The sequence below is a fragment of the Corynebacterium canis genome (assembly GCF_030408595.1).
Lineage (GTDB): Bacteria > Actinomycetota > Actinomycetes > Mycobacteriales > Mycobacteriaceae > Corynebacterium > Corynebacterium canis.
The window spans coordinates 1-461,373 of sequence record NZ_CP047080.1 but is presented as its reverse complement, the minus strand read 5'-3'; the positions used below and the strand labels follow the sequence as shown (position 1 = coordinate 461,373).

Genomic DNA, 461,373 nt, shown 5'->3' with positions numbered 1-461,373 from the left:
GCGATATTTTTTACACCGGAATCCCAATTTTTGTGTAAAAAACATCAACAGCACACAACCGATATAGGTTGCCGCCGCGTGCCATTGAGTTGTGAACTTCTTTGATTGTTCTTGGTTTTATTGTACTTGGTTTTGTGGGGTTGGTGGTGGTGTTCCGATTTTGATGCCGACGGTGGCTGGTGGTGGTTGGAACATGGATCGTGGTGGGCGTCGTTGGGGGTAGGTGTTGTAGTAGATTTCTTCCTTTGCTTTGCGGTGTTTGAGTAGTGGTTTCCATTCGCCGGTGTAGACCTGTTGTGGGGTGAATCCGGCGAGGCCGCTGTGTGGGTCGTGGTTGTTGTAGGCGTCGATGATGGAGGCCATGGTGTTGGCGGCGGCCTTGATATTGGGGTAGCTGGTTAAGGCGTAGCGGTGGTGTTTGAGTGTGCGGTGGGAGGATTCTTCGAAAGGGTTGTCGTTGGATACTCCGGGGCGGATGAGTGAGAGTTCTACGCCGTTGGCGTCGAGCATTTGGCGCATTTGGGTGGAGGTCATGACAGCACCGTTGTCGGTGTGCAGGACTCGGACCTTGGCGTGGTTGAGCTGCTCGGCGGCGATGACTTGGGCGATGAGGTCGGTGGCGATGTGTTTGTCTTGGCGCAGTTGTACGGTGTGGCCGACGATTTTACGGGAGTGCAAGTCCAGCACGGTGTAGAGGTGAAATCCCTTGGTCATAAAGGATCCGGGGAGCCAGGTGATATCCCAGCACAGGACTTCGCCGGGCCGTGTCGCGGTCACTATTCGTGGTGGTTGCGGCGCCCGTGGCGCGCCGTGGCGCAGCGGTGCTGGCACCGTTTTGATTTCATTGTTCACGCGGTAAAACGTCCGCAATGAGCCGAGCAAGGGCTCCTCGGAATCGACATGGCTGAAAAAGATTTTATAGACCGATAATCCCTGCTCACGACCGTCGCGAAGCAATGCGGCGATACGTTGACGCTCCGGGGCGCTAATCGTTTTCGGCGGCGCGGCCTTTGGGTGTTGTGGTGGTTTCTTCGGCCGCGGATGCCGCCGGTAATACAGGGTTGTTTTCGCAAGCCCAAGCAGCTTCAATGCCGCGTTTTGGGTATAGCCAGCCGCCGCAAGCAACTCTAAAATATGGTCTTCAAGCTTAACGAACTCATCGAAATCGGCTTGCTGCTCTGGGGAAAGTTTCCGGCCACCACGCATCAACGATCGGTATATTTTTGCATGGCGGCGATAGCTTTTCCCATCGCCTCCACCGCCTTGGCATGCGCAGTGGTGGCAGCATCCTTATCCGCAACCACCTTTTCCAATTCAGCGATCCGCGCCTCCAATTTGGCGTGACGTGTTTCCCACTTCGCGCGCGCAGTCTCCCACTTCGCGCGCTCGGTCTCCAGCTTCGCACGCTCCGCCCCCAGCTCGGCGTTAAGCGCCTCCAACTCCTGATTGCGCTGTGTCAGCCGAGAAAACTCCACGATATTTTCATCACTCATAGGAATATTTTCTCGCGGTGTTAACCCGATGTCGAGCGTGCCCGCCGCAAGCTGCCGCCGCCACAAATACAACTGCCTCGGCGTCACCCCGGCCGCCCGGAGGAACTCTCCCTTCAGACCATGCTTGGTCTCCGCATGGGCCAACACGATCTCCCGGCGCTGCTCCGCAGTAAACGTCCGGTCCGGATCTACCGGAGGGATCTGTACAGACATCTTGAACCTTCCTTCCTCATCCCCATGACCATCACGGGGAAGCTTCCGAAAGTTCACATCTTCAATGGCAAGGTACGTGCATGCTGCTTATCGACGCCGCGACACCCCCGACGTTGCCCGCAACCCCCGCGCATGGTGATGATCTGGAGGTTGCGAGCCGTGAGAGCGGTTAGCTCTGCTTGCGTCCGCGGCGAATCAGGAACACGCCAGCCGCCACTGCCAGCAAGGCGATGATGGCGATGCCCAGCACGGACGCACCGGTATTAGCCAGCGTGCGGTTCTGCTGCTTTGCGTCGGAAGCGGCAGGGGTGGTCTTGCCCTGGTCGCCTCCCTGAGCGGTCTGATTGGTCGCATTATCGGCGGGCTTGTTGTTGGTGCCGCCGGATTGCGAGGAACCGGTATTGGAAGAACCTGCGCCGAGGCTACCGAGTGCGAACGGCACGAGCAGCAACCACCACGGCACATCGCGGGGACGCGGCGAGATCCCGCCATCCTCGTAGGCGTTGGTGAAGGTAAATTGCACCACCGCGCCGGCATCGGGGCCGAGCTTCAGGGTTTGCTTCAGCGTGCTCTTTTCGGTGTTGAGGTCAACGCCGTCAATCTTCGCGGTTTCCACATCCTCGGTGATGGTGCACTCGGTGCCCACGGGGAAGGATTTGCCCACGGCGACCGGTGCCCCATCGCCCTTGACGGTAATGGTCCCAACGCCATCTTCTTCGGTGCCGCACTTGTAGTCGAAGGTGTATTGCTTGGTGCGCGCGTGATCGGCCAGTTCGTCGGTCAAGCCGGCGATGTTCTTGGCCACGGAGAAGGATGCCTTATCGGTCACGGCCTTGTTGGTCACCACAACCTGAACGTTCTCGCTATTGACCACGTTGACCTCGGCCTTTGCGCCGTCGTCAAGGATCTTTACGTTCGGGTCGTTCGGGTTCAGCGGGGCGAACACCGGCTTTTCAAAGGTCAAGCCAGCCACGGTTGGGAAGCTAGGCTCGCTCAGCACAACCTTGGTGCCCTTGGGAAGCTCCTGCTTGCCCTTCGCGCTGCCGTCCAGCGGAACCTCGAGGTATTCCTTGGTGTCCTTGCCATTGACCTTGTATTCGGCCAAGACGGAAAAGACGGTGCCTGCGGGAACCGGCGCGGAATCGGCGGCGAGCTTCTTGTGCACCTCCACGGAGCGACGATCCACGCCCTCGATGGTGCCCTTGCCGGACTGGGAGCGCTTCACCCCGCGCTCGAGCAGCTTAATGCCACCGATATCCGCCTTGTTCTTGGTCTCGGCTTCGAAAGGCGCAGGTTGGCCGTCGGCGGTAACGGTCTTGTAATTGATCACATAGTACTTTTCGGCCTTCCAACCACCCGCCGGGGCGGTGATGGTGACCTTAGCCTGAGCCCCATTGACCTCTACCTTGGAGTCCAATACAACCTCGGGCTCACGAGTGCGCAGGTCAGTGTCATTATCAATGGTGCCGATAATGCCGTATTCGCCGGCCACCAGCGTACCCTCAATGTACTTGTGGGCGTGGCCAGTCAGGGCGTCGTCAATGACCATGGGCTTGTCGCCGAGTTTGGCGGCTTCGGTGCCCGGGACGTGGATACGCCAGCTAATAGTCTTCTGATCATCGTTGTACCAGCCCCACTTCACGGGATACTTGGGGGCCTCGTCGAGCTGCCCAATAATGGTGCCCTTCGGGCCGGGCAGCCGCACACGCTTCACCTCGGACCCGTTCACCCGGAAATCCACGCCCTCTTGATCCCACGCTTCATAGGCTTGGGCCGCGAGCGACGCTTCACCCTTGACGTCATCCTTATTCACAAACCTCTTGCCAAAGGTGCACACAACCTTGCTCGGCGAAGCGGCGGTGGCCACACAGGTGCCATTGTCCTTGTTCGGCATCCCCGGAGGATCGTCGAGCGCGGTCAAGGTGAACGTCTCATCGTGGTAAAGGCGGAGCTGCGTTGGAAACTCCAGCTCAAACGTCTGGCCCTCAACGATCGGGCCGGTGGCCTCCCACTTCCACTTCACGGTGGTGTGCTGCCATTGAATCAGCGTCTCGTCCTGGCTGTGCTCCCGGCGATCATTGATCACCTGGATGTCGGAGATAACTACGGGGCTAGCGGCCTCCACAACGGCCCGTTCCGCGGGCTGGATGGGAGCTGCGTCCTCCGCTGGGAGCGCATCCTCCGCAGCATCCCCCAGCGGCTTCTTATCGGCCGGCTTTTCCTTAGTGGGTTCTGCGGTGGATTCTTCAGTGGGCTCGGCGGTAGTTGCGGCGGTGGTCTTCTCTGCGTCTGGTGCTTCCTGCGCGTGCGCTGGCGGCACGGTGAATAGTCCCGCGACCAGCGCGAGTGCCGCCGCGAACGCTATGAGGTAGCGCAGTAGATGAGCCACGCCAAACGGTGCTTCGGCGCGAAGATCTGTTCTCAATGTGCTTCCTTTTCGTTTTAACTTGCCCTAAGGTTTTCTTCCATACGGAAAACCGATGTGCGCTCGAGCTTTTCCGAGGGAAAAGCTACAAACCAGGGCTAGCCATAAGTTTTTACATTGAGAGTTTAAGGGTTTTCCAAGAGTCGCACCAGCGCGACCACACCCACACACCAATCAAGCGGGAAGCTACTGCATATATTTTTAGGAAAAATCGCAGGTCACAACTCGGCTTCGATTGGTTTTAGTGTTCAATTCAACACCCCCGCGAGAGTTTCCGTATTACTGAGAGGCGGCTGCCGACGCCGCCTTAGCGCGGATAGCCGGGTTTAAGTCCTGCAGCGGCGGGGTCCGCACCTAACGCCCATGTACGATCTGCCTCGCCCGGCGATAATGTAATCTGCCACCAAAAGTTCCATTATGTGTGGCTGAGTTATGCTGACGTACCGCCGTCAGGGTGTTTGCAGAGTTCAACGCATATTATTCGCCACTATTTTTCTATTTTAAGGGCTGCAGCTTCCGAAGATTTCACGCCGACAATCCCCCAAGGACAGTCATCCACCGCGACGAATGCACGGTCGGGGAAGATTTTATCAAGGCATGTTCCGAGGACTGCCTGGATACCAGTCCCGCAGATCGCTTGTGGCAGATCCCCCACGGTTGGTCCTTAACGCCTCCGCCGCAGCAATAAGGTCCCCGCTCTCCCCACCAACCTAGAACCTAGACGCACAAAAGGGCCAGCCGCTTGAAACGGCCAGCCCCGAAGTTACACGCCGCACTCCCCGATGGGGATCTTCCGGTGGTTCGCCCACTGGTCTAGCGCGTATTTGATTGCGTCCACGTAGGCGTAGGTGCCTTCATCGGAGGGGTGGATCAGGTCGCTGCGCAGCAGGGCGTGATCGGCGCGGGCACGCTGGCACCAGTCGGCAACGTAGAGGTTCGGGTAGGTTTCCTCGCCGATTTTCACTTCCTCGTGCGAGTTCGGGATCCAGGAGCGATCGCCGTACGGCATGACCAGCACCACCACGCGCTCTGGACCGGCGATTTCCATGACTTGTTTCAGGTGGTCTTGGCTAAGGTGCGCATTAGTACCAAAGCCGAGCACAAGGAACGGGTCGAGGGCCCCGGCGTTTTTCAGTTCGGTGACTATTTCCGGGGCGGCGCGAATGGTTCGGGATACCGCCGCGTCAACGTGGATGCCGGGGAATTGTTCTTCCAGCGCGGGCAGGCTGGCCAGCATCACGGAGTCGCCGACGGCGGTAATGCGGTCGCCGGTAGGAATTAGTTGCGGGCCGGTGATTGGCTTGGTCACGTCCGCCGCTTCCGCCGCAGGCACCAACGAGGAAGCGGCTTTCGACGCCGCCTCCTGCTGCTCTGCGAGCGTAACCAGGTCGCGTTCCAGCTCGGTTTCGTTCGGGGAGCTGGCCACCGCCAGGCCCGCCACCACCAGGATCGCCGCGCTGACGGCACCGGTGAGGCCGCGCAGCATGATCGGCTGGGCTTTCCAGCTGTCCCACAGGATGGCTTTGTAGCCGCGCCGCCGGATCGGGGTTTCAATCCACTGATACGACCAGTGGCAGATCGGCATGCTGATACCAAATGAGATCAGCCCGATAAGCCACGCGGGCACGGTGAGCGCCAGGTTATGGATCAGCTGCTCCAGCAGGATAATCACGGGCCAGTGCCACAGGTACAGGCTGAAGGAGCGCTCGCCTAACCAGCGCATAAAGCGCAGGTTCATGATCTTGTTCACCGGCCCGGCCTCGTGCACCACGGTGGTCAGCACGATGGCGGTAAGCACGGAGGCCAGCAGCAGCCCGCCGCGATAGGTGAATGGGTGCGTATCGTGCACCAGCATGACCATGGCGATCAGGCCGATCAGGGCGATCACGCCCACCCAGCTGGCGGTGCGGCGCAGCGGCACGCGTTCCCGCGGCCAGCTATCCCCATCGGGGTTGCCCACCGTGGTGGTGGCGGTCAGCGCGAGCATCACGCCAAGCAGCAGGCCAAAGGAGTGCGTGTCCGTGCCGTAGTAGACGCGGGTGGGGTCCTGAGCGGGATCGTACAGGTACAACATCCAGCAGAAACTTCCCAGGATCATCGCCGCGATAAACCACCGGATGTGTTTTCGCACGAACCGGTTCGCGGTCAGCGCCACAAAGAGCAGCGGCCAGATCACATAGAATTGCTCCTCGACCGCCAGCGACCAATAGTGCGCAAAGATCTGCACCCCGGAGTCCGCAAAGTAGCTCGCGGATTCCGCGACCTGCACCCAGTTGTTTACAAAGGCCAGCGTGCCAAAGAACTGGGCGACCAAGCCGACGGCGGGATCGCCCCCAACCATGCCGGCCAGCGCCGTCACCATGACCAGGACGGTGACGGCGGCTGGGAGGATGCGCCTGACGCGGCGTCGCCAAAAATCTTTCAGGTCAATCCTGCCGGTGACGGCCCGCTCCCGCACAAGCAGCGAGGTAATCAGGAACCCGGACAGCACAAAGAACATGTCCACGCCCAGGAACCCGCCCGGCATCGCATCGCCAAAGAAGTGGTAGATCACCACCACGAGGACGGCGAGCCCGCGCAGGCCGTCAATGCCCGTGACGCGACGAATTCGGATGCGGGGTTTCTTGCCTTGCGGCTTGCGTGCCGGAGGCGGGGCGTCCACCGTCGGGGCAACCGAGGGCGGCTCCAACGTGGCCACCGCCGTCCCACCCGCACTCAAACCGACTTCAGCGCTGGCGGCCGCGAATTGCCGCGTGGGCGCGCCCGATGGCGTATCCAGCGCCGCCGCGGATGTGGATTTCCCCGGGGCGGGTTCCGTGGAGGCCTCCACCGCCGCGGCGCGCGCCTTGCGCGTGGTGCCGTCAGGTTTGTCCGAGGCGGCGGCGGGGAAGCTTTCCGTGGGCGCTTCCGGCGCGGGGAAGCTCACCGTGGGCGCCTCGGAGGGCGCCGGCGCGGCGGGAACCTCCGCAAGCTCCAGCTCAGGGATATCGGATTCTTCTACCAGGTCCTCATAGTGCTCTGTTTTGTGCAACGCCGCCGTCTGATGGCGGATTCGTGATAGTCGACGCGCCCGAGCCTCTACGAGGTTATTCTTGCGAACCCGCGGCTTGGGTTGAACTCGCGTTTTTTGCCTAGGAGACCGTTTCTTGGCCACTCGTGTCCTACCTCTGCCCTTTCTTTATTCAGGCTCGCCGCGGCGGGCGAGACGCTACCTGTGAACCCCCTGTGCTGAATCGTGTTCCACAGCGAGCACATATGCCCGTGGAACTTTACACTGCAATCCTGAAGGAATTCTAAAGTGTGGTTGACACAACTACACGCCCGTTTCATGCCCACCTACAGGCGCTCTTTTGAAACCCAACGTAACCCATTGCTCCCCACCAATCATATAGCTTATTATCTACCCTCAACCTGCGAAAATACCCACGCGCCACCCCCATCGCACAACGCATTTCCGCCGCACGTTTCGCCATCGCACGAGCCCCCGTGTGCTGCGTTTTTTATGCGATTTACACAAGCGATTCCTCACCGGAAGCTGGCGGCGTATGGAAAATCCGCCCGCTGTGTGCTGGGAGTGTCACAAGCTCACCCTGATAGCCAAACGTCGCCTCCCGCTCCCCCAGATTCACCACCGCGAGCCCGTGCTGCAGCCGCCGTGAGAATAGCCCGGCGGCGGGGAAGGACGCGACGTCGCTAAGCGGCTTGCCGAGGTCAATGTCGGGGCGCAGGGGCATATCGTGGTAGCCATCGTGCGCGGTGGCCGTAACCGCGATATCCCGCTCCGGCAGAAACACCCACGCCGCCGCCAGCGCAAACTCGAGGTAGGGGTCTGCGGGCGCGCCGGTGCCGGGTACGCGCGCGATGATCAGCCCTTCCTGGTCCATCTCCGCCACCTGCGCAAGGCAATCCGCCACACTCAGCCAGCCGTCACCCGCCGTGCCCCAGCCGAGCCAGCATTCCTCGTAGCCGCCGCCGTAGCGTGCGTGTCGCGCCCAGCGCCCCGGCTCCACGCGTGATTCGGCGATATTCGGCACCAGCAGCAAACCGTGTTTGCTTATCGACGCCCCGGCTTCCGCAACCAATGCGTCCAGCCCAGCGCGCACCCGCTCCATGTCCAGGCCGTGACCGTAATAATCATCGAACACGTCATTGTCCGCCATGACGCCGTCGAAATCGGAGGCGACGAGTTCCGCGGTGACGGTGTCCACCCAGGCGCGGCGATACTTGGGGTCCCACACTTTTTGTTGGATATGGCCGGGGTAGCCCTCCCATTCGGGCACCGCTACGTTCGAATCAAGCTGCGCGGCCTGCGCCGGGGCGATGCCGGAGGAAAACACCGGCCCCGTCTCGTACACCCGCACGGAAGACAAACACTTGTACGCCAATACTGTTATATCTGGGTCCGCCTCACGGAAGCGGTGCGCGTGCTGGTTTTCCCAGGGTTGCAGGATCACCACGCGGAACCTTCCGGCCGCCTGTGCTATTTCCTCTTCGGTGAGCGGGCCGGCGTAACGGATCCACCCAAGGCGGGGGCGGGGCTTTGGATTAGCGTGCAAAGAAACGGCGCACACCCCCTCCGACCATCCGGAGTTTCCCTTGCTTGGGCAGGCGTTCCCAACCCCCGATCACAATGTCCTGTTCGCCGCGGCCCAGGTCAGCGGTGCGGGACACGTTGGTGCCAGCCCCGAGGCGTCGATAAATGGCGTTGTAGCGCACCATCACCTGCTCCATCAGGAAAATGGTGTGCGGGCGGGACAGTGCGTTGCGGTGCCAGCGCAGGTACAAATCCTTATCAAAGGCGATGCGCTGCACAATATCCGCAAGGCCCGTCACATCGCCCGGCTCCGCAAGGTCGCCGCACGGGCCCACCACGCGTTGCTCCTGGTCTAGGAGCGGGTCCAGCACCATTTGCTCCATGCCGCCAACGCGGGTGCCTATCACCGGCAGGCCGCCGACCATGGCCTCCAGCACCACCACCGGCTGGCCCTCATTAAAGCTGGCCAGGATCAGGGCATCATAATCGTGCAGGACGTCGCGGACGCGCATGGAACCCCGCAGCACCACCTTGTCCTGCAGCCCCAGGTTTTCAATATGTTCGAGACACTTTTCGTAATACTCCGGCAGGTGGTTCGTAGGGCCGAGGACATCCACCACCACATTGTCCACGCCGCGTTTGCACAATTCGTCCACCGTATCGATGAGCTCAAGGATGCCCTTAATGGGCACCACGCGGGCGATGCTGACCAGCCGCCACACCTTCTTTTCGGGCAGGTTATCTATCACCTCCTGGCGCCGGAAGCGGGTGTAGGCGAAATCATCCCACACGATGCCATTGGGCAGGATCTCCGATTTTTCGGGGTCGCCGCCTAAGTCCTTGGCCTCCTCGATGGCGCGCGGATACAGGTAGGTGATGTGATCCGTCATCGGGTACAACAAGGCGCCGAGGCGGATCCACCAATTGGTCCAAAACCATTCGAACGTGGTGCTACACAGCTCCCGGGGCGAATCGAGCGTTATGGGCAGGTTCATGCTGCGATCCAACAGCGTATTCACCGTGTCCTGAACGTACAGGTTGTGCTCGGTAAGCAGGAACCTGCCGTTGTTTTGCAGGCTGGCGGCGGCGGACACCAAGCTCGCATAGCCGGTGGTATGGGCGTGGTACACACGGGCCGGCGGGTGCACGCGATCAAGCAGGGCGTACATCAGGGAGAAGAAATCCCGGATCATCCAAAACAATTCATCAAGGCGGATATCGTCGGCCTGGCCCGCGGCGTCAAGGACGGCCGCCATCAGGTCGCGCCGCGGCAGCACCGACCACAGGCGCCACGAGCGAGTCTGCGGATTCACCGCATTCACATACAAGCGGCGTAATAATTCCGGATTACCCTGCATGCCGGCGCGCAACGCCTGTATCAGCGCGGCCGTATTGGGCTCCCCCGCAGTATCATTAACCGCGGCTTGGAACCCCGCCCGGTGCTCCTCCAAGGAAAGGTAAAGCACATCCACCCACGCCACATTCTCCGGCACGCCGTACAGGTCCTTGGTGGGGGCCTTGGAATCCCATGCGATATGGATAATGCCGAACTTCAGGTCCGGATTATGGGAAATAATATCGTGGACCACGGCGGAAACGCCGCCCGTAAGGAACGGGTAGGTCGACTCCATCACGATGGCAACATCGACCAATTCCAGCGGCGTATCGTCGCCGGGGAACCGATATTTGGTTTTTCTCACCACTTCACCGCTTTCTGCCAGAACATCTCAAACGGGGCATCCTTCATTCGATCCGAGGCGCTGCGTACCGCAACCACCGCCGACACCACGGCCGCCAACATGGCAAACACCAGGCCCGGGATCGCGCCCGCGAACACAAACACCAACGTGACCGCCAGGCAAAACGCACCCGAATAGATGGCGGCCTCGCGGTGCATATAAAACTGCGTCAACTGGAACACCGCAAGGTGGAACGCCAGCAGCGGGATCGGCACCAAAAAGAGCAGCAGGCTCAACACATCGTGCTTCATGCCAACCATGGCGGTAACCAGCAACACCCCCAGCGAAGACACCGCTGCCACGCTCAGCGTCAACGCGAAACACCGCGCCACATTATTGCGCGTCAGATCGATGGACTTCCGCAGCCCGGACAGCGGCGTTCGGTGGATCCCCAACATCAACGAATCCACATTCTGCCTGATCAACGGGTACTGGGAGCTGAAAAACACGGCCAAGCCGATCACCACCGGGATCAAACCCACATACACGGTGACAACGTCGATCTGATTCGAATACAACGCGATCAGGAAGAATTTATCGGCCCACAGAATACTGCCAAACAGCAAGCCCAAGCCAAGGTCCCACACTACGGTGTCACGGCGGGGAGACGTGGCGTCGAAAAGCCCCTGTAAGCCGCCGCCAATCAACGCCAATTGCGGCACCACGCCAGCAACCGGGGCAAAAAACCAAAAATGCGGGAAGAGCGTACCTTGCCATTGAAGATGTGAACTTTCGGAAGCTTCCCCGTGATGGTCATGGGGATGAGGAAGGAAGGTTCAAGATGTCTGTACAGATCCCTCCGGTAGATCCGGACCGGACGTTTACTGCGGAGCAGCGCCGGGAGATCGTGTTGGCCCATGCGGAGACCAAGCATGGTCTGAAGGGAGAGTTCCTCCGGGCGGCCGGGGTGACGCCGCGGCAGTTGTATTTGTGGCGGCGGCAGCTTGCGGCGGGCACGCTCGACATCGGGTTAACACCGCGAGAAAATATTCCTATGAGTGATGAAAATATCGTGGAGTTTTCTCGGCTGACACAGCGCAATCAGGAGTTGGAGGCGCTTAACGCCGAGCTGGGGGCGGAGCGTGCGAAGCTGGAGACCGAGCGCGCGAAGTGGGAGACTGCGCGCGCGAAGTGGGAAACACGTCACGCCAAATTGGAGGCGCGGATCGCTGAATTGGAAAAGGTGGTTGCGGATAAGGATGCTGCCACCACTGCGCATGCCAAGGCGGTGGAGGCGATGGGAAAAGCTATCGCCGCCATGCAAAAATATACCGATCGTTGATGCGTGGTGGCCGGAAACTTTCCCCAGAGCAGCAAGCCGATTTCGATGAGTTCGTTAAGCTTGAAGACCATATTTTAGAGTTGCTTGCGGCGGCTGGCTATACCCAAAACGCGGCATTGAAGCTGCTTGGGCTTGCGAAAACAACCCTGTATTACCGGCGGCATCCGCGGCCGAAGAAACCACCACAACACCCAAAGGCCGCGCCGCCGAAAACGATTAGCGCCCCGGAGCGTCAACGTATCGCCGCATTGCTTCGCGACGGTCGTGAGCAGGGATTATCGGTCTATAAAATCTTTTTCAGCCATGTCGATTCCGAGGAGCCCTTGCTCGGCTCATTGCGGACGTTTTACCGCGTGAACAATGAAATCAAAACGGTGCCAGCACCGCTGCGCCACGGCGCGCCACGGGCGCCGCAACCACCACGAATAGTGACCGCGACACGGCCCGGCGAAGTCCTGTGCTGGGATATCACCTGGCTCCCCGGATCCTTTATGACCAAGGGATTTCACCTCTACACCGTGCTGGACTTGCACTCCCGTAAAATCGTCGGCCACACCGTACAACTGCGCCAAGACAAACACATCGCCACCGACCTCATCGCCCAAGTCATCGCCGCCGAGCAGCTCAACCACGCCAAGGTCCGAGTCCTGCACACCGACAACGGTGCTGTCATGACCTCCACCCAAATGCGCCAAATGCTCGACGCCAACGGCGTAGAACTCTCACTCATCCGCCCCGGAGTATCCAACGACAACCCTTTCGAAGAATCCTCCCACCGCACACTCAAACACCACCGCTACGCCTTAACCAGCTACCCCAATATCAAGGCCGCCGCCAACACCATGGCCTCCATCATCGACGCCTACAACAACCACGACCCACACAGCGGCCTCGCCGGATTCACCCCACAACAGGTCTACACCGGCGAATGGAAACCACTACTCAAACACCGCAAAGCAAAGGAAGAAATCTACTACAACACCTACCCCCAACGACGCCCACCACGATCCATGTTCCAACCACCACCAGCCACCGTCGGCATCAAAATCGGAACACCACCACCAACCCCACAAAACCAAGTACAATAAAACCAAGAACAATCAAAGAAGTTCACAACTCAATGGCACGCGGCGGAGCAGCAGAAAAAACGCGTAACACACCCAGCCAGCAAAAATAAAATTAGCCTTACGCAACTCCTGAGCCGGAATCAACGACAACGCAAACACCAGGTTGGTCAGCAGGCCCAAAAGGTACATGGACACCTCAAACAAACCCCACGTATTAATCGTCCCCATAACCGCCCCGAAACCCACCAGAGGAACAACCGCGTAGCCCATGATCGCTGGGAACAGGCGCATAAGCTGATAATTAAACTCCCCCTCATCCGCGCGGCTCACATCCTGCAGCGGGCGGTAAAACGGCAACGTCACCGCGTGGGAAATCCACGGCACCGTCACGGAAACCATCAACACTATGGCGATCACACCGCGGATCTCAGCAACGATGAACGGGAACACCGTCATGAGCAGCGCGGTAGGCGAAAGCTGAACTAATGCTTGCCACACGCGCCCGAGGATCACCACGGAAGCCAACGCCAAAAGGCAAAAAATAATCCCCAACGCGGTGGGTAGCGCGGGGTTTGGGTCCACTCGCGTCAGCCAGGCCCATGCGCATGCAGTCCCCACAAAGGCAACGAAAGTTACCGACAATAGAACTACAACTGGGACCTGCCTGAAGTGGTTGACTTGAAGAGCCAAGGCCCGTTCCTTTCTCCAACTATGTGCAGGCTCAACTGGACGGTAGCACCATCCCTATCGAGTACCTTACCGGAGCACTTTGAGCGCAATATACTTCGCGACACCCAAGAAACAGCTAAACACCGCTTCAGAACTTGCAGATAGATCACCAAAACTTCGCAGGTAGGTGGCTATAAACTTCCACGTTGCGAGGGATCCTTAAACGCCCGAAAAATTAAATTAGTATTAAAATTCAGCAGCACACAAACTACCTTCGCTTTGGTATACCCTTACTGGACCCCTTGTGCCGCAATAATCGCACGTCAAAGCGCCCCGACCGCCCCCGTCGCCGCCAGGCTCAATGCACCAAAAGCCGATGCTTTACCCGACACCTTCTTACCCCCATTAGTGTTAGTGCATTAGTTGCAGCCATTACCGCATCGGTGCTGTTGCATTTTGATTCAAGGCCTCCCCATTCGGGTGAATTCGCCCTTGCGGAAACAAATGTGATTTCGGTTGGCGCTGAGGGGTTTCGAATCGCGGTGAGGGGCTTCGGGGGTATTGCATATTGCCAAAGGAGTACCAATTCCGGAATGCCCCCTTGTTTCGGCCCACCCATTCTCCCGCGCCGCAGCGGCCTAGCCCCTTCGCGGATCGGTCGTGCACTACGCATGAAGTTTTTTACACACGAAACCCGGATTCTGTGTAATTTTCATCATCCGGGGCCGTCTGGGACTGCCGCAGCGATATGTTTTACACGGATTTCGGGATTTTGATGTAAAAAATATCGGTAGACAGCGTTCAACTCCGGCACCGAAAAAAGGTTGCCCTCGATTGACCTTCAATCCTTTTCGTCACTGTGACGTTATTGGCCCATACTCCATATAGGGCGAGCGAATTGAAGGCCACAGCGGGGATATTCTCATCGGGCACTAAATAGTGATGCACAATGCTTATCGGAACGCACCCCAACCATCCGCAAACGCCTCGAACCAACCCAACAATCCCCGCACGCCCCCACATCTGGCACCGGCACCTAGCCCGTCGGAGCATGACTGCCCCCTCGGCAAGCGCAAAACAAATACGTAGCGCACTACGCATGAAGTTTTTTACACACGAAACCCGGTTCTGTGTAATTTTCATCATCCGGGGCCGTCCAGGGCCGCCGCAGCGATATGTTTTACACAGATTTCGGGATTTTGATGTAAAAAATATCGGTAGACACCGTTCAACTCCGCCACGGACAAAAGGTTGCAAACAATCAGTAGAGCCGCAATAACGCCACCCAAGGTATTTCGGTACAGGGTATCGGATCTCAACGCCTTAGCGGGGCTGCTATGGCGGCAAGCCATTTGCCCGCCCCGCACCCGGATGCCGGCTCGCCCCTTAGCATGAGTGCACACCGCTGTGCAAGCCCCACCGGCAAGGGCCCTTCCGCCCCTGTGCTCGCTTTGGACCCTAGATCGTATAACAAGCCCATTGCTTTCTTAAGTTTTTGTTAGCCCGCGGCAACCCGAGAAAAGGCGAAAGCCGCCACACACGGGATAACCTGTGTATGGCGGCTTTGACTTTTGCGTGAGATCTTAACGCTTGGAGTACTGCGGGGCACGACGTGCCTTGTGCAGACCAGCCTTCTTGCGTTCCACGGCGCGCGCGTCACGGGTGAGGAATCCGGCCTTCTTCAGGGCCGGACGATCAGCCGGGTTGTAGGCGTTCAACGCACGGGCGATAGCCAGGCGGAATGCGCCAGCTTGGCCGGTGGGGCCGCCGCCGCGCAGGTTCGCATGGATATCAAACTGGCCTTCGCGGTCGATAAGCACCAGCGGGGCCTTGATCAGCTGCTGGTGCAGCTTGTTCGGGAAGTAGTCTTCCAGGGAACGGCCGTTGCAGATGAACTGGCCGGAACCGGCGACCATGCGCACGCGCACGATGGCGCGCTTGCGGCGACCAACGGTTTGGATCGGGTGGTCCAGCTCGGCCGGCGCAGCGACGGGGGTTTCCTCGACTGCCTCGGTAGCGATGGCATCACCAATGGTGTTGGTGAACTCCTCGGTAGCTGCCTGAGCTGCGGCGATGTCGGCCGCGTCGGCTGCGAGGTTTTCGGTGTTGTTCAGATCGGTCACTGGGCCACCTGCTTGATTTCGTAGGTTTCGGGCTTCTGAGACGCGTACGGATGTTCGGAACCAGCGAAGACGCGGAGCTTCTTCACGGACGCGCGGGTCAGCTTGTTGTGCGGCATCATGCCTTTCACGGCCTCGAAAACCACACGCTCTGGGTGCAATTCCATGGAGCGGCCCAAGGAGAGGGTCTTCAAACCACCCGGGTAGCCGGAGTGGCGGTAACGGAACTCACGTTCCCGCTTGTTGGAGGAAATGTGCACCTTGTCAGCGTTGACGATGATCACGTAGTCGCCGCAGTCAACGTTGGGGGCGAATTGGGGCTTGCCTTTACCGCGGAGCAGGTCAGCGACCTGGCTTGCCAGGCGACCAAGCACCACGTCGGTAGCGTCGATGACGTACCACTTGCGGGTAATGTCACCGCTCTTCGGGTGGTAAGTAGACAACAGGACTCCTTTAAAGTCTGTCTTGGAACTGCCAGCCATCACGTGCTGTAGAAAGTATGTATTACGGCGGCCGGTGGAGACCCGCAATAACTTGGCTGCCCCCACAAATATGGAGGCCCTACACACAGACAACCAACTCTAGTCCAGCGGGGATTCAAACACAAAACCAAAAACGCTCCGCCACCTGTGGCCCCACATGCGGGGAAATCGATACAACCATGGTATGGCCAATTGGGGGCATTGACATACCTCCATCGAACATCTCGCATGCGGGGGCGCAAGCGGCGGAGCGCCTTCATTTCCTCCGGCCGCGCCCTAGGCTGTTGGTTACCTGTGGGACCCAGGGCGCGTGACCTCGGGCCTCATTGAAAGACCTTATCCCCAGCTCGCCGCCGCTTTCCTATTCACTTCGCCCATGCGGTCATTGCCCTCCAACACGGTGGTGGCGATGGTGGCCAAGATATTGTTCAGATCCGCCGCAGCATTGTCCCACTTGGCCTGCGCCGCCTGATACGCAAATGCGGATTCGCCCTCCCAGGTGGCTACCATCGGCTCAAGCTGGCGTTTCAGATCACCCAGCAGGCCATCAATGCTGCGCGAGGTGTTTTGGATATCCGCCGCCGCATTTTGAATCTCCCCAAACGAATACTTAATCGTGTTATACATACCGCCAACTCATTCCTTCTAGTTATAGGGGAAGGCCCTCGCCGCCGATCGACTTTAAAGACATCGCATTATCCGTTTCCGTGCCTTCAAAGGACCCAGCGTTCTGCCGAATATTGTCCGAGATGCTTGTCAACGCTTCCTGCAGGTTGCGCGCCGAAGTGTTCCACCGTTCCATCAGGGCATCAAAATTAATCTGCGCCTCGCCCTGCCAGCTTCCCTGTAAAGAGTCCACCACGCCACGCAGCCGCCCAAGCTCGCTTTGCACCTGAAAATTCACATCGTCCACGCGGCCGGCGGTGGCCACCATGACATCTGCTTCTGTGCGAAACGTATCGTTCATTGTTAAGTCCGACCCTCCTCAAGCTTCCTTGCCTTCAACCTGTTTCGCCTACTTAGACGCGCAATCAACCTCCCGGGGTTCCCTCCGACCCCGGGCCACCCCCATCGAGGTGGATCCGCAGGGTGCCTGCGGCCATCCGACACGCCGCGAGCTGCGGAATCGTCGGCTCCGCCCGCGTATGGCAACCCATGGAAAACTGGTGATCCGACTCCACCCACGTAACCCAGCTCACCGTCGAGCCGTCCCCAGGCGTTTCCCGATAGTCAATCGTGCGCACCGCGTGATCCCGAAACCCCTGCCCCTCGCGCACCTCCAGGGTCGGGTCGCGCTGGACCATCAGCTCCACCTCCCGATACACTGCGTCCGAATTCACGCCATACACGGGATCCGCCGCCAATAGGATCCGCAGCTCCGAATCCGGACCGGTAGCGGTCAACGCCCCATCCTCCCGCTGCTCCAAGCGGAACCCTTCGGGCAGCCGCACCCGCAACGCACCGTGAGCGAATTCCACCCCCGGCAACTCCGCAACTGGTTGCGCACTGGGCTGCACGGTCTCCGACGAGGGCCTCGCTGTGGCTGAATCCACGCTACCGCCCAATTGCGGTTCCGGCCGCGTACCCCACCAGCAGGCCACACCTACACAGCACACCACTGCCCCGATCGCGGGCATAAACCACGCTGGTCTGCGGGGATTACGTGGACGGGGAATATTAAGGCGTTTCGGTGCGCTTGGTTGCATCGGTGGCTTTTCCACATCCTCCTTCACCAATACCCCAACCCCGGCAAACGCCGCGGTGAGCACCGCGACGACGTTTGCAGGGGCGTCGATAACCACCTCCTCGTGGGGCCATCGCTCCTGCAGCAGGTCACGGGCCTGTTCCACGATCTCCTTGGCGGCTTCCCCGCCGTCTTCCGCGACGGCGCTGGCTGTGAGGTCGTACCTGTACGCAGTTTCATCCGCCTCGAAGACCGTCGCCGTATCCAACACCACGATGTTCACTACGCCGCATCCTCCTGCCGTTGCGCCACCTGCCCTACACCTATGACGTTCCCGCGCACGATCCAGGTTCCCCGCCCCGGCGGTTGTGTGACCGGACGCACTCCAAACAGGGGTCCTTCCTCCCGATCCGCGTCCAGAAGCATGACCGCCGGCGATTGGTCCTTCACCGCCCCCAGCAGCGGATCATACAGCGCGCGACCCGCGCCGCCCGATTTCCGGGCCACCACCACATGCAGGCCAATATCCCGTGCGTGCGGCACGAATTCCAGCAAGGGTTGCAGCAACCCCGCGGGCAGCACATCGTAATCGTCCACAACCAGGACGATCTCGGGCCCGCGCCACCAGGAACGCCGCTTCAACTCGGCAGGTGTCACATCCGGACCCGGCAAGCGCTCCCGCATGGTCACCCCCAGTTGGGAGACCGCCCGAGCCGCGCTCTCGGTGGTGGGGCAATAAGCCGCCAGCATATCCGGCCCCACCTCCCCCAGGTGCGTGCGCCGCAGATCCAAAAGCACAATCCGGTAGCGCTCAGGGTCACGCATCCCCGCCATCAACGCAGAAAGGAAGGTGGATTTCCCGGCGCCTTGCGAACCCAAACACACAGCGTGCGGGCTGGTATCCAAGTTCCACGCCCAGGTTTCCAACCGCGGCCCGCCCACCGCGAAGGGAATGCCCGGCGCGCTTGTGGGCGGGAGCGCCGACAAGGCGATGTGCTGCGGCAGGATACGCAAGGCGGGCACCCGGGGCTGGTCGGCAAGCTGCTGGCACACGTGGTGCACGTCCTGATTCCCGGTGAGCGCGATCAGCATGGGCTCCCCCTCTGCGGTCAGCCCGCGCCCCGGCAGATTCGGCAGCTTCAGCTGGGCCTTCCTATCAATCAAGGAATCCATCGGCTCGCCGAGCCGCAGCTCCACGCGTTGCTGCAGCAGGTCTCGCACAGCCGGCCGAATATTGGTCCACCGCGCAGTGCTCACCACCAAGTGCACGCGCGCGGCCAATCCATCGGCGGCGATGCGGGTAACGGACTCCACCAGATCATCGAACTCGTTGGCGATCACATGCCAGCCATCGACCACCAAAAAGGTATGGCGCGGCTCCGGCACGCTCACCAAACCGAGCACCTCATCCACCACGCGCCGCACGCGTTCGGGGTCCTTGCGCCCAGCGACGCCCGCCACGTGCGGCAGCTTCGCCAGCGCGGCCAGGCCCTCGGCGCCACCCAGATCCAAAATATAAAAACGCAGCTGATCGGTGCCATGCGTGAGCGCCAGCGACAGCACCAAGGAACGCAGGGCGGTGGTCTTTCCCGTGCGTGGGCTACCGCACAGCGCGGCGTGCCCTCCGGATCCCGAAAACTGCAGGATAAAGGGGTCCTGGCGTTGCTGAAAAGGGCGGTCGATCAGCCCTAGGACGCAGCCGAGATGCCCGACGCGCGCGACGATACTGGCCAATGGGATCTCCGCGGGCAGGGGCGGCAACCAAATCCGGTGCGCGTGCTTGCCGCGAGCTGAGCGTTGGGCGGCGGCCACCACGGCGTCGAGAAGCATGGCGGTCGGGTGATACTGCGGCTTACGGGGAGCGTCCTCCACTTCCGGCACGATCCACTGATGGAAACGCCGCACCGAAAGTTTCTTATCGACGCCCGCGACAGGCAACGCGGGCAACCGACCGGAAACGTACGCGGCCTGAAAGCGCACCAACGAATCCGAATCGGTACGCATATAGCCCGCGCCCGGGCGAGCCGGCAGATGATACGCATCCACGACACCCAACACTTGGCGGGACTCGGCGGCAGAAAAGGTTTTCAAACCGATGCGGTACGATAAATGCGAATCCAAACCCCGCAGCCGGCCCTCCTCCAGGCGCTGGCTGGCCAACAAGAGGTGCATATGCAGGGACCGCCCAAGCCGACCCACGGCAACGAACAAATCCGCGAAATCGGGGTGTTGGCCGAGCAGCTCCGAAAACTCATCCACCACGATCACCAGGGACGGCAACGGGGCAAGATCGGAGCGGCCAGCCGCGCGCGCCGCGTTATAGTCGGTAACATTGGCGAACTTGCCGGCCTTCCGCAGCACCTCCTGGCGGCGATTCATTTCCCCGCTGATGGCATCATGCATGCGATCCACCAAGGCCTGCTCCTCCGCAAGATTGGTGATCACGGCGCTGGTGTGCGGCAAACGTTCGACGCCGAGGAAAGTGGCGCCACCCTTAAAATCCACCAGGACGAAATTCAATTCGTCCGGATCATGGGTGGCCGCCAATGCCAACACCAGCGTTTTCAATAACTCAGACTTCCCGCTGCCGGTAGCGCCGATACACAAGCCATGCGGACCCACGCCGCCCAAGGCGGATTCCTTTAGATCCAATAGCACGGCGGCCCCGGAATCCTCCGCCACGCCAATGGGAACGGTCAAATGCCCAAACCGGGCGCAATGCTCCCACAACCCGTCAGAATGTTCTAACTCGGCGGGGCTCAGGCCAATCAGACCGAGGAAATCGCGCGGTAGGTTGGTGCGGTCGGCGGTGGCGGGACGTCGACAAGCGGCGAGAGCGCGCGCCAACACCAGCGACTCGGCGACGCGCATGCAGTCGGGCACGCCTATGCCCTCCTCCCCCTCCACTGTATGAATACGCAGGTCAGCATCACAATGAAACGCCAAACCCTCCGCCTGTGCGCGGGCCCCGAGCTCGCTGTGGGGGCGAGAACCGACGTCGATGATGGTGGTAAAACGAGGATCGTCCAGGCAATCCTCCGCGCCGTCCGCAGTCGCCGAATCCACCACCAGCACCCGGTGCAACGCCGCCTCCGGCGAACGGGTGTGCGGGAGCCACTTCAGCCACTCCCAGCCCGCGCCCAACGCCATCACCGAAACCAGCTCTGGGCCATGATGGAACACCAATTGCGCCACCAGCGCGCGGGCAACATCAGCGGCGGACGGGCCGGAAAACGCAAGGAAACGGAAAGGCCCAAGCTGAATCAGAACCGGAACCATGGGAACGGAACCGACCTCGTGGACCGTGCGGCGAAGCGACACCGCACACACAGGGTCTAAATCCTCGGCGGCACCCGAATCTGGGACCTCGACGGGAGTGCACAACGCCGCCGGGCCGAGGCCGATGCGGACCTGCAAGGCGTCCGGGTCCTCTGCGGCACGCTCCCACAGCCGGCGGGTGGAAACCAGCGAAACGAGGTGCCTAGGATCCGGGGCGCGATACAGCTCGTAGGCGCGCTGCGCGTGGGCATTCTCGTTTGCTTGCGCGCGGAGTGCATCCAGGTGGCGCATATAAACTCGCCGCTGCTCATCGGTGTCTTCCGCGGATTGGGGCAAGAACATGGCGAGCATGCCCATACCCATCATCACCGGGAACATAATCATGCCGGGATTCAAACCTGCGCCGGTGTGCGCTCGGCCGGTGATCACCATTAACGCAACCATGCCTACCACCGCCGACACCATGACCAACGGCATCAGCATGCGCAGCAGCGGCTGCGGCTGAGGCCGCACAGCTGGCGGGACGGGATCCGGGGTGAGAGTGCCAGCGGGAAGGGGCGGAGCGGGATCGCGCTCGGACATTCTTAACTGCGGCACGATACGTTCACGCACGCCCGGACGCTGCGAAAATGCGGTGTTCCCCACGATCCTCCCCTTAGTGTTAATTAAAAACCAGTGTAGAACATTTCCTAAGTAGGGGTGCTGGGCGGGTGTAGCGGAAGCTTAAGGAGTCGTGGCGGACAGACGAAGAGGAGGTTATTTTCAAAAACCTTCATATTGACGGCTCACCCGACGAGGAGTTAAATTTGCCATACGACGGGTCGGATACCGAAACGTTGTCGCCTGGAGCCGCGTAAGGCTCCAGAGCTTTGACTGAACCCATTGCCCACCACGTGTTTTCCCCCTAGCCATGGACAGGGAAAACCCAGGTAGCTCCCCGGGTTTCCGCCGGTAACACCCCCGAGCCCCTAGCTCCCGCCACTCCAAAGTGTAGAACGTGAGCTATGGCCGTTGCCGCAGCTTTGAACTCGATGACGTCCGGTGGAGTTCACGCGCGCGTGTGTCACGAGGGGGCGTTATGACCATGAACACCATCCTGCATCTGACCGTCCGATTGGAGGCGCCTGGCACGCACCGGAGACAAGCGGACCTTGCGCTGCCTGCGCATTCGAGCGTCGCTGAAATCTTGGGAGAGGTTTTAGACTTACTACACGCCCCTAGCATTTCCGCGCCTTGGCAGCCGACCACCACGGCCGGCACTGTGTTGGATGCCACCGCCCCATTGTCCGCGCTGCCCCTCACGCACGGCGATATCGTGGTGCTCCGCCCGTTTGCGGACACTCCGGAACCGTTAGTGGTTGATACCGCGGAGGCGTTGGTTTCGGTACCGCTCCCGCACCCTGCCACGCAATTAAGCGCCGCTGCGACGGGCGCGGGTTTGGTGGGTTTTGTGTGGTGGTGTTGGACGCTTCCGCACCACCAGTGGTTGGCGTTTGCCTCCGGCGCATTGGCGTGCGTGACGTTATTGGCCCTGGCCACGCGTTTCGCCTTGAGTTCGCCGGTTTCTCGGTGGGTGTTGGCCTCCGGTACTCCGATCCCGGCGGGGTGCGCGGCGTGGACGTATGTGACGTCCGGCGATGATGGTCGCGGGGCTTTGCTCGTTGCGGGGTTGACGGCGGTGGCGGCGATGGCGTGCGCGTGTGTCGCGGTCCAGGTGGTTTCGTATTGTCCCGCGATGATTAATGCGTGTTGGGGCACGGTGTTGTTTGTGTTGTTGTGCGGGGTGGCGGCGTTTGGCTTGGCCCCGCATGATTTGTGGTTGGCTGGCCCGGCCGCCGCGTGCGTTGGTTTTGCCTTGGTGTCGTTGATTGTGGTGCCGTCGCTTGCTGTGCATATTGCGGGGTGTTCGGTGCCGCGTTTGCCCTCCGCCGGGGAGGATTTTACGGTTGCTGATTCGGGGTCGCCGCCCGCCCAGACCCAAACCAGTGCGCGGCTCGCTGTATTGCTTCTCGACGGCATGGTGCTCGGCCTTAGCTTTTCCGGTTGCGCTGGCATCGCCGCAGCGTGCGTGCTGTGTCCTCCGGGTTCCGCACCGTATGTGGCCGCATTGTGCGCGGCGACGAGCGCGGCGGTGGGGTTCCATGCCATTCGGCATCGTTCCCCGTGGTCCACTTGGGCGTTGTGGGTATGGGCCCTAATGTGCTTGGTGTGTAGCGTGTCCACCCTTCCGCTGGTGGGATTCTTGCTGGTGGCGGGTTGTTTGAGTTGCGTGTTGTGGGCTGGCCGGGTCCCGGAGTTTACGCCTACGCTGGTGTGTTGGTTCGAGCGTTTGGAGGCTTTTGCCATTGCGGTGGCGTTGCCTTTGGCGGCGCACGTGGCGGGGTTGTTTGTGGCAATTCGGGGGTTGGGATGAGTTTTCGTTGCAAGGCGGCGGTGACTGGCCTGATCGTATTGTGCGCCTTGGTGTATTTATTGCGCCCGCCGATCGCCCAGGCGGCGGAGGGGCTGCCGCAGGCGCAATGCCCGCAGGCGCTGCCGGTGGAGTCGTTGCCTGCGGAAACGAAGAGTTCGTGGGCGCGGGCGCATGAGTTTGCCACGGGTGCCGGGGTAAAGGTGGCGGTGATTGATACGGGGATTTATCCGCACCCGTATTTGCCGCAGGTGCAGCCGATCGCGGATCTTGTGGATGGCGCGCGCGAGGGCGCCCTGACGGATTGCGATGGTCACGGCACGGTGGTGGCCGGAGTCCTGGCCGGTCGCGGCCCGTTGGACGGCGTGGCCCCGGATATCGAGCTATTGAGCATCCGCCAAACCTCCAGTTTCGCGCCGTCCGAATCCTCGGCGGGAACCTTGGATTCCCTCGCGGAGGCGATAGAACTGGCGCTCGATCGTGGCGCGCAGATTATTAATGTGTCGGTGGTGTCTTGCGTCCCGGGCCGCGGCCAACCGATGGAAACGGTGCTGGATGGCGCTTTGGCCCGCGCGGAGGAGTTAAACGTGGTGGTGGTCGCGGCCGCGGGGAATGTGACGGCGGAATGCCAACCGGACTCGGCGGTACTACCTGCGCATTCGCCGACGGTCCTGGCGGTGAGCGCCAGCAGCGACGCGCACAATATCGCACCGTATAGCATCCCGGGGCTTGCAGACCATCCGCAGGTGGCGGCATCCGGCCATGTGAAGGTGGCCGCCAGCCCGCGCGATGCGGGGTTTGTGGGCGGGATCGTCGATCCGCAAGGTGGTTCGAGGCCGTTCGAGGGCACGAGTTTCGCCGCCCCGGTGGTCACGGGCACTGCGGCATTGGTGAAGCAGCGTTTCCCGGAGGCCAGCGCCGCCGAGATTCGCGATCGCATTACTAGTAGCGCGGCCCATGGCACGGGCAATGTTGATCCCTATGCCGCCTTAACGTGGTTGCCCACCGGACTCACCCGGCCCGCCGCCGCCCCGCCTATCGACGCCCCTCCCACCGCCCGCACCAACCCCGCCGCCGGCCGCGCCCTGCAGGTGGTTATGGCGCTGCTGGTTGGGGCTGCGCTTTCGGCGCTCTTGTTGCGTCGGCGCCGATAGCCAGGGGCGCGAGAGCCTGATCCCGGTCCAATGCGATGCCCTCGGGCAACAGCTTGATGATCGCCCACGGGGCCGGGCCGGGCGTCTCGATCCCGAGCGCCGCAAGGGCCTCCTTATCGGCAATGGTGTGCCGGGTGCCGTAATCGCTGACCACGATCCAACCGTTTCCGGTATCCACGGGGAGCCCAAGGCCGGGGCCGTGATAGCTGAGCGTTTCGCTGAGCGCGGTGCCTGCCGACGGGGCGTCGATAAGCGAAATATCGCCAGCCTCACCGCTGGCGCACACGGCGCGCTCGGTGGGGTCAAGCCACGTCCGCGGTGCGGCGCTGGGGAGCTCGACATAATCTTTAGCGTCATCGAAATTGTGCGGGGTGGCGCGATCGACGGGGATGCTGCGGAAACCCAGGTCAAGGAGGATATCGCGCTGCACATCGGTCAGGCGCACCACGGCCTGATCGTGCACAAAGAAAGACCCGCCGTCGCCGGTTTCCCAAAGTTCACCGGCGGGCGGGATGCGCACCTCGGGTTGCGCCGCGATGGTATTCAACATCTCCGGGGACGTGCTCCACACCGGGGTTTTCGCGGTAATGCCTAGGCGGCGGCGCACCACGCGGCCCTCCGGAGTGTCGCCGGGCGGGAGCGCCTGACGGCCCTGCGAGGTCACAATATAGGAGATGCCGGCGGCCTCCGTAAATATGGCCTCCCCACCGGCGATGGCCTTCGGGACCTGATCTGCGGCGCGCACCTGGATTCCCTCGCCCAAAGCGCACGCCGACCAGTGCCAACGGTGGGTTGGGTCGGTGTCGATCACACCGGGGGCGTCGATAAGCCCGATGGGGATGCCGCGCGGCATATCGGCGAGGACTTCGGTGGCGGCGCGGGCGGGTTGCTCGGGGGCGCCCACGATCAATTGTGCGGACGTAAGGTTGAACACGGGGTGCAGCCGATCGTCTATGCGAACGTACAATGCGCCGGTCTCGGCGACCACGATGGGGGCGGCGCCGGGGTCAATGCGCGGGACGAACAAGGCGAGCGCCCCGGCACCCAGGCACAGGAGCAGACAGGCCACACCGCCGAACACCGCGGCGCGGCGGCGACGGCCCAGGGGATCGTGGATCATGCGGGTATCCCCGAGCACCAAGCCATGCTCAATGCGGCGTATGAAAAACCTATGGCCAGAGACCTGGGCCTGTGTTGTTGGCGATAGGATCCGCTGATAGTCCACTGAAATCTCCCCGATCCGATTCCCCTTGCCGGGCCAAGTATACTCGGCGCTTATATTTGCGGTGAAAACTCCCAGTTTTTAGCTCACACCACCCCCTAAATGGGGCGCGTCTCAGGTTGTACGATGCCGTTTTTCGATGCTTTGGGCGCTGCAAATCCCCTATAAAAAACGATTACATGAGCACGCTCACGCGATTATACCGAAGAATAATCAATCGTTCTACTCCCTTGAACCTAATAAATACGGGGGAGACAATAGGTTCAGCCTCCCCAAATCTGGTTGGCACCACTTCGAGGAAAGGTCCCCACAATGCTTTCTTGGTTCGATGCAGCGTTCTACAACTTGTCCTGGAATCTCGGTTCCTTCGGCTGGGGCCCCTGCTGGTGGGATGACTGCTGGTGATGCGCCGATAGCCGAACAAACCCCCTGCCGGAGCCGTGTATGCGTGCGACGCCGCTCCACAAGGGGGTTTTTAATGGGAAGCGGCGGGCTGCTCCTGCCAGTGATCGTTGATATCAGCCATATTCGGGGGTTGCGAGGGGGCCTTGATGGGGCGATGGTAATAGGGCTGATCGTATTCCTCGGGGGTGAGCGCCTTGCCTTCCAAGCCCTTTGTGGGTAGATCCGGCAGCCGCTCCGGGGAATTGCCGCGCTCGCGCATCTGATTCAATTGGGCGTCCGTAAAGCGATCATTCACGGCAAACACCACCACATGGCGGTCTTTATACACCGGGGTCACGCCGGCGGTGTGCCACAACCCTTGCTCCATGGGCAGCAGCGGCTCCTGGAAGGCCCAAAAGCTCGGCGGGGAAACGATAATAAACGTGATATTCAGCCGCCGCGCGGCGATATCCGCGAGATTCAGCTCGTCCGGATCCCCATTCGCGCCCATGCCGAGCTTGTCGGGGTGCCAATACACCATATTGGTCGCGGAACTAGTCCCCGTGGCCGGCCACAGGTAATGCGGGAACAGCATGGGCAGGTTGTTGTACGGGTACGCCCACCCGGAGCCTTCCGCCGGGTTGGACAGGATCAGCCCATCGTAGGCGTGGGGTTGCCGCGCCACCCAGCGGTACGCCTTCAGGTCCGTTTCGCTGACCATGCGGCCGTCGCGGGCGGAGGTAATGGCCCAATCGGAACCCTCCTCCATGTCTTTGGTTACCCGCTGCGCCATGCACCAGCCGGCGATCAGCGCCGCGACCACGGACAATGCCACGGAAACCTGGTGGAAACGCCGGAACGGGCCCAGCAGCACCAGCCGCAGCACCACGGCGATGCATACGCCCACGTAGGCGAAGGTGATCATGGCCACCGGCATGATCAGGCGGTGCGCGGTGTTGTAGTGCAGGGCACCGATCATTTCCAACCATTCGCCCCACGGTTTTTCAAAGGGGCGCAGCGAGTTCACGGTCACCCACACGCTCAGCGCATAGCAGGCGGGCAGCCACAGATTACGGCGCCACAGCAGGGCCAGCACCGCGCCCGTCCCGGCCAGCCACAGCACCCAGGAGGCATTGGGGGCTTCATCGGTGTGGCGGGTCATCATTTCGATGGCCATCCACCAGGATTGCGTGCGGGAAACGTTTTCCGTGGCGGTAAAGGATTTCACTTCTTCGCTCTGCCCGGCACCGGCCAGCAGCTGCGGCAGGAACACCGCCACCGCCACGATGCCGGCACCGGCCAGCATGCCGAGGTCTGAAAGCCGATACAGCACATGCTGTTTGCGCGTGGTGGGCCGTTTCGAGGGCGCCCACACCAACCACAGCAGCCACCAGCAGGCCAGCCCCAGGATCACGATGGTGGCCGCCGAGGGGTGCGTCTGCACCATGCCGATAAACGTCACCGCCGCCGCGAACGCCCGCACCTTGACCGCCGGCACGGACATATACAGCGCCAGCACGATCCCCGCCATGCTTACCGCCGCCACATACGGCCACGCCCCCACATAGTTACCGATCCAGAACAACACCGGGCTGCCATACACGGCGATGGCCGCGATGCCCGCCGCGATCTGCGCCGCCAAGCCCCGATTATTCAAAATCCGCCACGCCAGCAACCCCACCGACAAGGGCAAGACCAGCGCGGGCAGCACGATCGCCGTGATATTCGTGGCGGCGATCGGCGACACCCCGGCGTACTCCGCAACCAGGTAGGCACCGGCGTGCCAGGCGGACGGGTAGTACAGCGGCGCCTGACTCTCCAGATTCTGCAGCTCCCCCATGCGCGTCGGCGACGCCACACCCGTTTCCAAAATAAAGCGGATCACGCTGGCGTGCCAGTGCACATCCCACCCTTGGTAGATGTTATCCATCCCGTAACGGGTCTCATCCAGCAATTTCAGCGAGCGGCTCATCAGCAGCCACGCGCCCACCACGGCACCGAGCCCGGGCAGCACCCAGCGGGGGTCGATAATACTACCCGGCTGCCAGGCTTCCCAGAACCGCGGTTTCGGGGCAACCACCTGGGGTTTCGTGGGATCGGGCGCGGGGGCGGGTGGGGCGTTGCGCCGGGCGCGGCGTCGATAAGCAAAAAACGCGAAGCGCCACAGGGCGGCTAACAGGAGTGCGGCCGCCAAAATTATGCACGTTGCGGTGCCGGTAAACGAATACCCCGTCATTCCGTAAAACCACGCGGCGAACCCGAACACTCCAAAACTTGCCGGGACCGCAGCCGCCGCCGCCCATGGAGCCCGCAGCCCAGAAACCCACGTCAGCAGGAAACCGGGAACGGTAAACACCGCCACCGCCACCAACGCCGCACCGTAGATTCCCATGTCGGCTTACCAACTCCTCACCTGTTTCACACCAGCGCCCAAACGCTTTCAGCCGCCGCCCTAAAAATTTAGTTAGAACTCTTTATTGTGGTCAACCTTCCAAGGTACGCACATTTCGCGTTACCGTGGCGCGCTCCGCCAAACACTCGTCCGCAGGATAGTCCACACCGACCAAGGACAAACCCTTCGCGGCCGCCACCGGAACCGCCGAAGAACGCACCCGCTCCTGCAATAATTCCGCAGCAAACCCCGCTTTTCGACGCCCCTCCCCCACCGCCAAACACGCACCGACAAGCGAACGCACCATCGACCAACAAAACGCATCTGCACAAACATGCGCTTCATATAATTCCGGCTCCCAAACGGTGGAAATATCCCGCCAGGAAAACACCTGCAAATCCCTAAGCGTCGTGGCGTTCGGGCGGTGCTTGCAAAAGGCCGCGAAATCATTGAGGCCGAGCAGCGATTCCGCCTCCCGCTGCATCCGCTGCATATCCACCGGCTTGGGCCACACCGTGGTATCCCGGGCGCGCGTGGGGAGGGCGCCGGCCTCGTGGGTGGTCACCCGATACACATAATGCCTGCGTAACGCCGAAAACCTGGCGTCGAATCCGGGCGGGGCGAAGGACACATCGCGCACCCGCACGTCTTCCGGGAGGATCCTGGCCAGGCGGCGAACCAGCCGGCGGGGATCCCCGTCGATGCTGCGCTGATCTAACGAACCCGCCGGGACATCGCAATGCGCCACCTGGTGCGCCGCATGTACACCGGCGTCCGTGCGCCCGGCGACGGTGAGTTGGACGGGGGCCCGCAGGATCAACGAGAGCGTCTCCTCCAACGTGCCCTGGACTGTGCGCAATTCATCCGCGTTGCCTTGCCGCGTTTGGCGAGCCCACCCATGAAAATCCGTGCCGTCGTAGGAAAGGTCTAGGCGCAGGCGGAAAGTATCAGTCACGCTGTCCAATTCTACTTGTCTTTCGCTTGAGTCCAATCAATGTTGCAAACACAAGACCCGCAGCCCAAGCGGGTCTGCGGGTCGGCGCGGAAAGGTTTAGTTTTCCTCAGTGGTCTCCTCGACCTGCTTGGAAGCGGCGGCGCGGGCGGCGCGGGAGGCCTCGGTGCTCACGGTCGGCTCGAGGATGAGCGAGATCTGAGACATCGGGGCGTTGTCGCCCTTGCGGTTTTCCAGCTTGACGATGCGGGTGTAGCCACCCTCACGACCTTCGAACTTGGGAGCGAGCTCGTTGAACAGGCGAGCGACGATCTCCTTGTTCGGGACGTCCTTGAGCACATTACGGCGGTCGGCAACAGTGCCGGCCTTGGCTTTGGTAATGAGCTTTTCCACGTACGGACGCAGCAGCTTGGCCTTGGTGTCCGTGGTCTTGATTGCGCCGTGCTCGATCAGCTGCGCCGCCAGGTTCGAAAGAATCTTCTTCTGGTGGCTAGCAGAACCGCCGAGACGGGGCCCCTTCTTGGGCTTTGGCATGATGTACTCCTCGTGTACGAATATTTGAGCGCGGTGGCTGAGTGCTTTCTACTCGGAATCTTCAGCGTCGAGGTCGATGAAGTCACCGGTTTCCGCGTCGTACCCTTCCAAGGTGGTCGGATCGAAATCCTCGGGAGCGTCCTTCAGGGTGAGGCCCAAGCTGGCGAGCTTGATCTTCACCTCATCGATGGACTTCTGCCCGAAGTTGCGGATGTCCAACAGATCGGATTCGTTGCATTCCGCGAGTTCGCCCACGGTGTGGATCTCTTGGCGCTTCAAGCAATTGTAGGAACGAACGGAGAAGTTCAGGTCCTCAATCGGGATCTTGTAGGACTCGGTGTGTTCGGTCTCTTGGGGAGAGGGGCCGATCTCGATGCCCTCAGCGGCTTCGTTCAGCTCGCGGGCGAGACCGAACAATTCGACGAGGGTTTTGCCAGCAGATGCCATGGCGTCACGAGCGGAGATAGAATTCTTGGTCTCAACATCGATGATGAGCTTGTCAAAGTCGGTGCGCTGCTCAACACGAGTAGCTTCCACCTTGTAGCTCACCTTGAGCACCGGAGAATAGATCTGATCGACCGGGATGCGGCCGATCTCCCCGGAGCCGCCGTACATGGTGGCGGGCACGTAGCCACGGCCACGTTCCACAACCAATTCGATATTGAGGCTGCCTTGCTCATTCAGCGTTGCAATGTGCATATCCGGGTTGTGGATTTCCACATCGGCGGGCGCTTCGATATCGCCCGCGGTGACAACGCCTTCCCCTTCCTTGCGGAGGTACATGACCACCGGCTCGTCGGAAGTGGAGGAAAGCACCATGCCCTTGATGTTCAGGATGATGTCGGAAACGTCTTCCTTCACACCGTTAATAGTGGTGAATTCGTGAAGCACACCGTCGATCTTGACGCTGGTGACTGCCGCACCCGGGATGGAGGACAGCAGCGTCCGACGCAGGGAATTACCCAGGGTGTAACCAAATCCGGGTTCGAGCGGCTCGATGGTGAACCGGGAACGAGCCGGGCCCACAAACTCTTCATTGATTTCAGGGCGCTGGGAAATGAGCATGAGATTCGTTCTCCTTCAATGACGCCCGCTATATGACGTCTATTGGCAACGGATTGAAATGAAGATTCCTTGAGCTGCGGCAACGCAGCCAGAATTACTTCGAGTAGAACTCGACGATCAGCTGCTCTTGCAGCGGCACGTCGATCTGGGCGCGCTCGGGCAGCTGGTGCACGAGGATGCGCAGGGTGGATGGAACGACCTGCAACCAGGCCGGGACGATGGCGTCGACGAGGTTTTCCTGTGCCTCTTCGAACCACAGCATCTTCCGAGACTTCTCACGGACATCAATGATGTCGTACTGGGAAACCTGGAAGGAAGGGACGTTGACCTTCTTGCCATTCACGGTGAAATGACCGTGGGAAACCAGCTGGCGGGCCTGACGGCGGGTGCGCGCCAGACCAGCGCGGTACACCACGTTGTCCAGGCGGGACTCCAGCAGAATCACCAGGTTTTCGCCGGTCTTGCCGGGGCGTCGATTAGCCTCGGCGTAGTAGCGGCGGAACTGCTTTTCCATAACGCCGTACGTGAAGCGAGCCTTCTGCTTTTCTTGCAGCTGCAGCAGGTACTCGGACTCCTTGATGCGCGCGCGGCCAGCCTGTCCCGGAGGGTACGGACGACGCTCAAACGCAACGTCTCCACCGACAAGGTCGACGCGGAGGCGGCGGGACTTACGGGTTGCGGGGCCAGTGTAACGAGCCATTGTAAGTGACCTTTCCTTTCCTACTAAACGCGACGACGCTTCGGCGGACGGCAACCATTGTGGGGCTGCGGAGTCACGTCGTAAATCTGACCAACCTCAAGGCCGGCGGCCGAGAGGGAACGGATAGCGGTTTCACGGCCCGAACCCGGGCCCTTGACGTAGACGTCAACCTTCGTCATGCCATGCTCCATCGCCTTGCGGGCTGCATTTTCGGCGGCCATCTGCGCGGCGAACGGGGTGGACTTGCGGGAACCCTTGAAGCCAACATGGCCGGAGGACGCCCAAGAAATCACAGCACCGTTCGGGTCGGTGATAGACACGATGGTGTTATTAAAGGTGGACTTGATGTATGCGGCACCTTTGGCCACATTCTTTTTTACGACGCGACGGCCAGTGCGGCGCGCGCCAGAGCGTGCTTTAGGAGGCATTCTTTACTTCTTCTTTCCGGCGATCGTCTTCTTCGGACCCTTACGCGTACGCGCATTGGTCTTGGTGCGCTGACCGCGCACGGGCAGGCCACGACGGTGACGCAACCCCTGATAGCAACCAATTTCGATCTTGCGGCGAATATCGGCCTGAACCTGGCGGCGCAGGTCACCCTCCACCTTCCAGGTGGCTTCGATGACGTCACGCAGCGCAGCGATCTGCTCGTCGGTCAGGTTATCGGTACGCAGGTCGGGAGAGATGCCGGTCTCTTCCAGCAGCTTGGCGGCACGGGCGGGGCCGATGCCGTAAATGTAGGTGAGAGCGACCTCCATGCGCTTATTGCGCGGCAGGTCAACTCCAGCAAGGCGTGCCATGTGGCAGTATCCTTTCCGGTTGTTACGGTGGTTTTCTCCTTATTCGTCCCCGCCAGACAACGCTTTGCCCGGACGGATGCCGGACGGTGGGTCGAGATTACGCGAGGCTTCAGCCACCGATGCCGAAGGTGAAGAAAGCAGACGTCCCCGCCTGCCTGGAATAAGGAGGCTTAAAAAAACTTACTTGTAGCGGTAGACGATGCGACCGCGGGTCAAGTCGTACGGAGACAGCTCCACAACGACGCGATCCTCGGGGAGGATACGGATGTAGTGCTGGCGCATCTTGCCACTGATGTGAGCAAGGACTTTGTGCCCGTTGTCAAGCTCGACACGGAACATTGCGTTTGGCAAAGGTTCAACAATGCGTCCCTCTACCTCGATTGCGCCTTCCTTTTTAGCCATATCCTCTGCTTTTCCCCGGCTCAGACTGCCGGATGGGTGTCATAGTGCTACGGTGATGGAACTGTAAACAGTTCACACCACCTAGTAACCCTACACCCCACCTGCACGTTCCCCAAATGTTCAAGGCGTGAGCTGCCACACCCCGACTAAGAAACTCACACTTAGGTTTCATTGTGCGATACGGAAAGCCGATTGCGCAGCCAAGGTTGCTACTCCATGACCGGCCCCAACGGCTTAAACTTCAACCCAAAATATCGCATCAACGCCTCGATCGCGTCCCGGCTTTCAAAACCCTCGATCGTCAACGTCGGATACAATCGCACGCCCTGTGAATCCTCGATCCCCCGCTGATAGTCCATGATATGCACCGCGGAAAACCTCGTGCGCCCGGCCTCCCACGCGCCCGGAAACGGCTTATCCGCGGCGTCGCAAGGCTCCTCTAAAACGATTAACGTTGTGCCGGTGTCGCGGTAGACGCGGTCAATCGTCGTCGCGCACCCCTCCACGTCATTGAAAAGCGTATCGTCGGACGCCTCGTAGGAACTATAAGAAAACGTAGCCCGCGCCGTATCAATCACCCCAAGCCGCGGCAACCCGAGCGCGGCCACATATTCGTTCACCTTGCGATAATCGCCCACGCACACCACGTTAAGGTGCTCCAACGCCCGCGTTTCCGAGGGCGTGCAGGAATCGTAGGCGCCGAAAAGCTCGATGAGGTTGACGGGCACGAAATACTCGTCGATGCGGTGCCGCAGCTCCCCCGTAGTAATCACCGCTGGCGGATCGTAGTCCAGGCGCGACCGCTGAATACCGCCGCCGATATCCGTGCGGGCGCTGGGCGGCGGCAATGTCAGCGAGGGTTGCACGTGTTGGGCGGCTACTACGTCGTGCCGCATCGCCAGCACCGGCGCCAGCGCGGTCACAATGGTGATTACAAAGGCAAGCGCCCAGCAGCAGTTTTCGGTGCCGATCCGGCTGCGTGAGCAACGTTTCGGCGGTGGTTCAAACGCCATACCGCAAGAATATCTAAGCAAGCCCTCACGGTATAATTAGGGTTACCCTTAGCTTTGGTTAAGCTTATCGACGCCGCGCAACTCAGTACACGTAGACCATGTCACCGACCTGCAGGTCCTGGAAATAGGTCACGGCATCATTGTGGTTCAAATGAATGCAACCATGAGACAGCAAGCGCACATCGCCCTCGTGGAACGCGATGCCATTGTTGGTGAAATACACGGAGTACGGCATCGGCGCATTATTGAACTGGCGGCTGACCTCGTTTTGCACCTTGCGCGTCACATGATGCGTGCCCCGGGGGGTTTCCCAACCCTGCGCGCCGGAGGACATCGGCACCGCGCCGTAGGTCACCTGGCCATTGCGCTGCAGCCACGTGCGCTGGCCCGCAAGATCGATGCAAGCGCGCGCGGCGGGCGGGCAGGAACCCGTATCAAAACCGGGATTTGCCACCGGCGCCGCGGGGGCCGGGGCGGTGCGTTCCTGAATCAAACCTGGGAATGCGCCATTCACGGCATTATCGACGGCCCCGCGAGCGGCGTCCGCGATATGCGGCGGCAGGCCCGAAACGCCCTGGTGAACAGCATTTCTAGTATCCCACGCCGTTTGCCGCAACCCTTGGTTGACGGCCTCGCTGGAGCCCTGCACGGAAGCGGACAGCGGATTCGCGGCGGCCGCCGCAGGATTGGAGATCAACCCGACCATGGCAACGCCGGAGGAGGCGCACGCTGCCGTGCGGATCTTTGCTACCGAGGGTTTCGCATGACGTGGTTTATAGAACATGGTTAGACATGCTATACCAAATCACTCATTTAGTTAAGTATTTGCGCGATTTTTCACAGGAATTACTTACGAGGGGTGAGGATTCGGGGGCCCTTTGCGGTCGCCGCAACAGTGTGCTCCCAATGGGATGACCACGAACCATCGAGGGTAACCACGGTCCAATCGTCCTCCAACACCGCGGACTCAGTTGTGCCTAAGGTAAGCATCGGTTCGATGGCCAGAACGCTGCCCTCTTGGATAATCGGACCACGCCCGCCGCGCCCCTCGTTGGCTAGGAACGGGTCCTCGTGCATCGTGCGGCCAATGCCATGCCCGCCATAGCCCGACACAATCCCAAGAGCCACGCCGAAACGTTGTTCGGCCTTGCGGGTGGCTACTTCCAGCGCGTGCGAGACGTCGGTAAGCCTATTACCGGGGAGCATCGCCCGCAGCCCTTCCTGCAGCACCCACTCGGTGGCCTCGTTCAACGCCTGGGCCTGCGCATCGAGTTCGCCCACGCCAAACGTCCACGCCGAATCCCCCACCCAGCCTTCGAACGTAGCGCCGCAATCGATGGACACCAGATCGCCCGCCTGCAACACCGTATCCGCACTCGGAATCCCATGCACGATCACCTCATTCACGGAGGCGCAAATGGAACCCGGGAAGCCCTGATAACCCAGGAACGTGGGGATCGCGCCGGCATTCCTGATGGTCTCCTCCGCGATCGCGTCGAGCTCCAGGGTGGTGACCCCCGGTGCCGCCGCAGCCTTAACCGCCTGCAACGCTTTGCCGACAATCTCCCCTGCCGCCTGCATCGCATCCAACTCCCCTGGACTCTTTGCGGCGATTTTCTTTTTTGAGCGGAAGCCCATGGTGCTACCTTTACAGATCTTCTACGTGTTATGTGTCAACCAATGCTAGACCCCGGCTTGGCTGAGCAACAAAACGCGGATACTCCTTGGTTGCGTTCCTGGCGGTGGGTTGCGCACAACCGCCGACCTGGGGCTGGTCTTTCTATTCTTCATTCGGGAGCCTAACGAAGAAATTCCGGACGAATCACGGCCGAAAACCCCGCAGCTCGTCCTTCCATTCTTCATTGACCACCCCAACGAAGAAATTCCGGACGATCGCAGGTCAACGGCTGCATACAACCCATCCTTCAACAGCAAAAACGCCCCACCACCTTCCGGCAGCGGGGCGAATTGAGCTTCTAGCTAGGCATTAAGGGCCTCGAGCGTACGGGCCAGGATCTCGTCCACGGTGCCTTCCGCCTCGATGGTGATCAATTGATCCCCGTAGTGGCCGATTAGCGGCGCGGTCTCATCCCGGTACACGCCCAGGCGAGTGCGGATCGTCTCCTCGTTATCGTCGGCGCGTCCGCGGGACAGCATGCGCTCCACCACCACGTCCTCGGAAACCCGGTATTCGATCACACCATCGAGCTTATGGCCGTGCTTGCCAAGGATGCCTTCCAGCAATTCGGCCTGTTCCACGGTGCGCGGAAAGCCGTCGAGCAGGAACCCGTTCGCGGCGTCAGCTTCGTCCAAGCGGGATTCCACCATGCGTGCGGTCACGTCGGTTGGAACAAGCTTTCCCGCATCGATGTACTGCTTGGCCTCGATGCCGAGGGGAGTACCTTCACCAATATTGGCGCGGAATAGGTCGCCGGTGGAAATGTGCGGAACACCCAAGCGCTCGGAAAGAATGGCGGCTTGAGTGCCTTTTCCGGCACCGGGAGGACCAAGGAGTACGAGTCTCATTTGAGGAACCCTTCATAGTTACTTTGTAGGAGCTGACTCTCGATCTGCTTCACAGTAGTCAGCGCCACAGACACGAGGATCAGAATCGCGGTACCACCAAACGGGGTGGAACCAGCGTTCGTGGTCCCTACCCCCAAGTCCAACATAATGTTCGGGAGCACCGCGATAATTCCAAGGTACAGGGCACCCACAAATAACAAGCGATTCATCACATAACCGAGGTACTGTGCCGTCGGCCGCCCTGGGCGAATGCCCGGGATAAAACCGCCGTACTTCTTCATGTTATCTGCCTGCTCAGTGGGGTCGTACTGCACGGAAACGTAGAAGTACGAGAAGAAGATAATCAGCACAAAGTACAGCAAAATGTACTGCCACGAAGAGGGGGTCTGCAGGAACTGGATCACGTTCCGCTGCCACCAGTTATCGCTCACCTGCGTCTGCCCGGATTGCACGATCTGGGTGATCAACACCGGCACATAGATCAGCGAGGACGCGAAGATCACGGGGATCACGCCCGCCTGGTTCACCTTCAGCGGCAGGTAGGTGGAGGTACCCCCGTATTGGCGCCGTCCGACCATGCGTTTGGCGTATTGCACGGGGATGCGGCGCTGGCCTTGCTCGATGAACACAACGCCCACAACCAAGATGATTACGGCCACCAACACCAGTGCGAACACGCCGCCCCCAGAGCTGGCGAGGATGCCCGCGCCGTCGGAAGGCAACCGGGTGGCAATACCGGCGAAGATCAGCAGCGACATACCGTTGCCGATGCCCTTTTCGGTCATCAGTTCGCCGATCCACATCACCAGCACCGCGCCCGCCGTCATGGTCAGCACGAGCACCACAAGGTCGAACACGCCGCGATCTGCGCGCAGCACTTCCACGCCGGTGCCTAGAAGCTGCCCACGGTCGGCCAGCGCCACGATGCCCGCGGATTGCAGCAACGCCAACCCCACGGTGAGGTACCTGGTGTATTGCATCATCTTGGATTGCCCCGCTTGGCCCTCCTTTTTCAGCTCCTCAAAGTGGGGGATTACCACGGTGAGCAATTGCACGATGATGGATGCCGTGATGTACGGCATGATGCCGATAGCAAAGACGGACAGTTGCAATAGCGCGCCACCCGAAAACAGGTTGATCAGCGAATATACACTGGACTGATCTTGCGTAAGCTCCCGCAGGCGACCGCTAATAGACGCATAATCTACGCCCGGTGACGGGATTTGGGCACCGATCCGGTACAGCACGATCATGGCGATCGTAAACAGGATCTTTTTGCGCAGATCAGCGTCCTTAAATGCCGATACTAAGGCGGACACATATCCTCCTGGCCACCCACTTAGGTGCCGTGAATAGTCCCGAGTGGGCAGGTTGTGTGATTAGTTTGGTTCCGCGCACCACGATCGGCGCGCAAAGTTCATAGACTGCACAATCCTAGCAGCATCAACAAGGCGACGCCTAGCTTGGACCCCATCAGGGCCCGCTTAAGTAGGCTTACCTCGCGGTTTTATGCCTCACACAATGGATTCAGGTTATCGGCCACCCCCGCTTATCGACGCCCCGCCTACCCCACCCATGCGAAAACCCCCGACGTTTTCCATTCGGGGGTTGTCGCGATCCTAGTAGCCTTAAGCTTCCGTGACGGAGCCGCCAGCTGCTTCGATCTTCTCCTTTGCGGAGCGGGAGAACTTGGTGGCGGTAACGTTCAACGCTACGTTGAGGTCACCGTTGCCCAGGATCTTCACCGGTTGCTTCTTGCGGGCCAAGCCGGCACCAACAATGTCCGAGATCTTGATCTCGCCACCGTTGGGGAATGCCTTTTCCAGGTCGGCAACGTTGACCACCTGGAAGACAACCTTATTGGGGTTCTTGAAGCCCTTGAGCTTCGGCAGGCGCATGTGCAGTGGCATTTGGCCACCTTCGAATGCTGCCGAAACCTGCTTGCGAGCCTTGGTACCCTTGGTACCGCGACCAGCGGTTTTACCCTTGGAGGCCTCACCGCGGCCGACGCGGGTCTTGGCCTTGTTGGCGCCCGGTGCCGGGCGCAGGTCGTGGAGCTTAATTGGTTCGCTCATGTTGTACCTACTCCCCCGCCACTTCTTCGACCTCAACCATGTGGCGCACCACGTTGATCATGCCGCGAACCTGGGGGGTGTCGGGGCGGACCACACTGTGGCGAATGCGCTTCAGGCCAAGGCTGCGCAGCGATTCCTTCTGATTCTTCTTGGCACCGACGGTGCCCTTGGTTTGAGTAATCTTCAGGGCCATGATTTACGCCTCCTGACCTGCGCGTGCGCGCAGCATGCGTGCCGGGGCAACCTCTTCGAGGGTCTTGCCGCGGCGGGCTGCGACCTCTTCGGGGCGGACCAGCTGCTTCAGGCCATCCACGGTGGCGTGGACGACGTTGATGGCGTTGTCAGAGCCGAGAGACTTGCACAGGATGTCCTGCACACCGGCGCATTCCAGCACGGGGCGGGCGGCGCCACCGGCGATCACACCGGTACCGGGGGCGGCCGGGCGCATCATCACGATGCCGGCGGCTGCCTCCCCCTGGACGGGGTGGGTGATGGTGCCCGCCACCATCGGGACGCGGAAGAAGTTCTTACGTGCTTCTTCAGCGCCCTTTTGGATTGCGGCGGGAACTTCCTTGGCCTTGCCGTAGCCTACGCCGACCATGCCTTGGCCGTCACCGACGATGACCAAGGCGGTGAAGCTGAAGCGACGGCCACCCTTGACCACCTTGGAGACACGGTTGATGGTGACAACGCGCTCGATGTACTGCGAGCGCTCGTCCTGCTGCTGGTTGCGACGGTCGTCGCGGTTGCGGCCCCGACGCTCGTTGCGGTTTTCGTTGGTATTGTCGGCGGAGCGTCCGCCGTCACGCCGTTCACGTCCCGGCATTACGCGTTCCTTCCGTTGATGTTTTTGATGGTGGCCATTAGAACTTCAGACCACCTTCACGGGCAGCGTCCGCGAGTGCGGCGACGCGGCCGTGGTACTTGTAACCTGCACGGTCAAAGACGATGACCTCGATGCCGGCAGCCTTGGCGCGCTCAGCGATGAGCTCGCCAACTTTAGCTGCACGGGCTTTCTTGTCGCCTTCCATGGCGCGCACATCGGCTTCCATGGTGGAGGCGGCGGCCAGGGTGTGGCCCGCGAGATCGTCGATAACCTGAGCGTGCATGTGACGGGAGGTGCGGTGCACAACCAAACGCGGCGCCTCGGGGGTGCCGCGCAGGGTCTTGCGGATACGTCCATGGCGGCGGGCACGTGCCAAACGACGCCGAGTGGAAATGTCCTTGCCGATTGGGAGACGCTTGTTCTCTGCGGTATTGCTCATTACTTACCCGTCTTTCCGACCTTGCGGCGGATCTGCTCACCCTCGTAGCGGATGCCTTTACCCTTGTAGGGGTCGTCCTTCCGCAGGCGACGGATGATAGCGGCGATCTGGCCGACCTTCTGCTTGTCGATACCCGAAATGGAGAACTTGGTGGTGCCGTCAACCGCAAAGGTGACGCCCTCCGGAGCCTCAATCAGAATCGGGTGGCTGTAGCCGAGGGAGAACTCCAGGTCCTTACCCTTAGCCTGCACACGGTAACCAACACCGAAGATTTCCATCTTGATGGTGTAGCCCTCGGTGACACCAACAACCATGTTGTGGATCAGCGAACGGGACAGCCCGTGCAGGGCGCGGCTCTTACGGTTATCATCCGGGCGGGTGACAACGATCTCGTTGCCCTCCTGGTTCACAACGATCGGCGCCGGAACCTCGAAAGACAAGGAACCCTTCGGGCCCTTGACGTCCACCAGCTGGCCGTCGATCTTCGTTTCCACACCGGCGGGGATAACAACCGGATTCTTACCAATACGCGACATGTGTACTCAGTCCTCCCTTACCACACGTAGGCGAGGACTTCTCCGCCCACGCGCTTCTGGTTGGCCTGGCGATCGGTGAGCAGACCCTGAGACGTGGAGATAATAGCCACGCCCAAGCCGCCCAGCACCTTCGGCAGGTTGGTGGATTTTGCATACACACGCAGACCCGGCTTGGACACGCGACGCACACCTGCGATGGAGCGCTCACGGGTCGGGCCGTACTTCAGGGTGATGTTGAGGGTCTTGCCAACCTTGGCGTCCTCAACAGAGTAGTCAGCGATGTAGCCCTCTTGCTTCAGGATCTCTGCAATATTGACCTTCAGCTTCGAAGAGGGCATCGACACGGTGTCGTGGTACGCATTGTTTGCGTTACGCACGCGCGACAACATGTCGGCGATAGGATCAGTCATGGTCATAAGGTGACCTTGGAGCCTTTCTCGTTGCGGTTCCTTCCCCACCCGGCGTTATCACCTGTCACCGGCCACTCTCGCCACCAGCACTCAATAATGCTGCGGCTCGCTGCCTGAAAAGAGATGGACGCCGTGGGGCGGGGGGCCTACAACAAAGTAGGAATAATAACGTACACAGACCTATTTCAGGTCCAAGGCGCAACCTTACAGTAGAACTCTCCAGCACACAAGATGTTTTCTTTTCGACGCCGCGCCCTCCCGAGCACCTAGTGCAGCTCCAGCACAGGCGGGGGTTTCGGCGCCCCCTTGGGCGGCGCGATCTTCGGGTATTTGTTCGGCGGCGGCTCGGGGGCCTCGGTGATGCTAGCCATCACGCTGCCAGCCATTTTCTTCTGCGTAATTATTGCCAAACCAAACACCACGACTCCTACCAATGCGATCAGCGCCAAGCCGCCGAGACCACCAAGCTTGGCCGCGGAACCCACCGCGATGCCGAACCAGCCAAAGTCCGCGTCGCCGAAGGTGGTGTTTTCGGAACCGAAGTCCCCCAACACCTGAAGCAAAAACGCGGGCAGGAAGGTAATCAGCAGGCCGTTTGTAAACGCCCCGAAGACCGCCCCCCTGCGGCCGCCGGTGGCATTGCCAAACACGCCTGCGGCACCGCCGGTAAAGAAGTGCGGAACCAAGCCGGGCAGGATCAGCGCCACGCCGAATTGCGGATTCAATACCGAAGACAAGATCAGCAGCCCAACTAGGCCGCCGACAAAGGACGAAATAAAGCCGATAAGCACGGCGTTCTGGGCGTAGGGGAACACGATCGGGCAATCCAGGGCCGGAATGGCACCCGGCACCACCTTCGCCGCGATACCTTGGAAGGCCGGCACGAGCTCCCCAAGGATGGTGCGCACACCAAACAGGATCACGGCCACCGCCACGCCGAATTGCAGGCCCTGGGTGACCGATTGCATGAGGTAATTCCCCACGCTGGTGGCACCGTCTTCAAACGCGCCGAAGGCCTGCTCCTTGCCCACCCGCCACAGCATGGCCAGCGCCAGGATCACATACATAATCACCATGGAAAGCGCCGTGGCCACCATGGAATCCCGCAGGAAGCGCAGGCCCTCCGGCAGCACCAATTCCTCGGTGGAGCGGCTGCGTTTCCCACCCACCAACGAGCCCACCGCGCCCGCCGCGATATAGCCCGCGGAGCCGAAATGCCCCATGGCGATCGAATCATCACCAGTCACCCGCCGCATCCAGGGGTGCACCAAGGCGGGCATGGACACCATCAAGACGCCCAGGAGCACGCCGCCGCCGAGCACCACCACCCACGAGCTATAACCCGCGGTGGCCAAAATGATGGTGAGCATGGTGGCCATAAACAGCACGTGATGCCCCGTCAGGAACACATAGCGCAGCGGGGTAAAACGCGCCAGCACCAGGCTGATGGCAAAACCCAAGATCATCAACCAGGCGACCTGCGCACCATATTGCTGCTGGGCAATGCCCGCAATGGCCTCATTGGTGGGCACCACGCCCTGCGCCCCGGTGGCCCCTTGGATCATCGCGCCAAGCGGTTCCAGGGAGGCCACCACCAGCGTGGCCCCCGCACCGATCAGCAGGAACCCCAAGGTGGCCTTGAAGGCACCACCGATGACCTGGCCGCTGGGTTTCTTCAGGGCGGCCAGACCGACCGCCGTGATCAAACCAATGAGAAAGGCGGGTACCGCCAGGATCTCGTTGACAAGGAATTCGGAGATCGAGATGACTACATCCACGATGGTCTCCTAGACGTCGTAGAGGTCACGCAACACGGCGTCCACCTCAAATGGATCAGTGAAATTATGAATAACGGCCACCGGGACCCCAAGATCGCCAAGCGTGTGCGCGATCTCGCCGGAGGTCAAGATCAGATCCGCCTCCTTGGCCTTACCCTTCGCGGAGATCGTGTCTGTGGCCTCAACGGTGATATACGGTGCCCAACCCCACCGGCTCAGCACCTCCTGCAGCGTGTTCTTTAAAAACAGGGACGTGCCCAGGCCATTGCCGCAGACCGTCAAGATCTTATTCCGGGCGGTATCGGTAATCTCCTCCGGTTCGGGCGCCGCGGATTGGTCACCGAGGATTGCTAGGAGGTCTTGGCCGCTCATCGCGGCGTCGAGAAGCGCCTTCGTGTCCGGCTTGCTGAGCATGCGGGCGAGCTGCGCCATCGCCTTCTGATGCTCCGTACTATCCTTCGCCGCCAACGCCACCACGAGCGACACCGGGTCATTCTTCGCATGGCCGAACTCCACGGGCTCCGCGAGGCGCACCCACGCCATGGCGGTCGTGTGCACCGCACGGGAAGGACGCGCATGTGCGAATGCAAACCCGGGGGCGACGACGATATACGGCCCGTTGTCCTTGACAACGTCCACCATCGCCTCCGTATATTCCGGCTCGACCGCACCCGTGCATTCGAGGAGTTGCCCCGCGAGCCGGATCGCGGCTTCCCAATGGGGCACCTGGACATCCAGAGCGATCGCATCCGTTGCCAGCAGCTCAGATAATGACGTCATATACAGGAATGCTATTAGACAGAACGTTTAGTATCTACTGCGATAGTTAGCCGTGTTGGTCACAATCTAATAAACCTTGCGCGCGTAGTATCCAAAAAATGTCACCGCGCCAATTCGTGTTGCAACGTATCTAGCTCACCGCCGCCCGCCATTTGCAGCGCCAATTCATCGACCGTAACTTGGTCTCTACCTGCGCTTAGTACCTGCTTCCCCATGTTCAAAATGGTAAATCGATCACCAACTAAGTGCGCATGATGCGGATTGTGAGTGATCAATACAACCGCTGTACCACGGTCACGCGCGGCGGCAATAAACCGCAACACCATTCCCGATTGCTTTACCCCCAAAGCGGCGGTAGGTTCGTCCAAAATCACCACCCGGGCACCAAAATAAATCGCCCTCGCAATGGCGACAACTTGGCGCTGGCCGCCCGACAAACTCGACACCGGAACCTCCACATCGGGAAGGTCAATACCCATCGAACGTAATTGCTCGCGCGTAATCGAACGCATCTCCGCACGCTTGAGCAACCCGAACGGGCCCGTCAATTCCTGGCCAAGGAAGAAATTGCGCCACACCGACATCTGGTCAACCACGGCGAGGTCCTGATACACGGTGGCGATGCCAGCCTCCAACGCCGCAGCGGGCGAGTCAAGGTGGGCCGGCGCGCCGTCGATAAGCACCTCGCCGGACGTGGGCGGGTGCAGGCCCGCGAGCACCTTAATCAACGTAGACTTGCCGGCGCCGTTATCCCCCAGCACGCACACGACCTCGCCAGCGTCGATATCAAGGTTCACGCCGGACAACGCGCGGAACGTGCCGTAGCTCTTGGAAACATCCACAAGCGACACAATGGACATCAGCGAGCCTCCGTATACCGAGCCACGAACAGGTTTGTTACAACGGCAAACAGCAGCATGGCGCCGAGGAAGAACTTGAACCAATCCGGGTTCCAGCCCGCATACACGATGCCCTGGTTGGTCATGCCGAAGATCAGCGCCCCAATAGCAGTGCCGACGGCCGTGCCCTTACCGCCCGTCAGCGCGCACCCGCCGATGACCGCGGCGATGATATACAGAAACTCGTTGCCCACACCTTGGCCGGCCTGGATGGAATCAAAGGTAAACAGGGTGTGCATGCCCACAAACCAGGCGGCGAAACCCACAAACATAAACAGCGTGATCTTCACGCGGCGCACGGGGACGCCCACCGCATAGGCCGCCTCCGCGTCACCACCGGCGGCGAAAATCCAGTTGCCAAAACGGGTGCGGTGCAACAGGAGCGACGCGAGGACAACAAAGAGGATCCACCAAAACACGGTGACGCGAACCTGCACGCCGAACACATTGACATTGCTGGCAAAGACCATATTGGCGGAGTAAAACCCTTCCATATCCGCGATGGTCGGGGTGGCTACCTGGTTGGTCACCAGCTTGGTGATGGCCAGGTTCAGCCCCTGCAGCATCAGGAACGCGCTCAGGGTAATAAGGAACGATGGAATACCTGTTCGAGTGACGAGCCAGCCGTTGAGCGCACCGATAGCCAGTGCGATTGCCAGCGAGATGGCGGCACCGACCCACGAGTTAAGGTGCAGGTTGTAATTCAACATGGTGGCCGCGAGGGCGGCGGTGGTTACCGCAACGCCAGAGGAAAGATCGAACTCATCGCCGATCATCAGCATGCCTACCGCGAGGGCGACGATGCCCATGGTGGAAGAGGTGTACAGCACCGTGGCTACGGAATCCCACGAACGAAATGCCGGAGCCACCACCATAAACAACACAAAGATAACTATCGCGCCCAATAGGCTGGCGAGTTCGGGGCGGCGGATCACCCTATCAAAGGTGGACCGAGTGGGCAGCCGATCCTCGTGCCCGTTGTCGGTCGCTGCGGGAGTAGTCGTGGTTGTGGTCATCGCAGGCCCGCCTTCGCGGCGTCGGCAATTTGTTCGACATTGTCCGCGTCGACGAACGAGGGGCCCGTATATACCGGGTTCCCGCCGCCGAGCGTGGAGCCGTTGCGCACGTCCAGCCACAGTGAATCCACGGCAAGGTAGCCCTGCAGGTAAGGCTGCTGGTCAACGGCCCATTCGATGGTGCCGGACTTGATCGCATCCACGAGCTCGCCATTGGTGTCAAAGGTGGAAATCTTGGCCTTACTACCGGCGGCTTCCACGGATTGAACGCTGGTGAGCGCTACCGGGGCAACCAAACCCATGATCCAATCGATGCTCGGGTCTTGGGCGAGCTTGGTTTGCACGGTCGCTTGCACGCTGGTGAGGTCCTGGCCGTTCACGTACAGGATTTCCACCTTCTTTCCAAGGCCTTTTTCAATACCCCCGCAGCGTGCCTCCTGCGAAGAATTGCCCTGCTCATGAATCACGCACAATACGTTCGCGGCGCCGTCTTCGGCCAAACGTTTGCCCGCCATTTCGCCCGCAACGGATTCATCCTGCCCGAAAAACCCCTGCAAACCGTACTTTTGGTACTCCGTCATGCCCGCGTTCAGGCCGACCACCGGAATGCCCGCGTCTACCGCTTTCTGCGCCGCCGGCCCAATCGCTTGTGCGTTCGGCATGGTGACCGCGATACCGTCAACGTTACTGTCGATGGCCGATTGCACGAGGTTCGCCTGGTTCGGCGCCTGCGGGTCCGAAGAATACCTCAGTTCGATATTACTTTTGCGCGCGGCGTCTTCCGCACCCTTTCGAACAAGGTCCCAAAACGTGTCGCCGGGCGCGCCGTGGCTCACCAGCGCTACCACTTTCCGCTGCGTATCGACGCCGCCACCCTCACCGACCCCGTTCGCTCCCCCGGTTTCCGTACGCGGCGCCCCTCCGGTTGAGGAGCAACCTGCAAGTATTACAGCGGTACCGAGGACAATTGCCGCGAATCTCGCGGGTTTTACAGCGCGCAAAAACTTATACACGCACACCGATTCAACGCATGGTTACAAACCCTGTCAAACTACTTGACCTGCAAATTTAACGATTCAGCGCCATTAAGCAGGGGTTTCCGCACCACCCCTTTGGTAGCTTTTTTGATAAAAGGTCTGCACTATTGTTCCCACGCGGTCGCGGAAGCCCAGCCGCTTGTTCGGTTCAGAATGGTGGTGGTTCGTTGTCCGGTGGTGGGGTGGGGCGTTGTTGGTCGCGGTGTTTGCGGGTGCGGGTGTTTTTGTGGCTCCAGGTGTAGCCCCAGTTGCCGCGGCCGTCGTGTTCGGGTGGGTCGGTGTTGTCGTCGGCGGGGGTTTTGCCGGAGTGGCGGGTGGTGATGCCTTCGATCCCGCCCTGGATCCCGGCGAGGGGCCCGTCGGGGGTGACCACCCCGATGATTTCGTCGGTTTCCGGGTCGGTCCAGGTGATGGTGCCGTCGATGCTGCCTGTGGCGGCGACTCTGCGATCGGTTTTCATGTTGTGGTGGTGGCGGCACAAGGATTGCAGGTTGCTGCCGGTGGTCCAACCGCCCGCCTCATAATTAATCACATGATCCACGTCACAATGATCGGCGTTGATGGCGCAATCCGGGAACATGCAATGCCCATCGCGCAGGTACACCAGGCTGCGTTGCTCCGGGGTGGGGTCATGCTCCGCATGGCATTCTTGGGCCACCTCCAGGGCGTTGCGGTACTCCGGCTGCATCGCCGCAATGATCTGGCGTTGCTCATCGGTCAAGGTGGCGGTCACGCGCAACCGATCGATATGCAGCGGCACATTCGGCTGGAAGGACCCCACCCCGAAAATCACCACTTTCCGATGTTTCGCACGGGTGGTTTCATCCCCACACACAAGCTCCACCAGCGCCTCCGTTTTGGTGAGTTTCCTGGCGCGGGCATGGGTCTCAATGGCCGCTTCGACTTCCACGGCTGCCAGCTCGTCCAACTCGGCGTTGAACACGATCCGGCCGGGCACCGTGGGGCTGGGATAAACCATGATTTCCGGCGGTGGCAGAGCCGGTTTCGCCGCGCCGTTGATCACCGCCGCGCGGATTAAGCATTCCTCGATGCGGCGTTGCACCCGCCGCGGCGGCGGGAGCGTCTGATTCTCCCGGGTCGGGGTAAACATTTTCACCAAAAAGCGATCCAGCTTATCCAACACCTGCAACGACACCGTCGTCGGCACATCCTGCAACCCACGCTCAATCGCACACGCCCACTCCAAACCCACACAGCCAGTGGTCAACGCCAACCGACGCAACAACGGCAACTGGGTCCGCAACCGATACGCAAACCCCAACACCAATTCCGTTTTCCGCGCCCCGAACCAACCAAGATCCGTCGAAATTTTCGCCGCAAACTTCGACAGCTCCACATTCGGGAAATCCACCTCCCCCACAATGCCCATCAACACCCGCAAATACACCTTATTCGTAGCGATCGTCGCCCGACCCGCAACATTATCCACCCGTTGCAACGCAAAAAACGCACGCCGCCCCGCCGTACCAGCACTGCCACTCATCGTCCCTCGGTGTCCCTTCCCACCCCGACAATTCATTCCCTAACTATCACCCACGCTACACTCACAGCACAACCACTACAAGGCCTGCCACCTGCACAAACCCGACGCCCACAACCGGAAACACCACCCCCGCACACCCCGCACACGCAGGCAAAACAACACCCACACCCATTGCGAACAACCCAACCACAACCCACGCCACCAACAGGGACCACCACACCCCACAGCCCGAAACCGACCCCTCTCAAGCCCACCACAGCACAAACACAGCAAAAATGATACAAACCTTCACCGAGACCCCCAACACCCCGAAACCAAAAACCTGTGACCTTACACACATTTCAACATTCACAACACAAGGGGTACCAACCACCCCCACACCCGCCTTCAGTAACTGATGGTTCGTGCAAATAGTTTAATCGTGAGGATGGGTGGCGCGGTCTGGAGGTTCGGCGAAAAAAGCCGAGGCCTCCGCCAGAATCTCATTGGCCCGCGTTAGCTCCGCAACCTTGGCCTCCAGCTCTCGGATCCGCCGCTCCGCATCCGCTGGAGAAATTTGGCGCGCCTGCTTGGCCTCAGCCCGCCGACTGAGCTTCACCCATTCCCGCAAAGTGTGATGATTGATCCCCAACGACGCGGCCCGGGGAAATTTCTGGGGCGTGCTTGTTCACCCAAACAAGCACCGCGAATAAACTTCCTTTATTGAAAAACGTTTCAGGAACCAAATAGCCGACAGCAATAGGCTTTCTCAGGGCACTTCAGCAGAAAACGTATGGCGCGCAATCGGTCATGCAAAAATAGCGGCCGAAATTCGCCCGTAGTATTGAGTATTTTTTTCGAGCAAATAATTCGGGCGCTAGAAACCAAGCATCGTCGATACGACATTGAGGTTGCGCGCCCTCTCCTAGGCCTGCAGCTCTAGCCCAGTGGCATGCAGACCCTGGTGCGGAGTTCAGATTCGTCGACTTGTTCGGGGGTGTTGAAGTACAGGCTGAAGCTCTTCGCGGCGAGGGTGCCATCGGTGCGGTGCGCCAAGCCGTGGGCTTCAAGGTATTGTTGGAGCTCCTCGTACGCGGCGGTGATCTGGTTGTACGGGCCAAGGATATCGGCAACGAGGCATTCGCGGGCCGGGAAATGGTGGAGCTCCAGAGGCGGCTCAACCTGGGTGTCTTCCACTACGGGCAGGAACACCGAAAGCTTGGGGTTGTGGGCTACGTACTCCTCGGAGTGTTCGATCACGCCACAGAGAAAATCACCGGCTGGGGTGAGCCCCTCCACCAGAGGAATCATCTGGTCCCAGAGTTGCGGCTCGTCCTCATACGTGGGAACAACGCCCGTCAACGCCACAACGGTCATAGGATCCACGGTCGCTTTCGAAATAACTATCGACATGACTCTCCTCTAAAAACGGAATACCGCAAACCGAGTATACGGAAAACCCCCGCGCTCCGGTGCGGGAGGCGGGGGCGTCGATAAGCGGCTGCTTAGAGCATCTTGCCGTCTGGGCCCTTGAACGGGAAGCCCAGCTCGCGGAGGAGCGCGCGGCCCTCAGCATCGTTGGTGGCGGTGGTGACAATGGTGATGTCCATACCGCGCGGACGGTCAACCTTGTCCACGTCAATCTCGTAGAACATGGTCTGCTCGTTCAGGCCAAAGGTGTAGTTACCGTGGCCATCGAACTGCTTGTCGGACAAGCCGCGGAAGTCACGGATACGCGGAAGCGCAACGGTGAGCAGGCGGTCCAGGAACTCCCACATGCGGTCGCCGCGCATGGTCACGCGGGCGCCGATCGGCATGCCCTCACGCAACTTGAAGTTAGCAATGGACTTCTTCGCGCGACGCAACTCCGGCTTTTGGCCGGTGATCAAGGTCAGGTCTTCCAACGCACCGTTGATCAGCTTGGAATCGCGGGCCGCAGCGCCCACGCCCATGTTCACAACAACCTTGGCCACGCCCGGGATCTGCATGACGTTCTCGTACTTGAAATCGTCCTGCAGCTTGGTGCGGATTTCCTCGCGGTAACGGGTCTTCAAACGCGGGGTGTAGTTCTCGCTCATGATTAGATGTCCTTCCCGTTCCGGCGGGAGATGCGAACCTTCTTGCCGTTCTCATCGAAACGGTAACCGACGCGGGTCGGGTTGCCGTCAGAATCAAGAACCATCACGTTAGAAACGTGGATCGGGGCCTCCTGCGTCACAATGCCGCCGGAGGAAGCGCCCCGCTCCGGAGCGGAGTTAGCAACATGCTTCTTAATCCGGTTTACGCCCTCAACCAGTACCTTTTCGCGCTTCGGGTACGCGGCAATAACCTTGCCCGTAGCGCCCTTGTCCGGACCAGAGATGACGATCACGGTATCGCCCTTATGAATCTTCATTTAGATTACCTCCGGAGCCAGCGAAACGATCTTCATGAACTTCTTCTCGCGGAGTTCGCGGGCGACAGGGCCGAAAATACGGGTGCCCTTCGGCTCATTGTCGTTCTTGATAATCACGGCAGCGTTCTCATCGAACGCAATGTAGGAGCCGTCCGGGCGACGGGTTTCCTTCTTCGCGCGAACAATCACGGCTTTGACGATCTCGCCGGCCTTCACGTTGCCACCAGGGGTGGCTTCCTTCACGGTCGCGACAATTACATCGCCGATCCCGGCAAAGCGTCGAGTAGAGCCGCCAAGAACACGGATACACAAAATTTCACGTGCACCAGTGTTATCGGCGACCTTCAAACGCGATTCCTGCTGAATCACTTTGGGTCTCTCCTGACCTGGAATAATGCGAGCCAGATTTCCGTCCTGACACGCGCGGTCTATGTCTTACACTGCCACGCAGCCCCCAATACTCGGGCGCCGAACATTCCTGCAAGGAAACGTCGGAGGGTCTCGGTCCACGCTCGGAAACGCACGGCGAACCGACCTACTACAGGCAACGCGAACATCTAACCACAGCCACAAGGAAAGGCGCAAATTGCCTTAGGCAATATTTTCGCGCGTGTAAGCCGCAGCAAAGCCGACCCCGGCGTTGATAGAATAATAACCACAAAACGCCCCGAGGTTTTGAGGAGCCAACACATGAAATGGCTACAGCGGATTGTTTTGCTCTTTGCCCTCCTCCTGCTCCCGCTCGTGGCGTTTTTCCTATTATTATTGGCCACGCGCGGCGCGTATGGCGGCGTGCTCGCCCTCGGCCTCTTAATTCCGATTGTGTGCGGCTGGGCGTGGCTGTGGCGCCGCCGCCGTCCCGCGCTAGTGATCGCGGCCACGCTTATCCCGGTTGCCGCCTGCGCGTTTGTGTGCGTCCCCGTCGCCCCGCGCACCCCGCCGATTGAACAGGTTTTCGACGCCGCTCCTACCGAATTTTGGCAGCTCAGCACCGGCAGCAACCTCGCCTACTACCACCTGCCGGCGACCACCATCGAGCCGCCGAAAGCCACGATCCTGTTCCTCCACGGCGGCCCGGGTTCCTCGGTGACCAGCGGACACATGGAGTTTTTCCAGCGTTTCACGGAGCTGGGCTATGACGTCTATTTATACGACCAGGCCGGGTCCGGGCGCAGCGCCTTCCTGCCCACGAACGAGTATTCGCATTCGCGCAATGTGGCGGACCTCGCCGAGGTCATCGAGCGTATCGACGCCCCGAATCTCACCCTCGTCGGCCAATCCTACGGCGGCATGCTCGCGGCCAGCGCGGTTGCTGACGCCCGCACCGCCCCGAAAATCTCCAAGGCCATATTTTCCGAGCCGGGACCGATCCCCATGCGGTACCGCGACTTTACGCAATACGTGTCCGAGCACGTGCCGGAATCGGACGCCACCAACCCGCGCAAACAGGTCGAAGAAATCTCGCCCACGCTGCTGGAACCCCGCATGCTTGTCGGACTATTCGCCCTCCCGCAGGGCAATCAGTTTTTACCGCAGGAAGAGGCCGCGAATGTGTACGATCCGGCGGAAACCGAGGAATTGGACGCATACCAATATTGCACCGACGAAAAGGAACCCGTGCCGCCGGTAACCGAAAAGACCGGGTTCCGCATGAACCCCTATGTCACGGTCGCGGTCAACGCCAGCGTCAATGCGGACACCAACGAGTTCTCCTTCGACGCCTTCCAGAACGCGCAGGTCCCGGCCATGCTGCTGCTCGGCGAATGCTCATATGTGCACCGCAGCGACCAGCTCGCCTATATCAGCGCCTACCCCAAACTGGAACGGACCCAATACTTTAAGGACTTTGGCCACGGGGTGCTGCACCGATTCGACGACGGCCGCGACGATCCCTTCCGCAGCATCCTCGCTTTCCTTGAGGACGCCCCGGCCCCGCTGCCGAACTACCCCACCGAGGCGGATTTTCAGGAGTTCGTCGAGGCGGGCAAGTAACTCAGCATTCCTCCACCAATTCGCGCAGGCGTTGCTCCTGGGGAATGTCGGTGGGGTCGCTGCAGCCGAGCATTTGCGCGTGCAGCAAGTCCGCGACGTCGACAAACCGCACCGCCATGCCGCGGCTTTCGGGGTAGGTGCCGTAATCCGCAACCCCGTGGGCGCGCACCAACCCGGCAAGCGCCCCGATGCTCGCCTCCAGCTCGGGGGTCCACTCATCGCCCGGGGCCGCGATATGCATATAGCTCACGCCCTGGCCGACAACGTAATGCAAGGTGCTCACCGTCGCGGGTGCGGAGGCGGCGACCAAGGAATCGTGCAGGAACAACATGCCGCGCATGCCTTCGCCATCCAGCTGCGCCTGCTCCGGCACCACCACGTTGATGTCCAATGGCCGGGTGTCGCTGCCTTGCTCTAGGTACATGCGGAAGCTCTGTTGCCCGATCCCCTCGGGGTCCTCGGTGAGCGCAGCGGAAATCATGGTGGCCTGCTGGATCAGGCGCTGGCGCGCGTCCGGCCCACACAACGGGCCGGTATCCGAACATATGGTCACCCAGTTATTGCTCGAACTCATGCCCATTTCGCGCACGCCCACGCCGGCCAGGGGCAGCATCGCGTCCAACATGCTGGTGGAGGTCTGCTCGTCTAGGTTCACCACGCTGCTATTGATCTCCGCCGCGATGGTGAATTGCATGGGCACCTTCTGCTTTTCCGCGCGTTCCCGCTGGCTAAACAGCGTGTCCCGGACCTGCCTCAAGCGGCCCTGAGAAACGTTCCCTAAATCAATATCAACGGTAATGTGATAGCTAAACGGCGAATAAAAGCGCCGGTAGGTAGGCTTATTTGCCCAGCCTAAGGCCTCAAACTCTTCCTCAAATTCGGCTTGCAAAACTTGGGACGCCTCATCGCGTTCGAAGTCCGAAAAAGAGCACCCAACTTGGGCGAGGACACTCACGCAGGCTATCAAGAAAACGGCAGGTCGAAGCACCCGAGAAAACGCACCCATACTAGTGAGTAGACCACAAAACCGGACCGAAGGGGAGACTGGCCGCCTAGCCTCACTCTTGGGGGCTACCCAGCGGCAGCACTGGTTTTCGCTGGTGAACTCATAGATTTACGGGCCCGTCTTAGAATCCGCATAGCTTGCGCCTAGAAAAGGCCGAAAACCGTGTGCAAGTTTTAACAGCGTTCGTACTCTTCTTGCAGCACAAGCAAAGCTTGCGGTTCCCCATCGCGTTGCATGCAGCCGTTTAGCATGACGCTGCCGTTGTGGAAGCGGAACTCCAGCGGGCCGGCGGGCAGCTGTTCTTGGTTTTCCAACACGAATTGCGGCATCCAGGTCAGCGGATCCTCCACCTGAACCGTCAGCGCCGCCGCGGTAGCGTCACTGCTGCCCACCGCCGTGATCTCCGGCGCCCGCGTGGCGATCTCCGCAAGGCTACGCGCCTCCGCCGGTGTAAACGCGGTGGCAGGCGCCAAAAACGCCGGGCCTTGGTCGCCGGACTGCAGGCTGATTTCCCAATCGGGTTTGCCCAGCCCCCGTTCGCTGAGCCGGGCGAAGGTTTCCAGCTGTTGCGGCACGTCGCGGGGCTCGCCGACGAAATTGAGGCTGACCTTTTCCGACCCCCGAGTTTTGGCCGTGAGTTCGATCCTCTGCCAATCGCTTTCCTGTGCGATTAGCCCGCGGACTTCCGCGACCAGCGCCGCCGCGGCCGCGGGTTCCATGAATTGCACATCAAAATAACTGTATTCGACATCGCCCGGCAGCGGCTCCACAAAATAGGTCCACACAAAACTGCCGTATTTCGCGGGGCCCGCAGTATTGATCGCCTTCGCCTCTTCGATCGTCTGCGCGATGAGCTCGTTCGCCGGGGTTTCGGCCCACCGCACTTCCGCCCACGTGTTCGCCTGCGCGTTTGGGTCGAGGTCGGCGAAGCCCGTGACGAGGTTATTGTGCGTCTCCCACGGCTGGGCCGTCACCGTGCCCGCGCTTCCAACCACCTCCGCCAGGGCCTGGTCTGCGGCCTTGGCACCGCAGCTGACCAGCGCGAATGCCGCAAGCAGGGCGCCAACACTCCTCCATTTAGCCATGCCTAACATAGTACGTGAGCTTATCGACGCCGCGACAACGCCCCGCATTACCTCTTCCGCAGCGCCATAACGATAGCAAATATGAGCGCGATTACGGCCAGCGTTGTGACGCCGACTAGCGCATAAACAAGAGTTCGATTTACCGGAGATCCCTCGTTTTCCGCGCTCGTTTCGGTAGTGCTGGTTTTCGATTGCGTTGCCGACTGCTTGAATTCTGGCCCCTGCACCTTTTTGCCAACCGGGGTCAAAGTCAGCCGATACTTCACTGGGATGATTTCGGTGGTGGCGTCGGTGGGGCCGTCCTCACGGTGCGTGCTGGTAAAACTCACCTGCACGAAATGCTTTCCGCCCAGCCACGCAGCATCCTCGGTCGCGTTGGCGTAAGAGATGGGGTATTTCGTGCCAACGGTGTGTTTCTTTCCAATCTCCTCGACCCGCAACAGGGATTGCTCCCAGACGATTTCCTCCAGCTGACCCAATTGGTTGAGAACATGGAGCTCGAGGGCCCTCGCCGTGCGCTCGAATGGATCGAGGTCGTGCTGGCGCGGGTCTTCCACAACCTCAATGGTCGCGTTCAGGGCTTGCCCCCATTCCACGGGGACAGCGAAATATTGCGTTTCGCCCTCTACGATTTCCGCCTCCACGCTTCCCGTTACCTCCGCAGCGTCCGAATCTGGCTGGGTCATCAGCTGCGCGGAGACTATGTCCCCAGTATCCACCGGCGCTTCAAGATCACCGGCCGCCCGAGGCTTGGCCACGCTCTTATTAGAATCATCGCCAAAATTATCGGGTTCCGGGACGAGCGCCAGGGTCAGATCCACGTTCTCGGGCACTTCCCACATCTCATCGAAATACAGGTAGTAGAAGTCCTCGTCGCAATAATCATCTTTGCCCTGCACCCCGCTGATCAGGTACCCAGACATTGGCCGACCACCATCCGCGTCCCCGGCCGGGGTAGCTGAAGCTTGGCACGAAAGATCATCCGCCGACTTTAAATTGGGCGCGTATTGAAACTTGCCCTCCAATACGCGTTGGGTACCAATGGGCGGCACCCCGGTAAGTCCAACCGCAAGACGATGCCCTTGCGGAATGCTCACCTTTGCAAAGGACTTCTTCCCCTCCCTGCGGGGCATCTTGGCCGTCACCCTCCTCGGCTTTTCCAAGGTACCCAGCTCCAATTGCGGAGCCCCCTCCTTATCGCTCGCAAACTCCACTTCCTCGCTGGGCAGCTGATACCCCTCCGCCTTGCGCTGACTTGCCTGCTTCAAGGTTGCCGAAAGCGATTCCGCACTCGACGCATCCGCGTATGTGCCCCCGGTGACCTGAGCTACGCACTCAAGCTCGGCCCGCGCGGCGTCGTCAACCATGAACCCAATGGTGTGGACCACCAGTTCGGTGCCCTGCGCCTTAAGCTGCTTGGCCACCTCGCACACAGGGGGTGGAGCGCACGTATCAATGCCGTCGGACACCAAAACTATGGAACGCGCGCCCTCCCGAGGCAATAACTCATTAGCCTTGAGGAGCGAATTGCCGATCGGCGTGTAACCGCGCGGCTGCAAGCCATCGACGTCTCGGGTCAAATCCTGCGGCCGCCGCTCCCCCGGCTTAGACAACACCGTGATATCACGGCAGCCCGCCTCCTTCTCCGCATCCGAACTGCCCGTTCCCGTTCCATACGTGACCAGGCCAAGCTGGGCGTTTTCCGGCGCTTGGCCCAGAAAATCGTTGGCGGCCTGCTTCGCGGCGTCCATGCGCATCTGGCCATTGGCGTCGGTCTCCGTCATCGAACCGGAGGCATCAAGGACCACCACCGTTGGGGCGAGCGCATCCGCGGCAGTAGCCACCGGCGGCGTGGCCAGAACCATCAGCGCGATCGTGGCGATTATGGACACCGCGGTGACAAGCGGAGGCCTTCCAAACATAGCGAACCTGCATTCTATAGCCGACAAGACGATCACTTCACACGGTAGAGCAGCTGCAGCGTTTAGTAAAGCGTTTGGATTAGTTAGTTTGGGTTAGGCTATAAATTTCAGGTGGGATTTTTCAGCGTCCGGCAGCGGGCAATGGTTTTCGCCGCCCACTGCTCGGCCACGGCCAGGCGTTCCGCCACGGATCCGCGCACCACCACGTGAGGCACGCCGCTGGCGCTCAGGTATTCGACGAACCAGCGGTGCATGTCGTGGCGTATGTGCTCGCCATCGCGGATCCCGTCTTGTTCGAATGGAATTTCGTCGCCGGTAATAATGTAGAGATCCGCCTTATCCCGCGCCGCAATCGAACGCATTCGCGAAGTAGTTTCGCCTCGGTACCGGCGTTGCCAAAGCTGGGTGGCCACGGCATTGGTATCGCAGACAATCACCCCTCGCGACCTCGCTGCCAGCGCGTTTTCATAGGATTGCTGGAGTTCGCCGATGCGATAAAAATCATCGTCGCACCATTCCGCGCCATCGGTGAGGATCGATTGAGTATAGGAGCGCCCAATTTCTGGCACCCAGGGCGTGTGCAGGGCGCAGGCAAGCGCGCGGGCAAGGGTGGTGGTGCCGGTGGATTCGGCGCCGACGATCACGATGCGCACCGCCAATCCTGCGCGCACGTGTTCGTTGAGCCAGTCCCAGTGTTTATAAAGGTCAGAGCGGATATCGGTGCCGCTGATCGGGACGCTAGCACGTTCGAAATCAACCATGACGTGCGCGGCGCCCATATATTCGGCCCAGTGCGGACCATAGGTTTCGCTGCTAAACACCACGTCAGGTTTGCGCCCCAGAAATCGCATGGTGTGCGCGGCCCAGGCGAGGCTATCATCATCCTTCCCGATGTCCGGAATGATGCGCACACGCGCCGCCGGGTGGGCCGCCTGCAACCAATGTTGCCGCTGAACTGCGGGAATGCGGTAGTCCGGATTATCGACGACCAGTACGTCAACCTCCGCACATTGCTGCAGCGCCGCGCGAATAAGGTGATCATGCCCCTTGTGTGGCGGATAGAACTTACCTGCTATTACACCGTGCATGGCTGTTCCTCGGAGGCCGGTTCTTCCTTGGAAAGCGCGTTTGCACGCCAGGTCCACCAGCCGTAGCAAGCGTTGCACAGGAACAGGAAATACAGCAGCGCCACGAAAGGCACACCCTTGTACCAATAAAGCCCCACGGCCACGATATCTACCGCCAGCCAGAGGTACCAGCTTTCGAGCTTGCGGCGCATCATCAGGAACTGGGCGGCGAAGGCGGTCATGGTGGTGGCGGCGTCGAGGTACGGCAAAGAGGCGGGCTCGGGGAAGAATGCGGGGGCCCAAAGGTGCAGGTTGCTGGTGAGCCAGCCGGTAAACACCGAGGTGGCGGCGATGCCTACGAGCCAATACAGGTTTTGAATCTGCGTGTTGGTGGTGATGCGGACGGTGGTTTCGGTGTCTTTGTCACGCTTGCCCACCTGGGACCAGAGGTACCACCCGGTGATGCCGGTGATCAGATAGTAGACCTGTTCGAAGACGTCTGCGTAAAGGTTGATTTGGTAGAACAGGATGCCGAAAAGCGCGACGCCGACCAGGCCGACGGGCCAGTTCCAAATATTGCGGCGGGCGGCGAGCACCACGCAGACGAAATTAAAGATGGTGCCTACGAGTTCCAACCAGCTAATGGGATAGCCGAGGATCTCAAAGGCGATGGTATTGACGCTGAAAAATGCGTAGACCAGCTCCATTGCTGTACCTCACTATAGTTCGTGTTGTTTATACACTAACTATAGGTCTGCCGACGTTTCACCGCAAATCCCAGCTCGCTTCGGTGCTTGGTGGGATTGCAAGATGCGGAGGAAGGCACAATTGAATGTGCGGGAGTAACCCGAAGTGCCGGGCAACGCTGGCCGCGGAGAAATCGAATGATGATCCAGATCATCTCGCAGGACCCAGCTTCTACGCTCAATCCGAAAATGACGGCACTCGACGCAGTAGCGCGTGCAGCACGGGCATCGGTAAAGAGTCGAAATGCCGCACGCAAGGAGGCGTTAAGACTGTTGGAGAAAGTAGGAATCGATGCGAAACTCGCGCAGCACAAACCAAGCCACCTCTCTGGTGGACAGCGGCAACGTGTTGCGATTGCGCGGTCTTTGGCAGTGCACCCAAAGTTATTGTTGTGTGACGAGATCACCTCGGCTCTAGACCATCATGCAGCAGCCAAAGTGATGAGCGTCCTAGCGGAGATCAACAACGTGGATATGGGTGTTGTCCTAGTCAGTCACGACGATGAACTACTGCGGTCGTATTGCTCCGAAGTAGTCCAGCTCAGTGCTGTTAAGCATTGACCAGGTCCCCGTGCAACGATGGAAAGGCCACTGTCTAGGCGATGATGTTATTGTAGTGTTTTTCGGGGCTGGTGGGGGTGTTAGTCGAGTTGCTTGATGTTGTCGCAGACGGCGTCGAGCAGTCTGTGTTCGTGGCTGATCATGAGTACTCCGCCGCCGGTGTCGGCGTATGTGCGGATGACGGCGACGATTGCTGCGGAGTTCGCGGCGTCGAGCATGGCGGTCATTTCATCGCAGATGAGGTAGCGCGGTTGTGCGGCCAGTGTGCGGGCTACGGCGGCGCGTTGGAGTTGGCCGTCGGATACTTGGTTTGGGAAGCGTTGCAGCAGGTCTGGGGTGAGTCCGACGCTGTCGATGAGTGTTTGGATGGTTGTATCCTGGGTTTTCCGGGTTGCGGCGGCTGTTGCGATGGTGCGGCCGAGTGTCATTCTCGGGTCACAGGAGCGTCGTGGTGATTGGAAGATCATGCCGATCTGGCCGCGTACTGGTTGGCCTTTGCGGCTGCGTACTGGCCCAATGATTTCACCGTCGCATAGGCATTGCCCGTGGTCGGGGGTTTCAAGGCCGGCGAGGATGCGCCCGAGGGTGGATTTGCCTACGCCTGATGGCCCCCGCAGACCGACGATCTGACTAGGGGTGACTGTAATTGACACGTTGTCTAGGATCAGCCGTGCTGTGCCATCGTTGGTGCCGAAGGATTTGGATATTCCTTGGGCAACCAGCGCCCGCTGCGGCGCATCTGTGTTGCTGGTCATTTAGGCCTCCTCGAGTCGGCGGGCGTAGCAGTAGTCGTCGGCTAGGTTGGTCAGGCTTGGCACGGCCCCCGGCATGGAGTGCATGCCGTTTTCGGGCAGGGCGGCCAGCAGATCGCGCATGTATGGGCTGTTTGGTGCTTCGAGCACTTGGTCGGCTGCACCGGTTTCCTCAAAGCGGGAGGCGTACATCACCGCAATGCGATCGGCGATACCACTGTCACGCAGCTCGGAAATATCGTGCGTGATCAGCATGACGCCCGCGCCAGCATCGGCGATCTCGCGGAGCATGGTCAGCAGCACGATGGTCAAGTCCGGGTCGAGGGCCGCTGTCGGCTCGTCCGCAATGACTAAGTCGGGATCCCCGGCCAGTGCGAATGCTACTGCCGCCCGCTGGGCCATCCCGCCGGAAAGCTCATGGGGATATTTGGCGGCGACATCGCCGTCAAGCTGCACCCTGGCCAGTAACTCCTCGACACTGTGGGTGCTGCCCAGCACCGAGATGGTTTCGGCCAGCTGGGAACCAACAGTGCGTACGGGGGTGAGGAATGTCGCCGCCGACTGAGGCACCAGTGCTATTCGACGCCCCGCCAACTCACTATCCGTGGCTGCAAGCATGGCGGTGCGTGGGCGGCGGGCCAGGATGTCTACGCTACGGCCGTCGGGATAGTAGTACTGCACTCGCCCCGAGGTGACCGCATGGGGTGGCAACGACCCCACCACGGAGGCTGCGATAATGGACTTCCCACAACCAGACTCGCCGACAACGGCAACGACCTCGCCCCGCTGCACGGAAAGAGCAATATTGGATGCGGCGTGCACGATATCCCCGCCGCGCAGCGGAATCCGCACCGTCAGGTTGTCAATCTCCAACAGTTTTGCCTGCTCACTCATACCAACACCTCCTGACCAATCATGCGGTTTTTCAAATGGTTACCAATCGTGGCGATACAGAGCGTAGTCGCGACAAGGAAGAAGGAAGGAAACACCAAAATCCACCAGTGCCCGAGAAGCAGAGCCCCCTCCGCATCGGCAAGCAACGTGCCTAACGACGGTTTATGCGGCGGCAGCCCCACCCCCAGGAAGGACAGCGTGGACTCGTGCCAGATCGCGTGCGGGATCAGCAGAATCAAACCAACCAGCGCCTGCCCCAACGCCGCCGGCACCACATGCAGAAACATGATGCGGATGCGCGGCAGCCCAGACAGGTAGGCTGCCTCCACGAACTCAGCACTGCGCAGATGCAACACCGCCGCGCGGACGGTACGGGTGATGGTCACCCAGTGGGTAAGCACCAAGGAAGCGATAATGGCTGTAATCGAGCCACGGAACAAGCTCACAATCAGCAAACCCAACAACAGGTGCGGCAGGGCGTTGGTAACATCCGCGCCGCGCATAATAATCCTATCCACGCGACCACCCATGGTGCCCGCCACGACGCCCAGAATCACCCCAACGATCGCGGAGAACACCGCCGTGACGATCGCGATAAACAACGAGATGCGCATGCCGGCGGCCACGCGTAAGAACACGTCATGGCCTTTGGAATCGGTACCGAACAGGTACTCGGACCCTGGGGCGGTGCCAGCATTAGCGAAATCGGTGAGCACAAGGTCAGCATCACTGAGCAGCGGAGTAAGCAGCGCATAAGCGGCAATGACGATCAGCAACACCCCGGCCACAACGACCTGTGGTGCGAACACTCTGCCCGCAGCCGGCTTTCGATTTTTAGCCGCCAAAGCTGTAGTTTTCGGTGTTTTAAGCATCCGCATCCACCCTCGGATCGAGAACAACAAATGCGACATCGGCAAGCAGGTTGCCCAGCAGGACCACCGCAGTCGTCGCAACAGTGAGGATGCTCAGCAGCGGAAAATCCAGACTCTGCGCGGACTTCACCAAGGCGGTGCCCAACCCCGGCCATGCGAACACGGCCTCAACCAGTGTGGAGCCAACAACCAACTCGGATAGTCCCGCACCAATCAGCGCCAGAAAAGGTGGCACAGAGGTCGGTAACAAGTGCGAGAAAATAATCGTCCGTCTGGGGATACCCCGGACCTGCGCACCTGTCACAGCTCCGGAGTCCATGACCTCCACGATGGACTCCCGTAGGGACAACACCAACCACGGAACCTGCGTAATCGCCAGTACTGTCGCAGGTAGCGCTAGGTGCGCAACCGTGGAGGAAAAGGTTACCGGCTGCCCCGGATAGGTCAGCCCGCCGGTCGGGAACAACTTCCACACCAGGGCAAACAGACCCAATCCACCAAGCGCCACAACAAAGGGTGGCGTCGCTTGGATCACGGTGGCGAGCGCTAGGATCGCCCGGTCCGCTGCACCGCCGCGGTGCACCGCAGCCCACAGCCCCAAGCAAAAGGAAAGCACAATCGCACCGGCAAGCCCACACACGCCGAGCAACATCGTCCACGGCAGCCGTTCAACCAGTACTTGCGTCACAGGTTGGGAATACGAACGAGAAATACCAAGGTCACCCGAGGCTAAGCCCTGCAGCCACACCAGCCACGACTCCCACCACGATCGGTCTAGGCCAAGTTGGTGCGAGATTGATTCTCGCTGCGCCTCCGTGTAACTACCTGCCTGCCCTTTGAGATACGCATCCAGCGGATCGAAGGGGCTGACCGCAGCCAAAGCGAACACCCCAGCAGTCGTCGCCACCAAAATGGGTATTGCTACCACTACTCGCCTGAAGACGATTCCCCAAACTGCCCGGCGGCGACTCTGAAACCGTGGCCTGGGTTGCTGCGGGACCTGATGGTGTTGAGGCTGTGCCATTTACTTGTGCCAAGCCGCTAGATTGAACCACGGACCGAAGTTCAAACCGTGCGCGTGCGGCTCCAGAATCTCGGCAGGATGAGTGTAACCAAGATCGCGTTCCACGTAAACGTGATCGACATAGACCAGTTGCAGCATTGCCGGCTTTTCAGCGTAAAGCTTCTGGATCTCGCGATAAAGCGCATCACGCTTGGCCTGATCCTGCTCAACGCGAGCCTCGTCCAACAGCTTGTCAATCTCCGGATTGACGTAATCAGAGCAGTTATCCCACCACGCCCCTGCTCCAGGCTTGGCGAACTTAGAGTGCAGGACGGTGTAGATTTGACCATCAACCGAGTATGGCGTTGCCCCACCACCAAGCATGACAGGGATCTTCGCATAATCCTCTTCATTTACTGACTTGGAATCGCGTGCAAGAGGGGTGACCTCGATGCCAATCTTCTTCAGGTCAGAGGCAACAGCCAGGGTCAGGTCAGCACGGGCGCGATCAAGATTCGGATAGTAGATGACGTCGAAAGCGGCGCGCTGACCATCCTTGACACGAATACCATCCGAGCCCTTCTTCCAACCGGCCTCGTCAAGAATCTTCTCTGCTTTGGTCACATCGTAGTTAATATCGGCGGCGGGGTCATAAGCATCCCCATAGAAGTCCGCAAGGAAGGTGGAATTAGGCTTGGCATGGCCCTTCAACACGTCATTCGCCAGCGCCTGCCTGTCCACGGCCAAGTTCACAGCAGTGCGCACAGCTTGGTCACCGGTCACGGGATTCCCTGCCGGCAAGGTGATGCCGCGCCAGTCCGCAGAATGCGCGGACACCACTTTGAAGCCATCCTTGCCCTTGAATTCTTGGGCAAGCGCTGGGTCGATGATGGTGCCGTCACCCTCGCCCCCACGCAACTGCTGTGCGCGAGAGTTTTCGTCCTGATTAACGCGGTAAACGATCTTCTTCAGTTCCGGAGCACCGCCGTGGTAATCCTCGCGGGCTGTGAAGATAGCCTCATCCGCACGCAACTGCTCAAGCTTATAAGGACCGGTGCCCACGGGCTTGGAGTTCAGCTCAGATTCCTCCGCAAGCTTTGGATCACCGTCAAAGGCCTCTGAGGGGGCAATCCCGTTGAGGAGCTTATGGTCGAACTCGGCGTACGGGATTTTCAGCTCGAAGATGACTTTGTTCCCTTCGGAACGCACATCCTTGACCATTTCCCAGTCTAGAGCTTCACCAGAAGCAGAGCGCTCATCGAGAATAGCCTTGTAGGTGGCAACAACATCCTCAGGGCCAAAAGATGAGCCGTCGGAAAAAGCGATATTTTCCTTCACCTCGACAGTCCAAGTCTTATTGCCATCACTGGAAACGGCAGGCCCTGCCGCGAGCAACGGCTCGAATTCCACGAGAATCTTCGACGCATCCTTGCCCCCGCTGGCCGGAGCCTTGAGGCGGAACAGCCCCTCATAGATCGGGGAATCGCCAGCGCGACTATACCCCGCAACTGGGTTGTATCCACCAGTTTCATTGTTGTCCAAAAGAACCAAAGTCTGCTCGGCACTAGCGTTGGTTCCCGAAGCCCCAGACGCGGAGTTGTCGTCCGGATTGGAACATGCAGTCAAGGTAAGAACGCATACCGAGAGGGCAGAAACCGACGCGGCAACGGCGCGTCCTGGCCGAACAATGGAGGTACAGGAAGAGAACATTGACTCCTCTTTACTTAGGGTAGGCACAATTTGTTCGTTCAGTATGCGCGCAAATAATTGAAAATTCTCCTTTTTCATTTATTTATCGGTCAACAATTTTTAAGCAATTGGTTTTTACTTAACCGATTACCCACAAAAAACCACCCCTACAGTCCCCCGACCTGCAAAGACAATAATGAAGCACTTATGCGCTACCATTTCGAACCCACCCCCATAATGGTGGGCTTCACCTTAATCCTTCGGGATTATGCACAGCGGTGAGGCTGGAAAATTTGTGTTCCATTGGTTTGGGGACCATCACGCACCCCGCCCCCAAAACAAGCAAAAACCCCGCCCCCACGCACCAAACGATGCGGGAGACGGGGTGCGCCGATAAGCGAAGGAAGCTTATTTTGCCTTTTCGACGATCTCGACGAGGCGGTAGTGCTTGTCCTTGCTCAGCGGACGGCATTCTGCGATGCGAACGAGGTCACCGATGCCGGCGATTTCATCCTCATCATGTGCCTTGACCTTGGAGTTGGTGCGGATGGTCTTACCGTACAGGCTGTGCTGACGGCGATCTTCCAGCTCCACAACAATGGTCTTCTGCATCTTATCCGACACCACGTAGCCGGTGCGGACCTTGCGGGCGCCTCTTTGCTTCTTGTTCACGTTTGCCTCACTCATGTTTAAGCCTCAGCTCCCGGAACTACGGACAGGCCCAACTCGCGCTCGCGAATCACGGTGTAAATGCGGGCGATGTCGCGCTTGACCGTGCGCAGGCGACGGTTGTTGGTCAGCTGGCCGGTGGCCATCTGGAAGCGCAGGTTGAACAGCTCTTCCTTAGCTTCGCGCAGGCGAGTAGCAAGTTCTTCTGCGTTGAGCTCGCGGAGCTCGAATGCGGGGGTACCGGAAGCCATCAGAACTGGTCCTCCTTCTTGATGATACGGACCTTGCAGGGCAGCTTCTGGCCGGCGCGACGCAGCGCCTCCAGAGCCATCTCCTCGTTGGGGTAGCTCATCTCAAAGAGGATACGGCCGGGCTTCACGTTGGCGATCCACTTTTCAACGCCGCCCTTACCGGAACCCATACGCACGCCGAGCGGCTTCTGGGTGAGCGGACGGTCCGGGAAGATATTGATCCACACCTTGCCACCACGCTTGACGTGGCGGTTGATGGCAATACGCGCGGATTCAATCTGACGGTTGGTGATGTAGGCGGGCTCCAGAGCCTGGATGCCGTAATCACCGAAGTTGATGCGGTTGCCGCCCTTGGACACACCGGAGCGGTGCGGGCGGTGCTGGCGACGGTACTTGACGCGCTTGGGGATAAGCATTCTTAGCCCTCCTGCTTTTGCTCTGCGCGCTGGCGACGCTGGCCACCGCGACGCGGACGCTCACGACGGTCACCACGGTTGCGGCGATCTGCGGCGGGGGCGTTGATTTCGCTCTCGCGACGACCACCAACCACGTCACCCTTGTAGATCCACACCTTGACGCCAATGCGGCCGAAGGTGGTGTGAGCTTCGTAGGTGCCGTAATCGATTTCGGCGCGGAGGGTGTGCAGCGGCACGCGACCTTCGTGGTAGCGCTCGGTGCGGGACATTTCGGCACCGCCGAGGCGGCCGGAACACACAACCTTGATGCCCTTGACCTGCGGCTGGCGCATCGCGGACTGGATGGCCTTGCGCATGGCGCGACGGAAAGCAACGCGGTTGGACAGCTGCTCGGCGATGGACTGAGCCACCAGCTGAGCGTTCGCGTCGATGTTCTTTACCTCGAGGATGTTCAGGGCGACCTGCTTGCCGGTGAGCTTTTCCAGCTCGCCGCGGATGCGATCAGCCTCGGAGCCGCGGCGGCCGATCACGATGCCGGGGCGCGCGGTGTGAATGTCTACGCGAACGCGGTCGCGGGTGCGCTCGATGACTACGTCGGCGACACCTGCGCGGTCCAGGCCCTTGGCCAGGAATTCGCGGATCTTGATGTCTTCTGCGAGGTAGTCAGCGTACTGCTTGTCGGCGTACCAGTGGGACTTCCAATCGGAGGTAATACCCAGCCGGAGGCCGTGGGGATGGATTTTCTGGCCCACTACTGAGCACTTCCCTTCTGGCTCTCGACAACCACGGTGATGTGGCTGGTGCGCTTGCGGACGTGGAAGGCACGGCCCTGAGCGCGCGGACGGAAACGACGCATGGTCGGTCCCTCATCTGCCCAAGCTTGGGAGATGACGAGGCTGTCGCGGTCGAGACCGAAGTTGTTTTCGGCATTGGCGGCTGCGGAGGCAACGACCTTTGCAACCGGCTCGGAAGCAGCCTGCGGGGCGTACTTCAGAATTGCCAGGGCTTCGGAAACGGACTTGCCACGCACGAGGTCCACGACGCGGCGGGCCTTCATCGGGGTTACCCGGACGAAGCGCGCGGTAGCGCGGGCGGTGGTGATTGCTTCACTCATCGCTTATCGACGTCCCTTCTTGTCATCCTTGACGTGACCCTTAAACGTTTTCGTCGGGGCAAACTCGCCCAACTTGTGCCCAACCATGGAGTCATCCACGAACACCGGCACGTGCTTGCGGCCGTCGTGGACGGCGAAGGTGTGGCCGATGAAATCGGGGAGAATCGTGGAACGGCGGGACCAGGTCTTAATAACCTGCTTGGTGCCCTTTTCGTTCTGAGCGTCCACCTTGTTGAGGAGGTGTTCGTCGACGAAGGGGCCCTTCTTGAGACTACGGGGCATTCTCTTTACCTCCTCTTAGCGCTTCTTGTTCTTGTTGGAGCGGCGACGGCGGACGATCAAACGATCGCTCGGGCGGTTGGGCTTGCGGGTGCGGCCCTCCGGCTGACCCCATGGGGACACCGGGTGACGGCCACCGGAAGTCTTACCTTCACCACCACCGTGCGGGTGGTCAACCGGGTTCATAACCACACCGCGGACGGTCGGGCGAACGCCCTTCCAGCGCATACGGCCGGCCTTGCCCCAGCGGATATTGATCTGGTCGGCGTTGCCGACCTCACCCACGGTGGCGCGGCAGCGGATGTCCACGCGGCGGATTTCGGAGGAGGGCATACGCAGCACCGCGTACTTGCCTTCCTTACCCAGCAGCTGGATGGAGGCGCCAGCGGAGCGAGCCATCTTGGCGCCGCCGCCCGGACGCAATTCCACGCAGTGCACGGTGGCACCGGCGGGGATATTGCGCAGCGGCAGGTTGTTGCCCGGCTTAATGTCGGCGTTGGGGCCAGACTCAACCATGGTGCCTTGCTTCAGGCCCTTGGGGGCAATGATATAGCGCTTTTCGCCATCGACGTAGTGCAGCAACGCGATATTGGCGGTGCGGTTCGGGTCGTACTCGATGTGAGCGACCTTTGCCGGGATGCCGTCTTTGTCGTTGCGGCGGAAGTCGATAACGCGGTACTGGCGCTTGTGTCCACCACCCTTGTGGCGGGTGGTGATGTGGCCGTGAACGTTACGGCCACCGGTCTTGTGCAGCGGGCGCAGCAGAGACTTCTCCGGGGTCGAACGGGTAATCTCGTCGAATCCGGAAACGGAGCTCTGGCGGCGACCCGGCGTAGTCGGCTTGTACTTACGAATAGCCATGTTTTACGTCCTTACTTGTCGACTCGCGGGTTACGCGGCCGAACCGCCGAAGATGTCGATGGAACCTTCGCGAAGAGTCACGATGGCACGCTTGGTGGACTTGCGCTGCCCGTAGCCATAGCGAGTGCGCTTGCGCTTGCCCTGACGGTTGGCGGTATTCACGGACGCGACCTTTACGCCGAAGATCTGCTCGATGGCGATCTTAATGGCGGTCTTGTTTGCATCCGGATCCACGAAGAACGTGTACACGTTCTGCTCCATCAGGTTGTAGGACTTTTCAGACACTACGGGAGCCAAGATGATGTCACGGGGATCTGCGACGGTGCTCATTACTTCTCCTCCTTGTCCGCGCCAGTGACGCGGTTAACGAAGGCATTGAGCGCCTCAACGGAGAACACAACGTCGTCGGCCTTCAGGACGTCGTAGGTGTTCAGCTGATCGGCGACCAACACGTGAACGTTAGGCAGGTTGTTAACGCTGCGACGAGCGGTAAGATCCTCGCGGCCAAGAACAACCAGCACAGACTTGCGATCGGTCAGGCGCTCGATGAACTTGCGGGCGGCCTTGGTGGAAGGCTGCTGGCCCGGAACCAGTTCGCTCACCAGGTGGATACGATCGTGGCGTGCCCGGTCGGTGAGCGCGCCGAACAAAGCGGCAGCCTTCATCTTCTTCGGGGTGCGTTGGCTGTAGTCGCGCGGGACCGGACCGTGGGCCACGCCGCCACCAGTAAAGTGCGGTGCGCGGATGGAACCCTGGCGGGCACGACCGGTGCCCTTTTGACGGAACGGCTTCTTGCCGCCACCGGACACCTGGCCACGAGTCTTCGTGGAGTGGGTGCCCTGGCGCTTCGCGGCAAGCTGCGCGTTAACAACCTGGTGCATCAGCGCAATGCTGGCTTCGCGGTCGAAGATTGCAGCAGGCAGCTCAACCTGGCCGTCGATACCACCGTCGGCGGTGTGGACGTCAAGCTTCAGATTGGTCATGCGTGTGCACCGCCCTTCACTGCGGTTTTAACGGTTACGAGGCCACCGCGAACACCCGGGATTGCACCCTTGATGATCAGCAGGTTGGCATCGGCGTCAATCTTTTGAACCTTCAGGTTCTGGGTGGTGACGCGCTCATTACCCATGCGGCCAGCCATACGGGTGCCCTTAAAGACGCGGCCCGGGGTAGCGCAGGCACCGATGCCACCGACGCGGCGGTGTGCGGCCTGGTTACCGTGGGATGCGCCCTGGCCGGCAAAGCCGTGGCGCTTCATGCCGCCGGCGAAGCCCTTACCCTTAGACGTGCCGGTGACGTCGACGAACTTCACGCCGTCAAAAATGTCAACGGTGACGTCCTGTCCAACCTCGTAGCCGGAGACGTCGTCCATGCGAATCTCGGCCATGTGGCGGCGGGGGGTAACGCCAGCTTTCTTGAAGTGACCTGCCTGCGGCTTCTTAGCCTTGCGCGGGTCGATTTCGCCGTAGGCGATTTGGATGGCGTTGTAGCCATCGTTTTCAACAGTACGAATCTGGGTGACAACGCACGGCCCAGCTTCCACGACGGTCACCGGAATAACACGGTTGTCCTCGTCGAAGATCTGGGTCATGCCGAGCTTGGTGCCCAGAATGCCCTTGATCTCAGTTTCACTCATTACTTATTCTCCGCTGCCAAAATTCCGTCGATCACTGAATGTTCACATCGACGCTGGCCGGAAGGTCAATACGCATCAGCGCGTCAACCGTCTTCGGCGTCGGGTCGAGAATGTCGATCAGGCGCTTGTGGGTGCGCATCTCGAAGTGCTCGCGAGAATCCTTGTACTTGTGGGGAGAACGAATAACGGCGTACACGTTCTTTTCGGTGGGCAACGGCACGGGGCCAACCACGCGGGCACCGGTACGGGTGACCGTTTCCACGATCTTACGCGCAGATGCGTCGATCGCCTCGTGGTCGTAGGCCTTCAGCCTGATGCGGATCTTCTGTCCCGCCACGCTTGTCCTCTTCCTCGCTGTCCCACATCACCGCCGGTGATTGGTGGGAATCGCTGATGATTTCTCTATAACGTTGTCCGGCCGTAAGGGGCTCGGGCGCAACGCCAGGGTTGTTCACTTGGGTTCACCGGAGAGGCCGTGACAAACTCGCACAGGCTCTTGATACTCAAGTGGATTGTGTGTGTTGGACCGCGCGCACTCCCCTGCTTCAGGACGCTCGCGATCAGGCACAAAACCTACTGCCGCTGTTTATTTGCCATGCCCCTACTCCGGTACCCGCGGTCGGGCGTGTCGGACGACCAATCGCGGACACCCGCTCAAAAAAGAGTAGGTGGTTCATGTTTGCCCCACCACCAACGCAGTTCTTACCAACCTAAGCAGTTCCCTCAAGGCTTACCAAGGCTTTGGCTTATGCATTGTGTTGAAGCAACCCAGTCATTCAATCACGTCAGCTCACCGCGCGCAACTCAAAAGCCAAACCACCACACCGAGCCCGCTTATCGACGCCGCGTCCACCCCGACCACACGGGGGCGTCACCGCACCTGCCAAATTACGCTTCACCTCGATTGATGCAATTCTTTGCAGGATTTGTTGCCATCTTGTAACACTTAGCAAGACTACTGCGACATACCGAGCGAACGTCATTGCACCATCAACGCCGATATAAGGACCGCTTGTTCCATGGATTGCTCGAGTATCTGCACCGTTTTAGCCGAAGAAATCTCCAACACTACCCTCGCCGCCGCCCAGCCCGAAGGCTCGGCCATGTGGGGGGCCGCCGCGGCCGGTTCACTGATGGTTGCCGCCGGCGCCCTCTGGGCGGACTGGATGCAGCAGCGCCGCCAGCGCGTGGAAGTAGATTCCTAAAACACCTAGCGATACCAAAGCCCCCGAGGAACTCTCGGGGGCTTCGCCAATTCGTGCGCTGAAGACGTTTGTATGGACCATGCACGTGGATGAAAGAGCATTACCTGAATCAAAGGATAGGGCTGGGCGTTGGGACCGGTTGGTGTGAGGTTTTTCCTAGGTTTGGCGCACAACACTATCAACAATAATCGAACTATCCTTGTTCAAAGAGGGTTATTCAACCGCTGGGGTTTTGCCGGGTGGACTTTCCGACCTCAATACCCCCGAACATAGCAAAGGCGATACAAGGTTCCGCATAATGAATCTATGACAAAACAAAACACAAATGCCTTGTACCGCTGGGCCAATACTAGCAAATGTTCGACTGATGAGATTATCGCGCTAGCCAACGACATCGAAACCGCAGGTTATACACATCATTGCCCCCTTAGTTTGGGGTTAGTCAGTAGCCTGGAATGCGCTTTGGTCTACTACTGGAGCGAAAATCTCCCGCAACGTGTGATCGCCACGATCTATGGGGTGTCCCAACCCACGATTTCCCGCGCCATCAACGCAGTCCTTGACCTTCTGGAACGCTTTCTCCCAACCGCACCAACCGTGGAAGACCTCGTACCAACGCGCCATCGCGTCCTCGATGGGACATTGGTCCCATGCTGGTCATGGAAAGGGCAACAACAGTTGATCAGCGGCAAACGCAAAGCCACCGGCCACAACCTCGCAGTCTTGACCGACCAGAACGGCAATATCGAGTACATCAGCCCGCCAATGCCTGGGAGATCTCACGATAAGCGCATCGCAGATAAGCTGGGCATCACCACCGTGTTGCCAGGCGACTATGTCACCGCCGACCTTGGGTACGTAGGTACTGGTTTTGACATCCCCCAGAAACGCAACAACGGGCAAAAGGTTCTCGAACCCTGGCAGCAGCGCTTCAACAACGCTCTTGCATCCATCCGCTGGGTCGTCGAACAAGCAATCGCCCACATCAAAAACTGGCGAATACTTCACACCGACTGCCGATTACCCATAGCCACCACGAAGCGCACAATACAAACCCTTACCAAGCTATTCTTCTACAGAAACCCCTGAATAACCTTCAAACTTATTCCTCTAATTGATCTGCCAAGAGTTCCCGATAAAACGCGTCTTTGAGCAATTCCTTGTGGGTACCAATTCTGTGTATTCGCCCTTGGTTAATCACCACCACTTGGTCGGCGGTAGCGATCGAGGTAATTCTGTGCGTGATAATGATCGTTGTGCACCCGCGTCGCAGCTCGCTCGTGGTCTTGTTGATTGCCGATTCCAGGTGAGGATCGATATTGGCGAGCGGCTCATCGAGAATCAGCAGCTCTGGTTGCCGGAGGAACGCGCGTGCGAGTACGAGGCGTTGCCGTTCGCCGCCGGAGAGGCTGGTGCCACGGTCGCCGATCGCGGCGTCGAGACCCCCGAGGTCTGTGACCAGCTGAGTCATACCTGCAGCGTCAATTGCTGCCCACAGCTCAGCGTCGTTGGCATCCCGTTTAGCCAACGCAAGGTTGGTCCGGAACGTTCCGGTAAACACGTGCCCGTCCTGGGGAACCAACGCCAAACGCTCCCGATGCGCCTCCGGATCAATGTTTGTCAGAGGCACACCGGCGAACAGGATTTGCCCCGCGCTGGGGTCATAGAAACGCATGGCCAGGTACGCGAGCGTGGTTTTGCCTGCCCCTGACGGGCCGACAATTGCAGTGGTCTGGCCGGGCGGAATGATGACCGAAATACCACGCAGCACGGTTTCCATCTCATATGTGAAACTCACATTTTGATAATCGAATGCGCGGCTCACACTACCGGAGTGAGCCTCAAGTTCGCTCAGAGGCTCATAGTCGACCGCATCCCCGGCGTTCAAAGGGTCTGGCGTGTCCAATAGGCTGTTCACTCGCGCCGCACAGGCGGAGACTTCGCCCATCATTCCAAGCATTCCCGCCAAGGCGGTGACCGAGATGGTGATTGATGCGGAAAGGGAAATGGCTACGGGTAGCAGGCTCGCATCGAGGCTGCCGTCGATAACTTTTCCCGTGAGCACGATCAACAACGTGATTGCCACGGCGGTGGATCCGATTCCCGCCAATGCGCTTTCTGCGCTTTTGCGTACTGCTTGGCCGAGCTTCTGGCGTTGCACGAGTTTGGTAGCCTGATCAACCCGTTGCGCGTGTTTGTGTTTTTGCCCGAGCACGTGCAATTCGCGGACACCAATCACGGATTCTAGGCCGAGGGTTTTCAATACGGCCAACCCCGATCTGACACGTTCACCTTGGCGGCGTTGCATGGCAGAAAACACCAATGGGGAGCCGATGAGGAAAAGGATTGCAACGACAGTTAATAGCGCCCACGGGCCGATCAATGCGTACAGGATGCCGATTAACACGGTAGGAGTGATGAGGGCCGCGATCGCCACCGATGCGGTGTGGGCAAAGAACCATTCGAGCTGTTCCATGTCGTTCATACCCGCCGCCGTGACATCAGCCACCTTGCGCCCTCGGAGGCCTTTCGGGGCGATACGTTGGATCACTCGATAGAGGTCGATGCGCATACTGGCCAGAACTTGATAAGCCAATTGGTGCGACCACCACGCATCCAGCAAGTAACCAAGCCCATGCACCAAAGCCAAGGTGATCAGGCCGGTGAATAGCCAAACGATCGGCTGGGTGGGATTCACCACCATTTGGGAGGATATCCAATAGCTCAAGCCGCCGACTCCGGCAAGCGCAAGCTGATGGAGCACGATAACGGCGGTGCAAACTATAAAGAGCGTGCGGAATTCTCTGAGTTGGCCGACGATAGATAGCAGATCATGGAGCGTTTTCCTCATGATTGTCCTCCTAGTTCGCTGTCGCGCGGCTGGCGCCACTGCTGGAGTTCGACACCATGCGGGCAAACTCTGTTTCGTGTTGCAGCAGCTCAATCGGACTACCTTGTTCACAGATCGTGCCCTGGCCCAGCACAACGACGTGATCCGCCAATTGGGCCACATCCATTCGATGCGTTACCAAAATCAAGGTCATGGTGGGCATCTGTTTCCGGAGCATGGTGATGATTTCCTTTTCCACCCGAGAATCCAACGCCGAGGTAGATTCATCGAGGATCAGAACCCTCGGCTTGCGAACCAATGCGCGGGCCATGGCGAGGCGTTGTTTTTGCCCGCCCGAGATGTTTGCCGCGGATTCATCAATCACCAGTTCTAAGTCCTTTGTGCTTGCGATTCGCACCTGCGCGGAATCAGCCGACTCCGTGCGAAAATTAGCTGCGTGAGCGATGGTCAATGCGGTCAACATATCGCTTGTGTTGGCGTTCGGGTTTGCCTCGTTCAGGATTTCTTCGATTTTGCCCGGAAAGATCACGGGGTTCTGAGGTACGAGCGAAATGGTGGAAACGATATCTAAATGCTCGGCTGAAATCCCTCCCACCGTGACATTGCCAGCATGCGGGGCGTCGAAGCCCAGCATCAGGCCTAGCAGGGTTGATTTCCCAGATCCCGAACCTCCAACAATGGCGACAAACTGGCCCTGCGGTATGTGGAGGTTAACCCCATGCAATGCGTCCGAAGCCGCGTTGTCATACCGATAGCCCAAGTCTTTCACCTCAATGGTTGCGGCCTCGTCTGCCGGCAAAGCCAGCAGATCATGCCGCGCGGCGGGAGGACGGGAGCTATCCAAGTCGAGCGTGCTGTATATCTGATTAGCTGCGGAAAGTCCGAAATACCCGGAATGGAAGGCATTAGCCAAATCGCGGAGCGGGCGGAAGACCTCCATGCTCAGCAGGGTGATAAAGAACAGGTATGTCACGGGATACATGCCAGCCCGAACTTGGAGAACTCCGATCAATAACGCAATGGCCGGGCTAAGCACCATCATCGTGGCCGAAGCGCCGGTTTCACCAAGTGAAACCCGGAGCTGGCTTAGCGTGGACCGGAGAAGCTCCCGCGATTTCACGGCGAGTTGGTTGCCAAAGTGCTCCGCTGCACCGAATGCCTTTAGTGTGGTCATGCCGGTCATTGCGTCCACAAAGTCGGAATTCAATTCCGCGTAGGCGGTCCAATGTTCCTGTCCCTTTTCCGCCAACACGCGATCCCAAAGGCGCGGGATCAAAAAGGTAATCACCGCACAGACAAACAACACGACCGCGATCAACGGGCTCACAGTAGCAATCCACACGCAGATGGCCGCCGCCGTGATCGTAGTCACCGCAATTTGTGGCAGATAGCTGCCATAATAGGGCTCGATCGCCTCCACCCCGTCGACCATAAGGGATTCGAGATTACCGGCGCGTTGAGAACTTAATCGCATTGGCCCGCGGGCATCAATATCGTTGAGAATTGCGCGACGCAAATTACGCTTCAGGATAAGCCCGACGCGATTGATGAGGAACGCCTTCGCAATGCCCAACAGTGGTATGGCGATAAGGAATACGGCCAATACGACAATGAGATACACGATTGTCTCCATGTCGCGGGGGCCGACCAATTCCGTAAAAATCGCCGAACTAATAAATGCCTGACCCACATAGGCTGCGCTCAATACGAGGCCCAATAGAATTGGCGGTATCAGAATCTTGACGCCTACACCTGCAATTCGCAGTACGGTGAGTTGGCGCTGCCACAGTGGGGCACGCTTCGTCGACACGCAATTGTCCTTTCCTGGCTCGCCCACGCTTAATATTTACTGCGCTGGTCGACCACCGTTTTCGCGGCATTAATGGCGTCGGCAATGGGGTACGCGGCGCCTGACGGAAGCTCGATAATGCGATTGTTTTTGATTGCATCAACTTCGGCCATGCCCGGAATCTTCTTGAGGCGCCGCAGGGAATCCTCCAAGGTAATCCCGCCTTCGCCGGTGGTAATCACGATGACCTGCGGGTTCGCGGCAATGATCGCCTCCGGTTGAATCGCGCCATTCAACATGGCGTCATAGCTCGGGTCGACGGCATTCTTGAGCTTTGCAAGATCAAAAATGCCCTGCAGCGTCGAATTGGCTCCGTACGCGAAAAGGTCATCAGTGGCGTCCCAGTAATACAAACCGGCGACGCTCATTTCCGATAAATCGGCCCCCGCTTCCTTGGCTTCCTGGATTTCCTTATCGAGCTTGCTGGCGTTTTCATTCGCCACGTCCGCGGAGCCGAGTAGCTTGCCAAGATTGCGGATAGTTTGTGTAATTTCCTTCAGATCTGCCCGATTTACCTCATCAACACTGGTGATATACAAACAAGCGGACGGCGGGATAATCCCTTTGATCCCGTGCTTTTCTAGGTTTTGCACTTCGTAATCGCCGAAACCGAGACCCTCGCCGTACAGCATGTCTGGTTCCAACGCCAAAACGGATTCAAAGCTGAGTTCTTGGTGCGCGGAGCCGGAACTGCTTTCGAGCTGTTTGACATTCTTCATGGCCGCTTCGACCTCGGGTGATTGTTGCGCCCCGTGTTCGCCGTAGCGGGCAATCATCTTATCGACAGCGCCCGCAGACACGAGGTTGGCAACGCCTTCCCTACCAGCCGCGACGATCTTTTCGGGCTGCTTATCCACAGTAACCATGGTTCCGCATGACGAATACTCCTGCGGGTAGGCCGCGCTTCCCATGGCGTTTGCCGATGTCGATGCGGCTTCGGAGGACAGCTCAGTACTCGTGGAGCAGCCTGTAAGGCCGAGTGCGATAACGGCAATGGTGGATACTACTAATTGGGATTTCATGGCAGTTGCCTCATTCTTTTACTCATCGATGCTGAAGAAAAACTGTTGTTTACCTTGGTGGCAAAATGTGGTGGTAGTCACTCCATAAACTTGCTCAATGGTTTCCTTTGTTAAGACTTTGTCCGGCGGCCCAGCGGCGAACACTTCCCCGTTTTTGAGCAGGATGACCCAGTCGCAATACCTAGCGGCGAGGTTGATGTCGTGCAGCACCGCGACAACGCTTGGAGACAATTCCCCAAGCAGGCCCAACACTTTATGCTGGAAATAAATATCAAGGTGATTCGTAGGCTCATCGAGCAGCGTGCAATCCGTATTCTGCGTGATCGCGCGAGCAATCGTTGTGCGCTGGCGTTCTCCACCAGAAAGCTGATCCGAATGTTTATCCGCGTATGGCGATAGGCCGACGGCCTGCAGGGCGTCCCTGGCCAACTGATAATCCGTCGCCGAATACGTAGCGAAATTGGAGAGGAACGGTAACCGGCCCAACAAGACCTCATCAATCACGCGCACCTGATGTGGCACGGGGCAATTTTGGGGCACGAGCGAAATTTCTTTCGCTAAATCTTGGGTGCTAAGGGTCCGAATGTTTTGCATTTTAAAGCTGACGGTCCCGCGATCGGGCTTTACCGCACCGCAAAGGACGCGCATTAAGGTGGTTTTCCCCGACCCATTGGGGCCAATCAATCCGACGTACGCGCGTGCCGGAATTTCTACTGTTACCTCGCGCAATGCCACTGTGGAGTCGAAGCTCACTGTGACTTTTTCAAGAGCAAATAACGGCTCGGATTGGAGGTCGTCGCGGATCCTAGACATCTTTCACCGCGTTTCTACGCACCAGCGACATCAATAATGGTGTGCCAACCAGCGCGGTAATGATTCCCACCGATAACTCGCCGGGGGCCACGAGAAGCCGTGATAGCAAATCGGCCCCGAGCATCAAGGTGGCTCCCGTAAGCACACAGGCAAGAAAACTCGCCCGGAAAATCCCGCCATACAGCTTCTTTGCCAGGTGCGGAATAACTAAACCGACGAATCCTATCGTCCCACTGACCGAGACTAAAACTGCCACCGTGAAACAAATCATCAGAAACACGAGGACGCGGGTACGCTCAGGGTTCACGCCAAGGCCGCGCGCCGCGTCGTCGCCAAGCGTCATTGCGTCGATCTTGCGGCCGTAGTGGTAGAGCCAAGCACAACCAATCACCGTGCACGCAGTAGCGATCCCAGCCTCATCCCACCTCGTCGCGCTAAACGAACCCAACATCCAAAACATCACGCTCTTGGTCACCGACGGGTTTTTCGCGAGCATAATGAGCAGGCTGGTTAACGCGGCGAAAAAGAAATTCACCGCCATACCAGCGAATATCACCCGTGACGCAGTAGGCCGCTGATTCAACCCCGCAAGCAGAAAAACCAAAGCAACCGAGCCAAGACACCCTAGAAAAGCACCGAAGGCGATTGAAATGGACGGCGAAGCAAAGCCAAAGCCCACGCCCAACACCATGACCAGCGCCGCGCCGGTGGATGCGCCGGACGATAGCCCCAAGATATAGGGGTCAGCCAGAATATTGCGCAACAGCGCTTGGGTAGCAAGCCCGCAAACTGCAAGACCGGCACCGCACACCATGGCAAGTACGCTGCGCGGCAATCGCATTTCCCAAATCACGGATTTTTCAACTTGAGTGGGTTGCGGCAAGACGTCTAGCTGTGCCACGGGCACTATGCCTTCTATTACTATTCTCAATACAGTAAGCGGCGGTATTGCAATGGCGCCCAGACCAAGGGCAAGAAGCCACACCAGCAAGAGCACAACCAGCAAAAGGCCGTTCCATGTGATGATGTGTTTCCAGCTACGGGGTGGCTCGTTTGGCGCTGAATTTTGGGCCTGGTCGGCTTGGTGCGCTGTCAAAAGTAGTTTCATGGGTTTTTGGGGGTTATGCGTGCGCACAAGCGGAACGCATTTGTAGCGGATGGACGGCTCTGAACTGTTTTATTCAAGCCGTTGAAGTACAAAGTTAGCCTTGCCTAATACGGAAGTCAACCCTCGTGTAAGCAAGCAAAAGCCCTACTCGAAATAGCAAAGCGTTGCACAACGCATTCGCCTGCGCACACCCCGCAGGGGCTTTTGTTTTCACTAGACTCGAACCTATGAACACCCCCGCGAGCGGACACCACGTGGTAGTTATGGGCGTCTCGGGCTGCGGCAAAACATCGATTGGCAAGCTGCTCGCGCCGATGCTGGGCCTCCCCTACCGCGATGGCGACGATATGCACCCGCAGGCCAATATTGAAAAGATGGCGGCGGGCATCCCGCTAACCGACGAGGACCGCTGGCCATGGCTGCGGGATATTGGCACGTGGCTTGCCGAACAGCCGAACGGCGCGGTAGTCGGATGTAGCGCATTGCGCCGCTCGTACCGGGATCTGATCCGCTCCCTATGCCCGGGTGTGGCGTTTATTCACCTGCACGGCGATTTTGACCTCCTGCTAAGCCGCATAAACGCTCGTAAAGGGCATTTCATGCCGGCATCGCTCTTGCAGTCCCAATTCGACACCCTAGAACCACTCAGCGCAGACGAATACGGCGTTGTGCTCGACGTCGTGGATTCCCCCGAGGCGCTCGCCCACCAAGCTCACCGCTGGCTAAACCAATAGCGCTCGACCCTACACCAGCATCGAAACGCCAAAGAACACCAGCACAAAGATGAAGCCGATAATGCTCACCAGGAGCTGGTTGATGGTCCAAGTGCGGAGCGTGGTGGCCACGTCCATGCCCATGAGGCGCCCCACCAGCCAGAATCCGGAATCGTTCACGTGGCTGGCAAACACGGAGCCCGCGGCGGTGGCCAGCACGATCAGGGCCAATTGCACGGCACTGTAACCTCCGGCCTCTACAGCCGGTGCCATCAATGCCGCCGCGGTTGTCAGGGCGACCGTCGCGGAGCCTTGGGCAAGGCGCAGCGCCACCGAGATCAGATAGCACGCCAGGATCACCGGAATGCCAAGGTGCGACATGGATTCCGCGAGCGCGTCGCCAATACCGCTCGTGCGCAATACCTGGCCGAACATGCCGCCCGCGCCGGTAATCAGCACCACCGAGCAGATCGGCCCGAGCGCGCCATCCAGCAGCTTTTCCAGGTTGGCTTTATCCACGCCGCGCCGCAGGCCCAGCACCACCATCGCCACCAATGTAGTAATCAGTAGCGCGATTGAGGTTTGACCGAGGAATACCAGCAGCTGCACCCACCCCGCGTGCTTATCGACGACGCCAGCCGCAGCGAGCGTCGATAAGCCGGTGTTGCCGAAAATCAGCGCCATCGGTATCGCCATAATGCCCACGACAACGCCTGGCGACGCCGGGTTTTTCAATGCCGCATCATCCTGTGCGGGCCCGAGCAGCAAATCCGAAACCTTAAAGTGGTAGCGCGTGCCCAGGAAAAGGCCCCACCGGTAGCCCGAAAGGTACCACGTGGGAATGGCAATGAGCAGGCCAAACAGCAGGATCAGGCCAATATCCGCGCCGAAAAACTCGCTGGCGGCCACCGGGCCCGGGTGCGGCGGCAGAAACACGTGCATCACCGAAAACGCGCCCGCGACCGGGATGCCATACGCCAGCAACGGGCCATTCAACCTGCGGCCGACCGCAAACACCACGGGGAGCATCACGATCAAGCCGGCGTCAAAAAAGATCGGGAAGCCCATAATCAACGACGCCACGCCCAACGCCAGCGGCGCCTTATCCTCCCCGAACTTGCCGATCAACGCCTCCGCCAGGGACTTCGCCCCGCCCGAATGCTCCACAAGCCTGCCGATCATCGCACCTAGGCCAACAAGCAGCGCCACCGACGCAAGCGTTGTGCCAAAACCCTTGGTCAGCGTTTCCGGCACGCCGGACAGCGGGATGCCCGCCGCGAGGGCCGTAAACACCGAAACAATCACCAAGGTGAGAAAGGCGTGAAGGCGGAAATAAATGACCAGCACCAGAATGACCGCAACCGCCGTTGCCGCGATCCCGATGAGCGGACCTGCGGAGAGCGTGGGCTCCCATGTTTCCATATCCATGTTGGCTCCTATGGGGTGTGTCGACCACAGAAAGGTTGTTTCCCCCTTAAATTTACACGTGGGTGCGGGGCGCGGTAGCAGGATCGGTGCGCAAGGCGTCCGTCAGAGCTGGCGTGTTAAATACGCAAAACCACCCCGTGCCTTCGATGAAGAAGGTGGGGTGGTTCGGTGAAGATCAGCCGGTATTACTTGGTGATCTTGGTGACGCGGCCAGCGCCGACGGTGCGGCCACCTTCGCGGATAGCGAAGCGGAGGCCCTCGTCCATGGCGACCGGCTGGATCAAGGTGACGGACATGTCAACGTTGTCGCCAGGCATGACCATCTCGGTGCCCTCAGGCAGCTTCACAACACCGGTAACGTCGGTGGTGCGGAAGTAGAACTGCGGGCGGTAGTTGTCGAAGAACGGGGTGTGGCGGCCACCTTCGTCCTTGGAAAGGACGTAGACCTGACCCTCGAACTCGGTGTGCGGGGTGTAAGCGCCGGGTTTTGCCACGATCTGGCCGCGCTCGACGTCTTCGCGCTTGATGCCGCGGAGGAGCAGACCACAGTTGTCGCCAGCTTCGGTGTAGTCCAGCAGCTTGCGGAACATTTCGATACCGGTAACGGTGGTGGTGGTGGACTTCTCGCGGATACCGAGGATCTCAACCTCTTCGTTCACATTGAGCTTGCCGCGCTCAACACGACCGGTGACCACGGTGCCACGGCCGGTGATGGTGAAGATGTCCTCGATCGGCATCAGGAAGGGCTTGTCGGTCTCGCGCTCCGGGTCCGGGATGGACTCGTCGCAAGCCTTCATAAGCTCAACGATCTTCTCGGTCCACTCCGGGTCACCCTCGAGGGCCTTCAGAGCGGAGATGTGGATGATCGGGGCATCCTCATCGTATTCCTGCTCGGCGAGGAGTTCGCGAACTTCCATCTCAACGAGCTCGATGATTTCTTCGTCATCAACCATGTCACACTTGTTCAGCGCAACGAGGATGTAGGGAACACCCACCTGGCGGGCGAGCAGCACGTGCTCGCGGGTCTGCGGCATCGGGCCGTCGGTAGCGGCCACAACGAGGATAGCGCCGTCCATCTGCGCAGCGCCGGTGATCATGTTCTTGATGTAGTCGGCGTGGCCGGGGGCATCCACGTGTGCGTAGTGACGCTTCTCGGTCTGGTACTCAACGTGGGAGATGTTGATCGTGATACCACGCTCCTTCTCCTCCGGTGCCTTGTCAATGGCGTCGAAGGCGAAAGCCTGGTTCAGCTCCGGGTAAGCGTCTGCCAGAACCTTGGTGATGGCAGCGGTGGTGGTGGTCTTACCGTGGTCAACGTGACCAATGGTACCGATGTTTACGTGCGGCTTTGTACGCTCGAACTTCGCCTTTGCCACTGTATGTCCTCCTGGACTTCGCGGTGGCTACGACTCTCGCAGCCACATAGGTGTATTGCCTTTCCTTTCGCCCCGAAATGCTCAGGATTACAGGTCCGGCGGGTCAATTGTGCCAGTTACGTAATATTAGGGTGCTAAGGGCCGAATTTCAAACCCTCGTGCGCCCAACCTATCAGCGGTCACGGTAACGGCCAGCTGGATGCTCTGTAGCACATATATTCAAAGCATCCAGCAGGCCGCTACGCGCAACCTGTCTGCCCCTTTAGGGGTGAGGGGCATGCGGTGAGGCACTGGACTTTCACAGCCTCACCACACAAACCAACCAGCTTCAGCTAGGCGGTGCCGTTGCGCTGAGCGATGATCTCCGCCGACACGTTGGTGGGCACCTCCGCGTAGGAATCGAAAATCATGGAGTAGTTGGCGCGGCCCTGGGTCTTGGAACGCAGGTCGCCAACATAGCCGAACATCTGGGACAGCGGAACCTTGGCCTTGACCAGCTTGGCGCCAGCGCGGTCTTCCATCGCGTGCACCTGGCCACGACGAGCGTTGATGTCGCCGATCACTTCACCCATGTATTCCTCAGGGGTGGTGACCTCAACGGCCATCACAGGCTCGAGCAGCACCGGCTTTGCCTTGGCAACGGCTTCCTTGAGCGCCTGGGTACCGGCGATCTTGAAGGCCATTTCGCTGGAGTCCACTTCGTGGTAAGCACCGTCGAGCAGGGTGGCCTTGATGTTCACCAGCGGGAAGCCGGCGAGGTAGCCGTACTGCATCGCATCCTGAATACCGGCGTCCACGGAGGGGATGTATTCCTTAGGAACACGACCACCGGTAACAGCGCTTTCGAACTTGTAGGTGGCGGACTCGCCCTCTTCCAGTTCTTCCACGGCCGGAGCGTAAGGCTCGATGGCGATGATCACACGTGCGAACTGACCGGAACCACCGGTCTGCTTCTTGTGGGTGTACTCGAGCTTTTCCACAGCCTTGCGGATGGTCTCGCGGTACGCCACCTGCGGGGCACCCACGTTCGCCTCGACCTTGAACTCGCGCTTCATGCGGTCCACCAGCACGTCGAGGTGCAGCTCGCCCATACCGCCGATAACGGTCTGGCCGGTCTCCTCATCCAGCTTCACGGTGAAGGTCGGGTCCTCTTCGGCGAGCTTCTGGATCGCGGTGCCCAGCTTCTCCTGGTCGGACTTGGTCTTCGGCTCGATGGCCACCTCGATCACCGGATCCGGGAAGTCCATGGACTCCAGGATGATCGGGTTGTTCGCATCGCAAAGGGTGTCACCGGTGGTGGTGTCCTTCAGGCCGATAAAGGCGTAGATATTGCCAGCGCGTGCCTCGTCGACCGGGTTCTCCTTGTTGGCGTGCATCTGGAACAGCTTGCCGATGCGCTCTTTCTTCCCCTTGGTGGAGTTAGAAACCTGGGCGCCGGGCTCGACAATGCCGGAGTACACGCGAACGAAGGTGAGCTTGCCGAAGAACGGGTGCACGGCAATCTTGAAAGCAAGTGCCGAGAACGGTTCGTCCACGGAAGGCTTGCGGGTGATCTTCTCGGATTCGTCGCCAACCTTATGGCCCTCAACCTCGCCAATGTCGAGCGGGTTGGGGAGGTAGTCGACCACGGCGTCGAGAAGCGGCTGTACGCCCTTGTTACGGTAAGCGGTACCGCACAACACCGGGTACACCTCGGAAGCCACGGTCAGCTTGCGGATCGCACCCTTGATCTCCTCAATGGTGAGTTCCTCGCCGCCGAAGTACTTCTCCATGAGCTCTTCATCGGACTCAGCCACGGTCTCGAGCAGCTTCTCGCGCCACTCGTCGGCCTTGTCCTGCAGATCGGCCGGGATTTCCTCGATCACGGGCTCCGCACCGGTTTCCACCTTGCCGCGCCACGTGATGGCCTTCATCTCCACCAGGTCAACGACGCCGTCGAAGTCGTCCTCAGCGCCGATGGGCAGCTGCAGCACCAACGGCTTAGCACCGAGGCGATCAATAATGGTCTGCACGGTGAAGTAGAAGTCCGCGCCGAGCTTGTCCATCTTGTTCACAAAGCAGATGCGCGGGACATCGTACTTGGCGGCCTGGCGCCACACCTGCTCCGACTGCGGCTCCACGCCTTCCTTGCCGTCGAACACGGCGACCGCACCGTCGAGCACACGCAGGGAGCGCTCCACCTCAACGGTGAAGTCGACGTGCCCGGGGGTGTCGATGATATTGATCTGGTTGCCCTTCCAGAAACAGGTCACGGCGGCGGAAGTAATGGTGATGCCGCGCTCTTTTTCCTGCTCCATCCAGTCAGTCGTGGATGCACCGTCGTGGGTTTCACCGACCTTACGGTTGATGCCGGTGTAGAAGAGGATGCGCTCAGTCGTGGTGGTCTTACCAGCATCAATGTGGGCCATGATGCCGATATTGCGGACCTTTTTCAGGTCTGTAAGCACTTCTTGTGCCACGGTTGTTCCCTAACTTATGTTGTGTTTCTTAGCTTGATTCGTCGCCTACAGGAGGCAACGGGCCCCTGCCGCCGCTAACGACTGCAAACGTTGCAGCTGCCAAGCGTACAGGGCGAGAGGGGCCGTCGAAAAGCACTTGTGTGTGGGGACTTACCAGCGGTAATGAGCGAAGGCGCGGTTAGCCTCGGCCATCTTGTGGGTATCCTCACGACGCTTCACGGAAGCGCCCAAACCGTTCGCAGCGTCCAGGATTTCATGGGCAAGACGCTCAGTCATGGTGTTCTCACGACGCTGGCGAGTAAAGTTCACCAACCACCGCAGCGCAAGAGTATTCGCGCGGCCCGGACGCACCTCAACCGGGACCTGGTACGTTGCGCCACCAACGCGGCGGGAACGAACCTCAAGGTCAGGCTTAATGTTGCCCAGCGCCTTCTCCAGGGTGAGCACCGGATCAGTGCCGGTCTTCTCACGGCAAATCTCAAGAGCGTTGTACACGATGCGCTCCGCGACGGACTTCTTGCCGTCCAGCAGCACCTTGTTTACAAGCTGGGAAACAACTTCGGAACCGTAGACCGGATCCTTCACAACGGGACGCTTAGGAGCTTGACCCTTACGCATTGATTACTTCTCCTTCTTCGCGCCGTAGCGGGAACGAGCCTGCTTACGATCCTTCACACCCTGGGTGTCCAAGGAACCACGGATGATCTTGTAACGAACACCCGGGAGGTCCCTCACACGGCCACCGCGCACCAGCACCATGGAGTGCTCCTGCAAATTGTGGCCCTCACCCGGAATGTAAGCGGAAACCTCAATGCCGGAGGTCAAACGCACACGGGCAACCTTACGGAGAGCGGAGTTCGGCTTCTTCGGAGTGGTGGTGTACACACGGGTGCACACGCCGCGACGCTGAGGGGAACCCTTCAGGGCCGCGGTCTTCACCTTAGCGGTCTTATCATGGCGGCCCTTTCGGACCAGCTGCTGAATAGTGGGCATGAACCGTCTTTCTTGTGTGATCGGTGTGTATGTCCGGCCGGAACAAACACCGACCGATGTCTTCGGAATACGCCCGAACGCGAACCGCATTCAGAACGCGCAAAACCCAGTCAGCCGCTCTCGCTGGCCTACCGGGGAAATTCGGGCTCCCACCATGGAGACGTGGGACTAGCTAATCAGACTACACATACATGTGTGTGAAGCAAAAATCTTGATGTGAAGACCGAGGTCACAGCGAATCCTAATGTTTACCTTGGGAAGGGGTTAGTTGTGTGGGGGGCGAGGGGTCTGGGGGTTGGGGGTTGGGACGTCTGGGGGGTTTGGGCGCCTTGAGTGTCTGGCAGGTTGGGACGCAAGCGCTCGGGGGGCCAGTGGGTTGTCACCGATGAGTTGTGCGCAACCGCCGACCTGGGGCTGGTCTTTCTATTCTTCATTCGGGGGTCTTACGAAGAAATTCAGGACGAATCTGGCCCGAAAACCCCTGTCATCTCTCAGGACCTTGGTAACAACCTGTTTCATCACCTTGGTGACAACCTGTCTCATGTCCTTGGTAACAGTCTGTCTCATGGCCTTGGATGCAACGAGTCTCATGACCGTGGAAACGATTTTGGTGGTGTTCGTTTTCAATTAGGTGCATGGTTCGTCCTCTTTCGCCGAATGTGCGGCGTTTAATTGTTGAATTTGATCCGTGTGCCGCGAACGGCATGAGTATTACGGAGTTTTGTGCGGTTCATGGCATTAGCCGGAAAACGTATTATGCGATCAAAAAGCGTTTTGAGCAGGAAGGATTTGGGGCGCTGCATCCGCGGTCGAGTGCGCCGCATAAGCCTGCGACTACCTATGATGAGGCTACGGTGTCGATGGTGCTTGCGATGCGGGAGCGGCTTGGCCAATTTGGTTGGGATAATGGGCCGCGATCCATTTGGTATGCGTTGATTGATCAGCCGAATGTGGTGCAGCCGATTCCTTCGGTGTCGACGATTGCTCGGATTCTGGCTGCTGCGGGTGTGGTCGCGAAGAATCCCCGGAAGCGGCCTCGCTCATCGATAGTGCGCTTCGAGCGATCCTGTGCCATGGAGTTGTGGCAGCTGGATGCGTTTTCCTATCGGCTCGCTACTCCGGCGGGCACTGTGATCACGATTTACCAGCTCATCGATGATGCAACCCGATTTGATGTGGGTACTACGTATGGCACCAAGCCGGAAAATGGGGCAGATGCGTTGAACTGTGTAGTTAACGCGATCCGTGTCTATGGGGTACCGCGCCAATTGCTGAGCGATAATGGTGGCGCGTTTAATCAGATTCGCCGGGGCCGGATCACTGCGCTGCATCGGTTTCTTGCCGTCAAGGGTTGTGAGGCCATTACTGGCCGGGCGGATCATCCCCAAACCCAAGGCAAAAACGAACGCTCCCATCAAACCTTGGTGAAGTTCCTTGATGCGCACAAGCCCAGTACTGAGGCCAAATTGAAGGAATTGCTCAGTGAATACCGGGAGTACTACAACAACAAGCGGAGGCATCAAGCACTCGGGGGTATGACCCCGAAACAGGCCTGGGACAGCATCGAACACCGCCCTAGTAGCGGCGAGCCCATCACCCAGGAGCAATTGACTGCAGAGATTGAAAAATACCGGCAGGCCCGTTCGAGCGAGTCCCCCAGCGCTGCAGATGGCCTCGACCAGGATCCAGCAATGCTGTACATCAAACCCTCGTCCAGACCACGTTTCGCGCTCGCGGGGTACTACATCAATATCCCCAAACGGCTTACCGATAAGCACTACTACGTCGTTCACACCGACGATGAATACGCGCTATTCGATTCCGTCGACGGCGTCATGGTCCTGCGAATCCCACTGCCACTAAACGTGCTCGGCGAACCGATCGGCGCCACCGTACCCCTTTGGAAAATCATCGGCGCGTACCTCCACGAGGCCCCGCCGTGGTTTCTCAAACGACAGCAGCAATGGCTACAACAACACCCCACCGCCGCTGCTGAACTAGAGGATTAACTACCCGCTCGCGCGTTACCAAGGTAATGCTACTGGTTGTCACCAAGGTGATGATACTGATTGTTACCAAGGTGATGGCACAGAGTGTTACCAAGGTCGCGAGATTCTACAGGCCCGAAAACCCCGCAGCTCGTCTTTCCATTCTTCGTTGACCACCCCAATGAAGAAATTCCGGACGATCGCAGGTCAAGGGTTGTGTGCAACCTATCCGGAACCGCACACGACCTGTCGGTGGAGGCTGCCGGGAGAGCATACCCAGACGATAAGGTTCGGACTTTCTCGAACCAACCCCCGTCGCCGGATCTGCCTCGGGCACATCTCACACGGCTGTTTTGCCCGCCTGCGGAAACACCCTCCAAACGCCCCGACCTGTCGAATCGGCCTAAGCGGCGGGATCGGGCAGCCAAAGCAACCTCTCCAAACCACCGCTCCCGCCGGTAGATCTCACGCAACCACCCCACCTGCCAATACGTTGCGCGCAACCGCCGACCTGGGGCTGGTCTTTCTATTCTTCATTCGGGAGTCTTACGAAGAAATTCCGGACGAATCTGGCCCGAAAACCCCGCAGCTCGTCCTTCCATTCTTCGTTGAGCCACCCAATGAAGAAATTCCGGACGATCGCAGGTCAGGGGTTGTCCGCAACCTATCCGGAACCGCACACGACCCACCCCGGCCAGCCCCACCGCCTAGCCTCACAACCCATCCCGACCAGCCCAACACCCCAGCCCCCGAACCCCGAACCCCGACTCACAGGCGCCCCTACTCTTCGTCCTCCAAGGAAGCCAGGTCGCGCACCTGCTCGATATAGTTCATCAGCTCGTCCGTACCCACGGTCTTCACTTCAGCGACCTGCTCGGACAGGGAGGTCAGTTCTTTAATGGCGGCTTCAGCCCCCAGCGTGGACCCGGACACGGATTGCACCAGTTCTTTCAGGTCGTCGCTTTGGTGGTGGTCTGCCATGCTTTCGCGCCAGCCGACCATGAGTTCCAACGGTTCGCGCAACTGCCCCACCAGCATTTCGATGTCGGCGTTGACGGTCTCCGCCAGCGCGGCTAGCTTCTCCGCGGTTTCCCACATGGTGAGGATGTCCACGTCGAGGGCGTCGGCCAGCAGCCGGATGCCGCGTTCTGCGGATTCGTCCATTTCATCGTGGGCGGCGAGCTCCTCGATGAATTGCACCACCATCGTCGTGTGCAGGCGGGCCAGCGCGATGGTAAAGCGCGATTGTTCGATTTGCCCGTCGAAGTCTTCCAGCTGGCGTTGCAGGTGTTCTACGTGCTCGTTCGCGCTATTGCGCATTTCCACCCACTGCTGTAGGGGGGCGAGTGCTTCCTCGTACCCCTCGTCCAGCTTCTCAATCAGCCCGACTATCGACGCCGTGACCTCAATGTCCCTGCCCAACCTGCGGCGCGCGCGGCGCAACATTAGGGACAATCGCTCGAGGGGTTCCAGCCCCCGCATCCACTCATCCAGTTCGCGGAACACCCCGTGCACATTGTCTTGGAGATCCCCGAGTTTGCCGCTGGCGGTGCGTTCCATTTCGATGGGCGGGGTTTCCGCCTCGCGGGTAAGCACTTCCATGGGCAGTATTGCGTTCTGGAATTCCGAATAGCTGGAAAAGCCGGCTTCCTTCACCAAGGCCAGGAGGCGTTCCGCGCCGGACGCGGCGATTTCACGCCGCACGGTGACCGTCTCGGCGAGTTCCTTCTCGTGCTCCAAGGTGGCTTCGTAGATTTCGAACACTACATCCCGGACGTCAACGCACATGGGACGGGAGCGCACCGAAAGGAAACCGCCATTGGGCAGCGGTGTCACCGTCGCGTACACATCATAGCGGCTGCCATCTTTTGCCCGGTTTCGCACGTACGCACCAAAGGGCTGACCCGCTTTCAACGTGGCCCACATGGCATGAAAGGTGCCACCCGGCATGGCTGGGTGACGAATCACGTTATGTGGAGCGCCCATGAGCTCTTCGATGCCATACCGAGAGAGATCGATGAAAACCTGGTTGGCTTCCTTGATCACTCCCTTGCCATCGGTCACGGAGAAGAATAGTTGATCCGCTCCGAACTCATGAAACGGCTCAGCTGCGTTCACGTTATTCATAGGTACCCTATCTCGATAATCTGCATGCGACTGTCGCTTACCGCTTACGAATAAATTCGTTGAGCGCAACTGAATTTACACAGACGTAGCAGAGTCGACCGTCAAGATAATTCGCAATACAACATATGCTAACACAGCAGAAGTCGAACAAAAACGTTGACACAACCACTTAGCTATCAACGACACTCTAGTTGATCCATCAAGTCGATAAAGCGGCCAATACGGCGGGCGTTACATCGGCCAAAAACCGCCTCCTGTAGCTCAAGTGTTCTGCAATGAACAATAACTCCGCAAATACAAAAGTATCTCATCTGACACCGCCGCACAGACGTTTCTTACCTGCCTGTTACCGCCCCGGCCCGCCCGCACAGAACCGCTCAGCGGACGCGTCCGCGGCCGACACGAACACCCACCCAAAACACCCCCCAATCGGCCACCCCCACGAGGCCTCCGAGACCCCGAATCAATGAGACCCAAATCACCTCTGCAGCCGCGTTCGCAGGCACCCCCATCAATACCCCTACCGGGGTAGCGCACCGGCTTTCATGCTGTCGCATGCGCCCCAACCTGCAAGTTTTAACTACCAGTCCGATAGGTACCCACGATGTTCCCAGCTGGCGGCACGCTCCAGGTTTTGCGCTGTTGAGAAATCCCCAGAACAGCCCTCGCGTCAAACCGGCCCCCATTCTCACGCCCTACTTGCGGGTAGGAAAATTGCTGGCGATCCAACCACTCCACACATATTCACATTGCGCACTATCTGCAGGTCAGGGCCTTAGCTTCATGCACATTTCGACGCCCTGCGGCAGTGCCGCCAAGTTGCAGCTTTGCCGCAGGTCAGGGCATGAAACATCAGGTCAGCTACACTTTGATCACTCCCCCTTGCAATTTGTTTTCGGGCCTGTTTGCCAAACCAAGTAGAAAATAAACTATCTGTTCGTACGCAATTAATTTATGCAATAACACTTAAAATGACAGCGGCTTAGACAATGTTTCCATGCGAACAAATACAACATCGCTATAAAGCGAATACGTGAGACGGATACGAACATATGGAGCACACGAATTACCAGCTCTTAAATCGCATTTCGATTTCCAACAATTTCGCAATAAACCCCCACGAAAACCCTGGTCGCGATATTTTTATATTTTACAACCATGGCCAACGTGTCACGCACCACCGGCCCAAGGTTCACCCACCCAAATACCCCAAATTGGCTGGTCAGAGCATTTTTTATCGGTTTTGGCCCCCACGCGGCCACGCGCCGCAAGCATGTGGAAATCACCCTATTGAAGCCCGTAAAGCTGAGAAATGCATTAAAGATTATGTGTTTACGCTCAGGAATTTGCGTGTGTGTAAACCACTTTCCCGGCGCCTCAATGCAGCGCGAACTCGATACAAACTCGCCCCAAAAATCTGCCTCAGGCAGATCTGACATGGTGGTTTTGCGTTCCTGCGGAAACACCGACGCTAGGACCCAGGCGTGTCGAATCTGCCTCACCAAGGGTTTCGGGGGCCGCCGGGCAGCACGAAGCCCCTGTACCTCTCCCACCCACTGGGAGGCCGTGTACAGGGGCTTTGTCTTGAACTAGCAGACCTTAGGGTGCGTTAGAACGTCTCCTCCAGCGGGACGGACGCGCCGGTGAAGTCACCGAAGGTGTCGTCCCCGTAGATGGAGTCGCCGTAGGTACTGATCGAGTAGGCGGCGTTGCGCGCCGTCTCGGTCGGCTTGACGGAGATATTGCGGTACCGGGCGATACCCGTGCCCGCCGGGATCAGCTTACCGATGATCACGTTCTCCTTGAGGCCGATGAGCTTATCGGAGCGCTTGTTAATCGCGGCGTCGGTAAGCACACGCGTGGTCTCCTGGAACGAAGCAGCGGAAAGCCAAGACTCGGTAGCCAGCGACGCCTTGGTAATACCCATAATCTCGCTGCGGAGCTCGGCGGGCTGGCCGCCACCCTGGATAGCCTCGGCGTTGGCCATCTTCGCCTCGGAGAGGTCCACAAGCGTGCCGGGCAGGAACTCCGTGGAGCCGGACTCGATGACCGTGCCGCGGCGCAGCATCTGGCGGATGATGATCTCGATGTGCTTATCGTGGATGGCCACACCTTGGGCGCGGTACACGGCCTGCACTTCGTCGATAAGGTGCTGCTCGACGCCGCGCCGGCCGAGGACCTCCAGCACATCGTGCGGGTCGGCGGGGCCACGCAGCAGACGCTCGCCCACCGTCACATGGTCGCCTTCCTGAATGGTGCGCTCGATGAAGTTACCGGGGTTGGACTCCATCTCCACCTTGATCATGGCCAGGCCCTGGCGCTTGGACAGCTTCTCATACACCACATCGTCCGAACCGTCGTCCGGGGTGATGGTCATGGTGTAGAAATTGCCCTCATCCTCCAGGTGCACGGTGCCCGCCACGGAAGCGATGGGCGCCTTGTTCTTGGGCACGCGGGCCTCGAACAGCTCCTGCACGCGGGGCAGACCACCGGTGATGTCGCCACCGACACCGCCCTGGTGGAAGGTACGCATGGTCAGCTGGGTGCCGGGCTCGCCGATGGACTGCGCGGCCACGATACCCACGGCCTCGCCGATATCCACCTGCTTGCCGGAGGCCATGGACTTGCCATAGCACTTCGCGCACACGCCGGTGGGCGTCTGGCAGGTGAGCACGGAACGCACCTTGATCTGGGTGATTCCGGCGGCCACGAGGGCGTCGATTTGCAGCTCGCCGAGGTCGGTACCGGCGGCGAGCACTACCTCGCCATTGGCGTCCTTGGCGTCGGCGGCCAGCACGCGGCCGGTCACGGAGGTTTCCACAAGGCCATGGCGGGCGTAACCCGTAACGGCACCGGTGGCGTCCTTGACCTCGACCGCAACCGGGACCTTTACGCCCTGGCGGGTGCCGCAATCCTCCTCGCGGACGATCACATCCTGGGCCACGTCCACCAGGCGGCGGGTCAGGTAACCGGAGTCGGCGGTGCGGAGCGCGGTATCGGCCAGGCCCTTGCGGGAACCGTGGGAGTTATTGAAGTACTCCAACACCGACAGGCCTTCGCGGAAGGAGGTCTTGATCGGGCGGGTGATGTACTCACCCTTGGAGTTCACCACCATGCCCTTCATGCCAGCCAGGGTCCAGATCTGGCGCATATTACCGGCGGCACCGGACTTCACGATCATCGGGATCGGGTTGTCATCCGGGTACAGCTCCTCCACGGCCTTACCCACGGTGTCGGTGGCGTCCTTCCACAGCTCCACCAGGCGGTCGTAGCGTTCGCGCGGCGTCAGCGCGCCCATGATCCAGTACTTGCGTTCGATCTCGCGGGCTTCCGCCTCGTAGCGGTCCAGGATCTCTTCCTTATTCGGAAGCACGAGCACGTCGGACATGGTGATGGTCACGCCGGAGCGGGTAGCCCAGTAGAACCCGGCGTCCTTCATCTTGTCCATGGTTTGTGCCACGGTGATCATCGGGTAGCGCGCGGACAGGTCCGTGATCACATCGCCGAGCATGATCTTGTCGGAGCCGCCGCCCTTACGCACCATCACGCCTTCGAGGTACGGGTAGTTCCACGGCAGCAGATCATTGAACATGACGCGACCCAGGGTGGTATCGGCCAACCAGGTGTCGCCCTTGTTCCAGCCTTCGGGGAATTGCTCCGCCTCCACGTCCGCTGGCGGGCGCAGGTGCGAGATGCGCACCTTGATGGGCGCCTGCAGGCCGAGCACGCCGCGGTCGTAGGCCATGATGGCCTCGGCCACGGAGGAGTACATGCCCTTGGCGGGGCCGTCTTCCGTGGCGGGCTCGTAGGCGCCTTGGCCGCCGAACTCGTCCGGGCCCTTGGCCAGGGTGAGGAAGTACAGGCCGGTCACCATATCCAGGCGCGGCATGGCCAGCGGCTTGCCGGACGCCGGGGACAAGATGTTATTGGAGGCGAGCATCAGGATGCGGGCCTCGGCCTGCGCCTCCGCCGAAAGCGGCAGGTGCACGGCCATCTGGTCACCGTCGAAGTCGGCGTTAAAGGCTTCACAGGCCAGCGGGTGCAGCTGGATCGCCTTGCCTTCCACCAGCACCGGCTCGAACGCCTGAATGCCCAGGCGGTGCAACGTAGGCGCACGGTTCAGCATCACCGGGTGTTCGGCGATGGCCTCTTCTAGCACGCCCCACACCTCGGGGCGTTGCCGCTCCACCATGCGCTTGGCGGACTTGATGTTCTGCGCGAACTCGTTTTCCACGAGGCGCTTCATCACGAACGGCTTGAACAGCTCCAATGCCATGAGCTTGGGCAGGCCGCACTCGTGCAGGCGCAGCTGCGGACCCACGATAATCACGGAACGGCCCGAGTAGTCCACGCGCTTACCCAGCAGGTTCTGGCGGAAGCGGCCCTGCTTGCCCTTGAGCAAGTCGGACAGGGACTTCAGCGGACGGTTGCCGGGGCCCGTCACCGGGCGGCCACGGCGGCCGTTGTCGAACAGCGCGTCCACGGATTCCTGCAACATGCGCTTCTCATTGTTCACGATGATCTCGGGCGCGCCGAGCTCGATCATGCGCTTGAGGCGGTTATTGCGGTTGATCACGCGACGGTACAGGTCGTTCAGGTCGGAGGTGGCAAAGCGGCCACCGTCCAGCTGCACCATCGGGCGCAGCTCCGGCGGGATCACCGGGATGCAATCCAGCACCATGCCGGCGGGGTCGTTGCCGGAGCGCTGGAACGCGGCCACCACCTTGAGGCGCTTCAGGGCGCGCATCTTCTTCTGCCCCTTGCCCTCATTAATGATCGTGCGGAGCTCTTCCGCCTCCGCGTCCAGATCAAAGTTGCGGATCAGGGTTTGGATGGCTTCCGCGCCCATGCCGCCGGTGAAGTAGTCCTCGTAGCGGTCCACCAGCTCGGAGTAGATGTTCTCATCCACGATCATCTGCTTCGGAGCCAGCTTCACAAAGGTGTTCCAAATTTCGTCCAGGCGATCGATTTCGCGCTGGGCGCGTTCGCGGATGTGCTGCATCTCCTTATCCGCGGCGTTTTGCACCTTGCGGCGGGCGTCGGCCTTGGCGCCGGCTGCCTCCAGCTCGGCCAGGTCCTCCTCCAGCTTTTGGGCGCGCTCGGCCAGCTCGGATTCGGCGTCCGCCTCCACGTCCTTCTTCTCCAGCAGCATTTCGGCTTCCAGAGTGGTCAGGTCGTTGTGGCGCGCCTCCTCATCGACGCTGGTAACGATGTTCGCAGCGAAGTAGATAATGCGTTCCAAATCCTTGGGCGCAAGGTCCAGCAAATACCCCAGGCGCGAGGGCACGCCCTTGAAGTACCAGATGTGCGTCACGGGCGCGGCGAGCTCAATGTGCCCCATGCGCTCGCGGCGGACCTTGGACTTTGTCACTTCCACGCCGCAGCGTTCACAGATAATGCCCTTGTAGCGGACGCGCTTGTACTTACCGCAGGCGCATTCCCAGTCGCGGGTGGGACCGAAAATACGTTCGCAGAACAGCCCGTCCTTTTCCGGCTTCAGAGTGCGATAGTTGATGGTCTCCGGCTTCTTCACCTCGCCTTTCGACCAGCGACGGATATCGTCGGCGGTAGCGAGGCCGATGCGGAGCTCGTCAAAGTAGTTGACGTCGAGCACGAATATTTCCCTTAGGGTTGAAAGTTTTTAAGAACTATGTGTGTGTATTCGCCCCGCTTTTCGACGCCCGTCCCTCCCGCAGCGGGGGCGCGGAAGGCGCGGCGTCGATAAGCATGGACCTTGAGCTCTTAAGCGATGTCGGCGTCGGAGCGTTCGTCGCGGGACAGGTTGATGCCCAGCGAGGCCCCAGCCTGATCGAACTCGTCGTCATCAGAGGTGCCCAGCTCCATGGGGGTGCCGTCCGCGGACAACACTTCCACGTTCAGGCACAAGGATTGCAGCTCCTTCAGCAACACCTTGAAGGACTCCGGGATGCCCGGATCCGGAATGTTCTCGCCCTTCACAATCGCCTCGTACACCTTGACGCGGCCCACCACGTCATCGGACTTGATGGTAAGCAATTCCTGCAGCGTGTAGGCCGCACCATACGCCTGCATGGCCCACACCTCCATCTCGCCGAAACGCTGGCCACCGAACTGCGCCTTACCACCCAACGGCTGCTGGGTAATCATGGAGTACGGGCCGGTGGAACGGGCGTGAATCTTCTCGTCCACCAGGTGGTGCAGCTTCAGGATGTACATGTAGCCGATAGACACCGGGTAGGGGAACGGCTCGCCAGAACGACCGTCGATAAGGTTCGCCTTGCCGTTGCCATCCACCAACACGTCGCCGTCGCGGTTCGGGCGGGAACTTGCCAGCAGGCCAGCGAGCTCCTCATTGGTGGCGCCGTCAAACACCGGGGTTGCTGTGAGCGAACCGGCCGGAACATCATAGAGCTCCTCGGGAAGCATATCCATGAGTTCCTGCATCTCCGGATTCTCCGTATCAATCTTCCAGCCGGCGGCGGCCAGCCAACCCAAGTGCACCTCCAGCACCTGGCCGATATTCATACGGCGCGGCACACCGTGGGTGTTCAGGATAATGTCCACGGGAGTGCCGTCCGGCAGGAAAGGCATGTCTTCCTGCGGCAGGATCTTGCCCACCACGCCCTTATTGCCGTGGCGGCCGGCGAGCTTATCGCCGTCCTGGATCTTGCGCTTCTGAGCCACGTACACGCGGATCATTTCGCTCACGCCGGGGGCGAGATCGTCCTCCTCATCGCGGGAGAAACGGCGAACGCCGATGACCTTACCGGTCTCACCGTGCGGGACCTTCATGGAGGTATCGCGCACCTCGCGGGCCTTTTCGCCGAAGATGGCGCGCAGCAGGCGCTCCTCCGGGGTCAGCTCCGTCTCACCCTTCGGGGTGACCTTGCCGACCAGGATGTCGCCGTCACGGACGTCCGCGCCGATGCGGACGATACCGCGCTCGTCGAGGTCCTTCAGAACCTCCTCCGAGACGTTCGGAATCTCGCGGGTAATCTCCTCGGCGCCCAGCTTGGTGTCGCGGGCGTCAATCTCGTGCTCCTCGATATGGATGGAGGTAAGAATATCCTCCTCCACGAGGCGCTGATTCAGGATAATGGCGTCCTCATAGTTGTGGCCCTCCCACGGCATGAACGCGACCAGCAAGTTGCGGCCAAGCGCCATCTCACCTTGAGCGGTACCGGGGCCGTCCGCAATAACCTGGCCAGCTTCAACGCGGTCACCCACGTCTACCAGCGGCTTCTGGTTATAGCAGGTGCCCTGGTTGGTGCGCTGGAACTTGCGCAACATATAGGTATCGCGGATGCCATCATCACCCATCACGGTAATGAAATCGGCGCACACGTTCTCCACGGCGCCGGCCTTCTTGGAGATCACCAAGTCACCGGCATCGTAGGCAGCACGAAGCTCCATGCCGGTACCCACGAACGGCGCCTCGGAACGCACCAGCGGCACGGCCTGGCGCTGCATGTTCGCACCCATCAGGGCGCGGTTCGCGTCATCGTGCTCGAGGAACGGAATCATGGCGGTAGCCACCGACACCATCTGGCGTGGGGAAATATCCATGTACTCGATGCGGGAAGAATCGACGACCTCAATGTCGCCGCCCTTCATGCGCACCACCACGCGCTCGACGGTAATATTGCCGTCCTTGTCATAAGGCGTATTGGCCTGGGCCACCACGAAGCGGTCTTCCTCGTCCGCGGTGAGGTAATCGATCTGCTCGGTGAGCTTGCCGTTTTCCACCTTGCGGTACGGGGTTTCAATGAAACCGAACGGGTTCACGCGGGCATAGGAAGACAACGAACCGATCAAACCGATGTTCGGACCTTCCGGGGTCTCGATCGGGCACATGCGGCCATAGTGCGAGGGGTGCACGTCGCGGACCTCAATGCCGGCGCGCTCGCGGGACAGGCCGCCGGGGCCCAATGCCGAAAGGCGGCGCTTGTGGGTCAGGCCGGAAAGCGAATTGTTTTGGTCCATAAACTGAGACAGCTGAGAGGTACCAAAGAACTCGCGGATAGCAGCCGAAACGGGGCGCACATTGATCAGGGAGGTCGGGGTAATGGACTCCGCATCCTGGGTGGTCATGCGCTCACGCACCACGCGCTCCATGCGGGACAAGCCCACCCGCACCTGGTTTTGGATCAACTCGCCGACGGTACGCAGCCGGCGGTTACCAAAGTGATCAATATCGTCGACCTCAACCGGAATGATCTCGCCGGTGGGCGAATGCATGGTGGATTCGCCGGCGTGCAGGCGCACCAAGTACTCGATGGAGGTGGCAATATCCTCCTCGGTGAGCACCATCAGGCCCTCGCGGTCACCGCCGAGACCGAGCTTGCGGTTGATCTTGTACCGGCCGACCTTGGCCAGGTCATAGCGCTTCGGGCGGAAGAAGCTATTCTCCAGCAGCGATTCCGCAAGGTCACGCGTCGGCTGCTCGCCGGGGCGCTGCTTGCGGTAAATCTCCAGCAGGGCCTCATCCGTATTGGACACACCATCGGCTTCGAGGGTGGACATCATGATCTCGGAGAAGCCGAAACGCTTCACAATGTCATCGGTGGTCCAACCCAGCGCCTTCAGCAGCACGGTGACGGGTTGGCGGCGCTTCCGGTCGATGCGCACACCGACCGTATCGCGCTTATCCACATCGAACTCCAGCCAGGCACCACGGGAGGGGATGACCTTGACGGAGTGCAGCGGACGCTCCGTGGACTTATCGATCGACTGATCGAAATACACGCCCGGGGAACGCACGAGCTGAGAAACAACGACACGCTCGGTGCCGTTCACAATAAAGGTGCCCTTCTCCGTCATCATCGGGAAATCGCCGATAAACACGGTCTGGGACTTAATTTCACCCGTTTCGTTGTTCACAAACTCCGCGGTCACGTACAGCGGAGCTGAATAGTTGATGTCTTTTTCTTTGCACTCATCGATAGAGTTCTTCACATCCTCGAAGCGGGGCTCCGAGAGTGAGAGCGACATTTTTCCGGAATAATCCTGAATCGGGGACAGCTCCTCGAGGATATCCTCAAGGCCGCTGGTGACCCGCGTACCCTCGGCCGCTTCGGCCTTCATACGCTCACGCCATTCAGGCGTGCCAATGAGCCATGCAAAAGACTCCAGTTGTAGGTCGAGTAAACCCGGAACCTCGATCGGCTCCGTGATTTTCGCGAACGAGTATCGCTGCGGAGCTCCGGGGATTTCGGCCACTGACTTGGTCTGGCGGGAGACTGCCAAGATGCGTCCTTCCAGCACCTCACGCGGACAAACGACGCCCCTTCAAGTGGGTAAGGCCGCCGCCGACCGCTGATTTATTGAGCATTCGGTCTGCTTCAGGAACCAACGTGCCGCGGATAGCGCTAAAGGACCTTGTCAAGTCGGGTTTTTTCGCCCATATGATCAAGGTCTGACACAATACGTGGACACGGATTCCAGCGCAACGAAACAGCTTATACCAAACCACAGTAGATGTAAAGGTAACGGGGTGGGGTGAACTTAGCAGACCGTCAGGTTAGGAACGCAACCGATGCCGCATCCGCCGCGGCTTGACCTCCCGCGGATCCCATAAACCGAACACTCCAACCAATCCAACAATGGCCATCATTCCGCCGAGGGCCGTCGCCCCATAGAGCGCCATGCGGATCCCAGAGCCGTCCGACACCGAATCCACCGCCTCGACCAGAGCCCGCACCGAATCCTCCGTGCCCTGCCCTTCAAACTTCAAAACCGCCTGACGTTCTTCACCGTCTTCCGTGCCATAGAAATCATGAATGCTTTCGTGCACATCCAACACGACTCCAGTGACTTGGTCAACCATATATTTTCGTTCGGCTTTGTGGTAAAAGAACAACGGCGTGACCGATCCATCCTCTTCGGGGAACTCTAGTGCGGGATCCTCACCCACCTTTGTTGGGGGCACATGCTGCACAAACACCCGCGCCGGCCTACCGAACACCTCGGTGGGCTCACCCTCTTTAGCAACGAAGCCCTTGCGCAGCGTGGGATCAAATACTTTCACCTCGGAGGAGGTAGGAAACTTCACCCACACCCCCTCCAGCGGCATGTGCGCCACCGGGTCCGCCGGGGAGAATGCCACCACCGCGTCACCGACGGCGGCGCCCGTATCACGATCCATGCGATAGCTCCACACTTCCGCACCGATCAAACGCTCATTATCCGCAGACTTGCTATCGCGCAAGAGTGTGGTTCCCACGCGCACGGTTACCGAAGTTTCGTCTGAAGGTTCCATAAGCCCCACGTGAATCTGCTTCACCACCGCGGCCTCCACCGCCTGCTCCTCCTTGGGGTCCGGCACCGTGGCTTTCGCGTCCCGCAATGTGAGCGTGGTGGCCGGGAAATCCAGCGGCAGTCGCCCCTCAGGAACCAGCCACTGCGGCCCGCCCAGCCCGAGAATGAGCAGGGCAACGCCAAGGCCGACGAGAAGCGCTGAGACAATTCTGGATTTGGGCAGCATGAGGCACATTTTAGCCGTTTGACAGCACATTGTTCACACCGGGCCGCAGGCCGCAGCGCAACCCCCACTGATAAGCTGCGCCTATGGAAAACACTCGTTCGCACGCCAGGTTCGGGATCGCCTTAGCCCTCGCAGCGCCACTGGCGCTCTCCGCATGCGGCCTGCTTCCCACATCCTCAGACGAAACCACTGCGGCCACCACCACATCGGCCACCAGCACCAGCACATCGGCCAGCACCACCACGTCCGCCAAGACCGCCGTGAGTTCCACCATCACATCCACCAGCAGAAGCACCAAAACAACAATAAGCTCCCCAAGCAAGGCCAACAGCGCATTCCTGGAGCTGCCCGAATCCATCGCGGGCGTGCCGCAACAATCGCAGGAAGTGGATAATCCCAACAACACCGCGACCATTTTCTACGCCAACGACACCCAGGAATTCCGCGTCCGCGCCATCCTCGCAAACCCCCCGATCATCGATGAGGATCAAGCCGAGGTCCGCGAAGGCTTTGTGGACAATTATCTCAACCAAACAAGGCTTAATTTCCCCACCCGCTCCATCAGCGCCCGCAATTTCACGTTCCTCTGCGCCGAGGGCACGGACCCCTCCGATTCCAACACCCACAAGGGCATCTGCGCCACCACATTCGGCGACCGCATAGTCGAATTCCAGTTCTTCACCAGCGCCAATGTTGGCGACCCCGAACAACGCACCCACGAGATCGCAAGGGGCCTCGCAGAAGCGCTCAATTCCCTCCACGCATAACGCGCGCGGAAGCCTGGCCTATCGCGGCGTCGATAAGCGAAAACCCCGCCTACCTAGGGCAAGCGGGGAACACGTGTGCAAACGTGGAATTACTTCAGGGAAACCTTGGCGCCGGCGTCCTCAAGCTTGGTCTTGGCGGCCTCAGCGTCCTCCTTGGAAGCGCCCTCGATGATCGCCTTCGGAGCGGACTCGACGAGCTCCTTGGCCTCCTTCAGGCCCAGGCCGGAAACGAGCTCACGAACAGCCTTGATCACGCCGATCTTCTTGGCGCCAGCGTCCTCGAGCACGACGTCGAACTCGTCCTTCTCTTCGGCGGCCGGAGCGTCAGCAGCAGCGCCAGGAGCGGCAACGGCAACCGGAGCGGCAGCGGTAACATCGAAGGTCTCTTCGAACAGCTTGCGGAACTCGGAAGCCTCGATCAGGGTCATTTCCTTGAAAGCTTCGATGAGCTCTTCGGGGGTAAGCTTAGCCATGGTGGCAATCCTTTCAATTTTGCTGGGCGCTCGCCCTAGCTGGTGCACCCCGCCAGGGTTAAAACGCGCCCAAAGTTTGGGGGTAATAGCGCGGAGCGAGCTTACTCGCCCTGCAATTTTTCTTCGTACGCAGCGAACAGACGCGCCAGCTGAGAAGCGTGGGCATCGAACAAACCTGCGGTGTTTGCCAAGCTGCCATTGATGGCACCGGCGATCTTCGCGTAGGTGGTTTCCAGGTTGTCCATCTCGGCGATGGCGTCAACCTGTTCGGCACTCAGGAAGTTGCCGTCCATGTAGCCACCCTTGATCACGAACGCCTTGTTATCCTTGCCGAACTTCTTCAGCGCCTTCGCAGCGTCCACAGCTTCGCCGGAAATAAAGGCGACGGCGGTGGGGCCGGTAAGTACAGGATCCAGACCTTCGACGCCGGCCTGCTCTGCGGCCAGCTTGATCATGGTGTTCTTGGCGACGGAGTACTTGACATCCGGACCAAGCGCGCGACGCAGCTCAGTCGTCTGAGCAACAGTCAGGCCGCGGTATTCCGTCAACACAACAGCGGATACCGCTTCAAAACGAGCCTTCAGCTCTTCCACCGCGGCAATGTTCTTTGCGTTTGCCATTACTTCGCCTCCTTCCTCATAGAACGTATGGTGTTGATCCGCCGAGGCAGCTTTGACGCGTCGCCGGAACGAGCCGTGACACATCAAAAACGCCCCGTACAAGAGCACAGGGCGCATCGCATACAACTATGAGAATGCTCCAAGTTCTCCTGCGTGGGTCGCTTCCGTCTTCGCGCGGAAACCTTCGGCCCCGCACATCCGCGAGGCAACCGACGGTCTTCGGTGAAACTTGAACTCGGCATCGGAGCCGATCAAACTTCAATGCGTGAACCTACCCCATGGGTTGACGGAAACACAAATCCGGCCCCGCTTAGCGCCGCGATGCTGTAACCTGGGTCACTAATCCGCCGTTTGCCGCCTCGAATCACCCCTCGGGAGGACCAGTGCCCACACCCCCGCATTCCGCCTTTTCGCCCGCCGATTCCCCCCGCGCATGGGAGGCCGACGTTGTAATGGCCGACGGCAGCGTCGCCGTGTTGCGCCCCGCCCAGCTCTCCGACCGCCAGGGTTTCATCGATTTTTACGCCCGCGTTTCGGATAAGTCCAAGTACCTGCGCTTTTTCTCCGCGCACCCGACGCTCAGCGAGGACGACCTGCATTCGTGGCTCGATATCGACCACTACAACCAGGTCACCTTGGTCATTTGTTCGCATGAACAGATTGTGGCCACCGCACATTACCGCGTGTTGGACGCCTTCCTGCCCGCCCGGGTTGCCGACGTTTCCTTCCTCGTGCAGGACAGTTACCAGGGCAAGGGCGCCGCGAACATACTTTTGGAACACCTGGCGGAGGTGGGCCGCGAAAATCAGGTGGAGCGCTTTTTTGCGGAGATGCTGACCCAAAACCGGGCCATGGTGCAAGTCTTCGTCCGCGCCGGCTACGAGGTAAAGCCCCAGCTTGAAGACGGCTTTATCAGCGTCAATTTCCCCATCGACCCCACCGAACGTTCCTTCGACGTAATGCAGCAGCGCGAACGTAAGTCCGAAGCCGCCTCGATTCGACGCCTCCTCCGCCCGCAATCCATCGCCGTTGTCGGCGACCTTTCCCGCATGCGCGCCATTATTCCCCAGCTTGTCGACGCCCCGTTCAACGGCAACCTGCATATCCTCGCCGCCCCCGCCTCCCGGGCCGGCTCAACGGCCTCGGACCTGCGTTCGATCGCTGGCGATATCGATCTGGTGGTCGCACAATACGATGCCGCCGAGTTGGAACCCCTGCTTGCGGCGGCCGCCGAAAAGCACGCCCGCGGGATGTTGGTATTGGCCCGCGGCCACAATCCCACCCTGGCCCACGAGGAGCAGGTCCGCTTCGTGCACCAGGCCCGCGCCCACGGGTTGCGCGCCCTCGGCCCCGCCGCCCTGGGGCTCATAAATTCGGATCCCGAAATCCGCCTGAATGCCTCGCCCGCCCCGAATCCGGCGCATGGCCGCACCGGTATTTTCACCCAATCCGCGGGCGTGGCCACCTTGGTCCTCTCGCGCGCAATCGAACGTGGATGCGGCATTAGTTCCTTCGTGGCCACCGGTGCGTTTGCCGATGTCACCGCCAACGACGTAATCCAATACTGGATCGACGACGATGCCACCAGCGTCTGCCTCCTTTCCCTCGACGCCATCGGCAACCCCCGCAAATTCTTCCGGGTGCTGCGCCGCCTCGCCCTGGAAAAGCACATCGTGATTTTCACCCCCTCCCGGGCCTTGCACTCCGCCCGTCCCGGTACCCCCGCGGCGACGTCTCAAGAACAGGATCCGCGCCCCTCCGCACCCCCGTCCGCCTTGGATGAGGTGATTAGCCGCACCGGCGCCATCGTCGTTTCCAGACGCGACGCTATGTTCGATATTTCGCAAATCCTTGCGCGCCAGCCGCTGCCCCTGGGCCGCAATGTCACCGTTATTTCCAACTCCGCCGGCCTGAGCGAACAAATGTCTCAAGCCGCGGTTCGCTTCGGGCTAACCCCGCGCGCCGTCACAGTCACCGACGATCCCATCCCCGGGGTCCTCGCCGCCGCAAGCGAAGCGCTCGCCGACCCGGAATCCCACGCAGTGGTCACGGCCGTGGTGGAAATCGGCGATCCGATCCTGGAAGCCGCCCACGCCGGGCTTTCAGACCTCGCCGCCCACACGGAAACCAAACCCCTCGTAGGTGTGTTCGTAGGCTTCCGCCAGGTGACCAATCACCGAGAATCCGAACACCAGGGCCAATTGCCCACCTTCGATGCCTACGCGGATGCCTTGGAGGCCCTGTCCGCGATCATCAACAACCAATCGATCCGCGCCGCGACCCAAGCCGCCGATATCACCGCCGAGGAACCCATCACTGGCAACAAGCCACAAGTGCAAGAAACCCTCTCCGCAATCCTTTCGGATTCCCCCACCGGCCGCTGGGCCACCGACGAAGAAACCCAAAATATCCTCGCCGCCTACGGCATCGACCTTGTCCCCTGGCTCGAAGTCACCTCCGAACAAGAGGCCGAACAGGCCGCCGAACACTTCGGCTGGAACGTGGTCCTCAAGGCCACCGCCGACCCGGTCCGCGGCCGCCCGGAACTGTCCACGATATATAGGAATATCTCCACGCAGCAGGAATTGGCCAACGCATGGTTGCGGCTCGGCGAGACCGCCGTGGAACTCGGTCTCTCCGAAAATCCAAACGCCAAGTCCTTGCGCCCGGTGATACAGCCAACAGTGAGTGCCGGGGTGTCGCTAAGCATAAAAGCGCTGGAAGACGCAGTGCTGGGGCCGATGGTCTCCGTCGGCGTCTCGGGCGTCAGTTCGGACCTACTTTCGGATCGCGCCTGGCGCACCGCGCCCGTCCGCACCCAAGACACCGCCGACATGCTGGAACAATTGCATGCGGCGCCGCTGCTGCACGGCTATCGCGGCACGCGGCCCGCGCAATTGGATACGGTCCAAGATTTGCTCGTGCGGCTCGCCCAACTGAAAGATGATTTCGCAAGTATTGTCGAAGTCGAGCTTACGCCGGTGATCGCCGGGGCCTCGGCAACCCACGTGGTTGGCGCTCGGCTACGGGTGGCCGCCCTGCCCCGACATCGCGACCCGCTGGCCAGGTCCGTCTAATGCGCCCGCTGCTCATCCACAACGAGGAACTGGAGCGCTACAGCTTTGGCAAGCGACATCCGATGGGCCCCGATCGCGTGCGCTTCACCATGCAACTCGCCGCCCATCTCGGCCTCCTACAAATGTTCGAAATTGTCGAACCTCCGCCCGCTAGCGACGCCCTCCTACGCCTCGTACATACGCCCGAATACATCGCCGCCCTGCATAGCGGACACCCAGCCCCAGAGTTCGGCATCGGCACCGCCGACAATCCCCTGGTCCCCTCACTTCCAGCCGTCGCATCCCGCATCGTCGCAGGTACCGTCGCCGCCACCAGCGCAGTATGGACCGGCCGCGCCAAACGCGCCGTAAACATCTCCGGGGGCTTGCACCACGCTCAGGCCGCCGAACTCTCCGGATTTTGCATGCTTAACGACGCCGCGGTGGCCATTCAATGGCTACTCAATCACGGCGCGCACCGCGTGGCGTACCTCGATCTGGATGCCCACCACGGAGATGGTGTCGAACAATTATTCTGGGACGATCCGCGGGTGGTGACCATTTCAATCCACGAATCCGGCCTGTATTTATTCCCCGGCACCGGGCACGCAGGTGATATCGGAGGACCGAACGCATATGGCACAGCCGTGAACGTTGCCTTAGAGACCAACGTCAGCGATGTCGATTGGTTGCGCTGCGTGCACAGCATCGTGCCGGCGATCCTCCAGCGATTCCGACCGGAAATAATTATCAGCCAACATGGGGCGGATCCGCACCGCGAGGACCCCCTGACCCACCTGCGGCTTTCCTCCGATGCGCTGGCCGTTGCCTATCAATCCCTCGGCCGCTGGGCCGATCGCTTTGCCTTCGGCCGATGGGTCGCCCTCGGCGGTGGCGGGTACCAGCGCGATTCCGTTGCCCGAGTGTGGAACCAAGTGCTGGCCGCCGTCGCCGGGGTGGAGTTGGATCCGACCACGCCGATGCCCGCGAACTGGGAAAACACCGTCGGTTGCCGAGCATCCCGCACCCTCGGAGACCTCGATGCCCTTGCCGGCCTTGCGGAATTCGACCCCGGTCACGTGATGACCCACTCTGCGGACCCCTCCATGATCGCAACATCCCGCGCGGTGTTCCCCTATTGGGGCCTGGTCCCCTTCCAATAACCTCTCCATCACTCCCTCGGGCGTTTTGTGCACGTCCCATTTCAAGGCGGCGCCCCCATTTGGCCTCTAAGCCCTCGAAATCGGCTACCCATGTTAAACCATTGCCGAATCCCGTTCCGTGCGCCATTCTATGGTGGTAGGTTGCCCGCAATTCCCTTCTTTAATCGGTAGGTTGACCCCTACCCTTTTGCCCGCCTGGAGTTGAACGGTGTCTACCGATATTTTTTACATCAAAATCCCGAAATCTGTGCAAAACATATCGCGGCGGGGCCCTCTGGGCGGCCCTGGATGATGAAAATTACACAGAATCCGGGATTTGTGTGTAAAAAATTTCATGCGGAGTACACGACCTATCTCCGCAGCCCCTCACGCCGCCTAAAAACCTGCCAGCCCGCCCCCAGAGCCCGCAGATCGCCCGCCGATCAGTCCCCATGGCCCGCCCACCGCATAAATGGTAGCTATAATACCATATGTATCCGGCGTTTAAGGCTATTGCTCTTGAGTGGAGTCGGCGGGTCGCCAAAACCACCCGCCCCAGTCGACCCGCAACCAAATTCCAACACCTGAAATTGCCGCCATGCGTTAGGTTGTCTTCAATATTTCCCTTCGGCGCGCCATGACAGTCCGCTATTTGACCCCTCGGAATAGCGCACTGAGAGTTGAACGGTGTCTACCGATATTTTTTACATCAAAATCCCGGAATCTGTGTAAAACATATCGCGGCGGGGCCCTCTGGGCTGCCCTGGATGATGAAAATCGTACCTTGCCATTGAAGATGTGAACTTTCGGAAGCTTCCCCGTGATGGTCATGGGGATGAGGAAGGAAGGTTCAAGATGTCTGTACAGATCCCTCCGGTAGATCCGGACCGGACGTTTACTGCGGAGCAGCGCCGGGAGATCGTGTTGGCCCATGCGGAGACCAAGCATGGTCTGAAGGGAGAGTTCCTCCGGGCGGCCGGGGTGACGCCGCGGCAGTTGTATTTGTGGCGGCGGCAGCTTGCGGCGGGCACGCTCGACATCGGGTTAACACCGCGAGAAAATATTCCTACGAGTGATGAAAATATCGTGGAGTTTTCTCGGCTGACACAGCGCAATCAGGAGTTGGAGGCGCTTAACGCCGAGCTGGGGGCGGAGCGTGCGAAGCTGGAGACCGAGCGCGCGAAGTGGGAGACTGCGCGCGCGAAGTGGGAAACACGTCACGCCAAATTGGAGGCGCGGATCGCTGAATTGGAAAAGGTGGTTGCGGATAAGGATGCTGCCACCACTGCGCATGCCAAGGCGGTGGAGGCGATGGGAAAAGCTATCGCCGCCATGCAAAAATATACCGATCGTTGATGCGTGGTGGCCGGAAACTTTCCCCAGAGCAGCAAGCCGATTTCGATGAGTTCGTTAAGCTTGAAGACCATATTTTAGAGTTGCTTGCGGCGGCTGGCTATACCCAAAACGCGGCATTGAAGCTGCTTGGGCTTGCGAAAACAACCCTGTATTACCGGCGGCATCCGCGGCCGAAGAAACCACCACAACACCCAAAGGCCGCGCCGCCGAAAACGATTAGCGCCCCGGAGCGTCAACGTATCGCCGCATTGCTTCGCGACGGTCGTGAGCAGGGATTATCGGTCTATAAAATCTTTTTCAGCCATGTCGATTCCGAGGAGCCCTTGCTCGGCTCATTGCGGACGTTTTACCGCGTGAACAATGAAATCAAAACGGTGCCAGCACCGCTGCGCCACGGCGCGCCACGGGCGCCGCAACCACCACGAATAGTGACCGCGACACGGCCCGGCGAAGTCCTGTGCTGGGATATCACCTGGCTCCCCGGATCCTTTATGACCAAGGGATTTCACCTCTACACCGTGCTGGACTTGCACTCCCGTAAAATCGTCGGCCACACCGTACAACTGCGCCAAGACAAACACATCGCCACCGACCTCATCGCCCAAGTCATCGCCGCCGAGCAGCTCAACCACGCCAAGGTCCGAGTCCTGCACACCGACAACGGTGCTGTCATGACCTCCACCCAAATGCGCCAAATGCTCGACGCCAACGGCGTAGAACTCTCACTCATCCGCCCCGGAGTATCCAACGACAACCCTTTCGAAGAATCCTCCCACCGCACACTCAAACACCACCGCTACGCCTTAACCAGCTACCCCAATATCAAGGCCGCCGCCAACACCATGGCCTCCATCATCGACGCCTACAACAACCACGACCCACACAGCGGCCTCGCCGGATTCACCCCACAACAGGTCTACACCGGCGAATGGAAACCACTACTCAAACACCGCAAAGCAAAGGAAGAAATCTACTACAACACCTACCCCCAACGACGCCCACCACGATCCATGTTCCAACCACCACCAGCCACCGTCGGCATCAAAATCGGAACACCACCACCAACCCCACAAAACCAAGTACAATAAAACCAAGAACAATCAAAGAAGTTCACAACTCAATGGCACGCGGCGAATTACACAGAATCCGGGATTTGTGTGTAAAAAATTTCATGCGGAGTGCACGACCTATCGCCGCAGCCCTTCCGGCCGCCCAAAAACCTGCCAGCCCGCCCCCAAAGCCCGCAAATCGCCCGCCGAACGGCTGGAAATCGGGAACTTTGTGCACAACAGGAAACGCCCCTGAGGAGCGTTTGGGGGTATTAGGGTATGCGCGCGGCTATAAGGCCTGAAATGGCAACTTTGCGTAGCACGCAACCAAAGTGACTGAGCCTTGCGTTCGGTAACGGTGAGTTAGCGTGGCTGCATGCGGAGCGCGCCGTCGAGACGCACGGTTTCGCCATTGAGGTAATCGTTATCAACGATAGCGAACGCCAGTTTGCCGTATTCGGCAGGCTTAGCCATACGCTGCGGAAATGGCACGCGTTGCTCCAGTTCTTCGCGCACATTTGCGGGCATGGCGGCCATCATCGGAGTGTCCACAACCCCAGGCGCGATGGCGCACACGCGAATGCCCTGCGTCGCCAGATCACGCGCCGCCGTAAGCGTAAGCGCATGCACCCCGCCTTTCGACGCCGCGTACGCAGCCTGTCCGATCTGACCTTCGAACGCTGCCACCGACGCGGTCATGATTACTACGCCTCGCTGGCCGGTTTGATCGATCGGCTCTAGCTGGGACATCGCCTCCGCGGCGGCGGCCAATGTGTGGAAGGTGCCGCAGAGATTGATATTGATCACCTTGGTAAAAACGTCGGGGTCGTGGGTGCCCTTGCGTCCGACGATGCGCATGCTTGGCGCTACGCCCGCACATGTGATCGCAACGCGGAGTTCGCCAAGTTCGGTCGCTTGTGCGATTGCCGCGCGGACCTGGGCGGGGTCGGTGACATCTGTTTGCACATAGTGAACGCCGGGGATTGGCTGCTCCGGCAGATGCAAATCGGCGGCGACGACCTTTACGCCCGTGCTTGCGAATTGGCGGGCGGTCTCGGCACCCAGGCCGGAGGCGCCGCCGGTGATAAAGACTACGTGGTCGGTGGTGAGTTGCATGGCGAGTATTCCTTATAGTTATACGAACGCGGACACGCCGGTGACCGCGCGGCCGACAATGAGGGAGTTGACCTCGTAGGTGCCCTCGTAGGTGTAGAGGATTTCGGCATCGGCAAGTAACTTGGAGAGCTCGTGTTCGGTGAGGATCCCGTTCCCGCCGCCCATCGAACGCCCGAGCTGAGCGGATTCCCGCGCAAGGCGCGTACCGGTGGCTTTCACGAGGGCGGCGTGGGGCATATCGAACTGACCATCTTCTTGCAGCCGGGCGATATGCGTCATCATGCCGAGGCTAGCGGTGGCATTGCCAAGGATGCGGGCGAGCTGCTCTTGCACCAGCTGGAACTTCGCGATCGGCCGGCCGAATTGCTCCCGGCTAAGAGCGTACGCCCGGGCGCGGTCAAAGATCGCGAGTTGGATCCCTGCGGCCTGCCAGCCCACCCAGGCCCGCGAGTTCCGCAGCATCACATTGGTGGCGGCGAAGGAAGCCGCCCCGGGGATCAGGTTTTCGGCTGGGATTTCCACGCGATCGAAGGTGAGGTCCGCGTTCTGCATGATCCGCAGGCCCATTTTGCGGCTGATCTTGGCCTTGGTCACGCCCTCGCGGTCGAGCTCAACGATGAAACCTCTGATCTGATTGTCCGCAACATCACGCGCGAACACAATAGCGAAGTCGGCGAAGGTTCCGCCGCCGATCCAGCGCTTGCTTCCGGTAATCACCCACCCGTTCTCGGTGCGCTCGGCGGTGGTAGCCAAGCCGCCGGCGATATCCGAACCGTGGTCGGGTTCCGTGAGCGCAAAGCACCCCACTTTTTGGAATTGCCGCAGGCCCGGCAGCCAGGTTTGCTTTTGCTCCTCCGAGGCGAGCTGATCCAGCAGATCAACCACCAGTTCGTTGTGGATACCCACCAACGCCGAAAGCGATACGTCCGCGCGGGTTACCTCCGCGTACGCGAGGCCCTTGAACAGCCTGCTGGCCCCGGAAAATTCAAGCTCACCAAGCCCGTGCGCGGCCAGCTTCGGGAGCAGATCGAACGGAAATTCTTCGCGGTCCCAGTACTCTCCCACCACCGGGCGGATCTCGGCCTGCAGGAATTCGTGGAGCTCGCGGAGGCGCTGTTGCTCATGTTCGGGCAGCATGTTTGCCACGTGCAGGATGTCCGCATCGGGGAACTTCACATTTGCAAGCAATTGGGGGTCGGTGGGGTTAAGCATGGGTGTCATATCCTCTCAAAAGGTGACCTGGGCCACACAGTACGATTATGGCTCACATAGTACAGTTTCGGGTTGCCCTATGGAAGACTTAAAGCGAAACAAGCCCCAGGCTTACCCCTGAATCACCCCCTCAATACCCCCGAAGGGACGCAATGAGCACACCGCTTACAGCACGTCAGCAACAGCTTTTCAACGCTTTAAGGGCCAAGTTCCTCCACTCCGGGTTCTCGGATTTCACCATCGACTCCGCCTGCAAGGAGTTCCATTGCTCCAAATCCACCATGTACGCGCTGGGACAGTCCCGCGACGAAATCATCCAGAAAGTGGTCAAAGATTTCTTCCGCGAAATCACCCAGCACACCGAAGCCGCCCTCGCCGGCCACCCCAGCGCACAGGCCGCGCTGGAGGCCTACTTTGCCGCCATTTTCGACGCCCTCCAACCCGCATCCTCCCAGTTCATGCGCGATCTTGCCCACGAAAAGGTAGCCCAGGAAATCTATGCCACCAATACCCAGGCAGCTACCCAGCGGATGCTGCAATTGCTGCACCAAGGCGTCGCCGCCGGGGAATTCCGCCCCTTGCCCGCGGAGTTTTTGGCGCGATTGATTGAGACCTCTATGAGCCAAATCCAGCAGGGCCACTATGCGGATACGCTGCCCGTCGCGGATACTTACAAAGAGCTCGGAGAGCTGGTAATTTACGGGATTCACCGCCGCTCATAGCTCCCCACGTTTTGGGGTAGCGGATGTCCGAGTTTCGGAATTGGCTATACCTTCGTGCCCACCAGCCTTTAGACTGCGACCCACATCACATCTCGCAAAGGGATATGACGTGGCACAAGTCTTGTGGCTTCGGGCCGACAGGTGCGCAACCCTGCCGGAACCTCCACACACTCCAAACGCTGATGATGCGCGCCTACCAGCGCCAAGAAGGAGCACCATGACCCAGATCAGCCCCACCACCGCCGAGTTTCTCGCCGCCCGCGACCTGCTCCTCGACCTCCGCGAGGACTATGACGCGGCCCGCGAGCAATTCGTTTGGCCCCGGTTCGAACACTTTAACTTCGCCCTGGACTGGTTCGATTACCTCGGCCAGCACCCAGATTCGCGGGATCGGGAAGCGCTCGTGATTTCCGAAATGGACGGCACGGACACCCGCCGCACCTACCACCAACTCTCCCGCCGTTCGAACCAACTTGCGAATTGGCTTTTGGATCAGGGCGTGCAGCGCGGCGAACGCATTATGCTGATGCTGAACAATCAGGTGGAGCTGTGGGAAAGCATGCTTGCCTGCATCAAGGCGGGCTTTGTTATCAATCCCGCCACCGCCATGTTGGGCTCCGCCGACCTCGCGGACCGCACCCAACGCGCCTCGGTCACTTGGGTCATTGCCGGTGGTGAGGACGCTGCGAAGTTCCAAGACGTGCCCGGCGATTTCACCGTAATCCAGGTCGGGGACGAGCCCACAGCGCAGTCGGCGCACCCCACGTTGCGCTATTCGGATTCCTTCGAGGCGCCGGAGGAATTCGTTCCCACCGAGCCCACCCGCGCCGATGAAACGCTGCTGTTGTACTTCACTTCCGGCACCACTTCCAAGGCCAAGCTTGTCGAACATACGCACAGTTCGTACCCCGTCGGACACCTTTCCACCATGTATTGGATCGGCCTTACACCCAAGGATGTCCACCTCAATGTTGCCGCCCCGGGCTGGGCCAAGCACGCCTGGTCCAACTTCTTCGCACCGTGGATTGCGGGCGCAACTGTGTTCCTGTACAACTACGCGCGTTTCGACGCCGCGGCACTCATGGCAAAGATGTCCGACGAAGGCGTGACCAGTTTCTGCGCCCCACCGACCGTCTGGAGGATGCTCGCGCAAGCTGACCTGACACGCTTGCCCAACCCGCCGTCGAAAGTCGTTGCGGCCGGTGAGCCGTTGAACCCGGAGCTGATTTCCACCGTGGAAAAGGCGTGGAATACCACCATCCGCGACGGCTTCGGCCAAACGGAGTCTTCCGTGCAAACCGCCAATACCCCAGCTCAACCGGTGAAGCCCGGCTCCATGGGGCGTCCGCTCCCGGGTTTCGACGTCGTGCTCATCGACCCAGCCACGGACGAAATAGGTGACACCGGCGAAATCTGCCTCCGCTTGGACCCGCGCCCCGTTGGCCTCACCCCGGGCTACTACGGCGATCCCGACAAGAACGAGGAAATCTTCCGCGACGGCTTCTACCACACGGGCGATATCGCCGAACGGGACGAGGACGGCTACCTCACCTATATCGGCCGTTCCGACGATGTGTTTAAGGCTTCCGACTATCGCCTCTCCCCCTTCGAGCTCGAATCCGCAGTAATCGAACATGCTGCCGTAGCGGAGGTTGCGGTTGTTCCGTCCCCGGACCCGATTCGCCTGGCGGTGCCCAAGGCCTATGTGGCCCTCGCGCCCGGGTGGGAGCCGACGGCGGAGACTGCGGAGGCGATCTTGAAGCATTGCCGCGATACGCTCGCTCCGTACAAGCGCATCCGCCGCCTCGAGTTCTTCGAGCTGCCGAAGACCGTGTCCGGCAAGATCCGCCGCGTTGACCTGCGCCGCCGCGAGAACGAGATCCACAAGGCAGACCAGGGCTCGACCACCGTTGGCACCGAGTACGCCGATACGGATTTCGCCTCCTTAAAGGGATAGTTGGATTCCTACCGCAGCTTATCGACGCCCCGCTCCGGCCGGGGTGTTGGTTAGCTGCGGCGTTGGCGTTTGCGCGGTGTGTTGGTTCGGCGGTGGTGTTTGGCTTGGCGCGCTCGTTTCTGCAGTTTCGCCAGCTGGTAGGGTGGTTTCGCCCATCGTGGCCTGGGCGGTGTGTAGTCTGTGGGTGGTTCTTGGGGCCATTGGTCATCTGGTGGGGGTTCGGGGTGTGGGGCTTCGGGCAGGGGCGGCAGTTCGGTGGGAATATTGGCAACCAGCCGGTGGCGGGCGAGGTAGCGGGCGCGTTGCCGGTTGCGGTAGTTGATTAAGGTGGTGCCCCACCGGCCGAAATCCTCCCGGATCGGCGGCTGCTGGTAGTCCTCCTCGGTTTTCGTGGGCTGGCTGTGGCGGGTGGTGATCCCTGCGGGGCAGCCCACCACATGGCCGGCAAGCACCCCCTGCGGAATCGTGGTAATCGTCGCACCGGTGGCAAACCGCCAGGTGACATTACCGTAGGTATCGGTGCTGGCGGTGGCGTGCCGGTCGGTTTTGAAATTGTGGTGATGCCGACACAAACACTGCAGATTCGAGGCGGTGGTCCACCCACCGACCTCATGGTTGATCACATGATCAATGTCACAGAAAGTAGCGTCCATGGTGCAGTCCGGGAACCGGCAGGTGCCATCCCGGCCCATGATCAACAAGCGTTGCTCCTCGGTGGGATCATGCGCAGCCCGCAACACCTCCGCCACATCGCCAATATTGGTGTAGGCAAAATCCCGGCCACTAATCCGGTCGCGTTGCTCCCCGGTGAGTAAACCCACCCCATGCAGCCGCTCCGGGACCACCTTCGTGGCCTCGGTAAGGGTACCAAGGCCAAACAGGTGGACGGTACACCCGGCATCCCGCTGCTCCCCACTCCCGCAAATACGATTCGTGATGATCTCATCTTCCCGCAGGTTCAACTTTTTCGCCCCCGCGGCTAGGCGTTGTTTAATCTCATGGGCTTCATCACTGGGTAAGGTCACATTGAGCACACTGACCCCAGCATGCGGGCTTTCCCACAATTCCACCCCACACATCGCCGTAATCCGGGCGGCCATCGCCTCCTCGGTTAACTCCTCCTCCGGTGGGGTTTCCTCCACAATGTGCAACCGGATCAAGGTATCGCGCAGCACCTGCCGGATCCGCCGCGTACTCGGCAACGGTTGATTCGCCCTGGTCGGGGTAAACAACCCCACCAACACAGTATCGATATCACGCCACACATAGCCCGGGGCATCCAAAGACACCGTCACCAGGGCAAACCAAATCGTCCGCAACCGCTCATAATTAAGATAATTGTGCTCCAGCGCGTGCGCCTTCAACCCGGGAAGGCGCTCATGCAGCAGGAAACACCCACCCACAATGTTATACATCCGCGCTTCAGAATACGTGCCACTGTGCACCGCGAATTCCTTCACCAACGCACGGATATTCAACCGGTGCACATCCAACCCAAAGGTCGCCAACAACCAATTATGTAAAAACACCCGATTGGCCTCCAACTCGGCGGCACCAATGAAATTCTGCGGATCATCCACCACAAACCCCACCACCGAATCCACCGGATCCACCTGTTGCGTCGTCATCGCCGCGTCACCTCCCGAAACCCTTCCCGAACATGTACTGTATAGCCCTTATTCTACCCAGCGAACACACCAGCTACTAGGGCCGCAACCACGCACAACACCTTGGACACAACCGGAACACCACCCCCACCACACCCCTTTTGACCAGGCAAAACAACACCCGAACCCGTGGTGGGCAACACAACACTTGCCCACACCACGGCCATGGTGTAGCACACCCACCACACCCACCAGCGCCCGCCACACGCCCCCACACCCACGAACAACGCACCCGGGACCAAAAACCATCAAACAACACACTGAAGCCCGCAGCAGAAAACACTATGAGCTTGCCCACAAACCAGAATACACAGACAGGGGTGAATGAAACCACCCCCACCAGCGACAAAGCGGGCGCCGGGTTTTGCTCACATGGTTAGCGATGCTTAAATTCAGGATCCCGCTTTTCCACGAACGCGGCCATGCCTTCCTTTTGGTCCTCGGAGGCGAAGACGGAGTGGAACACGCGGCGTTCGAACATAATGCCCTGCTGCAGCGTGGTCTCAAAGGCGGCGTTCACGGTTTCCTTGACCATTTGCGCAGCCACCAAAGACTTGGCGGCGATGAGTTCGGCCACCTTGGCTACCTCGTCCAAGAATCCCTCCGCGGGCAGCACTCGGGACACCAGGCCGGATTGCAGGGCCTCCTGGGCGTCCATCATGCGCCCCGTCAAACACATGTCCATGGCCTTGGACTTTCCGACGGCGCGGGTAAGCCGCTGCGAGCCACCCATACCGGGCAGCACGCCCAGATTGATTTCGGGTTGGCCAAACTTGGCGGTCTCGGAGGCGAGGATAAAGTCGCACATCATGGCGAGTTCGCAGCCGCCGCCCAATGCGTATCCGGACACCGCCGCGATCACCGGCTTGCGTACCCGTCCCAGCGCGTCCCAGCCGGCAAACCAATCGGAGGAAAACATGCCGGTGGCTGATTGTTCCGCCATTTCTTTGATATCGGCACCGGCGGCGAACGCCTTTTCGCTTCCGGTGATCACGATGCAGCCGACTGCGGGGTCCGCGTCCAGCGCCTGGGTGGCGGCGGCGACCTCTCGCATCGTGGCGTCGTTTAGCGCATTGAGGGCCTTGGGGCGGTTGAGGGTGATGGTGGCGACGCGGCCATTCGTATCCACCAGGATATTTTCGTAGTTCACTATTGCTCCTTCGAGGCTAGGTTGATATCGGCGATGCGGGGGTCTTCGATCGGTCCGAACATGGCGGCGACTGCTTCGGGGGTTACTTCCTCCAACGTAGCCGGATTCCACTTCGGGGAGCGGTCCTTGTCCACCAATTGGGCGCGCACGCCCTCGATAAATTCGGTGCCGCGTTGCATATTGTTGGAAACGCGGAATTCGGTATCCAGTGCTTCCGCCAAGCTTTGGCCGCGGGCCAGCCGCACCGATTCCAGGGTGACCTTCAGCGCCAGCGGGCAATTGCGGCGGATACGGCGGGCGGCGTCGGCGGCCCAATCGGCTTCCTCCGCATCGAGCCGTTCGAGAATTTGTTCTACGCTGTCAGCGGCGTAGATGCGGGACATGTCGGCGCGCTCCGCGGCGAAGCCTTCCGGCACGGATTGGGCGTAGTTATCGATCACCCCGGGATCGCCAGTTTCGCACAAAGCTTCTACCAGTGGGTCGAGGCGGTCTTCGGGCACGTAGACGTCGCTAAGCCCGCACGCGATGGCTTCGGCGGCACCTACGTGCGCGCCGGTAAGCGCAAGATGCACGCCGAGATTGTCGGCGGCGCGGGCCAGCAGGTACGTCCCGCCCACATCAGGAACGAAGCCAATGCCGGTCTCAGGCATGCCAACACGCGTGCTATCGGTAACAATCCTGTGCGAACCGTGCGCGGAAATGCCGATGCCGCCGCCCAGCACGATGCCGGTCTGCAGCGCCACATACGGCTTGGGGTATTGCGCGATATCGAGGTTCAGTTGGTATTCCTCGGCCCAGAAGGTGGCGCCTTCGGTGCCGCGCGCCTGCGCATCGTGGTAGAGGCCCACAACGTCCCCACCTGCGCATAGTCCGCGTTCGCCGGCGCCGCGGACGATCACCAGCGCGACATTGTCGTCCGTGCGCCACGCCTGCAGGCATGCTGCCATCTCGCGCACCATCTCCAGCGTCAAGGCGTTCATTGCCTGCGGCCTATTCAGGGTAATAATCCCCGCCTTGCCTACGGTTTCTGCGATCACAGTGCTCATTATTCGATCATCCTTTTGCTAGTAGCAGGGCTTCGCCTTGGCCGCCACCGCCGCACAATGCGACGCCAGCGCGTTCCCCGGCACCTGCGGCCAATTGATGAGCGGCATGCACCACCAGCCGGGCCCCCGAAGCGCCAATCGGATGCCCCAAGGCAATCGCACCCCCGTTCGCATTGACGGCGGCGGGATCGATGCCAAGCACACGCGCCGAATGCACCACCACGGCGGCAAAAGCTTCGTTAATTTCCACGATGTCAAGATCCTCGGCCGACCAGCCCTGGCGTTCTAATGCGGCGCGCAGCGCGTCCGCGGGTTGCTGCTGCAACGAGGAATCGGGGCCCGCCGTCTGGCCGACCGCACACAACGTAGCCAGCACATCCCAACCCTCCCGCTTTGCGACGTCGCGGGTGGTCAGCACCACGGCGGCCGCACCGTCCGTGATCGGCGAGGAGTTCCCGGCGGTAATCGTGCCGGTCGGAATAAAGGCGGGCCGCAGCTTGGCCAACGTCTCCGCGGTAGTTTCAGGGCGAACGCCTTGATCGCTCGTGCATTCGCCAACCGGGACGACCTCGCGGGCCATGATCCCGTCAGCCCAGGCGGCCGCCGCGCGGCGATGCGACTCCGCGGCGTAGGCGTCCTGCTCCTCCCGGGTCACCGGATACACATCCGCGTATTTTTCGGTGAGCTCACCCATGGAAATACCGAGATCAGCGGCGGTCAGGCCGTCATACGCCATGTGATCGATGGCGGTGATATGACCGTATTTATGCTGGGTACGCACGTTTCGGAGGAGATGCGGGGCTTGGGTCATAGACTCCATGCCGCCAGCGACGACCACGCTGGCCTCACCGGAGCGGACGAGGCGCGCGGCGTCGATAATCGCGGCGAGGCCGGACAGGCACACCTTGTTTACCGTGGACGTGTGCGCGCTGGGGCTAATCCCCGCAGCCAACGCGGCCTGCTTCGCCGGATTCTGCCCGGCCCCCGCCTGAAGCACTTGGCCCATGAACACAGCTTCGATCTTCGCGGCGGGAATCGAGCCCAGGGCGCCCGCGATGGCGACGGCACCAAGGGCGGGGGCGGAATATGACGCGAGCTGGCCGAGTAATCGACCATGCGGGGTGCGGGCGGCGCCAACGATGACTACGTCTGCGCCCGAGGGGGAATGGGAAACCACAGGACCTCCTAGATGTACGATTTGTAAGGTTATCGTACTGCATAGGGTGAGACCTGCGCCACATCTTTTCGAAAATTTCGCAGTGGGGAGGGTTCCGGCCCAAAAACCAAGAAAGCACCGACCGAAACCGGCCGGTGCCCTGCGCGCGTTAACTACATGAGCTAACTCGCATCTTGGTTAGTCTTTCTTGCGGCGTACCAGCACCACACCTCCTGCGATCAGGATCAGTGCCAGCCCGGCGAGCGGCAAGACCATCCCACTCACACCGGTTTTAGCCAATTGGCCACCCTTTTCCACGATTTGGGTCAAGATATTTCCGCTCGCGGGCGGCGGGGCCGAACCGGGCACCACCGGGTTCAGCGGCGGCACGATCGGGATCAGCGGGATGAACGGGACCACCGGCGGCGTGTAAGTATTCACTGCCGTGAGCTCCACGTGCTGGCCCTTGGAATCGATAGTAAATGTCATGTCGCCGGCGGGCCGCAGCAACAGCCCTGGGCGTTGCGCCTTCTCCACGTCCTCCCAGACGCGGCAGCTAGCGCCGACCTCGATATTGGCGTTGGACGCCACCGCTTTACCGTCGCCGGGCACCACCAGATCGCCCTTGGTTCCGTCCGTACATTCGTAGCTGAAGGTGTAGCTCCCACCGCCGGTTTGCACGACGGACTTGACCACCTTTGCCAGCGAGAACGTGCCACGATGCCGGGTGTAGTTGTTCACGGCTTCGATCTTGTGCACGGAGTCTTTCTCGCCGAGCGTGAATTCGAATGGCTTGGGGGTTACCACGTCGAATCCGGAGTGCGCTGCGGAGCTGGCCACTTCTTCGACGGTGCACTTGCTGCCGGTGGGAAGCTCTGGCGAGGCGACGGGTTTGCCGTCGGCACGCACAAAGAGGCTGCCTTCGAAGGTGCCACGGTTTTCGCACTTATATGTGAACTCGTAGACGTTGTCGGCGATGATGCCCGCTGGGTCCACGTCCGCGTTGACCACCTTGCTGATCTCGAACTTCGCACGATGTGCGGTGTATTCGTTCTCCGCGTGCACGCTCACCGTTTGCTGCTTTTCGACGTCCACCTCAACGCTGTTTCCGTCAACGGCATTGCCGCCATTCACACTCAGCAGGGTAACGCGGTCGGTTTGGGCCACGTCCGCGGCCAGCTCGGTGATGGTGCACTTACCGGTGGGCAAATCGGTGATCTGGGTGACCTTACCGGGGGTTACCTTGGCCTGGCGCGTTTCGCCCGCCGGCAATCCGGTACAGGTGTATTCGAACGTGAATTCCTTTGGCGCGAGGGTTGCGGCGTCGCCGGTGACCTGCTTGGTCAACGCCAATCCGCCCTTATCGCGCTTGAATTCATTGGTCACCTGCACCGCGGTCACGGAATCCTTTTCGGAGACCACAAACTCGGCCGGCGTGACCAGCGGGGCTACCGCATAGTTGTCCGCGGTTGCCGAGGCGAGGTCTTCGGAGAGCACGCACTTGGTGCCGGTGGGCACGCGCGGACCGGGGACCGCTACGCCGTCGCCCTTGACCTCAACCACGCCGCTTTGCTCGCCGCAGGTGTAGTTCACCTTGAATACCTTGTCGCGGAAGGTATCGGCATCGTCGCCGGTGACCTTCTTGGTTACGGCGAAGCTGCCGTGGTCGCGGGAGTATTCATTGGTCACCGTGACCGATACCAGGTTGTTCGCATCGGGCGTATCGGGCTTGTCCGGAATAACGAGCCTGCTGGGCTCAACCACACGTTTGGTGGACGTGTAGTTCGGGCGTTCCGCAGACTTCTCATCCTCGCTTAAGCTACATTCCCAACCGGTGGGGATGCCGGTAACTCGTGCGGGGCCGCCAGCCACGGAGACCGGGATGGAACCCGACATGGAGCCGCCGCCGACTATCGGATCGAAGCACTCGTAGTCGATCAGGAACTTCTTGTCTTTCGCGGCGTCCGCATCGTCGCCACCGACAACCTTGGTCACCTCGAAGCCGCCGAGGTCACGCACATAGGTGTTCGTAGCCACAAGGGTCAGGCCGGGGGCCGCAACTTGGGCTTTGTCGCCGAGATCGATGGTTAGGGTGTAGCCCTTGCGATCCTGATGCGCTTCGGCCGTGAGTTCGCATTCCGTGCCCACGGGGAAGTCACCGACAAGAACGTCCGTGCCCGCGGTCACCTTCACGCTGCCGTCGGCGGGGACTTCCGCACCAGCAGCGTCACGCCCGGGTGCGGAGCATTGGTAATTAATGCCGAATTCGTCGCTACCGGTGGAACCGTTGGCCACGAGCACCTTGGATACCTTGAACGGCACGCGCGGGATTTCCACGGTATTGGTCGCCGTAATGGTGATTTCCGCGAGCTCCTCCGGATTAGCCGGGTCGATCAATGCGCCGGAGGCGAAGTCGTGGTGATCGATCGTAGTTGCGATCGCTCCCGCGGCGTCGGTTTCCGCCGCCCAGCACTTCGCGCCCTTGGGCAGCTTGGCCGGGTTGCCGTCTTCACCCTTGACTTCCACGGAGTTTTCACCGGTCACGGTGACGCCTTGGATATGCAGCACCGGCGGTTGGTCGTCCGCGAGCTTACAGGTCACATCGAACACAAAGTTGCGGGTTTTCGCGTCTTCGATGGCCTGCGGCTCACCGGTGAGCTTCTTGGCAATCCGAATCACGCCTGCCGAATAGTTGTTCGTCAGCGCGATCTGTTCCTCATTGCCGGTACCGGTTTCGCTATCGAACTCAATTTCTACACTGGTGCTGGGCGGAGTTCCGGGGTCGGAGTTGCCGCCCTTGGTCTCGGTGACGGTACAGACCGCACCCGCCGGAATGTCCTTGATCGGGTCGGCCGTAATTTCGGTCTTCCCCTTCGGCACGGTCATGGTGAGCGTCTTTTGCAGCACTTCCTGGCCGTCCAGCACGCAGCGCACGTCGAACTCGAGTTCGTCCCCAGGCGCGTACTTATCCACGCCCTGCCCCTTCAGCAGCTTCGTAAACACTAGGCTGCCGGTTGCCGTGAAGCCGGCGTCAACGGACAGGTTTTCGGTGTTCGGGGGCAGCACAACCGGATCGGACTCACCCGTGTCCGGATTTGCGTTCGAATCGTTGTCCACGTTCGAGCCGGGGGCCTTCTGCGTGGTCAGCTTGCCCTTGCCGGCAAAGGTGATCTTGTATCCCTTTGCATCGGAGGCGCGCAGCGTTGAGAAGAGATAGCGCCCGGCATCATTGGTGGTGGTTTCCAACGCGACCTTGTTGCCAAGGTCGTCGGTGCCCTCCAGCTTCACGGTCACCCCGGGTGCTGGCTTTTCGGGAGCGCCACCGAAATCATCTTGGATGCCGTTGCGGTTGATGTCCCACCAGGTGTAGTCACCGATCGAGGATTCGACGACGCGTTCGGGCCGGACGATGGGGCCGACCGGGAATTGCAGGCCCTGTGCCACGGCGAAGGCACGGTTGACGTACACATCGCCCTTGGCGTTGCCCTCACCCTTCATGGCCACTTCCACGGTGATCTTATCCGAGCTCACAAACTTGCCGGGCCGTTGGATGCGCAACCCGGTGACCTCGGCCAACTCCTTGGGGCAGCCCTCATCATTGCTTGTCGGCGCGTCGCACCACACGGTGCTGCCTTGGTCGCGCGGATCAAGCTTAACGTCCGGATCCTTGGTGTATTGGATGCGAACCTTATCGCCGCCATTGACCACCTTGGCGGAAACAAAGCTCAGCGAACCATTGAAGTTGGAGTCCGCCTCACCGTTCTTTGGCAGCACATCGATGATGTCGGGGTTTTCTACCGGCGCATCATCGCCCGGGGGCACGGTGTTCACCAGGGAAACCTGCCACTTGTTCAGCTCGTGGTGCTGCTGGCCAGTGCGGTTTACCTGCACCTCGGGGGTCAGCGCGACCTTGTCCAATTTGATGCCGCCCAGGTTATTGATCTGCACCTCGGCGGAATCGAGCCGCTGCTTGACGTCGCTTTGGTCGCCTTCGGCCCACACCAGCACCGTGTTCTTGTACACGCCGGCCTGCGCGAGCGGGGAAACCTTGGTGGTCAAGATGATCGGATCCATGGGCCTATTGACCTCTTGCTGCGGATACACCCAGCGGATATAGGTTTCATCCGCCTTGCAGCCCGTGATCTTTGCGCCATCCGGCAGCACCACCTCAGTGTCGGAGCCATCCTTCTTGGCCACCTTTTGCACAATGGCCGGCCGCGGCTCGGCGCTCTCATAGTCGAGCGAGGTAGGTACGCAATCCTCCACCCAGTATTCCTTGAGAATCCCGGTGGTCAGCGCACCAGAGGTCAGCGACGGCGTGAGACGGAATTGCACGGTATCCGGGGGCACAATCTGCCCCGTGGCGCTATCAACGGTGCCGCCACCATTGACCTGCGGCGGGGTATCCGTAAATTCGCCATCCGTACCACGGCGAACCTTCTTATCCACGCGGGCCTGGGCCAGCGCGACAATCAGACGATCGCCGGGAGAACCCTGATGCTTGTCTGGAACGTACCCGGAATTCGACCAAGCGGTCGGATCCTGCAGCGCGGCATTCACATCGGGGATCACGGCGTCGATAGCCTTCATCGCTGCCCAGTTCGGCACGATATCGCCAACATTATTATTGGTCTCAGACACCCGATGGTTAATGCTCAACACCATGGTTACGCCGCTACCTGCGGAAACCGTATTGGCTACCGGTCCCGGCAAGACGGCATGCACGCGCACGCGGCCCACGCCGGTGTAAATGCCTTTGGCGAGCAGCGCGGCGTCGTTACCCGGTACTGCGGCGGGGTCATCGAACCACGGACCGTTATCGTCGCCGCACTGGGAAGCCGCTTCGGCGCCGCCAGGCTTAGCAGAGTATTGCACCGTGAGCTGCGGTGCCTCTGCCGCCGAGGTGGCCCAGCGGGTACCGTCCCCGGACTTCACGTTGTTGTAGCCGGAAACCCACACCGGCGCGCCATTTGAAGGAATGGACTGGAAGGTGGTGCCAGGGTACGCGCTCGCCGGCACGTCTTTCGCATGCAAGTGCAAACGGCTATTGTCCCAGGAATCGCACAGCACCACGGTCTTATCTATCGGGTCCTCCGAGCGCGAACCCACGACCAGCAGCTGCGAAAGCACCTCCTGGCTGGGCGCCACGGTAATGCCGCCGCTGCGGATGGTTGCGCCGCCGGGAGGCCCCTCGCCGCGGGACGCATAACCGGGCGAAAACTCGACCGGAGCCATATTGCGCTCCGCCCCAGGCACACCGGTAAACGCCTTATTCAGGGAACCCTTCGTGGTGATGTTCGGCGTTGCGGTGCGGTAATCATTAAACGCGTCTTGCCCAGCAAGGTTCAGGTGATCATTGCTGGTAAACCCGTTCATATCAAGTTCGGTGTACCGATAGGTGGTATGTAGGGTTCTCACGCCGTCTTTTTCAACACCGAACTCCCTGATCGTATCCACCGGCGTATACACGCTGAAATAGTGCGATACGGCGTAGGCCCTATTGCCGGGGATAGGCGTATTATCCGGGCGCAACGCATGGGAGGGGTACGTGCGCAGTGACATATCCGCCCCGCTCACGCGGAATTCTACGGGCTCTGCGACCTTATCTTTATCAAAGGTAATAGCGCCGGAATCCCGCACCGCATTGGTTGGGGTATGCAGAAGTCCCTGGTCTGTGATGCCAATTTTCGGCCCTGGGGCGCTGTAATAGCCGCCCACATACACGATGCGCGAACCGTACTTGTCCTTGTCCCCGTTGGCCTTTTCCAGCTGCGCGGAGCTCAATTGCGGGTACATCGTTTCAAACGAGAGGTCTGCGGTGGCAGTGAAATCGCCGATCGCGGGCATCGCGCCTTTACCACTGGTCGGGGCGCTGATAAGCAGGTTCAAGCCCGAGCGCTTACACACCCGCGCCTTATCCCAAGGACAGGGCTCCGTGGCTGGGCCGTAGAAATAGCCTTTGTCTTCCTCAAGCGCGATGGAGTTCATGGAGATGTCCCACTTGAGGCGTGCCGACGCCGTGACTTCCGGAAGTTCATCCTCAGGCACAACGTATTCGGGGGACCCATCTACCTTGAGCGTCGCCTTTGTCGGTTTGAGCTCCGTGCCATTGTGCACGTAGCCCAAGACCCTGGCGGTGATATCAATGACCTTCGAGTCAGCGCTCAGCGTGCCGACGTTACAGGTCAGGGTTTGTTCCTTTAGCTCGTCGACACTGCTCGCGCTCAGCGGCAGGCTAGGCTCGCCCGCGCTGGAAGGGCTGATATTGCCGGACAGGCACACGCTGGGAAGCGAATCAAATTCCATGCCCTTAGGTAACGAAAGGGTGAATGTGGAGTTTGATCCCTGTCCCTCGTTGACCGCAAAGTTCAGGCGGTACGTCACCGTATCGTTGACGCGCACGATCCCGTTTTTCGGGCCGGAGTCATTGCCTGCGGAATCGTCACTGTCAAAGTCCACGGTGCCATCGGAAAGAACCTTCACGGAATAGCTCAGGTTCGTTCCAGCAATTGGGTTCGGTACTGGGGTTGGGTCCAAGTTACCGGGTTCCCCCGGCGGTTCAGGATCTCCCGCATCAGTCGTCGATGGCGTGCTCGATGCGCTTGGTTCGGGGGCCTCTGAAGTCTGTGATGGCGTGGGCGTCGCGGACGTCGCCTGACTCGTGGTGGTGTCATCGGCCGCCGCCGGTGGTGCACCGCCGATCACCAATCCAAGGGCAGCCACCACCGTAGCGGGTAGCTGCCAAAATCTTCGGTAGCGTTTCACTGTTCATTCCTCTTGTGCTCAATAAATTCTGGTTCAAGTTAGCCACATTAAGAGGACGCTTAGCAAGACGCTTATTTGATACTTACATAGTGTAACGTTTAAGTGATGGGGCTTTGGCAAAAATGCCTGCGTATTAATGATATATTCCAAACTAAAACACCCCCGTGTGTTAACCCCCGTACAATCATCCATCCTAAAAGCGGGATTTTTATGCACTGAGTAATAAAAATGGTTGCCGCTACCGGCTTGGTCGAATCTGCCTGACAAAGGTTTCGTGGATCTGCAATCGCACACAAGAAACCCCAGGTGGTTATCCACCTGGGGTCCTATTGGTTGAACGTGGCTTAGCCGCCGCGTTTAGCCGTTATTCTTGCGACCGCGAACCGCGAGGAATATACCAGCGGACGTGATCACGAGGGCCAGCAACCCAATCCCGATCACCGAAGCACCAGTGCTTGCAAGAACGCCCTTTTGGGGAGCGTTTTTGCCCTGGGGAGCTTGCGGCGAATTCGGTGCCGGCGTCGTGCTTTGCGAACCTGTGCTCGAGCCATTGTTACCACCACCGAAAATCAGCGGCAGGAACGGCAGCAGGTACCACGGGCTCGGGGGCTTCGGATTGTTGCCCTCAGGAGCCGACGGAATCTTCGGGTCCGGCACGTACTCGTTGGTGAAGGTTACCTCCACCTTTTGGTCCTTCGACTTCACTTGGACGATGTGGGCTTCCGGCAGACCCAGGGTGTAACCCTTGACCTCTGCGGATTCGACTTCCTCGGTAAGGATACATTCGACGCCCGTGCGAACCATCACACCAGAATCCACGGCGACACCGTCACCCTTAGCCTTCACTTGGCCCTTCTGATCGTCCGAGCACTCATAATTGAAGGTAAATTCCTTGCTCTTGGCCTCTTCCGTAGGCAGACCTTTCACCTTCTTGGCCACAGAGAACGTGCCCTTGTGGGCGGTGTACTCGTTGGTAAAGGTGCTGGCCACAACCTCATCTCGCTTGGAGACGGTCACGGTTTGCTTAGCCGGAGGCTTGAGGTCGAAGGCGGCAACCTTGGCCTCTTCCACATTTTCTTCGATATCGCATGTGGTGCCAACCGGAAGCTTAAGCTGAGACGTTACAGCCTTGCCGTCCCCAGGAACCGTCAGCGTATCGGTCATGCCATTGGCGCATTTGACGTTAAAGGTAAACGTCTTTTGCCGCATCGCATCGTCAACATCGCCGGTCACGGCCTTGGCAACGCTGAGGCCACCAAAGTGCTGCACATACTTGTTCGTGTATGCAACCGCAATGGGTTGACCCATCACCGTAAACTTAGCCTTCTTGCCATCAACCTCGCCTTGCGGAGCAACCTCCGGTGCCTCCACCTTCGGGGTTTCTACATTGGCCGGTGTCTCGTCGGCAGGAGCCGGTGCCTTCGGAGTTTCATCGGTAGCAGCAGCCTCGTCGGAGGGAGCCTCGTCGGAGGGAGCCGCATCCTTGTTGTCGGCCTCTGCCTCGTTGCCTTGAGTAAGGAGCTTTTCGGCGACCGGAGTGGCCGCAACCTCGGCGTTCGGCTTGGGCGCCTCACCTTGCTCAGCGGCCGGCTTCAGAATGTCGCCTTCGAAAAGTTCCACGTTAACGGTCCAATCGGTGTTATCCACCGCACCATTGGTTTCCTCAAGCTCACATACAGAACCTTGCTGGATGCCAACGATCTTCTTGGTCTCGCCGCCCTTCAGCTTCACCTCGTCCTTCTTCACCTCACCGTTTGGCTGGGTGCACTTGTACTGGAACGTGAATTCCTTATTCTTGATGGCTTCGCTGACATCACCCTCCACGCTCTTGGCGATCACAAAGTCGCCGTCAATGGGGGTGTAGTTGTTCTTTACGGTTACTTCAACGGGCTTGTCCTTCTGAACAACCTGGCCGTTTGCATACTCGTAGTTCACAGCAAGGGCATAGCCAAGACGCTCTGCAGCCTCACGGTCCTCCCGAACTTCGCACTTACTGCCAGTCTTGATGCCTTCGATCTCAACCCAAGTACCGTTGCCCGGAAGGTTCAGGAACTTCCAATCGCCCTCATCGCAACGATATTCAACCTTGAAGTGATCCGCCGCAAACCGATCCTCGCCGGTTACTGCCTTGCGCAGCTTAAAGGAAGCGGTATCGCGGGTGTACTTGTTTAAGAACTCAGCCTTGACCACGGGTTCATTCGGGCCACCAATAACAACGCTCACCTTGCTGTGCGGCGCTGCGGTGTAACCATCGATCTGAGCCTTATCCGCAATTTCGGTTACCTCGCAGGTGGTCCCCTTGGGGAAGGACTTGCCCGCAGGAGTAGGCGTACCGTTGTGCTTTACGCCCTCGATCTTGCCTGCCTCGGTCTCACCGCGCACGTTGCAGATGTACTCAAACTCGTAGGTCTTGGCCTCCAAGAGCGGGATCTCATCAACGCCTTCAACGTTCTTCACAACCTCGAAGGTGCCCAATGCGTTGTAGGTGTTCGTAAACACCGCGGTCGGAGCGTCTGCGGCAACCGTTACCGTTTGCGCAGGTGGCTGAATTGCAAGCACGTGATTTTCGATCGGCTCAACTGCGCCAACCTCAGTGATCGAGCATTTGGTACCGATCGGGAATTGCATCCCACTCGAAACCGCGTCACCATTGCCCGGCGCCTCAAGTTCGCCAGCTTGGCCGTCTTCGCAGGTGTACTGGAACTTAAACGGCTTCCCGTTGGCGGCATCGGCCTCTACACCGACGACCTTTTTCTGCACCTTAAAAGTACCAACGCGCGGCGTGTAATTGTTCGTCACACCGACGGTACGGTTCTGCTCATCGTCCTTGTCTGCGGTTGCAACGCCCGTAGCCGGATCATTGTCCGCAGTACGATCCCACTTGACTGCAGGATCGACGCCGTCAATAACCAAACCAGCTACATCTTCGGTCAAACGACACTCGGTGCCTGCCTTAAAGTAACCAATGGCTTGTTTACCGCCATCCTTTACCTTGTATTCGAAAGAGCCGTTAATGTCTTGTCCCCCGCGCAGGGAGCAAACATAATTGAAAACGATCTTTTCAGGCAGGTTCTGGCCATCCTTGACGCCGTCCCATTTCTTTTCAACGAACACGGGGACGCCGGGCTCAACGACGTTATCCACACGCAGCTTGGTCAAACCTTGCTTAACCTCAAATTCCGGAGCCTTCGCCGCATCGCCAACGAAGTAGGCTGGCCTACCCCAGAAATGGTTCTGCTCACCGGCGGCAACGTTCTTGATCGGGGTGGCATCATCAAGCAATTCGCTCACGACAATCTTCGTTCCAATGGGGAACGCGACGGGGACTTTGTTACCGCCTGCAAGAGTCATCTCTGGGACACCCTTTTTGAAGGGCAGCACGGTCATCGTAGCAACACCGCTGTTCTCGGTCACGTTCTTGGACTCAGCCTTTAACGGCTCAAGGGTCTTCCAATCGTTAAACGTGGTCCCTGCGGGTAATTCATACTTGTACTCGAATACGTTCGGGACGTTCGGATCCACACCGAAGATATCACCTTTGACGCCCTTCTCCAGTTCGAACGAACCGCTGTTTTGATCGAATTGCACAGTAACATTGACCTTATTGTCAACCTTTGCCGTGCGTGTGTACACGTTATTCACTTCCTGCAGCGTGCCATCAGGCTGCTTCAGGAATAGCTGGGCGGTGTTTTTGTAATCGGCCCCAGCGGCCACATTGCCAAACACAAGGGTCTTAAGGTTACCCAGGGAATACGCGGTGTTTTCATCGAACGGAGCCGTGATATGGACTTCGGCACGTTTCGGATCGTTTGGATCTTGTTTGAACTCGACTGTGGCGGGCTTGACTGTTTCGGTCACATTGCCGCACTTCGTGCCACGCTCATTCTTAAGAACCTGCTCCATGGTGCAGGTGCCCTTGGGGACGACTCGGCTAAGAAGGTTATTCAGGGGTTTCTGTAGAAGAATAGCTTGGTAAGGGTTTGTATTGTGCGCTTCGTGGTGGCTATGGGTAATCGGCAGTCGGTGTGAAGTATTCGCCAGTTTTTGATGTGGGCGATTGCTTGTTCGACGACCCAGCGGATGGATGCAAGAGCGTTGTTGAAGCGCTGCTGCCAGGGTTCGAGAACCTTTTGCCCGTTGTTGCGTTTCTGGGGGATGTCAAAACCAGTACCTACGTACCCAAGGTCGGCGGTGACATAGTCGCCTGGCAACACGGTGGTGATGCCCAGCTTATCTGCGATGCGCTTATCGTGAGATCTCCCAGGCATTGGCGGGCTGATGTACTCGATATTGCCGTTCTGGTCGGTCAAGACTGCGAGGTTGTGGCCGGTGGCTTTGCGTTTGCCGCTGATCAACTGTTGTTGCCCTTTCCATGACCAGCATGGGACCAATGTCCCATCGAGGACGCGATGGCGCGTTGGTACGAGGTCTTCCACGGTTGGTGCGGTTGGGAGAAAGCGTTCCAGAAGGTCAAGGACTGCGTTGATGGCGCGGGAAATCGTGGGTTGGGACACCCCATAGATCGTGGCGATCACACGTTGCGGGAGATTTTCGCTCCAGTAGTAGACCAAAGCGCATTCCAGGCTACTGACTAACCCCAAACTAAGGGGGCAATGATGTGTATAACCTGCGGTTTCGATGTCGTTGGCTAGCGCGATAATCTCATCAGTCGAACATTTGCTAGTATTGGCCCAGCGGTACAAGGCATTTGTGTTTTGTTTTGTCATAGATTCATTATGCGGAACCTTGTATCGCCTTTGCTATGTTCGGGGGTATTGAGGTCGGAAAGTCCACCCGGCAAAACCCCAGCGGTTGAATAACCCTCTAAGGCGCACTGATTGTTCTTTGGGGAAATGCAATGGATCACTGATCGCAATATCGCGCAGTACCAGGGTAAATGGAGTATTGCCATCCATGACCTGATTAATGCCTTTAGCCGCAAACTGTTCTTTGAGGTGCGGTCCAGTGAATTTAAAGTACCAGTTGATCGCATCGGAACCGTCCTGCAGCGAATTCGCCGACTTGTACCACGGAGTTCCTGTGAGCGGACCAGACTGATCTTTGATAATTCCGCCCGGCAATGTAATTTCTACATCTTTGCTGCCAACCTTAAAGGTCTCGGTGGTTTTAGCCCCATCGGTTGGAACTGCATTCGTAACCCATGCCGAAAAGTCACCTTTAAAGTTTCGCGTGCCCTGCTCCCATAGCCTTTCGGCCTCCTCGTTGAACTGGCAGGTGACCTTCCGAGGCTCGAACGTGCACTCGCCCACCACGGAACCATTGCTATGCTCCATTTTCTTCGGAGGCGTTGGCGTGCCGGTAGGTCCGCCGGGCGTTAGGGCAGGGGCGTAAAAGAACAACACCTCAGGCAATTCGAGGGTAAACTTCTTGCCGGCAACAGGCCGAGTCTCCTGCTTATCAGCAAAGGCATTGTTCCATTTCAACGTCACCACTCCCGCTGTATCGTTAACAATGAGTGGCAACTCACCCGTCTTGTCGCCCACACGACGTAGAGTCAGGTCGGTAACATACAGGTCGCTTTCGCTCTGATTCTCAGGCGTGACGGGAGAATTTATTACCCCCCCCCGCCGTTTTCTGCCACGGCTGGATGACCGACGATTACCTGAGTACCAAGGACGACCATGGCACTCACAAGGAAAAAGGTCATCACCGTGCGCAGAACGCGCCAGCCGCGTAATGCGGTGGCAGCGCGCAGTGCTTCGTTCAACATCTTTTCTCAATTCATGTTTATAAGAGTGAAATGAGGGCTTCGACTTGATGCTGCTCAGCGGCTCGCTGATGGCTCTCCGCAGTTCGGTCGAGTACAAACAAACACTGTGGTTGTGCAAGTTTTAGTCATGTCGAGGTCCTCAGGCCGAAACACTACAGCTATATAACGTTTTAAGCAACTTCTTACCTACTTCTAGGTTTGCACAATAATCATAATCGTTTTCTCCTATGTAAAATATGGCTTGACCAGCGGAAATCAAAAAAGGGTGTAACCCCACAGCAAGTGTGGGGTTACACCCTTAAGAAATCTGTAACAGGTCTGACCTGTTGGAGTTTCTTACTCGGCGAACTTCTTCACCACGGTGGCGTCCACCGGGATACCGGGGCCGTTGGTGGAAGTGATGGTCACCTTCTTCAGGTAGGTGCCCTTGGAGGAGGTGGGCTTCAGGCGAAGCAGCTCCTCAATAAGCGCACCGTAGTTTTCCGCAAGCTTCTTCGGCTCGAACGAAGCCTTGCCAAGCACGGCGTGGAGGTTACCGGCCTTATCAACGCGGAAGGAGATCTTACCGCCCTTGATATCGGCAACTGCCTTGGCCACATCCATGGTCACGGTGCCGGTCTTCGGGTTCGGCATAAGACCACGCGGGCCAAGGATACGGGCCACGCGGCCAACCTTAGCCATCTGGTCGGGGGTGGCGATCGCGGCGTCGAAATCCGTCCATCCGCCCTGGATCTTTTCAATCAGTTCATCGGAACCAACGAGGTCCGCACCGGCAGCCTCAGCCTCGGTAGCCTTTTCACCAGCGGCGAACACGATCACGCGGGCGGTCTTACCGGTGCCGTGCGGCAGGGAAACAGTGCCACGCACCAACTGGTCGGCCTTGCGCGGGTCAACACCGAGGCGAACGGCAACGTCAACGGTAGCGTCGTAGTTCTTGGAGGAGGTGTCTTTCACCAACGTTACAGCTTCGAGCGGCGAGTAAATGCGGCCGGCGTCGATAAGCTCAGCGGCGGCGCGGTATGCCTTCGACTTCTTGCTCATAATCAAAATCCTTTACATAGATTGTGTGGTCTGCGGGCCGGAGCTAGCCCTGCCACAAGAGAGAATTAACCCTCAACCTCAATGCCCATGGAACGGGCGGTACCAGCGATAATCTTCGCCGCGGCGTCGATATCGTTAGCGTTCAAGTCTTCCTTCTTGGTTTCCGCAATCTCGCGCACCTGGGCCATGGTTACCTTGCCCACTTTCTGGGTGTGCGGAACGCCGGAACCCTTCTGCAGGCCAGCGGCCTTGAGCAGCAGCTTCGCGGCAGGCGGGGTCTTCAACTTGAAGGTGAAGGAACGGTCCTCATAGACCGTGATCTCAACAGGGATCACATTGCCGCGCTGGGATTCCGTGGCAGCATTGTAAGCCTTGCAGAACTCCATGATGTTCACACCATGGGCACCCAACGCGGGGCCGACGGGCGGGGCCGGGTTAGCGGCACCAGCCTGGATCTGCAGCTTGATTAGGCCAGTGACCTTTTTCTTCTTCTTCGGGGGCATCGGTAAAACCTGCTTCCTTGGTATCGGCACCACCGCAACACCGATAGAGCTGCAATGACGCCTACCGGATGCCGGGCCCCACCCGCTGATTGCAAGCGCGAGCGATACCTGAAATACGGTAGTGCCTGCGCGCGGGGTGTATCCCGGCCACCGGGGGACAAAACGATTATGCGTGCGAAAAGCACACGCGGGTTGAGATTCTACCGCACGCTATACAGCTTTGCTAATTGGCGCGGGGCGTCGAAAAGCAGTTAACTACGTAACCTTCTCCACCTGATCGAATGTGAGTTCAACCGGGGTTTCGCGGCCGAAGATGGATACGAGCGCCTCCAGCTTGCCGTTTTCCGCATCGATAGAGGAAATAGTAGCTGAAACGGACGCCAGCGCACCCGTAAGGATCGTCACGGCCTCGCCCACTTGATAGTCTACCTCCACCGGCTTTGCGGCACTTGCGCGCGGCTGGGCCACAACCTTTTCGCCCTCGGCGGTGGTTGCGGTTTCCTCCGCGTCACCCGTCGCGGTTGCCTGCGGCATAAGGAACTTTGCGACGTCGCGAATCTTCACCGGCGTTGCATTACCCTCGTTTCCAACAAACGACGTCACACCCGGGGTATCGCGGACTACGGACCAGGAGCGGTCATTAATCTCCATGCGTACGAGCACGTAGCCAGGCAGGAGCTTTCGCTTGACCAGTTTGCGCTTGCCGTCACGGATTTCCACGACCTCTTCGATCGGGACCACGGTGTCATAGATATAGTCTTCCGCGCCGAGGGTTTGGGCGCGCATATCCAGGTTGGTTTTTACTTTGTTTTCGTAGCCGGAGTAGCACTGGATGATGTACCAGGAGCCGGGGAGCTTTTTCAGTTCACGAATGTAGGCGCGCAGGCGGGCCTTGTAATCCTCCAGTGCGGCGTCCTCAGCGCTGTCCCCGAGGGCGGCCGCAGCGTTGGCCACATCGGAGCCTTCCTCGGCTGCGTTATCCGTCACGGGCGAACCGGTATCAAAAATATTCGTGCTTTCATCGCTCATAGGGTGACTCCAATGTGTAACTATGGTCGTGCCAAAAAAATCGTAGGATTTGCTTGCTATGGTACCCCCAACGGGGCAAAATTTTATCCCGCCGGAACATATTTCCGACGGGATCTCAAGCGTTAAAGGGATTGTACCTAGGGGGTGAGGATCTTCTCAACTCCAAGCCCAGCAAGGAAATCAATGCCCGAAACCAGGGCCGTAAGCACAATCAAAAATGCGAACACAATGGCGGTATACACAACCATTTGCCGAGCGGTGGGCCAAATGACCTTCTTCATTTCCTGCACCACTTCGGGCAGGAAGGTGGCTACGCTGCCGCCGGGCCCTTCGTCTCCCCCGCTTTTTTCCTTGGCCACGCGGCGAGCTGCATATTCCGCCGTTGAGGTGGCCGCCTTGGAGACCTGGCGCTTGCCCGCCGGGCGGGACACCCCGACCAGGTTTTCTGGGTGCTTTTCGTCGGCCACGGTACTCCTCGAGTCACATCTAGAAATAACTTTGCAGGGGCGACAGGACTTGAACCTGCAACCTGCGGTTTTGGAGACCGCTGCTCTGCCAATTGAGCTACACCCCTTGGACCGCACCTGTGTGCAGTACGCGACCACCTTAGCAAAACTTTGGCGCTATGCCAAAACTCCGCAGTGGAGCGTGGACCAGGGAAAAATCCCAGTAGCGATGGCGAGAATTGAACTCGCGACACAACGATTATGAGTCGTTTGCTCTACCACTGAGCTACACCGCCAAACCATCCCAGATAAGGGACAGAGCCCCCTGACAGAATCGAACTGTCGACCTTTTCCTTACCATGGAAACGCTCTGCCGACTGAGCTAAGGGGGCTAAACTTCACTCGGTGAGGCTAGTATATACCGGCCCGCTCCGTTGAAGCCTCACAAAGATTAACCCGACATCACACAACAACACAAATCGGCAGTTCAAGGCTACAAATCGCGCAACGCAACGTAAGAGAAGCATTATTTCTTCGTATCGAGTCGAAGCCCGTTGCGATTGTCCGCCACCTTTTGCTCTACAGTGAAGCCATGATGTGGCTCTTTGATATCGCATTCGCCAAGGACCTTTGCCTGGACCCGGATGCTGTCCGCAACGCCGCGGGCATTGATCGTTTGAGCGACCTCCGCGACAAAGATGTCCGGGCCCTGCCGCCCCTGCCGGGGATGGACCACGACCAGTTTCGCGAGATTTTCATTTCGATGCTGCGGGATAGCATTTCCCGCCGTGAACGCCTGTGGCTGATCCCCATGACGGAGGAAACCCGCACCAATTGGGAGGAATGGCTCCCCGAGGGCCTCGTCCAACCCATGGGTGCCCGCCAGGATTATTTTGGCACCACGGTCACCCCGGTGGGTATCTCCCCGATGCAGCTCGTGGGGGCATTACTAGATCGTTTTACCGAAGAAGACCGCATCATCCTGTGGAGCGCGCTCACCCACCTTGACGGGCTGGACCTCAGCTCCGAGATTTACGAAAAGACCCTCGAGCGCGGCATCCCAATCATCCCCCGCACCCGCGCCTCGCGGCTACTGAACTCCCCGAAATTCCTGGCCTATGTGGCGGTGCTTACCTACTCGGCGCTGCGGGCCCTGCCGGTGACTTTTGTAAAGCAATTCCACGGCTCGCTGGTGGTGCTGTGGGCGATCGATCTCATCACCGCCGTGCCGTATACGTGGGGCATCCTCACCATGGTGACCGCCCGCAGGTTTTGGAAACGCATCGTGGGCATGGCCGTCACCATCGTGTCCTTTGTCGCCCCATATATTTATTTCGGATCCCACGGCAAGCATTATCCCCCCGAAGTCGTGGCCATTATTTTTGCCCTGATCTTTGGCACATTCGCGCTGGAAGGCTACAAGATGTGGGGCGACCGCCAGGTGGCCCGCCAATTGCTGGGCCGGTGGCGGGTCTAAGGGCTCACGCCTTATCGGGTTTATCCCGCCAAGTGCGGATCCCCGAAACGATAATCAACCAGGCCCCGCTGATCGCCCACGGAATCAGCAGCCACACGGGCATCACGGGATGCTGCCACACCATCAGGCTGGTGGCCAGCACCCACACCGCCGCCGCAGTGCCGTTATAAATGCGATACTGGCGCACTCGGAACGGATGCACCCACTTCCACGGCACCAAGGCCAACACCGCGAACACGATGATCACGATCCAGTTGCCGATCGCACCCAGCCCGAACATCCACAGGATCACGATCACAATGTTCCAGGCCGCCGGGAACCCCACGAAATACCAGTCCGAGGATTTCATGAGCGTGTTGGCGTAGCAGAACATGGAGGACATCAGCACCAACGTCGCCGCCACGATCGGCAGCGGGTCCGGCCCCAACGGCAGGGCGATGGATAAAAACACCGCCGGAAGGAAAGTCCACGTGAGATAATCCACAACGTTGTCCAACATGACCCCTGAGAACCACGGCACCACCTCCGTGACCTTGGCGGCCCGGGCCAGCGGCCCATCCGCGGCGTCTACAACCAGCGCAACCCCCAGCCACATCCACATTCGCTTGTGGTCGCCATCAATCAGGGCCTCAGCAGCTAAAAGTACCCATAGCAACCCCGTCATCGTGAACGCATGGACGGCCCACGCTGCGATGTGATTTCGCAGTGGCCAGGTGGCTTCAGTGGTCACAAGAACTCCGATTCATGTGTTGGCAACAGACCCATCTCAGCATACCGACCTTACAGGGCGCTAAAAGACGAAAACCCGTCGCTGTGACAGCGACGGGTCCATGGTGCCAGGTGAAGGATTCGAACCTACGAAGGTAAAAACCGGCGGATTTACAATCCGCTCCCTTTGGCCGCTCGGGCAACCTGGCGTGCAACTCGCTAGTGCGCGGTGCGGGATTGACTTTACTATAACCCCAACCGGATTACGCAAACCCGCTGGTAGACCGCAAAACCTAGCCCACGCGGGCGGCCGTAAGATTCGCCAAGGTGCGCAGCGCCTTGGTCACCTCATTGTCCGGAAGGAGCGCCAGCTCAACTTCGGCTTCGGCGAGGTAGCGGTGGACGTCGTCAAGCGCCTTCGCACGGCCGGTGGAACGCTCCAACAACGCCAACGCCCGGGCCACCTCCGCGTCGGACTCTAACGGGCCGGTAAGCAGGCCGCGGAGCTCCTCGCCCACCGGGGTATCTTCCGCAAGCGCGTACAACACCGGCAATGTGAACACACCTTCGCGTAGGTCGGTGCCCGGCGTCTTCCCAGACTGCGCGGCGTCGGAGAAAATATCAATGATGTCATCCACGATCTGGAACACCATCCCAATGGCATAACCCAGCCTGCGCAATGCCTCCGTATGCTCGGGATCCGCGCCCGAATGCAGGCCGCCCAAATAACCCGCGGAGGCGATCAGCACGCCCGTTTTCTCGCGGATCACGTCGGTGTAATGCTGCACCGGATCGCCCTCCCCGACGCCGATGGTTTCGCGCATTTGTCCGGTAACCAGCTCTCCGAACGTATCTGCGAAATGGCTGACGGTTTGCGCGCCTAACTCCGCCATCAAACGGGAAGCATGGGCCAATAAATAATCGCCAGCCAAAATCGCCACAGAATTGTTCCAACGGAAATTTGCGCTGGGCACGCCGCGGCGGCGATCTGCCTCATCCATCACATCATCGTGGTACAACGTGGCCAGGTGCGTCATCTCCACCACGACGGCGGCGCGCACCACGGCGCTGCACCCCGGGCGCGAACCATATTGCGAAGCCAATAACGCAAACATGGGGCGAAAGCGCTTCCCACCAGCGGAAACTAAATGCAGGACCTTTTCTGAAATGAACTCTTCCCCTTTGGAAAGCTCCTCCTGCAGCACACGTTCGACGTCGACCATGCCATCCGCAATCACATGATTCAATCTGGGGTTGCCCAAATCCACGGCGTATGCGGTGCCGCTGTCTGCCTGCGCTCCCATCCGGTAGGGGCGAGTGCCGTTACTCATCCGTCAAAGCCCTCGTGTTTCTTTCAAAAGCTGGCCCAGTACGGGCGAATTGTACATAGCTAACCACTAACCGTAGTCGAATAGGTGCCCTTCCCACATCCCAGAATAACGCCGTGGGACAATGATGCCCGTGACTAGTGTTGACGTACTCGTCGTTGGCGCGGGACCCGCCGGAGCCGCCGCCGCCTACTTCGCCGCTGGGCGCGGATTCGAAACTCTCCTCGTAGACGCCGCGACCTTTCCACGCGATAAAACCTGCGGCGATGGGCTCACCCCCCGAGCGATCCACCAACTCCGCACGCTGCGTATCGACGCCGCGTCCCACTACGCCTCACGCGGCCTTAAGCTCCACGGATTCGGCGGATCAGTCACCGCCCCATGGCCCGATACTATGTTCGGACAGATCGGGTCGGCGATGCCCCGCATGGAACTCGACGCCAAATTGGTGCAACACGCGCGGGAGGCGGGGGTGCAGGTCTGGGAGGGGGCTGCGGCCTCCGATCCCCAACTGTCTGCGGGGCGCGTCGCCTCCATCCAGGTGGGGTCCGAACGTGTACGTTGCAAACACCTTATTGTTGCCGACGGTGTCCGCTCGACTTTAGGCAAAGCGCTCGGCAGGCAATGGCATAAAAACGAGGTCTATGGCATAGCCGCCCGCTCCTATTGCCACACCCCCCGAGGCGCCGAACCCTGGATCCATTCCCACCTCGAATTGCGCGACGAACACGGCAAGGTGCAGCCCGGGTACGGTTGGATCTTCCCCCTCGGCGGGACCATGGCCAATGTCGGCTGCGGGGCGCTTTCTACCACCGCGCGACCGGCGAAGATCAATACCAAGAAATTGCTTGGCGTGTATGCCGCGCAGCAACCCGATTGGGAATTCGGGACCCCCGAGCGTGTGGCCAGCGCCTTATTGCCCATGGGTGGTGCCGTATCGGGCGTCGCGGGGCCCAATTGGATGCTGATCGGCGACGCCGCCGCCTGCGTCAATCCCCTCAACGGCGAAGGCATCGACTACGGCTTGGAAACCGCCCGCCTCGCCGCCGACCTCCTTGGGGCCGCCGACTATTCGGCCCTCTGGCCGGACCAATTGCGAACACACTACGGGGAGGCATTCTTGCTGGCCAGGACCCTCGCCCGGGCGCTGACATACCCCCAATTCTTGCCGGTCGCCGGACCCCTTGCGTTCCGAGGCCCCTTCGCCAACACCATCATGCAGCACGCCGCCCGCCTCATGGGCAACCTAGTCACGGACGAGGATCGCGACCTTGTCTCCCGCCTCTGGCGCGGCGCCGGCCACCTCATCCGCGGAACGATTTGGGGTCCCCTCCCCTGATCTAAGCGACCCCCAGCCCCCGCAGGTGGGTTGTGCGCAGATCCCCAAACCACCCCGCCCGCCGGTAGATCCCACGCAACCACCCCGCCCGCCGATACGTTGTGTGCAACCGCCTAGATCGCCGATGGGTTGTGCGCAACTGCCGACCTGGGGCTGGTCTTTCTATTCTTCATTCGGGGGTCTTACGAAGAAATTCCGGACGAATCTCGCCCAAAAACACTGTGTCATCTCTCAGGACCTTGGTAACAACCTGTTTCATCACCTTGGTGACAACCTGTCTCATGTCCTTGGTAACAGTCTGTCTCATGGCCTTGGATGCAACGAGTCTCATGACCGTGGAAACGATTTTGGTGGTGTTCGTTTTCAATTAGGTGCATGGTTCGTCCTCTTTCGCCGAATGTGCGGCGTTTAATTGTTGAATTTGATCCGTGTGCCGCGAACGGCATGAGTATTACGGAGTTTTGTGCGGTTCATGGCATTAGCCGGAAAACGTATTATGCGATCAAAAAGCGTTTTGAGCAGGAAGGATTTGGGGCGCTGCATCCGCGGTCGAGTGCGCCGCATAAGCCTGCGACTACCTATGATGAGGCTACGGTGTCGATGGTGCTTGCGATGCGGGAGCGGCTTGGCCAATTTGGTTGGGATAATGGGCCGCGATCCATTTGGTATGCGTTGATTGATCAGCCGAATGTGGTGCAGCCGATTCCTTCGGTGTCGACGATTGCTCGGATTCTGGCTGCTGCGGGTGTGGTCGCGAAGAATCCCCGGAAGCGGCCTCGCTCATCGATAGTGCGCTTCGAGCGATCCTGTGCCATGGAGTTGTGGCAGCTGGATGCGTTTTCCTATCGGCTCGCTACTCCGGCGGGCACTGTGATCACGATTTACCAGCTCATCGATGATGCAACCCGATTTGATGTGGGTACTACGTATGGCACCAAGCCGGAAAATGGGGCAGATGCGTTGAACTGTGTAGTTAACGCGATCCGTGTCTATGGGGTACCGCGCCAATTGCTGAGCGATAATGGTGGCGCGTTTAATCAGATTCGCCGGGGCCGGATCACTGCGCTGCATCGGTTTCTTGCCGTCAAGGGTTGTGAGGCCATTACTGGCCGGGCGGATCATCCCCAAACCCAAGGCAAAAACGAACGCTCCCATCAAACCTTGGTGAAGTTCCTTGATGCGCACAAGCCCAGTACTGAGGCCAAATTGAAGGAATTGCTCAGTGAATACCGGGAGTACTACAACAACAAGCGGAGGCATCAAGCACTCGGGGGTATGACCCCGAAACAGGCCTGGGACAGCATCGAACACCGCCCTAGTAGCGGCGAGCCCATCACCCAGGAGCAATTGACTGCAGAGATTGAAAAATACCGGCAGGCCCGTTCGAGCGAGTCCCCCAGCGCTGCAGATGGCCTCGACCAGGATCCAGCAATGCTGTACATCAAACCCTCGTCCAGACCACGTTTCGCGCTCGCGGGGTACTACATCAATATCCCCAAACGGCTTACCGATAAGCACTACTACGTCGTTCACACCGACGATGAATACGCGCTATTCGATTCCGTCGACGGCGTCATGGTCCTGCGAATCCCACTGCCACTAAACGTGCTCGGCGAACCGATCGGCGCCACCGTACCCCTTTGGAAAATCATCGGCGCGTACCTCCACGAGGCCCCGCCGTGGTTTCTCAAACGACAGCAGCAATGGCTACAACAACACCCCACCGCCGCTGCTGAACTAGAGGATTAACTACCCGCTCGCGCGTTACCAAGGTAATGCTACTGGTTGTCACCAAGGTGATGATACTGATTGTTACCAAGGTGATGGCACAGAGTGTTACCAAGGTCGCGAGATTCTACAGCCCAAAAACACTGCAAATCGTCTTTTTATTCTTCGTTAACCATCCCAATGAAGAAATTCAGGACGATCGCAGGTCAACGGCTGCACACAACCTATCAGGGCAAGCTGCTGGCAAGGCCGCAAAGCACCTACAACATTAAACCTTTGCCAACCATCGGCCCCGCCACATTTGCCTCAGGCACATCTAACAGGGCAAGTTCGGCGTCCTGCGGAAACACCACCGCGCAGCGGCTTGGATGTCAAATCTGCCTAAGCGGCGCGATCGGGCAGCCAAAACAACCTCCCCAAACCACATGACCACCGGTAGATACCACGCAACCACCCCGCCCGCCGGTGGGTTGCGCGCAACCGCCGACTTGGGGCTGGTCTTTCTATTCTTCATTCGGGGGTCTTACGAAGAAATTCCGGACGAATCTCGCCCAAAAACGCCGCAGCTCGTCCTTCCATTCTTCGTTGAGGTGCCCAATGAAGAAATTCCGGACGACCGCAGGTCAACGGCTGCACACAACCTATCAGGGCAAGCTGCTGGCAAGGCCGCAAAGCACCTACAACATTAAACCTTTGCCAACCATCGGCCCCGCCACATTTGCCTCAGGCAGATCTGACACGGCAAGTTCGGCGTCCTGCGGAAACACCGCCGCGCAGCGGCCTGCATGTCAAATCTGCCTGAGCGCGGCAAACCATTGGCCGATTCCGGCCCCAAGTCACCCCGCCCGCCGGTAGATCCCACGCAACCACCCCGCCCGCCGATACGTTGTGTGCCACCGCCTAGATCGCCGATGGGTTGTGCGCAACCGCCGACCTGGGGCTGGTCTTTCTATTCTTCATTCGGGGGTCTTACGAAGAAATTCCGGACGAATCTCGCCCAAAAACGCTGCAAATCGTCTTTTTATTCTTCGTTAACCATCCCAATGAAGAAATTCAGGACGATCGCAGGTCAACGGCTGCACACAACCTATCCAGAACCCCACACAACCAATCCGGAGCAGGCGCAACCTATCCGGAACCGCACACGACCTCTCGTCGGAACACCCGCGGCCCAGTCTCACAAGGCCGTTCCGTGCGGTCGCGTTCGAACGTTCTCGAACCAACCCCCTTAACCGGCCCTACCCGAACCCCAGCAACAACTACTCAGGCTTGATTGCGGAATGCAAGGCCGTGATACCTAAGGTAAGGTTTTGCCAGCCGCAATCGGCCCACCCGGATCGGTTGATCAACCGGGCCAGCTCTTCCTGGTCCGGCCACGCGCGGATGGAATCGGCCAAATATTCGTAAGCTTCGGGGTTGGAGGAGACCATGCGGGCCACGGCGGGCAGCCCGCGCATAAGGTATTCCTTGTAGAGTCGCCCAAAAACGGGGACCACCGGGGTGGAGAATTCGGCGACGGTAAGACGTCCGCCGGGACGGGTGACTCGGGCCAACTCACGGAGGCCAACTTGTGGGTCCTGCAGGTTGCGCAGCCCAAAGCTGATGGTCACGGCGTCGAAAAGCCCATCGCGGAAGGGCAGACGCATGCCGTCCCCAACTACCTTAGGCACGTGGCGGTCGTGCCCGGCGGCGAGCATGCCCTGGGAGAAATCGCAGGCGACCACCCACGCGCCGGATTTGCTGAGCTCTACGGTGGACACGGCGGTACCGGCGGCTAGATCGAGTACACGTTCGCCGGGGCGGAGGGCGAGGCGTTCGCGGGTGCGACGGCGCCACATGCGGTCCTGCCCGAGGGAGAGGATTGCGTTGGTGAGGTCGTATTTGGCCCCGACGTCGTCAAACATGCGGGCGACCTCGTCGGGGTGTTTCTCCAGGTTTGCCTTAGCCACGTCAATGAGGGTACCTGGCTTTATCCGCGACCTCCGAAATCACCGCCTCATAGTGCCGAATCAGCTGCGCACAAATGCTCGACCAGGTCTTATCGCACACACCCTCCCGCGCCGCTACCCGCATGGCCGGCGTCACCTGAGCCACCTTGGCGGGCAACTCTTGTTCGAAACGCTCCGGGGGGAGCAAAAAGCCGTTCACGCCGGAATGGATCAGGTCGATGGGCCCGCCCACCCGCGGCGCGATCGCCGGAACGCCGGAGGCCAACGCCTCCTGCACCGCCTGGCAAAAGGTCTCGTGTTCGCCCGGATGTACGAATATATCGAGGCTGGCGTAGGCCGTGGCGAGTTCCTCCCCGGCGAGGGCGCCCATAAAAATCGCCCCGGGGAGTTGTTCCTCAAGTACAGGGCGTTCCGGGCCATCGCCAATAATTACTAATTGCACATCGGACTCCGCGAGCACACCCAACCTGTGCACGCCCTTTTCGGCGGCGAGCCTGCCCACGAAGCCCACGATCGGAACCTGCCGCGGCGACCATTCGCGCCGCAACCGTTCGCTGCGCTTGTCGGGGTGGAAAAGCGCGGCGTCGACACCCCTCCCCCAGTGGTACACGCGTTCGATGCCGTGCTCGTGGAGGTCCGCAATCGCGGCGGAGGAAGGCGCCAACGTCCGAGTACACATATTGTGCAAAGTCTTTGTCCATTCCCAGCTGGCCGCCGCGAGCGGGGAAAGGTGGTAGCGGCTGGCGAACCCCGCAACGTCCGTCTGGTACACGGCCACCGTGGGAATCTGCAGCATGCGCGCGGCAAACGCCCCCGCACCGCCCAACACAAACGGCGAGGCTAGGTGCACCACATCCGGCGCGAACTCCCGGATCGCCTGCGTGACCACCGGCCGCGGCACGCCGATAGGCAGCGAATCAATCAACGGCACCATGATCGTAGGCACACGCGTGATAGGAAACCCCAGGTAATCCCCTATTTCTTCCTCGAAGTCTCGCGCCCCCGGGGCAATAACAATCGCCTCGTGCCCCTGCTCCCGCAGGTATTCCAGCACGCGCAGCACGGAATTGGTCACGCCGTTGATATTCGGTAGGAAGGATTCCGCAACGATGGCTACTTTCACTGCGGCCTCCGCAACGTGCCCAGCCCGGACACCAGCGCCCACAACACGATGGCGATAAAGCTGCCCACCGCCGCGATACTCAGCGCGGGCACGACGGCGAGGTGCCACGTTCGGTGCTCCACTTTTACCAGGTCAGGATTGCTTTTTGCGTAGGTGACCCACACGCGCTGCCCCACGCCTAAGCCTGTGGGATACAGCAGCCCCGCCTGTGGCGAGTGGAAAATGCCTTCTTCGTCTTGGTAGTCCACGGTGGTGGGGGTGCCCACGGCGGTGACGCGGGCGAGTGCGCGCCCGGGGTCGGCGGAGATGGTGCGGTCATTGAGCCAGGCCCCGGCAACCATGCTTACCGACCCCAGCAGACACGCAATCCACAGCAGCAGCACCAATTGGTGCAGACGTCGAATCATAGTTTCAATTCCAGGTGCATCTCGCGGCGGTTGTCTCGCCCGGTGCTCGCCTCGATGACGCGAACGCCGGGGGTTACCTCTACGGTATCTAAGAGTGCCGTAAGCAACTCCGCTACCGAAGATACCTTCACATGCGGCACACCGTAACCGGCACAAAGCTTCTCGACGTTCGCGTCATGCGGCGTTCCGAACAAACGCTCGAAGTCCCCGCGAAATTCGGGCGCACCGATTTCCAAGAGTTCGAAAATACCGCCGCCATTGTCATTGGCCACCACGATGGTCAGGTTTTCCGGCCGCGTCTCCAGCGGCCCGATCAGCAGCGAGCCCGCATCGTGCAGAAATGTCAGGTCCCCCATGAGCGAAACCACGCGCGGCGGCCGCAATTCGTCTGGGTGCTGTTGCTGCTTGGCCAGCGCGATGCCCACGGATTGCGCGATCATGCCGTCGATCCCGGCCACGCCCCGCTGGGCATAGCATTCCACGCCGTCAAAAGGCAGCCCCACCAGGCTCAGGTCGCGCACCGGGTTGGAGGCCCCCACCACTAGGACATCCCCCACGCCCAGGGTGTCCGCCACCGCCGCCGCGACGTGCAGCCCGGTCATCGAATACTTTTCCAATACTTCGCGGACCTGTGCGATCGCCACTTCCGAGGCGGCCGAACATAGCTTCAACCATGCCGGGGGTTGCTTGCCGGTCACACGCACCCGCGATCCCACCTGCACCGCTTTCCGTGCCGGATCTGTCGGCGTAGTGCGCGTCAGCACCATCAGATCCACCTCGGGATCGGACATCAGTTTCAATACCCCGCGGTGCAGCGTGGGGTGCCCCACCACCACGATTTGCTCCGGTTTCGTCTCCACCACATAGCCTTCCGCGCTCACCTGGGTGCGCGCGAGAATCCCGGCCGCGAGGGGGTGCACGGGCACGAACGGCGCGGGTGCGCTGGGCTCGGCGATGGTCGGGACGTCGGCAAGCTCTTCAATCGGCCACGCCCCGTCACCTGCAATAACAAGGGTGCGCCGGGTAAGGTCGAGCTGCACCTCGCCGTAGTCACTTCTCGAAGCCCGCGCCTCCCGACGCCGCGTTTCCAGCGGCTCCGCCACCACGGCGAGCGGGGTATCCAACGCCACATTGAGATGCGCTGGCGCCGCATCGATCGCCTGCCTGGTTTCCCCGTTCTCGGCGCCCTCAATATTGAACGTACGGGCGAACTTGCCGAAAATATCCAGCTGGTCGATGGTCTGGCTAGCACCCGTGCCCACGAGCCGCGACGGACGGTCCGCGCTCACCACCAACAAAGGGATGTTCGAATGGTGCGCCTCGATCATGGCGGGCAAACAATGCGCCACGGCCGTCCCGGAGGTCATGACGACGGCTACGGGCCGCCCCTGGGCGCGCGCGAAACCCAGGGCCAGAAATGCGGCGGATCGCTCGTCTATACGAACGTGGATACGGATGTCTCTTCGTCTGCGTAAGGCCAATAGCAGCGGCGCGTTCCGGGAGCCCGGGCACACAACAATATCCGTACACACGGCGGCGAGCTCGGCAGCTACCGCTGCGGCGATCGTGGCAGTCATGCCAAATATGATAAGCCGCAGCGCTTCCCCAGCGCGAAGCAAGTTATTCATAAACTCGCCTCCACCGCCAAGCTATTACACGAGAATTGTGCACACCCCATTTTTGCTTTGAAACTCCTGCCCACGGAATCACAGGCATTTAGTTTTACCCCCTCGGGCGGATTTGCAAATGATAAGCCTAGACAAGTAGCAAACCACGAAATTAGCGTTAGTTAGGTAAGCAATTTAACTAGCTGCCCAGGCCGAGGAATTATGGATAACGCAAGGCTCGACACATTTCTGGCAAAACCCGGCGGCTTGCTGGCGCTATGCGCGATAACTGTCGTAGGCGTAGTTATTTTCAAGCTGGCGGGAGTTGGCAACGATGCGCTATTTACGATCCTTATTCCCTGCTATGTCCTGATTCCCTTATCGCTGGTGCTGAACGGGATTCGGATTCGCCGGCAGCGGTCTCAGCGCTAATTGCGGGGTTCATTTATCGCGCCAAGAGATTTCAGGAGGTCATCATGTCCGTTGAAACGCTACGCCGAGCCGCGCGGATTTCCGCCCCACTTATTTTCATCGCTTGGGTATTGGGGATAGTCACCGGTTTAGTTATTTACGACGGCGCTTTCCTCAAGGCACTCCTGTTCCCGCCAGCGTTGTTCGCCCTCGCCGCGCTGCTGTTTCCCATCATTTGCTATCTCGCCGCACAGGGCAAAGAGCGGAGGGCCGCTTCGGATTGACCGGCGCGCTGCCCTTATTGAGCATCAGCAATAGCGTCGCGGAATTCCGTTAGCTGCTGCACGTACCAATCGGGCTTCTCAAAGTGGATATCGTGTCCGCTTTCGACGCGGACCACGCGATTATCCGCGAGCAATTCGTCCACTCGTGCAACGTCTTTATCGCTGAGGGCGGCGAGGAGCACGCCGTTCTCTCCGTATTTCGTGTTGGCTTTCAGGAATAGCGACGGCACCTGCACACGCCGCAATGTGGCCTCCTGATCGAATCCTTCGTGCCAGGTACGGCTAATGAAAAACGCGTGTGACCACCACTTATCATAGGGGTGCGCTAGGGATTCCCAGATGCGGTTTATCGTCACTCCCAGCCACGGAATGTTCGGCAGAGCATCGGGGTTTTCGCGGCGTTGCGCCACCACCCGATCCGAGAGCGGCTTCCAAGCGTCACCGAACATTTTGCCGATGTACGAGTCCGGCAGCACGTAAGCCACGTAGTCTTTCTCTTCGGATTGATTGAGGAACGCCTCCAGCAAATCAAGGTCTTGGCCCACGAACGTGCTGGGCACTCGGTCGGCCTCCGTAGCGAAGAAGGGGGCGTCTTCAATCACGAGTGCGCTGATGTCCTGCGGGGAGGTCGCGGCCATGTGCGCCGCCAGCAGCCCGCCCGACGAATGCCCCGCCACCACGAACTTACGTTTGAACACCTCGCGGCCAAGCTCAGTCAAATCCGCCGCAATCTGCCGCGCCGTGTAATCATCGCGATTCCACGTTGACTTTCCATGCCCGTGCACGTCGACCACAACCACGTGAAACTCATCCGCCAATAAGGGTAACGACGGCGCGTAATCCTCCCACGTAGAGCCCTGACCTGGGATTAGCAAGAGCGGCGTTTTGTCATTGGAATGTTCCGCGTAATTGAGGGTAAGCCCTTCGCGCACCTTGTATTTATGCTCGGTATAGCCCGCGGCTAGGGCACGGTCCACATAACGCTCAAAGTATCCATTTGTGGTCCCCACCACCCAACCGAAAAAGCATGCGATCGCCGCGACGATCACGGCGACTATTACACCTACAACCTTAAGCGCTCGACGCATTTGAAACCTCCTGGGAGCAGCTGCGTATTCCTCGGACCTTACACCCCTAGAAGCAGGCTGATCACCAACATCGCGGGCAGCGCCGCAAACGTAGTTACCAATACGGAATCGCGTGCGATCTCCTCGCCGACGCGGTGCGTAGCGGCGTAGTTATACACGTTCTGCGCGGTAGGCAACGCCGCCAAAATCACGGCAGCGTACGTGTGTTCGGCATCGAGGCCGAATAGGTGCGCGACCAACCACGCTGCCACCGGCATGCCCGCCACCTTTAACGCCGACGCCACCAACGCCTGCCCACGGACATGCACCCCGGAACTCGTGTGCAGCGAAGCGCCAAAGCTCATCAAAATCATGGGGAGCGACGCGCCGCCCAGGATGGTCAGCGGTTCCATAACCACCTCCGGCACCTGCCAGCCGAACACACTCACGCACAACCCGCTAATGGAGGCTAGAACAATCGGGCTAAACAGCGCCTTTGCCGTGGACTTCAGCACACTCCCGGAACTCAGCGCGGCCAGAATAATCGGGGTAAACACCACCATCTGCAGCACCAGAATCGGCGGCACATACGCCCCCGTCCCAAGCACATAGATGCCCACGGGTAGCCCGATATTATTCGAATTTACGTAACTTGCCGACGCCGCGCCCACCGCCGTATCCGCCACCGGCCGCCGAAACAGCAACGCACTGATCGCAATGTACACGCTGGCGGTAATGATCGCGGCGCACGCGGCAACGGCCAACACTGGGGTAAAAATCTCGGCGGGAGGCGCCTGCGCCAGCACTGTAAACAGCAAGGCTGGGGTCGCCGCGTAGAAGGACACACGGTTCAGCACCAAGCGTTCATTACCTGGGCCGATAACGGAAGTCCTGGCGAGAATATAGCCGACTCCGATCACTGAAAGGATGATCGTATAGCCGAGGAGAACGCCAAACATATCAGAGATACTTCCACGCCTGGCGGAGGCGCTCAAGCCACAAATCCTTATGAGGGGAGGCTAATTCGGCCAGCCTGGCGGGGTCCGGCACCTGCGGCGCCACGGAAAGCATGCCGCCCTCGATACGGCGGGGTTCGCACACGTCTTCAATGAAGAGTTGCTGCGTGGCCAGGCCAGCGGGGTTCACATGCTCCAGCGCGGCCACCGCGGCAAGGCCGGCATTCATGCCCACCGCGGTATCCAGCGCCGACGCCACCGTGATAGCCAACCCGTGCGAATCCATAAAAGATGCGATTTCTAACACATGTTTCACTCCACCCAGCGGCGCCACCTTGACCACGGCGACATCGGCGGCACCCGCGCGCGCGACGGCATATGGATCCGAGGCGCGGCGGATGGACTCGTCCGCGGCCACGCGAATCCCGTGTTTACGCACTTCCGCCAACTCCGCAACGGTTTGGCACGGTTGTTCCATATAGTCCAATTCGCCGAAGCGCCGCGCGGCCGCCACGGCCTGTTCCACAGTCCATCCTTGGTTGGCGTCCACGCGGATGCGCGCCTCGGGCAAACATTCGCGCACGGCGTCGACTCGCGCGGCGTCGTCACCCTCGGCGACCTTGACTTTTACGGTGGTGCAGCCAGGGAAACGGGCGAGCACTTCGGGCACCTGTTCGGGCGTGACGGCGGGGACGGTGGCGTTGACTGGGACGTGGGTCCGGCGCGGCGTCGGAAAGCCCACGTAGGCGGCCTCTAGGGCACCGCGCAGCCAGTTCGCACACTCTTGCGGGCCGTATTCGGGGAATGGCGCGAACTCGCCCCAGCCCGCCGGCCCCTCGATCAGCACAGCCTCCCGCGTATCGACGCCGCGGAAACGCACCCGCATCGGCAAGGCAACAACGTGGGCGCGGGCGAGGACATCTTCAAGCATGCCCCCTATCCTAGGAACATGAATTCTTTTCGGCCTGAACTCTGGACGCCCGTCTTCGACGACCTCACCGACATCACCTACCACCGGCACATCGAGGAAGGCATCGTGCGCATCGCCTTCGACCGGCCCGAGGTGCGCAATGCATTCCGCCCGCACACCGTGGACGAACTCTACCGCGCCTTGGACCACGCGCGCTGCACGCCGGACGTGGGGACGGTGCTGCTGACCGGCAATGGCCCCAGCAAAAAGGACGGGGGTTGGGCCTTCTGTTCGGGCGGTGACCAGCGGATTCGGGGGCGCGACGGGTACCAATACGCCTCCGGGGAGACCGCCGAAACCGTGGACAAGGCGCGCGCCGGAAGGCTGCATATTTTGGAGGTGCAGCGGCTGATCCGCACCATGCCCAAGGTGGTCATCGCGGTGGTAAACGGTTGGGCGGCCGGCGGCGGGCATTCGCTGCATGTGGTGTGCGACCTCACCATTGCCTCCGCGGAATTCGCACGCTTTAAGCAGACCGACGCCGACGTGGGGTCTTTCGACGCCGGGTACGGCTCCGCGTATTTAGCAAAGATGGTCGGCCAGAAATTCGCCCGGGAAATCTTCTTCCTGGGGCGCACGTATAGCGCCGAGGAAATGCATCGCATGGGTGCCGTAAACGTGGTGGCTCCGCACGCCAGTTTGGAGGACGAGGCGATTCAGATGGGCCGCGAGATCAATGCCAAATCCCCCACCGCGCAACGAATGCTGAAATTTGCCTTTAACCTCACCGATGATGGGCTTATGGGACAGCAAGTTTTTGCCGGGGAAGCGACTCGGTTAGCATATATGACCGATGAAGCCGTGGAGGGCAGGAATGCCTTCCTGGAAAAGCGCGATCCGAACTGGGATGCGTTCCCCTACTACTACTAGAAGCACCTTGTGAACACCCCGGAGTATAGGCACCTGCTTCGCCCTATCACAGTCCCCACCGCGGACCCCACGCGAATCCTCCCGCACCTGGTTGCGGCGATTTCCGGGGAGGAAACCTTGCTGCCGCTGCCGCCGGATCCGGAGCAGGCGCAGGCGTTGGCCACGGCGTTGCGCGTGGGGCAGCCGATCGCCCCGGAAATCGCACTGGTGGTCGCAACCTCGGGTTCCACGGGGACGCCGAAAGGCGCGCTGCTCACCCCGCACAATCTGGTGAGCTCGGCGGACGCCACACACCAGGCGCTCGGCGGGGAGGGCCAATGGTTGCTCGCCCTGCCGGGGCACCATATCGCCGGCATCCAGGTATTGGTGCGGGCGCTGGTGGCGGGCGTGGAGCCGTTGGCGCTGGACGTTGCCAAGGGGTTTGACGTACATAGGTTCGCATCGCTGGCGCATCAATTGGCGGACCTTGGCGACCGCACCTACACCTCCCTCGTCCCGCTGCAGCTGCTCAAGGCGATGGAGACGCTGGCGGGGATCGAGGCGCTACGCCGCTTTGACGCCATCCTTGTCGGCGGCGCCCCCACCACCGCCAAAACCAAACGTCAGTGCGAGGAGCTGGGCATTCGCATCGTGACCACCTACGGCTCCTCCGAAACCGCCGGCGGCTGCGTGTACGACGGCCGCCCCATCCCCGGCGCCAAAGTGCGCGTGTCCAACGGGCGGGTGTTCCTCTCGGGGCCGATGGTCGCGGCAGGCTATCGCAACCACGTTCCAAACGTTTTTGTCGACGGCTGGTACGCCACCCAAGACTCCGGCGTGATCGCCGATGGCAAATTGCAGGTTACCGGGCGTATCGACGCCGTGATCGACTCCGGCGGCCTGAAACTCCACCCCGAGGTGCTCGAACAGGCTATCTTGTCTCTGGACGGCGTGGACATGGCCTGCGTGGTAGGCATCCCGCACCCCCGCCTGGGCCAGGCCATTGCCGCCGTGTATAGCGGCAGCCGCACCCCGGACCAGGTAGTAGAGGGCCTTGAGGATCTCCCCCGCTGGCAATTGCCCAAGCATATCCTGCAGGTGACCGCCCTGCCGCTCGCCGGCCCCGGCAAGATCGACCGCCGCGCGGTAGCGAAGATGTTCTAATCCTCGAGTTCGCTGGCGCGCCGCAATGTATCGATATCCTCCTGCGTGTATACCTGTGCGATCTGCTCGTCATTGCCGCCGAGCAGGGCGTTGCGCATCACCAGCGCCCCGCCGAAGGTAAAGGGCACGATGGCGAAGTGGCGCGGCTGCGCATACACCTGCCGAATGGGAAAGCCTAGGCGAAGGGCGCAGGCGTGGAGCCACACGTCGTCGGCGTGCGGGCAGACGCCCATAAACACCGCGCCTTGTTCGACCACGTAATCGATAAACGCCTTGGGGTAGAGCACCCCGGACACCCCCGTGGCGAAGTGCAGCAGGGACGCCTGGCAGGTATCCGCGGGCGACCATTTCGCGTACGGCTGCAGCTTGCCGTCGCGGAGCTCGATCCGGTGCGCGCGATAGGCCACGATCGTATCGTCCCGAAGATCCCCAATGGCGAGCAAACGTTCGAGAAACCACTTGGGGTAGATAATGTCATCGTCGATGGTCACCACCCGTCCGCGGGCGCGCCGGAATTGCCCCCAGTACTTGGTGTGCGGCCCATAGTCGCCGTCTGAGCAGCGCACTTGCAGGCCCCGCGCCACGAGCCGCCGCAGGGTATCCGGCCATGGCCCCTCGTATTCGGCGCGGTCCAGCCAGAGCACGATGGGCACGCCGGAGTGCACCACGGATTCGATACTATAGTGCACTTTTGCTAATCGACGCCCGTGCGTGGTCAGCGAGATTGTCACCTCGCCGTCGCTCGGGATTGCGGACGTGCGCCAGCGATTCTGTAATGCGAGGGGCACCATGCGGGCGAGGGTAAACACCGCATTGAATGCTTGCGTTATCGCAGTGCGAATCAACATTCCTTCCACTGTAGCGGCACCTGGTGCATTCGGACATTGGTGTGATGGTGAACAATAAGGGCTATGTCTGCTTCCCTAGGTCAGTGGTTTCAAGGCGCGCGCCCGCACACATGGGCAAACGCTTTTGCCCCCGTCGTGGTGGGCACTGGTGCCGCAGCCCATGCTGGCAACGCAAACCTGTGGCGGGCCATCCTCGCCGCAACGGTGGCGTGGGCGCTTATCGTCGGGGTCAATTACGCCAACGATTACTCCGACGGCATCCGCGGAACTGACGACGCCCGCTCCGGCCCCGCTCGGCTCACCGGCTCGGGCATTGCACGGCCCTATCAGGTTCGCATGGCGGCCTTTACCGCCTTTGCATTCGCCTGCGTGGCGGGCACGATCCTCTCGCTGCTGAGCTCGTGGTGGCTGATCTTGGTGGGCGCACTGTGCGTGGTGGCGGCGTGGTTTTACACCGGCGGAAAGCACCCTTATGGCTACCGTGGCCTGGGCGAGGTTTCGGTATTTATCTTCTTTGGATTCGTAGCTGTGTGCGGAACCGAATTCACCCAAGCTGGATCGATTTCGTGGGTGGGTGCGGCGTGCGCGCTGGCCATCGGGTGTTTCTCCTCGGCGGTGAACCTTGCCAACAATCTGCGGGATATTCCCACCGATGCGGCCACCGGGAAGATCACCCTGGCGGTGCGGCTGGGGGATCGCGGCACCCGAATCCTCTGGCTGATCCTGGTGTGCATCCCCTTTGTTATTTCCATTGCGTTAGGCTTGCGGACCATGCTCGCGCTCGGCGCCATTCCCCTGATGGTGCTGGCGGCGCGCCCCATCCTGCGGGGCGCCCAGGGGCGTGACCTGATCCCCGTGCTGGGGTTGACCGGCCGGGCGATGCTGCTGTGGTCGGTGATTACGGCGCTAGCGCTCAGCTAGTTCCTGTTTCACCCATTCTTTGTGGGCTTTACGCTGCGCGTCCCATTCTGCAATGCCGGCGGTGACGCGGCGTCGTAACCCTTGAAAGACGAACATGGACAGCGGCAGGGCAACGATCAGGGCGAGCAGCGCGGACATCAGCAGCGGCACTGGCACGGAAATCAGGGCCGCCACGCCTTGGATTACTGCGGTAAGCACAAGGAAAAGCGCTATCCTGGCAAGCCCGTAAAGCACAATGTCGCGGCGGGTTCGGCTGCGTAGTTTGGGATCAATTGAGGGTGCTTGTTCGTTCACAATATTCGAGACTACTCGGCAGCACGTAAAGTCGAAGAAAACGCATCTTTAGGAGGTTGACAGTGTCGCGGCTATTCCTGGTGGCTCTCATCGTCATCGCGGTGATTTTAGTGTGGAAGGCTTTCGGGCCGGGCACTTGGAGCAAGCCTGAACAACCTGCGATTAAAGGTCCTGATGATGATGAAGAGTTCCTGTGGACACTAGAAAAAAATCGGTTCAAGCAGCGTCGCGCGGAGGAACTCGCGCGGGAGGAAGAAGAACGAATCAGAAAAGCGAAGAAGAAATACAAAGAGGATGCCGAAGAATAGTTAGACTAGGCTATGTTAGGGTGCCCATAGTCGGCTATATTGATTGCTATGACACTCAACGCCTCGATCAGTCATGATCTAAATAACCGGGCTAGCCTGCTGTTCAAGGCGCTGAGCGATCCCACCCGACTCCGCCTGCTCTATCTCGTGGCGGACGGCGGGGATATCTGCTCGTGCGACCTATCCGAAGCCCTCCAAGTATCCGCGCCGACGGTAACCCACCACATGAAAAAACTCTCCGCCGCGGGCTTAGTGCAGCGCCAGCAACGCGGCAAATGGGCGCATTATAAAATAATACCTGAAACGTTTTACCGGGTGGATTCACTTATTCGTGAGATGTGATCCCCAGTAAATAATCCCCATAGCCGGAGGCCCGCAGCGCTTGTGCGCGCTGGATCAGCGCGGCGTCGTCAATATACCCCATGCGCCAGGCCACCTCTTCCGGGCAGCCGATCTTTAAGCCCTGACGCTGTTCGATCGCGCGTACGAAATCCCCGGCGGCCAACAGCAGATCCACGGTGCCGGTATCCAACCACGCCGTGCCGCGCGGCAACACCTCCACATGCAACCTGCCCTGCCGCAAGTATGTGTTATTGATATCGGTGATCTCCAGCTCGCCACGCGGCGATGGCTGCAGGTTGCGGGCGATCTCCACCACCTCGTTATCGTAGAAATACAAACCCGGGACCGCGTATGGGGACTTCGGGTGTTGCGGCTTTTCCTCCAAGGAAATCGCCCGCCCCTCCGGGGAAAACTCCACCACGCCGTATGCGCTGGGGTCCGCGACTCGGTAGGCGAAAATCACGCCGCCGTCCGGGTCGGAAAACCTGCGCAGCCGCGTGCCCAAGCCCGCGCCGTAGAACACGTTATCGCCAAGGATCAGGGCCACCGAATCGTCCCCGATATGCTCCGCGCCCACCAAAAACGCGTCCGCGAGCCCCCGCGGCCGGTCCTGCGTGGCAAAGCTTATCCGCAACCCAAATTGCGAACCGTCCCCAAGCAAACGTTCGAACTGCGGGAGGTCCTGCGGGGTGGTAATCACCAGGATGTCCTGGATCCCCGCCAGCATCAGCGTGGATAGCGGGTAATAGATCATGGGTTTGTCATACACCGGCACCAGCTGCTTGCTTACCCCCAAGGTAATGGGAAACAGCCGCGACCCAGTGCCGCCGGCGAGGATAATGCCTTTCATCGCCGCGCCTCCCATCGGGGCAGCGGGGAGTCGCCCAAGCCGGGGGCCGCGGCATCACGCGCCGATAAGATATGCTCCTGCCCCGGCCACGGGATGGCCAGCTCCGCATCGTAGGGATTGATAGTGTGTTCTATCCCCGGCGCGTACTCCGAGGTGGTTAGGTACACCACCACGGAATCCTCCAACGCCACGAACCCATGCGCGAATCCGTCCGGGATATACACGCCGTGCCGATTCTCCGCGGACAGCTCCACCGCCACGTGCTGGCCGTAGTGCGGGGAGCCCACGCGGATATCCACCGCGACGTCGAAAATCTTTCCTACCGGGCACACCACATACTTTGCCTGGCCGGGCGGGACCTCGGCGTAATGCAGGCCGCGCAACACGCCGGCGCGGGAGGTACTCATATTGCTCTGCCGCAACGCAAAGGCGTGCCCTACGGCGCGCTCAAAATCGCTGGCCTTAAACCATTCGTGGAACGCGCCGCGATCATCGGCGTGGATCGTTGGTTCGTTGAGGAACACTCCGGGCAGTTCAAGTTCGCGCAGCATGACCCACAGTTTAATGCCGACTCACCTTATGGTGACGTAATTGCTCCAACTCTTGGCCCTCTCAGCTAACGGTTCCCCGCAGGATGCGTTCGTGCTCCGCGTAGGTTTCCTCGGCGGCGGCGTGGCTGTGGCGCCACCAGTCGGCATTGTCGCGGTACCATTGCACGGTTTCCGCCAGCCCTTCTGCAAAGCTGCGCTGCGGCCGCCAGCCTAATTCCAGCGTGCTCGCGGGGTCGATTGCGTATCGACGGTCGTGCCCCGGACGGTCCGTCACATGCACCACGTCCCCACCGATCAGCGCGCACAATTGCTCCACCACCTGCGCATTGGTGCGTTCGCCGTCCGCGCCAATCAGGTAGGTTTTGCCGATCTCCCCGCGTTCAATAATGGTCCAGACGGCGTCGTTATGGTCGTCCACGTGGATCCAGTCGCGCACATTGCGGCCGCTGCCGTAGAGGCGGGCGGGCTTGCCTTCCAGCAGATTAATGATCTGCCGGGGGATAAATTTCTCGGGGTGCTGGCGCGGCCCATAGTTATTGGAGCAATTGCTGATGGTCGCCTGCAGGCCGTAGGTGCGCACCCAGGCGCGCACCATGTGGTCGCTTGCCGCCTTGGATGCGGAGTAGGGGCTGGAAGGCCGATAGGGGGTAGCGGGGGTGAAGCGCGAGGGGTCATCGAAATCTAAATCACCATATACCTCATCTGTGGAAATATGATGAAAGCGCACGCCGTGTCGTGCACAAGCTTTTATCAAGTTTACAGTACCCTCTACGTTGGTTCTCACGAATGCTAAGGGGTCTCGTAGGGAGTTATCATTATGGCTCTCCGCGGCAAAGTGAACCACAAGATCATTTTGCGCTACCAGTTCCTCGACTAGTTCTGAGCTGCAGATATCACCTTCGACTAGGGTTACTCCGGTTCCGTTAAGGTTTTTTGGGTTCGCGGCATAGGTCATCTTGTCTAGGACCGTGATTGTTATATCGCGTCCCAGCGATCGGTGGACAAAATTGGAACCAATGAATCCGGCACCTCCGGTAACAAGCACTCGCATAGCGCCCATCGTACCGAGCTTTATTTCGCAGATTCGAAATATATCAGTTTTGCACAAATAGAATTGGGACTGTAGATCGGCCCTGTGGATAAGTAGAATTACTGCCACCGACAGAGAGAGGATCAGCACATGTCCAACACTGCACAAACTCGCGTCACCGTGAATATGCCCGTTGAGTTAGTAGACATGATTGGTACCATCGCAAAACGCGATGGTACGCACCGTACCGGTGCGTTGCTGCGGCTGCTGCGGATCGCATCGTACGTGGATAATGCAGTGGCAGCAGGCTCAAATGTCATCATTAAAGATCAAGATGGCAAGGCCCGTATTGTGGATTTTGTTTAATCGCTTCGTTGTCTCAGCTCGGCTACCTCTTCACGTAAAGCTGCGGTTTCTCGCCGCAGCTTTTGCAATTCCGTAAGGATTGTCACATCCATCGAATTTTCGTTTACTTCGATTTGTTGTATTTGATGCGCCAGCCAAGAAACAGCTGAAGCCGTCACAACACCCACTAAGGCAATGCCGCCGACCATAAGCAGCCCGGCCGCCACCCGGCCCTCCATGGTCACAGGTGCGATATCGCCGTAGCCGACCGTGGTCACCGTGACCACCGACCACCACAGCGCATCCCAATACGAATTCACAGCCGAGCTGGGCACATGGCGTTCCGCCCCATAGAGGGTTAAGGATCCGATGAGCAGGATCAGGCTGGTGGTCACCACGGTGTACAGGGCCACGGTCACATGGATATTCGCCGCCGCGAAGCGTTGGAATACCAGCAGGATGCTCACTAACCGCAGGATGCGCAGCGGCCTAAACATTGGGAGCGCCACCAGCACGAGCTCATGCGGGTGGCGGATAAACCATTGAAACTTACGTTCGGCCAGCGAGAAGCGCACCAGGTAGTCTATGGCGAACATCCCCCAAATGATCCAAATGCCCGCATCGGCGATGCGCGTGTCCCCCATGCTGAGCGAAGACCACAGGTAGAACCCCAAAAAGACGATGGATAGCACAAGCATCGGGCCTTCGGCGCGCCGTTCCCACCGTTCCTGCGCCGATGCTTGCGTTGAGATTTCGGGCACGAAAATCTCGCGGCAAACCTCCTGAAACTGAGACATACGTCCTAGTTTAGTCCGGCATAGGAGTGCAAACCCGATACAACCTGATTGATAAAGAAGAGGTTAAACACCATTGTCACAAAAGCGGCAATATTAATCCAAGCCGATTTTTCCGCCCGCCACCCGGTGGTGGATCGCGCGTGCAGATAGCCCGCATACAGGATCCAAGTAACAAAGGAGACGGTTTCCTTCGGGTCCCAGCCCCAGAAACGACCCCACGCGGCCTCCGCCCACAGCGCGCCGAGCATAATGCCCAAACCGAACACCGGTACGGCCCAAATGGCGGCGCGGTAGGCGATGGTGTCCAGCACGGTGGCGCTGGGCAGCGGTTTCGCCACCTTGCCAAGCAGGCCGCGCTCCTCGCCCTCCGGCTGGTACTTCCGCACGATATAGGCGAGCGAGGACATGCCGGACAGCAAACCAATGCCCGCGCCAATCGAAACGATGGACACGTGGAACGGCAGCCAGAAGGAGCGCAGCGCCGGCACCACGGGCGCGGAGGCAGAATACAACGCCGTACCGTTATAGAACAACAATGCTAGTACCGGGGTAAGGATCCACGGCCACAGGCTGCGCAGATCCTTCCGCTGGATCACAAAGGCCGCCACCGCGATGGCCACCAGCGTGGTCGCGGAAACGTATTCGTAAAGGTTGCCCCAGGGGAAACGGTTCGCGGAAAGGCCGCGCAGCACCACGGATACCGCGTGGATCGCCAGCCCCAACCAGACGAGGGTTTGCGCCATGCCGGCGAATTTTTCGTTCGAACGGGTGTAGTACACCAGCGACATGACTAGGGAAAACGTGTACACCATGACCGCCGTTTTATACGACAGGTCCGAAAAGTTGGCGTACGTCTGGTTGATCAGCATATGGGAAAACCTACTCTTCTTCTTCCGGAAGTCCTAGCAGCGTACGGTGGAATTCGCGGTATTCATCGCCCCACCCTGCGCGATCAGTGCGGGCAAGGCCTGCGGTCACCACGCGAGTACCCCCGTTATCGGGGTACATGCGAACCCAAATGCGACGTCGCTTCACGGTCAATGACCCGACAACGCCGAGCAACGTGATCACCGAGGCCACCAGTACCCAACTCTGGGTGGGGTCGTGACTCACCTGCAGGTTGGCAAACTCATTCGCGCCATCGAACCTGATCTCGGTGCCATCGTCGAGGGTCACCGACTCCCCCACCCCCAGATTGACACGCTCCAATTTTTGCAATTGCCCGGAATGCACCAATGCGGGGTCGAGGCTAAACAGGGATTGCCCCCGCCCGGTGTCCAGCCCGGCGTCGCCACGATAGACGTCGATAGCCACGGCGGGGTCCCGCATGGCGGGGAAGGAGGAGGCCAGCAGCTCGCCCTTCTCCCCCGACCACGCTGCGGTGGGTGCGAACAGCCCCTGGATAGCCAATTGTTGCTCGCGGCGTTTCACCAGGTCGGGGTACATCCCGGCGGGCGGGTCGAAGCGCATCACGCCGGAGGACAGGAAGAACGTTGGATCATCGGGGCGGAATTGCACCATATGCGTGCGGGTTTCCCCGTTCGGCCAGGTGACGGTAAAGCGCGGCGCGAAGCCGTGCCCCTGCAGGTAGACGCGGTCCCCGGCGATGCGCAGCGGGTGATTCACCTGCAGCTGGTACGGCTCCCACGTGGCCGGATCCGAAAATACGTCCTGCGTCCAGGTGACATTGGAGGTGAATTGCGCGGCCTGCCCCTGCGGCAGGTATTCGGCGGAGAAGTCCTTGACCTCCACGCAGAAGGGGTTGAGTTTGGTGCCGTCCACCAGCGCACCGGCGCGGAAGGAGTCAAAATTAGCCACTGCGGTATTGCAGAATTGCGAGTTTTCCGCCCCCGCGATCACAATAACTTGGCCCTCGTAATAGACCATGCGCCCCAGCCCAACGGTGACCAAAATTCCCACCAAACCGAGGTGGAACACTAAGTTGAAAAACTCCCGCGCGTAGCCCTTTTCCGCGCTTATCGACGCCGCGCCATCACGGTCTACTTCCGGCGTATACGTGGCCACTTTCCACCCCTTGAGCAACGCCGTGGCTTGCGCGGCGACGTCGGCGGGCGGGGCGTCGACACGCCCCTCGCCATGCAGCGGCATCTTATCGAGGCGACGCGGGGCACGCACGGGTGGGGTCTTCATGGCGCGGTAATGCTCCCACGAGCGCGGCAGGATGCAACCGATCAGGGATACGAATAGCAGGACGTAGATGGCGGTGAACCAGGAGGAACTGAATACGTCAAAAAGCTGCAGCTTATCGTAGATCTCCGCGGTTTTGCCGTTATTGGCCAGGTATTCGAGCACCTTGGTTTCATTGAGGGAACGCTGCGGCAGCAAGGCGCCGGGGATGGCGCCCAGGGCCAGCAGGAATAGCAGGATCAGCGCGGTGCGCATGCTGGTCAACCACCGCCAGGCGCGAAGAATATACTGCACGGTCTCCTCCTAAATCGGTGTGGCGCCGTAACTGATGGTCCATTGGCGGATCCACGAGATAAACACGGCCCATTGTCCCGTGACCAACGCAACCCCAACGATCATAAGTGCGACACCCCCGATTTGTTGTAATAGGCGGGAGTGGCGGCTTAACCAACCCACCGTAGACATCGCACCCGCCGAACCCACGGCGGCCACCACAAATGGAATCCCCAGGCCCAAACAATAGGCCACGATCAATGCCACGCCACGCGCGGCGGTGGTGCCTTCCGTGCCCGCCGAAATGGAAATGATCGCCGCGAGCGTCGGGCCCAGGCACGGCGTCCAGCCGAGGGCGAACACGCCGCCGAGCAGCGGCGCGCCGAGCCACGTGGTCACCAGCTTGGGGTGGAATCTGCGTTCGGTTTGCAGCCAGGGTATCGCCCCGAGGAACACCACGCCCATGATGATGGTGATCACGCCGCCCACCCGCTGCAGCGTTTCCGCATTCAGGGTGAGCGCGCTAATTGCCCCGAACACGGTCGCGGTGGCCAGCACGAACACGACGGTAAACCCGGCGACAAAAAGCAGCGCGGCACCCACCACGCGGCGTTTCTTGGTCACGCGCATGTGTTCGCCTTCGAATTCCACGCTGGCGCCGACCACGCTGGCCAGGTAGGAAAGATACCCGGGCACCAGGGGGATCACGCAGGGGCTGGCAAAGGACACCACGCCGGCGAGCAGGGCCGCGAGCATCCCCAGGAGCACTGGGCCACTGCTTGCCAGGTTGGCGAGGTACTCCGCCACTAGGTTTCCTCCACCAATGGTTTGGTCACTTCGAGCAGGTCCTTGGCGGTAACCTCCCGCAAGAACACGGCGGCGGGCCGGTGCTGCTTATCCAGCACGATGGTGGTGGGGATCACCGAGGCGGGCACGCCGCCCATGGCCGCGGCGGTTTTAAACGGGGGATCGTAAATGCTCGGATAGGTCAAGCCATTGTCGGCCAAGAAGTCCCGCGCGGCGTCGGCATTAAAATCTCGAACATTAATTCCCAGGACGGTGCCGTCTTCGCCGAGGGCCTCGTGCACCTCCTGCAGGTCATCGGATTCGCTGCGGCAGGGCGCACACCACTGGCCCCAGGCATTGATCACCACGACCTTGCCCGCGAAATCCTCCAGCTTGATGGTTTTCTCCGGCTCGGCCAGGCTTTCGCCGGAGAATTGGGCGATGGGTTTGCGCTCTTCCACCGGATACATGATCTCGGTCTTGCCGCCGGGCGAAACGAACGTCCAGGTGCCACCGATTGCCACCGCGTCCTGGCCTGCGGTTTGGTCGGCGCTGCACCCCGCCAGGGTGATGGCCAGCGCCGCGATCATTGCTGCGACTCTCATATCAACCTCCGCGCGGGTTCAGAATAGATCAGCTGATCTATTTCCGTGCCGCGAAACACCACGGATGTCACGCTCGCCAGGTCACATTGCCGCGCCGCCGGATTGTGCGCCAGCGGTTGCCCGCGCACGAAACGTTGCACGCACACGATGGGCAATTGATGGGTGACCAGGATCGCCTCGTGCCCTTCCGCGTACAGCCGCGCGCGCTTGACCGCCACCATGACGCGGCGTTGGATATCCAGGTAGGATTCGCCCCAGCTCGGCGCGGCGGGATTGCGCATAAGCGGCCAGTATTTGGGGTTCCACAATTGGGAGCGCAGCCCCCGCACCCGCAGCCCCTCGAACTGGTTTCCGGCTTCGAGGAGGTCTTCGTCCAGCTGCACGTCCAACCCGGTCACCTCGCTGAAAGGTTCGGCGGTTTCCTGGGTGCGTTGCAGGGGCGAGCACGCCAGGTACGTCACATCGTGGCCCGCGAAGCTGCGCGCCGTTTCCGCAGCTTGGGCGCGTCCACGCGCGGAAAGGTGGTAGCCGGGGATGCGCCCGTAGAGGATTTTTTCGGGGTTATATACCTCGCCGTGGCGCACCAAATGAACGATCGTACGGGGCATCTACTGCTCCTTTGCGGCGGCTTGGGCGGCGGGGACCAGCGCGGCTTCGATGCGCTCAAAGTCATCGTCGGTCAGTGCGCTCGACACGAACCAAGTTTCGAACACCGAGGGGGAAACGAACACACCGTTATCCAACAACGAGTGGAAGAATGGGGCAAATCGGAAGGTCTCCGCCGCCTGCATGTCCGCGAAATTGCGGCCCTCGCCCTCCGCGAAACGCACCGACAGCATGTTCGAGGCCCGCTGGATGTGGTGCGCCACGCCCGCCGCGCTTAACGCCTCGCTCACCAGCCGCGACAGCGTATCCGCATGCTTATCGACGGCCGCGTACACGTCCTCCGTGGCCAAGCGCAACGACGCCAACCCTGCCGCCACCGCCACCGGATTCCCGGAAAGCGTCCCCGCCTGGTACACCGGCCCCTGCGGAGCGAGGTGTTCCATAATGTCTCGGCGGCCACCGAACGCGGCCGCGGGCAGGCCACCGGAAATGACCTTGCCAAAGGTGGTGATGTCCCCGGCCACCCCATCGATGCCGTACCAACCGTTGAGCGAGGTGCGGAATCCGGTCATTACCTCGTCGATGATCAGCAGCGCGCCGTTGGCGTGCGCGATCTCCTTGAGCGCGGCGTTGAAACCCGGCGCGGGGGCCACGGTGCCCATATTGCCGGCGGCCGCCTCGGTGATGATCGCGGCGATGGCATCGGGGTGCTCGGCGAATGCCGCTCGGACCGCCGCCAGGTCGTTGTATTCCACCACGATGGTGTCCTGCGCGGTCGCGCCCGTAATGCCCGGCGAATCCGGCAAGGAATAGGTGGCCACCCCGGATCCGGCGCTGACCAGCAGAGAATCCACATGCCCGTGGTAGCAGCCCGCGAATTTCAGGATCTTCGGCCGCCCGGTGAATCCGCGCGCCAAGCGCACCGCGGACATGGTGGCCTCGGTGCCGGAGTTCACCAGCCGCACCTCTTCCACGCTGGTGCGCTGCACCACCAATTCGGCGAGCTCCACCTCGGCCTCGGTGGGGGCGCCGTAGGAAAGCCCGCGGGTGGCCGCCTGTTGCACCGCCGCCACGATCTCGGGGTGCGCATTGCCCATCAGCATCGGCCCCCAGGAGCAGAATAGGTCCACGTATTCGTTGCCGTCCACGTCGATGAGCCGGCTGCCCTTGGCGTTTGCGATAACGCGGGCCTGGCCGCCTACCGAGCCGAACGCCCGCACCGGGGAGTTCACACCGCCCGGGGTGACGGCCCGGCCTCGGGCGAACAATTCGGCGGATCGTTGGGTGTGTGCGGAGGTGGGATAAGCAGTCATGGGTCTCATTCTAGGTTTCGGGTGCACAGAGTCGGCGGGCGGCGGCGCGCGCCCCGGCGATCACATGGGGCACGCCGACCCCATCGAGCCAGGCGCCCGCAACCTCAACGTTTGGAACCTCCGCGATGGCCGCACGTACTTGCGTAACCACGTCGCCGTGCTCCTCGTCGTAGCGCGGCAACCCGCCGTACCACGGCTGCACGTAAATCTCGGACAGCCCGGCCGCGCGCCCATCAAAGCCCGTCACGGTGAACAAATCGTCGAGGGCGGTATCCACCAGGGTGTCCTCATCGACCTGCAGCATGGAGGAATCCCCGTACCGGCCAAAGGAAACGCGCACCAGCGCCCCGCCGCGCGCCCCCAGGTGCGGCCACTTGCGGGAGGAGAAGGTAAAGGCCTTGGCCCGCACGTTTTCGGTATCCGCGGCGACCAGCACGCCGGAATTCTCCGGCAGCGATTCGCTCGAATCGAATTTCATGCCCACCACGATGGAGCTGGCCAGGTCTACCCGCTTCGCCGCCGCCGCGGCCTGGGGGGACACATCCTTGAGCAGCACCGCCGCCGTCGGGGCGGGCGTGCACACAAGCACGCGATCGTAATCCTTGAGGTAGCTTCGCAGGGAGGCGACAAAGGCATCGATATGAATATCCGCCCCGGATTTTTCCGCCAGCGTCTCATACAATTCCGCGTACCCGCCTTGGAACGCCCCGAATACCGCCTTGCCGGTGGGCTTCGGGCGCGCCGCGAGCAGGCGCCGCACCGCCGCGGACAGGGTCACGGGCTCCCCCGCCTCGGCCAAGGCATCGAGGGATTCCGCCAGCTGCGGGATGGTGGCGCGAATGCCCAGATCATCGGCCCAACAGGAGTACACGCCCCCGAGCAGCGCGGACACCAGGCGGTCGGTCACCTCGCGGCCATAGCGTTCGGTCACCAATTTGCCCAGGCTTACGTCGCCGCCGACGTGCCACTCAATGGGGTCGGCGGTGGGCTCGGCGTCGATACGCGCCTTGGTGTCTTCGCTGATCAGGTCGCCGAGGGCTGCGGATTCGGCGGGCACGCCCATCATGGTGGCAAGCGGCATGGGGTGAAGCTTGCCCTGCGCATAGATCAGGGAAGTCAACCCCGAAGGGCTTGCGATGCGCTCGCCCAACCCCAGCTCGGTAAAGAAATCCACGGCGTCTTTGCGGTACGCCAGGAACGCCTCTGCGCCCATGTCCGTCGGCCCGTCCTGAAACGCCACGGTGCGCAGCTTGCCGCCGATCCGGTCGGTGGCCTCGAACACGTCGATGGTGGCTTGCGGGTCAAGCGTACGAATCTCGTACGCGGCAGTGAGCCCCGCCAATCCCGCGCCGATGATCGCATATCGCATGGTCTCTCCTAAGAATGAATGATGGACACAGCGTCCGTAATAGCCTGCGGGTCAGTATGTGGAAGAACACCGTGGCCCAAATTAAAGATATGCCCCGTTGCGGTCCCGGCAGCAATCGCGCGTGCGGCCTCCTCCTTGATACGGGCCACCTCCCGCTCCACGACGGCATTGCCCGCAAACAATACCGCCGGGTCGAGGTTTCCTTGCAGGGCTTTCGCCCCGGAACGCTGCGCGATGCGCGCCGCCGCCGAATCCAGGGGTACCCGCCAATCCACCCCCATAACCTCGGAACCCGCCTCGCTCATCGCCCCGAGTAACTCGCCGGTGCCCACCCCGAAATGGATGCGCGGCACGTCCGCTACCTGTGCCATGATTTCCGTGGAATACGGCAATACAAACTCGCGGTAGTCGCGCTCGCTCAAAAAACCCACCCAGGAATCGAACAATTGCAGGGCGTCAATGCCGGCGTCGATCTGGGTGCGCAGGAAGCTGGTAATCGTGGGCACGAGGCGGGCCATCAGCGCGTGCCACGCCTGCGGATCCGCGTGCATCATTGCCTTGGTCACCTCGTGGTTTTTGCTGGGGCCGCCCTCCACCAGGTAGCTGGCCAGCGTAAACGGCGCGCCCGCGAAGCCGATCAGGGCTTGGGTGTCGGTGAGTTCCCCCAAAATAGCGCCGATCGCCGCGGCCACCTCAGTCACCTCTGCGTCCAAGATTGGCAGCTTATCGACGTCCGCGCGGCTCCTGATTGGCTGTTGCACCACCGGTCCGCGTCCGGCGACGATATCCACGTCGACCCCGGCGACCTTGAGCGGCACCACGATATCCGAAAACAGGATCGCGGCGTCCACGTCGTGGCGGCGCACCGGCTGCATGGTGATCTCCGCGACCAGCTCCGGCAGCAAGCAGGAATCGAGCATGGCGATACCCTCGCGCACCCTCCGATATTCGGGCAGCGACCTTCCCGCCTGGCGCATAAACCACACTGGCGTGCGAGACGGGGTACGCCCGGCTGCGGCCTCGAGCAGCGGGGCGTCGGTCAATTGGCGGCGAGAATGAGATGCGCTGGTCATGCGGTAAATCATGCCGCATTTTCTAAGGCTCGGCAAAGGAAGCGAACCCTTAATAACCAACTTTGGTCGGATGACCAGCTCAAACTAAAGTTGTACCCCTAGAAGTGTCCCGCGCGATTGGAACGGTATTCGATCAATAGGGAGGAACCGATCATCATAATGGTCGCCGCCATGGGGTGCACCAGGCCCGCCGCGGAAAGCACCATAGCCACCACGTTGTACACCCAGGAGAGCACGATGTTTTGGTCCGCTAGGGCCGAGACCTTCCGGGAAATGGTGAGCATATCCACCACCGCCATCACATCATCGCGCAGCAGCACCACGTCCGCCTCCGGGAAATCCAGCGTGTCCGCGCCCACCAGCACGCCGACATCCGCCACCCGCAGGCTGGATAGCACTGAGGCGTCGCCGATCAGCGCCACCGTCGCGCCGTGCGCGTGCACGCTCCGCACCGTGGCCTCTTTCCGCGTCGGACCGATCCCCGCCAGCACGTTCGAAATCCCGAGGTTATCCGCGAAGCGACGCGCCACCGGGTAAGTGTCGCGCGTAAGCATCACCGTATCCACGCCCATGCTTTCAAGCTCCGCGACGGCCTCCACCGCATCGTCCTTGACCTTATCCAGCAGCGTGATCACGCCGCGGGGCTTGCCGCGCCAGCTCACCACCAGCGGCGTGCCGCCGGATACCGCCGCATTGGCCAGCCTGCCATTGAGGTCCGAAAGCTCGCGGGGCCGCCACAGCGTCGCGGTGCAGGTGCGCAGCTCATCGCCCGCCGGTATCTCCACCATGCCGCTGAAATTGCCGTCCTCCGTCATGGTGAGGTGGGTGACCTCGATCCAATGCGGAATATCGCCGCCGGTGCCCGCATCGCGCGCCTCCCGCGCCGCCCGCACCAAGGCCCGCGAAGACGGGTGATCGCTTTCGATCGCCAAGGCCCCCGCCACGCGCACCACCAGCTCGGGGTTCTCCCCCACCGCCGCGGTGACGGTCTCCACCTTCATTTCGCCCTGCGAGAGCGTCCCTATGCGGTTAAAAATGATCGTGGTCACGCCGTCGATCTCCCGCAGCTTTTCCATGCTGCGGATCAGGATCCCCTGGCGCGCCGCCGACTCCAAGCCCAAACGCATGGCCAACGGCGTGGAAAGCGCCAGCGCCACCGGTGCCACGCACGCCAATATCGCCAAGGAGGTGGCAAAGGCGGCGCTCAGATTGCCGCCGATCAGCCACCACAGGCCAAAATTCGTGCACGCCGCCGTGAGCGCCCACGGCACTAAAAGCGAAGCGCTGCGGGTGGCCAATTGCGCGGACCGATTCTGGTACCGGGAAGACTCCAAAACCCACCGCCGGATCGCCGCGTGCCGGGTCCGCGAACCGGTGCGCTGCACGCGTATCTTCAACGGCCCACCCCGATTGATCGAGCCGGCATACACCTGGGAATTCACCTTCACCGCGGAAATACCACTGCCGATAATGCCGCTCTGCACCTCCGCGGCACCACCAACCACCTGACCATCGGAAGGGATCACGCCATTGGTGGGCACGATAATGTCATCGCCGACACGGATCTCCTGCACCGGAATGGTCTTCTTTTTCGGCTTCCCCGTGCGCGGGTCCTTGCGCACCACGGTGACATCGCCGAGGTGGCCGAGCTTCGTGGCGTCGAGAAGACTCGCGCGGGTACGGCGACCCAGCACGCGGCCCAACAACAGCAGCACGGTGATGCCGCACGCGACGTCGAAAAATATCTCCCCATCGGCGATCGGGTTATTGTCGGTGGCAAACCACTGGCTGGTGGCGTGGTACCCAATATTCCCGGCCGGCGTCCACACCAACATAATCGCCGACCACACATAGGACGCGGTAATGGCCACGGAACTCGCCGAATCCAGGGCGGACAACCCCCGGCGCAACCCGGCGGCCGTCGCGCGGTGGAACGGCCACGCGCCCCACGTAACCACCGGCGTGGCCAAAAACAAGCACACCCACTGCCAATAATCGAATTGCAGGCCAGCGAAAAAGCTCATGAGGAGCACCGGCAGCGACAACGCCATGCTGACAATCAGGCGCGTGCGCGTAATCAAACTGCGGGCGGTAAACAGCACCTCGGTATCATCCTCGCGGGTGTGCCGGTGCTCCTCCGCCCGCTCCTCTTCGATATACCGATGCGGCTGGTGTCTGCGCACCTCAAGGCGCTGCACGCGGCGATGCAGGGAGGACTGCGTAAGCTCCGCCCGCACCCCATGCTCCGCCAACACCGCAATGATCTCCCCGGGCTGCAACGAATCCGGGGCGGAAATCCAGGCGGTTTTAGAAGGGTAAATAATGGAGACCTGGATGCCCTCGATCTCCTTGAGGGCCTTCTCCACCTCCCGCACGTGGAGGACGGATTCCAAGCCCTCCAGCTCGAGGGCGAAGGTGGTCAGGGGGCCTTTGGGGCTGACATAGGTGCCATCGAGGCCCGCGCGGATGGCGGCGGCTTTGGCCTCTTGGATGGCAAGCTCCGTGCGGCGTGCGGAATCACGAAGCTCTTGGGTATCAACCATGGTTTTCCCCAGTCCAGTGAAGGGATTCCTTTCGTGTAATCAGGTATACCGCAAGAACAGCCAAGACACCGACGGCGATTTGCACGCACCCATCCACAATGATCCACGCCACCGGAACAGTGCTGGTATTGGGCACGAACACAAACAATAACCGCACCCCCAAATACACGCCGAAGAACAGCAGGGTGCGGCGGGCGAACGCCGCTAGGGTGCCGCCCCGGCTCAGCACCAATGCCATCCACAGCACCACGCACATGATAGCCACGCCGAACAAGCCGACGGCCACGATCACGGCATACACCAGCGTATTGATGGTGCTATCCGCCAGCGGCGGTTGCTGGCCGGTGGGTTGCTCCTTGAGCTGTTGGATCAATTGTTCGGGGGCGAGGATCCCCATGATCACATTGAGGATCTGATGAACTACCTCCAACCCAACTACCCACAGCCACAGGTGTGACGCCAAAAGAATAGATTCGGGTTTTTCGGAAGCCATGTCTCCCCTAAAGTTTGCGGGCAATATCAGTAGCGAAATATGTGAGGATCTGATCCGCACCGGCGCGTTTAATGCCGAGGACGGATTCCATCATCGCGGCATCGCGATCAATCCAACCGTTGCGGCCCGCGGCCTCGATCATGGCGTACTCGCCGGACACCTGATAGGCGGCCACCGGCACAGTGACCCGTTGGGCCACCGCCGACAACACATCCAGGTACGGCATGGCTGGTTTCACCATGACAAAGTCCGCGCCCTCTTCGATGTCCAGGTCCACCTCTAACAAGGATTCCTTAAAGTTCGCCGGATCCTGCTGGTAGGTGCGGCGATCCCCGGTAAGGGACGAACCCACGGCATCGCGGAAGGGCCCGAAAAACGCGGACGCATACTTCGCTGAATACGCCATAATAGCCACTTCGGTGAAACCTGCGGTATCCAATGCATTTCGAATGGCCAACACTTGGCCGTCCATCATGCCCGACGGGCTCACGATATGCGCCCCGGCCTGTGCCTGCGCAACCGCCATCTGCTGATAGTGCTTTAAGGTGGCGTCATTGGCCACGACGCTGGTGCCAAAATTATCGGTCTCCAGCACGCCGCAATGCCCATGATCGGTAAATTCATCGAGGCAGGTATCCGCCATCACCATAAGATCGTTGCCGAACTCCTCACGCAGCACGGCGATGCCCCGATTCAAAATGCCTTTTTCATCCCACGCGCCGGAGCCAATCGCATCCTTGACCCGTGGCACCCCAAACAGGTCCACGCAGCGAATGCCCGCATCCAATGCCTCGTACGCAACGCGCTTCAGCGAATCGAAATTGTGTTGGTACACGCCCGGCATTGACGGAATCTCGCGGGGCCTTGTGATTCCCTCCGCCACGAACATCGGCAGGATCAGGTCCGTGGGCCGCAGGCTCGTTTCGGCAACCAGTTCGCGCATCGCCTGATAGTTGCGCAGGCGGCGGGGACGACGAATCATTTAACTACTCCTTTTCCGACGCTTCTTTCGCGGCGGCGGCAGCTGACCGGCGGCACGCAGGCTGGCTACGTGGGCCGCGAGGGCGTCGACAAGCGCGGGGACACTGGCCACCTCCGGTTGTACATCAACGCGCAACCCCGCTTCACGCGCAGCGGCGGCGGCCATCGGACCGATACAAGCAATGATCGTACGCTGGTGCGGTTTCCCCGCAATACCAACCAAGTTTTTTACCGTAGATGCGGAGGTAAAACACACCGCGTCGAAACCGCCGGACTTAATCATGTCGCGCACCTCAGCGCTCGGCGGGGCGGCGCGCACGGTGCGGTAGGCGGTAACATCATCGACCTCCCAGCCCAGCTCCGTCAGGCCCTCCACCAGCACATCGGTGGCGATATCCGCGCGCGGCAACAGCACGCGGCTCACCGGATCCAGCTCGGGATCAAACTCGGGGAACACCGCGACCAGTCCGCGCGCGTTCTGCTGGTTGCGGTCCGGCAACAGCTCGGGCGTAATGCCCAGCTCGCGGATCGCCGCAGCGGTCTTCTCCCCCACCGCCGCGATGCGCACCCCCGCGAACGCGCGCGCATCCAGGCCGAACTCCGTGATTTTCTCCCACAACGCATTCACGGCATTCGCACTGGTGAGCGCCACCCACTGGTAGCGCCCCTCCACGATGCCTTTGACCGCGCGTTCCATTTGCGCCGGATTGCGCGGCGGCTCCACGGAAATCGTGGGCACCTCCTGCGGGATCGCGCCATGGGACGCCAAGCGGGTGCTCATCGGCCCCGCCTGGTCCTTCGCCCGCGGCACCAATACCCGCCAGCCATACAGGGCGCGGTTTTCCCACCAGGAATACTTGGTGCGATCATCCACGCCCTTGCCCAGCGTAACCACCAGCGTGCCCGGCATATCGCCATTGAGCTTGCCGAGGGTGCCCAGCGTGGTGTCGTACGTGCGCTGCAGCCGCGTGGTGCCGTTCACCGTCACCGAAACCGGCAGGCTGCTGGCCAAACCCCGCGCCTTCAGCTCGGTGGCGATGGTTTGCAGATCCTCCGCAACGGCCTGCAACACAATGGGCTGCGGCGCGGTGGCCAATTGATCCCAATCAAGATCCTGCGTCACCCGGGTCTCGGTATAGGTAGATCCCAGGGCGATGCCGGCAAAGGCGGGCACGGTGGCGGGCACGGACATGCCGGGCACCACCTGAAATTCCAACCCCGCCTCGCCCACGGCATTGATTTCGCGCAAAATACGCTCATTGTTCAGCGGATTGCCCGCCACCAGCCGAATCACATCATGGCCCTGGTTTACCTCGGCGGCCAGCGCGGCGGCGACGTCATCGGGGGCGGTATCGGGGGCGACGTCGTGAATCTCGGCCGCGGTGGGCGCTTCCGGGCGTGGTGGTTTGCGGCGCGCCCCGGCCTCCCGGGCCCGCTCGCACATAGCTTCGTATTCGGCCTCGGCGGCACGGAGGCGTTCTACCGGGACTTCGAGCTCACTTGCGATAATTCTTCGAATGCTGGGAAGTACCTGGGGGTCCGCATAGGCAACCGCAGTAGTGCCCAGCACGTCGCGGGCGCGGACCGTCAACAAATCCGGGTTGCCCGGTCCGGCACCTACAAAAATGACAGTGCCTGCCGACGAGGGGACGTAACTCATACAGTTCATTTCTTTAAGGAGACCAACACCTGCGTAAACGCACACGCGCGCCCAGTTGCGGAAACCTTAAGTGGACCTCTTCGCAAGGTGGGCGCATGCCATGTGGTACGTCAACGATAAAACATCAGCGCGGCGTTAGCGAATGCACATCTAACGCAACAGCTCAGCAGCACCTCGCTGCAGCAACATCGCCGCCGCTTGGTTACCTAACGCGACGGGATCCTCACCAGTGAATGAATCCACCAATTGCCGCGAGCCATCCAAGGCAAACACCCCGGCAGTGACCGTATTTCCGGAGGCGTAGGCGGCAACGGGTGCCGTGCAACCCGCCTCCAGGCTCCGCAGCACGCGGCGTTCCACTGTAGTCTCCCACGTCGCCTGCCGGCATGCCAATGGCGCAATCACATCCGCGACCTCCGGCCGGGCCTCCACGGCGAGCGCGCCCTGCGCCGGCGCCGGCAGAAAACGATGCGGATCAAATAGTTCGGTGGCGCGGTCGAGCACGCCGATGCGCTGCAGCCCCGCCGCGGCCAGGACCACCGCATCGAGGTCCGCGCCCACCCGCGCCATGCGGGAATCGATATTCCCCCGCAGCGGCCGAATATCCAGGTCCGGCCGTATCGCACGTAGTTGCGAAATGCGGCGGGGTGCGGAGGTGCCCACCGTGGCGCCCTCCGGCAGCTCAGCCAAGGTCATTCCGGCGCGCGCGATCAGCGCCTCCCGCACGTCCGCTCGCTTCGGCACCACCAGCCGAAAACGCTGGTCGGGCGCGGTGGGCAGGTCCTTGAGCGAATGCACGGCGATATCGCATTCGCCGCGCGCCATCGCCTCCCGCAGCTCCTGGGTAAACACCCCGACGCCGATGCGTTCCACGGGGGCCTGGGACCTATCGCCCGGCGTGGATACGATAGTCAGTTCGCATTCCACACCGCGCTCCCGCAGCGCATCGCGGATATGCCCCGCCTGCGTGGTGGCCAGCTGACTGCCGCGCGTGCCGATCCTAAGCATGTGTCTTCCTCGTCCCCAGTTCCGTGTCCAAACCGAACAGCTCCTGCAGCGCCGATTCATAGGACACAGTGCCGGAACGCGCCGCCAATTCCTTCACCTTCACCGTCGGCGTATGCAACAGCTTATCGACGACGCGGCGCACCGTCCGCGTCACCTCCGCCCGCTCATCGTCCCCCATCATGGGGGTACGTTGGGTGAGGCGTTCCAACTCCACATCGATCAATTCGGACGCCTGCCTCCGCAGCGCCGCCACCGCGGGCACCACGTCACGCACCCGCTGCGCCGAGGTGTACGCATTGAGTTCCTCAGCCACGATGTCCAGGGCATCCACATGCATGGTCGCTTCCTTCCGAGCGCGATGTAAACGTTCAATATTCACGAGGTTGATGCCGGGCAGCTCGCCCACCTCGTCTTCAATGTCACGCGGCATGGACAAATCGATCAGCGTGAGCGGGTGCCCAGCGGGGATATCCTCCCTGGTCACCGTGAAAATATCTGCACCGGTCGCGGACACCACGAGGTCCACCGAGGGCAGCGCCTCCACCCGCCGCTCATAGTCGACCACCTCCGCAGGTACGTTCGCCTCACGCGAGTGCTCGGCCAAGATTTCCGCTCGACTGCGCGTTCGATTGGCAAGGACGAGCTTGGCGACGCCCAGCCGGCCCAGGTGCGTGGCCGCCAACGACGCCATCACCCCCGCACCGATCACCATCGCGACCTTGCCCCGCAGATTCTGGTCGCCTACCGCTTCATCGAAAGCGAAGGAAACCATGGAGGCCCCGGCATCATCGATATCGGTTTCGGTATGCACCCGCTTGCCGGTGTGCAGCGCGCATTGCGCCAGGGAATGCAAAAACGGCCCGGCGGTGCCGTGCTCGCACGCCTGCTGGTAGGCGAGGCGAACCTGACCAATGATCTGCTGTTCCCCCACCACCATCGAGTCCAGCCCGGAGGCGACCACCAGCATATGCTCCGCCGCAGCATCGGCGTAGCGCACGTAGAGGTGGCTACGAAGGACGTCGATATCCACGTCGCTGGCGCGGTGCAGCACCTCAACAACCTCGTTTACCCCGGTGTTAAAACTCGTGGTCACCGCGTATATTTCGATCCGATTGCAGGTGGAAACTATCATTGCCTCGGAGAGCGAAGGGCACGCTACCAGATTGATGGCGGTCTGCGCCCGCGCATCATTGTCCATGCTGACCTGTTCAAGAACAGCCACAGGTGCTGATCGGTAAGACATCCCGACCACAAGCACGCTCATAGGCCACCTTTCGTAACATGTAAATCATCCAAAAGGATGATTTACAACCGTATCCTGCCGTGAGCCGGGTTACAACAAAGCCTGCACTAAGTCTTCTAGATCGACTTCCCAACATGCGAATTCTTCATCGTCGAGCAACACCACGGGGACCCTATCGCCGAACTCTAATGCTAGGGCGCGATCACTATCCACGTCCAACACGCTAAACCTAGCACCAGTGGCGACCACCGGACCCTCGATTTCGGCCCGGACTCGCACACACGAACCACAGGATTTTCGTACCAAGAGCTGCACCGAATGGGGTTGGGGCATAGTGTGTTTTCCTTACAATGACGGGACTTGCCTACGATTGGAGACGATACCCACTCCAGCTGCATGAGGAACACCTACGTGACAACCCCCGGTTTCGAGCCCGCACCTGAGGATTACCTGGCAAGCCTCAGCGCCTCTCGCGGCAATCTCCGGCGTTTTCTAGAGGAACATGCCCTTCCCCCTGTGGGCGATGCCGAACAGCGCACAGCGGGCCTCGCAGCAGTCGCAGAGGCGTTCGGATTGGACGTGGATGAATTCGCCGCCGGGATAGAAACAGTTTCCGGCTCCGAGGAGGCTGCCGGGGGCCCACCCGTACACAATGGCGAACGGGTGGAAGCCGCCGCCTTCTTCGACGTGGACAACACCTTGATCCAAGGGGCCTCCATCATCGTCTTTATGATGGGCCTGGCGCGACGCCGCTACTTCAAGGCCAGCGAGGTGATCCCCATGGCCTGGAAACAATTCAAATTCCGCATTACCGGCACCGAAAACGCCCACGATGTGGCGCACGGCCGCCAGCAGGCCCTGGAGTTTATCCAGGGGCGCTCCGTGGATGAATTAGTCACTTTGTGCGAAGAGATCGTGGACGACCGGATGGTGGAAAAGATCTGGCCAGGGACCCGCAAACTGGCGGAAATGCACCTTGCGGAAGGCGAACAGGTGTGGCTGGTCACCGCCACCCCGGTGCAGCTCGCCCAGATCCTCGCCCGCAAGCTCGGCTTTACCGGCGCGTTGGGAACGGTCGCGGAGGCCAAGGACGGCGTGTTTACCGGCCGCCTCGTTGGGGATATCCTGCACGGCCCCGGCAAACGCCACGCGGTGGCCGCGTTGGCGGCGGTCGAGGGCCTCGACCTCTCCCGCTGCACGGCGTATTCGGACTCGATCAATGACATCCCGATGCTGACCATGGTTGGAACAGCCGTTGCAATCAATCCGGATTCTAAATTGCGCCGGGAGGCTACCCGCCGCGGCTGGCATATTCAGGACTACCGCAATATCCGCAAAGCGATTCGCACATATGGCCTGCCCACATTGGTGGCCGCGTCGCTGAGCTATCGGCGGTGGCGGGGGCGGGGGCGTCGAAAATAAAAACTCGCCCTGGGAACTTCCTAGGGCGATAATTTTTATTTACCGAGTTTCCGACGCTGAACGCGGGTGCGACGGAGCAGCTTCCGGTGCTTTTTCTTTGACATGCGCTTGCGGCGCTTTTTGATGACAGAACCCATAAGGTTGTCCCTCACTTAAACAATCGGTGATGTACGTACTGACCTGCCAGCGAACGCCAAAGTGCACTCTCGGGTGGGCTGACGCCCCTCGGCGCTGACACGAATGCCCACAATCTTACAGTTTGGTGCCACTGTGAAACAAAAGGGGCCCGTAATCAACCCACGTTGTAGTAAGAAGAGTCTAGATACTCATTGACCGCGTTCTCATGTACTCGGAACGAACGTCCCACGCGTACCGCGGGCAGCTCACCGGAGTGAACGAGGCGATACACCGTCATCTTGGATACGCGCATAATCTCTGCGACCTCAGCGACGGTGAGGAACGTTCCGTTATCTTCATGTGCCATATTCATTCAACCCTTCAGCCAGCGCGTGCTGCAGGCTTCCCCTCCTGCAGAATGACTGGTCACGCGCGTGCTGAAATCAGCCTACCGTGAAACTTGTGACTATTGCGACAAGCGTCGTCACATTTGTTATCAAGTGCACCATGCTTCACAGCAAACTCGCTGGTTACACCAATTCTGCACAAAAGTCTCAACCTTCACTTGATTCCCCCGCGTATTAGCCCCTTTCGGGGCGGATTGATTAGCAAACCTGACAAAACAAAGTAGCTAAACCAATCAATTCTTTTCGGCGGGCGAATCCTGGCCGAGCTCCTTTGAGCGCCGCGCGCACGCCTCCGTGGCGTCGTAAAACGCCTTACGTAGGCCGCACTCCTCCAGCTTCCTGATCGCGGCGATGGTGGTGCCGCCAGGCGAACACACATCCGCCCGCAGGCTCGACGGCTCTCGGTCCGTCTCCTTCAGCATCGCGGCGGCGCCATATAACGCGCCCACGGTGAGCTCTCGCGCCATTGTGCGATTCAGGCCAAGGGAAACCCCAGCGTCGATCATGGCTTCCGCCACCAAAAACGCATAGGCGGGCGAGGAGCCGGAGAGCGCCGTCACGGCGTCCATCTCCGATTCGGACACCACCACAACGGTGCCAACACTAGCCAGCAATTCACGCACCTGTTCGAGCTTCTCTTCGCCGGCGAAACGGCCCGGGGCCACCGCGCTCACGCCCTGGCCCACCAGCATCGGCGTATTCGGCATCACCCGGATCACCGGCGTGCCCACCGGCACCGCGTCCTCCAACGCCCGCAGCGTAATGCCGCCGGCCATGGAAATCACGGTGGTGTCGATCTCATTTTCATCCACCACGTCCGCGATCTCCGCGAGCACGGCAATGGTGTCCTTGGGCTTTACGCACAAGAACACGTAATCGACGCCATCGACAGCCTGGGAGTTATCGGTAAAGTCGACGACCCCGTAGGCCGCCGCCAATTCCTGCCCGCGAGCCGGGTCCGGGTTGGTCACGGCGATGCCTTTCGGCGGTTCGCCGCCCGCGATCAGCCCCGCAATCAGGGCCTCACCGATCTTTCCGCCGCCAATCACTGCAATTCTGGTCATGGTGTATACCATGCCATGTTGCGCGCGGCAGCGCACAGGCTTTCACACCGGAGTTACAGGCCCGCGACCGCCATCGGGCCGAAGGTCATGGCCAAGCCCGCCAGGCCCGCCAAACCCATGGACAGGAAATCACGCTCCGTGCGGAGGGCGTGCACCACGCCCACGATGCCACCCGTAACGGCGAGCGCCAACAATGCGACGATCCAGTTAGCGAAGCTGCGCCACAGCATCTCAAAACCTAGGAAGAGCGCCACACCGACCACGATCGCCAGCAGCGTCATGCCAATGATCGCCAGGAAGGAAACCTTGCCTTCCTTCTCGCTCTCCTTCGGGTCACGCTTCACCGGCAGCGGCCGCGCCTGCGTGTTCCCCTGCGGGTCCGGGATTGGCGTATCCACGACCGGCTGCACCTGGGTTTCGGTTGCCGACGGCGCGGGCCCCGGGATAGGCCCACCCTGCGGCGTTGGCTTCGTACGGGCGTTCCTACGATCGGTGCGCGGCGCCTGGCCGCCCATCGGGATCACCGCGGCGATATCCGGACGCTGAATCTCCCCGTGGTCCTCCGGCACATCCGCATCCGGCACCGCCGACATCTGCGTGGTTTCCTGGGTTTGAGGGCTCGCCGCTGCGGCAGCGGCCTGCGCCTGATCCGGCGTGATCGCCTCGAACGCGCCCGTGGTCAACCGCACGGGGTCGTTCTCGTTGACCACACTGATCACCATGGTCTTATCGGTGCTCGGGGTGGACGCCGGCTCCGCCTGCTGCTGTTGCTGTTGCTGCTGTTGTTGCTGCTCCTCCTCGTGCTGCTGCAGCCACGGCGGGGTGTCTTCCTCAGCGGGTTCTTGGTCCTCCGGAAGCATCCAAGGCGGAGTTACCTCCTCCTCCTCTTCTTCCTCTTCCGTAATGATCCACGGCGGAACCTCCTCCGGCTCCTTCTTAGCCTCTTCCTCCGCAGCGATAAGCCACGGCGGGGTTTCCTCCTCTTCCTCGGCGGAAGGAACAATATCGTTCGCCGGAGTGAGCCACGGCGGCAGCGGCTCCTCCTCGGGTTCCGGTTCCGTGGCGGTCAGCCATGGCGGAGTCTCTTCTTCCTCCTCCTCTTCCGCGGTTACCGCGGTAAAGCTGCTGCTCGGCGGGTGGGAATCCAACAACCACGGCGGGGTATCGTCTTCCTCCTCCTCGGGTTCCGGCTCTGGGGTCGGAGCAGGAGCTGGAGCCGGGGTCGGGGCTGGGGTCGGGTCGACCGCCGTGAAACTCCCGCTCGGGGCGTCCACGCTTTCCGCCAACCAGGGCGGAGTATCGTCGTCAACCTCACTGGGTTCCGGTTCCGGCTCCGCAGGTTTCTTCACTACTGTTTCTTCGTCCTGCGGCGGTGAAGGTGCGCGCTTCGGCTGGAACGGGGCGTCGATAGGCTCGGCGCTGTGACGCGAATCTGTCGGCACCGCCTTGACGACAGGGATCGAGCCAGTCAACTCCGCAACAGAGACGCCACCCTCTTCTAAGCTGCGGCGACGGCGGCGTGGAGCCTCAACGCGCCCTTCTTTAGCGGCGCGCTCCATCAATTCAGCGACGGTGAGTTGCTTTTCACTCATGATTCCTAGTCCAATCCCTTGTCGATACGGCGCAGGATAACGCCTTCACGCAATGCCCAAGGACAAATTTGTAGTTGTTCCAAACCTAATGCCCGCATAGCTGCTTCCGCCACCAGCGCACCTGCGACTATCTGGTGGGAACGGTCAGCGCTCACGCCCTCAAGCTCGGCACGATCCGCGGCAGTCATGCGGGAAATAAAAGCGATGAGCTGGCGCAAACCCGGAGCGGTAAGGGTGCGGGTAACTCGCGGCCCGGCGGATGACGGTGCGGCACCCGTGAGCCTGGCTAATGTACGAAAAGTCTTTGAAGTACCCACGGCGAGATCGCTCACACCGCAGGTTCGGATCGCACGCGACGCTTCTACTAATTCAGCGTCGATGTAATCCCGGAGAATATTGACCTTTTTTCGTTCCGGCGGGTCAGTATCAAACCACTGGTGGGTAAGCCGTCCCGCGCCGAGGTCAAGTGAGAATGCGGCATCAGGTTCTTCATCTGCACCTGTGGAAAGCTCAAGTGATCCACCACCAATATCGAGGTTAGTGATGCGGCCTGCGGACCAGCCGTACCATCGGCGGACCGCAAGGAAAGTAAGCCGGGCTTCGTCTTTGCCTGAGAGCACCTCGAGGCGAATCCCGGTGTCTGTTTCTACCGAGTCTAGGATCGCTTCACTATTAGCAGCAGAGCGGATCGCAGACGTTGCAAAGGGCATAAGGTCCCCACAACCGAGAGTCTCGGCAAGATCCTTTGCTTCCGCTACGGCCTTGATCAGCTTCTTCCTTCCTTTCTCATCAATGGCACCGTCGCCGTCGAGGTGTTCAACCAGCCGCAAGCTCGTCTTCCAATCACTCATCGGGGTCGGGTGCCCGCCTTGGCGGGCGTCCACAGCCACCAAGTGAACCGTGTTACTGCCCACATCCAATACACCTAATCTCACACGACTAAGGGTAGACGGTCTACCGTTACCAAGTGTGAATCAACGCTCAATTAATCTTGGTTTTCCTTCAACCTCTCCTGCTGCTGCATCAATTCGATCTGGGGCCGAATTAGCGCCAGATTTTCCTCGGGACTGGTTTGAATTTACCAATCCCGAGGACCCATTACATATTTTCTCTTGTGATTTGACATGGTTAGAATCCCATTGGCGTTGTGGATTTGGCACAACTTGCCAAGGCATCGACGCTTCTAATCATACTGTGGGTTGCTGCATCCATGGTGCATTTATTTGCGATGAGGAAGATCGTGAGCAGCTTGTCGACGCCGTGTCCCGTATGCCGGCACGTTTCTGGCAGCACCGTCCAGCCGACGTCAATGATTGGGACGTGCTCGAACCCTGGCTGGAATGGGACGAATTAGACGACGATGACGGCAACCCCGAGCCCGCATTAAAAACGACGCTTGTCGACGGCGCATGCATCTTTGCCAACCGCCCAGGGTGGCCGACGGGCGCGGGTTGCGCGCTCCACCAATGGGGAGTTTTCGCAGGTGAGGACCTTACCGTGGTGAAACCGGAGGTGTGTTGGCAGCTCCCCTTGCGGCGCCTGGAGGCCTATGAAGAACGCCCCGATGGGGTGGAAATACTACGCACCACGATCACCGAATATGACCGTCGCGGGTGGGGTAATGGTGGCGAGGATTTCGATTGGTATTGCACCACCGCACCGACTTGCCACGACGCCCCCGACCCTGTTTGGGTATCGCATGAACACGAGTTGCGGGTCCTGATGGGGGACGCCCCATACGAAGTCTTGGCGGCGCATTGCAAAGCCCGTTCCGAGGTAAATCAACCCGGCATTTTAAGTATCCATCCAGCCACTCAGGCAAATCTCAAGCGTCCATAAGGTTGACTCCATTTGCCCCCTAAGCATCATTGAGACGCTCAAAATATTGGGGACTCGATTGTGTATTTATTAAAATGGATCGCGTGCTACATGATCTTGTAATTACACTATTGTGACACAACAAAACGGCGTTCATATTTGCCGCGATCCAATGGAGATAAAGAACGGATACCTGTAGAAGTAATAGGCTATACAAAATATTAGATAGTGGAACACCCACCCCCACCCCTGGACAGATAGCAAGAGTGCAGCAAACACGCCCTGAGCTGTGGACATGACAGCGCCAAGCCCCAAATGAGAATGGCGGACCCCCACCGTTACCGCCGGAAATCACACCTAGAGAATGCTCTACAAAATCCCCTCGACGAAGCTTGCCAGGGCCCGTGAATCCGCCCTATAAACGCCGCATACGCTGCAAGTTTTCAACTGCATTCAGGAGTTTATAAAAGCCTCGTGCACAACCGTCGTGCAGGGATTTTAGTGTACAGAATGCCCCTGAGCACACCTTAAGAGAATGCCCGAACCTTAGGCTTCAAATTTGTAACCAAGTCCCCGTACAGTAATCAAATGTCGCGGACGCGAGGGCTCCTCCTCGATCTTGGAACGCAGCCTTTTCACGTGCACATCCAGCGTCTTGGTGTCGCCAACGTAGTCCGCTCCCCACACGCGATCGATGAGCTGGCCACGGGTAAGCACCCGGCCCGCGTTCCGCAATAAGTATTCCAGAAGATCGAACTCTTTCAGGGGTAAATTCACGGGGGTACCCGCGACGGTTACGGTGTGTCGTTCGACATCCATGCGCACGCGGCCGCCATCCAACACGTTCTGCGCCGGGATCTCCTCGGTATCCCCGCCTCGGCGGAGCACCGCCCGGATGCGCGCGATAAGCTCCCGGGAAGAATACGGCTTGGTCACATAGTCGTCTGCGCCGAGCTCTAGGCCGACGACCTTATCTATCTCCGAATCCCGCGCCGTCACCATAATCACAGGCACGCTTGAGATTGCTCGCAGCTGTTTGCACACCTCCGTGCCCGACATGCCCGGCAGCATCAGATCAAGCAGGACGATATCAATGTCGTGCGCCTCGAATTCCACCAATGCTTGTGCGCCGTCCGCCGCCCACACGACGTCGAATCCTTCCTTGCCAAGCAGAAAAGCCAACGGCTCCGCTAAGGATTCCTCATCTTCCACAAGCAAAATTCGAGTCATAGTTATCCTGGTTCCGGAAGGGTCAAATCGTCCGCTAGGTTATCGGCTATTATAGTCCGCGTTTCCGGCTGGTAGAGCGGGAGTTCGAGCGTAAACGTGGAGCCATATCCCAGGCGTGACCACAATGAAATCGATCCCCCATGGTTCGCCGCCACGTGCTTGACAATGGCTAGGCCCAGGCCGGTTCCCCCGGTGGAACGTGAGCGCGCCTTATCCACCCTAAAGAAGCGCTCGAACACCCGCTGCTGGTGCTCCGGCGCAATCCCGATGCCGCGGTCGGCCACCTGGATCCACACCGTATCTTCATCCACAAGCTCCTGGGTCACCGCCACCGGCGTCGCATGCGGCGAATAGTTCACGGCGTTTCCGATAAGGTTTGCCACCGCCGTAACCAGCAGGTTTTTATCGCCATTGACGGTCAGCCCGCCCGGCTGGTCCCGCGTAATGGTGATCTCCGCCGCCTCCGCCGAAAGCTGGTTGCGCGCGATGGCCTCATCGATAACCTCGTCGACCGAAACCTGCTGCAAATTAGGCAGCGCCTCCGCGCCCTGCAGCTTGGACAACGAAATAAGCTCCGTGATCATATCCGCCAGGCGATGCGCTTCCTTAACCAAGCGTTGGCTGAAATGCTCGACCGTTTCGGGATCATCCTTGGATTCAATAAGGGCCTCGGCGAGCAGCGCCATACCACCAACGGGGGTTTTTAATTCGTGGGAGACATTTGCCACAAAGTCCCGCCGAGCGGACTCCATGCGCACATTTTCCGATTCATCCGTCGCGTACACCACCACGAATCGGGAATCCACCGGACTTAACTGCTGGATCACGGCCTGCACGGCGGTGACCTGCGTTGCCCCCTTGCGTCGCGGGATCTCCATGGGGAGCGTTCGCGATTCGTGATCCTCATGCACCTTGAGGGCCTCCGCCCACACATCGGGATTAATGGTGCGTTCGTGCACAATCCCCATGTCGTGGGCCCGGGCATTCGACAAGATCACGTCACCGTTGCGGTCCAAGACGGTCACCCCGGTGGGCGAGCCTTGAACCGCAAGGTGAAGCACCTGGCTCACAGTATTAATCTGATTGACCGCCAGGGTTGCCGCCTTGCGGCGGCGGAGGATGCGCCGTCGGATCCCACGCAGGAGCCAACGGTACATCGCCCAGGCAAAAACCGTGCAGGCTATGCCAAGGAAAAAATACAGCACGCCTACTTGTTGCCCTGAGCAGCGACAGCGGCGGCACCAGCGGCGGCGGCCTCCGGATCCAGGTAGGTACCACCCGGGTTCAGCACCTTGCCATCCGCATCCAACTCGTAGACCAGCGGGATACCCGTCGGAATATTCAGGTTGGCAATGTCCTCGTCCGAAATATTATCCAGATACTTCACCAGCGCGCGCAGCGAATTGCCGTGGGCGGCGATCAAGACGGTCTCGCCACGAAGCACGCGCGGCAAGATTTCCTCTTCATAGTACGGAATGAAGCGTTTTACCACGTCCAGCAGGCATTCCGTGTCCGGCACCTTATCCAGGTCGGCGTAACGCGGGTCGTGCGCCTGGCTGTACTCGTTGTCCTCTTCCAATGGCGGTGGCGGGGTGTCATAGGAACGACGCCACGCCATGAACTGATCATCGCCGTACTTGGCCTTGGTCTCAGCCTTGTTCAGGCCCTGCAGCGCACCGTAGTGGCGTTCGTTCAAACGCCAGTCCCGAACCACGGGGATCCACAGCAGGTCGGCGGTGTCGAGGGCGATGTGCGCGGTGCAGATAGCGCGGCGCAGCAGCGAGGTGTACAGAACATCAGGAAGGAGATTCGCTTCGCGCAGCAGTTCGCCACCGCGCTTCGCTTCGGCCTCCCCCTTCTCGGTCAAAGCGACGTCAACCCAACCAGTGAACTGGTTGGAGGCGTTCCATTCGCTCTGACCATGGCGCAGGAGAATTAGCTTTCCAGTAGTCATAAGTCCGATTCTGCCACTTCCCAGACAAACGCGTCGGAAAGTTGCCTAACCGCGAGCTTGGCGGTCAAAACAACTATCCGGCGCCTCGCTGACTACCTGCGTATAACAGGAAAGCAGGTTGCTTGCGGTGGCAGTCCACGAAAACCTCCGCGCATGCTCCACGGCGTCCTGACCCATTCGAATGCGAGTGTCATTGTCATCGAGCAGCTGCGCCAAGGCGTCCGCCCAATCCAGCGGATCGTGCGATTCCACCAATAACCCCGTCTCCCCCTCCGCCACGGCGATAGGCAAGCCACCCACGCGGGCCGCCACCACGGGCGTTCCAGTCGCCTGCGCCTCGATAGCGACCAGCCCGAAAGACTCGTTATAGCTGGGTACCGCAACAATATCGGCCGCCCGATACAGCATCACCAATTCCTCCGGCGGGCGCGGATCCATAAAGCGCACGCGGCGGGCCACCCCCAACTCCCGCGCCAACTCTTGATAGGTCTCCGGGGTAGCGTGCGGGCCGGAAGGCCCACCGCAAATGATCACACGCAAATTCCTGTTCGGATCGCGGCGGAACAGCTCGGCGGTGGCCTTGATCAGCACCTGCGGGCCCTTAAACGTTTGCAGCCGACCCACAAACACAACCACCTTGGAATCCAATGGGATGCCCAATTCGCGGCGGGCGCTCTCCGTGGCTCGATCACTACCCGGCTGGAACAAATCCACATTCGCGCCCGGTTGCACCACGATGATCTTGTCCGATCGGGCATCGTAATGCCGCTGCAGGTCGAAGGACTCCTCCTGGGTATTCACCACCAAGGCATCCGCATTATCCACCAATTGCTGCTCGCAGATCCGGCGCGCCTCCGATTCCACAGAATCATCATCAGCCCGATACGCGTTTTTCACCGCCGCCAATGTATGCGCGGTATGCACCAAAGGAATCTCCCATAGGTCGCGCAACAACCATGCCACCTGGCCGGACAGCCAATAGTGGGAGTGCAGGGCGTCGTAACTCAATTGGTTGCACCGCGCATACACCAGGATTCCGCCTGCAAACGCCGCGAGCTGCGTGGGTAGGGCCTCCTTTTCAAGACCCTCGAACGGGCCGGACACAATATTGATCACGCGGAAATTCGGCGCCACATGAACCACTTCCCCCTGACTGGGACGCGTCGCCCGGGTATACACATCCACTTGCACCCCCTGCCGGGCCAACTCACGCGCAGTGGAATAAATATATACATTCATTCCGCCCGCATCGCCCGTTCCGGGCTGCTGTAATGGAGAGGTATGCATAGAGATCATCGCGATGCGCATGGATACGAGTCTAGTTGTGCAACTCCGTCCCACCCTGCCGCGACGTGCACAATAAGCTCATGGTAAGACTGAATTAATCTAAATGAAGTTACGTCTGGGTAACTTGCCAGGCTCAACGAAGGGACACGGTAGATGTCGGCATCCGAAACAAAGGCATGGCTCGAGCACTACGCTGCATGGACGCCCCACACCTTGGACTACGGCGAAACCACGCTGCTGGATATTTACGATAACAACCTCGCCGTAAACGCCGACAAAACCGCAACCTACTTCTTCGGGCGTACGCAAACATATGCGGAAATGGACCGGCACGTGCGAAGTGCCGCCGCTGGCCTGAAAGCCTTCGGAGTGCGCCCCGGAGACCGCGTGGCCATCATGCTGCCGAACTGCCCGCAGCACCTCATCGCCTTCTACGCGGTGCTGAAACTCGGCGCGATTGTGGTGGAACACAACCCGCTTTACACCACGCACGAACTCGAACACCCATTTGCGGACCACGGGGCGCGCGTGGCTATCTGCTGGGACAAAGCCACCCCCACTTTGGAACGCCTGCGCGACACCACGAGCCTGGAAACCATCGTCGCCGTGAATATGATCACCGCCATGCCGCGCATGAAGCAGCTGGCGCTGAAAATTCCGCTGCCCTCGCTGCTCAAAACGCGCGCCAAGCTCACCGCCCCCGCCCCTAACTCCGTGCCGTGGGAAACGCTCATTAGTTCGGCTATTGGCGGCGACGGGCACGATATTGTGTCCAGCGAAACCGTCACCCGCGATAGCATTGCGCTTATCCTGTACACCTCGGGCACCACGGGCACGCCGAAGGGCGCACAACTCAGCCACGGAAACTTGTTTGCGAATCTCCTACAGGGCAAGGCGTGGGTCCCCGGGCTTGGCGACCAAAACGAACGCATGCTCGGAGCGCTCCCCATGTTCCACGCCTACGGGCTTACGATGGTGGCCACCCTCGGCGTCTATGTTGGGGCCGAAATCATGCTGCTACCTGCGCCGGACCTGAAGCTCATCATGGAAATAATGAAGAAGCGTACCCCGACGTGGGTGCCCGGCGTGCCGACGTTGTACGAAAAGATTGTCGACGCCGCGACAGAGCAGGGCATCAACGTCTCCGGCGTGCGTAACGCATTCTCCGGCGCCTCGACTCTTCCCGTTCGTACCGTCGAACGTTGGGAGAATATTACTGGGGGCCTGCTGGTGGAAGGCTATGGGCTGACCGAAACCTCCCCCATTATCGTGGGCAACCCCATGACCAAGGATCGCCGCCCCGGCTATGTGGGAGTCCCCTTCCCGGACACCTCGATCCGCATCGCCAACCCCGAAAATCTCAGCGAAACCCAGCCGGACGGCGTGGAAGGCGAAGTTTTGGTGCGGGGGCCGCAGGTGTTCAAGAGCTACCTCAACCAACCCGAGGCGACCGAAAACTCGTTCCACGACGGGTGGTACCGCACCGGCGATGTGGGCGTGATGGAACCGGACGGCTTTATCCGCTTGGTCGCCCGCATCAAGGAAGTGATCATTACCGGCGGCTTCAACGTCTACCCCGCCGAGGTGGAAGAAGTGCTGGTCAGCCACCCAGACGTTGAGGACGCCGCCGTGGTAGGCATGCCGCGCGAGGACGGATCCGAAAACGTGGTCGCAGCCATCACGCTCGTGGAAGGCGGTGCCCTAGATCCCGATGGCCTCAAGGAATACTGCCGTGGGCTACTCACCCGCTATAAGGTGCCGCGCACGTTCTACCACTTCGACGAAATGCCCCGCGACCAGCTGGGCAAGATCCGCCGCCGCGACGTACAAGCCCAGCTGATCGCCCGACACGGGAAGAAGTAACCGCCCGCCTGCACGCTCGGCCCCTCAACGGTGTGAACGGTGTGCGCGCATCGAACCAAAATACCGGCTGCATATAAGGTTAAAACTAATCGATGTGTTGATCCATCAAACACCTCGCCCGCCGTGCCGCCGGAATTATTGGGGCCAATAGCTTGCGCTCTCAGATGCAGCCAAGCCGCGCGGGAGATGTTATACGATATTCACATGTCTCGCCCATTTCGCAATTCCGCCCGCAATGCAACACTCGCCGAAATATTACGGTCCCTTGATGGGAAAAACTACGGCGTGTATAAAAGCCTGCGCGGCAATTATCGCCTGGGAAATGACATAGTATTACGCATAGATAGTGTGCAAGCTGACCCATACGCTCCGCCTTCGCTGATGCGAGTGATTATTGACCGTACCGCGGCAAACCTGCCACCAGATTTACTGGTGGATCGGGTGGGGCGCGTAGCCACGGCCGATTATTTGACCCGCCGATTTGCGCACCTAGTGCGGGATATTCAGGCGATCAGCATCGGGCAGCCCGGCCAAGCGGTATTAGAACGTACGAGCGTAAAGTTTACCGACCAAGCGATCGAGGCGAGGATCGCCGTCGCGCTTCCTGCCAGCGGGCGCAGAATTCGGGGACGCGAGGCCGCATATTTACTCACCTCGGCCCTTCCGAAAATCGTTCGCCAAAGTCTTTTCTACGAACAAATCGACGGTGAAGAGCTGGCAGCGCACGTCGCATTATTGCGAGATCAGGAGGCGTTGCGCAAAGAATTGGCCTCCCGCAGGCTCATCGCGTTTATTGGCAATGGGTCCATTCTGCCCCGCCAATCCGGCGATTCCGATCTCCCGCTAGAGCAACACGCAATTCCGTTCGAAAGCCCAACATCGCTCGAAGAATCATTCGAATTGCCAAGCGGCCGAACAATCACGGGCATGGCCATCGCCGAAGGAATTACCGTTATTGTCGGCGGGGGTTTCCACGGCAAATCAACCTTGCTGCGGGCAATCGAACGTGGTGTCTACCCTCACATCGCCGGCGATGGCCGCGAATGGGTGATTACGCGCCCGAGCGCCACCGCGATTCGGGCCGAGGACGGCCGCGCGGTTACCGGCGTGGATATCTCCACGTTTATCAATAACCTGCCCTCAGGCGCGGACACACGCCAGTTCTACACCACGAATGCATCCGGCTCTACGTCCCAGGCAGCGAACCTCATGGAGGCTGTCGAGGCGGGGGCATGCGCGCTATTGATCGATGAAGACACCGCCGCGACAAACTTTATGATCCGCGATGAACTCATGAGCCAGCTCATCCCGGCACACGAAGAGCCAATCACCCCATTCGTGCAGCGTGTCCGGCCATTATACGAATCCCTTGGGGTATCAACCATCCTCGTCGCGGGCGGTTCCAGCGCGTTCTTCGGCGTCGCAGATCGGGTGATCGCCCTTAACAAGTATCACCCCACCGATGTAACCGAACGCGCGCACGAATTGGCGGATACCCCGCAGGGCTCAAGCGAGACGTCGATCGCCGTGGAAGAGCGGGTCCCTGCCGCATTGCACGCACCCGGCAAGACGAAGCCCGCACGGGCGCTGGGGCGCACCGAGGTTCGCTACGGCAAGGAGATTATCCAGCTCAGCGCCTTAACGCAGATTATCGACGCCGCCCAAACCACCGCCATCGCCCACGCCCTCGATGCCATCGCCGAAATGTGCGATCACGGCACCCTGCGGGAACTGGTGTCCGAACTAGATAGGGAGATCGAGGAACGCGGCTTGGACGCGATTTCTCCGTTCCACGGGCATCCCGGATTATTCGCACGGCCGCGCACCCAAGAGATCATGGCCGCCGTGAATCGATACCGACGGCTCAAGCTAAAGCGCCTCTAACCTCTAGTGCTCCGCGGAAAGATCGAATTTCTTTGCCACGAGCCAATACGCCACCAGAGACACGATAACCAGCATGATCCCGCCGGTACATGCAGCTTGCGCGAGACCATTATTAAAAGCGGTCGTCGCCCTAGTAGCGAGCTCGGGCAACCCGTACTGCTCCGCGACAGCTAACGCACCTACGAGCGATTCGTTGGCATAGGCGGCGGCCGCGGCGTCAATACCCGCGTTAGTGAATTCCTCGATTTGGAGAGCGCCGCGGTACACCACGGCCGCGACGCTCCCCAGCATGGCCACACCGAACACTTCGCCGAGGTCATACATGGATTCTTCGATGGCTGCGGCATTGCCCGCCTTGGCCGTAGGCGTGCTTCCCATAATGATCACCGAGCTTATGGCCAACGCGCCCATACCCACACCTACCAGCGCCATCGGCGCAATAAACTGCCAGTAGCTCGTAAAATCTACGGCTAGGCCGAGCAACAGCATGCCGAGTGCCGCGGTTGCTAACCCACCCGCCAGCACCGTTCGCGCACCTATTCGTTTTGCTAGGTCGGGAGCGAACGGCGCGGACACCATTGATCCAAGGGCAAGCGGCAGCAACGCCAATCCCGCCTTAATCGGCGAATACCCGCCTACAACCTGCAACCATTGGGCCACCAAGAGCAAGTTTCCACCCAGCGCAAAGCTGATGAAAAACGCCGCGATAGTACCAGCAGTAAATGGCTTGCTACGGAACAGTCGCACATCTAATAGCGGGTCTTTTTGCGTTAAACAGCGCCACACAAAAAGCCCCATCAAGGCAATACCAACCGCTAGTTTTGCCCATTCAAGGGACCCCACCCAATCGTGCTTGGCCAGTTCTTTAATGCCCCAAACTAGCGTGACCATTCCGGCGATAGATAGCACGATAGCCAAAAAGTCCCATTTCGGCGGGTTAGGGTCCTTAACCTCCGGGAGGAGCATTCCGCCAACAATAATGATCACCGCCGCGAACGGGACGTTGATAAGAAATGCGGCGTGCCAATGAAACACCTCGAGCAGCGCGCCACCAACGACTGGGCCAATGATTGCGCCGATGCCTGCCACCACGGACCAGATCGCCAATGCGCGCGCACGTTCCTCGGGGTCTCGGAATATGCTGCGCACCATGGACAGCGTGGTCGGCATGGTCATCGCCCCTGCCGCGCCAAGGGCGGCGCGCAGCGCGATCACCGCGATCGGTGCGTTTGCTACCAACACCAATGCCGAAACTGCGCCGAATAAACCGAAGCCAATAAGCAAGAATTTTCGCCTGCCGTAGCGGTCCGCAAGCGCGCTCATGGGGATCAGCAGCCCGGCGAGAAATAGCCCGTAAATATCTACGATCCACAATTGCTCAGCGGCCGTCGGCTGCAGATCGGCGATAAGGCTAGGCAGCGCCATAATCAGGATCGTCATATCCATCACCACGAGCAGCAGCCCCGTGGAAAGCAAGCCGAGCGCGGCCCAGCGTTGCCGCTTGGTCATCGTTTCCGGTGCATTAATCATGCGTGACCCCGCTGTACGCCAGTTTGGTTATCACGTTGGCAATTTCCTCCTCTTTTGGCACTTTTGTTTGATACAGCACCTCCAGCGTGAGGCCGTTGAAATACGTCACGCCGGCGCGGGCGGCGGCGGGGTCAAAATACCGGGCGAGCTCGGCGACCATTTTCTCCTGCCACGAACTGGCCAGTTCCCGAATCCGCGCGTTTTCCGTGTGCGCGGCAAAGAACACCGTTTCGACTCGCACATGCGCCGGATCGGCGAGGTATTCGCACATGATGCGCGCTAGTGTGCGCGGCAAATCCGTTGCGGCCGCCAGCTCTTCACGCAGCCTATCGACGTCCGCGTCCAGCACGCTCCCTAGCTCCTCCAGCGCCGCCGCGATAAGGTCTTCGAGCGTTTTAAAGTGTTGGGTCGTTGATCCCAGCGGTACGCCCGCACGTTCGGCAACCTTTCGGTGCGTCACCGCGCTCGGGCCATGCTCCATGATCAATTCCGATGCCGCGCGAATAATTGTTCGTTTACGACCTTCTGGGTCGCGCGTCCTTTTTGTCATGATTGCTAGTGTACATGCGTACATGTACGTTGGTACACTTTCGGCGGGCGAGTCTCCCAGCCCCAACCCCTGCCGCATTATGAAAGAATTTCTTCCATGACGAACGTACTGTTTATCCTCTCGTCCGCCGACCCCCAAACGCTCGCCGAACCGCACCCGCTGTTTAGCGACGCCGGGTGGGACATCACCATAGCGACCCCAAACGCCACACCCCCAACGTTGGACCTCGGGTTCGCCGGCAAGCCCAAACGTACGCGCGATCAAAACCGAGCCTATCTGGCCACGATTTCGGAGGCACTTGCTCACCCCGCGGCGCTGGAAGATTGCAACGAAGAAGAGTTCAATCTGGTTTTCTATCCCGGTGGGCCGGGGCGCGCGGAAGACCTCGCCTTTGACAAAGTTTTCGGCGCGCTACTCACCCGCCGCATAGAGGCGGGGCGGCCGACTGCGTTGCTGGCCGCGAAGCACGGCGTCGTACCGCTGCGGCCCCAGGTTTTGGTTGATCGCAATGTTTATACGGGCCGGAATCCGGCCTCTGCGGGAGCGCTTGCGCACCGCCTTATTACCGACCTTTCACGCAAAACGCCGCCCGTAAAGATTTTCGAACCGCTGCCGTTGCAGCACGGCGCACCGCTGCCCAGTCGCATTGCCAAGGCCGCAATGGAGGAGGATCTAGGAGGCCAAGAACACCTGCCCAACGAACGAGTTTTCCGGCTCTACCAAACTTGGTCTCAGGGCGGCGTCGGGTTGATCATTACGGGCAATGTCATGGTCGACCCCCGCGCGCTCACCAATCCCGCGGCAATGATCCTTGACCGCCACGCCCCGCTCGAGCCTTTCCGCCAATGGGCTGCGGCGGCCCGCAGCGGCGGCGCACAGGTTTGGATGCAAATCAGCCACCCCGGACGCCAAATTGCGCGCGGCATGCCCGGCATCAAGATCGCCCCGTCCGCGGTCCCAATGAATATGGGCGCACATTCCAAACGCTTCGAGATCCCCCGAGAAATGACCCGCGCGGAAATCGAAGACGTGATCGAACGATTTGTCACCACCGCCACCCGCGCAGCCGAGGCGGGTTTCGATGGCGTGCAAATCCACGCGGCGCACGGCTACCTCGTTTCGCAATTTCTTTCGCCCCTGACAAACCTTCGCACCGATGAGTGGGGCGGCGACCTACAGGGCCGCAGCAAGGTATTGCGCGAGGTTGTGGCGCGGATCCGAGCGGCCGTTCCCGCCGATTTTGCCGTAGGCGTGAAACTGAATTCCGCCGACTTCCAACGTGGGGGTTTCGACGTCGCGGACGCCGCGGCCGTTGTGCAAATGCTCGGCACGCTCGGCGTCGACCTTGTCGAGGTTTCTGGCGGTTCCTACGAAAGCCCCGCCATGCAGGGACAGACGCGAGATCAGCGAACGTTAGACCGAGAAGCTTATTTCTTGCGTTTTGCCAAGGAGATCAACGAGGTGGCCCCGATGCCATTGATGGTTACCGGCGGGATAACGCGCCGCCACACTGCCGAACGGGTGCTCGAGGCGGGGATTGATGTGGTGGGAATTGGCACCGCGCTATCCGTCATGCCCGATCTGCCGAATCGGTGGCGCATCGCCGAAGCCATGGCGCCGCAAATGCCGGAACCCCGCTTCAAAGACAAGGCCATTAATTCGCTGGCAAAGCTCGTTCAGGTGAAATACAACCTGCATCGCATCGCCGACGGTAAGCGACCCCAGCCCCGAATCTCGGCAGTGCGAGCGCTTTTAATCGACCAAGTCCACGAACAACGCAACCTGAGGCAGTACCGGCGCTGGCTGGAAACGAGAATGCATTAACAATACTGTTGTATATGTTTACTTGATTTTCCATTGGGTTTATGCAACACTTTGAGGTATGTCCCCAAAGTCGAAGCCTCAGCAACCAATATTTAATCGGATTCGCCTACTGCGCACCGAGCGGGACATGTCACGCGCGCAACTTGCTGAGCTCATCAATGTAAACCCGCAAACCATCGGAGCCTTGGAGCGGGGCGACCATTCGCCGAGCCTCGACTTAGCGTTTCGCATCTGCCAGGTTTTTAACCTCCCAGTCGAGGCGGTTTTTAGCCGACAGGAATTTACACCGATGTCCGCGGAAATCTACGGAAAGAAGGTGCAATAATCATGGGCAATTGGGAGCGCAACCACGAGCGATGGTCAAAGGCGCTGCCGGGGTGGCGCTCGGAGCGACGTCGACAAGCACTCACGCAAATGTTCTACACTTCGGCCGTTTGTGCGTTCACGGCGTTGGCGCTCGATTTGGTGTTTCATTCCCCGTGGCTGGCCGCCATCTACCTCACCTGCGGCGCGGTTATTCTTATCTGCACAACCATATTGCGCATCACCATCAACGGTATCGAGCTCGCACCCGACCATGTGCTCGATGAATACGAAGCCGATCTAGTCACGCGATACCAAGCCCGCGCCCACCTGCAATTCGAGGTAGCGCTGATGTTTACTGCGGTATTGCTCGTAATCCTCAGCGTCGCGGCACCCACCATCGGCTCCGAACGCATAGTCGATATGCTGATTCCGATCGGGCTTGGATTAACGCTGGTCAATGCGGTAATCAACGGAATAATCAGCATTCGGCTCGCGAACAAGCTCGGCGAACCGTGGACAAACACGCTGCCTGCCGCGATCCGGGCGGCCGAAGACCCAGCCGAAAAAGCGAAAGTTTGGGCGGCCGACATCCTGGCCAAAAAGGACATCGATCCGACGCGCGACGCCCTGCTTGCCATCCGGACGATCCGTTTAGAAGCCCCGAAGCTTGGCCTGCGGCACGCTGTTGACCTTGTGCGGGCCGCCGAACAGGAAACCGCCAAATCCCACAGCGGCGAACACCAATAACCCACCGAGGTGTGGCGCACGGCGCAGGTCGATCGGCGCGCCGCTAGTGCCCGGCAGCCACGTCGAAACCACGAGGCACCAGCGCAAATACCAGCCCGGCGGCCACGAGCATGACCACCCCGCCGACCAGCGCCGCCTGCGCGATCCCTAAATCGAACGCGTTGGTGGCTTGCTCTGCCAGCTGCGGCAGGCCCATCTGTTCAGCTAGATAAAGCGCGCCCACCAGCGACTCTTTGGCAAAGTCGACCGCCTCACCGCCGCCGCTGGGCAACGGCCCCAAGATCGCCTGAATGTCCAATTCGTTTCGATATTTGGCGGCGGCGACGCTACCCAGGATTGCCACGCCCAGCACATTGCCCAAATCGTACATAGATTCTTCAATGGCGGCGGCGTTGCCAGCCTTTTCCATCGGGGTGCTGCCCATAATGATCGCCGAAGCGATGGCCAAGGATCCCATCCCAGCCCCCACACACGCCATCGGGGCGATAAATTGCCAGTATTCGGTCAGCTCAGACGGATAAACCAATAGGAACATACCCACGGCACCGATGACCAAGCCCGCAGCCACCACTATTCGTGCGCCGAGCCGTTTTGCCAGGTCAGGGGCGAACGGAGCCGTAAGCATCGCCCCCGCGGCCATCGGCAAAATGGCCACGCCCGCATGTATTGGCGAATACCCTGCGACGATTTGCAACCATTGCACGATCAGCAGCATGATGCCACCAAGGCCAAAACTCGTCGTGATCGCGGCGATGGTGCCCGCAGTAAAGGAGCGAGACGTAAACAGCCGCACATCGAGCAGAGGTTCGTCCCGCCGGAGACACCGCAGGGTAAACAGCCCCATCAACACAATGCCCGCACAAAGTTTCGCCCAGTCGATGGGTTCCACCCAGTCATGCTTTGCTAGCTCCTTGATGCTCCACACCAGCACAACCATTCCCGAAATCGAAAGCATGATCGCCAACATATCCCACCGGGGTGGATGTGGATCCTTGACCTCAGGCAGCAGCATTAAACCGAACACAATAACTACCAGCACCACAGGAATGTTTACCAAAAACGCGGAATGCCAGCTGTAAAACTCCAAGAGCCCGCCGCCGACCAGCGGGCCAACCACCGCGCCCACACCAGCAACCACCGACCAAATCGCTAGGGCCCGCGTTCGTTCGGCCGGGTCTTCGAAAATACTGCGCACCATAGACAACGTCGTGGGCATAATCATCGCGCCCGCCGCACCGAGCACCGCCCGGAGCAGGATAACGGCTGTCGACGTCGCCGCCACCAGCACCAACGCAGACACCAGGCCGAAGAGCGCAAAGCCAATCAGGAGTACTTTCTTGCGGCCATATCTATCTGCCAATGCGCTCATCGGGATCAATAGACCCGCAAGAATAAGCGAATACACGTCCACTATCCACAATTGCTCAGTGGCCGTCGATTGCAGATCTTCGATTAGGTTTGGCAAGGCCATAATTAGGATCGTCATGTCCATGACCACCATCAATAACCCCAGTGATAGCAGCCCTAATGCCAGCCAACGTCGCCGCTTTGTCATTACAGCAATATTACTCTTCTTGCGTAACTATTACCCAAGCAACCAGCTAGGATACAGATGAACCCACCGGTAAGTGCAACCGCACACCGTCTCGAATGTCCTCCACGCGTGTCCCGCGCGGCGCAATGAGCACGCGAATAGTTAGAAAAATATCCCCAACCGCGCCGCCCAATAGCAAGCCGGCCGGAATGACCAACCACCCGCTGCCTGGCCATTGAGCAAGGATCCATACTATCGGGACCACCCCAAGCACGATCCCTGGCAAGAGGGCAACATACACGAAAGCGCCCCTCGACATCACTGCGCCTGGGGACGTGCAATAGAACGCGGGTATGATACCGCCGATCATCAGCGCACCGTATTTAGGCTTAAACCCCAAGGTACGTAAGGCGAAGCCATGAAGCAATTCGTGGATCCAAGCTAAGGCGAATACTCCAACTGACATCGCCAGCACCCCGAACAGTTCCGCAACCCCGAGCTGCACTGTCACATATCCGGATTGCGTCCAAAGGAACAGCGCCGCATATCCCACGATGCCACCAATGGTCAGGATCACCCCAACAATATTCATCCACCATGCCATACGCCGATCGGGTACCCAATCGATCACCTCGCGGTTTTCCATGTTGGCGGCTACTCCTCACAAATATCAAAACCTTCAGCGCGCGAAAGCGGGCCACACCATTGGAATCAAGCCTAGCTTTTCGCCCCTTCTACCCACTGCGCAAGCATGTCCGCAGTGGCCTTTTCATCAGCATCACGCACCGTTTCAGGATCAAAATAGGATAGGTGCACATCAATCCCAGGGATCACTTCGGCCGAGGTATCGCAAACAAAGTCATTGCGCTTGCAATACTCATACCGTGGGGCAACCTGTTGCGGCGCCAATGCGGATCCACCAAAAAGCCCGCCCGAGTGCTGCGGCTGGCCAGCATTTGCTTGCCCCATTTTCAATTGAGGATCGCCGATCATAAGCGCCCCGACGAGCCTGCCTTGATCCGCCAATTGCTTTTCATAGGATTGCAATACCATCGCGCCTTGGGAATATCCCACCAGGATAGTTTGTGAGCTACAGCCCGTTTCTTGGTCTTGATTTTCCATTGCCGTGGGAATGGTGTTTACCCCATCAAACACGGATCGCACGAATTCGATCGCGGGCTCAATAATCATGGGTATTGGACCATACCTCACAATAAGATCCCACGCGTTTTCCACGCGTTCGTCCATGTCATCCGGCTCTACAACCTCGTCCGGCAACACCGGTTCAGCACGGTAAGCAGTGTCTGCAATGCCGGTGATTGCCACGTCGTCGAAAAGCGCCTCACCATGCCGCTGTTCGAGAAAACGAAACAATCGCGCAAGCACTTCCCCTTCGAATCCATTGCTCACAGTAGACCCATATCGTTGTGGCCCAATATCCCCTTCCGTAGTTCCGCGCGCTACAACGATTTCCACTTCGGGGCATTCTTGCGCCTCATCGGCGTGCGCGACTGGGATGCCCACTACTGAGAAAAGCGTTCCTGTAATAGTGGCGATAGCAGTACGTGTCGGTTTTTGCATTGTCGTCTCGCTTCTTGAGAGTTAATCCGCTAAGCAAGTATCGGATTTCCTGATTTCCGACCTTTAAATACTTTTATCATCATTGCAATAGTGAGCGCCACTTTTGCAGCAATCTGACCTTTCCCTCGATGCGGCTCTGCCTAGCGTTTCAATCTTTTCGCCGACTGCGCCAATAGTTCGACGAACGTTGTAGGAAACCGGATCGCAACTGCTCAAAAGCATTGCAGACACCCCTATCCAAACATCGCCCCCTTCAATCAGGTCCCATATGCATAACCAAGGAGGATTAAGCGCCTATTCTTCAGCTATGAACGCACAGCTATCATTCAACCCTGGCGTCCCCTATAACGATTTACCGCCGCTGCCTCCGAACACTACGGTGGAAACACGAGCGGTACTTAAAGCTGTCATCGCAGCAAATAAAGAACTCGGCGCATTGGACTCCGCTTGTCGGCTTATCCCAAACCCTGAAATAATTACCTCAACAATTCCACTAAGGGAAGCCCAAGCATCCAGCGAAATCGAAAATATCGCAACCACTAACGATGAACTCTTTCGCGCCGCCTTCGCTGTAGATGATGAACCTACCTCAGCCACAAAAGCGGCACTTCGTTACAACACTGCACTACACATTGGGGTTCAATCGCTACAAACGCGCCCGCTATCAGTACGTACAGCAGAGGAAGTGTGCACCGTTCTTCAAAATTCCCCGGCTAAGATACGTTCAACAGCTGGAACTTTTATCGGTGATCCTGTAAGAAACGTCAAATACTACACTCCGCCCGAGGGCAAAGAAATCGTCGAACAGCACTTGAGCCGCTGGGAACGATTCATCTACAGCGATCATGATCTAGATTCGCTTGTACTGCTGGCACTACTTCATTACCAATTTGAAGCGATTCATCCTTTCTACGATGGCAATGGCAGAACCGGTAGAATTCTTAATATTTTGCTCTTGATACAAGAACGACTGCTGCGCCTGCCAGTCTTATGCCTTTCCGGTTACATCGTTAAAAACAAGAGCGACTATTACCGCCTGCTTCGTGCTGTTACCACCGAAAACAGTTGGGAAGAATGGATCATTTTCATTGTCAAAGGCGTAGAAGAGTCCGCTCGGGCAGCGTCAACAATGATTGAAAAACTATGGACCTTACAGGAAAGCACGTCAACCAAGCTCCGCGAAGAGGCCAATATAGGACCAACAAACGACCTAGCCGCACTACTCTTTACGCACCCCTACATCACGATAAAGAACATCGAGGACGCCGGTTTGGCGAAGCGTCAAGCGGCTGCGCATTGGCTTCACAGCCTCGTTGATCTCGGTGTTTTGAAAGAAATCAAGCGAGGCCGCCAGAAAGTATTCATCAATCATCGTGCGCTTGATGTCCTCATGCAACCCTAATCGTTTGCGCAGCGCGGCGATTGGAAAGTGGCTTTCTGGTGATTGGAAAGTGAGGTTCTGGCGTTCGGAAAGCGTTTGTACGGGGGTGGTCCCCACGGTATTGGTTGCGTGGGGACGTAGGTTGTGCTAGAGGATTTCGCGAGGTTTATACGTTTCGCGGAGGTTGGTTTCTCCTTTTAACGCGATAGTCATTGATGGGTGCATGATTCGGTTGATGAGGGACTCGGCGGTGACTTGATTGGGGATGAATTTGCCCCAGTCACTGGCGCCGGTCTGTGAGACAATGGCGGTGGCTTGGCCGGTGCGTGCTTCCATGATTTCGAGGAGCACACGTGTTGCGTGGGGCGAGATTTCTGTCGTAAAGAAGTCATCGAAGATAACAAGGTGGTACTTGGTTATTTTCTTTACCAGGTCATTCGTGGCAGCGATGTCCTGGCGAACTTCATCGAGTCTTGAGGCAAGCTCGGCTAGGCGCCAATACTTCACGCTCAGCAGCTGCATGCATGCATTGTGAGCCAATGCTTGGATGAGGAAGCTTTTCCCGCTTCCGGTGGGGCCGATGATGACGAGGTTTCAGTGGGCTTGGTCCTGCTATCCATTCGGTGTCTTTGATCCTGGCGAGCCGTTGCGGGGTGATTTCTCCCGGCGGGTTGTTCATTAGTGCTTGCATTGTTGCGCCTGGATCGGGAAGTCCTGCTGCTTTGAGCCGTTTGTGGCTGGTGCGCTGGATATAGCCTTCTTCCTGGGCACGTAGCATTTCGACGAGGACGTCACGGAACGAGTAGGTGTCGTAGTTGGGATCGCCGATGATTTCTAACGCCCTGGTTCCTGCGGTGACGATGTGGAACTTTTTGAACAGGCGCATCATTTCTTCATCGTCCATTACTGGGGAAGTGTCGTTGGGAAGAGTGGTCATTATGCCTCCTCGTCGATGGTGTCGGTGGGGATGTCGAACGCTGCGAGGCCTCGCAGGCGTGCCTGATCGAAGTCAATAACGATTACGTCATCGTCGTCTTGACTGCAGGACGCGTTGGGGTGGTTCGGTGAGGTGTCAGTGCGTGCTTTGTCTGCGCGCTCTGCTGCATGCGATGTGATGGCATTTTTGATGTTGGAGTAGCCAACGTATTGCCTGCTATCAAGGATGAATTTGCAGGCTTGCTCCAGTTCAACCTTCGAGTACCGGTTGGCCAGCTTCAGGATGTTTTCACACGTGAAGAATGCTTGTTGCTCAATTTTGGGCCGATTCAGCACAATAGCGATAGCCCGCGTGCAGGCAGGGCCTACGTGCTGTGACCAGGTGACATAGCGGCTGCGTGTCCAGAGGTTTCCGTAGACCTTGGTCTGCGGTGGTCGGTGTTCTTCCAGGCTGACGTAGCTGCCTGGCCTGGCATAGCTGCGGGTATGAGAAACAATGAGCTCGGTACCATCGTGGGAGTACACATTGACGCTGTGCTGGCCGAGTCCGACCTTGAGCTTGGTTCCGACATACTGATACGGCACCGAATATCGGCGCTTATCGACCTGGATGTGGCAATCAGGGCGCGGGGTTGCCCATCGCCACTCCATCGGTTCGAACTCGACGCTGGGGAGAGGCTTGAGGAACTGTTGCTCATAGTCAACGAATTCTTGGAAACGCGTGTTTCCGTTCATCCCGCGGTAGGGTGTCTTGTCGTGATTAAGCCAAGTCACCTGGGCTGCAACAGCATCATTGAGGTCTTCTAATGTGTCGAAGACATACGCGTCGAGGTACTGGCCGACCCATTGCTGGATAATATCGACGTGGCGTTCCACATGCCCTTTATGAGTAGGCTCTGCTGGCGCTGTCGGCAAAATCCCGACCCCATAGTAGTTTCCAAGACGTAAATAGTCTGAGGCCACTTCCCGCGCTGGATCATCGCGGCGCGGGCGAAATGAAGCGGTTGATGCGTTATCTGGGACAAAAAGCTCTGGGACCCCGCCGAAGAACCTACACGCATCCACGTGAGCCTCCAGCCAAGAGGCGGTGCGTTCATTCGGATAGCACTTGGCGAAAACATACCCGGAATGTGGCAGCGTCGCCACAAAAACGGAGACTTGGAAACTGTCGGCATCCCCAGGCCGCCCGACCCACATCTTGTCGCCGGACCAGTCGACAAACATTTTTTGGCCGGGAGCATGTTCCAAAGGCCACTTCAGCTCGTTGACACGGATGAACTCAGAAACCTGGCTCGCGTACTGGGAGTAAGAATACGGCCTCGCCCCCTCTTGCTGACATTGGCGGACGTAGCGTTCATGTTCGACCTTGATGCGGAACTTCTTGCCCCGATGCGTGTTTGTGAATTCCCGCATACGCCTGACCAACGCCGGAATATCGATCGCCGCCAAGGACTCATCCCGATCGCGGCGTTTATCAGGAAACAGCACCGCCAACTGCGCATCGGACAAGCCGACTACATCATCGACGCCGAAGCCGTGGACATCTAAGACCGAACGAACCTGACGAATCGTCTTTGAAGAACACCGCAGCCGCGCAGAGATCGCGGCGTAGGTTTGATCACGTAAAAGCGCGAGCATAATCGCGCGGTAATCCGTTGCCACCGCAACGAACCCCCTTTTCCTAGAAACGCGGACGACTCGTACACACTGAGCCGCCCGTCAACATCTAGAAAACCACCCCCGCCGCCCCGAAAACTACGCCCCACGAACCTCACTTTCCAACCACCGGAATCACGCTTTCCGAAAACACTTCCAGACAATCGTTGGCCCAGATGACCAGCACAAATGGTTCGATATGTCGATTTCTTCTCCGGAAATCGACATATTTCGCAGACATGTCGATTGCGTGTACATATCGCATTCGCCCCAACACCGACGCGGTTTCCGGCACGGGCGCCGAAACCGAGGAATAGGCGTACTGCGAGTGGCTTTTCGCCTAGGTCAATGGGATGTGCGCAACCTATCGACAGACGTGGCCTGCATGCCCTCCCGCACATAAAGCTTCGAACTTTCCCGAACCATTGACCCCGCCAAATCTGCCTCAAGCAGATCTAACAGGGCAGGATCGGCGTCCTGCGGAAATACCACCATTGGATGGCTGGCATGTCGAATCTGCCTGAGCGCGGAACTCGGTGCGCACTCCCAACCTATTTTTCGCATCGCGCTCGCCCTGCCACCCCGCAGCGCACACGCCCCTCTCCTTGGCCACGTCATATCTGCCTGGCCTGCGCGGGATCTGCCTGATTTTTGTGCCGAGTTTGCTTGGGGAAACACAGCCCGCGTCGTATCTGCCTCAGGCAGATCTGCCACGGCACACGCAGCAGGCAGATACTCACCACCACACCTAGTGGTGTGGCGAGTTGAGAGCCGGAATCGGCCCACAAACCCCGGTCAGGCAGATTCGACACGCCGGTCGTCGCACGGTGGTGTTTCTGCAGGAACACCAAACCGCCGTGTTACATCTGCCTCAGGCACATCTGCAACGGCAGAAAACCAGGCAGATCCTCACCAACGCACCGAGTGATGCGGTGATTTGCGGGCCAGAATTCTCTGGGCTCAGGGACGACGGTGTTCCTGCACAACCATAAGATAAGGACACAGCGACATTGACCTTACCTATCGTTTCCCCTCCCTCACCCACTGCGCCAACAGTTCCGCAACTGCCTCCTCATCAGCATCCCGCATCATTTGCGGATCAAAGTAGGATTGATGAACATCCAGCCCATCGGCAACATCGAGCGAAGTATCGCAAATGAAGTCGTTGCGCTTGCAGTATTCGAATCTTGGCACGAGTTGTTGCGGTTCCGACGACGAACCCGCAAATAATCCGCCATTATGTTCCGGCTGCCCAAAATTTACCTGCCCGGTTTTCAATTGTGGGTCACCAATCATAAGCGTCCCAACGAGCCTTCCTTCACGGGCTAATTGCAACTCATAAGGCTGCAACACAATCGCTCCTTGGGAATACCCAAGAACAATTGTTTGAGCACGGCACCCCGTATCTTGCGCCTTCATTTCCATTGCAGCCGGAACCGCCGCTGCTCCATCAAAGGCAGAGCGCATGAAACGTGCGATCGGCTCGACGATTGTTCGTATGGGGCCGTACTTTTGGATAAGCTCCCAAGCAGCTTCTTTTCGCGCATTTGGCGGCCCAGGTTCACCCACCGTATCGGGCACTATTGGTTCGGCACGATATACGGTATCATCGATCCCCGTTATCGCTACTCCATCAAAAATCTCCGGCCCATATCGTTGCTCTATAAAATGTAAAAGCCTGCTCAATACCTTGCCCTCAAAACCATTGCTTGCTGCCGAGCCATATTGCTGGGGCCCAATGCCAATTTCCGAGGTACCGCGCGCGGCGACAATCTCAATCCGTGGGCATTGCTGCTGTTCATCGGCCTGAACTGGCGGTGCATTGTACGCACATCCTAGGACCATTGTGCTCATTGCCATGAGCGTTGCTGCTATTTTCTTCATAGTGTTTTGGCACACCCCTAACTGGTTCTTATACCAGCCTCCAATTACTTGTTTGTTGTTCTTTTTCAACGCCGCGACAGTAACTCTGACAACGCACCATCAGTTCGTCGTGCCTACCGCAGTCGGCGATTCGCCCATCCCCATCGAGCACTACAATCTGGTCGGCCTCCACCACGGTAGATAGCTTGTTCGCCACCATGATGATGGTTTTTCCGCCGGCGCGGAGATCCGCAATGAGGTTCATCACCCCGCGTTCCGCGTAAGAATCCAGCGATGCGGTGGGCTCATCGAATAGGATAACCGGCCGGTCGGCGAGGAGGGCACGGGCTATGCACACGCGTTGCCGTTCGCCTCCGGATAGCGCCGACCCACCCTCTCCGATGTTTTGTTCCAACCTCAACTCGTCGCCAAGCATTGCTTGATGCAGTGCGGTTCGGCATTCGGCCTCGCTGGCTTGCGGGTCAGCGATTCGCAGCGCATCGGCGAGCTTCGCCCCCGGCAGATAGGTGTCTTGGAATACCGCACCGATGTGTTTACGCACTTCACCGCTTCCGCAGCGCGGGTACGGCACACCGTTTAAGGTAACCTCGCCGTCCCAAGGATCAACGAAACGTGCCAGAAGCTTTAACACCGTGGTTTTCCCGCACCCAGAAGGGCCGACGATAGCGGTCACCGTGCTAGGTTCCGCGGTAAATGAAATATCGTGGAGTATCTGTTTCTCCCCATATCCGAAATCCACGTGCTGCAACGCTATGGTGCTGCCGTCGGCGCCGCGCGCAATATCTGCCACCGAGCCGTCTTCGGGCTCAGCGAGCGCTGGTACTGCCGCTAATTCCTCGAGTTGTTCTAGCGTAGAGGCGGCTTGCCCAAATCCGCCTTGAAGCGTTCCCGCACCAATGATCGGATCGATAATACGAGTCAAAACCACCGCTAGCGCCAAGAATTGCGCCGATTGCACATCGGTAACCGCCGCAGCGATCACGCCAGCTACCATGACGGCTTGGGCAAGGGTAGTCATCCTGCCGATCGCTGTGCCTTGGGTTACCGTTGCATTGCCAAACGCCTGGTGCTGGGCGCGTAGCGCGTCATCCATTACTTCGTCGGCGATAGATCCGTCTCCGGATTCGCGTACTTCGGCGGCTCGGATAGCGGCTTGCGCGCGCACAAACTCTGTCAAACGAGTCGAGGTTGTGGCACTGGCAGCCTCGAATTCTTTCGAAGACACATTCCCTGCGCGGGCCACCGCTCGATATGCCCAGTACAGGACTGGCAGACCGCAGATACACACCACGGCAACCAGCGGCATAAAGTACAGCAATCCGCACACCAGTACCAGGGGTGTCACAATTGCTCCAACTACCGGCCGAATCACGGTCGAGGCCACCGCACCGGAAAAACTGATTCCAGACCCCGCGAGCTCAATAAAGCGACCCGTTGTGGTGGGCCCAAAGTACCCCACCGGCAATGTGCGCAGCCTACCTTCGAATATACGAATCAATGAGGCGAGGATCCCTGTGCTGGCTCGACGACCGATTTGCCCGGAGGCGGTGTGAAACACGATGAACCCGCCAAGCAAGCACAGCAAAAGGATCATGAGCTGGCCGACGTCTTCCCCGGCACGCACCCGCGTGAACAACGGAATCAGCGCGATAAACGCCAACCCTTCGCACACGGCTCCGAGCGCCGCAGTGATAAACAGCGCAACCACATTGCCTCGTGCGGTCTTGCCCGCATCACCAAGGCTTTCCAGTAATCGAAAGAGTGCCCGTATCATGCCAGTTTCTCCCACAGGTCCGTGTAGATTCCGCCTGCGTGCAGCAGGTCATCGTGTGTGCCGATCTCGGCGAGCCTACCGGCTTCTAGAACAGCTATTTGATCAGCTCCGGCGATCGTGCGGAGGCGGTGCGCAATAACAATGCAGGTCCGCCCCTTGGCAAAATTGCTCAACGCTTGCTGCAATTCGGCTTGCGATTCTGGGTCGGTGAACGCCGTCGCTTCATCGAGGATGATTACCCGCGGCTGCTGCAGGAATGCCCGCGCAATACTGAGACGCTGCGCCTGTCCACCGCTGGGGTTGGCGTCCACACCGATCACGCTTTCGAGCCCATGTTCTAGTCCGCGAATGTAATCCGCAATGCATGCCTTTTCCGCGGCTTCAAACAATTGTTCGTCGCTGGGTTCGCCCCGCGCACCGAGACGCAGATTGTCCCTAATAGAAACGGAAAGCAATTGCGGCTCTTGAAACACGATTGCCAAGTTTTGATACACGTCGCGCATACCCAGCTCGCGTACGTCCACGCCGTCGATAAATACGCCGCCCTTATCGACGTCGTGAAACCGCGCAAGCAGCCGGACCAGCGTCGTTTTGCCGCTCCCGGACGCCCCCACCAGAGCGGTTGTGGTGCCCGGTTCCAACACCAACGAAAAGTCGGCTATCGCTGGATCGCCATCGGGGGCGGTCGGGTAGGAAAAGGTCACCTGTTTGAATTCCACCCTGCCCGATGCGCTTTGCGGCAGCGTGGCGGGCGATTCGGGCACGGGCAAAGGTTCGACGGCAAGGACTTCTTCGATCTCTTTCGCCGCCGCGATGCCACTCGATAACGCTTGCGAACTCGCCGCAAAATTCAGCAACGGTGCCGCAATGCCCAAGCCAAGCACGAGGCCGGCGGTGAGTTGCACCAACCCCGATTCAAGATCTGCCGCCGAGACCATCAGCAACATAATCGTGATCGGTGCCACAAATAGATCGATAAGGCTCAGGTACCAAGAGGATTGCTTGGACCAGGAATTCCAAGCGTCAATATACTCTCCACCAGCGCGTTTCAGCCTTCCTGCGGCGGCTTCGTCTTCGTCGTAAAGCGCAAACGACGCCGCTCCGTGGGCGCGTTCCACCACCGCGCCAGTGAATTCGGTCAAAGTGTCATCGTGACGCTGCTGCCGCTGCTTGCCCACCGAAAGCATGATCGACATGGTGATTCCCACACCCAAGATCGGCACCAAGGCTATCCCAGCCATGCGTGGACTCATAGCAAACAGAAAGCCCAAGGACAGCAGCGGAACCACCAGAGCTTGCACAGTATCGTGCAGGGCATGCCCGATCAGGTGATGCACGCTGGAAACGCTCCGCTGCACCAGCGCGACTATGCCCTGGCTTTGTCGATGTTCGATCCAGCCAAGCGGCACATTGCGCAAATGACGCACCATTTTCCGCCGAATACTCAACTGAAAATCGTTATCCACGCGATGCGAATACAATCCGGTCGCACCGTGCAGGAAATGGCGAAGAATTACCGCCGCCAACAGGATAATCACCGCAGTATTACGGCGACTGGGATCCCCCGCCAGCCAGAGCATGGCCACCAAAGGGACCACGGTCAGAACGGCCACAACCAGCGATAACCCAATCAGTATCCCCAGCTTGCCCCTGAGTTCATTGAAAATTGTCATGCGCCTGCCTTCTTTCCCAACACGGTGAGATGTACGAGCCCGAACTGCTGCGCTGCGACTGGCGCAAAGCCAGCCCCTGCGAGTAACTCTGCCCATTCGTCGCTATCAAAGATCCTGTGCCCGAACTTGGCGAGCGCTGCACGATCAATCGCTTCATCGATATCAGGATGATCGAGAAATGTTTGCACCATTACATTCCCGTGCGCCGCAAGCATCGCAGAGACTTGACGCAATGCTTCTGCCGCATCTGGGATTTGATGAATCGCACCGCATAACCAAAGTTCATCGAATTCGCCGTACGCAGTGAGATCGCCTTTTGCCAGATCAGCAATCTCGTACCGCACCCTAGCTACCTCAGCCGGAGAAAGGATTTCCTTTGCTTTCTGCCTCGCAAAAGCCACAGCCCTAGGCGAAAGATCCAATCCAACGATTCGCCATTGCTGCCGCTGCGGATCTTGGGCCAATGCCCGTGAATACCAGCCGGTTCCACAAGCTAAATCGCCAATTCTTCCTTGTTCCTTGTCACATCGACGATCCCCTGCCAATTGGATCAACCGCTGGTAAATCTGTTCATGTCCAAGTTCTTGACGCGCATACTTCCTTATAAACCGCGGGTGTATGCTGCGCTCATAGTACTTCAAATACAGGCTCGTATTTGAAAGCCAATTGGTTAATGTGCCCATCGCTGCCCCTTACCGCTCATTGCTATGGAAGAAAACGCTAGGATTATGAATCCGCCTACCCAGGCCACAAACAGCGCCCAATTCCTCGGCGACTCTGAATCCAAGAGCACTTGAACAATCGCAGAAATCGGCGTGTATTCAACAATGTGTTTTAGCACCGCGCCAAACGAGTCTGCGGGCATCATAGCGGTATTCAGAAACATTGCCGCCACGATCAGTGGCACAAAGGCTACCGCGCCTTGCGTGTCCTTAACGCTAAACCCAATGACAGTGGCAATACCCGAGCTGGCAAAACATACCAGTAACAGCACTGGAACAAACTTCCAACCGAAAGCTTGCACAAGGTCTGCTTCAAGGAACAGAGTTGCAGCAATGCAAACGATAGCCACGGAAAGCGTGGCGCGTAGGAATTCGGCTAACCAACGCCCTAGGAGCGCGGGGTAAAAACCTTGTGGTTGTACCCAAAACCTGTCGTGTAGCCCACGCCGCCGTTCTGAAACTATCGTGCCTCCGGAGGTGATAACCAAAATGAATGCCCACGAAACTGCGGTAAGAACCGTGGCCTTATCAATACTAAAGGAGGCGGTGAATAGGTCTACCAAATTGCCAAAGATCGCATCGATAATATACAGCTGCGCAACCGGCACTACTACTAAGAAGATAATGTCGCCTACGTTGCGGAACCAGGTGCGCAAGATTCGTAATGCGTGAACCCAAGTAACCGTCAGCATCGTCCTACCACTCCTTCTTCTTGGTGCCTTGAATCAGCACCACGGTTCCCACCAACAGCGCAACTGATGCGTACGCGATCGCCGTCCATACGCGCCCGCTCCCCATGTCTTCGTATCGGATAAGCTCCACGAGCGGACTCACTGGGGAATATGTGACCAGAGTTTTTGTTGTTCCGCTCAAAGCGTCCGCAGGCACAAACGCGGTGGAATACAGCAGCGCAAGCATTTCAAATGATTGGATCCCGCTCGCGACGGCTACGGGCCGTTTGCTCACAAACACAATGGAATCCGCCAGCAAAGCCAACACCAGCGAAACCAGCAGGGTCACACCAATCGCCACCGCAAACTCGGCCACAGTGGGACGGTAGTCCAGCAGCATAGCAATCAAGATAAGAACAACGCTGGAAGCGAGCGCCCGAGTGCAATCAACGAGCAGTCGACCCACGGCGTATGGCACCAGCGAACGAGAGGTCGCCGCCACGCGCATCACAAATCCATCGTCGATGTCTCGGGCGACCACCATTGCAGATGCCGCTGCGGAAAACATGGCCCCTTGGAACAAGCATCCCCCCAACACAACCGCCGTGTAGTCCATACCAGCCTGATCTGCAGCATGATGAAACACCCCATACAGGCACAAGAAGAAAAAGGTAGGTACCACAAAGGCGGAAACGAGTGACGCCTTGTTCCGGCTCAACAGCGTCAACCCTCGGCGGTAATGAACAGCAATCTCCGCCGCGATAGCTGGTGATTGCGTCATTGTTCTTCCTCCACCCGATTGAGCTGGATAAACACCTCATCAAGGGTGGGGGCCGCCAGCGAAAACTCTGCTGGCCTTTGATCCGCTTCCGCTAGGCGCGAAAGGATAACCTCCGGTGCCATCAATTCGCGGGAGTAAACCACCAAGATGCTCGGATTATCCGATGAAATTCCAACATCCACGCCCAGCGCGCGCAGGTAGTCGCATGCAGCTAACGCCGCCTGGTCACCATCGAAACGCAGCCGCAACACGGATTCCCCGAGTTGGTGCCGGAGCTCGGTAGGAGTTCCCTCAAGCGCCACAACACCATCTTTGAGTACAAAAATACGGTCAGAAAGCGCGTCGGCTTCCTCAAGGTATTGAGTGGTCAAAATGATCGTCATTCCGGTTTCCGTCAACCGCCGAATCAATGCCCACAATTCGTTCCGGCTGACTGGGTCAAGCCCAGTACTCGGCTCATCCAAAAACAACACTTTGGGCGGCGTAACTAGGGAAACGGAGATATCAAGCCGGCGTCGCATACCGCCGGAATAAGAGCTGACGGGTTGATCCCCAGCGTGCGCCAACTCAAAGGACCCTAAAAGTTCCGTTGCGCGAGCTGCCGCGTCCTTTTTTCGCAATCCCCGCAACCTACCAAAGAACTCAATGTTCTCGCGGCCGGTAAGCTGTTCATCAACGGCGGCGTATTGGCCAGTCAAAGCGATGATTTCGCGCACTTTTGCCGGTTGCTTGGCCACATCGAATCCGCAAATAATCGCTTCCCCACTATCACCGGAAAGCAATGTGGAAAGGATCTTTATCAGCGTGGTTTTCCCCGCTCCATTGTGCCCCAAAAAGGTAAACACTCCGGAACGATCGATCTGAAAAGACAAACCACGCAACACATGTTTGGCCGGGACATTTTTCGATGCCGCTTTATAGGTTTTATGCAAATCCCTTACTAATACTGGAATTGTCATCGCATGTCCTCACTTCCGTGTTTCTTCAATAGTTGCCAGTGCACATTGCTGCAGCTGAGTAAGTAAATAGTCATCCAAACCTTCGACACGATCGATACTGTGCACCCCGCCTTGTAACTCCCTTTCATTGCGCAACATCCACACGGCGCATTGGGCAGCTGCAAATGCGGTCAATTCGTACGAACCCGCACCGCGAAGCAATTGACGGTACGTACCCCCACCGCTATCGCGAGCCACGATTTCAAACACTGAGGCCGAGGGTACGGTCGTTTTCGAGGCTCGAGTTCGCGCCAGCTTAGCGAGCAGCTTGGAAAGACCTACCTGCACCAGAGGTCGTTTATAAATCTTTCGGGAGCTCAGGGTACGCACACTATTTTCGGGTAGACCCGCAAACTGCACACGGTATTGAAAGCCCTGTACGCCTGGCCATATTCGTCGAGCACCATCAATATCGGGGCTTTCGTAACCGGCTGCTCCAGCTTCAATATCCGGTTGCGAGCTGTGGAGTTCCGCACCGTGAGCTAGATAGCGGTGCCCATTGGCAAGCGTCAGCAGCAGGGAATGCATCGCTGTTGCGCCAGCTTCCCCAGCTTCACTACGCAAGCGTTCTACGACATCAACGATGTTATATTCCCGCCAGCGGCACAGCATTGCGGTCGAAATTCCAGGATTCAGACCACAACCGGTTATGACACGTACATTTTTCGCCATCGCGGACTCGTGAAGCTCTGCAATAACCCGCGCCGCATCGATGGAATCATTTACATCAAGGCAGTTTGTTCCGGCTTCAACACACAGTTCATGGATTGACGCACCCAGTTTTTCAAAGGGACCAGCACATATGATAGCCAAATCATAGTCAGAAATGGTTGCCACGCTTGCTGCACGGTCTTCTGGATTGAGAATCCGGTGATTGGCCAGTTTACTGGCGTGCCGCGATGACACGTCGATTCGTGCCGGTTGCTGAAGATACTGTCCAAGGTATCGTTCGACTTTTCTTCCAGTGATGCCGGTTCCACCGATCACCAATATGCTGCGTTGCTGTGCTGCATTCAATTTCCTCGGCCTTTCCCTAAGTCCCAGATAAGACCTGCGGTCGAAATGGCACCTTCACCCAAAAGCATGGAATAGTGATTTCCTTCGCAGTCTATGGTCTGCACCGATCCGATATAACGTTCCCAGCCTTTGGAACTGCGTGCCTCCCCATCACGAGGAAGTACCAGAATTGCACTGTCAATTCTCTTTGCCGGAACAAATGTATTTCGCGCAGCCAGCAGGCTACGCAACGCATTGAATTCTCGGATAGTCACGGATTGCCCCGCAAGGCCGAGATCAGCAACCAGCGACGGAGAGATCTCCCTGGCTACCTCGTATACGAATGCGGATTCTTTGCCCACAGCTTGGCAGTTATCCACTAATGCGTCCCACCAACCAGCATCGGTGAAATCTTTCTTTGGTAGGACTATGCCCACTCGCGCAGCAACGTTTTCAAACAATGCTTGTCCACGCTCCGTGGAATCCAATGCCGTCTCTACTTGAATACCTGGAGCAAGCGAATCAAGCAACGCCACTGAAACATCAAACGCCTCTTGCAATTCTCCCGCTAGCTGATGCGCTATCGAACCACCGAGGCTCCAGCCAACTATTGTTACTTTGGCGTTAGCGGGAAGCTCTTGGCGGATCAGTTCCGCATAATCTGCTGCTAATTGCCTCAAGTCTGTCGCTTGTGGATAGTTGTATTTCAATCCCGGATATGCCAATCCCCAGACCTCAGCATTATCTGGGGCATGGAGAGCAAGTTCACCGTAAACATCTATTGAGCCGAAACCGCCATGAACACACACCACATAGTCGTCAACTGCGCCGCCGTCTCCCCGCCGCGCCCGCAACAATTGCATGCGATGGCTTTGGCCTGCGGTACCACCTTCGCCGCGAGCATCACTCACCAAATCTGCGATACGAGCGGTCGTCGGCTGTGCCAATGCCGATGCCAAGGGCAGTTGCACGTGGTAAAGCTGCTCCACATCACGAATCAATTGAACAAAGCCGAGGGAATCGAGCCCATGCTCCAAGAGATTCACATCCTGCGGGATACTTTCCGAACCAGCGCAGCGCGTGGAAACCATCTCCGTGACCACCTGCAAGATTCCATCATCAACGGTCAAATCACCTGCAGCTGGCGTGGTAACGGTAGGAACGGGACGTCGATAAGCAGCTGAGTGGGCCCCGTATTTGCCTAACTGTGCGGCGCACGTCGGCTCGACAGGCGGGTACTCACCATGTGGATTAGCAGCCAACGCCCGCACGCAGGCAACGTAGCGTTCAAACATCTCTTCGACCATGCCCGAAGGGAAAGCTTCATGTACGTAATCCCAGGCTACGCTGACCTCGTCGCCTCTTTGCAGCAACTGGTTGTCAATAAGCACTTGCGGTGTCTGTGAGATTGCATACACTACCTCACCGAGCGCGTTAGCTGAGGCAACACTCGGACCTAAGTGCTCTTCCTTTGGGACGTCGAACAACAGCGAAGTAAAAACGAACGGAGCCACCGCATCGCCCACCAGACCAGCGGAAGCGGCAAGAGAGGTAACCGCCTTCACCCCTGCATAGTCTGCTGCAAGATGACACAACATCAAATTATGCAACCGTGGCAAGAATTCGGTCGGACGCTGAGCCTCAATCGCATCAGCAGACAGCAATACCAAGCCGGTGAAATCCCCAAATACGCCGTGGTGCTCGCCCACTTCGCCACGCCGGTTAAAGGTAGTGACATTGACACCGACGCGTTCGGTAGTCGCCCACAACCCTAGCGCTGCCATGTACGCACCTAAGAACAATGTGTTCACAGAAACGCCCTGCTCCGCAGCACGAAGCCGCAAACCAGCCATCGTTGCAGCGTCCAAAATATCTGCGGCGCGTCGCATGCGTACCTGACTTACCTCGGCCGATGCCTGCAAGTGGGGTAGGAAATTACCCGCTGGGTACGAAACAAGCTCTTGAGTAATATCAAGGATTTCCCGATTACCAGTCCACCCGTGGACGCGCCGCTGGGTATCTGCAATAACATAATCGCGGAACGATGCATTGAGCTCTGGAAGTTCGACGCCCTCGTACAAGGCATTGAGTTCTTGAATAAACAACCGCTGACTCATCCCGTCACCGATGATCATATCCACGCTAAAGAACAATCGATACATGCTGTCATCGAGTCTCGCCGCCTCTAGAGCGAACAGGGGCCAGAGGTGTACATCAAAAAGTTGGTGGCTGAGCCTGTCGCGAAGTCCTTGCAGCGCGGCGGTTTTTGCGGCATCATCCACTGGCCGCAGATCTGTTACCTTGACGTGATAGTACGGCACGGTGGGGAGTATCCGTTGCGTCGCGTCCGCGAGTAGTACCGCACGAAGCATACCGTGGCGAGCGATAAGCTTGTTCAACGCTCGTTCTAGGCGCGCTAAATCCACGTTTGCAAGCGTTTCCACATAATAGTGCTCGCTCACACCGCCCAAAGCAAAGCCTTCATCACGGCCAATGAAATAGGCCATTTGCATATCAGTCAACGGGAACGGTGCGTACGGATCTTCCCCGTAGTCTTGAACTGCTAACTGGAATTCTGATTCCTGCTGGGCTACGGGCCTTATCTCTTCTGAGCCCTCTAACATCTGCGCAATACGCTCGATCGTGGGATGCACAATAAGGTCTCGAAACGACGCGCGGAAACCGAGGTCCTGGCGTAACAACGTCAACATCTCTTGGAACTTCAGAGAATCTCCGCCTGCTTCGAAAAAGGTGCGATTTGGCGCCAGTGCACCCACCGGCACGCCAAGAACGGTGGCCCAGATTTGCGCAACTTCGACCTGTTGAGCATGAAACACGGTTTCTGCATTGTGCTGCGCGTTCGCCTGCGAGGCAGCTTCGAAACGACTGCGTATCTCCTTGTAATCGAGCTTTCCGTTCGCAGTGGTTGGCAGCGCGTCAAGACGCAGCACCAATGTTGGGACCATATACCTCGGTAGCTGCTGCGACAACGCCTTCTGGAATTCCGATTCCCCGATTTCATTTGTTGTCGGCACAAAGGCGGCAGCGAGCACAATTTGGCCGCTACGGTGGGTTACTGCCATGGCCACACAATCCCGAGCCACCAACGACGCCTTCGCGGCTTGAGGAATCTCATCGAGCTCAACGCGAAAACCTTGGATTTTCACTTGATTATCCTCACGACCGGCAAAGCAGATATAGCCGCGTTCTGAAACGTACCCGCGATCCCCAGTGCGGTACCTACGCTGACCATCAATGGTCATAAAGGCAGCTTGAGTCAGCTCAGGTGAGCCACTATAACAGACCGCCAAGCCCACGCCACCGATATAGATATCGCCGACAACTCCGATCGGGGCCGGTTGATGATCGTAACCAAGCACGTGCATGCTTTGGTTCGGCATCGCGAACCCATAAGGTGTTTCGTTGTCTAGGGAATCATCACCAATGTCCATATAGATGGACCAAATTGCCGCCTCGGTGGCACCTCCAAGGCTTAGAAAACGAGCCTGCGGAAAATGCTTACGAGTATTGCGTACAGCATTCGTTCCAATCCGGTCCCCGCTCAGCATCACCACACGCACACTTTGAATCTTTGTATCTGAAGCTAAGCGCAGGAGTAGCAATTCAAGCAATGCTGGCGCTGAATTCCAAACAATCTGCCTACCGATAGAGTCAAGGTGCTCTAAACACGCAATGATCTCGTCCACATCACGGTTATCGTGAATTATGGCAAGCTGTCCACCTACCGCAAACGCCGCAAAGACGTCAAATACGGACAAGTCGAAACTTAGTGCTGAAAGACCTGGGAAGGCATGCTCGGAGGTGAGCTGCAAATCCTGAATCAAGCTATGTATCGTATTTACTACCGCTCGATGGCTGGTCTCCACACCCTTCGGCGCACCAGTTGTTCCAGAGGTAAAAATTATGTAAGCAAGATCCTCTGGCTGCACACCACCTCGGCGCAAGCGTGCTGTCTCTTGCGGATGCGAACCGGTGTAAGTGATCGCGGTACCATAGAGCTCCGCAAACGCCGCCGCTTGTGTCAGGATGTGTTGCCTACGCACCTCCGGCCATTGACTATCAACTGGAATATATGCGCCACCTGCTCGCACCACGGCAAGCACATTGACAATATCCTGGGCGGTTCGTGTATAGCGAACAATAACACGATCGCCTACGCACATACCGTGTAATTCGAGTTCTTGGGCAATACTCCCAGATGCTTCCCATAACTGGGTATACGTCATGGCCTCTTCGAACCCAGCAACATCAATCACCGCGACCGCATTCGGTGCGCGTTCCACAGAGTCGCGCACGAGATCCACTAGGGTGACGTCGGGGTATTCCCGCTTCGTGGCGTTGTATCGACGATCGTGCTTGCAAGCTTGCACGTCCACCGCTGGCACCGGCATAGCACTAGCTTCGAACCGACCTAGCGACTCCAATTGCTGCAGCACTAAATCAAACATGCGCTGGTATGCGGGGAAGTACTCTTCAACCACATCCCAGGACAAAGCAATACCATCACCAGTCGGCATAACTTGGACGTCAAGAGCAACCTGTGCTGTGCGTGACGAAGCGTGAGTTACACGCGCGGTGTTACGTTGAGCTCCTCCAAGATAACTCGTGAAGACGAGCGGGCAGCGCGCGAGCCGTCGTTCTGTGGAATCTTGCAACCACTGCAACAACTCCACTCCGCCGACGCCTCGATGCTGCAAACCCTCTCGAATATCCCCGCTAATTTCGACTACCGTTTGAGCAAGGTTCGAGCCTGCTGCGCTGCGCCCTGAGATCAGCATCGAAGACGTGAAATCTCCGAGACAAGGTTGATTTGGCAAAAACACCCGATCTGTTACCGTGACATTCCAGGGAATTTCGGGTTGATTCAGCCATCGGCTGACCACGCTCGTATGCACGCCGAGGATCAGTGCGGATGTACTACATTCCATCTCACTAGCTACTCGTTCCAGCGTCTTAACCAAATCTGGAGAGCACTGGTAACTAACCCTCTGCATCGATGGCGCATTTTCTCCAAACAGCGGCACGAGTGAATTTGGTCGCTCTGGGAAATCGCGCAATTTACGCTTCCAGTACCGTAAGTCCTCCGCAGCATCGAATCGTTGCTTCCTAGCTGCCACTACCCCCACTGCCTCCGCGCACTGAAGTACGGGGGGAAGCTCCTTCCCAGCAATCAACCGATCTAATTCGCCTAATAAGACGTAGATGGAACCGGCATCAAAAACGACCATATTAAAATAAGCGAATAGCTTGGTTTTCTTTTCTCCAGCTACTACCAGCATTGCACCAGGCTCTTCGATAAATGATCGAACCGCTTTGCCTTCGAGCTCCGCGCGCAAATCGCTCTCGTCGATGCCATCGCGAACTTGTATTACTGCCTGTGGAGATTCTGTGCGCGTAAGCGTCCCAGACTCGAGGTCCGGCACATAGTGGAAGGCCGAATGACGGGAGACCAAATAGTCCAAATGTTCCGCGACCTGCTCTTTTGGTGCATCGTATTCGGCTTCAAAGTACACATACGTTGCAGTTCCGCCCAGCTCAAACTCTTTGCTTGTTCCAAACAGGTAAGCAAGTTGTATCTGGTTCAGCGGAATCGTGTCTGCCCAGACATCTCCCATCTGAGGATCCTGCTCAACACCTAGGACCGTCGCCTCGTCGAGGTTCGCGCAGACTAGATCAACAAGCTCGGAAAAACGATAGTCATAACGAATGTCTTCAAGAGGTAGCTGAATATTGAATTCTTTCTCTATACCCAGAAGACAATGCAATAAAGTCACCGAATGTGGAATTGAGTTCTTCAGCACAAAGTCTTTCTCATCCAAATCCACCCCAGAAACCTCAGTGAGTATTTGCCGAACCTTCTCCGCAAGGGCACGAGCCGACACGCTTACGTTCATCAGTTTTTCACCTCTATCAGGCTAGACATCAGCACGCCCCGCAGCTTTTTGCCGGTGGCTGACCGGGGAATACTGTCAACCCAGAAAATCCGGTCTACTGGAATACCAAGCTCCTTCATTAATGTGGAACGAACTTGGTGCGACAGCTCATCTCGCTCTGCATCGGTGAGCGCAGCATTTTCCCGATTAACAGGAGTTTGGCTAGGCGCAAGGAATATCGCCACAGACTCCGTGCCAGTCACTTCGTTGGTGTACCCACCGGCAACGCATTGAACAGGGAATTTCTGCTCAATGCTTTGCTCCAAGTCATTGCCGTAGTAGTTTTTCCCGCCAATAAAGATTATGTCTTTAATGCGGCCGATGATATAGAGCTCCCCGTCGATAATCGTGCCGATATCGCCCGTCTTCAGTGCGCCGTAGCTCGTTGTAGGGTGTTTCTGCCTGCCCTGTGCAGTCAACGCATCATCGGTTATTGCAGCGCCCGCAAGACACACTTCGCCTATTACCCCCTCCGCAAGATCATTATCCGACTCATCACAAATCGTGACCTTGAGGTTCGGAACGGGTTGCCCAACACTGACAAATGCACTTCCGCCCTGAGAAACCTCAAGCGTGATATCTGCGACCGTTGCCCCCGGTGCGATTCTCGACCTATCCAGGGTGATGGCTTTCAACGGCTCATATATTTCGCTCATAGCCACCGTGAGGCACGCTTCGGAAAGTCCGTATCCCGATACAAAAATGCTTTTACGCAACCCATAGCCAGCCATCGCGGATTCAAATTGGCTTACTAAATCCAAGCTGATGGGCTCGGACGCGCACACGAGCTTATGCAGGGACGACAAGTCTGGCGCCTTATTTGCCGCAATTGGCCGTGCCTGAAGCATGGTAAGCAGATGCTTCAAGGCGAAATTGGGCGCAGCGGTGATAGTCGGGCGGAACCGATCGATCGCATATAACCAACTCGCCGGATTCATCACAAACAACTTGGTCGGCAACAGCGCAAGTGGATATCCAGAAAACACCGCGTACACGAGAAATCCGATCATTGACATGTTGTGTGTGAGCGGCATCCAGCTAAGCATCTTGTTTTGCAGCTTCGCTGGCCGTCGTGGAACCGTCGATTGCAAGCCAACCAGTAGATTAGTTTCGGTTACGATCACCCCTTTAGGCATGCCCGTAGAACCGGAAGAAAACTGGATGACTCGGGTTTCCTCACCACGAAGCTGCACGGGAGGAAAAGCAACAGTTGAAAGCTCACCAATTCGTTCACGCAGGGCGTCAATGTCCTCGAATTGCACGAGACGATCGCCGATCTTTTCGTGCCCAAGCGGGAGCTCTGCGGCGTGAAGCACCCACGGCGAATCGAGGAGCTCAAACACGGAATACAATAGCCGTTCACTCCGCGCATCGCGCGCCACACCAAGGGGGACAGGCACCGCACCAAGCCACGCAATCGCCCAAAACGCTTGTACCAGAGTCTTGTTATCTTCAATTTGGATGATGACGTTGTCACCACGTCGAACGCCCAATTCTGCGAGGTAAGACGCGAGTACAGCAGCGTCTTTCACTAACTGCCCATACGGATAAAACTCCTCACTTCGTGAATCTATAAAGGTTATCCCTAAAGTTTCTTCGCCTTCGTGGGCGAGTAGCACATCAAGAAAGTGCGCATAACGCAGTGGCTCCATAGCGATCCTCCTGTCGAACTATTGTTTTCATGGGCGCTGGTTTATGGGTATTTATGGGAGCCGACGTTTTTCCTCAGGTCTTATGCCAACACGCTGACCGCTATCACCCCCAAGGTGACGCAGAATACGCTGACACTGTCGCGCCATCGCCAGCGATAACGCTGGTTGATCGTTCGTGGGTTCGGTGCCGGGTAGCCGCGCGAAAGCAGCGTTACGGACGTGCGTTCGGCAAAGCGAATGGTGGCCACGAGCAGCGGCAGCACGACACGGACGGCCACCCGCACGCGGCGTGTTGCGCGCCGCCAGATTCCGGTTCCGCGCGCCTCGTTCACCAGCAGCGTGTCTAGGATCTCCCGCCATTGGTGCCGCACATAGTGCAGGATTGACATGCCCGTCATGGGCACCACCACGAAGTTGTCGTTGAAGCGGAAGCTTTGCGACGCCGATTCCAACACCCGCCGCGCGTTTGTCACCGTGCCGCCGATTAAGGCCCACGCGACGCAATGGGCCAATGCCATGCCGTGGCTCGCACCGGCAACGATAATCGAATACGGGTTCCACATCTCGCCCGCGAGGCTGCTGCGCGCCCCCACGAGCGAAAATACGACGCCAACGGCAAGGATCACTTGCAATTTTGTTGCCAGCTCGCGGGGCGATTTCCACGTCAGCGCTACAAGGATGGCCACGGCCACCGCTAGCAAACCGAGCAACACACCCGCCGATTCGATGGCGAACGATGCGACGATGAGTGCGAAAACGCAGAGTTGGATGGCCACGGGATGCAATGCTTGCTGGCTGTGGCGCTCGGCGCGTTCGGTGCGCGCGGCGGCGGGTGCGGGCTCTTCCGTTCGCGCGCGTCCCAAGTCGATTGTTGCGTCCGCGTATTCGGCGGCGAGCTGTTCGTCGTGGCATACCCATATAACGGTCGCACCGGCATCGGCGAGCGCGCGGAGACACCTGGCTACCAGCGTTTTTGTCACGGGGTCTTGGTTCGCGGTGGGTTCATCGAACAGCATGATTGGGGCGGCGCGAAGCGTGGCCGCCAGCACCGCGAGGCGCTGCTGTTCGCCACCGGAGAGCGTAAACACTGAGGCGCACTCTTCGATATGGTCGAGCTTTAGCGCCGCCCGCAGGTGCTGTATTTCCGCCTGACTCCATGCCTCGCGTCGCACGGTTGCGGTGCTGGCCCGTTGGATCGTATCGGCGACGGTGACATCACCAAACTGGAGTTCGGGGTTTTGCCGGCACCATGCGGTCCGCCCGAGCAATTGGCCGGGCCCCCTGACCGCGCCACTGTGCGGTCGCGCCGCCCCCGCAAGCACCCGCAATAAGCTGGATTTCCCGCTGCCGTTTTCGCCGCGAATCACGGTGATTTCCCCCGCTTTGAGCGTCGCGCTCACCGCCGGCAAACCGACCAGATTCTTACGGCTCACTAGCTGGTCAAGCTCGATATCGTAGCCACTCTCGATGGTAAATCCCAGTGCGAGCGGTTCCGCCGCGATCGTGGATGGGTGTTGGGGGGAAAGGCGGAACACGCTGGCGGAGCCATCGCTTTCGGTGTGCTGTTTGTGCGTGACCATCAGCATGGAAATCTCGCCGCCAGCGACGCGTTCGTTGAGGTTTTCAAGGAGGCGGCGCCCCCACGCGGCGTCGAGATGCGCGGTCGGCTCATCGAGCAAATACAGTTTCGGTTCGGCCACCCAAATGCAGGCCATGGCGAGCCGCTGGCGTTGCCCTCCCGAAAGCTGCCACGGACTGGCCGAGGCCAGATGCTCCAGCGCGAACTCGGCGAGGCAGCGCTCGGTCCGCCGCACTACTTCCGCGTACGGCAAACCCAGGTTTTCCAGGGGAAACGCAACCTCTTCCCAAACGGTGGGCATGAGCACATAGGCGTCGGGGTCTTGGGCTACGTAGCCGATCCCCGCGTGCAACGGGTATTCGATCTCCGCGTGATCGAGCACGCGCAGCTCGCCCAAGACACGCAGGTCCGGATGGGTTTCCGCAATTACCCCGGCGCAGGCCGCCAGGAAGGTGGATTTCCCGCACCCCGAATCGCCGACGAGCAAACACCCCTCGCCCACGCCTAGGCGCAAGGAAACATTTGAAACTATTTGCGCACCGGTGGCGGTCTCAATGCTCACCGCCTGCGCCGCGATTGTTTCGGTTTCCTTGTCTACCCGCATGTGCACCGCCCCCTAACGCTTACGCAGCACTCCCGCGGCCAGCACTTTGGTATGCAACCTATAGGTGACCAGCAATAACACCAACCCTGTGGCGGTGGCGATGAGCGCACAGATCAGGCTGGCGATCGTCGATTGTTGGTCGCTGCCCACCGCTTGGGGCACGAACCACCCGAGGAAGCTGCACAGCAGGATCACGCTGATCACGTATTGCCAGGCGCTCCACCGCCGATACAACAGCACCGCAAATGGGAGTTCGAACAGCACGCCTTCCAGGGCAAGCGCCCCCAGCGCGCTGGCACCGAATGGCGAGGTCAATGCGGAGATAAAGCCGATTGTCAATGCCGCGATCAGCGTCGCCCCGGGACGCCGCACCAGCAGCGAGGCAAGGGCGAAGGGCAGCACCCAGAAGCCGAGCACCGCCGCCACCAGGTAGAAGTGCAGGAGGCTCAGGCCAACTTGCAGGTAGATCAGGGGGACAATAATCACCGATCCCGCAACGCCAATGGCCGCGGCGACCAAATATTCACGTGTCGCGTTTCTGGTTGCGGCATTCTGTTGATTTCCCACAAGGATCTCTTTTCCTAGCTCGGCTGCCTCCGCCGTCGCGCTTCACGTTGTTGGCGCAATGCCGAAGGTGTTAAAAACATGTAACACCCTAGTTAGGCAATGCTTCCCTTTCAACCCCCAGCACTTCTAAAACCTCTTTTAAGGGGTACCCCGGCAGCGCTATTTCCGTTGATTTCCAGACAAAACAAGCATTCCCTCCGAAAAGCTGCCGCGTACACTACCCCCAATGCCCATGCGCGTATGACTTACATAGTTACACCCACCCACACGGGCTCGGGCTCCAAACTCACCCCAAACACCTTTTCGACGCCCCGACGGACCTCGCGGGCGAGCCCCACCAGGTCCGCGGTACTCGCCGTGCCGCGGTTGGTCAGCGCCAAGGTGTGTTTGGTGGAAAGCCGCGCCACCGCCCCGTCGCCGGGGTAGCCTTTGGCAAAACCTGCGTGATCGATAAGCCAGGCCGCAGAGAGTTTCCAGCCGCCTTCGACGGCAAAGCAGGGCATGCTATCCGCCTTCCCAAGCTCCTCCGCAATCGCACGCACCTTCGAGGCCTGCGCGGCGGAAACAATGGGGTTGGTGAAAAAGGATCCGGCGGACCAGGTATCCACATCGGCGGGGTCATACACCATGCCTTTGCCGCGCCGCAGCTCCAGCACCGCATTGCGAACCCGCGCGGCGGGCACGCGATCCCCGGCCTCCGCGCCCAGCACGCGAACCAATTCGCCAAAGCGTAGCGGGGCGCTCAAACCATCGGTATGCAGGGTCAATTCCACCGCCAATACCACGGCCCTGCCGGAGAATTTCAGGTTGGAATATCGGTACGCCAGATCCAATGCTGCGGCGGGTACCCACTCATCCACCCCACGCTCGCGATCCCAAAGGCGCACCCGCGTAAGCACATCGGAAACCTCCACCCCGTAGGCTCCCACGTTTTGCACTGGGGTCGCACCGGCGGACCCCGGAATACCGGACAAGCATTCGATACCGCCTAGGCCCGCGGCAACGCACATGGAAACCACGTCGTCCCATACCGCACCGGCCTCGGCTACCACCACCCCGGTTGCGGGCTCCACGTGCACGCCATCACATTCGAGAATCACCGCCACCACATCCACGTCTCCGTCGGCCACGACGAGGTTGGAACCGCCGCCGACGACTAGGGCGGGGACAGCAGCGGCGTCGAGAAGCGAAACTACGTTTGCTACCGCAGCAACGGTTGTGCAGCGCACCGCGAGCCGCGGCGTGCCACCGAGGTGCAAAGTAGTGAGCTGGGCAAATGTAACCTCGGGGTCGAGCGTAACGCCTTCAATGGCAGCAAGACGTGCGGCAAGCGATGAATCATTCACGGTTCTAACGGTAGTCTGTTGGTTATGGCTACGCGTATTGAAACTACTGTCACTATCAACCACGCCCCCGAAAAAGTCTTCGCAGCGCTGACCAATGCGGACTACTGGGCGTACAACGTGGCGAACCTGTCCACCGAGCCGGGCGAGGTGCATTCCTTTACCGCGACCGGCACCGGCGCAGAGGCAGTGCTGTATGAAATCATGCCCATGGACCTGCTGCCGGAGGCGGTGCGGGCGATGATCAGCCAGTCGCTCAAGATCAAGCGGGTGTTTACGGTCGCATCCGAATCCGCCGCCAGCTACACCGCCGATGTCAAGGGCGCCCCGGTTGATTTCAAGGGCGATATCGCCATCGCCGGTGAGGGCGACACCACCACGCTCACATATGCGAATGAGGTCAGTGTGACCATCCCGTTCATGGGCCCCGCCATCGAGCCGAAGGTCGCCGAAGCGCTGGGCGAGCTGCTGGCAAACGAGGCCGCACTCACGGAAAAGTGGATCTCCGAAAACCTCTAAATGCCCGATCACGCCCATAATCTGCGGGCTCGTTTTCGCGCGCAGACAACCATTGGAGTGATCACCCGCGGCACCACGCACAGCAATAGGTTGCGCCGTTGCGATCGTTGGATGCACCACCACCAGGACATTCGACGATCGCTCATTCATGCGGAACGGCCGCTGGTGATTGACCTCGGCTATGGCGCCTCCCACACCACCACCTGCGAGTGGGCTCGGTGGCTGCGGAAAACCCGCGCGGATGTGGACGTGCTGGGCCTTGAGATCGACCCCGCGCGGGTACTGCCGCCGCGGGAGAATGTGCGCTTTGCCCGCGGGGGTTTTGAGCTGGCCGGCAACACCCCGGTGCTGGTGCGCGCCCTGAATGTGCTGCGCCAATACGACGCTTCCCAGGTCACCGAAGCATGGGAACAGGTTTGCGGTAACCTCGCACGCGGCGGCTATTTTATCGAAGGTACATGCGACGAGCTTGGCCGCCGCTGTTCGTGGGTGCTTCTCGACGCCCGCGGCCCCCAATCCCTCACGCTCGCCTGGGACCCACACCACTCGGCGCGCCCTTCGGACCTTGCCGAGCGCCTGCCCAAAGCCTTGATCCACCGCAATATAGTGGGCGAAAATATTTACGCATTGCTGCGGGAGGCGGACGCCGCCTGGGATCGCGCGGCAGGGTGGGCACCTTACGGGCCGCGCGTGCGCTGGCGGGAGGCGCGCGAACTGCTTATCGACGCTGGTATCCCCCTAGAACCAGTACGCCGCCGCATCCGCGACAATATTCTCACGGTGCCGTGGGCGTATGTCGCCTAGCATTCAGCGGTAGCTTGCGGGATACTCGTGGAATGAAGAAAGTTCTGGTTGGTCTACTTGTAGTAATCCTTGTTGTTGGTGTCACCGCGGAGATAGGATTCCGCACTTTCATTGGTAAAGAACTCCGCCAAAGCATCGCCGCCTCCGCAGGAATTTCCGAACAAGACGAACAACCGACCGTCTCCTTCGGAGCAACCCCACTCCTATTTGCCGCCGCCACCCGCAATGTGCCGGAAGTACAAATCCACGTACCCTCAACCCTTGACCTGGCAGCGCAGACCGGCGCACCGCCAACGGATATCAATGTTCGATCCCTGGACATCACGAACTCCCAAGAGCCAATTGCCGGCACGCTAACGCTGAATACGGAAATGCCCACCGATTTCATTTTCGCCATGGCCGAGCAAGCCAGCAGCCAAAGCATCTTCGGCGACTTAACCAAGGTCAGCGCCATACGTATGGACGCCGCGCGCAATGTGATTATCGCCGAACTCGCCCAAGGCAGCGCCACCGTTGAAATCACCCCCAAGGCGGAAAACGGTCAACTGGTACTCGAAGCCGCAAACGCCAGCGTGCTAGGCATGGCGCTCCCGCCCGAAGTCTCAGACGGCATCTCCCATTCGCTGCGCGAAGGGGCATCCAAATTCGCCGGAAACCTCCAGGTGCAACACGTCCAGGTCACCGAGACCGGTGTGCAACTCGAACTCGGCGGCAGCAACGTCAATCTTTCCGACCTGCAACGGCAAAACGCCACCGCGCAATAACAACGCACGCCAAGCACTAGGCCACAACGTCGAACCGCGAGCAATACCAGCTCGCGGTTTTTCATACCCCCATTCACCACGAGCCGGTGCCAGGTAGCAATTCACAAGCCACAACTTAACACTATTCAAGTGAGTGTAACTAACCGCTGGCCAGCAAAGGCAAGAGTATTTCTACCTTTAGCCCAGTTAGGTAACACTCAAATCGATCGCTAAACTTCGGGGGGTAAAGGAACAAAAACTTGGTCGCGCGGCACTCATTTTTGTGCGAAGATCCATCAATCATCCCACAGCATAAGTAGCCACGAGGAGTGTCCGTGAAATCTTTTCTTCGCCCCCTGTCGGCCGCCTATGCATTTCTTGCGATCATTGCCGCGATCAGTGCATTCTCCTTGACTAAAACCCTAGAATCAGATCAATACACCGCAGGGAATCACGCTGTTCTAATCACGGACACTTCCCCAAAAATCTCCGGCGAACAATACTGGGAAGCGCTACAGAAATTCTCTGATACCGAGAATATCCCCATTGCGCTTTCCAAACCCGACCTCACTACAGCTTTTACTAATAATACATTCTACGCCACAAACGCAGACATATATGCACAAGGCTTTAATAGAGAAATTACGACTGAGTTCCGCCCCCTTAGTGAGATCACCACAAACGATCCACGCGGACAGTACACCATCGTTGGCGACACTGAGGCAAAGGAAAAGTTCCTATCGTTCATCCGCGAGTTGGGCTTTGAAGTAATCGAACGCGAGCACTTGTTAATAGATTACTTATTCATGGATCAGACAGTTCATACAGTGCTTATTTCGCTCGTCTTTCTTGGCCTGGTAAGCCTCGCAGGCGTAGTCTTTACTGCGCGTGAGCAGGCAATCATAAGGTTACACGGGTTGAACGCGTCCTGGTCCTTCGTTTCCATGAATCGGCAGTCCGCACGTTTTACGCTGATCGTCTTTGCAATCGTCAACATCGCCGGTTTAATTTTCCTAGGTTTTTACAATCAATTTTCAGGATTCAGCCTTTTTGCTCCCGTTTATGTAACGATCTTGGGGTTAGGTCTCGCAGCTATCTGCACGGGACTAATGGCTGGCATCACATCCCTGCGGTTATTGTCCTTACTTTCCGCGCTCAAGGGCCAGTTACCGGGCAAGGTATTAATTGCCATCACCTCAGCGGTAAAAGTTTTTACGCTCTACATGCTTACTTTTACCCTAATCTTCGCAGTCTCACTGTTCAAAGAACGATCGTTGCAAGAAAGCGAAGCGACTCTTTGGCAAAACTACCAGAACCTAACGCAAATCCTCATTAACGCCGGCGTCGAGGATTACGCAGAACACTTGGCCCCCAGCCTGCGTGATTCAGATCTGCGCGAAGAAATAGTTTTGGCAGACATGCTGAGTATAGGCGATCACTTGAACTTTTCACCTGCGATCTTGGCAAACCGTAAATTTGCAGAGCTCAATGGAATCCAGGTAGATCAACAAGACGATTCTATTATCATCGCCTCACCGCCTAATACATCAGATTCCCAGCTTCGCAGCGCTTTGGAGCTCATTGATTTCGAAAGGGAACTCGCGGGCGAAGCGGCAGCAAGCACAAATATCTCATACCAAGAACTCCCTAGAGGCAAGGAAGTCTTTACCTTCGCTATTACGTCCATGATTTTTCAACCGCGCGCCACAACCAGCGATTCAATTATCATTATCCTACCGCCGGGTCTAACCGCGCTTTCGGACCGTAATTTGGCAGCAAAGGCTACGCAGGGGAGCGTGCTATATGTCGCCCCAGACAAAGTGCCAAAAATCAATACGGTGGGCGGTTATAGCACGGCCGCCGAGCGGTTGGCGTTAGCCCAAAGTAATCTCAATCATGAACTCCGACAGAGTCTTTCCAACCTCTCACTCTTGTGCGTCTTGCTTGGGGTAATCATTGTCGCCGAGGTATTGGTGTACCGCACTCGCCACGCGCGGCGCCTGCAAGTGCACCAGCTATTGGGTGTGAGGTGGTTGCGCACTCACGGTCTATCCTTCGTGGCTGATTGTGTGTTCGCATTATTGCCCCTGTATTTCCTGTTGCGCATACATCTGGAGCTGCAAAGAGATTTACAGTCCGGCAGCCCAGCCGCTTTTGAGCTTGCCCGTACCCAACCCATCACCGCCACCATTGTCGCCCTAGCTGTCCTTGCGTCCGTTGCGGGGCTTGCCATCTCTACCCTTGGAAAGAAGTTTCAGCGTGCTTACCGTGAATGATTTGTCTAAGAGCTTTGGTAATTACACCGTATTTTCTGGCCTAGATTTCCAATGTGTACCTGGGACGGTCACTACGCTCACCGGTTCCTCGGGTTCTGGCAAGTCCACGTTGCTGAATTGCCTGGGCGGCCTGATTCAGCCTTCCGCTGGCTCAATCACGGTGGCGGGGAAGGAGATTACCCAGCTAGGTTCGCGCGGTTTGTTAAAGTTCCGCCGCAATACGGTGGGCTACCTGTTTCAGGATTACGCCCTCGTCCCGGATAAAACCGTGTACAACAATGTGGCGCTCGCTATGGGTTGGTTCCGCCCCCGCAAAAACCTTATCGACGAAGCCTTGAACACCGTAGGCCTTTCCCGCTATGGCAACCGCCCCGTGTTCGAGCTTTCCGGTGGCGAGCAGCAACGCGTCGCCCTTACCAGACTTTTGTTGAAGCGTCCTCCCCTCATCCTCGCCGACGAACCTACGGGCGCCCTCGATGAGGCAAACTCCATCGTTGTGCTCAATCACCTCAAGCAGATGACTATCGACGGCGCGACGGTGATCGTCGCCACCCATGACCCGCTGGTCATGTCCTACGCCGACCAAAACATAGCGCTAACCCACACCTAAGCCCCTCGTTCCATAAGCACTTTGCTTGCGCCCGCATCCAATAGCGCGGCCTCATCTTCCCCAAGGGCCCAAACCTCACCCGCCGAGCCACCGACGGCGGCAAGATCTGCAGCCACCGCATCCAAGATCAGCAGCCTATCGGCCCCAGCCATGCGGGCCGTCTCTACCATCGCCGGATCTGGGGCCCGCAACGCAACGATCAGCATTGCCGGATGCGGCACCGCCTCCCGCACGGCAACCACTTCGGCGATCAGCGCGTTTTGGTCTTGTAGGTTCGCCAAATCCGGCACCAAAATAATCTCGCTCGCCCCACATTGCACGGCAAGCCGCGCTTCGGCGCATTTCACCAATATGTGATGGTTCCCGGTGGGCCAACCCGCCGTAGATACGATTCGAACACGGGGGCGTTCCCCGGCGGCGTGCAGGAGGTGCGGCGCGATGACCACAGTATCGACGTCGTGCGCGCGGGCGTCGGCAAGCAAGCTACGCACATCAGCGGCGGACGTGGCGGGGGCGAGGGCGGTAAGTGCTATTTCGTTCATACATTAATCCCACCACAGTCTCGCCGTTTCTCCTTGTAAGCGCCCTTACGACACGCTAACGTTTGGAATCGTTGTATACCACTTATGAGGAGTCGTTATGGCCCGCGGCAAAGGCAAGCCCACAGAGCCCGATTTGTCACTTCGAACGAAGGCGCTACCAATCATTTTCGGAGTGGAGGATCTCGCTTTCGAACCCGATGCCTCCGGCACGGCGTTTCACGTCCACCAAGAGGGGTACCAGGTAACGTTCGCCTACGACCCAGGCTTCAATATTTATAACGCAATGGTGCATTTCACGGATGGTTTCACGGCGGACCCGCAGGCCTGCGAGCGGTGGAACATTGCGAATCCGGGCATGAAGGCCCTGCCGATCGAGGTTGCTGGCGAGGCGATTCTAGACGGCTCCACCCCCTACACCTTGGCCCAGCTTCATAATTTTGTGTGTACTTCCCTACGCCAGGCCGCCGCATTGACCCGCGCGCTCAAGGAGAATAACTGATGCAGGACTGCCCCGAACTTCACCCCGAGATTGCACGTTTGAACGGTTTGCTCCCCGATGCGGACGCCCCCGCGATGTTCCTGACCAAGGAGGCTACCCCGTACGTGACCCCCGCGCGCGTGGCTGACTTCTTTACTGGCATTGGGCTTGTCGACGTCCCGGTGCGCGGCCACCGCGTGCACGTTGCGGACCATGGTGTACCGGTGGACCTAACGGTTACGGACGAGTATCTGGTGTACGAGCTGATCATGGAGGCCCCCAACGCCCAGATCGAACGTGCCAGCGACAATCCGTATATCACGGCGATTCTCGACGATGGCAAGTTAATCGTCCGTACCGCCGCCCTTATCGGGGCCGGTATGACCGACGAACAATTGAACCAGTTCCTGAATCTGAGCATCACGCAGACCCGAGAGGCCATGCGGATCATCCTGGGGTAAAATCCCAGCAATGACCACCAATTCGCTTTCCGAACACCAGTACGTTTTAACCCTCGGCTGCCCGGATTCCACGGGCATCGTGGCTAGGCTTTCCACCTTTATCGCGGAGCTCGGAGGGTGGATCACAGAGGCCGGTTATTTTACGGACCCGGACAGCGGTTGGTTTTTCACCCGGCAGGCGGTGCGCGCGGATTCCATAAGCATCAGCTTCGCCGAATTGAAGGAACGTTTCGGTGCGGTTGCCGCGGAACTGGGCGAGGATTCTCGGTGGCGGATTTGGGATACTTCCCGCCATAAAAAGGCAGTTATCTTAGTGACTCGGGAGGGGCACTGCCTGCACGATCTGCTGGGCCGCGTGGCGCAAAACGATTACCCCATGGATGTGGCCGCTGTGATCGGCAACCACGATGACCTCCGCCCCATCGCCGAACACCACGGCATCGAGTTCCACCACGTGCCATTTCCCAAGGATGCCGTTGGCAAACGCCGCGCCTTCGACCAGGTCGCCGCAATCGTGGAATCCCACAACCCGGAGGCGATCGTCTTGGCCCGCTTTATGCAGATCCTGCCTCCAGACCTGTGCGAGATGTGGGCGGGCCGGGCGATCAATATCCACCACAGCTTCCTGCCCTCCTTTATGGGGGCCAGGCCCTACCACCAGGCATATAAACGCGGCGTGAAACTCATTGGTGCGACCTGCCACTACGCCACCAGCGACCTTGACGACGGCCCAATCATCGAACAAGACGTCATCCGAGTCAGCCATAAGGACACCCCGGCCGATATGCAACGGCTAGGGCGGGACGCGGAAAAGGTGGTATTGGCCCGCGGGCTGCGCTTCCACCTGGAAGACCGCGTGCAGGTGCACGGCAATCGCACCGTGATCTTCGAATAGCGGATGCGCTAAGGCGTTCGCCGTCTAGCCCCAAACCACCACCCAGCCGATGGATTGCGCACAACCAGCCTCGACGCCCGCCCCGCGATGAGTTGTGCGCAACCGCCGACCTGGGGCTGGTCTTTCTATTCTTCATTCGGGGCCCTCACGAAGAAATTCCGGACGAATCTGGGCCAAAAACGCCGTGTAGAATCTCGCGACCTTGGTAACACTCTGTGCCATCACCTTGGTAACAATCAGTATCATCACCTTGGTGACAACCAGTAGCATTACCTTGGTAACGCGCGAGCGGGTAGTTAATCCTCTAGTTCAGCAGCGGCGGTGGGGTGTTGTTGTAGCCATTGCTGCTGTCGTTTGAGAAACCACGGCGGGGCCTCGTGGAGGTACGCGCCGATGATTTTCCAAAGGGGTACGGTGGCGCCGATCGGTTCGCCGAGCACGTTTAGTGGCAGTGGGATTCGCAGGACCATGACGCCGTCGACGGAATCGAATAGCGCGTATTCATCGTCGGTGTGAACGACGTAGTAGTGCTTATCGGTAAGCCGTTTGGGGATATTGATGTAGTACCCCGCGAGCGCGAAACGTGGTCTGGACGAGGGTTTGATGTACAGCATTGCTGGATCCTGGTCGAGGCCATCTGCAGCGCTGGGGGACTCGCTCGAACGGGCCTGCCGGTATTTTTCAATCTCTGCAGTCAATTGCTCCTGGGTGATGGGCTCGCCGCTACTAGGGCGGTGTTCGATGCTGTCCCAGGCCTGTTTCGGGGTCATACCCCCGAGTGCTTGATGCCTCCGCTTGTTGTTGTAGTACTCCCGGTATTCACTGAGCAATTCCTTCAATTTGGCCTCAGTACTGGGCTTGTGCGCATCAAGGAACTTCACCAAGGTTTGATGGGAGCGTTCGTTTTTGCCTTGAGTTTGGGGATGATCCGCCCGGCCAGTAATGGCCTCACAACCCTTGACGGCAAGAAACCGATGCAGCGCAGTGATCCGGCCCCGGCGAATCTGATTAAACGCGCCACCATTATCGCTCAGCAATTGGCGCGGTACCCCATAGACACGGATCGCGTTAACTACACAGTTCAACGCATCTGCCCCATTTTCCGGCTTGGTGCCATACGTAGTACCCACATCAAATCGGGTTGCATCATCGATGAGCTGGTAAATCGTGATCACAGTGCCCGCCGGAGTAGCGAGCCGATAGGAAAACGCATCCAGCTGCCACAACTCCATGGCACAGGATCGCTCGAAGCGCACTATCGATGAGCGAGGCCGCTTCCGGGGATTCTTCGCGACCACACCCGCAGCAGCCAGAATCCGAGCAATCGTCGACACCGAAGGAATCGGCTGCACCACATTCGGCTGATCAATCAACGCATACCAAATGGATCGCGGCCCATTATCCCAACCAAATTGGCCAAGCCGCTCCCGCATCGCAAGCACCATCGACACCGTAGCCTCATCATAGGTAGTCGCAGGCTTATGCGGCGCACTCGACCGCGGATGCAGCGCCCCAAATCCTTCCTGCTCAAAACGCTTTTTGATCGCATAATACGTTTTCCGGCTAATGCCATGAACCGCACAAAACTCCGTAATACTCATGCCGTTCGCGGCACACGGATCAAATTCAACAATTAAACGCCGCACATTCGGCGAAAGAGGACGAACCATGCACCTAATTGAAAACGAACACCACCAAAATCGTTTCCACGGTCATGAGACTCGTTGCATCCAAGGCCATGAGACAGACTGTTACCAAGGACATGAGACAGGTTGTCACCAAGGTGATGAAACAGGTTGTTACCAAGGTCCTGAGAGATGACAGGCCAAAAACGCCGCAGCTCGTCTTTCCATTCTTCGTTGAGGTGCCCAATGAAGAAATTCCGGACGATCGCAGGTCAACAGCTGCACACAACCTATCCGGAACGCACACGACCTGTCGGCGGATCACCCGCCACCTGGCCTCACAAGGCATTTCCGTGCAGCCGCGTTCGAACTTTCTCGAACCAACCCCCTTCGCCTGATCTGCCTCAGGCAGATCTAACACGGCCGTTTCGCGTTCCTGCGGAAACACCGTCCCTAGCGTCCCGGCGTGTCGAATCTGCCTGAGCGCGGAAAATCGTCGGCTGGTTTCGGCCCCCAAGTCGCCCAGCGGCAGTAGGTTATACACCACCGCCAAGGTCACCGGTGGGTTGTGCACAACCGCCGACCTGGGGCTGGTCTTTCTATTCTTCATTCGGGGCCCTCACGAAGAAATTCCGGACGAATCTGGGCCGAAAACGCCGCAGCTGGTCCTTCCATTCTTCGTTGAGGCGCCCAATGAAGAAATTCCGGACGATCGCAGGTCAACGGCTGCACACAACCTATCGGCAAGCAAGGGCCGGCGAAGCTTCCCAGACGATCAGGGTCAAATTATCCCGAACGATCGGCCCCGCCGGATCTGCCTCAGGCAAATCGAACAGAGCAAGTTCGGCGTCCTGCGGAAACACCATCGCACGACGGCCGGCGTGCTGAATCTGCCTGAACGCCGAACCCAGCAACCGCTTCAACTTCACCAAATCACCGCACCACGCCCCAAGTGCCCCGCCGGAGCAAATATGGTGAAGAACACCACTGCGATGACGCGAACTTCACCATAGAGACCGTTGATAAACCACACGCGTGGCACAATGATTTGTGTGCGCTTGTCTGGTTGGCGCGACGCCCTGCGAGTTTTGAAAGTGACGGTTGAATGAGCAGCCGATTAAGAACACAGCAACGTTTAGTTGAGGCAGCTCGCAACGTGATTGTGCAGCACGGCATTGAGGGGTGTACCCAAGAGCGTATCTGCAAAGAGGCGGGCTTAACTCGCGGGGCGTTTTATTCTAATTACGCGTCGAAAGAGGATTTGTTTTCGCACGTGGCGCAGGATGCCTACGAGCGGATCATTTGCCGCCTAGATAGCGTGGTGACCAGCTGGTCTGGCTCAATTCCGGCGGCCCTCGACGAGGTCGACGCCGCGCAGAAGGTGTCTATGTTTTTATCCCGAGCCCAGGTAGAACTTGGGCTGACCCGGGAACTGTTTATTCTGCACAATGAGCTCCTTTCCCGCGCCGCGAGGGTTCCGGAGTGGGCATTGCAATTCCGCGAGATCAATCGACAGTTTGTACTCCGCGTAGCCCAGGTGTTGGAATTAATTGTGAATCAGGTGGGGCGGACACTCAACCGGCGTCCAGAAGCTATTACGCAAGCTGTATTAGGAATTGCCTTACGCGCATCCGGTATTTCTGCATGGAAAATAGAAGTACGGCAACCCAACCGTGCCGTCGAACACCCAAATGGGATACTGCAGGACGAAGATGCCGTGGAAATGATCCTCACCCTGCTGCTTGCCTGCTCAGAACCCCTTCCGCAATAGCGTTCGATTCTTCCGGCGCGTACGCAGCTGGCGCTTCCCGACACCTCCAAGTGCGCTAACAGCTTGCTGTAAGAATGGATTTTTACCCACCTTGCAGGCACGATACAATAATGTATTCGACGGTGAAAGTATCCCTTGTTAGCATTCGAGCGACGCAATCTATGCGCCGTAGAAGGCTTGTTATAACAAGAGGAGTTTTTGCATGATTCTGTCGTCCCTGTTGCCGTTACATTCTTTTGAATACCCGGCACTGCTCTTCTCGGGCCAGGCCTCACCTTGGGCTAAGGCTTTGGAAGAATCGGAAGACCCCCGGCTTGTCCCCCTATTGGAGAAAGCCGAACACAGGATCGCACCTTTCGCTCGGCAGCGGGCTACGGCGGCACCCGGCGCGGATGCCCGCCTGAAAGATCTGATCACTAACCCAGACGCACCGAGCGTCCTCGAAATTGATGCCACCCCTGCGGTGAGCGTACCCGGCATTGTGTTGAAGCAGATTGCCGTGATGTGGCACCTGCAGAATGTCGGCCTTGACCTCAACAAGACCTCCTTCGTTGGCCATTCTCAGGGCAGCCTCGGCGTCGCCGCCGCAAACGTCATTGATGACGAAGAAAAACTCGTAGATGTCTTAGCCTTCGCCTTGCTACTCGGCACCGCCGGTACCTTGGGCGCCCAGCAGCTCAGCGCCCAGGTGGGCGAGCCGTGGATGCTCAGCGTGGGTAGTGTCCCCTACTCGGTCATCGAACGCGCCGTAGCGCAGGTGCCGGGCGCCGAGGTGGCCCTGCGTAACGGGCACACCAAGTTCGTGATTTCTGGCGAACCGGCGAAGCTCCGCCAAGTAGAACGCCTGGTTGAACAGGCGGCGGAGCTGCACAACAAGGAGCTGGATGAAAAGCGCACCGGCGGCACCCGCGTGGAGCCTAAGTTCCATTACCTCGAGGTATCCGCCCCGTTCCATCACAGCCACATGCAGGACGCCGCGAACCAGGCCGCGCAGTGGTCCGCCGAGCTGGGTTTGGATATCGACGCCCAGCGCCTCGCCGACGATATTTTAGTAAAGCACCACGATTGGCCCGCCGAACTGGAGAAGCTACTCGCCGCTTCGCAGGTTTCCCACCTGCTGGTGACGGAGGCTGGCCACGGCCTGCAGCGCATTACCACCCCGCTGCTTGAAGGCACCGGTGTGACCATGGTGCCGGCCGGCACCGCGGATGATCGCGATAAGCTGGCCACCCCCGGCACGGAAATCCCCCGGGAGGAAACCTGGGATCGCTTCGCACCCAAGCTGGTGGAGCTGCCCGATGGCAGCATCAAGGTGGTCACCGCGTTTAGCCGCCTGACCGGCTACTCCCCGATCCTGCTGGCTGGCATGACCCCCACCACCGTGGACCCGGAGATCGTTGCCGCCGCCGCTAACGCCGGTTTCTGGGCGGAACTGGCGGGCGGCGGCCAGTATTCGGAGGAGGTGTTTGCCAAGAACCGCGATGGTCTGGTCGAACGCCTCAAGCCGGGCCGCGCCGCGCAATTTAACTCCATGTTCTTTGACCGCTACATGTGGAACCTGCAGTTCGGCGTGCAGCGCATTGTGTCTCGGTCCCGCGCCGCCGGCACCGCCATCAACGGCGTGACCATTTCCGCCGGTATCCCGGAGCTGGAGGAAGCCAACGAGCTGATCTCCCAGCTGCACGAGGACGGCTTCCCGTATATCAGCTTTAAGCCCGGCACCGTGGAGCAGATCCGTGCCGTGCTGAATATCGCCCGCAATAACCCCACCACCAGCGTGATCATGCAGGTGGAGGACGGCCACGCCGGCGGCCACCACTCCTGGGTAAACCTGGATGACCTGCTGCTGGCCACCTACGCGGAAATCCGCCGCGAGCCCAATGTTGTGGTGTGTGTCGGCGGCGGCATCGGCACCCCGGAGAAGTCCGCGGAATACCTCACGGGTTCCTGGTCCACCAAGTACCACGTCCCGGCGATGCCGGTGGACGGCATCCTGGTGGGCACCGCAGCCATGACCACCAAGGAGGCGAAGACCTCCCCGCAGGTCAAGCAGCTGCTCAAGGACACCCCCGGCATTTCCGATGGCTGGGTGGGCCGCGGCGAATCCAAGGGCGGCGTGACCTCGGGCCTGTCGCACCTGCACGCCGATATGTACGAGGTGGATAACGCATCCGCCGCGTGTTCCCGCCTGATTTCCTCCATCGAACCCAGCGATGAGGCCATGGAGGCCCGCCGCGAGGAGATCATTGAAGCGCTGAACAAGACCGCCAAGCCGTACTTCGGCGACCTCAATGAAATGACCTACGCGGAGTGGGTCGAACGCTTCGTGGATCTGGCGTTCCCGTGGACCGACCCCACCTGGCCGGACCGCTTCCTCGACCTGCTGCACCGCATCGAGGCCCGCCTGAGCGATAAGGATCATGGGCCGGTGCCCACGCTGTTCGCTGACTTGGACAGCGTTGCGGATGGCCCCGCGGCCGTCGATAAGCTCCTTGCAGCGTACCCGCAGGCCCGCACGACCACGGTTGGCGCGCGCGACGCCGCGTGGTTTATCGGGTTGAACCGCAAGCACCACAAGCCCATGCCGTGGGTGCCCGCCATCGACGCGGACCTGGCGCGCTGGTGGGGCCTGGACACGCTGTGGCAATCCCAAGACGAGCGCTACCCCGCCGACGCCGTGCGCGTAATCCCCGGCCCGGTTTCCGTCGCTGGCATTGACCGCATCGATGAGCCCGTCGCGGAACTCCTCACTCGATTCGAACAAGCATGCGCCGACGCGCTTGACGGCACGCCCGCCAAGGTGTTCGCACGCCTCGGGGAGGTTAAGAGCGGCGAGGCCCTGCTGCGCCAGGCACCGCACATCGTGTGGCACGGCCACCTGATTGATAACCCCGCGCACGCCCTCAACCCCGACGCCGTGGAGCTGATCAAACCCGCCGACGGCAGCGATATCTGGACCATCCGGGTGCTCGCGGATTCCGTATGGGACAACCTCACGGACGTGGATACCCCGTACGTGGTCACGCAGGTGGATATCCCGGTAGCGCTCACCGCCGAAACCGCCACCGGCGCCTCCCCGGTGGTGGATCATGACGCCCTGCCCGCGGCCGTCTACGGCCTGCTGGCGGCGGTGGCCGGCGTGGGGTCCACCTCCGCGGCCGGGGACGAGATCACCGCACTGCCCGAGGTGGAGCCCAAGGAAGGCACCGCCTTTGGCGTGGAGCGGGATTCCTTCACCTTCCCGGCGACGCTGCTGACCCAACACACGGCGGTAACGGGCGCGGGCATTCCGACCTCTGTGGCGCGCATCAACCGTGGCACCGCGGATTCCCTGGTGGGCCCGTGCTGGCCGGCGATTTACGCGGCATTGGGCTCGGCGTATCTGCCGGACGGCTACCCCGTGATTGAGGGGCTTCTCAACGCCGTGCACCTCGACCACTGCGTCGAGCTGCTCGTGCCACTGGAGGAGCTGGCCAATGGCCGTACCATTGAGGTCGAGGCGGAAGCGGCGCCGCTGGAGGAATCTGCCTCCGGCCGCATCGTGACCGTGAACCTCACGCTGACTTCCGAGGGCGAGGTTGTGGCCCGCCTGGTGGAGCGCTTCGCCGTGCGCGGGCGCGTCACCAGCGCCCAGCCGCCGTCGGTGGCCCCGGGCTGGGGCGGCGTCGCTGTGGATATCGTGGATACCCCACGCCACTTCCTGCGCCAAGCGGTGGTGACCGCACCTGCGGATATGACCCCGTTTGCCATGGTTTCCGGCGACTATAATCCGATCCATACCTCCACCAATGCCGCCCAGCTGGTGGGCTTGCAGGCTCCGCTGGTGCACGGCATGTGGCTTTCTGCGACCGCGCAGCACCTGGCCACCGCCGGCGCTCGCCTGGTGGGCTGGACCTACTCCATGTTTGGCATGGTGCAGCTTCTCGACGCCGTGGAGATCACCGTCGAACGCATCGGCCGCTCTGCCCGCGGCGCACTGTCCGCCGTGGAGGTCACCTGCCGCGTTGACGGCAATGTGGTGTCCCGCGGCCAGGCCTTGCTGGCCCCGCCCGCCACGGCCTATATCTACCCCGGCCAGGGCATCCAATCCCCCGGCATGGCCACCGGCGACCGGGCCGCTTCCGCCGCCGCCCGCAAGGTGTGGGAGCGTGCGGATGCGCACACCAAGGCCAACCTCGGCTTTTCCATCGTGCAGGTGGTGGACGATAACCCCACCGAATTGCGCGTGGGCGATACCGTGTTCCGGCACCCGAAGGGCGTGCTTTACCTGACCCAGTTCACCCAGGTGGCGCTGGCCGTGGTGGCTTATGGCCAGACCGAGCGGCTGCGCGAGGCCGGCACCATCGTGCCGGGTTCCCTGTACGCCGGGCACTCCCTCGGCGAGTACACCGCCCTGGCTTCCCTTGCAAATATTTTCGATCTCGAAGCCGTGATCGATATCGTGTTCTCCCGCGGCTCGGCCATGCACTCCCTGGTGGAGCGCGACGCCGCCGGGCGCTCCAACTACCGCCTGGGCGCGCTGCGCCCGAATATGTTCGGCCTGTCCGACGAAGAGGTCGTGGACTATGTTGCGGGCATCGCGGAACGCTCCGGCGAGTTCCTGGAGATTGTGAACTACAACGTCGCCGGGCAGCAATACGCCGTGGCCGGCACCGTGGCGGGCCTGGACGCCCTGGCTGCGGACGCCCACGAGCGCGGCGGCCAGCGCGCCTATGTGCAGATTCCGGGCATTGACGTGCCGTTCCACTCCCGCGTGCTGCGCCCCGGCGTGCCCGCCTTTGCGGCGAAGCTGGACGAGCTGCTGCCCGCGGAACTGGATGTGGAGGCCCTGGTCGGCCGCTATATTCCGAACCTGGTCGCCCGCCCGTTCGCATTGACCCGCGAGTTTGCGGAGGCGATCTGCGAGGTCGTGCCTTCCCAGCCGCTGCAGGATCTGCTCGCTGGCGATGCCTTTGAAAAGCAATCCCCGGCCGCGCTGGCCCGCCTGCTTATGATCGAGCTTTTGAGCTGGCAATTCGCCTCCCCGGTGCGCTGGATTGAAACGCAAGACCTGTTGATCAACGAGGCACAGGTAGAACACATCGTCGAGGTGGGCCTGGCGTCCGCCCCCACCTTGGCGAACCTCGCCGCCCGCACCTTGGAGCTGCCGAAGAACGCCGGCGCCAGCGTGCGCGTGCTCAATGTGGAGCGCGATGCGGATGCGGTGAACCTGGCGGATCCGAAGTCCGCACCCGCCCCCGTGGTGGAGGACGAGCCGGAGCAACCCGCCGAGGCACCCGCTCCGGCGGCAGAGGCACCCGCAGCACCAGCGGCCCCCGCAGCCCCGGCAGCACCCGCCCCCGCCCCGAGCACCGGCGGCCAGCCCGCTGGGGAATTGCCGCTCACCGCGGCCGACGCGATCATGTTCCTGTTCGCCGTGCAGAACAAGGTGCGCATCGATCAGATCGCCGGCAGCGATACCACGGAGACGCTGACCAATGGTGTGTCTTCCCGCCGCAACCAGCTGCTTATGGACATGTCGGCCGAGCTCGGCGTACCTACCATCGATGGTGCGGCAGAGGCGGACGTCGATACGCTGAAGGCTCGTGTGGCAACCGCCGCGCCTGGCTATAAAGCGTTCGGCCCTGTGCTCAGCGAAGTGGTGCGTGGCCGCCTGCGCACGCTCACTGGCGCGGCGTCGCAAAAGCCAAGCTACGTTGGCGATCGTGTCACCGGCCCCTGGGGTTTGCCCGCCTCGTGGACGCCGCATGTGGAGGCTGAGCTGGTGCTGGGCACGCGCGAAGGCGAATCCGTACGTGGTGGCGACGCCGGCACCCTGCCCTCCGATAACCCCGGCACCAAGGCAGCCCTCGACGCGCTTATCGACGCCGCCATCGGCAACGTCGCCTCCGCCCACGGCGTTTCCGTCTCCCTCGGCGGTGGCGAATCCGCAGGCGGCGGCGTGGTCGATTCGGCCGCATTGGACGCCTACGCCGACACCGTCACCGGACCCGATGGCGTACTCGCCGGGATCGCCCGCACCATCCTGGGCCAGCTCGGCCTGGAAGCGCCCGCACCGGAAGCCCCCGCGGAATCCGATGCCGCCCTGGTTGCCGCCGTGGAGGCAGAGCTCGGCCCGCAGTGGCTGAAGCTGGTCACCCCCAGCTTCGACGAACAACGCGCCGTGCTTTTCGACGACCGCTGGGCCAGCGCCCGCGAAGACCTCGCCCGCCTCGCGGTGGGCGCGGACATCCCGGTATCCCGCTTTATCGGCACCGGAGAAATCATTGCCGAACAGGCGAAATGGTGGGCCGCAAACGGTGCCGACGCCGCCGTGCTGGATGAGGTAGCGTTCCTGGCCACGCAGGCGGCGGACGAACCCTGGGCCGAGGATATCGCCCTGGTCACCGGTGCCGCCCCCGGCTCCATCGCCGGCGCCTTGGTGGAAAAGCTGCTCGCCGGCGGTGCCACCGTGGTGATGACCGCATCCCGCGTGGACGACCGACGCAAGGAATACGCCCGCAAGCTCTACGCCGAGCATGCCTCGCCGAACGCAAAGCTGTGGGTGGTGCCCGCGAACATGTCCTCGTATCGGGATATTGACGCGGTGATCCAGTGGATCGGCACCGAGCAAAAGGTGACCGTGGGCAAGGACGTCAAGGTGACCAAGCCCGCATTGATCCCGACGCTGGTGTTCCCCTTCGCCGCGCCGCGCGTATCCGGCAGCCTCGCCGACGCCGGCCCGGCCGCCGAGAACCAAACCCGCCTGCTGCTGTGGAGCGTGGAGCGCACCATCGCCGGGGTGGCCGAATTGGCCGCCCAGGGTGCCGGTTCCCGCGCCCACGTGGTGCTGCCCGGTTCGCCGAACCGCGGCACCTTCGGTGGCGACGGCGCATACGGCGAGGTCAAGGCCGCCTTCGACGCAATCCTGGCCAAGTGGACCGCGGAAAGCGTCTGGCCGGATTCCATCAGCCTGGCCCAAGCCCGCATCGGCTGGGTGGCAGGCACCAACCTGATGGGCGGCAACGACCCGCTCGTGCCGCTAGTGCGCGAGCACGGCGTCCACGTGTACAGCCAGGATGAGATCTCCGACGAGCTGCTGGGCCTGTGCACCCCGGAGGCCCGCGCCCAGGCCGCGGAACGTCCCCTGGATGCGGACTTCACCGGCGGCCTTTCGGACGCCAAGGTTTCCCTGCCCGAGCTGGCGGCCTCGCTGGATCGCAGCGCGCCGCCGGTGGCAGAGGTGGACGAGCCCGCCACCATCAACGCCCTGCCTTCCCTGGTGGTTCCGCAGCAGGCACGCAGCGTGGACCTGGGTTCCGTGACCACCCCGCTGGAAGACATGGTGGTCATCGTGGGTATCGGCGAGGTATCCTCCTGGGGTTCCGGGCGTACCCGCACGCTGGCCGAATACGGTATCCAACGTGATGGCGACGTGGACCTGACCGCCGCCGGCGTGCTGGAGCTCGCCTGGATGACGGGCCTGGTGCACTGGAGCGACGACCCGACCCCGGGCTGGTACGACGCCGACGGCACCGCCGTTCCGGAAGAAGACATCTACGATCGCTTCCGCGACGAGGTTGTTGCCCGCGCCGGTATCCGCCGATTCGTGGATGATTTCACCCTGGTCAACGAAGGTTCCATCGACGTGGCCACGGTCTATCTGGACCGCGACATCACCTTCACGGTGCCCACCGAGGCCGACGCCCAGGCCTACCTGGATGCCGACCCCGCCACCACCAGCATCAACCCCACCGAAGACGGGGAATGGGAAGTGCACAAGAAGCGCGGCGCTACCGCCCGCGTGCCGCGCCGCGCCGCATTGAGCCGCGTGGTTGGCGGCCAGATGCCCACCGATTTCGACCCCGCCAACTGGGGTATCCCCGGCACCATGATCGAGGGCCTGGACCGCATCGCGGTTTGGAACCTGGTCACCGCCGTGGACGCCTTCCTGAGCGCCGGCTTTACCCCGGCCGAGCTGCTGCAGGCCGTGCACCCGGCGGATGTGTCCTCCACCCAGGGCACCGGCATCGGCGGCATGGAATCCCTGCACAAGGTGTTCGTGACCCGCTTCCTTGGCGAAGAACGCCCGAGCGATATCCTGCAGGAAGCCCTGCCGAACGTGGTGGCCGCGCACGTGATGCAATCCCTGGTCGGCGGCTACGGCCAGATGATCCACCCAGTGGCCGCCTGTGCCACCGCGGCCGTGTCCTTGGAAGAGGGCGTGGATAAGATCCGCGTGGGCAAGGCAGACTTCGTGGTCACCGGTGGTATCGACGATATCTCCGTGGAGTCCCTGACCGGCTTCGGCGACATGAACGCCACCGCCGAATCCGCAGCGCTGGCCGCAAAGGGCATCAACGAGCGCTTCTACTCTCGGGCCAACGACCGCCGCCGCGGCGGATTCGTCGAGGCCGAAGGTGGCGGCACCGTCCTGCTGGCGCGTGGCGACGTCGCGGCCCGACTCGGCCTGCCCGTCTACGCCGTGGTTGCGCACGCGCAATCCTATGCGGATGGTATTCACACCTCCATCCCGGCGCCCGGGCTTGGTGCCTTGGCCGCGGGTCGCGGCGGCAAGAACTCCGTGCTGGCGCGTTCGCTCGCCGGCTTGGGTCTGACCCCGGATGACGTGCGCGTATTGAGCAAGCACGACACCTCCACCAATGCCAACGACCCGAACGAGTCCGAGCTGCACAGCCTGCTTTGGAACGCCATCGGCCGGACCCCGGGCAACCCGTTGTTCGTGGTATCCCAGAAGTCCCTGACCGGGCACGCCAAGGGTGGTGCCGCGCTGTTCCAGATCGCCGGCCTGTGCCATATCCTGTCCACCGGTGAACTGCCACAGAACGCCTCCCTGGACTGCGTGGATCCGGACATCGCACCGAAGGCAAAGCCGCTGGTCTGGCTGCGTTCCCCGCTCTCCCTCGGCGAAGGTGCCGTAAAGGCAGGCGTACTTACCTCGCTTGGCTTCGGCCACGTTTCCGCCGTGGTCGTGCTGGCGCACCCGGCCGTCTTCGAAGCCGCCCTCGCCGCCGCCGGGAAAGATGTGGAAGCTTGGCGCGACCAGGCCAACAACCGCCTGGCCGCCGGTGCCCGCCGCCTCGAAGAAGGCATGGTTGGTAAGGTCGCCCTCTTCAACGTGATCGAAGGCCGCCGCTTCCCGGCAGTCCGCGCCCACGAGGCAGAGATCGCCCTGCTTCTCGACCCCGACGCCCGCCTCGGCGCCGACGGAATCTATCCCTCGGCCTAAACCCCGAGGTGGTTGGTGGGCCTGTGGGTTCGCCTTGGGTGAGCTGGTGGGTTCGCCTTGGGTGAGCTGACGGGTTCGCCATAGGTAATGGTGCGCTAGGTTTTCGGACCTAGCGCACTGTTTTGCGTTTCGGGGTGGGTGGGCGCCGTTTTAGGCCATTCACCGATCGGTTGCGCACAACGGCCTAGGTCGCCGATGGGTTGTGTGCAACCGCCTAGATCGCCGATGGGTTGTGTACAACCGCCGACCTGGGCTGGTCTTTCTATTCTTCATTCGGGGGTCTTACGAAGAAATTCCGGACGAATCTCGCCGAAAAACGCTGCAAATCGTCTTTTTATTCTTCGTCAGGCGCCCTAATGAAGAAATTCCGGACGATCGCAGGTCAGGGGTTGTGTGTCAGGGGTTGTGCACGATCTAGCCGGGCTTACACGGAAGCCAGCCCCGAACATGCGGCGAAGCCCTCCCCGCAGAGCCTGGCGCATGCACTAGTACCCCTTGACGCCAGCATCACGGTCCCCAGTTAAGCCGAGTAAGGTCTCACAGCGCCCGGTACCTCCTCAACACGTCTTGGTAGGCAAAACCGGAAAACACCTCGCGGGCGGAATAGGACCAGACCACAAAGCCTTGGCTGGTGAGCCGATTGAGCCGGTCGGTCGCCTTGTCCACATTGAATTTCTGGTCTTCTTCGGTTTCGCCATACTTCCCCACGCCAGAAATCTCGATAAGGATACGGGTATAACGTATCTGGAAGTCGGGTCGCCAGAGCTTCGCACGCGAGTCCACAACCGAGACTTGTGTTTGCAGGTCAATCACCCCGCCGTCGCGCACTTGGGCGAGGAAATAAGCCTCGGCCGCAGATTCCACATTGACATCAACGAGGTCCAATGCACGCTGCAGATTCTCGGACCGCCTCGCCTTTTGCTGAATATCCTCCACAGAGCATTTCTTAAAGCGCAACGCCCAGGTGGTAGCCATAAAACATGCTTCAAACGAATGATATTCAGCAAGGTCAAGCAGAGTTTGCGGAATGGTAGTTACCTTGCATACGGCGCCGCGAGTATAGTCCCCGGAGCGCAAGGGCGTGAGCAATCGGTGACCAGCGGTATCGCAGCAATGCCCGCTGCGCACCACGTGAAATTCCACCGGCGCCGTCGGGTCAAGCACGATCCACATCTTCCAAAGTGTCGCCGCCGAAACGCCGCCGATCACGCGCCCACCACGAAGTCCAATCGCCATCGCCCGCAGCCGATGCTGCTCCCAAGGCGGCTTCTCCAAAAACGCATAGCGCGGCACGTAAACCCCAGATGCCAGCCGTAAATGAGTCCCCTGCCGCACTCCACGACTCAGCACGCGTTGTTCCCGCGCAGAGCAATCGCTGAAAAGAATGAGCTCCAATCCATACCCCCAAATGTCTTCCCCAAGGTGTTTTCCCGAGGATAGCACCTAATCCGCTCAAGTGAAGCCCCGTGGGTTACTCCTCCCAAACGCCTTGTCCGGACGGTAAGCCCACGGCGTCGAGAAGCCCGGGAAACAACGCTGCAATGGTGTTGTCACGGCGGGTCACGCGGCGCTTCGTCCCCAACGCTTCGGTGTGCATAAGGCCGGACTCGCGCAGCACCTTAAAGTGGTACGACATCGTGGACTTAGCAATCTCAAAATTCAAATCCCCGCAAAACAACGGCCCCTCGGCGGCGATCTGGCGCAAAATATCGCGGCGGACAGGGTCGGCCAGAGCGCCCAGTACGCGGTCGAGCTGAATATCATTCGGCGCGGGGTGATGTAACTGTTCTTTGCCCATAACCTGCCCTTTCCTCCGCTTGCCACCAATTCTACCGTGGCTCCGGCGCGGGACTTCGGCGCGAAAACCTTGACAGCATCCAACCGCCGGAGCAAGCTTATGTTCGTATTTCGTCGAACTACGCACTAAACGCGAGGTAGCGATGACCCTAAAAACCACATCGGAGCCGACAGTACGTTGGCTTTCCTTTTCCACACTCTTTGTAATCGGCACAGACACCTTCCTGACCGCGCCGCTCCTCCCGCTATTGCAACGTGAGTTCGATGTAAGCATCGAACGCTCCGGATGGCTGGTGTCCGCCTACGCGCTGGGTTACGCCGTATTTGCGTTCGTCGCGGGGCCAGTGTCGGATTCCCGCGATCGCCGCAATGTGCTCCTCCCCGGCGTCGCGTGCTTCGCCGTAGCCACCGCCGCGTGCGGCCTCACCTGGGGCTTCTGGACGCTCTTTACCGCGCGCCTTTTCGCCGGAATCGCAGCCGCGTTCGTTTCACCGCAGATCTGGGCCGCCATCCCCGTAGTGGTCCCTCAGCAGGCCATCGTGAAAACAATGGGCTATGGCAGCGCCGGTCTTGCCATCGCACAAGTTGTCGGTATTCCGATTGGCGCGTTCCTGTCCTCCGCGGGCTGGCGGCTCCCCTTTTTCGCCATCGCCGCGCTGAGTGTGGCGCTGTGGCTGCTGCTCTACCTGCGCTTCCCCAACGTCCCCGCCGCCCGCTTATCGACGCCGCGGCACCTCAACGTTTTCGCACCCTACGCCCAAATCTTGAATTCGAAAGCCCTTTTGCTTTCGCTACTGGCCTATTTGATCATGCAAATGGGACAGTTCACCGCGTTTTCCTTTATCGGCTCGTGGCTGGCCGCAGACTTTGGCGCTAGCCAAACCGTGATCGGGGCGGCCATGATCGTGATCGGACTCGGCATGGCGGTCGGCTCCTTTGCCGGCCCGCGTTTGGTGGCAAAGATCGGCCAGCAGCGATCCCTCCTCGTTGGCTTCGGCGCCCTGAGTGCGCTCTATTTGCTCACCACCTTTGCTTCGAACCTCGCCTCGGCAGTATGCCTCTTCGCCCTAGTCATGGTGGTGGGTGGCTTCTTGTTCCCCGTCCTGATGACCCACTTACAGAGCCTAGCCACGAACGCTCGGGGTACCGTCTCTTCCTTGGCCAACGCGGCAATGTACCTTGGCACCACCATCGGCGGCGGGATCGGCGGCCACTTGCTCACCGGTTTTCCCGGGTTCAGCGGCCTTGCGGTGTTCGCCATTATCGCCTTTGCGCTATCGCTGGGCGGCTACGCTGCCGCCGGTGCGCTGCGCGCTACCAACCCCCGAACCCCGGCGTAGCTAGCTCCAGTAGTTTCCGCTCAGAATGTCCTTGATCTGCGGCCGCACGTCAAACCAATACACGCCCACGAGCACAATACCTACCCAGCTTAAAAACGGCATGCCCACAGCCACAGCCGCGGAAGCAGCGAGCAGCATGCCCACCCATGCGAACTTGGGATAACGGTCCCCAGCGGTAAATGCGTCATCGCGCGTCGTCAGGGCGGTGATGGCGCCAATTAATCCGCCGAGCGCAATCACGAAGTAAACTCCCTGCAAAGCAAAACTCAGGGCGAGAAAAATATAACTAAATATCACAGCACTTTGCCCTTTCTAGAGTCCAAATAGCGCGTGGCTAACAGCGTAAATCACGAGCCCAGCAAGGGCACCGACAATAGTACCGTTCAACCGGATGTATTGAAGGTCTTTCCCTACCATGAGTTCTATCTTCTCACCTGCCTCGTTCGCATCCCAACGCTGCACCGTCTCCGAGATAATTGAGGTGATCTCATTTGCATAATTATCCGCCAAAAACGCCGCCGCGCCTGCTACCCGCCGGTCCAAGGATTCGCGCAATGCCGCGTCGTCGGTAAGGTTCGCGCCCCATGTTTGCGCTAGCTGCACGATTTTCACGCGCAAGATTGATTCTGGGTTTTCCGCCGCTTCGATCAACGATTCACTCGCGGAGGCCCAAATCGCCTGCGCCGCGTTTTGCACGGGTGTCGACCCCATAATGTCAGCCTTCCAACCTTCGACGCGGCGCTGCATCACCGGATCGAACTGCAGATCGTGCGCCAACTGGGAAATAAACCTACGGATCGCATTACGCGCCTCATGGTTTTTATTTTGCGAAACCGCCGCCGTCCATTGCGTCAATTCTTTGTACACTTTGTCCCCCACGACGTCCTGCAAAATCTTCGGTGCCCACGCCGGCCGACGCTCATCCAATACCCGCACAATAAAGTCCTCGGATTCGATGGCCTTTTTGTGCATCCACCGCACCACTTCCTCCACCATCGGCTCCGTTTTGCCTTCGGCGATAAGCTGGTCCAGCAAACGCCCGGCTGGCGGCGCCCAATCCGGCTCCGCAAGCTTTTGAATTAGCGCGCTATTAATCACGGCCTCGGCGTCTTTCGGATCCAATGCGCGCACGATGTTCGCGGTCAGCCGCCCCGCCTCGGAGGACACCTTTTCGGCGTTTTCTTGTTGCACAAGCCACTCACCTAGGCGCTGCGGTATTCCCGCGGCACGCACTTTTTGCGTAATCAGTTCCGCATTAAGAAAATTCTCGCCCACAAATCCGCCCAGCGAATTACCAATCTGGTCTTTCTTGTTCTTCACAATCGCGGTGTGCGGAATGGGTATGCCTAATGGGTGGCGGAACAGCGCGGTGACGGCAAACCAGTCCGCCAAGCCACCGATCATTCCTGCTTCGGCGGCGGCCCGCACGTATCCGACCCAGGCGGCCGCCCCCTCGGGTTGCGATTCCGCCCACCGGCACAGGAAGAATATTGCGGTGGCCACGAGGAGTAATCCCGAAGCCAGTGCTTTGTAGCGCTTCAGCGAGCGGCGTCGCTCGGCCTCCACTTCCGGCGAAGGACCTGGCACGGCGAGGGGCTCTTGGTCGGCGGCATGCAAAGCGAGGACACTGTCAGACATAGCACCCATTATCCAAGGTTTGCCGCTCTCCGCTTATCGACGCCCCGCCACGCCCGCCGCCGCGCCTACAACGATTCTTCCGTCCCCCACGCCGACCCAAGTACAATGACCTTTATGCTTAGCCCACGAGACCAGCTTATTGCGGCGATCGCTGGGGTCCAAGCGCAAAATAAGGGCCTCACGCAACCGGAAAGGTCCTTGATCCTCAAAACAGAGGGACCTTACGAACTCATTCGCCAAGTCTTCGAAGAAGACCTATTAAATATTGATCGTGAAGCCGCACTGGAAGCTGCTGCTAAGGGTTTAGAAGATTGGGAAAACGCAGGATACGACGTGATTCCAATCTTCGACGATCGATACCCACATCGTTTGCGCCAAGTCCACGACGCCCCTGGGCTGATCTTTAGCGAGGGCTCCCAAGAACCTTCCGATCGCGGAGTTAGCGTTGTGGGCTCTCGCACTGCCACTATTTCTGAAACCCGAGCTGCGGCCGATGTTGCTCGATGCCTCGTCGATTTAGGTATCACAGTTGTATCCGGACTCGCATTGGGAATTGACGCCGCAGCGCATGAAGCGGCCTTGTCCCAGGGTGGACGTACTGTAGCGGTGATAGGTACAGGCTTGGACCAAACGTACCCAACTCAACACGCGAAGCTGCGTGAGCGCATCTCAAGATCAGGGCAGATTATTACCCAGTTTTTCCCTAATACCCCCGTTGCCAAGCGGAATTTTCCTATGCGAAATGCGACAATGTCTGGGTATTGCGGCGCGACAATTGTCATAGCGGCTGGTGAAAACTCCGGCACGAAACACCAAGCTCGCGCGGCCATTGGTCATGGACGCGCACTGATCCTAACGCCAAGTGTTGTCGCGAAGACGACATGGGGAAAAGAATACGTGGATAAGCTTCAAGCACTCATCGCGAAAAGTCCCCAAGAAGCCGCAGACTTGGCACACGAAGCCTTGCTCCGCACCGAAGAAATCAACGACATTTTTGTATGAGCTTTGCATCACAAGTCGATCGGTATCTAAGGTCACAACACTTTCTCATCAGCGCTTCGGATCAATCGCTTTATTCCAGCGCGTGGTTCTGTCCAGTTTGCCATGGTGAAAAGAATGCACAATATGAATTATGTTATATGTGCAATGAACACAGAAAGGCGGCATTGGTGCAGCAATGCCTCCTCGGCAGGTTTAAATGAAGCGAGAGGCCGGATTAAGTCTGTGCTTTACCATACCCTGTATCACTATTACGAAGACTTATGCGGCCCCGAACCAATCGCCTTGATCACCTCCGTACCGTCGACTAAGAACGCCCATCGTAATGAACTCTTTTCCCTAGTGGAAACTGTCGCCAGAAAACTAGGAATAGAGGATCTCGTACGTCCGACATTAACTAGCAATATTTATCACGGCAACACGCGCAGAGAGGACAGAACTCTAGATTCAACTATGTTCAGCTGCACCGAGGTAAGCGGACACGTCCTAGTGATTGAAGATAGCTGGGTAACTGGATCCAATGCCCAATCCGCTGCGGCAGCAGTTCACGCCGCCGGTGCAAGTTATGTAACCTTGCTCGCTGTTGCACGCATGGTCGCTTCCGACACTCTCAGACGGGTTAGCTGCCCATTTATCCCTGGCGGAGTTCCGCATCAATCTCCGTTCCGCGCCCAAGAAATACAACCGCCGCCCCATGTCCTTGGTGGAAGATCATGAGACGGCGGCGTGGAGGTGCCGGGCTCCGCCGTTGATGCGGGGAACCTGACCGGTAGGGCTACCCTCGGGGTTCGTTTGGGTGAACCTGTTGGGTAGCCCTCGTTTTAGTGCTTGCGACCGGTTGCGGCCACGTAGGCGCGGTAGTGTCGGCGTCCGTAGTGGATCAAGCCGAAGCCAAGGACCAAGAATGCGACGGTCATGATAATGCCGAGTACGGTGAAGAACCCGGAGTTTTCTTGGCTACCGACGGATTGGGTTGCCAATCCGAAGACCAGCGTGCCTACGCCAGCCACGGCTGCGAGGACAACGCCCATACCAATCCAGGTGGAGGCGCGCAGCAGCGAGGAGTGCTGGGAGTCCAGGCTGGACGGTACATAGCCGTCAATGTAATGCGGTTCGCCTTCGAACACGCGGAAGGTTTGGTCTTCCCGCGCGGGCAGCGCGTTTGCGTCAGACATGCTGATCGTGCCTTTCGTATAAAACCGTAGGGTTAGCTACAGCTTAGTTGTCCTTCGCGGAGAAAGCCGCACGGGCTCGCTCCTTGTTGATCGCAGCTACCGCAGTCAGGGGGATGCCTGCGGGGCACACATCGGCGCACTCGCCGTACAGCGAACACGGACCGAAGTTAGTTTCGACTTCGTCAACCATCTTGCGGGCGCGCTTGCCGCGTTCTTCCTTGCCAAGGGGCATAAGGGAGAGGTGCACAAGCTTTGCACCGGTGAACAGGTGTGCTGCGCCGTTCGGGCATGCTGCGACGCAAGCGCCACAGCCGATGCAGGCAGCGTGGTCCAGTGCCAGTTCGGCGGTCTGGTGGTTCATGTGCAGGGTGTCCGCGTCGGGTGCGGTACCCGCGTTGATGGAGACGTAACCACCTTGTTGCATGACGCGGTCCAAGGCGGAACGGTCGACGATCATATCCTTAATCACCGGGTATGCGGCGGAGCGCATGGGCTCGATCTTAAGGACGTCGCCATCGTTGTAGTTCACCAAACGCTGCTGGCAGGATGGCTTGTTTTGCTCCGGGCCGTGGGGGCGGCCGTTGACGTTCAAGCCACAGGTACCACAGATACCTTCGCGGCAGTCGGAGGCGAATGCAAAGGGTTCTTTGCCGGATTCGATGAGCCCTTCATTGACGTGGTCAAGGAGCTCGAGGATGGACATCTGTGCGACAGCATCATCCACGTCGATGCTCTCGAAGTGTCCCTCGGTTGTCGGTCCGGCCTGACGCCAGATCTCAAGATGCAGTTTCATTACTTGTAGTTCCTTGTCTGCAGCGGGATCGCTTCGAAGTAGAGCGGTTCTGCGTGGCGGATGAACTTGTTCTCACCGGCGGGTTCCCAGGCGGACACGAAGCACCAGTTTTCGTCGTCGCGCTCGGCTTCGCCTTCTTCGGAGAGGTGGTCGTCACGGAAGTGAGCGCCACAGGATTCGTCGCGGTCGAGGGCGTCAACGCACATCAGTTCGCCGAGCTCGATGTAGTCGGCGACGCGGTTGGCGTACTCGAGGACCTGGTTCATCTCGTCCTTGTCACCGGTAATGCGCAGGTCAGACCAGAACGCCTTACGCAGTTCACGGATCTTCTCAATGCCGGAGGCAAGGTCTTTGACGTTACGGGCCACACCACAGGAGAAGTACAGGATGTCACCGAGCTGGCGGTGGAAGTACTCCGGACCGTGGTTGCCGTTGATGCTCATCAACTTGTTGATGCGAGCCTGTGCGCGTTCTACCGCTGCGACCGCTGCGGGGGCATCCTCAGGCAGGCGCTCGGAACCGAGCAGCGGGCCGAGGTAGTTCGGCACGGAGAACGGCAGGGTGAACCAACCATCCACGGAAGCGGACAGCAGCGAGTTTGCACCGAGGCGGTTTGCGCCGTGGTAGGTCCAGGATGCCTCACCGGCTGCGAACAGACCATCGATGGAGGTCATCTCGTTGAAGTCGGTCCAAAGGCCACCCATGGTGAAGTGACACGTCGGAGCGATACGCATCGGGGAGGTGTAAGGATCCTCACCGATGGCCTCTTCATACATCTGGAAGAGGTTGGAGTAACGCTCTTTAATGGTGTCCTTGCCCAGGCGTTCGATGGAATCGCGGAAGTCCAGATATGCCGAGTTGTGCAGCGGGCCGACACCAAGGCCAGCGTTGATTTGCTGGGAGATGGCGCGCGACGCGACGTCGCGAGGCACCAGGTTACCGAAGGCGGGGTAGCGACGCTCCAAGAAGTAGTCGCGCTCATCTTCGGGGATGGTGTTGGGGTCGCGGTCGTCCTTGGGCTCCTTCGGCGACCAAATGCGGCCGTCGTTACGCAGGGACTCGGACATCAGAATGGTCTTGGACTGCCATTCGGAGTTCACCGGAAGGCCGGTCGGGTGGAACTGAATAAACGACGGGGAAGCCATGTAGGCGCCCTGGTCGTAGGCACGCATGATAGCGGAGGCGTTCGAATTCTTGGCCAGCGTGGACATGTAGTACACGTTGCCGTAGCCGCCGGTAGCCAGGATCACCGCGTGACCGGTGTGTGCCTTGATTTCGCCGGTGATCAGGTTACGCATGACCGCACCCTGACACACCTTCTTGCCATCAATCTCGGACACGATGAGATCAACCATCTCGTTGTGGGTAAAGATCTCCACGGAGCCGAGGTGAATCTGGCGCTGCAATGCGGCCGCAGCGGAAAGCTGCAGCTGCTGGCCGGTTTGGCCACGGGTGTAGTAGGTGCGGGACACCTGCACACCACCGAAGGAACGGGTAGCAAGCGTGCCACCGTACTCACGAGCGAACGGGGCACCGATCGCGTTCATGTGATCGATCACACGAACGGATTCGTAGGCGAGACGCCAGCAGTCAACTTCACGGCAGCGGTAGTCGCCGCCCTTAACGGTGTCTTTCACGTGGCGGTACGCGCCGTCGTTATCCACTTTCTTACCCCGTGCGGAGTTCACGCCACCTTGGGCGGCAATGGAGTGCGCGCGGCGGGGAGCATCGTGGTAGGTAAACGCTTTCACGTCGTAGCCGAGTTCGCCGAGGGCTGCGGCTGCGCCACCGCCGGACAAGCCGGTGCCGATGACGAGGATGCGGAACTTACGACGGTTCAGGGGGGAGACCAGGTTGTAGTGGTCTTTTTGCCATTCCCAAGCGTCTTTGGTGGGGACGCCCTTCGGCGCATGGTCATCGAGAACGCGACCAATGGAAACGCCGTAAACTACAGAAGCCGGAGCTTTGAAGTCGGGCTGGGCAATTGCTTCAGAGTGAGTGCTCATAGGTTTCTCCTAGCCGATCCAGCCTAGGGCGATGGACAGGGGGATGGTGATGTTGCCGACCATCACAGCGGCCGGAACCAAGTACGAGACGAACAGCAGGATTGCCCGCCAACGCTTCCCGGTAATACCCAGGTCGCTGCAGGCGACCCAAATGCCGTGGGAAAGGTGCAGGAAGAGGACAACCATGGCAACGATGTAGAAGATCGCTACCGGCCAGCGGCTGAAGCTGGCGATCATGTTCGCGTAGATCGCGCCGTGCTCGAACTCGGCAGAAGCTGCCGGCGGAACGCCTAGGGTCAGGTCCAGGATATGGAAAATGATGAACAGCAAAAGCACCAAGCCGGTAACGATCATGGTCTGGGTGGCAAAGCTGTTCAGGCCACCCATCAGGTTCGTGCGGCGGAACTTGCCGCGCGACTTGTGCGCACGCCCGGTGAGCGCGAACGCGCCGTAAACGTGCAGGATCAGGGACGCAAGAAGGACAATGCGGAAGATCCACAGCACACCCTCGTGCGGGACGAGCGGCTCACCAACGGAGCGCAAGAACTCACCGTACTCGTCGATGTGATGAACACCATCATGCATGGGCATGAAGATCTTCAAGTTACCGATCATGTGAACCAATACGAAGCCGCCGAAAATCAGGCCCGTAACGGCCATGGTCAGCTTCAGTGCCCATGTCGGGAACTTGGGCCGCTCACGCAGCGGCTTTTCAGTAATTTTGCCGTGCGCGAGCGCGTCACGGTCGTCATATTTAACAGTCATGGCACCTCCAGTGTCGTACTTACCTTACGGCTGTTTGAACTGGCCTTTCCACCTGACGATGGCCCGTGTGACACACGTCACTCCAAAGAATTTGGCCGGTCAGGGCAGGTTTAGGGTAGGCTCACCTGTTTGTGCGAACATTCCAGCAACGCCCGCACGCCCGCGACTAGCAGAATCGGCGAAACGCTTCAATAAATCAACACTTTCGTTGCGTAAAAATCCGGAGTTTAGCACCCCCGAAGCCCTGCCCCCATCTGGATTCATCCAAACGGTTGATACAAGCAAATTTCTGTCGTCTGGGGCCCATCTATTCCGCGCATCTAACCCCTCTCCGGATCCACTGCCAATCCTCGGTATTCAACGCTCTCGCAGGACATGGGCCGGTTCTTAACAATCTTTCACAGCTTCACAAGTGAAGAAGCTAAGGATGCAACACTGTTTACGTCCAAGCTATAGTTGCCGGCATGGGAAAGACCTATGTTGGCTCCCGACTGCGGCAGCTGCGCCGTGAACGAGACCTCAGCCAAGCATCCCTTGCAGCAACGCTGGGACTGTCCGCGAGCTACGTCAACCAAATCGAACACGACGTTCGACCGCTCACGGTTCCGGTCCTCCTTCGCATCACCGAAGCCTTCGGCGTCGATGCCACTTTCTTTTCCCGCGACGATGATTCCAGGCTGCTCGCCGAGGTCCAAGATGTGGTCTTGGACAAGGAGATTTGCCCGACCACGGTGGAGCTCCAGGAAATATCCGAAATGGTGTACAATCACCCGACTTTGGCGCGGGCGATGGTGGACATGCACAGGCGCTACCGGAACGTCCGCGACAAGCTTTCGCTGGCCACCGATACGCGCCATTCGCCGACTCCCGACGCCCCGAGCTCCAGCGCCCACGCGCTTGCCATGCCGCACGAGGAGGTACGCGATTTCTTCTATGCGCGGCAAAACTACCTCGACGCCTTGGACACCGCCGCCGAGGACCTTGCAGACGCCCTAAACCTGGGCCCGTACGATATCCGCGCCACCGAGGATGCCATGACGCGCCGCCTCCAAGATCACGGCGTCACGATCTCGAACACACATTCGGTTGACGGCACGCTGCACCACTTCAATTCGGACACCCGTACGCTTACGCTCAGCGCGCGGCTGAACCCCGGGCAAAAAGCATTCCGCATGGCCGCCGAGCTGAGCTACCTCGAGGTTGGCGAGATCCTCGAAAGCATTCTCGATGAGACGTCGTTTACCTCACCCGAGTCCCGCACGCTGGCATTGCGGGGGCTGGCGTCCTATTACGCGGCGGCGTTGATGCTGCCATACCAGCAATTCCACGCGGCGTCGGAAAACTCCCGCTATGACATCGAATATTTGTCCCAGATTTTCGGGGTGGGCTACGAGACGATCTGCCACCGGCTTTCCACGCTGCAGCGCCCGAATTTGCGCGGCATTCCGTTTACGTTTGTGCGCGTGGACCGCGCGGGGAATATGTCGAAACGGCAGTCCGCAACCGGTTTCCATTTCACACATTCTGGCGGAACGTGCCCGCTCTGGAATGTGTACGAAACCTTTACCAATCCAGGGCAGATCATGCGGCAGATGACGCAGATGCCCGACGGCCGCAACTACCTGTGGATTGCGCGCACGGTGCGGCATCATCGCGGGCGCTATAACGAGCCCGGCAAGCTCTTTGCTATCGGACTGGGGTGCGAAGCCCGCCACGCCGAACGTACGGTCTATTCACAAGGCATGGACTTGGAGAATTTCACCGGCGCGACCCCGATCGGAGCAGGCTGCCGGGTATGCACGCGCGACAATTGTGCACAACGCGCCTTCCCGCCCGTGCACCGCACCATTACTATCGACGCCCATCGCTCGACCGTCGCCCCCTACTAACGGTTACGGTGCTTCCGCATCATCTCCTGCTGAAGTTCCAGCAATTCCGGATCCTCGCGCACGAGTGCCACGAGCTGGCAATCCTGCGGGCCCGTGGCGCCTGGGACGCAGAGTGAACACGGCTCCCCCGCCCGGATTGGGCAGCGCGGCGCGGGGGCTCGACGACGCCGTGTTCGTGGTGTGACCATTGCCTAGACGTTGTCCTTGGTCTCAAACCCCTGTTAGAAGTTGATCATATGGCCACAGATGCCTTCGGCGGCTTCCTTCATCGCTTCCGACAGGGTGGGGTGGGTGTGCACGTTGCGGCCGATCTCCTCTGCGGTGAGATCGAACTTATGTGCCAATGTAAGTTCGGGCAGCAGCTCGGACACATTGGAGCCAACCATGTGCGCGCCGAGCAATTCGCCGAACTCCGCATCCGCCACGATCTTGACAAAACCGGCGGACTCGCCGAGGCCTTGCGCCTTGCCATTTGCGGAGAACGGGAACGTTGCCACCTTGATCTTGCGGCCTTCCGCCTCCGCGATCTCGCGGGCCTTTTCCTCGGTGTAGCCGAAGGATGCGACCTGCGGGTTACAGAAGGTGGCGCGCGGCATCATCATGTAATCGCCAAGCTCCATGGTCTCAGCGTTCGCGATGGTCTCTGCGGCGACGACCCCCTGGGCCTCCGCAACGTGAGCAAGCTGCAGTTTGGCAGTGACGTCGCCAATCGCGTAAATGCCGGGAACGTTGGTGCGCATGCGTTCGTCGATGTCGATGGCCCCGCGGTCGGTAAGCTTCACGCCAGTGTTTTCGAGGCCAAAGCCCTCCACGCGCGGCGCGAAACCGATGGAGATCATGACGCGGTCCACAATCAGCGTCTCCGACTGGGAGCCGTCCTTAGACTCAACATCCACCTCAACGGAATCCCCATTGTCGCGCACACTGGTGGTCTTATAGCCGGTGAGCAGCTTCACGCCGAGCTTCTTGTATTGCTTTGCAATCTCCTTGGACACATCCGCGTCCTCGTTCGGCAGCACGCGATCCATGAACTCCACGATGGTTACGTCCACCCCGTAATTAGAAAGGACGTACGCAAACTCCATGCCGATGGCGCCGGCGCCGACGATCACCATGGAATCCGGGAGGTCGCGGGAAAGAATCTGCTCCTCGAAGGAAACCACATTGCCGGAAAGCTCCACGCCCGGCAGCGAGCGAACCACGGAGCCGGTGGCGATAATGCAATTATCAAAGGTGAGGGTCTTGCCGGCGTCTTTGCCCTCGGTAATAGTGAGCGTCTTGGCATCCTTGAACACGCCGAAGCCATCGACCTCGGTGATCTTGTTCTTCTTCATCAGGAAGTGGACACCTTTAACAATGCCCGAGGAAACCTTGCGGGAACGATCGTGGGCAACGCCGAAATCGAACGAAACATCGCCGGAAATACCGAACAGCTTCGCCTCATGATTGAAAACATGTGCTAGTTCGGCGTTCTTCAGGAGCGCTTTAGATGGGATGCACCCAATATTGAGGCAGACGCCGCCCCAATATTGTTTCTCTACAACGGCAACTTTCAAGCCGAGCTGGGATGCGCGAATCGCGGACACGTATCCACCCGGGCCCGCACCAAGTACAACAACGTCAAAATGTTCAGTCACGGGTTCAAGAATACGTGGTGCACCCTTCTTTGTCGTCACCTTGCGCTATGAAGCAAAGAAAGCACCCCGCATCGCCCTATTCCCTAGCGATGGGGGTGCTTTAGAGGGGTGCACTCGAAGAGTTAAAGAGCCGAACCTTAACCCAACCGTGCGGGAAACCTTAGAGCAGGCGGAACGCCGCCAGGATCCAGCTAATTCCTGAAGAACCTGCATGAGAGAGGTTGCCGAGGGCCGAGTTAATAGCGAGCTGAATCTGCTCAATGACGTTCATTGATTGATCTCCAATCCGTGGTAGTAGTTTGGATGCTCCCAACGTGGCCGGAAACATACTGCCATCAGATGTTAACGTAGAAGCCGCTCGCGCGGATATAGCTAATGCTATGAACCGATAAGGTTCCGCGTTGCACTCTCAGCAATCAGAAGGGAAAATTATGTCCTTTGTGCGTCGTCTCATCGCACCAGCAACTGCCCTGACCTTGGCCGTAGCCGCGTTGACCACAGCTGGCCCCGCCATGGCGGCGGAGCTTAATCCAGCACAGGTTGCTGGCGACACGCCGTTGGCAACCATTAATCCAAGCGCACGCACAGATATTGATCCCCCTGTTTGGCGGGAAAAGCTGAATGGCCGTAACGATGTCCGCGAAATTTGGGCACATTCGCCGTCCATGAACCGCGACGTGCCGTTCGTGATTATCCCGGCGCAGGAAGCTAACCGCCCGACGATTTACCTGCTCAATGGCGCCGATGGCGGCGAGGGTTCCGCGAACTGGATCATGCAGACGGACGTGATTGACTTCTACCGCGAGAAGAACGTCAACGTGGTTATCCCGATGTCCGGCAAGCTGTCCTACTACACGGACTGGGTGAGCGAGGTCCCCGAGCTGGGCGGCAAGCAGAACTGGGAGACTTTCCTCACTAAGGAGCTTCCTGGCCCAATCGAGGGATACCTCAAAGCGAGCAATAAGCGCGCGATCGTCGGCATGTCTATGACCGGCACCACCTCGCTGCTGTACGCCGAGCACAACCCCGGCTTCTACGATGCCGTTGGCTCCTACTCCGGTTGCGCCGGCACGTCCCGCGGCGTCCAGGTTGCATGGGTGGATGAGGTACTGAAGCGCGCCAACCTGAACCATGAGCAGATGTGGGGCCCGTTGGGCACCCCGATTTGGCACTACAACGATGCCCTGATCAACGCCGAAAAGCTGCGCGGCACCGAGGTGTACGCTTCCAACGGTTCCGGCATGACCGGCGAGCACGATGCGATGTCCAGCCCCCGCGTCCAGGGCAATTCGCTGGCCCGCGGCAACCTGGTTGTATTGGGCGGCGGCATTGAGGCTGCGACGAACCAGTGCACCCACGACCTGAAGGCGAAGATGGACCAGCTGGGCCTCCCCGCGGACTTTAAGTTCCGCCCCACCGGTACCCACTCTTGGGGGTACTGGCAGGAGGATCTCCGCGATTCTTGGCCTACTTTTGAGCGCGCATTTAACAAATAGTACGCCGCGCGAATACACGACACCCCGCCATTCCTGAGCTTTGTTTCGGGTTTAGCGGGGTTCGTTTTTGCTTATCGACGCCGCCCCCACACCCTGAGCTTCACGCTTACAGCCCTGCTCGCGCGAGTTATCTTCAGTCACTCTAGTTTCAGCAATTCCTCACGTTCGCAGGCGCGGCGTTTGTGTTTTCACAATCTCGATTTGCCGCCTTCTCAGCGTGCGGAATGAGACAGATCACTCCATTACATTCGCCCTTTACCCCCACCCCCATTGCCCCGCCAACACCCCTTTCAAACACTTGTTAGAACATCCGCTAAACATGCTGTGTACAGCCGAAACCACACCAAACACATAGGCGGCAATCGAACGGCACTCAACCTGAAAAATTCCCCAACCCCGGAGCGCTTTTTCGGGGCCCAGGCCCCCACTTTTGCCGGCGCGGGCGCGAAATAATTTCGTAACAATGTTAACGTAGTATGAGCCAAAACCGTTGCATTGCTTGTTGAAGGCTTGTAGTAAGTAGCCCCAAGATAGAAAGAAGCATCATGAACTTAGCGCGCCGCCTCGCCGCACCGGTCACCGCTCTCGCTCTGGCAGCAGCTGCCTTGGCGTCTGCCGGTACCGCTGCCGCCGCAGATTTGAACCCCGCCCAGGTTGCCGGCGATATCCCGCTTGCCACCATTAATCCGAGCGCTCGCACAGATGTGCCAGAACCGGTGTGGCGTCAAAAGATCGCCGGCCGCGATGATGCTCGAGAGGTTTGGATTTTCTCCCCTTCCATGCAGCGTGATGTCCCCTTCGTGCTCATCCCCGCCAAGGAAGACAACCGCCCGACCATCTACTTGTTGAACGGCGCGGACGGCGGCGAAGGCACGGCTAACTGGATCATGCAGACGAACGTGATTGACTTCTACCGCGAGAAGAACGTCAACGTGGTTATCCCCATGTCCGGCAAGTTCTCCTACTACACGGACTGGGTTGAAGAGGTCCCGTCGCTCGGCGGCAAGCAAAACTGGGAGACCTTCCTCACCAAGGAAGTGCCTGGCCCGGTGGAGAAGTTCCTGAAGGCTAGCAATAAGCGCGCGATCGTCGGTATGTCCATGACCGGCACCACCTCGCTGCTGTACGCCGAGCACAACCCCGGTTTCTACGATGCGGTCGGCTCCTACTCGGGTTGCGCCGCCACGTCTCGCGGCACCGCCGTGTGGTATCTGGATGAGACCCTGAAGCGCGGCAATGTCACCCGCGAGCAGATGTGGGGCCCGCTCGGCACCGGCACGTGGCACTACAACGATGCCCTGATCAACGCGGAGAAGCTGCGCGGCACCGAGGTGTACGTGTCCAATGGTTCCGGCATGTCCGGCGAGTATGACACGCTTTCGAACCCCCGCTTGGGCAATAACTCCATCGCGCAGGCGAACGTGAAGATCCTGGGTGGCGCCATCGAGGCCGCCACGAACCAGTGCACCCACGACCTGAAGGCGAAGATGGATCAGCTGAACATCCCAGGTGATTTCAAGTTCCGCCCCACCGGCACCCACTCCTGGGGCTACTGGGAAGAGGACCTTACCACCTCCTGGCCCACCTTCGAACGCGGTTTTAATGACTAGTCCCGGCTAGGTTCCGGCACTTCCGCCCCGCCTTCCCTCACGAACGAGGGTCGGCGGGGCGTAGACTATTAGGTTTATGACGTCCCCCACGCCGCAGACGCCGATTCCAGCCCCGGATGCCCTCATTGAGATCGATCACCCTGACGTATTGCAGTGGGCGGATTCATGGTCGCAACGTACGGTCGAGGCGCTTGATCAACACCCCCTGCGAGCTGAGCTTGAGCGCCGAATCCGCGACGTCTTGGATACGGATGATCGCATTCCCTTTCCCCTCCGCCGTGGCGAACGTTTGTTCAATTTCTGGCGTGATGCGGAGCATCCGCGCGGGCTTTGGCGGGCCACCGACCCAGCCAGCTACCTCGCGGGCACGCCCTCCTGGGAGACCCTTATAGACGTCGACGCCCTCGCCGAATCCGAGGACGAAAACTGGGTTTGGAAGGGCGCCCACGTGATTTCCCCTTCCTACGATCGCGCGCTGATCCGCCTGTCGCGCGGCGGCGCGGACGCCTCGGTGCTGCGCGAATTCGACCTGCACACCAATGAGTTCGTCACCGACCACCCGTTCCTGCTCGACGAGGCAAAGTCCGACGTGAGCTGGATCGACCGGGACACCTTGCTGGTAAGCACCGATATGGGCGAAGGTTCGCTCACGGATTCGGGCTATCCGGCGCGCGTGTATACGTGGCGGCGCGGCCAGCAATTGGCGGATGCGGAATTGTTTTTCGCCGGTACTCGTGCCGACGTCGCGGTGGGTGCATGGTCCGATAACACCCCCGGCTGGGAGCGGATCATTGTCCAGCGCGCCCTGGATTTTTATCGCAACCAGTATTTCGTGCTCACGGACGATGGTTTGCGCCAGCTGCCGGTACCGGAGGACGCCCAGATCCACGCGCATCGCGAATGGTTGTTTGTGATGCCGCGCGAGGATTTCGCGGGCGTGCCCGCCGGGGGTTTGGGCGTGGCGCGTTTCGCGGAGTTTTTGGCGGGCGATACCGAGCTCGCAACTATTTTCGAACCCACGAATTCCTGTTCGCTCGACCGGCTGCATTTCACGCGCGATTTTCTGCTGGTAGCAACGTTGGATAACGTAGCCACGAAGCTGCTGCGCTTTCGCCTGGGCGCCTGGGGGGAGCCGCCGTTGGCGTTGCCGGTGCCGGAGCATTCCACCGTACACGTGGTCGATTCTTCCCCCCTGCGCGATAATGAGGTGTGGCTGTCCGCGTCGTCGTTTACGCAGCCCACCGCGTTATTGCTTGGCGACGCCGCGACCCCCGCAACGTGGCAGCCCGTCCGCCGCGCCCCCGCCCAGTTCGACGCCGCCGGGATGGAGACGCGCCAGTATTGGGCCACCTCTGAGGATGGCACCAAGATCCCGTATTTTGTCACTGGCCGCTTTACGGCTGCCCCGGTTCCGGCGCTGGTCTATGCCTATGGCGGGTTCGAGGTACCATTGGTCCCGGCCTATTCGGCGATCCGCGGGATGTGGTTGGAACGTGGGAACCTATATGTGCAGGCAAACCTGCGGGGCGGCGGCGAGTTTGGCCCGGCGTGGCACCAGGCGGTGGTGAAAACCCAACGCGAAAAGGTGTTCCAAGACCATGTGGCGGTATTGCGGGATATCGCGGCCCGCGGGCTGTCCACCCCGCGGCTGATCGGGATACGTGGGGGTTCGAATGGCGGGTTATTGTCGGCGGTGGCGGTGACTCGATACCCTTCGGCGATGGGGGCGGTGGTGTCGCAGGTGCCGCTGACCGATATGCTGCGCTATCACACCTGGCTGGCGGGTGCCAGCTGGATCGCGGAGTACGGCGACCCCGAGGATCCGAAAGAGCGTGCGGTTCTCGAATCCTATTCACCGCTGCATCGCGTGGTGGACCGCGGTGAGCGTGCGTATCCCCCGACGCTGGTCACGACGTCGACACGCGATGACCGCGTCCACCCGGCACACGCACGTTTGTTCGCAGATGCGTTGCAGCGCGCGGGGCAGCCGGTGGATTATGTGGAAAACATTGAGGGCGGCCACGCTGGTGCCGCGGACAACGAGCAGGTGGCGCGCATGGAGTCTATAATCGCCGCCTGGCTGATCGAACATCTGGAGAGTAAGAAATGAAACGGCTGCGGTCGACGCCGATCCCCGGTATTCGCGATTCCTATACCGGGGTGTACTTTAACCTCGGCTTCCACGTGCGGCACTATAACCTCGCCCTGCAATATCGGGTGAGTTCGAACTTTTTGCAGGGCACGGCCGTGCTCAGCATGGACAATTACCTGCCGCTGCGGGAGTTGACCCTGGATTTGGTGCCTCAGCTGCGGGTTTCCCGGGTGATGGCGCAAGGCATCGGGGGCTTGGGCATCGAGGTAAAGAAGTTTTCGCAGGCGCACGGCAAGCTGCGGATCGTCTTCGCCGCCACGATCTCCGTCGATCAACAGTTCGTTTTGAGCATTACATACAGCGGCAAACCCACGGCGGTGCGCACGGTGTGGGGCACCCTCGGCTGGGAGGAATTGGAGAACGGTTCGCTGGTGGCCAGCCAGCCAAATGGCGCCCCGAGCTGGTTCCCCTGCGACGACACTCCGGACGAAAAGGCGTTCTATGACATCACGGTGACTTGCGATAACCCATACACGGTGGTGACCAATGGCGCGCTGCTGGGCAAGCGCCGCCACGGCTCCCGCACCACGTGGCATTACCGCTCCGGGCACGCCATGGCCAGCTACCTGGCTACCGTCATGGTTGGCGAATTCGAGCAACTCACCTTGGCCGCGCGCCCCGTCCCCGTGGTGGCGTATCTGCCGCGGGGTGCCCGCCACGATTTCACCCGCGCATTCGCGGACCAACTCCGCATGCTCGAACTTTTTTGCAAACTCTTCGGCCCGTACCCGTTCCAGCGCTACGTAGTGGTCATCACCGAAGACGACCTAGAGATCCCACTGGAGGCCCAAGAGCTCTCCATTTTCGGCCGCAATCACGTCAATGGAAAGTGGGAGCGCCTGATCGCCCACGAGCTCAGCCACCAATGGTTCGGCAATTCGCTGGGCTTGGCGCAGTGGAACGATATTTGGCTGAACGAGGGCTTTGCCTGCTACGCGGAATGGCTTTGGTTCGAACACACAACCGGGGATTTCCCGGCCCGGCATCATTACAATATTTTGCGCCGCCTGCCGCAGGATTTGCTGCTCGCGGACCCCGGCCCCAGACTCATGTTCGATGATCGCGTATACAAACGCGGCGCCCTCACCGTGCACGCCATTCGCTGTTTGCTTGGCGACGCCGCGTTCTTCCGCATGGTGCGCCGCTACGTCGCCGCCGGCCAACACGGCGTGGTGGAGCCGATGGATTTGCGCCTGGCCTGCGAGCTGGCCTGCCGCGAGGAAAACATTCCAATCGCCCGCTTCCATGCGTTGTGGAAGGCGTGGTTATACGAATGCGCCTTGCCACCGTTCCCCGAGGCGCGCGCATGAAGTTTCTAAGCTTCGCCACCGTGTTCGCCGCCGCCTCGGGGTTTATCCTACTGATCGTGGCATCGTGGGCCCTGGGCGAACGCCTCACCGCCGAATTCGCCGCGTATTGGGGGTTGTTTTTCGCCCTCACAGGGCTCCTGGATGGCCTTATGCAGGAGACCACCCGGGCCGTCGGGGCGGCTCGGACACAGCCGCCGGGCACCGCGCGCCCGCTCCGCCTTGGCACCCTCTTGGCGCTGGTCACGGCCGCATTGGTGGTGGCCAGCGGACCCATCTGGATCGGTCTGCTGCTCAGCGCCTATCACCCGCTGGCCATCGTGCTTATGGCCGTGGGCTTGGTCTCCTACACATACCAAGCGGTGCTGGCGGGCGCGCTTTCGGCGATGCAATTGTGGAAGCATTACGCCTGGCTGGTCGCCTTGGATTCCGGGATCCGCCTGGCCCTGGTCCTCGCCGCCTGGATGTTCGGGTGGGGTTTGATGGTTTTTATCGTGGTTACCGTGATCGGCGCGGGGAGCTGGGTGCTGGTGCTCGGGGCGTCGAAAAGCGCGCGTGCGGCGCTCCGCCAACCCACGGACGTAGACCCTCGGCTGTTTGCGCGGCGGGTGGCGGCAACGATGACCGCGACGGGGGCTTCGGCAGCGCTGATCACCGGTTTTCCCACGTTGGTCAAGGGCACATCGGAGCCGACTACGGGCGCGGCGGTGACGCTCGGCGGCATTATTATGGCGATCACGCTGACCCGCGCCCCGATCCTCGTGCCGTTGCAGCGCTTCCAATCGGCGCTTATTGTGCGCTTTATGCGCAAGCCACGAGCGCTCGCCCAGCCGCTCGCAGCTGTGTTCGGTGTCGGCCTTGTGGGAGCGGCCGCCGCATGGCTGATCGGCCCCTGGCTCATGCGCCTGTTTTTCCGCGAAGACATGTTCGTGCCGGGGAACATTTTGGCGATCCTTACGCTGGCTTCCGCCTGCACCGGCGCATTGATGATCACGGGCACGGCCATGCTGGCGAACGAGCGGCACCGCGTGTATTTATTCGGCTGGGTGCTGGCCACGGTGGTGGCCTTTGCGTGCCTCCTGCTACCCACGGGGCTGGTGTGGCGCGTGTGCCTGGCCTTAACGGTGGGACCATTGTGCGGCGTGGCATTGCATCTGGCGGCCGTGTTTTCGCGGCGGCAACGCAGCCCGCTTCCGGCGCCATAGTCTGCGCGGGTCAGGGGCGCTAAACTTTGAAACCATGTCGCTAGCTGCCTTGGTTACCGTGTATCACCGGATTCTTCCCGCGGAGCTGTCGGCGTGTTTGCATAGCTTGAACGCGCAGACCAGCCCCGCCGATGACCTCGTCGTCGTGGCGGACGGCCCGCTCCCCGGCACATTGGAGGCGATCATCGGGAATTCCGGCGCGCGCGTGGTGCGGCTGGAGGAAAACCAGGGCTCGGGGCCCGCCGCTGCGGCAGGGTTGGCCACGATTACCACCGAATTCATCGCGCGTCTCGACGCCGATGATATCGCCCACCCCGAGCGATTTGAACGTCAGCTCGCATACCTCGCCGCCCACCCTGGTGTGGACGTGGTGGGCACGGCGATGGCGGAGTTTGAGGAATCCACCTCGAATATTAAGGGGATTCGACGTTTGCCAGAGAACCACGAGGAGATCGCCGGGTACGCGAAGCTCAATAGCCCGGTGAATCACCCGAGTGTGATGATGCGGCGGGCCGCGGTGGAACGCGCCGGCGGCTACCATGACGTACATCATATGGAGGATTATGATCTTTTCGCGCGGTTATTGGCGCAGGGCTCGCGCTTTCATAATATGCCGGAACCGTTAACATATTTCCGCACTTCGGATACTCAGACAAAGCGGCGCACGGGGAAAGGAATGTTTGCTGCGGAACGGCAAATGCAACGAAACTTGGTGCGCTATGGGTTGATTTCTAGGCCGCGTTCATGGCTGAATTTGGTGCTGCGAACAGGCTACAGATTGTTGCCTACACGAACCTTAAATCGAGTGTACAAACGGCTATTCCACCGGTGATTTCATCGGATGGGTTAGCATGAGGAACATCATGCATTCCACTGCCTCAAATTACCAGGACACCTGGCTCGTCATACCTTGCTTCAACGAGGGCACGGTGATCGAAGATGTAATCCGTAACGCGCGGAAAACATTTCCAAATATCGTCGCCGTGAATGATGGCTCTTCAGATGATTCTGCGGCGCGAATTCACGCCGCCGGCGCGCACCTTGTCAATCACCCGGTGAACTTGGGTCAGGGTGCGGCGATTCAGACTGGCGTGGAGTATGCGCGCGCCCAGCCGGGGGCCAAGTATTTTGTTACCTTCGACGCGGATGGCCAGCACCAGGTCAAGGACGTGGTGGCCATGCTGGAACGGCTGCGCACCGAGGATAAAGACATTATTGTGGGCACCCGCTTTGGCCGCCCGCGCGGCGCCGACGATCAGGTGCCGTGGATAAAGCGCGTGGTGTTGCGAACGGTAGTGCTATTGTCCCCGCGGACCCGGCGACTGGGGCTTACCGACGCCCATAATGGCTTGCGCGTGTTTAACCGCAAGGTGGCGGATGAGTTAAATATCCGCATGAATGGCATGAGCCATGCCAGCGAATTCGTGGCGCAAATCGACGAGCGCGGCTGGCGCGTGGCGGAACAACCTGTGGATATTTTGTATACGGAATACTCCATGAGTAAGGGACAATCTTTGATCAACGGCGTGAATATTCTCGCCGATGGTTTTGTGGCGAGGAGGCTGCCGTGACCAGCACGATCATTATGCAGGTGTTACTCCTGCTGGCCACCGCTTTCCTGGTGGTGTACTTCCTGGGCAATCGTCGTAAGGCGCGCGCCAAGGCCGGGGTGAAGATCGGCTTTGTGTTGTTTATCTTCGTGGCGGTGTGGGCCGTGCTGCGCCCGGACGATCTCACGGTGGTAGCAAATATCGTGGGCGTGTCCCGGGGCACCGACCTGCTGCTATATGGCCTTGTGGTGGCCTTTATGTTCACTACAATTAGCGCCTATGTACGATTCCGTGAGCAAGAGCTACGGTACGCCCGGCTGGCCCGCGCCATTGCGTTGCGCAATGCGATCCGGCCCGAGGATAATCCGGACGCGTTATAGTCGGTTTTTAAGGAGTAACCCAACGTGAGTTCCCAATTTCGGCAGGTCACCAAAACAATGTGGGCCTTTCTCGCGGGGCTGGTGGTGATCGCCGGACTGGGTGGCTACGTAGTTGGCGCGCGCTCCACGGATGCCCTCCCGCAGGGCACAACCACAGCGGCCGATACCGGCGAGGCGCAGGCCACCGGACAGGACCTGAAAACCCCGAAGCCAGGCTCGAAGCCCGCCACGGCCACCGCGCGCCCCGATGGTTCGTTCGATGCCACGATCCACGGCCCGGGCGGGGAACTCCAAACCCAGGCGGACATCCTGAAGGTCCACCGCCGCAATGCCGAGGACCCCTTCGCCATCGGCCCCGTGGACGCCCCGGTGGTGATTTCGGAATTCTCCGACTTCGAATGCCCATTCTGTTCCCGGTTTGCCAATACCACCGAACACGAGATCCTCGAACGCTACGTCGATTCCGGCCTGGTGCGCATGGAATGGAACGACCTGCCGGTGAACGGTCCGAACGCGATTGCTGCGGCGCAGGCGGGCCGCGCGGCGGCCGCCCAAGGCAAGTTCCGCGAGTTTAAAAAGGCCTTGTACACCGCGTCCAAGGACGTCTCCGGGCACCCAAACTTCACCATCGATGACTTTATGCAATTCGCCAAAGAGGCCGGGGTCAAGGATCTAGAAAAATTCCGCGCCCAAGCCACGGATTCCACTTACACCGCCACGGTGGAAAGCGCCCGCGACTATGCGGCAAGCATCGGCGTCAACGGCACGCCCGGCTTTGTGATCGGAACTCAGTTCGTATCCGGCGCGCAACCAGCCGAGGTGTTCCATAAGGTGATCGCGGAGGAACTGGATAAGGTGGCCCGCGGCGAGGTCTCCGCCGAATGATCAACGTTGGTTTCCTCGGCGCATTCCTCGCCGGCGTATTAGCCCTGCTCAGCCCGTGCTCCGCCCTGCTACTCCCCGCGTTTTTCGCCTATGCATTCACTTCCAAACGGCAACTTATGGCCCGCACGGCGGTGTTTTTCTTCGGCCTCGCGGCGGTGTTGGTGCCGCTCGGGGTGGGGGTCGGCGGCGTCGGCAAGCTCCTGGTCACGCACCGTGACACGCTGATAACGGCGGGCGGCGTGGTGCTTATCGCGCTCGGCGTGTACACCTTCTGCGGCTTCGGTTTTCGCATCCCCGGGCTCAGCGCGCTTTCGCAACGCGTGGGCGGACCGGGCTGGGCATCGGTATTCCTGCTCGGCGCGGTCTATGGTTTCGCCGGATTCTGCGCGGGACCGCTACTCGGGGCGGTGCTTACCACCGCGCTCGTGGGCGGCAGCCTTTGGTACGGGGCCCTGATCATGGCGCTCTATGCGCTGGGGATGACGCTTCCGCTGTTTATCCTCGCCACCGTGTGGGAGCGGCTGCGCATCGCGGATCGGCCGTGGCTGCAGGGTTCCGTGCGGCAGGTAGGGCCATTGAAATTGCATCCGATGAGCATGCTGGCGGGTGTAATTTTCGTTGCCATGGGTGTGCTATTTCTCACCACGCACGGGACGGCGGCGCTGCCCACGCCGATCAGCACCGAGACGCAATCCTCCGTGCAGGAAACGGTGGGTGCCTGGGCGGCGCAGCTAAGCGACGCAATGACGCTGCTGATCGTTGCCGTAATCGTGGAAATTGTGCTGTTTGTGCGATTGCTGCGGCGCTAAACTGCGGGCGGCGCTGCTGCCGGGCATGCGACTATCCTCGAGCCCAAGACTCCCCCTTGGATGCAGAGGAGATGATTTACCGTGGCTTCCCAATCGGCGCGCGAGATTGACAGGCTTATTCACGCGGTTGAGGACCTCAACAAAGGCACCCTCCGCGAGTTTCATGCTACGAAAAAGTACCTTGCCGACGTCGCGGACTCCGCCGGCCGGTTCTCCCAAACCGACCAGAGCAGCGAAGACATCGTCGTCTTGATTACCCGGGTTATCGACGCCCAGGCTGGCGCGCTCATCGACATCGAACGGCGCCTCAAGGTATTGGAGACGATCCACGGCACATCTACCGGGGATACGAACCGGTAGCCCCGCCCCCAATACCTAAAAACTCACCCCGCACAACGCAAGGAGTTGTCCGAGGTGAGTTCAAGTGTGGAGCCGCCTAGGGGAATCGAACCCCTGACCTTTTCATTACGAGTGAAGCGCTCTACCGACTGAGCTAAGGCGGCCGGCCATGCATAACGATTCGCTGTGCGATGTCCGCTAAGAAACATACCACAGGGTTGAGTTTTCCCAATAACCGGCTCGTCGCAGCGCCAACCGGGCCATCACACCAGCCGTTAGCTCACGCGGCAGGCGATGCGGATGCGCCCCACCATGGCGTCCATGGCCACCACGGGTCGCACGTTATGCCCGAAGGCTTCGCGGCACAGATTGACGGCGTCGATGCAGGCCACCAGCGCCGCCGGGGGGTGTTGCGCGGCCAGCCGCTGCGAAAGCTCCGCGAAGTCCGGGTGAATAAGGCTTACCGACGCCCCGCTCGCCACCACCAATGCGTCGCGGTACAGGCCCGCGAAATCGATCAGCGCCAGGTCCAAGGCATCCCGCAGGAATCGCGTGCGGCGCGTCTTTTGCGTCTCCTCCAGTGCTTTGATCTGCCCGGCCGAGCCCCGCAACGCCTTCGCGGTGCCCTTGCCCTTCGAGCCGATACCGAGCGCAACATTGAGCTTTTCCAGCTCGCGTTGTTCGATCTCGGCGAGGGAGTGTTCAGCCTCATCCTTAATGGTTTTTACCAGCTGGGCGGTTTCCCGGAACGCCAGATCGCCCTGATAGATCAGGGACGCCAGGTTCAGCACCTCCGCGCGCCGCCGTTGGGCCTCCACATTGCGAGCTAGGTGGCGCGCCCTGCCGATGTGCCCAGCGGAGGCCGCGGCCGCCAGCTGTGCGTCACCTGCGGGGATGCCTTCGGATTCCAGCAGCCGCGCCACCTGCTCGGTCCGCGGCGTGGGGATATAAAGGTGCCGGCAGCGCGATCGCAGCGTGACCGCGATGTCCTGCGGATCCGTCGAGGGCGCGCTCAAAATAATCACCGTCTGCGCCGGCGGCTCTTCCACAGTTTTCAATAGTGCGTTCGCAGCCTGCATGGTCAGCCGATCGGCGTCCTCGATAATCACCACTCGCCATCTGGCCGTGGTGGGCTGTCGAGCGGCATCCGCGATCACCGAGCGCATTAATTCCACGCCGATGGAAAGCTCGTGCGGCACCACGTGGACCACGTCCCCATGGGTTCCCGCCCACGCGGTCCGGCAGGCGGGACACTTCCCGCACCCTATTTCCTCCGGGTTTTCACACACCAGTGCGGCCGCAAAGGCGCGGGCCGCTATGCTCCTCCCAGACCCCGGCGGGCCGGTAAAAAGCCAGGCGTGGGTCATGGCGGCGGTGGCGGCGCCGGAGCGGGCTGCGGTCGCGGCGTCGAAAAGCACTTGCCGCACGTTAGGGCTGCCGGCAAGGTGCTGAAACACATTGTGCTGGGGGTCGCTCACCTCACCCACCCTATACGGATAAAGTTGGGGGCATGAGTCGACTGAAATGGCTGCTCCGCACCTCGTGGCCCCTCTACACAGCCTCAGTGTTGGTTTCGAACGTAGTGGGCGCGGTGGCCATCACGTTATTCGTGAGCATGCTGGTGCCGCTGCCGGAGCTGTCGCAATTCAACGACCTCGGACACCTGCCCGCCGTAGTGATCGGCTATGCGGTGTTCGCCGCAATCGTGGGCACCGTAGGCACCGTGCTGCTGTTTCAACCCGTGCTGCGCTGGCAACGCAACCCCGAAGCCCACGACGCAAATATGGCGCGCAATCTGGTAATGCGGCTGCCCACGCACCAAGCAATGCTGTGCGCACTCGTGTGGTCAGTGGGCGTGGGCATTGTCGCGGGCGTGGCCTACACCATGTCCCCGCGGCTTGCGCTAGTTATTTGCTTATCGACGGCCCTCGGGGGCGCCGTCGTAGTCATGTTTACCTACCTCGAAGCTCAACGTTTAGTCCGCCCCGTAGCCGCCCTCGCGCTGATCCGCGGGTTGGACAACTCCACCCTAGAACCGCCGCTGGAACACCGCCTGCACCTCACCTGGTTACTTACCACGGGGGCGCCGCTGCTGGGGGTCATGCTTATGATCTGGGGCCAGCAGGCCGAGTACTTCACCCCCGATGCCTCCGATATCCTGCCGGCGATCATCGCCTTGATCGCTGCAGCCCTGGCCACCGGCTACGTTGCCACCGCCTTGGTAACGGCCAGCGTGGTGGACCCCATCCGGGAACTGCAGGAAGCCATTAACCACGTCCGGCGCGGGGAACACGAAACCGAGGTGCAAATCTACGACGGCTCCGAGATCGGCGTGCTGCAGGCCGGGTTCAATGAAATGATGCGTGGCCTGCGGGAACGCCAGCGCGTGCGCGACCTATTCGGCCGCTATGTGGGCGCGGAAGTAGCGCGGCGCGCGATGGAGGAACGCCCCACCTTGGGTGGCGAGGACCGCAAGGTAGCCGTCCTCTTTGTAGACGTCATCGGCTCCACCACCTTCGCCGTAAACCACACGCCGGAGGAGGTCGTGGCGGAACTCAACAAGTTCTTCGAACACGTGGTCACGGTGGTGCACCGGCACAAGGGCATTATTAATAAATTCCAGGGCGACGCCGCCTTGGCCATCTTCGGCGCGCCGCTCCCCCTCGCCGATTCCGCGGGTCACGCGCTGGCGGCGGCGCGCGAGCTCCGCCAGGAACTCAAAGACATGGAGCTTGCCTGCGGGATCGGTGTGGCCTCCGGGCACGTGGTCGCCGGGCATATCGGCGGCCACGCCCGCTTCGAATACACGGTGATCGGTGACGCGGTGAACCAGGCCGCCCGGCTCACCGACCTTGCCAAAGACACCCCCGGTCGGGTGCTTACCTCCGCCACCACGCTTCGCGACGCCAACGAGGCCGAACAGGCCCGGTGGACCGTGCTCAAATCCGTGGAGCTGCGCGGCCGGAAGGAAATGACCCAGCTCGCGCGGCCCGTTCGCCCCACCCTGGCCGACCGCTCCTGATCGCTAGCCTGATTGTGCCCTGGCCAATGGGTTGTGTGTGGGTCCACCCGCGCCGTTGGGTTGCCGCCGCCGTGGCCGATGGGTTGTGCGCAACCGCCGACCTGGGGCTCGTCTTTCTATTCTTCATTCGGGGGCCTAACGAAGAAATTCCGGACGAATCTCGCCCAAAAACGCTGCAAATCGTCTTTTTATTCTTCGTTGAGCACCCTAATGAAGAAATTCCGGACGATCGCAGGTCAACGGCTGCACACAACCTATCCGGTCGTCTTTTTGGCGGCCGTCTTCTTCGTGGTCTTCTTCACCGTTTTCTTAGCTGCAGCCTTCTTGGTTGCTTTCTTGGCGGCAGCCTTCTTGGTCGTCTTCTTCGCGGCGGCCTTCTTCGCAGCCGTCTTCTTCACCGTCTTTTTCGCGGCTTTCTTGGCACCAGCCTTTTTTCCAGCCTTCTTGGCCGGAGTGGCCGGATCAGCGGCTTCCTTGGCGCGGCGCTCGGATAGGAGCTCGCAGGCGCGGGCGTCGGTCATGGTTTCCGGGGTGTCGCCTTTTCGCAGAGAGGCGTTGGTCACACCGTCGGTGACATAGGCGCCGAAGCGCCCGTCTTTGACCAACATGGGCCGGCCGGATACATCGTTGGTACCCAAGACTTTGAGCGGCGGCTGGGATGGGGTATTGCCGCGGCGCTTGGGTTCGGCGTAGATTCGGCAGGCTTCGTCGAGGGTGACGGTAAAGATTTGGGATTCGCTGGCGAGCGACCGGCTATCGTTGCCTTTCTTTAGATAGGGCCCGTACCGGCCGTTTTGCGCGGTGATCAATGTCCCGTCGGCGGGATCGATGCCCACTTCGCGCGGCAGGGTGAGCAATTGGAGGGCCTCGTCAAGGGTGACGGTCCCAGGTTCCATATTGCTGAACAGGGATGCGGTTTGGGGCTTGAGGGTTTCCTCTACGATCTGATTAATGCGCTTTTCTTTGGCCGCGATGGCGGTTTTGGTTTCCCAGTTTTTGGGCCGTTTGCCTGTGGCTTTGCGTTCGGCGTCTTCGGCGGCGCGTTCTTCCGCCACCATCGTTTCGGCGATGGCTTCCGCGCCGACGCGTTCTTCGTCGGTGACAAGCTCGGTGACGTAGGGGCCGTAGCGCCCTTCTTTGGCCACGATCATGCGCCCGTTTTTGGGGTTGATGCCCAGTTCGCGCCCGCCTTGCGGGGTGGCAAAGAGCTTTTCGGCGACTTCAAGGGTGAGCTCGTCGGGGGTCATTGAGTCCGACAAGTTTGCGCGTTGATGTTCTATTTCGCCGTCCTTATCGACGCCCACCGCACGCTCTAAGTACGGACCATACCGTCCCACGCGCACGAGGATTGGGCGGCCTTCGGCATCGTCGAAGAGATGGAGGGAATTGACGGTCCGGGCGTCGATTTGTTCGAGATTATCGCCGACGAGGGCTTTGAGCCCGCCGAGGCGGGCGACGGTCTCGGCCATGGCTTCGGAGGCGTCGGCATTGCCAAAGTAAAAGCCGGTAAGCCAGGCGGTGCGATCTTCGTTGCCGGTGGCGATATCGTCGAGCTCGTCTTCCATGGAGGAGGTGAAGTCATAATCCACCAGAGAGGCGAAGTTTTGTTCGAGGAGCCCGACGACTGCGAAGGCCACCCAGGACGGCACGAGGGCATTACCGCGGGAATAGACATAGCCGCGGTCTTGGATGGTGCGGATGATGGAGGCATAGGTGGAAGGGCGGCCGATGCCGAGCTCTTCCATCTTTTTCACCAGGCTGGCTTCGGTGTAGCGGGCCGGTGGATTTGTGGAATGCCCCTCGGGGGACACGCTGGTGGCGGTCAGGCTGTCACCGCTAGCGAGTCGGGGAAGGCGCTTCTCGGCGTTATCGGCGAGATCGTTGCCATCGGCCTGCCGGGTGGTTTCCACATAGGCCTTGAGGAAACCAGGAAAGGTGATGGTGCGCCCGGTGGCGGAGAATTCGCAGCGCTCGCCTGTCGCGGCGTCGCCAAGCATGGTTACCTTCATGGAGGTGCCACGCGCGTCGGCCATCTGGGAAGCTACGGTGCGTTGCCAAATCAGCTCGTACAGCTTGAATTCCTCGGCGTCGAGCTGCGCGTGCAACTGGCCGGGGGTGGCAAAAGTCTCACCGGCGGGGCGGATGGCCTCGTGCGCCTCCTGCGAGTTCTTCACCTTGCGCGTGTACTGGCGCGGGGTGGGAGCAAGGTAATCGGGGCCGTAAAGCTCGCGTGCCTGGGCGCGGGCGGCCTGAATGCCGGATTCGGAGAGCGCGGTGGAGTCGGTACGCATATAGGTGATGTGACCGTTCTCATAGAGGCGCTGGGCGATGCGCATGGTGCGCTCGGAGGTGTAGTGCAATTTGCGCCCGGCCTCTTGCTGCAGCGTGGAGGTCATAAAGGGGGCGTAAGGCTTGCGCGTGTAGGGCTTTTCCTCCACGGCGGTCACCTGCATGGTGGAGCCCGCGAGGCCATCCGCGAGCGAACGCGCGGCGGCTTCGTCGAGGACGATAGCCTTGGAGGTGAGCTTGCCGCGATCATCAAAATCGCGGCCTACGGCAACCCGCGCGCCATTGACGCCGGTGAGCCGGGCCTGAAAGGTGCGGGGGTTATCGTCGTCGGTGACGCCGCGATCGAGCGTTGCGGTGAGGTCCCAATATGCGGCGGAAACGAACGCCATGCGCTCCCGCTCGCGCTCCACGATCACGCGGGTGGCCACGGATTGCACGCGGCCGGCAGACAAGCGCGGCATGACCTTCTTCCACAGCACCGGCGAAATCTCGTACCCATAAAGGCGGTCGAGGATGCGGCGGGTTTCCTGCGCGTCCACCAGGTTTTTATCCAGCTCGCGGGTGTTTTCCGCGGCGGCAAGGATGGCGGGCTTGGTGATCTCATTGAACACCATGCGGCGGGCGGGCACCTTCGGCTTCAGCACCTCTAGGAGGTGCCAGGCGATGGCCTCCCCCTCGCGGTCGGGGTCTGTGGCTAGGTACAGCTCGTCCACCTGCTGCAGCTTCGACTTTAGGTCGGTGACCTTTTTCCGCTTATCTGGGCTGATCACATAGAGCGGCGCGAAACCCCGCTCGGTGTCCACGCCGAGCCGCGCCCACTGCTCCTTCTTGTATTTGGTGGGCACGTCCGCCGCGCCCCGAGGGAGGTCACGGATATGACCCACCGATGCTTCAACAATGTAATCGCTCCCCAAATAAGGAGCGATTTTTTTCGCCTTAGTTGCCGACTCGACAATCACAAGGCGTTTCTTCGCTGTTGCCACGGTGCCCTCTCGAATAGTTGTGTGCGTACGTTCGCTTACCGTACACAGTAATATATGGCTCCGCTGCAAATTTTCCTACCCGAACCAATGACCGGGCAGGTTAGCGGGGATGCTATCCCGAAGATAATTCGCTATTTTCCAGCGCCCAGCCGCGGTTTGCTCCCCGCACAAACATCAGCGATTCATTCGCCGCAATGCGTTTGGTGGTTGGCAGTTCCGGCTCGGATTCCGGGCACAAATCCACGCTCTTGCGGTCCAGATGAATTGCGTCCATTGCACCGTTATCCGCATGTAACACGAGAATATTCTCGTCGTCCGCGAGGCCGGCCTGCGGTACCCCGGAAACCTCCCAGCCGGTCGCTTCCTTGATCAGCTCCGGGGTGGCGTACGGGCAAACGATTGCGTATTCCTCCCAGTTCCCGCCCGGCATCGCCAATACACTAATTTCCGTGTCCCCCGCTTGGAGGCGATCGAAGAGGTACGCCTCCGGCTCGGAAGCGCAGCCGACCAATGTGAACCCCGCCAGCGCAACCCCCGATGAAACCACTGCCGCGCCAAACCCGAACGTCCTCGCCGGCGTTGTTGTCATTGCCCACTCCTCGATGAAATTTCGGTGCACGTGTGCCCAAGCCTATATGCAGCCTATATGCAACACCACCACCATGGATGCCTTGCGTACAGCACGTTTACGGCGCCGAGTCTGACTGCAGTTTTGAGGCGACCACGCCGCCCCACCCTAGCCACGTTTGGGGTAGGTCGCCTCAGTGCCCGCACCCGCCCGCCGCACGCACGAAAAAACACCCCGATCCGCCGCGCGAAAAGTGGGTGTTTTCAGATCAACGTGTGCTTACAGAGTGCGCACTTTCTGTGCCTGCGGGCCCTTGGTGCCTTCGCCGATTTCGAATTCCACGCGCTCATTCTCGTTCAGCGAACGGAACCCATCGCCCTCAATCTCGGAATAGTGAACAAACACATCGGCGGAGCCGTCAGCTGGGGCGATGAAACCAAAGCCCTTTTCAGCGTTAAACCACTTCACAGTTCCCTGTGCCATATTTTTCTTACCTTTTTCTTGCTCTCGGATGCGACGCTTTCACCTTTCGAAAACGCCGGGCCGGTCCCGAAGCCCCCTGCTTCAATTTCCGAACGGTAATGAAACGAGGGCGCTCGCAAACTCTATCTCCTGCGAGCGCTTTTGAAACACTGCGCACAGAAACTGCGACCGCATCCCAGTGTGTCACGTTTGCGCCCGCCGCGATAGGGTTATGTGCAAACTCGCAGGTGACTACCCTATTTTTAGTGGGTTTTGGAAAGAGGTTTGTATGTACATTGGCGAAGAAATCGTCGGCATCCTGGCGCAACGCTTCCCCGAATCCACATGCACCCACCTCACCACATTGCCCAGCCGCCCGGCCTCCTACGCCCCCTGGCCCGCCTGGGTCCCCACGGTATTACGCAAGCGCCTCAACGAGCGTGGCATCACCGAATTGTTTGCCCACCAGGTGGCCACCGCTGAGGCCGCCTACGCCGGCCAGCACGTGGTTGTTGCCACGGGAACCAGCTCGGGCAAATCGCTGGGCTACCAGCTTCCCGTCGCCGCGACCTTGCTCGCCGATCCCACCGCCTGCGCGCTGTATATCACCCCCACCAAGGCCCTGGGTTCGGACCAGCTGAATTCCATATCCAACCTGGTCAAAGGGCTGAACATAAACCCCGCACCCTACGACGGCGATACCCCCACCGACATCCGCGCACATGTTCGAGACACCGCCCGCTGGGTGGTGACCAACCCGGACATGCTGCACGCCTCGATCCTGAGCAACCACGAACGCTGGTCCCGGCTGCTGCGCAAGCTGCGGTTTGTGATCGTGGACGAATGCCACGCCTACCGCGGAGTGTTCGGCGCGAACGTGGCATTGATCCTGCGGCGGTTGCGTCGGCTTACGGCCCGCTATGGCGCGAATCCGACGTTCCTGTTCGCCTCCGCCACCACGAATAACCCGGCCCATCATGCCGCCACGCTTTCGGGGCTTGAGGTGATGGCGATCACCGAGGATGCGTCCCCCGCGGGTCCCCGCACGGTGGCGTTGTGGGAGCCGGGCGTGCTCGAGGAAGCCACGGGTGAGCATGGGGCCCCGGTGCGTCGGGGCGCGGGTGCAGAGGCCGCGAACCTCATGGCCATGGCGATCGCGGAGGGCGCGCGCACCCTCACCTTTGTGCGTTCGCGCAGGCAGGCGGAGACCACGGCGTTGCGTTGCGCGGAGCAGCTCACCTTGTTGGGCAAGCCGGATTTCGCGCGCCGCGTGGCCGCCTACCGTGCCGGTTACCTCGCCGAGGACCGCCGTCAGCTCGAGGCGATGCTTGACGACGGCCGCCTTCTCGGCGTGGCAGCCACCAACGCACTCGAGCTGGGCATCGACGTCGGCGGTCTTGATACCGTGATTACCGCCGGGTTTCCGGGCACGGTGGCTAGCTTCTGGCAGCAGGCCGGCCGCGCGGGCCGCCGCGGCCAAGGATCGCTCGTGGTGCTGGTCGCGCGTGACGAACCCATGGATAATTACCTGGTCCACCACCCCGCAGCCCTCTTGGAACGCCCGATCGAACAGACGGTGTTCGATCCCACGAATCCATACGTGCTGCGCGGCCACCTCGTTGCCGCAGCGTACGAACTCCCGCTGAGCGATCGGGACGTCGAAACGCTCCAGGCGGAAGATGTGGTGCTGGCCCTTGAAAAGGAGGGCTACCTGCGGCGACGCGCGCGGGCCTGGTATCCGATCGGCGAACGCATCCCGGTGGATATCCGCGGCGGCGGGGGTGGCGAGGTGATCATCGTGGACGCCACAGATGGCCGCGTGGTGGGCACCGTGGATTCCTCCCGCGCTCGCACGCAATTGCACCCGGGTGCCGTGTACCTGCATCAAGGGGAAACGTTTCTGGTTGATGAGCTACATCTCAGCGACCACCTGGCGCTCGTCCATCCGGAGGATCCCGGCTATACCACCTTCGCCCGCACCACCACGGACATCCGAATCGTGGATACGCGGCAGGTCACGCAGGGCGGCACGGGGTTTTGGATCGCCGACCTCACCGTCGCGGTCACCGAACATGTTGTCGGCTACATTGCGAAGTTACACGACGGCACGAACCTCGACCTTGTGCCCTTGGACCTGCCCGCCGAATCCCTGACCACACGCGCGGTGGCCTACACCATCGACCCCGCCGCGCTGGCTGCGATGGGGATTCCCGAAACCGAAATCCCGGGCGCGCTGCACGCGGCCGAGCACGCCGCGATCGGCATGTTGCCGCTGTTTGCCACGTGCGACCGTTGGGATATCGGCGGCGTATCCACCGCCCGCCACCCAGACACGGAGCTACCCACGGTGTTCGTATACGACGGCCACCCGGGCGGCGCCGGCTTCGCGGAGTGCGGTTTCCACAGGTTTCGGGAATGGATCGAGGCCACTTGCGAGGTTGTCCGCTCCTGCCCGTGCGAATCCGGCTGCCCGATGTGCGTGCAATCGCCGAAGTGCGGGAATGGGAATTCGCCGCTCAGCAAAGAACACGCCCTGCGGCTTCTGGACGCCCTGACCATCATGCTCCAGGCCTCCGCCTAGATCGGCCCCGCACGCGCCTGCGCCCGCGCCGTTCCGAGTCGCACCTCCACCACCACGTCACCTCCTTCCACGCGGCATTCCTGCACGATAGCGTTGTTTTTCGACGCCACGTCCGCCGCCGCCCGGCACGGTGCCGCCGCCGCTGTGCTCACCGCCAACGCGCCCGCGATCGCGGCGGTATCGGCCGCATTCCGCGCTTGATGCGAATGCACCACGGCGGCGGCCACATTGACCACGATCAGCACGAGGCAGAGCAGCGCCGCCACCAAGCCCGCGGTGGCTACGCTGGCGCCACCGCGATCATCGAGCCGGTTCATGGCCGCCGGGATTCCACGGGAAACACCACTTGAGCCTGCATGGTGTGAAGCGGTGCGGGCACGGTAGCCACGGCCGTGGCAAAGGAACCGTCATCGCTGACCGAGACCTCGCCCCGGGGTGGTTGGTATTGCACACCGATGGCGTGTGAGCGCGCTGCGGCACCGGCGATATCCACCGCGGAAATATAGGCCGCCAGGGTGGCCAAACCGGCTACCCCCAACCCGCATACCACGACCAGCGCGCCGAGCCCGATGGCGGATTCGATGGTGGTCATGGCGTACTACTTAATGCGTTGGAAATAATGTCTTCGATGGCGCTCACCACGGTATCGCCCTTGACCACGGCATATAGCACCGCAGCCATGGCGGCTGCCGCCAGCGAGCCCATCGCATATTCGATGGTCGTCATACCTTCGTCGTTGCGGATCAGATCGTGGAAACGATTGCTGTCTTTCATTTGGGTTGGTCCTGTTCTTGCTTGTTGGTTAAGGGATAATCGTGAGTGCCAGGCTGATCACCGTCGGTGCCAGCCCGAGGATGAAAAACGCGGGGAGGAAACACAGGGTGAGCGGGAGCGCGATCAGCACCCCGGCCCGTTCCGCAGTGGCCGTCGCCGTATCGGTGACCTGCGCCCGGATCGTGTCCGCCACCCGCGAACACCCGGTGGTCATCGCGGCCCCAGAGCGTTCGGAAACCCGCGCTAGGAACGCTAGGTCCTCCAGACCAGCGATCCCGACCGCAGGCGCCCACGCCCGCTCGGCCGAAACCCCGATGGCCAGCAGGGCCGCGATGCTGTGCCAAGGTTCCCCGCCATGCACGCGGGCCACCGCACCCGCCGCGTGCGCGGAGCTCAGCCCCGCCCGGATGCAGGCCGCAAACAGATCCACATCTGCCGCGGTGTCTAGGGTGATCTTGGCCGGTGGGGCGCGGCGACCCGCCGTCGGCGCGGTTTGTTCCGCAATACGATCGCTGGATTTCGGGGCCGCTAATAGCAGCAGCGCCAGCGCGCACAACACCACGGGGAGCGGGCTCATTGTGCCGCCGCCTCAATGATCTTGCGGGACCACACAAACCCACCACAGGTAAGCCCCACCCCCACCACCAAGAGGATTCCGCCCAGCCCGGTGTGCAGCAGGAAGTCGATGGGGTTTGCGCCCATCGCGCTGCCAAGCAGCAGCCCGGCGGCGGGCAATACCGCCAGGATTACCGCCGTGGCCTGCGGGCCCTGCAACGCCGCGGTGGTTGCCGTGCGGTGCCGCAGCCGGGTATCTATCCGGCGCTGCGTCTGCTCCAAGAGCTCTACCAGCGGGATGCCGTGCTGTTCTGCCACGCTCAGCACCAATCCGACGGTGCCCAGGTCGGGGCACGAATCCTTGGCATCTACCAGGACGCTCGCCGCCTGCGCCCCGTTGCAGGCGCGGCGGGCGGCGACCGTGGCGGCGTCGAGAAGCTGATGCGGGGTGTCTGGTGTGTGCTTGAGCGTCTCGGCGGCGGCCTGTAATGCCTGCGGAACCGGGGAACCTGCGCGCACATCGCCGACCAAGTAACCGACATAGCTGCTGGTGGCGGCCGCGATCCGCGTCTCCCGCGCGCGGCGACGCCCAGCCTGCACCGCCCAAGCCACGGTCCCAAAAATAACTAGCCCGGCGAGCGCGGCGGCGGGCGCAAATACCACCGCGGGGCCCGCCACGATGCCACACAGAAGCAGCCACCGGGCACGCGGCACGGGCCGGGATTCGAACAACCGCACCCGCGGGGACGGCGGCGCGGAAACCAGAATGGCGATTGCCCCTGCCCAGAACACTGCGGTGGTCATGACAGCGTCTCCATATACTCCGCAAAGCCCGGGCCGGTGCCGCGATCGCAATCCCAAATCGTGTACACATGCACCGGGTTTCCCGCGACGATGCCAATCTGATGCAATTGCCTGCCCGTGCTGGCGCGTCGCATGGATACCACGATGTCCACCGCCGCGCTGAGCTGGGAGTGCAAGGCCACCCGGTCCAGCCCACCGAGCGCCGCGAGGGCCTCCATGCGAGCGGGTATCTCCCGCAGGCTATTGGCGTGCACGGTACCCGCGCCACCATCGTGACCGGTATTAAGGGCCGCCAGCAGGTCCACCACTTCCCCACCACGGATCTCCCCCACCACAATGCGATCGGGGCGCATGCGCAGCGCCTGCCGCAACAGATCCGTCATGGTGATTTCGCCGTGCCCCTCCACATTGCGGGCCCGCGCCACAAGGTTCACCACGTGCGGATGCGGCGGGTGCAATTCCGCCGTGTCCTCAATGCAAATAATGCGTTCATTGTGCGGCACCTCCGCCAGCAGCGCGCCGAGCAGCGTGGTTTTCCCCGAGCCGGTGCCCCCGACCACCAGGAACGAACGCTTCGCCCGCACAATGCGGCCCAAAACCTCGGCGATCTCCGCGCTCATGGTTCCTCGCTCCACCAACCCATCGAGGCTGGTCACAGCCTGCCGCAAGACCCGCAATGAGATGCAGGTGCCACCATCGGCCGGTGGGCTCAGCAACGCGTGCACACGGATACTGCTGCCGTCGGGGCGATGCAATCGACCGTCCGCGAAAGGCTGCGCATCGTCGAGGCGGCGGCCGCAGGCCACGGCGAGGCGGGTGGCCAATTGGCGCACCTCGGCGTCGCTATCAAAGCTCACATTGGCGCGTTCCAATCCCTCGCCGCGATCGAACCACACCTCCCGCGCACCGTTGACCAGCACATCGGTCACGCCGGGGGTTGCCAACACCTGTTCCAATTTGCCGGCGCCGGTGGAATCGTCGCGGATACGGCGCAGGACGTCAAGCACCTCGGCGTCGGAAATCACGCCGGCCTCGTCGCGGATCAGGCGGGCGATATCGGTGGGGCCTCCCACCTGCGGGCGTTCCGCTAGCTTTCGTTGCACGCGTTCCGCGAGGTCGGTGGCGTTCATCGGAGTTCCTCCAGCACCGCGTTCGCCGCCCTAATCAAGGGGCGCGGCAGGCGCATGGGCATTCCCTGCATATCCAGGGCTTTGGGCAGGCGGGAGACGGTGCCAACCTCCGCGATCACCGGCACGCCGCTCAGCCGTTCGATGTCTCCCGAGTCCAGGCCGGACCAGTGAATATGGCGCACAATGGCCGCGATATCCGTGTGCTGGGCCCGCACTTGCGCCGCGCATGCGATCGCCGCTGCCGCCGGCCTGACCTGCGCGGGCACCACCATCACCACCAGATCCAGCGCGGGCCCCAATTGCAGCACCGTGGCCGGGGTGCAATCCACGATCGTCAGCTCGGCGGCGCTGCGAATGCTTGTCAACGCCGCGCCCAAATGTTCAACGTGGTCCCCGCGCGAGGCGGCAACATTGGTGCGGGCCACGGAAAGCACACGTATCCCGTCGTCGGTGGCGGGAAGGGCGGCAAACAATTCGCCGGAAAGATTCCCTGCCGCAAGGTTTACATCCCCCCAACGCACCCCGGAGGCATCCTCGATCCCAAACACTAGGTCGAGGCCGCCGGAATGCGGGTCCGCATCGATCACGGCGGTGGTGACGTATCGGGCGGCCACCCGCGCAATCGCGGCAGCCAGCACGCTCGCACCGGCACCTCCCGCCGCCGGAAAAACCCCGATGGCCGTTCCCTGGTCCAGCACCGGATCGTCTCGACCCAATGCCTGCAATAGCTCTGGGGCCTGGGCGGGCAGCACGAAGGCTTGCTCCGCGTGGCATTGCACGGCGGCCTTCCAATCCGGCGGGCCCGGGTCGGGGCACACCAGAAACACGCGGCCACGGGCGTGCTGTGGCAGCGACTGCGACACGGTGTCACACACGAGCGCCGCTGCGCAGCGGTCAATATGGCGGGCGATATCGCGGGGATCATTGGTATCGATGATCGGCCGGCCCGTTGCCGCCGCCACATGCATCGCCTCGGGGTGTAGCACGGGGTGCGCCACCGCCACCAGGATCGGTTGCTGAGTCATGACCCCAGCTTCACCAGTGCGGCAAGCCTGAAGCAAGGTTTGCTGAAGCCGCCTTGTGAATAACTTCGACGAAACTATGACAAATGCCACATTTGGGCCTTCGCCTGTGGATAATTCGAGCCCTCCGGTTGCCGCGCCCACCGCGACGTGCTTAGCTGTCGCGCGCGCTCGCGGCGCGCACCCAGAGGGGGGTAGACATAAGGGAAGGCCCGCGCCTCGGGGGGGGGTGAGCGCGGGCCTTCATTACCCGGCCTCGGGGGGGATGGACCGGGGCAGGCCACACAGTATATCGGGGCCTTGCACCACCAAGTATGACAGAAGATTGCGGCTTTGACAACCCACCCCCACCCATTCCGAAACCAATACTTCTCACCTGCGATTTTCTTCGGATAGACTTGCCCCCATGACTCCCCGTGCGAACCGGCCGGCGGCATTTTTTGACCTCGATAAGACGATTATCGCGCGCTCCTCCGCGCTCGCGTTCGGGCGGGAATTCCTGCACAACGGGCTAATTACCCCCGTCACCGCGCTGCAGCTCGGCGTGGCTCAAACGTTGTATCGAATCTCCGGTCACTCTAGCGAACAAATGGACGCCACCCGAGACCACCTCGTGTCCATGGTCGCCGGGTGGGAGGCGCGCACCGTCAGCCGGATAGCAGAGGAAACAATTCACCGGGTGGTCTCCCCCGCCATCTACGCCGAGGCGAAGGAACTCATCGCGCACCACAAGGCCCTGCACCACGACGTGGTGATCGTGTCCGCCTCCGGCTACGACCTTGTCGCCCCCATCGCCCGCGAGCTGGGCGTAACGCGCATCGCCGCCACCCAATTAGAGGTTCACGACGGCCGCTACACCGGCGAAGTTTTGTTCTATTGCAAGGGGGCCGCTAAGGCGGAGGCGATGCGGGAGCTGGCGCGTGTGCACCACTACGACCTCGCCCGCAGCTTCGCCTACTCCGACTCGGCTGTGGACCTGCCCATGCTGGAGGCTGTGGGCACCCCCGTCGCGGTGAATCCGGACCGCGCCTTACGACGCATCGCCGCAGATAGAGGCTGGGATATCCGCGTATTCCGCAACCCCGTTCCACTCTTTCCACGCACCCGCTACACCCCCATCGCGATCCCCGTAGTGGCGCTGACGGTGCTCGCGTTAACCGCGTTTGCTTGGCGACGCCGCTAACGCAATGCCGTCCGCTTCTGCCGCGCCCGCGATCCACGCCCGCGCATGGATAATCAAAAACGGATTCGGATCGCTGGGATAGCCGGCAAGCGCCGCCTCATACTCCTCGCGATGCCGGAACCAATACGGCTCCGGTACACACAGGCCGCGCGGATCCCACCCCATCAGCGCCGCGATGCGGGCCGCCGCCCAGGCCACCGCCCCGCTGCGCTCCCCAAAGCAACCCCATGCCGCCAATTCCCCATGGACAACGGCCGGAAGGAGGCCAGGGTGCGCGTCGGGGTGGGCGATGAGCCGGGCGAGCGTCGCTAAGCGCGCTGGGTGATGCGGTACCCCGTCGCCGCCGAACAACACGTCGAGCCGTGCGAATATTTGGGCGGGTGCACGCTGAAACGTTCGAACGGTGACATCGGCCATGCTGGGGGCCAATAACGCGTGGCCGTCGATAAGCTTCGCCTCATCCAGGCGCCACATGCGGGCCGAAGTCCGCGCGCCCCGCAGCACCGACTCCGAACCCGTAACCTCAGCACGACGCAAATTCACAGGGCGCCGATGCACCGCCGCAATCGCCTCCTGGGCCTCGCGCAATAACGCGGCAAGCTCAGGATCCGCAGCTAATACGTGAAGAGGATCCATGCCTACTACCTTAAAAGCTCCATGGGGTGGCGTATCAACATGCAAGAAGTTTGCAAACATGGCACGATAAGACGTGACTGCTGAACAAAATCCTGGAGGAAAGCAACCGTGAGCACGAAACCCGGCCTATATACTGACGGCTCCGCGTCGTTTCAGCCCCGCGTGAATGAAATCCCGCTCTCGGATGCCGACGCCCGATCGGGTTCCCTCGGCACCTTGGTTAGCGACGCCACCGCGCAAATGTCCAGCTTGTTCCGATCCGAACTGGAACTGGCAAAGGCCGAAATCACCCAAGAGGCCAAAAAAGGTGCCGTGGGCGGTGGGCTCTTCGGCGTGGCAGCCACCGTCGCCCTCTACAGCTCCTTCTTCTTTTTCTTCTTCCTGGCCGAATTGCTGTCCATCTGGCTGCAGCGCTGGGCCTCCTTCCTTATTGTCTTCCTTATCATGCTGGTCATCGCGGCGGTGCTGGCGTGGATCGGGTTCCGGAAAGTAAAGAAGATCGGGCCGCCGAAGAAAACCATCGACTCCGTGACCGAACTCAAGGGATTGATCAGCAAAGACCCGCAGCGCGCCTTGGACGCCCGCAGCCCCGGAATGTACAGCTAGGACCCCCGCCCCGGCCGCGTGGTTTCCCCTAGTGAACTAGCGACTCCAGGCCCCTACGAGCACACCTATGTGCACACTCGGGGCCTCCGTTTGCATGCCGTGACCTGCGGAAACCCTAGCGCGCCACTGGTTTTACTCCTCCACGGATCGCGCGGCGGCTGGTTCGAATACCAACACGTGCTGCCGCTGCTTGCCAAAGCCGGATACCACGCCTGCGCCGTATCTCTGCGCGGGTACGGGCTTTCCGACAAACCCCCGAGCGGATACGAAATCCGGCACGCCGTGGGCGATATTTCTGGAACGATCAGGGCACTTGGCCATAGCGAAGCCATCATCGTGGGGCACGAAGCCGGGGGCGTGATCGCCTGGGTGCTGGCCACCTGCCAGCCGGAACGAGTACGCGCGCTGATCACCATCAATGCGGTCCACCCCACCGACCTGCGGCGAGCAATCGCCGCGCGGCCTTGGTTATACACCAACGAATTAGTGCGGTGGCCTGCGGAATGCCTGCTGCGACGGGGGCTTGGTTCCATAACTTTTGGGTCCGCCGATGCGGAATACAACACCCGCGTGGCCACCTATCGGCGCGCGTGCGCGCTTTCCGCTTCGCTGGATAAATCCAGGTTAGTGACGCTCAAGACCACCCAGCTGATACACACCTGGGTGCCGGCGTCATGGTTCCTAGCCAAAGCGCAGGTGCCGGTGCTTATTTTGCACGATGCGCAGCCGCGCTGGCGGCACCTGATCCGGCGTGCCGGGACTCGGACCACTGGGCGCGTATCCTCACTCACTATCCCCGGCGCTTTCACCCACGCCACTCAGTTACCGCAGGTTGAGGATCCTAAGGAATTCGTCGAAGTGATCCTCCGATACCTCGCCAACACGGAGGAAGACTAGCCTCGTCGCCTGGGCCGCCGATGGGTTGTGCGCAACCAGCCTCGTCGCCTGCGCTGCGCTCGCCTCACCTGGGCCGCGACTAGTTGTGCGCAACCGCCGAACTGGGGCTGGTCTTTCTATTCTTCATTCGGGGGTCTCACGAAGAAATTCCGGACGAATCTCGCCCAAAAACGCCGCAGCTCGTCTTTCCATTCTTCGTTGAGGCGCCCAATGAAGAAATTCCGGACGATCGCAGGTCAACGGCTGCACACAACCTATCAAGGCAAGCTGTGGGGAAAGCAATCCCGGGCAATAGAGTTCGAACTTTCTCGAACCATCGGCCCCGCCGGATTTGCCTCAGGCAGATATGACACGGCAAGTTCGGCGTCCTGCGGAAACACCTTCGCGAGGCGGCCTGCATGTCAAATCTGCCTGAGCGCGGAAAATCGTCGGCCGATTCCAACCCCCAAAACCACTTCACCACCGATAGGTTGTGCGCAACCGCCGACCTGGGACTCGTCTTTCTATTCTTCATTCGAGGGTCTTACGAAGAAATCCCGGACGAATCTTGCCCGAAAACGCCGCAGCTCGTCTTTCCATTCTTCGTTGAGCCACCCAATGAAGAAATTCCGGACCATCGCAGGTCAACGGCTGCACACAACCCATCCGGAGCCGACGCAACCATCCGGAACCGGCGCAACCATCCGGAGCCGGCGCAACCATCCGGAACCACGCGCAACCCATATGCACACAACCCATGCCCCACCGGCGCGTTGCTATTTGGCCACGCAGCCTTGGGTGTCCACCTGGGAGGTGAGCTGCTGGATCGGCCCGATCTTATTGCGCACCTCCGCGCTGGTCAGCACATAGCCGGTGTCGGTGTCATCGATGGCGGCGCCGAAGACCACGCCGAGCACATTGCCATTGAGGTCGACCATCGGGCCACCGGAATTCCCCTGTCGGATGCTACCGCGGACGGTGTAGGCTTGGCGCTGCGTCATGCCGCTCGCATAGATGTTCGGCCCATTCACGGTGATTTCTTCCCGCACGCGCGCGGGGGCTGCCTCGAAGGGGCCGGATTCGGGGAAGCCCATCACGATGCTATCTTGGCCGGTCACGGCGGGCCCGTCGGCCCATTGCAGGGGTTCCAAACCAAGGTCCTGGCTGTGCAAAACGGCGATATCCTCGGCAGGATCGAAATAGACCACCTCTGCGATCCGCACGCCAATGACCGTGTCCAGGCGAACGGTATCGGCACCCGCGACAACGTGCGCGTTTGTAACCACATAGTCGTTGGCCGCGACGAAGCCGGATCCCATCAATCGGCGGCTGCATTGGGTGGCTTCCGCCATGACATGGATCACGCTGGGGCGCAGCTCCTCCACAAGCGCCACGTTTTGCACCTGAATATCCGGCGCTTCCACCTCCACCCCATTGGGCTGGTTAAAGGGCGAGATCAGCGGGGGCAGGCCGGTATCGGTAAGCATCGCGGAGATGCGGGCCGGCAGGCTATCCAGCATGGCGGGGGTAAACCGATCCACCACCGAAAGTGTCTTCGAGCTTCGGATCGATGTGGCGATGCTATCCGGCGCGCTCGTGGCCAGCGGGATCGCCAGCAGCCACACCACCACCAGCGTGGCCAGCGCCTGGAACACAGAGCCGATCGCGGAATCCGCTAGCTGGAAGGATTTAAAGGGCATGCTATCCCGCAACGCGGTCCCCGCGATGCCGCCCACCAGGTTGCCCATCCCAAGAAAAAACACCACAATGCCGATGGCCAGCAAGAATCGCAACGCGGTATGGCTGGTGTAGCTCATCGCAAAAGGCGCGATGGCGGCGCCGATAATCAGGCCTGCGATCACACCCACGGTGCTCAGCACCGAGGTCAGCGCGCCCTGCCGCCAACCGCCAATAAGTGCTAAAACTACGATAACCAAGATCGCAATGTCGACCATTTATACGATCCTCTCGTTGTTGCGGGATTTCGCCAGGGTATCGCGCAGGTTCTGCACGTTTTCGCGATCCCACGGCTCTTCCCAACCGGCCTGATGCAGCGCGGCCGCCAGCAACCCGCCGGTGAACCCCCAGATCACATAGTCATTGATGCGGAACGCGGGTCCGGTCCACGTGCCCCACCCCACGGTAAAGCGATTGGCCGGATCGATCAAACTCAGCACCGGCACGTCGAACACCTCATCGGCTTCCTCCGGCCGCACCACCCCCACCGGCGTACGTGTGTGCCAATGGCTCACCACTGGGTGCACGGGATAGCCAGTGGCCCGGATATGCACCTCATCGAGCTGCGCCAATGGCGTGACGCTGCGGCGATCCAACCCGGTTTCCTCCCACGCTTCGCGCAGCGCGCAATCGACGGGATTCGCATCACCGATATCAAGCCGACCGCCGGGGAACGCCACCTGCCCGGAATGCGATCGCAGGGAGGGCGAGCGGTGGGTGAGCAATACCGCGGCGTCGTTAGGCAATGTTGCGGAAGTTTCGGTGCCGGCGAAGAGCATAAGCACGGCGGCTTGCCTACTCCGGTCGGCGTTGGACATGCGGGCGCGATCGCTGAGCGAATTGTGGAAGCTGCCGGAATGGACGTTATCCACGAGGCGTCGCATCCATACCGGGGCTTTCTCGGGGCGCAGCTCGGTGTTGTGCCCAGGTATGTCGTTCATCGAAGTGCCTCCTGCACTGCGCTTTCAAGGTCGGCTTGCGTGGTGAAAACTTTGGGTAGTACGGCGGCGACAGTGCCGTCTGCACGCAACACCACGGTGATCGGCACTACACCCGGTAACCCGAGAGTACCCGCGAAGCTGCCATCGTCGTCTTGAAAGGACGGCGTATCGACGCCCATTTCTTTCAGCATTGCGGCACCATTTGCGGCGTTCGCGTCCGCATGCACACCGATGACACGATACTCCGGGTGGGCGCTGGCAAACGCATCCACCAGGGGTAGTTCCTCGCGGCAGGGCGCGCACCACCAGGCCCACAGGTTGACCACGGTGGGTTTTGGCGGGGCGTCGATACGCTCACCGCCCAAGCACGGCAAGTCCACGGGGAAGTCCCCCGCGCAATCCGGCCGCGGCTCCACGCTTATCGACGCCGTGTTCGCAGCCTCCTCCGGCGGGTTTACCGTGCGCAACAACAGCGGCACGGCCCCGATTATGCACAGTGTTAGCACCACAGCGCCCACAATGGACCACTTAGCGCTTTGCGGCATCTTCAACTCCAGCTAAATCCAATAACCGTTCCCTATCCTCGCCAGTGACTAGTTTGGCGGCCATCATAGGGTCGGCGGGACCAGCGTATCCGAAAGACGGGCAATCCTTTGCAATGAAACACGCACCGCACGCCGCCTTCCTGCTGTGGCAGATGCGCCTGCCCAGGAAAATCACGCGGTGTGAAAACATGGTCCATTCCTTGCGCTCGATAAGCTCGGCGATGTCCCGCTCTACCGCCACCGGGTTTTCCTCTTGGGTGAGCCCCAGGCGACGCACAATGCGCCCGAAATGGGTGTCTACGGTGAGCCCTGGAATCCCGAAGGCGTTGCCTAGGACGACATTCGCCGTCTTGCGTCCGACGCCGGGGAGGGTGACTAGGTCTTCGAGTTTTTTGGGGATCTCGCCATTGAAATCCTTTTCGAGCGCTTTGCCTAATCCTATGAGGTTTTTGGCTTTGGCCCGGAAGAATCCGGTGGGGCGGATGTACTCCTCGAGTTCCTCGGGGTTGGCGTGGGCGTAGTCGGCGGCGCTTTGGTAGCGGGCGAATAGGGCGGGTGTTACCTGATTCACACGGACGTCGGTGCACTGTGCACTTAGCACAGTTGCGACTGTAAGCTCTAAGGGGTTTGAAAAATCCAATTCGCAATGCGCATCAGGAAAACCTTGAGCTAGGGCGCGGTTGATGCGCCGCGCTCGTCGGACCTTTCCGAGCCTGGTCTCTTGCCTTGTTGCGTTGCCCACTGCCATACCCGTAACTGTAATAGGAACCCAAAAAAGGACTAGGATTAACACTATGACAGCAGCGCTCTCACTACTTGCCCCAGTTATCTTTGCCGTTTTCGCTATCCAGATGGAGCGATTCGAGTCCTACTGCACGAAGAAACCACAGGAAGTCAAAGTAGACGCCTAGTCGCGGCATAAGAACGCTGCACATCTCGAACACACGAACGTTTACATATCAGCGGGATTTCTTTCACAACACGCCGAGAAACCTTGCTCAATCGATCCACCTGCCGTGACTTGGTAAACCCCCTAGTCATTTCGCGAGTCCGCACCACCATGCGTTGGCTCACGCCGGTCGACGGAGTGAAATTAAACCGCCATAGTGACGAACCACATAGTAAAGTGTGATCTGAGTAAAGTTTTCCCCGCAAAGGGGGGAGACTTAAAGACCGGTGAAACGCAGACACTCATCCCAAGCAGAACAGGTCGCGACGATCCGGAGATTTTTGAGCCGTCATCTAATGTGATCTGATCAAGGAGAATACGAGTGGATGCCGTACAGGAAATCCTGTCCCGCGCTGGAATTTTTCAAGGTGTTGATCCCGTCGCAGTCGGTAACCTCATTCAAGATCTAGAGACGGTGCGTTTCCCTCGCGGAACCACCATCTTTGAAGAGGGGGAACCGGGCGACCGCCTGTACATCATTACCGCAGGTAAGGTGAAGCTGGCCCGCCATTCCACCGATGGACGAGAAAACCTGCTTACCGTCATGGGCCCCTCAGATATGTTCGGGGAACTCTCCATCTTCGATCCAGGTCCCCGCACTTCCTCCGCCGTGTGCGTCACGGAAGTGCAAGCAGCAACCATGAACTCGGAAATGCTGCGGAAATGGATCGCTGACCACCCGGAAATTTCTGAGCAGCTCTTGCGAGTGCTGGCCCGCCGGCTGCGTCGCACCAACGCGTCACTGGCGGACCTGATCTTCACCGATGTCCCCGGTCGCGTGGCCAAAACCCTGCTGCAACTTGCCAATCGCTTTGGCACGCAAGAGGGTGGCGCGCTGCGCGTCAACCACGACCTCACGCAAGAGGAAATCGCCCAGCTGGTCGGTGCTTCCCGCGAGACCGTAAACAAGGCCCTAGCCACGTTTGCGCACCGCGGCTGGATCCGCCTTGAGGGCAAGTCCGTCCTTATCGTGGATACGGAACACCTAGCTCGCCGGGCCCGCTAACCCACCTGCGGCCCGCGCCCAGCCGAATGCCCCCGATCGAACACATCGTCGGGGGCATTTTCGCGTCTTGTTACTCGCCATGCTCCTGCAGGTATCGAATGGTTACGCGAGTGGATTGTTCGGCGGCGTCACGCAGCACCGGGTCCACATCGGTGTAAATCTCATCCACGATCTGCTTCAGCGGGGCGTCCGCGCCCAGCTTCTTGCGTGCCGCCCGCACCTGCGCGAGCCGCTGATCGCGGCGATCAATATACTTGCGGGCCAGCACGGAAAGATCCGGGTGATCCGGGCCGTGCGCGGGCAATAGGGTGATGCCCTTGCCGCGTTCCTCCAGCATGTGCAGGGTTTCCAGGTACTGGCCGAGGTCACCATCGGTTTCGGAAATCATGGTGGTGTGTCGGCCCGCAATGGTGTCACCGGTGACAATGCCCTCCAGGGTGGACTTACCCGGCTCTCCGCTCCAGATAAAGAAGCACACAGAATCCGCCGTATGGCCGGGGGTATGCACAACCTCGATCTGGGGAGTCACGCCTTCAATGCTGATGGTCTCGCCATCTTGGAGCTTTTCCCCGCCCCGGCAATATGCGGGGTGCCAGCCGCGCACCGGAGCGCCCGTGAGCTGCCGGAATCGAGTGGCCGAATCTGCGTGATCGTGGTGGCGGTGCGTCAGCAGCACCAATCCCACCTCGTCGGCGCGGGAGTGAAGAACGTTAAGGTGGCCTTCTTCCTCCGGGCCCGGATCAATCACAATGCTACGAGGATCTCCCGGGGCGCGAATCACCCAGGAGTTCGTTCCTTCGAGTGCGGCATACCCCGGATTGGGGCACAACACGACGGCAGCTGAGGGCGTTACTTGACGCAATTGGCTGTAAGCAGGATGCTCCATGCTTGTTAGTTTAGACCCCCCGAGTCGTATCCGACGATTAGTCGGCGATTTCTACTACCACCTCGACCTCTACGGGGGAGCCTAGGGGCAGCTCAGCCACCCCAACAGCCGACCTCGCATGGGCCCCAGCGTCACCGAAAATTTCGCCGATTATGTTCGAAGCACCATTGATCACCGCGGGCTGGTTGATAAACCCCTCAGCGGAGGCAACATAGCCAGTCACCTTCAACACTCGAGTCACCTTTTCAATGCCCACCAATGCGTGCACAGCGGCGAGGGCATTCATTACGGCAATCTGAGCGTATTCTGCGGCTTTTTCTACGGTGATCTTCTCCCCAACTTTGCCAACTGCGGGGAGTTTCCCATCCACAAACGGCAATTGGCCGGAGGTCCACACCTGGTTTCCCACCCGGACGGCGGGCACGTACGACGCCACGGGGGCGGCGACGGCGGGCAGCTTAATGCCGAGCTTTTCCAATCGATGCAATTTCTCAGGCCGGTTCACTGCTTTTCCCGCTTCAAGTAGGCAACGTGGTTCTCTGGGTTTGGGCCGGGGAGCACGGAGACGAGCTCCCAGCCGTCATCACCCCAGGTATCAAGAATCTGCTTAGTCGCGTGAGTGAGCAACGGCACAGTGGCGTATTCCCATTTCGTCATGGGAACCACTGTAACCCTAGATTCCGATGAGTTCACCCCCAGAGGAGAGATACTCTGCCCAGTTGGTGACGTGTGGATTCTTCCGAAGCAAAGCGCGACGCTGCCGTTCAGTCAATCCGCCCCACACGCCAAACTCCACGCGATTATCCAACGCATCCGCGCGGCATTCCTGAAGCACAGGACAATGCCGGCAAATCACCGCTGCGCTACGCTGGGCAGCGCCACGGACAAACAATGCGTCTGGATCGCCATCGCGGCATTTGGCCAGGGACACCCAGTCTCCCCGAGTCCGCACACGCTCCTGCGTGACAGTCTCGGCGGGAGTCCCCGAGAAGTAGGGGTTTCGGCGACGGTTTCGGACCAGTGAGGTGGTCATACGGTGAGCCTCCTACCTGCTAAAACTTCTATTCTGCTGTAAGTTTATTCACAGGACCTAGTTTTTGTCGAACTTATCACAATGCGGGGGGAGTTTGTCGCTTCCCCACTCCACCTGACTCCACGTAGGGTAAAGACGTGACCAAGCTTCAGCCTATCGTCCGAATTCTCGGTGTCATTTTTACAATGAGCCTCATCGGAGCCTTAGCATTATCCCCTGCCATCGGGGTTTCAAGCATGGCCATTACGCGTGCGCAAGAGGCGATGCAATCAAATCTTGCTGATCTCACAGACGGTACCTCACCCACGGTAACCACAATCCTTGATGCCCAAGAACAGCCAATGGCGTGGCTTTACACCCAGCGCCGCTTCGATGTTCCGAGCGACCAGATCTCGGAACCTATGAAACAAGCAATCGTCAGCATAGAAGATCACCGCTTTTATGAGCACGATGGCGTTGATTGGCAGGGCACAATTCGTGCAATGGTCACAAACTTGTTCTCCGGCTCAGTACAACAAGGCGCATCCACCCTCGACCAACAATATGTAAAGAACTACTTATTGCTTGTGAATGCCGACACAGAGGCAGAACAAATCGCTGCCACTGAAACGAGTTATGCTCGCAAACTCCGCGAAATGCTCATGGCCTCGGACCTCGAAAAGTTCCTCACCAAGGATGAGATCCTCACCCGCTACCTGAATATCGTCCCCTTCGGCAACGGTGCCTTTGGCGTCGAGGCGGCGGCACGCACCTACTTCGACAGCTCCGCCGCCGAGCTGACCGTGCCGCAGGCTGCGATGCTGGCTGGCATCGTGCAATCCTCCTCCTACCTCAACCCGTATACCAACGAGGAGGCGGTGGTGGATCGCCGCAACGTCGTGCTCGACACGATGGTGCGCGAAGGCAATATTTCCCAAGAGGAAGCGGACAAATTCAAAGAAGAGCCCTTGGGGGTACTTGAGCAGCCCCAGTCGCTGCCAAACGGCTGCATCGCCGCCGGCGACCGCGGGTTCTTCTGCGATTTTGTAATCCAGTACCTCGCCGGCAAAGGGATCACCCCCGAGGAGCTGAATCGCGGCGGTTACACCGTGCACACCACGCTCGACCCGGCCGTGCAAGACGCCGCCCACCAGGCCGTGATCAGCCAGGCGGACCCGAACGCCATCGGTGTGGCGAATGTCATGAATATCATCGAGCCCGGCACGGATAGCCGCAATATCCTCGCCATGACCTCCTCCCGCAACTACGGCCTCGATCTCGACGCCGGGGAAACGGTCTTGCCGCAGACCTCCACGCGGGTGGGTAATGGCGCGGGATCGGTGTTTAAGATTTTCACCGCCGCCGTGGCCCTAGAAAAGGGCTTGGGCATCGAATCCCCGCTTGCGGTGCCGCAGCGCTACGAGGCCCGCGGCCTAGGCTCGGGCGGCGCGAAGAACTGCCCGGCAGGTTCCTATTGCGTGGAAAACGCGGGCCAGTATAAGCCCGTCATGTCGCTCAAGGAGGCCCTGGCGCAATCGCCGAACACCACCTTTGTCAAGCTCATCGAAGAGGTCGGCGTGAAGGACGTGGTGGATGTTTCCGTGAAGCTCGGGCTGCGCTCCTACGAGGAGGAGGGTAGCTTCGACGGGGAGCACTCCATCGCGGACTATATGCGCGACAATAACCTCGGCTCCTACACGCTGGGCCCCACTGCGGTGAACCCGCTGGAGCTGTCCAATGTGGCCGCCACCCTGGCGTCAAACGGGCGCTGGTGCGAACCAAACCCCGTGTCCAAGCTGGTGGACCATAACGGCGAGGAGGTTGCCATTGAGCGCCCCGCCTGCGAGGAAGCGGTGTCCCCCGAAATCGCGCACGCCCTGTCTATCGGGCTTAGCGACGATACCAAGACCGGCACCGCCGCCCCCGCCGCAAGCGCGTTCGGATGGGGTGTTCCTACGGCCGCCAAGACCGGCACCACGGAATCGCATCAATCCAGCGCGTTTTTGGGCTATAACTCCACGTTTGCCGCCGTGGCTTACGCGTATAACGATGGCACCACGATCAGCCCCCTGTGCACCTCGCCCTTGCGCCAATGCGGTTACGGCGATTTGTACGGCGGCATGGAGACCGCCCGCACGTGGTTGTCCGCGGCGTCGGCAACTCCAGCGGCGTATAACGGCAACCTCGCGCCTATCGACGCCCAGTACGTCGAAGGTTTGGCGGCAGCCTCACTGCCCTCAGTCACCGGCCTTACCGAAGAAGCCGCCAAGAAACGGCTGGCCCAAGATGGCTATACGGTGAACGTCACCAAGGTGCCCGGAAACGGCACGCCCGCGGGCAGGGTCATGGCGGTGGTCCCCGACGGATCCATGCTGCAAGGCAATAAAAAGGTCACCCTGCAGGTATCCGACGGCACGGGCGGAACCCCGCCGCCGAACCAAGAATTGCAGGACGCGGTGAATGAAATCACCGGCCGGATCCAGCAATTGATCGAAGAGGCGTCACGCCCCTAGCTGCGCCTTTACGGCTTCCGAAAGCCGCTTCCCATCGGCCCGCCCGGCGGCGGCTGCGGAGGCGGCTTTCATCACCTTCCCCATGTCCTTCATGCCTTCGGCGCCCTGCTCGGCGATGACTTTGGCTACGAGGTCGGCGAGCGCGGCGTCGTCAAGCTGGGAGGGCAAGTACTGCTCAAGGACGTCAGCCTCGGCGGACTCGGTAGCCGCTAACTCCGCGCGGCCGGCCTCGGCGTAAATCGTGGCGGACTCGCGGCGCTTCTTAATCTCGCGGGCGACCACCTTGCGCACCTCAGCGTCGTTGAGCTCGTGGCGGGAACCCTCGCGTTCTTCGTACACAATTGCGGACTGCAGCATGCGCAGCACCGCAACCTGCTCCTTATCCCGCGCCTTCATCGCTGCCGTGAGGTCTTTTCGAATCTGATCCTTCAACTCACTCATACTTCGCGACGATACATGTACGCTCATTAGCTGTGCGAACACCAGCGAAAATCCTAAGCGTTCTTGGCGGCCTCACCGCGCTCGGCGGAATCACCGCCCTGTGGGCAAACCAAGAAACCACCAATTTCAAACTCCACCGCGTGGAAGTACCGCTTTTGCAACCCGGGACCCTCGACGGGAACTCCGAATTCCGCATCCTGCACATCTCCGACCTGCACATGGTGCCCGGGCAGGAAGACAAAATCGCGTGGGTAAACTCGCTGGCGCTCCTGCAGCCCGACCTCGTGGTAAACACCGGCGATAACCTCAGCGACGCCGCCGCAGTCCCCCACGTATTGCGCGCCCTGGACCCGCTGCTGCGGCGGCCGGGGGTATTTGTGTTCGGATCCAACGACTACTTTGGGCCGAAACCCGTAAACCCCTTCGGCTACCTTGTGGGCAAAAAACGCAAGGTCAGCGAGGAGGCATTGCCCTGGCAGGGGATGCGCGCCGCCTTTATCGAACACGGGTGGCACGACGCCACCCACCAGCGCATCGAATTCAAAACCAGCGGGGTGCGGCTGGCCATCGCCGGGGTGGATGACCCACACCACGACCTGGACGATTATTCCTTGATCGCAGGGCCGCCGCACGCCGACGCCGACCTTTCCATCGGCCTGGCCCACGCCCCAGAGCCGCGAATACTGGACCGATTCCTTGCGGACGGCTACCAGCTCACCCTGCACGGGCACACGCACGGCGGGCAGATCTGCCTGCCCGGCGAGCACACCATTGTGACCAATTGCGGAATCGATCGACGCCGCGCCAAAGGCCTGCACAAATACGGCGACATGTGGATGCACGTAAGCAACGGTCTCGGCAACTCCAAATACGTGCCGTTCCGCCTATTCTGCCCGCCTTCCGCCACCCTTATCGACATCACGGAAACTTCCTGACCTGCGGTTTTGTTGGTTCTTCAGGTAGGAACTATAGTAAAGCGAGTAGCAAGTACGGCTTGCACTCCGGGATATGGCGCAGCTTGGTAGCGCGCTTCGTTCGGGACGAAGAGGTCGCAGGTTCAAATCCTGTTATCCCGACTTCTATTTGGGGCCCCGCACCGAAAGGTGCGGGGTTTTGGGTTTTTATCGTGGACGGTTCATCGTGCGGTTGCGTGGAACCACGCAAGCGCACCAATGATTGAGGCTGGGGGCGATGAGTTGTGTGCCACTGCCTGGGTCGCCGATAGGGTCGCTGGTGGGTTGTACGCAACCTTCTAGGTTGCCGGTAGGTTGTGCACAACCTCCTAGGTTGCCGATAGGTTGCGCGCAACCGCCGACCTGGGGCTGGTCTTTCTATTCTTCATTCGGGGGTCTTACGAAGAAATTCAGGACGAATCTCGCCCAAAAACGCTGCAAATCGTCTTTTTATTCTTCGTTGAGGTGCCGAATGAAGAAATTCCGGACCATTGCAGGTCAACGGCTGCACACAACCTATCAAGGCAAGCTGTTGGCACGCCCGTGAAGCCCGTGAAAGATTGAACCTTTGCCAGCGATCGGCCCCGCCGGATTTGCCTCAGGCAGATTTGACACGGCAAGTTCGGCGTCCTGCGGAAACACCGCCGCGAGGCGGCCTGCGTGTCGAATCTGCCTGAGCGCGAAACTCGGCCAGCCACTTCAACCCCTCCACATCACACCGCCGATGGGTTGTGCGCAACTGCCGACCTGGGGCTGGTCTTTCTATTCTTCATTCGGGGGTCTTCGGGGCTCTAACGAAGAAATTCCGGACGAATCTGACCTAAAAACGCCCAAAAACGCTGCAAATCGTCTTTTTATTCTTCGTTGAGCACCCTAAAGAAGAAATTCAGGACGATCGCAGGTCAACGGCTGCACACAACCTATCAAGGCAAGCTGTTGGCACGGCCACGAAGCACGTGAAAGATTGAACCTTTGCCAACCATCGGCCCCGCCGGATCTGCCTCAGGCAGATCTGACACGGCAAGTTCGGCGTCCTGCGGAAACACCACCGCGAGGCGGCCTGCATGTCAAATCAGCCTGAGCACGGAAAACCCTTGGCCGATTCCGGCCCCCAAAACCACTTCACCACCAATAGGTTGCACGCAACCACCCCAGCGGCAATAGGTTGCATGCAACCACCCGCGACGTCCGCGCTGCGTCGGCCCGCGCTGCCGACTAGTTGTGCACAACCGCCGACCTGGGCTCGCCTGCGCTTAGACGGGTTGAGTCGCACAGTTAGAAATGAATTCTTGGACGAGGAACGTGAATATCCGGTTCCGGCTGGTAATTAGGCGATGGAACACGATTTCCATGCGTTGGCTCTTGCGTAACGTCAGTCTGAGAATCCTGTTGCGGCACAATCCCACCATCGCTCGCATTGAGAAGCGAGGTAGTGGCTAACGCCAAGCCCATCACGAACATTGCTCCTTGGAGAACCCAGAAATATAACTTGTCCGTAAACCTACTCACCACCAGATCCGAATACACGCTGCGAGCGTAGCTAATGACTTCCAAACAAAGTACCGTCCCAACCAAAGCCGCCGAGCTCAGGATCACCTGCGCCGGACCCGCGTTACCCAGAAGCAATACAGCTCCGCCGGTTAACACAAGGAGAAACACTACTTGCTGCCGCTTTAGAAGTTTCAACTGAGAAACCGTCACCCTTTGGTCCTCATCCTCGGGCACGTCATTGATAACGAATCGTTCAATCCTTCGCACGCCCCACCACACCATCACGGCAGCCAGCACCGTGAGTGGCCGCCAGAGGTACCAATTCATAGGGTATGCACTCAGCGGCGCCCATATCGATATCAGTGTGCCCACCACGATCAAGCAAAAACCGATCCTAATATCTCGGTATTCCCGCAGGTAGTCACCCAGACTGATATCCCCGCAGTGTTTCTTTGCTTGGCTGAGCAACCACAGTCCAAACCCAACCCCAAAAAGCCAGATTAACGTGCCAAACACAGCAAGCGGTAGTTCCCACTGGCCTTGTATTGCTCCGGGCTCGCTATAACAAATACCGGCGGAAGTGATTGCCGCACAGCCAAGCGGAATCAGCAAAAAGGAAGGAAACCATCGAAGACATTGGCACAAGAACAAACGATGTAGCTGTTGCAGCTGCTTTGCGGCGGTACGTCGAGTTGGCGTCTCCGCAAGAATACCGCTCAGCGCTTCTCGGCTCACCAGGGAGCTTGTTGTCATCGTTGCTAGCATTTCGCGGTAAACAACGTTTTGTGGGTCTCTAGCTAATGCCTCATTGAGCAACAGACGCGCCTCTGTCGATCTGCCTGAATTCCACAGCAAAGCTAGTTTGATACTCGTAGTTGTCGTATCCGGCGCGCCGAGAAGTTGTTCCGCTGTTTCCAACTCATGCCAGATCCATGCCGGATTCAAGCCCATATGGTAACCCAAGAACGCTGCATGATGATGGGCTTCGGGATATTCCGGATCTAGTTCCAGCGCTCTTTGATTACACTGAAACGCCCCTCCCAAATCCCCCGCCTGCTGCAAGGCTATCCCGGCAAAATAATGATAGTTCGCGGAATCCGGCACTAGTGCGATGCATTGTCCAAATAGGTCAGCGGCCTCGCCGTGCTGCCCGTGGGCCATCGCAATCGTACCCGCAGCATACTTCCAATCCGCGCTATCAGCCAGACTGACAGCGTCCCTGAGGCATTGCTCCGCACGGTCTAACTGGCCAACATTGACGTATCCATGCGCTTCTTCAATAAGCTGTTCAGCGCTAGGCATCCTCATCGCCACCAACTACTTGGGCGCCCAGACTTGCCCCCTGCCACCGTATTGTCGTATTCGCGAAGGTATTCGGCGAGTTCAGAGTACCTTCCCGATTGGTTCGCATAGCGAACTACGTTCCGTGCGGATTCCATCCACTCGCCAATGGAGGGTTGAATTTCCTTCAGAGCGTCCTGAAAGTGCTTCATGGAAATTGGTAACACCTTTTCTGCAGCGATAGAGTCAGTCATCGCCTTCTCCGCCGCAGACACGCACAGGTGATCGAGATCAGCTCCACTAAAGCGACCGGTGCTGGTAACTAATTGTTGCAGGTCCAGCTCCCCAGTGGGCCGATTGCTTAATTTGCTTTTCAGAATGCTATAGCGCGCGGCAGCATCCGGCGGCGGCACCAGCACCGTGCGATCAAAGCGTCCGGGCCTGAGGAACGCATCGTCGATGTCCCAGGGATGGTTGCTAGCCGCAAGAACAAAAAGGCTGTCATTGTTTTCTTGAATGGAGTCCATTTCCAGCAGTAATTGGTTCACGCTTCCACGCAACCAGCTCGCCGAACCCCTAAGCGAAGATCGCCGCAATGCCAACGAATCCAATTCGTCGAGAAACAGTACCGTCGGCCGCTGAGCCGCCCGCACCTCCTCAAAAACCGCATGTATGTTCCGTTCTGTGTCACCCCGATAGGAGCTGACCAAATCTGTCATCGCCACGTCGCGGAAATCCGCCCCGAGCTGCCCTGCGACAGCACGAGCGATAAAGGTCTTGCCGCATCCCGGAGGGCCATACAGGAGCAGACCACCGCGCAGTGATTTTCCAAACGCTTTGGCAATGCGCGCGTTTTTCATGGGTTGGATAAAGGCTTCATCCAATCGCTGTTTGACGTGTTCTAGACCGCCTACGTCGCGGAAGGAAATGCCGGTGGTTGTGGGTTCGAACAGTGCTGGCGGGGCGTCGTCACTCGGGCCTAGCACTACCCTCTCAGTGTCTTTGACTTGCTCTTCCGCGGTGTCCCAATCAAACTTCGGTTGCGCAATTTTCGACGCCGCGGCCGTCAGCACCGCCGTCGCTCGCTGCTCTGCGGGGTTCTGCTTTAACACCTCGGTAGCTTCCACCATCGCCTCTTCAGGACGGTCGGAAGCAAGCAATAACTCCGCTAGGGTGACTCTCAGTTGGGGGTCGGGGTGGACAGCTAGCGCTTGGCGCAATGCATCAATTGCAGCTTCATTCATAACTTGAACGTACTCTAAGCCATCCCCAAGTAGCGACTATGTTGCCGCAGCAGCCATCGATTCGAGCTCTTCGTCGTAATATTCTTCCTCTTCCGCAAGCTCAAAGTCTTGGCCCCGCTCCATCAGGCGAATCACGCCGTAGCCTGCGGCGGATAGCAGCAGTAATACAAAGCTGGACATCAGGAGTTCGGGCACCGCCGCAGCGAGCAATCCCCGCATGGAGTAGTACAGCGGGAAGGCTGCGATAAACACCTTTTCGGTGCCGAACGTGGCGGCCACCACCGCGGTTTGCAGCAGCATCGTGGCCAAGAGCACTCCCCTGCCGATCTTTTCGCCGAAGAGGGCGAGCATGGCGCGGCCAAGGAAGGCACCCGCAATGGCGGTGAGCACAATCACACCGCTTTGGGCGACCAGCATCTTGCCGGTACTGCCAAAGGCAAGGAGCAGGATGGCACCGATGGCGGCGATGGTGCCCACGGCGAGCACGGGGGTCCATAGGCCGCTATTGGGGCGGGCCACCAGCCACAAGGCGGAGGCAGCCATCATGACAAAGATCCCGATCACCAAGCCCACGCTGCCCAGGCCTCGCACGGTGGATTGGGATTGCTCCTTCCCCATATCGGGCGTGCCAGCTGCGGCAACACCTGTGGGCAGGGTTTGCTGCACGGCCTGCACCTTGGTCTTGTTTTGGTCGGCCATGCCCTTGATGCGGTCCGCGCCTTCTTTCAGCTCGCCGGTGGCGCCATTGATCTGGGTGGCACCGTCGCGCAATTCCACCAGCCCGGTGCTTAGGCGCTTGGAGGCATCGGTCGCGGTAAATACACCGTCGTGGAAGGCGCCGCCGGGTTTGGACAATTGATCGGCGAGCTCGCGCGAGCCGCTGCGCAATTGATTCAGTTGATCCGCCGTCTCACCATCGAACTTGATACCGTTCAATTGTGTGCGAAGCTCTCCGAGTTTTACCCGCATATCCTTAGCGTCCTGCATGGGATACTTACCCAATTGCTTATCTGCCTCATCGATAAATGCAAGGAGCTGCCCCTGCATGGCGGCGAGCCCTTGAATCTGCTCTACGGCAAGCTGCACGCCGTCGGCAACCTTGGTGGCGCCATCACCAAGTTGACCCGTGGCGGCCTGAAGTTCGGTCATGCCACTGGCGAGCTGTTGGCTGGCGTCGGCGGCTTGCTTCGCGCCGTCGGAAAGCTGCGTGGTGGCGTCGTTGAGTTTGCCGGAGCCGTCGGCAAGTTCGTTGGTGCCCGTGACCAAGAACCCCGCTTGGGTGGTGGCCTCACCTGCCGCGCGTCGCGTATCCACGAGCTCCTGGGGGCTCTGTGCGGCGGTGGTAATAGGCTGCCCCTCGGCCTGCTCGCTAGGCTGTGTTTCTGCTGGGCTGGGGGCGGATGCTGACCAGATCATTCCAATTACTACAGGAATAACTAAGAGGAAGGCGAGTAAGAATGGGCGGATACGGCTTCGCATGAGTACAAAAGTATAGTAGAAATACTAGGTTTTGGGGGACGCGAGATCACTGCTGGTAACCTATATACATCTTTTTGTACCCACTGAACTCAGGTGTGATGTCTTCGTGACCCTCATTACTGTCCTTATACTTGCGGCGATCGCATTCGCGATCTCGCCCTTGTTGGTCAAGGTGTCTGATCGGCGTTCGGGGTGGCCATTAGGCTTGCTGTATATCGTGGCCGCCGCGCTGCTAGCTCGGGAGGTTATGGCGCGCGGCCCCAATCTGAGTGTTCGCACCCCGTGGGTCCCCAATTTTCTCGCCGCGGATACTTCGATGGATTTTGCACTTCGCGGCGACGGTTTAGGGTTATTCTTCGCTTTACTGGCATTGTCTATTGGTGCGGTCGTATTCATTTATTCTGCCGAATACTTGCATAATAAATCCGGTAATGGATCGTTTTATGTAATCATGACCGGCTTTATGTTATCTGTGCTCTTATTAGTGCTTTCAGATGACGTAATCCTGCTGTTTATTTCGTGGGAGCTAGTCTCCATTGCTTCATTTCTGCTTATCGCCCGCGCGGGTTCCGGCGGGCAGGCCGGCGCCGTGCGCACATTGATCCTCACCTTTACTGGGGGGTTGACGCTCCTGGTGGCGGTGGCGATCATGGCCACGCAGGCCGGCACCACGAACCTGACGGAAATCCTGCAGGCCCCGTTCTGGGCCGAGAAACCCACGCTCACGGCCTGGCTCGCGGTGCTGGTCGCAGTGTCCGGGTTTACCAAGGCCGCGCAATTGCCCTTCCATTTTTGGCTGCCTGAGGCGATGGCCGCCGCCACCCCGGTGAGCGCGTTCCTGCACGCGGCGGCCGTGGTAAAGGCGGGCATTTACCTGCTGATGCGCTTTTCCGCGGTGTTCCATGACGTATACGTGTGGAACGTGCTGCTGATTGTTACCGGCATGGCCACCGCCGTGATGGCGGCGTTTTTTGCTATCCAGAAAACGGATTTAAAGAAACTGACGGCGTATTCCACGGTGAGTCAGCTTGGTTGGATCGTTGCCACGATCGGCGTCGGCACGCATGTTGCGCTGGCTGCGGCGTTGGTGCATACGTTAGCGCACGCGCTGTTTAAGTCGAGCCTGTTTATGCTGATCGGCGTTATCGACCATCAAACGGGCTCCCGCGACGTCCGCCGCTTGGGCAAGCTGTATCACCGCATGCCGTGGACGTTTGGCAGCGTGCTGATCGGCGCGCTTTCCATGGCGGCAATCCCGCCCACGCTGGGCTTTATTTCCAAGGAAAGCATGCTGGAGGCGTTTACGCATGCGCCGCTGGGTAGTACCGGGGTGATCCTGCTGATGGTCGCCGCTGGCATTGGCGCGCTGTTTACCATGAGCTATTCCGCACGCTTGGTGCTGGGCGCGTTTGTGGACGGCCCGCGCGATATGTCCCAGGTCAAGGAGGCGCCGGTGTTGCTGTGGCTGCCCGCCGCCTTGCCCGGCGTGTTGTCCCTGCCGCTCGCCTTTACCGTGGGCGCTTTGGATGCCCCGATTACGGAGATTTCCGGTGCGCATGTGCATTTGGCGTTGTGGCACGGCGTGAGCTTGCCGCTGGTGGTTTCGTTGGTGGTAATGGCGGTGGGCGTGCTGGCCATTGTGGCGCGCCGCACCCTGCTGCCGCTTATCGACGGCCGCGAACTCCTCCCCTTCAACGGAAACTCACTGTTGCACCGCATCACCGAAGGCGCTCGGCGCTGGGGCATCTGGATGGGCCGCATGGCGGATTCCTATAGCCCGGCCCGGCACCTGACTTACCCGATCCTGGTGATTCTGGCGCTGGCGTATGTGACGCTGATTTTCCCCGGCGTGGATGGGGTTTCCCCGGCGCCGCGCGTGCCGGGAACGGACCGCCCGCTGGACCTCTTGCCGCTGCTGATCGTGGTCGGAAGCGTGTTCGGTATGACGCGGGCGCGCAACCGGCTAAGCGGCGTAATCCTGCTGGGCACCACGGGCGTGGGCGTGACGTTGCAGATCCTGATCTTGGGCGCGCCGGACGTGGCCCTGACGCAATTCTTGGTGGAGATCCTGGTGGTGGTGATCATGATGATGGTGATCCGCCAGCAGCCCACGAACTTCCACGAGATCGCGCCGAAGCGGGCGCTGTCCGCCGGTGTGTTGGCGGTGCTTACCGGCGTGGCCACCTTCGCCGCGGTGTGGGAGCTGCTGGGCCGGCACGAGCGTCCGGAGATCGCCATGTGGTACTTGGAGGAGGCGCCGGGCATTTCGGGCGGGGCCAATGTGGTGAACACCATCCTGGTGGAGTTCCGTGCGCTGGATACCCTGGGCGAGCTTTCGGTGCTGGGCATGGCCGGCGTGGTCATCGCCGCGGTGGTGGGCAGCATCCCGCGGCACCCGTTCCATAAGGGCACGCACCCCGCCCCGTTTGGGGCATCCCAGCTAAACACTGTGCCCATGAAGGTGCTGATCAAATGGCTGATCCCGGTGCTGGGCCTGCTCAGCTTCCTGATCTTTATGCGCGGCCATAATTCGCCGGGCGGCGGCTTTATCGCGGCGCTCGTGGCGGGCGGGGCGTTTATGCTTTCCTACCTGGCGCGCGGCCGCGACGAGGCGACGGTAAAGCCCAATACGCCTTATTTGCTCACCGGCATTGGCGTGCTCACCGCGGTGTTTGCGGGCGTTTTGGGGTATTTGCACGATTCGTTCTTGGCGCCGATCCACGGGCACGTGTTGGGTGAACACCTGACCACGTCCATGATTTTCGATGTCGGCGTGTTCTTGGCGGTGTTGGGCATGCTTACCGTGGCAATCAACCACCTGGGCGGTTACCTGCGCCCCGGCACGGATACCGAGCTGTTGCCGTTTACGCGCGGCGGGGATCATCCGCTGCAGCATCACCCGCCGATCGAAGTGACCGACGAGGACGACCCGGATTGGCCGGAGGCTCGTTCCGCCACTTGGGATCTTTCCACTACCTCTACCTCTGGGAAGGAAGAGTTGTGATAATCGCTTTGACGATCGCCACCCTGATGGGCGGCGGCGTGTACCTGATCATGCAGCGCGGCATGGTGCGCATTGTGCTGGGCATGGGGTTGATTAGCCACGCGGCGAACCTATTGATCCTCACGGCGGGCATCGGCGCGTGGCGCGGCCAACCGTTCGAGGGCACGCCGCTGGCTGAGGCGGCGGATCCGCTGCCGCAGGCCTTTGTGCTTACCGCCATCGTGATCACCATGGCCACCACCGCGTTTATGCTGGCCCTGGCCGCGCTCGGGCGTTCCGACGATACCCGTAGCTGGGAGGATCCGGACGAGCTTTCCCCCTTGGAAACCCTGGGCCGGGGTGCCTCGCACCTTGATCCGGAATCGCCGCGCACCGCGCGCGTATTAGAACGCACGTCCGCCGCCGAGGCCGAGGAAGGCGATCACTGATGCAGGCACTGCTTCCCTTGTTTGTGGCGGTGCCATTGGCCGCCGCCGCCGTGGCCGTGATTTCCCCGTGGCGCGTGCTGCGCGACGCCTTGCACTTTGTAATTCCGCTGCTTGGCGTGATCGCCGGCGGATTCCTGCTGCAGGAAACGCTTGCAGAAGGCACCATCGCCCACAACGTGGGCCTCTTCCCAGGCGGGATTTCCATCCCGTTTGCCGCAGATGCGTTTTCCGCGGTGATGATTATTACCACCAGCATCGTCGCGGTGGCCGCGAACTGGTTTGCCACCTTGGCGGATGAGACCCGCGCGCGCTTTTACCCAGCATTGGCGTTGATGCTTACCGCCGGTGTGAACGGCGCTTTGCTTACCGCCGATTTGTTCAACCTCTTCGTGTTTATTGAGGTCATGCTGCTGCCCTCCTACGGCCTGATGGCCATGACGGGCACGTGGTCCCGCCTCGCCAGCGGCCGCACATTTGTGCTGGTGAACCTGACCACCTCCACGGTGCTGCTTATCGGCGTGGTGCTGGTGTACGGCGTGATCGGCACGGTAAATATCGCCGCGCTTGCGAGCCAGGCCGCCGGCAATGGCCCGGTCACCGTCACCATGGGTTTGGTGGTGATCGCGCTGTGCGTCAAGGCTGGCGTGTTCCCGGTGCATACCTGGCTGCCGCGCACCTATCCCGGCACCTCGGCCGCAGTAATGGGGCTGTTTTCCGGCCTGCACACCAAGGTCGCCGTGTATGCGCTGTTCCGCATGTATGTTGTGATCTTCGATATGGATACCCGCTGGGCAACGCTAATCCTCGTGGTGATGATCGTGTCCATGATCGTCGGCGGTTTCGCCGGTTTGGGCGAACATACGATCCGCCGGGTGATCGCCTACCAAATGGTGAACGGCATGCCGTTTATCCTGGTCACCCTCGCCTTCCTGGGTGGCGACCCAAAGCATTCCCTCGCCGCCGGCATGTTCTATATGTTGCACCATATGATCACCGTGGGTTCGCTGGTGCTTACCGCGGGCGCGATCGAGGAAACCTACGGCACCGGCCGGTTGGCCCGCCTGTCCGGCTTGGCTCGCCGCGATCCGTGGATTGCGGCGGTGTTTGTCATGGGCGCGTTTTCCGTGGTCGGTTTCCCGCCGTTTTCGGGCCTGTGGGGCAAGGTGTTTGTGGTTTCCGCGATTGCGCGGGAGGCGACTTGGCAGTCCTGGCTGGCCATCGCCGTGATTGTGGTTGCTAGCTGCGGCGCTTTGTTGTCCATGTTGCGCGTGTGGCGGCTGGCGTTTTGGGGCAAGCCCATGGAGAACGCCCCTAAGGATCTGGTGGTGCCCTTGTGGTTGGGCTTGCCGGGCGCTGCATTGGCGGTGCTGAGCGTGGCGATGTTTTTCTGCGCTGGCAGCGTTGTTTCCGTCACCCTTGACGCCGCTGCTGGGCTTCTCGACGTCCCGAGCTACACGTCCGCTGTCCTCGGCGACGTTTCCGAAGCGATTGGAGTTCCCCGATGATCCATGCAGTGAAATACACCTCGTGGCTGCTTACCCAAGTGTTCGTCGGTGCCATGATTATTTGCCGCGATGTACTGCGCAGGCAAACCCGAATGTGCCCGATCGTGGTGGCGTACCCGTTGCGGGTGACCACGGATCGGGAGCTGATGTTGTTTTCCACCTCGGTGACCATGACCCCGGGCACGCTCTCCCTTGGCTTCCGCAATCCGGTGTCGGAGGGCGCACCGCGGGTGCTCTTGGTGCAGGCGGTCTATGGCGCGGATCCCGCCGAGGTGTTGGCGGGGCTGGCCGACATGGAGGAGCGCTTGGCCCCGCACGTTGCCGATATCGATCACGGTGCGCCGGGTCAGGGGGCTGGCAACCCCCTTCGCTCCACGTTTGTGGCGGGCCATTCGGACACGAATTACGGCCCGGTGAGCACCGATCCGCACCCCACTACCGCCGATGTTCGCGATTACCCGGAGGACCACTCATGAGTCTCTTTGCAATCATTATTTCCGCCTGCATGGCGGTTTCGGGCATTGCGCTGGTGGCGAACCTGCTTCTGATCCTCAAGGAGAAGCGCCTAACGAGCCGTTCGGTGTTGGCGGATATGGTGTTTTACACCATGGTGGCAACGTTCCTGCTGTGGGCGCTGCTGAATCCCACGTTTATCACCTATGAGGTGGCGGTATTGGCGGGTTTGATGGGTTTGATCACCACCATTTCCACCGCCCGTATCTTGTCGAAGGGACGCCGCTGATATGTCTATCGCTGAAGTCTTTGTGGCATTGATCGCCGTCTTCGCCACGGTTTTGATCGCCTTGACCACGGTTGCCATGTGGCGCGCCCCCGACGCACTGACCAGGGCGAATCTCATGGGGCCCACCACCGGCGTAGCCATTCCACTAATCCTTATCGCGCATTTGCTCAACGATTGGGCGACCGTGGGTTTTGACCCTAACAATTTAGTCCGCGCGATCTTCGCCATTATCGGCATGCTGGTCGTGGCGAGCGTGTCCAGTTTCTACATGGGTCGCGCCGTATATGGGGTCGGCGTTGAGGACAAACAAGCCGCAGAAGAGGAGCAAAAAGCGAACACCGCGCAATAGGTTCACCTCCCGTTAGCTACGACGCAACCGAATCCACGTGTATAACGGGTCCAGAGGCGTCGTCGTGTTGGAGGAATAATCAACGTGTCAAATAACTCGTACCTATTCGCGGTGGAACCGCTCGCAGACCCCACCGGCAGCCAGCGCCACCGGCTGGTTGCCCAGCAGGCTTACGATTCCCCCTTGCTATTCCTCCTGCTGTGCAGCGTATCCCCCACACAGGTTCCCACCAGGGTTTTCCCCAATGAGTCCGGTACCGAAAGCATCGCCATCCTTGCAGATTTCGCCGCCGGGCTCGCCCGCGCCAACGAGTTTATGCAGGCCTGCCTCAACCTCAACCAGCAGCACCAAGTCATCCCGCCCGCCGAGCTCGAAGCGATGGTCGCCCAGGTGCGCAATATCCTGCACCACCCCGATCTCGCCCGCTGCACCCATTTCCTCCTCGAAGCCGGCGAAATCCTCTTTATGGTGTGCGCCGACGGCAACCAAGCCGCCCGCCGCCTCCTAATCCAGGCCCAACAATCCCCCGAACGCGCAACCGAACGCCTCCGCACGATTTTCCTCGAACCATACACGCCCCCAACCTCGGAAGACACAAACGACGACGGCTTTTATATCCCCGATTTCGATCGCATGAGCGACGCCGAATACTTCGAATTCATCCGCGAGGACTTTGAAGACGCCGACGCCCTCCGGCCACCACCGGAAAAGCTCGAAAACCTCGGCTTCCGCGCCTTCAACTCCCCCGCTCACCTCGACGATTTCGACTACAAATCCTGACGCCGCCCTCGCCCCAAGACAGACCTACACCTCGCTGACCTTGATCAGGGCCTTGATGGCGCGCCGCTGCTGCATCGCCTGATAAGCCTCATCAATATGTTCGAGATCGGTGACGTAATCGAATACATCGCCGGGTGTGATATCGCCCCGCAAGGTGGCCTCCAGCAGCTCCGGCAGGTATTCCCGCACCGGTGCCGGGCCGCCGCGCATGCCAATGTTGCGTAAGAACGTACCTTCGGCATCGATCGGAGCATCGTGGGGCAGCCCCACTCGGCCCACGATGGCGCCGGGGCGGGCGATAGCAAAAGCGGTTTCCGTCGCGGTCTTGGAGCCTACGCATTCGAGCACCGCGTCCGCGCCAACGCCGTTCGTGAGTTCGAACAGTTCGGTCACGGCGTCGTCACCCCGCACGGTAATAAGGTCGGTTGCGCCCCATTTGCGCGCAAGCTCGTGGCGTGGTGCGTGGGTGCTACCGAGCACAATGATTCTCGACGCCCCGAGCAGCTTCGCTGCCAATACGCCGCTCAGACCCACCGCGCCGTCGCCAACCACCGCCACGGTGTGACCCGGTTTTACCTCCGCCGCAACGGCGGCGTGATAGCCGGTGCCCATGACATCGCTCAGGGTAAGCAATGAGGCAAGTTGCGCGTCATCGTACTTACCTTCGGGAACGGCAACGGCGGTGCCATCGGCCAGTGGAACGCGCAGGAATTCCGCCTGGCAGCCGAGTTCGCCGCCGCCGAAGAATCCGCCGTCCACGCATGCCGTTTGCACGCCGTTTTCGCAATGGGGGCAGGTGTTATCGCTGTAGGCAAAGGGCACGATCACCAGATCGCCGGTCTTCACAGAACGCACGGCGCTGCCGGTAGCTTCGACTACGCCGAGCGCTTCGTGGCCAATGCCGCTTTCGTCGTGGGGTGAGTCACCGTTGTAGTACCACAGGTCGCTACCGCAAACACAAGTTCGAACGATGCGCACGACGGCGTCGGTAGGCAGCTGAATCTCTGGCTTCGGGCGCTCCTCCACAGCAATCAAGCCGGGGCCCTTAAAAATCGCCGCTTTCATTACTCTTCTCCTTCTAGTGATGCTTTTAGTTCCCTCGCCGCAACCTGGGCTTGCGCCCCTAGTGCGTCGAGTTGTTGCTGGTCATCGTCGGAAAACGCGCGCCACCACGCAGTTTTAAGCTCGACATAACGCATCCGTAATTGCAGGGTGCGAAGCTCGCGAGCGAGCCGCGCGGCGTGTTCTTCGAGGATTACGATCTCGGCAGACGCATCCGCACGGCTAGCGTTGTCCAAATACTCGCGCATGGATTCGATCGGCAAACCGGTGGCGTTCAAACATGCGATGGTGTTGAGGTTAGCGAGGTCACTATCCGTGTAACGCCGGTGCCCGTTATACATACGGGTCGGTGGCGCGATAAGGCCGATCGATTCGTAATACCGCAGCGTACTGCTCGGCAACCCACACAGATCGGCCGCTTGCTGGATTGTGTACTTGGCTTGCTCGATCGTGTCCTCCATAAAACCCCAGCGTAGAAACTTAAAGCGCTTGAAGTCAACCGATTTGCAGCAGGTTAGGGCTTATAGCTCGATGGCGCTTCCATAGCATCGAGGATGTCTCGCGCCACCCAGATTTTCCGCCCGCCAGCGCCCGTGGCCCCTTTTTCTTGCAGCCAACCAAACTCGGGTGAAGCTGCTTTCACGATGAGGTTGCGGGCACCCTGGTTGGTAATTTCAAGCTTTTCTTCGACAGCCTTCACCGTCACGTACGGATTCTCCACCAAGAGGTCAGCCAAGCCGGCCATGCGTGGGTGTTCTAGCAGCGCACGGCCACGGTATTCCTCACGTATACCCTGCAAGCTTTCGTAACACTCATGCCGGTGCGATTCAAAGAATCCGCACAAATACAGCAGCGGTGCTTCGAGCCGTTGACGTTCACGCAAGAGAAGGTTAATGATCAGCCGCCCAATCCTGCCGTGGCGGACGGCATTATACCCGTTCGCCGTGCTGCGCGCCACCCTGTTGCCACTGAAACCCTGTGTGCCTGTGGATAGTTTCAAGTTATCCACAGGTTGGTGGGGTGTGTTTGGGAAAACCCTGGGTTTTGTGCCGCATTGGGGTTATCACTGGTGCTATGGGTTTGTTTCATCGTCGCACCAAACTGCTCGATACCTCTTTCGTGAACATCACTCGCCGGCTTGCGATGCCGCGTGGGTATTGTCGGGCTAGCCGGGAGGTGGAGTGGGGCTCGCGGTATCACCCGCAACGCCTGGGGTTTGCCGCCCCGATTATGCTGCGGGCTCGGGCGCATTTCACCCAAACCCCGAATGTCATTATCGGCGGCTGGGCCGCCGCAGCCTATGCCGGTTTGAAGTATTGGGTGGATGATGCCCACATCACCGTGCATGTGGCCAGTAATTTCCAACGCAGCCACAGCGTGTTCGACGCCACCCGCCGCAGACTGCGGCCGGGCACCAGGGTATGGACACCGGATCAGGAACTACCCGGCATGCAGGTCGTCGCCCCCGAATACGCGTTGGTGGATTGCTTGATTGATCTGCAGCGTGACCGCCACTCCTGGTGGGTCTACCAAGTACCCAACCTTGCTAACTGGGAAGTTCGCGCCATCCAGTTGATTGACGCGCTGCGCGCATGCACCACACTGAACTTTCAGCTGGTGCGTGACATCGCGCGGAATATTTTCAGCGCCCGCCAGCTGAAAAAACTGTTGAACCTGTCCCGCTCTGGTGCCCAGTCGCCTCCGGAAACTGTGTTGCGGTTGATTGCCGAGCAGCTGCGCCAACACCTGGAGGTGCAAATCCCGATCTATAACTCAGGTGCGCTAGTCGACGATGGCACACCCCTGCTCACCGTGCTTGATTCCGGCTGGCCAGATATCCGCGTCGGTTTGTTCTACGACGGAGCCCACCACCTTCAACGCAGCCAACGTGACTACGATGCCAAAGTGTTGATCCGGCTACGCGAACTCGGCTGGGAACCACTGCGTATCACCCACGGGCTGCTGCAAAAACCCCGCGACCTGATCACCACCCTGCGCCGCGCCATCCACCGCGCCGAAACCAACACCACACACGCGCCCAAAACATAAACGGCCGAAACCAAACGACTGAATCCTGACGCCGAACCCTAACGGCCGAATCCAAACGGCTGAAACCTCACGGCGAATTCTAGGGCCGATCATTCGCTGCACCCCACCTACCTCGGCTTTGTTCGCCGACCTGCCTTTGTTGCTGCGCGCCCGCCACACCCCACAACCGGCACGGTGAAGCCCAACACTGTTCGGTGACCCCCGAAACCCGGCACACCCCTGGCCTATTTTGTGCGCCGCGCCCGCCCGACCACTTCCGGCTGCCCGCAACACCCCGTAGCTGAAGCGCCCCTTGCCCGGCCACGTTACATCTGCCTGGCTGCTCTCCGGCTACGTACAATCTGCCTGGCTCCGCGGGATCTGCCTGATTTTTGGGCCGAGTTGTCCTGGGGAAATGCGGCCGCGACGAATCTGCCTCAGGCACATCTGACACGGCAGGCATCGCAGGCAGATCCGCACCACCACACCAGGTGATGTGGCGAGGTGGAGGCCGGAATCGGCCGAGGATTTTCCATGCTCAGGCAGATTCGACACGCCGGTCGGCGCGCGGCGGTGTTTCCGCAGGAACGCGAAACCGCCGTGTTACATCTGCCTCAGGCACATCTGCCACGGCAAGAAATGCAGGCAGATCCTCCACCCCAACAAAAGGCCGCTGGGGGCAACGCATTCTTATCCGCGATAGGTCACGGCCGACTCGAACACGTTGAAACGACATCGATCACCAACCACCGGAGCCCAGCCTCAGCAGCCATGTACAATCTGCCTGGCTGCGGTCCGGTCGCGTCACATTTGCCTGGCTCCGCCGGATCTGCCTGATTTTTGGGCCGAGTTTTCCTGGGGAAATGCGGCCGCGGCGAATCTGCCTCAGGCACATCTGTCGCGGGTGGAAATGCAGGCAGATCCGCACCACCACGCCAGGTGATGTGGCGAGTTGGGGGCCGGAATCGGCCCACAAACCCCGGTCAGGCAGATTCGACACGCCGGTCGTCGCGCGATGACGTTTCCGCAGGAACGCGAAACCGCCGTGTTATATCTGCCTCAGGCAGATCTGTCACGGCAGAAAATCAGGCACATCTGCCACGGCAGGTGGGGTCCGCGGATATGCAGGGCTATGCGGGATCGTATGCGACGTGCACTTTTTACGCGGTGAGGCCGTTTAGCCCAGCGACAATGCGATGCTCAATCAAGTGCTTCGTCATATATGGCGAAACAAAGTCCGCATTATTCGGGGTGGCACCTCAAACCTCGGTGGATAGCTCAAGTTCGCGGGGGATGTGCCGGGGTAAGTAATACACGAACGCCCATTTATCACCAGGTTTTTTGGTGGCGTATCCGAATTTGCTGTCACAGAACTTTGCCGCGTCCATCCCTCAGCCCTCCATTGCCGTCGTGGCCGAGTCTAACCAAAGCGGCCCCCAATTCCAACGAATCGGCCTTTTTGTTGGAATTGAGGGCCAGGGGTCCAACGCGAGTTGGAATTGATTCGCCCAATTCCAACAAATCGCGCTTTTAGTTGGAATTGAGGGCCAAGGGTCCAACGCGAGTTGGAATCGGGCTTGAGGGGTTTAACCGAGTACGGCCTCGCCGTCGAATTCGCCGCGCACTGCCTTGGAGTACGGACAGAACGCGTGTGCCTTGGCGACGAGGTCCGCTGCGTCGGCAAGCTGGTCCTGGTTTTCGAACACCACGGTGACCTTGCCGGAGATGCGGAAACCAACGCCGCTGGGGTCGCGGTTAAGGGAGGCGTCGGCGGTGACGGTGGGTTGATGCTTTGCGACGTCCACACCCGCATTCTTCATGATGAGCTGCAGCGCCCCATTAAAACAGGCCGCCCATGCAGCTGCGAAGAGGAGTTCTGGGTTGGCGGCCCCACCGGCACCGCCAAGCTCCTTGGGTGGGCGCACATCGAGCGCCAGATCGCCGCACGCGGATTCGACGCGCCCGTCGCGGCCACCGCCGGTTGAGGTAACAGTCGCGGTGTACAGAGTTTCTGCCATGGTGTTGGTCCTTTCCCTACACGTATTTAGGTTTCCGCCATTGTAATGGTGTTGGGAAGGCGGTGTTGTGCGTGGGTACCGCACTGGCAGCGACGGTGCGGATGTGCTAAGGGTTACTTCGCGGCGGTAAACAATTCGCGGACGCGCCCGCCGAGCCAGGGATCCACATTGGTCCAGTACTCGTACACGCGAGCCTCGATCTCCGAGTTCACGCCGGACATGGCGCGCGCAATATTTCCGGCGAGGCGTTCGCGCGCAGCGTCGTCAAGCACGTCGCGGACGAGCTGGCCTGCCTGGATAAAATCGTCGTCCTCGGGGTGCTGCACGTAGGCACCGCGGGTGAAATCGTTGCCGTGAGTATCCCACAGGCCCATATCGCCCGCCGTGCCAACGGTGACGGTATTGCCGGAATCGTTGAACCCGGCTTCGCGGCCGAAACCGTTGGGCGAGTAGACGGGTTCCGCGCCCCGGAATTGGTAGGTCATGGCGCCGTCGTGAGCGTAGGAGTTCACGGGGCAAACCGGCTGGTTGACCGGGATTTGCTCGTGGTTCGCGCCGATGCGGTAGCGGTGTGCGTCCGCGTAGGCGAAGCCACGGGCGATCAACATCTTGTCCGGGGAAAAGCCGATGCCGCGCACCAGGTTGGAGGGCGCGAAGGCGGCCTGTTCGATCTGGGCGAAGAAGTTCTCCGGGTTGCGGTTCAGCTCGAAGTAGCCGACCTTAACTAATGGGTAATCCTTATGAGACCAGGTCTTGGTCAGATCGAAGGGGTTCCAACGGTAGGTTTCGGCCTCGTCGAAGGGCATGATCTGCACGTAAACATCCCAGATTGGGAAATCGCCGCGTTCGATTGCGTCCCAGAGATCGGAGCGGGAAGAATCGGCGTTCGCGCCGGTGATGGCGGCGGCCTCTTCGTCGCTGTAGTACTCCCAACCCTGGCGGGTCTTGAAGTGGTATTTCACCCAGAAGCGTTCGCCGGCCTCATTGATCCACTGGTAGGTGTGGGAGCCGAAGCCGTCCATGTGGCGGAAGGTCTTCGGGATGCCGCGGTCACCCATGAGGTAGGTGACTTGGTGGGCGGTCTCGGGGCTGCGAGTCCAGAAATCCCACTGCATATTGGCATCGCGCAGGCCGGTGTGTGGCAGACGCTTTTGCGAATGGATGAAGTCGGGGAACTTGATGCCATCGCGGATAAAGAACACCGGGGTGTTATTACCAACGATGTCGTAGTTGCCCTCCGTGGTGTAGAACTTGCAGGCGAATCCGCGGACGTCGCGCCAGGAGTCGGGGCTGCCTTGCTCCCCGGCGACGGTGGAAAAGCGCACAAGCATGGGGGTAGTCACACCGGGCTGGAACAAGGCCGCGCAGGTGTATGCGGAAACATCCTCGGTGGTGTGCAATTCGCCGAACGCGCCAGAGCCTTTGGCGTGCACGACGCGCTCGGGCACGCGCTCGCGGTTGAAGTGGGCGAGCTTTTCTATCAGGTGGAAATCGTGAAGCGCAACGCTTCCTTGTTGACCTTGGGTTATGGAGTGATTTTCGCTGGCCACGGGAGCGCCGTTCAAACCTGTGGACGGACCGTGAGCCACCGGGCAAAGTCCGCGAGAACTTACGTCAGACATAGGTGGATCCTTTCAAATGGGCTGGTATCCATAGAATACAACTTATACGTAAACCTTGCAAGCTTTTTTATTATTTATAGGTGATTACTTATCAATCCAGTTACCTCCCCTGAACAGTGCAAATGCGCTATCGGGGCGAGCGTGAGGCGCCAGGCGGGAAAAAGACGCTGGTATTCTTTACCGTTGTGAATTCGTACTTGGAGCGGGACGACGCGCGCGTCACTGAACTGGCCATCAAGGCCGGGCGGGGAGACCGTGCGGCGCTCACCGAATTCATACAGGCGACCCAAACAGATGTTTGGAGGTTGCTGGCCCATTTGGGCGGCCGCGATATCGCGGATGACCTCACCCAAGAAACGTACCTGCGGGTGATCGGCGCGCTCCCCCGCTTTGCAGCGCGCTCTTCTGCGCGCACGTGGATCCTTTCGCTGGCGCGACGCGTGTGGGTGGACAATATCCGGCACGATCTCGCGCGCCCACGCAAGGCCGCGACCGAGTACGAAGACGCCCACGCCACCGCCGAAACCTCGAACGCGTGGACGGAATGGATCGACGCCCGAATGCTTATCGACCAGCTATCACCCGACCGGCGGGAAGCCCTGATCCTCACGCAAGTGCTCGGCTATACCTACGATGAGGCAGCCAAGATCGCCGGTGTCCGCGTGGGCACGATCCGCTCCCGGGTGGCGCGGGCGCGGGCGGACATCATCGCCGCCACCAGCGATAGGGAATAGCTATCTGGCCTGCCCCGCGCGGCGGCGCAGGATCACACCGGCCAGGACCAGGCCCGCCCCCACGGCCAGCACGCCAAAGATCCGAACCCCGGTGTATGCAAGCTGCTGGCGGCGCGCGGCATCCGCACCGTCCCCACCAGCACCACCACCCGCAGCGTCGTGCGACTGGGGCGGATACCCCGGACCGCTCGGCGCACCAGAGGAGCTAGACGAATCGACATCGATTTTTACGGCCACCCGCACGTCGTATTCCCACGCGCGACCGTCCACGCTGCCGCTCGGAATAGTCAGCAAAAAGGGCTGCACGTTCCAGGGAGAAGCGCCCCGGTCTTCCTCCGTCACCAAGTACAGGCCCACCGGTAGTTCGAAAAACCGTGCCTCGCCGGCGGCGTCGGTAGTCGCGGCGTCGATAAGGTCCTTCGTTTCGCCGACGGCTTCGGCAACGCTCATGGTGCGTGCGACGGCCCAGCCTTGCTCGGTGCCCAGGTCCACGCTTTTGATGCGTTTGATGCTAAAAAACGCTCCCGGCACCGGGCGCGGCCGCTCGCCCACACGTTTTATCAGCGTCAGCGTGCCGGTGCGCGTGGGGTCGATATCGGAAACCTCGAGGTGCATGGTGTTGCCCACCACGGTGTGGGAGTCGGCCCGCGCGAGGGCGCCTGGCCCGAATGCGGCGACCAGGATTGCGCACGCCGTGAGGTACTTAATTACCTTCATCATCGCTGTCGGCTTCTTCCCTTGGTTCCGCCCGGCGGCTGCGGCGGATCGCGCGGATCACCCACACGAGCATCAGCACCAGCACCAACGCGCACGCGCCGATCGCCGCCAGCATCCACCATTGCCAGGTCAGGCCGCCTTGTTCGTCCAGCAATTTCTCATCGGCCGGTTCCATGGGCACGCGGTGTCCGCGCACCAGCAGGCGGTGCGAGTTAATGCCGTAGGGGGTGCAGGTGATCAGGGTGACTAGGTCTTGGCCCTCCACAACCGCCAATTGGTCGATCTCGTTGGGCAGCACCACGTTCAGCTGGTCTACCTCGTATTTCAGCCGGTTGCCCAGCACGTTTAGGTAGATTGCGTCGCCGACCTTTACGTCGGTGAGGTTGTCAAAAAGCGTGGCATTGGTAAGCCCGGTGTGCCCGGTGAGCACGGAGTGCGTGGATTCGCCGCCCACCGGCAGGCTGGTGCCAAAGAGGTGCCCGACGCCTTTTTGCAGGGTTTTTTCGTCGCTGCCGTGGTAGACGGGGAGTTTTACTTTGGCGCTTGGCACGATGATTTGCGCCATCGCACCATTGGTTTTTAGTTGTTCCAGATAAGCTTGGTAGTCGCCGTTGTCTTCGGCTACTTGCGCGAGCCAGGGGTCGAGGATTGGCGTCCCGGCGTGTTCGGCGTTGTACCGCAGTGCCGCTTCGAACATTTCATTGCGGACTTCTTCGGGTTGTTCTTCGACGAACTTGGCGTATTCCTCGGTGACCAGCTGCTGCTGGATATTGTTCCATTGCGTGGCTATCACCGGGTAGAGCAGCACGCTCATGCCTAGGAGAATGATCAGTATGGGGAGCAGCAGTTGCCGCAGCCGAGGGCGCGTTGCGGTCGCGGGTTCCGCTTGCTCCTGGGGGTGGGGTTCCTCCATCACGTTCGCGTGCCGTGCCACTACTGATCCAACTCCTTGCTATGCGCGCATTGCGGGTTGCGGGGGATTGTGCGGCTCCCCGCCGAGCCCTGCCACGCTTATCGACGCCCGCGTGGCTCAGGCGTTGCAGCTACCCTTAGGCTTTGCGGTTCATGCGCTTTGCAGCCCAGAGACCTGCGCCGATGATTGCTGCACCGATGGCCATCAGGATGCCGATACCTGCGCCACCGGTGTTGGGCAGGAAGCTGGAGCTCTTGGTCACGTTGACCACTTCAGCGGTTTGGGTGATGCGATCGTTGTCCACCTGGACACCCGCGATGGTGACCGGGTCGGCGTTATCGAGGTCCTCTTCCTTGAAGTCGATGACGTGCATCTTCGGGGAGAGCTCGTAGCCTTCGGGAGCCTTGGTTTCCTTCAGGCAGTACTTGGCTTCTTCGCCGTTGGCGATGCTCTCATTGTTCAGCAGGTCGGTGACCTGGAGGCCCTTGATATTGATCAGGCCCTTGGTGCCGTCCTCGCCGGAGGTCCATTCGGACTTGCCGTTGATGGTGATCTTGTCGCCGAGCGGGGTGTCCTGGTCGGCGCAGCGGTACAGTTCGAACTTGGCGCCGTCGAGGGCGGCCTCGCCGGAGTTCGCCTTCTGCGGATCCGTCTTCAGAATGCGCAGGTTGCCCCAGCGGGACTTGACGGAGTTGGATTCCACCTCGGCGCGGTAGCCGGCGTCATTGGTGAAGGTCAGCACGGCGCGGTTGACGGCAACACCGTCGTTGACGTCGGTGCCATCGTTGCCCTTCGGATCGGGGGTGTCGGCTACGTCAACATCGGCCACCTCGGGGGTGTTGATGGTTGCGGGCAGGGTGACCTTGACCTTCTTGCCGCCGTTTTGCAGCAGCTTGTTAAAGCCTTCGGCGGTGAACACGATGCGAACCTGCGGCGTGTTCACGCCTTCCACGGTGTAGTCCACGCCGTTGGCCAGCTGCGCGCCTTCGATCTCCACGACCAGGTTGGCCAGGTTGGCGTCGGTGAAGGTGACTTCCTTGGGCAGGGTGTCAGAGATCTCGTAGCCGCGGATGGTCTGGCCGGGCTCCACGCGCGGAATGTCCGTGTTGATGGTGTACTTCAGCACGTCACCGGCGTTGTAGCCCTTGTTCTCTTGGTAGTCCTCGATCTTCTTGTCAATGCCCACGCTGCTGTTCTTGGGCACGGAGTGGATATCAAAGTTCCACTTGGAGCCGTCGGTGGGGTCCGTCATCGGCAGGAAGACCAGGTACGGTGCGGAGGGTGCGATCACGCCATTGATCTCTTCGCCGTTGACCTTGATGGTGGTCGGGTAGTCGGCGGCGGAGAGCTCTTCCACCAGGTACAAGCCCAGCGGCAGGTTATCGAACTTCGCTTCGCCAGCGCCATTGGTGGTCTTGGTCTGCGAGGAGCCTTCGTCCAGCGTGGCGTACTGGGCGAGGAATTCGCGCTTGTTCTCGGCCTTGGCGTATTCCTGAGCGAACTTATTGGCCTTGGCATAGCCCTCGTTCGAGTTCAGGTCGGTGTCCTCGGCGTTGCCATCGAGCTGGAAGCTGGTGACCTTATGGATCTGGAAGGGTACGCCTTCCACGGGGTCGCCCTTGGCGGAGGCCACGTCGGCCTGGGTGCCGGTCGGGTTCGTGCCATAGGACTCGGGGTTGAGGCGCTTATGGATGGTCAGCGAGCCGTGATCCTGGGTGATCGTGGACGCGTTCACATTGGACACCACTGGCAGCTGGGCCAGTGCGATGGGTGCGCCGATGACGCTGGAGGACAGGAGGAGGCCGGCAATTGCCGCATGTGCCACGAGGCGGGAAGTACGCATGATCGCATACCTTTCTGGAAAAAAGAGGGTGGGAGTGTTTATGAGGTTGTAGTGGGTCAGTGTCGCGCCGTGAGGCGGCGCTGTTCAGATTCTCGGCCCGGCCCGGTGCCGAAACTTTGCTCGAAACTGTTTCATGGTGTTAGGTCCTTTTCGGGGATTGTGTTTGTCGGCGCATCAGATGCGCGCCAGTGCCGATCACCAGCAGCCCTAGGATCAGCTGCCAGGCCTGCCCGACACCGCCGGAGTTCGGAAGCGTTCCGGCGAGCGTGTTTGCGACCCTCAGGTTGAGGCCGTCCGTGCTCGCCACGTATTCGTCGTGCGATACCAACTTGATTTCGTAGGCGGTGCCGTCCGCGTTCGGGATGATCTGGAACGCCACCGGCCGAATCAAAAGGCTGTGCGATTTCGGGGCCTTCGTCTCCACGAGGTAATACGTGCCTGGTGCCAGCGCGATCGTGGCGATATTCGGGTCCGCGGGATCCGTCGGCACCGGCGCGGCGCCATGGACGGGCACGCACGAGGGCTTGCCTTTGTAGTCCGGGTAGATTGTGAATTCCGCGCCATGCAGCGGCGTCCCTTCGAAATTCACCTTGCTAAATCGAACGGTTGGTCGATCCGGGAATTGGAGCGGAATGCACGCGGTATTGTTCTGCGTACCGTCCGCATCGAAGGGGGCATGCACGCGGTTTCGCACGCCACCAACGAACTCGCCGTTTTCATCGCGATAGCATTCGCCGAGCCGTTTCCACACCGCGGTATCTTCCCGCCCAGCGGCGACCTTCACGGGGATCCGAATGGTAAACTCCACCGAGGTTTTGGCTGGTAGCTTGATGTTTTCCGCCAGTGTAAACACGCCTGCCACGCGCTGTGCAGGCACCGTGTGCACCTGGTTTTCCATGGTGACGCCGGCGTCGGCTGCGACGGTGACTTGCGCGTCGCCGGTGACCTCCGCGACGTCGAGAAGCGGCTCGTCCTTTAGCGTGATTACGGTCGCTCCCATCCGCGCCTCGGCGTTGCGCACGCGTATGCGATACTCGAGGTCTGCCGTGCCATTGGGGCGGACCTGCATTGCCTTGGCGGGGCGCGGATTTTTCTCCACATTCACCTTGGGCAGGGCCAGCTCCACGCAGGCGTGGTTATTGTCGGGGCCATCGAGGTCCTTGATGCGCTCGTCTACAAGGATGGAGTTTTGCAGGCCGCGAGGATCGCTCGCTTCCGCCTCGTTCGGGTCGGGGCCTACGCACTTGTGTTCGCCGATATGCTCCAGCAATTCACGCTGCACCGTTGCGCGCACGGTCACGAACAGCGTCTTGGTGGCACCGGCGGGAATCTCACCGATTGCCGCGCCCGGGATGATGCTGCGGCGGCGCACCACCTCGCCCTGCGCGACCTGCGGTTCCACCTGAATGCCGGTGAGCGCGGGGACGTTTTCCGCGGCGCGGAACTCCACGTCGGTGATGGTGCTGCCGGCGGGGTACGCCAGCTCATCGAACACCTCTCCGGTAAGCAGAAGCGCCTTATCGCGGACATTGGTGAATTCCAGGCGGTAGCGCGCGGTGAACTCGCCGGTACCGTCGCCGACCACCGTCACCTGTGCGCCGCTGCGGTCGAACGGCCGCTTGGCTATCTTTACGCGGTTGGAAGTCTCGTACCGGTTATCAAAAGTCACGTCTGGGGCCGTGGGCTTTTCGCCGACGATCAAACTTTTGGTCAGCTGGTCCTTCGGCGTGACCAGGTCAGCGCCGTCGATCTGGGCCTCAGGCTCCAGCTCCACGACCTTGCAGCAAGTGCCCGCCGGGAAAGTTTCAGGCGAGGTCACGGGTTCGCCATTGCCGGGCACCACCATGACCTGCGAATACTTGGTTCCATTGACGTTGCAGGTGTAGCGGAAGCTGTATTCCTTATCGGCAGCGCCATCGACCCCGCCCGCGTGCTTGGCCACGGTAAAGGGCAGGTTCCCGTGATTCAGCACGGCCTGATATAGCACGTCCTGGCGAGCGTTCTCCGCGACGGTAAACTTGCCGGGCTCGAATTTGCCCGCGCCCCACACCGTCTCCGCCGGGCTTTGCGACGCCGTGTTTGCCACATATTCGAGGCTCAGCTCAGTGCCGTCCGGGAATTGCGGGCCATCAGTTTCTTCCTCCGTGGACACCTGAATATCCACGCTGCCGGTGCGCTTATCGCGCTCCAGTTTGCCGGGGGCCTGCCAATCCGGGTAATCCGCGGCGGTGGCATTGCCGGGCAGGTCATACTTCACGCGCACCTTGAAGCGCACATCGCCGGAAAGGAATTCCTGCCCCTTGCCGGAAACCTCCACGCGCACGAGGAATCCACCGAACCCATCGGCCAGCGGCGCGAGCGCCACGGTGGTGCTTGGGCTTGCCGGGGTGGTGGCGGGCGCCGGCGAATCCTCCGCTTCGGCGGGTGCGGAGGTAGGGGCGGTTGTCGCTGGGGTGGACTCCTGCTCGCTGGTGGTCGCGGAAGGTTGCGGCGCTACCGCGTCCTCATTGGTGATCGCGGCCGCGCTGGCGGTGGTGGCCACAAGGCACGCAATTGCCGCAAGAAAAACAACCAGGCGGGATTGCCACACATGCAGAAATGTGCGATCAGTGTGCGCACCTTCTTGGCAATTTCGCATGTTGCTTCCTTTGGAACAATGTGTTGGGCAAAACCGCTCTTAACCTCGAACAACGCTGCGTCTGTCGGGTCTCCGGCGTTCCGTTAAGGCTGAAGCTAGCACGTGTCCAAGCGCCGTGGGAGCGTCGTTATTTTAACTACCTAACTACTTTCGAATTCCGATCCCCTATATTTTCTTAAGCTTCTTATTAAACAATTTCGCAAAAGGTATTCATATTGCTTACACATCCCGCCGTTCGGCCAGAGAGGCCCGGACCGCAAAGGGGCTGCAAGGCAAGGTCCTTGCGCAGGTTTTTGGCTATTACGCAGGGGATATCCATTCACGCAAAGATCCGTTAATCAAGGCGATGGGTTGCGCGCTGCCCACCAGCCTTAACGTGTAATGTGTTCGTTACTTACCTGGGGGTAAGGTCGGGGGCAAAACACGGGCCAGGGCACCTCCCGCGAACCCCCACAATGCCGCATTGCAAGCGCCCCCACCCAGCGGCCTTGCGCGAAAATTCCCAGGAAAACGGGCACTCGTCAGACCTCTCCCCGCATTACGTGCGTGAAGTGGTTGCAGGCCAGCTTGTCATTATACGAACCCCCAGTCCGCGAGCGAATCGCGGCAAGCCGCACAGGTTTTGTTTAAAAATGTCTTACCCCGAATTTTTGCCTGCGCTTATAATTAAGAATCGATTTTCAGGTTTTGCAATATTTGCACCTACCCGTAATGCACCAAAGCCCATTCACACATTCGCGCGAATTTATTCACCACTTCGTGTCGAATGCTCGCCAATCGCCGCCCTCCCCCAGAACGTATGTACAAGAAAACCCGCCCCAGACGGAAGTCACCGGGGCGGGAAGAAACCAAAGCGCCTAGCGGCTATTTAGCCACCAAGAGCTCGGCGATCTGCACGGTATTCAGCGCCGCGCCCTTGCGCAGGTTATCGCCGGAAACCACAAAGACCAAGCCCTTATCATCGTCCACGGACTGGTCCTGGCGGATGCGCCCAACCAAGGAGTCATCCTTTCCGGCGGCCGCCAACGGCGTAGGCACGTCGACGAGGGTGACGCCGGGGGCGTCGATAAGCGCCTCATTGGCCTGCGCAACGGTAATCGGGCTGGCAAACTCCGCGTGCACCACAAGCGTGTGCCCGGTAAACACGGGAACTCGCACGCAGGTACCGGCAACCTTCAGCTCAGGGATGCCCAGAATCTTGCGGGACTCGTTGCGGAGCTTCTGCTCTTCGTCGGTCTCCAAGGAACCGTCGTCGACCAAGGCGCCTGCCAGCGGCAATGCGTTGTAGGCGATCGGGGCAACATAGGGGCCGAAGCTTTCCGGCTGCAGCACCGAACCATCGTGGGTGAGCTCCACATTACGGTCGCCGATTTCCGCCACCTGCTGCGCCAGCGTATCCACACCTGCCAACCCCGAGCCCGAAACCGCCTGGTAGGAGGCCACGTGCAGGCGCACCAAACCGGCGAGATCATGAAGCGGCTTGAGCACCGGCATCGCCGCCATCGTGGTGCAGTTCGGGTTCGCAATAATGCCCTTGACCAGGTTTTCCTTGTCCTCCGGGTTGACCTCGGAAACGATCAGCGGAACCTCTGGGTCCTTGCGCCAGGCGGAAGAATTATCCACCACAATCGCGCCGGCCTCGGCGAACACCGGTGCGAACTTCTTGGAGGTGCTACCGCCGGCCGAGAACAGGGCGATATCAATGCCCTTCAGGTTCTCGGCTGTTACCTGTGCGAGGTCTTCAACAATTACGTCCTGGCCACGGAACGGAAGCTTGGTTCCGGCGGAACGTGCGGAAGCGAAGAACCGGATCGAATCGGCTGGAAAATTACGCTCTTCCAGGATTGCGCGCATCACGCGGCCAACCTGGCCGGTGGCGCCTACAACAGCGACGGTAGTCATGGCGTCCTTTCACACTCTCTACCCCAAAACATTCTGGGAGTCCGGTTAATCCTACCTCGCCGAACACAAATAAAACACCCCGGCCGCTCTTCCTCACAAGAGTGGTCGGGGTGCCAACGCCGCGATGCACTCACCCACCGGCTCAGTGCCCGCTGGGCTCGTTGCGGCCGTCGATGTAATTATGCCAAGGATCGATACCTCATTGGTTGAAAGTGAGCTATCTCTTATAGATCCGACCTTTGACCTCGCATTTTATCCCCCACGCCGTAGGCCACCACGCCTTAGGAGTTCGTCACCGCCAGCGGCACGATCCGCCACCACCATGGGGTTTCCTTCGTTTCGCTGAGGCTGATGCGCTGCGGGTCATCCGCGGGTGTGTTCGGCACCACGATAAACTCCGCGCTGCCATTGCCGCCGTCGATCACAGCCCCCGCGTGCGTGCTGCTAAACCCCGGCGTGCACCACCGCGTGTAGTTCTCCCCTGCGGGACGCTGCTGCTTGATCCGCACTTTGGTGCCCACGGGCAACGGCGGGAATTCGCCAAATTGTTCCCCCTGCCGGAGCTCGAATTTTGTTGCGGTTTCCACGCCGTTGTCTACCCACGAGGCCTGCATTTCAAACGCGCACCGCTCGTCTTGGTCGGTGCGTTCCTTGGCCACACTGAATGTGCCGAGTTCCACATAGGCGGCGGGGAGCGTCACGCGCGCTCGCCCTTGGTCGCCGGTGATGCCAGCTTTGATCTGGGTTTCGCTTTGCGATGTCGCCGCGTCCAGCCGGATGCGCCCACTGCTGGGAGGCTGGATATTCAACACGCAGGTGGCATAGGCGGGTATGCGTTCGATTTTGGCGGTTTGTTGGTGCCCGACTTGCACCTCGCCTTCATTGGTCACGGCCCCAGCCCGCACGCACCTATAGCGCACACCAGCTGCGGTGGGCTGCAGCTTACTCGCCTGCTTATCGACGCCGCGGATATCCAACCCCACCTCCAACTCACCCTCCCAATTGGAATATGTGGTCGTGGTTTCGGCCAGTGTTTCCCCGCCGGCCTCGATGCTGGTGGTGGAATCTTGCCCGTATTCGGCTTGTGCCGGCCCCGGCGCTTGGGTGATGGTGCACGTGTGGTCACTGGGGATCGGCGGGGAGCTTGCACGTTGGCCCGGCCCAATCGGGCCGAGCGTTCCGTGATAGTCGCCGGTTGGCGCTACGCAATGGTATTGGAATGTGAATGCGGCGCTTTGCCCGTGGCGGGGTGATAGCTGTTTTGCAATCACATACGCCCAACCTGGGTTAGCGAACATACTTGTTATTGGAATTGTGGGCAGGTTGGCGGCGGCAACGGTAATTGGGGAGCCCACTGCGGTGAGTGTGGCGCGGGGGAGGCGGGGCGTCGAGAAGCAGGTATAGCCTGCGGGGACGTCGGCGGATTCTTTGTGGCTGCCGGGCTGGATTGCCAGAATCTCACCGGTGATCGTACTGGCGTGCGGGTGCGTGCAGCGATAATCAATATCGAGGGGCGCTTGGCCGCCATCGCCGTTTGGTGCCACAACCTCGTGGGCTACCCGGAACCTGCCGAATGCCCGTTGATAACTGCCTGTGAATTCGACCGTGGCGAGGCCCTCCTTGCGTAATTGCACTTCCTTGATGCGCTCGGCGGCGGGCGTGGTATCCGTATAGCCTGCGATGGTCTCGGCGGGTGCTTCCTCGGTGATCTGGCAGGTGGTGCCGAGGGGGATATTGGCGAGCGCCTCCACCACCTGACCATCCGCCCTGGCCACGGCATAGCCTGCCTGGTTGGCGCATCGGTAGCGGTATCGAAAGACGAGGTTTTCCGCTGGTACGCCGTCCGCTTGGATGGTTTTACTGATGCCGAGGGTGGCCGTCGCGCGGCGATCGGTGGCGGAAAGCTTCACGTGGTCGGCGGTTCCAATGATATTGCGCTGGCCCGGCAGCGGGGTGCCCTCGGCGACCATGGAAAGCGCCATTGCCGCCAATACCCCGATGACAGCCACGCACAGGCGAATTCCGGAGAATCGCGAGTTCATTAAAACACCTTCCTGCGGCCGCTGGCACAGCATCAATACACTCTTCAAATTCGCCTATGATGGTACGCAATAAAGGTGGATGCAACACCTTGAGCAGGCATAATGCAGAGTGCACTATCGGTTATTCACCCCCATGGCAGCCTTTTGCAGACCGCTCCACTGAGCGAACCGTAAAAACCTGCTTATGCGTTTCGGGGTTTTCCCAAAAATAGCAATCAACCTGCGATGTTCTTGTGAGGCAGGGTGGGCTTATCGAAAACACTCGCGGGCATGTCACCTTGGAAAAAGTATTCCAATAGTCGTGGTGCCTGGCGATTAGGGTCCCGGCGGACGTTAAGAATTCGTCTCAGCTTGTTTCCAGTACCCCCGTCACGCAAACAACCCGGCGCACCGAAAACGGTGACCGGGTTGTGCGTTACGCAATATCGAGCTGGTTAGCTGTTGTTACGTCCGCGGCGCACGAGGAAGACACCGGCCGCAACGGCCAGGCCTGCGAGCGCCACCACTCCAAGCACGGAGGCACCGGTACGTGCCAGCGATGCCGGAGCATTGCTGCTCTTCGCTTGAGCGGGTGCCTGCGGGGTGGTGCTTTGCGGAGCGGAAGTGCTGGAACCATTGCTGGATCCACCACCGCCGCCGAGGATCGCCAGCGGCACCAGTGCCCACCACCACGGCGGGTTACCGGTATTGGTCAGGGTGACCAACTGCGGCTTATCTGCCGGGCTGTCGGCCACGATGGTCAGCTCCGCGGTGCCATCATGGTGATCAACGATGGCACCGGCACGGTCGCTCGTGAAACCGGGGGTGTGCCACTGAACGAACACACCATTGCCTGGGTGACGTTCCTTCAGCGTGACTTTGGTGCCCACGGGCAGCTCTGGGAACTCCTTGTAAACCTGGCCAGCGCGGATGGTGAATTCCTTGGTGGTTTCCACGCCATTGTCGGTCCAGATTGCGATCATGTGGAATTCGCGGTCTTTCCCAGCCGCCTCGCCAGTCAACCCGCCGAGTTCCTTGGTGATCGCAAAGTTACCCAACTCCACATAGGAGTTCAGCAGCTTGGCATCGGTAGAGCCACCATCAACGGTGATCTTCTCGGCGGTCACCTCGGTGGTGGACAACTCCGGCTGGAAGCGCAGGCTGCTCACCTTGGTGGAATCAAGCTTTTCGGTCACGGTACACACGGAGTTAGCCACGATGTTATCCACCGTCACGGTTTCCCCGGCCTTGACCTTGACGCTGCCCTCATTGGTGGTCTTATCGTTCTTCACACACTTGAATGCGGCTTCAAACTCATGACCCTGCAGCAGCTTCGAATCCGCCTTGATACCAAGGATCTGCTTAGAAACCTTCAGCGCACCCTTCCACTGGGAATAGGTGTTGGTCACCTCCACAGGGGTCTTACCGTCCTTGGTAATCACCAGCGTGGCATCCAGGCCCGTGGTAACCAGGTTGGAATCCACGATCTCCGCACCGACTTCCTTGACCTCACAGTTGAAGCCAGCCGGAATCTTCGGCGAGGTAGCGCTCGCACCAGCGGCGACGGTCAGCACACCCTCAATGGGGGCTTCCCCTGCACGATCCGCAGGCGGGGTGCACACATATTTGAAGTCGAAGGTCTTGCCAGCGGCGATACCATCAGGATCAACCAACTTCTTAGTGATGGTGAACTCGCCAAGGTCCTTGGTGTAGACGTTATCCACCTTGATCACCGGAATCGAAGCAACACCATCGGGTTGCTTCGCCACAATCTTCACACCATCGCCAATCTCGGTAACCAGCGTTGCGCCGACAACCTTGGCATCCCGTTCGGTGACCGTACAGACGTAGTTCGTCGGAATCTCAGCCGATTCGCCGGAACCATTAGCCGGCACACCAAGGATTTCACCGGTGATAGTGTCCTCACCCAGCACACACTTGTAATCAAAATCGAAGGTAGCGGGCGCAACAGCACCATCGACAACCTTCACGACCTTTTCAACCTTGAACTTGTTGAGCTGACGTGCATAGGTGTTCACAAACTCAGCAACCGCAGTCTCACCCTCACGTACAGTGACGGTCTTGGTCAACTGATCATCCGGGGTAAGGAAATCATAGTCCGCAATTTCAACAGCACTCTTGCTCTCCGTCACGGTGCATTCCGTGCCCACGGGAAGCTCAACCGGAGCCTCGATCACCAGGCCATTGCCGCGCGCGCGGACCTGGCCGGTTTCAGCACCACAGGTGTAGTCGAACACAAACTCACGTTCGGCAGCTTTACCGTTTTCACCTTCGGCCTTCTTCGCAACACCGAACTTGCCCTTCTTCACCGCATAATTATTGGTGTACTTCGCGCCCTCATCCTTACCAACAACAACCCGCTGCACAACCTCAGGGGTCACCGTCAAGATATGGTTGTGAATCTGCGCGGAGCCATCCGGCTCAACCCCAAGCTCCTCGACAGTGCACTCAGTACCAACCGGGAAAGTCTTCTCAGTCTCAGCAAACCCATTGCCCTTCACCTTCAACTCACCGGTATCAGCACCACAGGTGTATTTAAACGTGAACTCCTTTTCACCCGCCAAAGCACCAGCATCACCCGACACGGCCTTAGTGACACGCAGCTTTGCCTCATCCTTCTTAAAGGTATTGGTCACCACCAAAGTGCTTGCTTCGGCATCGTTGGAGACAGTGATCTCTCCACCGAGCTCGGCAGTGAAGTTGAAGTCCTCAAACTTGGGCTTATCCTTCGCTTCGTCAACAACTTTGCACTTCGTATCCAACGGGAATTCCGGCCCCGTGACAGGATCGCCCTTTGCCTTTAGCTTCAACTCGGTAGGCTGGTTCGCCTTTACCTTGCCATCGGCGCTGTCGTTGTCACACTGATACTTCACCGTAAACTCAGTATCATCGTTCAGGCCCTCAGGGCGCTCACCTGTGACAACTTTCTTAAGGAAGATCGGTGCAGCATTGAGCGTGTACTTGTTCGTGATCGTTACAAGGTTGCTGTCATTTTCGCCCTGGCCCTGCTTGATCGTCACCTTGCCGCCCTCGGGCGAATAGGTCACGTTGATACCGTACTTTTCGCCCACTTCGGCGGAGCTGACGTTTTCTTGCACAAGGCACTCGTGGCCAACGGGGATGCCCTTAATCTCTTTCACATCACCGTTAGTAGGTACCTTTACGCGCTCAGGCGGCACGTTATCCGTTGGCTGACCCGCAGGTACGCAAATGTAGTCGACTACAATTTCGTCTTTAAGCAACTTTTTGTCGGCTAGGCCCTGAACGTCTTTCTTGATCAGCAGGCTGCCGGTCGCCTTGGCGTACGAGTTGGTCACCGTGAGCACTACGCGCTCACCCGCTTGAAGCGCTTCAATAGACGCTTTATTACCGTCTATTAAAATGTCTTTGCCTTTATTCCGTTCACCAGCAAATACACCCGGTTCCCACTTGAACTGCGAGCCAGTAACGGCTGGCTCTTCAACGGTAACCTTGGCATCTTTATCGATGTTCTTAATCCAACAAGGCTGTGCTACCGATGTAGTACAAGTGCCTTCTTTGCCATTGATGGTGTACCGGATATCAAAGCGGTCCTTATCGGAAATAACACCATCAGGCCCGTCAAGCTTTTTCCGAATGATCAAATCAGCCTTGTTAGGATCACCGTAAGAATGTCCACCGACCTTCACATGAGGCCTCACCTCATTCGAAACAACCGGAATCGTACCATTAACCGTCGCGGTGTTCTTATGCTTCGGCGAGTCGTTATTTAACGAATCGAGTTTAGCGGCGGGAATGACTGAAAAAAACTCAACTAGATATGCAGAATCAGCAATCGGATTCTTTACAGTAATGTTAATCTTGTTGTTCTTTTCCCAAGGACTCTTAGTACCGCCAGTTACACCTTCAACAGTGACAACTTCACCCTTATTACCGCTGCCATTCGTTACCGCTAAAGTTGCAGAATCAACGAAGGCTACCCTATCCGCACACGGAATTTCAGCGTGCACATAATCGCCATCACCTTTACATACGGAGTTGTCATAGGTTTTCCAATAGCCTTTTTCAGCTGCCGCTCCAGTTCGGCGCGCAATTGTAACTTGCCCTTGGGTAGCCGGCGCAACATATTGAGGTAGCGATACTTTCTCTCCCGTGAATGGGTCTTCGAACTCTACATTCGTAAAAGTATCTTCCACCGTGAAGGTGTTAGACTGACCTATTTTGTCAGCTGGAATAACAACTTCCCAAACATACTGTACGTAGGGATCGCCATTGTTCGGATAATTATACGCAAAAGACCACTTCCCTGTCTTAGTGAAATCACCAGACTTTACGTTTTTGTCAGCAGGGTGGATATACTTTCCAACCGGCCCGCCTTTTTCGCCAGTGCGATAATAGTAACCATCTACTTTGTGAGGTCCCCAACTGATTTCCTCAGCTTTTTCAACGACAACTGCCGCAACGTCAAATTCGATATCGCCTCGAAGATTTAAGCTATTCTTACCAACTACAGCATCAGTGAATCGGCAGACAATTCGCTTGGCTGCATTTTTTCCCTCCTCATCGTACCCAATATCACACGTTTTGTATTCACCGGCTGTGAAGTCGAGCTTGTGAATACGAACATTAAGCCAGTTAGGAAGGTCGATGATTAGCAAGTCACCAGGCTTCGGTTTTTCGTGATCTCCTACAGCCCAATAGTATTTCAGTTTAAATTCACTGCCTTTATAGACCTTTCCTTTGGGCATAGAGTTCTCGTCTAGCACTGTGCCACCTGATATAAATTCAAGTTTAGTGGCGTAATTGTCAGCCCAGTTCACCGGCGACGCAGTAGCGCTAGTTGTGGGCTCCGCCTGTCCGCCTTCTGAACTCTCCCCTTGACCTTCAGGTTTATTTTCCGTCGTCGAAGTTGTTGTTAGACTCGGCTGGCTCGATTCACCAGCCTCACCCGTAGCGCCTTCGTCAGTCAACGATTCCGTAACCTCACCGTTGCCGGCATTCGGTGCCGCTTGCGCATTCGGCACTAAGACCAACATGGAACAGACGAGCGCGATCGCCGCAAAGAAGGCTGCAGCGACCAAAACTGCCTGTTTTGCCAGCCCTAGCCCAGCGGATTCACCTCTTCCGCGATTAAATAATAGATTCATAAATTAGCTTACCTACTTCGGTCGGTTCGTCGCAGGAACCTTTATAGAGCCTGAGGCGAACATTAGCTTAGAGCCAACATACTTTATGTAGCTTTCAGTGCAGGCGCACTTAACCCTAACTCTACATTGCAGTAACTCCTACCGAAAAATCCGCAATATCCCCGCTCAGCGACGTAAGTGATATATCATTAAATGCGATAACTGGCCATAGCTTACACATATCTATCGCACACAAATCTGCTGAGAAAACCTATAACCTAATAATTTACTAAATGCCACGACGCAACTTGGCCGATAACGGACGCATACCATTTATCACCCCCGATTACCCCAGACTTGAGGCCCCTCGATAAGCGTGATGTGCTGAGCAACATCGAGCTTTCAATTCAAATGCGGCCCTTCCAATAGACCTGTCCCCGATCTCCGGCGCTCACAGAGCGCGCAGCCAAGATCGGGGACTGGTGGCCGTCGACTATCCCCCTAACGCCCCGTCCCCGCGTACACCGTGGCTTGCTCTTCGCCGCCAAGGTCGAAGGCGTCGTGCAACGCGCGTACGGATTTCTCCACTTCGTTCTCCCGGATCAGCACAGAAATGCGAATCTCAGAGGTGGAGATCAGTTCGATGTTCACGCCGGCATCGCGAAGTGCCTCGCAGAATACTGCGGTAACGCCGGGGTGTGACTTCATGCCCGCGCCTACGAGCGAAACCTTGCCTATCTGGTCGTCGTAAAGCACGTTTTTGCAGCTGCCGTCGTCCTGCAGCTTTTTCAGCAGCTCCATGGCGCGGGGGCCGTCGGCACGCGGGCAGGTGAAGGTGATGTCGGTCCGCCCGTCCTCGAGCGAGGAAATGTTCTGCAACACCATGTCGATATTGATTTCAGCGTCGGCGATAACGCGGAACACCTTTGCGGCTTCGCCCGGCAGGTCCGGGATGCCCAGCACGGTGACCTTCGCCTCGGACACATCGGTAGCTACGCCTGCGAGTACTGCTTCTTCCACGGGAATATCCTCCATTGAACCGGCGACGAGCGTGCCGGGGTCATTGCTATAAGACGAACGAACGCGGAGCGGGACGTTAAAGGCGCGCGCATACTCCACACTGCGCAGCACCAGGATCTTCGAGCCCACCGCGGCGAGCTCCAGCATCTCCTCAAAGGACAGCTTTTCCAGCTTTTGTGCGTTGGGCACGATGCGCGGGTCGGCGGTATACACGCCGTCCACATCGGAGTAGATTTCGCACACGTCTGCGCCCAGCGCCGCGGCCAGCGCGACGGCCGTGGTGTCGGAGCCGCCGCGCCCCAGGGTGGTCACGTCGCGGGTGTCCTTGTTCACGCCTTGGAACCCGGCTACGAGGCAGATCTTGCCGTTATCCAGCGCGTCTCGCACGCGGGCGGGCGTGACATCCACAATGCGGGCGTTGCCGTGCCGTTCCGTGGTGAGCACGCCGGCCTGGGAGCCGGTAAAGGATTGCGCTTCTGCGCCAAAAGATTCGATCGCCATTGCGACCAATGCGTTAGAGATGCGCTCGCCAGCGGTGAGCAGCATGTCCATTTCGCGTGCCGGGGGGACGGGGTTTACCTGCGCTGCGAGGTCGAGCAATTCGTCTGTTGTGTCGCCCATCGCCGAGCAGACCACCACCACATCGTGGCCCTGCTTCTTGGTGGCCACGATTCGTTCGGCTACTGAGCGAATGCGTTCCGCGCTTTCAAGCGAGGACCCACCGTATTTCTGTACAACCAATGCCACTTGGCTGCCGCCTTTCGGTCCATCGACAAAAGTTATGTACCTGCATGGTAGCTTGCCGCCCCGCGCGCCGAACATTACAGCCCCCTTAGCGCAGCTTTTCGACGCCCCGACCGTCCCTCCCCCACGCCGCTACCACGTCGCGCGTTTCGGCCATGCGGACCCGCCCAAAATTCCGATAGTGAACTATTCTTATGGGAATGCAAAGCGATCTTCTTGCTGTGCTGTTCGCCCTCGCCTCCGCGATGACACTCGCTTGGGGCACGGTGGTTAGGCATCGCATCGCTGGTCAGGCCCCGGAAAACTCGAGCCCGCTGACCGGCATCCCGATCTTTTCCGTGGTAAAGCGCCCGCTGTGGTGGGCGGGCACGGTCACCGCTTTTGTCGGCTATGGTTTCCAGGTTGCGGCGTTGAGTTACGGCACCTTATTGGTGGTGCAGCCGGTGCTGGTGCTTTCGCTGATGTTTACGCTTCCGCTTTCGGCCTATTACGACGGCCGCCGCACCACCGCCACGGAAATGATGTGGTGCGGGATCCTGTCGCTGGCGGTGGCCACGCTGGTGGTGGTGGGCAAACCCGCCCCGGGCATGACGCAGCCGCCGCTTTCCTTGTGGATCCCGGCGATCGCGGTCGGCGCGGTGGTGCTGGGGATCCTGTATCGCCTCGCTTTCTCCTGCCCCAAGCAGTGGCGGGCCGTGCTCTTAGGCATTGTGACCAGTGGTTTGTTCGGCTATGTCGCCGTATTTTCCAAGGCCGCTGTGAATATCGTGGGCGAGCAGGGGGCAATCGGGCTGGTTACCAATTGGGAGCCATCGGCGGTGATTATTGGCGCGACATTGGCCACCGCCATGCAACAATCTTCGTTCCATGCGGACGCGCTGGAGAATTCGCTGCCCGCGATGACCATTTCGGGGCCGATCGTGGCCTTTGTCTTGGGCTACCTCGTGTTGGGGGAAAAATTTCAGGTTTCCGGATACTCCTGGATTTATATTGTGGCATCGCTCATAGCCATGGTCACGGCGGCGATCGCGTTATCCCGCCATTCGCCCTCGGCGTAGTCGCCCTGCACCGTGCCGGGGGTGTACTTCACCACAGTTTGGGACGCGATATCTCACATAGCGGTCGCCTGGTGTATGCTACGACACATGCAGCGTGCACATTACCTTCTCCTTCTGTGCCGCGGCGGGGCGAGCCTGATGTAAAACGGCCGGCATCCCGTCGCGGAGTTCACTGATGCCGACCGTACGCAGCTCCTCTTTTATCGTTAGGACTCCCCAAATGGCTCTGAATGAATCCTTTATCTCCGCGCCCACCGATATCACCACTCCCGATGGGCCCCGAGCAGAAGGCCAAGCCCCTTGGAACAAGCAGCGTGGATCCAATATGGCGTTCCACCGCTACCAACCGTTCTTCACCGAAGTAGAAAAGATCGAACTGCCGGACCGCACGTGGCCGAACAAGGTCATCGATCGCGCCCCGCAGTGGTGCGCGGTGGATTTGCGCGACGGCAACCAAGCGTTGATCGACCCCATGAGCCCAGAGCGCAAGCGCCGCATGTTCGACCTGCTGGTGCGCATGGGCTACAAGGAGATCGAGGTCGGTTTCCCCTCCGCTTCCCAGACGGATTTCAACTTTGTGCGGGAGATCATCGAGCAGAACCGCATTCCGGACGATGTCACTATCCAGGTCTTGGTGCAGGCCCGCGAGCACCTGATTCGCCGCACCTTCGAGGCGTGCGAGGGCGCCAAGAATGTGATCGTGCACTTCTATAATTCCACGTCCATCCTGCAGCGGAACGTCGTGTTCCGGAAGGACAAGCCGGCGATCCAAAAGCTGGCCACGGACGCCGCCGAGCTGATCAAGTCCATCGCCAAGGATTACCCGGACACGAATTGGCGTTGGGAATACTCCCCCGAGTCCTACACGGGCACGGAGCTGGAGTTTGCCAAGCAGGTGTGTGACGCGGTGGTTGAGGTCATGGACCCCACCCCGGACAACCCGATCATTATCAACCTGCCCTCCACCGTGGAAATGATCACCCCGAACGTATATGCGGACTCCATCGAATGGATGCACCGCAACTTGAACCGCCGCGACAGCATTATCCTGTCCCTGCACCCCCACAATGACCGCGGCACGGGCGTCGCGGCCGCCGAGCTGGGCTATATGGCCGGCGCGGACCGCATCGAGGGTTGCTTGTTCGGCAACGGCGAACGCACGGGCAATGTTTGCCTGGTCACCTTGGGTTTGAACCTGCTCACCCAAGGCGTTGACCCGCAGATCGATTTCTCCGATATCCGCAAGATCCGCAGCACGGTGGAGTATTGCAACCAGCTGCGCGTGCCGGAGCGCCACCCCTACGGCGGCGACTTGGTGTTTACCGCCTTCTCCGGTTCGCACCAGGACGCGGTGAACAAGGGTTTGGATGCCATGGCGGCCCGCGTGACCCCGGGGGGCACGCACACGGATGTCGCTTGGGAGGAATTGCGTGGCGAGCAATGGGAGGTCCCCTACCTGCCGATCGACCCGAAGGACGTCGGCCGCGATTACGAGGCCGTGATTCGCGTCAACAGCCAGTCCGGCAAGGGCGGCGTGGCGTACATCATGAAGACCGATCATGGTATTCATTTGCCGCGCCCGCTGCAGGTCGAGTTTTCCTCCGTTGTGCAAGCCGTCACCGATTCCGAGGGCGGCGAGGTGAGCTCCAAGCACATGTGGGATATTTTCGCCACCGAGTACCTGGACCGCATTACGCCCGTGGAGCAGATTTCCATGCGTGTCGACGCCGCGCAGACCGAGCACGACGAAGCCCGCATCGCCGCACACCTCGACGTCAATGGTGAGGAAGTAACCATTAACGGCCGTGGCAATGGTCCCATCGCCGCATACGCAAATGCGCTGGAGTCCTTGGGCATCGATGTTGAGGTCCAGGAGTACACGCAGCATGCCCGCACCGCCGGCGATGACGCTGAAGCCGCCGCCTACGTGCTGGCCAGCATCAATGGCAAGAACCATTGGGGCATCGGCATCGCCGGTTCCATCACATACGCTTCGTTGAAGGCCGTCACCTCGGCCGTCAACCGCGCCCTGACCTAATCCCGTCAGTCCTAGCGCGCACCGAACCCCACTGCCATCACGCAGTGGGGTTTCATAGTTTTGTTGGCGCTACAACAATTCCGCTAGTTTCTTCTTCGCCCGGTGGATGCGCACTTTGGTTGCGGAAAGTGACGCGCTCTGGTGGACGGCTATTTCGGCGTACGAAAGACCCGCCACCTCGGCCAATACCAAGGCTTCGCGGGATTCATCGGAGAGTTTTTGCAGCGCCGTGGTCAGCCGATCCTGGTCTGCCAGGCGCTCCTCAAAGGCGGAGGATTCATCCGCCAGCTCGATAACGTAGCCGTCGTCATCGTCGTCAATGGATTGGGCGGGTTTGCGTTTGCGCACCAGCGCCATCGCCGAGTTGCTGGCGATGCGATAAAACCAGGTGCCAAATTTTGCTTCGCCCCGAAAGCGCCCCAGGTTTTGCCAGGCAGATGCCAGTGCGATCTGCAGGGCGTCCTCGGCGTCTTGGTGGTGTTGTGTGATGCGCACGCAGACGCTCCAAGCTATGTGTTGGTATCGCGTTACCAGTTCAGCAAAGGCACGCTGATCGCCTTCGCGCGCCCTGCTCAACAGCTCCGCATCGTTCATAGCCTCAACAAACCTCCATTCGTTGCTCATTCACCTGCGTGGCTGCCTATCGCTCATCCACACACACCAACACTGACTTTCGCACCAACCTACCTGAACTTAGGTCGTAAGATATCGCGTTGAGAGTCAGAGTTTATATATCCGGCACTATGTTACTCAAAATCATCGAACGGTGAGGAAATATCCGTCGCCGAGTCGTCGAAATCAAGGGCGATATCATCAAATCCGCCGAATGATTCGGCATCATCCTCCAGCTCACCCACCAGCAAGTCATCGTCGTAGGTTGCCAGCACGTCCGAATCGTCGTCGAGGTCGGGTGTGCCCAAGCCGTCCTCGCCTTGATCCTCATTGTCAATCAGATCATCGACCAGGACGAGCACATCGTCTACATCTACATCGTCGAGTTGGATATCAGCGAATTCGTCAAAATCTGGGACGATCGAATCATCGAGTTCGATCTCCGCCATTTCAAAGGCGTTTGCAAGGAGTTGTGCCCAGACGCTGCCATCAAGGGTGCCTTCCGGCACCGACAGATCAGGCTCGAGGGGAGCCTTATCTTCGCTTGACATCATTATCCTCCACTTAACGTCGTGTATAAGGACTGTACCGCAGCACTACCGGATAACATCGCTGCCTGTGACATTGGCAATGGCGAGTTGCTGGTTATCGCTGACCGCGGCACCCAATTCCGGATCCGGCGTTGTCGTCGCAATCATTTCATAATTACTATCGGCCCACGCGTTTTCGAATTGTTCAATGGTCATCTGGGTCCCGTTCCCGGTGGGGCTGCCCGGATCCGCCAGCGTGACCATACCGGTATTGGTGTCTATCTCAGTGACTACCAGGAAATGATCCGGCAGATTGTCTTCGACACCCGCATCGGCGGCATCGCCCCACACCTCACCCGAGTCCACAAAGGCTATCACACCATAACCGTCCTCGAGCCGCTGCGCGAGATCAGCCATGGAACTGTTTACGTTTTCGCAGGGTACGCCGGAGGATTCCAGCAGGGTCTGCACATCGGACATATACATGCCTTGAGAAATGTCCTGAGTCAGGCCCAACTCGTATGCCTGATTGACCATATATTCGGGGTCAGTAATTCCGGCGTCGTGGTACTCGTTCACAATGATCGCGGCGGAGGTCGGGCCACAATACCCATCCGTCTGCTGGAAGAACCAGTCGGTATTCCACTCGTGGGAGCTACCGTACACGCCATCATCTTGCAGCGCGGGGTCCTCGGCCGGTGCCGCAGGCTCCTCCACAATCGGATCCTCGGGTGCCATCATGCTGGGGTCCGCGAACTCGGCGCTGGGATCATCCAGCTCCAACTCCGGCTCGTCATCCGCCTGCTCATCGTCCACCGAGCCTTCATCCACCGGCTCATCATGCGCCGGCGCATCGAACTCTGTTGCATCCGTCGGCTCCGGCACAATGTCGTTCGGGAGCTCGGCCTGGAACGGATCGTCGCTCATAAGATCCTCGGGCTGGAAGCCCTCGGTATCAACCTCGCCGAAATCAAAGAGGGACTCTAGGTGCCCGGTCTCCCCGAAGCCACCGTATTCGTCCATGTCAGTCATTATTTCTGTGTTCCTTTGCTGGTGCGTATTGGGCGAAAATGCGAAGAACGCTCTTTGGCCACAAGACGCATTTGCTGCTATCCACCCTGCGCCAAAGAGCGTTGACTGTGTTGTTAGATCACGGGGTCGTCATCCATCGGATCCGCACCAATTTCGAACTGAGTGTCGGCCTCCTGGCTCTCGTAGTGGCCAAGCTCCGCATAGGCGGCAGCATCACCCAAACCGCTGGCACCATAGTCGTTTGCGTCAATATTGGTGTCCATCACGCCGTCACCATCGGAGTCGTAGGAGGCGTAGTCGAAGGTGCCGTCGTTATTGATGTCACGGTAGATCACATCGGCGTCCCCATCGCCGTCGAAGTCCACGGCGGCTAGCTCCATGTGCCCATCCAGGTTTTGATCCACCAGTTCGATGTCGGTAGCGCCATCGCCGTCGAAGTCCATGCGGGAGGAAGCGACGGTACCGTCCACGATCGAATCCTCCTGGAACACGGTGCCGGTGCGGCCGTCCGCGTAGCTGATCAGGTCCACATCACTGTCGTTGTCCAGGTCCGTGCCTTCCACTACAACATTGTCGGCGGTGGTGATCCGTGCAGTTTCAAAGATTCCATCGCGGTCGGCGTCCACATCGGTGAGTATGACCTCCCCCTCGGCGCTGAGGTAGCTTACGTTTTGTTCGCCATCGACCACTGAATGGACCACGTCGATGCTGCCATCGGCATTGACGTCGCGGCTGGACACGCTGTTTCGCACGCTACCGCTCGGGTCATCCAATTCGACCTCGTGTTGCGGGTTTCCCGACGCCCCCACCGCGCCCTGCTCTGCTGCCAGGTCTTCGGGGTTTCCGGAGGTGAATTTGTTGGCGGCGCTGTCCATTGGGTTGGTCATGATTTTCCTTTACTCGCGTATTGCAGGTTTCCCTGTTTGCTTGACACTACTTAGACACCCGCACCGCCGGAAAAGTTACACCGCCGCCAAAAAAGATTTACACCCCATTTCAGAACACGTTTTCGCACACCTTCGGCACCACCCGCGTGATGGCGGCGATATTATACCCGTTCGCTTCGCCGTGCGCCACCCTCTTGCCGCTGGGACGCGACGTGCCTGTGGATAGTTTCAAGTTATCCACAGGTTGGTGGGGTGTGTTTGGGAAAACCCTGGGTTTTGTGCTGTTTTGGGGTTATCACTGGTGCTATGGGTTTGTTTCAGCGTCGCACCAAACTGCTTGACACCTCTTTCGTCAACATCACTCGCCGGCTTGCCATGCCGCGTGGGTATTGTCGTGCGAGCCGTGAGGTGGAGTGGGGTTCGCGGTATCACCCGCAACGCCTCGGGTTTGCCGCCCCGATCATGCTGCGGGCTCGGGCGCATTTCACCCAAACCCCGAATGTCATTATCGGCGGCTGGGCCGCCGCAGCCTATGCCGGCCTGACCTATTGGGTGGATGATGCCCACATCACCTTGCATGTGGCCAGTAATTTCCAACGCAGCCACAGCGTGTTCGACGCCACCCGCCGTAGGTTGCGGCCGGGCACTAGGGTGTGGACACCCGATCAGGAACTGCCCGGCATGCAGGTCGTCGCCCCCGAATACGCCCTGGTGGATTGCCTGATTGATCTGCAGCGCGACCGCCACTCCTGGTGGGTGTATCAAGTACCCAACCTTGCTAACTGGGAGGTCCGCGCCATCCAGCTCATCGACGCGCTGCGCGCATGCACCACCCTAAACTTTCAGCTGGTGCGTGACATCGCCCGCAATATCTTCAGCGCCCGCCAGCTGAAAAAACTGTTGAAGCTGTCCCGCTCTGGTGCCCAGTCGCCCCCGGAAACCGTGTTGCGGTTGATTGCCGAGCAGCTTCGCCAACACCTGGAGGTACAAATCCCGATCTATGACTCCGGTGCGCTAGTCGACGACGGCACACCCCTGCTGACTGTGCTTGATTCCGGCTGGCCCGATATCCGCGTTGGTTTGTTTTACGACGGTGCCCACCACCTACAACGTTCCCAGCGTGACTACGATGCCAAAGTGTTGATCCGGCTACGCGAACTCGGCTGGGAACCACTGCGTATCACCCACGGGCTGCTGCAAAAACCCCGCGAACTGATCACCACCCTGCGCCGCGCCATCCACCGCGCCGAAACCAACACCAAACCACCAAAACATAAAGGCCGAAACTTAACAGCCGAATCCTAGCGCTGATTTCTCACGGCCGAATACTCGCCCAACACCTAGGCCTAGTCACCGACCTGCCCTATTGCTGCGCGCCCACCACACCCCGACACGGTGAAGCCCAACACTTTTCGGTGAGCCCGAAACCCAGTGCACCCTCGGCTCATTCTTGCCCCGCGCCTGCCCCGCCACTTCCGTCTGCCCGCAACACCCCGTAGCTCCCCGTAGCTGAAGCGCCCCCTTTCCCCGGCCTCGTCACATCTGCCTGTCTCCGCCGGATCTGCCTGATTTTTCGGCCGAGTTGTCCTGGGGAAACGCGCACGTGCGACATTTGCCTCAGGCAGATCTGTCGCGAGTGGAAAACCAGGCAGATCCACAGCACCACGCCAACAAAAGGCCGCTGGGGGCAACGCATTGTTGCCGGCGATAGGTCACGGCCGCTGCCCCCACGTTGGAACGACATCGATTGTGAACCACCGGAACTCGCACTCCAACAGCCACGTACAATCTGCCTGGCGGCTGTCCGGCCCTGTCACATCTGCCTGGCTGTGCCGGATCTGCCTGATTTTTGGGCCGAGTTGTCCTGGGGAAATGCGGCCACAACGAATCTGCCTCAGGCAGATCTGTCGCGGGTGGAAAGGCAGGCAGATCCGCACCACCACGCCAGGTGATGTGACGAGGTAGAGGCCGGAATCGGCCCTCAAACCCCAGTCAGGCAGATTCGACATACCGGTCGTCGCGCGGTGGTGTTTCCGCAGGAACGCGAAACGGCCGTGTTACATCTGCCTCAGGCAGATCTGCAACGGCAAAGCCCAGCGGGGCGACTTACGTCAACCACCGCTGGGCGTCGAAAAGCGGGCGCGTGCTTAGAGCAATGCCTTGGATCTGAAGTACTCCTCCGCGGACGCCATGTCCTTGAAATCGTAGCTTGTGATCATCAGCCCGGTTTCGGTATTTGTGTAGCGCCCATTGAACTCGTTATCTACCGTGGTCGGGCCGGTAATATGCGCGTTGGCGGTATTGTCGGCGTTCCCTAGGGTGTTGTTTTCCTGGCCGCGGTCATCGTATAAGCCTTCGGTGATTTTGTGTTGCTCGTAGCGCGCCTCGTTGGGGTCGATGGCAAAGCTCAAGCCCGGTTTGTCGTACTCGCTGGTGCGGCCAAAGTACTTGGATTCCTCCGCAAGCGGCTTTACCTCGCACCGCACCCGCAGGTTTCCGCTGCTGGTGGTGCCGTCCACCCGGCAATTCTCGGTGCCATCCTTGATGTTTGCAGGCACCTTGGCCAAGACCGCATCCTGGCTATCTAGCTTACCGTCGGCGGCGGTGGTGCTGGTGGATTCGCTGGTGGCATCGGCACCTGCGGTTTGCGGCTCCGCCTGGGTGGTCTGGGTGGTCTCATCGCTGCTGGCCAATAGGTAGCGGTAACCGCTAATACCGGCGATTGCCACCACGGCGACCACTGCCGCCACCATGATCCCAATGGTGCGCCCGGAAGGCCCCTTGCGCTTCGCCGCCAAATCGGTGTGGGGTGGCGGCGTCGGCGTCGGGGGAGCCACCGGCGGGGCGGGCTGCTGGCCACCGTACGGATTTGCCTGTGGCGGCAAATACGCCGGGGTGCCACCGACCCCGGGTGCGGGCGCGGGTTCTGGGGCGCCCATCTTTTGCGGCGTCATGCCGCGCACGATCGGCCGGAGCGCGGAGATCGCACCCTGGGCGACCACGGTCTTTGGATCGTCGAGGGTGGCTAGGCGACCGAACTTTTTCAACCGTTCCTGCACGATGGGGATTCGCGACGAGCCGCCGGTAAGGTACAGCGCCACCAGATCGTCCGGGCTGTGAATTCCGGCGTCCGCCAGCGTGACCTCCGTAAGTTCCTCCGCCTTATCCAACGCGGGCGCGATCAATTCCTCGAACTCGCCGCGGGTGATCTGAAAGCGTTCGGTGCCGCCGCGCCCGCTGGCCACGACGGTCGCGTACGAGGCCTCGGAGAGCAGCTCCTTCGCGCGGCGAATGGAATCCTCAAGGGCGTGCCGCTCCTGCAACGGGGCCTTGGTGCGGAAATAGTCCAATAACTCTGGGTTACGGTCCTCCAATTGCTGGTCAACCCAGGTGCGCATCAGGGCATCAAAATTCTTCCCGCCCAGGGTATTGTCGCCGCGGGCCGCGATCACGTCGAAGGTTTCGTCCTCGTTGGCCTGCAACACCGCGATATCCAGGGTGCCGCCGCCGAAGTCAAACACTGCAATGCGTTGGCCGGGCTCCAGGCTTTTCGCCTGCGAATAGTAATGCGCCGCGGCTTGGGGCTCAGAAATCGTGGTAATCGTTGCGGCAGACAACCCGAGCTGTGCCGCGGCGTCGAGAAGCACTTTAATCTCGTTTGAGGACCACGCCTCAGGGTGAGTAAGCACCAGCTCCGAGGGTTGCTCATTCCCGTGCTCGCGCGCCACGCGCTGCACCACCGAAGACAACACGGCGGCGACCGGCATGGACGAGGGGACGTCATAACCATTGACCTGGAACATCTGCTGCGGAATCACGCGCTTCGGCGCAGGCACGAAACCCGCCGGGTTGGTTTCCGCCTTATTGATGGCAACATCGCCGACGTCGATCTGATCGGGAGACTCCACATACACGGAAGAGGACATTGTGGTTCGGTCGTGACTCAGATTTACGGCCTCCACCGTCCCCTTGATCGGGTTGGTGTGTGCGGCCGCCGTGTTGGAGGTTCCGAAGTCAATCCCGATAGTCCAGTGATTCCGCGACATCGTATTAAGCCTTTCCCATCATTATTCTTCTATAGCGTGGCGCTCATTTCACAACTTTAGACGCGCCGCACCACGGATTTGTTACAACCTAACCCCGCGGACTCCCGCGAAATCAGCATGCTTGTTTTTGCACGTAAGAAGCGTGAAACAGGATAAACGCCCCACCCCCTCACGTGGAATGGAGCGCTGCAATACCCTACTGCTTCGGCTGCTCTTCCTTCACGGCGTTCTGGTCCGCCTTGAGGAAAATCTTGTATTGGGCGGCGAGCTGCTGGGACACCCGCTTCTTTTCCGCCTCCTGGTTCTCCGTCTTCTGGTCCGCATCGCCGCTGACATAGCCGACGTAGCGGCCGTTGATCACGTAGCAATCGTAGCGCTGACCGCCGGAATCCTCGTTCATGGTGCAGGTGGTGTCCGGAATCTTCTGGGGGTCCTCGTATTCGACGGCGCCGTCCTTCAGCGAATCGTCCACGAAGGCATTGAAGATCGACTTAGCGCCGAAATCGGTGTCCGCGCGGAACACATACGATGCGTTTTTACCGTTGTGCACGGAATTGGTCTGCACCAGAGTGTCGTGGATGAACTTGGAGTTATAGAACCTGCCCGCGATACCGCGCGGACCCAAGGAACCGGGGGTCGACTTAGGCGAATCCTCGTCGCGGTACGGCACGGCGTAACGCAGCACCCCGCCCGGGTCCACCGGCGGGAATTCGTCGGTTTTGCCGAAGCCCGCCTCGGTTTTCACCGATGGGAATTGCTCCAGCAATGGAATCTGCAGGTCAAGGGCCTTCTTTACGGTGCGGTCGTTCCAGGCTTCCTCGCCCACCGGCGCGGACACCCAGGTATAGATCACGTACTCTTGGTGCGGCGTAAACGACATGTAAGACGTGGTGTTGTCATACTCTTGGAACGACGAGGAGATCAGCGAGCGCTCCATGCCCGGCACCGTGATCGGCGTCGAGGGTTTCGGTTCGTCGGTTTCCATGAACTTCGAACCATCGGTGATCATGACTCCGTGCAATCCCTCGGCCGCCCGCAGTGCGGAATCGGCGTCCTCGAAACGAATTACGGAGTGGTTGATTCCAAAGTCGGGATCGATGGGCTTGTCCCGCAGCGAAGATGCGGAGTTAAGGTAACCATAGATCGGCCTGAATTCCTCGAGTTTATGAACAAGATTTTGGCTGAGGTGCAGGGCCATGCTCTTGGCACCGAAAATCGTGATTGCCCCCTTGGTTTCCGTAAGAATTCCATCGATTTCGTACGGCAGCGGCACGTATTCACCCAATACAAACGGTTCGACTGCGCGCGTCAAGTCCGCGGTCGTTTCTATTTGTTTCCCAGGCTCAGTCTTGTAGGTGCCTGAATCGTATGTGGGCTCAGCGGGTTTTTGTTCCGTGCTTGTTGGGGTTTCACTGGTGCTTTTGCTCATTCCCGGCAATGCCCCAGTCAAACTTTCGGGCAAGCTGCAGGCGGTCAGCATTGTTGCGCTGAGCAGGGCGACCATGCTGAACTTCAGCTTGTTCATCGCGTCTCCTTTTCGGAATCCAAACTTTGGGAGCTATACGTTAGCTTTAATCTTCTACAAGGGTTGGATGCAACTAGTCGATGAAAGGTTACAGCTCTGTCCACTTTTCGCTATGGTGAATGAACGAACCGCGTTTTCCCCGAAAGTGAAGAGTTGTGAACCCACCGAGCAATACAGTTCCGGACGCTGATCGCAGCGACATGGAGAAGCGCGCGAACCAACTTTTGACTGCTATCACCAATAAAATACTCCGCCAGTATGGGTACGACGACCTCAGCAATCTTGCTTTAACAAAGGCGTCGAGCAAACAGCAATCGCACTCGATCGTTGTTGTCGGTGAGGTGAAGCGGGGGAAAAGCTCACTGGTGAACGCGATCGTCGGCAAGCGCAACGCCTCCCCTGTGGGGGTAAACGTCACCACTGCGACGCCCATCGCATTGACTCAGGAAACTGACAATCTCCGGGAAGGTCAAGCTTGCTTGTTCTATCCCGAGGGGCAACGCATTATTGCACATTCGGAACTCGGCGCTTGGATCAACGCAGAAACCGTGCGCAATTCCGAGGCTGATAACGACGCCCTGCCTACGCGCGCGACCATTCCGCTGCGGCGCATGCCCCTCGGCGATGTCACGGTGGTGGATACTCCCGGCGTCGGCGGCCTCGACCCGAAGCTTTCCCACCTGGCCAAAGTCTCCATCGACCAGGCTTGCGTATTGATCGTGGTGTGTGACGCCTCCACCACCATCACAAAGCCGGAAATGGACTTTATTAAAGACACAGGCTCAAACGTTGAGGCGATCATCGTTGCGGTGACCAAGACGGATAAAAACCTGATCCGCTGGCAAGAAATCGTGGCGGAAAATAAGAACCTGCTGCGCCAGCACATCGGGCGCGATATCCCCGTCGTGGGCGTATCCAGCCTGCTGGGCGTGATGGCTGCGGAAATGAGTCCGGGCCCGCACCGCAACCAAGTCCTTGAGCTATCCGGCCTGGACGCCCTGTATAGCTTGATCCACAGCAAGTTCAAGATCGCCGAGTTTTTACCGCTGGCCAATGGCTTGCGCATCGCCGTCAAGGGTTTGCGCGAACTTGCGGATGACCTCACGCAGCGCATCGCCATCTTAGAGGAGGGCGAGGCCGCGGTACCGGAACTCTCGGAGCGCTTAGAAGAGCTTAATCGCCTGAAAAAGGAAGGTGAAAGCTGGGATTACTACCTCGGCCGAGACCTCACCATTATCCGCCAAGAGACGATGGAGCAACTGGAGCTTCGGCTTGAGGATATCCGCAAAAACTGGACGGAACGCATTAATAAACAAGGCATGGCGGTGCTGCGCAAGAATCCGCAGTATTTCACCTCCGAAATGGAACGCGAATTCCAGGGCGCCATCGCGGAATCCTTGAATTATTTCTCCTTCGAGCTGGAGCACAAGATTGTGCGCCCGCGCTTCAAGTCCGAAATGGATTGGGAGGCGATCCGCAACGAGGTCAGCGCGGCGTTCGTGGGCAAGCAATTGCAAACGCACGACGTGCAGGAAAAGCGCCAAGGCTTGCTTGACCCGATGATGCTCATGATGGGCATTTCGGGCGGTTCGGCCCTTGGCGGTTTGATCGGTAGCGTGGTCACCTTCGCAGGCCTCGGCGCCATCGTGGGCGTGGGCTGGGTCGCCTTTAACGTCGGTTTCCGCGCGATGCGTTCGGGCAAAACTAACCTGCTGAACTGGTTGAAAGAGACCACGGGCACCGCGAAGGTGCTCACGGCCAAGGTGTTGGAAGCCGCCATCGCGAATGCCCGCCCGGCGATCCAGCTGCGGTATCGCGAAAACCTCAAGGAGGCCATGGAGGCCACCCAAAAGCAAATCCAAGAGGCTGAAAAGGTTGCCCGCGCGGATAAGGCCACGCGGGATAAGCGCAAGGCCACGCTGCAAAAGAACCTGCAGATCGTGCAGAAAAATATCGGCACCGCGGAGGCGATGATCAAAGAGCTCGTCGCCTACGCCACGGTCGAGGCGCAAAAGGCGGAATTGCAGGCGCAGCAGGCGTCACCGTACCTACCGACGTCCGCGCCAACCCCAACCCCAACCCCCGCCGCAGCGCCAGCCCCCACACCAACACCAGCCCATTCCGACCAGCCGTACTCTGGTAAGCACTGGGGAGAAAGGCGATACTAAATAATTATGGACGCCATGTCTACCGCGCTGTACCAGGCCCTGGACTACCTCGGCAGCCTCAGCCCCGAACTCCACCAGGAGTCTTTGCGCATTCGTTCCACCTTGGAGGCCCCGCCGCGCATTGTCGTTGTGGGTCGCCTGAAGTCGGGCAAGTCTACGCTGGTCAATGCGCTTATCGGCGCGCCGGTGGCGGAGACCGCGGCCCTTGAGGCCACGAACGTGGTCACGGTGTTTCAATACGGCGCCCCGGACCGCGCCGAGGCGATTCTTCTGGACGGCCAGCGCTTGCCCATCAATATTCAGCGCGGGCAGGTGGCCGAATTGCCGGCACCGGTGGAGAAGATTAGCTATATCCACCGCTGGATGCCCACCGCCTCGATCCGCGATTTTTCGCTGATTGATACCCCCGGCTTGGCCACGCTTACCGTGGAGAACGAGGAGCGTACCCGACGTATCCTCATCGATGGCTTTGAGCAGACGAAGGCGATGTCCGTGGATGCCGACGCCGCGGTATTCCTCTTCGACGCCACCCCCCGCATGGACGAAGTAAAGTTCCTCAAGGACCTCGGTTTTACCTCCTTGAATACCCTCGGCGTCTTGTCCCGCGCGGATTCCTTTGGCGAGGGCGCCCTAGGGGAACGCGACCCCCTTGAACACGCATACGAACATTCGCAAACCCTTGCGGCCCAGCTGCGGGGTTCCGTCCTGACCGTGATCCCCGTGGCGGGCCTGCTCGCCGAAACCTCGCACACCGGCGCCATCACGGAATACGACGCCCGCGGGCTCGCCCACCTGGCCAACGCCACGGAGTTCGATCTGATCAAGATGATTTCTTCGGACGCTGAGGAAGACCTGCAACGCGATTCCTGCCAGCGGATCGTACGTTTGATCGGCGAATACGGGTTGTTCCGGGCGCGCAATGTGGCGCGCCGCGGCGCCAGCGAACTCAATGAATGGGCCACGGCCAAATCCGGCGTGCCACAATTGCGCAATCTGCTGGTCACCCGTTTTGGGGAATTTGCCACCACGCACCGCGCGGGCCGCATTGTCAGCGAGATCGAAGGCTTGGCCTTTAAGATGCAGCCCAAGGACCTGATCCTTAACCTCGTGTCCACCATGCGCACGGATCCGCGCCTGATCAACGCATTCCTGCTGCTCGACCTGAAGGCGGTGCAGGAGGCCAACCCGCGCGCCCTAATTATCGATGAGATCAAACAGCTGATCATCGGCTATACCCTCCAGGAAAAGCTGGGCTTGGCGCAGCAGGCTTCCATGCAGGAGGTGATGGGCGCGGCGCAGCAGAAGATGCAGTGGGCACACAATGAGTCATTATCCGCGCTAACCGCCGCGGAGGATGCCGCGCTGGTGACCCTCGGCCGCGCCTATTCCGAACTGATGCGCGTGGCGCAGTACTATTCCCAGCAGGGCTAGCGCCGCCAAGAACCCCGTTCCTGCGCGTTTTGAATTTAAAAAGCGCGCATTAGAGTTGTAGGAATGAGCACTTCCGAAAACACCTCCCCTCAGGCGAGCAAGCCGCAGCTGTCGCCCGAGGAACGTGAGGCGAAGCGCGCCGCCAAGGAGGCGGCACGGGCTCGTGCGATCGCCCGGGCGCCTTACGTGGCGGTGACAGTGCAAACCTCGGGGATTCACCCTTCCACCTCCCGCATCGTGGCCATAGATGCCGTGACCTTCGCCGCGGACGGCACGCCCGTAGACGATTTTTACGCCGTAGTGAACACAGATTCGGATCCCGGCCCGAAGCACCTGCACGGCCTAACCCCCGAAGACGTGGCCGAGGGCAAGCGCATGGAACAACTCGTACGCGCCCTGGACCGGTTTCTCGACGGCCGCACCCTCGTAGTACACAACGGCCCCCGCACCTGGGGGTTCCTGGTCTCCGAAACCCGCCGCGCCTTGAAGCAACAACGGGGCCGCAGCCGCTCCCGAAATCGCAATCGCCGGGGCCGTCGCCCGCGCCGCAATACCGGCCATGTTCCCCGCCCGGAACGCATCGTAGATACCCTCGCCAGCGTCCGACGCCGCGACATTGCCCTCCCCGATACCCGGCTGCGCGCCGTTGCGCACCGGATGGGGTGCGGTCCGGACGATGCCGCGGCGTCGATAAGCAGGGCACAGCAACCCCCGGCGAGCGTAGTGCGGGAGGAAACGATGCTGCTGGTGGCGCTGTTTCTGGCGCTGCGCGAGGGGGAGCTGACGGTGCGGGAACCGGCGGAATTGCGCGCGGACCGCTTCGGCCTGCAACGCAGCAACGTGCGTACCGACGCCCCCGATATAGCGCGGCGCTTTACCAACCCCGGCGTGTATGTTCCTGGGAAACACCTGATAGAAGGCATGGAGGTGGTGGTCACCCCCGAAATCCGGGTGGATCCGAACACGGTAATCGCCGCGGCGCTGGCGGCAAACCTTGCGTATTCGGAAAAGCTCACGCGCACCACCAGCGTCGTTGTGTGTAATCACTGCGAAAACCTGCGGGGGAAGGCGATGCATGCGCAACGAAAGGGGATTCCCCTGGTCTCCGATGCTGAATTTTTGCAGCTCGTGAGCGACGTGGAAAAAGGTACGCCCGCAACGTAATTCTTGGGCGTTCCTGACTGCTGCACAAGGGCATTACAATGTGGGGAATGAAGTTGAATCCCTCCCGCTTGCGGACCAAAGCCGCTCAGGCTGCGGCACGGCTGGCCACCCGCGCGTCTCGGCTCACCGGGCGCGGCGCTGGCGGCATGATCGGCGGCCTTGTCGCAGGTTTGATCGACCCTAACATAATGAATCACCTGGGCGGTGGCCGCCCCGTAGCGCTGGTTACGGGCACGAACGGCAAGTCCACCACCACGCGAATGTTAGCGTCGGCGCTGCGCAGCCACCATACCGTGGCCACCAATGACGGCGGCGACAATATGGACGCAGGCATTATCTCCGCCCTGATGGCGGGGAAGGACGCCACCCACGTGGTGCTGGAGTGCGACGAATTACACGTGCCCGCCGTGGCGGACCGCTTAGCCCCCAAGGTGCTGGTGCTGCTTAACTTGACGCGGGACCAGCTCGATCGTGTGGGCGAGATTAACAAGCTCGAACGTGCGTTGCGTTCCTGCGTGGAAAAGCACCCGGACATGACGGTGATTGCCAATTGCGACGACGTGCTGGTCACCTCCGTGGCCTTCGACGCGCCCAATGTTGTGTGGGTTTCCGCCGGCGCCGGCTGGACCGGGGATTCCGCCTCCTGCCCCCGCACCGGCGGGCATATTGTGCGCCAGGGGGATGACTGGTTTTCCTCCGTCCCGCTTAGCGACGGCCGCCCCTTCCGCAGGCCCACCCCCACCTGGTCCGTCTCCGACGACGCACTGTCTTCCCCCGAAGGTTCCCACAAGCTTGAACTTTCCTTGCCGGGGCGGGCGAATCGCGGCAATGCGACGCAGGCCATCGCGGCGGCCGCGGCCTTTGGCATCCCCATTTCGGACGCGCTGCAGGCGGTTGCGTCGGTAACGGACGTTGCCGGCCGCTATTCCACGATCCCCTTCGAGGGCCGCGACGTGCACATGCTGCTGGCCAAAAACCCGGCCGGCTGGCAGGAAGCCCTTTCCATGGTGGATCGGACGGCGGACTCCCTGGTCATCGCGGTAAACGGCCAGGTTGCGGACGGCGAAGACCTGTCCTGGCTGTGGGACGTCTACTTCGAATCCTTTGATGACCTGCACGTTGTCGCTTCCGGCGAGCGCGGGACGGACCTTGCGGTGCGCCTGACCTACGCCGGAATCAGCCACGAATTGGTGCCGGGTTTGGTGGATGCGATCCGCGCCTGCGAGCCGGGGCGGGTCGAAGTATTGGCCAATTACACCGCGTTCCGTGACCTGAAGAAAGGCCTGCTGGCAAAATGAGCACATTGAAGATCGGCCTGGTTCTCCCCGACGTACTGGGCACCTATGGTGACGATGGCAACGCGCTCGTCCTGCGGCAACGCGCCCGCATGCGCGGCATCGACGCCGAGATTGTGCCCGCGCGCCTGGGTGCCGACGTCCCCGGCTCCCTGGATATCTACTGCATCGGCGGGGGCGAGGATACCGCCCAGATCCTTGCCTCTAGCCATTTGCGCAGTCCCGCCGGGGCTGGGCTTCGCACCGCCGCCGAACAAGGAACACCGGTGTTGGCTATCTGCGCTGGCCTGCAGGTATTGGGCGAGTCCTTCCGCGCGGGCGGGCGCGTGGTCGACGGGCTCGGGCTTATCGACGCCACGACCGGCAGCCTGGCCCAGCGAACCATCGGCGAAGTGCAAACAACGCCCTCCGGTCTGCCCGGACTGACCGCCCCGCTCACCGGTTTTGCCAACCATATGGGGGCCACGATCCTTGGCCCCGACGCTCGCCCCTTAGGCCGAGTAACCCGCGGCGTGGGCAATTTGGACGCCCACACCGTCGCCGAAAACCCCGAAGCCGCTGGTCAGGAACGTGCCGAAGGTGCGGTGCAAGGCAGCGTGATCGCCACCTATATGCACGGCCCCGTGCTGGCCCGCAACCCCGAACTTGCCGATCTCCTCCTGGCCAAGGCCATGGGCATCGGCATCGAAGAGCTCGAACCCTTGGACATCCCGGTGGTCGAGCAACTGCGCAAGGAACGCCTGGCCTAGCTCCCCGCCCGTTTCCGCCCGGTTTGGTTCCGCCCAACCGGGGCGGCTCGGGGGGTGGTGTAGGAGTCGGGAGCGGTGCGGCGGGGGTTCTGCCGCCCAGCCACCTGCGCCGATAGGTTGCGCGCAACCCTTCTGTGCGATTATGCAGTTTGTGGCACGCGAATGTGCATTGACAAAACTAAAGCGCTAACTTAACGTGATGATGAACGGCGTACATTCTTTCAACTATCACAATTGCTTTCGCCACCCAGCACCCATGAACAAGTTAAACAGTATCTACAGCCCTTGATACTTTCCCGACCCAAGGAAATAGAAATGACCTCCAGCACACAGCTTCCTAATGATTCAAGGCTCCCGCGTTCCTCGCGTTTCGTGGGCTGGGGCTTAACAATCCTCGCTTTCATCGTTGGCTATCTTTTCTGGATAGTTGGGAGGCAATGGTGGTGGCCGACCGTCATTGCAACCGGAATACTATTGGCCGCAATTTGCACATTTAATTGTTATCTCGGATATAAAACAAAGAAGTATGACCTATTTATCGCCGCATTATTGACGGTATTAGCACCGGCGATTGTCATCACAATCGCTTTTGGTTTCTTCTTCTCCGGGCCGCCGGCCTAGTAGTCCGCGCCGCCATCTCCGGCGGTCTACAACCGCAGCCGACCAGTCAATGCTCGGGATAGCGTGAGTTCATCCACAAATTCCAAATCCCCGCCCAGCGGCATCCCACTCGCCAGGCGGGAGATCACCAACCCCGGGAAATCCCGCAGCAACCTGGCCAAATAGCTCGCCGTCGCCTCCCCTTCAGTATTCGGATCGGTTGCCAGAATCACTTCCCGCACCTCCGGCGGCGCGCTAGCCCCAAGCTCTCCACCCTCGGATCCTTCACCGGAAGAGCCCCGATCAACATCGGGCAACACCCCGCCGATACGCTGCAATAACGGTGCGACATTAAGATCTTTCGGACCAATATTGGAAAGCGGATCCAAGGCCCCACCCAGCACGTGATACCGCCCCCGATACTCGCCGGTGCGTTCGATTACCTGGATGTCTTTTGGCTCCTCGACCACACAGATCAGCCCCGCGTCGCGGGAGGAATCGGCACAGTACCTGCACACTTCGTCCCTGGAGATATTGTGGCAGATGCGGCAAAACACCACGCCCCCTTGCACGGCGTCAAGAGCATTCCTCAGCCGAGAAATATCGTCCGGCTCTGCTTGCAACAGGTGAAATGCGATTCGCTGCGCACTCTTCGGCCCGATCCCGGGCAGCCGCGACAACTCATCAATGAGATCCTGCAGTGGTCCTTCAAACACCAGAAAGAACTTTCTATCCGCCAACACCGTACATTGGGAACGCCCCGGCGAGTAACCCTAGCCGGGGCGTCGACAAGCGGAAGTTTAGAACATTGAGCCCAACGAACCGCCACCGAAACCGGAAATTGGCCCAAGTTTTTGCTCGGACACTTCCGCGATGCGGCGGTGTGCGTCGTTGAACGCGCCGGTGATCAGGTCCTGCAGCGTTTCTACATCATCTGGGTCCACTACGCGCGGGTCGATCGCCGTGTCCGTCACCTCGCCGCCGCCGGTCATGGTGATTTTCACCAAGCCGTTTCCAGCTTCTCCTTGCACCACGGTTTCCAGGATTTCCTGCTGCACTTTCTTCAGCTGTTCCTGCATTTCCTGGGCCTTGCGCATGAGCTGGGACATATCAGGTTGTGTCATCAAAGATGCCTTTCTTGAGGATTCTTCGCCCAAGTGTAGCCGACTCTCAGTTGCCGCACTTGGGAGCGCATCCCCCGGCAGCCGGGAGCGCCGGATTCCCCGCCAACCAGCCGCACCACAGCAATCACTCCCCCGCGGAAAATCGGTCGCGCACTTCAGATGAAGTTTTTTACACACGAAACTCGATTTCTGTGTAATTTTCATCGCCCCAGGCGGCCCAGAGGGCCCTGCCGCGATATGTTTTACACAGATTTCGGGATTTTGATGTAAAAAATATCGGTAGACACCGTTCAACTTCCGCAACGGCGATAAGTTGCCCACAACGAATTGGTCCGCCTTTTCGTCACTGTGACGTAATTCGGCCATGCCTTTTATAGAGCAACGAAAACCGCGGCCGCAGCTGTCCAGAAACGATAAGGCACAAAACAATAGCTGGCTATATTTCCAAAGGTGCAATCCAATACCGGCAACGGCCGCGCAACCCACCTTCCGTCCCGCAGGTGACCCGCCCCCTTGGGCTGCTCACCGCGAGATAAGGCCGACACCGAGCTCCAACAAATCGGTCGCGCACTTCAGATGAAGTTTTTTACACACGAAACCCGATTTCTGTGTAATTTTCATCGCCCCAGGCGGCCCAAAGGGCCCTGCCGCGATATGTTTTACACAGATTTCAGGATTTTGATGTAAAAAATATCGGTAGACACCGTTCAACTCCCGCAACGGCAATAAGTTGCCCACAACGAATTGGCGACAACAACATCACGAAACAGAATTCGGCAAGGGGTCAATAAGGGTAGCGGATTTCAGGGCCTTAACGGGGCTCCTACGGCGGCGCGGATCCGACACGCTCGCCGTCACCCGCCTACCAACATCCTAAAGCGGACGCGCGCCGAGTTCCTTTTCCAGCATTTCGATCGCCACGGTCCGCGCGTCACGATGATCTCGCGTTCCCTGCCCAGTCGAGGCTTCCCGCACCATGGCTTCCTCTTCCTCGTACTGCGCAGCCGGCACATCTTCGGGCGGCACGCCGTAGGGGTCCGGGGGTTCGGGCGGCAAGGGTACGCCGTCGGAGAATTTGGGATTCTTGCGGAGGCTTTCGTTGCCTCGGGCTACGGCTTCTTCCCACCGTTTCCGGGGTTTCTCCGTCTCGCGTTTCGGAGCCCCGCCAAACTCCACCGCAGTTTCCTTCCGCGCCTCCACCTTCGGAACCGATGGAGCAGGCGCCGGTGGCTGCGGTGTTTGGGCCGAGACCGGGGGTTTCGGGGCCGCCGGTTCAGGCTTGGGACCACCGAGTTTCGCCGGTTCGTCCCACACGCTGGCTGCCTTCGGCTCAGGTTTCGGTTCCGGCGCTGGTGGTTGAGGAGGTTCTACCAGGGCGGTTTGGGGTTTGGGCTGGGGGGCTTCTGGTTTCCATTCCGGGGCGGTGTTTTCAGCATTAAACCCGGCGGTTCGCGGATCGGTCCCGATGACGCAGTGGACTCCAAGGTCGTAGCCGAGTTCTTCCCGCAGCACCGAGACGATCGACTCGTTATTACTCGGGTCGTTGATGCGGGTCGCGAGCGCTCCCGTGGTGTGCCCAATGACCAGTGTGTTGTCGCGGATCCCTAGGACCTTCGCCCCGGTCAGCATGATCTCGGCAACCTCGTTGGTTTTCCCAACCAAGCCAAGGATGTGGGCCCACTTGCGGCGGATCCGCTCGATGGGCTGCTCGGGCGCCGGCGTCGCCTCTGCCTTTGGCTTGACCTCCTGCTTTGCCTCCTGCAGCTTCGGCTCCGGCGCGCGCTCCACTTCCGCCTGAGGCTTGACCTCCTGCCGTGGCTCCGGCTGGCGCTCCACCTCCTGCGGCTCCACCTCCGCCTGGGGCCGAGCGGCTGAACCCGTTTGCTTGGCTACCTCGCGGGCCAGGCGCTGCGAGCGGCGTTCGAACTTCCGTGCCGGTGGTGCGACGGCTGGGGCCTGCTGTACTGCGGGTTCGGTGGGGATCACCGAGGCGGGCGCTTCACCCATGAGCATGCGGGCGCACAGGATTTCCACGAGCAAGCGGGGGCTGGTGGTGCCCCGCATATCGGGCAGGCTGGCGTTCACTAATGCAGCGAAGCGGCTGAGGTCGCCGGAGCTAAACATTCGGGATTGTTCGGCGAGTACTTCGGCGCGACCAGCAGGGGCCTCGACGAGCCCGAGCGAAAGCGCGTCGGGCACCACGTGCAGCAACATAAGGTCTCGGAGGCGGTCGAGCAGGTCCATGGCGAACCGCCGCGGATCGTAACCGGCTTCGATCACATTGTCGATACCAAGGAAGAGCTGCGCGCCGTCCCTGGCAGCAAGCGCTTCAATGGCGGCGTCGATAAGCACATAATCCGTGACGCCGAGCAGCGGAATGGCGAGGTCATAGGTGAGGCCATCGGGGCCGGCGCCGGCGAGCAATTGATCGAGGACGGACAGGGAATCGCGGGGGGAGCCGCCGCCTGCGCGGATAACCAGCGGAAACACGGAATCTTCAACGTAGACACCCTCGGCCTCGCACGTACGTTCCAGCAACCCGCGCATCGCCATAGGCGTGAGCAGACGGAATGGATAATGGTGGGTGCGGGAGCGGATGGTTCCAATGACCTTCTCCGGCTCCGTGGTGGCAAAGATAAAGATAAGGTGCTCCGGCGGCTCCTCCACGATCTTCAAAAGCGCATTCGAACCCTGGGCGGTGATCATGTGCGCCTCGTCGATGATAAACACGCGGTAGCGGGAATCGGCGGGGGCGAAAAAGGCGCGGTCGCGCAGCTCGCGCATATCGTCAACGCCGTTGTGGCTCGCCGCATCCAGCTCGGTCACGTCCAGGTTTCCGGGTCCGCCGGGGGCCAGGCTACGGCAGGAATTACACACCCCACATGGGGTGGAGGTAGGTCCTTGTTCGCAATTCAGCGAGCGCGCCAAGATGCGCGCGGAGGAGGTTTTGCCGCAGCCGCGCGGTCCGGAAAACAAATACGCATGGTTGATACGGCCGGCGTCCAACGCCACCGAAAGCGGGCGGGTGACGTGCTCCTGGCCTACAACCTCACCAAACGTTGCGGGACGGTACTTGCGATATAGAGCCACGAGGTAGAGCCTACCGGTCTCACCTATGCAGGTTCATCAGATCAACGTTTTCCTCGATCAAGGCTTCCTGCAGCGCCGGCACCCCATATGTATGCCCATGCAGGAATTCATCGTTGGTCAGCGGGATCAGCTGGCACAGCGTGGTCATGCGATCGGGTTCACGCACCTGCGGCACCCCCTGTTCCCACACGAACGGGGCTATCAAAAGCCCATGCTTCACGGACAGCTCGCCCATGATCTGGCGCGGACCGTAGGCCGTCATGCCCGGCAACAAGGTGCCGGGCTGGGCCGGAATCGTAGCGCTCCGCGTGTTCGTATCCACCAGCATGGTCACCGCCGAGGTCACCAATGCGGCAACCGTGGCGGGCTCAGCCCGGGACACGCAGAAAATCTCGCAGCGGACGGGGACGTCGGCGTCGACAAGCACTAACCCCGTGTCCACGTGCCCGAAATCTACTGAGCACGCCAGGGATTCCCCCGCCCCCAATTCCGCCGTGGCGATATGGAAACCGGAAATCTGCTGGAACTTTAAGGAGCACGGGAACACACTGTCGAGCCAAAAGGCCGTCTCTTTGAGATTCACTACTTCGAATACTTCTCCACTGCCGCAAGCAACACGCAGGTGGCAACGCCGTCCATGGCCACCTCAAGTTCAGCCACGGGAGGCAGCGAAGGCGCCAACCGAATATTGCGATCGTTCGGATCTTTCTTCAACGGGAACGAGGACCCAGCGCCGGTCAGCGCGATGCCCGCTTCCTTGGCTAGCTCCACGACACGGCTTGCGGTGCCGTCGACCACGTCCAAGGAAATAAAGTATCCGCCGGTGGGCTTTGTCCACGTTGCTACACCGTACTCGCCCAGCCGCGACTCCAGGATTTCCAACACGCGGCGGAATTTCGGGGCTAACGACGCCGCGTGCTTCAGCATTACCTCGCGCAGCCCGGCGACGTCGCCAAAGAAGCGCGCATGGGCCAACTGGTTGATCTTATTCGGGCCGATGCCGCGGACATTTGCCTGCTTGGCGTACCACTCCAGGTTGGATTCGGAGGACGCGAAGAAGGACACGCCGGCGCCGGCGAAGGTGATCTTCGAGGTGGAAGACATAAACCAGAAGCGGTTCGGGTTGCCGGCCCGCTCCGCAAGCTCGATCACGTTTACTACCTTGGGGAATTCGTCCGTCAGGGTGTGGATGGCGTAGGCGTTGTCCCACACGATGCGGAAGTCCGGCGCAGCGGCCTTTACCGCAGCAAGCTCTTCGCACACCTTTTCGGAGAAGGTCACGCCGGTGGGGTTACCGAACACAGGTACGCACCACATGCCCTTGACCTGCGGGTCCTTGACCAATTCCCGCACCGCGTCAAGGTCCGGGCCGTCTTCCTTCATATCCACCGGGATCATTTCGATGCCGAAGTGCTCGGTGATGGTGAAGTGGCGGTCATAGCCGGGGACCGGGCAAATCCACTTTACGGTCTCTTCCTTGGACCAGGGGCGCTCGGAGTCTTGCGTCCCCCAGATCCACGCCGCGCTAATCAGGTCGAACATAATATTGAGGCTGGACGCATCGGCCGCCCAAACGTTCGCCACCGGCAGGCCCAGCGCCTCGGCCCATAGGGACCGGATATCCACGATGCCGGTCAACCCACCATAGTTCCGACAATCCGTCCCATCAGCAGCCTTAAAATCGCCCTCACCAGGCAGCGACAGCAGTGCATTGGAAATGGAAAGTTGTTCCGCGGAGGGCTTTCCGCGGGTGAGGTCTAGCTTGAGGTTACGGGCTTTCAGCTCCCCGTATTCCTTTTCAATCTGCGCTTTGAATTTAGCAAGCTCGGTCGAATCAAAGTCCTGCAACTGCAATGTAGGCCACCTTCCACGGTGAAGCGTAGAAACAACTGATGCGCGAGGCTACGCAGGTGCTCCGGCGCAGCCATGCCCAACCTACTGTAGCTGTTCCCCCACCGCAGGACTAGCCCTGCACAACATACAAAATGCCCCCGTTTAGCTGGGGGGTTGTACGCTTGGGGACCCCGCGCACCCGTCAGAGCTCGCTGACCCTTGCTGCATTCCTGCCCTGGGGGAGTTCACAAGATTCACGCCGCACGGGGTCCTGCAGGACACCTTAGCACACGCCGCTTATCGACGCCCCTCCATCACCCCTCACCTGGGGTTTGGCGTTTTCAAACACCGGCGTGTACAGTCTTTGAGGAACACAACGCCACCTGCGTTCTGTTTCTTGGAGGATTCGACTAGCGGCCTATGTCGCACGCCTGGAACGCGTGTTGGGAGCAATCCCTCAGGGGTTCAAATCCCCTATCCTCCGCCACAAGGCCCCCACCGAGCAACCGCCGGGAGGGGGCCTTTTCCATATACGGCTGTGGGGCGGCCAAGGATTGCCCAATCAGATTTTCGAACAATCGGCAGCAATCCCACATTTTTGGGGGCATAAACACACGTTTATGGGGGTAGGTTTCTCAGCGCCCGCTGCGGGCGACGTATATCTTAATTATAATTAGGGGTGCCGAAAGGGGGCATTAGTGACCACATTTTTGATCATTGGTTCCATTGGACTCGTCTTGATCATTTTCGCGTTGCTAGTCGGCGATATTCTGGACGGCCTGCTAAACCTTGACGCGATTGACAGTGATCTGTTTTCGCTTTCGAGTTTCGCCGCGTTCTTGGGTGCCTTCGGTTTCGGGGGTGCGCTAGGCATGGCGGTGACGGAAAACGTGACTTGGGCTGCGGTTATCGGCTTTGTTATTGGTAGCCTCGCGGCCTTTGGTGCCATTCGGTTGACTAAGGCTTTGAAGTCCAGTGAGCATGCAGTGAGTTTCCGGTCTGAATCCATGGTTGGGCATAGTGGCCGCGTGATTACGGCCATTCCCGTCGATGGTTACGGGGAGATCAATATCAGTGTTGGCGGCCAGACCCGCAAGATTGCGGCGCGGTCGCCGGAGCCGATTCCGGCTGGGAGTGAGGTGTGGGTTGTGTCAATCCTGTCCCCTACCGCCGTCGAGGTGGTCTCGCTGAATGCGCTCCCATAGTCAATTCGACTCATAATTGAAAGGTGCAGTGTTTAATTTGATTATTGCGATTCTTGGCCTTGTGGCCGTGATCGTGTTGGTGGGTTTGCTCATAGCCAACCGGTACCGGGTTGCAAAGCCAAATGAGGCGTTTATTATCACCGGCCGCCGGGGTAAGGAGGTCCGCAATCCGGAGACGGGCCTGGTTTCCACCGACCTGAGCGGGCAGAAGGTTGTCATGGGCGGCGGGGTGTTTGTGATCCCGTTTATCCAGCGCCTGCACATCTTGGATCTTTCCTCCCGCCGCATCATGGTAACCATCCGCAATGCGGTGTCCGGCCAGGGCATCAAGCTGAATGTGGAGGGCGTCGCCATTGTCAAGGTTGGCGGCAATGAGGATTCGATCCGCGCCGCGGCGCAGCGTTTTTTGGCGCAGCAGGAAGAGATTGAGACCTTTACCCAGGAGACCCTCGCCGGTTCCCTGCGTTCGATCGTGGGTTCGCTTACGGTAGAGCAGATTATTCGGGACCGTGCGGCCTTCGCCCAGCGCGTCACCGACGAGTCGGAGGCCTCCCTCACGGGCCAGGGCCTAGTCCTGGACACCTTCCAAATCCAGGACATCACCGATGACGGCACCTACTTGAACGATCTTGGCCGCCCGGAGTCGGCGAAGGTTGGCCGGTTGGCGGCGGTCGCGGAGGCGGAGGCCACCCGCGAAGCGCAGCAGGCGCAGATCGCGGCGGAGCAGGAGGTTGCCATTTCCCGCCGCGCATTGGTGCTTAAGCAGGCGGAGATTCAAGCGGAGACGGATGCGGCGATGGCGCGGGCCGCGGCTTCGGGCCCATTGGCGCAGGCTGATCGCGACCAGGCGATTCTGCACGAGCAGGAAAAGGTCGCCGTGGCGCAGGCAGCGCTGAAGGAACGCCAGCTGGATACTGAGGTTCGCCGCCCTGCCGACGCCCAGCGGTACCGCGTGGAAACGGAGGCTGAGGGGCGTCGAAACGCGGCGATTTTCGACGCCGACGCCCGCAAGGCCGCCGCTATCGCCAACGCTGAGGCGGAGGCTGAGAAGGCCCGCCTTGAGGGTGTGGGTGAAAAGTCCCGCCGGTCTGCATTGGCGGAGGCGAGCGCCATCGAAGGTGCCAAGAAGGGTGAATCGGAAAAGGCGCGCCGTATCGCGGAGGCGGAGGCCACCCGGGCCGAGGGTGAAGCCCAAGCTGCCGCTATCTTGGCGGTGGGCCAGGCCGAGGCCGAGGCGATGAATAAGCGTGCGGATGCGTTCGCGCACTACAACGAGGCTGCCGTGTTGCAGATGCTGGTTGAGGTGCTACCGCAGATCGCGGAGAAGGTGGCGGCCCCGATGGGGAACATCGATAAGCTGACGGTGGTGTCTACGGAAGGTGCGAGCGCCATTCCGCGCCAGGTGACGGATAATCTGACGCAGACGCTGCAGCTGGTCAAGGACGCGACGGGCTATGATGTGGCGAAGGTGCTGCAGCGCGCCGCCGATCCCGAACCGGAGCCCAAGCCAGAGCCGGAGCCCAATTTATAACTTTTCAATGGGTTCATAACGCAACCTTCAGCAAAACGCTACCCCCTATTGCCCAGGCACTGCGCCGCTGCTACTTATGGGCTTATGTTTAACCGAAATCCCAAAACCATAAGCTCGGCGTACGACCCGGTATTGCCGGAACCAAAATGGGCGCGCAGAATTTCTACAATTCACCCGATTGTGTTCCAGTCGATGGTGGTTTTCGGTTCGGCGGCGGCCGCCGTCGCTGGAACGGAACGCCTGCCTATTGCGATTCTGTGCGGGGCGGTGGCGTTTTTCGGTTTGGTATTGGGCAGGTTGCGGGATAGCCGCAAAAAGGTCCTCGAGCAGGAGCGGCGGGCTTCGCAAAAAGCTGCGGTGGAGTCCGTGCTTCAGGAATTAACGCAGGCCACGCAGGATGTGGGCGACACGTTGAATGTGGAGGACCGCAAGCTGCGGGAGATCCGCCTGAACAACGCCCGCCGCAATATCCTCAGCATGGTGAAGGATCGCCTGGGCCCCGGCAGCGGGGTCCGGGTGAATCTGTTTTTGGTCACCAATACGGATCCGGTGGAGTTGCGCGCCGCGTCCTGGGGGCACGACGGCCGCCAGAACCAGCGTTCCAATCGGGTGTTTACGGCGGCGGATGAGTCCCTGCGCTTGGCCATGCACCTGAACGAGGGCCGCTACGAGTCCGATACCAATGAGATCAAGGGCGAGGATTTCGCCTACGAGTGCTTTGCCACCATGCCGGTAAGCAGCGCGGATAAGCTGTACGGTTTGCTTACGGTGGACGCCCCGGAGGCGGACGATATTGATCGCTTTGAGGCCACCGTGCTGCTCAACCAGTTTGCGTCGCTGCTTGCGCTTACCTTTATTACCGACGCCCATTGCCTCTCCGTCCCAGTCGGCGAAAACGCGCACCAATTCCACCCGTTGACACCGGGCAGTGTGGAACCCTTAGCCATCACGGATGCGGAGTTGGTGCTTGAGGATTAATTTGCACCCTTGGGTTTTATGCGCGCAGCATGCTTTCTAAGTGGTGGTTGCGCGCCGCGCTGTGGAAGTATGTACAGCCATGTCCAGCAATGCACGTTTTATTCCGGTGCAACGTAGTTTGTACCCAGTGCTCCTTGCACTTTTTGTCGCCGTCTTTGTGATTTCCAATATCACTGCCACAAAGGCAGTGGCGATTGGGCCGATTATCACGGACGGCGCCTTCTTCCTATTCCCGCTCGCCTATGTGATTGGCGATGTGCTGGCCGAGTGTTTCGGATTCCGCGCGACTCGGCGGGCCATTTGGACTGGCTTCGGCGTGACCATTTTGGCGGTGGTTTCCTTCTATATCGCCATCGCGCTGCCCGCCGCCGAATTCTATGAGCACCAGCCGCAATTCGCCACGATCTTGGGGCTGGTGCCGCAGATCGTTTTGGCCAGCCTGGCGGGCTACCTAGTCGGGCAGCTGCTGAATTCTTGGGTGCTGGTCAAGCTGAAGGAAAAGACCGGCGAAAAATCCTTGTGGGCCCGCCTGCTCGGCTCCACGCTGGTTGGTGAATTCGGCGATACGCTGGTGTTTTGCCTGATCGCGGCGCCCGCCATCGGGATCACCACCGTGGGGGACACCGTAAATTACACGCTCTTTGGCTTCGCCTGGAAAACCCTGGTCGAGGTGGCCGTCATGCCGATCACCTACGCCGCGATCCGATGGGTGAAACAGCGGGAAGGCTATTTCGCCGAGCCTGCGGCGTAATAGCGCCCGAGGAATTCATCGCGGTATTCCTCGTAATAGCCGCCGGTAATTGCGGCGCGAATATTATCTACCAGGCCGACTAGGAAATGCAGGTTGTGCAGGGTGCACAATGTGCCACCAAGATATTCTTTCGCCCGCAATAGGTGGTGGATATAGGCGCGGGAGTAGTTTTCGGAAACATAGCCGCCCAGCTCGGCGTCGATAGGCTCGAAATCGCGTTTGAACTGGGCCTTTGTGAGGTTCACGCGCCCGTCCAGCGTATACACCCCGCCGTGGCGGCCCAGGCGGGTCGGTGCCACGCAATCAAAGGTATCCGCGCCGTACTCGATGGCGGTAAAGAGATCATCCGGCTCGGAAATGCCGAGCAGGTGGCGGGGGCGATCTTCGGGGAGCTCATCGCAAACCCAGCCGACGATGGTGCCAAGGTTTTCCTTTTCCAAGGCACCGCCAATCCCATAGCCCCCAAACCCGCGCTTGCCTGCGGCTTCGGCGGCGGTGGAGAGTTCCACGAGGCCGCGGGCGGCGCGGCGTCGTAAATCCTCGTATTGGGCGCCCTGCACCACGCCCCACAGGCTTTGCAGGGGCTTGCCCGCGCGCGCCTGGGTAAGGCGCTCATGCTCGTCGAGGCAACGCTGCGCCCAGCGGTGAGTGCGGGCGACGCTATCCTCCTGGTAGCGGCGGGTATCCACCAGCGTGGTGAGCTCGTCGAAAGCGAACATAATATCGGCACCCAGCTGGTGTTGGATCTGCATGGACACCTCGGGGGTAAAGCGGTGCTTGGAGCCATCGATAACGCTGCGGAAATCCACGCCTTCCTCGTCCACCTTGGCCATGCGATCCTTGCGTTTCGCACGAATATCCGCCTCGGTGAGCCCCTTGGTGTCCATGGCAAGCACCTTTTTAAAGCCCACGCCGAGGCTCATCACCTGGAAACCGCCGGAATCCGTGTAGGTGGGGCCGTCCCAATTTTGGAACGCCGCAAGCCCGCCGGCCGCATCGACGATTTCGGGCCCTGGCTGCAGGTATAGGTGATAAGCGTTGCCTAATACGGCCTGGGCGCCGGTAGAGCGCACCTGCTCGGGCGTGAGCGTTTTCACCGTTGCTTTCGTGCCTACCGGAATAAACGCCGGGGTGGCGATATCGCCGTGCGGGGTGTGGATGGTTCCCGTACGCCCGTGCGGTGACGATTCCAGGCGCGTGTGCAGCTCAAAGGAGGTGTCTTGCGTCATGGACAAAGAGTCTAGCCCCTCGGCAACGCAAGCAACCTGTCCGCCTCCAGGCTGTCCCGTTCCGCCTGCAGGCGCTCCCATTCGGCCTCCAGTGCGGCACCCTCAACGTCGACGACGGGCAGGATGCGATCCAGCCACGAAGGGATCCACCAGGTGGCGCGGCCGAGCAGGAACATCGCCGCTGGCACGAGGCCCATGCGCACAAAGAAGGCATCAAAAAACACGCCGGCGCCGAGCGCGAAACCGAAAATCTTAATAAACGGCAGTGGCTGATCAATAAAGGCGACAAAGACCGCGATCATAATGAGCGCGGCGGAGGTGACCACGCGGGAGCCGAGGGTATAGCCCTCGATAATGGATTCCTCCACGGTGTTGTAGTCGGTATCGTGCGTTCTACCCGCGATCTTGGTGTAATGCTCCCGCATGCGGGACACCAGAAACACCTGGTAGTCCATGGCTAGGCCGAAGGTCACGCCGATCAGGAAGATGGGCATAAAGGAGATCAGCGGGCCGGGCGTATTCACCATATTCCACAGCCCTTCCTGCCAAAACAGGACGGTCACGCCGAACGCGGCACCCACGGACAGCAGGAACCCAAGGCCCGCGACCACCGGAACCATCACGGAACGGAACACCACGAGCAGCAGAATAATGGCGAGGCCGACCACGATGGCGAGGTAGACGGGCATGGCGTCGGAAAGCTTCTGTGTAACGTCGCGCTGAATGGGCGTCAAACCCGTGATGCCAATCTTCACATCGGTGGCGTCCTCGATGCTATGTTCACGCGCCCGCAGGGCCGACATGAGTTGGCTGGTCATCGGGTCTTCCGGACCATAATTCGGGGTTAGCAATAACTGCGCGGCGGCACCATTTTCGCTAATGGCCACGATCTGCGTGTGCTTCACGCCCGGGTGCGTGGCAAATTGCTGCACGATGGTTTGAAAGGAAGCGACGGCGGCGGCTTCCTTCTTGTTAAAGGGCTCTTCCTTGCGCTTGGCCTCATCCTCCAAAATCCCCACCAGCGGTGCCAGGGATTGGGCCTCGGTATTCACCTCGTTTGCGTCCACCACAAGCAGGAACGGCGCATTGATGCCGGGGCCGAAACCCTCCTTCATCAGATCGGCGGACTTGCGCTGCGTGGTGTCCAGGTTGGAGATAGTGTCCGAGGGCAACGCCAGTTCGATCCGCATCACGGGAACGGTGAGCGCGCCCAAGCCCAGCACCACCACGGTAAGCACCAGCGCGGGGAACCTGTGCACAAAGCTCACCCACAGGCGGCCCTTGGAGCGGCGCACAATGCCGTTGCGCTTGGTGCGTTTGCGCTTTACCGGCAGGCGCAGGCCAAACACGTATTGCCCGGCCACGCCCAAGAGGGCGGGCAGCAAGGTCAGGGCGACCAGCACCGCGACGGTAACGGTAAACGCCGCCGCCAGGCCCATATAGGTGAGGAAGGGGATATTCACAATGGTCAGGGCCACCAGCGCGATAATCACGGTCAGCCCGGCGAATACCACCGCCGAACCCGCCGTGCCCACCGCCATGCCGGCGGCCTCATCCCTCGGGGCGCGCTGATACTCCGCCCGGAAACGTGAAACGATAAACAAGGCGTAGTCGATGCCCACCGCAAGGCCGAGCATCACCGCCAGCACCGGGGTGGTGTTATTGAGCGGCGCCCAGGCGGTGGCCAAAATGATTGACGCACTGCCAATGCCGACGCCCACCACCGCCGTGACCAGCGGCAAACCCGCGGCGATCAGCGAACCGAAGGTAAAGATAAGCACGATAAAGGCGACGGCGATGCCGATGATCTCGCTGGTGGATTTGATCACCAGCGGGTCACCGAACGCCGCGCCGCCGCCTTCCACCTGCAATCCCTGATCGCGGCCCAATTGCATGGCGTCATTGACCACGCGGCGGTGCTCGTCCGTGACGGCGGCGGGGCGCGGGACGTCGAGACCAAAGGTGGTGTAGCCGATGCGGCCATCGTCGCTGACCAGGCGCAGGTTATAGGCGTCCTTTTCGGCCATGGCAAGGGGCATGCCAGTCTGCGTTTCCTGCTCGATAACGCCCTGCATCAGCTGCGGGCTAAGCGTCACGGGATTACCAAAACGCCGCGTATCAGTGAGATCAGGAAGCTCTTTTTCGATGTGCTGAATCACCGAATCAATGGCTTTGGAATACTTCGGCTCGTCTAAGCGGTGCCCTTCCGGGGCGGCAAACACGAGGTTAATCCCAGAGGCCTCCAATGGATTCTTTTGATCCGGGAACAGCTCAACTAAGGATTCCGCAGCCTGCTGTGAGGGAGTGCCTGGGATAGTAAAAACATCATCAAAGCCGCGCTGAAACGCGGAGGCGGAACCCGCGATCGCGGCGAACACGACAGCCCACAGCGCGAGGACGGCCCATTTCCGACGATACGAGAACCGGCCGATGCGGAACAGCAGCTTGGCCACGGTGAAGAAAACTCCTCAAGGTACTCGACAGCATGAATACGACGCTCACAGTCTAGCGATATGGGGGAGCAAGCAACGCACCCGCGCAAAACACTCCACCACGGGAAAAGCCTACCCCGTGTCCGACCACGCACGCATAGCGAACAGCCCCCAGCTTAGTTACCACTAGCTGGAGGCTGAACCCGAAATATGTTGGCGGTGGCGGGGGGATTTGAACCCCCGGTTGGGGATTACCCAACACTCGCTTTCGAGGCGAGCACCTTCGGCCGCTCGGACACGCCACCGCCACGTAGCTTATCGGCCCGGGATTAGATCCGCCAAATCACCAGGGCGAACTAGCGCTTTTCGTCCTTGCTGAACGCGCCCAGCACCTTGTCCGCAGCGTGCTTTACGGAATCCCCGGCATCGCTGACCTTTTCCTTGAAGTCCGCCTTGGTCTGATCGGCGCGGCCCTCATCTGCGGTCCGCTCGTCGCCGATCGCCTCGCCGACGGACTCCTTGACCTTGCCGCCGAACTTCTCCGCCTTGTTTCCAAAGTCTCCCACTTGAATTCTCCTTCGCATTCTTGAATGGGACCTCCACGCTACGGAAACCCCACCGGCGGGTGCCATAACACAGCCACATTGATACCGCGTTGTTACCTTCGGTCCCGAAAGAAATCGGCGATCAACCCGGCGCATTCGGGTTCGAGCACGCCGCCGCGCACCTCCACGGGGTGCAGCACCGCGGGATCGCGGACCACATCGAATACGGATCCGCAGGCACCGGTTTTCGGCTCCCAGGCGCCGAACACGATCCGCCCGATCCGCGCGCCCACGAGCGCCCCGGCGCACATCGCACAAGGTTCCAAGGTCACGGCGATGGTACACCCGGTGAGCCGCCAGCCATCACCGAAAACACGTGCGGCTTCCCGCAAGGCAAGGATTTCCGCATGGGCCGTGGGGTCGCCATCGGCCTCCCGACGATTCGTGGCGGCGGCGAGCTCGCGGCCGTCGGGGGCGAAGATAACGGCGCCCACCGGGACGTCGATAAGCGGCGTACGGCGGGCAACTTCGAGGGCGCGGCGCATATAACCCTCGTCGCGGAGGACGCTGGTCGGGCGCGGCAAACTAGTCAAGGTTTAAATCGGTTGCTTGTGCGAATTCGGAGGCGAACCCCAGCTCAGCCGCCACGCACAGCAGCTGGGCGCTCGGCAGCAGGTCATTATCGTTGCAGATGGCGCGCATGGTGTCGGCGGAAAGGCCCAGGTCGGCGAGCAGGCCGGGGTTACCCTCGGGGCAGGGGTCAGCAAAATCACACTCGCCCAGCTCGGGGATACAGCCGCCCGTCTTTTCGAGCACGGAAGCGGCGTAGGGGTCATTGACCGCCATGCAGGCGTCGGAAAGCAGCAGCTCAACGCGGTCGCCCACGTGGCGTGCCAGCACAAAATAGTCCTCATCGACACAGCTCATCGTGAACACCTGTCCGTGTTCGCAGATGGCCTGCGCCTTGCGGACGGTGTCTTCGATATCGGAAAAATCCGTGTCCATCCCCACGACGTACCACGCTCCGGAGGGCACACGGCAAACGGTGACCGCGAAACTCACGTCCGTCGCGGGTTCTTGGAGGGCCTCGGTTTCGTTCATAGTCCGTAACCGTAGCTGGTATATGCCACACTTGTCAGGTGACCACTACAACTATCTCCCGCCCCGTCTGCATTCTTGGCCTCGGATTGATCGGCGGTTCGCTATTGCGCGACCTCACCGCCGCCGGACACCCCGTGTATGGCTTCCAGCGTTCCCCCTCCGCCGCCCGCGTGGCAACCGAAGAAGGGTTCGATGTTCAGTCCGATTTGGCGGCGGTGCTACAACGCGCGGAAAACGACGGCGCATTGATCGTCTTAGCCACGCCGATGCCCGCGATCGCCTCGCTATTAGACGCCCTTGGCGAGTACGCGCCTACGTGCGGCTTTACCGACGTGGTCAGCGTAAAAGGCGAGGTTTACGCACTGGTTTGCGAACGCGGAATGGCGGACCGATACGTGGGTGGTCACCCAATGGCAGGCACCGCGGATAGCGGGTGGTCCGCCTCCCAACGCGGGCTGTTCTGCGGCGCGGCGTGGGTGATTACCTTCGACCATGCGTACGAAGGCGAGCCTTCCGAGTCGTGGATTCGGCTGTGGGAGGACGTGGTCCATATCGCCCGGCTCGTGGGTGCCGAGGTTATCCCTTCGCGCGTGGACAACCACGATGCCGCCGTCGCACGCATTTCCCATCTGCCGCACATTCTTGCGGAAACCCTGGCGATCATCGGCGATAACGGCGGCGCGCTCGCCCTGTCCCTGGCCGCCGGCAGTTTTCGCGATGGCACGCGCGTTGCGGGCTCTACCCCCTCCCTCGTCCGCGCCATGTGTGAGACCAATCACGCCGCCCTGCTTACCGCCGTCGATGAGGCCATCACCCTGCTTGTCGACGCCCGCGCCAACCTCGCCGCAGCCAAGCCCAGCGTCGAAGAACTCGTCGACGCCGGGTATAGATCGCGCATTCGATACGAAGCTCGGTCCGGCAGCCGGGCGCAGGCCAAAGGGGTCTCCCATAGGCCGGTAATCCGCTTCCAACCCGGCAGCAAAGGGTGGGTCAACCAGCTGATCCAAGCCGAGGACCTTGGGGCGCGCATCGAAGTGTTCTAGGGGTGAGTTTGGGTGCGTTTGGGGGTGTTTGGGGGTGTTTGGGGGTGTGCCGGTGGATTTTGGCCTGGGCCGGGGTCGCCGCCGCCGTGGCCGATAGGTTGTGCACAACTGCCGACCTGGGGCTGGTCTTTCTATTCTTCATTCGGGGGTCTTACGAAGAAATTCCGGACGAATCTCGCCCAAAAACGCTGCAAATCGTCTTTTTATTCTTCGTTGAGGCGCCCAATGAAGAAATTCCGGACGATCGCAGGTCAGCGATTGCACACTAACTTTCTCTCCAACTCCCCTTGGCACGCCAAAACCCTCCGCATGGGATACACGGAGGGTTTTGTATCGCGCGCCCGAAGGGATTCGAACCCCTAACCTTCTGATCCGTAGTCAGATGCTCTATCCGTTGAGCTACGGGCGCAAACCGTTGCGCTGTGCAACGTGAACATACATTACACCTGACCTGCGAAAGTCAACAAATTCGCAGGTCAGGCCATGCTCGCTAACTTGTTTGGCTACAAGACCAGGCCGAATACTGGCACGGCGAGCAAGTATGTAGTGAGCGTGATCAGCACGATGCCGATGAGGTTGAGCCACAACCCACCGCGGATCATTTCGCCGATCTTGACGTACCCGGAGCCAAAGGCAACCGCGTTCGGCGGCGTTGCCACCGGCAGCATAAATGCGCAGGTGGCGGCGAGCGCAACCGGAATGGTCAGGATCAGCACGTTTTGGTTGCCCGCCTCGGTGAGCCCAATACCCACGGCCACACCTGCAATGATCGGCAGGAAAGCCGCAGCGGTGGCGGTATTGGAAGTGAACTCGGTCAGGAAGATAATCAGCGTGGTGACGGCGACAATCATCAGGATGATCGGCAACACGTGCAGGCCCTTTGCCAGTTCGCCGATATAGAGCGAGAGCCCGGAATCCGTGAACATTTTAGATAGCGCCAGGCCACCGCCGAAGAGCAACAGTACGTCCCACGGCAGCTTGACGGCCGTCGGCCAGTCAATCAACCGGTGACCGTCCTTGTCCACGGGGATCATAAACAGCAAGATCGCGGCGGTCATACCGATTGCGGAGTCCGCAATGCTGAGCTTGGAACCGGTCAGCTTCAGTGCAATCGGAATGAAGATCCAAGAAAGCGCCGCCGCCAGGAACACAATCGCGGTGAGGATTTCGCCGCGCTTCATTTTGCCCATCTTGTTCAGTTCATTTTGGATAACTTCCCTGCCGCCCGGAATGGTCTTCATTTCGGGCTTATACACGGTGGTCAGAATAAACCAAGCCAAAATCATGTACACGATCGCAAGTGGGGTCCCCACCAGCATCCACTGCCCAAAGCCGATATGCACATCGTGGTTTTCGGAAAGATACGCCACAAGAAGCGCGTTCGGCGGGGTACCAATGATTGTGCCCAGCGAACCAATAGATGCAGCGTATGCGATGGCCAGCATGAGCGCGGTGGCAAAGTTGCGTTGTTTATCGTGGCCGCCGACAATGCCTGCGGTCAGCGCAAGCACGGACAACCCGATGGGAAGCATCACCACAGCGGTCGCAGTATTGGAAACCCACATGGAGAGGAACCCGGTTGCCAGCATAAATCCGCCGATGAGCTGCTTTGGTTTGGTCCCCACCGCCAGCACCACAAGCAATGCGAGCCGCCGGTGCAGGTTCCACTTTTGCATAGTGAGCGCGAGGATAAACCCGCTCATAAACAGGAAGATCGTGGGCGAGGCGTACGGCGTGGCAATATCATCGAACTTGACCACTTGCAGTACGGGGAATACCACCAGAGGAACCAGCGCGGTTGCGGCCAGCGGAATGGCCTCGGTCATCCACCAGGCACCCATAAGCACCGCCGTTGCAGCGGTGATGCGCATGGCCTCATAGCTATATTCGGCTTCTGGGTCTTTGGCCACCGCGCTGACGAGGTCGACCGCAGAGGCGGGGAAGAAATAATAGACCAGCAGCGCTAAGGCAAGGCCACCGATCATGCCTGCCGCTTGCCGCGGCCAGGCGCTGATGTCGTGGGAACCGTCCTCAAGCTTGTCCGCGTCGACGACTTTTGGTTCCTTCGTCGCTTCTGTACTCATAAGAAATCCCTATGCTTTTGCCCTTAGGCCTCCCCCGTGTACCGCTGTAACGGATTGGAGCAAGGCCCTTTACAGTCTTCGGCCACAACGCTTGCGCAGTGATGCACGTCTCATATCTGCTGCGACCTAGTCTAACCGTACAACGTTTAGTGGCTACACCCGACTCTTAGGCTGCTCTCAATTAATCGAAACCCCAAGTACACGCCATTACACCCGCAAGCCCACAATGTTTTATTCATCTTTACCCTCCCCCGTCGCCGTCCTGACCAGTGAAAACCGCGCACTACCAGCGATTTCTTCGCAATCTTTCACAGTTACAGCCGAGACACTACACAACCCTACACACCACCCCCGAATGAGGCCCTTACCCGCAAACCACCCATCACGAATGCCCGAGGGCACCGCGCCCCCGAAGGGATTCGAAACCTTGCCGCCCGCTGCCGCTGAATTCACGCAAGCAACGCAAACACTCCCACAACACCCCCAGCACACCACAAAACCCCACCTAAAACCTACGTCCTAGCTGGGGTTTCAACGTGCGCGCCCGAAGGGATTCGAACCCCTAACCTTCTGATCCGTAGTCAGATGCTCTATCCGTTGAGCTACGGGCGCTTTGCTCGCATTGAATGTGGCGGAGGCGAGAGGATTTGAACCTCCGGTCCTCGGTTAGGAAGACAACTCATTAGCAGTGAGTCCCATTCGGCCGCTCTGGCACGCCTCCATGTTCAATGCGAGACTTCATTATCCTACCCATCGCGCCCGGTCACCACCAAATACCAAGGCCACGCGGTATGGTTGCAACATGATTCGCGCTGACCTTACCGCCCTTCCCGATTATGTTCCTGGCACTCGTGCGGAGGGCGCTTTGAAGCTTTCCAGTAATGAGACGGCGTATCAGCCGTTGCCGTCGGTGGTGCTGGCGATGCAGGCCGCCGCCACGACTACGCACCGCTACCCCGATATGACGTCTTCCGTGCTTATCGACGCCCTCGCCTCCCGCCTCAACCTGCCCAGCGAACAGGTGGCCGTGGGTTGCGGCTCTTCGGCCTTATGCCAGCAATTAGTCCAGATCACCTGTGCGAATGCTTCCGACGAGGTGATTTTTCCGTGGCGTAGTTTTGAGGGCTACCCCATTTTCGTCCAGGTCGCCGGCGCCACCCCGGTTGCTATCCCGCTTTCGGAGGATCACCGTGTGGATCTCGCGGCGATGGCGGCCGCCGTGACTCCGAACACGCGGTTGATCTTTGTATGTAACCCGAATAATCCGACTGGCACCATCGTTTCCAAGGCGGAGTTTCAGGAGTTTATGGCCGCCGTCCCCTCGAACATTATCGTTGCCTTGGACGAGGCATATTTCGAATACCTGCGTACCGAGGACACCCCCTTAGCCCACGAGTTGATCCACTCTTATGAAAACCTCGTTGGCCTGCGCACGTTCTCCAAGGCTTTTGCCTTAGCGGGTGCCCGCGTGGGCTATGCCTTCGGCCCGGCCCCTATCATTTCGGCATTGCAGAAGGTGGCCATCCCCTTTGCGGTCAATAGCGTCGCCCAAGCGGGTGCCGTCGCCTCCTTGCATGCCGCCGACGCGATTCTCGCCCGCACCAACGAGGTGGTGTTCGAACGTGAGCGCGTGGCCGCCACCCTGAAAACCATCGAATCCCAGGCCAATTTCGTATGGATCCCCGGCGCTTCTGCCGAAACCGCCCAACTCCTCGCGGACCGCAATATTCTTGTGCGCTGCTTCCCGGAGGGCATCCGCATTACCGTCACCAACCCCTCCGAGATGGATCGCCTCATCGAAGCTTGGAAGGCAATCTCCGACCACTAACCCGCCTGAGCGTAAACTGAGGTTTCGCTCTAAGGAGGCAAATGGTCGATGATAAAAAAGATTTTCCTGCCGCTAGCACTAGCGGCAACCTCCGTCATGGCTGGTTGCAGCAATGATGACGGTGCGAATTCACAAACGCCCAGCACCGCCACAACCACCACGTCCGCAACCAGCAGCAGCAGCGAACCGACCACACCTCGGGCCGAGCAGCAACAACCGGTCACACCACCCCCGGCCGAACCAGCAGCCACGAACGAGCCATATGTAGTCGAATGCCTCCTCGACACGCCGGGGCAATCGCTCATGTCCGATGGTACCGTCCGCAATACCGAGTACTGCGGCAGTCAGTCGGGCGCCCAACCTGATCCCGCAACTATCCCCTTTGCCAACGGAGGCACGTGCCCGCACTACCAGTGCGGTTACGGCGTCGACGCCAACGGCAACCCTAACCCCAGTAGCGGAGAGCTCCAAAGCCTCTACGCTTGCGAGACTGGAGCCATCACCGATCAGGAGTTTTGCACATCGCTTCGAGAGCGCGCGAGTCTTTACGGCTGGTAGCTCCACCCGCGTAAACAAACATTCCCCAGCACCACATGGAACTGGGGAATCGTTGTGCGGAAGTAGAGGGATTTGAACCCCCGGTCCGTTTCACGGGACGCTCGCTTTCAAGGCGAGTGCATTCGGCCGCTCTGCCATACTTCCTTTTGCTACCTGGAAACGGCAGCGGGCTAAGTTTACCTGATTGTCCCCCGAGTGCACGATTTTGCCCTAGCCTGGTACCCATGAAGGCGATTATTTTGGCGGATCCGAGCGATAAAACTTCCTTGACGCTGGCAGAGGTTCCCACTCCGACCCCGGCCCCCGGCGAGGCGCTGGTGAAGGTTTGCGCTGCGGGTGTGAATCGTGGGGACTTGTTGCAGGCTGCTGGCCATTACCCGCCCCCGCCGGGCGCGAGCGAGATCATGGGTTTGGAGTGCGCGGGCATTATCACGGACCCGGGTACCACCAAGTTTTCTCAAGGCGATCGGGTGGCCTGTTTGCTTGCGGGCGGCGGTTACGCGGAGTACGTGGCCGTCCCCGAGGGCCAGCTCATGCCGCTCCCGGAGGGTTATTCCTTTGCGGAGGCGGCCAGTATCGTCGAGGTGGCGTGCACGGTGTGGTCGAACTTGGTCATGTTGGCGGGCCTGCACGAGGGCCAAACGTTGCTGATCCACGGCGGCGCGGGCGGCATTGGCACCTTTGCCATTCAGTTGGCCAAGGCGCTGGGGTGCACGGTGGCGGTTACGGCGGGTTCCGCCGAGAAGCTGGAGGCGTGCCGGCGTCTGGGCGCGGATATTTTGATCAATTATCGCGAGGATGATTTCGCCGAGGTGATGAAGAATAAGGCGGACGTCATCCTGGATATCATTGGCGCAAAGTACCTGGATGCGAATATCCGCGCCTTGGCGATGGACGGTCACCTCGTGATCATCGGTTTGCAGGGCGGCATCAAGGGTGAACTGAACATTGCTCGCCTGCTTTCTAAACGTGGTTCTATTTCCGCGACGGCATTGCGCGCACGCGATTTGGAGGATAAGGCGCGCATTGTTGCGGACACCGTCGAGCACGTGTGGCCGCTGCTGGCCGCAGGCACGGTAACGCACCAGATTCACGCTACGTTCCCGCTTAGCGACGCCGCTTCCGCCCACGCCGCGCTCGCTTCCGGCGAGGTCACGGGCAAGGTTATTCTTGCGGTGGCTGAAAGTTAAATCCCCAGCTCACTCCGAATCGGTCGGTGAGGTTTCCGTAGTGGTCACCCCAAACGCAGATGCTCACATTGCCGATGGCAAGGCTAGGCGAGTGAAGCGACCACCCGCGTGAGCTGATCGATATCGTTGGTGGTGTTAAACGGCGCGAGGCCGATGGTCACGGCGCCACCCGCATCCGCCACGCCCATCGCATTGAGCAGGGGGTCATTGGGGCTGACGGTGGTAACCAGGCCATTGGCGGCGAGGCGTTGCTGCACCGTCTCCGCTGGCACATTGTGCACCACAAAGGTGAGGCGTGGCACGCGGTCGATGCGGCCGACGTCGCCATACTCGGCGGCCTCCCCGGAAATGCCCACGAGGTGCACGCGCGGCAGGCCACGCAAGGACTCAATCGCATAGTTGTTCAGTGAACGCAGGTACGAATTCAACTCCTGCATGCTCACGTGCAGGCGGCGACGGCGCTTGCCCATCGCGTCCTCGTCCAGATCCGCCATGTGGTCCACCAGCGTTGCCACGCCGCCGAGCATGCCGGCCGCCATGCGGCCCAGCTCCAATTTCTCAGGCCCTTCCACGCCCTCTCGCAGCGATGTAAGGCGCGGGAACATGGAAGTGTCTCGGAAGACCAAGGCGCTGACGTTCGGGCCGCCCATAGCGGCGCAATCGAAGGCGAGGATATCTACGCCCCACGCGTCCATGTCGATGGGCCGGTAGCCGATCACGGCGGTGGCATCCACCAAGACCCATGCGCGGGAGCGCTCGTGGACGATATTGCTGATCTCTTCCACGGGCACCACGGCACCAACATAGGGGTGCGCGGCGGCGAATGAAACCAATCGGGTTCCCCCCGTTATGAGGCTCCGGAATTGCCAGTCTGGGAGGTCCCCCGTACCCAGATCAGGTTGCGCCCAAGATACTTGGGTATCGGAGCGCCGAAACGGGTTGGTTAAGATCCGGGAGTCTGCTTGCGAGAGGACGACGCTGTGGGAGCGGAACGGCAGGGCGTCGGCAAGCGATCTGTACAACATTTCTAAGTTTGGCCCCAGCACTACACAGTCTGCGGAGGCACCGACCAAGTCTGCGATTGCCCAGCGTGCGGAATCTGCAAAGCTCTTACCTAGTGGGCGTCCTTGTTCCTGCGAACGTGAATGCGACCCTGTGGAAGGCTCAACCTGCGCAACAGACGGAGCCATACGGAAGGATCGCGCCACAGCGCCGGAAACCTTTTCAGGTATCTGAGGGCTCTCATGAGCGTTTAGGTAGGTCCAACCGTCACTCAAGGAGACGTAAAGCCCGCGTACTCGGGCCACGTCAAACACCATCTGTTACTCACTCCTTGCCGTGCGAAGATACCCACCTAGTATGCCTGCTTCACTCGATTTGCGCGACTATACAGCTAGGGTGGTCTTTGTGTCAGAAGTAGCATCGAAGAGGTTTCGGCAGGAAGACATCGATCGAATTACGCAAGTCGATCCTGCTCATGCACCCACATCCCAGTCAAAGACTTTTCATGCCGCATGGTCAGACCTTGTGAATGGTTTTCGCCAGCATGAGTTGTGGCTGCAGTTAGGTTGGCAGGACATAAAACAGCGTTATCGACGAAGTGTTCTCGGCCCCCTGTGGATAACAATCGCCACCGGCGTGATGGCTTTAGCGCTTGGGCTACTCTATTCGGTTCTTTTCAAAATACCGGTAGCAGAGTTTCTTCCACATGTGACCGTTGGTTTGATCATGTGGAATTTTATCTCGGGAGCAATCAAAGAAGGCTCTGACATTTTCATAGACAACGAGGGGCTGATCAAACAATTACCCTCAGCGTTGTCTGTCCATGTGTATAGATTGGTCTGGAAACAGACGCTTTTCTTGGCACACAACATGGTTATTTGGGTAGTATTGATGCTAGTTTTCCCCAGGCCATTGGGCTGGCAAGTACTTCTCGCGTTCCCCGCAATGTTTCTACTCATTCTGAACGGGGTTTGGGTAGCGATGTTTTTTGGAGTAATCGCCACCCGCTACCGCGACGTGTCCCCCCTTTTGGAGGCACTCACACAGCTACTGTTCTATGTCACGCCGATCGTGTGGACCACCCAAACCCTGAAAGAACAAGGTGGCGAAATCCAGTCCCGCGCCCGCCTTGCGGAGCTGAACCCGCTGTACCACTACATGGAGGTAGTTCGCGCCCCACTCATCGGTGTTGATTTGCCCGCATACCACTGGTGGGTTGTACTTGGCTGCACGTGCTTCGGCCTGCTGATCGCATTGCTGGCAATGAAGCAGTGGCGGTTCCGCGTAAGTTACTGGGTTTAGTAGACGGAGATACAACTCAAATGGTTGCCATTGATACCTATAATGCCTGCGTAGACTTCCCGATCTTTGACGCGAAGTCCCGCTCCATGAAGAAGGCGTTCCTCGGCGCTGCCGGCGGCGTGATCGGCCGGAACGCGGACAACGTTGTGGTGGTGGAGGCGCTGAAGAACATTAACCTGCACCTGCGCGAAGGCGACAGGGTGGGCCTCGTGGGGCATAACGGCGCGGGCAAGTCCACGCTGTTGCGCCTGCTTTCCGGCATCTACGAGCCCACACGTGGTTCCGCGCTTATCGACGGCCGCGTCGCCCCCGTCTTCGATTTAGGCGTCGGCATGGACCCGGAGATTTCCGGCTATGAGAACATCATTATTCGCGGGCTGTTTCTGGGTCAGACGCGTAAGCAAATGAAGCAGAAGATGGATGAGATAGCGGAGTTTTCCGAGCTCGGCGAGTATTTGTCCATGCCATTGCGCACCTATTCCACGGGCATGCGTATCCGCCTAGCCCTGGGCGTGGTCACGTCGATCGAGCCGGAAATCCTGCTGTTGGATGAGGGCATTGGCGCGGTGGATGCGGCGTTTATGGCGAAGGCGCGGGTGCGCTTGCAGGAGCTGGTGGAGCGCTCCGGCATCCTGGTGTTTGCCTCCCACTCCAATGACTTTCTCGCCCAGTTGTGCGACTCCGCCCTGTGGGTGGATCACGGGGAAATCCGGCAGGCGGGCGCGGTGGACGATATCGTCGAAGCCTACGAGGGCAAAGGCGCTGCGGACCATGTTCGTCGCCTTATGGAACGCATGGAAAAAGAGCGACAAGAAGCCTCCAAGGAAGCCGCTTCCTAACTCGGCCCCTAAGGGCGTTCAAGGTTCGGGAATTACCCACCTGAATGCCCTTTTAAGGCGCGCTTTATCCGGGGCAAATTGGGGGAATTAGCTGGCCAGGACGTCCGCAATGGTAACGATCTTGGCAAATCTCCCAGATAGCACCGCACAGGTTCTGTCTATTACCTCGGCCGCCGGAATGGGTTCTTCTTGGCCGCGAACGGAAATCGGGTGGGTAGCGGTAGCGTCACGAATGAATTCCACTTCATAGCCAAGGTCGGAGGCTAGGCGGGCGGTGGTTTCCACGCATTGTTCGGTGCGAATGCCCACCACTTGGATCGTGTCAATGCCGCGGAAGGTAAGCATCTGTTGCAGGTTGGTGGTAGTAAACGCATTATGGCTGGTTTTGGTAATCACAGGTTCCCCACCAGCGGGAACAAGGCCGGGCTGCAATTGGACTAAGCCGCCGGCGGGGTCGAAGGGCCCCTTGGTGCCGAGGTCCGCGTGCAGCACCCACACCACGAAGTGCTTCTTCATTCGGGCGTGGTCCACCAGCTTGGCGATCTTCGCCGCGAGATCTGGGTCTGAGATGTATTCCCAGCTGGGCAATTTGCGGAAGGAATCTTGGACATCGATGACAAGCAGTGCAGTACTCATATATCAATTATGAAGACCTTTGCGGGCCACCCGCACAGAACTACGAAAATCGATGCCCGCTAGGTATGTGATTTCTTCGCCTCTAGGGCGGCGCGGATCACATCGGCGTTGTAACGCAGCGCGCCCACATAACTGTCTAGCGGTGCGGTATCGCCCAGCGAGCCCACCAGCAATTCGCGATCCGCAAGGGCGACCTGGCCGCCGCGGGCGCGCACCACGTCCTGCACCGCCCGCACGCCGCCCGATCCGCTCACATTATCGGGGAACAGGGTTTTGATATTGCGTTCCAGGACAAGGTCGCCGAGCTCCTTGGCGTGACCCGCGGCGGCGTGCACCTCGAAGCCGTACTCCTTGCCAAAGTAGTGAAATCCGTCATAGCTGCTAATAAGCACGCGCATATCTTCCGGGATCGCCGCAACTTGCTCTGCCACGTAGGCCGCCGCTTCGTCGATACGCCGCAGGTAGATGTCCTCGTTGGTGCGGTAGGTTTCGGCGTTCTTCTCATCGGCGGCGATAAGCTTGGCAGCCACGGCGCGCACCACTTCCTGCCATATCGGAGGGCTCATCCACACATGCGGGTCTGCCAGCAGCGACTGCGGAATCGTCGCGGAAACCCACGCGGTGCGGGTGGGCTGCACTAGGGAATCCGCGTCGGTGATCGCCTTCAGCACGGCGTATTGGCGGGTATCTTGCGCCTCCAATTGATCGCTCAGCAACGATTCCAATTGCGGGCTGGTCCACAACACCACATCGGAACTTTGGATCTTCTTAATGTCCGCGAGCGTTGGTTCATACTTGTGCGGGTTTCCGCCGGGCCCCACCATCACGGTGATTTCCGCATCGGGTGCGATATTGCGCACGATATCGCCGATAAAACCGGTAGTAGCAAATACAGTAAGGGCGGAGTTTTTGGGAGTTGGGCGTTCTACCCGATCCTCCACATAGCTATGAGTGCAGGCCACAAGTCCGCCAACCAACACGAAAGTACCCGCAGCACGCAGGAAGTTGCGGCGGTTTATCGTATAGTTTGCTCTCATGAACCCCTAGTCTAAAGAGCACAATTTTCAGCACCGACCGGCGCGCTGCCATTCGGGGGTGATTAAGAAAACACCTCTGGTTGTGCAAAATTAACCCTACCCTGCGTTCTTGCATTTTCATTCGAACACAAGGCGGGGGTGCGGCAGGGCGTGCGGGGAGGCGAGCGCGGCGTCGAAAAGCGGCGGTGGAGTGTGGGAGAATGTGCGCATGCCTCTCTCCCCCACTGATAATGTCGCGGCGGTCATTGTTACGCATCGGCGCGTTGAATTGCTGCAGCATTCGCTGCGCGTGGTTGCGGCGCAAACGCAGCCGGTGAAATGGATCATCGTGGTAGACAATGGTTGCGAAGAAGCGGTGGAACAACTGGTGCGGGAGGTGGCCGGCGAGCGCGGCGTATACCTGCCCTCGCGCCATAATTTGGGCGGGGCGGGCGGCTTCGCGTACGGTTTCCTCACCGCGCTCGCCCTGGGTGCTAACGCCGTGTGGTGCGCCGACGACGATGGCCGCCCCGAAGGCGCAAAAGTGCTGGCCACGCTGCAAGAATGCGCCGCCCGGCACGGGCTGGAGGAGGTTTCGCCGGTGGTGTGCAACCTGGAAAACCCGGAGCGCCTGGCGTTTCCGCTGCGCCGCGGCGTGGAATGGCGGAGGTGGCGTGCGGAGCTGGTCAATCCCGCCGACCCCGGGGACGACCTCTTACCCGGAATCGCGTCTTTGTTCAATGGCGCGCTGATCAGCAGCCACGCCCTCGAACGCATCGGCGTGCCGGACCTGCGGCTGTTTATTCGTGGCGACGAAGTTGAGTACCACCGCAGGCTCGTCCGCTCCGGCTTGCCGTTTGGCACGTGTTTAACGGCGGCGTACCTGCACCCCGATGGTTCGGACGAGTTTAAGCCGATTCTGGGCGGGCGGATGCACACGCAATACCCGGATAACCAAAGCAAACGCTTTTTCACATACCGGAATCGCGGTTTCCTGATGAGCCAGCCGGGCATGCGCAGGCTGCTGCCGCAAGAATACGCCCGCTTCGCGTGGTTCTTTTTGGTGCAGCGGCGCGACCCGGCCGGTTTTTGGGAGTGGTTCCGGCTGCACCGGATGGGCCGCAAGGAACGCTTCGAGCGGCCTTAACGCTTAAAGATCACCATGCGCTGGACCAGGAAATTGATCACCGTGGCGGTTCCTTGGGAAATAAGGAAGGCGAACAGGAACGCGAGCTTTTCGCTCAGCACGCCGTCCAGCAAATAGAACAGTAGTTTGTGGCCGCCGACGTTGACGCCGTAGGTAATGCTGTAAAGGACAACCACCGCTAAGAAGCGTTTCGACGACGCCTCCGCCTGGAACGTCCAGCGACGGTTAATCATGTAGGCCGTCAACGTACCAAAAATAAAACCGACGGTGCGGGAAACGCCCGGGCCGAAGCCGAGGATGATCTGGAATAGGTACGACAAACCTAGGTCTACGACCGCCGCGATACCGCCGGAGACAATGAAGCGGATCGCCTGAGTGCGGGCGCCCAAATCCTGCGGCGTGTCCGTTGACGTTGAAACTTCAGTCACGTTGGGAAATGCTACACGTTTAGCCGCGTTCCGCAGCGCTGGATGGCGCGCGCAGCAGGTCGCGATAACAATCCAAGCGTTCGACCACGGAACTGCCGACGATGCGCTGCAATTCCCGCAGCGAGGCGGAACACAGGGCGCGGATGCCATCGGCGGAGAGGCGGGAATCGTCATCATCCACCCAGCCCAAGGCCTCCATGGTGGTTTCCGCAATATGATCCGTGAGCTTCGGGCCGCTCAAACAACTCAGCGCGAGGATCAGCGACCAAAACGCGTCCCGCCCGGCGGCGTCCTCTTCTAATGGGAGGGTGGTTTCGCGCTGGTCGCGGGCCTCGGTGGGGGCGGGCAGGTCCAGCGCCTGCAGCAGGGAAACAAAATCCCGGATGCGGGAGCGTTCGATCACGGATGCGACCTCGGGGTGGACGCGGCGCAGGATCGCCTCCGTGGTGGCCTTGCCGGTAAGCAACTCATTGATCGCGCTGGGATTAAATTCCTCCCGAAGCGAACCGGAACCCGCAATGCACAGGGCGCGCGGGGTGCCGCGATCGCGCGGGTAGGTCTCTAGGGTTTCAAGGTCGATGTCCCACAGGCCCCACCGGAAGCGCAATCGGGGATACATGTGCAGGCAACTCTGGGGGTCCACGGTTTCCGAGCCGTAGTGGAACGACCACGGTGAATTCGCCTGCAGGCTAAAACACGTCCGTAGGATGCCAGCCACCTCGGTGAGCGAGAGCGCGTCATTCACACCAATGGTGCGCTGGATTGCACCCTCGTGGTGAGAAAGTTCCGCATGGAGCAGCGCGGTTCTTGGTGCGCGGTGCATCATAAAAGCCAGGGTAGTTATTTTTCGCCCGGCGTGTCTCAACCGCTACTTGCGGATTCCCAGCGGCGTCCGCGCATAGGTTACGGCGCCAGCCAGCGCGCCGAGCAGGGTGTGCGGCTTGCGGATCCCGATCTTGCGCAGGCCCGCCGCCACCAGGGCATCGGCCTTGGCCGAGGCATACACGGCTGCGGCTACGCCGCCGATCTTCAGCCAGGTGGTGGCTGGGCCGTCTTCGGTGCCGTCGAGCTCCAGCATCTCCAGGCTGATGTCGTTGTCTGGGTCTTCGTCATTATTGATCACGTAGATGCCACCTGTGATCAATGCGGCGATGATCGCGCGCCGCAGCCACGCGTTGTGAACATAGTCAGGAAGTGCTGTGATTACGGCTACCAATCCTGCGCCAGCGATACGTGAAGTGTTCATATTGGCAACGATAGCCGAGGTAGTGTTGTGACCATGTTTGGCTTGTTCAAAAAGAAGGCGCCCGCACCGCACATCGCCGCGGAAAACACCAACACCCCGCTGAATAACTTCATGACCATGTTGATGGCCCAGGAGCTGCCGCTTTTGGATAGCAAGGACCGGGTTCGGGTATACGAGATCCTCAATGAATACGACGGTCCGGAGATCACTTCCCAGGAAGAATTGCCCGCCGAAATCCGGCAACTTATGGACCTCTAACCCCAAAAAGGCCCCACCCATACCCCATCTTTCCCCCAGGCTTCGGATTTTCTCATCTTGGGCACATCACGTTTGCGCGGGAGGCAACGCATCGGGGCGGACCAGCGATATTTGCCTCACAGGTGCAGCAAAGCGACGCCTAGCGTGACTAATAACACGGGCCCAGTGGGCGTCGAAAAGCGTAAGGCGGTCGACAAACCCGCAAATAGGGGTACCGTGGTAAAACGATGACGAGCGATAAGGGCAAGTCCAGCACCGTTGCTTCGACCGGTGCTTCTGGGGCCCTCCACACAGAAGCCAAATCCCTCACCGGCTGGGGCCGCACCGCCCCCTCCACAGCCGAAGTTCTTTCCACACCAGACCTAGAAACAATCTGTAACGCAGTACGCCTCGTTGCTGAGCAAAACGACTCCAAACCCTCACATTTACGGCGCGGTGTTATCGCCCGCGGCATGGGTCGTTCTTATGGTGACTGCGCCCAAAATGGTGGCGGCCTCGTCGTGGACATGCAGGCATTCAACCAGATTCACAGCATCGACCCAGATACCGCGATCGTTGACGTCGACGGCGGCGTCACCCTCGACCAGCTGATGAAAGCGGCCCTGCCCTACGGGCTGTGGGTTCCCGTGCTCCCCGGCACCCGCCAAGTGACCATCGGCGGCGCCATCGGCCCGGATATCCACGGCAAGAACCACCACTCCGCCGGCTCCTTTGGCAACCACGTGGTGTCCATGGAACTGCTCGTGGCGGACGGCCGCATCCTGCACCTTGAGCCGGAAGGCACCCCGGACGATCCGGAAGGCGAATTGTTCTGGGCCACCGTCGGCGGCATGGGCCTGACCGGCATTATCGTGCGGGCGCGCATCAAGATGACGCGCACGGAAACCGCGTACTTTATCGCCGACGGCGACCTGACGGGGTCCCTCGACGAAACCATCGCGTTCCACTCCGACGGTTCGGAGAAAAACTACACGTATTCCTCGGCTTGGTTCGATGCCATTTCGGCGCCGCCGAAGCTGGGCCGCTCCGCGATTTCCCGCGGCTCCCTAGCCACGTTGGCTCAACTTGAAGAGCTGGCGCCGAAGCTGGCCAAGGATCCGCTGAAGTTCAACGCCCCGCAGCTGGTGACGGTGCCGGACGTGTTCCCCTCCTTCACCATGAACAAGCTCAGCATGATCGCCATCGGCGAGCTGTGGTGGATCAAGTCCGGCACCTACAAAAACAAGGTGCAAAACCTCACGCAGTTCTACCAGCCGCTGGACCTGATCGGCGAGTGGAACCGCGGCTATGGTTCGCGTGGTTTCCTGCAGTACCAGTTCGTGGTGCCGCGCGAGGCGGTTGATCCGTTTAAGGAGATCATCCACGATATCCAGCGTTCCGGCCACTACTCCGCGCTGAACGTGTTCAAGTTGTTCGGTGAGGGCAACCGCGCGCCGCTCTCCTACCCCATGCCGGGTTGGAACGTGTGTGTGGACTTCCCGATTAAGCGCGGGCTCGGCGATTTCCTCGACGATATTGACCGCCGCGTGATGGAGTTCGGCGGCCGCCTGTATTTGGCTAAGGAGTCCCGCACGCCCGCGGAGCGCTTCCACGCGATGTACCCGGGCATGGAGGGTTGGTTGAAGACCCGCCATAGTATTGACCCGACCGGCGTTTTCGCCTCCGATATGTCCCGCCGTCTCGAACTGCACTAAGAAGGATTTACCATGCTGAATGCTGTGGGCAAGGCCCAGAATATTTTGCTGCTCGGCGGCACGTCCGAGATTGGCAACGCGATTGTTGCAGAGTTTCTTACTAAGGGCCCAGCGCACGTCACCCTTGCCACTTTTCAGGGCGATAAGCTTATCGACGCCACGGTGGCCAAGCTGAAGGCGGCGGGCGCAACGTCCGTGGACGTCATCGATTTTGATGCGCGCGCGTTTGATACGCACCCCGAGGTGATCGATCTCGCCTTTTCCCAAGGGGATGTGGATGTGGCTATCGTCGCCTTTGGTGTGCTGGGGGATAACGAAGAGCAATGGCAGAACCAGGACAAGGCTGTCGATGCGGTGCAGATCAACTACACGGGCGCGGTTTCCGTGGGCGTGTTGTTGGCCGAAAAGTTTAAGGCTCAGGGCCACGGGACGATCATTGCGATGTCCTCGGCGGCTGGCTTGAAGGTGCGCCGCTCGAACTTTGTGTATGGTTCCGCCAAGGCGGGGCTGGACGGTTTCTACACCCAGCTTGGTGAGGCGCTTCGTGGTTCCGGTGCCCACGTTTTGGTGGTCCGCCCGGGCCAGGTGCGCACCCGTATGAGCGCCGGCGTGAAGGAAGCCCCGTTCACGGTGAACCGCGAAGATGTAGCAGAAGCGGTGGTCCAGGCTACCTTGGACCGCAAAGATACGGTTTGGGTGCACCCCGTGTTTAAGTACGTGATGATGGTTCTCCAGCACCTGCCTAAAGGAATCTTACGGCGGCTACCCATCTAACTTGTCGCAACGTATGCCAAACTGGAATGCATGACACAGGTAACCGATAGGGACGCGGTGGAGCTTCCCGTCCCTGCAACTGAAGTGCCGTTCACCAAAGACATGCTCTCGGATCGCGCGACCATCGCCGCGATCTTGGGGGCTGGGGTGGGCGGCGCGTTGTTCACGTTGCTGTGTTGGTTTGTGTTGAAGCAGACCAACCTCCCAGCTTTTGGGGGGTCTTTGGTGTCTCGGGCGATCGCGACCAGCGCCACTGTCATGGTGCTGGTCGTCGTTGGTGTTTTGGCTTATCTCTGGCTAAGAGGGCCGACCCCCACCTGGCGCGTGTGGCTCACCGTGCTGGTGTCCTATCTTTCGCCCGCGGCCTTGGTGGTATCCACCACGGCTATCCCGCTTTCCGCCACCCGCCTGTATTTGGACGGCATTACCGTTGACCAAGGGTTCCGCACGCAATTTCTAACAAGACTGACGGATAGCCCGATTCTTGACGACATGAATTACATCGACATGCCGTCGTTCTATCCGGGTGGCTGGTTCTGGTTGGGGGGCCGGTTTTCCGCCCTGCTGGGCCTGCCCGGCTGGGAGGGCTTCCAACCGTGGTCCTTGGTGTCCATCGCGGCGGCCGCGAGCGTGGTGGTGCCGGTCTGGCAGCGCATCTGCGGTAGCCTGCCGGTGGCTACGGGCATCGGCCTGGTCAGCGTGTGCATCGCGCTGGTGATGTCCGCTGAGGAGCCGTATGCGGCCATTGTTGCCCTGGGCGCGCCCGCCGCATCCGTGCTGGCGTATCGCGCCGTGGCGGGCCATAAGATGGCCATCGCCGGCATGATCGTCTATTTGGGTGTTTCCGCATCCATGTACACGCTGTACACGGGCACAATTGCGCTAAGCGTGATCCTTATCGCCACGGTGTTCGCCGTGTTCGTGCAGCGCAGCTGGTGGCCGATCTTGCGCTTAGTCATCATGGGAGTCGGCTCGATTATCGTGGCCGCACCCGTATGGACCCCGTATATCTTGGCGGTGCTGCGCGGGCAGACGCGTTCCGGGGCGACCGCCATGCATTATCTGCCGTACGAGGGCACGCAGATCCCGCTGCCCATGCTTTCGTTCAGCTTTATCGGTGGGTTGTGCCTGATCGGCCTGATCTTCCTGATGGTGCGCGCGATCGATCCGGATGTGCGTTCCATGGGCATCGCGCTGGTGGTGTTTTATTGCTGGATCGTCGCCTCGATGATCGCCACCATTGCGGGCAATACGCTGCTTGGGTTCCGGCTGGATTCGATTGTTACGCTGCAGCTCGCCACGGCGGGTGTGTTAGCGCTGGCTGATATTCGGCTGTTTGGCGTGGCCCGCCTGTATCCGGCGCAGTTCAGCGTACGCTCCCGCAAGCTGATTACCGCCGCGCTAATTTTGGTGGCTATTACCGCCGGTTTGGGCTACGCCCAGACGATCCCGCAGCGCAACCACGATGCGATCGATCTTGCCTATACGGATACTGATGGCTATGGGGAGCGCGCGGACCGGTTCCCGCCCGATTCGGCGACCTACTACAAGGAGATCGACGATCTCTTGGCCTCCAAGGGCTACGTCCCGCGGGACACGGTGGTGTTGACCGATGAGCAGAACTTTATGTCCTACTACCCGTACCGCGGCTTCCAAGCGTTTACCAGCCATTATGCGAATCCGCTAGGCGAATTTGATACTCGCAACGAGCAATTGGAGCAGTGGGCGGTAAAGTCTTGGAAGACCCTGAACACGCCGGCGAAGTTCTCAGCCGCATTGGATGATTCCCCGTGGCGCGCGCCGGACGTGTTTATCTTCCGTGGCGATCAAGATAAAGGCTACAAGTACGATGTAGCTGAAGATATTTATCCGAATAATCCGAATGTGCGTTTCCGGGGTGTGTATTTTAATCCGGAGGTATTTTCCACGTGGGATGTCACACAGGTTGGGCCCTTTATCGTGGTGACTCGGGAATCCGAAAGGAGCTGACGTAACATTGACCGATGTGTCTACATCAGAGTCGCAAACCCCGGGATGGGTGAAGAACCTCGCCATACTCAGCGGTGTATTGGGCTTCATTCTTTTTGTTGTCACTCCGTTTATGCCAGTGACGCAAACGCAATCATCGTTTAGCTGGCCCCAAGACGGGAAGATAAATAGTGTAAGTGCGCCGTTAATTTCGTACGCGCCGGATTCGATTGAGGCGACGGTGCCGCTCGCGGTCGTCGATAAGCTGCGCGAGGGGCAGACTACGGTGCTGAGCACGTTGCCCAGCGACAGTAAAGACGCCACTACGCGCGGTTTGTTTGTGCGCTACTCTGATGCTGGTCTCGACGTACTTGCGCGCGATAAGGTGCCGTTTAGCATTTCCAAAAGCGATTTAGAGAAGCTGGACAGCGACGCCGTACTTAAACTTTCATCTACCAAAGATTCGACGAAGGTAGAAATCCCCGGCACTAAGCATAAGGGCGAAACCGAGGACGATGAACGCCCGCAACTCACCGGCATTTACACGGAGTTAGAGAACGCACCCGAGCTTATCGACGCCGGGCTCACGGTGCAGGTGAATATTAACTCCCGCTTTACCTCGTCCCCGAGCATTTGGAAATACCTCACAATGTTCGGCGGGCTGGCAATGCTCTTCGTTTCATTGTGGACGTTGTGGCGCATGGATAAGCACCACGGCGAAAAACTCCCCTTCCTGCCGGAAGGCTGGTTTAAATTCCGTCCACTGGATGCGATCGTCGGCTTTATTTTGGCCTATTGGTATGTGATCGGCGCGAATACTTCGGACGATGGCTATCTGCTCACCATGGGGCGGGCCTCCGCCGAATCCGGCTATATGGCCAACTACTACCGCTGGTTCGGCGTTCCCGAATCCCCGTTCGGTGCCCCATACTACGACCTGTTGGGTTTGATGGCGCGGGTCTCCACCGCATCGGTGTGGATGCGCCTGCCCGGGTTTATCGCCGGCATCCTTATCTGGCTGGTATTGAGCCGCGAAGTGTTGCCCAGGTTGGGCGAGGGCATTAACTCGCGGAGGGTGGCGCACTGGACCTCGGCCTTCGCGTTCCTGAGCTTCTGGTTGGTGTACAACAATGGCCTGCGCCCGGAGCCGGTGATCGCGCTCGGCGCGTTGCTTACCTGGGTGTCCATCGAACGTGCGATCGTGTCGCAGCGGTTGCTGCCCGGCGCCATCGGCGTGATCATTGCAACCGTCTCGCTGGGGGCCGGGCCGACGGGCCTGATGGCCGTCTCCGCGCTGCTCGTGGGCCTATCCGGGCTGGTCCGCATCGTGGTGCGGCGCGCGGAAACCAAACGCGATGTGTTTGCCATGTGTGCGCCGTTCCTGCCTTCCGGCACGGCGATCCTGCTCGCGGTGTTCGGCGATCAAACCCTGGCCACCGTGATCGAATCCATTCGGGTGCGTTCGGCCAAGGGCCCATCGCTGCACTGGTACGACGAGTGGGTACGCTACGAAACCTTGATGCAGCAAAACGTGGACGGCTCGTTTACCCGCCGTTTTGCCGTGATGATGATGTTCGTGGGCGTGGCCATCGTGGTGGCTTCTATCCTGCGTCACCGCAGCGTGCCGGGCAGTTTGCCGGATCCGTCTCGGCGCTTGCTACTAGTCATCTTCGGCACGATGTTCTTTATGATGTTCACGCCGACCAAGTGGTCGCACCACTTCGGCGTGTATGCGGGCATTGGCGCGGCGATCGCCGGTTTGGCGGCGGTGGCATTGGCGCATCAGCTTTCCAAGTCGAAGCGATTGCGGGTGCTTACCGCCGGTGGCGTGCTATTTATTACGGCGAACACATTGGCGGGCACCAACGGCTGGTGGTATATCTCCAGCTTCGGCGTGCCGTGGTATGACAAGACGATCCAGGTGAAGAACATCGAGGCGAACACCGTCATGCTGGTGATTTCGCTGCTGGTCTTGGCCGCCGGTACGTACCTATCCTTCGTGGACGATATCCGCAAGACGGCCGCGGGCGGCGAGGTGCAATTGGAGCGCCGGAAGACGCACGGCGTATTGAACGCACCGGTGCTGGTCATGACCTCGCTGGTGGTGCTGTTCTCGTTGGCATCGCTGACCAAAGGCTTTGTTTCCCAGTACCCCGCATACACGGTGGGCTTGGGTAATTTGCGGAGTTTCACCGGCAATCATTGCGCGCTCGCCTCGGACGTGATGGTGGAAAACAACACTAATGAATCGTTCTTGGAAACGGTTGATGGCAGCGAGTTCGGCGAATCCCTGATCACCGACGAAAAGAGCAATTTCAAGGCCAATAATGTTCCGGTGCACATCACCACCGAGGGCGTGAGCACCAGCAGCGGCACCTCCGGCTCAATCGCGGGCACCACCGAGGAGGACCAGGAGAGCACGGGCGAGGCCGCAGGCCAGGCCGCCGGCATTACCGGCGGTGTGCGCCCCGATCCGGGTGTGAATGGTTCGCGCGCGGAATTGCCGTACAACATCGACTATAAAAAGGTCCCGGTTGTTGGTTCCTACACGGTGGGCGCGCAATTCCAAGCGAACACAAAGACGGCGTGGTACTCGTTGCCGGAGCGCAAGGAAGACGCCCCGCTTTTGGTGATCTCCGCCGCCGGCCGCGTCAAGCACGACGATATTAATGGCGTGGAGCAGGATGGCCAGAAGCTTGTGGTGGAGTATGGCCGCAGCACTGGCGACGGCAAGGTGAAGTCGATGGGCACAATCCAGCCGTACGATATCGGCCCGACACCATCGTGGCGTAACCTGCGTGTTCCATTGGATTCATTGCCTGAGGATGCGGATTCCGTGCGCATCGTCGCCTCCGATTCGAGCTTGGATACGGACCAATGGTTGGCGTTTACCCCGCCGCGCGTTCCTAGCCTTACTCGGATGACCAACGTGATTGATCCCGAAACCCCCGGCCTGTTGGACTGGTCTGTAGCCTTGCAATTCCCATGCCAACGCACGTTCTACCACTATGCGGGCGTAACGGAGTTGCCGCAGTTCCGTATTTCGCCGGATCACCCCGGCAAGGTGACGCTGTCCCCGTGGCAGGACTTTAACGGCGGCGGCATCATGGGTGTTTCGGAGGCAACGAGTACATCGCTGGAAGTGCCTACCTATCTGAACAATGATTGGCAGCGCGACTGGGGTTCGCTGGAAACCTACACGTTGCGCACCAACTCGGCTGGCGAGGAGCCGGTGCCCGCGAAGATCCAGTACGAGACGCACACGCGTTCCGGCTTGTGGAACCCCGGCAAGATGCAGATACACACCAAGTAGCACCGACCGAGCCACCCATCAGCGGTTTCCGCAGCTTATCGACGCCCCGCTCCGGCCGGGGTGTTGGTTAGCTGCGGCGTTGGCGTTTGCGCGGTGTGTTGGTTCGGCGGTGGTGTTTGGCTTGGCGGGCGCGTTTCTGTAGTTTCGCCAGCTGGCAGGGTGGTTTCGCCCATCGTGGCCTGGGTGGGGTGTAGTCTGCGGGTGGTTCTTGGGGCCATTGATCATCCGGTGGGGGTTCGGGGTGTGGGGCTTCGGGCAGGGGCGGCAGCTCGGTGGGAATATTGGCAACCAGCCGGTGGCGGGCGAGGTAGCGGGCGCGTTGCCGGTTGCGGTAATTGATTAAGGTGGTGCCCCACCGGCCGAAATCCTCCCGGATCGGCGGCTGCTGATAGTCCTCCTCGGTTTTCGTCGGCTGGCCATGGCGGGTGGTAATCCCTGCGGGGCAGCCCACCACATGGCCGGCAAGCACCCCCTGCGGAATCGTGGTAATCGTCGCACCCGTGGCAAACCGCCACGTGACATTACCGTAAGCATCGGTGGAAGCGGTGGCGTGCCGGTCGGTTTTGAAATTGTGGTGATGCCGACACAAACACTGCAGATTCGACGCGGTGGTCCACCCACCGACCTCATGGTTGATCACATGATCAACCTGAGTTCCACAATTTGCCCTAGTCCCCCGGTTTGAAGTTTTTTAGCTGGTTGATTTTTTCTTCGATTTCGGGTGTGAGCTGGGGTGGGATTTCGTATCGGTGCTTGCCGGTTTCGACGAGTGCGTGTCGGTACTGACTGAGGGTCGCGACAAGTTTCGGAGTGGTTATCTGGCAGGTGAGGTAAATGTGTTTTGACATTGCTAAAGCAGCCAGCACGATGGTGAGATGCGCTTGGATGGCATCTTCAGTGCGATGAAAAATTGGCCGGGCTTGCAAGTCTGTTTTCGCCATCCGGAACGCGTTTTCAATGTGGTGGAGCTCGTGGTAGAGACTAATTACCTCACTACCTGCGACTTGGTCTTTATCCAGGTTGGTAACGTAGCCTTTCCATCCGGCAAGAGCGAGCGCCTTATCGAACGCACTCTCGTTGATCCTCAGCGTGTCTTTGTTCCTTGATACAAACCGTGGCAACCGAGTAGCTGCCTTGCCTGCGACGGTTGCTTGAGCTTTTTCTTTTTGTTTTTGTAGCGTGAACGTGTCGTACTTGTAGCGCTTTGGACTAAAACCTACTACCACTCGGCGAGTGACCGCATTGCCTGCTTTGCCCATAGTTTTGGTGGTTTCGACAATTTCGTATGTGTCCGTTTTCTTCGACCACGCCGCCATGTCATCATCGGAGATAGTCACCGCGTGAGGGGCTTTTTTTAGCCGGTCGGCCACGATGTAGTTAATCCCTGCAGCATCAAGCTCATCAAGATTAGTTGCCGATAGCATCGCGGCATCAGCAACTACTGTCAATGATTCCAAATCGTGGGCATTGCGATAGGCCTCAAGCATCGGGATCAGCGTGGTGGTTTCCGCAGTCTTGCCATGAAAAAAGTCCACATGCAGTGGAAATCCCAGATTATCAGTAATCAACCCCACGACGATTTGAGGATCAACGCGACGCTCTTTGCTCATCCCGATCTTACGCAGCTCGTCTTCTTTTGAGGTTTCAAAATACAAAGTAGTCACGTCGTACAGCACCATGGTTACCTGATGATTGGTGCGCACATACTCGTGACATTTGGCCGAAATTATCTTTTTATAGTCGCGTTCGTGGCATCGCTTGAGTGCGTTGTAGATGGTGTTTTCATGCGGCGCACATCTGCCCATACTCGCTAAAACCTCAGGCACCTGAGCCTTCGAGGTGGGTTTAACCACACGTGCTATCACCGTGGACATAAACGCTTCATCATGTAACGAGGCAAAGCCAAGCTGTTGGTAAACCATGGCTAGCACATCCCAGATCAACCTGGCCGGAGATGAAATCACCCGTGGCGAGGCCGGAAAATTAGACTCAGCCACAGGCGCGCGTTGAGCGCGGGGCGGATCGCGGAGAACCGTCGAATCAGCACCGCGTTCAACTAACAGCTCGAGTTGCTTGTCCGAGGCCGATTCCAGGTAGTTAGAGATATCCACCATCGATGGACGCGCACGAACTGGCACATCAATGCCGATATCCAGACTCATCTGTGCGTCTAAACCCATAAATTCCTCTGCCTTGTCAATTAACGCATGCAAAGTCAGATCATCATGAGCAGTACCCACATGGGACAACACAACGGTGCGGCCACGGACTTTGCGCACAACTTGAACACTCACCCCACCAGAGGTAGTCCGCGAATACTTAATGTAAGCCACCCAATGACGCTATCACCAACCAGGCACCTAGTCCCCCAAAACGCACTTCCAAAACAACAAACCCCAAGGTCAGAAACATTCCACCCAAAAATCCGCAAAACAGTTGTGGAAGTCAGGCGCGTTCCGGCTTGTGGAACCCCGGCAAGATGCAGATACACACCAAGTAGCACCGACCGAGCCACCCATCAGCGGTTTCCGCAGCTTATCGACGCCCCGCTCCGGCCGGGGTGTTGGTTAGCTGCGGCGTTGGCGTTTGCGCGGTGTGTTGGTTCGGCGGTGGTGTTTGGCTTGGCGGGCGCGTTTCTGTAGTTTCGCCAGCTGGCAGGGTGGTTTCGCCCATCGTGGCCTGGGTGGGGTGTAGTCTGCGGGTGGTTCTTGGGGCCATTGATCATCCGGTGGGGGTTCGGGGTGTGGGGCTTCGGGCAGGGGCGGCAGCTCGGTGGGAATATTGGCAACCAGCCGGTGGCGGGCGAGGTAGCGGGCGCGTTGCCGGTTGCGGTAATTGATTAAGGTGGTGCCCCACCGGCCGAAATCCTCCCGGATCGGCGGCTGCTGATAGTCCTCCTCGGTTTTCGTCGGCTGGCCATGGCGGGTGGTAATCCCTGCGGGGCAGCCCACCACATGGCCGGCAAGCACCCCCTGCGGAATCGTGGTAATCGTCGCACCCGTGGCAAACCGCCACGTGACATTACCGTAAGCATCGGTGGAAGCGGTGGCGTGCCGGTCGGTTTTGAAATTGTGGTGATGCCGACACAAACACTGCAGATTCGACGCGGTGGTCCACCCACCGACCTCATGGTTGATCACATGATCAATGTCACAGAAAGTAGCGTCCATGGTGCAGTCCGGGAACCGGCAGGTGCCATCCCGGCCCATGATCAACAAGCGTTGCTCCTCGGTGGGATCATGCGCAGCCCGCAACACCTCCGCCACATCGCCAATATTGGTGTAGGCAAAATCCCGGCCGCTAATGCGCCTGCGTTGCTCCCCAGTGAGTAAACCCACCCCATGCAGCCGCTCCGGGACCACCTTCGTGGCCTCGGTAAGGGTACCAAGGCCAAACAGGTGGACGGTACACCCGGCATCCCGCTGCTCCCCACTGCCGCAAATACGATTCGTGATGATCTCATCTTCCCGCAGGTTCAGCTTTTTCGCCCCCGCGGCCAGGCGTTGTTTAATCTCATGGGCTTCATCACTAGGTAAGGTCACATTGAGCACACTGACCCCAGCATGCGGGCTTTCCCACAATTCCACCCCACACATCGCCGTAATCCGGGCGGCCATCGCCTCCTCGGTCAACGCCTCCTCCGGCGGGGTTTCCTCCACAATGTGTAACCGGATCAGGGTATCGCGCAGCACCTGCCGGATCCGCCGCGTACTCGGCAACGGTTGATTCGCCCTGGTTGGGGTAAACAACCCCACCAGCACAGTATCGATATCACGCCACACATAGCCCGGGGCATCCAAGGACACGGTCACCAGGGCAAACCAAATCGTCCGCAACCGCTCATAATTCAAATAATTATGCTCCAGCGCGTGCGCCTTCAACCCCGGCAGGCGCTCATGCAGCAGGAAACACCCACCCACAATGTTATACATCCGCGCTTCAGAATACGTGCCACTATGCACCGCGAATTCCTTCACCAACGCGCGGATATTCAACCGGTGCACATCCAACCCAAAGGTCGCCAACAACCAATTATGTAAAAACACCCGATTGGCCTCCAACTCGGCAGCACCAATGAAATTCTGCGGATCATCCACCACAAACCCCACCACCGAATCCACCGGATCCACCTGTTGTGTCGTCATCGCCCCGCGTCACCTCCCGAAACCCTTCCCGAACATCTATGTACTGTATAGCCCTCATTCTACCCAGCGAGCACACCCGCTACCAGGGTCGCAACCACGCACAACACCTTGAACACAACCGGAACACCACCCCCACCACACCCCTCCTGAACAGGCAAAACAACACCCAGACCCGCGGTGGGCAACACAACCCTTGCCCACACCCAGACCATGGTGTAGCACACCCACCACACCCACCAGCATCCGCCACACGCCCCCAGGCGCACCAACAGCGCACTAGGGACCAAAAACCATCAAACAACACACTGAAGCCCACAGCAGAAAACACTATGAGCTTGACCACAAACCCAAATACACCAGCAGGGGTGAATGAAACCACCCCCACCAGCACAAAGCGTGCCGCAGCACCTTCCCCAAGTGCTGCGACACGCTTCATTCCCTTACCAAGGGGTCTTTCTAAACCTGCGCCTGCTGTTCGATTTCGGCTTGGCGGGCTTGGACGGCTTCAAGTAGTTTGATCAGGTCTCCGATGGTGTATTTGGATTTATCCACCATGATTTCTAGGTCGTGCACGGGGAGTTCGCCGCTGGAAAGCTGTTCTTCCACGATTTTGGCAAGTTGCTCGGCCGGCCGAGTATCAAATCCGGCGTTGCGGGCGGCTTGCACGATGGCACCGACGGCGACGGCTCCCGCTGCGGCACCGAGGATCACTTTCACCAGCTCGGGATTTTCCTTGGACAGCACTTCCAGGCTGGGCAATTTATCTAGCTTCAGCGACGGGTTAATGATATTGCCCAGCTGAACATAGTTGCCGCGCACAAAGGCATCGAGTTGTGCCTCGTTGCCGTTGAAGAGGTTGAGGTCGGTGTCGTAATTGATTCCGGATACCCGGCCGCTACCGGTCCGCTGCCAGAATGACATATGATCCCACCCACCAGGCAGGGTTGTGGGCGCGGTGTTTTGGTAGGCCGCGAGCCACAGCGGGTAGTCCTTGAACTCGGTGGTGTCGCCCATCTGCTGTTCCCAGAAGTAACGGTAGGTATAGATGATGGGTTTGCGCCCGGTAAGCACCTCGATCTCGGTGACAAACTCTCGCACCCACGCTTGCATTTGCTCGGGCCCGACACCGTCGTTGTATTCGATATCCAGGACCGGCGGGAGCGAGGGCTGGGGTTGGCTTGCCAAGGTTGTCGCATAGGCGGCGGCTTGCGCGGTGGCACTGACGGCGGGTCGCCCGAGGTGGTAGCTGCCGATGATCAACCCGGCGTCCATGGCCTGTCGGCTGTCGGAGGCGAAGTGGGGGTTGAGGTAGTTGATTCCTTCGGTCGCTTTGATAAACGCGTAGGAGTGGCCATCGGTTTTCACTGAGTTCCAGTTGATGCCTTCTCCACCGGGGTGCTGCCAGCTCGACACGTCGATGCCCGAGGGGGCGTCGGGGTCGATCGCCTGTGCTTTCGGGGTGGTGACAAATGTGATCACGAGTGCAATTGCTGTAAACAGCACAGCAACATTACGTGTGAGGACTTTTGGGGAAAACATCATGAAGCTGAATCTACCCCACAGATCACTCCAATCACAGTATTAACACGCGTAACACGCGAACCATCCTCGGCCGCCTCCAAGTGATGCGAAAATCACACCGTTGTAAGAGTTTTTCACCAGCAGGTTTGGAGTTTTATTCGAATAGTAGATCTAATACCAATTCAATGTGATATTCGCCACACCAGCCAAAAACGTCAGACCTCGGCGCCGCCCGCGAACTCCGCCACGCCTTATTCGTTTATTGTTGGGGGTCATGAAAGACCTTTACCGCCTTGTCAATGGGCCTTGGATAGATACGCACACCATTCCCGCCGACCGTGGCATCGACGGGGTTTTCCATCAGCTGCGGGACCAGGCCGAGCGCGACGTCCGCGAAATCGTGGAATCCGGCTCGGGCCGCGCCACCGATCTGTTCCGTTCCTTTACGGACATCCCTGGCGTCACCGCCGCCGGAATCGAACCTCTGCACGAAGATTTTGCGCTTATCGACGCCGCGACCTCACCCACCGAATTCGCCCACGCGTGCGGCCAACTCGACCGCCTCGGGGTGTCCGGTCCTTTGGGCTTTTGGGTCGCCAAGGACGCCGGCGGCGATGATGTTGCACTGTATCTTTTCCAGGCCGGCATCGGCCTGCCCGATGAAGCGTACTATCGCGCCCCCGAACACGCCGAGACTCTCGCCGCCTACCGTGGCCACGTTGAGCGCATGCTCGGGTTCTTGCCTGCGGAGCGGTTGGGCGGGGCGTCGATAAGCGAGGCTGCGGAACGGATCGTCGCGCTGGAAACGGAAATCGCGGCTGGGCATTGGGACGTGGTTGCGACCCGCGACGCGGTGAAGACGTACAACCCGGATCGCGCATTGCCGCCGGTGACCAGGGCGTTTTTGGATGGTGCGCGGGTGGACGCTGGGCGCGTGATCACGATGATGCCCTCCTATGTGGATCATTTGGAAACCCTGGTCACGCCCGAACGTTTGGCCGATTGGAAGCTGCTTGCCGCGTGGAACATCCTGCAATCCCGCGCCGGCTACCTCACCCCGGAAATCTCGTTGGCGGATTTCGAATTTTATGAGGCGAAGCTGTCCGGCGCCACGGAACAGCGCGCGTTGTGGAAGCGCGGCATCGAACTCGCCGCTTCCGTCGTCGGTGAGGAAATCGGACAGGTGTTCGTGGAGCGCCACTTCCCGCCGGAGGCCAAGTCCGAAATGCTGGAATTGGTCGACTACCTGCTGCAGGCGTATCGCGAGCGCATCAGCAACCTGCCGTGGATGACCCCCGCCACGCGCGAAAAGGCGTTGGAAAAGCTGGCCAAATTTAAGGCGAAGATCGGGTACCCGGATAAATGGCGTTCCTACGAGGGGCTATCGTTTTCCCCGAATGGCGCGGACTTGGTGGCTAATGTGCGCGCCGGAATGGCGTATCTCCACGATTACGAGCTGGCAAGATTGGGTAAGCCGGTGGACCGCGACGAGTGGGTGACCACGCCGCAGGTAGTAAATGCGTTCTATAACCCCGTGGTCAATGACATCACCTTCCCGGCGGCTATCTTGCGGCCACCGTTCTATACCGCCGGTGGCGATGCCGCCACGAATTTCGGCGCTATCGGCGCGGTGATCGGCCACGAGATCGGACACGGATTCGACGATCAGGGCAGCCACTACGATGGCGACGGCAATATCAATTCTTGGTGGGACGACCAGGATCGCGCGGCGTTCGAGGAGCTGACAGCTAAGCTCGTGTCCCAGTTCCAGGGGCAGGTGCCCGCGGTGCTCGCCGGTACCGATTCCACCGGCGTGAACGGCGAGTTTACCCTTGGGGAAAACATTGGCGATCTCGGCGGTTTGGGCATCGCGGTGGTGGCGTATCGCCGCTACCTTGCCGATCGCGGGCTGGATTTCGCTACCGCCGAAAGCGCCGAGGTGCCCACGGATGGTTCCGACCCCGCAATGGTGGGCGTTCAATACACCGCGCTGCAGCGCCTGTTTATCTCTTGGGCGCGGATCTGGCGCACGGCTATCCGGGAAGAGTTGGCCCGGAAGTATCTTGCCACCGACCCGCACTCACCTGCGGAATTCCGCTGCAATATCATCTGCGGTAACGTCGCGGAATTCTACGAGGCGTTCGATGTGGACCCCGATGGGAACATGTGGATCGAGCCCGATCAGCGGGTTACCATCTGGTAGTGTGCGGGCGGGGCCGATCGGGGGGTGTCACTTTTTCAGCTGGGTTTTTACCACTTCTTGCGCCTTGTCCACGGCCGCCGCGTACTTGCCGCCCGTCTTTTTATCCACCAGGTCACCGACGGTTTCCACGGCTTGGTCGAATTTTTGCGGATTGGCCTTGGCGTAGTCCTTTGCCTTTTGAATGAAACTCACTGTTTCTCCTTGGTTTATGTAGCGGGTTCTCCCATCGTATAGCGCCTTGCGGGCGGGCGCGCGGACCCCTTGCCTTTTCTTAAGTTACCCGGTAACTTATTCAGTAAGTTACTAGGTAACTACTGAAGGAATTTTGGGATGTCCATTAAGTACGCGCTCCTGAGTTTGTTGAGCCAGCAGCCCTGCGGGGTCGGCCAGCTGCGACAAACCTTTGAATCACGCACAGCAAACACATGGCCCATCAACGTCGGACAGGTGTATCAGACCATGCAACGCCTGAACCGCGATGGGCTCATCGAACATATCGGCACGGATTCCGGCACCGCCGGCCGCAATGCAGAGATCTATCAAATCACCGAAGAAGGCAAGCATGCCCTGGTGCAGTGGTGGCTCTCCCCCACCATAAAAAGCCGCGACGACCGCGATGAACTCGTGATCAAGGTGGCTATGGCCGCGCTTGTTGGCGCGAACCTCACGGAGCTGATCCAAAAGCAACGCGAAGCGGCGATGACCGAATTACGTGCCATTACAAAGCTCAAGGCGACCACGCCCCCGGAACAAAGTGCGCAACGCCTGCTTCTAGAGCGCCGCATCTTTGACCTTGAAGCGGAAGCCCGCTGGTTAAACCATATTGAAACCCTGAGCCCTCCGAAGGAGAACGCCAAATGACCACTCCACAGCCCGCGCTTGTGCTTGACCAAGTCACCCGTGTTCACCACGATGGTCCGAACAAGATACTGGCGCTGGATCATGTAGACCTCACGGTCGAATATGGCGAATTGGTGGCCATTATGGGGCCTTCCGGTGCGGGTAAATCCACGCTCCTCAATGTTGCTGGCACCCTTGATACACCCACCGAGGGCCGCGTGCTTATCGACGGCATCGATGTATCCGAATTCAAGGCACCGATGCGCGCCAAGATTCGCCGCGAACATGTCGGCATCGTTTTCCAAGACTTCAACCTCATTCCCACCCTCACGGTGGCCGAAAACGTGGCATTGCCGCTGGAGCTTGGCAATATGCCGCGCAGCCAGGCACGCACGCATGCGGTGGAAGCGTTGCAGGAGATCGGGCTCGCGGAAATCGCGGACCGGTACCCCTCCGAAGTTTCCGGTGGCCAACGCCAGCGGGCGGCCATCGCGCGCGCCCTTGTCCTGAGTTCCACAATTTGCCCTAGTCCCCCGGTTTGAAGTTTTTTAGCTGGTTGATTTTTTCTTCGATTTCGGGTGTGAGCTGGGGTGGGATTTCGTATCGGTGCTTGCCGGTTTCGACGAGTGCGTGTCGGTACTGACTGAGGGTCGCGACAAGTTTCGGAGTGGTTATCTGGCAGGTGAGGTAAATGTGTTTTGACATTGCTAAAGCAGCCAGCACGATGGTGAGATGCGCTTGGATGGCATCTTCAGTGCGATGAAAAATTGGCCGGGCTTGCAAGTCTGTTTTCGCCATCCGGAACGCGTTTTCAATGTGGTGGAGCTCGTGGTAGAGACTAATTACCTCACTACCTGCGACTTGGTCTTTATCCAGGTTGGTAACGTAGCCTTTCCATCCGGCAAGAGCGAGCGCCTTATCGAACGCACTCTCGTTGATCCTCAGCGTGTCTTTGTTCCTTGATACAAACCGTGGCAACCGAGTAGCTGCCTTGCCTGCGACGGTTGCTTGAGCTTTTTCTTTTTGTTTTTGTAGCGTGAACGTGTCGTACTTGTAGCGCTTTGGACTAAAACCTACTACCACTCGGCGAGTGACCGCATTGCCTGCTTTGCCCATAGTTTTGGTGGTTTCGACAATTTCGTATGTGTCCGTTTTCTTCGACCACGCCGCCATGTCATCATCGGAGATAGTCACCGCGTGAGGGGCTTTTTTTAGCCGGTCGGCCACGATGTAGTTAATCCCTGCAGCATCAAGCTCATCAAGATTAGTTGCCGATAGCATCGCGGCATCAGCAACTACTGTCAATGATTCCAAATCGTGGGCATTGCGATAGGCCTCAAGCATCGGGATCAGCGTGGTGGTTTCCGCAGTCTTGCCATGAAAAAAGTCCACATGCAGTGGAAATCCCAGATTATCAGTAATCAACCCCACGACGATTTGAGGATCAACGCGACGCTCTTTGCTCATCCCGATCTTACGCAGCTCGTCTTCTTTTGAGGTTTCAAAATACAAAGTAGTCACGTCGTACAGCACCATGGTTACCTGATGATTGGTGCGCACATACTCGTGACATTTGGCCGAAATTATCTTTTTATAGTCGCGTTCGTGGCATCGCTTGAGTGCGTTGTAGATGGTGTTTTCATGCGGCGCACATCTGCCCATACTCGCTAAAACCTCAGGCACCTGAGCCTTCGAGGTGGGTTTAACCACACGTGCTATCACCGTGGACATAAACGCTTCATCATGTAACGAGGCAAAGCCAAGCTGTTGGTAAACCATGGCTAGCACATCCCAGATCAACCTGGCCGGAGATGAAATCACCCGTGGCGAGGCCGGAAAATTAGACTCAGCCACAGGCGCGCGTTGAGCGCGGGGCGGATCGCGGAGAACCGTCGAATCAGCACCGCGTTCAACTAACAGCTCGAGTTGCTTGTCCGAGGCCGATTCCAGGTAGTTAGAGATATCCACCATCGATGGACGCGCACGAACTGGCACATCAATGCCGATATCCAGACTCATCTGTGCGTCTAAACCCATAAATTCCTCTGCCTTGTCAATTAACGCATGCAAAGTCAGATCATCATGAGCAGTACCCACATGGGACAACACAACGGTGCGGCCACGGACTTTGCGCACAACTTGAACACTCACCCCACCAGAGGTAGTCCGCGAATACTTAATGTAAGCCACCCAATGACGCTATCACCAACCAGGCACCTAGTCCCCCAAAACGCACTTCCAAAACAACAAACCCCAAGGTCAGAAACATTCCACCCAAAAATCCGCAAAACAGTTGTGGAAGTCAGGGGTGGCCAACGCCAGCGGGCGGCCATCGCGCGCGCCCTTGTGGGCGAGCGGCGGCTGATTCTCGCGGATGAACCCACCGGCGCCCTCGACACCACCACCGGGGAATCGGTGCTGCAATTGCTCCGCACTCGGGTCGATATGGGGGCCGCCGGGCTCTTGGTCACCCATGAGCCCCGCTTCGCGGCCTATGCGGACCGCGTGGTGTACCTCCGCGACGGGCATATCGAAAGCGCCTCCCAATGAGCCGCTTTGTTCTTTCACCAAACAGCAGTCTTAGGAAAGTGCAATGAATCGCTTGCTTCTCGCATTCCGCCTAGCCTGGCGGGACATTAGGAACCACAAGGCACGCACAGGTTTCGCGGTGGTGCTGTTTTCGTTACCGTTGCTGTTTATCTTGGGGCTCGGCACTGGCTTCAGTCTGGGATTCGATCAACGCCCGTATCCCCACAGCAACGAACCCATATCGAGCGCTTGGGTTACCAACCATGTTTGTACGGACGCGGAACAGCCCAGCGATGACGGCTTTTGCATCGCCCGAAGTGATGCGGAAAAGCTTGCCGACACCCCGGACATAGAGCGCATCAAAGCCGCACTAGGTGGTGATGCCGAACTCGCCGCCAGCTTTAAACCGGAATTCCAGTTTTCGGCCGAGGTCAAGGGCGATTCCGACTCGACGGCATTACCCATGATCAATGTGCTCCAACCAGGCACGCATAGAAACGAAACTAAGCTGCCGAATCCCGGGGAAATCATCCTCAGCGAGGAGACGAGCTTTGTCACCGGGGCCGGTGTCGGTGACCAGGTCACCGTGACTCAGAGTGACCAGAGCGTTAAGCTTCGCGTGATTGAAGTCACCACCGGCTACACCAACGTGATCAATATCGATGACGTGCCACTTGAGGTGCCGGACTACAAGGACATCAAGGGTGATAAATTCCCGGCCAACGCTTCGATTTCATGGGTATCCAGTGAAGTTGTGGACCATCATCCCAACACCCAGGGAGTTGAATTCCAGACCTCCAGCGAAGACCAACTGGTCACCGAACCCATTTTGTATAACGTCTTCGCAAGTGGCATTAGCTTCACCGAGGCCATCACAATGATCAGCGTTTCCACGCTGTTGCTGCTGTTTATCGCTTGCATTATCGGCCCCGTGTTTGCGGTTTCGGCCCGCCGCAAACTCACCACCTTGGGATTGTTATCGGCCTCGGGCGCTGCCCCCTCGGACCTGTTCGCCATTATGATCGCCGAAGGCGTGATCGTCGGCCTGATCGGAGCCGTGTTTGGCATCGTTGGCTCCCTCACCATGAACTTTGCTGCCTCGTTGCTCCAAGAAAACAGTGGCACATTGATCTGGCCGTGGGACGTGGCCCTTGTACTGTTGTTCGTATCCATCGCCTGCGCCGTCGCGGCGGCGGTCATCCCTGCGATCACCACAGCCAAGCTCGACCCAATTCAAGCGCTCAATGAGGGAATGTCCACGCGCATGCGCCGCATGAAAAAACGCCACATCATTGCGCCGATCGTTGCGCTCCTGGCCGGTATCGGGGTAGTTACCAGCTGGGTGCTTCCCAGCGAGCTATGGCTGGTTATCGCCTCCATCGCCGCGATCATCGGCACCACGAGCCTCGTGCTGCTGGCGGAGAAGGCGGCGACCTACCTGCCGCTTTCCGCGCGCATGGCCACCCGGGATGCGGTGCGAAATTACCAGCGGACGGTCCCTGCGGTCGCGGCGGTCACCGGCACGATCCTTATCGCGATCACGCTCAGCGTGTTTAGCATTACCCCGTCAGGGGAAACTAGCCCGCGCAACGTCGCCCTGACCATTCAAACTCAAGGCCGTTCGCTGACCTCCGCGCCCTTTGATAAGCACATCAGCGAATTGTCTTCCGAATATGGCCTGAATATGCGCACCGATACCTATGGGGTGTACAACCCCGATACGGTATCCAATCCGGTCCTGTTTGCCGTATTGCCACAAGGCGTAGCCACGGAATCGGGCACCTCGTACCGGTCGGATTTCAGCGCACTCGGGTACCCCAATCCGAGCTGGTATGACACCAGCGTGTATGTGGTCGACCCCAACGCCCCGGAGTTATTGGCGCGATTGCAACCCAACGACTTCTCCACCTCGGACGGGGCCAGGGCCGCGGCGGCGCTGCGGGACGGCAAGGCCGTGGTCAATTACAGCGAGGCGCTCACTGACGGCAAGGTAACAATTGGCGTGACCGAGGCCCGAGACTACGAAAGGGAATTTGAAAAGACCACCGGCCAAGAGGAGGAGAAATCGCACGATTTCAAAGCCGAAGTGCTCAACCCCGACGGCGAAGCCCCGGCCTGGGTTTACGTGCTGATCACGCCGGAGATGGTCGAAGAAATGGGCCTAAAAACCTACTACGAAGAGACCCGCATTTCCCGCGACGAGCCGTTCAGCATGGTGGAAAGCTTTAAGATCGATTACAACCCCCAAGTGATCCCGCACGCCACGGTATTCCAGATTGACACGGCGCACGCCTCCACGCTGGCCTTCCTGTCCTTCCCGTTCTTTGCCGCGCTCTGGTTGACGCTCAGCGTGATCCTGTTGGTGATTTTGCTCGCCGCGGCGGAATCACGGCGAGACACGGAGACGATGGTGGCGCTCGGGGCGTCGCAAAGCTTGGTGCGCCGTTACTCGGGTGCGCAAGGGCTGGTCGTGGGGTTGTTGGGCACCCTCGCCGGCACCGTGTACGCAGTGTATTTGGCGCTGGTTTCCGCAGTGCACTTTGATTCCTGGTCCGATTTCTCCGGTTTGCCTTGGGCGTTTATCGCCGTGGTGTTGGTGCTGGTGCCCGCGCTCTCCTGGCTAACCGGACTGGTGTTCGGTGCCCGGGCTCATGCGGCGACCACCGGCAGGCGGCGCGTAACCTGATCACCACCACGCCGCCAACGCCCCGCCTCCCGCCAGCGACTCGCTCGGCGCGGCTCGGCGGGGTGTTCGGTTTATAGGTAACCATTTATAGTAGTTTTGCTGCCTATATTGTTCGCCACTTGCTGCTTTTTGCGCGCCGGAAACGGTTACAGTGAGGGCATGAGTGACGTAGTTCATGACGATACAACCGACCGCGATTTCCATATCGGCGGCAACGAGGCGGGCCTGTCTCCCGAAGAGCAGCTCGCCCAGCTTTCCTGGTACATCAACGAACACTACCCGCGCCCGACTGAGGACGCCGACATTGACCGGTGGGTTGCCATGCTGCCGGACCGCCTCACGCACGCATCCATGCTGGTACTCGGCTCGGCATTGGACCATTCCATGCCGGGGGTCGCGTTTACCGGCAACGTTTCCGTGCTGGCGTTGCCGGAGCTGCGGGCCGCGCGATTCACCCCAAGCAACCCCACAGGCCGGTGGGCGGTAAGCCTGCACGGCGGGGCGTTTCGGCGCGGTGCCGGCATCGCCCTCGATAACGCGTGGCGGCCCGAGGTGGCGGCGGCTGCGGAGTTGTCCGGCACCACCATTGTGGACGTAGATTACCCCCTGCTACCTGCATCGACGGCGGAAATGATGGGCGCGATCGAGGCCGCGATTCACTATACCCGGGCCCAAGAGGCAACGCATGTCACCGCGTGGGGAGCCTCCGCCGGTGCCGCGCTGGCGGTGCTCGCTTCCCCGCTTGTCGACGCCCTGCTGCTCACCCGCCCCCAATTCGACGCCGCCGCCATCAACGCAACGCTGCCAACGCCGGACAATTGGCCACGCACGCTCATCCAGGTGGGCTTGCAAGACACCACGGTGCAGCGCTGGGAAGCCGCGGAACGCGTGGCCGAGGTGCGCGAATACGTGTCCGAACATCTTATTTCCACCCCGGAGGTGGCTCGGCAACGCGTGCGAGACGTCGCGGAATCCCTCCGCACCGCGGAGTAATGCCGTAACGGGGAGCGCTACACGCCGAATTGGCTGAGGTCAATGCCCTCCAATGGATCCGATTCGTGGGCCTCTTCCACGGGCGGATCCACTTTGGCCAGCGTCACGGTTGCACCGGTCGAATCGGCGATAATCACCATGTGGCCGAACTCGGAATCCCACGGTTCGCGGATCACCTTTCCACCGAGTTCCCCCACCTTGGCCACTACTTCTTCCACATCTGCCACACCCAGGAAGGTCTGCCAAAACGATGGCATCTTCGGCGGGAAGTTCGGTTGCGCGTTCCAAATCCCGGCAAATGGCGAGCCGTCGACAAGCGCGGTGGTGTACGGGAAGCCGTCCATTTCGTGGGTGGTCCACCCAAACAAACCTCTATAGAACTTGCAGGCGGCGTCGTACGCGGCGGTGCAGGTTAATTCGTGCCACACGGGTGTGCCCGGCTCCCCGGCGGCGATAAACGCCTCCTCGCTAGCCGGTTCGATGAGCCCGAACAGCGCGCCGGAGGGGTCCACCAGCACCGCCATCCGCCCGAAGGAAATCTCCGAAGGCTCCGTGAGCACTCTGGCACCCAATTCGCTGGCCTTTTCCACTTCCGCATCCAGGTTGTCCGCTAGGAAGTGCGTCACCCAGGTGTCCGGCAATTGCTCCTCACTAGGCTTTTCCACAATGGCCGCCACGGGCAGGCCTTGAACGCGCGCCAAACGATACCCAGGCGCGGTCTCTTCGAATTCCCAGTCAAGTAATTGATTATAAAAATGCGCGGCACGACGCACATCGGAAGTAATAAGGTCAATCCAATACGGCATACCGCCCTCAGCCATAAATGCAGGCATTACATGTCCATCCACTTCTTATAGTCGAAATCATCGTTCGCTGTTGCTTCATCGAAGAAATCTTCGTCGTCGTCCTGGGCGCTCACACGTGCAGACATCCCGGCTATCGTCACAATGTCGCCGTCATGCAGCGTCTTTCCGCGGCGGGTATCCACCACGCCATTGACCAACACTTGACCTTCGGCAATCACCCTTTTGGCTTCACCCCCAGTCTCAACAAGACTGGCCAGTTTAATAAACTGGCCGAGCTTAATTGTCGCGTCATGGACGACAACATCAAAAGGTTTCGTCATAAAGATAAGTGTATGCGTTTTGGGTTCACTCCGCGCTCAAGACCCCGCATTAGCCTCGGCGCAACCAAAATATGTAGTGCAAAAAGCTTCCTCGATAGGGTCTGTTATGTTGCGCACACTGTTGCGTTTCAGAAACCCACTAGCTGGCCAGTTCACCCATTCCTCCGTACACCATCACGAGGCCGAGGATCACAAACACCGCGCCGGACGCCAACTCGATCACATAGGCCCGCCGCTGCAGCATTCCCGCGGCCCGCTGCACCACCAGCGCCACACCGATAAACCACGCGAGCCCCGTAATAATCAGCACCGCGGCGATCATCGCCGACACCCACGCCCCCATCCCCGGCTCCACAAATTGCGCGAATACCGCCCCGAAAAACAGGATCGCTTTCGGGTTCGAAAGGTTTGTAAGCACCCCCACGCGTATCGACGCCCCCCAGTCCCCCACCGCCCCGCCAACCCCACCGCCGGGCACCACCACCGGTTCGCCCCACGCTCGAACACCCGCACGTATCGCGCTGGTGCCGATCCACAAAAGGTAGCCGCCGCCTACCAGTTTCAGCACCGTTAACACGATCGGATAGGCGTTTACCAGCGCCGAAATGCCCAAGAGGCTGCCAAGAATCCACCCAGTATTGCCGATCATGATCCCCAGCGCGCATGCCACGCCATCGGCCCTGCTTCGCGAGCCCAAGCGCAGGATCTGCACCACATCGGGCCCGGGGCTGGCGATGGCCGCCAGCCATACCGAAATCAATGCCGTAAGGGTTGAAAGCTCCATCGTTTCAACTTAACAACCCCCGCAACCGAACAACCTTGCTACACCTGGTCCGTGGGCATGATGCGCATGGTATCGATATTGACGTGTTTCGGGCAGGACGCGACCCAGCGCACCGCTTCCGCGATATCCGCAGCGGTAAGGCTCAAGTTGCCCTCGTACACCTTGGCGGCCTTCTCGGCGTCCCCACCGAAACGGACCAGCGAGAACTCTTCGGTATGCACCCGCCCCGGATCAATCTCGCACACCCGCAGCGGCAGATCGGCGGTTTCCAGGCGCAAAACCCTGGTCAATGCGGCAACACCGTGCTTAGCGGCGTTATATCCCGCGCCCCCAATATAAGGAACGTGGGCCGCCACCGAACCAATATTAATAATCTGCCCCTCCGCCTCCAGCAGCTTAGGCAACAGGGCCTTGGTCACCCGCACGGTGCCAAGCACATTCGTGTCATACATCCATTGCCATTGCTCCAGGTCCGCCTCCGCGACCGCATCCAATCCCTTCGCACCGCCGGCATTGTTCACCAGGAGGTCCACGCGCGGCAACTGTTCCGCAAACGCCGCAACGGAGGCGTCGTCAGTAACGTCAAGGGTGATGGCGGTGCCCTGAATCTTCGCCGCAAGCACGGCAATTCGCTCGGTGCGGCGGGCGGCGCACACCACGTGCCAACCATCGGCGGCAAGCGCCTCAGCCGTGGCCCACCCAATACCACTGGACGCGCCGGTTACTACTGCAATGCGTTCCTTCATGTGCTCCAGATTACGCTCAGCCGACCTCCGGCGGATCCAATAACGGCGAACTGCCCGGGATCCGACAATCCACCATGCCCACCGCCTGCATCAAAGCGAAACAGGTCACCGGGCCCACATAGGAAAAACCGCGGCGCTTCAATTCCTTCGCCATGGCTACCGATTCAGGGGTTTGGTTCGGCATATGCGCCATATCCTCCGGCACCTGCCAGTCCTCCGGCTGAAACGACCACAATAATTCCGAAAGGCCCACATCCTCGCGCAGCGCCACCGTGGCCGCCGCATTACCCACCGCCGCCATCAGCTTCCGGTTATTGCGGATCAGCTCGGGGCGCTGGGCAAGCTCCACGATCTCCGCCTCCGACATCGCCGCCACCGCATCTGGGTCGAAGAAATAAAACGCCTCCCGAAGCGCCGCGCGTTTCTGCAGCACCAGGTTCCAGGACAACCCCGCCTGAAAACCTTCAAGGCACACGCGCTCCAAGAGGCCCTGTTCGTCGCGGACCTCGCGGCCCCATTCGTAGTCATAGTATTCGCGCATCTGATCATTGCTCTCCGCCCAGGTGGGGCGGATGCGGCCATCGACGCCGCGGGTAAGGCCGAGCGCTGGGAGCTGAGCGTCGATAAGCATGGGTACGGCGTCATTCATCTTGGTGTGTCTGTCCCCTCACATTTCCGCGCGGAAGTGCGCGTAGCAATCGCGGTTCCAGCCTACAACTCCGTGCACCAGAAACGTAGCCCCCAAAAACTTAGGCTATAGGTTCAGCCTGCAATGAAAGCGCCGGAGGTGGATTGTTGCCGGATCTGCCTCAGGTAGATCTAACACGGCTGGTTTGCCCACCTGCGGAAACACCCCTCCGAACGCCCCGGCATGTCGAATCTGCCTGAGTGCGAAGCTCGGCAGCTGCTTCAACCCCTCCACATCACACCGGCGATAGGTTGTGCACAACCGCCTGGGTCGCCGATAGGTTGTGCGCAACCGCCGACCTGGGGCTGGTCTTTCTATTCTTCATTCGAGGCCCCAACGAAGAAATCCAGGACGAATCTGGGCCGAAAACGCTGCAGATCGTCTTTTTATTCTTCGTTGAGGCGCCCAATGAAGAAATTCAGGACGATCGCAGGTCAACGGCTGCACACAACCTATCAGGGCAAGCTGTTGGCACGGCCACGAAGCACGGACAAGATTGAACTTTCTCGAACGACCCCCCTTCACCGGATCTGCCTCAGGCAGATCTAACACGGCAAGTTCGGCGTCCTGCGGAAATGCCACCGCGCGGCGGCCTGCATGTCAAATCAGCCTGAGCGCGCAAAACCATTGGCCGATTCCGGCGCCCAAACCACTTCACCACCGATAGGTTGCGTGCAACCAGCCTCGTCGCCCGCGCCTCACCGGCGCCGCGATTAGTTGCACGCAACCGCCGACCTGGGGCTGGTCTTTCTATTCTTCATTCGGGGCCCCAACGAAGAAATCCAGGACGAATCAGGCCCCAAAACGCCGTGTAGAATCTCGCGACCTTGGTAACACTCTGTGCCATCACCTTGGTAACAATCAGTATCATCACCTTGGTGACAACCAGTAGCATTACCTTGGTAACGCGCGAGCGGGTAGTTAATCCTCTAGTTCAGCAGCGGCGGTGGGGTGTTGTTGTAGCCATTGCTGCTGTCGTTTGAGAAACCACGGCGGGGCCTCGTGGAGGTACGCGCCGATGATTTTCCAAAGGGGTACGGTGGCGCCGATCGGTTCGCCGAGCACGTTTAGTGGCAGTGGGATTCGCAGGACCATGACGCCGTCGACGGAATCGAATAGCGCGTATTCATCGTCGGTGTGAACGACGTAGTAGTGCTTATCGGTAAGCCGTTTGGGGATATTGATGTAGTACCCCGCGAGCGCGAAACGTGGTCTGGACGAGGGTTTGATGTACAGCATTGCTGGATCCTGGTCGAGGCCATCTGCAGCGCTGGGGGACTCGCTCGAACGGGCCTGCCGGTATTTTTCAATCTCTGCAGTCAATTGCTCCTGGGTGATGGGCTCGCCGCTACTAGGGCGGTGTTCGATGCTGTCCCAGGCCTGTTTCGGGGTCATACCCCCGAGTGCTTGATGCCTCCGCTTGTTGTTGTAGTACTCCCGGTATTCACTGAGCAATTCCTTCAATTTGGCCTCAGTACTGGGCTTGTGCGCATCAAGGAACTTCACCAAGGTTTGATGGGAGCGTTCGTTTTTGCCTTGGGTTTGGGGATGATCCGCCCGGCCAGTAATGGCCTCACAACCCTTGACGGCAAGAAACCGATGCAGCGCAGTGATCCGGCCCCGGCGAATCTGATTAAACGCGCCACCATTATCGCTCAGCAATTGGCGCGGTACCCCATAGACACGGATCGCGTTAACTACACAGTTCAACGCATCTGCCCCATTTTCCGGCTTGGTGCCATACGTAGTACCCACATCAAATCGGGTTGCATCATCGATGAGCTGGTAAATCGTGATCACAGTGCCCGCCGGAGTAGCGAGCCGATAGGAAAACGCATCCAGCTGCCACAACTCCATGGCACAGGATCGCTCGAAGCGCACTATCGATGAGCGAGGCCGCTTCCGGGGATTCTTCGCGACCACACCCGCAGCAGCCAGAATCCGAGCAATCGTCGACACCGAAGGAATCGGCTGCACCACATTCGGCTGATCAATCAACGCATACCAAATGGATCGCGGCCCATTATCCCAACCAAATTGGCCAAGCCGYTCCCGCATCGCAAGCACCATCGACACCGTAGCCTCATCATAGGTAGTCGCAGGCTTATGCGGCGCACTCGACCGCGGATGCAGCGCCCCAAATCCTTCCTGCTCAAAACGCTTTTTGATCGCATAATACGTTTTCCGGCTAATGCCATGAACCGCACAAAACTCCGTAATACTCATGCCGTTCGCGGCACACGGATCAAATTCAACAATTAAACGCCGCACATTCGGCGAAAGAGGACGAACCATGCACCTAATTGAAAACGAACACCACCAAAATCGTTTCCACGGTCATGAGACTCGTTGCATCCAAGGCCATGAGACAGACTGTTACCAAGGACATGAGACAGGTTGTCACCAAGGTGATGAAACAGGTTGTTACCAAGGTCCTGAGAGATGACAGCCCAAAAACGCCGCAGCTCGTCTTTCCATTCTTCGTTGGACACCCCAATGAAGAAAATCCGGACGATCGCAGGTCAACGGCTGCACACAACCAAACTTCCCTCCCAGGTACAATTTCGAACCAGCAAGCCCTAACACCACGCGCAAAGGAAACGTGGTCCCATGATTGAACGCGACGCCACCCTTGAAGATCTCGCCAGCGGGCAATGGCACATTCCGGCCAGCCCGCACCTTGGCCCCCACGCCGAAGCGGCCGCGCATCTGTGCGAGGAATATAACGCCACATCCCGCTTCGCCCGCGGCGAGCAAGCCCAGATCCAGCAACGCCTGCTTGGCACGGCACCTTCCTGCCTCCGCCTCCTGCCACCCGTGTTTTTCGATTACGGAGTGCACACCCACATCGGCAAAGACGTGTTTATTAATGCCGGGTTGACGGTGCTGGACACCGCCGAGGTGGTGATCGGAGATCGCACGTTGCTTGGCCCGAACTGCCAGCTCATCACCGTAGGCCACCCGGTGGACAATATTGAGCTCCGCAGGCAAGGGTGGGAAAAGGGCCAACCGATTCGCATCGGCGAGGATTGTTGGTTGGGTGCCGGCGTGATCGTGCTGCCGGGTGTGACAATCGGGGATCGCTGCACCATCGGCGCTGGCGCTGTGGTGACGCGCGATATCTCGGCGGATTCCATCGCCGTGGGCAACCCCGCGCGGGTGATTCGCCAGCGCGACGCGGAGAAAAGCACCCCTGAATGAGTTTTGATCTTGCCCGTATTGGCGCCAACCTACCCGTCCTGGCCACGCTGCCCGAATTGGAGGTGGCGCTGGCGGAAAGTGGCGCCGCCGTGGTGCAGGCACCTCCCGGCACGGGCAAAACCACGCTCGTCCCTCCGTTTTTGCATCGCGTTTTTGGCGGGAAAATCCTGGTCACCGGCCCGCGTCGCGTCGCTGTGCGGGCGGCGGCTCGGCGTTTGGCTCAGGCGAGCGGCACTCGACTTGGGGAGCTGGTGGGTTATTCCGTGCGTGGCGACCATACCCCCGGTAGCGCTGTGGAGTTCCTCACACCGGGCATCTTGGTGCGCCGCCTGCTCGCCGACCCGGAACTTCCGGGCGTCCGCGCCGTGGTGGTCGACGAGGTCCACGAGCGGCAGTTGGATTCCGACCTTGCGTTGGCGATGCTGGCCGAGTTGCGCCAGCTCCGCGACGATGACTTCCGCGTGGTGGCCATGTCCGCCACCGTTGATGCGCAGCGTTTCGCGGAGTTCCTGCACGCGCCCATCGTAACAACGCCCGCGGTGACGCACCCGGTTGCCGTGCATTACGCTCCCGCCGCCGACCGTCTCCGCACCTCCCGCGCGTTTCTCGATCACGTGTGCGCCCAGGCTACGGGGCACAAAGATGCGACCTTAGTGTTTCTGCCGGGCGTGCGCGAGGTGAATTATGTGTGCGAAAAGCTGGGCGCTGTGGCGGTGCCGTTGCATGGCCGCCAATCCCCAGCCGAACAGGACGCGGCGTTTGTGGAGGGGTACCGCATCGTGGTGGCCACGGGCATTGCCGAATCCTCCGTGACCGTCCCCGGCGTGCGCGTGGTAATCGACGCCGGGCTTGCCCGCGTACCACGCCGCGACACCGCCCGCGGCATGACGGGCCTTGTCACCGAATCGTGCACGCGTTCGCAAGCCGAGCAGCGCGCCGGACGGGCTGGCCGCGAGGGCCCCGGCACCGTGATCCGGTGCTATTCCGAGCGGGAGTTCCAGCACTTCAGCCCACATATCACCCCGGAGATTCACACCTGCGACCTCACCCAAGCAGCGCTCCTGATGGCATGCTGGGGCCCGCTCGAACTTATCAACGCCCCGCCCGCCGCCGCCTTAGCCTCCGCCCGCGCCACGCTCACCCAGCTCGGCGCCCTTCACGATGGTCGCGTTACCGATCTCGGCCGCCGCTTGGCACGCATGCCGGCCGATCCTCGCCTCACCCGCGCGCTTATCGACGCCGCCCCTGCCGTAGGTTCCCGCGCCGCCGCCCGCGCCGTGGCCACCCTCGCCTATGGGGACCCGAGCGAGGCCCGCCGGTTTGAACGTTTTATCGACTCCCACCCGGATACCGGCGCAGACGCCTTCGCACTGGTGACCGCCCTTGCCTTCCCCGAACGTATTGCCAAACGCCTCAATGAGAATACAGTGCTGCTCGCCTCCGGCACCCGCGCCAACATCACGAATCCACATGGTGATTGGCTGGCGATCGCCGAGGTGACCAGGTCCGGCGATGCGGCCAAAGTCCACAAGGCATATCCCTTGGCCGAGAAGGACGCGCTCCGCATTTTGGGTGTCGCGGAAGAAACGGTCGCCGAGCTGGACGAGCAAGGCCGGGTGCAGGGACGTCGTATTCGAAAAGCCGGTGCCATTGAACTATCCGCCACCCCGGTACCGCTGGACGCGCGCACTCGGTGGGACGCCGTCGCGGCTGGCTACCGTGCGGGCACTCTCCCCTTGCCCGAGGATCAACAACGCATCCGTGAGCGGCTTGCCTATCTCCACGCGCAGCTCGGCGCTCCCTGGCCGGCGGTGGACCAGAACGCCCTGCACGCACGACTCGCGGAATGGCTAAACCCTGACCTTTCCGTGAACCTGCGCAACCTTATCCCCTGGGATCTGGTGGCCACATTCGACGCGGAGGTACCCACGCACCTCACCGTGTCGAGCGGCCGCAGACACAAGGTGACGTACAGCGCCGAACGGGCCGTGGTCGCCGTGAAACTTCAGGAATGTTTCGGTTTGGCCGAATCGCCACGTATCGCGGGCCAGCGCGTGCAATTCCACCTCCTTTCACCCGCCGGGCGGCCGCTTGCCATCACGAGCGACCTGCGCAGCTTCTGGGCTGGACCCTATGCGGAGGTGCGTAAAGAAATGCGCGGCAGGTACCCCAAGCACCCGTGGCCGGAGGACCCGTGGGCCGCCACGGCGACGGCCGCTACCACCCGCGCTAGCCGCTAAACACCAGCCTTGTGACTAATACCACAACCATAATGAGCAGGGCGTAGCGAACGAGCTTCGCCCCTCCGCTGAGCACGGTCCGAGCCCCGAGTTGTGCGCCGATCACGGTGGCTACCGCCAGCCCCAAGCCCAGCTCCCACCAAACCTGACCTGTGAAACCGAACACAATCAGGGCGCCGACATTGGTGGAGACGTTGACCACTTTTGCGTAGACAGCAGAGCGCAAGAAATCGCCCGTGAGCAGCGCGGTAAAACCCATGATCAGGAACATTCCGGTGCCTGGGCCAAAAATGCCATCGTAAAATCCGATGATCCCGGCGATCACCAGCATCAGCACTGGGCGCCGGCGCGTGACCCCTTCACCCGCCGTGCCGAATCCCGGGCGTAGCGCCACAAAAACGCCGGTTACCAGCAATAACCCAATGACCAGCGGGCGCATCACGGCGGCCGAAAGCAGGCTCGCAACGCTCGCCCCCAATCCCGAACAGCACAGCGCCACCGGAATATAGCGCAAAACCGCAGGTGGGGAGCCGATCCTGCGCGCCAAGGTGACGGTAGCGGTAAAGGTTCCTAGGCACCCTGCGAGCTTGTTTGTACCGAGCGCCATCGTCGGTGACAGGCCAGCAGACATCAATAGTGGGATAAGCACGAGCCCCCCACCCCCGATCACCGCATCCACCCAACCGGCGATAATCGCTCCTACGAACACCCATTCCATATGGCTAAGAATAACGGCCAGTGACCGCCTACGGCCGACGTGCGCGGCGACCGTGCGGACGCCAGAAAGCTCCCGAATCAATGGACAGAATCAATGCCCCACCACCCCCGAACGCTACCTCCGGTGGGGGAACCTTGTTGCTCCTGAAAAACCTGCCGTTACGCTGCTGAAACCGTGAAATCTCTCAGGTTTGGGCGAAAAATACAGAAATGAGATTGCGAATAAAAACTGCGGCCTTGATTAGCGGGCCAAAATGCTCGCATAATGGGAATATCCGCTTCCTTCCTATATGACGCAACACACCCCCTTACCCTCCATATCGTAAAAGACGCTCTATTCATTACGCCCCCACTTTTGGGGGTTTTTACAGGGAATTCTTAGCGTTAAAGTTGCAATCGAAGGCAGGAATCAGAAGTGCTCTGCGATGGTTCGAATGGCGGAAACTACTCAAGCGTTCGACTTGAATTAAGGCCCGCTTCAAACCTCATACGAGTTCTTAGATACCCCGCCGAAGTCAGTTCTCACCCCATCGGGTTGACGCGAAACTCGAGCGTCTGCCAAGATGGTTACCGGCTCACCGATGCTCACGAGAAAGGAAAGAGATGTTCGACCTCTCCTACAACGTTCTGTACACCTTCTGGGACTTCATCCTCGACATTCTCGACTAGTCGATGCAGCGCCTGAATCCTTCAGGCACTGGACTCTGAAGCTTCCTAAAGCGGCTACTTAAGAACTGGCGTGATGCCCTAGCAAAGCTAGGCTCCGCTAGGACCTAAGTAGCACACCTAAACTCAAAACTCGAAAGGATCATCTCCGATGTTTGATCTCTCCTACAACCTTCTTGACACCTTCTGGGACCTGGTTCTGGACCTGCTGGACTAGTTTTCGGGAGCTGTCGGGAAGTCCCCGGCAGAGAACGAGGCTTGTATCCGCAGGATACTGGCTATTCCCAATGCCCTCGAAACCAAGCATCGCTTTGGTAAGAGGGCATTTCATTATGCCTACCTGCCGTTTCCAGTTGCAGGGTCGCCGCATCAGGGGGTTGCGGCGGCCCATACACGGCCCTCAGGTTAGCGGCTCCGATAGCGCCCAGTGCCATTGGAGCCGCCACACAAACTCAACCACACACTCGCTCACTGCAGCAAAATCACTACATGTCCGTGGCGAGCTTGGTTCACATTGGCGCAATTGCACAACTACAAAAGAAACAGCGATTAATGTTGCGCGCTACAATTATTTGGCTCCTTAACGGTGATCCCAATTCATTTCGGCGGCGCCAATATGCAAATAGAAATGCGCTTGGCAAAAGCCCAAAAACCCTACTCCACAGCTTATATTACGCTTCCATTGAAGTTAAAGTAAGATTCGTCTTAGGGTTTTCTTCATTGAACAAATCAGGCGATTCCCGTTCGAATCCCATTGTTTCCACATCCGCAATCTCGCCGAAAATTCCCAACGATTACAAAGCAAATAGCTCTCCCTTTCGAGCCACCCCGAGTTGCGGCTTCCAATATCCAATGCTGCGCCGGTAGCTACACCAATACCTTTGGCAACACAAACCCAATGCGAGCCCAGCCGGAAAACCCCAAGCGCAAGCCTAGGAAGCCCAGCCCAGGCCACACGATTTCCTAGGGATAACGATCGCCATCAAGCCGCCGAAATAGCCTCCCCAAGCCCCAACATCGATGCGAAAATAGGCGCGAATCAAGTCAAACGTTTTCGGTTATTTCCTGCACGTTCATTAGCCGGACATGACACCAAAAGCTCGGGTGTTCGACGAGCGCCGCGCGCCATGCGCACACTTCCAGCCCAGGCCCCCGCCCCAGAGATTGCAAAGTAATTCTGTGCACAGAAATAGATTATAGCAATCAAAGCGCGCAGCAGCTCTCAGCAACTACGCGAGACCCACACCCCGACCCCCGCCCCCAAGCTTCCCCACTAACCGGCCAAAACCACCCGCCGCAGGATCTCCATGGGAATAGAACCCTCCGCCAGCGCCGCGGCGTGGAACTCTGCGGCGGTGCGTCCGGCAGCCAGGGCGTCGTCACGCAATTCCTGCCATAGGCGCTGGCCGAGGGCGTAGGAGGGCGCCTGGCCCGGCCACCCGAAATAGCGGTGCAGCTCAAAGTTAAGGTTGGCGTCGCTCATGGCCGCATGCTTGCGCAGGAAATCGCGGGCGTACTCGAAGGACCACTGCCCGCCCTCCGGGGTCTGTTTAGACAGGTGCACGCCGATATCCAGCACTACACGGGCGGCGCGGAGCCGTTGGGCGTCGAAAAGCCCCATGCGGAAGCCGGGGTCGTCGAGGTAGCCGAGCTCCGCCATCAGGGCCTCCGCGTATAACGCCCAGCCTTCGCCATGGCCGGAATTCCAGCAGGCGACGCGCCGCCACAGGTTCAATCGATCGCGCTCGCACATGGCCACGCCTAGCTGCAAGTGGTGGCCGGGTACACCCTCGTGGTAGACGGTGGTCAGCTCCTTCCAGGTATGGAACGTATCTTCGCTGGGCGGGACGGACCACCACATGCGGCCCGGGCGCGAGAAGTCCTCCGCGGGCGGGGTATAGAAAATACCGCCGGTGCCCGCGGGGTCGATGCAGCATTCAATGGTGCGCATTTGAGCGGGGATTTCAAAGTGGGTGCCTTCCAGCTCGGCGATGGCTTGATCGGCCACGCCTTGCATCCACGCCCGCAGCTTATCGACGCCGCGCAGCGTGTAGCGTTCCTCCCCGTCTAGCCGTGCGATGGCTTCCGCAACGTCCACCCCCGGACCATACAATTCGTGGGCGCATTCGCGCTGCTGGGCAATGATTTCGGTAAGGCGGTCGAGTCCCCACTCGTAGGCTTCGTCAAGGTCCACCCGGGCGCCAACAAATTCGTGGGAAAACAGCTCGTAGCGGTCGCGGCCCACGGCGTCTATTGCGGGGGCTTGCGGGGCGAGTTCCGTGCGCAACCACTCGGCAAGCTCCCCGAACGCTTGTTTGGCTTGCGCTATTTCCGGGGCGGGGGTTTCGAGCAAATCATCGAGCATGGTGCCCTCGATCAAAGCATCGAGCTGCTGCAATAGTTGCCCGATCTGGCGTTGTGCGGAAACCTGCCCCTGGGAAGCCGCGAGCCGCAGGGATTCCCGATACCCCGCCACCGCCGCCGGCACCTTCCCTAGACGCTGCCGCACCGCATCGCCGGAGGGCATCAGCAGCAGGGAATCCCGGATCTCCTGCACCGGGGAGGCGATATTGTTCAGGCTCCGCAGCTTTTCGCCGCGCTCATCCAGCGCCACCGCCACGCCGAGCCGGTCGCGCATCACGGCTGCGGTCACGGCGTCGTCCTCCCCGGCCAGCGCGTCCACATCTCGCAGCATCCGCCGCGTGCGTTCCGTCACCGCCGCATAGTGCTCGGGGCTGAAATCCTGCAATTCGCCGTCATAGCCGGCGATGCCCCACGCGGTGGCCTCGATGGGTATCAGCGCCGCTAGGTCGTGCACGTACGCTTCGGCGGCTTGGTCCAGCGCGGTGGGGGTTCGCAATGTAGTCATAACCGCCTATTGTAGGGCTACTCCCACTTGATTCCGGGCGCGCGCCAGGACTCCAACGCCTCGAACAGACCGCTCACGCTATCGACGACAATCAAGGCGTCAATGTATTTGGGCGGAATAAACCCTTCCTCGGTCATTCGCTTCAATGTTTCAATCAGCGAGCTCCAGTAGCCTTCCACGTTGTACAGCACCACGGGCATGCACTCCGGGCCGAGCAGCTGCAGGGTAAACACCTCAAAGAGTTCCTCCAGCGTGCCGATGCCGCCGGGCAGGGCCACAAACACATCGCCCAGCGCCTCCATGCGCTCCTTGCGTTCCGCCATGCTGTCCACCACCTGCAATTCCGTAAGCTTCGGGTGTGCCACCTCCCGGTCCACCAGCGAGGCGGGGATCACGCCGATGACGTCACCGCCGGCTGCGAGCGCGGCGTCGGCAAGCTCCCCCATCAGGCCAATCTTGCCGCCGCCGTACACAATGTCCACGCCGAGCTCTGCCAAGCCTTGGGCGAACTCGCGGGTGGCGTTGACGTATTCGGGGCGGGCGCCGCATGCGGAACCGCAGTACACGGTAATAGCGTTGATTGCGGGAGCCAACGGCTTCACCATGACGCCATCCGCGCGCGCCTCAAAACCCAGCCGGGCGTAGAGTCGACGTGCCGGATTATCGTCGGCGACGGTGAGCGCCAGCCCTGGCCAGCGAACACTGTGCGCGTGCGTTACCAATGCATCAACCAAGCGCGTACCCAGCCCGTTTCCCTGATGCTCCGGGGCGACGTTCACCGTGATCTCGGGCAAAACGCCGCTTATCGACGCCCAGGCAACCCCCGCAACGCTCGCATCATCGAAAGCTACGATCCCGTAATCTCCGCGCTCTGGAATAAATCCTAAGAGACGTGGTTGGCGTGATTCCCGGGTGGCATTTCGCTGTTCCGCTTCCTCGCGCAATTTGGTATCATCGCTGGTCATAGGGCGGATATTCAGGGTGCTCTGCATACCCACCATGCTACAGGTTGGCGGGGGTTGGACCGCATTTATGTACCGAACCAAAAGAAAACCTGAACAAAACTCTTAGCTAAATCAGAATGATCATTACATTCGAGTTAGACACATCGGTCTATACTAGGCCGCATGCAAACTCCGCTCGGCAATCCAGTTTCCGCGGCGGCACAGTGTCTGCACCACATTCGGCAACATCGACTTTCCGTTCGCGCAGACCTCACTGCCGCCACGGGCTTATCACAACCCACCGTTACCCGCGCTGTGGCAGCGCTTAGCAAGATCGGCCTGGTGCGCGAACGCCCAGACCTAGTTCACCCAAACGGGCCTGGGCGTCCGACTATCCCATTGGAGCTCGACGGCGCTGGCAAGACCTTCGCCGGGGTTTCGGTGGACCATTTAGTCACCTACGCAACTTTGGTCGATGCCCGCGGCAACACGATCAGAGATGTTTTGTTGGACAACACCGTGGAGGGGTTGGACCCCGCCTCGATCGTCCGCAAGGCGCTTACCACCCTCGATGGCAACCCCGTTTCCGTAAGCATCGCCGTCATTAACACGCTACCGTTGGATCTCCCTTGGGCCGAGATCATCTCCACTGCCTGCGCCTTGGCGGCGGCGGAAGTGCAAACCGCTTCGCTCGCCGATACCAAGTCCCGCCGCACCCTGGTATGTCACCTGCCCTTGCGTGAATCCACCGCCGCGCTTGCCTGGGCCGATGGCCCGGACATCAAGGAAACCTCCACCCCGCTGCGTTCCCTAGCCGAACTGGTGACCGAACTCCAGCCCACCAGCTTGGTGCTAGCCGGGTGCGGGTTTACGGAGATCCGCGAGAACCGCGCGATTGTGGCAGATAGCGTCAAGAACACTGAGCTGCGCATGATTCCCACGCATCGGGATACCATCCGCATCGCCGCCCGCGCCGCGGCGCTTGGGAAGCTTTATGCGGATCCGTTGCGCACGGTAACATCCGCCAACGCTAACGTGATTCCGCTTTGATTCTGGGCGGTTTCCACGTACTTGGCGGCATGTGGGATAAAGGCAGCTGATTGTTCGGCCGACAATTCCCGACGCACCTTGGCAGGCACGCCGGCCGCGAGGCTGCGTTCGGGAACCTCTTGGTGCTCCAAAACCACCGCACCTGCGGCAATCAGCGCCCCCGGGCCGATCACCGAGTGAGACAAGAGAGCGGATTTCATGCCCACCAGGGTGCCATTGCCCACGGTGGTTCCGTGCAGCAATGCCATGTGCCCGACGGTCACGTCATCCCCCAGCGTGCACGGCGCATCGCCATCGACGTGGACCGTGCAATTATCCTGGATATTCGTTCGAGCACCGATGCGAATCGGTGCCACGTCGCCGCGCAGAACGCACCCGTAGAACACCGAAGAATCCGGGCCGATCTCCACATCCCCGATAATGGTCGCGTTCGGCGCGATCCAAGCCGACTCGTGGATGCGCGGCGTTTTCCCTTGGTAAGCAAGAATCAATGGCTGCATGGTGCCAGTGTAAATTCTAGTAGCCGGTGGCGTGGCAAAACTAACACCCGACCGCACCCCGGTGCCCGAAAAGTTGCTGCCGCCGCCATGGCCGATGGGTTGTACGCAACTGCCGACCTGGGCTGGTCTTTCTATTCTTCATTCGGGGGTCTTACGAAGAAATTCCGGACGAATCTGGCCCAAAAACGCCGCAGCTGGTCTTTCCATTCTTCGTTGAGGCGCCCAATGAAGAAATTCCGGACGATCGCAGGTCAACGGCTGCACACAACCTATCGGCGGAAGCTACCGGGAGGGCAATCCCGGGCAATAGAGTTCGATCTTTCCCGAACCATAGGCCCCGCCGGATCTGCCTCAGGCAGATCTAACAGGGCAAGTTCGGCGTCCTGCGGAAACACCGTCCCTAGCGTCCCGGCGTGTCGAATCTGCCTGAGCGCCGAGCTTGGCGGCCGCTTCACCCCCTCCAAATCACGCCGCCGATGAATCGCCCATCAACCGCCGACCAACCACCCGAACATGATTGACTTTTCCAGTTCCCCACTCCTTGTCGCTCCGCTCCTGTTGGGTTGCACGCTCACTCACGCGGGAGTGTCTATCCGAATCACCGAGGTTGAGGCATATTTGGGCGCGGAGGATGAGGCTTCCCACGCGTTCCGTGGCAAGACGCCTCGCAATGCTGCGATGTTCGGGCCGCCTGGCAGGCTTTATGTGTATAACTCGTACGGAATCCATAAGGCGGGCAATATTGTGTGCTGGCCAGAAGGCACTCCGGGCGCAGTCTTGCTTCGGGCGGGCGAGGTGGTTGCGGGCTGTGACCTGGCTCGCCAGCGACGGAACGATATCCACCCACCAGCTCGCCTAGCGCAGGGCCCGGGGAATTTCGGCCAAGCTTTAAACCTTCTTATCAGTGATAATCACGCCGCCATTTCCCTGGACCCATCAGATCCCAGCCCGGAGTTTTCGCTGGTCTCCCCTGCGGAATCACCGCAGTTTCTTACTGGCCCGCGCATTGGCATAACCAAAAACCCGCTCCCCAAGTGGCGGTTTTGGATTCCGGGCGATCCGACGGTTTCCCGCCCTCGCCGCCCGTAAAGCCCTCGCCTAGTAGTGGTCGTCGATCCGCCGTTGCGCGATGCGCCCTGGGTGTTGGGGCTGGTCATCGGAGTATCCGAGTGACATCACGAGTGCGATCCCACGATCCGAGCGCCCACCGAGGCCGATGGCTTCTTTCACTTTTTCTTCGTCCCACCCGGTTGTCGGGCAGCTCGCCAGCCCCTCGGCCGTTGCCGCGATGAGAGCGAAGCCGGCGAGCAGCGCGGCGTCTTTAAGCGCGGCTTCACGTAGCGCTTGGGGGGTGGCGCCGTCTTTCATGCGGGTGATGGCTGTGAGGCGGCGTTCGTTGATTATCTGCGCCGCGTCTTCCGGCAGCGCTTCCGCCCGCGCCACCGCGACCAAAACCACGGGCGCGTCGCGGAATTGTTGTTGGCCGCTAGCGTTGTAGATGGCTTCTTTGATCTTGGGGTCGCGCACTACCACGAGGTCGCGGAGTTGCAGGTTGAAGGCGCTGGGCGCTTCGAGTGCTTGGGCGACCACCCGGTCCAGCACTTCGTCTGGGATGGGTTTGTCTAGGTAGTTGCGGTTTGCGCGGCGGCGGCTGATCGCTTCGGCGACTGTCAGTGACATATTGTGTACTCTCTTCCTGTTTGGCCCTAGGATAGGCCGTTTTTCGGAATAAGTGTGTCTCGCCACCACCCGCTCGGCAGCCGCCTACCAGAGTGTTTGTGCGTATTCCCAGAGCCACACGCAGATTCCAACGGTGATCAGGACCTGCAGGGTGGCGATGATGGTTTGGTGCTTCATAATCTTGTGCATCCTTTCCTATCAGCCACATTAATAAGTTTTGCCCAATGGTTTTGTAGTACCATATTCCCCCAGGCTGCGATAGTGGTCAAGCACGGGACCAACGTCGCGCGCCAGGTCCGCAATGCTTGCGTTCGCGACGGCGGGGTATTTAAGCACATAGCGCGTCATCACAAGCCCGTACATTTGTGCGCCGATAAGGGCGAGTCGCCGTTCTATGTCGGTGATCTCGAACCCCTCCTGTGCACGCAATAGCTTGATCACCTCCCCGCCGAAGAACTTACGCGCCGTTGCGCGGGATTCCTCGTGGTCGCCGAACCCGCGGAGAAGGCTCAGAAAGGCGGGACCAAAGCTGGATTGTTCCACCGTTTCCAATACTCGGTGGACATACATTTCGCCGGTGAATTCGGGGGTGCTAAAGAATCGCCGGAGCGCCGCAAGCACTTCCGCGACGCCGTCCGCGCTGGGGATACAGTGCATAAACAGGTCTGATTTCGAGCCGAAGTAGTAGTGGATCAGCTTCGGATCTACCTGCGCCCGTGCCGCGATGCGGCGAAGCGTGGCGCGCTGAAACCCGTTTTCCACGAATACCTGCTGCGCGGCGCTTAAGATTTCGCCTTTGACATCCTCGCGGTCAGTTTGCGGCCCTCGTTTGCCCTGCGTTTTTCCCTGCGTTTTTCCCTCAGTCACGGATTCCAGTTTACGTCACACAAATAATTTCTCCCGTTGTGGAAACTACCGTGCTAGGATCAGTTTCATCAACCGACGAAACTCTAGGACCCAACCATGAAAGCAATGATCATCAAGGAAATCCGGGAGCTCGCGCGGGATCGGCGCACCTTAGGGTTGCTCATTATCATCCCGCTCTTGCTGCTCATCGTGTTTACCTACGCGGCGAACTTCTCGGTGGACAAAACCGACGTACTTGTCGCAGGCCCAGGCGCGCAGCACACCAAAACGATCCTGGACAACAACGAGTCCGCCCAGGAGCGATTCAATATCACCAAGGTGGATACCGCAGTAACCAAGGAGGACATCCACGGGCTGCTCCAAGACCGCACCTATAACGCGGTGATCTACGCCGAAACCCCAGATTCCGAGCATGAGGCGCTGAGCGCCCACAATCACATATACATCGACGGTTCGCTGCTGTTTTCGGCGCAATCCGCGCAACAGGCGTGGATCCGCGCCATCATTGAAGACGGCCGCGCCAAGCTCACCGAGGCCCGCGACGCACTCGCGGAAACTCCACCCACCCCCGGCGGCCAACGCCCCCAGCTTCCGAGCACCATCGAAAGCCTCGATCTCGATCAGGTATCCACGGTGATGTTTAACCCCGAGCTCAAAACCTCCTGGGTCCTAGTCCCCGGCCTGATCGGCCTGATCCTCACCTTTATCGGCGTGATCATCACCAGCATCGGCCTCGTCCGGGAACGCGAAGCCGGCACCCTAGAACAGCTCGCCGTGATGCCGTTGCGGCCGTTCGCCATCATTTTGGGCAAGATTTTGCCGTATTTCTTTATGGCGCTGTTCGATATCGTCCTGATCACCTTCGTGGCCACCAAGCTATTCGAGGTCCCATTCGAAGGCAGCATTTGGCGGTTCGCCGTCGTCGCAGTCCTCTTCCTGTTCGTGGTCCTCGGCCTGGGGATCCTGATTTCCTCCATCTCCCAAACCACCGGCCAGGCCATCCAATTGGCCATTATGACGGTGCTCCCCCAAACCCTGCTGAGCGGCCTGATTTTTCCCCTCGACGCGATGGCGGTGGGCGTCCGCTGGATCAGCTATATCCTGCCCCTGACCTGGTTTAACAACGCCGCGCAGGGCATTATGCTGCGCGCCACCTCGCTGGACCAGATCGCCAGCTCCGTGGGTGTTTTAAGCCTGATGGCGGTGGTTATTTTCGGCGCCGCCACGTTACGGATGCGCGCCATTTTGCGCAATGGGGGTGCCACGCGATGATCACCCTGCGGCACTTTACGCTCCGCCATGGCCTGCGCGATTTTTCCGGCTCCTTCGCCCCCGGCACGGTGTCCGCGTTGATCGGCGGCGACGGCGCGGGCAAGACCAGCTTGTTGCGTTACCTTGCGGGGCATTCCGGGCTTTCCGCCCGCGAGGTTTGCTACCAGCCGAGTAGTTCCGGGGTGTGGCAGAACCTTGCTGTGCGCGAGAACCTGCAGTTCGTAGCCGACACCTACCATTTGCGTATCGACGCCGCGCACCAGCGCATCGAGGAATTGTTACGCGCCGCAGACCTCCTCGACGCGCAGCGGGTGATCGGCGGGCGACTATCGGGCGGCATGCGCCAAAAGCTCGGGGTCTGCATGGCGATGTTGCCGCAACCGAAGCTCCTGCTTCTGGACGAACCCACCACCGGTGTGGATCCGCACAGCCGCGAGATCATGTGGCGGTTGATCAAACGGGCGGCGCGAGAAGGCAGCACCGTGATCGTGGCCACCACCTATCTGGATGAGGCCGCTGAATCGGATCAGGTGTTTCTGCTGGATAAGGGCGAATTGCTGGCCGCCGGTACCCCCGCCGAAATCTGCGCCGCCGCCCCAGGAACGTTGTGGCAGCAACCCATCGATGTGGACACCGTCCTGAGCATGGACACCAACCGGGTGTGGCGGCGCGGCACCACCATGTACCGCTGGTCCCCCGAGGAACATGCGCCCGCACCCGCTGGCATGCAACCCGCGGAATTCGATCTTGACCTCACCACCGTGGCCATGCTGTTGCGCAATACCCCCGAGGCACACACCAGGGTGGCAAAGCACGCGGGCTTTCCGGCGGGTGAGCAGCTGATCCAAGTGGCGGAAGCCAGCAAGCGCTTCGGCAATTTCACCGCGCTGCACCGAGTGTCCATCGAGGTGCGCAGCGGGGAAATCGTAGGGCTGATCGGCAGCAATGGCGCGGGCAAGAGCACCTTGATCCGCCTTATCCTGGGGCTGGATCGCTGCAGTGGCGGCTCCGTGACGCTCTTTGGGCAGCCACCCAGCCTGCACACGCGGGCCCGGTTGGGCTATGTCCCGCAGAGCCTTGGCCTTTACCCCACGCTCTCGGCGCAGGAGAATCTGGACTTCACCACCGCCACCTTCCGCGCCCCGAAAGCGATTTCGCAATACAACGGCACGCGGCTCCCCGTGCACAACATGCCCCTTGGCACGCAACGCAATCTCGCGGTGGAATGCGCCCTCAGCCACGAACCGCAATTGCTAATTCTGGACGAGCCGACCTCCGGCATGGATGCGCTTTCCCGCGCCATGTTGTGGAAAACCCTTCGGCATGCCGCCGCGCGCGGGGTGGGCGTGCTTATCACCACCCACTACCAGCAGGAAGCCCTGCAGTGTGATCGATTGATCGAACTAGAAGGCGGGCGCCGTATCCAGTAACAAGGCCCACATGCGGTGGTACTTCGCGCGGAGGCGTTCGTGGTCGGCCGCGGGCAGGGCGTCGAGACGCACTGGCGAGGAATTATCCACCAAATCCGCAACCTTGACCGCCCGGGCGAGCGGGTGCCCGCGGAGCCGCTTGATATAGGAATCGATGTCTTCGGTCTCGCCCCGGGTAAGCAGCTCCACCACCTCGATAACGGTTTCTGGAATGCCAACATCGCGCAGATCCGCGCTGGTCACAACGGTATCCTCAAGCACGTCGTGCAGCCAAGCGGCGGCGCGGGCCTCCTCGGAAGGCGTGATGCCTGCGGTGATGCGCGCCACCCGCTCGGGATGGTGAATATACGGCTCTTGCGCTTTATCCACCTGGTCTGCGTGGGCGGCGCGGGCGACCCGTTCTGCGGTGGCGAGCCAGGTGTTCATCCCGCGACCACCCGGGTGAGCAACCGCGCCACCCGGCTGGGCGAAAGCTTGCGCGATCGATAGAGCAGCTTATCGAGCCGCGATACGCCGTAGTGGATATGCCCCCGGCGCCACCGGTTCGCGGGATGCACGGCTTCCCACACGACGTCGGCAACCTGTTCGGGAGTAATGCGCACGCCGAGCCTGCGTGCCGACGGCGCCTTCACATCCGCCAGCTCCGTCTTCGCCCACAGCGGCCACACGGCGACCACGCGGATCTTATCGCGCGACCACTCGAGGTTCAGCGCCTCGGTAAGGCCCGCCACATAGAACTTCGTGGCGGAATACACGGCGATTCCCGGCTGCCCATAAATGGCGGAAGCCGAACTCATGTTCACAAGCGTGGAACCGCGATGCAGGTAGCGCTTGGCGGCCCGCGCGCCCAGAGTCACGCCGCTGCAATTCACATTGATCTGCGCCTGAACCTGGTCAGGGGTGAGGGTTTCAAGGGGGCCGTCGACGAGCACGCCGGCGTTGTTATCCACGACGTCGATAGTGCCGCCGGTATGCCGCACGAAATCGGCGAGCGCGGCGTCCCAAGAGGCGGCGTCCGTCACGTCGAGGTGGCCCTTTACTAAATTCTTGTGGTGGTAATCCACGGGGTTAATGTCGTAGGCGCCGACCATCCATCCCGCAGCCAAAAACTTTTCTGCCACGGCTCGACCGATGCCTGCGCCCGCTCCGGAAATAAAGACTGATCGCATGGTCCCAGTGTAGGTTGCCCTAGCACGCGCTCGCGGGATCCCGGTATTCTGGTAAGGCATGACCAGCACCGTGGCCCCCATCATTGTCACCGATCCCCGCACAGGCGAAACCTATGGCGAAGTGCCCGCAAGCACCGCCGCCGACACCCAGCGCGCCTTTACAGCCGCCCGAAACGCGCAGGCAGCGTGGGTGACAACGCCCCTTAAAGAACGCTCCAAGATTATGTTGCGCTTCCACGACTTGGTACTAGAACACCAAGACGAATTGCTGGATGTGATTCAGGCCGAAACCGGAAAAAATCGTGCCAGCGCTTTCGATGAGGTGCTGGATGTTGCGATCACGGCGCGTCATTACGCGCGGCGGGCGCAACGATTGCTCAGACCGCGCCGCGCCAAGGGCGCCCTGCCCGTGCTCACGCGCACCCTGGTGGACCACAGCCCCAAAGGGGTGGTGGGCATTATTTCCCCATGGAATTACCCGCTCACGCTTTCGATTTCGGACGCGATCCCGGCGTTATTGGCGGGCAATGCGGTGGTGCTCAAGCCGGATTCGCAAACGCCGTTTACCGCACTATTGGGCGTGCACCTGCTGGTCGAGGCCGGGTTGCCGCTGGAACTATTTCAGGTGGTCACGGGGTCCGGCGCGGTGGTCGGGACCGAGATCGCGCAGCAGGCCGATTACCTGATGTTTACCGGTTCCACGGCGACGGGCCGGCAGCTCGCCGCCATTGCGGGTGAACGTTTGATCGATTTCTCCGCGGAGCTGGGCGGCAAAAACCCGATGATCGTCGCGCCGGATGCGGACCTCAACCGCGCCGCCGCCGATGCCGTGCGAGCGTGCTTTTCAAACACCGGACAACTCTGCGTTTCCATCGAACGAATTTACGTTCACGAAGCCATTGCGGAGAGCTTTACCGAACGCTTTGTCGCAGCCACGCAGGCATTGCGCATCGGCGGCGGCGGCTGGACCGAAGACGTCGGCTCCATGATCTCCCCCGCCCAGGTCGACAGCGCCATCGCCATGATTGACGACGCCCTGAACCGCGGCGCCCGCCTCCTCACCGGCGGCACCCGCCTCCCGGAGCTGGGCGAATCATATCTCTCCCCCACGATCCTTACCGACGTGCCCGAAGACGCTCAGTTATACCGCGAAGAGGTGTTCGGGCCGGTGGTGTATATGGAAACTGTTGCATCGCTTGAAGAGGCGGTCCGAAAGGCAAACGATACCGAGTACGGCCTCAATGCCGCGGTGCTGGCGGCACCGTACACGGGTTGGAATATTGCCCTACATTTGCATGCCGGATCAGTGAATATCAACGAAGGATTCGCGGCTACGTTCGGCAGCGTGGATGCCCCGATGGGTGGTTGGAAAGCGTCGGGGGCGGGGCGTCGACACGCGGACGGAGGCTTGCTTAAATACACGGAATCGCGCACGATTTCGGAACAACGTCTGGTGCCCATCGCGGGGCCAAAGGGCTTGGCGCGGGACAAGTACGCCGCATTGATGACCACCGCGCTGCGGCTAGGAAAGTGGGTTCTTTGAGCGCCATTTTGTGGCTGCGGCGGGACCTGCGCGCGTTCGATCACCCAGGGTTGGACGCGGCGCTGGAACTGCCAGACGTGCGCGTGATCTACGCCGCCGATCCGCCTCGCTCAAGCTTTCAAAACGACGCCGTGACCGCCGCACTTTTCGAACTGAGCAACGAATTGCGTGAGCGCGGGTTGGAGCTGGAACGCGGAACGGTAGCGGACATTATCAACGCAAAACCCGAACGTGTGATCGTCACTGCGGATTACACGCCTGCCGGATTGCGGCGCGATAAACAGGTTTCAAAAGCCCTTGGCGGGGGCATCATGGAATCCTTGGATTGCAATTACGCGGTGCCGCCAGGCGTGTTACACACCGGCACGGGCGGGCACTACAAGGTGTTTACTCCGTACTATCGTGCCTGGTCAGAATGCGGCTGGGAGGCCCCAAACCTGGCCTGTGCCGGTGGGCAAGCGTGGGCGGATTGGCTGGAATTCTTGGAATACCGGCTGCCTGGATACGCCGAGCAGCGGGACCGCCCGGACCTTGATGGAACCTCGCGGATCTCGCACCATTTGAGCGTTGGCGCGCTGCATCCACGTGGGCTCTTAGAAACATTGAGCGAGAGCGACGCGCCGGTGGCGGACCGGCAGGCGTTTGCACGGGAGCTGGCGTTCCGCGAATTCTATGCCGACTTCCTGTACCACCGCCCCGAAACCGCGACCGAAAATGTTAACCCGAAATTCGCGCGCTTCCGCTGGGACGAAGCCACCGAAGATTTCGAATGCTGGAAGGACGGCACTACCGGCTACCCAATCATCGATGCGGGCATGCGCCAATTGCTGGCTACGGGGTGGATGCACAATCGAGTGCGCATGCTGGTGGCGAGCTTTTTCACCAAAGATCTCCACTTGCCATGGCAGCTCGGAGCCGAATACTTCCGCGAAATGCTTGTGGATTTCGACGAAGCCACCAACCAACATTCCTGGCAATGGTGCGCTGGCACCGGCACAGATGCCTCCCCGTATTTCCGCATCTTTAACCCCCAGACGCAAGGGAAACGCTTTGACCCACAAGCGAACTACATTAAACGCTGGGTTCCCGAGCTGGCTGCCACGCCGGCGGCGGATATCCACGCAATGCGCAACCTGCCGGAGAGGTACCCATTGCCTATCGTCGACCATGCGGAGGCACGACGCGAAGCCTTGGCGCGATATCAGGAATTGCGATGATGTGGCGGCCGGCTATGCGGTGAGCGCACCCGCCACGTATGCGGCCTGGCCAACGTGCTGGGCGGCATCATCAACGAGGGAAACCAAGCGGACGCCTCGGGTGACCGGAACCTCCCAGGAACGGTCCACGATCTCGTCCCACTCGCCTTCCTCCAGCTGGTCGGCGTAGGCGACGCAGGCATTAAGGGCGGCGGTAAGGTATTCAACGAGCAATTGTTGGGAATTGACCACAATGAGCGCGGCCTCCGCAGGTGTATGCCCATAGCCCATCGTGTCGCCGATCGGGCCGAGATCAAAGCGCTCGCGGAACCCCTCCGCGCGCCACACCTCCTCGGCGCCGGTGAGCTCCGCAAGCTGCATGTCTACCTCCCGCCCGGCATGCCACAACAACCACGCGATCGTGTTCGGATGGCCCATCAGGCTGGTGTTCAATTGCTGGTGTGTCAGGGCGGGCAGGTATCCCGCCGCCTCCACTGGCCTCAGGGCAAAGTCACGGTAAAGATCTCGAACCTTCATGCTTTCCGTTTTAGCCGAACGTTAAGGAATACATCCGGATTCCGGGCTCAGCATCGATGGTCAGCACGCCTTCCTGCGGGGTGGAAACCTTGACAATGTCCACGGTGCCCGGGGTCTTCGGAACCTCGAAGGTTTCCTTGGAGCCGTCCGCACGCGTCACCGTAAGCTTCCCGGTGCCAGATGCCACCACCTGTACCAGCGATGCCCGGTAGTTCAGCTTAAGTTTCGCGCCGTCTTTCTTCGGTTCGATGGCATCTTCTGCAAGGTTCCACGTCCCGGAAATGCTGTACGCGAACCGTCCTAGCTCGCCGGCGGGGTCCGAAAACTCGTGCGTACCGTTGGTATAACCGTGGTTTTCGTAAAAGCGGGCGCGCTGCGTACCCAAATACGTCTCCGGGTTACGGTCTTTGGTCACGGCATCCACCGTGCCTTCCTCCACCACCGCCGGTAGTTTTACGTTCGGATCGGCCTGCTTCAGCAATTGTCGCACTAGGGTTTCCGTCTCGGCGTAGGCGCCTTCACCCTCATGGATCTGACGCACCTTGCCTTCCGCATCCACGAGGTAGTGCGCGGGCCAGTACCGGTTGTTGTATTCCTTCCAAGTGACAAAGTCATTGTCTTGGGCAACTGGGTAATGGATGCCCTGGGCTTCCGCCGCCGCCCGCACGTTTTCGGCTTCGCGTTCAAAACCGTATTCGGGGGCGTGGATACCAACCACCTGCAAGCCGGCATCCTTGTACGCGTCATACAACTTGGTTACGTGTTCGTTCGCGCGCTGGCAGTTGATGCAGGCATAGGCCCAGAAATCCACCAGGGTGACTTTGCCCTCGTTGACCTTGACCGGCGCATCGGTGTTAAACCACCCCTCCAAGCCTTCGAACTCAGGTGCGGGGCCGCAATCGCTCAGCTCGGCGGGATCGGTGCCGCGGCAATGGTCCAACGTCCCTTCCGACGCGCCTCGCGCCCCGGTAAGCACATCTTGAATGTGTTCGTTTTCCCCAAGTTGTTTCTGCACGCCAGCCGTCCAGTCCGGGAGCGCGCGCTGCACGGCTGCGGGGGCATCGAAAACGAGCGCGACTGCGAGCACCAGCACCACAATGCCGGCGACGCGATGCACGGAGGTATTGTGTCCGGCACCAATGCGATCGCCAATTTTCGCGAATACCAGCATGGGTGCCGACGCCCCGATAGCGAACGCAACAGTAAGCACCACCGTGTTCCAGCCGATATCGCCCGTGGCACCCGCAACAGTCACCGCCGCCAGTACCGGCCCGGCGCACGGCACATATACGGCACCAAGCGCGAGACCGACGAGGAATCCGCCTTTGCCCCGTGCCTTGGTTTGCAGCACTGTAAGCCTTGGCAAACGTTGGAACGGAGCTTCGATCAAGTGCCCAAGTTTAGGCACCAACATCCCCACGCCGACCAGCACAAGCATGATGATTCCCACCCACCGCAACGTGGAATCGGGCAATCCCAGCGCCTTGAGCGCCAAGGTGCCCAGCAGGGTAATCAGCGAGAAACTCACCGCGATGCCGGCGACCACGGGAAATGGACGACGCCCCTCACTCGTCGTCACCGCTAATACCACCGGCAACACGGGAAGAATGCACGGCGAAACACCAGTGACTATGCCCCCTATTAGACCGATCACTGCGAGCTCAAACACAACGCAATCCTTTGCTACATAGTTTTTACTATCGACGACGCCCCCGCCCAGCACCGCGGGACACTAACCACACGTGAACTCGACAACAAAGGACCCTAGTAACGAACGAAAGCTCAGTGCCCAGGTTCCCGAGAATGCTCTGCGGGGGCATCTGTTAGTACCTACGGAGCCACCTCCCAATCCGGATTGCAATCCGAAAACGAACACCGCTCCGTATGTGTAAATGAAGCCAAACAACGAACCATTTTCGGACACAGAACCCATACCGGCTTCAATGTTGCAAAGGAGCATCATGTACACCAAGACTCGCGCCACCGTTATCGCTGGGATGATCGCCCTAGCCGGCTTCGGCCTCACCGCCTGTGGCGAAACAACGGGCACGACTTCCAGCGAAACCACCTCCACGACCACCTCCGAAAAGATGGACAAGATGGAGTCCACGGACAAGATGGAGTCCACCGACAAGATGGAATCCACGGACAAGATGGATTCGATGGAGAAGACCGAAGACAAGATGGAATCCACCGATAAGATGGAGCCCACTGACAAGATGGACTCCATGGAAAAGACCGACTCGATGGACTCCATGGAGAAAACCGACGAGAAAATGGGGAACAACTAAGCGCGCGCCCACCGCGCCGAATCCTCAAAACGTTTATGCATGCATTAGTCTCGGTGGATATGGAATCCACGCGGTTAGTCAATTGCGACCAGCTGTTGACCAATGCAGCGCGCGGCGATAAAGCATCGTTTGCCGCACTGTATGACGCGCTTGCCCCTCGTGTACTCGGTCTGTGTGTACAGATCGTTCAACAGCGAGCGCAAGCCGAGGAAGTCATGCAGGAAGTTTTTATTGAGGTTTGGCGGCGCGCCGCTGAGTTCAATTCCGCCAAAGGCAGCGCCCAAACTTGGGTACTGCGCTTGGCTCGGCTTCGAGCGATCGACCGCCTCCGCTCCTACCAGGCAACCCTGGACCGAGATCACAAGGAATTTCGGTTGCAGCATGCATCTTGGGCAGGGTCAGTCGAGGATGAGGCGGTAGCTTCGCTTGAGGCCGAACAGCTGCGTCACGTGGTGGATTCCATAGGCGAGCCGCATCGCACGGCCGTCATGTTGGCGTATTTTCACGGCTTAACACATCAAGAACTGGCCGACACTCTGGATATTCCGCTTGGTACGGCCAAAACTCGGGTGCGTGACGGATTGCGGAAACTTCGCGCGGTCGTCGATAAGAAAGGGGCAGCACGGTGAACGACAATGCATTCGATGATGCGCTTGCGGCAGAGCCTGACTTGTCGCTGGTGGAAGACACGCTGATGCGTGCCCCAGCACCTATCGCGCCGCCGCCACAACTTCGCGACAGTATTCTCGCCCAAATCGACGATGAACCGCAGGTCACGGCCCTCCCGCAAAACAAACGTCCATTCGTAAGAATGTTCGCGGCGGCAGCAAGCGTTGTCGCCCTCGCCGGCGTTGGGCTCTGGTTCGCCACCTCAAACGTCACCACCCAACAACCGCAGGAAACAACCACGCAGGTCGCGGCCCCGACCACCGCAAATGGCACGGACCACATGAACAAAATCATGTCCGCCAGCGATGTGCGGCACGGTTCCGCGGAAGTGATGGGCGCGGACCTCAAGGTCGCGGTTTCCGACGATATGGGCAAAGGCTGCCTCATGGTCGCCGGGTCGCCTACCCTCGACGACGGCATGGAGGCACAAGTTTGGGCGGTCATGGATAACGGTGACATGGAATTCGCCGGAATGATCGATGAAATTCCAAACCCTGAAGGCTGGATGCTTATCCCCCCTGGCACCATGAAGGTGATGGTCACCGAGGAACCCGCTGGTGGCAGCGCAAGCCCTTCGGGCGACGTGCTTGCCACGGTGACACTGACATAGTTTCGCGCGTTATTCAGTAATGTTTATGCCGTGGACTACATTTCAACGCGCGATTCTTCCCAAACCCCGGCCAGCTTTTCCGATATCCTGCTCGGCGGGCTGGCCCCCGATGGTGGCCTCTACCTGCCCGTGGAATACCCGCAGGTAGACAAGGAAACCCTGGCCTCCTGGCGGAAGCTTCTGGATACGGACGGTTACGCAGCGCTCGCCGCCGAGGTGCTCAAGCTTTTTATTACGGACATCCCCGCCGCCGACCTCGAGGCGATTTGCGCGCGGGCGTACACGTACCCGAAGTTTTCCCACGAGCAGATCGTGCCCGTGACCGAACTCGAGCCGGGCATGTACATCGGCCATTTGTCCATGGGGCCGACCGCCGCCTTTAAAGACATGGCCATGCAGCTACTCGGCGAACTGTTCGAATACGAACTTGCCCGCCGCGGGGAATCGCTGAACATCCTCGGCGCTACCTCGGGCGACACAGGGTCCGCCGCCGAATACGCCATGCGCGGCCGCCCCGGCATTTCCGTTTTCATGCTGACGCCCGCCGGCCGCATGACCCCCTTCCAGCAGGCACAGATGTTCGGTTTGCAGGATGAGAATATCCACAATATCGCGCTCGACGGCGTTTTCGATGACTGCCAAGATGTGGTCAAGGCCGTTTCCGCCGACCTTGAGTTCAAACGCTCGCACTCTATTGGCGCCGTAAACTCCATCAACTGGGCCCGCCTCGTAGCGCAGGTTGTGTACTACATTTCCTGCTGGATTCGCACGACCACGCACCCTGATCAGCGCGTGAGCTTCGCCGTCCCTACCGGCAATTTTGGCGACATTTGCGCAGGCCACATCGCCAAGTCCATGGGCGTTCCGATCGACCGCCTTATCGTGGCCACCAACGAAAACGACGTGCTCGACGAGTTTTTCCGCACCGGCGCCTACCGCGTCCGCAGTTCCGCCGAAACGCTCGAAACCTCCAGCCCGTCCATGGACATCTCTCGCGCCTCCAATTTCGAACGTTTTATCTTTGATTTGCTGGGTCGCGATGCCACCCGCACGTCCGAACTGTTCGGCGAAAGAGTTAAGGCTGGAGGTTTCTCGCTTGTCGACGACCCCGCCTTCCCCGCCGCCGCGACAACTCACGGTTTCCTTTCCGGACGCTCCACCCATGCCGATCGTGTTGAAACCATCCGCGATTGCTACAAACGGCTCGGTGTTCTCGTTGATCCGCATACCGCGGACGGCATCCACGTGGCCCGTGAGTTGCGGGACAAGGTCGAGACTCCGATCATTTGCCTCGAAACCGCACTGCCCGTGAAGTTCTCCGAAACCATCATCGAGGCAACAGGCAGCGAACCCGCCTTGCCAGAGCGCTTTCAAGACATCATGAACGCACCGCGCCGCGTGAAAGCACTGCCCAATGACGTTGATGTGGTGAAGGAGTTCATCCACAGCAACGTCTAAGCCGCTTGTTCGGTTCAGAATGGTGGTGGTTCGTTGTCCGGTGGTGGGGTGGGGCGTTGTTGGTCGCGGTGTTTGCGGGTGCGGGTGTTTTTGTGGCTCCAGGTGTAGCCCCAGTTGCCGCGGCCGTCGTGTTCGGGTGGGTCGGTGTTGTCGTCGGCGGGGGTTTTGCCGGAGTGGCGGGTGGTGATGCCTTCGATCCCGCCTTGGATCCCGGCGAGGGGCCCGTCGGGGGTGACCACCCCGATGATTTCATCGGTTTCCGGGTCGGTCCAGGTAATGGTGCCGTCGATGCTGCCAGTGGCGGCGACTCTGCGGTCGGTTTTCATGTTGTGGTGGTGGCGGCACAAGGATTGCAGGTTGCTGCCGGTGGTCCAACCGCCCGCCTCATAATTAATCACATGATCCACGTCACAATGATCGGCGTTGATGGCGCAATCCGGGAACATGCAATGCCCATCGCGCAGGTACACCAGGCTGCGTTGCTCCGGGGTGGGGTCATGCTCCGCATGGCATTCTTGGGCCACCTCCAGGGCGTTGCGGTACTCCGGCTGCATCGCCGCAATGATCTGGCGTTGCTCATCGGTCAAGGTGGCGGTCACGCGCAACCGATCGATATGCAGCGGCACATTCGGCTGGAAGGACCCCACCCCGAAAATCACCACTTTCCGATGTTTCGCACGGGTGGTTTCATCCCCACACACAAGCTCCACCAGCGCCTCCGTTTTGGTGAGTTTCCTGGCGCGGGCATGGGTCTCAATGGCCGCTTCGACTTCCACGGCTACCAGCTCGTCCAGCTCGGCGTTGAACACGATCCGGCCGGGCACCGTGGGGCTGGGATAAACCATGATTTCCGGCGGTGGCAGAGCCGGTTTCGCCGCGCCGTTGATCACCGCCGCGCGGATTAAGCATTCCTCGATGCGGCGTTGCACCCGCCGCGGCGGCGGGAGCGTCTGATTCTCCCGGGTTGGGGTAAACATTTTCACCAAAAAGCGATCCAGCTTATCCAACACCTGCAACGACACCGTCGTCGGCACATCCTGCAACCCACGCTCAATCGCACACGCCCACTCCAAACCCACACAGCCAGTGGTCAACGCCAACCGACGCAACAACGGCAACTGGGTCCGCAACCGATACGCAAACCCCAACACCAATTCCGTTTTCCGCGCCCCGAACCAACCAAGATCCGTCGAAATTTTCGCCGCAAACTTCGACAGCTCCACATTCGGGAAATCCACCTCCCCCACAATGCCCATCAACACCCGCAAATACACCTTATTCGTAGCGATCGTCGCCCGACCCGCAACATTATCCACCCGTTGCAACGCAAAAAACGCACGCCGCCCCGCCGTACCAGCACTGCCACTCATCGTCCCTCGGTGTCCCTTCCCACCCCGACAATTCATTCCCTAACTATCACCCACGCTACACTCACAGCACAACCACTACAAGGCCTGCCACCTGCACAAACCCGACGCCCGCAACCGGAAACACCACCCCCACACACCCCGCACACGCAGGCAAAACAACACCCACACCCATTGCGAACAACCCAACCACACCCCACGCCACCAACAGGGACCACCACACCCCACAGCCCGAAACCGACCCCTCTCAAGCCCACCACAGCACAAACACAGCAAAAATGATACAAACCTTCACCAAGACCCCCAACACCCCGAAACCAAAAACCTGTGACCTTACACACACTTCAACATTCACAACACAAGGGGTACCAACCACCCCCGCACACCCGCCCTTAAGAAACGCGAAACCCCCCGACCCATCATGATATAACGGCCGAAGGGTCCCAGCTTCAAACAGCGCTAGATTACGCGCCCGTGCATTCGTCCCAGTGGTCTTCGTGCTTGTGGTGGAGGTGGCCGTCGTGGACGTAGTCGACGTGGTCGCCGTGCGGTACTGCGACGTGCCCGCAGCCTTCACCGTGCTCGTGGTCGTGCCCCTCGTGAACGTGGTGCCCCTCGCCTACGCATTCATCCCAGTGGTCTTCGTGCTTGTGGTGCAGGTGGCCGTCGTGGACGTAGTCGACGTGGTCGCCGTGCGGTACTGCGACGTGCCCGCAGCCCTCGCCGTGCTCGTGATCGTGGTTCTCATGAATCTTGTGCGCCATGATGAGGGTATTCCTTTCAAAGGTTGCCTTGTTTGGCTTGATGCGGAGCACGATGAAGCTCCGGATGCACAGCCTAGTTGAAAACGTTGCCTAAAATCAATCACGCCACCTGCATTTTTCCGCCGCGTTATTGAAAATGAAACTCAATTTAGCTTGTGCGCTACATTCCACACAGACTCCCCCACGCGGCACCACCCCTAAGTTGCTTTTCGACGCCGCGCCCACCCCCACCCGCCGCACGAGAAAGGCCGCGACCTCGTTGAAGGTCACGGCCTATTTTCCGTGGGCGAAGGGGGACTTGAACCCCCACGTCCCGAAGGACACTGGCACCTGAAGCCAGCGCGTCTGCCATTCCGCCACTCGCCCGAGTGGTTTCTGTCGCTGTGGACTTCAATACGATAGCACGGTCGTGTAATCTAACGTCAAATCCGCAGGCCACATAGCGTTTTCCTGAGCTCCCCCCAAAAACCCCTGCTTAATCACCTCTTCAATCCTCTTGCCTAAAACACATATACTGGTCGCATTGACCTTGTCATTCAACTACTGACCGATTCTGAAGAAAGGTGGCCTGAACGTGTCCGTAATGGGCCGAATTGCCAAGCTGGACAGTGCCCTTCAGCGTGGCTTGGACAACGGTTTCGCTTTCGTGTTTGGAGGCAAGGTTGTCCCTGCTGAGCTGGAAGAACTTCTCAAGCAAGAAATAGAAGATAATCTCTCCCGACCCAACGGTAACGGTATCCTGGCTCCAAACTTCTTCGAGGTTTCAGTAAGTACTAAGGATTTCGTCAACCTCTCCTCACAGCACCCTTCGTTGCCTGCTGATTTCGCGGATCGTATGGGACGTTTTGCTCGGAATAAGGGTTGGTCGCTGGCGGGGCCGGTTGTAGTATTTGTCACGCTGGATGGCAGCATACGGACCGGCCAGCTCAAGGCACGGTCAACCTCGAATCCCAACCCCGGAACCGCAAGTGGTTATGCCGGTAACGATGTCGAACCACCGCCGCAACAGCAACCTCATTCTTATGGTGGCGCAGCTGGGGGCAATGGGTACCAACCGAACCCGGAAACCTTTTTGCAGCCTGCCCAGCAGCCGATGCATCAGCCCCCTATGCCACAGCCGAGTGCGGATTCTCAGCAATTCCCGCCGGAGCCTTCGTCGCCTTTCCAGGGCGGCTCCTACTCCTCGGATTCGTATCAGCCTGAACCTTCGGCTCGTTCCGATGGTTATCAGCCGATGCATCAGCCTCCGATGCCGCAATCTCCACCGCCGGGGCTCCCCCCGCTGCGGCAATCGCCTGGCCAGCAACATATCCAGGAGGAGCCAGCTACGGAGATCGTGCCGGCGCCGCACCTGCAGAATTTCCCGACGGTGCTGTTAGTACTCCAAGATGGTTCTAATCGTTCCTACCAAGTTCAGGAAGGTTCGAATATCATCGGGCGGGGTGTGGACGCTGATTTGCGGCTCCCGGATACTGGCGTTTCCCGCCAGCATGCGGAGGTGACGTGGGATGGCCGTGATGCTGTGCTGGTTGATTTACAGTCGACCAATGGCACTACGGTAAACAGTATGCCGGTAGAAAACTGGTTGTTGGCTGATGGCGACGTAATTGCTGTTGGCCATTCCTACATCGAAGTTCGTATCAGCGGCTAATTCGACTTAAACCTAGGAGACCCACATGGATACCTTCGTGTTGTTTGCCTTCCGCATTGGCCTGTTGGTCTTACTGTGGTTCTTCATTTTTATGGCGCTGCGTGCCTTACGCGCAGACGCCAAGGTCGCGTCGGCCGGTGGGGGTATCCCCGGCATCGGCGCGGCACCCCCTCGTTCTGGGAGTGGCAGCAAATCTGCGCCGGCCCGCATTCTCATGGTTGTCGAAGGCCCCTTGCAGGGCACCTATGTTGAAATCGACAACGTAGATGAGATCACCCTTGGCCGCAGCCAGGATTGCTCGTTCCCCATTAATGACGACTACGCCTCCGCCCAACACGTACGCATGTTCCGTCGCGGCTCGGACTGGTTCGTTGAAGATCTTGATTCCCGCAACGGTACCTACATCAATGGGTACCGCATTGACCGGCCGGAACGTGTCGATACGGGGGTCGATATCGTCATTGGTCGCACCACAGTAAGGCTCGAACCCTAAATGCTGAAACTTAATTACGCAGTCGCCTCGGATAGAGGATTAGTTCGCGGCAATAACGAAGATTCAGCATATGCCGGGCCTCATCTGTTAGCCTTGGCGGACGGCATGGGCGGGCACGCCGCCGGTGAAATCGCGTCCCAGCTCATGATCCAGAATGTGAAGAGGCTGGACTGCCATCCCGGCCAAAACAACATGCTGAACTTGCTTGCCGACGCCGCGTACGAAGGCAACCGCGCCATCGCAGAGCGGGTGCGTCAATCGCCCGAAACGGAAGGCATGGGCACCACCCTCACCGCGCTGATGTTCGACGGCTATAACTTTGGCTTGTGCCACGTCGGCGATTCTCGGGGTTATAGGTTGCGCCACGGCGTGCTGGAACAGATCACCACCGACGATACGTTTGTGCAATCGCTGGTGGCGGAGGGCAAGCTCGACCCAGAGGACGTGTCTACGCACCCGCAGCGTTCGCTGATTCTTAAGGCATACACCGGGCATCCGGTTGAGCCGACCATTAGGAATCTAGACGCCCAGAACGGGGACCGTCTGCTGTTATGCTCCGACGGCCTTTCCGACCCTGTCACGCACGCCACTATTGAGGAAACGCTGCAGCAAGGTTCGCCTGCCGACGCCGCGAAACGCCTTGTAAACCTTGCCCTGCGCTCTGGCGGCCCAGACAACGTGACCGTGGTGGTTGCGGATATCGTGCCCGGCGATGATTCCGGCGGTTCGCACATACCTACGGTGCCCGTTACGGCTGGTGCCCTGAATTCCAATGAGCCAGAGTCCCCGCGCCCGGATACGGCGGCTGGCCGCGCGGCGGTGATGCGACCGGCGTCGAATGTAGCAGTTGCGGTCGCTCCAGCGATAGAAGAACCACAACCTATTGAAGAACCGATCCCCGAAGAGCCGAGGAAAGGACGCAAGCTAGCCATTTTGGTCTCCCTCGCAGTTGTTGTCGGATTGGTCGTGGTTGGCTGGTTCGGCTTTAACCACGTCAGAAACACCTATTATGTGGCCGAAAGCGATGGTGAGTTGGTGATTGAGCGGGGCTTAAGCCGAGAGGTGTTTGGGTACTCCTTGCATAGTAATTTTCAGACGACTTGCATTAATGACAGTGGCGCGTTGTCGCTGAAGGATGTGGGTGATACTTCGGACTCTAGCTGCCGGCCTTTTAAGCTGACCGATCTTCCGGAATCTCGCAGGGATATTGCTACACTTCCTGCGGGCTCTTATAATTCGGTGCTTAGCCAAATGTTGCGCCTTTCGGAAGATGCTCTACCGTTGTGCACTACCAAACCCAATGAACCTGCGGAAGCCAATAAACCTGGAGTGAATTGTCGGGAGGCGTCATGATTGTATTCGAGCGCCTGCGGATGCGCCGCTTAGAACTAGGCCTTTTGATCCTCGCGTCTCTGATCGTGGGGGTCGCTGTTGTTAATCTTGAGGTTTCCCTCAATAGCAACGTCACCGGAAACATGCTGGTGCTTATCGGTGGTTTTGTCACCGTATTCCTTACCGCGCATGTTGTGTTGTGTTGGAAAGCCCCCTACGCTGACCAAATCATGCTGCCGGTGGCCGCGATTCTAAACGGCCTTGGGCTCGTCATGGTCTACCGTCTCGACGCTGGGCTTTCCACGGCACTGGCTCCACGCCAGGTGATGTGGACCTTTGTGGGCGTGGCCTTAATGGTGCTCGTTCTCGTCTTTTTAAAGGACTATAACGCGCTGTCGCGGTACGCATACGTGCTCGGATTGATCGGCCTGATTCTCTTAGCATTGCCTATGGTGTGGCCGGTTGATACCGAAGCCGACGCTGATATTTGGATTACCATCGGCCCGCTATCCCTGCAGCCCGGTGAGTTCTCCAAAATTATGCTGCTGTTATTGTTTGCGCAGCTCTTGGCCACAAAGCGCTCGCTTTTCCAAACGGCCGGTTACCAGATCCTTGGATTGGACTTCCCGCGCCTGCGCGATCTCGCCCCGATCCTTGGCGTTTGGGCCGTTGCACTCATGATTATGGCTGGTGAAAACGACTTTGGCCCCGCGCTACTGCTGTTTGGCACGGTACTTGGCATGCTGTATCTCGCCAGCGGCCGCGTCTCGTGGCTCATCATCGGCATGGTCCTGGTCAGCATCGGCGGTTTCACCGTCTATCAGATATCCGGCAAGATTCAGGCCCGTGTGGCAAACTATTGGGATCCCTTGGCCGACCCCGTAGGCAAGGGTTTTCAGCTTTCCCAGGCGCTTTTCGGCATGTCCTGGGGCGGCATTGACGGCACCGGATTGGGCCAGGGTTATCCGTATATCATCCCCGTCGTATTCTCCGACTACATCCTCGCGGCAATCGGCGAGGAGCTCGGCTTGATCGGTATTAGCGCAGTCTTGATACTCTTCGCTGTGTTTATTTCGCGCGGTATGCACACGGCGATGCAGGTTCAAGATACCTTTGGCAAGCTGCTAGCTTCCGGTCTCGCATTGACGGTTGCCATCCAGATTTTCATTATCACGGCGGGTATTTCAGCGTTGATGCCCATGACTGGCCTCACCACGCCATTTATGTCCCAGGGTGGTTCATCCTTGATGGCTAACTATATTCTTATGGCCATTATTCTGCGGATTTCTGATGCTTCACGCCGCGAAGCGGAGGCGAAGTAATGAATAAGTCGATTCGTAATGCCGCAGTATTCTCTCTGGTCCTTATCGTGATCTTGCTGGCTAATCTCACGTGGGTCCAAATCTTCAACGACGAAAAATATGCCCACAACTCCTATAACCGCCGGCAATTCCTGGAATTAAAGTCCACGCCCCGCGGCCAGATTTCGGCGGGCGGCATGGTGCTAGCCCGTTCCAATAAGGATGATGAGGGCTTCTACCACCGCGAATATGTGACCAATCCGATCGCATATGGCCCGGTGGAAGGGTATATCTCCGATGTGTACGGTGCCTCCGGCATCGAGAAAAGCTATAACGACATCTTGAATGGGACCGACCCTTCGCTGCTTTCCACGCGGTGGTGGGACGCCATTACGGGCAAGGAGGCCAGCGGCGCGAGCGTGGAGCTGACCATCGACCCCAATATGCAGGATGTGGCTTACAACGAGCTGGCAAGCCGTAACTACCTTGGCGCCGTGGTGGCGCTGCGTCCAAGCACCGGTGAAATCCTGACCATGGCCGCCACTCCGAGCTACGACCCGGCACCAATCGTGGATCCCGCTACGGCGGAAAACACGTGGGCGCAGCTGACGCAGGATCCTGAATCGCCGCTTTTGAACCACGCTACCCAGGAGACCTTGCCGCCAGGCTCGACCTTTAAGGTGATCACGACGGCGGCCGCGCTGCAGGGCAAGTACACGCCGGATAGCCAGGTGACCGCGGCGTCCGAAATCACTTTGCCGAACACGAACACCACGCTGGAAAACTACGGCGGCCAATCGTGCGGCTCGGGCGGCACCACGACGTTGATCGACGCCTTTGCTAAATCCTGCAATACGGCGTTCGTGGAAATGGGCATCGATATTGGGGCGGAGGCTTTGACGTCTACGGCGCAGGCGTTCGGTCTTGAGGAAAGCTACGATTTCGGCCTGCCCATGGAAAAGGGACGCATCGGCGATCTTTCCGACGACGCGGCGCGCGGCCAATCCTCGATCGGTCAGCGTGACATCAGCATGTCGGTGCTGCAAAACGCGGTCGTGGCTGCCACGGTGGCCAATGGCGGCAAGCGTATGCAGCCGTATGTGGTGAAGCGTATCCTGAGGTCCGACCTGAGTGAGTTGCGCACGACCAAGTCGAAGGAGCTGAACCAGGCGATTACCCCGGAGATTGCCGCGCAGCTGACGGAGATGATGCGCTCTTCGGAGCGTGCCATGCCGGGCGGGACGAACCATTTGGCGTCCAAGACGGGTACCGCTGAACACGGCGAGGATTCACGTAACTCTAATCCCCATGCGTGGTACATTGCGTTTAACCCAGATGCTGACGTTGCCGTCGCGGTCGTCGTAAAGAATGGTGGCGACCGTGGTCAGGCTGCCACTGGCGGCTCGGTTGCTGCACCGATCGGCCATGCCGTTCTTAATGCAGCGCAAAGGCAATAGGTGAAACATGAGTACTGATTCCCAAGTGCGTTTGCAAGAGCTTATCGGAGAAGACTACGCACTGCAGCGCGTCATCGGACACGGTGGCATGTCCACCGTGTGGCTGGCCACGGACACGCGCACCAATGAAGAAGTTGCGGTGAAAGTCCTTCGCCCAGAGTTTGCAGACAACGCTGAGTTTTTGAGCCGGTTCCGCAATGAAGCGCAGGCTTCGGAAGGCATCGACTCGCCCAACGTTGTACGTACGTTTGATTACCGTGAGTTGCCGGACCCTTCTGGAAACACGTTCTGCTTTATCGCCATGGAATACGTGCGCGGCGAAACCCTCGCGGAACGCCTGCTGCAGGAAACCAGCATTAACGAATCAGAGACTCTGGACATCCTCGAACAAGCCGCCAATGGCCTGGCCATTATCCACAGCATGGGCATGGTGCACCGCGATATGAAGCCGGGCAACCTGCTGATCGCCGAAGACGGCACCGTCAAGATCGCCGACTTTGGCATTGCCAAGGCCGCGGAAGCTGTGCCGTTGACGCGCACCGGCATGGTGGTTGGTACCGCCCAATACGTGTCCCCGGAACAGGCCCAGGGTAAGCAAGTCACCGCAGCTACGGACGTGTATTCCTTGGGCGTAGTCGGCTATGAAATGCTCGCCGGGCGGCGGCCCTTTGCCGGGGATTCCTCCGTGTCCGTGGCCATCGCACACATTAACCAACAGCCGCGCCCGCTGCCCGAAAGGATCTCCCAACCCACGCGCGACCTTATCGGGGTATCCCTGCGTAAGGATCCGGAACGCCGCTACCAGGACGGCAAGGCCCTAGCGGAGGCGATCGCGGCGGTGCGGAAGGGTAACCGCCCGCTCTTGCCGGAGCCGCGCACGAACAACGCGAACATAAAGACGCAGATCCAGCGGCCGCCGACCGGTATGCAGGGCACCGCCGTGATGTCTCAGCGCCCCATCCAGGGGCCGCAGGTGCCGCCGCAGCATCCTACGAATATGCAGCAGCGCCAATTGCCGCAGCGCCACATGCCGCCAGGTGGCTCGGATCAAAACGGCCAGCGCATGCCCGTTGGGGCTGGTCCGAACGCCCCCCGACGTGCCGGGCAGCGCCCCGCGTACGACCAATCGAGCAATAGCAATAACAGCATTTACGCATTGCTTGCGGTATTGGTTTTGGCGATCGGCGCCGTGGGCATTTGGCTGCTGTTAAGCCTGATGAACGGCGGCTCTAACCCGACGACTACGCCGAGCTCTACGCAGACCTCGCGTTCGTCTTCTTCCTCTTCGGAGGATGTTTCCGAAGAGGTGCCAACCCAGCAATTACCGAACACGCAGCCGGATCAGTCCACGCCGATCGTGCCACAACAATCGCAGCAGCCGATTCAGACGCAGCCGCAGATTACACCTACAAACGCGAACACGTTCCCGTTCCCGACGGCAATCCCATTCCTTCCGACGCAAACACCGACCACCGTGGAAGTTCCGCCGACGAGCGTGGCGCCCAGCCCACCTTCGACCGGAGAGCCCGAGGAGAGTGAGCAGTGAGTGCGCAACTACTTTCGAACCGCTACGAGCTCGGTAGCATTATCGGTAGCGGCGGCATGTCTGACGTGTATGCCGCAACCGACACGCTGCTAGGCCGACCCGTAGCCGTAAAAATGATGCGGCTCGAACTGGCGCGCGATACCACGTTTAAGGAGCGCTTCCGGAGGGAGGCGCAAAACTCCGGCCGGCTGAACCACCCCGCGATCGTGTCCATCTACGATACCGGCGAAACCGAGATCCAAGGCACGGCCGTTCCCTATATTGTTATGGAGCTTGTGCACGGGCGGACGTTGCGCGACATCGTCATCGAAGACGGTCCGCTCGCGCCTGCCGACGCCGCGAAAGTGCTCGTCCCAGTGTGCGAAGCGTTGGCCGTTTCCCACGAAGCCGGGATTGTGCACCGCGATATCAAGCCGGCAAACATCATGATTACGAACACCGGTGCGGTGAAGGTGATGGACTTTGGCATCGCTCGGGCGTTTACGGACGCCAGTTCCGCGATGACCCAAACCGCAACGGTGATCGGCACGGCGCAGTACCTTTCCCCAGAGCAGGCGCGTGGCAAAAACACGGACCCGCGGTCCGACATTTACTCGCTTGGCTGTGTGTTTTACGAGATCGTTGCTGGGCGGCCGCCCTTCGAAGGGGAAACCGCCTTCGCGGTGGCATATCAGCACGTGCAGGATACCGCGCCGCCGCCTTCGGAATTTATCCCCGGGTTGTCGCCGACAATGGCCACGAACGTCAACGCCGTCGCACTTACAGCAATGGCGAAGAACCCGGCCGATCGCTATCAAACCGCCATGGAATTGGCGGAAGACTTTTCACGGGTGAGCCGCAATGCGGTGGCCCGCGCCGCGCAGGCGCATTTAACCAGTGCACTTCCCATGAATCCGGTGATGGCGGGTGCGCCGACTACCATCGGGACGCCGCCGGACCTGAGCATTACGCCGCAGCCCGGAGAGATTCCTCCGGTGATGCTGCCTGAGGAACAGGCATTAATGGCGAGCGCGCCGACGCAACACCTTGCGCCGACGGCTGCGGAAAGCGAAGAACCCGCCAAGCGAAGCAAGGCTTGGATCATGTGGCTGGCTTCCATAGTCACGGTGATCGTATTGGGCGTTGCGGGTGTGTTTGCATATGACTACGTCACCGGTAGCGGAATTAGCGCGAGCAATAAGGTTTCTATTCCACGCGTGAGCGGCATCAGCGAAGCCGCGGCTGTGAAACGCTTGGAAGAGGCTGGCTTTAAGGTTTCCGTAGAGACAAAGACCGATCCGGAAGTACCCCGCGGCAGCGTGATTAGCACTGATCCCGATGCCGGGACGCAAGTTACCCAGGGCAGCGAGGTTGTGTTGTTTGTGTCCTCCGGCAAGGAGGTCACCGAGGTGCCGGATGTCACTGGGAAAAAGGCGGACGAGGCGAAAAAGATCCTGGAAAAGGCTGATCTGAAACTTGACGACACCATCAAGGAGGCGCCCTCGGATTCCGTGCCTGAAGGTGAGATCGTTGAGATGTCCCCTTCGGCTGGGTCTCAGGTGACCAAGGGCACGACCATCACCGTGACCGTATCCACGGGCATTGCAATGGTTCGCATTCCCGTTATTTCCGGTAGCCGGTGGGCAACGGCGGAAAGCAACCTCACGTCGATGGAGTTCATTCCGCACGTGGAATACATTGATTCCTCCGAGCCGGAAGGCACCGTGATCTCGGTGACCGGCCCCGCCGGTGAACAAGAGGGCACGCAAACCTCCAAGGGCGCGGAGCTGACGGTTCAGGTTTCTAATGGCCGCGCATTGACCACACCTAACCTCGTTGGCATGAATGTCGGGCAAGCTATCGGTGCGCTGCGCGCCGCCGGCTGGGAAGGCCCTGACAGCAACTTGACGCAGGAACGTGTGGATACAAACTCTTTGATTGATCAAGGCAAGATTGCGCATCAATCGCCGGCACCTGGAACACCGTTGCCAAAGAACGGGAAAGTCACAGTTGGTGTGTTTATCTTTAACCTCCTTGGAGGCAACTAATTTCCACTTCGGGTACTCCCTGCTAAGTTGTTGGGGAGTACCCGCGGTCGTTGGCACTACCATGCCGCCGCCGCAGCAACTGTAGTTCTATATTTTTGGAAGGTGCACTCAAGTTGCCTAAATCAAAGGTCTCCCCTAGCTCTACCCCGATCTCCTCGGGTGCATCCGCCAACCGCACCCCGGTAAAAATCAACAGCAGCAGCACGCCGCTGTGGTACAAGATCCTCATGTTCACCCTGATCGCTGCGGGCCTGCTGTACATGGTGGTGTACTACCTCGCCAGCCCGCACATCCCGTTCATGATGGAACTTGGCCCGTGGAACTACGCCATCGGCTTTGCCCTCATGATCGTGGGTCTCCTTATGACCATGGGTTGGCGCTAAGCCGCCTCCAGTTTTTGTATAGGCCGTCACGGAAACGTGGCGGCTTTTTGCTGCCTAGCCTTCGAACGTGACTTCCACAACTTGCCTTAGTCCCCCGTTTTCCAGTGGTTGAGGATTGGGCTGTGAACCACAGAACCGGTACCAAATACACGCTCCAGACAGATGTAGCAGACATTCTAGAAGGCGAACTTGCTGCCGAGGCGGAAAACTACGCAAAGAAGACCGTCGACTAGAAACTCACCCCCGCAGCCACCGCCACGGACCCAACACCGCACCGGAATACACATGTTCGAAGCGGCTCGAACACTAGTGACCCCCGCTTACCGCCGGTTTGCTTCAAAACTCACAGGTTATTCACAAGCTGCACAAACACCCGCACTAGCCCCTGTGTAGAAAACTAGTTATCCACAGTTTTACAGGCTTACACACAGGTGATTTGTGGATAACGTTGCACACACCCCTGTGGGAAAAGTTATCCACAGGCTGTGAACAACACTGTGGATCGCGCACTACCAAAATCTGGTTTTACACTTGTCCACAGTATCCACAGGCTGTGGATAACTCTGTGCACTACTTATCCCCAACTGGTCAAACCAGCGAATATTTCGCTGCTCACCGACCGTTTACCCTAGGCCATCGAACGTCCGTGCTTACGAAGATGAAAAACTACACCCATGTAATTATCCACAATGTGGATAACGTGTGTGGATAACTTCACCGCCTGTGCACAACGCCAAGTTGTCCACCGGCCCGGTGGACAACTCAAACCGCCGTTTTTCACACCGGTGGAATTCACAACGTTGTTAACACAGGCGCAGTTGTGGATAACAGCCCAAGACGCCAAAAAACGGCACCCAGACAGGTTGCACACAGCAAGATGTAGGCCACATTGAGTACCCCTTTTTGGCGGATGGCCCAAGTTACGATCGCCAGTGCGATTCCCACGGCGAGCCCTCCGAAGTGTCCCCACACAGAAATCACCTCGGACCACATCAGCGTGAACAGGATGTTCACCACGATCAGTACAAGCAATCCTCGGATTTCTAGCCGCCTCCGCAACGCCACCACAACGTACAGGGTCATCAGCGCGTAAACGGCCCCTGATGCGCCCGCTGTGGGCGATTCCGGCGCAAACCAGATCACGGCGGCAGAGGATCCGAGGGCACCGGCAAGGAAGGCGTTAAAAAGCGCCACACTGCCGAGTCCTTTTTCCACTTCCCTGCCAAATAGAAAAAGCGCTATAGTATTAAGCCCTAAATGCACCGGCCCAATGTGGATAAAGGCACCGGTGATGGCGCGCACCCAGCCCCAGCTTTCTACCAGCATTTGCGGGTAGTACAGCACCCAGTCTTCGGCGAGTGAGCTGTATTCAATGTTGTGCAGGAACGATTGTGATTGAACCGCAGTAACCAGGTAGATCGCTATCATTGCGCTGCATAACAGCAGCGTCACGGGAGCTTCGCGCTGCGCTTTGCTCAACCATTGCGTCATCAGCATGACCTTTCAATGCGAAAAAGGCCCGGTACCACACACGCAACGATGCAGGTACGGGCCTTACAGGATTTGTTTTTTGCCTATTCGGTGATGTCGATGCTCTCGATCACAACGGGTTCCACGGGCCGGTCCATGCGGTCGGTCGCGGTCCGCGCAATTTGATCTACTACGTCTTTGGAGGCTTGGTCAACAACTTCGCCGAAAATGGTGTGGCGCATGTTCAGGTGCGGCGTCGGTGCCACTGTGATGAAGAACTGGGAGCCATTTGTTCCTGGCCCGGCATTTGCCATTGCCAGCAGGTAGGGGCGGTTGAATTGGAGTTCTGGGTGGAATTCATCACCAAACATGTAGCCGGGGCCGCCGCGACCGGTACCGGTGGGGTCGCCGCCTTGGATCATAAATCCATCGATCACGCGGTGAAATACTGCACCATTGTAGAATGGACCAGTGGCTTCACCTGCGGCGTTTGCGGTGCGGTATTCTTTGGTACCTTGTGCCAGACCAATGAAGTTTTCCACTGTTTCTGGGGCGTGATTTCCAAAGAGTTCGATGACAATGTCGCCACGGTTCGTGTGCAGAATCGCGGTAGCTGTCTTAAGGGTCATGTCGCCTATCGTAGTGAACTCTGCAATACATCGCTACGCTTGAGTGTGAACCAATTCATTTCGGACTTCTATTAAAGGACCACCTATGAACACGACAGTGCTTCGGACCGCTCTCCAGGTCACCCGTGCTGGCGTTCGCGCGTTGAACGATTACCGTCAACGCAAGGCTGTGGAAGCGTACGATGCGCTTGCCGACGCCGCGTCTGCCACCAACCAGTTTCGCTCCACCGCCGCCGAACGCGCTGAGGAGTTCATTGATGATGCCGGGGCGGTAACCCGCGCAGCCCGTAATCGCCTGGATAGCGCCCTGTCTGATGCGTTTGAGGACGCCGAAGCGGCCGCGCAGAAGGTCATTGCAAAAGCCCAAACCTCGTTGCAGCCAGTGCAGCCAGAATCCAAGCGGAAGAAGTGCTGCAAGTGCGTCAAGGCCGCCTGGAAAAAGACCGTGAAATTCGGTGTAATCGTTGGCATTGTGGCGGCTTTGGCTGCCGTTGCGTACTGGTTCTTCGCCCCGATCGAGGAACCGGAAGTCACGCCGCCGCGGGTTGATGATTTCGACGAATCGGAAGACTCGGAGGAGTCCGTGCTGGTGTATTCCACGGAAACCCCCACCGATGAGGATGAGGATTCAGAGGATTCGGAGAAATAATGAAAAAGCACCGCTGACTCGATTCGGTCGGCGGTGTTATTCGTGTGGAGCATAGGAGAATCGAACTCCTGACCTCCTGCTTGCAAAGCAGGTGCTCTACCAATTGAGCTAATGCCCCTTTTTTGTTCCTAGTGGGCCTAGCAAGAATTGAACTTGCGACCTCATCATTATCAGTGATGCGCTCTAACCAACTGAGCTATAGGCCCTGGGAACGAGATAGAACTTTACCCAGCATCCAACACTTAGGCAAATCCGCTGGTGAAACTTGGTTTTTGGCCGCGTTTCACCAGGGTTTTTTCACCTTATTCGGAGTCTTCTTGGAGGGTAAGAACTATTCCGCCAAAAAGATCGACAAATGCGTTATACATCATTGCTGCTAATGGCGAAAGCGCGGAAATGCACAAGGTGCCCATTGCGCCAAACAGGCTGGCGGCGCTCAGCACAATCGGGAACGTAATGAATTCGGAGCCCCCAACGCCGCCGACGGCGCCGTTGAGTTGTTCCCACACGCCCACCATGCTCAACACGAAATACACGATGCATACGCATAGGATCCATGCCACCAACCCGGCTAACGACAAAGCCAATGCAGTGCGGAAAACCGACACTGGTGACACTCTACGGACGGTGACATTGCGGCTTGACATTTAAGAATCCTCACCCTCGTCGAGCGTTTGCTGAACTTCTACCTGCTCTGCTTCCTCGGGAGTGACCTGCGTAGTTTCGATGTCTTCGCCTTCCTCTTCCCGTTCCACATTGCGGTCAATGGCAAACAGTTCCTCGCCGTTTGGCAGGTCCACCAAGCGTACGCCCATGGTCTTGCGGTTGGATGGGCGAATCTGGTTTACGGAGGTCCGGATCACGCCGCCAGCGGTGGTAATGGCGAAGATTTGGTCATCATCATCAACGGCCAAGGCGCCGATCAGTTTGCCGCGCTTTGGAGTGTACTTGAATGTGACCACGCCAAGACCCGCGCGACCCTTTACGGGGTATTCCTTCATCGGGGTGCGCTTGCCATAACCGCCCTTCGTGGCCACCATCAGGTAGTTTCCATCGCGCACCACACACATGGCGAGCAATTGGTCCTCGCCGCGGAAACGCATGCCCTTCACGCCTTGGGTAGCGCGCCCCATGGGCCGCAGGGTCTCATCGTTGGCCTTAAAGCGCAGCGCTTGGCCCTCTTCGGAGATAAGGAGGAGGTCATCGTCACCGTTGCACAACGCGGCGCCAATCAGGCGGTCTTCCTCGTTGAGATTGATGGCGCGCAGGCCGCCGGAGCGCACGGAATCGTACTCCGAAAGGCGGGTCTTTTTCACGCGGCCGTGCGCGGTGGAAAGCACCAGGTAGGGTGCGTCTTCGTAGCTTTGAATCTGGATGACCTGGGCGATCTGCTCCCCCGGCTGGAATTCCAGCAGGTTGGCCACGTGCTGGCCGCGGGCGGTGCGCGCCGCCTCCGGCAGCTCGAAGGCCTTTAGGCGATAGACGCGGCCATAGTTGGTAAAGAACAGGATCCAGTCATGGGTCGAGCACACAAAGAAGTGGCGCACCACGTCGTCCTGCTTGAGTTCGGCACCGATCACGCCCTTGCCGCCGCGCTTTTGGTTGCGGTAAAGGTCCACCTTGGTGCGCTTGGCGTAGCCGGTGGAGGTGATGGTCACCACCACGTTTTCGCGGACAATAAGGTCTTCTTCCCGCACCTCGCCGCTGGCTGCCACGATCTGGGTGCGGCGGTCGTCGCCGTACTTATTCACGATCTCTTTGAGCTCGTCGCGGATAATGGCGCGCTGACGTTCCGGCCGCGCCAAAATATCCTTCAGGTCGGCGATTTCCAGCTCGATCTCCGCCAATTCGTCGATGATCTTTTGGCGTTCCAGCGCGGCCAACCGGCGCAGCTGCATGGCCAAGATCGCGTCCGCCTGAATCTCATCAATATCCAGCAGGTCGATCAACCCGTTGCGGGCGATATCCACCGTGGCGGAGGCCCGAATCAAGGCGATAACCTCGTCGAGCATGTCCAGGGCTTTCACCAAACCGCGCAGGATATGGGCGCGTTTTTCGGCCTCATCCAAGCGGTATTGGGTGCGCCGTACGATCACATCGACTTGGTGCTCGACGTAGTAGCGCACCATTTGGTCGATGCGGAGGGTGCGGGGCACGCCGTCGACAATGGAAAGCATATTGGCACCAAAGCTAGTCTGGAGCTGTGAATGCTTGAACAGGTTATTGAGCACAACGCGGGGCACGGCGTCGCGACGCAACGTCACCACAATGCGCATGCCCACGCGGTCGGAGGACTCGTCCTCAACCTTGGAAATGCCCACCAGCTTGCCCTGCTTTACCTGCTCCGCGATATTGGAGATCAGGTTATCGGGGTTCACCTGGTACGGCAGCTCCGTAATCACAATGGTCTGCCGCTGCCCGTCCTCCTCAATGCTAGTCACGCCGCGCATGCGAATGGAACCGCGCCCAGTGGTGTAGGCGTCGCGGATGCCCTGCTCGCCCACGATCAAGCCCGCGGTGGGGAAATCGGGGCCCTTGATGTATTCCATGCAGGCTTCCAGGGCGGTGGCATCGTCGGCGTCTGGGTTTTCCAGCATCCAGTAGATGGCGTCGGCAAGCTCGCGGAGGTTGTGCGGGGGAATATTGGTGGCCATGCCCACGGCGATGCCGCCCGAGCCGTTCATAAGCAAATTGGGCACGCGGGAGGGCAGCACCGTCGGCTCGGTGGTCTTGCCGTCGTAGTTCGGCACAAAGTCCACGGTGTTTTCGCGGATATCGCGCACCATTTCCATGGCCAGCGGCGTCAACCGGGACTCGGTGTAACGCATGGCGGCGGGGCCGTCGTTACCGCGCGAACCGAAGTTGCCCTGGCCGTCCACCAGCGGGTAGCGCATGGACCACGGCTGCGCCATACGCACGAGGGTGTCGTAGATGGCGGAGTCGCCGTGCGGGTGGTAGTTACCCATCGTGTCCGCAACCGGTTTCGCGGATTTTACGTAGCTGCGTTCCGGGCGGTAGCCGTTATCAAACATCGCGTACAGGATGCGGCGGTGCACCGGCTTCAGGCCGTCACGCACCTCCGGCAGCGCACGCCCGACGATGACGGACATGGCGTAGTCGATGTAGGAGGATTGCATTTCCTCGCCGATATCAATCGGTCGAATGCGGTCGAAGAGGTCCTCGCCCTCAAAATTATCGTCGCTCACTATTCACCTTTTGTTTGGAGCTTTCTTCCTTCAGTCTTCCCCAGTTTACCGGCCGCAGCCGCGCCAGGGGCCCTTTAGGGGGCGTTTTCGGGCGAAAAGCGGGGGCTCGCGATACCATCTTGGTATCATTGCGCGCATGGCAATGACGTTACGGCTCTCCCCCGACCAGGACCGCGCGCTTACCCTCTTAGCCGCCGCACAGGGCACGAGTAAGCAGGAGGCGGCGGTCCGCGCGATTGTTGCCGCCGCCGCACGCACGCTTATCGACGCCGAGGTGGCCGAGCTTGCACGCACCTACCTCGCCGAGTACGCAACGCTGGAGCGGCGGATCCGGCAGGTTCCCCCTCGGAAACGCTGATGCGACACTTGAGCCCGGAGCAGGTGCTGCTGATCGCGGATGAGTTTTGTGAGCAATATCGCGTGAACGTTATCGATTTTGCTGCAATCTTTGCTGCGGCTTCGATTACCGGGGGGCAAATAGCGGGGGTGACGCTCTTTCAAAACGTTAATTCCGCACGTCAGGGTCTTGAGCGCGCGATTATTGCGTTAGCGCCGCTCAGCGATAGGAATCGTGAATTCGCTACTGTGGTGGGGGAGGTTTTTCGCCGACTGAATGCGTGACACGCCCGGCAAATCTTGATGACACTACTGGAAAAGATGTAAACTCTGTGACTGTTGTGATTGCAGTTAACTCTTGTGAAGAGTGGACTGTGGTGGAAGAATCGCAACCCCGAACGACCCCATCACACAAGGCCCCAGCGTCCTCCTGATGGCGGTCGTTTTTGCGTGTGATTCACTCGCGCATTTGCTACCGCCGCGCCCCACCGTGGGCACCCAACAGGGTGTATTCTCACCCCGGTGAGCTGGGCGAATCCGAAAAGATATCCCGATACCCGGGAGTTACGCCTAATCTGGTCTGCGATCCACACATTCGTACATCCGAAGGAAGTTATAGATGACCGATCTGAAATCCAAGCTCACCGGCGCAGCGCAAGGCGCCGTGGTTGCTGATGTTTCTGACCTGATCACCAAGAGCGTAAGTGACATGTCTGGCGTCGGCGGTGTCGCCGTCAAGGGTGCGATGGCGGCCGCCACGAAATACGATGCCGAAATCGTTTCCAAGGTTGTCACCCGCCTGCTCCCCGATGTCGCCGATGCCCTCGACCCGAAGTGGCAGGCATTCCTCACCGCTGGCGGCTCGGACTTCGGTGCCTTCCTCGATGACCGGAAAGCTGAGGTAGCTAACGATATCCTCGAGATCACCGATCGCCGCGCCCAAGATGAAGGCAACGCCACGCTCTCCAAGATTTACGGCACCATCCGCGGTAAAGGCGCCCAGGCGCTGGAAGCCAACGCCTCCAGCATCGGCGCCATTATCCAGCGTCACGCCGGCTAACCCAGGCCAGCACCGAAACAAGCGCGCCCGCCGCACAAGCCCGCAGCAGGCGCGCATTGTCGCTTATACGTCGAGGAAGCGCACATCCTTGGCGTTGCGGGTGATAAAGGAGCGGCGAGCCACCACATCATCGCCCATAAGGATGGAGAACAGCTCGTCGGCGCCTTGCGCATCCTCCATGGTTACCTTCCGCAGAATGCGCGTGGACGGATCCATGGTGGTTTCCCACAGCTCCTTGGCGTTCATTTCGCCGAGGCCCTTATAACGCTGAATGCCGTCGTCTTTATTGATCTTGCGGCCGGCTTCGAGCCCGATCTTCAATTCCTCATCGCGCTCCGCGTCTGAGAAGGCGAACCCGGGCTCGCCCTTGGCCCATTTCAGCTTGTATAGCGGCGGCTGTGCGAGGTACACGTAACCATCATCAATCAGCTGCGGCATAAAGCGGAACAATAGCGTTAGCAGCAGGGTGGCAATGTGTTGACCATCCACATCGGCGTCGGCCATCAAGATGATCTTGTGGTAGCGCAATTTATCAATATCAAACTCATCATGGATGCCGGTGCCCAACGCGGTGATAATCGCCTGCACCTCGTTATTGCGCAGCACCTTATCCAAGCGGGCCTTTTCCACGTTCAGGATCTTGCCGCGCAGCGGCAAGATGGCCTGAAACATGGAATCGCGGCCTAGCTTTGCAGATCCGCCTGCCGAGTCACCCTCCACGATGTAAAGCTCGGATTTTACGGGGTCTTTTGTGCGGCAATCGGCGAGCTTGCCGGGCAGCCCACCCAGATCCGTCGCGGACTTTCGGCGCACCAAATCGCGGGCCTTGCGGGCAGCCTGGCGGGCATGAGCTGAACTGATGGCCTTATTGATGATCGTCTTTGCCTCGGCTGGATTCGCCTCCAACCAATATTGGAAGTGCTCAAACACCGCGCGCTGCACAAAGCTACGCACCTCGGAATTACCCAGCTTGGTTTTGGTCTGGCCCTCAAACTGCGGATCACCCACCCGCACCGAAACCACGGCGGATAGGCCCTCGCGGCAATCCTCACCGGTAAGGTTCGGTTCCTTGTCCTTGAGCAGCTTGTGCTCGCGGGCGTAGCGGTTCATCAACAGGGTCAAGGAAGTGCGGAAACCCTCATCGTGGGCACCACCCTCGACGGTTTTGATGGTGTTGGCAAAGGTGTGGATGCTTTGGGAATAGCTGGAGTTCCATTGCATGGCCACCTCCACCTCGTTATCCTCGCCCTTGACCTCGAAGGAAATAATCGTGGGGTGGATCACCGTCTTGCTTTTATTCAAGCTCTGGACGTAATCCTTCAGCCCGTTCGGGTAGTAAAACGTGCGCTTTCGTTCGCTCGGTTTATCGCCCTTTTTCGGCGCAGCGGCGGTCTCCTCGGCGCTATCGTCGAAATGCGGAGTGACTGCCTCCGCCTCCTCGCCGGCCTCGGCGATCGCCTCTAGCTCCAGCTCTTCTTCGGTAACGCGCTGGTCCGTCAGCGTGATCGTAAGGCCCTTGTTCAAAAACGCCATTTCCTGCAGCCGGCGGGAAATCAAATCAAACCGAAACTCCGTAGTTTCAAAAATCTCCGGATCCGGCCAGAACCGCACCGTGGTTCCAGTGCCGCGCGCGCCGCCGCCCTGAACCAACTCCTCGGGCACCGCGTTCACAAAGTTCTGGTACCAATGGTGCCCATCGCGCTTGATGTCCGCCTCGACGCGGGTGGACAGGGCATTCACCACGGAGATACCCACGCCGTGCAAACCGCCGGAGACGGCGTAAGATTCCGAGTCAAACTTGCCGCCGGCGTGGAGTTGCGTCATCACAACCTGCACGGTGGGCGCGCCGGAGGGGTGCATTTCAACCGGAATGCCACGACCATTGTCTTTGACCTCAACGCCGCCGTCTTCCAGCAGGACTACATCGACTTTGTCGGCATATCCCGCCATCGCTTCATCAACGGAGTTATCCACAACCTCCCACACGAGGTGGTGCAGGCCGCGCTCGCTGGTGGAACCGATATACATGCCTGGGCGTTTGCGAACAGCTTCCAGGCCCTCCAAGATGGTAATGGATGAGGCGTCATACTGATGTTCTGTGGCAGCCACGATGGTGCAGCACTCCTCACTCAGAATAGATACAGACCTCATTCATCTTACACCCCTTATCCCCCTACGCACGGTAGGGGTCACACGCGTCTACGGCGCTGCCACATGGCTGGGCGACGTTTTTAAACTTAGCCATAGGTGTCGCGCGGACCCCGTCCTTGAATGTGCAGCGGCCCTTTCCGCCAACTCGGGACCTTCGGGCCATAAATTTTCAATTGCACAACAATGTCCGGACCCACCCGTTCTGAGATTGTTTGCAAAATCTGCCGCTGCATGGTCCTCAGGTTCGTCGCCCACGCCGTGGAATCGCAGGTGATGTGCAGGGTACGGTTTTTCAGCATCTCCACCTTTGTGTGCTGGGCTATCTTCTCCCCCACCACCACGTGCCAATGCCCATGCACCCAGCCGCCGGCCAGCTCCTTGCGCCACCCGCGGCGTTGGATCTCTTCCTGCATTACGCTGCCCAGCGAGCTCGCGTCACGTTGCTGCCATAACGCGCGCCCATCGGGGCCGGTGGCGCGACCGCGGAGCGCCTGCCGCACGCGCTTGGTACGCCGCACTTGCCCCTGCTTCGAAAGGTCAGGCACGGCACCGGTGCGGCGCAGCGCCTCGCCCCGAATCGCCTCGAATGCATTAGCTATTGAATCGCCGGATTGCTGCCCGTTCATCCGTGCGCCACCTCCGCATCCAGCACAGAAACCCTGCCGTCCCCGCCATCTACCGCAGTCACCGTATGAATAGACGCCGTGGCCTGCAGGTTTTCCGGAATGTCCGCAGCCACCGCCGCCGTGATCAAAACCTGCTCGGCGTGCGCAGCGAGTTCCGCCAAGGCGGCCCGCCGCTTCCCATCAAGCTCCGCGAACACGTCATCTAATATAAGGACGGGTTCCGTACCCTCGCGCTTTAATAAGGAAAACACCGCCAAGCGCAAGGCCAGCGCAAACGACCAAGTTTCGCCGTGGCTGGCAAATCCCTTGGCAGGCTGCTCCCCCAACATCAGTTCGAGGTCGTCCCGATGCGGCCCAACCAGGCTCATGCCGCGCTCAATCTCACGGTTGCGCTGCACCCCCAGTTCGGCGAGCATGGCTGCCTCGGCCACCGCGACGTCGTCAAGCACTACATTGGGCACCGTGGAGCGGTAGCGTATCGACGCCGCCCGGGAATCCGGCGCCAGCCCGTGATACGCCGCCGCAACCTCCGGACCGAGCATGTGTACGAGTTGCATCCGGGCGGTAAGCAGCTGCGCCCCCAAAGCCGCGAGCTGGCCATCCCACGTATCCAAAGTGGCAAGGGCGGCGGCCCCATCGTCGGAATTATAGCCCCGCCGCAGCGCCGCCTGCGCCGTTTTTAAAAGCGCGTTGCGCTGGCGTAACACCTTGTCATAGTCCGCCTTTACCCCGGCGAGGCGAGGCAGGCGCAGAGCCAAAACATCGTCGAGGTAGCGGCGTCGTTCGGCAGGTTCGCCCCGCACGAGCGCTATGTCTTCGGGCGCAAACAGCACGGTTTGCACCACGCCCAATAATTGCCGCGGCGAGGAAACCTTTGTTCTATTAAGTTGCGCCTGGTTCGCGCGGTGCGGGTGGATCAGCAGGTGCGCGGTCAGCTCGCGGCCGCGATTCACGGCGGTGGCAGAAACCCGTGCGTTTGCCTGGTTTGCGCGCACCAGCGGCGCGTCGTGAGACACGCGGTGAGAGGACAAATGTGCTAAATAGCCCACCGCCTCCACAACATTGGTCTTGCCGTGCCCGTTGCGGCCCACGAACACCGTCACCCCGGGCTCCAGCGCCACCGAAAGCTGCGGCCACGACCGGAAATCCCTCAGTTCCAACGACCTGAGGTACATGCGCGAAACCCCCGGCTACCCCGAAAGCCGGACCGGCATCAACAGGTACGTGAAATCGGTTTCGGGGGTGGGGAACTCACCGTTCTCCCCCGCCTCCGGCAGCTCCGCGGGCTCCGGAATCAGAATCGCGGGACGCGAAGGCTGCGTGAAACCAAACACCACGCGCTCCGTGTGCACCACGCTCAAGCCATCCCGCAGGTAGCCCGGGTTAAACGCGATAAGCAGCGGTTCCCCGGCAAACGCGCACGGCAACACCTCCTCCGCGTGGCCCGCGTCCGCGCCGCCCGCGGAAAGGATCACCTGGCCGGGAGAAAACTCCATGCGGATCTGGGCGCTGCGGTCCGACATCAGCGCCACGCGGCGGATTGCGGTCTGCAGCGGGGCGATCTCCACGGAGGCCAGCGAGGTGTGCGTCTTGGGCAATAGCGGCTGGAAATTCGGAAAATCCGCGTCCAGCATGCGGGTGGTGGTTTGGCGGGCGTCGGCATGGACGCCAAACAAGCCCTCTCTGCCGATCTGCTCGCCCGTACCCACCGCGATGTCTAAAACATCCAACCCGGCGGAATCAAGCGAGCGAGCGTTGTCTAGGAGCGTTTTAGCGGGGATCAAGAGCCGCGCGTCCACGGCGTCGGACTCCGGCTTCCACGTAAGGTGGCGCACCGCCATGCGGAAGCGGTCCGTGGCCGCCAGCAACATCCGCTCGCCATGGACCTCCATGTGCACGCCGGTGAGCATCGGGAGCGTATCGTCGCGCCCCGCCGCGATGGCCACCTGGGTGACGGCCTCGGCGAACAGGCGCGGGTGAATCTCGCCGGTTTTCTTCGGCAATTGTGGGAGTTGGGGGTAATCGTCCAACGGGATGCTGGGAAGCTCAAAGCGGGAGGAACCGCACCGGACCAACACCTTGGAGCCTTCGACCATGACCTCGACGGGTTTATTGGGCAGCGACGCCGTGATTTCCGCGACAAGCTTGCCCGCCACAGCGATGCGTCCCGGAGTCGTTACCTCGGCGGGGATGCGAGCCTTAGTGGAAACCTCATAGTCAAAACCAGCGAGTTCAAGTCCCTCGTCGTCGGCGGTAATCAGCATGGCGCGCAGCACCGGCTGAGTTGGCTTGGAGGGCAAACTGCGCGCAACCCAGGCGACGGCATCCGCCAAGTCGTCTTGCGTGACGCGGAATGAAACCGCTTGTAACTCCATGCTCGCAGACTCCTCAAGAAGTTGGACGTAACAGACAACACCCAAACTACCGCGAAGTCGCGCCGGATCTTAAACCTGGGTGGCTTTCCCCTCGGTGTGTCGGCGCGCAACCACCGCACATTCGCAAAGTTTTCCCCAGGCCCTTTTTCTTCTTTTCTTTACAAGGGTAAAAAGATAGTAACTACAGTAGGGCCTGTACAATTGTGGAATTGGGTTTGTTTTTACAGCTAACGGCCCAAATCGCCCTGTGCATAACCCTGTGAAAAAACTGTGGATAAAATCGGCCGTCTGTGGATAAATTTTTATCCCACAGTTTTATCCACACAGATTCCACAATTTGCTACCTAGTTATACACAGGGATTTTGCAGTTGTTCACAGGTGTGCAGCCCCCAGAAAAGTGGCCAGGCTCACATTTTCCGGGGTCTGTGGAAAACCCCCGAAACCCCCACCGCCCTGTGGAAAAATATCGCCCGCAATGGGTCTTTGCCGGTGCGCCGCCCTACGTCCGACCGCGCCCCTTGATGATCTGCGTCAGCTCCTGAATCTGATCAAAAGTCTCAGGCTTTTCTTTCATCTCTTTCCGGATCTTGCGATCCGCATACATGACCGTGGTGTGGTCCTTGCCGCCAAAGCTGTCGCCGATCTTCGGCAACGACAATTCGGTGAGCTCGCGGCACAGGTACATGGCCAATTGCCGGGCGTGCGCCACGGACCGCGTCTTTCCGGTGCCGCGCAGCGCCTCCAGCGTGATATTGAAGTACTCCGCCGTGGCATCCATGATCGCGGCCGTGGTGATGGTCACATCGGTGCGCTCCGGCATGATGTCCTGCAGCGCCTTCATGGCGGTATCCGTGGTGATGGGCACGTGGTTGAGGGAGCTGTACGCGGCCACGCGGATCAGCGCGCCCTCCAGTTCGCGGATGGAGTTTTCAAAGCGGCTGGCAATGAGCTCCAACACGTCCCTGTCCAGTTCGGTGCGGTCCATCTCCGCCTTTTTCATCAGGATGGCAATGCGCGTTTCCAGGTCCGGCGGCTGGATATCCACGATGAGCCCTTGCTCAAAGCGGGTGCGCAAGCGATCCTCCAGGGTGGTGAGTTCCTTGGTCGGCCGGTCCGAGGACAAAATGATCTGTTTGTTCGCCTGATGCAGCGCGTTAAAGGTGTGGAAGAACTCTTCCTGCGTGCTTTCCTTGCCTTGGATGAACTGGATGTCATCCACCATGAGCATGTCAAGGTTGCGGTACCGGCGTTTAAAGGATTCCTGCCGGTCATCGCGCATAGAGTTGATGAAGTCGTTGGTGAATTCTTCGCTGGAGACGTATTTCACCCGCAGCCCGGATTGCAATTCGCGGGCATAGTTGCCGGTGGCGTGCAGCAGGTGCGTTTTGCCCAGCCCGGAGCCGCCCCAGATAAACAGGGGGTTGTAGGCGTTCGCGGGGTTTTCGGCCACCGCCACCGCCGCCGCGTGCGGGAAGCGGTTTGACGAGCCGATAACGAAGGAGTCGAAGGTATAGCGCGGGTTCAGCGACTGATCGCTGTTATTGCTTGTCGACGGCGTGGTTACCAGAGCATGCCTGCCAGTTGGGCGTGCGCCGGCGCCCATCGACCAGCGGGGCGGACCGGTGGGATCGTTCTGGTGCGGGATGTGTTCCCGCGTGTGCTGGGCGCGTTGGCCCGGTTTGGCGATGTTCAGATTGCGCCAGCTGGTGGCCTCTTGGGCGTGCAGGAATGTTACCGGTTTCGATTCCTGTGGGTGTTGCTCCTGGCGCTGATGCGTGGGTTCCGTAGGCTGGTGCTGCGGCTCGGGTTGGGGTGCCGCTTCGTGGTTGTTGTGTTCAAACGAGTGATCTTGCTGGTTATCGTCGTTTCCGGAGACACTGACCGCGAGGTTGCAGGGGGTGCCCATGCGTGCCGATAAGACTTGAATGATCGGCTCGCGGAGATCGTGTTCCACGATTTTGCGTGCCCGGGAGCTCTTTGCATTGAGCACGGCGTACCCGTTGACGATCGCCACTGGCTGCACGTTACGCAGCAGCGCGATTTGCGAATGCGTCAGCGTGGGGATGCCGGTTTCGGGCAGGGTGGAGAGCCGTTGGAGCTCATTGATCACCTGGTTCCAGCTTTCCTGGAGTGCTGCTTCTTGCAC

The 461,373-nt window shown here is 59.8% G+C and carries 400 protein-coding genes, 15 tRNA genes, 1 other RNA gene and 1 pseudogene; 137 read left to right on the top strand and 280 right to left on the bottom strand.

Annotated features, from left to right (window positions below; genetic code table 11):
- Window positions 1–117: 117 nt before the first annotated feature.
- From CCANI_RS02080 to CCANI_RS02050, 7 genes are all read right to left on the bottom strand, one after another.
- A complete protein-coding gene (locus CCANI_RS02080; protein ID WP_290211329.1) occupies window positions 118–1,206 on the bottom strand; it encodes a DDE-type integrase/transposase/recombinase in 1,089 nt (362 codons plus the stop codon).
- Complete coding sequence (locus tag CCANI_RS02075) at window positions 1,206–1,706, bottom strand: transposase (RefSeq protein ID WP_146325764.1); 501 nt, start codon at window positions 1,704–1,706, stop codon at window positions 1,206–1,208. Before CCANI_RS02075 ends, CCANI_RS02080 begins: the two co-directional genes overlap by 1 nt.
- 169 nt (window positions 1,707–1,875) lie before the next feature.
- On the bottom strand, window positions 1,876–4,131 hold the full coding sequence (locus CCANI_RS02070) for a DUF5979 domain-containing protein (RefSeq protein WP_146325722.1): 2,256 nt from the start codon (window positions 4,129–4,131) through the stop codon (window positions 1,876–1,878).
- Window positions 4,132–4,894: 763 nt separating this feature from the next.
- Window positions 4,895–7,162: an acyltransferase family protein gene (locus CCANI_RS02065; RefSeq protein WP_246118318.1), complete on the bottom strand. Its 2,268-nt coding sequence runs from the start codon at window positions 7,160–7,162 to the stop codon at window positions 4,895–4,897.
- Window positions 7,163–7,640: 478 nt separating this feature from the next.
- Window positions 7,641–8,687 carry a putative glycoside hydrolase gene (locus CCANI_RS02060; RefSeq protein ID WP_186750456.1) on the bottom strand — a complete coding sequence of 349 codons (1,047 nt, stop codon included), beginning with the start codon at window positions 8,685–8,687 and terminating at the stop codon, window positions 7,641–7,643.
- Window positions 8,677–10,365, bottom strand: coding sequence for a GT4 family glycosyltransferase PelF (gene pelF / locus CCANI_RS02055; RefSeq protein ID WP_146325720.1), 1,689 nt, complete (start codon window positions 10,363–10,365; stop codon window positions 8,677–8,679). Before pelF ends, CCANI_RS02060 begins: the two co-directional genes overlap by 11 nt.
- Window positions 10,362–11,069, bottom strand: coding sequence for a hypothetical protein (locus tag CCANI_RS02050; RefSeq protein ID WP_146325719.1), 708 nt, complete (start codon window positions 11,067–11,069; stop codon window positions 10,362–10,364). The genes pelF and CCANI_RS02050 overlap by 4 nt, the downstream gene beginning before the upstream one ends.
- Before the next feature lie 116 nt (window positions 11,070–11,185).
- Between CCANI_RS02050 and CCANI_RS02045 the strand changes: the two genes are divergently transcribed.
- Entirely contained in the window at window positions 11,186–11,686 is a 501-nt protein-coding gene (locus CCANI_RS02045) for a transposase (RefSeq protein ID WP_146325764.1), read from the top strand.
- Window positions 11,686–12,774 carry a DDE-type integrase/transposase/recombinase gene (locus CCANI_RS02040; protein WP_290211329.1) on the top strand — a complete coding sequence of 363 codons (1,089 nt, stop codon included), beginning with the start codon at window positions 11,686–11,688 and terminating at the stop codon, window positions 12,772–12,774. The genes CCANI_RS02045 and CCANI_RS02040 overlap by 1 nt, the downstream gene beginning before the upstream one ends.
- Window positions 12,775–12,786: 12 nt before the next feature.
- Here the strand turns inward: CCANI_RS02040 and CCANI_RS02035 are convergent, their stop codons facing one another.
- The 7 genes from CCANI_RS02035 to eccCa form a co-directional block, all read right to left on the bottom strand.
- On the bottom strand, window positions 12,787–13,443 hold the full coding sequence (locus CCANI_RS02035; protein WP_146325358.1) for a hypothetical protein: 657 nt from the start codon (window positions 13,441–13,443) through the stop codon (window positions 12,787–12,789).
- A gap of 1,562 nt (window positions 13,444–15,005) precedes the next feature.
- Window positions 15,006–15,545, bottom strand: a complete 540-nt coding sequence (rpsI, locus tag CCANI_RS02030) for a 30S ribosomal protein S9 (RefSeq protein ID WP_146325357.1) — start codon at window positions 15,543–15,545, stop codon at window positions 15,006–15,008.
- Complete coding sequence (rplM, locus tag CCANI_RS02025) at window positions 15,542–15,985, bottom strand: 50S ribosomal protein L13 (protein ID WP_146325356.1); 444 nt, start codon at window positions 15,983–15,985, stop codon at window positions 15,542–15,544. Before rplM ends, rpsI begins: the two co-directional genes overlap by 4 nt.
- Before the next feature lie 375 nt (window positions 15,986–16,360).
- Window positions 16,361–16,651 carry a WXG100 family type VII secretion target gene (locus CCANI_RS02020; protein ID WP_146325355.1) on the bottom strand — a complete coding sequence of 97 codons (291 nt, stop codon included), beginning with the start codon at window positions 16,649–16,651 and terminating at the stop codon, window positions 16,361–16,363.
- A gap of 22 nt (window positions 16,652–16,673) precedes the next feature.
- Window positions 16,674–16,991 (bottom strand): WXG100 family type VII secretion target, encoded by a 318-nt coding sequence (locus CCANI_RS02015; RefSeq protein WP_146325354.1) that lies wholly within the window; start codon window positions 16,989–16,991, stop codon window positions 16,674–16,676.
- A 64-nt stretch (window positions 16,992–17,055) separates the two neighbouring features.
- Entirely contained in the window at window positions 17,056–17,991 is a 936-nt protein-coding gene (locus tag CCANI_RS02010; protein WP_146325353.1) for a type VII secretion-associated protein, read from the bottom strand.
- Window positions 17,991–21,569 carry a type VII secretion protein EccCa gene (eccCa, locus tag CCANI_RS02005; protein WP_146325360.1) on the bottom strand — a complete coding sequence of 1,193 codons (3,579 nt, stop codon included), beginning with the start codon at window positions 21,567–21,569 and terminating at the stop codon, window positions 17,991–17,993. The genes CCANI_RS02010 and eccCa overlap by 1 nt, the downstream gene beginning before the upstream one ends.
- A 496-nt stretch (window positions 21,570–22,065) precedes the next feature.
- On the opposite strand from eccCa, the gene eccD reads away from it, so the two are divergent.
- Window positions 22,066–23,400: a type VII secretion integral membrane protein EccD gene (eccD, locus tag CCANI_RS02000; protein WP_146325352.1), complete on the top strand. Its 1,335-nt coding sequence runs from the start codon at window positions 22,066–22,068 to the stop codon at window positions 23,398–23,400.
- Entirely contained in the window at window positions 23,397–24,551 is a 1,155-nt protein-coding gene (gene mycP / locus CCANI_RS01995; RefSeq protein ID WP_146325351.1) for a type VII secretion-associated serine protease mycosin, read from the top strand. Before eccD ends, mycP begins: the two co-directional genes overlap by 4 nt.
- Here mycP and eccB read toward each other — a convergent pair.
- The 31 genes from eccB to rplN form a co-directional block, all read right to left on the bottom strand.
- Window positions 24,493–25,776: a type VII secretion protein EccB gene (gene eccB, locus CCANI_RS01990; RefSeq protein WP_186750351.1), complete on the bottom strand. Its 1,284-nt coding sequence runs from the start codon at window positions 25,774–25,776 to the stop codon at window positions 24,493–24,495. The two genes, mycP and eccB, sit on opposite strands and share 59 nt — an antisense overlap.
- Before the next feature lie 472 nt (window positions 25,777–26,248).
- The gene (locus CCANI_RS01985; RefSeq protein WP_146325349.1) at window positions 26,249–28,549 is read right to left on the bottom strand and encodes a DUF6541 family protein; all 2,301 of its coding nucleotides are present in this window, start codon (window positions 28,547–28,549) and stop codon (window positions 26,249–26,251) included.
- A 91-nt stretch (window positions 28,550–28,640) separates the two neighbouring features.
- Complete coding sequence (locus CCANI_RS01980; protein WP_146325348.1) at window positions 28,641–29,513, bottom strand: tRNA pseudouridine synthase A; 873 nt, start codon at window positions 29,511–29,513, stop codon at window positions 28,641–28,643.
- Between the two features lie 87 nt (window positions 29,514–29,600).
- The gene (rplQ, locus tag CCANI_RS01975) at window positions 29,601–30,035 is read right to left on the bottom strand and encodes a 50S ribosomal protein L17 (RefSeq protein WP_146325347.1); all 435 of its coding nucleotides are present in this window, start codon (window positions 30,033–30,035) and stop codon (window positions 29,601–29,603) included.
- Between the two features lie 48 nt (window positions 30,036–30,083).
- Window positions 30,084–31,100: a DNA-directed RNA polymerase subunit alpha gene (locus CCANI_RS01970; RefSeq protein WP_146325346.1), complete on the bottom strand. Its 1,017-nt coding sequence runs from the start codon at window positions 31,098–31,100 to the stop codon at window positions 30,084–30,086.
- A gap of 94 nt (window positions 31,101–31,194) precedes the next feature.
- Complete coding sequence (gene rpsD, locus CCANI_RS01965) at window positions 31,195–31,800, bottom strand: 30S ribosomal protein S4 (protein WP_146325345.1); 606 nt, start codon at window positions 31,798–31,800, stop codon at window positions 31,195–31,197.
- Window positions 31,801–31,823: 23 nt separating this feature from the next.
- Window positions 31,824–32,228, bottom strand: coding sequence for a 30S ribosomal protein S11 (gene rpsK, locus CCANI_RS01960; RefSeq protein ID WP_146325344.1), 405 nt, complete (start codon window positions 32,226–32,228; stop codon window positions 31,824–31,826).
- Between the two features lie 3 nt (window positions 32,229–32,231).
- Window positions 32,232–32,600 (bottom strand): 30S ribosomal protein S13, encoded by a 369-nt coding sequence (gene rpsM / locus CCANI_RS01955; protein WP_020975609.1) that lies wholly within the window; start codon window positions 32,598–32,600, stop codon window positions 32,232–32,234.
- A 180-nt stretch (window positions 32,601–32,780) separates the two neighbouring features.
- A complete protein-coding gene (infA, locus tag CCANI_RS01950; RefSeq protein ID WP_005519800.1) occupies window positions 32,781–33,002 on the bottom strand; it encodes a translation initiation factor IF-1 in 222 nt (73 codons plus the stop codon).
- A 209-nt stretch (window positions 33,003–33,211) separates the two neighbouring features.
- Window positions 33,212–34,015, bottom strand: a complete 804-nt coding sequence (locus tag CCANI_RS01945; protein ID WP_146325343.1) for a hypothetical protein — start codon at window positions 34,013–34,015, stop codon at window positions 33,212–33,214.
- A gap of 82 nt (window positions 34,016–34,097) precedes the next feature.
- Window positions 34,098–34,799, bottom strand: a complete 702-nt coding sequence (locus CCANI_RS01940) for a L,D-transpeptidase (RefSeq protein WP_146325342.1) — start codon at window positions 34,797–34,799, stop codon at window positions 34,098–34,100.
- A 62-nt stretch (window positions 34,800–34,861) separates the two neighbouring features.
- A complete protein-coding gene (gene map / locus CCANI_RS01935; RefSeq protein WP_146325341.1) occupies window positions 34,862–35,653 on the bottom strand; it encodes a type I methionyl aminopeptidase in 792 nt (263 codons plus the stop codon).
- A gap of 342 nt (window positions 35,654–35,995) precedes the next feature.
- A complete protein-coding gene (locus CCANI_RS01930) occupies window positions 35,996–36,541 on the bottom strand; it encodes an adenylate kinase (RefSeq protein WP_146325340.1) in 546 nt (181 codons plus the stop codon).
- Window positions 36,538–37,860, bottom strand: a complete 1,323-nt coding sequence (gene secY, locus CCANI_RS01925; protein ID WP_146325339.1) for a preprotein translocase subunit SecY — start codon at window positions 37,858–37,860, stop codon at window positions 36,538–36,540. The genes CCANI_RS01930 and secY overlap by 4 nt, the downstream gene beginning before the upstream one ends.
- Before the next feature lie 309 nt (window positions 37,861–38,169).
- A complete protein-coding gene (rplO, locus tag CCANI_RS01920; RefSeq protein WP_146325338.1) occupies window positions 38,170–38,616 on the bottom strand; it encodes a 50S ribosomal protein L15 in 447 nt (148 codons plus the stop codon).
- A 7-nt stretch (window positions 38,617–38,623) separates the two neighbouring features.
- Window positions 38,624–38,809: a 50S ribosomal protein L30 gene (rpmD, locus tag CCANI_RS01915; RefSeq protein WP_146325337.1), complete on the bottom strand. Its 186-nt coding sequence runs from the start codon at window positions 38,807–38,809 to the stop codon at window positions 38,624–38,626.
- Between the two features lie 3 nt (window positions 38,810–38,812).
- A complete protein-coding gene (rpsE, locus tag CCANI_RS01910; RefSeq protein WP_146325336.1) occupies window positions 38,813–39,442 on the bottom strand; it encodes a 30S ribosomal protein S5 in 630 nt (209 codons plus the stop codon).
- A 37-nt stretch (window positions 39,443–39,479) separates the two neighbouring features.
- Window positions 39,480–39,881: a 50S ribosomal protein L18 gene (gene rplR / locus CCANI_RS01905; protein ID WP_146325335.1), complete on the bottom strand. Its 402-nt coding sequence runs from the start codon at window positions 39,879–39,881 to the stop codon at window positions 39,480–39,482.
- The gene (gene rplF / locus CCANI_RS01900; protein ID WP_146325334.1) at window positions 39,881–40,417 is read right to left on the bottom strand and encodes a 50S ribosomal protein L6; all 537 of its coding nucleotides are present in this window, start codon (window positions 40,415–40,417) and stop codon (window positions 39,881–39,883) included. The genes rplR and rplF overlap by 1 nt, the downstream gene beginning before the upstream one ends.
- Before the next feature lie 17 nt (window positions 40,418–40,434).
- Window positions 40,435–40,833: a 30S ribosomal protein S8 gene (gene rpsH, locus CCANI_RS01895; protein ID WP_146325333.1), complete on the bottom strand. Its 399-nt coding sequence runs from the start codon at window positions 40,831–40,833 to the stop codon at window positions 40,435–40,437.
- Window positions 40,834–41,093: 260 nt separating this feature from the next.
- Window positions 41,094–42,605, bottom strand: a complete 1,512-nt coding sequence (gene ulaA / locus CCANI_RS01890) for a PTS ascorbate transporter subunit IIC (RefSeq protein ID WP_146325332.1) — start codon at window positions 42,603–42,605, stop codon at window positions 41,094–41,096.
- Window positions 42,606–42,614: 9 nt separating this feature from the next.
- Window positions 42,615–43,385 (bottom strand): PTS sugar transporter subunit IIAB, encoded by a 771-nt coding sequence (locus tag CCANI_RS01885; protein ID WP_146325331.1) that lies wholly within the window; start codon window positions 43,383–43,385, stop codon window positions 42,615–42,617.
- Window positions 43,386–43,486: 101 nt separating this feature from the next.
- Window positions 43,487–44,245, bottom strand: coding sequence for an ATP-binding cassette domain-containing protein (locus tag CCANI_RS01880; RefSeq protein ID WP_146325330.1), 759 nt, complete (start codon window positions 44,243–44,245; stop codon window positions 43,487–43,489).
- A complete protein-coding gene (locus CCANI_RS01875) occupies window positions 44,245–45,300 on the bottom strand; it encodes an ABC transporter permease (RefSeq protein WP_146325329.1) in 1,056 nt (351 codons plus the stop codon). The genes CCANI_RS01880 and CCANI_RS01875 overlap by 1 nt, the downstream gene beginning before the upstream one ends.
- Window positions 45,297–46,268: a substrate-binding domain-containing protein gene (locus CCANI_RS01870; RefSeq protein ID WP_246118294.1), complete on the bottom strand. Its 972-nt coding sequence runs from the start codon at window positions 46,266–46,268 to the stop codon at window positions 45,297–45,299. Before CCANI_RS01870 ends, CCANI_RS01875 begins: the two co-directional genes overlap by 4 nt.
- A gap of 217 nt (window positions 46,269–46,485) precedes the next feature.
- Window positions 46,486–47,841, bottom strand: a complete 1,356-nt coding sequence (locus CCANI_RS01865; protein WP_186750476.1) for an HNH endonuclease signature motif containing protein — start codon at window positions 47,839–47,841, stop codon at window positions 46,486–46,488.
- Window positions 47,842–48,256: 415 nt separating this feature from the next.
- Entirely contained in the window at window positions 48,257–48,472 is a 216-nt protein-coding gene (locus CCANI_RS01860) for a transposase (protein ID WP_146325584.1), read from the bottom strand.
- A gap of 287 nt (window positions 48,473–48,759) precedes the next feature.
- Window positions 48,760–49,233 carry a GyrI-like domain-containing protein gene (locus tag CCANI_RS01855; RefSeq protein ID WP_146325585.1) on the bottom strand — a complete coding sequence of 158 codons (474 nt, stop codon included), beginning with the start codon at window positions 49,231–49,233 and terminating at the stop codon, window positions 48,760–48,762.
- 92 nt (window positions 49,234–49,325) lie between these two features.
- Entirely contained in the window at window positions 49,326–49,898 is a 573-nt protein-coding gene (gene rplE / locus CCANI_RS01850) for a 50S ribosomal protein L5 (RefSeq protein WP_146325586.1), read from the bottom strand.
- Window positions 49,899–49,900: 2 nt separating this feature from the next.
- On the bottom strand, window positions 49,901–50,215 hold the full coding sequence (rplX, locus tag CCANI_RS01845) for a 50S ribosomal protein L24 (protein WP_146325587.1): 315 nt from the start codon (window positions 50,213–50,215) through the stop codon (window positions 49,901–49,903).
- Entirely contained in the window at window positions 50,216–50,584 is a 369-nt protein-coding gene (gene rplN / locus CCANI_RS01840; protein WP_146325588.1) for a 50S ribosomal protein L14, read from the bottom strand.
- A gap of 321 nt (window positions 50,585–50,905) precedes the next feature.
- Between rplN and CCANI_RS01835 the strand changes: the two genes are divergently transcribed.
- A complete protein-coding gene (locus tag CCANI_RS01835) occupies window positions 50,906–52,207 on the top strand; it encodes an alpha/beta hydrolase (protein ID WP_146325589.1) in 1,302 nt (433 codons plus the stop codon).
- A 1-nt stretch (window position 52,208) separates the two neighbouring features.
- Here CCANI_RS01835 and CCANI_RS01830 read toward each other — a convergent pair whose 3' ends face one another.
- The 5 genes from CCANI_RS01830 to pnuC all read right to left on the bottom strand — a co-directional run bounded on the left by CCANI_RS01830 (window position 52,209) and on the right by pnuC (window position 57,994).
- Window positions 52,209–53,213 (bottom strand): hypothetical protein, encoded by a 1,005-nt coding sequence (locus CCANI_RS01830; protein ID WP_146325590.1) that lies wholly within the window; start codon window positions 53,211–53,213, stop codon window positions 52,209–52,211.
- Between the two features lie 173 nt (window positions 53,214–53,386).
- A complete protein-coding gene (locus tag CCANI_RS01825) occupies window positions 53,387–54,298 on the bottom strand; it encodes a hypothetical protein (protein WP_146325591.1) in 912 nt (303 codons plus the stop codon).
- A 47-nt stretch (window positions 54,299–54,345) separates the two neighbouring features.
- Window positions 54,346–56,220, bottom strand: a complete 1,875-nt coding sequence (locus tag CCANI_RS01820; protein WP_146325592.1) for a VWA domain-containing protein — start codon at window positions 56,218–56,220, stop codon at window positions 54,346–54,348.
- 107 nt (window positions 56,221–56,327) lie between these two features.
- Window positions 56,328–57,308: an AAA family ATPase gene (locus tag CCANI_RS01815; protein WP_146325593.1), complete on the bottom strand. Its 981-nt coding sequence runs from the start codon at window positions 57,306–57,308 to the stop codon at window positions 56,328–56,330.
- Window positions 57,296–57,994, bottom strand: a complete 699-nt coding sequence (pnuC, locus tag CCANI_RS01810) for a nicotinamide riboside transporter PnuC (protein WP_186750404.1) — start codon at window positions 57,992–57,994, stop codon at window positions 57,296–57,298. Before pnuC ends, CCANI_RS01815 begins: the two co-directional genes overlap by 13 nt.
- Before the next feature lie 90 nt (window positions 57,995–58,084).
- On the opposite strand from pnuC, the pseudogene CCANI_RS01805 reads away from it, so the two are divergent.
- Window positions 58,085–58,457: pseudogene (locus tag CCANI_RS01805) on the top strand (ATP-binding cassette domain-containing protein); the annotation flags it as partial.
- Between the two features lie 217 nt (window positions 58,458–58,674).
- On the opposite strand, the gene CCANI_RS01800 reads toward CCANI_RS01805, so the two are convergent.
- The 16 genes from CCANI_RS01800 to rpsJ all read right to left on the bottom strand — a co-directional run bounded on the left by CCANI_RS01800 (window position 58,675) and on the right by rpsJ (window position 69,367).
- Window positions 58,675–59,349 carry an ABC transporter ATP-binding protein gene (locus tag CCANI_RS01800; RefSeq protein ID WP_146325595.1) on the bottom strand — a complete coding sequence of 225 codons (675 nt, stop codon included), beginning with the start codon at window positions 59,347–59,349 and terminating at the stop codon, window positions 58,675–58,677.
- Window positions 59,350–60,240 carry an ATP-binding cassette domain-containing protein gene (locus CCANI_RS01795; RefSeq protein WP_146325596.1) on the bottom strand — a complete coding sequence of 297 codons (891 nt, stop codon included), beginning with the start codon at window positions 60,238–60,240 and terminating at the stop codon, window positions 59,350–59,352.
- Window positions 60,237–61,049 (bottom strand): ABC transporter permease, encoded by an 813-nt coding sequence (locus tag CCANI_RS01790; protein ID WP_246118305.1) that lies wholly within the window; start codon window positions 61,047–61,049, stop codon window positions 60,237–60,239. The genes CCANI_RS01795 and CCANI_RS01790 overlap by 4 nt, the downstream gene beginning before the upstream one ends.
- Before the next feature lie 55 nt (window positions 61,050–61,104).
- Window positions 61,105–62,040 (bottom strand): ABC transporter permease, encoded by a 936-nt coding sequence (locus tag CCANI_RS01785; protein WP_246118306.1) that lies wholly within the window; start codon window positions 62,038–62,040, stop codon window positions 61,105–61,107.
- A gap of 96 nt (window positions 62,041–62,136) precedes the next feature.
- A complete protein-coding gene (locus tag CCANI_RS01780) occupies window positions 62,137–63,903 on the bottom strand; it encodes an ABC transporter substrate-binding protein (protein ID WP_146325599.1) in 1,767 nt (588 codons plus the stop codon).
- Window positions 63,904–64,212: 309 nt separating this feature from the next.
- Window positions 64,213–64,491 carry a 30S ribosomal protein S17 gene (gene rpsQ / locus CCANI_RS01775; protein ID WP_146325600.1) on the bottom strand — a complete coding sequence of 93 codons (279 nt, stop codon included), beginning with the start codon at window positions 64,489–64,491 and terminating at the stop codon, window positions 64,213–64,215.
- A 2-nt stretch (window positions 64,492–64,493) separates the two neighbouring features.
- The gene (gene rpmC / locus CCANI_RS01770) at window positions 64,494–64,724 is read right to left on the bottom strand and encodes a 50S ribosomal protein L29 (RefSeq protein ID WP_146325601.1); all 231 of its coding nucleotides are present in this window, start codon (window positions 64,722–64,724) and stop codon (window positions 64,494–64,496) included.
- Window positions 64,724–65,140 carry a 50S ribosomal protein L16 gene (rplP, locus tag CCANI_RS01765; RefSeq protein WP_146325602.1) on the bottom strand — a complete coding sequence of 139 codons (417 nt, stop codon included), beginning with the start codon at window positions 65,138–65,140 and terminating at the stop codon, window positions 64,724–64,726. The genes rpmC and rplP overlap by 1 nt, the downstream gene beginning before the upstream one ends.
- 2 nt (window positions 65,141–65,142) lie before the next feature.
- A complete protein-coding gene (gene rpsC, locus CCANI_RS01760; protein ID WP_146325603.1) occupies window positions 65,143–65,892 on the bottom strand; it encodes a 30S ribosomal protein S3 in 750 nt (249 codons plus the stop codon).
- The gene (gene rplV / locus CCANI_RS01755) at window positions 65,892–66,254 is read right to left on the bottom strand and encodes a 50S ribosomal protein L22 (RefSeq protein WP_146325604.1); all 363 of its coding nucleotides are present in this window, start codon (window positions 66,252–66,254) and stop codon (window positions 65,892–65,894) included. The genes rpsC and rplV overlap by 1 nt, the downstream gene beginning before the upstream one ends.
- 3 nt (window positions 66,255–66,257) lie before the next feature.
- Window positions 66,258–66,536: a 30S ribosomal protein S19 gene (gene rpsS / locus CCANI_RS01750; protein WP_146325605.1), complete on the bottom strand. Its 279-nt coding sequence runs from the start codon at window positions 66,534–66,536 to the stop codon at window positions 66,258–66,260.
- A gap of 15 nt (window positions 66,537–66,551) precedes the next feature.
- Window positions 66,552–67,394 (bottom strand): 50S ribosomal protein L2, encoded by an 843-nt coding sequence (gene rplB / locus CCANI_RS01745; protein ID WP_146325606.1) that lies wholly within the window; start codon window positions 67,392–67,394, stop codon window positions 66,552–66,554.
- A 30-nt stretch (window positions 67,395–67,424) separates the two neighbouring features.
- The gene (gene rplW, locus CCANI_RS01740; protein WP_146325607.1) at window positions 67,425–67,724 is read right to left on the bottom strand and encodes a 50S ribosomal protein L23; all 300 of its coding nucleotides are present in this window, start codon (window positions 67,722–67,724) and stop codon (window positions 67,425–67,427) included.
- On the bottom strand, window positions 67,724–68,377 hold the full coding sequence (gene rplD / locus CCANI_RS01735) for a 50S ribosomal protein L4 (RefSeq protein WP_146325608.1): 654 nt from the start codon (window positions 68,375–68,377) through the stop codon (window positions 67,724–67,726). The genes rplW and rplD overlap by 1 nt, the downstream gene beginning before the upstream one ends.
- Window positions 68,374–69,030 carry a 50S ribosomal protein L3 gene (gene rplC / locus CCANI_RS01730; protein ID WP_146325609.1) on the bottom strand — a complete coding sequence of 219 codons (657 nt, stop codon included), beginning with the start codon at window positions 69,028–69,030 and terminating at the stop codon, window positions 68,374–68,376. Before rplC ends, rplD begins: the two co-directional genes overlap by 4 nt.
- A 31-nt stretch (window positions 69,031–69,061) precedes the next feature.
- Entirely contained in the window at window positions 69,062–69,367 is a 306-nt protein-coding gene (gene rpsJ, locus CCANI_RS01725; protein WP_003854291.1) for a 30S ribosomal protein S10, read from the bottom strand.
- Between the two features lie 682 nt (window positions 69,368–70,049).
- Between rpsJ and CCANI_RS01720 the strand changes: the two genes are divergently transcribed.
- Both CCANI_RS01720 and CCANI_RS01715 read left to right on the top strand, forming a co-directional pair.
- The gene (locus CCANI_RS01720) at window positions 70,050–70,235 is read left to right on the top strand and encodes a hypothetical protein (RefSeq protein WP_146325610.1); all 186 of its coding nucleotides are present in this window, start codon (window positions 70,050–70,052) and stop codon (window positions 70,233–70,235) included.
- A 306-nt stretch (window positions 70,236–70,541) separates the two neighbouring features.
- Window positions 70,542–71,324 carry a transposase family protein gene (locus CCANI_RS01715; protein WP_290210929.1) on the top strand — a complete coding sequence of 261 codons (783 nt, stop codon included), beginning with the start codon at window positions 70,542–70,544 and terminating at the stop codon, window positions 71,322–71,324.
- 13 nt (window positions 71,325–71,337) lie between these two features.
- Here the strand turns inward: CCANI_RS01715 and CCANI_RS01710 are convergent, their stop codons facing one another.
- The 5 genes from CCANI_RS01710 to CCANI_RS01690 all read right to left on the bottom strand — a co-directional run bounded on the left by CCANI_RS01710 (window position 71,338) and on the right by CCANI_RS01690 (window position 77,878).
- Complete coding sequence (locus CCANI_RS01710; RefSeq protein ID WP_186750447.1) at window positions 71,338–73,086, bottom strand: ABC transporter ATP-binding protein; 1,749 nt, start codon at window positions 73,084–73,086, stop codon at window positions 71,338–71,340.
- A gap of 10 nt (window positions 73,087–73,096) precedes the next feature.
- Window positions 73,097–74,896, bottom strand: coding sequence for an ABC transporter ATP-binding protein/permease (locus CCANI_RS01705; protein WP_146325694.1), 1,800 nt, complete (start codon window positions 74,894–74,896; stop codon window positions 73,097–73,099).
- Between the two features lie 29 nt (window positions 74,897–74,925).
- Window positions 74,926–75,957, bottom strand: coding sequence for an ABC transporter substrate-binding protein (locus CCANI_RS01700; protein ID WP_146325693.1), 1,032 nt, complete (start codon window positions 75,955–75,957; stop codon window positions 74,926–74,928).
- Window positions 75,958–75,975: 18 nt separating this feature from the next.
- Window positions 75,976–76,692, bottom strand: a complete 717-nt coding sequence (locus CCANI_RS01695) for an ABC transporter ATP-binding protein (protein ID WP_186750445.1) — start codon at window positions 76,690–76,692, stop codon at window positions 75,976–75,978.
- 70 nt (window positions 76,693–76,762) lie between these two features.
- Window positions 76,763–77,878 carry a FecCD family ABC transporter permease gene (locus CCANI_RS01690; RefSeq protein WP_146325691.1) on the bottom strand — a complete coding sequence of 372 codons (1,116 nt, stop codon included), beginning with the start codon at window positions 77,876–77,878 and terminating at the stop codon, window positions 76,763–76,765.
- Between the two features lie 227 nt (window positions 77,879–78,105).
- On the opposite strand from CCANI_RS01690, the gene CCANI_RS01685 reads away from it, so the two are divergent.
- Window positions 78,106–78,612 carry a gluconokinase gene (locus tag CCANI_RS01685; RefSeq protein ID WP_246118314.1) on the top strand — a complete coding sequence of 169 codons (507 nt, stop codon included), beginning with the start codon at window positions 78,106–78,108 and terminating at the stop codon, window positions 78,610–78,612.
- A 9-nt stretch (window positions 78,613–78,621) separates the two neighbouring features.
- On the opposite strand, the gene CCANI_RS01680 is transcribed toward CCANI_RS01685, so the two are convergent.
- The 6 genes from CCANI_RS01680 to CCANI_RS01655 all read right to left on the bottom strand — a co-directional run bounded on the left by CCANI_RS01680 (window position 78,622) and on the right by CCANI_RS01655 (window position 85,438).
- Window positions 78,622–80,013 (bottom strand): GntP family permease, encoded by a 1,392-nt coding sequence (locus CCANI_RS01680; RefSeq protein ID WP_146325696.1) that lies wholly within the window; start codon window positions 80,011–80,013, stop codon window positions 78,622–78,624.
- A gap of 191 nt (window positions 80,014–80,204) precedes the next feature.
- Entirely contained in the window at window positions 80,205–81,395 is a 1,191-nt protein-coding gene (gene tuf, locus CCANI_RS01675) for an elongation factor Tu (RefSeq protein WP_146325690.1), read from the bottom strand.
- Window positions 81,396–81,727: 332 nt separating this feature from the next.
- A complete protein-coding gene (gene fusA / locus CCANI_RS01670; protein WP_146325689.1) occupies window positions 81,728–83,854 on the bottom strand; it encodes an elongation factor G in 2,127 nt (708 codons plus the stop codon).
- A 150-nt stretch (window positions 83,855–84,004) separates the two neighbouring features.
- Entirely contained in the window at window positions 84,005–84,472 is a 468-nt protein-coding gene (gene rpsG / locus CCANI_RS01665; RefSeq protein ID WP_146325688.1) for a 30S ribosomal protein S7, read from the bottom strand.
- A 3-nt stretch (window positions 84,473–84,475) separates the two neighbouring features.
- Complete coding sequence (rpsL, locus tag CCANI_RS01660) at window positions 84,476–84,847, bottom strand: 30S ribosomal protein S12 (RefSeq protein ID WP_027012648.1); 372 nt, start codon at window positions 84,845–84,847, stop codon at window positions 84,476–84,478.
- A 423-nt stretch (window positions 84,848–85,270) separates the two neighbouring features.
- Entirely contained in the window at window positions 85,271–85,438 is a 168-nt protein-coding gene (locus tag CCANI_RS01655; RefSeq protein ID WP_186750442.1) for a hypothetical protein, read from the bottom strand.
- A 44-nt stretch (window positions 85,439–85,482) separates the two neighbouring features.
- On the opposite strand from CCANI_RS01655, the gene CCANI_RS01650 reads away from it, so the two are divergent.
- Window positions 85,483–86,856: a helix-turn-helix domain-containing protein gene (locus tag CCANI_RS01650; RefSeq protein ID WP_146325786.1), complete on the top strand. Its 1,374-nt coding sequence runs from the start codon at window positions 85,483–85,485 to the stop codon at window positions 86,854–86,856.
- 759 nt (window positions 86,857–87,615) lie between these two features.
- Here the strand turns inward: CCANI_RS01650 and CCANI_RS01645 are convergent.
- From CCANI_RS01645 to CCANI_RS01620, 6 genes are all read right to left on the bottom strand, one after another.
- Window positions 87,616–88,962, bottom strand: a complete 1,347-nt coding sequence (locus CCANI_RS01645; RefSeq protein ID WP_146325660.1) for a PAS domain-containing protein — start codon at window positions 88,960–88,962, stop codon at window positions 87,616–87,618.
- A 1,076-nt stretch (window positions 88,963–90,038) separates the two neighbouring features.
- Complete coding sequence (locus CCANI_RS01640; protein WP_146325661.1) at window positions 90,039–90,401, bottom strand: hypothetical protein; 363 nt, start codon at window positions 90,399–90,401, stop codon at window positions 90,039–90,041.
- Window positions 90,402–90,571: 170 nt separating this feature from the next.
- Entirely contained in the window at window positions 90,572–94,576 is a 4,005-nt protein-coding gene (locus CCANI_RS01635; RefSeq protein ID WP_146325662.1) for a DNA-directed RNA polymerase subunit beta', read from the bottom strand.
- A gap of 128 nt (window positions 94,577–94,704) precedes the next feature.
- Window positions 94,705–98,205, bottom strand: coding sequence for a DNA-directed RNA polymerase subunit beta (gene rpoB / locus CCANI_RS01630; RefSeq protein WP_146325663.1), 3,501 nt, complete (start codon window positions 98,203–98,205; stop codon window positions 94,705–94,707).
- Window positions 98,206–98,461: 256 nt separating this feature from the next.
- The gene (gene pgfA, locus CCANI_RS01625) at window positions 98,462–99,424 is read right to left on the bottom strand and encodes a cell envelope lipid trafficking protein PgfA (protein WP_186750434.1); all 963 of its coding nucleotides are present in this window, start codon (window positions 99,422–99,424) and stop codon (window positions 98,462–98,464) included.
- Window positions 99,425–99,434: 10 nt separating this feature from the next.
- Entirely contained in the window at window positions 99,435–99,752 is a 318-nt protein-coding gene (locus CCANI_RS01620; protein ID WP_290211529.1) for a hypothetical protein, read from the bottom strand.
- A 58-nt stretch (window positions 99,753–99,810) separates the two neighbouring features.
- Between CCANI_RS01620 and CCANI_RS01615 the strand changes: the two genes are divergently transcribed.
- On the top strand, window positions 99,811–100,191 hold the full coding sequence (locus CCANI_RS01615) for a hypothetical protein (RefSeq protein WP_146325666.1): 381 nt from the start codon (window positions 99,811–99,813) through the stop codon (window positions 100,189–100,191).
- A gap of 89 nt (window positions 100,192–100,280) precedes the next feature.
- On the opposite strand, the gene rplL is transcribed toward CCANI_RS01615, so the two are convergent.
- Both rplL and rplJ read right to left on the bottom strand, forming a co-directional pair.
- On the bottom strand, window positions 100,281–100,664 hold the full coding sequence (gene rplL / locus CCANI_RS01610) for a 50S ribosomal protein L7/L12 (protein WP_146325667.1): 384 nt from the start codon (window positions 100,662–100,664) through the stop codon (window positions 100,281–100,283).
- 101 nt (window positions 100,665–100,765) lie between these two features.
- Window positions 100,766–101,284 (bottom strand): 50S ribosomal protein L10, encoded by a 519-nt coding sequence (gene rplJ, locus CCANI_RS01605; protein ID WP_146325668.1) that lies wholly within the window; start codon window positions 101,282–101,284, stop codon window positions 100,766–100,768.
- A 383-nt stretch (window positions 101,285–101,667) separates the two neighbouring features.
- On the opposite strand from rplJ, the gene CCANI_RS01600 reads away from it, so the two are divergent.
- The 4 genes from CCANI_RS01600 (at window position 101,668) to CCANI_RS01585 (ending at window position 107,926) form a co-directional block, all read left to right on the top strand.
- Window positions 101,668–104,361, top strand: coding sequence for a GNAT family N-acetyltransferase (locus CCANI_RS01600; RefSeq protein WP_246118311.1), 2,694 nt, complete (start codon window positions 101,668–101,670; stop codon window positions 104,359–104,361).
- Window positions 104,361–105,503: an acetoin utilization protein AcuC gene (locus tag CCANI_RS01595; RefSeq protein ID WP_146325669.1), complete on the top strand. Its 1,143-nt coding sequence runs from the start codon at window positions 104,361–104,363 to the stop codon at window positions 105,501–105,503. The genes CCANI_RS01600 and CCANI_RS01595 overlap by 1 nt, the downstream gene beginning before the upstream one ends.
- Before the next feature lie 834 nt (window positions 105,504–106,337).
- Window positions 106,338–106,838 (top strand): transposase, encoded by a 501-nt coding sequence (locus tag CCANI_RS01590; RefSeq protein ID WP_290211528.1) that lies wholly within the window; start codon window positions 106,338–106,340, stop codon window positions 106,836–106,838.
- A complete protein-coding gene (locus CCANI_RS01585; RefSeq protein WP_290211329.1) occupies window positions 106,838–107,926 on the top strand; it encodes a DDE-type integrase/transposase/recombinase in 1,089 nt (362 codons plus the stop codon). Before CCANI_RS01590 ends, CCANI_RS01585 begins: the two co-directional genes overlap by 1 nt.
- 324 nt (window positions 107,927–108,250) lie before the next feature.
- Here CCANI_RS01585 and CCANI_RS01580 read toward each other — a convergent pair whose 3' ends face one another.
- Together CCANI_RS01580 and CCANI_RS01575 are read right to left on the bottom strand one after the other, a co-directional pair.
- Window positions 108,251–109,003 carry an SDR family NAD(P)-dependent oxidoreductase gene (locus tag CCANI_RS01580; protein ID WP_146325620.1) on the bottom strand — a complete coding sequence of 251 codons (753 nt, stop codon included), beginning with the start codon at window positions 109,001–109,003 and terminating at the stop codon, window positions 108,251–108,253.
- Window positions 109,004–109,021: 18 nt separating this feature from the next.
- The gene (locus CCANI_RS01575; protein WP_146325619.1) at window positions 109,022–110,224 is read right to left on the bottom strand and encodes an acyl-CoA dehydrogenase family protein; all 1,203 of its coding nucleotides are present in this window, start codon (window positions 110,222–110,224) and stop codon (window positions 109,022–109,024) included.
- Between the two features lie 143 nt (window positions 110,225–110,367).
- Here CCANI_RS01575 and CCANI_RS01570 point away from each other — a divergent pair, with 143 nt between their 5' ends.
- Entirely contained in the window at window positions 110,368–110,937 is a 570-nt protein-coding gene (locus tag CCANI_RS01570; protein WP_146325618.1) for a TetR/AcrR family transcriptional regulator, read from the top strand.
- Window positions 110,938–111,154: 217 nt separating this feature from the next.
- On the top strand, window positions 111,155–112,894 hold the full coding sequence (locus tag CCANI_RS01565; protein ID WP_186750417.1) for an AMP-binding protein: 1,740 nt from the start codon (window positions 111,155–111,157) through the stop codon (window positions 112,892–112,894).
- 50 nt (window positions 112,895–112,944) lie between these two features.
- Here CCANI_RS01565 and CCANI_RS01560 read toward each other — a convergent pair whose 3' ends face one another.
- From CCANI_RS01560 to CCANI_RS01490, 15 genes are all read right to left on the bottom strand, one after another.
- Window positions 112,945–114,522 carry an HNH endonuclease signature motif containing protein gene (locus tag CCANI_RS01560; protein ID WP_290211527.1) on the bottom strand — a complete coding sequence of 526 codons (1,578 nt, stop codon included), beginning with the start codon at window positions 114,520–114,522 and terminating at the stop codon, window positions 112,945–112,947.
- Between the two features lie 415 nt (window positions 114,523–114,937).
- Window positions 114,938–115,714, bottom strand: a complete 777-nt coding sequence (locus tag CCANI_RS01555) for an enoyl-CoA hydratase (protein WP_281285015.1) — start codon at window positions 115,712–115,714, stop codon at window positions 114,938–114,940.
- A complete protein-coding gene (locus CCANI_RS01550) occupies window positions 115,711–116,757 on the bottom strand; it encodes an enoyl-CoA hydratase/isomerase family protein (RefSeq protein ID WP_186750415.1) in 1,047 nt (348 codons plus the stop codon). The genes CCANI_RS01555 and CCANI_RS01550 overlap by 4 nt, the downstream gene beginning before the upstream one ends.
- A 7-nt stretch (window positions 116,758–116,764) precedes the next feature.
- Window positions 116,765–117,934, bottom strand: coding sequence for an acetyl-CoA C-acyltransferase (locus CCANI_RS01545; RefSeq protein ID WP_146325614.1), 1,170 nt, complete (start codon window positions 117,932–117,934; stop codon window positions 116,765–116,767).
- Between the two features lie 177 nt (window positions 117,935–118,111).
- On the bottom strand, window positions 118,112–124,678 hold the full coding sequence (locus tag CCANI_RS01540) for a DUF5979 domain-containing protein (protein ID WP_146325613.1): 6,567 nt from the start codon (window positions 124,676–124,678) through the stop codon (window positions 118,112–118,114).
- 357 nt (window positions 124,679–125,035) lie between these two features.
- Entirely contained in the window at window positions 125,036–128,581 is a 3,546-nt protein-coding gene (locus tag CCANI_RS01535) for a DUF5979 domain-containing protein (protein WP_146325612.1), read from the bottom strand.
- A 41-nt stretch (window positions 128,582–128,622) separates the two neighbouring features.
- Window positions 128,623–129,405: a transposase family protein gene (locus CCANI_RS01530; protein WP_290210929.1), complete on the bottom strand. Its 783-nt coding sequence runs from the start codon at window positions 129,403–129,405 to the stop codon at window positions 128,623–128,625.
- Window positions 129,406–129,438: 33 nt separating this feature from the next.
- Window positions 129,439–130,182, bottom strand: a complete 744-nt coding sequence (locus CCANI_RS01525) for a DUF7926 domain-containing protein (RefSeq protein ID WP_146325728.1) — start codon at window positions 130,180–130,182, stop codon at window positions 129,439–129,441.
- A gap of 563 nt (window positions 130,183–130,745) precedes the next feature.
- Window positions 130,746–131,450 (bottom strand): 50S ribosomal protein L1, encoded by a 705-nt coding sequence (gene rplA, locus CCANI_RS01520; RefSeq protein WP_146325729.1) that lies wholly within the window; start codon window positions 131,448–131,450, stop codon window positions 130,746–130,748.
- Between the two features lie 65 nt (window positions 131,451–131,515).
- Window positions 131,516–131,953 carry a 50S ribosomal protein L11 gene (gene rplK, locus CCANI_RS01515; RefSeq protein WP_146325730.1) on the bottom strand — a complete coding sequence of 146 codons (438 nt, stop codon included), beginning with the start codon at window positions 131,951–131,953 and terminating at the stop codon, window positions 131,516–131,518.
- 255 nt (window positions 131,954–132,208) lie between these two features.
- Complete coding sequence (nusG, locus tag CCANI_RS01510) at window positions 132,209–132,982, bottom strand: transcription termination/antitermination protein NusG (RefSeq protein WP_146325731.1); 774 nt, start codon at window positions 132,980–132,982, stop codon at window positions 132,209–132,211.
- A gap of 137 nt (window positions 132,983–133,119) precedes the next feature.
- The gene (secE, locus tag CCANI_RS01505) at window positions 133,120–133,449 is read right to left on the bottom strand and encodes a preprotein translocase subunit SecE (protein ID WP_146325732.1); all 330 of its coding nucleotides are present in this window, start codon (window positions 133,447–133,449) and stop codon (window positions 133,120–133,122) included.
- Between the two features lie 34 nt (window positions 133,450–133,483).
- Window positions 133,484–133,556: transfer RNA gene (locus CCANI_RS01500), tRNA-Trp, on the bottom strand.
- A 96-nt stretch (window positions 133,557–133,652) separates the two neighbouring features.
- Window positions 133,653–133,724, bottom strand: a tRNA-Met gene (locus tag CCANI_RS01495).
- Window positions 133,725–133,747: 23 nt separating this feature from the next.
- Window positions 133,748–133,820 (bottom strand) — tRNA-Thr (locus CCANI_RS01490).
- Between the two features lie 200 nt (window positions 133,821–134,020).
- On the opposite strand from CCANI_RS01490, the gene CCANI_RS01485 reads away from it, so the two are divergent.
- Window positions 134,021–134,905, top strand: coding sequence for a hypothetical protein (locus CCANI_RS01485; protein ID WP_146325733.1), 885 nt, complete (start codon window positions 134,021–134,023; stop codon window positions 134,903–134,905).
- Window positions 134,906–134,909: 4 nt separating this feature from the next.
- On the opposite strand, the gene CCANI_RS01480 is transcribed toward CCANI_RS01485, so the two are convergent.
- From CCANI_RS01480 to CCANI_RS01470, 3 genes are all read right to left on the bottom strand, one after another.
- A complete protein-coding gene (locus CCANI_RS01480) occupies window positions 134,910–135,635 on the bottom strand; it encodes a CDP-alcohol phosphatidyltransferase family protein (RefSeq protein ID WP_146325734.1) in 726 nt (241 codons plus the stop codon).
- 101 nt (window positions 135,636–135,736) lie between these two features.
- Window positions 135,737–135,822 (bottom strand) — tRNA-Tyr (locus tag CCANI_RS01475).
- Between the two features lie 84 nt (window positions 135,823–135,906).
- Complete coding sequence (locus tag CCANI_RS01470) at window positions 135,907–136,944, bottom strand: polyprenyl synthetase family protein (protein WP_146325735.1); 1,038 nt, start codon at window positions 136,942–136,944, stop codon at window positions 135,907–135,909.
- Between the two features lie 124 nt (window positions 136,945–137,068).
- Here CCANI_RS01470 and CCANI_RS01465 point away from each other — a divergent pair, with 124 nt between their 5' ends.
- Complete coding sequence (locus tag CCANI_RS01465) at window positions 137,069–138,280, top strand: geranylgeranyl reductase family protein (RefSeq protein ID WP_425457362.1); 1,212 nt, start codon at window positions 137,069–137,071, stop codon at window positions 138,278–138,280.
- 169 nt (window positions 138,281–138,449) lie between these two features.
- On the opposite strand, the gene CCANI_RS01460 is transcribed toward CCANI_RS01465, so the two are convergent.
- Window positions 138,450–138,611, bottom strand: coding sequence for a hypothetical protein (locus tag CCANI_RS01460; RefSeq protein WP_186750464.1), 162 nt, complete (start codon window positions 138,609–138,611; stop codon window positions 138,450–138,452).
- A gap of 44 nt (window positions 138,612–138,655) precedes the next feature.
- Here CCANI_RS01460 and CCANI_RS01455 point away from each other — a divergent pair, with 44 nt between their 5' ends.
- Window positions 138,656–140,029: a helix-turn-helix domain-containing protein gene (locus CCANI_RS01455; RefSeq protein ID WP_146325786.1), complete on the top strand. Its 1,374-nt coding sequence runs from the start codon at window positions 138,656–138,658 to the stop codon at window positions 140,027–140,029.
- Between the two features lie 404 nt (window positions 140,030–140,433).
- Window positions 140,434–140,697 carry a nitroreductase family protein gene (locus CCANI_RS01450; protein ID WP_146324328.1) on the top strand — a complete coding sequence of 88 codons (264 nt, stop codon included), beginning with the start codon at window positions 140,434–140,436 and terminating at the stop codon, window positions 140,695–140,697.
- A gap of 570 nt (window positions 140,698–141,267) precedes the next feature.
- Here CCANI_RS01450 and CCANI_RS01445 read toward each other — a convergent pair.
- From CCANI_RS01445 to menD, 4 genes are read right to left on the bottom strand one after another with little or no spacing between them, the layout of a single operon-like run.
- The gene (locus CCANI_RS01445) at window positions 141,268–141,957 is read right to left on the bottom strand and encodes a demethylmenaquinone methyltransferase (protein WP_146324327.1); all 690 of its coding nucleotides are present in this window, start codon (window positions 141,955–141,957) and stop codon (window positions 141,268–141,270) included.
- 1 nt (window position 141,958) lies between these two features.
- Complete coding sequence (locus CCANI_RS01440; RefSeq protein WP_146324326.1) at window positions 141,959–143,080, bottom strand: glycosyltransferase family 4 protein; 1,122 nt, start codon at window positions 143,078–143,080, stop codon at window positions 141,959–141,961.
- Window positions 143,077–143,487 carry a DUF3592 domain-containing protein gene (locus CCANI_RS01435; RefSeq protein WP_146324325.1) on the bottom strand — a complete coding sequence of 137 codons (411 nt, stop codon included), beginning with the start codon at window positions 143,485–143,487 and terminating at the stop codon, window positions 143,077–143,079. The genes CCANI_RS01440 and CCANI_RS01435 overlap by 4 nt, the downstream gene beginning before the upstream one ends.
- Window positions 143,484–145,064 carry a 2-succinyl-5-enolpyruvyl-6-hydroxy-3-cyclohexene-1-carboxylic-acid synthase gene (gene menD, locus CCANI_RS01430; RefSeq protein WP_146324334.1) on the bottom strand — a complete coding sequence of 527 codons (1,581 nt, stop codon included), beginning with the start codon at window positions 145,062–145,064 and terminating at the stop codon, window positions 143,484–143,486. The genes CCANI_RS01435 and menD overlap by 4 nt, the downstream gene beginning before the upstream one ends.
- A 252-nt stretch (window positions 145,065–145,316) precedes the next feature.
- On the opposite strand from menD, the gene CCANI_RS01425 reads away from it, so the two are divergent.
- Both CCANI_RS01425 and CCANI_RS01420 read left to right on the top strand, forming a co-directional pair.
- Window positions 145,317–145,526 carry a hypothetical protein gene (locus CCANI_RS01425; protein ID WP_146324324.1) on the top strand — a complete coding sequence of 70 codons (210 nt, stop codon included), beginning with the start codon at window positions 145,317–145,319 and terminating at the stop codon, window positions 145,524–145,526.
- Window positions 145,527–145,570: 44 nt separating this feature from the next.
- Window positions 145,571–145,789, top strand: a complete 219-nt coding sequence (locus tag CCANI_RS01420; RefSeq protein ID WP_146324323.1) for a hypothetical protein — start codon at window positions 145,571–145,573, stop codon at window positions 145,787–145,789.
- Between the two features lie 14 nt (window positions 145,790–145,803).
- Here CCANI_RS01420 and CCANI_RS01415 read toward each other — a convergent pair whose 3' ends face one another.
- From CCANI_RS01415 to CCANI_RS01405, 3 genes are read right to left on the bottom strand one after another with little or no spacing between them, the layout of a single operon-like run.
- On the bottom strand, window positions 145,804–146,877 hold the full coding sequence (locus CCANI_RS01415; protein ID WP_146324322.1) for an alpha/beta fold hydrolase: 1,074 nt from the start codon (window positions 146,875–146,877) through the stop codon (window positions 145,804–145,806).
- A 38-nt stretch (window positions 146,878–146,915) separates the two neighbouring features.
- Entirely contained in the window at window positions 146,916–147,815 is a 900-nt protein-coding gene (locus tag CCANI_RS01410) for an AEC family transporter (RefSeq protein WP_146324321.1), read from the bottom strand.
- A 1-nt stretch (window position 147,816) separates the two neighbouring features.
- Complete coding sequence (locus tag CCANI_RS01405; protein ID WP_146324320.1) at window positions 147,817–148,743, bottom strand: o-succinylbenzoate synthase; 927 nt, start codon at window positions 148,741–148,743, stop codon at window positions 147,817–147,819.
- An 18-nt stretch (window positions 148,744–148,761) separates the two neighbouring features.
- Here CCANI_RS01405 and CCANI_RS01400 point away from each other — a divergent pair, with 18 nt between their 5' ends.
- The gene (locus CCANI_RS01400; RefSeq protein ID WP_146324319.1) at window positions 148,762–149,652 is read left to right on the top strand and encodes a 1,4-dihydroxy-2-naphthoyl-CoA synthase; all 891 of its coding nucleotides are present in this window, start codon (window positions 148,762–148,764) and stop codon (window positions 149,650–149,652) included.
- 9 nt (window positions 149,653–149,661) lie between these two features.
- On the top strand, window positions 149,662–150,795 hold the full coding sequence (menE, locus tag CCANI_RS01395; protein WP_186750232.1) for an o-succinylbenzoate--CoA ligase: 1,134 nt from the start codon (window positions 149,662–149,664) through the stop codon (window positions 150,793–150,795).
- On the opposite strand, the gene CCANI_RS01390 is transcribed toward menE, so the two are convergent.
- Window positions 150,792–151,643 carry a glycosyltransferase gene (locus CCANI_RS01390; protein WP_146324318.1) on the bottom strand — a complete coding sequence of 284 codons (852 nt, stop codon included), beginning with the start codon at window positions 151,641–151,643 and terminating at the stop codon, window positions 150,792–150,794. The genes menE and CCANI_RS01390 overlap by 4 nt on opposite strands.
- Window positions 151,644–151,706: 63 nt before the next feature.
- Here CCANI_RS01390 and CCANI_RS01385 point away from each other — a divergent pair, with 63 nt between their 5' ends.
- Entirely contained in the window at window positions 151,707–152,564 is an 858-nt protein-coding gene (locus CCANI_RS01385) for a 1,4-dihydroxy-2-naphthoate polyprenyltransferase (RefSeq protein ID WP_146324317.1), read from the top strand.
- On the opposite strand, the gene CCANI_RS01380 is transcribed toward CCANI_RS01385, so the two are convergent.
- Window positions 152,550–152,858 carry a DUF4229 domain-containing protein gene (locus tag CCANI_RS01380; protein WP_146324316.1) on the bottom strand — a complete coding sequence of 103 codons (309 nt, stop codon included), beginning with the start codon at window positions 152,856–152,858 and terminating at the stop codon, window positions 152,550–152,552. The two genes, CCANI_RS01385 and CCANI_RS01380, sit on opposite strands and share 15 nt — an antisense overlap.
- 62 nt (window positions 152,859–152,920) lie before the next feature.
- Between CCANI_RS01380 and CCANI_RS01375 the strand changes: the two genes are divergently transcribed.
- The gene (locus tag CCANI_RS01375) at window positions 152,921–153,166 is read left to right on the top strand and encodes a hypothetical protein (protein WP_146324315.1); all 246 of its coding nucleotides are present in this window, start codon (window positions 152,921–152,923) and stop codon (window positions 153,164–153,166) included.
- A gap of 48 nt (window positions 153,167–153,214) precedes the next feature.
- A complete protein-coding gene (locus CCANI_RS01370; RefSeq protein WP_146324314.1) occupies window positions 153,215–153,508 on the top strand; it encodes an ArsR/SmtB family transcription factor in 294 nt (97 codons plus the stop codon).
- Here CCANI_RS01370 and rfbA read toward each other — a convergent pair.
- The 3 genes from rfbA to rfbB all read right to left on the bottom strand — a co-directional run bounded on the left by rfbA (window position 153,492) and on the right by rfbB (window position 155,960).
- Window positions 153,492–154,358: a glucose-1-phosphate thymidylyltransferase RfbA gene (gene rfbA, locus CCANI_RS01365; protein ID WP_146324313.1), complete on the bottom strand. Its 867-nt coding sequence runs from the start codon at window positions 154,356–154,358 to the stop codon at window positions 153,492–153,494. The two genes, CCANI_RS01370 and rfbA, sit on opposite strands and share 17 nt — an antisense overlap.
- Window positions 154,355–154,909: a dTDP-4-dehydrorhamnose 3,5-epimerase gene (gene rfbC / locus CCANI_RS01360; protein ID WP_146324312.1), complete on the bottom strand. Its 555-nt coding sequence runs from the start codon at window positions 154,907–154,909 to the stop codon at window positions 154,355–154,357. Before rfbC ends, rfbA begins: the two co-directional genes overlap by 4 nt.
- 61 nt (window positions 154,910–154,970) lie before the next feature.
- Window positions 154,971–155,960 carry a dTDP-glucose 4,6-dehydratase gene (rfbB, locus tag CCANI_RS01355; protein ID WP_146324311.1) on the bottom strand — a complete coding sequence of 330 codons (990 nt, stop codon included), beginning with the start codon at window positions 155,958–155,960 and terminating at the stop codon, window positions 154,971–154,973.
- Window positions 155,961–156,089: 129 nt separating this feature from the next.
- Here rfbB and CCANI_RS01350 point away from each other — a divergent pair, with 129 nt between their 5' ends.
- A complete protein-coding gene (locus CCANI_RS01350) occupies window positions 156,090–156,305 on the top strand; it encodes a hypothetical protein (protein ID WP_146324310.1) in 216 nt (71 codons plus the stop codon).
- On the opposite strand, the gene CCANI_RS01345 is transcribed toward CCANI_RS01350, so the two are convergent.
- The 16 genes from CCANI_RS01345 to CCANI_RS01270 all read right to left on the bottom strand — a co-directional run bounded on the left by CCANI_RS01345 (window position 156,302) and on the right by CCANI_RS01270 (window position 173,515).
- Window positions 156,302–157,081: a potassium channel family protein gene (locus CCANI_RS01345; RefSeq protein WP_146324309.1), complete on the bottom strand. Its 780-nt coding sequence runs from the start codon at window positions 157,079–157,081 to the stop codon at window positions 156,302–156,304. The two genes, CCANI_RS01350 and CCANI_RS01345, sit on opposite strands and share 4 nt — an antisense overlap.
- 5 nt (window positions 157,082–157,086) lie before the next feature.
- On the bottom strand, window positions 157,087–157,950 hold the full coding sequence (ccsB, locus tag CCANI_RS01340; protein ID WP_146324308.1) for a c-type cytochrome biogenesis protein CcsB: 864 nt from the start codon (window positions 157,948–157,950) through the stop codon (window positions 157,087–157,089).
- 10 nt (window positions 157,951–157,960) lie between these two features.
- Window positions 157,961–159,484 (bottom strand): cytochrome c biogenesis protein ResB, encoded by a 1,524-nt coding sequence (locus CCANI_RS01335; RefSeq protein ID WP_146324332.1) that lies wholly within the window; start codon window positions 159,482–159,484, stop codon window positions 157,961–157,963.
- A 48-nt stretch (window positions 159,485–159,532) separates the two neighbouring features.
- Window positions 159,533–160,258 (bottom strand): cytochrome c biogenesis CcdA family protein, encoded by a 726-nt coding sequence (locus CCANI_RS01330; RefSeq protein ID WP_146324331.1) that lies wholly within the window; start codon window positions 160,256–160,258, stop codon window positions 159,533–159,535.
- 50 nt (window positions 160,259–160,308) lie between these two features.
- Window positions 160,309–160,893: a TlpA disulfide reductase family protein gene (locus CCANI_RS01325; protein WP_146324307.1), complete on the bottom strand. Its 585-nt coding sequence runs from the start codon at window positions 160,891–160,893 to the stop codon at window positions 160,309–160,311.
- Window positions 160,890–161,501 (bottom strand): histidine phosphatase family protein, encoded by a 612-nt coding sequence (locus CCANI_RS01320; RefSeq protein ID WP_146324306.1) that lies wholly within the window; start codon window positions 161,499–161,501, stop codon window positions 160,890–160,892. The genes CCANI_RS01325 and CCANI_RS01320 overlap by 4 nt, the downstream gene beginning before the upstream one ends.
- Complete coding sequence (gene hemL, locus CCANI_RS01315) at window positions 161,502–162,812, bottom strand: glutamate-1-semialdehyde 2,1-aminomutase (protein WP_186750230.1); 1,311 nt, start codon at window positions 162,810–162,812, stop codon at window positions 161,502–161,504.
- A gap of 10 nt (window positions 162,813–162,822) precedes the next feature.
- Window positions 162,823–164,181 carry a protoporphyrinogen oxidase gene (locus tag CCANI_RS01310; protein ID WP_146324304.1) on the bottom strand — a complete coding sequence of 453 codons (1,359 nt, stop codon included), beginning with the start codon at window positions 164,179–164,181 and terminating at the stop codon, window positions 162,823–162,825.
- Window positions 164,182–164,189: 8 nt separating this feature from the next.
- Window positions 164,190–165,254, bottom strand: a complete 1,065-nt coding sequence (gene hemE, locus CCANI_RS01305) for a uroporphyrinogen decarboxylase (protein WP_146324303.1) — start codon at window positions 165,252–165,254, stop codon at window positions 164,190–164,192.
- Window positions 165,255–165,352: 98 nt separating this feature from the next.
- Window positions 165,353–167,797, bottom strand: coding sequence for a heavy metal translocating P-type ATPase (locus CCANI_RS01300; RefSeq protein WP_146324302.1), 2,445 nt, complete (start codon window positions 167,795–167,797; stop codon window positions 165,353–165,355).
- On the bottom strand, window positions 167,790–168,290 hold the full coding sequence (locus tag CCANI_RS01295; RefSeq protein ID WP_146324301.1) for a hypothetical protein: 501 nt from the start codon (window positions 168,288–168,290) through the stop codon (window positions 167,790–167,792). Before CCANI_RS01295 ends, CCANI_RS01300 begins: the two co-directional genes overlap by 8 nt.
- Before the next feature lie 7 nt (window positions 168,291–168,297).
- Window positions 168,298–169,272 (bottom strand): porphobilinogen synthase, encoded by a 975-nt coding sequence (hemB, locus tag CCANI_RS01290; RefSeq protein ID WP_146324300.1) that lies wholly within the window; start codon window positions 169,270–169,272, stop codon window positions 168,298–168,300.
- Complete coding sequence (locus tag CCANI_RS01285) at window positions 169,273–170,931, bottom strand: bifunctional uroporphyrinogen-III C-methyltransferase/uroporphyrinogen-III synthase (protein ID WP_146324299.1); 1,659 nt, start codon at window positions 170,929–170,931, stop codon at window positions 169,273–169,275. It lies immediately after the preceding gene.
- A gap of 150 nt (window positions 170,932–171,081) precedes the next feature.
- Complete coding sequence (gene hemC / locus CCANI_RS01280) at window positions 171,082–171,939, bottom strand: hydroxymethylbilane synthase (protein WP_146324298.1); 858 nt, start codon at window positions 171,937–171,939, stop codon at window positions 171,082–171,084.
- The gene (locus CCANI_RS01275; RefSeq protein ID WP_146324297.1) at window positions 171,932–173,203 is read right to left on the bottom strand and encodes a glutamyl-tRNA reductase; all 1,272 of its coding nucleotides are present in this window, start codon (window positions 173,201–173,203) and stop codon (window positions 171,932–171,934) included. Before CCANI_RS01275 ends, hemC begins: the two co-directional genes overlap by 8 nt.
- A gap of 69 nt (window positions 173,204–173,272) precedes the next feature.
- Entirely contained in the window at window positions 173,273–173,515 is a 243-nt protein-coding gene (locus CCANI_RS01270; protein WP_146324296.1) for a glutaredoxin family protein, read from the bottom strand.
- 63 nt (window positions 173,516–173,578) lie between these two features.
- Here CCANI_RS01270 and CCANI_RS01265 point away from each other — a divergent pair, with 63 nt between their 5' ends.
- On the top strand, window positions 173,579–174,604 hold the full coding sequence (locus CCANI_RS01265) for an HAD-IB family hydrolase (RefSeq protein ID WP_146324330.1): 1,026 nt from the start codon (window positions 173,579–173,581) through the stop codon (window positions 174,602–174,604).
- 35 nt (window positions 174,605–174,639) lie between these two features.
- Here the strand turns inward: CCANI_RS01265 and CCANI_RS01260 are convergent, their stop codons facing one another.
- From CCANI_RS01260 to CCANI_RS01240, 5 genes are all read right to left on the bottom strand, one after another.
- Window positions 174,640–174,741, bottom strand: coding sequence for a 30S ribosomal protein bS22 (locus CCANI_RS01260; RefSeq protein ID WP_003402602.1), 102 nt, complete (start codon window positions 174,739–174,741; stop codon window positions 174,640–174,642).
- A 155-nt stretch (window positions 174,742–174,896) separates the two neighbouring features.
- Window positions 174,897–175,088, bottom strand: a complete 192-nt coding sequence (locus CCANI_RS01255) for a helix-turn-helix domain-containing protein (RefSeq protein WP_027012585.1) — start codon at window positions 175,086–175,088, stop codon at window positions 174,897–174,899.
- Between the two features lie 273 nt (window positions 175,089–175,361).
- On the bottom strand, window positions 175,362–176,192 hold the full coding sequence (gene proC, locus CCANI_RS01250) for a pyrroline-5-carboxylate reductase (RefSeq protein ID WP_146324295.1): 831 nt from the start codon (window positions 176,190–176,192) through the stop codon (window positions 175,362–175,364).
- A 53-nt stretch (window positions 176,193–176,245) separates the two neighbouring features.
- Window positions 176,246–177,784 carry an Rv0497 family membrane protein gene (locus CCANI_RS01245; RefSeq protein WP_246118213.1) on the bottom strand — a complete coding sequence of 513 codons (1,539 nt, stop codon included), beginning with the start codon at window positions 177,782–177,784 and terminating at the stop codon, window positions 176,246–176,248.
- A gap of 5 nt (window positions 177,785–177,789) precedes the next feature.
- Window positions 177,790–178,719 carry a Ppx/GppA family phosphatase gene (locus CCANI_RS01240; RefSeq protein ID WP_146324294.1) on the bottom strand — a complete coding sequence of 310 codons (930 nt, stop codon included), beginning with the start codon at window positions 178,717–178,719 and terminating at the stop codon, window positions 177,790–177,792.
- A 34-nt stretch (window positions 178,720–178,753) separates the two neighbouring features.
- Between CCANI_RS01240 and CCANI_RS01235 the strand changes: the two genes are divergently transcribed.
- Complete coding sequence (locus CCANI_RS01235; RefSeq protein WP_146324293.1) at window positions 178,754–179,623, top strand: DUF3109 family protein; 870 nt, start codon at window positions 178,754–178,756, stop codon at window positions 179,621–179,623.
- Between the two features lie 525 nt (window positions 179,624–180,148).
- Here CCANI_RS01235 and CCANI_RS01230 read toward each other — a convergent pair.
- From CCANI_RS01230 to mshA, 4 genes are read right to left on the bottom strand one after another with little or no spacing between them, the layout of a single operon-like run.
- Window positions 180,149–180,832, bottom strand: a complete 684-nt coding sequence (locus tag CCANI_RS01230) for a response regulator (protein ID WP_146324292.1) — start codon at window positions 180,830–180,832, stop codon at window positions 180,149–180,151.
- A gap of 2 nt (window positions 180,833–180,834) precedes the next feature.
- Entirely contained in the window at window positions 180,835–181,989 is a 1,155-nt protein-coding gene (locus CCANI_RS01225) for a sensor histidine kinase (RefSeq protein WP_146324291.1), read from the bottom strand.
- Between the two features lie 50 nt (window positions 181,990–182,039).
- On the bottom strand, window positions 182,040–182,786 hold the full coding sequence (locus CCANI_RS01220) for a phosphoglyceromutase (RefSeq protein WP_146324290.1): 747 nt from the start codon (window positions 182,784–182,786) through the stop codon (window positions 182,040–182,042).
- A 45-nt stretch (window positions 182,787–182,831) separates the two neighbouring features.
- Entirely contained in the window at window positions 182,832–184,094 is a 1,263-nt protein-coding gene (mshA, locus tag CCANI_RS01215; RefSeq protein ID WP_146324289.1) for a D-inositol-3-phosphate glycosyltransferase, read from the bottom strand.
- Window positions 184,095–184,226: 132 nt separating this feature from the next.
- On the opposite strand from mshA, the gene CCANI_RS01210 reads away from it, so the two are divergent.
- Together CCANI_RS01210 and CCANI_RS01205 are read left to right on the top strand one after the other, a co-directional pair.
- The gene (locus tag CCANI_RS01210; RefSeq protein ID WP_146324288.1) at window positions 184,227–185,936 is read left to right on the top strand and encodes a long-chain-fatty-acid--CoA ligase; all 1,710 of its coding nucleotides are present in this window, start codon (window positions 184,227–184,229) and stop codon (window positions 185,934–185,936) included.
- 204 nt (window positions 185,937–186,140) lie between these two features.
- Entirely contained in the window at window positions 186,141–187,820 is a 1,680-nt protein-coding gene (locus tag CCANI_RS01205; RefSeq protein WP_146324287.1) for an ABC-ATPase domain-containing protein, read from the top strand.
- 3 nt (window positions 187,821–187,823) lie between these two features.
- Here the strand turns inward: CCANI_RS01205 and CCANI_RS01200 are convergent, their stop codons facing one another.
- The gene (locus CCANI_RS01200) at window positions 187,824–189,350 is read right to left on the bottom strand and encodes an MFS transporter (RefSeq protein ID WP_222432946.1); all 1,527 of its coding nucleotides are present in this window, start codon (window positions 189,348–189,350) and stop codon (window positions 187,824–187,826) included.
- Complete coding sequence (locus CCANI_RS01195) at window positions 189,343–189,900, bottom strand: TetR/AcrR family transcriptional regulator (protein WP_146324286.1); 558 nt, start codon at window positions 189,898–189,900, stop codon at window positions 189,343–189,345. Before CCANI_RS01195 ends, CCANI_RS01200 begins: the two co-directional genes overlap by 8 nt.
- A 96-nt stretch (window positions 189,901–189,996) precedes the next feature.
- On the opposite strand from CCANI_RS01195, the gene CCANI_RS01190 reads away from it, so the two are divergent.
- Genes CCANI_RS01190 through CCANI_RS01180 form a run of 3 tightly spaced genes read left to right on the top strand, consistent with a single transcriptional unit; the run spans window position 189,997 to window position 192,777 of the window.
- Window positions 189,997–191,724 carry an oxidoreductase gene (locus CCANI_RS01190; RefSeq protein ID WP_146324285.1) on the top strand — a complete coding sequence of 576 codons (1,728 nt, stop codon included), beginning with the start codon at window positions 189,997–189,999 and terminating at the stop codon, window positions 191,722–191,724.
- Between the two features lie 58 nt (window positions 191,725–191,782).
- A complete protein-coding gene (locus CCANI_RS01185; protein ID WP_146324284.1) occupies window positions 191,783–192,049 on the top strand; it encodes a helix-turn-helix transcriptional regulator in 267 nt (88 codons plus the stop codon).
- Window positions 192,050–192,051: 2 nt separating this feature from the next.
- Window positions 192,052–192,777, top strand: coding sequence for a hypothetical protein (locus CCANI_RS01180; RefSeq protein ID WP_146324283.1), 726 nt, complete (start codon window positions 192,052–192,054; stop codon window positions 192,775–192,777).
- Window positions 192,778–192,820: 43 nt separating this feature from the next.
- Here CCANI_RS01180 and CCANI_RS01175 read toward each other — a convergent pair whose 3' ends face one another.
- The 3 genes from CCANI_RS01175 to CCANI_RS01165 form a co-directional block, all read right to left on the bottom strand.
- Window positions 192,821–194,332: an MFS transporter gene (locus CCANI_RS01175; RefSeq protein WP_146324282.1), complete on the bottom strand. Its 1,512-nt coding sequence runs from the start codon at window positions 194,330–194,332 to the stop codon at window positions 192,821–192,823.
- Between the two features lie 46 nt (window positions 194,333–194,378).
- On the bottom strand, window positions 194,379–194,957 hold the full coding sequence (locus CCANI_RS01170; protein WP_146324281.1) for a DUF3267 domain-containing protein: 579 nt from the start codon (window positions 194,955–194,957) through the stop codon (window positions 194,379–194,381).
- A gap of 71 nt (window positions 194,958–195,028) precedes the next feature.
- Window positions 195,029–195,835, bottom strand: a complete 807-nt coding sequence (locus CCANI_RS01165; RefSeq protein WP_186750228.1) for a cutinase family protein — start codon at window positions 195,833–195,835, stop codon at window positions 195,029–195,031.
- 364 nt (window positions 195,836–196,199) lie between these two features.
- On the opposite strand from CCANI_RS01165, the gene CCANI_RS01160 reads away from it, so the two are divergent.
- A complete protein-coding gene (locus tag CCANI_RS01160; RefSeq protein WP_246118212.1) occupies window positions 196,200–197,294 on the top strand; it encodes a Fic family protein in 1,095 nt (364 codons plus the stop codon).
- 126 nt (window positions 197,295–197,420) lie between these two features.
- Here the strand turns inward: CCANI_RS01160 and CCANI_RS01155 are convergent, their stop codons facing one another.
- The 16 genes from CCANI_RS01155 to CCANI_RS01080 form a co-directional block, all read right to left on the bottom strand.
- Window positions 197,421–197,813 (bottom strand): ATP-binding protein, encoded by a 393-nt coding sequence (locus CCANI_RS01155; protein WP_246118211.1) that lies wholly within the window; start codon window positions 197,811–197,813, stop codon window positions 197,421–197,423.
- On the bottom strand, window positions 197,737–198,210 hold the full coding sequence (locus tag CCANI_RS01150; RefSeq protein WP_246118210.1) for an ATP-binding protein: 474 nt from the start codon (window positions 198,208–198,210) through the stop codon (window positions 197,737–197,739). The genes CCANI_RS01155 and CCANI_RS01150 overlap by 77 nt, the downstream gene beginning before the upstream one ends.
- Window positions 198,210–199,871, bottom strand: coding sequence for an IS21 family transposase (istA, locus tag CCANI_RS01145; protein WP_146324277.1), 1,662 nt, complete (start codon window positions 199,869–199,871; stop codon window positions 198,210–198,212). Before istA ends, CCANI_RS01150 begins: the two co-directional genes overlap by 1 nt.
- Before the next feature lie 1,014 nt (window positions 199,872–200,885).
- Window positions 200,886–201,818 (bottom strand): cutinase family protein, encoded by a 933-nt coding sequence (locus CCANI_RS01140; RefSeq protein WP_146324276.1) that lies wholly within the window; start codon window positions 201,816–201,818, stop codon window positions 200,886–200,888.
- The gene (locus CCANI_RS01135) at window positions 201,778–203,523 is read right to left on the bottom strand and encodes an ABC transporter ATP-binding protein (protein ID WP_146324275.1); all 1,746 of its coding nucleotides are present in this window, start codon (window positions 203,521–203,523) and stop codon (window positions 201,778–201,780) included. The genes CCANI_RS01140 and CCANI_RS01135 overlap by 41 nt, the downstream gene beginning before the upstream one ends.
- The gene (locus tag CCANI_RS01130; protein ID WP_186750226.1) at window positions 203,520–205,196 is read right to left on the bottom strand and encodes an ABC transporter ATP-binding protein; all 1,677 of its coding nucleotides are present in this window, start codon (window positions 205,194–205,196) and stop codon (window positions 203,520–203,522) included. Before CCANI_RS01130 ends, CCANI_RS01135 begins: the two co-directional genes overlap by 4 nt.
- The gene (locus tag CCANI_RS01125) at window positions 205,193–205,879 is read right to left on the bottom strand and encodes a class I SAM-dependent methyltransferase (RefSeq protein WP_146324273.1); all 687 of its coding nucleotides are present in this window, start codon (window positions 205,877–205,879) and stop codon (window positions 205,193–205,195) included. Before CCANI_RS01125 ends, CCANI_RS01130 begins: the two co-directional genes overlap by 4 nt.
- Window positions 205,867–206,610, bottom strand: coding sequence for an ABC transporter permease (locus CCANI_RS01120; RefSeq protein WP_146324272.1), 744 nt, complete (start codon window positions 206,608–206,610; stop codon window positions 205,867–205,869). Before CCANI_RS01120 ends, CCANI_RS01125 begins: the two co-directional genes overlap by 13 nt.
- Window positions 206,611–206,614: 4 nt before the next feature.
- Window positions 206,615–207,370: an ABC transporter permease gene (locus CCANI_RS01115; RefSeq protein ID WP_146324271.1), complete on the bottom strand. Its 756-nt coding sequence runs from the start codon at window positions 207,368–207,370 to the stop codon at window positions 206,615–206,617.
- A complete protein-coding gene (locus CCANI_RS01110; protein WP_146324270.1) occupies window positions 207,367–208,329 on the bottom strand; it encodes an ATP-binding cassette domain-containing protein in 963 nt (320 codons plus the stop codon). The genes CCANI_RS01115 and CCANI_RS01110 overlap by 4 nt, the downstream gene beginning before the upstream one ends.
- A 9-nt stretch (window positions 208,330–208,338) precedes the next feature.
- Complete coding sequence (locus CCANI_RS01105) at window positions 208,339–209,385, bottom strand: saccharopine dehydrogenase NADP-binding domain-containing protein (RefSeq protein ID WP_186750224.1); 1,047 nt, start codon at window positions 209,383–209,385, stop codon at window positions 208,339–208,341.
- Entirely contained in the window at window positions 209,382–215,279 is a 5,898-nt protein-coding gene (locus CCANI_RS01100) for an alpha/beta fold hydrolase (protein ID WP_146324268.1), read from the bottom strand. The genes CCANI_RS01105 and CCANI_RS01100 overlap by 4 nt, the downstream gene beginning before the upstream one ends.
- Window positions 215,279–216,970: an AMP-binding protein gene (locus CCANI_RS01095; RefSeq protein WP_146324267.1), complete on the bottom strand. Its 1,692-nt coding sequence runs from the start codon at window positions 216,968–216,970 to the stop codon at window positions 215,279–215,281. The genes CCANI_RS01100 and CCANI_RS01095 overlap by 1 nt, the downstream gene beginning before the upstream one ends.
- A gap of 80 nt (window positions 216,971–217,050) precedes the next feature.
- Window positions 217,051–219,153 carry an ATP-binding cassette domain-containing protein gene (locus tag CCANI_RS01090; RefSeq protein ID WP_146324266.1) on the bottom strand — a complete coding sequence of 701 codons (2,103 nt, stop codon included), beginning with the start codon at window positions 219,151–219,153 and terminating at the stop codon, window positions 217,051–217,053.
- 12 nt (window positions 219,154–219,165) lie between these two features.
- Window positions 219,166–219,720 carry an ECF transporter S component gene (locus CCANI_RS01085; protein ID WP_246118209.1) on the bottom strand — a complete coding sequence of 185 codons (555 nt, stop codon included), beginning with the start codon at window positions 219,718–219,720 and terminating at the stop codon, window positions 219,166–219,168.
- Window positions 219,721–219,965: 245 nt separating this feature from the next.
- On the bottom strand, window positions 219,966–221,030 hold the full coding sequence (locus CCANI_RS01080) for a UDP-N-acetylmuramate dehydrogenase (RefSeq protein WP_246118214.1): 1,065 nt from the start codon (window positions 221,028–221,030) through the stop codon (window positions 219,966–219,968).
- A gap of 60 nt (window positions 221,031–221,090) precedes the next feature.
- On the opposite strand from CCANI_RS01080, the gene CCANI_RS01075 reads away from it, so the two are divergent.
- The 5 genes from CCANI_RS01075 (at window position 221,091) to CCANI_RS01055 (ending at window position 226,015) form a co-directional block, all read left to right on the top strand.
- The gene (locus CCANI_RS01075; protein ID WP_146324263.1) at window positions 221,091–221,582 is read left to right on the top strand and encodes a DUF2505 domain-containing protein; all 492 of its coding nucleotides are present in this window, start codon (window positions 221,091–221,093) and stop codon (window positions 221,580–221,582) included.
- Complete coding sequence (locus CCANI_RS01070) at window positions 221,583–222,386, top strand: hypothetical protein (RefSeq protein WP_146324262.1); 804 nt, start codon at window positions 221,583–221,585, stop codon at window positions 222,384–222,386. It abuts the gene before it with no gap.
- A 32-nt stretch (window positions 222,387–222,418) separates the two neighbouring features.
- Window positions 222,419–223,150, top strand: a complete 732-nt coding sequence (locus tag CCANI_RS01065) for an LmeA family phospholipid-binding protein (protein WP_146324261.1) — start codon at window positions 222,419–222,421, stop codon at window positions 223,148–223,150.
- A 314-nt stretch (window positions 223,151–223,464) separates the two neighbouring features.
- Window positions 223,465–225,405: a bacteriocin-associated integral membrane family protein gene (locus CCANI_RS01060; RefSeq protein WP_146324260.1), complete on the top strand. Its 1,941-nt coding sequence runs from the start codon at window positions 223,465–223,467 to the stop codon at window positions 225,403–225,405.
- Window positions 225,398–226,015 (top strand): ABC transporter ATP-binding protein, encoded by a 618-nt coding sequence (locus CCANI_RS01055; protein WP_246118208.1) that lies wholly within the window; start codon window positions 225,398–225,400, stop codon window positions 226,013–226,015. The genes CCANI_RS01060 and CCANI_RS01055 overlap by 8 nt, the downstream gene beginning before the upstream one ends.
- On the opposite strand, the gene CCANI_RS01050 is transcribed toward CCANI_RS01055, so the two are convergent.
- Entirely contained in the window at window positions 226,012–226,557 is a 546-nt protein-coding gene (locus CCANI_RS01050; protein ID WP_146324258.1) for a beta/alpha barrel domain-containing protein, read from the bottom strand. The two genes, CCANI_RS01055 and CCANI_RS01050, sit on opposite strands and share 4 nt — an antisense overlap.
- A 172-nt stretch (window positions 226,558–226,729) precedes the next feature.
- Between CCANI_RS01050 and CCANI_RS01045 the strand changes: the two genes are divergently transcribed.
- Genes CCANI_RS01045 through purU form a run of 3 tightly spaced genes read left to right on the top strand, consistent with a single transcriptional unit; the run spans window position 226,730 to window position 228,391 of the window.
- The gene (locus CCANI_RS01045; RefSeq protein ID WP_146324257.1) at window positions 226,730–227,056 is read left to right on the top strand and encodes a hypothetical protein; all 327 of its coding nucleotides are present in this window, start codon (window positions 226,730–226,732) and stop codon (window positions 227,054–227,056) included.
- Entirely contained in the window at window positions 227,056–227,496 is a 441-nt protein-coding gene (locus CCANI_RS01040; protein WP_146324256.1) for a hypothetical protein, read from the top strand. The genes CCANI_RS01045 and CCANI_RS01040 overlap by 1 nt, the downstream gene beginning before the upstream one ends.
- Window positions 227,497–227,506: 10 nt before the next feature.
- Window positions 227,507–228,391 (top strand): formyltetrahydrofolate deformylase, encoded by an 885-nt coding sequence (purU, locus tag CCANI_RS01035; RefSeq protein ID WP_146324255.1) that lies wholly within the window; start codon window positions 227,507–227,509, stop codon window positions 228,389–228,391.
- Window positions 228,392–228,687: 296 nt separating this feature from the next.
- On the opposite strand, the gene CCANI_RS01030 is transcribed toward purU, so the two are convergent.
- Window positions 228,688–230,061: a helix-turn-helix domain-containing protein gene (locus tag CCANI_RS01030; RefSeq protein ID WP_146325786.1), complete on the bottom strand. Its 1,374-nt coding sequence runs from the start codon at window positions 230,059–230,061 to the stop codon at window positions 228,688–228,690.
- Between the two features lie 44 nt (window positions 230,062–230,105).
- On the opposite strand from CCANI_RS01030, the gene CCANI_RS01025 reads away from it, so the two are divergent.
- Entirely contained in the window at window positions 230,106–230,414 is a 309-nt protein-coding gene (locus CCANI_RS01025; RefSeq protein WP_146324174.1) for a hypothetical protein, read from the top strand.
- 339 nt (window positions 230,415–230,753) lie between these two features.
- Here the strand turns inward: CCANI_RS01025 and CCANI_RS01020 are convergent, their stop codons facing one another.
- Window positions 230,754–230,945, bottom strand: a complete 192-nt coding sequence (locus CCANI_RS01020) for a hypothetical protein (protein WP_146324175.1) — start codon at window positions 230,943–230,945, stop codon at window positions 230,754–230,756.
- Between the two features lie 176 nt (window positions 230,946–231,121).
- Here CCANI_RS01020 and CCANI_RS01015 point away from each other — a divergent pair, with 176 nt between their 5' ends.
- Together CCANI_RS01015 and CCANI_RS01010 are read left to right on the top strand one after the other, a co-directional pair.
- Window positions 231,122–231,787, top strand: coding sequence for a TetR/AcrR family transcriptional regulator (locus tag CCANI_RS01015; protein ID WP_146324176.1), 666 nt, complete (start codon window positions 231,122–231,124; stop codon window positions 231,785–231,787).
- A 202-nt stretch (window positions 231,788–231,989) separates the two neighbouring features.
- Entirely contained in the window at window positions 231,990–241,016 is a 9,027-nt protein-coding gene (locus CCANI_RS01010; RefSeq protein ID WP_146324177.1) for a type I polyketide synthase, read from the top strand.
- 537 nt (window positions 241,017–241,553) lie between these two features.
- Here CCANI_RS01010 and CCANI_RS01005 read toward each other — a convergent pair.
- Both CCANI_RS01005 and CCANI_RS01000 read right to left on the bottom strand, forming a co-directional pair.
- Complete coding sequence (locus tag CCANI_RS01005; protein WP_246118202.1) at window positions 241,554–242,366, bottom strand: hypothetical protein; 813 nt, start codon at window positions 242,364–242,366, stop codon at window positions 241,554–241,556.
- A 121-nt stretch (window positions 242,367–242,487) separates the two neighbouring features.
- Window positions 242,488–242,814 carry an ArsR/SmtB family transcription factor gene (locus tag CCANI_RS01000; protein ID WP_146324179.1) on the bottom strand — a complete coding sequence of 109 codons (327 nt, stop codon included), beginning with the start codon at window positions 242,812–242,814 and terminating at the stop codon, window positions 242,488–242,490.
- 142 nt (window positions 242,815–242,956) lie between these two features.
- On the opposite strand from CCANI_RS01000, the gene CCANI_RS00995 reads away from it, so the two are divergent.
- The gene (locus tag CCANI_RS00995) at window positions 242,957–244,153 is read left to right on the top strand and encodes an MFS transporter (RefSeq protein WP_146324180.1); all 1,197 of its coding nucleotides are present in this window, start codon (window positions 242,957–242,959) and stop codon (window positions 244,151–244,153) included.
- On the opposite strand, the gene CCANI_RS00990 is transcribed toward CCANI_RS00995, so the two are convergent.
- Together CCANI_RS00990 and CCANI_RS00985 are read right to left on the bottom strand one after the other, a co-directional pair.
- Entirely contained in the window at window positions 244,154–244,447 is a 294-nt protein-coding gene (locus CCANI_RS00990; protein ID WP_425457324.1) for a DUF2516 family protein, read from the bottom strand.
- An 18-nt stretch (window positions 244,448–244,465) separates the two neighbouring features.
- Window positions 244,466–245,800, bottom strand: a complete 1,335-nt coding sequence (locus tag CCANI_RS00985; protein WP_146324181.1) for a DUF445 domain-containing protein — start codon at window positions 245,798–245,800, stop codon at window positions 244,466–244,468.
- Window positions 245,801–245,905: 105 nt separating this feature from the next.
- Between CCANI_RS00985 and CCANI_RS00980 the strand changes: the two genes are divergently transcribed.
- Window positions 245,906–246,793, top strand: a complete 888-nt coding sequence (locus CCANI_RS00980) for a DNA-processing protein DprA (protein ID WP_246118203.1) — start codon at window positions 245,906–245,908, stop codon at window positions 246,791–246,793.
- Window positions 246,794–247,611: 818 nt separating this feature from the next.
- Here CCANI_RS00980 and CCANI_RS00975 read toward each other — a convergent pair.
- The 4 genes from CCANI_RS00975 to CCANI_RS00960 are packed head-to-tail and all read right to left on the bottom strand — an operon-like array spanning window position 247,612 to window position 251,529.
- The gene (locus CCANI_RS00975) at window positions 247,612–247,965 is read right to left on the bottom strand and encodes a hypothetical protein (protein WP_146324183.1); all 354 of its coding nucleotides are present in this window, start codon (window positions 247,963–247,965) and stop codon (window positions 247,612–247,614) included.
- A 43-nt stretch (window positions 247,966–248,008) separates the two neighbouring features.
- Window positions 248,009–248,758: a succinate dehydrogenase/fumarate reductase iron-sulfur subunit gene (locus CCANI_RS00970; protein ID WP_146324184.1), complete on the bottom strand. Its 750-nt coding sequence runs from the start codon at window positions 248,756–248,758 to the stop codon at window positions 248,009–248,011.
- A complete protein-coding gene (locus CCANI_RS00965; RefSeq protein ID WP_146324185.1) occupies window positions 248,758–250,764 on the bottom strand; it encodes a fumarate reductase/succinate dehydrogenase flavoprotein subunit in 2,007 nt (668 codons plus the stop codon). Before CCANI_RS00965 ends, CCANI_RS00970 begins: the two co-directional genes overlap by 1 nt.
- Before the next feature lie 9 nt (window positions 250,765–250,773).
- Window positions 250,774–251,529, bottom strand: a complete 756-nt coding sequence (locus CCANI_RS00960) for a succinate dehydrogenase cytochrome b subunit (RefSeq protein ID WP_146324186.1) — start codon at window positions 251,527–251,529, stop codon at window positions 250,774–250,776.
- 464 nt (window positions 251,530–251,993) lie between these two features.
- Between CCANI_RS00960 and ramB the strand changes: the two genes are divergently transcribed.
- Window positions 251,994–253,418, top strand: coding sequence for an acetate metabolism transcriptional regulator RamB (gene ramB / locus CCANI_RS00955; RefSeq protein WP_146324187.1), 1,425 nt, complete (start codon window positions 251,994–251,996; stop codon window positions 253,416–253,418).
- On the opposite strand, the gene CCANI_RS13550 is transcribed toward ramB, so the two are convergent.
- The gene (locus CCANI_RS13550) at window positions 253,415–253,606 is read right to left on the bottom strand and encodes a DUF6767 domain-containing protein (RefSeq protein ID WP_146324188.1); all 192 of its coding nucleotides are present in this window, start codon (window positions 253,604–253,606) and stop codon (window positions 253,415–253,417) included. The two genes, ramB and CCANI_RS13550, sit on opposite strands and share 4 nt — an antisense overlap.
- Window positions 253,607–253,639: 33 nt before the next feature.
- On the bottom strand, window positions 253,640–255,055 hold the full coding sequence (lpdA, locus tag CCANI_RS00950) for a dihydrolipoyl dehydrogenase (protein WP_146324189.1): 1,416 nt from the start codon (window positions 255,053–255,055) through the stop codon (window positions 253,640–253,642).
- Between the two features lie 431 nt (window positions 255,056–255,486).
- Between lpdA and CCANI_RS00945 the strand changes: the two genes are divergently transcribed.
- The 11 genes from CCANI_RS00945 (at window position 255,487) to CCANI_RS00895 (ending at window position 266,809) form a co-directional block, all read left to right on the top strand.
- The gene (locus CCANI_RS00945) at window positions 255,487–256,551 is read left to right on the top strand and encodes an alpha/beta hydrolase (RefSeq protein WP_146324190.1); all 1,065 of its coding nucleotides are present in this window, start codon (window positions 255,487–255,489) and stop codon (window positions 256,549–256,551) included.
- A 545-nt stretch (window positions 256,552–257,096) separates the two neighbouring features.
- Window positions 257,097–258,161: an alpha/beta hydrolase gene (locus CCANI_RS00940; protein ID WP_146324191.1), complete on the top strand. Its 1,065-nt coding sequence runs from the start codon at window positions 257,097–257,099 to the stop codon at window positions 258,159–258,161.
- 76 nt (window positions 258,162–258,237) lie between these two features.
- A complete protein-coding gene (locus CCANI_RS00935; RefSeq protein WP_146324192.1) occupies window positions 258,238–260,271 on the top strand; it encodes a prolyl oligopeptidase family serine peptidase in 2,034 nt (677 codons plus the stop codon).
- Window positions 260,268–261,623, top strand: a complete 1,356-nt coding sequence (locus CCANI_RS00930; protein ID WP_146324193.1) for a M1 family metallopeptidase — start codon at window positions 260,268–260,270, stop codon at window positions 261,621–261,623. Before CCANI_RS00935 ends, CCANI_RS00930 begins: the two co-directional genes overlap by 4 nt.
- Complete coding sequence (locus tag CCANI_RS00925) at window positions 261,620–262,825, top strand: lipopolysaccharide biosynthesis protein (RefSeq protein WP_146324194.1); 1,206 nt, start codon at window positions 261,620–261,622, stop codon at window positions 262,823–262,825. Before CCANI_RS00930 ends, CCANI_RS00925 begins: the two co-directional genes overlap by 4 nt.
- 34 nt (window positions 262,826–262,859) lie before the next feature.
- The gene (locus CCANI_RS00920) at window positions 262,860–263,657 is read left to right on the top strand and encodes a glycosyltransferase (protein WP_146324195.1); all 798 of its coding nucleotides are present in this window, start codon (window positions 262,860–262,862) and stop codon (window positions 263,655–263,657) included.
- Between the two features lie 31 nt (window positions 263,658–263,688).
- Window positions 263,689–264,396: a polyprenyl-phospho-N-acetylgalactosaminyl synthase PpgS gene (gene ppgS / locus CCANI_RS00915; RefSeq protein ID WP_146324196.1), complete on the top strand. Its 708-nt coding sequence runs from the start codon at window positions 263,689–263,691 to the stop codon at window positions 264,394–264,396.
- A 14-nt stretch (window positions 264,397–264,410) separates the two neighbouring features.
- On the top strand, window positions 264,411–264,755 hold the full coding sequence (locus CCANI_RS00910) for a DUF2304 domain-containing protein (RefSeq protein ID WP_146324248.1): 345 nt from the start codon (window positions 264,411–264,413) through the stop codon (window positions 264,753–264,755).
- 57 nt (window positions 264,756–264,812) lie between these two features.
- A complete protein-coding gene (locus tag CCANI_RS00905) occupies window positions 264,813–265,640 on the top strand; it encodes a DsbA family protein (protein ID WP_146324249.1) in 828 nt (275 codons plus the stop codon).
- Complete coding sequence (locus CCANI_RS00900) at window positions 265,637–266,449, top strand: cytochrome c biogenesis CcdA family protein (RefSeq protein WP_146324197.1); 813 nt, start codon at window positions 265,637–265,639, stop codon at window positions 266,447–266,449. Before CCANI_RS00905 ends, CCANI_RS00900 begins: the two co-directional genes overlap by 4 nt.
- An 81-nt stretch (window positions 266,450–266,530) precedes the next feature.
- Window positions 266,531–266,809 carry a hypothetical protein gene (locus tag CCANI_RS00895; protein WP_146324198.1) on the top strand — a complete coding sequence of 93 codons (279 nt, stop codon included), beginning with the start codon at window positions 266,531–266,533 and terminating at the stop codon, window positions 266,807–266,809.
- A 67-nt stretch (window positions 266,810–266,876) separates the two neighbouring features.
- Here the strand turns inward: CCANI_RS00895 and CCANI_RS00890 are convergent.
- Window positions 266,877–266,952, bottom strand: a tRNA-Thr gene (locus CCANI_RS00890).
- 111 nt (window positions 266,953–267,063) lie between these two features.
- Complete coding sequence (locus tag CCANI_RS00885) at window positions 267,064–268,266, bottom strand: DNA polymerase III subunit delta' (protein WP_425457322.1); 1,203 nt, start codon at window positions 268,264–268,266, stop codon at window positions 267,064–267,066.
- Between the two features lie 32 nt (window positions 268,267–268,298).
- On the opposite strand from CCANI_RS00885, the gene CCANI_RS00880 reads away from it, so the two are divergent.
- Window positions 268,299–269,810 carry an adenylate/guanylate cyclase domain-containing protein gene (locus tag CCANI_RS00880; RefSeq protein WP_146324200.1) on the top strand — a complete coding sequence of 504 codons (1,512 nt, stop codon included), beginning with the start codon at window positions 268,299–268,301 and terminating at the stop codon, window positions 269,808–269,810.
- A 254-nt stretch (window positions 269,811–270,064) separates the two neighbouring features.
- Here CCANI_RS00880 and topA read toward each other — a convergent pair whose 3' ends face one another.
- From topA to CCANI_RS00865, 3 genes are all read right to left on the bottom strand, one after another.
- Complete coding sequence (topA, locus tag CCANI_RS00875) at window positions 270,065–273,082, bottom strand: type I DNA topoisomerase (protein ID WP_186750207.1); 3,018 nt, start codon at window positions 273,080–273,082, stop codon at window positions 270,065–270,067.
- 112 nt (window positions 273,083–273,194) lie between these two features.
- On the bottom strand, window positions 273,195–273,671 hold the full coding sequence (locus CCANI_RS00870) for a hypothetical protein (RefSeq protein ID WP_146324201.1): 477 nt from the start codon (window positions 273,669–273,671) through the stop codon (window positions 273,195–273,197).
- A gap of 258 nt (window positions 273,672–273,929) precedes the next feature.
- Complete coding sequence (locus CCANI_RS00865; protein WP_146324202.1) at window positions 273,930–274,133, bottom strand: cold-shock protein; 204 nt, start codon at window positions 274,131–274,133, stop codon at window positions 273,930–273,932.
- A gap of 268 nt (window positions 274,134–274,401) precedes the next feature.
- Here CCANI_RS00865 and CCANI_RS00860 point away from each other — a divergent pair, with 268 nt between their 5' ends.
- Window positions 274,402–276,693: a DEAD/DEAH box helicase gene (locus CCANI_RS00860; RefSeq protein ID WP_146324203.1), complete on the top strand. Its 2,292-nt coding sequence runs from the start codon at window positions 274,402–274,404 to the stop codon at window positions 276,691–276,693.
- On the opposite strand, the gene CCANI_RS00855 is transcribed toward CCANI_RS00860, so the two are convergent.
- From CCANI_RS00855 to ssd, 7 genes are read right to left on the bottom strand one after another with little or no spacing between them, the layout of a single operon-like run.
- Window positions 276,690–277,010, bottom strand: coding sequence for an Rv3654c family TadE-like protein (locus CCANI_RS00855; RefSeq protein WP_146324204.1), 321 nt, complete (start codon window positions 277,008–277,010; stop codon window positions 276,690–276,692). The two genes, CCANI_RS00860 and CCANI_RS00855, sit on opposite strands and share 4 nt — an antisense overlap.
- Complete coding sequence (locus tag CCANI_RS00850; protein ID WP_146324205.1) at window positions 277,007–277,285, bottom strand: hypothetical protein; 279 nt, start codon at window positions 277,283–277,285, stop codon at window positions 277,007–277,009. Before CCANI_RS00850 ends, CCANI_RS00855 begins: the two co-directional genes overlap by 4 nt.
- Window positions 277,282–277,467 carry a DUF4244 domain-containing protein gene (locus CCANI_RS00845; RefSeq protein ID WP_146324206.1) on the bottom strand — a complete coding sequence of 62 codons (186 nt, stop codon included), beginning with the start codon at window positions 277,465–277,467 and terminating at the stop codon, window positions 277,282–277,284. The genes CCANI_RS00850 and CCANI_RS00845 overlap by 4 nt, the downstream gene beginning before the upstream one ends.
- Before the next feature lie 28 nt (window positions 277,468–277,495).
- Entirely contained in the window at window positions 277,496–278,044 is a 549-nt protein-coding gene (locus tag CCANI_RS00840) for a type II secretion system F family protein (RefSeq protein WP_146324207.1), read from the bottom strand.
- Window positions 278,041–278,826 carry a type II secretion system F family protein gene (locus CCANI_RS00835; protein ID WP_146324208.1) on the bottom strand — a complete coding sequence of 262 codons (786 nt, stop codon included), beginning with the start codon at window positions 278,824–278,826 and terminating at the stop codon, window positions 278,041–278,043. Before CCANI_RS00835 ends, CCANI_RS00840 begins: the two co-directional genes overlap by 4 nt.
- Window positions 278,823–279,956, bottom strand: a complete 1,134-nt coding sequence (locus CCANI_RS00830; RefSeq protein ID WP_146324209.1) for a TadA family conjugal transfer-associated ATPase — start codon at window positions 279,954–279,956, stop codon at window positions 278,823–278,825. Before CCANI_RS00830 ends, CCANI_RS00835 begins: the two co-directional genes overlap by 4 nt.
- On the bottom strand, window positions 279,953–280,981 hold the full coding sequence (ssd, locus tag CCANI_RS00825) for a septum site-determining protein Ssd (protein WP_146324210.1): 1,029 nt from the start codon (window positions 280,979–280,981) through the stop codon (window positions 279,953–279,955). The genes CCANI_RS00830 and ssd overlap by 4 nt, the downstream gene beginning before the upstream one ends.
- Window positions 280,982–281,384: 403 nt before the next feature.
- Between ssd and CCANI_RS00820 the strand changes: the two genes are divergently transcribed.
- Window positions 281,385–282,161: an HAD family hydrolase gene (locus CCANI_RS00820; protein ID WP_146324211.1), complete on the top strand. Its 777-nt coding sequence runs from the start codon at window positions 281,385–281,387 to the stop codon at window positions 282,159–282,161.
- Here CCANI_RS00820 and CCANI_RS00815 read toward each other — a convergent pair.
- Window positions 282,132–282,797 carry a hypothetical protein gene (locus tag CCANI_RS00815; RefSeq protein WP_146324212.1) on the bottom strand — a complete coding sequence of 222 codons (666 nt, stop codon included), beginning with the start codon at window positions 282,795–282,797 and terminating at the stop codon, window positions 282,132–282,134. The genes CCANI_RS00820 and CCANI_RS00815 overlap by 30 nt on opposite strands.
- A 108-nt stretch (window positions 282,798–282,905) precedes the next feature.
- Here CCANI_RS00815 and CCANI_RS00810 point away from each other — a divergent pair, with 108 nt between their 5' ends.
- Both CCANI_RS00810 and CCANI_RS00805 read left to right on the top strand, forming a co-directional pair.
- Window positions 282,906–283,403, top strand: a complete 498-nt coding sequence (locus CCANI_RS00810) for a phage holin family protein (protein ID WP_146324213.1) — start codon at window positions 282,906–282,908, stop codon at window positions 283,401–283,403.
- An 18-nt stretch (window positions 283,404–283,421) separates the two neighbouring features.
- Window positions 283,422–284,300, top strand: a complete 879-nt coding sequence (locus CCANI_RS00805; RefSeq protein WP_146324214.1) for an alpha/beta fold hydrolase — start codon at window positions 283,422–283,424, stop codon at window positions 284,298–284,300.
- Between the two features lie 755 nt (window positions 284,301–285,055).
- Here CCANI_RS00805 and CCANI_RS00800 read toward each other — a convergent pair.
- From CCANI_RS00800 to nth, 4 genes are read right to left on the bottom strand one after another with little or no spacing between them, the layout of a single operon-like run.
- Window positions 285,056–286,234, bottom strand: coding sequence for a MarP family serine protease (locus CCANI_RS00800; protein WP_146324215.1), 1,179 nt, complete (start codon window positions 286,232–286,234; stop codon window positions 285,056–285,058).
- On the bottom strand, window positions 286,235–286,957 hold the full coding sequence (locus CCANI_RS00795) for an NUDIX hydrolase (protein WP_146324216.1): 723 nt from the start codon (window positions 286,955–286,957) through the stop codon (window positions 286,235–286,237). It abuts the gene before it with no gap.
- A complete protein-coding gene (locus tag CCANI_RS00790) occupies window positions 286,954–287,502 on the bottom strand; it encodes a TlpA family protein disulfide reductase (RefSeq protein ID WP_146324217.1) in 549 nt (182 codons plus the stop codon). The genes CCANI_RS00795 and CCANI_RS00790 overlap by 4 nt, the downstream gene beginning before the upstream one ends.
- Complete coding sequence (nth, locus tag CCANI_RS00785; RefSeq protein WP_146324218.1) at window positions 287,486–288,250, bottom strand: endonuclease III; 765 nt, start codon at window positions 288,248–288,250, stop codon at window positions 287,486–287,488. The genes CCANI_RS00790 and nth overlap by 17 nt, the downstream gene beginning before the upstream one ends.
- A gap of 523 nt (window positions 288,251–288,773) precedes the next feature.
- Here nth and glxR point away from each other — a divergent pair.
- The gene (glxR, locus tag CCANI_RS00780) at window positions 288,774–289,457 is read left to right on the top strand and encodes a CRP-like cAMP-activated global transcriptional regulator GlxR (protein WP_146324219.1); all 684 of its coding nucleotides are present in this window, start codon (window positions 288,774–288,776) and stop codon (window positions 289,455–289,457) included.
- A gap of 70 nt (window positions 289,458–289,527) precedes the next feature.
- Here glxR and CCANI_RS00775 read toward each other — a convergent pair whose 3' ends face one another.
- From CCANI_RS00775 to CCANI_RS00760, 4 genes are read right to left on the bottom strand one after another with little or no spacing between them, the layout of a single operon-like run.
- Window positions 289,528–290,343: an MBL fold metallo-hydrolase gene (locus CCANI_RS00775; protein ID WP_146324220.1), complete on the bottom strand. Its 816-nt coding sequence runs from the start codon at window positions 290,341–290,343 to the stop codon at window positions 289,528–289,530.
- 37 nt (window positions 290,344–290,380) lie between these two features.
- The gene (locus tag CCANI_RS00770) at window positions 290,381–290,848 is read right to left on the bottom strand and encodes a RidA family protein (protein WP_246118204.1); all 468 of its coding nucleotides are present in this window, start codon (window positions 290,846–290,848) and stop codon (window positions 290,381–290,383) included.
- Complete coding sequence (gene sp36, locus CCANI_RS00765) at window positions 290,845–291,000, bottom strand: Sp36 family protein (protein ID WP_146324221.1); 156 nt, start codon at window positions 290,998–291,000, stop codon at window positions 290,845–290,847. The genes CCANI_RS00770 and sp36 overlap by 4 nt, the downstream gene beginning before the upstream one ends.
- Before the next feature lie 16 nt (window positions 291,001–291,016).
- Window positions 291,017–291,376, bottom strand: coding sequence for a WhiB family transcriptional regulator (locus tag CCANI_RS00760; RefSeq protein WP_146324222.1), 360 nt, complete (start codon window positions 291,374–291,376; stop codon window positions 291,017–291,019).
- Between the two features lie 185 nt (window positions 291,377–291,561).
- On the opposite strand from CCANI_RS00760, the gene CCANI_RS00755 reads away from it, so the two are divergent.
- A complete protein-coding gene (locus tag CCANI_RS00755; RefSeq protein ID WP_186750217.1) occupies window positions 291,562–293,868 on the top strand; it encodes a transglycosylase domain-containing protein in 2,307 nt (768 codons plus the stop codon).
- Here CCANI_RS00755 and CCANI_RS00750 read toward each other — a convergent pair.
- Window positions 293,857–294,309 carry a GatB/YqeY domain-containing protein gene (locus tag CCANI_RS00750; RefSeq protein ID WP_146324223.1) on the bottom strand — a complete coding sequence of 151 codons (453 nt, stop codon included), beginning with the start codon at window positions 294,307–294,309 and terminating at the stop codon, window positions 293,857–293,859. The two genes, CCANI_RS00755 and CCANI_RS00750, sit on opposite strands and share 12 nt — an antisense overlap.
- A gap of 32 nt (window positions 294,310–294,341) precedes the next feature.
- Here CCANI_RS00750 and CCANI_RS00745 point away from each other — a divergent pair, with 32 nt between their 5' ends.
- Together CCANI_RS00745 and CCANI_RS00740 are read left to right on the top strand one after the other, a co-directional pair.
- On the top strand, window positions 294,342–295,244 hold the full coding sequence (locus CCANI_RS00745; protein ID WP_146324224.1) for a metallophosphoesterase: 903 nt from the start codon (window positions 294,342–294,344) through the stop codon (window positions 295,242–295,244).
- Between the two features lie 67 nt (window positions 295,245–295,311).
- Window positions 295,312–295,385, top strand: a tRNA-Pro gene (locus CCANI_RS00740).
- Between the two features lie 1,152 nt (window positions 295,386–296,537).
- Here the strand turns inward: CCANI_RS00740 and CCANI_RS00735 are convergent.
- From CCANI_RS00735 to CCANI_RS00725, 3 genes are read right to left on the bottom strand one after another with little or no spacing between them, the layout of a single operon-like run.
- Window positions 296,538–298,055 (bottom strand): tetratricopeptide repeat protein, encoded by a 1,518-nt coding sequence (locus CCANI_RS00735; protein ID WP_186750219.1) that lies wholly within the window; start codon window positions 298,053–298,055, stop codon window positions 296,538–296,540.
- Between the two features lie 2 nt (window positions 298,056–298,057).
- The gene (locus CCANI_RS00730; RefSeq protein WP_146324226.1) at window positions 298,058–299,278 is read right to left on the bottom strand and encodes an AAA family ATPase; all 1,221 of its coding nucleotides are present in this window, start codon (window positions 299,276–299,278) and stop codon (window positions 298,058–298,060) included.
- Window positions 299,279–299,314: 36 nt separating this feature from the next.
- Window positions 299,315–300,694 (bottom strand): MFS transporter, encoded by a 1,380-nt coding sequence (locus CCANI_RS00725; RefSeq protein WP_186750222.1) that lies wholly within the window; start codon window positions 300,692–300,694, stop codon window positions 299,315–299,317.
- A 169-nt stretch (window positions 300,695–300,863) separates the two neighbouring features.
- Between CCANI_RS00725 and CCANI_RS00720 the strand changes: the two genes are divergently transcribed.
- The 7 genes from CCANI_RS00720 to CCANI_RS00690 all read left to right on the top strand — a co-directional run bounded on the left by CCANI_RS00720 (window position 300,864) and on the right by CCANI_RS00690 (window position 307,565).
- Entirely contained in the window at window positions 300,864–303,761 is a 2,898-nt protein-coding gene (locus tag CCANI_RS00720) for a DUF4040 family protein (RefSeq protein ID WP_146324228.1), read from the top strand.
- Window positions 303,758–304,189: a cation:proton antiporter subunit C gene (locus CCANI_RS00715; protein WP_146324229.1), complete on the top strand. Its 432-nt coding sequence runs from the start codon at window positions 303,758–303,760 to the stop codon at window positions 304,187–304,189. The genes CCANI_RS00720 and CCANI_RS00715 overlap by 4 nt, the downstream gene beginning before the upstream one ends.
- On the top strand, window positions 304,189–305,694 hold the full coding sequence (locus tag CCANI_RS00710; RefSeq protein WP_146324230.1) for a monovalent cation/H+ antiporter subunit D family protein: 1,506 nt from the start codon (window positions 304,189–304,191) through the stop codon (window positions 305,692–305,694). The genes CCANI_RS00715 and CCANI_RS00710 overlap by 1 nt, the downstream gene beginning before the upstream one ends.
- Complete coding sequence (locus CCANI_RS00705) at window positions 305,691–306,170, top strand: monovalent cation/H+ antiporter subunit E (protein ID WP_146324231.1); 480 nt, start codon at window positions 305,691–305,693, stop codon at window positions 306,168–306,170. Before CCANI_RS00710 ends, CCANI_RS00705 begins: the two co-directional genes overlap by 4 nt.
- Window positions 306,167–306,436, top strand: coding sequence for a cation:proton antiporter (locus CCANI_RS00700; protein ID WP_146324232.1), 270 nt, complete (start codon window positions 306,167–306,169; stop codon window positions 306,434–306,436). The genes CCANI_RS00705 and CCANI_RS00700 overlap by 4 nt, the downstream gene beginning before the upstream one ends.
- A 1-nt stretch (window position 306,437) precedes the next feature.
- Window positions 306,438–306,785: a Na+/H+ antiporter subunit G gene (locus CCANI_RS00695; RefSeq protein WP_146324233.1), complete on the top strand. Its 348-nt coding sequence runs from the start codon at window positions 306,438–306,440 to the stop codon at window positions 306,783–306,785.
- Between the two features lie 84 nt (window positions 306,786–306,869).
- Window positions 306,870–307,565 carry a DUF7822 domain-containing protein gene (locus tag CCANI_RS00690; RefSeq protein WP_146324234.1) on the top strand — a complete coding sequence of 232 codons (696 nt, stop codon included), beginning with the start codon at window positions 306,870–306,872 and terminating at the stop codon, window positions 307,563–307,565.
- Window positions 307,566–307,589: 24 nt separating this feature from the next.
- On the opposite strand, the gene CCANI_RS00685 is transcribed toward CCANI_RS00690, so the two are convergent.
- The 3 genes from CCANI_RS00685 to CCANI_RS00675 are packed head-to-tail and all read right to left on the bottom strand — an operon-like array spanning window position 307,590 to window position 309,585.
- Entirely contained in the window at window positions 307,590–308,630 is a 1,041-nt protein-coding gene (locus CCANI_RS00685; RefSeq protein ID WP_146324235.1) for a zinc-binding dehydrogenase, read from the bottom strand.
- Entirely contained in the window at window positions 308,630–309,088 is a 459-nt protein-coding gene (locus tag CCANI_RS00680) for a MerR family transcriptional regulator (RefSeq protein WP_146324236.1), read from the bottom strand. The genes CCANI_RS00685 and CCANI_RS00680 overlap by 1 nt, the downstream gene beginning before the upstream one ends.
- A gap of 53 nt (window positions 309,089–309,141) precedes the next feature.
- Complete coding sequence (locus CCANI_RS00675) at window positions 309,142–309,585, bottom strand: Fic family protein (RefSeq protein WP_290211525.1); 444 nt, start codon at window positions 309,583–309,585, stop codon at window positions 309,142–309,144.
- Between the two features lie 116 nt (window positions 309,586–309,701).
- On the opposite strand from CCANI_RS00675, the gene CCANI_RS00670 reads away from it, so the two are divergent.
- The gene (locus CCANI_RS00670) at window positions 309,702–310,676 is read left to right on the top strand and encodes a putative endonuclease domain-containing protein (RefSeq protein ID WP_146324238.1); all 975 of its coding nucleotides are present in this window, start codon (window positions 309,702–309,704) and stop codon (window positions 310,674–310,676) included.
- 1,565 nt (window positions 310,677–312,241) lie between these two features.
- On the opposite strand, the gene CCANI_RS00665 is transcribed toward CCANI_RS00670, so the two are convergent.
- Together CCANI_RS00665 and CCANI_RS00660 are read right to left on the bottom strand one after the other, a co-directional pair.
- Entirely contained in the window at window positions 312,242–312,673 is a 432-nt protein-coding gene (locus tag CCANI_RS00665; protein ID WP_146324239.1) for an Ohr family peroxiredoxin, read from the bottom strand.
- A gap of 113 nt (window positions 312,674–312,786) precedes the next feature.
- The gene (locus CCANI_RS00660) at window positions 312,787–314,295 is read right to left on the bottom strand and encodes a catalase (protein ID WP_146324240.1); all 1,509 of its coding nucleotides are present in this window, start codon (window positions 314,293–314,295) and stop codon (window positions 312,787–312,789) included.
- Window positions 314,296–314,480: 185 nt separating this feature from the next.
- On the opposite strand from CCANI_RS00660, the gene CCANI_RS00655 reads away from it, so the two are divergent.
- Entirely contained in the window at window positions 314,481–315,029 is a 549-nt protein-coding gene (locus CCANI_RS00655; protein ID WP_246118207.1) for an RNA polymerase sigma factor, read from the top strand.
- Here the strand turns inward: CCANI_RS00655 and CCANI_RS00650 are convergent, their stop codons facing one another.
- From CCANI_RS00650 to CCANI_RS00615, 8 genes are all read right to left on the bottom strand, one after another.
- On the bottom strand, window positions 315,030–315,749 hold the full coding sequence (locus tag CCANI_RS00650; RefSeq protein ID WP_146324242.1) for an isopeptide-forming domain-containing protein: 720 nt from the start codon (window positions 315,747–315,749) through the stop codon (window positions 315,030–315,032).
- A complete protein-coding gene (locus CCANI_RS00645; RefSeq protein ID WP_246118205.1) occupies window positions 315,733–316,680 on the bottom strand; it encodes a class C sortase in 948 nt (315 codons plus the stop codon). Before CCANI_RS00645 ends, CCANI_RS00650 begins: the two co-directional genes overlap by 17 nt.
- A gap of 115 nt (window positions 316,681–316,795) precedes the next feature.
- The gene (locus CCANI_RS00640; RefSeq protein WP_146324254.1) at window positions 316,796–318,502 is read right to left on the bottom strand and encodes a SpaH/EbpB family LPXTG-anchored major pilin; all 1,707 of its coding nucleotides are present in this window, start codon (window positions 318,500–318,502) and stop codon (window positions 316,796–316,798) included.
- A 139-nt stretch (window positions 318,503–318,641) separates the two neighbouring features.
- On the bottom strand, window positions 318,642–321,140 hold the full coding sequence (locus tag CCANI_RS00635; protein ID WP_146324243.1) for a DUF5979 domain-containing protein: 2,499 nt from the start codon (window positions 321,138–321,140) through the stop codon (window positions 318,642–318,644).
- 864 nt (window positions 321,141–322,004) lie between these two features.
- Window positions 322,005–323,042, bottom strand: a complete 1,038-nt coding sequence (locus CCANI_RS00630; RefSeq protein WP_146324244.1) for an aspartate-semialdehyde dehydrogenase — start codon at window positions 323,040–323,042, stop codon at window positions 322,005–322,007.
- Window positions 323,043–323,323: 281 nt separating this feature from the next.
- On the bottom strand, window positions 323,324–325,084 hold the full coding sequence (locus tag CCANI_RS00625; protein WP_146324245.1) for a DUF5979 domain-containing protein: 1,761 nt from the start codon (window positions 325,082–325,084) through the stop codon (window positions 323,324–323,326).
- 434 nt (window positions 325,085–325,518) lie between these two features.
- Window positions 325,519–330,210: a DUF5979 domain-containing protein gene (locus CCANI_RS00620; RefSeq protein WP_290211513.1), complete on the bottom strand. Its 4,692-nt coding sequence runs from the start codon at window positions 330,208–330,210 to the stop codon at window positions 325,519–325,521.
- Between the two features lie 480 nt (window positions 330,211–330,690).
- Window positions 330,691–331,956: an aspartate kinase gene (locus tag CCANI_RS00615; protein ID WP_146324787.1), complete on the bottom strand. Its 1,266-nt coding sequence runs from the start codon at window positions 331,954–331,956 to the stop codon at window positions 330,691–330,693.
- Window positions 331,957–332,153: 197 nt separating this feature from the next.
- On the opposite strand from CCANI_RS00615, the gene CCANI_RS00610 reads away from it, so the two are divergent.
- Window positions 332,154–333,011: a DMT family transporter gene (locus tag CCANI_RS00610; protein ID WP_146324786.1), complete on the top strand. Its 858-nt coding sequence runs from the start codon at window positions 332,154–332,156 to the stop codon at window positions 333,009–333,011.
- Window positions 333,012–333,231: 220 nt separating this feature from the next.
- Window positions 333,232–335,049, top strand: a complete 1,818-nt coding sequence (leuA, locus tag CCANI_RS00605; protein ID WP_146324785.1) for a 2-isopropylmalate synthase — start codon at window positions 333,232–333,234, stop codon at window positions 335,047–335,049.
- A gap of 69 nt (window positions 335,050–335,118) precedes the next feature.
- Here leuA and CCANI_RS00600 read toward each other — a convergent pair whose 3' ends face one another.
- The 4 genes from CCANI_RS00600 to CCANI_RS00585 all read right to left on the bottom strand — a co-directional run bounded on the left by CCANI_RS00600 (window position 335,119) and on the right by CCANI_RS00585 (window position 338,110).
- Window positions 335,119–335,673: an RNA polymerase sigma factor gene (locus tag CCANI_RS00600; protein WP_290211509.1), complete on the bottom strand. Its 555-nt coding sequence runs from the start codon at window positions 335,671–335,673 to the stop codon at window positions 335,119–335,121.
- 122 nt (window positions 335,674–335,795) lie between these two features.
- Window positions 335,796–336,215, bottom strand: coding sequence for a hypothetical protein (locus CCANI_RS00595; RefSeq protein ID WP_146324783.1), 420 nt, complete (start codon window positions 336,213–336,215; stop codon window positions 335,796–335,798).
- 42 nt (window positions 336,216–336,257) lie between these two features.
- Window positions 336,258–337,223 carry a C39 family peptidase gene (locus CCANI_RS00590; protein WP_146324782.1) on the bottom strand — a complete coding sequence of 322 codons (966 nt, stop codon included), beginning with the start codon at window positions 337,221–337,223 and terminating at the stop codon, window positions 336,258–336,260.
- Between the two features lie 113 nt (window positions 337,224–337,336).
- Complete coding sequence (locus tag CCANI_RS00585) at window positions 337,337–338,110, bottom strand: hypothetical protein (RefSeq protein ID WP_146324781.1); 774 nt, start codon at window positions 338,108–338,110, stop codon at window positions 337,337–337,339.
- Window positions 338,111–338,416: 306 nt separating this feature from the next.
- On the opposite strand from CCANI_RS00585, the gene CCANI_RS00580 reads away from it, so the two are divergent.
- Window positions 338,417–339,415 carry a putative endonuclease domain-containing protein gene (locus CCANI_RS00580; RefSeq protein ID WP_146324780.1) on the top strand — a complete coding sequence of 333 codons (999 nt, stop codon included), beginning with the start codon at window positions 338,417–338,419 and terminating at the stop codon, window positions 339,413–339,415.
- An 842-nt stretch (window positions 339,416–340,257) separates the two neighbouring features.
- On the opposite strand, the gene CCANI_RS00575 is transcribed toward CCANI_RS00580, so the two are convergent.
- Window positions 340,258–342,156, bottom strand: a complete 1,899-nt coding sequence (locus tag CCANI_RS00575; RefSeq protein WP_146324779.1) for an Hsp70 family protein — start codon at window positions 342,154–342,156, stop codon at window positions 340,258–340,260.
- A gap of 196 nt (window positions 342,157–342,352) precedes the next feature.
- Window positions 342,353–343,681: a DUF7373 family lipoprotein gene (locus tag CCANI_RS00570; protein ID WP_146324778.1), complete on the bottom strand. Its 1,329-nt coding sequence runs from the start codon at window positions 343,679–343,681 to the stop codon at window positions 342,353–342,355.
- 155 nt (window positions 343,682–343,836) lie between these two features.
- Here CCANI_RS00570 and CCANI_RS00565 point away from each other — a divergent pair, with 155 nt between their 5' ends.
- The 6 genes from CCANI_RS00565 to CCANI_RS00540 all read left to right on the top strand — a co-directional run bounded on the left by CCANI_RS00565 (window position 343,837) and on the right by CCANI_RS00540 (window position 351,109).
- Window positions 343,837–345,849, top strand: coding sequence for a dynamin family protein (locus CCANI_RS00565; RefSeq protein ID WP_246118249.1), 2,013 nt, complete (start codon window positions 343,837–343,839; stop codon window positions 345,847–345,849).
- A gap of 6 nt (window positions 345,850–345,855) precedes the next feature.
- Window positions 345,856–347,280 carry a dynamin family protein gene (locus CCANI_RS00560; protein ID WP_146324777.1) on the top strand — a complete coding sequence of 475 codons (1,425 nt, stop codon included), beginning with the start codon at window positions 345,856–345,858 and terminating at the stop codon, window positions 347,278–347,280.
- A gap of 63 nt (window positions 347,281–347,343) precedes the next feature.
- Complete coding sequence (locus CCANI_RS00555; RefSeq protein ID WP_246118248.1) at window positions 347,344–348,444, top strand: DNA polymerase III subunit epsilon; 1,101 nt, start codon at window positions 347,344–347,346, stop codon at window positions 348,442–348,444.
- Window positions 348,445–348,491: 47 nt separating this feature from the next.
- On the top strand, window positions 348,492–349,742 hold the full coding sequence (locus CCANI_RS00550; RefSeq protein ID WP_146324776.1) for a Mur ligase family protein: 1,251 nt from the start codon (window positions 348,492–348,494) through the stop codon (window positions 349,740–349,742).
- Window positions 349,739–350,488, top strand: a complete 750-nt coding sequence (locus CCANI_RS00545) for a type 1 glutamine amidotransferase (RefSeq protein WP_146324775.1) — start codon at window positions 349,739–349,741, stop codon at window positions 350,486–350,488. Before CCANI_RS00550 ends, CCANI_RS00545 begins: the two co-directional genes overlap by 4 nt.
- A 315-nt stretch (window positions 350,489–350,803) precedes the next feature.
- Window positions 350,804–351,109, top strand: a complete 306-nt coding sequence (locus CCANI_RS00540) for a hypothetical protein (RefSeq protein ID WP_146324774.1) — start codon at window positions 350,804–350,806, stop codon at window positions 351,107–351,109.
- A gap of 26 nt (window positions 351,110–351,135) precedes the next feature.
- Here CCANI_RS00540 and CCANI_RS00535 read toward each other — a convergent pair whose 3' ends face one another.
- The 6 genes from CCANI_RS00535 to ffs form a co-directional block, all read right to left on the bottom strand.
- Window positions 351,136–351,804: a recombination mediator RecR gene (locus CCANI_RS00535; RefSeq protein WP_146324773.1), complete on the bottom strand. Its 669-nt coding sequence runs from the start codon at window positions 351,802–351,804 to the stop codon at window positions 351,136–351,138.
- An 84-nt stretch (window positions 351,805–351,888) separates the two neighbouring features.
- Window positions 351,889–352,212, bottom strand: a complete 324-nt coding sequence (locus CCANI_RS00530; protein WP_146324772.1) for a YbaB/EbfC family nucleoid-associated protein — start codon at window positions 352,210–352,212, stop codon at window positions 351,889–351,891.
- An 873-nt stretch (window positions 352,213–353,085) separates the two neighbouring features.
- Window positions 353,086–355,302: a DNA polymerase III subunit gamma and tau gene (locus CCANI_RS00525; protein WP_146324771.1), complete on the bottom strand. Its 2,217-nt coding sequence runs from the start codon at window positions 355,300–355,302 to the stop codon at window positions 353,086–353,088.
- A gap of 19 nt (window positions 355,303–355,321) precedes the next feature.
- On the bottom strand, window positions 355,322–355,885 hold the full coding sequence (locus CCANI_RS00520; RefSeq protein ID WP_186750304.1) for a suppressor of fused domain protein: 564 nt from the start codon (window positions 355,883–355,885) through the stop codon (window positions 355,322–355,324).
- On the bottom strand, window positions 355,885–357,150 hold the full coding sequence (locus tag CCANI_RS00515; protein WP_425457351.1) for an aspartate aminotransferase type Ic: 1,266 nt from the start codon (window positions 357,148–357,150) through the stop codon (window positions 355,885–355,887). The genes CCANI_RS00520 and CCANI_RS00515 overlap by 1 nt, the downstream gene beginning before the upstream one ends.
- A gap of 164 nt (window positions 357,151–357,314) precedes the next feature.
- Window positions 357,315–357,411, bottom strand: an RNA gene (gene ffs, locus CCANI_RS00510) — signal recognition particle sRNA small type.
- A 123-nt stretch (window positions 357,412–357,534) separates the two neighbouring features.
- On the opposite strand from ffs, the gene CCANI_RS00505 reads away from it, so the two are divergent.
- The 5 genes from CCANI_RS00505 to CCANI_RS00485 all read left to right on the top strand — a co-directional run bounded on the left by CCANI_RS00505 (window position 357,535) and on the right by CCANI_RS00485 (window position 361,600).
- Window positions 357,535–357,622: transfer RNA gene (locus tag CCANI_RS00505), tRNA-Ser, on the top strand.
- A 211-nt stretch (window positions 357,623–357,833) separates the two neighbouring features.
- Window positions 357,834–358,340 (top strand): NfeD family protein, encoded by a 507-nt coding sequence (locus CCANI_RS00500; RefSeq protein WP_146324768.1) that lies wholly within the window; start codon window positions 357,834–357,836, stop codon window positions 358,338–358,340.
- Window positions 358,341–358,368: 28 nt separating this feature from the next.
- The gene (locus CCANI_RS00495; RefSeq protein ID WP_146324767.1) at window positions 358,369–359,871 is read left to right on the top strand and encodes a flotillin family protein; all 1,503 of its coding nucleotides are present in this window, start codon (window positions 358,369–358,371) and stop codon (window positions 359,869–359,871) included.
- Between the two features lie 180 nt (window positions 359,872–360,051).
- Entirely contained in the window at window positions 360,052–360,849 is a 798-nt protein-coding gene (locus CCANI_RS00490) for a hypothetical protein (protein WP_146324766.1), read from the top strand.
- Between the two features lie 79 nt (window positions 360,850–360,928).
- Complete coding sequence (locus tag CCANI_RS00485; protein ID WP_146324765.1) at window positions 360,929–361,600, top strand: queuosine precursor transporter; 672 nt, start codon at window positions 360,929–360,931, stop codon at window positions 361,598–361,600.
- Here the strand turns inward: CCANI_RS00485 and tgt are convergent.
- From tgt to CCANI_RS00455, 6 genes are all read right to left on the bottom strand, one after another.
- On the bottom strand, window positions 361,576–362,829 hold the full coding sequence (tgt, locus tag CCANI_RS00480) for a tRNA guanosine(34) transglycosylase Tgt (RefSeq protein WP_146324764.1): 1,254 nt from the start codon (window positions 362,827–362,829) through the stop codon (window positions 361,576–361,578). The two genes, CCANI_RS00485 and tgt, sit on opposite strands and share 25 nt — an antisense overlap.
- Window positions 362,830–362,840: 11 nt before the next feature.
- The gene (locus CCANI_RS00475; protein WP_146324763.1) at window positions 362,841–365,282 is read right to left on the bottom strand and encodes an MMPL family transporter; all 2,442 of its coding nucleotides are present in this window, start codon (window positions 365,280–365,282) and stop codon (window positions 362,841–362,843) included.
- Between the two features lie 193 nt (window positions 365,283–365,475).
- Window positions 365,476–365,566: transfer RNA gene (locus CCANI_RS00470), tRNA-Ser, on the bottom strand.
- A 51-nt stretch (window positions 365,567–365,617) separates the two neighbouring features.
- Window positions 365,618–365,827: a CsbD family protein gene (locus tag CCANI_RS00465; protein ID WP_146324762.1), complete on the bottom strand. Its 210-nt coding sequence runs from the start codon at window positions 365,825–365,827 to the stop codon at window positions 365,618–365,620.
- Between the two features lie 92 nt (window positions 365,828–365,919).
- The gene (gene tadA / locus CCANI_RS00460) at window positions 365,920–366,399 is read right to left on the bottom strand and encodes a tRNA adenosine(34) deaminase TadA (RefSeq protein WP_222432955.1); all 480 of its coding nucleotides are present in this window, start codon (window positions 366,397–366,399) and stop codon (window positions 365,920–365,922) included.
- Complete coding sequence (locus tag CCANI_RS00455; protein WP_146324761.1) at window positions 366,392–366,907, bottom strand: tRNA adenosine deaminase-associated protein; 516 nt, start codon at window positions 366,905–366,907, stop codon at window positions 366,392–366,394. Before CCANI_RS00455 ends, tadA begins: the two co-directional genes overlap by 8 nt.
- 38 nt (window positions 366,908–366,945) lie before the next feature.
- Between CCANI_RS00455 and CCANI_RS00450 the strand changes: the two genes are divergently transcribed.
- A complete protein-coding gene (locus tag CCANI_RS00450) occupies window positions 366,946–367,950 on the top strand; it encodes a prephenate dehydrogenase (RefSeq protein ID WP_146324760.1) in 1,005 nt (334 codons plus the stop codon).
- Between the two features lie 336 nt (window positions 367,951–368,286).
- On the opposite strand, the gene CCANI_RS00445 is transcribed toward CCANI_RS00450, so the two are convergent.
- The 4 genes from CCANI_RS00445 to CCANI_RS00430 form a co-directional block, all read right to left on the bottom strand.
- A tRNA-Arg gene (locus tag CCANI_RS00445) sits at window positions 368,287–368,359 on the bottom strand.
- 94 nt (window positions 368,360–368,453) lie between these two features.
- Window positions 368,454–370,034: an SLC13 family permease gene (locus tag CCANI_RS00440; protein WP_146324759.1), complete on the bottom strand. Its 1,581-nt coding sequence runs from the start codon at window positions 370,032–370,034 to the stop codon at window positions 368,454–368,456.
- A gap of 539 nt (window positions 370,035–370,573) precedes the next feature.
- A tRNA-Arg gene (locus CCANI_RS00435) sits at window positions 370,574–370,646 on the bottom strand.
- A gap of 17 nt (window positions 370,647–370,663) precedes the next feature.
- Window positions 370,664–370,755 (bottom strand) — tRNA-Ser (locus tag CCANI_RS00430).
- Between the two features lie 81 nt (window positions 370,756–370,836).
- On the opposite strand from CCANI_RS00430, the gene CCANI_RS00425 reads away from it, so the two are divergent.
- The gene (locus CCANI_RS00425; protein WP_146324758.1) at window positions 370,837–371,862 is read left to right on the top strand and encodes a histidinol-phosphate transaminase; all 1,026 of its coding nucleotides are present in this window, start codon (window positions 370,837–370,839) and stop codon (window positions 371,860–371,862) included.
- A 48-nt stretch (window positions 371,863–371,910) separates the two neighbouring features.
- Window positions 371,911–372,420, top strand: coding sequence for a hypothetical protein (locus CCANI_RS00420; protein ID WP_146324757.1), 510 nt, complete (start codon window positions 371,911–371,913; stop codon window positions 372,418–372,420).
- Window positions 372,421–372,477: 57 nt separating this feature from the next.
- Here the strand turns inward: CCANI_RS00420 and CCANI_RS00415 are convergent.
- Window positions 372,478–372,564 (bottom strand) — tRNA-Ser (locus CCANI_RS00415).
- An 80-nt stretch (window positions 372,565–372,644) separates the two neighbouring features.
- Between CCANI_RS00415 and CCANI_RS00410 the strand changes: the two genes are divergently transcribed.
- Window positions 372,645–373,610: an NAD(P)H-quinone oxidoreductase gene (locus CCANI_RS00410; protein WP_146324756.1), complete on the top strand. Its 966-nt coding sequence runs from the start codon at window positions 372,645–372,647 to the stop codon at window positions 373,608–373,610.
- Between the two features lie 83 nt (window positions 373,611–373,693).
- On the opposite strand, the gene CCANI_RS00405 is transcribed toward CCANI_RS00410, so the two are convergent.
- Window positions 373,694–374,929 carry an aminotransferase class V-fold PLP-dependent enzyme gene (locus tag CCANI_RS00405; protein ID WP_186750302.1) on the bottom strand — a complete coding sequence of 412 codons (1,236 nt, stop codon included), beginning with the start codon at window positions 374,927–374,929 and terminating at the stop codon, window positions 373,694–373,696.
- Between the two features lie 40 nt (window positions 374,930–374,969).
- On the opposite strand from CCANI_RS00405, the gene wzm reads away from it, so the two are divergent.
- Entirely contained in the window at window positions 374,970–375,914 is a 945-nt protein-coding gene (wzm, locus tag CCANI_RS00400; protein WP_146324755.1) for a galactan export ABC transporter permease subunit Wzm/RfbD, read from the top strand.
- Window positions 375,915–375,934: 20 nt separating this feature from the next.
- Window positions 375,935–376,753 carry a galactan export ABC transporter ATP-binding subunit Wzt/RfbE gene (gene wzt / locus CCANI_RS00395; RefSeq protein WP_146324754.1) on the top strand — a complete coding sequence of 273 codons (819 nt, stop codon included), beginning with the start codon at window positions 375,935–375,937 and terminating at the stop codon, window positions 376,751–376,753.
- A gap of 87 nt (window positions 376,754–376,840) precedes the next feature.
- Here wzt and CCANI_RS00390 read toward each other — a convergent pair whose 3' ends face one another.
- Together CCANI_RS00390 and CCANI_RS00385 are read right to left on the bottom strand one after the other, a co-directional pair.
- Window positions 376,841–377,389: an isochorismatase family protein gene (locus CCANI_RS00390; RefSeq protein ID WP_146324753.1), complete on the bottom strand. Its 549-nt coding sequence runs from the start codon at window positions 377,387–377,389 to the stop codon at window positions 376,841–376,843.
- A 59-nt stretch (window positions 377,390–377,448) separates the two neighbouring features.
- A complete protein-coding gene (locus tag CCANI_RS00385) occupies window positions 377,449–378,426 on the bottom strand; it encodes a metal ABC transporter substrate-binding protein (protein ID WP_146324752.1) in 978 nt (325 codons plus the stop codon).
- Window positions 378,427–378,634: 208 nt separating this feature from the next.
- Here CCANI_RS00385 and glfT1 point away from each other — a divergent pair, with 208 nt between their 5' ends.
- Window positions 378,635–379,552, top strand: coding sequence for a galactofuranosyltransferase GlfT1 (gene glfT1, locus CCANI_RS00380; protein WP_146324751.1), 918 nt, complete (start codon window positions 378,635–378,637; stop codon window positions 379,550–379,552).
- On the opposite strand, the gene CCANI_RS00375 is transcribed toward glfT1, so the two are convergent.
- Genes CCANI_RS00375 through CCANI_RS00365 form a run of 3 tightly spaced genes read right to left on the bottom strand, consistent with a single transcriptional unit; the run spans window position 379,549 to window position 381,226 of the window.
- Window positions 379,549–379,980 carry a GtrA family protein gene (locus tag CCANI_RS00375; protein WP_246118247.1) on the bottom strand — a complete coding sequence of 144 codons (432 nt, stop codon included), beginning with the start codon at window positions 379,978–379,980 and terminating at the stop codon, window positions 379,549–379,551. The genes glfT1 and CCANI_RS00375 overlap by 4 nt on opposite strands.
- A gap of 19 nt (window positions 379,981–379,999) precedes the next feature.
- Entirely contained in the window at window positions 380,000–380,806 is an 807-nt protein-coding gene (locus CCANI_RS00370) for a hypothetical protein (RefSeq protein WP_246118246.1), read from the bottom strand.
- A gap of 42 nt (window positions 380,807–380,848) precedes the next feature.
- Window positions 380,849–381,226, bottom strand: coding sequence for a hypothetical protein (locus CCANI_RS00365; protein WP_146324749.1), 378 nt, complete (start codon window positions 381,224–381,226; stop codon window positions 380,849–380,851).
- Between the two features lie 33 nt (window positions 381,227–381,259).
- On the opposite strand from CCANI_RS00365, the gene CCANI_RS00360 reads away from it, so the two are divergent.
- From CCANI_RS00360 to CCANI_RS00340, 5 genes are all read left to right on the top strand, one after another.
- Window positions 381,260–381,484, top strand: coding sequence for a hypothetical protein (locus CCANI_RS00360; protein WP_146324789.1), 225 nt, complete (start codon window positions 381,260–381,262; stop codon window positions 381,482–381,484).
- A gap of 227 nt (window positions 381,485–381,711) precedes the next feature.
- Window positions 381,712–383,178 carry a decaprenylphosphoryl-beta-D-ribose oxidase gene (dprE1, locus tag CCANI_RS00355; RefSeq protein WP_146324748.1) on the top strand — a complete coding sequence of 489 codons (1,467 nt, stop codon included), beginning with the start codon at window positions 381,712–381,714 and terminating at the stop codon, window positions 383,176–383,178.
- A gap of 12 nt (window positions 383,179–383,190) precedes the next feature.
- Window positions 383,191–383,952: a decaprenylphospho-beta-D-erythro-pentofuranosid-2-ulose 2-reductase gene (gene dprE2, locus CCANI_RS00350; RefSeq protein ID WP_146324747.1), complete on the top strand. Its 762-nt coding sequence runs from the start codon at window positions 383,191–383,193 to the stop codon at window positions 383,950–383,952.
- Window positions 383,953–383,982: 30 nt separating this feature from the next.
- Entirely contained in the window at window positions 383,983–385,941 is a 1,959-nt protein-coding gene (locus tag CCANI_RS00345) for a galactan 5-O-arabinofuranosyltransferase (protein ID WP_146324746.1), read from the top strand.
- A 16-nt stretch (window positions 385,942–385,957) separates the two neighbouring features.
- A complete protein-coding gene (locus CCANI_RS00340; RefSeq protein WP_246118245.1) occupies window positions 385,958–389,233 on the top strand; it encodes an arabinosyltransferase domain-containing protein in 3,276 nt (1,091 codons plus the stop codon).
- A 67-nt stretch (window positions 389,234–389,300) separates the two neighbouring features.
- Here the strand turns inward: CCANI_RS00340 and CCANI_RS13595 are convergent, their stop codons facing one another.
- From CCANI_RS13595 to CCANI_RS00320, 4 genes are all read right to left on the bottom strand, one after another.
- Window positions 389,301–389,873, bottom strand: coding sequence for a hypothetical protein (locus CCANI_RS13595; protein ID WP_435382761.1), 573 nt, complete (start codon window positions 389,871–389,873; stop codon window positions 389,301–389,303).
- A gap of 28 nt (window positions 389,874–389,901) precedes the next feature.
- On the bottom strand, window positions 389,902–391,527 hold the full coding sequence (locus CCANI_RS00330; RefSeq protein ID WP_290210782.1) for an IS1634 family transposase: 1,626 nt from the start codon (window positions 391,525–391,527) through the stop codon (window positions 389,902–389,904).
- A 273-nt stretch (window positions 391,528–391,800) separates the two neighbouring features.
- On the bottom strand, window positions 391,801–393,378 hold the full coding sequence (locus CCANI_RS00325; protein WP_290211496.1) for an HNH endonuclease signature motif containing protein: 1,578 nt from the start codon (window positions 393,376–393,378) through the stop codon (window positions 391,801–391,803).
- A gap of 456 nt (window positions 393,379–393,834) precedes the next feature.
- Window positions 393,835–394,920 carry a glycoside hydrolase family 25 protein gene (locus tag CCANI_RS00320; RefSeq protein WP_246118323.1) on the bottom strand — a complete coding sequence of 362 codons (1,086 nt, stop codon included), beginning with the start codon at window positions 394,918–394,920 and terminating at the stop codon, window positions 393,835–393,837.
- A gap of 253 nt (window positions 394,921–395,173) precedes the next feature.
- On the opposite strand from CCANI_RS00320, the gene CCANI_RS00315 reads away from it, so the two are divergent.
- The gene (locus tag CCANI_RS00315; protein WP_146325769.1) at window positions 395,174–397,102 is read left to right on the top strand and encodes a M13 family metallopeptidase; all 1,929 of its coding nucleotides are present in this window, start codon (window positions 395,174–395,176) and stop codon (window positions 397,100–397,102) included.
- Between the two features lie 27 nt (window positions 397,103–397,129).
- Here the strand turns inward: CCANI_RS00315 and CCANI_RS00310 are convergent, their stop codons facing one another.
- Window positions 397,130–397,294: an antitoxin gene (locus tag CCANI_RS00310; protein ID WP_146325768.1), complete on the bottom strand. Its 165-nt coding sequence runs from the start codon at window positions 397,292–397,294 to the stop codon at window positions 397,130–397,132.
- Window positions 397,295–397,432: 138 nt separating this feature from the next.
- On the opposite strand from CCANI_RS00310, the gene CCANI_RS00305 reads away from it, so the two are divergent.
- The gene (locus CCANI_RS00305; protein ID WP_146325767.1) at window positions 397,433–397,963 is read left to right on the top strand and encodes a PadR family transcriptional regulator; all 531 of its coding nucleotides are present in this window, start codon (window positions 397,433–397,435) and stop codon (window positions 397,961–397,963) included.
- Window positions 397,960–398,484 carry an ABC transporter ATP-binding protein gene (locus tag CCANI_RS00300; RefSeq protein ID WP_146325766.1) on the top strand — a complete coding sequence of 175 codons (525 nt, stop codon included), beginning with the start codon at window positions 397,960–397,962 and terminating at the stop codon, window positions 398,482–398,484. Before CCANI_RS00305 ends, CCANI_RS00300 begins: the two co-directional genes overlap by 4 nt.
- On the opposite strand, the gene CCANI_RS00295 is transcribed toward CCANI_RS00300, so the two are convergent.
- Window positions 398,468–400,093: an IS1634 family transposase gene (locus CCANI_RS00295; protein WP_290210782.1), complete on the bottom strand. Its 1,626-nt coding sequence runs from the start codon at window positions 400,091–400,093 to the stop codon at window positions 398,468–398,470. The two genes, CCANI_RS00300 and CCANI_RS00295, sit on opposite strands and share 17 nt — an antisense overlap.
- Between CCANI_RS00295 and CCANI_RS13545 the strand changes: the two genes are divergently transcribed.
- The 3 genes from CCANI_RS13545 (at window position 400,007) to CCANI_RS00280 (ending at window position 404,150) form a co-directional block, all read left to right on the top strand.
- On the top strand, window positions 400,007–400,492 hold the full coding sequence (locus tag CCANI_RS13545; RefSeq protein WP_353959412.1) for an ATP-binding cassette domain-containing protein: 486 nt from the start codon (window positions 400,007–400,009) through the stop codon (window positions 400,490–400,492). The genes CCANI_RS00295 and CCANI_RS13545 overlap by 87 nt on opposite strands.
- A gap of 43 nt (window positions 400,493–400,535) precedes the next feature.
- The gene (locus CCANI_RS00285) at window positions 400,536–403,157 is read left to right on the top strand and encodes an FtsX-like permease family protein (RefSeq protein WP_146325751.1); all 2,622 of its coding nucleotides are present in this window, start codon (window positions 400,536–400,538) and stop codon (window positions 403,155–403,157) included.
- 159 nt (window positions 403,158–403,316) lie between these two features.
- On the top strand, window positions 403,317–404,150 hold the full coding sequence (locus CCANI_RS00280; protein ID WP_146325750.1) for an alpha/beta hydrolase: 834 nt from the start codon (window positions 403,317–403,319) through the stop codon (window positions 404,148–404,150).
- 17 nt (window positions 404,151–404,167) lie between these two features.
- Here the strand turns inward: CCANI_RS00280 and CCANI_RS00275 are convergent, their stop codons facing one another.
- From CCANI_RS00275 to CCANI_RS00250, 6 genes are all read right to left on the bottom strand, one after another.
- A complete protein-coding gene (locus CCANI_RS00275) occupies window positions 404,168–404,983 on the bottom strand; it encodes a VOC family protein (protein ID WP_146325749.1) in 816 nt (271 codons plus the stop codon).
- Window positions 404,983–405,276 (bottom strand): RNA-binding S4 domain-containing protein, encoded by a 294-nt coding sequence (locus CCANI_RS00270; protein WP_146325748.1) that lies wholly within the window; start codon window positions 405,274–405,276, stop codon window positions 404,983–404,985. The genes CCANI_RS00275 and CCANI_RS00270 overlap by 1 nt, the downstream gene beginning before the upstream one ends.
- 139 nt (window positions 405,277–405,415) lie before the next feature.
- Complete coding sequence (locus CCANI_RS00265; RefSeq protein ID WP_146325747.1) at window positions 405,416–406,060, bottom strand: LysE family translocator; 645 nt, start codon at window positions 406,058–406,060, stop codon at window positions 405,416–405,418.
- A gap of 38 nt (window positions 406,061–406,098) precedes the next feature.
- Window positions 406,099–406,806, bottom strand: coding sequence for an SDR family NAD(P)-dependent oxidoreductase (locus tag CCANI_RS00260; protein ID WP_146325746.1), 708 nt, complete (start codon window positions 406,804–406,806; stop codon window positions 406,099–406,101).
- A 16-nt stretch (window positions 406,807–406,822) separates the two neighbouring features.
- Entirely contained in the window at window positions 406,823–407,437 is a 615-nt protein-coding gene (locus CCANI_RS00255) for a DNA-3-methyladenine glycosylase I (protein WP_146325753.1), read from the bottom strand.
- Between the two features lie 978 nt (window positions 407,438–408,415).
- Window positions 408,416–409,789: a helix-turn-helix domain-containing protein gene (locus CCANI_RS00250; protein ID WP_146325786.1), complete on the bottom strand. Its 1,374-nt coding sequence runs from the start codon at window positions 409,787–409,789 to the stop codon at window positions 408,416–408,418.
- 44 nt (window positions 409,790–409,833) lie between these two features.
- Between CCANI_RS00250 and CCANI_RS00245 the strand changes: the two genes are divergently transcribed.
- The 3 genes from CCANI_RS00245 to CCANI_RS00235 are packed head-to-tail and all read left to right on the top strand — an operon-like array spanning window position 409,834 to window position 412,935.
- Window positions 409,834–410,112 (top strand): hypothetical protein, encoded by a 279-nt coding sequence (locus CCANI_RS00245; RefSeq protein ID WP_146325542.1) that lies wholly within the window; start codon window positions 409,834–409,836, stop codon window positions 410,110–410,112.
- On the top strand, window positions 410,105–410,695 hold the full coding sequence (locus tag CCANI_RS00240) for a sugar O-acetyltransferase (RefSeq protein WP_146325541.1): 591 nt from the start codon (window positions 410,105–410,107) through the stop codon (window positions 410,693–410,695). Before CCANI_RS00245 ends, CCANI_RS00240 begins: the two co-directional genes overlap by 8 nt.
- Complete coding sequence (locus CCANI_RS00235) at window positions 410,692–412,935, top strand: ATP-dependent RNA helicase (protein WP_146325540.1); 2,244 nt, start codon at window positions 410,692–410,694, stop codon at window positions 412,933–412,935. Before CCANI_RS00240 ends, CCANI_RS00235 begins: the two co-directional genes overlap by 4 nt.
- Here the strand turns inward: CCANI_RS00235 and CCANI_RS00230 are convergent.
- The 3 genes from CCANI_RS00230 to CCANI_RS00220 form a co-directional block, all read right to left on the bottom strand.
- On the bottom strand, window positions 412,925–413,653 hold the full coding sequence (locus CCANI_RS00230; RefSeq protein ID WP_146325539.1) for a TSUP family transporter: 729 nt from the start codon (window positions 413,651–413,653) through the stop codon (window positions 412,925–412,927). The two genes, CCANI_RS00235 and CCANI_RS00230, sit on opposite strands and share 11 nt — an antisense overlap.
- A 1,938-nt stretch (window positions 413,654–415,591) precedes the next feature.
- Window positions 415,592–417,187: a DUF885 domain-containing protein gene (locus CCANI_RS00225; protein ID WP_146325538.1), complete on the bottom strand. Its 1,596-nt coding sequence runs from the start codon at window positions 417,185–417,187 to the stop codon at window positions 415,592–415,594.
- A gap of 17 nt (window positions 417,188–417,204) precedes the next feature.
- Window positions 417,205–418,179, bottom strand: a complete 975-nt coding sequence (locus CCANI_RS00220; protein WP_146325537.1) for a TIGR00730 family Rossman fold protein — start codon at window positions 418,177–418,179, stop codon at window positions 417,205–417,207.
- A 135-nt stretch (window positions 418,180–418,314) separates the two neighbouring features.
- Between CCANI_RS00220 and CCANI_RS00215 the strand changes: the two genes are divergently transcribed.
- Window positions 418,315–419,181 carry a MarR family transcriptional regulator gene (locus CCANI_RS00215; RefSeq protein WP_146325536.1) on the top strand — a complete coding sequence of 289 codons (867 nt, stop codon included), beginning with the start codon at window positions 418,315–418,317 and terminating at the stop codon, window positions 419,179–419,181.
- Here CCANI_RS00215 and CCANI_RS00210 read toward each other — a convergent pair.
- Window positions 419,124–419,681, bottom strand: coding sequence for a gamma carbonic anhydrase family protein (locus CCANI_RS00210; RefSeq protein ID WP_146325535.1), 558 nt, complete (start codon window positions 419,679–419,681; stop codon window positions 419,124–419,126). The two genes, CCANI_RS00215 and CCANI_RS00210, sit on opposite strands and share 58 nt — an antisense overlap.
- 513 nt (window positions 419,682–420,194) lie before the next feature.
- Between CCANI_RS00210 and CCANI_RS00205 the strand changes: the two genes are divergently transcribed.
- Window positions 420,195–420,770, top strand: a complete 576-nt coding sequence (locus CCANI_RS00205; protein WP_146325534.1) for a DNA-3-methyladenine glycosylase — start codon at window positions 420,195–420,197, stop codon at window positions 420,768–420,770.
- A gap of 9 nt (window positions 420,771–420,779) precedes the next feature.
- Here the strand turns inward: CCANI_RS00205 and CCANI_RS00200 are convergent, their stop codons facing one another.
- Together CCANI_RS00200 and CCANI_RS00195 are read right to left on the bottom strand one after the other, a co-directional pair.
- A complete protein-coding gene (locus tag CCANI_RS00200) occupies window positions 420,780–421,361 on the bottom strand; it encodes a nitroreductase family protein (protein ID WP_146325533.1) in 582 nt (193 codons plus the stop codon).
- Between the two features lie 207 nt (window positions 421,362–421,568).
- Complete coding sequence (locus CCANI_RS00195) at window positions 421,569–422,228, bottom strand: TetR/AcrR family transcriptional regulator (protein ID WP_186750391.1); 660 nt, start codon at window positions 422,226–422,228, stop codon at window positions 421,569–421,571.
- A gap of 96 nt (window positions 422,229–422,324) precedes the next feature.
- Between CCANI_RS00195 and CCANI_RS00190 the strand changes: the two genes are divergently transcribed.
- Window positions 422,325–423,500: an ABC transporter permease gene (locus CCANI_RS00190; protein ID WP_146325531.1), complete on the top strand. Its 1,176-nt coding sequence runs from the start codon at window positions 422,325–422,327 to the stop codon at window positions 423,498–423,500.
- Window positions 423,497–424,930, top strand: coding sequence for an ATP-binding cassette domain-containing protein (locus tag CCANI_RS00185; protein ID WP_146325530.1), 1,434 nt, complete (start codon window positions 423,497–423,499; stop codon window positions 424,928–424,930). The genes CCANI_RS00190 and CCANI_RS00185 overlap by 4 nt, the downstream gene beginning before the upstream one ends.
- On the opposite strand, the gene CCANI_RS00180 is transcribed toward CCANI_RS00185, so the two are convergent.
- Window positions 424,904–425,356, bottom strand: a complete 453-nt coding sequence (locus CCANI_RS00180) for an HD domain-containing protein (protein WP_146325529.1) — start codon at window positions 425,354–425,356, stop codon at window positions 424,904–424,906. The two genes, CCANI_RS00185 and CCANI_RS00180, sit on opposite strands and share 27 nt — an antisense overlap.
- Window positions 425,353–426,099: an SDR family oxidoreductase gene (locus CCANI_RS00175; RefSeq protein ID WP_146325528.1), complete on the bottom strand. Its 747-nt coding sequence runs from the start codon at window positions 426,097–426,099 to the stop codon at window positions 425,353–425,355. The genes CCANI_RS00180 and CCANI_RS00175 overlap by 4 nt, the downstream gene beginning before the upstream one ends.
- A 58-nt stretch (window positions 426,100–426,157) precedes the next feature.
- On the opposite strand from CCANI_RS00175, the gene CCANI_RS00170 reads away from it, so the two are divergent.
- Complete coding sequence (locus CCANI_RS00170; RefSeq protein WP_146325527.1) at window positions 426,158–427,642, top strand: succinic semialdehyde dehydrogenase; 1,485 nt, start codon at window positions 426,158–426,160, stop codon at window positions 427,640–427,642.
- Window positions 427,639–428,859: a cryptochrome/photolyase family protein gene (locus CCANI_RS00165; RefSeq protein WP_146325526.1), complete on the top strand. Its 1,221-nt coding sequence runs from the start codon at window positions 427,639–427,641 to the stop codon at window positions 428,857–428,859. The genes CCANI_RS00170 and CCANI_RS00165 overlap by 4 nt, the downstream gene beginning before the upstream one ends.
- Before the next feature lie 12 nt (window positions 428,860–428,871).
- On the opposite strand, the gene CCANI_RS00160 is transcribed toward CCANI_RS00165, so the two are convergent.
- Complete coding sequence (locus CCANI_RS00160; RefSeq protein ID WP_146325525.1) at window positions 428,872–429,375, bottom strand: mycothiol transferase; 504 nt, start codon at window positions 429,373–429,375, stop codon at window positions 428,872–428,874.
- A 10-nt stretch (window positions 429,376–429,385) separates the two neighbouring features.
- Window positions 429,386–431,044: a redoxin domain-containing protein gene (locus CCANI_RS00155; RefSeq protein WP_146325524.1), complete on the bottom strand. Its 1,659-nt coding sequence runs from the start codon at window positions 431,042–431,044 to the stop codon at window positions 429,386–429,388.
- Window positions 431,045–431,336: 292 nt separating this feature from the next.
- Here CCANI_RS00155 and CCANI_RS00150 point away from each other — a divergent pair, with 292 nt between their 5' ends.
- From CCANI_RS00150 to thrC, 4 genes are read left to right on the top strand one after another with little or no spacing between them, the layout of a single operon-like run.
- Window positions 431,337–431,666, top strand: a complete 330-nt coding sequence (locus tag CCANI_RS00150) for a hypothetical protein (RefSeq protein ID WP_186750389.1) — start codon at window positions 431,337–431,339, stop codon at window positions 431,664–431,666.
- A gap of 35 nt (window positions 431,667–431,701) precedes the next feature.
- Window positions 431,702–432,295 carry a sigma-70 family RNA polymerase sigma factor gene (locus CCANI_RS00145; protein ID WP_290211467.1) on the top strand — a complete coding sequence of 198 codons (594 nt, stop codon included), beginning with the start codon at window positions 431,702–431,704 and terminating at the stop codon, window positions 432,293–432,295.
- The gene (locus CCANI_RS00140; RefSeq protein ID WP_146325522.1) at window positions 432,292–432,945 is read left to right on the top strand and encodes an anti-sigma factor; all 654 of its coding nucleotides are present in this window, start codon (window positions 432,292–432,294) and stop codon (window positions 432,943–432,945) included. Before CCANI_RS00145 ends, CCANI_RS00140 begins: the two co-directional genes overlap by 4 nt.
- 30 nt (window positions 432,946–432,975) lie before the next feature.
- Window positions 432,976–434,403, top strand: a complete 1,428-nt coding sequence (gene thrC, locus CCANI_RS00135) for a threonine synthase (RefSeq protein WP_146325521.1) — start codon at window positions 432,976–432,978, stop codon at window positions 434,401–434,403.
- Between the two features lie 14 nt (window positions 434,404–434,417).
- Here thrC and CCANI_RS00130 read toward each other — a convergent pair whose 3' ends face one another.
- The 3 genes from CCANI_RS00130 to CCANI_RS00120 all read right to left on the bottom strand — a co-directional run bounded on the left by CCANI_RS00130 (window position 434,418) and on the right by CCANI_RS00120 (window position 436,900).
- Window positions 434,418–435,773, bottom strand: a complete 1,356-nt coding sequence (locus CCANI_RS00130) for an HNH endonuclease signature motif containing protein (protein ID WP_290211464.1) — start codon at window positions 435,771–435,773, stop codon at window positions 434,418–434,420.
- Window positions 435,774–436,234: 461 nt separating this feature from the next.
- Window positions 436,235–436,534, bottom strand: coding sequence for a threonine dehydratase (locus CCANI_RS00125; protein WP_146324964.1), 300 nt, complete (start codon window positions 436,532–436,534; stop codon window positions 436,235–436,237).
- Between the two features lie 283 nt (window positions 436,535–436,817).
- Window positions 436,818–436,900: transfer RNA gene (locus tag CCANI_RS00120), tRNA-Leu, on the bottom strand.
- Between the two features lie 208 nt (window positions 436,901–437,108).
- Between CCANI_RS00120 and CCANI_RS00115 the strand changes: the two genes are divergently transcribed.
- From CCANI_RS00115 to crgA, 8 genes are all read left to right on the top strand, one after another.
- Entirely contained in the window at window positions 437,109–438,185 is a 1,077-nt protein-coding gene (locus CCANI_RS00115) for an FHA domain-containing protein (RefSeq protein ID WP_246118262.1), read from the top strand.
- Between the two features lie 25 nt (window positions 438,186–438,210).
- Complete coding sequence (locus CCANI_RS00110; RefSeq protein WP_146324966.1) at window positions 438,211–438,678, top strand: FHA domain-containing protein FhaB/FipA; 468 nt, start codon at window positions 438,211–438,213, stop codon at window positions 438,676–438,678.
- Complete coding sequence (locus CCANI_RS00105; RefSeq protein ID WP_146324968.1) at window positions 438,679–440,031, top strand: PP2C family protein-serine/threonine phosphatase; 1,353 nt, start codon at window positions 438,679–438,681, stop codon at window positions 440,029–440,031.
- On the top strand, window positions 440,028–441,332 hold the full coding sequence (locus CCANI_RS00100; protein WP_146324970.1) for an FtsW/RodA/SpoVE family cell cycle protein: 1,305 nt from the start codon (window positions 440,028–440,030) through the stop codon (window positions 441,330–441,332). The genes CCANI_RS00105 and CCANI_RS00100 overlap by 4 nt, the downstream gene beginning before the upstream one ends.
- Window positions 441,332–442,768, top strand: coding sequence for a penicillin-binding transpeptidase domain-containing protein (locus CCANI_RS00095; RefSeq protein ID WP_146324972.1), 1,437 nt, complete (start codon window positions 441,332–441,334; stop codon window positions 442,766–442,768). The genes CCANI_RS00100 and CCANI_RS00095 overlap by 1 nt, the downstream gene beginning before the upstream one ends.
- A 7-nt stretch (window positions 442,769–442,775) precedes the next feature.
- Window positions 442,776–444,314 carry a serine/threonine-protein kinase gene (locus CCANI_RS00090; RefSeq protein WP_146324974.1) on the top strand — a complete coding sequence of 513 codons (1,539 nt, stop codon included), beginning with the start codon at window positions 442,776–442,778 and terminating at the stop codon, window positions 444,312–444,314.
- On the top strand, window positions 444,311–446,341 hold the full coding sequence (pknB, locus tag CCANI_RS00085; protein WP_146324976.1) for a Stk1 family PASTA domain-containing Ser/Thr kinase: 2,031 nt from the start codon (window positions 444,311–444,313) through the stop codon (window positions 446,339–446,341). Before CCANI_RS00090 ends, pknB begins: the two co-directional genes overlap by 4 nt.
- Window positions 446,342–446,454: 113 nt before the next feature.
- Entirely contained in the window at window positions 446,455–446,724 is a 270-nt protein-coding gene (gene crgA, locus CCANI_RS00080; protein WP_146324978.1) for a cell division protein CrgA, read from the top strand.
- A gap of 792 nt (window positions 446,725–447,516) precedes the next feature.
- On the opposite strand, the gene CCANI_RS00075 is transcribed toward crgA, so the two are convergent.
- Together CCANI_RS00075 and CCANI_RS00070 are read right to left on the bottom strand one after the other, a co-directional pair.
- Window positions 447,517–448,221, bottom strand: coding sequence for a rhomboid family intramembrane serine protease (locus CCANI_RS00075; protein ID WP_146324980.1), 705 nt, complete (start codon window positions 448,219–448,221; stop codon window positions 447,517–447,519).
- A gap of 77 nt (window positions 448,222–448,298) precedes the next feature.
- Window positions 448,299–448,823 carry a peptidylprolyl isomerase gene (locus CCANI_RS00070; protein WP_146324982.1) on the bottom strand — a complete coding sequence of 175 codons (525 nt, stop codon included), beginning with the start codon at window positions 448,821–448,823 and terminating at the stop codon, window positions 448,299–448,301.
- Between the two features lie 85 nt (window positions 448,824–448,908).
- Between CCANI_RS00070 and CCANI_RS00065 the strand changes: the two genes are divergently transcribed.
- Entirely contained in the window at window positions 448,909–449,472 is a 564-nt protein-coding gene (locus tag CCANI_RS00065; protein ID WP_146324984.1) for a hypothetical protein, read from the top strand.
- Window positions 449,473–449,517: 45 nt separating this feature from the next.
- Here the strand turns inward: CCANI_RS00065 and CCANI_RS00060 are convergent.
- The 4 genes from CCANI_RS00060 to gyrA form a co-directional block, all read right to left on the bottom strand.
- Window positions 449,518–449,590: transfer RNA gene (locus CCANI_RS00060), tRNA-Ala, on the bottom strand.
- Between the two features lie 14 nt (window positions 449,591–449,604).
- Window positions 449,605–449,678, bottom strand: a tRNA-Ile gene (locus CCANI_RS00055).
- A gap of 96 nt (window positions 449,679–449,774) precedes the next feature.
- Window positions 449,775–450,119 carry a DUF3566 domain-containing protein gene (locus tag CCANI_RS00050; protein ID WP_146324986.1) on the bottom strand — a complete coding sequence of 115 codons (345 nt, stop codon included), beginning with the start codon at window positions 450,117–450,119 and terminating at the stop codon, window positions 449,775–449,777.
- Complete coding sequence (gyrA, locus tag CCANI_RS00045) at window positions 450,120–452,609, bottom strand: DNA gyrase subunit A (protein WP_425457357.1); 2,490 nt, start codon at window positions 452,607–452,609, stop codon at window positions 450,120–450,122.
- A gap of 205 nt (window positions 452,610–452,814) precedes the next feature.
- Here gyrA and CCANI_RS00040 point away from each other — a divergent pair, with 205 nt between their 5' ends.
- The 3 genes from CCANI_RS00040 (at window position 452,815) to CCANI_RS00030 (ending at window position 454,074) form a co-directional block, all read left to right on the top strand.
- Complete coding sequence (locus tag CCANI_RS00040; RefSeq protein WP_146324990.1) at window positions 452,815–453,036, top strand: CopG family transcriptional regulator; 222 nt, start codon at window positions 452,815–452,817, stop codon at window positions 453,034–453,036.
- The gene (locus CCANI_RS00035) at window positions 453,036–453,299 is read left to right on the top strand and encodes a TetR family transcriptional regulator (RefSeq protein ID WP_246118264.1); all 264 of its coding nucleotides are present in this window, start codon (window positions 453,036–453,038) and stop codon (window positions 453,297–453,299) included. The genes CCANI_RS00040 and CCANI_RS00035 overlap by 1 nt, the downstream gene beginning before the upstream one ends.
- 334 nt (window positions 453,300–453,633) lie before the next feature.
- Window positions 453,634–454,074: a DUF6918 family protein gene (locus CCANI_RS00030; RefSeq protein WP_146324993.1), complete on the top strand. Its 441-nt coding sequence runs from the start codon at window positions 453,634–453,636 to the stop codon at window positions 454,072–454,074.
- Window positions 454,075–454,137: 63 nt separating this feature from the next.
- Here the strand turns inward: CCANI_RS00030 and gyrB are convergent, their stop codons facing one another.
- The 5 genes from gyrB to dnaA all read right to left on the bottom strand — a co-directional run bounded on the left by gyrB (window position 454,138) and on the right by dnaA (window position 461,373).
- Window positions 454,138–456,183 carry a DNA topoisomerase (ATP-hydrolyzing) subunit B gene (gene gyrB / locus CCANI_RS00025; protein ID WP_146325062.1) on the bottom strand — a complete coding sequence of 682 codons (2,046 nt, stop codon included), beginning with the start codon at window positions 456,181–456,183 and terminating at the stop codon, window positions 454,138–454,140.
- Window positions 456,184–456,311: 128 nt separating this feature from the next.
- On the bottom strand, window positions 456,312–456,851 hold the full coding sequence (locus CCANI_RS00020) for a DciA family protein (protein WP_146324995.1): 540 nt from the start codon (window positions 456,849–456,851) through the stop codon (window positions 456,312–456,314).
- The gene (gene recF / locus CCANI_RS00015; RefSeq protein WP_146324997.1) at window positions 456,848–458,026 is read right to left on the bottom strand and encodes a DNA replication/repair protein RecF; all 1,179 of its coding nucleotides are present in this window, start codon (window positions 458,024–458,026) and stop codon (window positions 456,848–456,850) included. Before recF ends, CCANI_RS00020 begins: the two co-directional genes overlap by 4 nt.
- 15 nt (window positions 458,027–458,041) lie before the next feature.
- Complete coding sequence (gene dnaN, locus CCANI_RS00010) at window positions 458,042–459,226, bottom strand: DNA polymerase III subunit beta (RefSeq protein ID WP_146324999.1); 1,185 nt, start codon at window positions 459,224–459,226, stop codon at window positions 458,042–458,044.
- 500 nt (window positions 459,227–459,726) lie between these two features.
- Window positions 459,727–461,373 carry a chromosomal replication initiator protein DnaA gene (dnaA, locus tag CCANI_RS00005; protein ID WP_146325001.1) on the bottom strand — a complete coding sequence of 549 codons (1,647 nt, stop codon included), beginning with the start codon at window positions 461,371–461,373 and terminating at the stop codon, window positions 459,727–459,729.

Coding starts and splice junctions, on each gene's coding strand:
- CCANI_RS02080 (WP_290211329.1), bottom strand. CDS start 1,206: ATGCGTGGTGGCCGGAAACTTTCCCCAGAGCAGCAAGCCGATTTCGAT.
- CCANI_RS02075 (WP_146325764.1), bottom strand. CDS start 1,706: ATGTCTGTACAGATCCCTCCGGTAGATCCGGACCGGACGTTTACTGCG.
- CCANI_RS02045 (WP_146325764.1), top strand. CDS start 11,186: ATGTCTGTACAGATCCCTCCGGTAGATCCGGACCGGACGTTTACTGCG.
- CCANI_RS02040 (WP_290211329.1), top strand. CDS start 11,686: ATGCGTGGTGGCCGGAAACTTTCCCCAGAGCAGCAAGCCGATTTCGAT.
- CCANI_RS02020 (WP_146325355.1), bottom strand. CDS start 16,651: ATGTATAACACGATTAAGTATTCGTTTGGGGAGATTCAAAATGCGGCG.
- CCANI_RS02015 (WP_146325354.1), bottom strand. CDS start 16,991: ATGAACGATACGTTTCGCACAGAAGCAGATGTCATGGTGGCCACCGCC.
- eccCa (WP_146325360.1), bottom strand. CDS start 21,569: ATGTCCGAGCGCGATCCCGCTCCGCCCCTTCCCGCTGGCACTCTCACC.
- eccD (WP_146325352.1), top strand. CDS start 22,066: ATGACCATGAACACCATCCTGCATCTGACCGTCCGATTGGAGGCGCCT.
- mycP (WP_146325351.1), top strand. CDS start 23,397: ATGAGTTTTCGTTGCAAGGCGGCGGTGACTGGCCTGATCGTATTGTGC.
- CCANI_RS01985 (WP_146325349.1), bottom strand. CDS start 28,549: ATGGGAATCTACGGTGCGGCGTTGGTGGCGGTGGCGGTGTTTACCGTT.
- rplQ (WP_146325347.1), bottom strand. CDS start 30,035: ATGCCAAAGCCCAAGAAGGGGCCCCGTCTCGGCGGTTCTGCTAGCCAC.
- CCANI_RS01970 (WP_146325346.1), bottom strand. CDS start 31,100: ATGCTCATTTCCCAGCGCCCTGAAATCAATGAAGAGTTTGTGGGCCCG.
- rpsD (WP_146325345.1), bottom strand. CDS start 31,800: ATGGCTCGTTACACTGGCCCCGCAACCCGTAAGTCCCGCCGCCTCCGC.
- rpsK (WP_146325344.1), bottom strand. CDS start 32,228: ATGCCTCCTAAAGCACGCTCTGGCGCGCGCCGCACTGGCCGTCGCGTC.
- rpsM (WP_020975609.1), bottom strand. CDS start 32,600: ATGGCACGCCTTGCTGGAGTTGACCTGCCGCGCAATAAGCGCATGGAG.
- infA (WP_005519800.1), bottom strand. CDS start 33,002: ATGGCTAAAAAGGAAGGCGCAATCGAGGTAGAGGGACGCATTGTTGAA.
- CCANI_RS01945 (WP_146325343.1), bottom strand. CDS start 34,015: ATGGCGTTTGAACCACCGCCGAAACGTTGCTCACGCAGCCGGATCGGC.
- CCANI_RS01940 (WP_146325342.1), bottom strand. CDS start 34,799: ATGTTCTATAAACCACGTCATGCGAAACCCTCGGTAGCAAAGATCCGC.
- map (WP_146325341.1), bottom strand. CDS start 35,653: ATGGGCTTCCGCTCAAAAAAGAAAATCGCCGCAAAGAGTCCAGGGGAG.
- CCANI_RS01930 (WP_146325340.1), bottom strand. CDS start 36,541: ATGAGACTCGTACTCCTTGGTCCTCCCGGTGCCGGAAAAGGCACTCAA.
- rplO (WP_146325338.1), bottom strand. CDS start 38,616: ATGAGCGAACCAATTAAGCTCCACGACCTGCGCCCGGCACCGGGCGCC.
- rpmD (WP_146325337.1), bottom strand. CDS start 38,809: ATGGCCCTGAAGATTACTCAAACCAAGGGCACCGTCGGTGCCAAGAAG.
- rpsE (WP_146325336.1), bottom strand. CDS start 39,442: ATGCCGGGACGTGAACGGCGTGACGGCGGACGCTCCGCCGACAATACC.
- rplR (WP_146325335.1), bottom strand. CDS start 39,881: ATGAGCAATACCGCAGAGAACAAGCGTCTCCCAATCGGCAAGGACATT.
- rplF (WP_146325334.1), bottom strand. CDS start 40,417: ATGTCGCGTATTGGTAAGAATCCGGTTGTTATCCCCGCCGGTGTGGAA.
- rpsH (WP_146325333.1), bottom strand. CDS start 40,833: ATGACCATGACTGATCCTATCGCCGACATGTTGTCGCGCGTGCGTAAC.
- CCANI_RS01885 (WP_146325331.1), bottom strand. CDS start 43,385: ATGACGTCATTATCTGAGCTGCTGGCAACGGATGCGATCGCTCTGGAT.
- CCANI_RS01880 (WP_146325330.1), bottom strand. CDS start 44,245: ATGTCCATTGTGTCGCTTGTGGATGTTTCCAAGAGCTACGGCACGTTC.
- CCANI_RS01875 (WP_146325329.1), bottom strand. CDS start 45,300: ATGACCACAACCACGACTACTCCCGCAGCGACCGACAACGGGCACGAG.
- CCANI_RS01865 (WP_186750476.1), bottom strand. CDS start 47,841: ATGAGTGGCAGTGCTGGTACGGCGGGGCGGCGTGCGTTTTTTGCGTTG.
- CCANI_RS01855 (WP_146325585.1), bottom strand. CDS start 49,233: ATGTCGATAGTTATTTCGAAAGCGACCGTGGATCCTATGACCGTTGTG.
- rplE (WP_146325586.1), bottom strand. CDS start 49,898: ATGAGCGAGAACTACACCCCGCGTTTGAAGACCCGTTACCGCGAGGAA.
- rplX (WP_146325587.1), bottom strand. CDS start 50,215: ATGAAGATTCATAAGGGCGATACCGTGATCGTCATCTCTGGTCCGGAC.
- CCANI_RS01835 (WP_146325589.1), top strand. CDS start 50,906: ATGAAATGGCTACAGCGGATTGTTTTGCTCTTTGCCCTCCTCCTGCTC.
- CCANI_RS01830 (WP_146325590.1), bottom strand. CDS start 53,213: ATGGGTGCGTTTTCTCGGGTGCTTCGACCTGCCGTTTTCTTGATAGCC.
- CCANI_RS01825 (WP_146325591.1), bottom strand. CDS start 54,298: ATGGCTAAATGGAGGAGTGTTGGCGCCCTGCTTGCGGCATTCGCGCTG.
- CCANI_RS01820 (WP_146325592.1), bottom strand. CDS start 56,220: ATGTTTGGAAGGCCTCCGCTTGTCACCGCGGTGTCCATAATCGCCACG.
- CCANI_RS01815 (WP_146325593.1), bottom strand. CDS start 57,308: ATGCACGGTGTAATAGCAGGTAAGTTCTATCCGCCACACAAGGGGCAT.
- pnuC (WP_186750404.1), bottom strand. CDS start 57,994: ATGGAGCTGGTCTACGCATTTTTCAGCGTCAATACCATCGCCTTTGAG.
- CCANI_RS01800 (WP_146325595.1), bottom strand. CDS start 59,349: ATGACCAGCAACACAGATGCGCCGCAGCGGGCGCTGGTTGCCCAAGGA.
- CCANI_RS01795 (WP_146325596.1), bottom strand. CDS start 60,240: ATGAGTGAGCAGGCAAAACTGTTGGAGATTGACAACCTGACGGTGCGG.
- CCANI_RS01780 (WP_146325599.1), bottom strand. CDS start 63,903: ATGAAAAAGGAGAATTTTCAATTATTTGCGCGCATACTGAACGAACAA.
- rpsQ (WP_146325600.1), bottom strand. CDS start 64,491: ATGAGTGAGGCAAACGTGAACAAGAAGCAAAGAGGCGCCCGCAAGGTC.
- rpmC (WP_146325601.1), bottom strand. CDS start 64,724: ATGGCTTCCGGTACCCCCGCATTCGAGCTCCGCGAGCTCAACGCAGAA.
- rplP (WP_146325602.1), bottom strand. CDS start 65,140: ATGCTTATCCCCAAGCGCGTCAAGTACCGTCGCCAGCACCGCCCGCAC.
- rplV (WP_146325604.1), bottom strand. CDS start 66,254: ATGAGTGAAGCAATCACCACCGCCCGCGCTACCGCGCGCTTCGTCCGG.
- rpsS (WP_146325605.1), bottom strand. CDS start 66,536: ATGCCCCGTAGTCTCAAGAAGGGCCCCTTCGTCGACGAACACCTCCTC.
- rplB (WP_146325606.1), bottom strand. CDS start 67,394: ATGGCTATTCGTAAGTACAAGCCGACTACGCCGGGTCGCCGCCAGAGC.
- rplW (WP_146325607.1), bottom strand. CDS start 67,724: ATGAGCACCGTCGCAGATCCCCGTGACATCATCTTGGCTCCCGTAGTG.
- rplD (WP_146325608.1), bottom strand. CDS start 68,377: ATGACCAATCTGAAGCTTGACGTCCACACCGCCGACGGTGGTATCGAC.
- rplC (WP_146325609.1), bottom strand. CDS start 69,030: ATGAGTGAAACTGAGATCAAGGGCATTCTGGGCACCAAGCTCGGCATG.
- CCANI_RS01720 (WP_146325610.1), top strand. CDS start 70,050: ATGGATTGCTCGAGTATCTGCACCGTTTTAGCCGAAGAAATCTCCAAC.
- CCANI_RS01715 (WP_290210929.1), top strand. CDS start 70,542: ATGACAAAACAAAACACAAATGCCTTGTACCGCTGGGCCAATACTAGC.
- CCANI_RS01710 (WP_186750447.1), bottom strand. CDS start 73,086: ATGAGGAAAACGCTCCATGATCTGCTATCTATCGTCGGCCAACTCAGA.
- CCANI_RS01700 (WP_146325693.1), bottom strand. CDS start 75,957: ATGAAATCCCAATTAGTAGTATCCACCATTGCCGTTATCGCACTCGGC.
- CCANI_RS01690 (WP_146325691.1), bottom strand. CDS start 77,878: ATGAAACTACTTTTGACAGCGCACCAAGCCGACCAGGCCCAAAATTCA.
- CCANI_RS01685 (WP_246118314.1), top strand. CDS start 78,106: ATGAACACCCCCGCGAGCGGACACCACGTGGTAGTTATGGGCGTCTCG.
- CCANI_RS01680 (WP_146325696.1), bottom strand. CDS start 80,013: ATGGAAACATGGGAGCCCACGCTCTCCGCAGGTCCGCTCATCGGGATC.
- rpsG (WP_146325688.1), bottom strand. CDS start 84,472: ATGCGTAAGGGTCAAGCTCCTAAGCGTCCCGTTGTGAAGGATCCGGTC.
- rpsL (WP_027012648.1), bottom strand. CDS start 84,847: ATGCCCACTATTCAGCAGCTGGTCCGAAAGGGCCGCCATGATAAGACC.
- CCANI_RS01655 (WP_186750442.1), bottom strand. CDS start 85,438: ATGAGACTCGTTGCATCCAAGGCCATGAGACAGACTGTTACCAAGGAC.
- CCANI_RS01650 (WP_146325786.1), top strand. CDS start 85,483: ATGGTTCGTCCTCTTTCGCCGAATGTGCGGCGTTTAATTGTTGAATTT.
- CCANI_RS01645 (WP_146325660.1), bottom strand. CDS start 88,962: ATGAATAACGTGAACGCAGCTGAGCCGTTTCATGAGTTCGGAGCGGAT.
- CCANI_RS01640 (WP_146325661.1), bottom strand. CDS start 90,401: ATGTCAGATCTGCCTGAGGCAGATTTTTGGGGCGAGTTTGTATCGAGT.
- pgfA (WP_186750434.1), bottom strand. CDS start 99,424: ATGCTGCCCAAATCCAGAATTGTCTCAGCGCTTCTCGTCGGCCTTGGC.
- rplL (WP_146325667.1), bottom strand. CDS start 100,664: ATGGCTAAGCTTACCCCCGAAGAGCTCATCGAAGCTTTCAAGGAAATG.
- rplJ (WP_146325668.1), bottom strand. CDS start 101,284: ATGGCAAACGCAAAGAACATTGCCGCGGTGGAAGAGCTGAAGGCTCGT.
- CCANI_RS01595 (WP_146325669.1), top strand. CDS start 104,361: ATGCGCCCGCTGCTCATCCACAACGAGGAACTGGAGCGCTACAGCTTT.
- CCANI_RS01590 (WP_290211528.1), top strand. CDS start 106,338: ATGTCTGTACAGATCCCTCCGGTAGATCCGGACCGGACGTTTACTGCG.
- CCANI_RS01585 (WP_290211329.1), top strand. CDS start 106,838: ATGCGTGGTGGCCGGAAACTTTCCCCAGAGCAGCAAGCCGATTTCGAT.
- CCANI_RS01580 (WP_146325620.1), bottom strand. CDS start 109,003: ATGCAACTCACCACCGACCACGTAGTCTTTATCACCGGCGGCGCCTCC.
- CCANI_RS01575 (WP_146325619.1), bottom strand. CDS start 110,224: ATGACACCCATGCTTAACCCCACCGACCCCCAATTGCTTGCAAATGTG.
- CCANI_RS01570 (WP_146325618.1), top strand. CDS start 110,368: ATGAGCACACCGCTTACAGCACGTCAGCAACAGCTTTTCAACGCTTTA.
- CCANI_RS01565 (WP_186750417.1), top strand. CDS start 111,155: ATGACCCAGATCAGCCCCACCACCGCCGAGTTTCTCGCCGCCCGCGAC.
- CCANI_RS01560 (WP_290211527.1), bottom strand. CDS start 114,522: ATGACGACGCAACAGGTGGATCCGGTGGATTCGGTGGTGGGGTTTGTG.
- CCANI_RS01550 (WP_186750415.1), bottom strand. CDS start 116,757: ATGAGCACTGTGATCGCAGAAACCGTAGGCAAGGCGGGGATTATTACC.
- CCANI_RS01535 (WP_146325612.1), bottom strand. CDS start 128,581: ATGGAGCAGGTTCTTAAGAATGAGCGTGGCACGAAGTGCGGCAATGTG.
- CCANI_RS01530 (WP_290210929.1), bottom strand. CDS start 129,405: ATGACAAAACAAAACACAAATGCCTTGTACCGCTGGGCCAATACTAGC.
- rplA (WP_146325729.1), bottom strand. CDS start 131,450: ATGAGCAAGAAGTCGAAGGCATACCGCGCCGCCGCTGAGCTTATCGAC.
- rplK (WP_146325730.1), bottom strand. CDS start 131,953: ATGCCCCCGAAGAAGAAGAAAAAGGTCACTGGCCTAATCAAGCTGCAG.
- nusG (WP_146325731.1), bottom strand. CDS start 132,982: ATGAGCGATGAAAGCACGAATATTTTTGATACCGGTTCGCCCGTGACG.
- CCANI_RS01485 (WP_146325733.1), top strand. CDS start 134,021: ATGATGTGGCTCTTTGATATCGCATTCGCCAAGGACCTTTGCCTGGAC.
- CCANI_RS01470 (WP_146325735.1), bottom strand. CDS start 136,944: ATGAGTAACGGCACTCGCCCCTACCGGATGGGAGCGCAGGCAGACAGC.
- CCANI_RS01465 (WP_425457362.1), top strand. CDS start 137,069: ATGCCCGTGACTAGTGTTGACGTACTCGTCGTTGGCGCGGGACCCGCC.
- CCANI_RS01460 (WP_186750464.1), bottom strand. CDS start 138,611: ATGAGACTCGTTGCATCCAAGGCCATGAGACAGACTGTTACCAAGGAC.
- CCANI_RS01455 (WP_146325786.1), top strand. CDS start 138,656: ATGGTTCGTCCTCTTTCGCCGAATGTGCGGCGTTTAATTGTTGAATTT.
- CCANI_RS01450 (WP_146324328.1), top strand. CDS start 140,434: ATGACCACCGGTAGATACCACGCAACCACCCCGCCCGCCGGTGGGTTG.
- CCANI_RS01435 (WP_146324325.1), bottom strand. CDS start 143,487: ATGATTCGACGTCTGCACCAATTGGTGCTGCTGCTGTGGATTGCGTGT.
- menD (WP_146324334.1), bottom strand. CDS start 145,064: ATGACTGCCACGATCGCCGCAGCGGTAGCTGCCGAGCTCGCCGCCGTG.
- CCANI_RS01425 (WP_146324324.1), top strand. CDS start 145,317: ATGGATAACGCAAGGCTCGACACATTTCTGGCAAAACCCGGCGGCTTG.
- CCANI_RS01420 (WP_146324323.1), top strand. CDS start 145,571: ATGTCCGTTGAAACGCTACGCCGAGCCGCGCGGATTTCCGCCCCACTT.
- CCANI_RS01415 (WP_146324322.1), bottom strand. CDS start 146,877: ATGCGTCGAGCGCTTAAGGTTGTAGGTGTAATAGTCGCCGTGATCGTC.
- CCANI_RS01410 (WP_146324321.1), bottom strand. CDS start 147,815: ATGTTTGGCGTTCTCCTCGGCTATACGATCATCCTTTCAGTGATCGGA.
- CCANI_RS01405 (WP_146324320.1), bottom strand. CDS start 148,743: ATGCTTGAAGATGTCCTCGCCCGCGCCCACGTTGTTGCCTTGCCGATG.
- CCANI_RS01400 (WP_146324319.1), top strand. CDS start 148,762: ATGAATTCTTTTCGGCCTGAACTCTGGACGCCCGTCTTCGACGACCTC.
- CCANI_RS01390 (WP_146324318.1), bottom strand. CDS start 151,643: ATGTTGATTCGCACTGCGATAACGCAAGCATTCAATGCGGTGTTTACC.
- CCANI_RS01385 (WP_146324317.1), top strand. CDS start 151,707: ATGTCTGCTTCCCTAGGTCAGTGGTTTCAAGGCGCGCGCCCGCACACA.
- CCANI_RS01370 (WP_146324314.1), top strand. CDS start 153,215: ATGACACTCAACGCCTCGATCAGTCATGATCTAAATAACCGGGCTAGC.
- rfbA (WP_146324313.1), bottom strand. CDS start 154,358: ATGAAAGGCATTATCCTCGCCGGCGGCACTGGGTCGCGGCTGTTTCCC.
- rfbC (WP_146324312.1), bottom strand. CDS start 154,909: ATGCTGCGCGAACTTGAACTGCCCGGAGTGTTCCTCAACGAACCAACG.
- rfbB (WP_146324311.1), bottom strand. CDS start 155,960: ATGCGAGTGCTTGTTACCGGAGGTGCCGGATTCATTGGTTCCAATTTT.
- CCANI_RS01350 (WP_146324310.1), top strand. CDS start 156,090: ATGTCCAACACTGCACAAACTCGCGTCACCGTGAATATGCCCGTTGAG.
- CCANI_RS01345 (WP_146324309.1), bottom strand. CDS start 157,081: ATGTCTCAGTTTCAGGAGGTTTGCCGCGAGATTTTCGTGCCCGAAATC.
- ccsB (WP_146324308.1), bottom strand. CDS start 157,950: ATGCTGATCAACCAGACGTACGCCAACTTTTCGGACCTGTCGTATAAA.
- CCANI_RS01335 (WP_146324332.1), bottom strand. CDS start 159,484: ATGCGCACCGCGCTGATCCTGCTATTCCTGCTGGCCCTGGGCGCCATC.
- CCANI_RS01330 (WP_146324331.1), bottom strand. CDS start 160,258: ATGCTCGCGGCCCTGCTCGCCGGCGTGGTGTCCTTTGCCAGCCCCTGC.
- CCANI_RS01325 (WP_146324307.1), bottom strand. CDS start 160,893: ATGAGAGTCGCAGCAATGATCGCGGCGCTGGCCATCACCCTGGCGGGG.
- CCANI_RS01320 (WP_146324306.1), bottom strand. CDS start 161,501: ATGCCCCGTACGATCGTTCATTTGGTGCGCCACGGCGAGGTATATAAC.
- hemL (WP_186750230.1), bottom strand. CDS start 162,812: ATGACTGCTTATCCCACCTCCGCACACACCCAACGATCCGCCGAATTG.
- CCANI_RS01310 (WP_146324304.1), bottom strand. CDS start 164,181: ATGCGATATGCGATCATCGGCGCGGGATTGGCGGGGCTCACTGCCGCG.
- hemE (WP_146324303.1), bottom strand. CDS start 165,254: ATGACCAGCGCATCTCATTCTCGCCGCCAATTGACCGACGCCCCGCTG.
- CCANI_RS01300 (WP_146324302.1), bottom strand. CDS start 167,797: ATGGTTGATACCCAAGAGCTTCGTGATTCCGCACGCCGCACGGAGCTT.
- CCANI_RS01295 (WP_146324301.1), bottom strand. CDS start 168,290: ATGGCTTCCGAAAAACCCGAATCTATTCTTTTGGCGTCACACCTGTGG.
- hemB (WP_146324300.1), bottom strand. CDS start 169,272: ATGATTCGTCGTCCCCGCCGCCTGCGCAACTATCAGGCGATGCGCGAA.
- CCANI_RS01285 (WP_146324299.1), bottom strand. CDS start 170,931: ATGAGTTACGTCCCCTCGTCGGCAGGCACTGTCATTTTTGTAGGTGCC.
- hemC (WP_146324298.1), bottom strand. CDS start 171,939: ATGCTTAGGATCGGCACGCGCGGCAGTCAGCTGGCCACCACGCAGGCG.
- CCANI_RS01275 (WP_146324297.1), bottom strand. CDS start 173,203: ATGAGCGTGCTTGTGGTCGGGATGTCTTACCGATCAGCACCTGTGGCT.
- CCANI_RS01270 (WP_146324296.1), bottom strand. CDS start 173,515: ATGCCCCAACCCCATTCGGTGCAGCTCTTGGTACGAAAATCCTGTGGT.
- CCANI_RS01265 (WP_146324330.1), top strand. CDS start 173,579: ATGAGGAACACCTACGTGACAACCCCCGGTTTCGAGCCCGCACCTGAG.
- CCANI_RS01260 (WP_003402602.1), bottom strand. CDS start 174,741: ATGGGTTCTGTCATCAAAAAGCGCCGCAAGCGCATGTCAAAGAAAAAG.
- CCANI_RS01255 (WP_027012585.1), bottom strand. CDS start 175,088: ATGGCACATGAAGATAACGGAACGTTCCTCACCGTCGCTGAGGTCGCA.
- proC (WP_146324295.1), bottom strand. CDS start 176,192: ATGACCAGAATTGCAGTGATTGGCGGCGGAAAGATCGGTGAGGCCCTG.
- CCANI_RS01245 (WP_246118213.1), bottom strand. CDS start 177,784: ATGAGTGAAAAGCAACTCACCGTCGCTGAATTGATGGAGCGCGCCGCT.
- CCANI_RS01230 (WP_146324292.1), bottom strand. CDS start 180,832: ATGACTCGAATTTTGCTTGTGGAAGATGAGGAATCCTTAGCGGAGCCG.
- CCANI_RS01225 (WP_146324291.1), bottom strand. CDS start 181,989: ATGTACCGTTGGCTCCTGCGTGGGATCCGACGGCGCATCCTCCGCCGC.
- CCANI_RS01220 (WP_146324290.1), bottom strand. CDS start 182,786: ATGACTACTGGAAAGCTAATTCTCCTGCGCCATGGTCAGAGCGAATGG.
- mshA (WP_146324289.1), bottom strand. CDS start 184,094: ATGCGCATCGCGATGATCTCTATGCATACCTCTCCATTACAGCAGCCC.
- CCANI_RS01210 (WP_146324288.1), top strand. CDS start 184,227: ATGTCGGCATCCGAAACAAAGGCATGGCTCGAGCACTACGCTGCATGG.
- CCANI_RS01205 (WP_146324287.1), top strand. CDS start 186,141: ATGTCTCGCCCATTTCGCAATTCCGCCCGCAATGCAACACTCGCCGAA.
- CCANI_RS01200 (WP_222432946.1), bottom strand. CDS start 189,350: ATGATTAATGCACCGGAAACGATGACCAAGCGGCAACGCTGGGCCGCG.
- CCANI_RS01195 (WP_146324286.1), bottom strand. CDS start 189,900: ATGACAAAAAGGACGCGCGACCCAGAAGGTCGTAAACGAACAATTATT.
- CCANI_RS01190 (WP_146324285.1), top strand. CDS start 189,997: ATGACGAACGTACTGTTTATCCTCTCGTCCGCCGACCCCCAAACGCTC.
- CCANI_RS01185 (WP_146324284.1), top strand. CDS start 191,783: ATGTCCCCAAAGTCGAAGCCTCAGCAACCAATATTTAATCGGATTCGC.
- CCANI_RS01180 (WP_146324283.1), top strand. CDS start 192,052: ATGGGCAATTGGGAGCGCAACCACGAGCGATGGTCAAAGGCGCTGCCG.
- CCANI_RS01175 (WP_146324282.1), bottom strand. CDS start 194,332: ATGACAAAGCGGCGACGTTGGCTGGCATTAGGGCTGCTATCACTGGGG.
- CCANI_RS01170 (WP_146324281.1), bottom strand. CDS start 194,957: ATGGAAAACCGCGAGGTGATCGATTGGGTACCCGATCGGCGTATGGCA.
- CCANI_RS01160 (WP_246118212.1), top strand. CDS start 196,200: ATGAACGCACAGCTATCATTCAACCCTGGCGTCCCCTATAACGATTTA.
- CCANI_RS01150 (WP_246118210.1), bottom strand. CDS start 198,210: ATGACCACTCTTCCCAACGACACTTCCCCAGTAATGGACGATGAAGAA.
- CCANI_RS01135 (WP_146324275.1), bottom strand. CDS start 203,523: ATGATACGGGCACTCTTTCGATTACTGGAAAGCCTTGGTGATGCGGGC.
- CCANI_RS01130 (WP_186750226.1), bottom strand. CDS start 205,196: ATGACAATTTTCAATGAACTCAGGGGCAAGCTGGGGATACTGATTGGG.
- CCANI_RS01125 (WP_146324273.1), bottom strand. CDS start 205,879: ATGGGCACATTAACCAATTGGCTTTCAAATACGAGCCTGTATTTGAAG.
- CCANI_RS01120 (WP_146324272.1), bottom strand. CDS start 206,610: ATGCTGACGGTTACTTGGGTTCACGCATTACGAATCTTGCGCACCTGG.
- CCANI_RS01115 (WP_146324271.1), bottom strand. CDS start 207,370: ATGACGCAATCACCAGCTATCGCGGCGGAGATTGCTGTTCATTACCGC.
- CCANI_RS01110 (WP_146324270.1), bottom strand. CDS start 208,329: ATGACAATTCCAGTATTAGTAAGGGATTTGCATAAAACCTATAAAGCG.
- CCANI_RS01100 (WP_146324268.1), bottom strand. CDS start 215,279: ATGAACGTAAGCGTGTCGGCTCGTGCCCTTGCGGAGAAGGTTCGGCAA.
- CCANI_RS01095 (WP_146324267.1), bottom strand. CDS start 216,970: ATGGAGCCACTGCGTTATGCGCACTTTCTTGATGTGCTACTCGCCCAC.
- CCANI_RS01090 (WP_146324266.1), bottom strand. CDS start 219,153: ATGCGGGTAGACAAGGAAACCGAAACAATCGCGGCGCAGGCGGTGAGC.
- CCANI_RS01075 (WP_146324263.1), top strand. CDS start 221,091: ATGGCTACGCGTATTGAAACTACTGTCACTATCAACCACGCCCCCGAA.
- CCANI_RS01070 (WP_146324262.1), top strand. CDS start 221,583: ATGCCCGATCACGCCCATAATCTGCGGGCTCGTTTTCGCGCGCAGACA.
- CCANI_RS01065 (WP_146324261.1), top strand. CDS start 222,419: ATGAAGAAAGTTCTGGTTGGTCTACTTGTAGTAATCCTTGTTGTTGGT.
- CCANI_RS01050 (WP_146324258.1), bottom strand. CDS start 226,557: ATGAACGAAATAGCACTTACCGCCCTCGCCCCCGCCACGTCCGCCGCT.
- CCANI_RS01040 (WP_146324256.1), top strand. CDS start 227,056: ATGCAGGACTGCCCCGAACTTCACCCCGAGATTGCACGTTTGAACGGT.
- purU (WP_146324255.1), top strand. CDS start 227,507: ATGACCACCAATTCGCTTTCCGAACACCAGTACGTTTTAACCCTCGGC.
- CCANI_RS01030 (WP_146325786.1), bottom strand. CDS start 230,061: ATGGTTCGTCCTCTTTCGCCGAATGTGCGGCGTTTAATTGTTGAATTT.
- CCANI_RS01025 (WP_146324174.1), top strand. CDS start 230,106: ATGAGACTCGTTGCATCCAAGGCCATGAGACAGACTGTTACCAAGGAC.
- CCANI_RS01015 (WP_146324176.1), top strand. CDS start 231,122: ATGAGCAGCCGATTAAGAACACAGCAACGTTTAGTTGAGGCAGCTCGC.
- CCANI_RS01010 (WP_146324177.1), top strand. CDS start 231,990: ATGATTCTGTCGTCCCTGTTGCCGTTACATTCTTTTGAATACCCGGCA.
- CCANI_RS01000 (WP_146324179.1), bottom strand. CDS start 242,814: ATGGGCAAAGAACAGTTACATCACCCCGCGCCGAATGATATTCAGCTC.
- CCANI_RS00995 (WP_146324180.1), top strand. CDS start 242,957: ATGACCCTAAAAACCACATCGGAGCCGACAGTACGTTGGCTTTCCTTT.
- CCANI_RS00985 (WP_146324181.1), bottom strand. CDS start 245,800: ATGGGTGCTATGTCTGACAGTGTCCTCGCTTTGCATGCCGCCGACCAA.
- CCANI_RS00980 (WP_246118203.1), top strand. CDS start 245,906: ATGCTTAGCCCACGAGACCAGCTTATTGCGGCGATCGCTGGGGTCCAA.
- CCANI_RS00975 (WP_146324183.1), bottom strand. CDS start 247,965: ATGTCTGACGCAAACGCGCTGCCCGCGCGGGAAGACCAAACCTTCCGC.
- CCANI_RS00970 (WP_146324184.1), bottom strand. CDS start 248,758: ATGAAACTGCATCTTGAGATCTGGCGTCAGGCCGGACCGACAACCGAG.
- CCANI_RS00965 (WP_146324185.1), bottom strand. CDS start 250,764: ATGAGCACTCACTCTGAAGCAATTGCCCAGCCCGACTTCAAAGCTCCG.
- CCANI_RS00960 (WP_146324186.1), bottom strand. CDS start 251,529: ATGACTGTTAAATATGACGACCGTGACGCGCTCGCGCACGGCAAAATT.
- ramB (WP_146324187.1), top strand. CDS start 251,994: ATGGGAAAGACCTATGTTGGCTCCCGACTGCGGCAGCTGCGCCGTGAA.
- CCANI_RS13550 (WP_146324188.1), bottom strand. CDS start 253,606: ATGGTCACACCACGAACACGGCGTCGTCGAGCCCCCGCGCCGCGCTGC.
- CCANI_RS00945 (WP_146324190.1), top strand. CDS start 255,487: ATGTCCTTTGTGCGTCGTCTCATCGCACCAGCAACTGCCCTGACCTTG.
- CCANI_RS00940 (WP_146324191.1), top strand. CDS start 257,097: ATGAACTTAGCGCGCCGCCTCGCCGCACCGGTCACCGCTCTCGCTCTG.
- CCANI_RS00935 (WP_146324192.1), top strand. CDS start 258,238: ATGACGTCCCCCACGCCGCAGACGCCGATTCCAGCCCCGGATGCCCTC.
- CCANI_RS00930 (WP_146324193.1), top strand. CDS start 260,268: ATGAAACGGCTGCGGTCGACGCCGATCCCCGGTATTCGCGATTCCTAT.
- CCANI_RS00925 (WP_146324194.1), top strand. CDS start 261,620: ATGAAGTTTCTAAGCTTCGCCACCGTGTTCGCCGCCGCCTCGGGGTTT.
- CCANI_RS00920 (WP_146324195.1), top strand. CDS start 262,860: ATGTCGCTAGCTGCCTTGGTTACCGTGTATCACCGGATTCTTCCCGCG.
- ppgS (WP_146324196.1), top strand. CDS start 263,689: ATGCATTCCACTGCCTCAAATTACCAGGACACCTGGCTCGTCATACCT.
- CCANI_RS00910 (WP_146324248.1), top strand. CDS start 264,411: ATGCAGGTGTTACTCCTGCTGGCCACCGCTTTCCTGGTGGTGTACTTC.
- CCANI_RS00905 (WP_146324249.1), top strand. CDS start 264,813: ATGTGGGCCTTTCTCGCGGGGCTGGTGGTGATCGCCGGACTGGGTGGC.
- CCANI_RS00900 (WP_146324197.1), top strand. CDS start 265,637: ATGATCAACGTTGGTTTCCTCGGCGCATTCCTCGCCGGCGTATTAGCC.
- CCANI_RS00880 (WP_146324200.1), top strand. CDS start 268,299: ATGAGTCGACTGAAATGGCTGCTCCGCACCTCGTGGCCCCTCTACACA.
- CCANI_RS00870 (WP_146324201.1), bottom strand. CDS start 273,671: ATGACAACAACGCCGGCGAGGACGTTCGGGTTTGGCGCGGCAGTGGTT.
- CCANI_RS00865 (WP_146324202.1), bottom strand. CDS start 274,133: ATGGCACAGGGAACTGTGAAGTGGTTTAACGCTGAAAAGGGCTTTGGT.
- CCANI_RS00860 (WP_146324203.1), top strand. CDS start 274,402: ATGTACATTGGCGAAGAAATCGTCGGCATCCTGGCGCAACGCTTCCCC.
- CCANI_RS00855 (WP_146324204.1), bottom strand. CDS start 277,010: ATGAACCGGCTCGATGATCGCGGTGGCGCCAGCGTAGCCACCGCGGGC.
- CCANI_RS00850 (WP_146324205.1), bottom strand. CDS start 277,285: ATGACCACCATCGAATCCGCCATCGGGCTCGGCGCGCTGGTCGTGGTA.
- CCANI_RS00845 (WP_146324206.1), bottom strand. CDS start 277,467: ATGAAAGACAGCAATCGTTTCCACGATCTGATCCGCAACGACGAAGGT.
- CCANI_RS00840 (WP_146324207.1), bottom strand. CDS start 278,044: ATGAGCCCGCTCCCCGTGGTGTTGTGCGCGCTGGCGCTGCTGCTATTA.
- CCANI_RS00835 (WP_146324208.1), bottom strand. CDS start 278,826: ATGACCACCGCAGTGTTCTGGGCAGGGGCAATCGCCATTCTGGTTTCC.
- CCANI_RS00830 (WP_146324209.1), bottom strand. CDS start 279,956: ATGAACGCCACCGACCTCGCGGAACGCGTGCAACGAAAGCTAGCGGAA.
- ssd (WP_146324210.1), bottom strand. CDS start 280,981: ATGACTCAGCAACCGATCCTGGTGGCGGTGGCGCACCCCGTGCTACAC.
- CCANI_RS00820 (WP_146324211.1), top strand. CDS start 281,385: ATGACTCCCCGTGCGAACCGGCCGGCGGCATTTTTTGACCTCGATAAG.
- CCANI_RS00815 (WP_146324212.1), bottom strand. CDS start 282,797: ATGGATCCTCTTCACGTATTAGCTGCGGATCCTGAGCTTGCCGCGTTA.
- CCANI_RS00800 (WP_146324215.1), bottom strand. CDS start 286,234: ATGGTCGACATTGCGATCTTGGTTATCGTAGTTTTAGCACTTATTGGC.
- CCANI_RS00795 (WP_146324216.1), bottom strand. CDS start 286,957: ATGAACGACATACCTGGGCACAACACCGAGCTGCGCCCCGAGAAAGCC.
- CCANI_RS00790 (WP_146324217.1), bottom strand. CDS start 287,502: ATGCCGCAAAGCGCTAAGTGGTCCATTGTGGGCGCTGTGGTGCTAACA.
- nth (WP_146324218.1), bottom strand. CDS start 288,250: ATGGCAGTGGGCAACGCAACAAGGCAAGAGACCAGGCTCGGAAAGGTC.
- CCANI_RS00775 (WP_146324220.1), bottom strand. CDS start 290,343: ATGGAGCATCCTGCTTACAGCCAATTGCGTCAAGTAACGCCCTCAGCT.
- sp36 (WP_146324221.1), bottom strand. CDS start 291,000: ATGACGAAATGGGAATACGCCACTGTGCCGTTGCTCACTCACGCGACT.
- CCANI_RS00760 (WP_146324222.1), bottom strand. CDS start 291,376: ATGACCACCTCACTGGTCCGAAACCGTCGCCGAAACCCCTACTTCTCG.
- CCANI_RS00755 (WP_186750217.1), top strand. CDS start 291,562: ATGAGCCTCATCGGAGCCTTAGCATTATCCCCTGCCATCGGGGTTTCA.
- CCANI_RS00750 (WP_146324223.1), bottom strand. CDS start 294,309: ATGAGTGAGTTGAAGGATCAGATTCGAAAAGACCTCACGGCAGCGATG.
- CCANI_RS00735 (WP_186750219.1), bottom strand. CDS start 298,055: ATGCCTAGCGCTGAACAGCTTATTGAAGAAGCGCATGGATACGTCAAT.
- CCANI_RS00730 (WP_146324226.1), bottom strand. CDS start 299,278: ATGAATGAAGCTGCAATTGATGCATTGCGCCAAGCGCTAGCTGTCCAC.
- CCANI_RS00725 (WP_186750222.1), bottom strand. CDS start 300,694: ATGATCTGGTCAGCATCCGCCCCCAGCCCAGCAGAAACACAGCCTAGC.
- CCANI_RS00710 (WP_146324230.1), top strand. CDS start 304,189: ATGCAGGCACTGCTTCCCTTGTTTGTGGCGGTGCCATTGGCCGCCGCC.
- CCANI_RS00705 (WP_146324231.1), top strand. CDS start 305,691: ATGATCCATGCAGTGAAATACACCTCGTGGCTGCTTACCCAAGTGTTC.
- CCANI_RS00700 (WP_146324232.1), top strand. CDS start 306,167: ATGAGTCTCTTTGCAATCATTATTTCCGCCTGCATGGCGGTTTCGGGC.
- CCANI_RS00695 (WP_146324233.1), top strand. CDS start 306,438: ATGTCTATCGCTGAAGTCTTTGTGGCATTGATCGCCGTCTTCGCCACG.
- CCANI_RS00685 (WP_146324235.1), bottom strand. CDS start 308,630: ATGAAAGCGGCGATTTTTAAGGGCCCCGGCTTGATTGCTGTGGAGGAG.
- CCANI_RS00680 (WP_146324236.1), bottom strand. CDS start 309,088: ATGGAGGACACGATCGAGCAAGCCAAGTACACAATCCAGCAAGCGGCC.
- CCANI_RS00670 (WP_146324238.1), top strand. CDS start 309,702: ATGGGTTTGTTTCATCGTCGCACCAAACTGCTCGATACCTCTTTCGTG.
- CCANI_RS00665 (WP_146324239.1), bottom strand. CDS start 312,673: ATGGCAGAAACTCTGTACACCGCGACTGTTACCTCAACCGGCGGTGGC.
- CCANI_RS00660 (WP_146324240.1), bottom strand. CDS start 314,295: ATGTCTGACGTAAGTTCTCGCGGACTTTGCCCGGTGGCTCACGGTCCG.
- CCANI_RS00650 (WP_146324242.1), bottom strand. CDS start 315,749: ATGATGAAGGTAATTAAGTACCTCACGGCGTGCGCAATCCTGGTCGCC.
- CCANI_RS00640 (WP_146324254.1), bottom strand. CDS start 318,502: ATGCGTACTTCCCGCCTCGTGGCACATGCGGCAATTGCCGGCCTCCTC.
- CCANI_RS00635 (WP_146324243.1), bottom strand. CDS start 321,140: ATGCGAAATTGCCAAGAAGGTGCGCACACTGATCGCACATTTCTGCAT.
- CCANI_RS00630 (WP_146324244.1), bottom strand. CDS start 323,042: ATGACTACCGTCGCTGTTGTAGGCGCCACCGGCCAGGTTGGCCGCGTG.
- CCANI_RS00625 (WP_146324245.1), bottom strand. CDS start 325,084: ATGAACTCGCGATTCTCCGGAATTCGCCTGTGCGTGGCTGTCATCGGG.
- CCANI_RS00620 (WP_290211513.1), bottom strand. CDS start 330,210: ATGAATCTATTATTTAATCGCGGAAGAGGTGAATCCGCTGGGCTAGGG.
- CCANI_RS00610 (WP_146324786.1), top strand. CDS start 332,154: ATGCAAAGCGATCTTCTTGCTGTGCTGTTCGCCCTCGCCTCCGCGATG.
- leuA (WP_146324785.1), top strand. CDS start 333,232: ATGGCTCTGAATGAATCCTTTATCTCCGCGCCCACCGATATCACCACT.
- CCANI_RS00600 (WP_290211509.1), bottom strand. CDS start 335,673: ATGAGCAACGAATGGAGGTTTGTTGAGGCTATGAACGATGCGGAGCTG.
- CCANI_RS00595 (WP_146324783.1), bottom strand. CDS start 336,215: ATGATGTCAAGCGAAGATAAGGCTCCCCTCGAGCCTGATCTGTCGGTG.
- CCANI_RS00590 (WP_146324782.1), bottom strand. CDS start 337,223: ATGACTGACATGGACGAATACGGTGGCTTCGGGGAGACCGGGCACCTA.
- CCANI_RS00585 (WP_146324781.1), bottom strand. CDS start 338,110: ATGACCAACCCAATGGACAGCGCCGCCAACAAATTCACCTCCGGAAAC.
- CCANI_RS00580 (WP_146324780.1), top strand. CDS start 338,417: ATGGGTTTGTTTCAGCGTCGCACCAAACTGCTTGACACCTCTTTCGTC.
- CCANI_RS00575 (WP_146324779.1), bottom strand. CDS start 342,156: ATGTCGCGGAATCACTGGACTATCGGGATTGACTTCGGAACCTCCAAC.
- CCANI_RS00570 (WP_146324778.1), bottom strand. CDS start 343,681: ATGAACAAGCTGAAGTTCAGCATGGTCGCCCTGCTCAGCGCAACAATG.
- CCANI_RS00560 (WP_146324777.1), top strand. CDS start 345,856: ATGGACGCCATGTCTACCGCGCTGTACCAGGCCCTGGACTACCTCGGC.
- CCANI_RS00555 (WP_246118248.1), top strand. CDS start 347,344: ATGAGCACTTCCGAAAACACCTCCCCTCAGGCGAGCAAGCCGCAGCTG.
- CCANI_RS00550 (WP_146324776.1), top strand. CDS start 348,492: ATGAAGTTGAATCCCTCCCGCTTGCGGACCAAAGCCGCTCAGGCTGCG.
- CCANI_RS00545 (WP_146324775.1), top strand. CDS start 349,739: ATGAGCACATTGAAGATCGGCCTGGTTCTCCCCGACGTACTGGGCACC.
- CCANI_RS00540 (WP_146324774.1), top strand. CDS start 350,804: ATGACCTCCAGCACACAGCTTCCTAATGATTCAAGGCTCCCGCGTTCC.
- CCANI_RS00530 (WP_146324772.1), bottom strand. CDS start 352,212: ATGACACAACCTGATATGTCCCAGCTCATGCGCAAGGCCCAGGAAATG.
- CCANI_RS00485 (WP_146324765.1), top strand. CDS start 360,929: ATGTCCAGCAATGCACGTTTTATTCCGGTGCAACGTAGTTTGTACCCA.
- tgt (WP_146324764.1), bottom strand. CDS start 362,829: ATGACGCAAGACACCTCCTTTGAGCTGCACACGCGCCTGGAATCGTCA.
- CCANI_RS00455 (WP_146324761.1), bottom strand. CDS start 366,907: ATGAACGAAACCGAGGCCCTCCAAGAACCCGCGACGGACGTGAGTTTC.
- CCANI_RS00440 (WP_146324759.1), bottom strand. CDS start 370,034: ATGAGTACAGAAGCGACGAAGGAACCAAAAGTCGTCGACGCGGACAAG.
- CCANI_RS00425 (WP_146324758.1), top strand. CDS start 370,837: ATGATTCGCGCTGACCTTACCGCCCTTCCCGATTATGTTCCTGGCACT.
- CCANI_RS00420 (WP_146324757.1), top strand. CDS start 371,911: ATGATAAAAAAGATTTTCCTGCCGCTAGCACTAGCGGCAACCTCCGTC.
- CCANI_RS00410 (WP_146324756.1), top strand. CDS start 372,645: ATGAAGGCGATTATTTTGGCGGATCCGAGCGATAAAACTTCCTTGACG.
- CCANI_RS00405 (WP_186750302.1), bottom strand. CDS start 374,929: ATGGTGTTTGACGTGGCCCGAGTACGCGGGCTTTACGTCTCCTTGAGT.
- wzm (WP_146324755.1), top strand. CDS start 374,970: ATGCCTGCTTCACTCGATTTGCGCGACTATACAGCTAGGGTGGTCTTT.
- wzt (WP_146324754.1), top strand. CDS start 375,935: ATGGTTGCCATTGATACCTATAATGCCTGCGTAGACTTCCCGATCTTT.
- CCANI_RS00390 (WP_146324753.1), bottom strand. CDS start 377,389: ATGAGTACTGCACTGCTTGTCATCGATGTCCAAGATTCCTTCCGCAAA.
- CCANI_RS00385 (WP_146324752.1), bottom strand. CDS start 378,426: ATGAGAGCAAACTATACGATAAACCGCCGCAACTTCCTGCGTGCTGCG.
- glfT1 (WP_146324751.1), top strand. CDS start 378,635: ATGCCTCTCTCCCCCACTGATAATGTCGCGGCGGTCATTGTTACGCAT.
- CCANI_RS00370 (WP_246118246.1), bottom strand. CDS start 380,806: ATGATGCACCGCGCACCAAGAACCGCGCTGCTCCATGCGGAACTTTCT.
- CCANI_RS00365 (WP_146324749.1), bottom strand. CDS start 381,226: ATGAACACTTCACGTATCGCTGGCGCAGGATTGGTAGCCGTAATCACA.
- CCANI_RS00360 (WP_146324789.1), top strand. CDS start 381,260: ATGTTTGGCTTGTTCAAAAAGAAGGCGCCCGCACCGCACATCGCCGCG.
- dprE1 (WP_146324748.1), top strand. CDS start 381,712: ATGACGAGCGATAAGGGCAAGTCCAGCACCGTTGCTTCGACCGGTGCT.
- dprE2 (WP_146324747.1), top strand. CDS start 383,191: ATGCTGAATGCTGTGGGCAAGGCCCAGAATATTTTGCTGCTCGGCGGC.
- CCANI_RS00345 (WP_146324746.1), top strand. CDS start 383,983: ATGACACAGGTAACCGATAGGGACGCGGTGGAGCTTCCCGTCCCTGCA.
- CCANI_RS00325 (WP_290211496.1), bottom strand. CDS start 393,378: ATGACGACACAACAGGTGGATCCGGTGGATTCGGTGGTGGGGTTTGTG.
- CCANI_RS00320 (WP_246118323.1), bottom strand. CDS start 394,920: ATGATGTTTTCCCCAAAAGTCCTCACACGTAATGTTGCTGTGCTGTTT.
- CCANI_RS00315 (WP_146325769.1), top strand. CDS start 395,174: ATGAAAGACCTTTACCGCCTTGTCAATGGGCCTTGGATAGATACGCAC.
- CCANI_RS00305 (WP_146325767.1), top strand. CDS start 397,433: ATGTCCATTAAGTACGCGCTCCTGAGTTTGTTGAGCCAGCAGCCCTGC.
- CCANI_RS00300 (WP_146325766.1), top strand. CDS start 397,960: ATGACCACTCCACAGCCCGCGCTTGTGCTTGACCAAGTCACCCGTGTT.
- CCANI_RS13545 (WP_353959412.1), top strand. CDS start 400,007: ATGCAAAGTCAGATCATCATGAGCAGTACCCACATGGGACAACACAAC.
- CCANI_RS00285 (WP_146325751.1), top strand. CDS start 400,536: ATGAATCGCTTGCTTCTCGCATTCCGCCTAGCCTGGCGGGACATTAGG.
- CCANI_RS00280 (WP_146325750.1), top strand. CDS start 403,317: ATGAGTGACGTAGTTCATGACGATACAACCGACCGCGATTTCCATATC.
- CCANI_RS00275 (WP_146325749.1), bottom strand. CDS start 404,983: ATGCCTGCATTTATGGCTGAGGGCGGTATGCCGTATTGGATTGACCTT.
- CCANI_RS00270 (WP_146325748.1), bottom strand. CDS start 405,276: ATGACGAAACCTTTTGATGTTGTCGTCCATGACGCGACAATTAAGCTC.
- CCANI_RS00265 (WP_146325747.1), bottom strand. CDS start 406,060: ATGGAGCTTTCAACCCTTACGGCATTGATTTCGGTATGGCTGGCGGCC.
- CCANI_RS00260 (WP_146325746.1), bottom strand. CDS start 406,806: ATGAAGGAACGCATTGCAGTAGTAACCGGCGCGTCCAGTGGTATTGGG.
- CCANI_RS00255 (WP_146325753.1), bottom strand. CDS start 407,437: ATGCTTATCGACGCTCAGCTCCCAGCGCTCGGCCTTACCCGCGGCGTC.
- CCANI_RS00245 (WP_146325542.1), top strand. CDS start 409,834: ATGAGACTCGTTGCATCCAAGGCCATGAGACAGACTGTTACCAAGGAC.
- CCANI_RS00240 (WP_146325541.1), top strand. CDS start 410,105: ATGATTGAACGCGACGCCACCCTTGAAGATCTCGCCAGCGGGCAATGG.
- CCANI_RS00235 (WP_146325540.1), top strand. CDS start 410,692: ATGAGTTTTGATCTTGCCCGTATTGGCGCCAACCTACCCGTCCTGGCC.
- CCANI_RS00230 (WP_146325539.1), bottom strand. CDS start 413,653: ATGGAATGGGTGTTCGTAGGAGCGATTATCGCCGGTTGGGTGGATGCG.
- CCANI_RS00225 (WP_146325538.1), bottom strand. CDS start 417,187: ATGACTACATTGCGAACCCCCACCGCGCTGGACCAAGCCGCCGAAGCG.
- CCANI_RS00220 (WP_146325537.1), bottom strand. CDS start 418,179: ATGCAGAGCACCCTGAATATCCGCCCTATGACCAGCGATGATACCAAA.
- CCANI_RS00215 (WP_146325536.1), top strand. CDS start 418,315: ATGCAAACTCCGCTCGGCAATCCAGTTTCCGCGGCGGCACAGTGTCTG.
- CCANI_RS00210 (WP_146325535.1), bottom strand. CDS start 419,681: ATGCAGCCATTGATTCTTGCTTACCAAGGGAAAACGCCGCGCATCCAC.
- CCANI_RS00205 (WP_146325534.1), top strand. CDS start 420,195: ATGATTGACTTTTCCAGTTCCCCACTCCTTGTCGCTCCGCTCCTGTTG.
- CCANI_RS00200 (WP_146325533.1), bottom strand. CDS start 421,361: ATGTCACTGACAGTCGCCGAAGCGATCAGCCGCCGCCGCGCAAACCGC.
- CCANI_RS00190 (WP_146325531.1), top strand. CDS start 422,325: ATGAAAGCAATGATCATCAAGGAAATCCGGGAGCTCGCGCGGGATCGG.
- CCANI_RS00185 (WP_146325530.1), top strand. CDS start 423,497: ATGATCACCCTGCGGCACTTTACGCTCCGCCATGGCCTGCGCGATTTT.
- CCANI_RS00180 (WP_146325529.1), bottom strand. CDS start 425,356: ATGAACACCTGGCTCGCCACCGCAGAACGGGTCGCCCGCGCCGCCCAC.
- CCANI_RS00175 (WP_146325528.1), bottom strand. CDS start 426,099: ATGCGATCAGTCTTTATTTCCGGAGCGGGCGCAGGCATCGGTCGAGCC.
- CCANI_RS00170 (WP_146325527.1), top strand. CDS start 426,158: ATGACCAGCACCGTGGCCCCCATCATTGTCACCGATCCCCGCACAGGC.
- CCANI_RS00160 (WP_146325525.1), bottom strand. CDS start 429,375: ATGAAGGTTCGAGATCTTTACCGTGACTTTGCCCTGAGGCCAGTGGAG.
- CCANI_RS00150 (WP_186750389.1), top strand. CDS start 431,337: ATGTACACCAAGACTCGCGCCACCGTTATCGCTGGGATGATCGCCCTA.
- CCANI_RS00145 (WP_290211467.1), top strand. CDS start 431,702: ATGCATGCATTAGTCTCGGTGGATATGGAATCCACGCGGTTAGTCAAT.
- CCANI_RS00130 (WP_290211464.1), bottom strand. CDS start 435,773: ATGAGTGGCAGTGCTGGTACGGCGGGGCGGCGTGCGTTTTTTGCGTTG.
- CCANI_RS00125 (WP_146324964.1), bottom strand. CDS start 436,534: ATGGCGCACAAGATTCATGAGAACCACGATCACGAGCACGGCGAGGGC.
- CCANI_RS00110 (WP_146324966.1), top strand. CDS start 438,211: ATGGATACCTTCGTGTTGTTTGCCTTCCGCATTGGCCTGTTGGTCTTA.
- CCANI_RS00105 (WP_146324968.1), top strand. CDS start 438,679: ATGCTGAAACTTAATTACGCAGTCGCCTCGGATAGAGGATTAGTTCGC.
- CCANI_RS00100 (WP_146324970.1), top strand. CDS start 440,028: ATGATTGTATTCGAGCGCCTGCGGATGCGCCGCTTAGAACTAGGCCTT.
- CCANI_RS00095 (WP_146324972.1), top strand. CDS start 441,332: ATGAATAAGTCGATTCGTAATGCCGCAGTATTCTCTCTGGTCCTTATC.
- CCANI_RS00090 (WP_146324974.1), top strand. CDS start 442,776: ATGAGTACTGATTCCCAAGTGCGTTTGCAAGAGCTTATCGGAGAAGAC.
- CCANI_RS00075 (WP_146324980.1), bottom strand. CDS start 448,221: ATGCTGATGACGCAATGGTTGAGCAAAGCGCAGCGCGAAGCTCCCGTG.
- CCANI_RS00070 (WP_146324982.1), bottom strand. CDS start 448,823: ATGACCCTTAAGACAGCTACCGCGATTCTGCACACGAACCGTGGCGAC.
- CCANI_RS00065 (WP_146324984.1), top strand. CDS start 448,909: ATGAACACGACAGTGCTTCGGACCGCTCTCCAGGTCACCCGTGCTGGC.
- CCANI_RS00050 (WP_146324986.1), bottom strand. CDS start 450,119: ATGTCAAGCCGCAATGTCACCGTCCGTAGAGTGTCACCAGTGTCGGTT.
- gyrA (WP_425457357.1), bottom strand. CDS start 452,609: ATGCAATCCTCCTACATCGACTACGCCATGTCCGTCATCGTCGGGCGT.
- CCANI_RS00040 (WP_146324990.1), top strand. CDS start 452,815: ATGGCAATGACGTTACGGCTCTCCCCCGACCAGGACCGCGCGCTTACC.
- CCANI_RS00035 (WP_246118264.1), top strand. CDS start 453,036: ATGCGACACTTGAGCCCGGAGCAGGTGCTGCTGATCGCGGATGAGTTT.
- CCANI_RS00030 (WP_146324993.1), top strand. CDS start 453,634: ATGACCGATCTGAAATCCAAGCTCACCGGCGCAGCGCAAGGCGCCGTG.
- CCANI_RS00020 (WP_146324995.1), bottom strand. CDS start 456,851: ATGAACGGGCAGCAATCCGGCGATTCAATAGCTAATGCATTCGAGGCG.
- recF (WP_146324997.1), bottom strand. CDS start 458,026: ATGTACCTCAGGTCGTTGGAACTGAGGGATTTCCGGTCGTGGCCGCAG.
- dnaN (WP_146324999.1), bottom strand. CDS start 459,226: ATGGAGTTACAAGCGGTTTCATTCCGCGTCACGCAAGACGACTTGGCG.